This is a genomic window from Fulvivirga sp., from assembly GCF_040218215.1.
GTDB lineage: Bacteria > Bacteroidota > Bacteroidia > Cytophagales > Cyclobacteriaceae > Fulvivirga.
Window position 1 is genome coordinate 1 of sequence record NZ_JAVJQL010000028.1, and the last position, 461,373, is coordinate 461,373.

394 protein-coding genes, 2 tRNA genes and 1 pseudogene (1 of these 397 only partly in view) are annotated in these 461,373 nt (G+C 38.1%); 210 read left to right on the forward strand and 187 right to left on the reverse strand.

The genetic code is table 11. The features are described 5' to 3' along the window. Nucleotides 1-126 precede the first annotated feature (126 nt). Entirely contained in the window at nucleotides 127-672 is a 546-nt protein-coding gene (locus RIB54_RS18380) for a sensor histidine kinase (protein WP_350102260.1), read from the reverse strand. A gap of 1,105 nt (nucleotides 673-1,777) precedes the next feature. Then, nucleotides 1,778-2,398: a hypothetical protein gene (locus tag RIB54_RS18385; RefSeq protein WP_350102262.1), complete on the reverse strand. Its 621-nt coding sequence runs from the start codon at nucleotides 2,396-2,398 to the stop codon at nucleotides 1,778-1,780. A gap of 500 nt (nucleotides 2,399-2,898) precedes the next feature. On the opposite strand from RIB54_RS18385, the gene RIB54_RS18390 reads away from it, so the two are divergent. Then, nucleotides 2,899-3,414: a mechanosensitive ion channel domain-containing protein gene (locus RIB54_RS18390; protein WP_350065664.1), complete on the forward strand. Its 516-nt coding sequence runs from the start codon at nucleotides 2,899-2,901 to the stop codon at nucleotides 3,412-3,414. 72 nt (nucleotides 3,415-3,486) lie between these two features. Beyond that, entirely contained in the window at nucleotides 3,487-4,080 is a 594-nt protein-coding gene (locus RIB54_RS18395) for an MCP four helix bundle domain-containing protein (protein WP_350102263.1), read from the forward strand. Nucleotides 4,081-4,145: 65 nt separating this feature from the next. Here the strand turns inward: RIB54_RS18395 and RIB54_RS18400 are convergent, their stop codons facing one another. From RIB54_RS18400 to RIB54_RS18430, 7 genes are all read right to left on the reverse strand, one after another. Then, nucleotides 4,146-5,246 (reverse strand): adenylate/guanylate cyclase domain-containing protein, encoded by a 1,101-nt coding sequence (locus RIB54_RS18400; protein WP_350102264.1) that lies wholly within the window; start codon nucleotides 5,244-5,246, stop codon nucleotides 4,146-4,148. Nucleotides 5,247-5,374: 128 nt separating this feature from the next. After that, nucleotides 5,375-7,783: an ABC transporter permease gene (locus RIB54_RS18405; RefSeq protein ID WP_350102265.1), complete on the reverse strand. Its 2,409-nt coding sequence runs from the start codon at nucleotides 7,781-7,783 to the stop codon at nucleotides 5,375-5,377. Between the two features lie 109 nt (nucleotides 7,784-7,892). After that, complete coding sequence (locus RIB54_RS18410) at nucleotides 7,893-8,912, reverse strand: helix-turn-helix domain-containing protein (protein WP_350102267.1); 1,020 nt, start codon at nucleotides 8,910-8,912, stop codon at nucleotides 7,893-7,895. A gap of 107 nt (nucleotides 8,913-9,019) precedes the next feature. Next, complete coding sequence (locus RIB54_RS18415) at nucleotides 9,020-11,179, reverse strand: TonB-dependent receptor (protein WP_350102268.1); 2,160 nt, start codon at nucleotides 11,177-11,179, stop codon at nucleotides 9,020-9,022. Between the two features lie 48 nt (nucleotides 11,180-11,227). After that, nucleotides 11,228-11,527: a DUF6660 family protein gene (locus RIB54_RS18420; RefSeq protein ID WP_350102269.1), complete on the reverse strand. Its 300-nt coding sequence runs from the start codon at nucleotides 11,525-11,527 to the stop codon at nucleotides 11,228-11,230. Nucleotides 11,528-11,639: 112 nt separating this feature from the next. After that, nucleotides 11,640-12,155, reverse strand: coding sequence for a putative outer membrane beta-barrel protein (locus RIB54_RS18425; protein ID WP_350102270.1), 516 nt, complete (start codon nucleotides 12,153-12,155; stop codon nucleotides 11,640-11,642). A gap of 431 nt (nucleotides 12,156-12,586) precedes the next feature. After that, on the reverse strand, nucleotides 12,587-13,219 hold the full coding sequence (locus RIB54_RS18430; protein WP_350102271.1) for a carboxypeptidase-like regulatory domain-containing protein: 633 nt from the start codon (nucleotides 13,217-13,219) through the stop codon (nucleotides 12,587-12,589). A gap of 108 nt (nucleotides 13,220-13,327) precedes the next feature. Between RIB54_RS18430 and RIB54_RS18435 the strand changes: the two genes are divergently transcribed. The 11 genes from RIB54_RS18435 (at nucleotide 13,328) to RIB54_RS18485 (ending at nucleotide 23,020) form a co-directional block, all read left to right on the forward strand. After that, complete coding sequence (locus tag RIB54_RS18435; protein ID WP_155183287.1) at nucleotides 13,328-13,711, forward strand: ArsR/SmtB family transcription factor; 384 nt, start codon at nucleotides 13,328-13,330, stop codon at nucleotides 13,709-13,711. Then, nucleotides 13,712-14,407, forward strand: coding sequence for a YjjG family noncanonical pyrimidine nucleotidase (locus tag RIB54_RS18440; protein ID WP_350102273.1), 696 nt, complete (start codon nucleotides 13,712-13,714; stop codon nucleotides 14,405-14,407). Nucleotides 14,408-14,479: 72 nt separating this feature from the next. Further along, nucleotides 14,480-16,111: an L-glutamate gamma-semialdehyde dehydrogenase gene (gene pruA, locus RIB54_RS18445; RefSeq protein ID WP_350102274.1), complete on the forward strand. Its 1,632-nt coding sequence runs from the start codon at nucleotides 14,480-14,482 to the stop codon at nucleotides 16,109-16,111. A 179-nt stretch (nucleotides 16,112-16,290) separates the two neighbouring features. Then, entirely contained in the window at nucleotides 16,291-16,824 is a 534-nt protein-coding gene (locus RIB54_RS18450; protein ID WP_350102275.1) for a response regulator, read from the forward strand. Nucleotides 16,825-17,218: 394 nt separating this feature from the next. Beyond that, nucleotides 17,219-18,121 (forward strand): toll/interleukin-1 receptor domain-containing protein, encoded by a 903-nt coding sequence (locus RIB54_RS18455; RefSeq protein ID WP_350102276.1) that lies wholly within the window; start codon nucleotides 17,219-17,221, stop codon nucleotides 18,119-18,121. A gap of 172 nt (nucleotides 18,122-18,293) precedes the next feature. After that, nucleotides 18,294-18,542, forward strand: coding sequence for a DUF6364 family protein (locus RIB54_RS18460; RefSeq protein ID WP_350102279.1), 249 nt, complete (start codon nucleotides 18,294-18,296; stop codon nucleotides 18,540-18,542). After that, entirely contained in the window at nucleotides 18,543-18,965 is a 423-nt protein-coding gene (locus RIB54_RS18465; RefSeq protein WP_350065698.1) for a type II toxin-antitoxin system VapC family toxin, read from the forward strand. A 159-nt stretch (nucleotides 18,966-19,124) separates the two neighbouring features. Continuing rightward, nucleotides 19,125-19,724, forward strand: a complete 600-nt coding sequence (locus tag RIB54_RS18470) for a molybdopterin-dependent oxidoreductase (RefSeq protein WP_350102281.1) — start codon at nucleotides 19,125-19,127, stop codon at nucleotides 19,722-19,724. Next, a complete protein-coding gene (locus RIB54_RS18475; protein WP_350103003.1) occupies nucleotides 19,714-21,291 on the forward strand; it encodes a molybdopterin-containing oxidoreductase family protein in 1,578 nt (525 codons plus the stop codon). The genes RIB54_RS18470 and RIB54_RS18475 overlap by 11 nt, the downstream gene beginning before the upstream one ends. 82 nt (nucleotides 21,292-21,373) lie before the next feature. Continuing rightward, on the forward strand, nucleotides 21,374-22,186 hold the full coding sequence (locus RIB54_RS18480) for a hypothetical protein (RefSeq protein WP_350102282.1): 813 nt from the start codon (nucleotides 21,374-21,376) through the stop codon (nucleotides 22,184-22,186). Between the two features lie 198 nt (nucleotides 22,187-22,384). Further along, nucleotides 22,385-23,020 carry a hypothetical protein gene (locus RIB54_RS18485; protein WP_350102283.1) on the forward strand — a complete coding sequence of 212 codons (636 nt, stop codon included), beginning with the start codon at nucleotides 22,385-22,387 and terminating at the stop codon, nucleotides 23,018-23,020. Between the two features lie 74 nt (nucleotides 23,021-23,094). On the opposite strand, the pseudogene RIB54_RS18490 reads toward RIB54_RS18485, so the two are convergent. Then, a pseudogene (locus tag RIB54_RS18490) lies at nucleotides 23,095-24,980 on the reverse strand (fructose-1,6-bisphosphatase). A 307-nt stretch (nucleotides 24,981-25,287) separates the two neighbouring features. Here RIB54_RS18490 and RIB54_RS18495 point away from each other — a divergent pair. From RIB54_RS18495 to RIB54_RS18505, 3 genes are all read left to right on the forward strand, one after another. Next, nucleotides 25,288-26,277, forward strand: coding sequence for an SDR family NAD(P)-dependent oxidoreductase (locus RIB54_RS18495; protein WP_350102284.1), 990 nt, complete (start codon nucleotides 25,288-25,290; stop codon nucleotides 26,275-26,277). A 139-nt stretch (nucleotides 26,278-26,416) separates the two neighbouring features. Beyond that, nucleotides 26,417-27,223: a helix-turn-helix domain-containing protein gene (locus tag RIB54_RS18500; RefSeq protein ID WP_350102286.1), complete on the forward strand. Its 807-nt coding sequence runs from the start codon at nucleotides 26,417-26,419 to the stop codon at nucleotides 27,221-27,223. Between the two features lie 34 nt (nucleotides 27,224-27,257). Further along, entirely contained in the window at nucleotides 27,258-28,388 is a 1,131-nt protein-coding gene (locus RIB54_RS18505; protein WP_350102287.1) for an adenylate/guanylate cyclase domain-containing protein, read from the forward strand. A 128-nt stretch (nucleotides 28,389-28,516) separates the two neighbouring features. Here the strand turns inward: RIB54_RS18505 and RIB54_RS18510 are convergent, their stop codons facing one another. The 5 genes from RIB54_RS18510 to RIB54_RS18530 form a co-directional block, all read right to left on the reverse strand. Further along, entirely contained in the window at nucleotides 28,517-31,675 is a 3,159-nt protein-coding gene (locus RIB54_RS18510; protein ID WP_350102288.1) for an efflux RND transporter permease subunit, read from the reverse strand. Then, on the reverse strand, nucleotides 31,647-32,828 hold the full coding sequence (locus tag RIB54_RS18515) for an efflux RND transporter periplasmic adaptor subunit (protein WP_350102289.1): 1,182 nt from the start codon (nucleotides 32,826-32,828) through the stop codon (nucleotides 31,647-31,649). The genes RIB54_RS18510 and RIB54_RS18515 overlap by 29 nt, the downstream gene beginning before the upstream one ends. Next, the gene (locus RIB54_RS18520; RefSeq protein WP_350102290.1) at nucleotides 32,825-34,219 is read right to left on the reverse strand and encodes an efflux transporter outer membrane subunit; all 1,395 of its coding nucleotides are present in this window, start codon (nucleotides 34,217-34,219) and stop codon (nucleotides 32,825-32,827) included. Before RIB54_RS18520 ends, RIB54_RS18515 begins: the two co-directional genes overlap by 4 nt. A gap of 406 nt (nucleotides 34,220-34,625) precedes the next feature. Then, nucleotides 34,626-34,699: transfer RNA gene (locus tag RIB54_RS18525), tRNA-Asn, on the reverse strand. A gap of 74 nt (nucleotides 34,700-34,773) precedes the next feature. Continuing rightward, entirely contained in the window at nucleotides 34,774-36,015 is a 1,242-nt protein-coding gene (locus RIB54_RS18530) for an NRAMP family divalent metal transporter (RefSeq protein WP_350102291.1), read from the reverse strand. A 192-nt stretch (nucleotides 36,016-36,207) separates the two neighbouring features. Here RIB54_RS18530 and RIB54_RS18535 point away from each other — a divergent pair, with 192 nt between their 5' ends. Beyond that, nucleotides 36,208-36,615, forward strand: coding sequence for an Hsp20/alpha crystallin family protein (locus RIB54_RS18535; protein WP_350063233.1), 408 nt, complete (start codon nucleotides 36,208-36,210; stop codon nucleotides 36,613-36,615). Nucleotides 36,616-36,687: 72 nt separating this feature from the next. On the opposite strand, the gene secDF is transcribed toward RIB54_RS18535, so the two are convergent. From secDF to RIB54_RS18570, 7 genes are all read right to left on the reverse strand, one after another. Beyond that, the gene (secDF, locus tag RIB54_RS18540; protein WP_350102292.1) at nucleotides 36,688-39,675 is read right to left on the reverse strand and encodes a protein translocase subunit SecDF; all 2,988 of its coding nucleotides are present in this window, start codon (nucleotides 39,673-39,675) and stop codon (nucleotides 36,688-36,690) included. Nucleotides 39,676-39,754: 79 nt separating this feature from the next. Next, nucleotides 39,755-40,114 carry a hypothetical protein gene (locus RIB54_RS18545; protein ID WP_350102293.1) on the reverse strand — a complete coding sequence of 120 codons (360 nt, stop codon included), beginning with the start codon at nucleotides 40,112-40,114 and terminating at the stop codon, nucleotides 39,755-39,757. 47 nt (nucleotides 40,115-40,161) lie between these two features. Next, entirely contained in the window at nucleotides 40,162-40,785 is a 624-nt protein-coding gene (locus RIB54_RS18550) for a uridine kinase family protein (RefSeq protein ID WP_350102294.1), read from the reverse strand. A 2-nt stretch (nucleotides 40,786-40,787) separates the two neighbouring features. Next, complete coding sequence (locus tag RIB54_RS18555) at nucleotides 40,788-41,366, reverse strand: non-canonical purine NTP diphosphatase (protein ID WP_350102295.1); 579 nt, start codon at nucleotides 41,364-41,366, stop codon at nucleotides 40,788-40,790. Further along, complete coding sequence (locus RIB54_RS18560; protein ID WP_350102297.1) at nucleotides 41,366-42,238, reverse strand: FKBP-type peptidyl-prolyl cis-trans isomerase; 873 nt, start codon at nucleotides 42,236-42,238, stop codon at nucleotides 41,366-41,368. The genes RIB54_RS18555 and RIB54_RS18560 overlap by 1 nt, the downstream gene beginning before the upstream one ends. A gap of 1 nt (nucleotide 42,239) precedes the next feature. After that, a complete protein-coding gene (locus tag RIB54_RS18565; RefSeq protein ID WP_350063239.1) occupies nucleotides 42,240-43,178 on the reverse strand; it encodes an FKBP-type peptidyl-prolyl cis-trans isomerase in 939 nt (312 codons plus the stop codon). Between the two features lies 1 nt (nucleotide 43,179). After that, nucleotides 43,180-44,208 carry a DHH family phosphoesterase gene (locus tag RIB54_RS18570; protein ID WP_350102298.1) on the reverse strand — a complete coding sequence of 343 codons (1,029 nt, stop codon included), beginning with the start codon at nucleotides 44,206-44,208 and terminating at the stop codon, nucleotides 43,180-43,182. 182 nt (nucleotides 44,209-44,390) lie between these two features. Here RIB54_RS18570 and RIB54_RS18575 point away from each other — a divergent pair, with 182 nt between their 5' ends. Beyond that, nucleotides 44,391-44,810, forward strand: a complete 420-nt coding sequence (locus RIB54_RS18575) for a nucleoside-diphosphate kinase (RefSeq protein WP_155184088.1) — start codon at nucleotides 44,391-44,393, stop codon at nucleotides 44,808-44,810. A gap of 164 nt (nucleotides 44,811-44,974) precedes the next feature. Here the strand turns inward: RIB54_RS18575 and RIB54_RS18580 are convergent, their stop codons facing one another. Both RIB54_RS18580 and RIB54_RS18585 read right to left on the reverse strand, forming a co-directional pair. Then, the gene (locus RIB54_RS18580) at nucleotides 44,975-46,420 is read right to left on the reverse strand and encodes an aldehyde dehydrogenase (protein ID WP_350102299.1); all 1,446 of its coding nucleotides are present in this window, start codon (nucleotides 46,418-46,420) and stop codon (nucleotides 44,975-44,977) included. A 7-nt stretch (nucleotides 46,421-46,427) separates the two neighbouring features. Continuing rightward, nucleotides 46,428-47,216 (reverse strand): SDR family oxidoreductase, encoded by a 789-nt coding sequence (locus RIB54_RS18585; protein ID WP_350064637.1) that lies wholly within the window; start codon nucleotides 47,214-47,216, stop codon nucleotides 46,428-46,430. A gap of 70 nt (nucleotides 47,217-47,286) precedes the next feature. On the opposite strand from RIB54_RS18585, the gene RIB54_RS18590 reads away from it, so the two are divergent. Genes RIB54_RS18590 through RIB54_RS18605 form a run of 4 tightly spaced genes read left to right on the forward strand, consistent with a single transcriptional unit; the run spans nucleotide 47,287 to nucleotide 50,903 of the window. After that, nucleotides 47,287-47,811, forward strand: a complete 525-nt coding sequence (locus RIB54_RS18590; protein WP_350064639.1) for a 3-hydroxyanthranilate 3,4-dioxygenase — start codon at nucleotides 47,287-47,289, stop codon at nucleotides 47,809-47,811. Next, complete coding sequence (locus RIB54_RS18595; RefSeq protein ID WP_350102300.1) at nucleotides 47,811-48,287, forward strand: methylated-DNA--[protein]-cysteine S-methyltransferase; 477 nt, start codon at nucleotides 47,811-47,813, stop codon at nucleotides 48,285-48,287. The genes RIB54_RS18590 and RIB54_RS18595 overlap by 1 nt, the downstream gene beginning before the upstream one ends. A 19-nt stretch (nucleotides 48,288-48,306) precedes the next feature. Then, entirely contained in the window at nucleotides 48,307-49,575 is a 1,269-nt protein-coding gene (gene kynU, locus RIB54_RS18600; protein WP_350102301.1) for a kynureninase, read from the forward strand. Further along, nucleotides 49,572-50,903, forward strand: coding sequence for an FAD-dependent oxidoreductase (locus RIB54_RS18605; protein WP_350102302.1), 1,332 nt, complete (start codon nucleotides 49,572-49,574; stop codon nucleotides 50,901-50,903). The genes kynU and RIB54_RS18605 overlap by 4 nt, the downstream gene beginning before the upstream one ends. On the opposite strand, the gene RIB54_RS18610 is transcribed toward RIB54_RS18605, so the two are convergent. Both RIB54_RS18610 and RIB54_RS18615 read right to left on the reverse strand, forming a co-directional pair. Next, nucleotides 50,898-51,347, reverse strand: a complete 450-nt coding sequence (locus RIB54_RS18610) for a hypothetical protein (protein WP_350102303.1) — start codon at nucleotides 51,345-51,347, stop codon at nucleotides 50,898-50,900. The two genes, RIB54_RS18605 and RIB54_RS18610, sit on opposite strands and share 6 nt — an antisense overlap. Before the next feature lie 52 nt (nucleotides 51,348-51,399). After that, nucleotides 51,400-52,827 (reverse strand): MltF family protein, encoded by a 1,428-nt coding sequence (locus tag RIB54_RS18615; protein ID WP_350102304.1) that lies wholly within the window; start codon nucleotides 52,825-52,827, stop codon nucleotides 51,400-51,402. Between the two features lie 105 nt (nucleotides 52,828-52,932). Between RIB54_RS18615 and RIB54_RS18620 the strand changes: the two genes are divergently transcribed. Together RIB54_RS18620 and RIB54_RS18625 are read left to right on the forward strand one after the other, a co-directional pair. Continuing rightward, the gene (locus RIB54_RS18620) at nucleotides 52,933-53,235 is read left to right on the forward strand and encodes a DUF4286 family protein (RefSeq protein WP_350064651.1); all 303 of its coding nucleotides are present in this window, start codon (nucleotides 52,933-52,935) and stop codon (nucleotides 53,233-53,235) included. A gap of 117 nt (nucleotides 53,236-53,352) precedes the next feature. Continuing rightward, nucleotides 53,353-53,730, forward strand: a complete 378-nt coding sequence (locus RIB54_RS18625) for a DUF1987 domain-containing protein (protein ID WP_350064653.1) — start codon at nucleotides 53,353-53,355, stop codon at nucleotides 53,728-53,730. Here the strand turns inward: RIB54_RS18625 and RIB54_RS18630 are convergent. After that, nucleotides 53,722-54,177 (reverse strand): GNAT family N-acetyltransferase, encoded by a 456-nt coding sequence (locus tag RIB54_RS18630; protein ID WP_350064686.1) that lies wholly within the window; start codon nucleotides 54,175-54,177, stop codon nucleotides 53,722-53,724. The two genes, RIB54_RS18625 and RIB54_RS18630, sit on opposite strands and share 9 nt — an antisense overlap. 165 nt (nucleotides 54,178-54,342) lie before the next feature. Then, nucleotides 54,343-56,478, reverse strand: coding sequence for a prolyl oligopeptidase family serine peptidase (locus tag RIB54_RS18635; RefSeq protein WP_350102305.1), 2,136 nt, complete (start codon nucleotides 56,476-56,478; stop codon nucleotides 54,343-54,345). Between the two features lie 56 nt (nucleotides 56,479-56,534). Between RIB54_RS18635 and RIB54_RS18640 the strand changes: the two genes are divergently transcribed. Further along, nucleotides 56,535-57,314 carry a TspO-related membrane protein gene (locus tag RIB54_RS18640; protein ID WP_350064657.1) on the forward strand — a complete coding sequence of 260 codons (780 nt, stop codon included), beginning with the start codon at nucleotides 56,535-56,537 and terminating at the stop codon, nucleotides 57,312-57,314. Here the strand turns inward: RIB54_RS18640 and serS are convergent. Then, complete coding sequence (gene serS / locus RIB54_RS18645) at nucleotides 57,311-58,585, reverse strand: serine--tRNA ligase (protein WP_350064659.1); 1,275 nt, start codon at nucleotides 58,583-58,585, stop codon at nucleotides 57,311-57,313. The two genes, RIB54_RS18640 and serS, sit on opposite strands and share 4 nt — an antisense overlap. Before the next feature lie 293 nt (nucleotides 58,586-58,878). Between serS and rho the strand changes: the two genes are divergently transcribed. Genes rho through sdaAA form a run of 3 tightly spaced genes read left to right on the forward strand, consistent with a single transcriptional unit; the run spans nucleotide 58,879 to nucleotide 62,354 of the window. Beyond that, a complete protein-coding gene (gene rho, locus RIB54_RS18650) occupies nucleotides 58,879-60,534 on the forward strand; it encodes a transcription termination factor Rho (protein WP_350064661.1) in 1,656 nt (551 codons plus the stop codon). Nucleotides 60,535-60,573: 39 nt separating this feature from the next. Beyond that, entirely contained in the window at nucleotides 60,574-61,383 is an 810-nt protein-coding gene (locus tag RIB54_RS18655) for a sulfite exporter TauE/SafE family protein (protein ID WP_350102306.1), read from the forward strand. Between the two features lie 59 nt (nucleotides 61,384-61,442). Continuing rightward, nucleotides 61,443-62,354: an L-serine ammonia-lyase, iron-sulfur-dependent, subunit alpha gene (sdaAA, locus tag RIB54_RS18660; protein WP_350102307.1), complete on the forward strand. Its 912-nt coding sequence runs from the start codon at nucleotides 61,443-61,445 to the stop codon at nucleotides 62,352-62,354. On the opposite strand, the gene RIB54_RS18665 is transcribed toward sdaAA, so the two are convergent. The 3 genes from RIB54_RS18665 to upp are packed head-to-tail and all read right to left on the reverse strand — an operon-like array spanning nucleotide 62,305 to nucleotide 64,397. Then, nucleotides 62,305-62,751 carry a hypothetical protein gene (locus tag RIB54_RS18665; protein ID WP_350102308.1) on the reverse strand — a complete coding sequence of 149 codons (447 nt, stop codon included), beginning with the start codon at nucleotides 62,749-62,751 and terminating at the stop codon, nucleotides 62,305-62,307. The two genes, sdaAA and RIB54_RS18665, sit on opposite strands and share 50 nt — an antisense overlap. 45 nt (nucleotides 62,752-62,796) lie before the next feature. Then, a complete protein-coding gene (locus RIB54_RS18670) occupies nucleotides 62,797-63,750 on the reverse strand; it encodes a calcium/sodium antiporter (RefSeq protein ID WP_350064669.1) in 954 nt (317 codons plus the stop codon). A 5-nt stretch (nucleotides 63,751-63,755) separates the two neighbouring features. Beyond that, a complete protein-coding gene (gene upp, locus RIB54_RS18675) occupies nucleotides 63,756-64,397 on the reverse strand; it encodes a uracil phosphoribosyltransferase (RefSeq protein WP_350102309.1) in 642 nt (213 codons plus the stop codon). A 127-nt stretch (nucleotides 64,398-64,524) separates the two neighbouring features. Here upp and RIB54_RS18680 point away from each other — a divergent pair, with 127 nt between their 5' ends. The 12 genes from RIB54_RS18680 (at nucleotide 64,525) to atpC (ending at nucleotide 76,061) form a co-directional block, all read left to right on the forward strand. Continuing rightward, nucleotides 64,525-65,436, forward strand: a complete 912-nt coding sequence (locus tag RIB54_RS18680; RefSeq protein WP_350102310.1) for a M20/M25/M40 family metallo-hydrolase — start codon at nucleotides 64,525-64,527, stop codon at nucleotides 65,434-65,436. 85 nt (nucleotides 65,437-65,521) lie between these two features. Then, a complete protein-coding gene (gene hpt, locus RIB54_RS18685; RefSeq protein WP_350102311.1) occupies nucleotides 65,522-66,049 on the forward strand; it encodes a hypoxanthine phosphoribosyltransferase in 528 nt (175 codons plus the stop codon). A gap of 43 nt (nucleotides 66,050-66,092) precedes the next feature. Continuing rightward, the gene (locus tag RIB54_RS18690) at nucleotides 66,093-66,659 is read left to right on the forward strand and encodes an adenylate kinase (protein WP_350064674.1); all 567 of its coding nucleotides are present in this window, start codon (nucleotides 66,093-66,095) and stop codon (nucleotides 66,657-66,659) included. 8 nt (nucleotides 66,660-66,667) lie between these two features. Further along, nucleotides 66,668-67,657 (forward strand): GTPase ObgE, encoded by a 990-nt coding sequence (obgE, locus tag RIB54_RS18695; RefSeq protein ID WP_350064675.1) that lies wholly within the window; start codon nucleotides 66,668-66,670, stop codon nucleotides 67,655-67,657. Nucleotides 67,658-67,743: 86 nt separating this feature from the next. Continuing rightward, nucleotides 67,744-68,328 (forward strand): nucleotide exchange factor GrpE, encoded by a 585-nt coding sequence (locus RIB54_RS18700; protein WP_350102312.1) that lies wholly within the window; start codon nucleotides 67,744-67,746, stop codon nucleotides 68,326-68,328. 22 nt (nucleotides 68,329-68,350) lie between these two features. Beyond that, the gene (gene dnaJ, locus RIB54_RS18705; protein ID WP_350064679.1) at nucleotides 68,351-69,466 is read left to right on the forward strand and encodes a molecular chaperone DnaJ; all 1,116 of its coding nucleotides are present in this window, start codon (nucleotides 68,351-68,353) and stop codon (nucleotides 69,464-69,466) included. 113 nt (nucleotides 69,467-69,579) lie between these two features. Beyond that, nucleotides 69,580-70,482 carry a toast rack family protein gene (locus RIB54_RS18710; protein WP_350102313.1) on the forward strand — a complete coding sequence of 301 codons (903 nt, stop codon included), beginning with the start codon at nucleotides 69,580-69,582 and terminating at the stop codon, nucleotides 70,480-70,482. 146 nt (nucleotides 70,483-70,628) lie between these two features. Beyond that, nucleotides 70,629-71,546, forward strand: coding sequence for an ABC transporter ATP-binding protein (locus RIB54_RS18715; protein WP_350102314.1), 918 nt, complete (start codon nucleotides 70,629-70,631; stop codon nucleotides 71,544-71,546). Next, nucleotides 71,539-72,861, forward strand: coding sequence for an ABC transporter permease (locus RIB54_RS18720; protein ID WP_350102315.1), 1,323 nt, complete (start codon nucleotides 71,539-71,541; stop codon nucleotides 72,859-72,861). Before RIB54_RS18715 ends, RIB54_RS18720 begins: the two co-directional genes overlap by 8 nt. Nucleotides 72,862-72,934: 73 nt before the next feature. Next, nucleotides 72,935-74,146, forward strand: a complete 1,212-nt coding sequence (locus RIB54_RS18725; protein WP_350102316.1) for a sensor histidine kinase — start codon at nucleotides 72,935-72,937, stop codon at nucleotides 74,144-74,146. Nucleotides 74,147-74,261: 115 nt separating this feature from the next. After that, nucleotides 74,262-75,770 carry a F0F1 ATP synthase subunit beta gene (gene atpD, locus RIB54_RS18730; RefSeq protein ID WP_350102317.1) on the forward strand — a complete coding sequence of 503 codons (1,509 nt, stop codon included), beginning with the start codon at nucleotides 74,262-74,264 and terminating at the stop codon, nucleotides 75,768-75,770. 45 nt (nucleotides 75,771-75,815) lie between these two features. Beyond that, nucleotides 75,816-76,061, forward strand: coding sequence for an ATP synthase F1 subunit epsilon (gene atpC, locus RIB54_RS18735; RefSeq protein ID WP_350067781.1), 246 nt, complete (start codon nucleotides 75,816-75,818; stop codon nucleotides 76,059-76,061). Nucleotides 76,062-76,094: 33 nt separating this feature from the next. Here atpC and RIB54_RS18740 read toward each other — a convergent pair whose 3' ends face one another. Both RIB54_RS18740 and RIB54_RS18745 read right to left on the reverse strand, forming a co-directional pair. Next, a complete protein-coding gene (locus RIB54_RS18740; protein ID WP_350102319.1) occupies nucleotides 76,095-76,397 on the reverse strand; it encodes a DUF6787 family protein in 303 nt (100 codons plus the stop codon). Between the two features lie 7 nt (nucleotides 76,398-76,404). Beyond that, nucleotides 76,405-77,082 carry an RluA family pseudouridine synthase gene (locus RIB54_RS18745; RefSeq protein WP_350102320.1) on the reverse strand — a complete coding sequence of 226 codons (678 nt, stop codon included), beginning with the start codon at nucleotides 77,080-77,082 and terminating at the stop codon, nucleotides 76,405-76,407. Nucleotides 77,083-77,187: 105 nt separating this feature from the next. On the opposite strand from RIB54_RS18745, the gene RIB54_RS18750 reads away from it, so the two are divergent. Continuing rightward, complete coding sequence (locus RIB54_RS18750; RefSeq protein ID WP_350102321.1) at nucleotides 77,188-77,652, forward strand: DUF4268 domain-containing protein; 465 nt, start codon at nucleotides 77,188-77,190, stop codon at nucleotides 77,650-77,652. Nucleotides 77,653-77,712: 60 nt separating this feature from the next. Here RIB54_RS18750 and RIB54_RS18755 read toward each other — a convergent pair whose 3' ends face one another. From RIB54_RS18755 to RIB54_RS18770, 4 genes are all read right to left on the reverse strand, one after another. Then, complete coding sequence (locus tag RIB54_RS18755; RefSeq protein ID WP_350102322.1) at nucleotides 77,713-78,330, reverse strand: transposase; 618 nt, start codon at nucleotides 78,328-78,330, stop codon at nucleotides 77,713-77,715. An 82-nt stretch (nucleotides 78,331-78,412) separates the two neighbouring features. Continuing rightward, nucleotides 78,413-79,993, reverse strand: coding sequence for a peptide chain release factor 3 (locus RIB54_RS18760; RefSeq protein ID WP_350068851.1), 1,581 nt, complete (start codon nucleotides 79,991-79,993; stop codon nucleotides 78,413-78,415). A gap of 67 nt (nucleotides 79,994-80,060) precedes the next feature. Next, nucleotides 80,061-80,768 carry a LytR/AlgR family response regulator transcription factor gene (locus RIB54_RS18765; protein ID WP_350068854.1) on the reverse strand — a complete coding sequence of 236 codons (708 nt, stop codon included), beginning with the start codon at nucleotides 80,766-80,768 and terminating at the stop codon, nucleotides 80,061-80,063. Continuing rightward, nucleotides 80,758-81,840 (reverse strand): sensor histidine kinase, encoded by a 1,083-nt coding sequence (locus RIB54_RS18770; protein ID WP_350102323.1) that lies wholly within the window; start codon nucleotides 81,838-81,840, stop codon nucleotides 80,758-80,760. The genes RIB54_RS18765 and RIB54_RS18770 overlap by 11 nt, the downstream gene beginning before the upstream one ends. A 254-nt stretch (nucleotides 81,841-82,094) precedes the next feature. Between RIB54_RS18770 and RIB54_RS18775 the strand changes: the two genes are divergently transcribed. From RIB54_RS18775 to RIB54_RS18815, 9 genes are all read left to right on the forward strand, one after another. Beyond that, a complete protein-coding gene (locus tag RIB54_RS18775; RefSeq protein WP_350102324.1) occupies nucleotides 82,095-85,184 on the forward strand; it encodes a SusC/RagA family TonB-linked outer membrane protein in 3,090 nt (1,029 codons plus the stop codon). An 18-nt stretch (nucleotides 85,185-85,202) separates the two neighbouring features. Further along, complete coding sequence (locus RIB54_RS18780) at nucleotides 85,203-86,888, forward strand: SusD/RagB family nutrient-binding outer membrane lipoprotein (RefSeq protein ID WP_350102325.1); 1,686 nt, start codon at nucleotides 85,203-85,205, stop codon at nucleotides 86,886-86,888. A 270-nt stretch (nucleotides 86,889-87,158) separates the two neighbouring features. After that, a complete protein-coding gene (locus RIB54_RS18785) occupies nucleotides 87,159-88,400 on the forward strand; it encodes a sugar MFS transporter (RefSeq protein ID WP_350102326.1) in 1,242 nt (413 codons plus the stop codon). Next, a complete protein-coding gene (locus tag RIB54_RS18790) occupies nucleotides 88,397-89,377 on the forward strand; it encodes an ROK family protein (protein WP_350102327.1) in 981 nt (326 codons plus the stop codon). The genes RIB54_RS18785 and RIB54_RS18790 overlap by 4 nt, the downstream gene beginning before the upstream one ends. A gap of 22 nt (nucleotides 89,378-89,399) precedes the next feature. Then, nucleotides 89,400-91,343 (forward strand): glucosamine-6-phosphate deaminase, encoded by a 1,944-nt coding sequence (nagB, locus tag RIB54_RS18795; RefSeq protein WP_350102328.1) that lies wholly within the window; start codon nucleotides 89,400-89,402, stop codon nucleotides 91,341-91,343. 68 nt (nucleotides 91,344-91,411) lie between these two features. After that, nucleotides 91,412-93,475, forward strand: a complete 2,064-nt coding sequence (locus RIB54_RS18800) for a beta-N-acetylhexosaminidase (protein WP_350102330.1) — start codon at nucleotides 91,412-91,414, stop codon at nucleotides 93,473-93,475. Between the two features lie 177 nt (nucleotides 93,476-93,652). Then, nucleotides 93,653-95,581, forward strand: coding sequence for a molecular chaperone DnaK (gene dnaK, locus RIB54_RS18805; RefSeq protein WP_350102331.1), 1,929 nt, complete (start codon nucleotides 93,653-93,655; stop codon nucleotides 95,579-95,581). 173 nt (nucleotides 95,582-95,754) lie between these two features. Continuing rightward, a complete protein-coding gene (locus tag RIB54_RS18810) occupies nucleotides 95,755-96,657 on the forward strand; it encodes a DUF4382 domain-containing protein (RefSeq protein WP_350102332.1) in 903 nt (300 codons plus the stop codon). Nucleotides 96,658-96,755: 98 nt separating this feature from the next. Then, on the forward strand, nucleotides 96,756-98,075 hold the full coding sequence (locus tag RIB54_RS18815; RefSeq protein ID WP_350102334.1) for an aspartate kinase: 1,320 nt from the start codon (nucleotides 96,756-96,758) through the stop codon (nucleotides 98,073-98,075). 33 nt (nucleotides 98,076-98,108) lie between these two features. On the opposite strand, the gene RIB54_RS18820 is transcribed toward RIB54_RS18815, so the two are convergent. The 3 genes from RIB54_RS18820 to RIB54_RS18830 form a co-directional block, all read right to left on the reverse strand. After that, a complete protein-coding gene (locus tag RIB54_RS18820) occupies nucleotides 98,109-99,623 on the reverse strand; it encodes a sodium:proton antiporter (protein ID WP_350069138.1) in 1,515 nt (504 codons plus the stop codon). Nucleotides 99,624-99,761: 138 nt separating this feature from the next. After that, nucleotides 99,762-100,988, reverse strand: a complete 1,227-nt coding sequence (locus RIB54_RS18825) for a Glu/Leu/Phe/Val dehydrogenase dimerization domain-containing protein (protein ID WP_350102335.1) — start codon at nucleotides 100,986-100,988, stop codon at nucleotides 99,762-99,764. A gap of 54 nt (nucleotides 100,989-101,042) precedes the next feature. Further along, nucleotides 101,043-102,116: an anhydro-N-acetylmuramic acid kinase gene (locus tag RIB54_RS18830; protein ID WP_350102336.1), complete on the reverse strand. Its 1,074-nt coding sequence runs from the start codon at nucleotides 102,114-102,116 to the stop codon at nucleotides 101,043-101,045. Nucleotides 102,117-102,241: 125 nt separating this feature from the next. On the opposite strand from RIB54_RS18830, the gene RIB54_RS18835 reads away from it, so the two are divergent. From RIB54_RS18835 to RIB54_RS18890, 12 genes are all read left to right on the forward strand, one after another. Further along, nucleotides 102,242-102,949, forward strand: a complete 708-nt coding sequence (locus RIB54_RS18835) for a type III pantothenate kinase (protein WP_350102337.1) — start codon at nucleotides 102,242-102,244, stop codon at nucleotides 102,947-102,949. Then, entirely contained in the window at nucleotides 102,939-104,228 is a 1,290-nt protein-coding gene (gene bamG, locus RIB54_RS18840) for a BamG family beta-barrel-assembly machinery protein (RefSeq protein WP_350102339.1), read from the forward strand. Before RIB54_RS18835 ends, bamG begins: the two co-directional genes overlap by 11 nt. Before the next feature lie 10 nt (nucleotides 104,229-104,238). Beyond that, nucleotides 104,239-105,543: a tetratricopeptide repeat protein gene (locus RIB54_RS18845; RefSeq protein ID WP_350102340.1), complete on the forward strand. Its 1,305-nt coding sequence runs from the start codon at nucleotides 104,239-104,241 to the stop codon at nucleotides 105,541-105,543. 55 nt (nucleotides 105,544-105,598) lie between these two features. Next, nucleotides 105,599-106,123, forward strand: coding sequence for an LPS export ABC transporter periplasmic protein LptC (lptC, locus tag RIB54_RS18850; protein ID WP_350102341.1), 525 nt, complete (start codon nucleotides 105,599-105,601; stop codon nucleotides 106,121-106,123). Between the two features lie 168 nt (nucleotides 106,124-106,291). Further along, nucleotides 106,292-107,560, forward strand: coding sequence for a hemolysin family protein (locus tag RIB54_RS18855; RefSeq protein WP_350102342.1), 1,269 nt, complete (start codon nucleotides 106,292-106,294; stop codon nucleotides 107,558-107,560). Nucleotides 107,561-107,673: 113 nt separating this feature from the next. Beyond that, on the forward strand, nucleotides 107,674-109,761 hold the full coding sequence (locus RIB54_RS18860) for a SurA N-terminal domain-containing protein (protein WP_350070753.1): 2,088 nt from the start codon (nucleotides 107,674-107,676) through the stop codon (nucleotides 109,759-109,761). Between the two features lie 65 nt (nucleotides 109,762-109,826). Beyond that, on the forward strand, nucleotides 109,827-110,090 hold the full coding sequence (locus tag RIB54_RS18865) for a DUF493 family protein (RefSeq protein ID WP_350070750.1): 264 nt from the start codon (nucleotides 109,827-109,829) through the stop codon (nucleotides 110,088-110,090). A gap of 11 nt (nucleotides 110,091-110,101) precedes the next feature. Next, complete coding sequence (locus RIB54_RS18870) at nucleotides 110,102-110,344, forward strand: 4a-hydroxytetrahydrobiopterin dehydratase (RefSeq protein ID WP_350102344.1); 243 nt, start codon at nucleotides 110,102-110,104, stop codon at nucleotides 110,342-110,344. Between the two features lies 1 nt (nucleotide 110,345). Then, nucleotides 110,346-111,029: a 16S rRNA (cytidine(1402)-2'-O)-methyltransferase gene (gene rsmI, locus RIB54_RS18875; protein WP_350070744.1), complete on the forward strand. Its 684-nt coding sequence runs from the start codon at nucleotides 110,346-110,348 to the stop codon at nucleotides 111,027-111,029. Further along, nucleotides 111,013-111,798 carry a hypothetical protein gene (locus tag RIB54_RS18880; RefSeq protein ID WP_350102345.1) on the forward strand — a complete coding sequence of 262 codons (786 nt, stop codon included), beginning with the start codon at nucleotides 111,013-111,015 and terminating at the stop codon, nucleotides 111,796-111,798. The genes rsmI and RIB54_RS18880 overlap by 17 nt, the downstream gene beginning before the upstream one ends. Then, entirely contained in the window at nucleotides 111,795-112,592 is a 798-nt protein-coding gene (locus tag RIB54_RS18885) for an inositol monophosphatase family protein (protein WP_350103004.1), read from the forward strand. The genes RIB54_RS18880 and RIB54_RS18885 overlap by 4 nt, the downstream gene beginning before the upstream one ends. Nucleotides 112,593-112,637: 45 nt before the next feature. Continuing rightward, the gene (locus RIB54_RS18890; RefSeq protein ID WP_350070735.1) at nucleotides 112,638-112,793 is read left to right on the forward strand and encodes a FeoB-associated Cys-rich membrane protein; all 156 of its coding nucleotides are present in this window, start codon (nucleotides 112,638-112,640) and stop codon (nucleotides 112,791-112,793) included. Here the strand turns inward: RIB54_RS18890 and RIB54_RS18895 are convergent. Continuing rightward, a complete protein-coding gene (locus RIB54_RS18895; RefSeq protein WP_350102346.1) occupies nucleotides 112,790-113,782 on the reverse strand; it encodes an SPASM domain-containing protein in 993 nt (330 codons plus the stop codon). The two genes, RIB54_RS18890 and RIB54_RS18895, sit on opposite strands and share 4 nt — an antisense overlap. A 138-nt stretch (nucleotides 113,783-113,920) precedes the next feature. Here RIB54_RS18895 and RIB54_RS18900 point away from each other — a divergent pair, with 138 nt between their 5' ends. The 4 genes from RIB54_RS18900 to RIB54_RS18915 all read left to right on the forward strand — a co-directional run bounded on the left by RIB54_RS18900 (nucleotide 113,921) and on the right by RIB54_RS18915 (nucleotide 122,384). Continuing rightward, complete coding sequence (locus tag RIB54_RS18900) at nucleotides 113,921-117,079, forward strand: WD40/YVTN/BNR-like repeat-containing protein (RefSeq protein ID WP_350102347.1); 3,159 nt, start codon at nucleotides 113,921-113,923, stop codon at nucleotides 117,077-117,079. A gap of 150 nt (nucleotides 117,080-117,229) precedes the next feature. Further along, a complete protein-coding gene (locus RIB54_RS18905) occupies nucleotides 117,230-118,417 on the forward strand; it encodes a lipoprotein N-acyltransferase Lnb domain-containing protein (protein WP_350102348.1) in 1,188 nt (395 codons plus the stop codon). 57 nt (nucleotides 118,418-118,474) lie between these two features. Continuing rightward, the gene (locus tag RIB54_RS18910; protein WP_350102349.1) at nucleotides 118,475-120,421 is read left to right on the forward strand and encodes a DUF3858 domain-containing protein; all 1,947 of its coding nucleotides are present in this window, start codon (nucleotides 118,475-118,477) and stop codon (nucleotides 120,419-120,421) included. A 7-nt stretch (nucleotides 120,422-120,428) separates the two neighbouring features. Next, complete coding sequence (locus RIB54_RS18915; protein ID WP_350102350.1) at nucleotides 120,429-122,384, forward strand: DUF3857 domain-containing protein; 1,956 nt, start codon at nucleotides 120,429-120,431, stop codon at nucleotides 122,382-122,384. On the opposite strand, the gene RIB54_RS18920 is transcribed toward RIB54_RS18915, so the two are convergent. The 3 genes from RIB54_RS18920 to RIB54_RS18930 all read right to left on the reverse strand — a co-directional run bounded on the left by RIB54_RS18920 (nucleotide 122,381) and on the right by RIB54_RS18930 (nucleotide 128,889). Beyond that, on the reverse strand, nucleotides 122,381-125,371 hold the full coding sequence (locus RIB54_RS18920) for a sensor histidine kinase (RefSeq protein ID WP_350102351.1): 2,991 nt from the start codon (nucleotides 125,369-125,371) through the stop codon (nucleotides 122,381-122,383). The two genes, RIB54_RS18915 and RIB54_RS18920, sit on opposite strands and share 4 nt — an antisense overlap. Before the next feature lie 82 nt (nucleotides 125,372-125,453). Then, the gene (gene glgP, locus RIB54_RS18925; protein ID WP_350102352.1) at nucleotides 125,454-127,106 is read right to left on the reverse strand and encodes an alpha-glucan family phosphorylase; all 1,653 of its coding nucleotides are present in this window, start codon (nucleotides 127,104-127,106) and stop codon (nucleotides 125,454-125,456) included. A gap of 451 nt (nucleotides 127,107-127,557) precedes the next feature. Further along, nucleotides 127,558-128,889: a DUF389 domain-containing protein gene (locus RIB54_RS18930; protein ID WP_350102353.1), complete on the reverse strand. Its 1,332-nt coding sequence runs from the start codon at nucleotides 128,887-128,889 to the stop codon at nucleotides 127,558-127,560. A gap of 276 nt (nucleotides 128,890-129,165) precedes the next feature. Between RIB54_RS18930 and RIB54_RS18935 the strand changes: the two genes are divergently transcribed. Next, nucleotides 129,166-129,939, forward strand: coding sequence for a hypothetical protein (locus RIB54_RS18935; RefSeq protein WP_350102354.1), 774 nt, complete (start codon nucleotides 129,166-129,168; stop codon nucleotides 129,937-129,939). 461 nt (nucleotides 129,940-130,400) lie between these two features. On the opposite strand, the gene RIB54_RS18940 is transcribed toward RIB54_RS18935, so the two are convergent. The 7 genes from RIB54_RS18940 to RIB54_RS18970 form a co-directional block, all read right to left on the reverse strand. Further along, the gene (locus RIB54_RS18940) at nucleotides 130,401-132,836 is read right to left on the reverse strand and encodes a leucine-rich repeat domain-containing protein (RefSeq protein ID WP_350102355.1); all 2,436 of its coding nucleotides are present in this window, start codon (nucleotides 132,834-132,836) and stop codon (nucleotides 130,401-130,403) included. Then, the gene (locus RIB54_RS18945) at nucleotides 132,826-133,659 is read right to left on the reverse strand and encodes a hypothetical protein (RefSeq protein ID WP_350102356.1); all 834 of its coding nucleotides are present in this window, start codon (nucleotides 133,657-133,659) and stop codon (nucleotides 132,826-132,828) included. Before RIB54_RS18945 ends, RIB54_RS18940 begins: the two co-directional genes overlap by 11 nt. Then, the gene (locus tag RIB54_RS18950; RefSeq protein ID WP_350103005.1) at nucleotides 133,656-134,186 is read right to left on the reverse strand and encodes a hypothetical protein; all 531 of its coding nucleotides are present in this window, start codon (nucleotides 134,184-134,186) and stop codon (nucleotides 133,656-133,658) included. The genes RIB54_RS18945 and RIB54_RS18950 overlap by 4 nt, the downstream gene beginning before the upstream one ends. Before the next feature lie 63 nt (nucleotides 134,187-134,249). Continuing rightward, a complete protein-coding gene (locus RIB54_RS18955) occupies nucleotides 134,250-134,723 on the reverse strand; it encodes a nucleoid-structuring protein H-NS (protein ID WP_350102358.1) in 474 nt (157 codons plus the stop codon). 125 nt (nucleotides 134,724-134,848) lie between these two features. After that, complete coding sequence (locus tag RIB54_RS18960; RefSeq protein WP_350102360.1) at nucleotides 134,849-135,751, reverse strand: Cbp1 family collagen-binding glycoprotein adhesin; 903 nt, start codon at nucleotides 135,749-135,751, stop codon at nucleotides 134,849-134,851. A gap of 68 nt (nucleotides 135,752-135,819) precedes the next feature. Continuing rightward, nucleotides 135,820-136,251 carry a response regulator gene (locus tag RIB54_RS18965; RefSeq protein ID WP_350102361.1) on the reverse strand — a complete coding sequence of 144 codons (432 nt, stop codon included), beginning with the start codon at nucleotides 136,249-136,251 and terminating at the stop codon, nucleotides 135,820-135,822. Nucleotides 136,252-136,592: 341 nt separating this feature from the next. After that, nucleotides 136,593-137,285, reverse strand: a complete 693-nt coding sequence (locus RIB54_RS18970; protein WP_350102362.1) for an NUDIX hydrolase — start codon at nucleotides 137,283-137,285, stop codon at nucleotides 136,593-136,595. Nucleotides 137,286-137,358: 73 nt separating this feature from the next. Here RIB54_RS18970 and galK point away from each other — a divergent pair, with 73 nt between their 5' ends. The 8 genes from galK to RIB54_RS19010 all read left to right on the forward strand — a co-directional run bounded on the left by galK (nucleotide 137,359) and on the right by RIB54_RS19010 (nucleotide 149,988). Next, a complete protein-coding gene (gene galK, locus RIB54_RS18975) occupies nucleotides 137,359-138,522 on the forward strand; it encodes a galactokinase (protein ID WP_350102363.1) in 1,164 nt (387 codons plus the stop codon). Nucleotides 138,523-138,567: 45 nt separating this feature from the next. Next, on the forward strand, nucleotides 138,568-140,250 hold the full coding sequence (locus tag RIB54_RS18980) for a sodium/sugar symporter (RefSeq protein ID WP_350102364.1): 1,683 nt from the start codon (nucleotides 138,568-138,570) through the stop codon (nucleotides 140,248-140,250). Nucleotides 140,251-140,269: 19 nt separating this feature from the next. Continuing rightward, nucleotides 140,270-141,316 (forward strand): UDP-glucose--hexose-1-phosphate uridylyltransferase, encoded by a 1,047-nt coding sequence (locus RIB54_RS18985; protein WP_350102365.1) that lies wholly within the window; start codon nucleotides 140,270-140,272, stop codon nucleotides 141,314-141,316. A gap of 7 nt (nucleotides 141,317-141,323) precedes the next feature. Further along, on the forward strand, nucleotides 141,324-143,918 hold the full coding sequence (locus tag RIB54_RS18990; protein ID WP_350102366.1) for a beta-mannosidase: 2,595 nt from the start codon (nucleotides 141,324-141,326) through the stop codon (nucleotides 143,916-143,918). A gap of 12 nt (nucleotides 143,919-143,930) precedes the next feature. Beyond that, nucleotides 143,931-145,889: a glycoside hydrolase family 97 protein gene (locus RIB54_RS18995; protein ID WP_350102368.1), complete on the forward strand. Its 1,959-nt coding sequence runs from the start codon at nucleotides 143,931-143,933 to the stop codon at nucleotides 145,887-145,889. An 18-nt stretch (nucleotides 145,890-145,907) separates the two neighbouring features. Beyond that, entirely contained in the window at nucleotides 145,908-149,054 is a 3,147-nt protein-coding gene (gene lacZ / locus RIB54_RS19000) for a beta-galactosidase, LacZ type (protein WP_350102370.1), read from the forward strand. Nucleotides 149,055-149,140: 86 nt separating this feature from the next. Next, nucleotides 149,141-149,779 (forward strand): hypothetical protein, encoded by a 639-nt coding sequence (locus tag RIB54_RS19005; RefSeq protein WP_350102371.1) that lies wholly within the window; start codon nucleotides 149,141-149,143, stop codon nucleotides 149,777-149,779. Nucleotides 149,780-149,784: 5 nt separating this feature from the next. After that, on the forward strand, nucleotides 149,785-149,988 hold the full coding sequence (locus RIB54_RS19010; RefSeq protein WP_350102372.1) for a hypothetical protein: 204 nt from the start codon (nucleotides 149,785-149,787) through the stop codon (nucleotides 149,986-149,988). Between the two features lie 122 nt (nucleotides 149,989-150,110). Here RIB54_RS19010 and RIB54_RS19015 read toward each other — a convergent pair whose 3' ends face one another. The 5 genes from RIB54_RS19015 to RIB54_RS19035 all read right to left on the reverse strand — a co-directional run bounded on the left by RIB54_RS19015 (nucleotide 150,111) and on the right by RIB54_RS19035 (nucleotide 158,404). Beyond that, complete coding sequence (locus RIB54_RS19015; protein WP_350102373.1) at nucleotides 150,111-151,292, reverse strand: hypothetical protein; 1,182 nt, start codon at nucleotides 151,290-151,292, stop codon at nucleotides 150,111-150,113. Nucleotides 151,293-151,351: 59 nt separating this feature from the next. After that, entirely contained in the window at nucleotides 151,352-152,506 is a 1,155-nt protein-coding gene (locus RIB54_RS19020) for a galactose-1-epimerase (protein WP_350102374.1), read from the reverse strand. Between the two features lie 12 nt (nucleotides 152,507-152,518). Beyond that, nucleotides 152,519-153,604, reverse strand: coding sequence for a glycoside hydrolase 5 family protein (locus RIB54_RS19025; protein ID WP_350102375.1), 1,086 nt, complete (start codon nucleotides 153,602-153,604; stop codon nucleotides 152,519-152,521). 257 nt (nucleotides 153,605-153,861) lie between these two features. Then, the gene (locus RIB54_RS19030; RefSeq protein WP_350102376.1) at nucleotides 153,862-158,088 is read right to left on the reverse strand and encodes an SGBP N-terminal domain-containing protein; all 4,227 of its coding nucleotides are present in this window, start codon (nucleotides 158,086-158,088) and stop codon (nucleotides 153,862-153,864) included. Between the two features lie 240 nt (nucleotides 158,089-158,328). Continuing rightward, nucleotides 158,329-158,404 (reverse strand) — tRNA-Met (locus RIB54_RS19035). 133 nt (nucleotides 158,405-158,537) lie between these two features. On the opposite strand from RIB54_RS19035, the gene era reads away from it, so the two are divergent. The 4 genes from era to RIB54_RS19055 all read left to right on the forward strand — a co-directional run bounded on the left by era (nucleotide 158,538) and on the right by RIB54_RS19055 (nucleotide 161,784). Next, entirely contained in the window at nucleotides 158,538-159,425 is an 888-nt protein-coding gene (gene era, locus RIB54_RS19040; RefSeq protein WP_350102378.1) for a GTPase Era, read from the forward strand. Nucleotides 159,426-159,501: 76 nt separating this feature from the next. Next, entirely contained in the window at nucleotides 159,502-160,806 is a 1,305-nt protein-coding gene (gene der, locus RIB54_RS19045; RefSeq protein ID WP_350102379.1) for a ribosome biogenesis GTPase Der, read from the forward strand. Nucleotides 160,807-160,873: 67 nt separating this feature from the next. Then, nucleotides 160,874-161,098: a hypothetical protein gene (locus tag RIB54_RS19050; RefSeq protein ID WP_350070425.1), complete on the forward strand. Its 225-nt coding sequence runs from the start codon at nucleotides 160,874-160,876 to the stop codon at nucleotides 161,096-161,098. 80 nt (nucleotides 161,099-161,178) lie between these two features. Further along, a complete protein-coding gene (locus RIB54_RS19055; protein ID WP_350102380.1) occupies nucleotides 161,179-161,784 on the forward strand; it encodes a SprT-like domain-containing protein in 606 nt (201 codons plus the stop codon). Nucleotides 161,785-161,793: 9 nt separating this feature from the next. Here the strand turns inward: RIB54_RS19055 and RIB54_RS19060 are convergent, their stop codons facing one another. From RIB54_RS19060 to RIB54_RS19080, 5 genes are read right to left on the reverse strand one after another with little or no spacing between them, the layout of a single operon-like run. Then, nucleotides 161,794-163,011: an alpha/beta hydrolase family protein gene (locus RIB54_RS19060; protein ID WP_350102381.1), complete on the reverse strand. Its 1,218-nt coding sequence runs from the start codon at nucleotides 163,009-163,011 to the stop codon at nucleotides 161,794-161,796. 22 nt (nucleotides 163,012-163,033) lie between these two features. After that, the gene (locus tag RIB54_RS19065; protein ID WP_350102382.1) at nucleotides 163,034-163,621 is read right to left on the reverse strand and encodes a hypothetical protein; all 588 of its coding nucleotides are present in this window, start codon (nucleotides 163,619-163,621) and stop codon (nucleotides 163,034-163,036) included. Beyond that, a complete protein-coding gene (gene murQ, locus RIB54_RS19070; RefSeq protein ID WP_350102383.1) occupies nucleotides 163,608-164,423 on the reverse strand; it encodes an N-acetylmuramic acid 6-phosphate etherase in 816 nt (271 codons plus the stop codon). The genes RIB54_RS19065 and murQ overlap by 14 nt, the downstream gene beginning before the upstream one ends. Continuing rightward, complete coding sequence (locus tag RIB54_RS19075) at nucleotides 164,410-165,270, reverse strand: BadF/BadG/BcrA/BcrD ATPase family protein (RefSeq protein ID WP_350102384.1); 861 nt, start codon at nucleotides 165,268-165,270, stop codon at nucleotides 164,410-164,412. Before RIB54_RS19075 ends, murQ begins: the two co-directional genes overlap by 14 nt. Nucleotides 165,271-165,276: 6 nt before the next feature. Next, nucleotides 165,277-165,513 carry a cytochrome b5 domain-containing protein gene (locus tag RIB54_RS19080; RefSeq protein WP_350102386.1) on the reverse strand — a complete coding sequence of 79 codons (237 nt, stop codon included), beginning with the start codon at nucleotides 165,511-165,513 and terminating at the stop codon, nucleotides 165,277-165,279. 66 nt (nucleotides 165,514-165,579) lie between these two features. Here RIB54_RS19080 and RIB54_RS19085 point away from each other — a divergent pair, with 66 nt between their 5' ends. The 9 genes from RIB54_RS19085 (at nucleotide 165,580) to RIB54_RS19125 (ending at nucleotide 178,679) form a co-directional block, all read left to right on the forward strand. Next, on the forward strand, nucleotides 165,580-166,809 hold the full coding sequence (locus tag RIB54_RS19085; RefSeq protein WP_350102387.1) for a dipeptidase: 1,230 nt from the start codon (nucleotides 165,580-165,582) through the stop codon (nucleotides 166,807-166,809). 7 nt (nucleotides 166,810-166,816) lie between these two features. After that, complete coding sequence (locus RIB54_RS19090; protein WP_350102388.1) at nucleotides 166,817-168,904, forward strand: OmpA family protein; 2,088 nt, start codon at nucleotides 166,817-166,819, stop codon at nucleotides 168,902-168,904. Nucleotides 168,905-169,278: 374 nt separating this feature from the next. After that, the gene (locus RIB54_RS19095; protein WP_350102390.1) at nucleotides 169,279-169,533 is read left to right on the forward strand and encodes a hypothetical protein; all 255 of its coding nucleotides are present in this window, start codon (nucleotides 169,279-169,281) and stop codon (nucleotides 169,531-169,533) included. Nucleotides 169,534-169,655: 122 nt separating this feature from the next. Then, nucleotides 169,656-172,469, forward strand: coding sequence for a carbamoyl-phosphate synthase large subunit (gene carB, locus RIB54_RS19100; protein ID WP_350070453.1), 2,814 nt, complete (start codon nucleotides 169,656-169,658; stop codon nucleotides 172,467-172,469). Nucleotides 172,470-172,492: 23 nt separating this feature from the next. Continuing rightward, a complete protein-coding gene (locus tag RIB54_RS19105; protein ID WP_350070456.1) occupies nucleotides 172,493-172,732 on the forward strand; it encodes a DUF4834 domain-containing protein in 240 nt (79 codons plus the stop codon). A gap of 62 nt (nucleotides 172,733-172,794) precedes the next feature. Then, complete coding sequence (gene dapF / locus RIB54_RS19110) at nucleotides 172,795-173,574, forward strand: diaminopimelate epimerase (protein ID WP_350102391.1); 780 nt, start codon at nucleotides 172,795-172,797, stop codon at nucleotides 173,572-173,574. A gap of 65 nt (nucleotides 173,575-173,639) precedes the next feature. Continuing rightward, the gene (secA, locus tag RIB54_RS19115) at nucleotides 173,640-176,984 is read left to right on the forward strand and encodes a preprotein translocase subunit SecA (RefSeq protein ID WP_350102392.1); all 3,345 of its coding nucleotides are present in this window, start codon (nucleotides 173,640-173,642) and stop codon (nucleotides 176,982-176,984) included. Then, nucleotides 176,984-177,493, forward strand: a complete 510-nt coding sequence (locus RIB54_RS19120) for an SPOR domain-containing protein (RefSeq protein WP_350070465.1) — start codon at nucleotides 176,984-176,986, stop codon at nucleotides 177,491-177,493. Before secA ends, RIB54_RS19120 begins: the two co-directional genes overlap by 1 nt. A gap of 1 nt (nucleotide 177,494) precedes the next feature. Then, on the forward strand, nucleotides 177,495-178,679 hold the full coding sequence (locus RIB54_RS19125; RefSeq protein ID WP_350102394.1) for a M20 metallopeptidase family protein: 1,185 nt from the start codon (nucleotides 177,495-177,497) through the stop codon (nucleotides 178,677-178,679). Nucleotides 178,680-178,684: 5 nt separating this feature from the next. On the opposite strand, the gene RIB54_RS19130 is transcribed toward RIB54_RS19125, so the two are convergent. After that, nucleotides 178,685-180,400: a Na/Pi cotransporter family protein gene (locus RIB54_RS19130; RefSeq protein ID WP_350070471.1), complete on the reverse strand. Its 1,716-nt coding sequence runs from the start codon at nucleotides 180,398-180,400 to the stop codon at nucleotides 178,685-178,687. Nucleotides 180,401-180,637: 237 nt separating this feature from the next. Here RIB54_RS19130 and RIB54_RS19135 point away from each other — a divergent pair, with 237 nt between their 5' ends. From RIB54_RS19135 to RIB54_RS19155, 5 genes are all read left to right on the forward strand, one after another. Continuing rightward, on the forward strand, nucleotides 180,638-181,750 hold the full coding sequence (locus tag RIB54_RS19135; RefSeq protein WP_350070474.1) for a Na/Pi symporter: 1,113 nt from the start codon (nucleotides 180,638-180,640) through the stop codon (nucleotides 181,748-181,750). A 101-nt stretch (nucleotides 181,751-181,851) separates the two neighbouring features. Then, nucleotides 181,852-182,991 carry a porin gene (locus RIB54_RS19140; RefSeq protein WP_350102395.1) on the forward strand — a complete coding sequence of 380 codons (1,140 nt, stop codon included), beginning with the start codon at nucleotides 181,852-181,854 and terminating at the stop codon, nucleotides 182,989-182,991. An 83-nt stretch (nucleotides 182,992-183,074) separates the two neighbouring features. Next, nucleotides 183,075-183,440 (forward strand): phage holin family protein, encoded by a 366-nt coding sequence (locus tag RIB54_RS19145; RefSeq protein ID WP_350070480.1) that lies wholly within the window; start codon nucleotides 183,075-183,077, stop codon nucleotides 183,438-183,440. Between the two features lie 7 nt (nucleotides 183,441-183,447). After that, complete coding sequence (locus tag RIB54_RS19150) at nucleotides 183,448-183,819, forward strand: hypothetical protein (protein WP_350102396.1); 372 nt, start codon at nucleotides 183,448-183,450, stop codon at nucleotides 183,817-183,819. Then, complete coding sequence (locus tag RIB54_RS19155; RefSeq protein ID WP_350070485.1) at nucleotides 183,788-184,552, forward strand: phosphoglycerol geranylgeranyltransferase; 765 nt, start codon at nucleotides 183,788-183,790, stop codon at nucleotides 184,550-184,552. The genes RIB54_RS19150 and RIB54_RS19155 overlap by 32 nt, the downstream gene beginning before the upstream one ends. Here the strand turns inward: RIB54_RS19155 and RIB54_RS19160 are convergent. From RIB54_RS19160 to panC, 7 genes are all read right to left on the reverse strand, one after another. Next, a complete protein-coding gene (locus RIB54_RS19160) occupies nucleotides 184,538-185,461 on the reverse strand; it encodes a helix-turn-helix domain-containing protein (RefSeq protein WP_350070488.1) in 924 nt (307 codons plus the stop codon). The genes RIB54_RS19155 and RIB54_RS19160 overlap by 15 nt on opposite strands. A gap of 100 nt (nucleotides 185,462-185,561) precedes the next feature. Then, nucleotides 185,562-186,704: an acyl-CoA dehydrogenase gene (locus RIB54_RS19165; RefSeq protein WP_350102397.1), complete on the reverse strand. Its 1,143-nt coding sequence runs from the start codon at nucleotides 186,702-186,704 to the stop codon at nucleotides 185,562-185,564. Between the two features lie 86 nt (nucleotides 186,705-186,790). Continuing rightward, nucleotides 186,791-187,483 carry a zinc metallopeptidase gene (locus tag RIB54_RS19170; RefSeq protein ID WP_350102398.1) on the reverse strand — a complete coding sequence of 231 codons (693 nt, stop codon included), beginning with the start codon at nucleotides 187,481-187,483 and terminating at the stop codon, nucleotides 186,791-186,793. Between the two features lie 8 nt (nucleotides 187,484-187,491). Further along, on the reverse strand, nucleotides 187,492-187,977 hold the full coding sequence (gene rfaE2, locus RIB54_RS19175) for a D-glycero-beta-D-manno-heptose 1-phosphate adenylyltransferase (protein ID WP_350102399.1): 486 nt from the start codon (nucleotides 187,975-187,977) through the stop codon (nucleotides 187,492-187,494). Continuing rightward, a complete protein-coding gene (locus RIB54_RS19180; protein ID WP_350070500.1) occupies nucleotides 187,958-188,998 on the reverse strand; it encodes a lysylphosphatidylglycerol synthase transmembrane domain-containing protein in 1,041 nt (346 codons plus the stop codon). Before RIB54_RS19180 ends, rfaE2 begins: the two co-directional genes overlap by 20 nt. A gap of 9 nt (nucleotides 188,999-189,007) precedes the next feature. Further along, the gene (gene panD / locus RIB54_RS19185) at nucleotides 189,008-189,355 is read right to left on the reverse strand and encodes an aspartate 1-decarboxylase (RefSeq protein WP_350070503.1); all 348 of its coding nucleotides are present in this window, start codon (nucleotides 189,353-189,355) and stop codon (nucleotides 189,008-189,010) included. Between the two features lie 15 nt (nucleotides 189,356-189,370). Beyond that, entirely contained in the window at nucleotides 189,371-190,210 is an 840-nt protein-coding gene (panC, locus tag RIB54_RS19190; protein WP_350102400.1) for a pantoate--beta-alanine ligase, read from the reverse strand. A gap of 117 nt (nucleotides 190,211-190,327) precedes the next feature. On the opposite strand from panC, the gene RIB54_RS19195 reads away from it, so the two are divergent. Genes RIB54_RS19195 through glmS form a run of 3 tightly spaced genes read left to right on the forward strand, consistent with a single transcriptional unit; the run spans nucleotide 190,328 to nucleotide 194,399 of the window. Continuing rightward, complete coding sequence (locus RIB54_RS19195; RefSeq protein ID WP_350102401.1) at nucleotides 190,328-191,134, forward strand: glycogen/starch synthase; 807 nt, start codon at nucleotides 190,328-190,330, stop codon at nucleotides 191,132-191,134. After that, the gene (locus tag RIB54_RS19200; protein WP_350102402.1) at nucleotides 191,118-192,557 is read left to right on the forward strand and encodes a DUF4270 family protein; all 1,440 of its coding nucleotides are present in this window, start codon (nucleotides 191,118-191,120) and stop codon (nucleotides 192,555-192,557) included. Before RIB54_RS19195 ends, RIB54_RS19200 begins: the two co-directional genes overlap by 17 nt. A 6-nt stretch (nucleotides 192,558-192,563) precedes the next feature. Next, nucleotides 192,564-194,399, forward strand: coding sequence for a glutamine--fructose-6-phosphate transaminase (isomerizing) (gene glmS, locus RIB54_RS19205; RefSeq protein WP_350070514.1), 1,836 nt, complete (start codon nucleotides 192,564-192,566; stop codon nucleotides 194,397-194,399). A gap of 1 nt (nucleotide 194,400) precedes the next feature. On the opposite strand, the gene RIB54_RS19210 is transcribed toward glmS, so the two are convergent. Next, on the reverse strand, nucleotides 194,401-195,051 hold the full coding sequence (locus tag RIB54_RS19210) for a 3-hydroxyacyl-CoA dehydrogenase family protein (RefSeq protein WP_350102403.1): 651 nt from the start codon (nucleotides 195,049-195,051) through the stop codon (nucleotides 194,401-194,403). Nucleotides 195,052-195,136: 85 nt separating this feature from the next. Between RIB54_RS19210 and RIB54_RS19215 the strand changes: the two genes are divergently transcribed. From RIB54_RS19215 to RIB54_RS19235, 5 genes are all read left to right on the forward strand, one after another. Next, complete coding sequence (locus tag RIB54_RS19215; protein WP_350102404.1) at nucleotides 195,137-195,514, forward strand: RidA family protein; 378 nt, start codon at nucleotides 195,137-195,139, stop codon at nucleotides 195,512-195,514. Between the two features lie 77 nt (nucleotides 195,515-195,591). Next, nucleotides 195,592-197,142 (forward strand): glutamate--tRNA ligase, encoded by a 1,551-nt coding sequence (gltX, locus tag RIB54_RS19220; RefSeq protein ID WP_350102405.1) that lies wholly within the window; start codon nucleotides 195,592-195,594, stop codon nucleotides 197,140-197,142. Nucleotides 197,143-197,146: 4 nt separating this feature from the next. Then, nucleotides 197,147-197,374, forward strand: coding sequence for a hypothetical protein (locus RIB54_RS19225; protein ID WP_350070525.1), 228 nt, complete (start codon nucleotides 197,147-197,149; stop codon nucleotides 197,372-197,374). 137 nt (nucleotides 197,375-197,511) lie between these two features. Continuing rightward, the gene (locus RIB54_RS19230; RefSeq protein ID WP_350102406.1) at nucleotides 197,512-198,720 is read left to right on the forward strand and encodes an NAD(P)-dependent oxidoreductase; all 1,209 of its coding nucleotides are present in this window, start codon (nucleotides 197,512-197,514) and stop codon (nucleotides 198,718-198,720) included. Between the two features lie 76 nt (nucleotides 198,721-198,796). Beyond that, nucleotides 198,797-199,999: a Pycsar system effector family protein gene (locus RIB54_RS19235; protein WP_350102407.1), complete on the forward strand. Its 1,203-nt coding sequence runs from the start codon at nucleotides 198,797-198,799 to the stop codon at nucleotides 199,997-199,999. Here RIB54_RS19235 and ppk1 read toward each other — a convergent pair. Together ppk1 and RIB54_RS19245 are read right to left on the reverse strand one after the other, a co-directional pair. Continuing rightward, nucleotides 199,981-202,026, reverse strand: coding sequence for a polyphosphate kinase 1 (ppk1, locus tag RIB54_RS19240; RefSeq protein ID WP_350102408.1), 2,046 nt, complete (start codon nucleotides 202,024-202,026; stop codon nucleotides 199,981-199,983). The genes RIB54_RS19235 and ppk1 overlap by 19 nt on opposite strands. A gap of 67 nt (nucleotides 202,027-202,093) precedes the next feature. Then, nucleotides 202,094-205,351: a TonB-dependent receptor gene (locus tag RIB54_RS19245; protein WP_350102409.1), complete on the reverse strand. Its 3,258-nt coding sequence runs from the start codon at nucleotides 205,349-205,351 to the stop codon at nucleotides 202,094-202,096. 218 nt (nucleotides 205,352-205,569) lie between these two features. Here RIB54_RS19245 and RIB54_RS19250 point away from each other — a divergent pair, with 218 nt between their 5' ends. The 9 genes from RIB54_RS19250 (at nucleotide 205,570) to RIB54_RS19290 (ending at nucleotide 213,406) form a co-directional block, all read left to right on the forward strand. Then, complete coding sequence (locus tag RIB54_RS19250; protein ID WP_350102412.1) at nucleotides 205,570-208,131, forward strand: M14 metallopeptidase family protein; 2,562 nt, start codon at nucleotides 205,570-205,572, stop codon at nucleotides 208,129-208,131. Nucleotides 208,132-208,235: 104 nt separating this feature from the next. Next, nucleotides 208,236-208,634, forward strand: coding sequence for a DUF4783 domain-containing protein (locus RIB54_RS19255; RefSeq protein WP_350102413.1), 399 nt, complete (start codon nucleotides 208,236-208,238; stop codon nucleotides 208,632-208,634). A 62-nt stretch (nucleotides 208,635-208,696) separates the two neighbouring features. Further along, nucleotides 208,697-209,554 (forward strand): carboxylating nicotinate-nucleotide diphosphorylase, encoded by an 858-nt coding sequence (nadC, locus tag RIB54_RS19260; protein ID WP_350102414.1) that lies wholly within the window; start codon nucleotides 208,697-208,699, stop codon nucleotides 209,552-209,554. A gap of 102 nt (nucleotides 209,555-209,656) precedes the next feature. After that, complete coding sequence (locus RIB54_RS19265) at nucleotides 209,657-210,130, forward strand: YcxB family protein (RefSeq protein WP_350064692.1); 474 nt, start codon at nucleotides 209,657-209,659, stop codon at nucleotides 210,128-210,130. A 3-nt stretch (nucleotides 210,131-210,133) separates the two neighbouring features. Then, nucleotides 210,134-210,616, forward strand: a complete 483-nt coding sequence (locus RIB54_RS19270) for a regulatory protein RecX (RefSeq protein WP_350102415.1) — start codon at nucleotides 210,134-210,136, stop codon at nucleotides 210,614-210,616. 99 nt (nucleotides 210,617-210,715) lie between these two features. Further along, entirely contained in the window at nucleotides 210,716-211,171 is a 456-nt protein-coding gene (locus RIB54_RS19275) for a YHS domain-containing (seleno)protein (RefSeq protein WP_350102416.1), read from the forward strand. A 59-nt stretch (nucleotides 211,172-211,230) separates the two neighbouring features. Next, nucleotides 211,231-211,743 carry a DinB family protein gene (locus tag RIB54_RS19280; protein ID WP_350102417.1) on the forward strand — a complete coding sequence of 171 codons (513 nt, stop codon included), beginning with the start codon at nucleotides 211,231-211,233 and terminating at the stop codon, nucleotides 211,741-211,743. A gap of 14 nt (nucleotides 211,744-211,757) precedes the next feature. Then, nucleotides 211,758-212,798: an ATP-grasp domain-containing protein gene (locus RIB54_RS19285; RefSeq protein WP_350102418.1), complete on the forward strand. Its 1,041-nt coding sequence runs from the start codon at nucleotides 211,758-211,760 to the stop codon at nucleotides 212,796-212,798. Further along, the gene (locus tag RIB54_RS19290) at nucleotides 212,795-213,406 is read left to right on the forward strand and encodes a LysE family transporter (protein ID WP_350070070.1); all 612 of its coding nucleotides are present in this window, start codon (nucleotides 212,795-212,797) and stop codon (nucleotides 213,404-213,406) included. Before RIB54_RS19285 ends, RIB54_RS19290 begins: the two co-directional genes overlap by 4 nt. Here RIB54_RS19290 and RIB54_RS19295 read toward each other — a convergent pair. After that, nucleotides 213,400-214,029: a DUF4230 domain-containing protein gene (locus RIB54_RS19295; RefSeq protein WP_350102419.1), complete on the reverse strand. Its 630-nt coding sequence runs from the start codon at nucleotides 214,027-214,029 to the stop codon at nucleotides 213,400-213,402. The genes RIB54_RS19290 and RIB54_RS19295 overlap by 7 nt on opposite strands. Before the next feature lie 81 nt (nucleotides 214,030-214,110). Between RIB54_RS19295 and RIB54_RS19300 the strand changes: the two genes are divergently transcribed. Further along, complete coding sequence (locus RIB54_RS19300; RefSeq protein WP_350102420.1) at nucleotides 214,111-217,872, forward strand: hydantoinase B/oxoprolinase family protein; 3,762 nt, start codon at nucleotides 214,111-214,113, stop codon at nucleotides 217,870-217,872. Here the strand turns inward: RIB54_RS19300 and RIB54_RS19305 are convergent. The 13 genes from RIB54_RS19305 to RIB54_RS19365 all read right to left on the reverse strand — a co-directional run bounded on the left by RIB54_RS19305 (nucleotide 217,861) and on the right by RIB54_RS19365 (nucleotide 229,335). After that, nucleotides 217,861-218,757: a S66 peptidase family protein gene (locus tag RIB54_RS19305; protein WP_350102421.1), complete on the reverse strand. Its 897-nt coding sequence runs from the start codon at nucleotides 218,755-218,757 to the stop codon at nucleotides 217,861-217,863. The genes RIB54_RS19300 and RIB54_RS19305 overlap by 12 nt on opposite strands. A gap of 66 nt (nucleotides 218,758-218,823) precedes the next feature. Then, nucleotides 218,824-219,360 (reverse strand): OmpH/Skp family outer membrane protein, encoded by a 537-nt coding sequence (locus RIB54_RS19310; RefSeq protein WP_350102422.1) that lies wholly within the window; start codon nucleotides 219,358-219,360, stop codon nucleotides 218,824-218,826. A 25-nt stretch (nucleotides 219,361-219,385) separates the two neighbouring features. Beyond that, nucleotides 219,386-219,916, reverse strand: coding sequence for an OmpH/Skp family outer membrane protein (locus RIB54_RS19315; RefSeq protein WP_350102424.1), 531 nt, complete (start codon nucleotides 219,914-219,916; stop codon nucleotides 219,386-219,388). Between the two features lie 2 nt (nucleotides 219,917-219,918). Continuing rightward, nucleotides 219,919-222,753, reverse strand: coding sequence for a BamA/OMP85 family outer membrane protein (locus tag RIB54_RS19320; RefSeq protein ID WP_350102425.1), 2,835 nt, complete (start codon nucleotides 222,751-222,753; stop codon nucleotides 219,919-219,921). A 3-nt stretch (nucleotides 222,754-222,756) separates the two neighbouring features. Beyond that, nucleotides 222,757-223,443: an undecaprenyl pyrophosphate synthase gene (gene uppS, locus RIB54_RS19325; protein WP_445901487.1), complete on the reverse strand. Its 687-nt coding sequence runs from the start codon at nucleotides 223,441-223,443 to the stop codon at nucleotides 222,757-222,759. A gap of 112 nt (nucleotides 223,444-223,555) precedes the next feature. Then, nucleotides 223,556-224,296, reverse strand: a complete 741-nt coding sequence (gene porG / locus RIB54_RS19330) for a type IX secretion system protein PorG (RefSeq protein WP_502879621.1) — start codon at nucleotides 224,294-224,296, stop codon at nucleotides 223,556-223,558. Beyond that, a complete protein-coding gene (locus tag RIB54_RS19335; protein WP_350102429.1) occupies nucleotides 224,293-225,366 on the reverse strand; it encodes a DUF6089 family protein in 1,074 nt (357 codons plus the stop codon). The genes porG and RIB54_RS19335 overlap by 4 nt, the downstream gene beginning before the upstream one ends. 73 nt (nucleotides 225,367-225,439) lie before the next feature. After that, nucleotides 225,440-226,315, reverse strand: a complete 876-nt coding sequence (locus tag RIB54_RS19340) for an NAD kinase (protein ID WP_350102430.1) — start codon at nucleotides 226,313-226,315, stop codon at nucleotides 225,440-225,442. Nucleotides 226,316-226,323: 8 nt separating this feature from the next. Further along, nucleotides 226,324-226,995 carry a CBS domain-containing protein gene (locus RIB54_RS19345; RefSeq protein ID WP_350070043.1) on the reverse strand — a complete coding sequence of 224 codons (672 nt, stop codon included), beginning with the start codon at nucleotides 226,993-226,995 and terminating at the stop codon, nucleotides 226,324-226,326. Then, nucleotides 226,979-227,746 carry an alpha/beta fold hydrolase gene (locus tag RIB54_RS19350; RefSeq protein ID WP_350070040.1) on the reverse strand — a complete coding sequence of 256 codons (768 nt, stop codon included), beginning with the start codon at nucleotides 227,744-227,746 and terminating at the stop codon, nucleotides 226,979-226,981. Before RIB54_RS19350 ends, RIB54_RS19345 begins: the two co-directional genes overlap by 17 nt. 42 nt (nucleotides 227,747-227,788) lie before the next feature. Then, a complete protein-coding gene (locus RIB54_RS19355) occupies nucleotides 227,789-228,364 on the reverse strand; it encodes an anthranilate synthase component II (protein WP_350102431.1) in 576 nt (191 codons plus the stop codon). Further along, the gene (locus tag RIB54_RS19360) at nucleotides 228,345-228,881 is read right to left on the reverse strand and encodes a CvpA family protein (RefSeq protein ID WP_350102432.1); all 537 of its coding nucleotides are present in this window, start codon (nucleotides 228,879-228,881) and stop codon (nucleotides 228,345-228,347) included. The genes RIB54_RS19355 and RIB54_RS19360 overlap by 20 nt, the downstream gene beginning before the upstream one ends. Before the next feature lies 1 nt (nucleotide 228,882). Next, nucleotides 228,883-229,335 carry a GatB/YqeY domain-containing protein gene (locus RIB54_RS19365; protein WP_350102434.1) on the reverse strand — a complete coding sequence of 151 codons (453 nt, stop codon included), beginning with the start codon at nucleotides 229,333-229,335 and terminating at the stop codon, nucleotides 228,883-228,885. A gap of 80 nt (nucleotides 229,336-229,415) precedes the next feature. Between RIB54_RS19365 and RIB54_RS19370 the strand changes: the two genes are divergently transcribed. The 4 genes from RIB54_RS19370 to rpiB all read left to right on the forward strand — a co-directional run bounded on the left by RIB54_RS19370 (nucleotide 229,416) and on the right by rpiB (nucleotide 232,770). Next, the gene (locus RIB54_RS19370) at nucleotides 229,416-230,144 is read left to right on the forward strand and encodes a pyridoxine 5'-phosphate synthase (protein WP_350102435.1); all 729 of its coding nucleotides are present in this window, start codon (nucleotides 229,416-229,418) and stop codon (nucleotides 230,142-230,144) included. Between the two features lie 78 nt (nucleotides 230,145-230,222). Then, nucleotides 230,223-231,494, forward strand: a complete 1,272-nt coding sequence (glyA, locus tag RIB54_RS19375) for a serine hydroxymethyltransferase (protein ID WP_350102437.1) — start codon at nucleotides 230,223-230,225, stop codon at nucleotides 231,492-231,494. After that, nucleotides 231,494-232,345, forward strand: a complete 852-nt coding sequence (tatC, locus tag RIB54_RS19380; protein ID WP_350102438.1) for a twin-arginine translocase subunit TatC — start codon at nucleotides 231,494-231,496, stop codon at nucleotides 232,343-232,345. Before glyA ends, tatC begins: the two co-directional genes overlap by 1 nt. Then, a complete protein-coding gene (gene rpiB / locus RIB54_RS19385) occupies nucleotides 232,342-232,770 on the forward strand; it encodes a ribose 5-phosphate isomerase B (protein WP_350065129.1) in 429 nt (142 codons plus the stop codon). Before tatC ends, rpiB begins: the two co-directional genes overlap by 4 nt. On the opposite strand, the gene RIB54_RS19390 is transcribed toward rpiB, so the two are convergent. After that, nucleotides 232,760-234,172: a hypothetical protein gene (locus RIB54_RS19390; RefSeq protein ID WP_350102440.1), complete on the reverse strand. Its 1,413-nt coding sequence runs from the start codon at nucleotides 234,170-234,172 to the stop codon at nucleotides 232,760-232,762. The genes rpiB and RIB54_RS19390 overlap by 11 nt on opposite strands. 287 nt (nucleotides 234,173-234,459) lie before the next feature. On the opposite strand from RIB54_RS19390, the gene RIB54_RS19395 reads away from it, so the two are divergent. From RIB54_RS19395 to RIB54_RS19405, 3 genes are all read left to right on the forward strand, one after another. Continuing rightward, nucleotides 234,460-234,831, forward strand: a complete 372-nt coding sequence (locus RIB54_RS19395) for a ribosome-binding factor A (protein ID WP_350102441.1) — start codon at nucleotides 234,460-234,462, stop codon at nucleotides 234,829-234,831. Then, the gene (locus RIB54_RS19400; RefSeq protein WP_350102443.1) at nucleotides 234,752-236,056 is read left to right on the forward strand and encodes an FtsX-like permease family protein; all 1,305 of its coding nucleotides are present in this window, start codon (nucleotides 234,752-234,754) and stop codon (nucleotides 236,054-236,056) included. Before RIB54_RS19395 ends, RIB54_RS19400 begins: the two co-directional genes overlap by 80 nt. Nucleotides 236,057-236,201: 145 nt before the next feature. Further along, nucleotides 236,202-239,126, forward strand: a complete 2,925-nt coding sequence (locus tag RIB54_RS19405) for a DEAD/DEAH box helicase (RefSeq protein WP_350102444.1) — start codon at nucleotides 236,202-236,204, stop codon at nucleotides 239,124-239,126. On the opposite strand, the gene RIB54_RS19410 is transcribed toward RIB54_RS19405, so the two are convergent. Then, nucleotides 239,123-239,965, reverse strand: coding sequence for a lysophospholipid acyltransferase family protein (locus RIB54_RS19410; protein ID WP_350102446.1), 843 nt, complete (start codon nucleotides 239,963-239,965; stop codon nucleotides 239,123-239,125). The genes RIB54_RS19405 and RIB54_RS19410 overlap by 4 nt on opposite strands. Before the next feature lie 102 nt (nucleotides 239,966-240,067). Here RIB54_RS19410 and RIB54_RS19415 point away from each other — a divergent pair, with 102 nt between their 5' ends. From RIB54_RS19415 to RIB54_RS19425, 3 genes are all read left to right on the forward strand, one after another. Further along, nucleotides 240,068-240,874 (forward strand): SDR family oxidoreductase, encoded by an 807-nt coding sequence (locus tag RIB54_RS19415; RefSeq protein ID WP_350102447.1) that lies wholly within the window; start codon nucleotides 240,068-240,070, stop codon nucleotides 240,872-240,874. 59 nt (nucleotides 240,875-240,933) lie between these two features. Beyond that, entirely contained in the window at nucleotides 240,934-241,434 is a 501-nt protein-coding gene (locus RIB54_RS19420) for a hypothetical protein (protein ID WP_350063374.1), read from the forward strand. Between the two features lie 126 nt (nucleotides 241,435-241,560). Further along, nucleotides 241,561-242,784 (forward strand): pyridoxal-dependent decarboxylase, encoded by a 1,224-nt coding sequence (locus RIB54_RS19425; protein ID WP_350102448.1) that lies wholly within the window; start codon nucleotides 241,561-241,563, stop codon nucleotides 242,782-242,784. A gap of 3 nt (nucleotides 242,785-242,787) precedes the next feature. On the opposite strand, the gene RIB54_RS19430 is transcribed toward RIB54_RS19425, so the two are convergent. From RIB54_RS19430 to RIB54_RS19450, 5 genes are all read right to left on the reverse strand, one after another. Then, a complete protein-coding gene (locus tag RIB54_RS19430; protein WP_350102450.1) occupies nucleotides 242,788-243,063 on the reverse strand; it encodes an acylphosphatase in 276 nt (91 codons plus the stop codon). Between the two features lie 4 nt (nucleotides 243,064-243,067). After that, a complete protein-coding gene (gene deoC / locus RIB54_RS19435) occupies nucleotides 243,068-243,724 on the reverse strand; it encodes a deoxyribose-phosphate aldolase (RefSeq protein WP_350102452.1) in 657 nt (218 codons plus the stop codon). A gap of 33 nt (nucleotides 243,725-243,757) precedes the next feature. Next, a complete protein-coding gene (locus RIB54_RS19440; protein ID WP_350070860.1) occupies nucleotides 243,758-244,132 on the reverse strand; it encodes a hypothetical protein in 375 nt (124 codons plus the stop codon). 51 nt (nucleotides 244,133-244,183) lie between these two features. After that, nucleotides 244,184-244,666 carry a thermonuclease family protein gene (locus tag RIB54_RS19445; protein ID WP_350102453.1) on the reverse strand — a complete coding sequence of 161 codons (483 nt, stop codon included), beginning with the start codon at nucleotides 244,664-244,666 and terminating at the stop codon, nucleotides 244,184-244,186. A 235-nt stretch (nucleotides 244,667-244,901) separates the two neighbouring features. Then, nucleotides 244,902-249,092 (reverse strand): tetratricopeptide repeat protein, encoded by a 4,191-nt coding sequence (locus RIB54_RS19450; RefSeq protein WP_350102454.1) that lies wholly within the window; start codon nucleotides 249,090-249,092, stop codon nucleotides 244,902-244,904. Nucleotides 249,093-249,282: 190 nt separating this feature from the next. On the opposite strand from RIB54_RS19450, the gene RIB54_RS19455 reads away from it, so the two are divergent. Further along, a complete protein-coding gene (locus RIB54_RS19455) occupies nucleotides 249,283-249,915 on the forward strand; it encodes a toxin-antitoxin system YwqK family antitoxin (protein WP_350102456.1) in 633 nt (210 codons plus the stop codon). 34 nt (nucleotides 249,916-249,949) lie between these two features. After that, on the forward strand, nucleotides 249,950-250,870 hold the full coding sequence (locus tag RIB54_RS19460) for an NAD-dependent epimerase/dehydratase family protein (RefSeq protein WP_350102458.1): 921 nt from the start codon (nucleotides 249,950-249,952) through the stop codon (nucleotides 250,868-250,870). A 114-nt stretch (nucleotides 250,871-250,984) separates the two neighbouring features. On the opposite strand, the gene RIB54_RS19465 is transcribed toward RIB54_RS19460, so the two are convergent. From RIB54_RS19465 to lpdA (RIB54_RS19475), 3 genes are all read right to left on the reverse strand, one after another. Then, on the reverse strand, nucleotides 250,985-251,767 hold the full coding sequence (locus tag RIB54_RS19465; protein WP_350102459.1) for an anti-sigma factor: 783 nt from the start codon (nucleotides 251,765-251,767) through the stop codon (nucleotides 250,985-250,987). Continuing rightward, nucleotides 251,764-252,321, reverse strand: a complete 558-nt coding sequence (locus RIB54_RS19470; RefSeq protein WP_350102460.1) for an RNA polymerase sigma factor — start codon at nucleotides 252,319-252,321, stop codon at nucleotides 251,764-251,766. Before RIB54_RS19470 ends, RIB54_RS19465 begins: the two co-directional genes overlap by 4 nt. Before the next feature lie 76 nt (nucleotides 252,322-252,397). After that, nucleotides 252,398-253,792 carry a dihydrolipoyl dehydrogenase gene (gene lpdA, locus RIB54_RS19475; protein ID WP_350070833.1) on the reverse strand — a complete coding sequence of 465 codons (1,395 nt, stop codon included), beginning with the start codon at nucleotides 253,790-253,792 and terminating at the stop codon, nucleotides 252,398-252,400. Nucleotides 253,793-254,000: 208 nt separating this feature from the next. Between lpdA (RIB54_RS19475) and fabG the strand changes: the two genes are divergently transcribed. The 9 genes from fabG to RIB54_RS19520 all read left to right on the forward strand — a co-directional run bounded on the left by fabG (nucleotide 254,001) and on the right by RIB54_RS19520 (nucleotide 264,949). Next, nucleotides 254,001-254,747: a 3-oxoacyl-[acyl-carrier-protein] reductase gene (gene fabG, locus RIB54_RS19480; RefSeq protein ID WP_155186878.1), complete on the forward strand. Its 747-nt coding sequence runs from the start codon at nucleotides 254,001-254,003 to the stop codon at nucleotides 254,745-254,747. A 403-nt stretch (nucleotides 254,748-255,150) separates the two neighbouring features. After that, a complete protein-coding gene (locus RIB54_RS19485) occupies nucleotides 255,151-256,128 on the forward strand; it encodes a radical SAM protein (RefSeq protein ID WP_350102462.1) in 978 nt (325 codons plus the stop codon). 78 nt (nucleotides 256,129-256,206) lie between these two features. Continuing rightward, nucleotides 256,207-259,011, forward strand: coding sequence for an alpha/beta hydrolase family protein (locus tag RIB54_RS19490; protein WP_350102464.1), 2,805 nt, complete (start codon nucleotides 256,207-256,209; stop codon nucleotides 259,009-259,011). A 4-nt stretch (nucleotides 259,012-259,015) separates the two neighbouring features. Then, nucleotides 259,016-259,546: a nuclear transport factor 2 family protein gene (locus RIB54_RS19495; RefSeq protein ID WP_350102465.1), complete on the forward strand. Its 531-nt coding sequence runs from the start codon at nucleotides 259,016-259,018 to the stop codon at nucleotides 259,544-259,546. A 346-nt stretch (nucleotides 259,547-259,892) separates the two neighbouring features. Beyond that, nucleotides 259,893-260,423 carry a DUF922 domain-containing protein gene (locus RIB54_RS19500; RefSeq protein WP_350102467.1) on the forward strand — a complete coding sequence of 177 codons (531 nt, stop codon included), beginning with the start codon at nucleotides 259,893-259,895 and terminating at the stop codon, nucleotides 260,421-260,423. Nucleotides 260,424-260,550: 127 nt separating this feature from the next. Further along, the gene (gene nqrF, locus RIB54_RS19505; RefSeq protein WP_350102469.1) at nucleotides 260,551-261,855 is read left to right on the forward strand and encodes an NADH:ubiquinone reductase (Na(+)-transporting) subunit F; all 1,305 of its coding nucleotides are present in this window, start codon (nucleotides 260,551-260,553) and stop codon (nucleotides 261,853-261,855) included. Nucleotides 261,856-261,964: 109 nt separating this feature from the next. Continuing rightward, on the forward strand, nucleotides 261,965-263,125 hold the full coding sequence (locus RIB54_RS19510; protein ID WP_350102471.1) for a formimidoylglutamase: 1,161 nt from the start codon (nucleotides 261,965-261,967) through the stop codon (nucleotides 263,123-263,125). A gap of 49 nt (nucleotides 263,126-263,174) precedes the next feature. After that, nucleotides 263,175-264,077 (forward strand): lactate/malate family dehydrogenase, encoded by a 903-nt coding sequence (locus RIB54_RS19515; RefSeq protein ID WP_350102472.1) that lies wholly within the window; start codon nucleotides 263,175-263,177, stop codon nucleotides 264,075-264,077. 77 nt (nucleotides 264,078-264,154) lie between these two features. Next, the gene (locus RIB54_RS19520; RefSeq protein WP_350102474.1) at nucleotides 264,155-264,949 is read left to right on the forward strand and encodes a hypothetical protein; all 795 of its coding nucleotides are present in this window, start codon (nucleotides 264,155-264,157) and stop codon (nucleotides 264,947-264,949) included. Nucleotides 264,950-264,993: 44 nt separating this feature from the next. On the opposite strand, the gene RIB54_RS19525 is transcribed toward RIB54_RS19520, so the two are convergent. The 4 genes from RIB54_RS19525 to RIB54_RS19540 form a co-directional block, all read right to left on the reverse strand. Continuing rightward, complete coding sequence (locus tag RIB54_RS19525) at nucleotides 264,994-265,248, reverse strand: DUF6952 family protein (RefSeq protein WP_350066559.1); 255 nt, start codon at nucleotides 265,246-265,248, stop codon at nucleotides 264,994-264,996. A gap of 104 nt (nucleotides 265,249-265,352) precedes the next feature. Further along, the gene (locus tag RIB54_RS19530; protein WP_350102475.1) at nucleotides 265,353-267,311 is read right to left on the reverse strand and encodes an ATP-binding protein; all 1,959 of its coding nucleotides are present in this window, start codon (nucleotides 267,309-267,311) and stop codon (nucleotides 265,353-265,355) included. A 27-nt stretch (nucleotides 267,312-267,338) separates the two neighbouring features. Continuing rightward, on the reverse strand, nucleotides 267,339-270,998 hold the full coding sequence (locus tag RIB54_RS19535) for a metallophosphoesterase (protein ID WP_350102477.1): 3,660 nt from the start codon (nucleotides 270,996-270,998) through the stop codon (nucleotides 267,339-267,341). Between the two features lie 12 nt (nucleotides 270,999-271,010). Then, complete coding sequence (locus RIB54_RS19540) at nucleotides 271,011-271,871, reverse strand: SdiA-regulated domain-containing protein (protein WP_350102480.1); 861 nt, start codon at nucleotides 271,869-271,871, stop codon at nucleotides 271,011-271,013. Nucleotides 271,872-272,160: 289 nt separating this feature from the next. Here RIB54_RS19540 and hemE point away from each other — a divergent pair, with 289 nt between their 5' ends. The 6 genes from hemE (at nucleotide 272,161) to RIB54_RS19570 (ending at nucleotide 276,138) form a co-directional block, all read left to right on the forward strand. Further along, nucleotides 272,161-273,192 (forward strand): uroporphyrinogen decarboxylase, encoded by a 1,032-nt coding sequence (hemE, locus tag RIB54_RS19545; protein ID WP_350102482.1) that lies wholly within the window; start codon nucleotides 272,161-272,163, stop codon nucleotides 273,190-273,192. A gap of 99 nt (nucleotides 273,193-273,291) precedes the next feature. Next, nucleotides 273,292-274,119: a DUF2971 domain-containing protein gene (locus RIB54_RS19550; RefSeq protein ID WP_350102484.1), complete on the forward strand. Its 828-nt coding sequence runs from the start codon at nucleotides 273,292-273,294 to the stop codon at nucleotides 274,117-274,119. Nucleotides 274,120-274,373: 254 nt separating this feature from the next. Next, nucleotides 274,374-274,622: a type II toxin-antitoxin system ParD family antitoxin gene (locus RIB54_RS19555; protein WP_350102486.1), complete on the forward strand. Its 249-nt coding sequence runs from the start codon at nucleotides 274,374-274,376 to the stop codon at nucleotides 274,620-274,622. Beyond that, a complete protein-coding gene (locus tag RIB54_RS19560; protein WP_350102487.1) occupies nucleotides 274,619-274,915 on the forward strand; it encodes a type II toxin-antitoxin system RelE/ParE family toxin in 297 nt (98 codons plus the stop codon). The genes RIB54_RS19555 and RIB54_RS19560 overlap by 4 nt, the downstream gene beginning before the upstream one ends. Before the next feature lie 60 nt (nucleotides 274,916-274,975). After that, nucleotides 274,976-275,551: a YdeI/OmpD-associated family protein gene (locus tag RIB54_RS19565; protein ID WP_350102490.1), complete on the forward strand. Its 576-nt coding sequence runs from the start codon at nucleotides 274,976-274,978 to the stop codon at nucleotides 275,549-275,551. 92 nt (nucleotides 275,552-275,643) lie between these two features. Continuing rightward, entirely contained in the window at nucleotides 275,644-276,138 is a 495-nt protein-coding gene (locus tag RIB54_RS19570; RefSeq protein WP_350102492.1) for a CBS domain-containing protein, read from the forward strand. A gap of 7 nt (nucleotides 276,139-276,145) precedes the next feature. On the opposite strand, the gene RIB54_RS19575 is transcribed toward RIB54_RS19570, so the two are convergent. From RIB54_RS19575 to accD, 3 genes are all read right to left on the reverse strand, one after another. Then, on the reverse strand, nucleotides 276,146-276,544 hold the full coding sequence (locus RIB54_RS19575; RefSeq protein WP_350102494.1) for a hypothetical protein: 399 nt from the start codon (nucleotides 276,542-276,544) through the stop codon (nucleotides 276,146-276,148). A 78-nt stretch (nucleotides 276,545-276,622) separates the two neighbouring features. Beyond that, complete coding sequence (locus RIB54_RS19580; RefSeq protein WP_350102496.1) at nucleotides 276,623-279,061, reverse strand: ABC transporter permease; 2,439 nt, start codon at nucleotides 279,059-279,061, stop codon at nucleotides 276,623-276,625. Between the two features lie 104 nt (nucleotides 279,062-279,165). Beyond that, the gene (gene accD / locus RIB54_RS19585; protein ID WP_350066579.1) at nucleotides 279,166-280,005 is read right to left on the reverse strand and encodes an acetyl-CoA carboxylase, carboxyltransferase subunit beta; all 840 of its coding nucleotides are present in this window, start codon (nucleotides 280,003-280,005) and stop codon (nucleotides 279,166-279,168) included. Nucleotides 280,006-280,185: 180 nt separating this feature from the next. On the opposite strand from accD, the gene fbaA reads away from it, so the two are divergent. Further along, nucleotides 280,186-281,259 carry a class II fructose-bisphosphate aldolase gene (gene fbaA, locus RIB54_RS19590; protein WP_350066581.1) on the forward strand — a complete coding sequence of 358 codons (1,074 nt, stop codon included), beginning with the start codon at nucleotides 280,186-280,188 and terminating at the stop codon, nucleotides 281,257-281,259. A 74-nt stretch (nucleotides 281,260-281,333) separates the two neighbouring features. Here fbaA and rplS read toward each other — a convergent pair whose 3' ends face one another. After that, the gene (gene rplS, locus RIB54_RS19595) at nucleotides 281,334-281,687 is read right to left on the reverse strand and encodes a 50S ribosomal protein L19 (RefSeq protein WP_350066583.1); all 354 of its coding nucleotides are present in this window, start codon (nucleotides 281,685-281,687) and stop codon (nucleotides 281,334-281,336) included. A 168-nt stretch (nucleotides 281,688-281,855) separates the two neighbouring features. Here rplS and RIB54_RS19600 point away from each other — a divergent pair, with 168 nt between their 5' ends. Together RIB54_RS19600 and RIB54_RS19605 are read left to right on the forward strand one after the other, a co-directional pair. Next, the gene (locus RIB54_RS19600; protein WP_350102498.1) at nucleotides 281,856-282,287 is read left to right on the forward strand and encodes a hypothetical protein; all 432 of its coding nucleotides are present in this window, start codon (nucleotides 281,856-281,858) and stop codon (nucleotides 282,285-282,287) included. Nucleotides 282,288-282,290: 3 nt separating this feature from the next. Beyond that, nucleotides 282,291-282,503, forward strand: a complete 213-nt coding sequence (locus RIB54_RS19605; RefSeq protein WP_350066587.1) for a hypothetical protein — start codon at nucleotides 282,291-282,293, stop codon at nucleotides 282,501-282,503. A gap of 7 nt (nucleotides 282,504-282,510) precedes the next feature. Here RIB54_RS19605 and RIB54_RS19610 read toward each other — a convergent pair whose 3' ends face one another. Genes RIB54_RS19610 through RIB54_RS19625 form a run of 4 tightly spaced genes read right to left on the reverse strand, consistent with a single transcriptional unit; the run spans nucleotide 282,511 to nucleotide 285,228 of the window. Then, nucleotides 282,511-283,335 carry a sensor histidine kinase gene (locus tag RIB54_RS19610; RefSeq protein WP_350102501.1) on the reverse strand — a complete coding sequence of 275 codons (825 nt, stop codon included), beginning with the start codon at nucleotides 283,333-283,335 and terminating at the stop codon, nucleotides 282,511-282,513. Between the two features lie 47 nt (nucleotides 283,336-283,382). Next, a complete protein-coding gene (trmD, locus tag RIB54_RS19615; RefSeq protein WP_350103007.1) occupies nucleotides 283,383-284,066 on the reverse strand; it encodes a tRNA (guanosine(37)-N1)-methyltransferase TrmD in 684 nt (227 codons plus the stop codon). Nucleotides 284,067-284,068: 2 nt separating this feature from the next. After that, nucleotides 284,069-284,593 carry a ribosome maturation factor RimM gene (rimM, locus tag RIB54_RS19620; RefSeq protein WP_350102503.1) on the reverse strand — a complete coding sequence of 175 codons (525 nt, stop codon included), beginning with the start codon at nucleotides 284,591-284,593 and terminating at the stop codon, nucleotides 284,069-284,071. Between the two features lie 5 nt (nucleotides 284,594-284,598). Beyond that, nucleotides 284,599-285,228, reverse strand: a complete 630-nt coding sequence (locus RIB54_RS19625; protein WP_350102505.1) for a 30S ribosomal protein S16 — start codon at nucleotides 285,226-285,228, stop codon at nucleotides 284,599-284,601. A 260-nt stretch (nucleotides 285,229-285,488) separates the two neighbouring features. Between RIB54_RS19625 and RIB54_RS19630 the strand changes: the two genes are divergently transcribed. From RIB54_RS19630 to RIB54_RS19670, 9 genes are all read left to right on the forward strand, one after another. Next, nucleotides 285,489-288,212 carry a 2-oxoglutarate dehydrogenase E1 component gene (locus tag RIB54_RS19630; protein ID WP_350102508.1) on the forward strand — a complete coding sequence of 908 codons (2,724 nt, stop codon included), beginning with the start codon at nucleotides 285,489-285,491 and terminating at the stop codon, nucleotides 288,210-288,212. A 26-nt stretch (nucleotides 288,213-288,238) separates the two neighbouring features. Next, nucleotides 288,239-289,777: a 2-oxoglutarate dehydrogenase complex dihydrolipoyllysine-residue succinyltransferase gene (gene odhB / locus RIB54_RS19635; protein WP_350102509.1), complete on the forward strand. Its 1,539-nt coding sequence runs from the start codon at nucleotides 288,239-288,241 to the stop codon at nucleotides 289,775-289,777. A gap of 87 nt (nucleotides 289,778-289,864) precedes the next feature. Further along, nucleotides 289,865-291,265: a dihydrolipoyl dehydrogenase gene (gene lpdA, locus RIB54_RS19640; RefSeq protein WP_350102511.1), complete on the forward strand. Its 1,401-nt coding sequence runs from the start codon at nucleotides 289,865-289,867 to the stop codon at nucleotides 291,263-291,265. A 154-nt stretch (nucleotides 291,266-291,419) separates the two neighbouring features. Continuing rightward, nucleotides 291,420-291,962 (forward strand): rhomboid family intramembrane serine protease, encoded by a 543-nt coding sequence (locus tag RIB54_RS19645; RefSeq protein ID WP_350102513.1) that lies wholly within the window; start codon nucleotides 291,420-291,422, stop codon nucleotides 291,960-291,962. A gap of 79 nt (nucleotides 291,963-292,041) precedes the next feature. After that, nucleotides 292,042-293,274 (forward strand): M14 family metallopeptidase, encoded by a 1,233-nt coding sequence (locus RIB54_RS19650; RefSeq protein WP_350102515.1) that lies wholly within the window; start codon nucleotides 292,042-292,044, stop codon nucleotides 293,272-293,274. Further along, on the forward strand, nucleotides 293,274-293,918 hold the full coding sequence (locus tag RIB54_RS19655) for a peptidoglycan recognition protein family protein (RefSeq protein ID WP_350102517.1): 645 nt from the start codon (nucleotides 293,274-293,276) through the stop codon (nucleotides 293,916-293,918). Before RIB54_RS19650 ends, RIB54_RS19655 begins: the two co-directional genes overlap by 1 nt. Then, entirely contained in the window at nucleotides 293,915-295,150 is a 1,236-nt protein-coding gene (locus RIB54_RS19660) for a serine hydrolase (protein ID WP_350102520.1), read from the forward strand. Before RIB54_RS19655 ends, RIB54_RS19660 begins: the two co-directional genes overlap by 4 nt. Next, complete coding sequence (locus RIB54_RS19665) at nucleotides 295,140-296,219, forward strand: N-acetyltransferase DgcN family protein (RefSeq protein WP_350102522.1); 1,080 nt, start codon at nucleotides 295,140-295,142, stop codon at nucleotides 296,217-296,219. Before RIB54_RS19660 ends, RIB54_RS19665 begins: the two co-directional genes overlap by 11 nt. Next, complete coding sequence (locus tag RIB54_RS19670; RefSeq protein WP_350102523.1) at nucleotides 296,216-297,277, forward strand: mandelate racemase/muconate lactonizing enzyme family protein; 1,062 nt, start codon at nucleotides 296,216-296,218, stop codon at nucleotides 297,275-297,277. The genes RIB54_RS19665 and RIB54_RS19670 overlap by 4 nt, the downstream gene beginning before the upstream one ends. Before the next feature lie 66 nt (nucleotides 297,278-297,343). On the opposite strand, the gene rpmA is transcribed toward RIB54_RS19670, so the two are convergent. Both rpmA and rplU read right to left on the reverse strand, forming a co-directional pair. Then, the gene (gene rpmA, locus RIB54_RS19675; protein ID WP_350066612.1) at nucleotides 297,344-297,607 is read right to left on the reverse strand and encodes a 50S ribosomal protein L27; all 264 of its coding nucleotides are present in this window, start codon (nucleotides 297,605-297,607) and stop codon (nucleotides 297,344-297,346) included. 9 nt (nucleotides 297,608-297,616) lie between these two features. Then, nucleotides 297,617-297,928, reverse strand: coding sequence for a 50S ribosomal protein L21 (gene rplU, locus RIB54_RS19680; protein WP_350066614.1), 312 nt, complete (start codon nucleotides 297,926-297,928; stop codon nucleotides 297,617-297,619). Between the two features lie 218 nt (nucleotides 297,929-298,146). Here rplU and RIB54_RS19685 point away from each other — a divergent pair, with 218 nt between their 5' ends. The 4 genes from RIB54_RS19685 (at nucleotide 298,147) to RIB54_RS19700 (ending at nucleotide 303,404) form a co-directional block, all read left to right on the forward strand. After that, the gene (locus tag RIB54_RS19685; RefSeq protein ID WP_350102525.1) at nucleotides 298,147-298,656 is read left to right on the forward strand and encodes a hypothetical protein; all 510 of its coding nucleotides are present in this window, start codon (nucleotides 298,147-298,149) and stop codon (nucleotides 298,654-298,656) included. A gap of 371 nt (nucleotides 298,657-299,027) precedes the next feature. After that, on the forward strand, nucleotides 299,028-300,014 hold the full coding sequence (locus RIB54_RS19690; RefSeq protein WP_350066618.1) for a ribonucleotide-diphosphate reductase subunit beta: 987 nt from the start codon (nucleotides 299,028-299,030) through the stop codon (nucleotides 300,012-300,014). A gap of 42 nt (nucleotides 300,015-300,056) precedes the next feature. Beyond that, entirely contained in the window at nucleotides 300,057-302,444 is a 2,388-nt protein-coding gene (locus RIB54_RS19695) for a ribonucleoside-diphosphate reductase subunit alpha (RefSeq protein WP_350066620.1), read from the forward strand. A 126-nt stretch (nucleotides 302,445-302,570) separates the two neighbouring features. Next, nucleotides 302,571-303,404: a hypothetical protein gene (locus RIB54_RS19700; protein WP_350102527.1), complete on the forward strand. Its 834-nt coding sequence runs from the start codon at nucleotides 302,571-302,573 to the stop codon at nucleotides 303,402-303,404. A gap of 152 nt (nucleotides 303,405-303,556) precedes the next feature. Here RIB54_RS19700 and RIB54_RS19705 read toward each other — a convergent pair whose 3' ends face one another. The 5 genes from RIB54_RS19705 to RIB54_RS19725 all read right to left on the reverse strand — a co-directional run bounded on the left by RIB54_RS19705 (nucleotide 303,557) and on the right by RIB54_RS19725 (nucleotide 306,550). Next, nucleotides 303,557-304,120, reverse strand: a complete 564-nt coding sequence (locus tag RIB54_RS19705) for an MOSC domain-containing protein (RefSeq protein ID WP_350102528.1) — start codon at nucleotides 304,118-304,120, stop codon at nucleotides 303,557-303,559. After that, the gene (locus RIB54_RS19710) at nucleotides 304,117-305,007 is read right to left on the reverse strand and encodes a helix-turn-helix domain-containing protein (protein ID WP_350102530.1); all 891 of its coding nucleotides are present in this window, start codon (nucleotides 305,005-305,007) and stop codon (nucleotides 304,117-304,119) included. The genes RIB54_RS19705 and RIB54_RS19710 overlap by 4 nt, the downstream gene beginning before the upstream one ends. 12 nt (nucleotides 305,008-305,019) lie before the next feature. Then, entirely contained in the window at nucleotides 305,020-305,439 is a 420-nt protein-coding gene (locus RIB54_RS19715) for a DUF1348 family protein (protein WP_350066628.1), read from the reverse strand. Between the two features lie 63 nt (nucleotides 305,440-305,502). Then, the gene (locus tag RIB54_RS19720; protein ID WP_350102531.1) at nucleotides 305,503-305,961 is read right to left on the reverse strand and encodes a YHS domain-containing (seleno)protein; all 459 of its coding nucleotides are present in this window, start codon (nucleotides 305,959-305,961) and stop codon (nucleotides 305,503-305,505) included. Nucleotides 305,962-305,995: 34 nt separating this feature from the next. Beyond that, entirely contained in the window at nucleotides 305,996-306,550 is a 555-nt protein-coding gene (locus tag RIB54_RS19725; protein WP_350102533.1) for a carboxymuconolactone decarboxylase family protein, read from the reverse strand. Nucleotides 306,551-306,973: 423 nt separating this feature from the next. Here RIB54_RS19725 and RIB54_RS19730 point away from each other — a divergent pair, with 423 nt between their 5' ends. From RIB54_RS19730 to RIB54_RS19745, 4 genes are all read left to right on the forward strand, one after another. Further along, nucleotides 306,974-308,017 (forward strand): zinc-dependent alcohol dehydrogenase family protein, encoded by a 1,044-nt coding sequence (locus tag RIB54_RS19730; protein ID WP_350102534.1) that lies wholly within the window; start codon nucleotides 306,974-306,976, stop codon nucleotides 308,015-308,017. Between the two features lie 187 nt (nucleotides 308,018-308,204). After that, on the forward strand, nucleotides 308,205-309,560 hold the full coding sequence (locus RIB54_RS19735; protein ID WP_350102537.1) for an ATP-binding protein: 1,356 nt from the start codon (nucleotides 308,205-308,207) through the stop codon (nucleotides 309,558-309,560). A 115-nt stretch (nucleotides 309,561-309,675) separates the two neighbouring features. Continuing rightward, nucleotides 309,676-310,509 (forward strand): helix-turn-helix domain-containing protein, encoded by an 834-nt coding sequence (locus RIB54_RS19740; protein ID WP_350102539.1) that lies wholly within the window; start codon nucleotides 309,676-309,678, stop codon nucleotides 310,507-310,509. Nucleotide 310,510: 1 nt separating this feature from the next. Then, nucleotides 310,511-311,695 carry a serine hydrolase domain-containing protein gene (locus RIB54_RS19745; protein WP_350102541.1) on the forward strand — a complete coding sequence of 395 codons (1,185 nt, stop codon included), beginning with the start codon at nucleotides 310,511-310,513 and terminating at the stop codon, nucleotides 311,693-311,695. A gap of 12 nt (nucleotides 311,696-311,707) precedes the next feature. Here RIB54_RS19745 and RIB54_RS19750 read toward each other — a convergent pair whose 3' ends face one another. Next, nucleotides 311,708-313,513 carry a M61 family metallopeptidase gene (locus RIB54_RS19750; RefSeq protein WP_350102543.1) on the reverse strand — a complete coding sequence of 602 codons (1,806 nt, stop codon included), beginning with the start codon at nucleotides 313,511-313,513 and terminating at the stop codon, nucleotides 311,708-311,710. Between the two features lie 250 nt (nucleotides 313,514-313,763). Here RIB54_RS19750 and RIB54_RS19755 point away from each other — a divergent pair, with 250 nt between their 5' ends. The 5 genes from RIB54_RS19755 (at nucleotide 313,764) to RIB54_RS19775 (ending at nucleotide 322,617) form a co-directional block, all read left to right on the forward strand. Then, nucleotides 313,764-314,978 carry an IS4 family transposase gene (locus tag RIB54_RS19755; protein ID WP_350102545.1) on the forward strand — a complete coding sequence of 405 codons (1,215 nt, stop codon included), beginning with the start codon at nucleotides 313,764-313,766 and terminating at the stop codon, nucleotides 314,976-314,978. Nucleotides 314,979-315,553: 575 nt separating this feature from the next. Then, nucleotides 315,554-317,995, forward strand: coding sequence for a bifunctional aspartate kinase/homoserine dehydrogenase I (thrA, locus tag RIB54_RS19760; RefSeq protein ID WP_350102547.1), 2,442 nt, complete (start codon nucleotides 315,554-315,556; stop codon nucleotides 317,993-317,995). Continuing rightward, on the forward strand, nucleotides 317,988-318,929 hold the full coding sequence (locus tag RIB54_RS19765) for a homoserine kinase (RefSeq protein ID WP_350102548.1): 942 nt from the start codon (nucleotides 317,988-317,990) through the stop codon (nucleotides 318,927-318,929). Before thrA ends, RIB54_RS19765 begins: the two co-directional genes overlap by 8 nt. After that, a complete protein-coding gene (gene thrC / locus RIB54_RS19770) occupies nucleotides 318,916-320,193 on the forward strand; it encodes a threonine synthase (RefSeq protein WP_350102550.1) in 1,278 nt (425 codons plus the stop codon). Before RIB54_RS19765 ends, thrC begins: the two co-directional genes overlap by 14 nt. Nucleotides 320,194-320,226: 33 nt before the next feature. After that, complete coding sequence (locus RIB54_RS19775) at nucleotides 320,227-322,617, forward strand: alpha-L-rhamnosidase-related protein (RefSeq protein ID WP_350102552.1); 2,391 nt, start codon at nucleotides 320,227-320,229, stop codon at nucleotides 322,615-322,617. 11 nt (nucleotides 322,618-322,628) lie between these two features. Here the strand turns inward: RIB54_RS19775 and RIB54_RS19780 are convergent, their stop codons facing one another. The 7 genes from RIB54_RS19780 to recQ form a co-directional block, all read right to left on the reverse strand. Continuing rightward, on the reverse strand, nucleotides 322,629-322,793 hold the full coding sequence (locus tag RIB54_RS19780) for a hypothetical protein (protein WP_350102555.1): 165 nt from the start codon (nucleotides 322,791-322,793) through the stop codon (nucleotides 322,629-322,631). A gap of 2 nt (nucleotides 322,794-322,795) precedes the next feature. After that, nucleotides 322,796-324,250: a TrkH family potassium uptake protein gene (locus RIB54_RS19785; protein ID WP_350102558.1), complete on the reverse strand. Its 1,455-nt coding sequence runs from the start codon at nucleotides 324,248-324,250 to the stop codon at nucleotides 322,796-322,798. Nucleotides 324,251-324,288: 38 nt separating this feature from the next. Then, nucleotides 324,289-325,629 carry a Trk system potassium transporter TrkA gene (trkA, locus tag RIB54_RS19790; RefSeq protein ID WP_350064963.1) on the reverse strand — a complete coding sequence of 447 codons (1,341 nt, stop codon included), beginning with the start codon at nucleotides 325,627-325,629 and terminating at the stop codon, nucleotides 324,289-324,291. An 18-nt stretch (nucleotides 325,630-325,647) separates the two neighbouring features. Then, nucleotides 325,648-326,118: a gliding motility lipoprotein GldH gene (locus RIB54_RS19795; protein ID WP_350102561.1), complete on the reverse strand. Its 471-nt coding sequence runs from the start codon at nucleotides 326,116-326,118 to the stop codon at nucleotides 325,648-325,650. After that, a complete protein-coding gene (locus RIB54_RS19800; protein ID WP_350102562.1) occupies nucleotides 326,115-327,266 on the reverse strand; it encodes a PSP1 domain-containing protein in 1,152 nt (383 codons plus the stop codon). Before RIB54_RS19800 ends, RIB54_RS19795 begins: the two co-directional genes overlap by 4 nt. Before the next feature lie 46 nt (nucleotides 327,267-327,312). After that, complete coding sequence (gene purD / locus RIB54_RS19805; protein ID WP_350102564.1) at nucleotides 327,313-328,602, reverse strand: phosphoribosylamine--glycine ligase; 1,290 nt, start codon at nucleotides 328,600-328,602, stop codon at nucleotides 327,313-327,315. An 82-nt stretch (nucleotides 328,603-328,684) separates the two neighbouring features. Beyond that, on the reverse strand, nucleotides 328,685-330,871 hold the full coding sequence (recQ, locus tag RIB54_RS19810; RefSeq protein ID WP_350102565.1) for a DNA helicase RecQ: 2,187 nt from the start codon (nucleotides 330,869-330,871) through the stop codon (nucleotides 328,685-328,687). Between the two features lie 76 nt (nucleotides 330,872-330,947). Here recQ and RIB54_RS19815 point away from each other — a divergent pair, with 76 nt between their 5' ends. Further along, on the forward strand, nucleotides 330,948-331,916 hold the full coding sequence (locus RIB54_RS19815; RefSeq protein ID WP_350064972.1) for a KpsF/GutQ family sugar-phosphate isomerase: 969 nt from the start codon (nucleotides 330,948-330,950) through the stop codon (nucleotides 331,914-331,916). A gap of 16 nt (nucleotides 331,917-331,932) precedes the next feature. Beyond that, nucleotides 331,933-333,006 (forward strand): mannose-1-phosphate guanylyltransferase, encoded by a 1,074-nt coding sequence (locus RIB54_RS19820; protein ID WP_350064974.1) that lies wholly within the window; start codon nucleotides 331,933-331,935, stop codon nucleotides 333,004-333,006. Here RIB54_RS19820 and rlmB read toward each other — a convergent pair. Both rlmB and RIB54_RS19830 read right to left on the reverse strand, forming a co-directional pair. Then, nucleotides 333,001-333,753, reverse strand: a complete 753-nt coding sequence (rlmB, locus tag RIB54_RS19825; protein WP_350102566.1) for a 23S rRNA (guanosine(2251)-2'-O)-methyltransferase RlmB — start codon at nucleotides 333,751-333,753, stop codon at nucleotides 333,001-333,003. The two genes, RIB54_RS19820 and rlmB, sit on opposite strands and share 6 nt — an antisense overlap. Then, on the reverse strand, nucleotides 333,753-334,916 hold the full coding sequence (locus tag RIB54_RS19830; protein WP_350102568.1) for a GWxTD domain-containing protein: 1,164 nt from the start codon (nucleotides 334,914-334,916) through the stop codon (nucleotides 333,753-333,755). Before RIB54_RS19830 ends, rlmB begins: the two co-directional genes overlap by 1 nt. 105 nt (nucleotides 334,917-335,021) lie before the next feature. Between RIB54_RS19830 and RIB54_RS19835 the strand changes: the two genes are divergently transcribed. Continuing rightward, entirely contained in the window at nucleotides 335,022-335,795 is a 774-nt protein-coding gene (locus RIB54_RS19835) for a class I SAM-dependent methyltransferase (protein WP_350102571.1), read from the forward strand. Between the two features lie 27 nt (nucleotides 335,796-335,822). Here the strand turns inward: RIB54_RS19835 and RIB54_RS19840 are convergent, their stop codons facing one another. From RIB54_RS19840 to ruvB, 9 genes are all read right to left on the reverse strand, one after another. Continuing rightward, complete coding sequence (locus RIB54_RS19840; RefSeq protein WP_350102572.1) at nucleotides 335,823-337,988, reverse strand: GAF and PAS domain-containing protein; 2,166 nt, start codon at nucleotides 337,986-337,988, stop codon at nucleotides 335,823-335,825. 123 nt (nucleotides 337,989-338,111) lie between these two features. Further along, nucleotides 338,112-338,699, reverse strand: coding sequence for a NifU family protein (locus tag RIB54_RS19845; RefSeq protein ID WP_350102573.1), 588 nt, complete (start codon nucleotides 338,697-338,699; stop codon nucleotides 338,112-338,114). A 49-nt stretch (nucleotides 338,700-338,748) separates the two neighbouring features. Then, nucleotides 338,749-340,170, reverse strand: a complete 1,422-nt coding sequence (locus RIB54_RS19850; RefSeq protein ID WP_350102576.1) for a dicarboxylate/amino acid:cation symporter — start codon at nucleotides 340,168-340,170, stop codon at nucleotides 338,749-338,751. A 12-nt stretch (nucleotides 340,171-340,182) separates the two neighbouring features. After that, nucleotides 340,183-341,259: a chorismate synthase gene (aroC, locus tag RIB54_RS19855; protein WP_350102578.1), complete on the reverse strand. Its 1,077-nt coding sequence runs from the start codon at nucleotides 341,257-341,259 to the stop codon at nucleotides 340,183-340,185. A 13-nt stretch (nucleotides 341,260-341,272) separates the two neighbouring features. Further along, complete coding sequence (locus RIB54_RS19860; RefSeq protein ID WP_350102579.1) at nucleotides 341,273-342,736, reverse strand: BatD family protein; 1,464 nt, start codon at nucleotides 342,734-342,736, stop codon at nucleotides 341,273-341,275. Nucleotides 342,737-343,084: 348 nt separating this feature from the next. Then, complete coding sequence (locus RIB54_RS19865) at nucleotides 343,085-346,351, reverse strand: two-component regulator propeller domain-containing protein (RefSeq protein ID WP_350102581.1); 3,267 nt, start codon at nucleotides 346,349-346,351, stop codon at nucleotides 343,085-343,087. Between the two features lie 114 nt (nucleotides 346,352-346,465). Continuing rightward, nucleotides 346,466-347,398: a tRNA epoxyqueuosine(34) reductase QueG gene (queG, locus tag RIB54_RS19870; protein ID WP_350102583.1), complete on the reverse strand. Its 933-nt coding sequence runs from the start codon at nucleotides 347,396-347,398 to the stop codon at nucleotides 346,466-346,468. Nucleotides 347,399-347,441: 43 nt separating this feature from the next. After that, nucleotides 347,442-347,648: a hypothetical protein gene (locus tag RIB54_RS19875; protein ID WP_350064995.1), complete on the reverse strand. Its 207-nt coding sequence runs from the start codon at nucleotides 347,646-347,648 to the stop codon at nucleotides 347,442-347,444. Between the two features lie 221 nt (nucleotides 347,649-347,869). Next, nucleotides 347,870-348,898: a Holliday junction branch migration DNA helicase RuvB gene (ruvB, locus tag RIB54_RS19880; RefSeq protein WP_350065010.1), complete on the reverse strand. Its 1,029-nt coding sequence runs from the start codon at nucleotides 348,896-348,898 to the stop codon at nucleotides 347,870-347,872. Nucleotides 348,899-348,972: 74 nt separating this feature from the next. Between ruvB and RIB54_RS19885 the strand changes: the two genes are divergently transcribed. The 12 genes from RIB54_RS19885 to RIB54_RS19940 all read left to right on the forward strand — a co-directional run bounded on the left by RIB54_RS19885 (nucleotide 348,973) and on the right by RIB54_RS19940 (nucleotide 368,844). Then, nucleotides 348,973-350,007 carry an FAD:protein FMN transferase gene (locus tag RIB54_RS19885; RefSeq protein ID WP_350102584.1) on the forward strand — a complete coding sequence of 345 codons (1,035 nt, stop codon included), beginning with the start codon at nucleotides 348,973-348,975 and terminating at the stop codon, nucleotides 350,005-350,007. Further along, nucleotides 350,004-350,738, forward strand: a complete 735-nt coding sequence (locus RIB54_RS19890; RefSeq protein WP_350102587.1) for an SAM-dependent methyltransferase — start codon at nucleotides 350,004-350,006, stop codon at nucleotides 350,736-350,738. The genes RIB54_RS19885 and RIB54_RS19890 overlap by 4 nt, the downstream gene beginning before the upstream one ends. 57 nt (nucleotides 350,739-350,795) lie before the next feature. After that, a complete protein-coding gene (locus tag RIB54_RS19895) occupies nucleotides 350,796-351,086 on the forward strand; it encodes a hypothetical protein (RefSeq protein WP_350102590.1) in 291 nt (96 codons plus the stop codon). Next, on the forward strand, nucleotides 351,083-351,739 hold the full coding sequence (locus tag RIB54_RS19900) for an ATP-binding cassette domain-containing protein (RefSeq protein ID WP_350102592.1): 657 nt from the start codon (nucleotides 351,083-351,085) through the stop codon (nucleotides 351,737-351,739). The genes RIB54_RS19895 and RIB54_RS19900 overlap by 4 nt, the downstream gene beginning before the upstream one ends. A 117-nt stretch (nucleotides 351,740-351,856) precedes the next feature. After that, nucleotides 351,857-352,186 (forward strand): PadR family transcriptional regulator, encoded by a 330-nt coding sequence (locus tag RIB54_RS19905; RefSeq protein WP_155178550.1) that lies wholly within the window; start codon nucleotides 351,857-351,859, stop codon nucleotides 352,184-352,186. Then, nucleotides 352,186-354,801, forward strand: coding sequence for an ABC transporter permease (locus RIB54_RS19910; RefSeq protein ID WP_350102594.1), 2,616 nt, complete (start codon nucleotides 352,186-352,188; stop codon nucleotides 354,799-354,801). The genes RIB54_RS19905 and RIB54_RS19910 overlap by 1 nt, the downstream gene beginning before the upstream one ends. After that, nucleotides 354,794-357,427: an ABC transporter permease gene (locus tag RIB54_RS19915; protein ID WP_350102597.1), complete on the forward strand. Its 2,634-nt coding sequence runs from the start codon at nucleotides 354,794-354,796 to the stop codon at nucleotides 357,425-357,427. Before RIB54_RS19910 ends, RIB54_RS19915 begins: the two co-directional genes overlap by 8 nt. Next, entirely contained in the window at nucleotides 357,420-360,035 is a 2,616-nt protein-coding gene (locus RIB54_RS19920; RefSeq protein WP_350102599.1) for an ABC transporter permease, read from the forward strand. The genes RIB54_RS19915 and RIB54_RS19920 overlap by 8 nt, the downstream gene beginning before the upstream one ends. Before the next feature lie 50 nt (nucleotides 360,036-360,085). After that, the gene (locus tag RIB54_RS19925) at nucleotides 360,086-362,725 is read left to right on the forward strand and encodes an ABC transporter permease (protein ID WP_350102602.1); all 2,640 of its coding nucleotides are present in this window, start codon (nucleotides 360,086-360,088) and stop codon (nucleotides 362,723-362,725) included. 6 nt (nucleotides 362,726-362,731) lie between these two features. After that, a complete protein-coding gene (locus RIB54_RS19930; protein ID WP_350102604.1) occupies nucleotides 362,732-365,356 on the forward strand; it encodes an ABC transporter permease in 2,625 nt (874 codons plus the stop codon). After that, on the forward strand, nucleotides 365,349-367,967 hold the full coding sequence (locus RIB54_RS19935) for an FtsX-like permease family protein (RefSeq protein WP_350102606.1): 2,619 nt from the start codon (nucleotides 365,349-365,351) through the stop codon (nucleotides 367,965-367,967). Before RIB54_RS19930 ends, RIB54_RS19935 begins: the two co-directional genes overlap by 8 nt. After that, nucleotides 367,960-368,844: a TolB family protein gene (locus tag RIB54_RS19940; RefSeq protein ID WP_350102608.1), complete on the forward strand. Its 885-nt coding sequence runs from the start codon at nucleotides 367,960-367,962 to the stop codon at nucleotides 368,842-368,844. The genes RIB54_RS19935 and RIB54_RS19940 overlap by 8 nt, the downstream gene beginning before the upstream one ends. Before the next feature lie 21 nt (nucleotides 368,845-368,865). On the opposite strand, the gene RIB54_RS19945 is transcribed toward RIB54_RS19940, so the two are convergent. The 3 genes from RIB54_RS19945 to RIB54_RS19955 all read right to left on the reverse strand — a co-directional run bounded on the left by RIB54_RS19945 (nucleotide 368,866) and on the right by RIB54_RS19955 (nucleotide 372,215). Continuing rightward, complete coding sequence (locus RIB54_RS19945; protein ID WP_350102609.1) at nucleotides 368,866-369,966, reverse strand: Fic family protein; 1,101 nt, start codon at nucleotides 369,964-369,966, stop codon at nucleotides 368,866-368,868. Between the two features lie 116 nt (nucleotides 369,967-370,082). Further along, nucleotides 370,083-370,634, reverse strand: a complete 552-nt coding sequence (locus tag RIB54_RS19950; protein ID WP_350102612.1) for a hypothetical protein — start codon at nucleotides 370,632-370,634, stop codon at nucleotides 370,083-370,085. A gap of 165 nt (nucleotides 370,635-370,799) precedes the next feature. After that, complete coding sequence (locus RIB54_RS19955) at nucleotides 370,800-372,215, reverse strand: LA_2272 family surface repeat-containing protein (RefSeq protein ID WP_350102613.1); 1,416 nt, start codon at nucleotides 372,213-372,215, stop codon at nucleotides 370,800-370,802. Nucleotides 372,216-372,438: 223 nt separating this feature from the next. Here RIB54_RS19955 and RIB54_RS19960 point away from each other — a divergent pair, with 223 nt between their 5' ends. The 5 genes from RIB54_RS19960 (at nucleotide 372,439) to RIB54_RS19980 (ending at nucleotide 381,193) form a co-directional block, all read left to right on the forward strand. Beyond that, nucleotides 372,439-372,780 (forward strand): PadR family transcriptional regulator, encoded by a 342-nt coding sequence (locus RIB54_RS19960; RefSeq protein WP_155187095.1) that lies wholly within the window; start codon nucleotides 372,439-372,441, stop codon nucleotides 372,778-372,780. Beyond that, entirely contained in the window at nucleotides 372,780-375,407 is a 2,628-nt protein-coding gene (locus RIB54_RS19965) for an ABC transporter permease (protein ID WP_350102616.1), read from the forward strand. Before RIB54_RS19960 ends, RIB54_RS19965 begins: the two co-directional genes overlap by 1 nt. Continuing rightward, entirely contained in the window at nucleotides 375,400-378,021 is a 2,622-nt protein-coding gene (locus RIB54_RS19970) for an ABC transporter permease (protein WP_350102619.1), read from the forward strand. Before RIB54_RS19965 ends, RIB54_RS19970 begins: the two co-directional genes overlap by 8 nt. A gap of 281 nt (nucleotides 378,022-378,302) precedes the next feature. Further along, on the forward strand, nucleotides 378,303-378,629 hold the full coding sequence (locus tag RIB54_RS19975) for a PadR family transcriptional regulator (RefSeq protein ID WP_350068790.1): 327 nt from the start codon (nucleotides 378,303-378,305) through the stop codon (nucleotides 378,627-378,629). Continuing rightward, nucleotides 378,626-381,193, forward strand: coding sequence for an ABC transporter permease (locus RIB54_RS19980; protein ID WP_350102620.1), 2,568 nt, complete (start codon nucleotides 378,626-378,628; stop codon nucleotides 381,191-381,193). The genes RIB54_RS19975 and RIB54_RS19980 overlap by 4 nt, the downstream gene beginning before the upstream one ends. Before the next feature lie 204 nt (nucleotides 381,194-381,397). Here the strand turns inward: RIB54_RS19980 and RIB54_RS19985 are convergent, their stop codons facing one another. Beyond that, a complete protein-coding gene (locus RIB54_RS19985; RefSeq protein ID WP_350102621.1) occupies nucleotides 381,398-381,934 on the reverse strand; it encodes a transposase in 537 nt (178 codons plus the stop codon). Nucleotides 381,935-382,220: 286 nt separating this feature from the next. Here RIB54_RS19985 and RIB54_RS19990 point away from each other — a divergent pair, with 286 nt between their 5' ends. Then, nucleotides 382,221-382,703, forward strand: coding sequence for a hypothetical protein (locus tag RIB54_RS19990; protein WP_350102623.1), 483 nt, complete (start codon nucleotides 382,221-382,223; stop codon nucleotides 382,701-382,703). Here the strand turns inward: RIB54_RS19990 and RIB54_RS19995 are convergent. From RIB54_RS19995 to RIB54_RS20010, 4 genes are read right to left on the reverse strand one after another with little or no spacing between them, the layout of a single operon-like run. Then, complete coding sequence (locus RIB54_RS19995) at nucleotides 382,696-383,214, reverse strand: hypothetical protein (protein WP_350102625.1); 519 nt, start codon at nucleotides 383,212-383,214, stop codon at nucleotides 382,696-382,698. The two genes, RIB54_RS19990 and RIB54_RS19995, sit on opposite strands and share 8 nt — an antisense overlap. A 59-nt stretch (nucleotides 383,215-383,273) precedes the next feature. Beyond that, on the reverse strand, nucleotides 383,274-383,945 hold the full coding sequence (locus tag RIB54_RS20000) for a Spy/CpxP family protein refolding chaperone (protein WP_350102627.1): 672 nt from the start codon (nucleotides 383,943-383,945) through the stop codon (nucleotides 383,274-383,276). A gap of 17 nt (nucleotides 383,946-383,962) precedes the next feature. After that, nucleotides 383,963-384,268, reverse strand: coding sequence for a hypothetical protein (locus tag RIB54_RS20005; protein ID WP_350102628.1), 306 nt, complete (start codon nucleotides 384,266-384,268; stop codon nucleotides 383,963-383,965). Next, nucleotides 384,261-384,746 carry an RNA polymerase sigma factor gene (locus RIB54_RS20010; RefSeq protein WP_350102629.1) on the reverse strand — a complete coding sequence of 162 codons (486 nt, stop codon included), beginning with the start codon at nucleotides 384,744-384,746 and terminating at the stop codon, nucleotides 384,261-384,263. The genes RIB54_RS20005 and RIB54_RS20010 overlap by 8 nt, the downstream gene beginning before the upstream one ends. Before the next feature lie 220 nt (nucleotides 384,747-384,966). Between RIB54_RS20010 and RIB54_RS20015 the strand changes: the two genes are divergently transcribed. Beyond that, nucleotides 384,967-385,710 (forward strand): ZIP family metal transporter, encoded by a 744-nt coding sequence (locus RIB54_RS20015; RefSeq protein ID WP_350102632.1) that lies wholly within the window; start codon nucleotides 384,967-384,969, stop codon nucleotides 385,708-385,710. Here the strand turns inward: RIB54_RS20015 and RIB54_RS20020 are convergent, their stop codons facing one another. Next, nucleotides 385,711-386,460, reverse strand: a complete 750-nt coding sequence (locus tag RIB54_RS20020; RefSeq protein ID WP_350068766.1) for an NUDIX hydrolase — start codon at nucleotides 386,458-386,460, stop codon at nucleotides 385,711-385,713. Nucleotides 386,461-386,535: 75 nt separating this feature from the next. On the opposite strand from RIB54_RS20020, the gene RIB54_RS20025 reads away from it, so the two are divergent. After that, entirely contained in the window at nucleotides 386,536-388,920 is a 2,385-nt protein-coding gene (locus RIB54_RS20025; protein ID WP_350102633.1) for a beta-glucosidase, read from the forward strand. 487 nt (nucleotides 388,921-389,407) lie between these two features. On the opposite strand, the gene RIB54_RS20030 is transcribed toward RIB54_RS20025, so the two are convergent. The 8 genes from RIB54_RS20030 to RIB54_RS20065 form a co-directional block, all read right to left on the reverse strand. Then, nucleotides 389,408-393,016 (reverse strand): ABC transporter permease/M1 family aminopeptidase, encoded by a 3,609-nt coding sequence (locus tag RIB54_RS20030; protein WP_350102635.1) that lies wholly within the window; start codon nucleotides 393,014-393,016, stop codon nucleotides 389,408-389,410. After that, on the reverse strand, nucleotides 393,006-393,902 hold the full coding sequence (locus RIB54_RS20035; RefSeq protein WP_350102638.1) for an ABC transporter ATP-binding protein: 897 nt from the start codon (nucleotides 393,900-393,902) through the stop codon (nucleotides 393,006-393,008). The genes RIB54_RS20030 and RIB54_RS20035 overlap by 11 nt, the downstream gene beginning before the upstream one ends. A gap of 194 nt (nucleotides 393,903-394,096) precedes the next feature. Continuing rightward, nucleotides 394,097-394,918: a DUF6597 domain-containing transcriptional factor gene (locus RIB54_RS20040; protein WP_350102640.1), complete on the reverse strand. Its 822-nt coding sequence runs from the start codon at nucleotides 394,916-394,918 to the stop codon at nucleotides 394,097-394,099. A gap of 35 nt (nucleotides 394,919-394,953) precedes the next feature. Further along, nucleotides 394,954-395,313 (reverse strand): Dabb family protein, encoded by a 360-nt coding sequence (locus RIB54_RS20045; protein ID WP_350102642.1) that lies wholly within the window; start codon nucleotides 395,311-395,313, stop codon nucleotides 394,954-394,956. A gap of 45 nt (nucleotides 395,314-395,358) precedes the next feature. Next, nucleotides 395,359-395,778 (reverse strand): cupin domain-containing protein, encoded by a 420-nt coding sequence (locus RIB54_RS20050; RefSeq protein ID WP_350102643.1) that lies wholly within the window; start codon nucleotides 395,776-395,778, stop codon nucleotides 395,359-395,361. A 7-nt stretch (nucleotides 395,779-395,785) separates the two neighbouring features. Further along, nucleotides 395,786-396,229 (reverse strand): DUF3237 family protein, encoded by a 444-nt coding sequence (locus RIB54_RS20055; RefSeq protein WP_350102646.1) that lies wholly within the window; start codon nucleotides 396,227-396,229, stop codon nucleotides 395,786-395,788. 74 nt (nucleotides 396,230-396,303) lie between these two features. Then, complete coding sequence (locus RIB54_RS20060) at nucleotides 396,304-397,707, reverse strand: pyridoxal phosphate-dependent decarboxylase family protein (RefSeq protein WP_350102649.1); 1,404 nt, start codon at nucleotides 397,705-397,707, stop codon at nucleotides 396,304-396,306. Between the two features lie 83 nt (nucleotides 397,708-397,790). Beyond that, nucleotides 397,791-398,750: a c-type cytochrome gene (locus RIB54_RS20065; protein WP_350102651.1), complete on the reverse strand. Its 960-nt coding sequence runs from the start codon at nucleotides 398,748-398,750 to the stop codon at nucleotides 397,791-397,793. A 185-nt stretch (nucleotides 398,751-398,935) separates the two neighbouring features. Here RIB54_RS20065 and acs point away from each other — a divergent pair, with 185 nt between their 5' ends. Then, nucleotides 398,936-400,834 (forward strand): acetate--CoA ligase, encoded by a 1,899-nt coding sequence (gene acs, locus RIB54_RS20070; RefSeq protein WP_350102654.1) that lies wholly within the window; start codon nucleotides 398,936-398,938, stop codon nucleotides 400,832-400,834. 133 nt (nucleotides 400,835-400,967) lie between these two features. Here the strand turns inward: acs and RIB54_RS20075 are convergent, their stop codons facing one another. The 4 genes from RIB54_RS20075 to RIB54_RS20090 form a co-directional block, all read right to left on the reverse strand. Next, nucleotides 400,968-401,360, reverse strand: a complete 393-nt coding sequence (locus RIB54_RS20075; protein WP_350102656.1) for a hypothetical protein — start codon at nucleotides 401,358-401,360, stop codon at nucleotides 400,968-400,970. A 425-nt stretch (nucleotides 401,361-401,785) separates the two neighbouring features. Then, nucleotides 401,786-402,043: a Txe/YoeB family addiction module toxin gene (locus tag RIB54_RS20080; protein WP_350068731.1), complete on the reverse strand. Its 258-nt coding sequence runs from the start codon at nucleotides 402,041-402,043 to the stop codon at nucleotides 401,786-401,788. Next, nucleotides 402,043-402,294: a type II toxin-antitoxin system Phd/YefM family antitoxin gene (locus RIB54_RS20085; protein WP_350102658.1), complete on the reverse strand. Its 252-nt coding sequence runs from the start codon at nucleotides 402,292-402,294 to the stop codon at nucleotides 402,043-402,045. Before RIB54_RS20085 ends, RIB54_RS20080 begins: the two co-directional genes overlap by 1 nt. 180 nt (nucleotides 402,295-402,474) lie before the next feature. After that, a complete protein-coding gene (locus tag RIB54_RS20090) occupies nucleotides 402,475-402,924 on the reverse strand; it encodes a hypothetical protein (protein ID WP_350102660.1) in 450 nt (149 codons plus the stop codon). Nucleotides 402,925-403,042: 118 nt separating this feature from the next. Here RIB54_RS20090 and RIB54_RS20095 point away from each other — a divergent pair, with 118 nt between their 5' ends. Both RIB54_RS20095 and RIB54_RS20100 read left to right on the forward strand, forming a co-directional pair. Next, entirely contained in the window at nucleotides 403,043-406,246 is a 3,204-nt protein-coding gene (locus RIB54_RS20095) for a two-component regulator propeller domain-containing protein (protein ID WP_350102662.1), read from the forward strand. A gap of 96 nt (nucleotides 406,247-406,342) precedes the next feature. Then, a complete protein-coding gene (locus tag RIB54_RS20100; RefSeq protein WP_350102663.1) occupies nucleotides 406,343-407,953 on the forward strand; it encodes a tetratricopeptide repeat protein in 1,611 nt (536 codons plus the stop codon). 88 nt (nucleotides 407,954-408,041) lie between these two features. Here RIB54_RS20100 and RIB54_RS20105 read toward each other — a convergent pair whose 3' ends face one another. Beyond that, the gene (locus RIB54_RS20105) at nucleotides 408,042-410,270 is read right to left on the reverse strand and encodes an NADP-dependent isocitrate dehydrogenase (RefSeq protein WP_350103008.1); all 2,229 of its coding nucleotides are present in this window, start codon (nucleotides 410,268-410,270) and stop codon (nucleotides 408,042-408,044) included. 191 nt (nucleotides 410,271-410,461) lie between these two features. Between RIB54_RS20105 and RIB54_RS20110 the strand changes: the two genes are divergently transcribed. The 3 genes from RIB54_RS20110 to RIB54_RS20120 all read left to right on the forward strand — a co-directional run bounded on the left by RIB54_RS20110 (nucleotide 410,462) and on the right by RIB54_RS20120 (nucleotide 412,086). Beyond that, nucleotides 410,462-411,031 carry a CAP domain-containing protein gene (locus RIB54_RS20110; RefSeq protein WP_350102665.1) on the forward strand — a complete coding sequence of 190 codons (570 nt, stop codon included), beginning with the start codon at nucleotides 410,462-410,464 and terminating at the stop codon, nucleotides 411,029-411,031. 70 nt (nucleotides 411,032-411,101) lie between these two features. Then, on the forward strand, nucleotides 411,102-411,251 hold the full coding sequence (locus RIB54_RS20115) for a PspC domain-containing protein (protein ID WP_350102666.1): 150 nt from the start codon (nucleotides 411,102-411,104) through the stop codon (nucleotides 411,249-411,251). A 115-nt stretch (nucleotides 411,252-411,366) separates the two neighbouring features. Next, on the forward strand, nucleotides 411,367-412,086 hold the full coding sequence (locus RIB54_RS20120) for a glycoside hydrolase family 25 protein (protein ID WP_350102668.1): 720 nt from the start codon (nucleotides 411,367-411,369) through the stop codon (nucleotides 412,084-412,086). Between the two features lie 118 nt (nucleotides 412,087-412,204). Here the strand turns inward: RIB54_RS20120 and panB are convergent, their stop codons facing one another. The 5 genes from panB to RIB54_RS20145 all read right to left on the reverse strand — a co-directional run bounded on the left by panB (nucleotide 412,205) and on the right by RIB54_RS20145 (nucleotide 419,249). Continuing rightward, on the reverse strand, nucleotides 412,205-413,023 hold the full coding sequence (panB, locus tag RIB54_RS20125; RefSeq protein WP_350102669.1) for a 3-methyl-2-oxobutanoate hydroxymethyltransferase: 819 nt from the start codon (nucleotides 413,021-413,023) through the stop codon (nucleotides 412,205-412,207). 5 nt (nucleotides 413,024-413,028) lie between these two features. Beyond that, complete coding sequence (locus RIB54_RS20130) at nucleotides 413,029-414,555, reverse strand: sensor histidine kinase (RefSeq protein ID WP_350102671.1); 1,527 nt, start codon at nucleotides 414,553-414,555, stop codon at nucleotides 413,029-413,031. 62 nt (nucleotides 414,556-414,617) lie between these two features. After that, nucleotides 414,618-415,121 (reverse strand): phosphoribosyltransferase family protein, encoded by a 504-nt coding sequence (locus tag RIB54_RS20135; RefSeq protein ID WP_350102672.1) that lies wholly within the window; start codon nucleotides 415,119-415,121, stop codon nucleotides 414,618-414,620. Nucleotides 415,122-415,123: 2 nt separating this feature from the next. Further along, a complete protein-coding gene (locus tag RIB54_RS20140; RefSeq protein WP_350068187.1) occupies nucleotides 415,124-415,597 on the reverse strand; it encodes an Lrp/AsnC family transcriptional regulator in 474 nt (157 codons plus the stop codon). Nucleotides 415,598-415,691: 94 nt separating this feature from the next. Further along, nucleotides 415,692-419,249, reverse strand: coding sequence for a PKD domain-containing protein (locus RIB54_RS20145; protein ID WP_350102674.1), 3,558 nt, complete (start codon nucleotides 419,247-419,249; stop codon nucleotides 415,692-415,694). A gap of 48 nt (nucleotides 419,250-419,297) precedes the next feature. On the opposite strand from RIB54_RS20145, the gene RIB54_RS20150 reads away from it, so the two are divergent. Further along, nucleotides 419,298-420,188 (forward strand): class I SAM-dependent methyltransferase, encoded by an 891-nt coding sequence (locus tag RIB54_RS20150; RefSeq protein WP_350102675.1) that lies wholly within the window; start codon nucleotides 419,298-419,300, stop codon nucleotides 420,186-420,188. Here the strand turns inward: RIB54_RS20150 and RIB54_RS20155 are convergent, their stop codons facing one another. From RIB54_RS20155 to RIB54_RS20170, 4 genes are all read right to left on the reverse strand, one after another. Beyond that, the gene (locus RIB54_RS20155; protein ID WP_350102677.1) at nucleotides 420,189-421,373 is read right to left on the reverse strand and encodes a glycosyltransferase family protein; all 1,185 of its coding nucleotides are present in this window, start codon (nucleotides 421,371-421,373) and stop codon (nucleotides 420,189-420,191) included. Continuing rightward, on the reverse strand, nucleotides 421,370-422,134 hold the full coding sequence (locus RIB54_RS20160; protein ID WP_350102678.1) for a polysaccharide deacetylase family protein: 765 nt from the start codon (nucleotides 422,132-422,134) through the stop codon (nucleotides 421,370-421,372). Before RIB54_RS20160 ends, RIB54_RS20155 begins: the two co-directional genes overlap by 4 nt. Nucleotides 422,135-422,364: 230 nt before the next feature. Beyond that, entirely contained in the window at nucleotides 422,365-423,183 is an 819-nt protein-coding gene (locus RIB54_RS20165; RefSeq protein WP_350102680.1) for a glycosyltransferase family 2 protein, read from the reverse strand. Continuing rightward, nucleotides 423,176-424,042 (reverse strand): sulfotransferase domain-containing protein, encoded by an 867-nt coding sequence (locus RIB54_RS20170; protein ID WP_350102682.1) that lies wholly within the window; start codon nucleotides 424,040-424,042, stop codon nucleotides 423,176-423,178. The genes RIB54_RS20165 and RIB54_RS20170 overlap by 8 nt, the downstream gene beginning before the upstream one ends. A gap of 129 nt (nucleotides 424,043-424,171) precedes the next feature. Between RIB54_RS20170 and RIB54_RS20175 the strand changes: the two genes are divergently transcribed. Beyond that, a complete protein-coding gene (locus RIB54_RS20175; RefSeq protein WP_350102683.1) occupies nucleotides 424,172-425,107 on the forward strand; it encodes a polysaccharide deacetylase family protein in 936 nt (311 codons plus the stop codon). Here the strand turns inward: RIB54_RS20175 and RIB54_RS20180 are convergent. The 7 genes from RIB54_RS20180 to RIB54_RS20210 are packed head-to-tail and all read right to left on the reverse strand — an operon-like array spanning nucleotide 425,104 to nucleotide 433,017. Continuing rightward, entirely contained in the window at nucleotides 425,104-425,955 is an 852-nt protein-coding gene (locus RIB54_RS20180) for an FkbM family methyltransferase (protein WP_350102685.1), read from the reverse strand. The two genes, RIB54_RS20175 and RIB54_RS20180, sit on opposite strands and share 4 nt — an antisense overlap. A gap of 10 nt (nucleotides 425,956-425,965) precedes the next feature. Beyond that, nucleotides 425,966-427,090, reverse strand: a complete 1,125-nt coding sequence (locus RIB54_RS20185) for a glycosyltransferase family protein (protein ID WP_350102687.1) — start codon at nucleotides 427,088-427,090, stop codon at nucleotides 425,966-425,968. Continuing rightward, entirely contained in the window at nucleotides 427,074-428,198 is a 1,125-nt protein-coding gene (locus RIB54_RS20190) for a glycosyltransferase (RefSeq protein ID WP_350102688.1), read from the reverse strand. The genes RIB54_RS20185 and RIB54_RS20190 overlap by 17 nt, the downstream gene beginning before the upstream one ends. Before the next feature lie 39 nt (nucleotides 428,199-428,237). Further along, complete coding sequence (asnB, locus tag RIB54_RS20195) at nucleotides 428,238-430,109, reverse strand: asparagine synthase (glutamine-hydrolyzing) (RefSeq protein ID WP_350102690.1); 1,872 nt, start codon at nucleotides 430,107-430,109, stop codon at nucleotides 428,238-428,240. Next, nucleotides 430,109-430,837 carry a class I SAM-dependent methyltransferase gene (locus RIB54_RS20200; protein WP_350102692.1) on the reverse strand — a complete coding sequence of 243 codons (729 nt, stop codon included), beginning with the start codon at nucleotides 430,835-430,837 and terminating at the stop codon, nucleotides 430,109-430,111. The genes asnB and RIB54_RS20200 overlap by 1 nt, the downstream gene beginning before the upstream one ends. Then, the gene (locus RIB54_RS20205) at nucleotides 430,830-432,125 is read right to left on the reverse strand and encodes a lipopolysaccharide biosynthesis protein (protein ID WP_350102693.1); all 1,296 of its coding nucleotides are present in this window, start codon (nucleotides 432,123-432,125) and stop codon (nucleotides 430,830-430,832) included. Before RIB54_RS20205 ends, RIB54_RS20200 begins: the two co-directional genes overlap by 8 nt. Before the next feature lie 10 nt (nucleotides 432,126-432,135). Next, nucleotides 432,136-433,017, reverse strand: a complete 882-nt coding sequence (locus tag RIB54_RS20210; protein ID WP_350102695.1) for a sulfotransferase domain-containing protein — start codon at nucleotides 433,015-433,017, stop codon at nucleotides 432,136-432,138. A gap of 16 nt (nucleotides 433,018-433,033) precedes the next feature. Here RIB54_RS20210 and RIB54_RS20215 point away from each other — a divergent pair, with 16 nt between their 5' ends. Beyond that, on the forward strand, nucleotides 433,034-434,116 hold the full coding sequence (locus tag RIB54_RS20215; protein WP_350102696.1) for a glycosyltransferase: 1,083 nt from the start codon (nucleotides 433,034-433,036) through the stop codon (nucleotides 434,114-434,116). Here RIB54_RS20215 and RIB54_RS20220 read toward each other — a convergent pair. Next, the gene (locus RIB54_RS20220; protein WP_350102697.1) at nucleotides 434,065-435,405 is read right to left on the reverse strand and encodes a hypothetical protein; all 1,341 of its coding nucleotides are present in this window, start codon (nucleotides 435,403-435,405) and stop codon (nucleotides 434,065-434,067) included. The two genes, RIB54_RS20215 and RIB54_RS20220, sit on opposite strands and share 52 nt — an antisense overlap. Next, nucleotides 435,406-436,587, reverse strand: a complete 1,182-nt coding sequence (locus RIB54_RS20225; protein WP_350102699.1) for a tetratricopeptide repeat protein — start codon at nucleotides 436,585-436,587, stop codon at nucleotides 435,406-435,408. It lies immediately after the preceding gene. A 119-nt stretch (nucleotides 436,588-436,706) separates the two neighbouring features. On the opposite strand from RIB54_RS20225, the gene RIB54_RS20230 reads away from it, so the two are divergent. Next, the gene (locus RIB54_RS20230; protein ID WP_350102700.1) at nucleotides 436,707-437,339 is read left to right on the forward strand and encodes a hypothetical protein; all 633 of its coding nucleotides are present in this window, start codon (nucleotides 436,707-436,709) and stop codon (nucleotides 437,337-437,339) included. A gap of 89 nt (nucleotides 437,340-437,428) precedes the next feature. Next, on the forward strand, nucleotides 437,429-440,392 hold the full coding sequence (locus tag RIB54_RS20235) for a glycosyltransferase family 117 protein (protein ID WP_350102701.1): 2,964 nt from the start codon (nucleotides 437,429-437,431) through the stop codon (nucleotides 440,390-440,392). Between the two features lie 150 nt (nucleotides 440,393-440,542). Here RIB54_RS20235 and RIB54_RS20240 read toward each other — a convergent pair whose 3' ends face one another. Both RIB54_RS20240 and dusB read right to left on the reverse strand, forming a co-directional pair. Beyond that, a complete protein-coding gene (locus tag RIB54_RS20240) occupies nucleotides 440,543-441,454 on the reverse strand; it encodes a DMT family transporter (RefSeq protein WP_350102703.1) in 912 nt (303 codons plus the stop codon). A gap of 30 nt (nucleotides 441,455-441,484) precedes the next feature. Further along, nucleotides 441,485-442,480: a tRNA dihydrouridine synthase DusB gene (gene dusB / locus RIB54_RS20245; protein WP_350102704.1), complete on the reverse strand. Its 996-nt coding sequence runs from the start codon at nucleotides 442,478-442,480 to the stop codon at nucleotides 441,485-441,487. A gap of 56 nt (nucleotides 442,481-442,536) precedes the next feature. On the opposite strand from dusB, the gene RIB54_RS20250 reads away from it, so the two are divergent. The 6 genes from RIB54_RS20250 to RIB54_RS20275 all read left to right on the forward strand — a co-directional run bounded on the left by RIB54_RS20250 (nucleotide 442,537) and on the right by RIB54_RS20275 (nucleotide 447,028). Beyond that, nucleotides 442,537-443,496 carry a CPBP family intramembrane glutamic endopeptidase gene (locus RIB54_RS20250; protein ID WP_350102705.1) on the forward strand — a complete coding sequence of 320 codons (960 nt, stop codon included), beginning with the start codon at nucleotides 442,537-442,539 and terminating at the stop codon, nucleotides 443,494-443,496. After that, on the forward strand, nucleotides 443,471-443,680 hold the full coding sequence (locus tag RIB54_RS20255) for a putative signal transducing protein (RefSeq protein WP_350070985.1): 210 nt from the start codon (nucleotides 443,471-443,473) through the stop codon (nucleotides 443,678-443,680). The genes RIB54_RS20250 and RIB54_RS20255 overlap by 26 nt, the downstream gene beginning before the upstream one ends. Beyond that, nucleotides 443,661-444,491 (forward strand): phosphatidate cytidylyltransferase, encoded by an 831-nt coding sequence (locus tag RIB54_RS20260; protein ID WP_350102706.1) that lies wholly within the window; start codon nucleotides 443,661-443,663, stop codon nucleotides 444,489-444,491. Before RIB54_RS20255 ends, RIB54_RS20260 begins: the two co-directional genes overlap by 20 nt. Before the next feature lie 71 nt (nucleotides 444,492-444,562). Further along, complete coding sequence (locus RIB54_RS20265; protein ID WP_350102708.1) at nucleotides 444,563-445,837, forward strand: Glu/Leu/Phe/Val family dehydrogenase; 1,275 nt, start codon at nucleotides 444,563-444,565, stop codon at nucleotides 445,835-445,837. Between the two features lie 19 nt (nucleotides 445,838-445,856). Continuing rightward, nucleotides 445,857-446,510, forward strand: coding sequence for a phosphatidylserine decarboxylase family protein (locus RIB54_RS20270; protein WP_350070994.1), 654 nt, complete (start codon nucleotides 445,857-445,859; stop codon nucleotides 446,508-446,510). Beyond that, nucleotides 446,507-447,028: a hypothetical protein gene (locus RIB54_RS20275; RefSeq protein WP_350102709.1), complete on the forward strand. Its 522-nt coding sequence runs from the start codon at nucleotides 446,507-446,509 to the stop codon at nucleotides 447,026-447,028. Before RIB54_RS20270 ends, RIB54_RS20275 begins: the two co-directional genes overlap by 4 nt. Before the next feature lie 69 nt (nucleotides 447,029-447,097). Here RIB54_RS20275 and msrC read toward each other — a convergent pair whose 3' ends face one another. Then, nucleotides 447,098-447,580 carry a free L-methionine (R)-S-oxide reductase MsrC gene (gene msrC, locus RIB54_RS20280; RefSeq protein WP_350102710.1) on the reverse strand — a complete coding sequence of 161 codons (483 nt, stop codon included), beginning with the start codon at nucleotides 447,578-447,580 and terminating at the stop codon, nucleotides 447,098-447,100. Nucleotides 447,581-447,689: 109 nt separating this feature from the next. Beyond that, entirely contained in the window at nucleotides 447,690-448,727 is a 1,038-nt protein-coding gene (gene ribD / locus RIB54_RS20285) for a bifunctional diaminohydroxyphosphoribosylaminopyrimidine deaminase/5-amino-6-(5-phosphoribosylamino)uracil reductase RibD (RefSeq protein WP_350102712.1), read from the reverse strand. Between the two features lie 57 nt (nucleotides 448,728-448,784). Between ribD and prmC the strand changes: the two genes are divergently transcribed. Beyond that, a complete protein-coding gene (prmC, locus tag RIB54_RS20290) occupies nucleotides 448,785-449,654 on the forward strand; it encodes a peptide chain release factor N(5)-glutamine methyltransferase (protein WP_350102713.1) in 870 nt (289 codons plus the stop codon). A gap of 153 nt (nucleotides 449,655-449,807) precedes the next feature. Here prmC and RIB54_RS20295 read toward each other — a convergent pair whose 3' ends face one another. The 8 genes from RIB54_RS20295 to RIB54_RS20330 are packed head-to-tail and all read right to left on the reverse strand — an operon-like array spanning nucleotide 449,808 to nucleotide 456,510. Continuing rightward, complete coding sequence (locus RIB54_RS20295; protein ID WP_350102714.1) at nucleotides 449,808-450,248, reverse strand: hypothetical protein; 441 nt, start codon at nucleotides 450,246-450,248, stop codon at nucleotides 449,808-449,810. Next, nucleotides 450,248-451,033 carry a Rossmann-like and DUF2520 domain-containing protein gene (locus RIB54_RS20300; RefSeq protein ID WP_350102716.1) on the reverse strand — a complete coding sequence of 262 codons (786 nt, stop codon included), beginning with the start codon at nucleotides 451,031-451,033 and terminating at the stop codon, nucleotides 450,248-450,250. The genes RIB54_RS20295 and RIB54_RS20300 overlap by 1 nt, the downstream gene beginning before the upstream one ends. A 12-nt stretch (nucleotides 451,034-451,045) precedes the next feature. Beyond that, nucleotides 451,046-453,583 (reverse strand): cytochrome c biogenesis protein CcsA, encoded by a 2,538-nt coding sequence (gene ccsA, locus RIB54_RS20305; RefSeq protein WP_350102717.1) that lies wholly within the window; start codon nucleotides 453,581-453,583, stop codon nucleotides 451,046-451,048. 16 nt (nucleotides 453,584-453,599) lie between these two features. Beyond that, nucleotides 453,600-454,010, reverse strand: a complete 411-nt coding sequence (locus tag RIB54_RS20310) for a cytochrome c maturation protein CcmE domain-containing protein (RefSeq protein ID WP_350067903.1) — start codon at nucleotides 454,008-454,010, stop codon at nucleotides 453,600-453,602. Between the two features lie 4 nt (nucleotides 454,011-454,014). Then, nucleotides 454,015-454,257 carry a CcmD family protein gene (locus tag RIB54_RS20315; RefSeq protein ID WP_350067901.1) on the reverse strand — a complete coding sequence of 81 codons (243 nt, stop codon included), beginning with the start codon at nucleotides 454,255-454,257 and terminating at the stop codon, nucleotides 454,015-454,017. Beyond that, nucleotides 454,254-454,910: a cytochrome c biogenesis protein CcsA gene (gene ccsA, locus RIB54_RS20320; protein WP_350067899.1), complete on the reverse strand. Its 657-nt coding sequence runs from the start codon at nucleotides 454,908-454,910 to the stop codon at nucleotides 454,254-454,256. Before ccsA (RIB54_RS20320) ends, RIB54_RS20315 begins: the two co-directional genes overlap by 4 nt. A 12-nt stretch (nucleotides 454,911-454,922) precedes the next feature. Beyond that, nucleotides 454,923-455,588: a heme exporter protein CcmB gene (locus RIB54_RS20325; protein ID WP_350067907.1), complete on the reverse strand. Its 666-nt coding sequence runs from the start codon at nucleotides 455,586-455,588 to the stop codon at nucleotides 454,923-454,925. Next, nucleotides 455,581-456,510, reverse strand: coding sequence for a hypothetical protein (locus RIB54_RS20330; protein ID WP_350067897.1), 930 nt, complete (start codon nucleotides 456,508-456,510; stop codon nucleotides 455,581-455,583). Before RIB54_RS20330 ends, RIB54_RS20325 begins: the two co-directional genes overlap by 8 nt. A 172-nt stretch (nucleotides 456,511-456,682) precedes the next feature. Between RIB54_RS20330 and RIB54_RS20335 the strand changes: the two genes are divergently transcribed. The 6 genes in view from RIB54_RS20335 to rfbB are tightly spaced (at most 14 nt apart) and all read left to right on the forward strand, a layout consistent with a single transcriptional unit that may run on beyond the window. Further along, nucleotides 456,683-457,645: an NAD-dependent epimerase/dehydratase family protein gene (locus RIB54_RS20335; protein WP_350067895.1), complete on the forward strand. Its 963-nt coding sequence runs from the start codon at nucleotides 456,683-456,685 to the stop codon at nucleotides 457,643-457,645. A gap of 5 nt (nucleotides 457,646-457,650) precedes the next feature. Continuing rightward, the gene (locus tag RIB54_RS20340; RefSeq protein ID WP_350067893.1) at nucleotides 457,651-458,901 is read left to right on the forward strand and encodes a nucleotide sugar dehydrogenase; all 1,251 of its coding nucleotides are present in this window, start codon (nucleotides 457,651-457,653) and stop codon (nucleotides 458,899-458,901) included. Further along, a complete protein-coding gene (galE, locus tag RIB54_RS20345; RefSeq protein ID WP_350102718.1) occupies nucleotides 458,898-459,908 on the forward strand; it encodes a UDP-glucose 4-epimerase GalE in 1,011 nt (336 codons plus the stop codon). Before RIB54_RS20340 ends, galE begins: the two co-directional genes overlap by 4 nt. 14 nt (nucleotides 459,909-459,922) lie before the next feature. Beyond that, entirely contained in the window at nucleotides 459,923-460,795 is an 873-nt protein-coding gene (gene rfbA, locus RIB54_RS20350) for a glucose-1-phosphate thymidylyltransferase RfbA (protein ID WP_350102720.1), read from the forward strand. Next, nucleotides 460,795-461,346 carry a dTDP-4-dehydrorhamnose 3,5-epimerase gene (rfbC, locus tag RIB54_RS20355; RefSeq protein WP_350067887.1) on the forward strand — a complete coding sequence of 184 codons (552 nt, stop codon included), beginning with the start codon at nucleotides 460,795-460,797 and terminating at the stop codon, nucleotides 461,344-461,346. The genes rfbA and rfbC overlap by 1 nt, the downstream gene beginning before the upstream one ends. After that, nucleotides 461,346-461,373, forward strand: partial view of a dTDP-glucose 4,6-dehydratase gene (gene rfbB / locus RIB54_RS20360; protein WP_350067885.1) — the 5' end (the start) only. The gene runs 1,025 nt beyond the window's last position; the window shows 28 of its 1,053 coding nt (coding positions 1-28); the start codon lies at nucleotides 461,346-461,348; its stop codon lies off the right edge, out of view. Before rfbC ends, rfbB begins: the two co-directional genes overlap by 1 nt.

Sequence of the window (461,373 nt, forward strand, 5' to 3'; positions counted from 1 at the left end):
TACACAACTGGGGTTTGACAGTACAACAATTAGCCATTAAATTTGGAGAACGATTGCCGCTCGATTTGATCAGCTAGCCCTTTGGTGGGGCGCTGATCATTGAGCTAGGACATCACCAGACAGAGTTTAGATTACACTACCTTCATCTACTATAGAAATTACTACAGAATTATGATTAACTTCTATCTTCACATGAACACTTGTTTCAGGATTTGAAAATTTTAAAGCATTAGATAAAAGGTTCTCTAATGCCGCTTTCAAATATGTCTTCTGAGTAACTATCTTAACTTCTCTTACATAATACTCCTCAACAATGTTTATTTTTTTTTGATCAGCAGATATCCTAAACTCATCAATTAGGCTACTTATCTCGTTAATTAATAATATTGCTTCAAAATCATCTGGTCTAAGTTGGGCTTTTAAATACAAGCCCTGATCCATTAACTTAATGACCATATTCTTTTGTTCTACTGAGACTTTTTTGGCCTTGTTCAATAGCTCTAACTGTTCATGAGTAAGATTTTCATTGGAAAACTCAATAACATTCAGCAGCCCTTCAATTCTGGTTAACGGGCTTTTAAGGTCATGGGCAACAATATTGATAATTTGCGTTTTCTCCTTGTTAACCCTTTCAAGCTCTTGGTTTTTTTTGGTCAGAAGTTGTTCTTGCAAATTCCAATTACGATGAAAATGATAAATTATAAATTATAAATGCCAACGAAATAAAAAGAACACTAGGGTTTACATAAGAGTAATGTTCATCAGGGTAAGTGTGAAATAGAACTTGTGGCATATAAAACAATATCACGTTACATAAATAAAGACTTATAAAAACGACTTTATTTTTGTAAAGGAGCATTTGAAGCAAAATAACTGACAAGAGTAAATACTCAACCATTTTCCCAGGTACTAAAATGAATATCGATGCGATTAAGAAGCTTTGGAGCAAAAAAATGAATGCGTGCCTGACGAATAATACAAAGCCCTTATTTTGGAAGTAAAATAGTGATGACAGAATTATAAAAAGTAAAATCTCAATAAATGCCAGAGTCTCCTTTCTTGTTACAAAAAAGTTAAAAAATATAAAAAAGAGACTAGTGAGACTGAAAATGAAAATAGACATATTGACCAATCTAATTTTTCTGTTTTCCGAGAATGAATACTTTTCAGAAGTACCAGTGTTCAGTAATAGTTGGGTCAATTTTTCAATCATCATTCAGCATGAACAATAAAAAAAATGATTGATAAAATAGTATTTATACCTATTAATTGATGGGTTGAAAGAAAATAAAATGTGACTTTCTTTCAGTGTTAGTTGATATAGAATGAATCAAACCAGTCGGTTACCTATTCGGTTACCAAGTGTAAATAATGGACTATAACTAATTGATTTATAATGGTATAAAATGGAGGTACAAGTTCCTCCTCGTATAATAACTTGTTGTTATTATTAATCAATCATTTCAACGAACATAATTATGCTTTGAATGGTATAATTTATTTCAAACTAATGGTGAACAATTCGGTGAACATAAATTCTGTGAAATGGATAAGTCTTTGATATACAGTATGTTTATTATTGTATATATCGGGCAGTCATCCCGACAAACAAGAAGGTGTCTCAAAAGGGCACCTTCTTCATTGTACTACTCATATAACTAGAATATAAGCATTTCATTATAAAAATTTAAACACCATAAAAAATAAAGGAAGGCACTAACTCTAGCACCTTCCTTTGTGTCTTTAAAATGTGTGTCTGTTTTAATTGCGATAAAACCTAATTCTCAGCCAGTGGTTGATGTTTAGATGGCTTCTGACCAGGCTCAAAAATTTCAGGAACAGTTTCTTTAAATTCAAAAATCACGTATTCATCTAACAGAATGAGTTTATAATCGTATAAGTTTGAAATATAAGATTTTGACGGGGTTCTGAAGCGTGTGTCAATCACATACCCACCCTGGCTATTCTTGTAGTGGATTTCATTTGTTGTCTCTGTCATTATTTCTTTTAGATCTGCCTTTAATAGTTCACTAAAAGCCATTAGTAAACCATATGCATCCTCTACACGTATGGCAAAAACTGCTTCTATATCTCGCAAATAATTGAGATCTACTGATTTAAGATAGGCCCAAAACATATCTTGGTTATTTTCAAAAACTAAACTATCTACAGCAGTACTTTTTGATACTTTATGAATTACACTTTTTACAGTTTTTAAGTTTAGGTTTTCCATTACTGACTTGCATGCCTCAATATCCTTATCCTTGTAAAACTGATAGGCCATATATATATCTGTTGCTAATTTTTGAGAGTTAGGATGCTCTCTTTCCGTATCACCGTTGCCGGCTAAAGAGATAAGACTAAGAAATATAAAAAGAGATGTGAATAGCTGTCTCATGGTATTTTCATTTTTGTTATCTAGTTCAAATGTATATCAATGAGAGAAGTCATACATCAGTAAAACCCTGAGTTTTTAAAATAGGGAATTCACCTAGAAAACTTGGCTCATGCTCTGCCTAGTTTTATGCTATTAGAAATTACGATTTATGCTTTTGAAATATTCTTCCTTCTAGTTCATAAGGTATTTGGATGCTAATAATGGTTTAACATGATAGTGAACCGACTATATTTGATTGGACAGTAAGTTAAGCCCGACTAGCTTAATAAGTCTGATTAAAGTTGGTAATCTCCTTTTTACTAAGTGTTTTACTGATTTTAATAATTAAGGAATGCACTCATGTTTCGCGATGGCTAATAGTCAATCATGGGAGCAGCAAAAATCTATAAGAATATGTTGCGCCTGATACTACTGCCCTTTAATTGGCAAAATCCCCGGCATGAAAAGGACCTGATACGTTGATGAGCTTTCTTGATTTCAATTTTCCTTAATTTTACCGGATGGACATCAATAATTTTTTAGGGTATAAAGAGCAGATTTTAGAAACCCTGGTGCTATTGGCACTTTATTTTGTAATCAAATATATCACCAATAAGGTGATTAGTGGAGTTGGGCGAAAATTCGAATATGCCAAAGAGCGGGTGAGAATGTTGCAAAAGATAGTCAACGGGAATTTGTTTATGGTTCTCATAGGAATCTCCTTGTTCATTTGGGGTATTGAGCGCAGTCAAATCGTATATTTTGCTACTTCACTGTTAGCACTTATAGGCATTGCATTTTTTGCCCAGTGGTCAATCATATCCAACATTACTTCAACGGTAATTATTTATTTCAGTCACCCTGTACGTGTGGGGGATGTCATCTCCATCTTAGATAAAGATTACCAAATTGAAGGGCGAATAGTTGATATTGGCATATTCTTCATGACTATAAAAACTGAAGATAAGGAGGAGATTACCCTGCCAAGCAATATTTTTATGCAGAAAATGGTGAAGAAAAAACGAGTAGACCAATAACCTTGTATATAGTTAAAAATGCCAGGAAACTGAAAAATCACTGAATACGTTGCACTTAAAAACACCCACAGTATGAGAAGTAAATTCACTATAATACAAAAGGTCAAAGCCATCACTGCCCTGGCAGTGGTGTTTCTATTGGTACTGGCTACCAATAAAATGGACAGCAATCATTTTGCAGTAGTTAAGGAAACGCTGTCAACCGTTTATGAAGACCGCCTTGTAGCACAGGATTACATCTATGACTTGTCAAAATATGTGCAAGAGAAAAGATTTGCACTATCGGCTCAAAGCAAAGTTAACACCGCTGTGAATGACTCAATTAATGAAATATTGAGCCTTTATGCTAAAACAAAACTGACGAAAAATGAGGCTCAACACTTTGGGACATTTAAAACTCATATAGATAATTTATATAAGCTTGAACAGAATTTTAAAGGGGAGGGTAATGAGGAACAAAAGGTAGAAATGGTGGAAATTTTCGGGGCATTAAGCAGTCAACTGGATATGCTATCCGAAATACAACTGGATGAAAGTAAAAGGCAGATCGATAATTCGAACAGGTCTATTGACACTAGCGATTTTATTGCCAAAATTGAAATCGGAACATTGATTTTAATAGGAATAATTATCCAAATATTGATCCTTTATAAGCCGTCTAATTGACTTGCTTTGGTGTTATAATCATAAGTACATTTTAGGTCCTCATTTTCAAAATAATGTGAGAACCATTACATTGTTGCAGTAGGCGAAATAACTGTGGCAATATCAACCGATCCTTTTCGCCCCCTTAATTCGTGCAGACCTAATTTCTTGATTTCAAATTCATTATGATAGCTTAATTGATCAATCAACTCATCTGAAATCAAATTATCAACCTCAAGATTATTACATAAGGCCTGAATCCGTGCAGTAGTATTGAGCACATCGCCAGTGAAAATGATCTCCTTTTTCAAGGCTCCAATTTCTCCTGTAGTAACCATACCATAATGAAGTCCCGCTTTAAAAGATGGTGTGACACCAAAAGCGTTTTTAAAAGCCTCCGCTTTAGCTTCAAGATCAGCTTTCATTGCAAAAAAGCACTTTATACAATTGTTGTTTCTTATCCCCTTTTTGTATTCCCATGAGACTACAATTTCATCACCAATGTATTGATATACTTCTCCTTCATGTTTAACGATGGCATTAGACATGGTGTCATAATAAGCCTTTAACAATTCGAAGTATTTTATATGTCCCAGTTTCTCAGCAATTGCTGTGGAAGATTTCATATCAAGGAACATGAATATTCTTTCCTCTTCTGTGGGTTTATGATACTTGCCTGTGAAAAAATTAAACAGCACATTTTGCCCAATATTTTCACTTATTTCAGCATAAAACAGACATGCAAAAAGGGAGACCCCCATTTGAACGAATGTGCTAAGGTTAGTTATACTGGTAAGATAGTCTACATATTTTTCCCAAACGCGGGCATCAAAAACTCCAACCTTCATCTCCATACTTGCAGCTATGGGGAAAGTGATCAGGATAATAGTAAATAGGAATAAGGCATAGAAAAGCAGCTTATAAATGATTTTAACTGTGAAGCTATGTTTGGATAGAGCCCTATTTAGCCAGATCATTTCGATAGCGCCAATTAGCAAACCAAGCATGGTGACAGCGATACTCGCAAATACCAATATCTGAGGACTCACACGAATAGCTGTTGTCGCAGCATTATCAAAGCCGCCCATTGCCACATACTCAACAAACATAAATGTCATGCCAAAAACCAGCCAGATCAATCCAAAAGGGATGATCCTGGCTATGTTTCTTTTGGTAATTGGTGACATTTGCATCAATCAGCGTTAATTATTTAATTGCCAACATAACAATTATTCACCTTATCAGGAAAATTAACTTGCTGAATAATAAGTTCTTACTATTTGCCAAACACCTAAATAATAGATCTATAATAGGTCTACTGCTCTTTCAAACTATCTACGGGATTAGCGGTAATTACTTTTTGTGCATGATAACTCAATGTAAGTAGGGTAATAACTACACTTGCTACGGCAGCCATAAAAATATTAGCCCAATTAAAGTCTGTGCGAAATGTAAAATTGTCTAGCCATGCATTACCAAAATACCAGGATACCGCTGAGGCAATTACCAATGCTATTGCAAATAATGCTATAAAGTCCTTTATCAAGGCATAATACAGGGTGAAAGAATTAGCTCCCAAAACTTTTCTAATACCTATCTCCTTTGTCTTTTGAAGTGCCGTATAGGAGACTAAACCGAATAACCCCAAGCAAGAAACAAAAATTATTAAAATTGAACCGAAAATAAGGAGGTTGAAAAGCCTGTCTTCTTTACCCAAAAATGAATCTAATTGTTCATCCATAAAAGAGTATTGAAAAGGGTAAGTAGGCTCATAGCTATTCCATAATTCGGAGATGTTCTCAATTACTTCTGCCTGATTTTGAGGTGATATCCTAATACACATATACCTGCGTCCTCCATTATAGTATAAGATTGTCAGGTTTTTCAAAGGTTCTGTTGCAGAACCCATAGAGAAGTTATTTACCACACCAATAATGGAACGTTGCTCTGTATCTTCAGGGAATTTAAATCTTGCCCCTACAGCTTCCTCTGCCGTATAGCCAAGATAGTTGGCCTGATACTCATTGATAAGTACACTATTAAAGTTACTATCTGCCTCAATAAATGTTCGACCAGCAATTAACTCTATTCCGATCGTTTCCAGATAGTTATCACTAACTTGCAACAGCTGAGCAGGTAATGACTCAAATTCTCCATTAGCTTTTTCCACCATGTAGCTAAACTCATTCAATCCATTAATAGGAGTTTCATTCATACGCGTTACATTTTCAACTCCTGGCAGATTAGAAACATCTTGCTGAAAAACCTTGATCTTGCTTCTGATAGCTTCATCTTTCAACTCTACTACTACCAAATTTTCTTTATCAAAACCAATATCTCTCTGTCTGACAAAAACCACCTGATCTATAACTACAAGAGTGCAAATGATCAATGAAAGTGATATTGCTTGCTGAAACATTACGAGGCCTTTTCTTACTGACAAATTACTACTGCCTTTGTCAGTTGGTGCGCCTTTCAGTACCGCGGCTGCTTCTAATGATGAAATATGAAAGGCTGGATATACACCCGAAATAATGCCGACAATAACCCCGATTCCCAGTATAATAATTAAGGTTAAAGGTCTTTCAATAAAATTTAAAGACAACTCCTGTCCAACAAGTTGATTGAATGTTGGCAGTATGGCTACAATGAAAGAAATAGAGATTAATGATGCAATTGATGCTGTAAGAACAGATTCTGAGATAAACTGCATACTTAAACTTTGTCTGCTGGCTCCCAGTGCTTTTCTCACCCCCACTTCCTTAGCTCTGGATAATGATTTGCTCAAAGCCAAATTAGTGTAGTTAAAGCATGCCACAATCAAAAGGAATACCCCTACCACAATAAACACATAAACATTTTGTTCGCTGCCATGTGCATATGGCTCCCAGATAAACTCAGGGGCAAGGTGTATACTTGTTAATGGTTGAAAGATAATCTCTGCATGACCATTTAAAGCATCAAAAGTCTCCTTCATATACTTTTCATAGAATGGTTGCCAGTGCCCATTCACATCCTTTGGACTAAAGGCTGATGTTGTTCTTACATAAGTGTAGATATGAGCACCATACCATTGATCCATTGCTAAAGTAGGTTCAAAATAGGTGCTATAAGAAATCAGTGCATCAAAAGGTAAGTATGTAGGCTTATCAATGTCATCAAAAACCCCAGTTACAACTGCTTCTTGCTCCTCCTGCAACTTTAAGCTTTTACCAAGTGCTGATTCGTTTCCAAATATTTTCTCTGCCGTAGACTTAGAAACAACGATACTATTAGGCTCCATCAAGGCCGTTGAAGAGTCACCTTCTATCAATGGCAATCTAAATACTTTAAAAAATGAACTATCAACTACAAATGCATTTTTAACTGAGATATAATCCTCCTTTTCATTCCAAATCATACCCTCATGCACCTGTAATCCGCTATAACCAAGCAGCCTTACTGATGCGATAATACCGGGGTATTCACTGACAAGCGCAGAACCCAGCGGTCTCGGTACATTGGAATACACGTCTTTATGGCCATCTAATGTAAAGTCTGCTGCAAGGCGATAGACATTTTCAGACTCATCAATATGTTGATCAAAACTCAACTCATATGAAACATAAAGAAAGATCAGAAATGAAAAACTTATACCAAGGGTAAGACCTATGATATTAATGAATGTGTATGCCCTGTCTTTGAGCATATTTCTGAAAGCTACCTTAATAAAATTGAACTTCATTTTAATACAGTTTTTAGTTGCGAATACACTGCAATAAAAAGCCATTCAGAAGTCTTAAAAGACCTATAAATAATTTGAGACTAAAAATATTAATTTAAAAATACCTTATTTAATGCAAATCAGGGCTGCTTTTGACTTCTCTTCTATATTCTGTTGGTGTTATGCCAGTATGCTCTTTGAAAATTCTATTGAACGAAGCTTTAGAATTAAACCCCGACTCATAGGCCAATTCCATTATGGTAGCTCTTGGGTCAGTGGATTTAGATTTTACTAATTTCTTAAACTCATCAACTCGATAATCATTAATATAATCATTGAAGTTTTTTCCAAGGTTAGCATTTATAAAACCCGATAGTTCAGGAATCTTAACTTCAGCTAAAACGGCAAGATCATTTAATGTGAGATCAGGGTTAAGATATGCCTTATTATCATTCATGACTAGTTTAAGCTTTCTTTTCATTTGTTCCTCATAATTAGCCAGCTCATGTGACTGGTATGAATCACCATTTTGATTGGTTGGCAGTATAGGTCGATTAATAAAAAAACCAGACACTATAACTAAATATAAAGCTGTAGCTAAATGAAACAGGTCTACGACTTGTACTGGCTCATAAAATATTACGGGCAATGTAAACCGTGTTATCACTAAAACGATAAGTCCTAGAAATAGAAATTTTAAATAGTGCGCCTTAAATGCACCCCGGTTCCGATGGGACTTTAGTGTTTTGCTAAGCTCAGAAAGGCTAAGTCCTGCATAAACTAAAAACTGAAGCAAGTACAGTCCATCAAAAATTCCTGAACGCATCTCCTGAGGAATCATAGTGCCGCTTAAAACCCAAATAACTGGGATTATACAATGCAATAAATAATTGAGGGGTATACCATTTCGATTGTCATGAACTACAGAAAACAGATAAAAACATGGCCAGATGAGTAAGCTCATTACCTCATAAAACCATGTTGTATTAGTTAATGTCCTAATGGCCAATACGACCGCCAGAGTGAGGCATAGGAATGCAAAAGTAAGTAATTCAATATCTGCTCTTCGGAAAGCTATTAGCAAAATGCTTATGAAGAAGAAAAAGCCTACCACGGCAATTGAAATTATTTCTGTATAGCCAAAAATCATTGTGCTAAATAAGCACAATTGCTCAACAATAGGTCAATAGGCCTTGCCTAAATAACTACTTTAAGATTTTAATAAAGGAGACATATTCTCAATGCCTCCTTTATTGCTTAAAGCTCAATAATCACACCTGCATTAATGATACTACCATCTGTAGGTGCCCAAATCTGTGGAAACTGAGGTTTATAATGCTCACCAATGTCAAAGTTTTCCAGCTTATGCTGCCTGGTATCGGTAAAGTTCTCAAAATTGGCATAGACACTTATGTTTTTAAACTTTCTCATAGCCATAAAACCCATGATCCAATAGTGATCTGTCAAAGTTCTGTCAGCTCTATATTGACTGCCTGTATAGTAAGCTTCGTAACCAATTCGCCACTTTCCATGCACTTCATAAACCAATACTGCCCCCATGCTATGCTTAGGAGTCAGCGGCTTTTGATCATTGATGTTATCGTAATTCAACTCCGTATTCGTAAATGCATAGTTTGCAAAAACCTTAAAGTCTTTATACCCCAACTTAAGATTTGTTTCTATCCCCTGCGATGTTAAGCTGCCGTCTGCATTTTCAAAGAAAAAGCTGCCATCATCTGATTGACGAAAAACAAGTGCGTCATCCAACTGGGTATAAAAGAAAAGTTGATTGATTGACAGTGTCACCTCATCTCCTATCAAAGTTTTGAAATTCACATCATAATTTCCTCCAATCGACCTTTCAGCATCGGTCGCTGAATTATCAATTGGTGCTATGTTCTGAAAGGTTAAATTCTCCGCATCCTCGGTAAATATGGTAGGCAGCTTATAGCCCAGTCCACCACCAAGTCGCATGGCCACTTTGCTCCCTACTTTTTTTAAGATAGACAGCCTGGGCAACAGAAAAGACCCATAGTCGACAGCATAGTCCCACCTCAGTCCACTTTCAAGGATAAGTGATTCTGATAAGTCGGTTGTATTTTGAAGAAACCCACCTACAGTTACATTCTCATAATCACGTTCAAAATTGGAGAGTTTCCTTTCATTGAAATTGTCAGTATACAAATTCAACCCGCTAATCCAGTCGCTCTTTTTGTTACCAAATGTGTATGACACTTCATTAAAAGACGACCATTGCTTCCCTTCAAAGGTAAAGTTCGGCTCCTTTATTTTCCTATTAAAAGTTGTGAGGCTTGATTTAATATTTAAAGAATGAAGCTCATCAAACTCATTGGTATATTTCAACTGGTAAGATATTCTATCAGACTCATTTTCTTCAGTGAATTGATGAATGCCATTTTGATCATTTTCGATAACCTGCATATCCCCACCCAATCTATTTTCAGTGGTTCCATTGATGGTAAACCGCAGCGAAGAATGATCATTGAAATAATAAAAGAAAGACGGATTAAAAGTAAGCCCTCTGATCTGAGGAATGTCACTGAAATCATCGTCATTGGAATCATAAGCTTGCTGGCGACTGGCTGAAGCAAAAAGGGTAAGTCCAAACTTATTATTTCTTTTGGCATAAAAAGTATTCAGCGTAGTTCCCTGAGCCTGGGTTTGATCAATCATAATTTTCAACTTCCTTTCCTCTTCTGGTTTGATAGTCACCAGATTAACCAAGCCTGCAATGGCCCCCCCTCCATATAAAGTGGAGTTACTTCCTTTGATAACCTCAACCTGCTTCAAATCCAAAGGCGGAATCTGCATAATACTAAGTCCACCAGAGAAACCTCCAAACAAGGGGAACCCATCTTTCAAAATCTGGGTGTACCTACCATCTAGTCCTTGAATTCTGATGCTCTGATTTGCCGAGCTGGCAGAAGTTTGCTGCATTTGAATACCGGTACTTTCACGCAGGAGCATTGCGATATTAGAAGACCGCATAATTGCCTTTTCTTCCAACTCTTCAGTACCAATGGCCTCAATCCTTGTGGGGATATCCTCAATCATTCGGCTACTTCTGGTAGATGTTACAATCACTTCCTCCAACTCCTCTCCAGGGTGAAGTTCAATCACCAGTGTCTCGCCATTATTTGCGCCAACAACCCAGAGCTTAAGTGGTTCATAACCCACAAATGAGACTTCAATCTGAGTGCGCTCATTAGGAAAGTCAGGGATACTGATCTCACCGTTTAAATCGGAAATAGCGCCTTGGCTTTCAGATACCTTTAAAGTGGCTCCTATAAGAGGCTCCTGTGTATCTCCATCAATAATTTTTGCTTTAAATGTGCTTTGACCAAAGCATAAACCAGTGGTCAAAAGTATAATTATGCCTATAGCTAAAGGCTTCATAGTCTTTTGATTATGTTAATAAAAATTTAAAAAAATGATCTTGAAAGACTAGGCTATTTTTGGAGGATCCCAGATGCTTAATACAAGCTGCTCATATTTACTTGAGAAACCCTGTGGCAAACCAATATTTGATGAGTTGACGTTAAAAACGATTATCTGGCTGAAACCAACCCATTGTGACGGGCAGCACTGACAGGTACAAAGGGGAGAGCACAAATCACCAAAATCACAATGCTCATGAGAAGCCTGCTTAACGACAAGCACATTTGAGTCAGCTATTTCTTCTGCGCAAGGCAATAAAACCACACTCATAAATATGATTGCTATGAAAAGTACTCCCTTATACATGCTACAAAGCTAGATAATAAACCTGCGCAACGATGCTGCAAGTGACAATTATATCTAAAAACAAAAAGAGCCGTGTATTTCTACATGGCTCTTTAATATTGATGCGTAAAGATTACAATTTGTAAGTAATTCCTATTTTACCGCCAGAAGCCGTTCCTCCTCCAAACTCTACGTTAATGGCCCATTGGTCAGAGAAGAAGTACCTGCCACCAATTTGAGCATCAAGACCAAGACCTGATGACCTGTTTCCTAAATATTCAGAAGGTGATGACCAAATGTAATAGCCCAAAGTAAGTCCTGCGTAAAAATCAAATTCCTTACTAATATTTAGCAAAGAGTTGAAGTGATAGTTTCCGTTAAAACCTAAAACGAAAATGGAATGGCTATACTTATACCTGTTGCCGTTGAAATTATATCTTTCTGAATAACTTCTAAATGATACCTGTGGCCCAATGGTTACATCAGGATGAATGCCAAAATCAATCCCTGCATAAACGGGTACTCCCCAACTCGAAAACCCAAACCCTGCATTTAGCTGCTTATTGCCCTTCCCTAAGGGGGCCTGAGCCTGCAAACTTGTAAAAGCACTTAAAAAGACAACACAACAAATTGATGTGATAATTTTCATAAAAAGTTCAATCGTTAAAATTAAAAATGACTAATTCTACAGATAATGTTTTTACCCGTTTAACCAACTAAGACTTCAAAGATAAGCTAATTTTTACTTGATACTTCAGTCACAAAAGTTTACAGATATGATTTTGTAATAACGTGTTGAGATTAAGTCTGTTGTAATTTTATTTTAAAATATAATTCCAATATATTCCAACAGTCCCATTCTGGGATTTTATCTCGATTTGATTTTATTAAAATAGGCTCCTGTTAGCATTTAGGGCTATTTATGGCAAAAGAACCATTTTGGCATGAATGCTGATAACTTATCTGTATTAACTAGCAAATAAAATGAGCGGATCAGAATTAAAAGGATTTAAACTATTGATAGGCCTTGTATATATTGCCCTAGTAGCAGCTGCTATAATGATGTACTTCCTGTTGTAATTATTTCTTTTTCGATCTAAGCGAACGAAAAAAATTTGCCCAATTGAATGGATTGAGAAGTGGATTGCTTCTCGGTCCATATCTATCATTTTGATACTGAATCCAATTATCCATATAATAGCGGTGATTAGCCGCACCGTCCATAGGCACAGATTGCAGCATTAACGCCATTAATTCTTCATTAACATCAACAGCTTCATTAGGATTTATTGGAAGGTTAAGCGCCAATACAGCTTCTTTAAAAATTTGTTCCGTAGGAAAAGGCATAATTTCCACTGTTTCCAGAAAAGTAGTGTCACTTATCATTTCAACAACTATAGTGAGATTATCCCTGTCTGAAGCAGGTACTCTGTAGAATTGCCTTTCGTAGCCAATAGCACTTATAATAATTTCATCTCCTTCTAGCACAGGCAATGAAAAATAACCTACTCGGTTACTCGTTGTCCCGCGTCCTGCTTTAGGCACATAAACATGTACACCAGGCAAACCGGCAACGCTATCTTCTCCTAGAATTATTCCAGACAGCTGCATCACCTTTCTTCCACCCTGCGCATTAGCTTCAGGTGCTTTGATAGCCATCAAAACAATGCCAAGAAATAGCGATAATGTCAGTTGGGAAATAAGTTTTTTCAATTGCTTAGATTATTAAACTGAAAGAGATGCAATTCAACCCCGAAGATATCAATTGAACGTCAAAGTTCCTTACAATGTTATTGATTTCTGCTAAATTTGGCCAAGGTCATGAGATTAAAAAACTTCAATCTTGCTTTCGGGTCACAGATATTCAAAGCATGCTCTGATGAGTCCAGAGTGCGCATACTTCACCTTATTTTTAAGAATAAGGAGATGTGCATTTCAGACCTCGAACACATATTGGAATTTACCCAAACCAAAACCTCAAGACATCTCATCTACTTAAAAAATTCAGGTATTTTAAGCACAAGAAAACAAGATCAGTGGGTCTTTTATTATTTAAAAGACGAAGTTTACGAAATCATAAGTCAGATCTTCCAATTTCTAAATAAGGATCAACTTTTAGTAGCTGACCTTAATACATACAAAACCATGTATAGTAATAGGGAGCTGGCTCGTAACAAACTTGAATCTAAGACCTGGAAACCCTAAATGAGTTCATTTAAAGCAGTATTCTTCGACCTTGACCACACCTTGTGGGATTACGAAACCAATTCATATGAAACTTTAAAAGAGCTTTTTGATGGTTATAACCTGTCGAGCATGGCAGATGTTACTTTCGAGCAATTCATCAAGAAGTTTACAAAAGTAAATGACAAGCTATGGGATAATTACAATAGAGGGCTGATAGACCGACAAGTAATTAAGAAGAAACGATTCGAAAAAATTCTGAAGGCCTTCGGTATTCATAAACCTGAAATGTCGCTTTCTATGTCTGAAGAATACATCAAAAACTGTCCTTACAAAACTAACCTAATGCCATATGCGCATGAAACTTTAGCCTACTTGCACAAAAAGTACCCGTTGTATCTTTTGACAAATGGTTTTAATGATGTGCAAAATATCAAAATCAAAAACTCCAATATTGATCATTATTTCAGTGGCATGGTGACCTCGGAAACTTCAGGGCATAGAAAACCATCATCTGAAATTTACAATTACACCTTATCACTTGCCAAAGCAAAAGCGGAATCTACTATAATGATAGGTGATAACCTAAGTGCCGACATTATTGGAGCAAAAAAGGCTAACCTGAGTACTGTTTATTATAACCCCAGAGCACTTAAACATAAAGCAGAAACAGACTATGAAGTCAGCTGCCTAAGTGAGCTTTCGTCAATACTTTAGTAACCTTTTTAGGTACATATTGGCTAACTTTGCATTTCGAAAAAACAATCCTATAAATTAAACCACAAACGTATGCCAAACGGAGTCTATCAAATACCTGCAGTAGCAAACGAACCAGTATTATCTTACACCGCTGGGTCTCCAGAAAAATTAGCTTTGAAAAAGGCCTTAGAAGAAGCCAGATCAAAGCAAGCTGATATACCAATGTATATTGGAGGTGAAGAAGTAAGAACTGGAAATAAAATTCCGCTTTCTCCTCCTCATGACCATAAGCACATTTTAGGTCATTTTCATGAAGGTGATAAATCTCATGTTGAACAAGCGGTAAATGCCGCGCTAGGCGCCAAAGAGGCTTGGGCCAATTTGTCATGGGAGCATAGAGCAAGTATTTTCCTGAGAGCTGCTGATCTTCTTGCCGGGCCATACAGGGCTAAAATTAATGCTGCTACTATGTTAGGGCAGTCTAAAAGCGTATATCAGGCTGAGATTGACGCTGCATGTGAGTTTATAGATTTTTTAAGATTTAATGCACAGTACCTGATGGAAATATACGAAGAGCAACCTGCCTCTTCTCCAGGTATTTGGAATAGATTGGAATACAGACCATTAGAAGGCTTTGTTTTCGCTATCACTCCTTTCAACTTTACTGCTATTGCAGGAAACCTACCAGCGTCTGCAGCGCTGATGGGCAACACTGTAGTATGGAAACCTGCATATACCCAGGTTTATTCAGCTCAGGTAATTATGGAAGTGCTTAAAAAGGCTGGCCTTCCTGATGGAGTTATTAATCTGATATATGTTGATGGCCCTGTTGCAGGAGATGTTGTTTTCAACCATAAAGACTTTGCCGGTTTGCATTTTACCGGAAGCACCAGTGTTTTCCAAAACCTATGGAAGACAATAGGAAACAACATTCACAAATACAGATCTTATCCTCGAATAGTGGGTGAAACAGGTGGTAAGGATTTCATAATGGCGCACAAGTCCGCTGATGCAAAAGAATTGGCAACGGCAATTACAAGAGGGGCTTTTGAATATCAAGGGCAGAAGTGTTCTGCCGCTTCAAGAGTTTATGTTCCTTCCAACCTTTGGGATGATGTAAAAAAATATTTGGTTGAAGATCTTAAATCCATCAAAATGGGGCCAACTGAAGATTTTTCAAACTTCTTTAATGCCGTAATTGATGAACGTTCTTTCGATAAAATTGCGAAATATATTGAAGGAGCGAAGGCCAATAGCATGAATGAGATTATAGCTGGTGGTGGGTATGATAAGTCGAAAGGATATTTTATTGAACCAACAGTAATACTTACCAAAGATCCTTCTTCTACTACCATGTGCGAGGAGATATTCGGGCCTGTGGTTACTATCTACGTCTATCAGGCAGAAAGATTTGAAGAAACACTGGAGCTAGTAGATAGCACTTCACCATATGCACTTACAGGTTCTATATTATCTCATGACAGATATGCCATTGACCTGGCCATGAAAAAGTTGGAGAACGCTGCCGGAAACTTCTACATCAACGACAAGCCTACAGGTGCTGTTGTAGGGCAGCAGCCATTCGGAGGAGCACGGGGATCTGGCACAAATGACAAGGCGGGATCAAAGTTAAACCTTCTAAGATGGGTGTCTCCGAGAACAATAAAAGAGACTTTTGTTCCACCAACCGATTATCGTTATCCTTTCTTAAATGAGAAGTAAGTAATTGACAAAGAATGAATTAAATAGCCATCCTTCAACTGACTGATGGCTATTTTTATGCCTTTTTTAGACTCATATGGCGTTTTCGCTATGATTTTATCTGGAAATCGTCTAAATTGGCCGATGTAAGTTTTGAGGCGGTTGGAGAAAATTTAAACAAGTAGTACTCAAAAACGATAATGTCTGCATTTTCATTAAGTAAAGTCGATAAATTTCGACAATCACAAGAAACAGGTCGTGAGGATTTGATTGACATCAAATTCCCTTCAGAAATGGTTAAGCCTAAAGTTGCCATTAGAGAGAAAGAATTATTAATATTTGTTGTGGATGATGATCCATCGTTCATGCAAATCCTGAATACTCACTTTTCTAAGTTGACCTTGAAAAGTGATAAAGGGGATGCCTTTCAATTTAAGGTAAAAAATTATGCAACCGGCAGAAGCTGTATTGGCGAACTCGACCGTAAACCTGATCTAATCTTTCTTAACTATTATATAAATAAAGGCATGCCCAATGCCTTAACAGGTAAAGACACATTAAACAAGATTATTGAAATCAACCCTAATCAAAAAGTATTGATACTGGATGATCTTAACGTAAAGCTCAGAGGTGCCTTTGTAGAAAATGGTTTGAGAGATTATATTATAAATGACATCGCAGCTCTGGAAGAACTGAATAATACCATTCTTGATATTATTAATAGGGAATACTAATTGTTTTTAAAATTCTTGATATCCTCCAAGTTGGATGGGCTCATGGTTTTTTTTTATAAATTCTTAAATGTAAACTCAGTTTGATTCACTGCATTTCAAAATCAAATGACATTACGACCCAAACACAGATGGCAACCACAGAGAGTTTACTGCTTGGTCTGGAGTACACTGTTCAGCATTAACTAAATGTAAAAAATGCGACTAACTAGAGATAAGACAACTAGTTGCCCTTCTCAGCAATTTTTCCGCAATTGAAGTTCTGAAGGAGCTATTACATATTGAAGAGAAGAAGTTAAGTATTATGCCGGAAAACTTCACTTAATATATATCTTGCCAATAATATATATACGCAATTGCGTATAGCGAATTGTTAGTGTCTATTAAATAGAATTAAATGGCTCAGTTAATTGAATACTTTAATAATGACTTTAATGACACTTCTTTAGATAAAACAATAACAGTAAACTATATAATTAAGCACAAACTTACTGGAGAAGAACAAAATCGAAAGATAGAAGTAAGGCAACGTTTATATATTGGAACAAACTCATCAGCTAGATTCTTCACATTTTACATCCCCGAAACACAGGATATCCATTTTATATGTGACCATCTAATTGATAATTTGGCAGAACTAAAAAAAGATGCTGATAATATTGAATTCCGAGGAGGATTTATAAATGATATAACACTCGGTGAACATGAATCAGTCTATTCAAATAGAATTTACTTTTATTGTGAAACAGCTCTGGCAGCAAATGAATTAGATCTTTTAGAGAATAAGTCTCGTCAAAATAATCTCTACCTTACAATTCGAAGTATTAATTATTTAAATGCCAAAATGCAAGCTGAAAAACCAATTGCCTTTATATCTCATGATTCTGCTGATAAAGCCGAAATTGCAAGACCAATAGCACATGGTTTAAATTCAAGATTATGCTTTGTATGGTATGATGAATTCACCTTGAAAGTTGGAGATAATTTAAGAGAGAGCATTGAAAAGGGTATCAAAGAAACCAAAAAATGTATTCTAATAATCACTCCAAATTTTTTAAGTAATCCTGGCTGGACTAAGAAAGAATTCAATTCGATTTTTACAAAAGAGGTTTTGTTTACTGAAGATATAATATTACCTATTTGGCACAACGTAACCGCAAAAGAAGTTTTCGAATATTCACCTGATTTAGCCAATAAGTTTGCATTGCAATGGCCTAAGAAAGATAGCCTAGGTGAAGCTGAATATAAAAAGGAAATAGAATTAATTATTAGCAAGCTTCATACTTCGATTAAATCATAACACTATTACACGTTAAAAATCTCAAGTGACCTTTCTTAACACTTAAAACAATACATGGCAAAAAAACAGAGCGGACATTCTTAATGCCTTGGGCGCAATTATTCACAAAGTTCTGCTTCAATTTAAATTATACGGATATTTTAATTATTTTTGTACGTATAATAATATTATTATGGACACGAAACTGACTTTAAAGCTTAATCAAGAGATAATTGAACGAGCAAAAAAGTATGCTTCTGATAAAAAAATGAGTTTATCTAGAATTGTAGAAGCATATCTACAATCGTTGACCACCGACAAGAATGATTCTGATTTTGAAATTACTCCATTCATTAAAAGTCTAGCTACCGGAACAAAAATCCCAAATGATTTAGACTACAAAAAAGAATACTCAGATTCATTGTTGGAGAAATATAAATAGATGAAAAAGAGATTATTTTTGGACACAAATGTAATTCTTGATTTACTTGGTGAACGAAATCCTTACTATGATTCAATTGCAAAATTAGCCTCTCTGGCTGACAAAGGAGAATTAACATTAGTTGTTTCGCCTATATCCTTTGCCACCTTAAACTATTTTATTTCAAAATTTGAGTCAACTCAAATTGCTCAAGAAAAGCTTAGAAAATTCAAAATCATTTGCGAAATCTGTAGACTAGATGAACATATCATCGAGAAAGGATTGAACTCCGATTTTAAGGACTTTGAAGATGCACTACAATATTTTAGTGCGGTTGATTCGGATTGCGATATAATAATTACCAGAAACGGAAAAGATTTCAAAAAGTCTTTGTTAGCAGTTTTGACTGCAGATGAATATTTGCAGAGCATAAAACCAAAATAGCTACTCTCTGGCCTGTAGCACACAGAACATATTAGCCAAAGGTCAATAATCCACTTACTAAAGACCGCAACCACCGCTTGAAACAAAGTCTTATAAAGAGAAATTGGTTATATAACTTCAATTAATGCATATATTGTTGGTGATCATTAAACCTAAGACATGAGTTCAAAGAGCAATAATGGGATCAACCGAAGAGCGTTTATAGAAATTACCAGTAAAACGGCAGTGGGAATGGGTCTCGTCTCTTTGCCGCTTGTTACCTCCAGCTGTATTGATACAAATACAACTAAAACAACTCATGGTGCATGTTATCACGACTGTCCTGACAGATGCAGTTGGAAAGTAACTACAGCCAATAACAAGGTAATTAATTTTGAAGCTGGTCAAGATTCCTATACGGCAGGCAAGTTGTGTAATAAAATGGAACGCTTTCCAGACGATGTAACCTACCATCCTGATCGAATATTGACACCCTTAAAAAGAAAAGGTCTTAAAGGGGCGGGTGAATTTGAAAAGATTAGTTGGGAGGAAGCCATAGCCGAAGTAGCTTCCAAACTCCAGGACATTATAGATAAAAAAGGAGGTGAGGCCATCCTTCCATATAGCTTCGGTGGCAATCAGGGTAAAGTACAGAGCCAATTTCCCAATCGTTTTTTTTGCGCACATTGGAGCCAGCCAACTGGAAAGAACTATTTGTGGCGATACGGCCGTAGAAGGGGTTTTAGCTACAAATGGACAGACAACAGGGATATTACCTGAAGATTGTGTACATAGCAGGTTCATAATTTTATGGGGTACAAACCCAGTAACTTCCAATCAACATCTCTGGCCATATATTCAAAAAGCTAAATCAAACGGAGCTACCATTGTGGTTGTTGACCCTTTCAAATCTGCCACTGCTGAAAAAGTCGACTGGCACATTCAACCCTCTCCTGGAACGGACACGGCCCTGGCTTTAGGATTAATGCATGTCATATTTAAGGAAAACCTTCAAGATCAAGACTACATTGATCGTTATACTGTTGGTGTTGAAGAACTAAAAAAGCATGTACAAGCATACGATCCGGAAGCCGTTGCTCAAATAACGGGTCTGGAAGCGGAAACCATCATTTCATTGGCCAAATCTTATGCGCAAAGCTCACCTGCATTGATACGTGTGCTCATTGGCATGGAGCATCAGGTCAATGGAGCCAGTGCGTTTAGAGCGGTGGCCATGTTGCCCGCTTTAACGGGTGCATGGAGACAATTTGGAGGAGGGCTGATGCACATGACCTATGAGCTTTTTGGAGCATCTCTGAACTGGGAAAGCATCACTTTACCTGCAGCATTGGCCAACCAGCAAACCCGGTCTATCAATATGATTGAATTGGGGAAAGCATTGACTAGCAAGGATCTATCTCCCGGAATCGATGCATTATTTGTATTCAATTCCAACCCTGCAGTTACTACTCCCAATCAAAACCTGATTTTGAAAGGGCTGGAAAGAGAAGACTTATTGACCATCGTATCAGAGCACTTTATAACAGATACCGCACGATACGCTGATTACGTTTTTCCTGCTACCAGTGTCCTTGAAAATTGGGATATTCTGGATTCCTGGGGGAGCACGTATATCAACATCAATGAACCGGCCATTGAGCCATTGGGAGAATCAAAAACCAATTCGGAACTTTTCAGACTACTTGCTAAGGAAATGGGGTTCACGGAATCATACCTATACGAATCAGATATTGACATTGTAAAGAAAACACTGCAAAGTGATCACGAATATTTGAAGGGGATCACTTTTGAATCTCTGAGAAAAACAGGGGGACAAAGATTAAACCTGCCTGAAAAATGGATGCCTCATGTGACGGGTAATTTTAAGACAAAAACGAAAAAATGCCATTTCTACGATGAGGATATTGAACCGAACCTCCCAACCTATATTCCCCGAGAGTATAATGAAGCAGATATGGAGAAATACCCATTGCATTTATTGACCTTAAAAACGCCTAAATATTTACTGAACAGTAGCCATGGCAATGTAGATCATATCCTTGAAAAGGAAGGACAGCCCTATGTGGAGATCCACCCTAAAGATGCCGCCATCAGAAATATTGCAGATGGTGATGAATTGAAAATATTTAATCAGCGGGGCAGGGTATTTATGACAGCCAGCATAAGTCATAAGGTTACTCGAGGAGTTGTATGTATGCCTCAGGGGTATTGGCCTTCTTTGTTAAAAGGGGGATCTTCAGCCAATGCGCTTACTGATCATCTTTTAACAGATATGGGACGTGGAGGCGCCATCCAAGAAGCAAAAGTTGAAATATTAAAAGTTTAAAAACAATCACTTAATGTATATCTTGTCAATAATATATATACGCAATTGCGTATATATATTATTGGCAACCATTACGCACTATATGGACGAGCATGATTTAATAGTAAAAGAGATATTTGCTTTTTATGGACGAGCAATGTACTTAGCCCAGTGTCTAGAAAAAGGCATAATGAACGTTCTTCTTATTAATCAATTTGAAAAAGGGATTACTAAAACCAGATATGAAGAATTACTTCAGGAAAAATCTGGGTTAACTCTCGGGCAATTAAAAAGGGAAGTGGAAAATCTAGGAATATTCACGGAAGCGGAATTGGAAGAGATTAACATGTTCCATAAACAAAGGGATTTTTTAGCTCACTCCTACTGGTGGGAACGCACCGTTGAGTTTTATGACCCTAAGTTACAACCGAAATTGTTGAAAGAACTAGATGAATTCAAAGTGAAATTTGAAGAATTAGACATTGTGATCACCAGTAAAACAAGTGACTTCATAATAAAAAGCGGAATAAACATGGATGAAATTATGTCTGAAATGTTAAATGAAGGCGAAACTGTACCTTTCGATAAATTTATTAAACTCTCCAAAAATGAGAGTTTAATAAATATTTTCGGTTACAATGAGACAGAATCTAGTCAAATTCCAATTTTTGAACTTGAAGATAATACCTTTTGGACTGTCAGTGATATTGGGCTTTCTCAGTACAAATTAGATGTTGACGAGAAAAAGAAGTTTATTTTAGAAAAGATAAATGGTATATTCCCAATTAATCAGTTTAATCCTCGTCCCAAGGTAATAGGACCCTGGAATTATGAATTGGATTTGAAAAAGAAGGGACTAAAAATGAAAGTTCCAAAGGCAGATGCAAGTAGTCCTATGAAATGGAATATAAAATAAACAGTTGCCAACATTCAGTATGAAATCATAGCGGGATAGTGGGTTATTTCAGTTCTTTACTACTTGTGGGTGCGCCAATCCTGTGGATTGGCTAAGTAGTAAATTGATACTATATTGCTTTCTATTCGCTTCAATTCATACTATGGCGTTAGGTTCAAATAAAATTAAAAATCAAGTTCATTATAATAAGTCAGCTTTATGAGCGATACACGTGCATTCGTTATCAATTATGGTGTTATGTTAGAGGCAGAAGCTAATTTTACACTTTCGGCAATTCTTAACATCGAACTGGATTCGAGCAAAGCGCTAGGAGACTCCTATCAATCTTTAGGATTTAATCAAAAAATCACCTTAATACAGGATTTAAAAGGATTGAATAAGGATACCATCAATAAACTTCAAAAATTCATGGAAATACGTAACAAGTTTGCCCACGTCCTGAAGATCGATTCCTTTAGTGCATTTAAGACAAAAACCCAAGAAGGTAAGGCAACGATTACAAAACTTGAAAATTGGTATTTAAATAAAATATCAGATAAAATAAAGATTAGTAAAAATAAGGAGGAAGATTATCGTAACCTGTTTCTTGAGCTTTACAAAGACATTTGGCAGTTTCTTCAACATACAAAGGACGTACATCTTGTTGAAAAGCATCGTGAACAAAGCATATCTTATCTTCAACTAGGTTTATTAGAGATTCTTAAGCAAAAATTATCTGCGTCAAATGAGCTTGCCAAAATCCTGGAAAATGCTGAATCCGAAATGAAAGAAAAATGGGAAGAAAAAAAAAGGAGAGATGGATTTAGAGTGCCTAACAAAGGCTTCCATGAATAATCCCTAGTATTTCCTTGGTCTGGAACACACAGACCTGTATTAGCTAAAGATGCGAAAACTTACTAGAGACAAAACTAGCTGCCCTTCTCAGCAATTTTTCCGCTCTTGAAGTGCTGCAGTAACTCCTTTAAATCAATAATGTATTCCTTTAATGATTTGCCGTCATCAATGTCTTTAACACGAATTACCTTGCTGGATGGTGAGTAGAGCGTTTCATAAGAAAGTATATCTATTTCCTCTGCTATGGCTTTTTGCTTAGACTCAAAAGGCATATGTGATATCAGCTGCTTTCCTTTCTGATCAAAAATCATTGTGTACCCGGCTATCCCTGTCTTGCCTTGGTATGCCTTTGAGAATCCACCGTCAATTACATAAAGTTTGCCATTGGCCTTAACAGGGCTCTCTCCTCTTTTTGCAACTACCGGCACATGGCCATTGATGATAATGGCATTCTTGTTATCAAGACCAAAGTCATTTAATATTTTAACGCAGGTTTCTTCATCATTCCTATACTGATAGTAGTAGGACTTCTCCTCTTTATGTGTTTTTGCATCAGTTATAAAGTACCTTTCAAAGGTGGTCATCTTACTCTTGCCAAATAGCGGAGAATCCGGTCCGCACCACAAATACCAAATAGTATCCAGACCAAGTTGTTTGTTCTTATCATCTGCCTCTAAAAAGTAAGCATCCCTAACTTTAGCATCCAGAAAGTCTAACAAAGACTTACCCTTTAGTTTTTTACCAAGTAGCTCTACCTCTTTCAAATCACCATTTTCATCGAGAGGAATACAGCCATGATACAAAAGGCAATTATTGGTGACTTTGTACATGCCGCCATTCTTGATCAGAAAATCAACATGTCTTTGAAGGGGTCACTTTCTTTAAATGCTTGTATCAAAACACCCATTAAATCCTTCTCGCCTTTTGACAATTCATGAGGTGCAGCAGGGTCCACGGTGGGTAATGACTTATCATGCAGATCGTACTTTTTGCCATCTATTGTAATTTGATAATTACTAAAGTCGATATTTGATAAAATCAGCTGATCCAACATGTTAAACCCTGATTGTCGCAACTTCAATTGCTCTTCCAACTTAAACTGAATAATGCTAATGGCTTTATGCATGATGCGATTGAGCCATTTTTCACTGGCATTTAACAATTCAGTGGGGTCTACTTTTGGGTCAAAATGAATGCTTTCTTCCTCCTTGTAATGCTCAAGTGCAAAAGAAGCCAGAGGTATAAGATTGATGCCATAACCCTTTTCAAGTGTATTTGTATTTCCATAGCGCAGAGACAGCCTGATCACATTAGCAATACACGCCAAAGAACCACTGGCGGCTCCCATCCAAACTATATCATGATTTCCCCACTGCACATCAACAGAATCATACTCCAACAGGTCATCAAGGATATTCTCAGCAGCTGGTCCTCTGTCATAAATATCACCAATGATATGAATAGAATGTATTGAAAGTCTTTGAATAAAAGTGCTTAGTTCGATAATTATAGCATCAGCTTCCTGAATATCAATAATGGTTTCTATTAACTGATCATAAAAAATTGCCTTGTCCTTATTGGTGTAGTCAGAATACACCATGGCCAGTATAATTTCCTGATACTGCCCTTTGAGCAACCTTCCCAATTTCCTTTTGGCATAAATGCTCGTGAAATCTTTGGCAATAATGATAAGATCTTTCAGCGTTGATTTATAAAAATCAGCATTGCTGATTCCACTTTTATGAAATGATTTTAACTTTTCCTCAGGATAATAAATAAGCGATGCCAAAGACTTCAACTCCTTTTCTGATTTACTTTTTTGAAACAGGTTGGTCAATCGCTGCCTGATCATACCCGACCCATTTCTTATCATGTGCTGAAAAGAGTCCTACTCACCATGGACATCGCTGATGAACAGCTCAGATCCTTTTGGCAATGACAAAACGGATTCAAGAAGCATTATTTCTTTACCCAATGCACTTCTGGTCGGAAATTTTTGAGCCAGTTGCTTGAGGTACTTTAGTCGGTCAGGGGTCAATTTTTTAGGGTTGTATTTACCATCTCAAACTACGAAAGTAATACCAATTAGCCCCGAATTAAGTGGTAAATTTTACCTGTAAAAGCACTTTTTGCCAGCATTTTATTGAATTACAAAAATGCACACGATTTCAAAAATCTATGGCCCTTTAAACAAAGTAAAATTGGTCTTTTAAACAAAGTTGTCGAGTGCGCCACAAACTAGCTTTGTCTCAACAAATCAATAAAATATGAGACGAAATAATTATCAAGGAGCCCTTCAGAAGCCATTAGGCTCAGGGTTTAAGGCACAAACTACAGCTTTTGAAGTTGTGAATGGAATTGACTTAACTGGCAAAATCGCCATAGTAACAGGTGGGAATACTGGCATAGGACTTGAAACAACTAAGGTTTTAGCTGCTGCTGGAGCCACTGTTATAGTTCCGGCAAGAGATATTGAAAAAGCCAGGAAAAATTTGGGTGGGGTATCTAACATTGAGTTAGAAAAAATGGACTTAATAGACCCTGGATCAATTGATGAGTTTGCTGACAAGTTTTTAAAGTCCGGCAGACCGTTGCACTTACTAATTAATAATGCAGGGATTATGTGGGTACCCTTACGTAGAGACAACAGGGGCATTGAATCTCAGCTGGCTGTAAATTATTTAAGTCAATTTCACCTGACGGCCCGGTTATGGCCCGCCCTTGTACAGGCTGATGGAGCTAGAGTGATAAACGTTTCTTCCCAGGGGCATCACTTTGGATCTTTCAATTTTTCCGACCCTAATTTTGAACATAGAGAATATGAAACACTCCAAGGCTATGGCCAGTCAAAAACGGCTTGCAACCTGTTTACAATGGAACTGGATAGCAGAGGAAGAGAGTTTAATATTAGTGCCTTTTCTTTGCATCCCGGATCAATTAATGGGACAGAACTGGCCAGAGAAGCTTCGCTAGAATTGTTTCAAAAAATGGGCTTTTTAGACTCAGAAGGAAACCTTAATCCAGAGGTGGCTGCATCTTTAAAAACTATACCTCAAGGTGCCGCCACAACAGTCTGGTGCGCAACCAGTCCTATGTTGAATAACATTGGCGGTGTCTACTGTGAAGATGGTGACATTGCTGAATTGGTTCACGAAACATCGCAGCAAGGTGGGGTAATGTCCTACTCCCTTGATGAGGCAAGTGCAAAACAATTGTGGTCCTTGAGCGAAAAATTAACAGGAATTACGTTTCTATAAACCTTATATTGAGCAAGTTTTTGAGAGAGAGGGTGTAGAATCCTCTCTCTTATCCAAATATTTATCGGCTATGATTACAATATTTTATTGACATATCCGACCAATATATTATACGAAGTTACTTTTCACTTATGTTGACATGGATCACGTTTCAAAATACATAACACCAGAAATAAAGCTATCCTGCTATGATGACAAATTTTTCAAATCCGAAATAGTATTTGATCACCATATGCTAGTATGGTTTATTTCAGGGGAAACCAAAATAGTTCAGGCGGAATCAACCCACATCTTTAAAAAAGGAGATATTTTTCTTATCCCAAGAAATAAGCCTGCAACGGTCATTAATTACCCAAAAGATGGTTTGCCTCATAAAACCGTTGTTATGCTTCTCACCAAAGATGTTCTCAGAAAATTTTATAATAGCATTGGATTACAACCAAACGTTATAGCTACATCCAAAATTCAAAGTTTTAAAAACCACCCTCTACTTGAAAGTTGCCTTGCGTCATTGATACCATATTTTGATATGGAAGGATCATTTCCTGAAAATTTGGCATCTCTTAAAGTTACCGAAGCTATTAGCATATTACGAACGATTGACCCTGGTATTGATGGAGTACTAGCCAGTTTTGATGATCCTCATAAAGTGGACCTGATAAGCTTCATGGAAAAGAATTACATGTTTAATATGCCCATTGAAAGGTTTGGATACCTAACCGGCAGAAGTCTTACTACATTTAAGAGAGACTTTAAGAAAGCTTTTAACATCACCCCTCAAAAATGGCTAACACAAAAAAGGTTAGAGCTGGCGCATTACAGACTTTCGGAAAAAAAGGAAAAGCCAGTTGAGGTTTGTTATGAAACCGGTTTCGAAAATTTATCGCATTTCTCATTCGCCTTTAAAAAATATTTTGGTTATCCACCAACTCGCTTAACTACTTGACCCATTAATATTTCGTGCTACTATTTTACTTGTTATGAAACCAGAAAAATTTGAATACACTACAATGGCACAGCGCTATACGGCCCGTTACCCATTATTGACTTATTTAAGTATTCAGGTAAACTTCTGGATTATAGCCAATGTTCTTCTGGCCTTGGTTATAAGTCTTTATTCAAAAATTAGCAGTTTGATATATGGCATCCATGTAATGATGGAGTTGAAATCAATGCTTGTGATGGCTGTTATAGCAGGTATATTTTATGGGGTAAGTTATGGTTTGTTGGCCCATTACCTTGAGAGAAGATTCTTTAGAAATTTAACACTCGGAAAAGTCATTCTATTAAAAACCCTGGGTTCGGTTGTTCTTCTAATACTGCTTCTGCTGCTTCTTAGGCATTTATTCTGGAGTTTTTATATTGATCTTGCTAGTGAAAAGGGCACTAACCTGAGCAATGAGATTTGGGACAATGTATTTTATCTACTTTTAGTGTATTACTTTTTCATGGCAGTGCTGATAAGTTACATCAATCAAGTAAACAAAAAGTATGGCCCCGGAGTACTAATTCCATTGTTACTGGGTAGGTACAGACATCCGCGGGAAGAAGATAGAATATTTATGTTTATGGATTTAAAATCTTCAACAACCTATGCCGAAAAACTCGGACACTTAAAATACAGCTCCTTTATCAGAGACTATTTTGATGATATAAACCAATTGCTATTACCGTTTCGAGCACAAGTATATCAATATGTGGGTGACGAAATAGTGGTTATGTGGTCTGAAAAAGAAGGATTAATAAATAATTTCTGCCTCATGTTTTTCTTTGCGTGCCAGCAGCAGTTTAAAACCCGGGCTGACTATTATCTCAATAAGTATGGAATTGTTCCTGAGTTTAAAGCCGGACTCCATTCTGGGAGGGTATCGGCAGTGGAAATAGGAGAAATCAAAAAGGATATTGCGTATCATGGAGACACAATAAATACGACTGCGAGAATTCAAAGCATATGCAATGAGCATAATAAAAGCTTTCTTATCTCCAATTACCTACTTTCCAAAATTGAGCTTGATCCTAATATTAAAATTGAAAATATTGGTAATATTTTGCTAAGAGGAAAGTCTGAGAAAATTGAGATAGCAAGTATCGAGTATATTAAAAATCACTAGAGATGTGAAAACAAAAAACCATTGATTTTGAGTAAGTAAAATCAGCAGAGATTATACAGAGAACTATTTGATCTTATACCATTATGTACTCCTCTGGGTTAAAATAGACCTTAAGATTTTACCCTCGTCTATCCCCCGTCATAAGAGGAAGCTAATTCATGCTGCGGGGTAGTTTCCTTGCCAAATAGCGCTTTAACATCTTCCAATACTAAATAAAAACAAGGTACAATAACTAAAATAATGGCAGTGGCAAAGACAATCCCGAAACCCAAGGATATGGCCATTGGAATAATATAAAAAGCCTGGCTTGAACGTTCTAAAATAATGGGGGTAAGGCCTCCAAAAGTGGTCAAAGTGGTTAAGATTATTGGACGGAACCTGCGCAAACCAGCCTCATGAATAGCATTATAAGCCGAAGTGTCTTTTCTTATGCCATTAGCATAATCTACCATAATGAGCGAATCATTTACTACTACACCTGCCAAAGCAATCATTCCCATCAAACTAACAAGCGAAAGGTCATAACCTAAAATGATATGTCCTATCACTGCTCCAACGATGCCAAAGGGAATAGCAAGCATCACTATTAAAGGTTGTGTATAATTATTAAAAGCTAGTGCCAGCAGTATGTAAATAATAAGCATGGCCATGGTGAAAGTGCCCCAAAGTGACGCAGTAGATTCTCTCATATCGGCTTGAGTACCTTCAAAGCTCCAGGTAATACCAGGATAGTCAGCTCGTAGTTGAGGAAGGACTTCTTCATTAATACTAGCAATAACTTGATTGACTTTATTTTTAGGCTCTACATCCATACCTACACTAACCACTCTTCTACCATTTCTACGGCCAATGGAAGTAAATGCTTCTTTTTCATTTAATTTCACAACATCAAAAAGCGGCACCTCCACACCATCTGGGGTACGGATGATGAAATCTTCCAGGTTTCTAATATCTTTTCGCTCTTCATGAGGCAACTTAACGCGAACTTCAATTTCATTATTTCCTCTTAATTGCCGCATTGCCAAAGCCCCGAAAAAAGCGTTCCGCACTTGCCTACCCACCTCATTGCCAGTCAAACCTAAATTTCGTCCTGCGGGTAAAAGTTCAAAATCAAACTGCTGTTTTCCACGATCATAGTTGTCACTCACATCTCTCGTATTTTCAAAAGCATCCATTCGCTCGACAAAGGCCAGGCTTGCTTTTTCTAAAACATCAATATCGGAGTGGCTAAGGTCAACGGAAATATCTTGCGCCCAGCCACCAGGGCCTCTTTCTGCTTCAAAAGTAATTTGATCTACACCACGGATATCGCCTATATTATCCCTCCAGATTTCGATCAATTCCCGGGCAGACATATCCCTCTCGTCAGGTGGCAGCATTACTATCTCAACATCAATAAAATTTTGCCCACGCACATTGGTTTTAACCCCCTCTGCCACTTCATATAAATTGTACTGCTCAAACATTTTTTGGGTAGAAATGGTAACCTCTTCAGCTACAATGGCGGCTTGATCAAGAGTAGTACCTACCGGTAGTCTAATTCCTGCTTCTATTTCATCAGCAGCCACCTCGGGCATCATAATCATACCCATATGATCGCTAAGACCATAGCCACCTACTAATAATAAAAGCGAAATGGCTATACTTAAAGTGATGTACTTGTATTGCAGGCAGCGATCTAAGAAAGGACGATAATAGGTATTGATTATTTTATCAAAACCACTAGCAAACCGTTTTTGAAAGTTTTCAAATTTCAGAGCAAAGCCTGTCTTTTTTTCCTTTTTTAAATGACCCAAATGTGCCGGTAAAATGAAAAGGGCTTCCACCAAAGAAAGTGCAAGGATCACAATGACAACAGCCGGCAGTGGTTGCCAGAACTTTCCGGTTTCTCCAGGAAGAAAGAGTAAAGGGATGAAAGCGATGATGGTTGTAACAATGCTAAAGAAAACAGGTCTGGACACCTCTTTTGTTCCTTTTATAGCAGCTTCCATAACTCCGTACCCGCGTTGGCGATACTCAAATACATTTTCCCCTACTACAATAGCATCATCAACTACTATTCCCAGCACTACCAGGAATCCAAACATGGATATCATGTTAACGCTCACCCCGATTAGGGGAAGTAAAATAATGCCCCCTACGAAGGAGACTACCATTCCCATCATTATCCAAAATGCGAGTCGGTATTCCAGAAAGAGCGAGAGGATGACCATTACAATTACTATGGCCATCAGTCCGTTCTCCGTAAGAAGGGAAAGACGCTCGCGGTAATCCTCGGCCCTATTGCTATCAATGCGATACTGCACACCTTGTGGTAATTGAAAATCCGCCATCATTTCTTTGACCAGGTCTTCTATATCGAGCGGAGATTGATCACCTACTCGAAATATTTCCATACTTATAGCAGTCTGCTTGTTAAACTGCCCATGGAATCCGCTTTCTACAAATCCATCCGTAATTTCCGCTATATCGCTTAGCTTTAATTGGGTGCCGGTTAATGAAGTAGCAATGGTAATGTTCCCAAATTCTTCTGCCCATTGTTTTCGTTCTTTCATGCGCAGCAAAATTTCTCCGGACCTTGTTTCTACTGCTCCCGCAGGCACATCTTGACTGCTTTCTGCAATTAGGTCAGCAACTTGTCCTAGCGTCAACCCGTATTTGCGTAAATTATGTGAAGAAATCTCAATACGCGTTTCATAGTCAGGCACATTGTCTAACTCTACCTGCGTAATTTGAGGCTGAGATAACAAGCGGTTCCGAAGACGCTCTCCTAATTTGCGAAGGGACCAAATGTCCGCATCTCCATAAAGTGAAATTTGCATAACATCGCGTTGCCGGTCTTGAAGGACTACTTCTGGCTCTTCGATATCGTCTGGAAAAGTTCGAATGCGGTTAACTGCCTGATCAATATCTTGAAAGGCCTTCATGCGGTCAGTGCCAGCCACTAGTTCTATGGTCACAGATCCTGATCCCTCACGTGCTTCAGAAACAAGTTCTTTAATGCCTTGAATACCACGCACTGCCTCCTCCACTGGCATTAGGATTCCCTGTTCCACCTCTTCAGGTGAAGCACCTGGATAGGTTACACTCACATTTACAAAATCCAATTGAAACTGTGGAAACACTTCCTTTTGGATGTTGTACATAGTATAAAAACCACCTACTAACAGAAACATCATTAGTAGGTTGGAAGCCACATTATTGCGCGCCATAAACTCTATCATGCCCTTGCGCTTTTTCCCTTGTTGTTTTTCAGATTTACTCATCGCTGCTTTCTTCTTTTTCAACTTCAGTTCGCAATGGAATACCATCGGTAACGGTACTAATATTTGTAGTCACTACTTTCGCTTTGTCTTCCAACCCTTCAGAAATGTAAGCATAGTACGCATCCATCAATTTCACTTTCACTTCCTTAATTCGTAGCTCCTCGTTTTCCATCACCCAAACGGTATTGTTCGTTCGCAAATAATCGCGACTAATTCTAACCACGCCTTTAATTTCTTCGCCTTCTAATTCTGCTTGAACAAAACTGCCAATCATGAGCTCTGGTGCCTCATCATTTTCCTTGTCTAAATTCAGCGGGTCTGTAATTTTAATGAGTAAGCGAGCTAAACGACTTTGCTGGTCTAATGCACCCACACGGTTTTTAAGAAAACCTGTTCTGCTTTGGCCTTCCTCCCAGTCGGTAGTATTTTTGATAGTTACTTTAGCACCATTCTCGTTTTCGGGAAAAGTCAACCACTTTAACTTATTTACCGGCAAGTTCACTTCTACCCAATACTGTTCAATTCCGACTAAACGGCCCAGATTAACCCCGGGAGAAACTTGCGAGCCAACTGTAACATTCTGTGAGATAATCTGAGCATCAAAAGGTGCCTTAATTGAAGTTCTCTGTAGGTTCAATTGGGCTTGACTTACAGCTGCCTTTGCGGCCGTGATATTTGCTTGCACTGCACTGAATTGTGGCTTTCTCAACACCAAATTCTTTTGATCTTCCGTAAGGGAGTCTTCCCCTATTAACTTAAGGTCTTGTTTGGCAATGTTTTGTCGGCCAAGTTCAACTTCTAAATTAGTCTGAGCTTGCTGTAGTTCGCTTTTACGAAGTTCTAAGTCATTTTGATAATCTGCCGGATCGATCTTCAGAAGCTCCGTACCTTTTTTTACCCTGTCACCCGGTACAAATTTTGAATTTCTCTTTATGACCTGTCCGCTCACCAACGCATTAAGTTGAATATCTTCAAAAGCAAGTACTGATCCTGTGGCCTGAAAAACAGGTGTGTAATCTCCCAAAAACACAGGTTCTACACTTACTAACATGGCAGATTTTTTGGTAGCTCCTTCGCTTTGAGCAGTAGGTTCAGTGGAAAATATCAGTACGATAAACACTGCCGCAATCACGAATGTAAGTACACTTAAAATGATTGTTTTTTTATTGCTCATGGATTTAATTTTATGTTTTCTTCATCAGCGGGCAAATACTGAAAATCTCCTGCCAAGGCTCGATAAAGAGAAATTCTGATTTCATATTGATCTTGAATAGCTTCTAAAAGATTTCTTTGTAACTGCTGCTCTTGATCTTGAGAAAGTAAAACATCTAAATATGGACTGAACCCATATATAAACTCAGTTCGCAGCTGCTTATTTGTTTGTTGAGCCATTTCTAAGCGTTTGCGTAGAATTTTAACCTGATTTCTTTGGCGCTCCTCATTGATCAGTCCATTCTCTACTTCCAGAAAAGCATTAAGTACCGTTTCACCGTATTGATAAAGCTGCTGATTTTTCACCGCCTCTGTTCTGTCTACTTCTGCCTTAAGTCGACCCCAATAAAGTAGTGGTGCCGCCAGGTTAGCACCCAGCGTATAGGCCCAAGAACTAAAAAGCTGACTGTAATTATTTGACCTTGCTTGTGCTGACAGATCGAGCGACAAACGTGGAAAACGGTTACGCACCGCTTGTGCCATTTCCCGATCTGCGGCCATCAAAAAACTGTAATCTCTTTGTATATCTGGTCTCCTGCGAATTAACTCCAATGGCATGCCTGCTGAGGGGGCTGGAGGGATCACTGGAAGAGAATCGATTACTTGTAATTCAAAGTTCTGTGGCGGCTTGCCCAAGAGTACGGCCAATTGATTAAGCGTTTGCTGATAATTGGTTTCAAACTGGATTTTTAAACTTTTGCTCTGCTCTAACAATTGTTCTTGACGCAGAACATCTACTCCCTTTACCTGTCCTGCACCAAAACGAGCCTTGATTAACTTAATGACCTCTTTATTGGTTGCTACCTGATTATTAATTAATTCTAATTGTTCCTGATTTATTAGAAGCTGAAACCACAAAGTAGCTACGTTGGCGCTCAAGGTCATAGCAGCGGCTTGATAGTCGTAATAACTACCTTGAATACGAAAGTCTGCTGCCTGAACTCCCGCTCGAATCCTACCCCAGAGATCAATTTCGTAACTTGCTGAGACACCAATTTGGGTGTTTTCTCCTCCCGCAAAGTCAGGTTCCGGTCGTCTTGCCGCAGTCTGTGCCTGAGCATCTATATCTGGTAACAAAAAGGTGGATTGAGATTTGCGTACCGCCTGCGCAGCTACTATTTGCTGATATAAACTATTAAGATTCATATTGTTAGCAAAAGCACTATCCATAAGCCCATTTAATTGCTCGTTCTCGAAACTTCTCCACCAATGGTTAATTAAGGTGTCTCCTTCGATTTTTGAGAACACTTCTGGTTCTTCAATTGGAGGGGAAATGGATGTAATTTGAGGAGTGCACGCAGCTAACCAGTATAGAGCAACAAAATGGCTTGCACCTAATAGCAAATATCTCATTTGCTTGCGGTTTCCTATTATTGTGGTTGTCTTACTTTTTATGTGGTTTGAATTTTCCTTTAACTATAATTTCTAAATTAACAGGTCTTGCATCAGTAAAAATTTAACACTTTCCGGATAATAATGTTCATTAGGAATTTACATCTGCATATCTACCAGTCTGTATTAATATAGCTTTCTCCATTAAAAAAGCAAACAAAAAAGCCATGGCTAACTAATTGTTGGGTTGAAGGGAGTCAAAAACCCACATGTATAAGGACTATTACTTACAAAATGATTATGACGAGAAAGCCTGTTGCAAAATCACTGGTCTAGCCAGTATAAAATTTATCCAACTTTGCGGAATATAGGATGTAAACAGTAAACATTTTACAAATGAAAAAAGCCACCTCTCGGTGGCTTTCAGCTCCCCTTCTTGGGCTCGAACCAAGGACCTACTGATTAACAGTCAGCCGCTCTAACCAACTGAGCTAAAGGGGAATGTTTTTAAATGGTCTGCAATATTAGAAGTTCAATTTCTTTTTTGCAATACTATCTTTTAAAAAAATTTTTATTTAAAAAATAAGGACATAAAAATAGATGAGCGTAAATATTGAAAGGAACAAAAGACCGGCTATAGCAAGGCCTTTAAGCCATTTTGGAGGCCTGTGCGCTTCGTCTATTTCTTTTGAGAAAATTACTTTGTAATTAAGCGCAGCCGCTAATGGAGCTATTACAAATGAAACTGTAGTGGCCAGATCTACAAGGCTTTTTAAATTATTTAAGTATTGCGAGATAACTACATACCCACCAAAAGCGACAATGAATATCCAAAGCATATAACTCCATTTCCTTTGCTTGCCAATAAGCAACGTCATTATTCTGTCCATTGCCCTACCGTACCCGTCAACAACGGTAATAGATGTACTAAACATGGTGCTAAAGGCTGCAGCGGCTATGATCAAATAACTCCACTCACCAATAGAGCCAGTGTACAAACCAATAAGCTGTCCGGCAAATATTGTAGAGTTGTTAGAGAGCTCCGTTCCGCTACCGTACATCACAAGCGCTCCCAGCGATAAAAATATTACTGCAAGCACACCAGTTATAGCATAGCCAATATTAAAGTCCAGCAATGTCTCTTTTAATGTGGGTGTATAGCTCGTCTGTTTTATTCGTTCTTCAGCCCATAAGCCAGTCCAGGTAGACATATCAACAGCGGTAGGCATCCATCCCATCAGTGCGATCAAAAAAATGATGCCTGAACCAGACATTACCTCTTTGGGAACAAAATCAGAGCTTATTTGAGCACCACCATTATAAAAGGCGATGAAGGCAGCTGTTATTGTACTAATCAATAGAACGAAACTAACCATCTTCAATAAGCCGTCTAAGGCATTGTATTTGCCTCCACCAAGGATTACAGCACATATAATAAAGATGATTCCTGCAAGCTTATCAGTGTCCAGGTCAAGACCAAACAAATTACCCATGAGACCCGCAGCAACAAAAGTTACAGCAGCAGTTACAATAAACATGGTCGCTACTGTAACCAGAGCATACAGCCACAGAATCCATTTACCCTGTTTAGCATAACCATGCAAAATACTTTCTCCAGTGGCACTGGTGTATCTTGAAGAGAATTCGAAAAATGGATATTTGAAAATAACCGCAGCTAAAACCGCTGGCAATAATACAAAACCATAATCGGCACCAGCACGGGTTGATTGAACAAGATGAGAAACCCCAATGCACATGCCTGCAAAGACAATACCCGGACCCAGGGTCTTTATAAAATTTCTAACGTTTGAATTCATAAAAAAATAAACTAATCTCCTAATATACATTAGTCTTGCGTAAGACAAAATATGTCATTTTGTCTTATTAAAAGATTAAATATTTCTATTTAAAAGACATTATGTCATTAAAAATAAATGGAATATTGCTTTTTTAAGCTTGGTACAATTTTGATAGGATGTGAAAGAAATTAAACTTTAAATTTTATAACTATGAAACTAGTAAGATATAATCCGCTTAACGATTTTGTACCAAGCACTTTTGGTGACCTTTTAGAAAATGTATTGCAAACTCCTAACAATGGTTTCTACCCATCGGTAGATATCATAAAAGGTGAAAAAGAATTTACATTGTTATTAGAAGCTCCAGGTATGGAGAAAAGTGATTTCACCATTGACCTGGAAGAGAAGACTTTGATAATTAGTGGTGAAAGAAAAAGACCAGAAGGTGTCAACTACACTCAGCTAGAGTCAAATTATGGAGCCTTCAAAAGAACATTCAAATTAAATGATTTAATTGACAGGGAGAAGATTAGCGCTGAATACAACAATGGAATTCTAAAACTAACACTACCAGTTAGTGAAGATAAAAAAATCAAAAATGTGATTACTGTTAAATAATTGCATTTGATAGAATCAAAAAAGGGTCAACTCATATGAGCTGACCCTTTTCAATTTTAAACAATCCTTATTTTATTTAAGGTTCTTCTTATCCAAATCTACAACGATAGGAGAAGCCACAAACACTGATGAATAAGTACCAACTAGGATACCTACCAGCAATGCAAAAGAGAAACCTCTCAACACTTCACCACCAAATAGGAACAATATTAACACCACAACCAGTGTTGTTAATGAAGTCATCATAGTACGATTAAGTGTACCATTAATGGCTTGATTAAATATTTGTAAGCGATCGTTGCTAGTTCCAAGATTTAAGTACTCTCTAATTCTATCAAATACTACCACGGTATCATTTATTGAGTAACCAATGATGGTAAGGATAGCGGCCACAAATACCTGATCAATTTCATATTTGATTCCAAATAGGCCTGCAATAGCAAAAGCAGAGAATACAAAGGCCGCATCATGTATCAAAGCGATGATAGCACCTGTGCTGAACTGCCACTTTCTAAACCTTACCAAAATGTAAAGGAAGATAGCGATGATGGCAAAAATACCCGCCTCAAATGAAGCACTCTTAATATCATCGGCAATAGTTGCTCCTACTTTCGAAGACCCAGAGATTGAAAACCGTGCAACATCTACCTGTGAATCATCAGCTACATATTTCAATCCTGTAAATGATTCTACTCCGCTTACCAATGCATTTTTTACTTTATCATCAGCTCCGTCAGTTTCATCATTTACCAGGTAAGAGGTTGTTACTTTCATGATGTTATTACCACCAAAGTTTTTCACTTCTGTACCGGCATTTTCAAATGACTCACTTAGAGCCAGTTTCATATCTGTGGCTACAACTGGGTCTTTAAAGTTTACGATATAAGATCTACCTCCTTGGAAGTCAACACCTAAATTAAGACCCTGAGTAAATGTTAAGGCCATACCGATAACAATAAATATTGTTGAGAATAAATAGGCCATTTTTCTTTTGCCCATGAAATCGATATTCACGTTTGACAATATGTTTTTTGACATTGGTGTAGAAAATGAAACATTAGCATCATCTCTTCTACCTACCATCCACTCAACAACTACTCTGGTAATATAAACTGCGGAGAAGAACGAACAGAAAATACCGATCATTAATGTGATGGCAAATCCTTTTATAGGTCCCTGACCTAGTACAAATAAGATAATAGCAGTTAATAAGGTTGTAACGTTAGCATCTACAATAGAACTGAATGCCTTTTTATAACCCATAGTGATCGCCTCTCTAAGCTTAACACCATTCTTCATTTCTTCCCTTATTCTTTCAAAAATAAGTACGTTGGCGTCAATGGACATACCAATAGTAAGCACTATACCAGCTATACCAGGAAGCGTAAGTGCAGCATTAAACTGGGCTAAAATACCCAAGATAAAGAAGATGTTGAACACCAAAGCAATGTTGGCAACCAAACCACCTTTAGCATAATACGCAATCATAAACAACACTACCATACCCAAACCAGCCAATATTGAAACAATACCCTGGCTCTGAGCAAGCTGACCTAATGTTGGCCCAACTATGGCCTCTTCAACAATTCTAGTTGGAGCAGGCAACGAACCCGCTTTTAGAATGTTTGCTAAATCTTTTGCCTCCTCTAAAGTGAAGCTTCCAGAAATCTGAGAGTTACCACTAGGTATTTCTCCATTTACCCCAGGTGCAGAGTAAACTAAATTGTCAAGAACGATGGCTATCCGTCCTCTAGGATTTTGGTTAGCTGCTTCAGCAGTCATTTTTCTCCACACTCTTGTTCCTTGAGCATTCATTTGCATACTTACCGCAGGACGTGCATACTCATCTAAATCCTGTCTTGCATCCGTAATTACTTCACCAGTCAGTTGAGCCTGACCTCCTCTACCAACAGTCACAAAATATAATTGAAGCAATTCTTCACCAGTTTGCTCATTTACTGTTGGTTTTACTTCCCATAATGGTTTGATAGTTCTTGGAAGTAAACTTTTCACATCAGGTCTTCTTATGATTTTACCAATTTCAGCAGTATCCCTAACATCATAGATCAAAGTACCACCTGCTCTTGATAAGGCAAATAGTGGAGAAATCTGAGAAGATAACGAGTCCAATTTGCTCTGAGTTGAATCAGTAGTTTGCCCTTCTAAAGCAGCACCAAGATCATCAGTTTGCGTTGTATCAGCAGAAAGTGCATCTGTTAGATTTTCAGTGGCTGCTGCCGCAGCGCCAGACTTACCTTGTTCAAAAGCCTGTTTCTGCTCTTTAACCAGAAGATCATTAATAGCATATAGGGAGTTGCTATATTCTGTTGGCTCCGCTACCTCCCAGAACTCTAGTTTTGCAACACCTTGCAATAATTTTCTTACTCTCTCAGGGTTATCAGCCCCAGGTATCTCTATTTGGATTCTACCTGTTCCCTGTAACCTCTGAATGTTTGGCTGTGAAGTACCAAATTGGTCGATACGGGTTCTTAAAATAATGAATGATCGATCAATAGCATCTTCTATTTCCTTTTCGATTACATCCATCACCGCATCATCAGAATCCCCTCTACTAACTCTTCCTCTATTCGCAGCATTGGCAAAAATATCTGCCAATGGCTTTTGTGAAATTTCAGAGTATGACTGATAGAATAATGCAGCAAATCTCTCCTGGCTATTTTTCTGCTTTTCCTTAGCGGCTCTGATGGCCTCGTTAAACTGTGGATCAGTACTGTTTCCGCTAAGTCCTTTAATAATGTCAATAGGAGAAACCTCAAGGGTTACATGCATACCCCCTTGCAAGTCAAGACCTCTGCTTAATTCAGTATCCTTAACTTCTTTATAGGTATACTCAATACCGAAAAGGTTATAAACTGGAAGGTTCCATACAGAATCTAGATAATTCTGCTTCTTACCTAGATCAACAACGCCTGTATCATCAGTAGCATATTCAACAGCATCTTGCTGAATACCACGAGAAACAAACGTAAACGATAAATAATATACGCATAGCAGCGTAATAATGATTGTTAGAGCAACAACCGCACCTTTGTTTTGCATTTTTATAAAATTTAAAAAGAATGAAATTATTATTTTGAGTGAGCAAGGCTCACCAATTCGATTGTATCACACCTCCCTGTTAAGGGGCGTTTGGCGATATAATTAACCTGAATAAGGTATGAAAATAGGCATTGAATAATGGCTTAGGCTTGTATTCAATGTGATTTTGTTGCGAGTTATCTAAGTAAATATTGGAAATGAAGTGGAGTACATTTTGTAAACTCACCTGAGCTACTTGAGCTACCGCTTCTGAACCAATTTTTAGAATGGTCTGATCTTCATCAGTATTATCAGACTGTTCTGTTTTTACCTTACTTTCATTTTCAGCAGCATAATCGAAATAGAAACTCTGGGTGAATAAAATCACTGCAGCGGCTAATATTCCTGTAACCAGACTTACTGAACTCTTAAATTTCGATATGTTTTTTCTTCTGCTCATTTATTGAAAGCGGGGCAAATCTAAAGATTTATTGATAGAAAACAATATTATCTTTTGAGTCTGGAATGAAGAAACCCCGACAATACTCCTAGTGCATTGTGGAAGTGAGTATTATTTGGAATAATAAGATCAGCCTCAGATTTAAGTGGTTCGAGGTACTTATAATATGTGGGCATTACATGATTTTCAAAACGGTACAGAACGTCATCAAGGTCATACCCTCTTTCATTGTTATCCCTGATTATCCGTCTTTTCAAACGAATATGATCTTGGGCATCAATAAATAAGCGCAAGTCGAGCAGCTTATTCACTTCAGGAAAATGCATCACAAAAAGCCCTTCAACAATTACAATTGGAGCCGCATTAAAGACAAGTTGTTTTGGCGTTATAGCAGGGTTATTAAAGGTGTATTCCTTTCTTGTGAACCCTTTTCCTTCTTTTATCAGTTTGATGTCTCTGGCAAACTCAACATCGTTAATGCAGGCAGGAAGGTCAAAGTTTATCACTCCATTTTCATCAACCGCTTGCTGATCCCGATCCAAATAATAATTGTCCTGAGAAATGAGGCATATATCATCTTCTCCGAACTCATTAATAAGTTCATTCAAAAACAAGGTTTTTCCCGAAGCACTGCCACCAGTTATACCAATCAAAAAAGGATCCAAGGCCACTCTTAATAATTTTGATTAAGGTAATCTACTAATTTCTTAACAGCTAAACCACGATGGCTGATCTCATTTTTTTCGGCCATGGACATTTGGGCAAATGACATATCATAACCATCAGGAACAAATATTGGATCATAACCAAACCCTTCATCACCCAATTTGGCTTCTGCAATTCTACCTCTTACCACACCTTCAAACTGCACTTGCTCCTTTTCAGTAATCAAAGTAATTACTGTTTTAAACTGTGCATCACGTTTTGACTTAGCTTTTAGATTTGAAAGTAGCAATTGAATATTAGCTTCATTGTCCCTCTCCTCACCAGCATATCTGGCAGATTTTACTCCTGGTTCTCCATTTAAAGTGTCAACTTCCAGCCCGGTATCATCAGCGAAAACCGCCACCTTATACTTATTAAAGATATAATCCGCTTTTTGAAGTGAATTACCTTCTATGGTATCCTGGGTTTCTTCCAGATCTTCAGTACAACCAATGTCCTGAAGACTTAACAAAAGAAGTGACCCGCTCAAAAGCGATGACACTTCTTTTAATTTGTTCTTATTATTAGTAGCAAAACAAAGTTTCACTAGTTGATACTTAACAATTCCAGTTCGAATACAAGTGTTGCATTTGGTGGAACCACATCTCGGGACCCTCCTGTACCATAAGCATAAGGAGAAGGAATATACATGGTCATTTTAGCACCCTCCTTCATTTTAGGAATCATAATCTGCCATCCCAAAATAAGTCTGGACAATTCGAATGTGGCCTCAGTACTACTATCAAACACTTCTCCATTACTCAATAGTTTACCTTCATAGGATACAGACACAATACTACTAGCATCAGCAAAATTGCCAACACCTTGTTCTAAAAAATACCTGATTCCACTTGGATCAATTGTTGGTGTCCTATTCATTTCCTCTAAAGCCGCGTCTATCGCATTAATTTCGGTGATTAGCTGCCTATCTACTACTGCATCTAAACCTAAATCTATCTTCATTATTGAATTTGCCGGTATGTCATCAGTAGCTGTTGCTCCAAATCCATAAAATGATGGTACATAAGCAGTAACACTACCCCCTTCTTCAATAAATGCAGCTGTATATGCTATACCCGAAAGCAAATCCGTAGTCTTGAAACGCTCACCATCTGCCTCATCGAAAACAAAGCCTGAGCTCAAGACAGAAGCTTCATAGGTTAATGTCAAAGAATCAACAACAGACAGAATTGGATTTAGTCCATCCCCCGGATTGTTGACCACATATCTTATTCCTGTAAATTCATCAGCAATGGCATCTATACCATTGCTCGTTAAATATGCGTCAATAGCAGCTACATCTTTTTCAAACTGTTCAAACTGTGGATTTACTGGTTCTTCTTCAGTATCCAAACATCCATTTAGAAAGAACATTGCACCCAAAAGTGCTATAGCATTAATTAATTTAATTGATTTCATTTTACTTAAAATTCACTAACTCAACATCAAACACCAAAATAGAATTGGCAGGAATCTTCTCGCTTCTCGCTCTTGCTCCATATGCCAAACCTGATGGAATATAAAACGTAGCTTTTGCTCCTTTATTGAGTAAAGCCAAACCTTCATCCCATCCACTAATTACAGCGCCTTGTCCTAAAGGAAATTCAAGTGGCCCATAAGGCTCTCTTTGCTCGTTGTAAAGTCCCTTCTCCTGTGCTATTTCTTTGATACTTGTATCAAAAAACTCACCATTCAAAACATGGCCAACATAATTAACCTCTACAGTTTGTCCCACTTCCGGAGTAGGGCCTTCTCCTTCCTGTGTAATAACATACCTCAACCCTGACTCTGTTGTCTGGGCATCTATGTTGTTTTCTGTCAGGTAAACATCAATCAATTCAGCATCCTTAATTTTTTGCCCAGAGGCTTCTTCTTGCATCTTAGCCATTTGCTTAGATTGCATTTCTTGCTGCCATGCTCTTAGACCTTCTTCATCCAACACATCCTGTACTCCTATAAAAAATGAAATCACTGTTTCAGGCTTAATACTTGGAGGCAAAGGTGCCTGCCATGTTTTTGTAAAAAGATCGTTGGCAGAAACATCAAAGAATACACTGTCGCCTTTTCCCAGCTCAACAAATATTTCCTGAATGCTTCCATCTTGTTTAGCCCAAATAGAATCCTCTTTGAAAATCATGATAGGCACCCCAGAGTCTTTAGTGTCAACCCAAACAGAGTCAGTATCATCTTTGTAGATCATATTTAGCATCAAATAACTTCCGCTAGGAGCTACTCCTTCACTGCCTCTATTCACCACTGTATATTTTAACCCAGACGGAGTTGTCTCTTCACTACCACTAGTACAGGCTTGAAACAATCCAACCAAGATCATTACTCCTAATAAATTATTCAATTTCATATTATGCGTATATTTTCGTTTTTGTTGATAATTCGTTTTTATTTTCTTGTAATAACTCTTCAAACTTTGACACAGTTTCTTCAAGGGTAGTATGAGAAATTCCACCAGCGGCATTTTTATGTCCACCACCGGAAAAGTTCTTCTTGGCAAACTCATTCACCGAAAAATCACCAACTGAACGGAAGGACATTTTAACAGCCTCGGTTCTATCGATAATTACAGCGGCAAATTTTATCCCTTCTATAGACAAGGCATAGTTTACAAGCCCTTCTGTATCGCCTGTTTTAGAATGAAATTTTTCAAGTTCCTCGGCTGTAATAGCAAAATATGCTGTATTTAATTCTGGAATGACCCTTAACTTTTCATTTAGAGCATAGCCTATGAATTTGATTCTATTCAAAGAATTATTGTCATATATAAGCTTGGCCACCTTAGCAGTATCAGCACCTCTCCCCACTAAGTCACCACAAACATCAAAAATATTTTTAGTGGTATTAGGATGTTTAAAGCTGCCAGTATCTGTCATTATACCAGCATATAACGCCTCAGCAATATCTTTATCGATAAGATCCTGATCCTTTAAATCAACTATCAGTTGATGAATAAGTTCTGCTGTAGCAGCGGCCTTGGTGCTCCACAATACATATTGGGCAAAGTCCTCAGGCTCAAGGTGATGGTCAATCAAAACCTTTTCGGCCTTTGATTCCCTAACCAGATCGCCAACTTCATTAATCCGTTTCAAACTGGAAAAATCAAGACAAAAAATCAGGTCAGCCTCATCTATTGCCTCTTCGGATTTACCTTTTCCACCTTCACTATATTTCAACACATCATCGTTACCTACCATCCAACTTAAAAAATCCGGATAGTCAGTAGGACTTACTACTGTAACCTTATGATTTTTTTTCTTGAGATAAGAAGCTAGGGCCAAAGAAGATCCTAAGGCATCGGCATCTGGTTTATGATGCGTGGTAATCACTATATTTTTTGGAGATTTTAATTTCTCCTTGAATGCTTCGAAATTTTGCATTATACTATAATCTCCCACAATCAACCTGGTCTGTAAAAAATTTAAGGGGCAAAATTGGTTATAAATTAGTTCTAAAGCAAAATGGAGGAATGGCTCTGTAATCTCTCAAATAAATGAAAGGAGCTATTCTTCTTTTAAATATTGTGCTATTTTTGCGGCAAAATTTAGAAAACAAAAATATTATGGCGGGAATTAGAACATTCACAATGATTAAGCCTGATGCTGTGGCAGCAGGAAACAGTGGTGCAATTATCAAAATGATTGAAGAAGCCGGTTTCAAAATCATTGCAATGAAAAAAACTTATATGTCTAAGGACAGAGCAGGTCAGTTTTATGAAGTACATTCAGAAAGACCTTTCTACAATGATCTAACTACTTACATGTCTTCAGGAGCTATTATTCCTATGATTTTGGAAAAAGATAATGCTGTTGAAGATTTTAGAAAACTAATTGGTGCTACAAACCCTAAAGATGCTGCTCCAGGTACTATCAGAGCACTTTTTGCTGAGTCTATCGAAGCAAATGCTATCCATGGTTCTGATTCAGATGAAAATGCTGCTATCGAAGGAAGTTTTTTCTTCGCAAGAACTGAGCAGTTCTAATTTTCTTTTGTCGAGAATTTTAAAGAAGGTGACTCAAAAGTATTAAATCTCGTCTTTGCGAGGAATCGAAGCAATCTCAAAGTTGCTAGCGAGTCTTAAGAAGAGATTACTACTCCGCCAGCTGGCGGATCGTAGTGACGCTTAGCTTTTGAGACACCTTCTTTTTATTTCAGTGCAATACAAATATTCTTGGGCTCGGTAAAGAATCTGAGCGCCTCCCATCCCCCTTCTCTACCTACACCTGATTGTTTCATCCCTCCAAAAGGTGTTCTTAAATCACGAACTAACCAGCAGTTAACCCAAATGATGCCACTTTTCACTTGATGGGCTACTCTATGGGCTTTCTTTAAATTCTCCGTCCAGATGGTAGCAGCCAAACCGTAAGCAGTGCTATTGGCAAACTCTACTACCTCCCCTTCACTATCAAAAGGCATAATGGTCACAACAGGGCCAAATATTTCTTCTTGATTGGTTCTGCAATCATGCGATAAGTTAGTGATCACTGTAGGTGCAATAAAATAACCATTTTCACATCGGCCATCTACCTTTATCCTTTGCCCACCAGTAAGCACCTCACCACCTTCTTCTTTCGCTAGTTCAATATAGCTCAAGACTTTATTCATATGTGGCTCTGATACCACCGCTCCAACTTTAGACTCATCCGTCAATGGATCAGCAACGGTTAAGTTTTCAACTTCCTTCACAAATGCATTTACAAATTTTTCATAAATGGGTCTTTCAACCATGATTCTAGAACCACATAAACATATCTGTCCTTGATTCGCAAATGATGAGGTAACTGAGGTTTTCACTGCTTTATCGAAATCACAATCTGCAAAGATGACGTTAGGGTTTTTGCCGCCTAGCTCTAATGATAGCTTCTTAAACATTGGAGCTGCAGTAGCAGCAATGCTTTTTCCAGTTGCTGTGCCTCCTGTAAAAGATATTACAGGAACATCTGGGTGTTCAATAATCGCCTGACCAGCTTTTGCACCTAAACCGTGGACAATATTCAAAACGCCAGCAGGAAGACCCGCCTCAATACACAACTCTGAAAAAAGGAAAGCTGTCATTGGCGTAATTTCCGATGGCTTAGCCACCACAGTATTACCAGCAGCAATGGCTGGGGCTATTTTCCATGTAAATAAATATAAAGGCAAATTCCATGGAGATATACAGCCTGCCACCCCAATAGGTGTTCTGGTTGTATAGTTTATGTATTCAGGGTTTGGCTGGTGTGATTCAGAAGCAAAATGCTCAATACCTGTAGCATAGAACCGCATATTAGCAGCTGCTCTAGGTATATCTACCCTTTTTGCCAGTTTCAAAGGTTTTCCATTATCAACCGACTCGGCCATTGCCAGCTTATCATGATTTTTATCAATCAAATCAGCTATTCGGTTCATGACCTTTGCCCTATCCGTAATAGATGTTTCTGCCCAGGATTTAAATGCTGCCTTGGCTGATTTCACAGCATTCTCTACATCTTCTTTGTCAGAATCAGGGATGTAAGAATAAATCTCACCAGTAGATGGATTTACATTATCAAGATAAGACTTACTGATTGGTTCAACCAGCTCTCCATTAATATAGTTTTTTATCTTTTGCATGCTTCAATTATAAACAACTCAACCTTCCACCATCCACAGGCAGATTGATACCATTAATATATCCAGCAATGGGGCTTGCCAGAAAACAGGCTGCGGCCGCCACTTCTTCCGCAGAAGCGAACCTACCAGCAGGTATTTCCTTCTTCATATTCTCACTTGATTGCTCAACAGTGATTCCGGCTTTTTCCGCCTTATTCTTTATTATAGACTCTAATCGACCAGTAAAAGTAGCTCCAGGCAATACATTGTTAACGGTAATACCATCGGCTGCCAATTCGTTAGATAGTGTTTTCGCCCAGTTAGCGACAGCACCTCTGATTGTATTGGAAACGCCCAACCCGTTAAGTGGCGATTTTACAGAAGTAGAAATAATATTTATGATTCGTCCAAAACCAGCAACTTTCATGGCCGGTGTTACGGCTTTCGCCAAAATTTGATTGCAGATTAAATGTCTGTTAAAAGCCAAATGAAACTCATCTAGCTCAGCATCTATAGCTTTGCCCGCTGCAGGCCCTCCAGAATTATTGATAAGGATATGGATATCATTACCTTTACTTACATAACTGTTTATTTCCTTTTCAACCAGATCTGGTTTATCAAAATCTGCTACGATAGCATCATGACTTTGGCCTTTTTCAATACTTAAAACCGATTTTACACCTTCAAGTTTTTCTTTGTTTCTAGCCATAAGGGTTATAGATGCGCCCATATTAGCTAGCTCAATGGCGATTGCTTTGCCAATTCCTTCAGTACTTCCACAGACCAACGCCCGCTTTCCTGTCAAATCTAAATCCATAGAATATGATTATGTCTTATTATAAACTTTAATTTTCGTTAAATTTAAAGAGAAAATAACAAACAACTTTATGGCTATTAGAAGACCTTTCAATCTCAAAAAATGGATAGAAGATAATCGTGACGTATTGAAACCTCCGGTAGGTAATAAAAATCTTTATACAGATGCTGGCGACTACATTGTAATGGTCGTTGGTGGCCCAAATGCCAGGAAAGATTACCATTATAATGAAACAGAAGAGCTATTTTACCAGCTTGAAGGTGATATTACCGTAAAGATTCAGGAGGATGGAAAAGCCGTTGAAATTCCAATAAAAGCTGGAGAAATGTATCTGCACCCGGCAAAAGTTCCGCACAGCCCGCTCAGACCTGCAGGGTCCGTTGGGTTAGTAATAGAGCTAAAAAGAGAAAATCTGACCGATGGTTTAATGTGGTTTTGTGACAACTGTAATAACAAACTCCACGAAACTTATTTTATCCTGGAAAATGTAGAAAAGGATTTTCAGCCACGCTTCAAAGAATTTTATAACTCTGAAGAAAGCCGAACATGTTCTAAATGCGGTCACATAATGGAAACTGATCCTAGATTCGTTTAATGGGTCAGGCCAATTTCAATTCACCTGTTGGGCCAATTGCTATCTATTCTGAAGATGGGTGCATAACCAAAATAGAGTTCAATAAGCATCTGGAAGCAGAAGCAACTGATTCAGTTATTGAGGACTGCCAAACTGAACTGACTGAATATTTTGATGGTAAGCGACAGACTTTTGGTGTCAAAATTAAACCTGTTGGCACGGAGTTTCAATTAAGGGTTTGGAATATGTTAAAGAAAATTCCTTTCGGAAAGACTATTTCTTATAGTGATCTGGCCATCAGACTGGGAGACTTGAAGGTTATACGAGCTGCCGGCACAGCCAATGGTAAAAACAAAATACCAATTATCATTCCTTGCCACAGGGTGATTGGCAAAGACGGTAGTCTGGTTGGTTTTGCGGGTGGCTTACACATCAAAGAAAAATTGCTTAGGCACGAAGGTGTAATTTCAGGGGAACAGATAAAGATTTTTGGCTAATATTGGCAAAATTTGAATTATGACTTTTGAGAACTCCTTACAATTCGCTCAATCTTTAGACGAAAAAGACACTCTTAAAACTTATCGCAACCAGTTTCACATCCCTAAAATAAATGGAAAAGATTGCATTTATTTTACTGGTAATTCTTTAGGCCTCCAACCTAAGTCAACAAGACAGTTTGTAGAAGAAGAGCTTTTAGATTGGGAAGAATTAGGTGTTGAAGGCCATTTTCATGCAAAAAAAAGGCCTTGGTTTCACTATCATAAATTTTCCAAGGAGGCCTTGGCATCCATAGTAGGAGCCAAACCAATTGAGGTGGTTTCCATGAACAGCCTGACTACCAATTTGCATTTGATGATGGTTTCCTTTTACAGACCATCTGAAAATAAGTTTAAAATAATCATGGAAGCAGGAGCTTTCCCATCTGATCAGTATGCAGTGGAAAGTCAGGTGAGGTTTCATGGATTTGATCCTACCGAAGCCATCATCGAAGTAAAACCAAGAGAAGGTGAAGCCACTTTAAGAACCGAAGATATTGTAACTGCAATCGATAAAAATGCTGAGAGCATTGCCTTAGTATTGTTTAGCGGTGTTCAGTATTACACCGGGCAATTCTTTGATTTAAAATCAATTACCAAAGCCGGACATAAAGCCGGAGCAAAGGTTGGGTTTGACCTGGCCCATGCTGTAGGCAATGTTCCTGTTAACCTTGACAATAGTGGTGCCGACTTTGCAGCGTGGTGCAGCTACAAATACCTAAACTCTGGCCCTGGCGGGGTAAGCGGAATTTATGTAAATGAGCGTCATGCCAATAATCCAGATTTACCAAGGTTTGCGGGCTGGTGGGGTCATAATGAGGAAGAGCGTTTTAAAATGGAGAAAGGCTTTATCCCAATGGAAGGTGCTGATGGATGGCAGCAAAGCAATGTCAACGTACTGTCAAGTGCCGCTCATATGGCATCACTTCAAGTTTTTAAAGAAGCTGGAATAGATAAACTAAGAGTAAAGAGTCTTCAGCTGACAGGCTTTTTAGAATATTTGATAAAAAGTGACCTTCAGGATTCAGTTCAGATTTTAACACCTGAAAATACGGAAGAAAGAGGTTGTCAACTATCGTTAGTAGTTAAAAAAGATGGCAAAAAGGCATTTGATACATTAACTAAAGAAGGTGTGATTGCTGATTGGAGAGAGCCTGAAGTTATAAGGGTGGCTCCTGTGCCTTTGTACAATACTTTTGAAGATGTTTATAATTTCTATTCGATAATGAAAAAAGTTTTGATCGGATGAAGCAAGTAAAAAAAATAGGAATTGTTGGTGCTGGACTAGTGGGTTCGCTAATGGGCATCTACCTGGCCAAAAGAGGATATACTGTTAATGTATTTGAAGGAAGACCTGATATGCGTGCTGCTAACCTGGCTGGGGGTCGATCAATAAATCTGGCGTTGAGCAACCGAGGTTGGCTACCACTAAAAGAGGTAGGACTGGAGGCCACTGTTGAAAAAATGGTAATACCCATGCGCGGCAGGATGATGCACGACCAGGAAGGGCTCTTAACATTTCAACCCTATGGCCGCGAAGGCCAGGCCATCAACTCAATATCAAGAGGTGGGCTTAATGAAGTGTTGATTAATGAGGCGGAAAAAAATGGTGTTAAGTTTTACTTCGGTCATAAGTGTGTAGGCACCAATTTCGAGGAGAGCATACTTTTTTTTGAAAAAGATGGCAAAAGGGGCAAATATCAGGCTGACCTTATTATAGGTGCCGATGGTGCATTTTCTGTTGTAAGAAGGTTGATGCAGCGTACTGACAGATTTAACTATTCACAACATTATATTGAGCACGGCTATAAGGAGCTTTCCATCCCAGCTGCACTCAATGGCGGTTTCCAGATTGAGAAGAATGCACTGCATATATGGCCAAGGGGCAAATTCATGCTTATTGCACTCCCCAATCAGGATGCAAGTTTTACATGCACGCTCTTCTTTCCTTTTGAGGGAGAAACATCTTTTGCTTCACTGGATACTGACGAAAAAATCAAATTATTCTTTGAGACAACATTTCCTGATGCTGTGGAGTTAATGCCCTCTTTAATGAAGGATTATCACCGGAATCCAACATCTTCGTTAGTTACTGTTAAAAGTTACCCATGGGTAAAAAACAGAACTTTGATTATAGGAGATGCTTCGCATGCTATTGTACCTTTTTATGGCCAGGGAATGAACAGCGGCTTTGAAGATTGCAGGGTCTTAAATCAAATGTTGGATGATTATGATGACAACTGGGACAAGTTACTACCAGCCTACCAAAAACTAAGAAAACCAGATGCAGATGCCATTTCAAACCTTGCACTACAGAATTTTATTGAAATGCGCGACCTGGTAGCAGACGATAAATTTCTGCTTAGGAAACAGATAGAAGCTAAATTATCAGATCTATATCCTCAAAAATGGATTCCTTTATACTCTATGGTCACTTTCAAAGAGCAGATGAGATATTCTGAAGCTTTGGAAATGGGTAAAAAACAAAAAGCCATCATGGACAAAGTGATGGCTCAAAATAATATTCATAAGAACTGGGAGTCTCTCGATTTTGAGAGTATTGTCAATCAGCTATAGGCCAAGCTCTTTTTTTAGTTTCACATAGTTCTCCTTTTCATCCGGGCCTGCGTCTGCATCCGGACCAGCAAACAAATCCAGTGTTTCATTTAGAAATTCCACAGAAGCTGGATTGTTTGGTAAATACTCTTTTAACGCTTCAAGAAATTTAGGTTCCCACTTCTCTCTGTTTTTTAATAGATACCTGATCTCAGCTTTGTATATCAACATGAGGTTTTCTTCTTTCTCATCAGTACCCAAGTCATCTGAAGCAAACTCATCACCCAAAATCTTTGACAGTTGCTTAAGGGTCACCCATTCTTCAGAGTCAAGTAAGCCATCACTCATTACCAAAATACAAGATGGTAAAAGGTGAGCTATATATATAAACTGCTCTTTATTTACATCAAGAAATCTTACTTGGGTATATTCCTTGTACAAGCTATCCATCTTAGAAATTGACATATTCCTCTTAGTTTAATGTGACTTTTGCTAAAATATAATATTTGAAACTATTTCAGCTATTAATAAGCTGTTTATACTGCTCATAATATAGTAGAATATCCCTCACATAGTTTACAGGCTCATCACCACGACAATAACCTGAATTGACTATGGGATCAGTAAAATAATCCCTGTTAGACTTTAATAATAAATACTTTTCTACATTATCATTCCACACTGTAGGGTCTGCACCATACTTGTTGGCCAGATTTCTGGCATCCTCTACGTGGCCAAGTCCTACATTATATGAAGCCAATACAAATTTTATTCTCTCTTCATCATCTTTAATGGTTTTGAACCAGAGCCCATCCAGATATTGCAGGTAGTTGCCTGCTGTAAGTATATTCTGCCTTGGGTTATACAAATCTTTAGCACCAAACCTTCTACCCGTTTCAGGAACCAGTTGCATCAGACCAATCGCACCTGCCCAGGATTTCACATTTGGGTCAAACTTAGATTCCCTATACATTTGCGCGGCCAGCAACCTCCAGTCCCACCCTAGTGAGTCTGCAACTTGCTTTAAATATTTATCATATTGAGAAATACTTTTTCCTCCGAAGGATGAGAAATCGCTCTTAGCTCTGAGAGTAGATGCCCTGGTACTCTTAAAATACTTATTATAGATAACATTAAACGTTGCCTCTTTCTTAATCTTTTTTAGCCAGGCATTGGCCTCAACCAGCAGTTTAGTGGCATTGGGTCTAACCGCCCAGGCTATTTTTTGAGGAAAACTTATGGGTGTCTTTACGTCTATTGAAGGGTAATAAGAAGCATTTACAATAGCTACAGTTTCATCTGCAATTGTATATTCTATTGTACCATCTGCTACCTTTTTAATTAGTGCTTCAGTTTCTACCGAATCAGGCTCTTCAACTATTATAATATCTCCGCCAATCTCCTGGGCCAAGCTATTCAACCGATTTATATAAGATGAATGCTTTCTAACATGAACCTGTTTGCCCAATAAATTAACTTGATTTCTAATCAGGGATTTTTCCAACTCATCTTTAGTCAGTTCATACCAATTATCCGGCTTTTTCTGCACCAGCATTTGTCTTGTAGTAAAATGACTGGATGTAAAAGCCACGCGTTCCTTCCTTTCTTTCGTAACAGTAAGCGAATAGGCTATGATATCACCCTCTCCATTATTTAGCATTTCGAAGGCACGCTCTATACTAGGGGTAAATTTTATTTCTAACGGAACCTCCAAATAATCAGAAAACAGCTTTAGCAAGTCATAGTCATAACCCATAGGCCGGCCCTTGTAAATGAAATAACCTGTTGAGCTATTATCAACTATTGCCACCAAAGAGCCTCTGTCTTTAATCTTATTTAAATCAATATTTACGGGCTCAGGATATTTACTCTTGTTATTTTGAAGATTGTCACTTTCACTACCAGAGCGATGGCAGCTACCAACCAATGTGACAATTGCAATCATAATAATTGCTTTATACTTCATAGACAAAGTGGACATCGATGTTGAAAATAATGATAATTTTGCTCCTATAAAAAATAATGACCTTTCGCCAAGAAATAAAATACCATGGTTTTATATAATGTAACAGTAGGAATTGACCCGGATGTTGAATACGAATGGCTGGATTGGATGCAATCAGTTCACATTCCAGCAGTTATGGATACAGGTATGTTTGTTGAACATAAAGTATTTAAAGTTCTTAGCCAGGAAGATGAAGGAACTGTTTCTTATAGCATTCAATATTTTGCTAAAGATGTGGAGTTTGTAATGAAGTATTTGAATGAATTTGCCCCTCCATTAGTTGAACAGCACAAAAACAGGTACCAAAACAGGCATGTGGCCTTTAGAACCTTACTGCAGCAGGTTTAAGCAAAACAACAAAAAGTGCTATGTTGTGCTTTGACCGAGGTTTTTTACCAATAAACGTTTCTTCTTCGCAATAATCATAGGTTTTAACGAGTTTCATAGTAGTTGAATAAAATAACTATGAAAACCTTTTTGCTAGAAGCCACAGAAGATTCTCCATTAGTTTATCTTAATGCTGACAAGGGAGAATTAGTATTGAGAGGCAGGTCTTATATGGAAGACACACTGCCTTTTCAAAAGCCTATTATCGATTGGTTACGTAACTATGTGCAAAAACCAAGACCATACAATTCCTTCAAAATTGAGCTTGATTATATCAACTCAGCTTCGCATCAGATGGTCTTAAGTATAGTTTCAGAACTCAATAAGTATTTTATTCTTGGCAAGAATTTCGAGGTGATATGGACCTATCAAAAAGAGGATGAGTACATGGAGGACTTAGCTCAGGAAATGAAAGAAATGTTTGATCTTCCAATAAAAGAACTGGTGTTAGTTTAGCTCGATACTGCAGTTAAACCAATCGCCATCTAACCTGGCGTTATAATATTTCTTATAAAAATTAATCGCTGGCTCGTTCCAATCCAGCACCTGCCACATCATACCAGTGCATCCTTCTTCTCGTCCTTTTTCAATGGTTCTATCGAATAGCAGTTTACCAATTCCATTTCCCCTTTCAGATGCTGTAACCACAATATCTTCTAAGTACATCCTCTTGCCTTTCCAGGTAGAGTAGCGATAATAGTAAATAGCTATACCGACTATGTGATTATCATCATTTTCAGCAACAAAAAAACCGTATATTGGATTTGGCCCAAACCCATCAATTTCCATCTGCGCAACAGTATTTTCCACTGCATCAGGCTCATTTTCATAAACAGCCAATTCTTTAATTAGCTCCAGCACTCGTGGCAAGTCAGATTTTTCGCCAGCTCTTATATTCATAATTAATGGATTTAATGAAGCGGGCGTCTCAAAAGTATTAAAATTACGTGTTTGCGATCCCGATGGCTATCGGAAGAAGCAATCTCATGACCGTTTATGCCCATTTTATAGAGATTGCTTCACTGCGTTCGCAAAGACGTCTACTTTTGAGACACCTCCTTCTAAATTTTATTGCACTTCCTTAGCTACTGGAGGAATAATACCCATATTGTACCATGCAAATGAATACATATCAGCCTGCTGCTCTATTGCTTTTGAGATAGGTGTGCCAGCTCCATGACCGGCATCGGTCTCAATTCTTATCAGCACTGGGTTATCCCCAGCTTGTTTTTCTTGCAATGTAGCTGCGAATTTAAATGAATGCGCAGGCACCACCCTGTCATCATGATCTGCTGTAGTCACCATAGTAGCAGGGTAATTCGTTCCCTCCTTCAGATTATGAAGCGGTGAATAGCCTTTCAGATAGTCAAACATTTCTTTAGAATCTTCAGAAGTGCCGTAATCGCTTGCCCATGCCCAACCAATCGTAAACTTGTGATAACGTAGCATATCCATAACCCCTACTGCCGGGAAAGCAACCTTTGCTAAATCTGGTCTTTGTGTCATAGTGGCTCCAATTAACAAACCTCCATTAGAACCTCCGGCTATTGCCAAATAATCGCTTGATGTGTATTTATTACTGATCAAATATTCACCAGCAGCAATAAAGTCATCAAAAACATTTTGCTTTTGCATTTTAGTACCGGCTTTGTGCCACTCCTCGCCATACTCACCCCCACCACGGATATTAGGTTGTGCATAAATACCTCCATTCTCTAACCACACTATTCTAGAGGTGCTAAAACTTGGGCGAAGGCTAACATTGAAACCTCCATAAGCATATAAATAAGTTGGATTTTTACCATTTAACTCTACCCCTTTCTTATAGGTGATAAACATAGGAACCTTGGTTCCGTCTTTGCTCTCATAAAATACCTGTTTGGTTTCAAAATCATCAGGATTGAAGTCAATTTCTGGCTGCTCATACAATTCAGATTCGCCACTTTCAATATCATATTTAAAAATAGTAGGAGGATAAGTAAATGAAGTGAATGTGTAATAGATCTCTTTATCTTCTTTATTACCACCAAAACCGTAAGCTGTTCCTATACCCGGTAATTCCACCTCACGAATAAGCTTACCATCATAGTCAAATTGCTTAACAGCAGTTTTGGCATCTTCTAAATAGCTGCCAAAAATGTAACCACCAGCAGTGCCCGCAGTTAGAACGTTCTCAGATTCAGGAATAATGTCCTTCCAGTTTTCAGGAGCTGGGTTAGTTGGGTCAACTTCAACAACCCTATAATTTGGAGCATTTAGGTTGGTGTAAACCAATAGTTTGTCGCCTTTACTTTCAATTACATTATGATCATTGTCAAAATGATCGATAACAGTTATTAAAACTCCTCCATTTTGCACGTCTTTAATAAAAAGCTGATTTCCTGAAGTGCCTTGAAATGTTGTTAGCACCAAGTACCTGTCATCTTCTGTTAAATAGCCACCAGCTCCTGTCTTCTCTGTCTCAGGTGCAAAAACTACTTCGTCTTCACTTTGTGGTGTCCCAATTTTATGATAATGAACACGGGCTTGAGAGTTTATCCCTGACAACTCCTCACCTTTTTTAGGCTCATCATATTTGGTATAATAAAACCCTTCGTTTCCCTTCCATGACAGGCCGCTGAATTTTATATGTCTTAAGGTGTCATCGACCTGAGCTTTGTCATCCGTATTTATAATAATTGCCTTTCTCCAGTCGGACCCACCTTCTGAGATAAGATAGCCAAACAGGCTACCATCTTCAGAATAACTGGTACCCCCTAAAGAAATGGTGCCATCCTCTTTAAAATTATTAGGATCTAAGAAAACCTCCGGCTCACTATCTAATGTTGCCTTCCTGTAAAGTACATTTTGATTTTGGAGACCATCATTTTTATAGAAATAATAGTAATCACCATGTTTATTCGGTGCATAAACACGCTCATAATTATATAGGTCGGTAAGCCTCTTTTTTATATTTTCCTTGAAATTGATGTTATCTAAATAGGAATGCGTCACTTCATTTTGGCTTGTGACCCATCCGGCTGTAGCTTCTGAGTTATCATCCTCAAGCCATCTGTAGGGGTCAGAAACATCAGTTCCAAAATAAGTGTCTACTGTATCAACTTTGGCTGTTTCAGGGTATGCCGAAACTTTTGCCTTTTCTTCAGGCGGAGTGCATGACAGGATCATTGCTGTAATGATTGAATAAATTAACAGTTTTTTCATTTTGGTATTAATTGGTTGATTTACTTAAACATACAAATCAAACGGATGTTAAAGTAATGAAATTTGATAGGTGGCTAAATCTTGATATTAATCCAATAATGAAATTGAAAATACTAAACACAATAGGTCTTATAGTGGTACTAGTCACAAATTACCTGGCTAATGCACTTCCTATAAATGGATATAATACAGGAGAACTGTCTGACTTTTACCCGAACTTATTTGTGCCTGCTGGCATTACGTTTTCCATATGGGGAATAATCTACTTGCTACTGCTTGGTTTTGTTATTATGCAATGGGTAAGTGCAGATGAAAAACCTATTCAAAAAATAGGAATACTATTTTCCTTAAACTGTTTGCTAAACTCTTCGTGGATTCTGGCATGGCACTACAGATTGGAAGAACTATCTGTAATCATAATGCTTCTCATTCTGACTACGCTAGTTAAAATCTGGCAAACATTGCAAACAACAAATTTTGAATCAAAAGTACTGAGGTTCTTTACAAAGGTTCCCTTTAATATATATTTTGGGTGGATATGCGTTGCCACTATTGCTAACATCACCACATTATTGGTTCATTGGAACTTCAACACTGCCTACCCTGAATACTGGACGGCAGTTTTGATTTTAATAACCCAAATACTAGTGTGGTTAGTGAACAAAAGAAATGTCAACCTTGCTTATTCTTTAACGATAATATGGGCCATCTCTGGGATTATTTTGAAACAATCACAACTGGATGGCCCTTCTATAATTGTAGTAACGGGTTACATTGCAATAGCAGCTACAATAATTATTACAATAGGTTTGAAAATTAAAGCAGCAATTAATTAATTAATCATATCAAAACCTGTGTAAGGTACCAATACCTCTGGTATTTTTATTCCTTCTTCAGTTTGATTGTTCTCAAGAATAGCCGCTAATATTCTAGGAAGAGCTAATGCACTTCCATTCAGAGTATGACACAGCTGCGTCCTTTTATCCTCATTCTTAAATCTCAATTTGAGCCTATTGGCCTGAAATGTTTCAAAGTTACTCACAGAACTAACCTCAAGCCACTTTTCCTGAGCAGCAGAATACACCTCCATATCAAAAGTTTGAGCTGCAGTAAAGCCTAGGTCCCCTCCGCATAAATTAAGTACTCTATATTGAAGCCCTAATTTCTCAAGCAAACCCTGAACATAAGCACACATTTCTTTAAGCGCTTCATACGACTTATCAGGATGTTGTATTTGAACAATCTCCACCTTATCAAATTGGTGCAATCTGTTTAATCCACGAACGTGGGCACCCCAAGATCCTGCCTCTCTTCTAAAGCATGGTGTAAAACCAACATGTTTGATTGGCAACTGTTTAGGATCAACAATCACATCTCTGTACATATTAGTAATTGGAACCTCAGCGGTTGGGATAAGGAAATAATTCTCTTCAGTGATATGATACATCTGGCCATCTTTATCCGGCAGCTGGCCTGTACCATAACCAGAATCTTCATTTATCATTATTGGTGGCTGCACTTCGACATAACCCATTTTTGTTGCTTCATCCAAAAAGAAGTTGACCATAGCCCTTTGAAGCCTTGCCCCTTTGCCTTTATAAAAAGGAAATCCGGCTCCTGTCACTTTATTGCCCAGATCAAAATCGATAATATCATACTTTTTGATCAGCTCCCAATGTGGCACTGCGCTATCAGCAAGCGCTGGCGATGTCCCGTGCTCATATACTACAGCATTATCTTCAGGAGTGGCGCCATCAGGCACATCTCCGTTAGGCGTATTAGGTATTTTATACAATAATTGCTTTAACTCCTCCTCTATAGATGAAAGTTTATCACTTAAAACCTTACTCTCCGCTTTAAGGGCAGCGCTTTTGTCTTTTATTTTATTGGCCTCGTCCTTTTGTCCAGACTTCATCAAGGCTCCTATCTCTTTCGATAAATTATTGGCCTCTGATAAAATCTCATCATTTTTGCTTTGAGTAGTCTTTCTATTGTCATCCAATTCGATGATAGAAGCTATCAAATTTTTGGCGTCAGCAAATCTTCTTTTTTCGAGTGCTTTTACAACACTTTCCCTATTATTCCTTATCCGATTAAGTTCCAGCATAGCTTTTTATTAAAATCGCTGCAAAATAATGCATTTTTGAGGTAAATGAAGTAGAAATACTAACTAAGAATAATTATTTGCAATTAAATATTTGGCGATTGTAGATGGTTAATCTATTATTGCAATACCATAAATGAATGATTAGGCTTTATAAGTCATTTCTGATTATTAAAAGCCCACAACCAGCATTATTTTATCAAGCACAATTCGAACACTAAAGGTGAATCTAAACCACCCTATACGTTGATATTATTTTAAATAACAAACCATTCCAAAATCACACTTAAGATTTTATGTATACCATTGAAGAATTAAATGTCAGGCTTCTATCTGAATTGAAAGAGATAGCAGAGGAGATGAGCCTGAAAAATTTCAAAAAACTTTCCAAGGAAGAGCTTATCTACAAAATACTTGACCAGCAAGCCATCTTACCAGAAAATGACCTCCCTAAGAAAAAAGCTCCCGAGAAAGTAGAAAAGCCTGCTCCAAAAGCAACGAACAAGCCCCCAAGAAGAGAAAATGTAGCCAAGAAAAAACCAAGCGACAAAGATGAGAAAGATCTAAGCGCTGATGAGCTTCTTGAATCATTTAATCTTGAAATAGACAAGACTGCAGCATCTTTTGATGATAAAAAAGCTGGTAAGCCTGAGAAAGGGCAGGAAGAAAAGCCTAAGGAAGACGATGCTAAGGATAGCAGGGAACGAAAGCCTAGGAACGAAAAAAGAGACGATAACAAAGAGAAGGAAAACAGGGAGCCTAGAGAGAAAAGGGAAGATCGTCCAAAACGTGAAGACCACCGCGAGCACAAAAAGAAAGAAAACAATATCAAAGATTTTGATGGTGTAATTGAAAATGAAGGTGTACTTGAAATCATGCAGGATGGCTATGGTTTCTTGAGATCTCCTGACTACAACTACCTTGCAAGTCCGGATGATATTTATGTATCTCCATCGCAGATCAAATTATTTGGATTAAAAACAGGTGATACAATTCAGGGACAAATCAGACCTCCAAAAGAAGGTGAGAAGTACTTTGCTCTCTTAAGAGTAGGGTTTGTAAATGGTAAGACTACTGAAGAAATAAGAGATCGTGTTCCTTTTGAATACCTTACGCCACTTTTCCCTGAAGAAAAATTAAGACTTAGCTCAAAAGCTGATAACTATTCTACCAGAATTCTTGACTTGTTCTCCCCTATTGGAAAAGGACAAAGAGGTATGATTGTAGCACAACCTAAAACTGGTAAAACAGTACTCCTTAAAAATGTAGCTAATGCTATAGCCGAGAACCACCCAGAGTGTTATTTGATCATATTATTGATTGATGAGCGTCCTGAAGAAGTTACAGACATGGCAAGAAGTGTAAAAGCTGAGGTAATAGCTTCTACTTTTGACGAGCAGGCTGAGCGTCATGTTAAGGTATCAAGCATGGTGCTTGAGAAGGCTAAAAGGATGGTGGAATGTGGTCATGACGTAGTGATACTTCTTGACTCTATCACAAGATTAGCAAGAGCTTATAACACAGTTGTACCTTCATCAGGTAAAATCCTTTCTGGTGGTGTGGATGCTAATGCGCTTCACAAGCCTAAGAGATTCTTTGGTGCAGCAAGAAATGTCGAGAACGGTGGTTCTTTAACAATCATTGCTACAGCGTTGATTGAAACTGGCTCTAAAATGGATGAAGTAATCTTTGAAGAATTTAAAGGAACAGGTAATATGGAACTTCAGTTGGATAGAAAATTGTCTAACAAGAGAGTTTACCCTGCTATTGATGTTCCTGCTTCTGGTACAAGAAGAGAAGACTTATTGATGTCTGAAGAAGAACTTCAAAGAGTATGGATACTTCGTAAATTCATGTCTGACATGAACTCAAACGAAGCCATGGAATTCCTACTATCGAAAATGAAAGGAACCCGCAACAACGAAGAGTTTCTCATATCAATGAATGGATAAATGATAAAAAGCTGCTCTCGGGCAGCTTTTTTTATACCTATGCTCATTTACCTCTTACTTTTTATTGCAGGTTTATTTGGCGGTTTTATTGCCGGAATAACAGGAATAGGCACAGGCTTCATTATGATTGCCATTATTCCCATTGCCCTTCATAGTATTGGCATTCCTGAGTCCGAAATAGTAAGGTTTACAATAGCCAACACCATTTTTGCAACTATGTGTTCTGCCTTTGCAAATAATCTCAGATTATTACTGCAAAATCAATTTTATAAAAAGGAGACCATAATACTTGCCATAAGCGCTGCTATTACTTCTTCTGTATTATTGCAGATTGTGGTTATCGATTCCAGCTATTCGAAAAAGACCTATAATATCATTATCTGTATTTTGCTGGTTTATATTATTTACAGAACTCTCAACAAGCTCCGAAAAAACAGAACTTTTAAAGAGCAGGTGAGTAATGTGAAGCTGACCATAACCGGTCTAAGTGCAGGTGCTGTAGCGGCATTAACGGGTCTTGGTGGTGGCTCTTTGACAATACCGATGCTCAACCTCTGGATGAAGATCGATATTAAAAAGGCCAAGTCAATCAGCTATGGTACCATTTTTACCACAGCTTTTATTCTGACAATTATCAATCTATATAATCAACCTGAGGTACGTATTCATCATGTGCACTTTGGTTTTATTCTAGCACCCATTGCCATACCCTTATCAGCTGGGGTAATAATAGCTTCTCCATTAGGCATGAAAATAGGTGAACGTTTTTCTGCAAGAACCATATCTTTCATTTTCTTAGCAGTTATTACTATGGTTTTAATCAAAAAGGCCACAGAGCTGATTTTATAATATTTCATTCGATTGCGAGATGTAGTCTATAGTGACTAACTTTGATAAAAATTATCATTATGAGCTTTCTTTTTAACGACTTTTCAGGCTGGAAATCTTATTGTGAAGACAATAAAGTAAAACTCTTTGAACCTGTTTTAGAATACGAAAAAGATCAGAAAGGCAGGTCTGAAACCGAAGTTTGGGAAGGGCTTAGTAGAGCGTATGGAGTGATGAAAGAAGCGGTGGACACTGGTCTTAAGGAAGAAATGACATCCCGGTCAGGAATGATCAACAATGGTGCAAAAAAGGTCTATCAGAACAAGGTGACCGTTCTATCGAGAGAATTTCAAAATCTTATCTCTCGAGCGCTTGCTGCCAAGGAAGTTAATTCTTGCATGGGTAGGATAGTTGCTGCGCCAACGGCAGGAGCTTCAGGTATTTTACCAGGATGCCTTTACACACTTCAGGAAATACATGGACTTGACGACAAAAAAATACTAGAAGGCCTATTAATAGGAGCAGGCATTGCCTTGGTAATCGAGCAGAAAGCATCACTCGCAGGTGCCGTTGGCGGTTGTCAGGCCGAGACAGGAAGTGCTGCGGCTATGGCATCTGGGGCAATAGCCTACTGTTTAGATGGAGATATTGATCAGGTATTTAACGCAGTAGCAATCACGATTCAATGTACATTGGGCTTAGTGTGCGACCCTGTCGCTGGCTTGGTAGAAGTGCCCTGCGTAGTAAGAAATGCCAGTGCCGCTGCCATTGCTAACTCCTCTGCACAAATTGCTTTATCTAATGTAAGTGCGGTAATACCCGTAGATGAATGCGTAGAAGCTATGGGTGAGGTTGGCCAAAGTATGGAAAGCAGGTATAAAGAAACAGCCTTAGGTGGCTTAGCTGCAACAAAAACAGGTCAACAGATATCAAAAAAAGTACTTATTCAGGATATTGAAATACTTCCGGATGAGGAGTATCCTCAGGAATAAAAGATTTAATAGTATCACCTGCATAATATACGAGCGCTGTAAGTATAAATGACCAAACAACAGCACTAATCATCATATAGGTTAATACTAATTTTTTAGGGGTATGATAGGTAGTCAATAAAAGAGTGCCTCCAATTGGTGTTAGTAAAATTGGCGTCAAAAAGGCTACACCCTTTATTCCATACTTTTTCCAAATAGCTACAAATTGCCTGTTCCGTTTCGTGAAAGTTTTCTTTTTCTTGAAAATTTTACTTAGCCACTTTTCTCTGATAAAGGTTCCCAAATAGGTAAATACAATAACGCTTAACATCATTCCTATGACAGTAATAATTACCGTTAATAAAAATGGAAAACCAGCACCATAACCACCAACTGGTCCAAAAATGAACTTCAGCATGGTTAATAATATAATGGAAATTATTTTGGCTATTTCAACAAGCATCTAAGAAATTACCGTGTAGGTGTAAATGACATATGTCATCAGCAAAACTACACCAGCAAATCTGGACATCCTTCGTTTATATAACATTAATGGTAATATGAGCAATGTTATCCCTAACATCACGGTCATGTCCTGATGAATGATTATTTCACTAACATGGATATCTTGGATAATACTTGTTATACCTAAAATGGAAAGGATGTTGAAAATATTAGAACCCATCAGGTTTCCAAGAGCCAAATCCGTTTCCTTCTTAATAGAGGCCACTATAGCTGTAACCAATTCTGGCAAACTAGTACCCAGGGCAAGTACTGTTATTCCAATAACACGCTCGCTTACTCCTAAAAAAGAAGCCATCTCTTGTGCTCCACCTACAAACCACTCTGCGCCAAAATACAATCCCGTACACCCCCCGGCAATATAAATCAGGTCTTTGATAAGATTGTTTGAAGGTTCGGGCACATCAAGTGTTTCTTCAGCAGCACGCAATGCCTTGGTTTCCTTTCTGGATTTTCTGATAATATAAACTGTGTAAACAATTATAAAGAACAGGAACACTATGCCTTCAAAAGTATCTATAACGGCCTCCTTTTCCTTAACCACAAAATAGAGTAATAGAGAGCTACCCATAGTCACAGGCCAATCTATCTTGATTGAATCACTTTGGACATTAATAGGGCCAATTAGGGCAGTAATACCCAAAACCAAAGCCAAATTACAAATATTTGAACCCACAACATTGCCCATGGCCATGTCAGGGCTTCCATCCAAAGCGGCCTTTATACTTATTAAAAGTTCTGGTGCAGAAGTACCAAAAGCCACAATAGTGAGCCCTACAACCAATGGTGAAATATGAGCACGCAATGCAATGCTTGATGCCCCTCTAACAAGGAAGTCGCCTCCTAAAATAAGGACAAACAAACCAACTATAAGCATTACAATGTTTAAAAGCATAAATTTTAACTCTTAACCCCGAAACTTAAATCACCGGCATCTCCAAGCCCGGGTACGATGTACGAGTCTTCGTTCAATTTTTTATCTAAAGATGCGACCCAGATGGTATAATTTGTTTTCAAATGGGCGGCAATATACTCAATTCCTTCGGGTGCAGCAACAACTGAAACAAAATGTATTTCAGATGGCAACCCCTTACTTATCAGTTGATTATATGCAGCAATCAATGACTTACCAGTAGCCAACATAGGATCAACAATTATTAAAGTACGGCCTTCTAAATCAGGAGCGGCCAAATAGTCTAGTTTAATTGAAATATCTTGGCCTTCCTCGCGGTAAGCACCTATAAATGCGCCATCAGCTTTATCAAAAAAATCCATAAAGCCTTCAAAGAATGGCATAGATGCTCTGAGTATTGCAACTATAACCGGACTCTTGTCCAGTAACTCCATTTCGATTTTGGCCAATGGAGTTTCAATAGTCTCTTTCGTATAATTTAAACTTTTAGACAGTTCATAGGCCATTACCTGGCCAAGCTTTTTTAAATTATGTCTAAATTTGGAGCGATCTTTTTGAATATCCTTATGCCGCATTTCAGATAAGAAATGATTGGCAATGGAAGCCTGATGATCCAAAATATTAATCATTGAGAGAGGCGGACGTTAAGTGTTGAAATTAAAGATTCTTCATTTGGAAATATAATTATTATTATAAAACTACTCCTAATACCTAACATATTATTTTTCCAGTTTAAACATTGAACATTTGATATTTATGAAGCTACTTAAAGACCTTTGCGAAGTCCACGCACCTTCTGGAAACGAATCTGCCATGAAATCATTCATTCTTGATTATGTTAAAAATAATCAGAAAAATTGGGTGAGCATGCCCAAGGTTGTTCATGGCGAAGATTTTCAAGATTGTATTATTCTGAAATTCGGCCAGCCAAGAACTGCGGTTTTTGCACATATGGATTCCATAGGTTTCACTGTTAGGTATGAGAATCAGTTAGTGCCCATTGGCGGACCGCAGGCCGAAGCTGGATATATTCTCACTGGTGAAGATAGTCTCGGGCCAATAGAATGTGAATTAAAGGTAGATGAAGATCATAAATTAACTTACAAGTTTGGCAGGGCAATAGACACTGGTACAGATCTGGTTTTCAAATCTAATTTTAGAGAGACTCAAAACTATGTCCAAAATTGTTATATGGACAACAGGCTTGGTGTTTATGCAGCTCTCAAGCTTGCAGAAAAGCTGGAAGATGGCGTAATAGTTTTTAGTTGCTGGGAAGAACATGGCGGTGGCTCCGTTCCGTATTTAGCCAAACACATTTATGAACAGTATAATGTAAAACAGGCGCTTATTGCAGATATTACCTGGGTAACTGATGGCGTTCACCCTGGCAAAGGCGTTGTTGTTTCCATGCGTGATAGAAATGTCCCAAGGAAATCATACATCAATAAGATTATTGCGCTGGCTAAGGATTCAGGTGTTGATTTTCAATTGGAAGTAGAAGGTGGTGGGTCAAGTGATGGCAGAGAACTTCAGGTTTCTCCTTATCCATTTGACTGGTGCTTCATCGGTGCACCAGAAGACAACGTACACAGTCCAGACGAAAAAGTGCACAAGCATGACATACAGTGTATGATTGAGCTATACCGATACCTAATGGCCAATTTGTAGTTTGCAAATAATAATGAAGGCATTTAAAGGAAATTTCTATATTTGCAGGCCTTTTAAAAAAAGGCATTTTTTGTTATAGAAGCTTATGGTAGTTAAAGACAAGGCGTTTAAAAAGTTTATTCTCAAAGAGGAAATTGAAAAGAAGGTGAAAAGCCTTGCTCGAAAAATCAATGTGGATTATAAAGACAAGCGCCCACTTTTCATAGCCATCTTAAATGGTTCTTTCATGTTTGCCGCAGACATCCTAAAGGAGATAAAAATAGATTGTGAAATCTCTTTTGTTAAAGTTGCAAGCTACGAGGATATGGAAAGTTCAGGCAATGTAAAGCAGCTCATCGGCCTTAATGAAAATATCTTTAATAAAGATGTGATCATTATTGAAGATATAATTGATACTGGTAGAACGATCTCCAAAATACTGGAAGAGTTTAAGTCTTTAGGTGCAAATTCTGTCGAGGTTATCACCCTACTACAAAAACCAAAATCAAAAAATATAGAGACGAAGTTCAAATACATTGGCTTCGAAATACCTGATAAGTTTGTTGTGGGCTATGGACTTGACTATGATGGCCTTGCAAGAAATACAAAGGATATCTATCAACTTAAGGACTAGGTCAGGTTTTTTACCTTATATTTAAGAATTCAAAAATATTAACATGCTGAATATTGTATTATTTGGCCCTCCCGGAGCGGGAAAGGGTACTCAAAGTGAAAAACTGATTGAGAAATATCAATTAAAACATATATCTACAGGTGATCTTTTTCGTTGGCATACCAAAAACGACACCCCTCTTGGCATTAAAGTAAAAGAGATTATGAATAGTGGAGAGTTAGTATCTGATGATATTACAATCGCTATGCTAAAAGAAGAGGTGGAAAAAAATCCAGGTGCAAAAGGTTTTTTATTTGACGGGTTTCCTAGGACTGTTGCTCAAGCACAGGCCCTTGATGATTTAATGAAATCAATGGATACCGAAATCCATAAAGTTATTGAATTAAAGGTATCTGAAGATGAAGTTAAAAAAAGGATTGCCAAACGAAGAGAAGAAAGTGGTCGTGCAGACGATGCAGATGATAAGTTGATCAAAAGAATAGATGAGTATTTTAATAAAACAGTTCATGTTTTACCTTTCTACTCTCAGTCAAACAGGCTAACTACTGTAAATGGTATTGGTGATATTGACCAAATATCATTATCTATAATTGACATATTGGATAATTAATTGCTCCAATGGCCTCTTCTAATTTTATTGACTATATAAAATTTTGCTCCAGGTCTGGTGCTGGAGGTAGTGGGGCGGTCAGCTTTAGAAGGGAAAAACACGTGCCGAAAGGTGGCCCCGATGGCGGTAATGGTGGACGTGGTGGCCACATCATACTTCGAGGCAATGCTCAATTATGGACTTTGCTCCATCTCAAATACAAAAAGCATGTCCTTGCGGAAAACGGCCAATCAGGTTCAGGAAGCAGGAGCTCAGGTGCTGATGGTGAAGATGTAATACTTGAAGTGCCTTTGGGTACCATTGCCAAAAGCGATGAAACCGGTAAAAAACTTTTTGAAATAACAGAAGATGGTCAAGAGGTAATTCTTACACCTGGTGGCCGTGGTGGATTAGGAAATGAGAATTTTAAAACCGCCACCAATCAAACACCTCGTTTTGCACAACCCGGAGAAGAAGGCAAGGAAGAATGGATTATTCTAGAGCTAAAAGTACTAGCCGATGTGGGTTTGGTAGGATTCCCGAATGCAGGCAAATCAACACTACTGTCTGCTGTTTCTGCAGCAAGACCAGAAATTGCAGATTATCCGTTTACTACACTTGTACCTAACCTTGGAGTAGTGCCATATCGTGACCACAAGTCATTTGTTATGGCAGACATTCCCGGTATTATAGAAGGGGCAGCAGAGGGAAAAGGCCTTGGAATTCGATTTTTACGACATATAGAAAGAAATTCTGTGCTGCTTTTCATGGTGCCTGCAGATGCTAATGATATAAAAGAAGAATATCAAATACTGTTAGGTGAATTAACTAAGTACAACCCTGAGCTTTTGGATAAGGACCGGCTTTTGGCCATTTCCAAGTCAGACCTTCTGGACGAGGAGCTAAAAGCTGAAATTAGAAAAGAACTACCAAAAGACCTTCCCCATTGCTTCATTTCTTCCATAACTCAAGAAGGCATTACCGAGCTTAAAGACCTTATCTGGAAATCTCTCAATTAAATAAGTGTGTCATTTTGACATAAGAAGTCCTTTGGCAGAGTAATTGCCATTTTTGCAAAGATATTTTAGTGATCTATTCAAAAAAGATGAAAACAGAGAACATAGAAGAGCAAGAATCTCAAAATACTGAGGAAATAGCAGCTGAAGAAACATCAGAACAGCAAGAGGTAAAGGATAAAACTGAAGATTTTGAAGAGGAAAAGTCTGAAGAAACTGACGAGTTGACCAAACTTCAGGACGAGTTGGCAGAGAGCAAAGACAAATATTTACGTCTATACTCTGAATTTGACAACTTTAGAAGAAGAACAGCCAAAGAAAAATTAGACCTCGTGCAAACTGCGACAGAGGATTTAATGATAGCGCTTATCCCGGTATTGGATGATTTTGAAAGAGCTGAAAAATCATTTGATGAAAAAGAAACTGATATTAAAGCTGTGAAAGATGGTGTTAACCTTGTTCACAATAAATTTAGAAAAATATTAGAGCAAAAGGGACTATTGGTAATGCAGGGTAAGCAAGGGATGGATTTTGATCCGGACTTTCACGAAGCAATTACTCAGACACCTGCTCCAAAAAAGAATTTAAAAGGAAAAGTTGTAGACATAATCGAGAAAGGCTACTTGCTAAAAGAGAAGGTCGTTCGATATGCAAAAGTTGTTATAGGCAATTAATTATTGCTTAAATAATTTAAACATGGCAAAAAGAGATTTTTACGAAATATTAGGTGTTGACAAATCGGCAAGTGCTGAAGAAATAAAGAAGGCTTATCGAAAAGTTGCCATTAAATTTCACCCCGACAAAAACCCAGGAGATTCTGAAGCTGAAGAGAAATTTAAAGAAGCTGCAGAAGCATATGAGATTTTAAGTAACCCTGAAAAGAAACAGCGCTACGACAGGTTTGGTCACCAAGGCATGAACGGAGGCGGTGGCTTCAGTGGCGGTGGTATGAATATGGAAGACATATTCTCTCAGTTTGGTGATATTTTCGGAGGTGGTGGCAGCCCATTTGACAGCTTCTTTGGTGGCGGAGGCGGAAGAAAGCGAGGCAGAAAAGGCTCGAACCTTCGTATAAAGCTCAAATTATCATTGGAAGAAATTGCCAATGGTGTTGAAAAGAAAATAAAAGTAAACCGACTGGTTCAGGCTGCTGGTGTTACTTTCAATACTTGTTCATCATGTCAGGGCACAGGTCAGGTAAGAAAGGTAGTTAACACTATGCTTGGCCAAATGGTATCATCATCTACTTGTCCTACATGTGGTGGTTCTGGCCAGATCATTGGCAATAGACCATCTGGAGTTGATAGCTCAGGACTAGAGCCTAAAGAGGAAATAATCTCAATAAAAATACCTGCCGGAGTTAGTGAAGGCATGCAGCTTTCTATGTCTGGCAAGGGTAATGAAGCACCCGGTGGGGGCGTTCCCGGAGACCTTTTGATCCTTATCGAAGAGAAGGAAGATGACATTCTTATAAGAGAAGGCAACAATGTGGTGTATGACCTTTACATCAGTTTTATAGATGCTGCTCTAGGTACTACCGTTGAAGTTCCAACAATCAGTAGTAAAGCAAGAATTAAAATTGAGGCCGGAACACAGTCAGGTAAGGTTTTGAGGCTGAGAGGTAAAGGAATTAAAGATTTGAATGGTTACGGCACTGGAGACCAGCTTATTCACATCAATGTTTGGACACCTAAAAGCTTGTCAGCTGAGGAAAAAGAAAAGCTGGAAAGCATGCGGAATTCAGACAATTTTACTCCAAAACCTGGCAAGAATGAAAAAGGATTTTTCGAAAAGATGAAGGAGTTCTTTTAATATTAAAAGATATAATATCACTAAAGGGGAGATGTAATAATTTCCCCTTTTTTACACCCTATTTTAGTGAAACCTTCGTAACTCCCAAGATCATATTCCCGTAAAAGACTGTCATGCGAGAAGGATTTTTGTTATTGGGTGTTGGAATCATCAGTTCTACCCTTTCATTTGCCCAAGTAAGAAAGCAGTTTTCAGTAGAAGACTATAAAGACATAGAGCGGGTTGATGTGGATTTTAGTGTAAACAGCGGCTCCTGCTTTATAAAGCCAAATCCTACTTCAGAAATACTCACCGTTTACGGCAATCAGGATTATGATAGCTACTCGCATTCATTTAATAAAGAACTTTTAGGCAAAACTTGTAAGATAAACCTGGCGCTTGAAGATGATAAATCAGCAGGCCTAAGTAAGTCCATCTCCTACCGTGTTTTTGGTAATTCTAAGGACGAGCAAAGCAATATATGGAAGTTATTCCTCTCTCCAGACAAAACATATGATCTAAACCTTCGCTATGGTATAGGAGTGGCTGATATTGATCTTTCAGGTTTGGCCATTGACAAGGTTAAAATCAATACAGGAAGTGCAGACGTCAATATTGGTTATTTATCTGGAATGAGCAATACGGTGTCTATGGATACTTTCTATGTAAAAGTAGATCTTGGTTCTGTAAAAGTTCAAAACTTAAACCTGTCTAAATCAAAAAATATAATTGCTGAAATTGGTTTTGGCGACCTGCTGCTGGATTTCAGTGATAAAAATGAGATGAGTAGCCACATTCAGGGAAGTGTTGGTGCAGGAAATCTTATTATAGTTTTACCATCGGAGGACACTCCAGCTATCATAAAAATCAACGATTCATGGTTGTGTAAAGTTGAAATTGCTAAATCATATAAGAAAATAGCCAACAACACATTTGTGAACGCAGCATACTCTGAAGATGCTAAAAACCTTCTTTCATTCGATCTGGATGTTAGCATGGGCAAAATTATTTTTAAAGAAAGTCCATCTTCAAAATAAACGCTTCAGCATCCTATCTTTCCGCTCAGTTACTATTTAGTCATGCATGTGACTAGTTGAGCTAACTTTATTTTTTAATATTTGACTAACTCTGTAATAATTATTGAGTTAGGTACACTAACATTAAAAAAATAAAGACAATCAACTTGGAAACATTAGTAGTTAAAAACATTTCGAAACGGTATAACGAGCACATTGCTTTAGATAATGTGAGTTTGAGCATACCAGAAAAATCAATCTACGGGCTGCTGGGTCCTAATGGCGCTGGAAAAACCACCCTTATCAGAATTATCAATCAGATTATTAATGCAGATGAAGGTGAGGTTCTTATCAATAATGAGTTATTGAATCAGGATCACATCTCTATTATTGGCTATCTGCCAGAAGAAAGAGGTTTGTACAAGAAAATGAAGGTTGGTGAGCAGCTCGTTTATCTTGGGCAGTTGAGAAATCTATCAAAAAAAGAAGCCATTTTAAGAAGCAAAGCCTGGTGCAAGAAACTTGACATCATGGAATGGTGGGACAAGAAAATTGAGGACTTATCTAAAGGCATGGCCCAGAAGATCCAGTTTATATCCACCGTACTTAATGAGCCTAAACTTATCATTTTAGATGAGCCATTCTCAGGCTTTGACCCAATCAATGCCAACCTTATTAAAGACGAAATATTAGAATTAAGAGACAAAGGAAGCACTGTAATATTCTCAACCCATAGAATGGAGTCAGTTGAAGAGATGTGTGATTACATTGCCCTTATCAATAAATCAAAACTGATTCTTTCAGGGAATAAAAATGATATAAAAAATTCATTTAGAAACCACACCTACCTGGTGCAGCATAAAGGAGCCCTCAATGGCTCAATGCCTACCGACATTAATGTTTTGCAGAGCGAAAATCTGGATGAGCAAACATTCAATTCGGTAATACAAACAAGTGATAAATACACGTCAAATGATTTAATCAAGAGTTTGGTTGATAAAACCGAAGTGCAGTCATTCAATGAGAAGATACCAAGCATCAATGAAATTTTTATATCAAAAGTGAAAGGAGAAGGTCATGAATAAAATATTACTAATTATACAGCGTGAGTTTTTAAGCAGGGTAAAAAAGAAGTCTTTTCTTATTGCTACACTATTAGTGCCTTTGTTATTTCCCACCATCATTGGTGGAATGATCTACTTCACTGTTCTTGAAAAAGAGAATGCAGCAGCTAAAAAAATAATGGTTGTTTCAGAAAGCGAAAGTGTGATTGTAACTGATAATGAAGATTTTGAATTTTCAAACTTAGAAGGTTCGCTGGACATGGCCATCACAACGTTCAAAGAAAGCGAACATTATGGCCTGCTTTACATCCCTGATGTAGACATAGAATCACCTCAAGGAATCACGCTTTATACTCAAAGTACACCAGGCCCAACTATTGTTAACAAGCTTGAAAATAAGCTTGAAAGTGTTGTAAAGGATCTAAAACTCGTCAAATACCAAATTGATCAGGAAACCCTTTCAAAGTTAAATACCAATATTTCACTAGACACCAGAATAACCTCTGAAGATGAAGATGAAAAACAGAGCAATTCTGGCATAGCTTCTGGTATCGGGTACGTGACTGGCTTTTTAATCTACATGTTCCTCTTTATTTATGGCGGTCAGGTGATGCAGGGTGTTATTGAAGAGAAAAACAGCAAAATTGTTGAGGTAATTGTCTCAACAGTAAAGCCATTTCATTTTATGTTGGGTAAGGTTATTGGTGTTGCTTCCGTTGGACTAGTCCAGATAATAATTTGGGTTGTTCTCATGGGTGGAATTTACACTGGTGCAGCCAGCTACTTGGGCGTTTCAAATACTCAAAGCCAAATTGAGCTGGCATCTGGCACATCATCAGATGAACAAGTTAATGCACAATTAGAAAGCAACCCAAAAATTGCAAAGGCCTTTGAAGAGATTTCTAATATCCCCATTGTAAGTATTGTAGTCACTTTTATTTTCTATTTCATTGGAGGGTACTTATTATATGGTGCTTTATTTGCGGCTGTTGGCTCAGCTGTGGACACACCAGCCGATGCACAGCAATTTATGCTGCCCATCATGCTGCCCATTATTATTGGCTTCTTCGGAATGACCATGTTCGTTTTCGATGATCCTAATGGCACTATGAGCTTCTGGCTATCCATGATTCCATTCACCTCCCCTATTGTCATGATGGGTAGAATCGGTTTTGGAGTGCCTATTTGGGAGTTGGCACTTTCAATGCTATTCTTAATAGGAGGCTTCATATTTACTATCTGGCTGGCTGGAAGAATATATAGAGTGGGTATTCTTATGCATGGCACAAAGGTGAACTACAAGGTGCTTGCCAAATGGTTTATGATGAAGAATTAAAACCTGTTTACACAATTCAAAAACCGGATAGCGTTTACTATCCGGTTTTTTTGTTTTAATTTAATCCTGCCAGATGTCTACAACTAATAAATTAACAGGCTTTGATATTTACTCCAACAAGTCCAGGATTAAATGGATTGTTCTTGCATTCTCTGTAGTCATCAGTTTTAGCTCGATCTTCTACACCAGCATTCTCGTAGAACAGCTCCAGGATCGAGAAAAAAGACAAATAGAACTATTTGCAAAAGCACTAGAATATACTGTCAACGAGTCCCAGAACAATAACCTCTATTTTATAACAGAAGAGATTCTTTTTCAGAATAATTCCATTCCGACCATTCTGGTTGATGAAAATGACAGTATTACCAGCTATCGTAATATTGATCTGGATGGCGTTTCAGAGAGTCAAACTTATAATGCCCTTCGTGACAGGCTGGAAAGCATGAAAGGCACCTTTGATCCTATAGAGATACGGCTTAGAGATAGGGATACCAATGAAATCTATGATATACAATATATCTATTATGAGAACTCATTCCTTCTTACTCAACTAACCTACTATCCATATATTCAGCTTTCGGTAATAGCCATTTTCGCATTCATTTCTTATATGGCGTTTAACTATTCAAAAGCTGCAGAGCAGAATCAGGTGTGGGTAGGACTAGCCAAAGAAACAGCTCACCAACTCGGCACGCCTATTTCATCACTTATGGCCTGGATGGAATACTTTAAAGATGATGAGGATTTCAAAAACAAAAGCCTCATTGATGAGCTGGACAAGGACATTAAAAAGCTTCAAGTCATTACAGAAAGGTTTTCCAATATAGGTTCAACGCCTGTATTAAATAATGAAGCACTTGAGCCACTGATTAAAAACATAATTGCCTATCTAAAGCCACGCATATCACCCAAGGTTAATATCAGTGTGTTGGCACTAACACCAAACATAATGGGCAAGGTTAATCCACCATTGTTTGAATGGGTAATAGAAAACCTATGTAAAAATGCCGTTGATTCAATGGGCGGCAGCGGTTCAATATTTATCAACATATTAAAGGGCAGTGAAAAGCGGGTTTTTATAGATATAGCCGATACAGGAAAAGGGATTCAAAAGTCAAAAATCAAGCAAGTGTTCAACCCTGGCTTTACCACCAAAAAACGCGGCTGGGGATTAGGACTTACCCTTGCCAAAAGGATAATAGAGGTCTATCATGAAGGAAAAATCTTCGTAAAAGTATCAGAAGAGGGTCAGGGCACTACCTTCAGAATTGTGCTTCATAACTAGAGATAAAGGTTTAAGATTAAAAGTCTAAAACTGCCTTTGGTATATAAGATTTTAAATGTAGTTTTGCGGTCTGAAATAGCTGAGGCTTTTAATCATTTCTAATAAACAATAAAAAATGGCAAATATTGGTAAAATTACCCAGGTAATTGGCCCCGTAGTAGACGTTAGTTTTGACACTGAAGGTGCTAAATTGCCCAACATTCTAGACTCACTAATAGTGACTAAAGATAATGGTCAAAAAGTAGTTCTTGAGTGTCAGCAACACCTAGGTGAAGATAGAGTGAGAACCATCTCAATGGAAAGTACTGAAGGTTTAGTAAGAGGAATGGCAGTAACTGATACTGGTGCTCCTATTGCAATGCCAACTGGCGATGACATCAAAGGAAGACTTTTCAATGTAATTGGAGAGGCTATCGATGGCATCAAACAACCTGAAGGAAAAACAACTCTTCCAATTCACAGACCATCTCCTAAGTTCGAAGACCTGTCAACTTCTACTGAAGTACTTTACACAGGTATTAAAGTAATTGACCTTATCGAGCCTTATGCAAAAGGTGGTAAAATTGGTTTGTTTGGTGGTGCTGGTGTTGGTAAGACAGTATTGATCCAGGAATTGATTAACAACATTGCAAAAGCATACTCAGGACTATCAGTATTTGCTGGTGTTGGAGAAAGAACGAGAGAAGGAAACGACTTACTTCGTGAGATGATTGAATCAGGCATTGTAAACTACGGTGAAGAGTTCATGAAGTCTATGGAAGCTGGAGGATGGGATCTTTCTAAAGTTGACCAGGAAGAATTAAAAGAATCAAAAGCAACATTTATTTTCGGACAGATGAATGAGCCTCCAGGGGCAAGAGCCCGAGTGGCCCTTTCTGGTCTTACTGTTGCTGAATATTTCCGTGATGGGGATGGAGAAGGACCAGGAAAAGATATTCTTTTCTTCGTTGATAACATCTTCCGTTTCACTCAGGCTGGATCAGAGGTGTCTGCACTTCTGGGACGTATGCCTTCTGCTGTGGGTTACCAGCCTACATTGGCAACTGAAATGGGTGCTATGCAGGAAAGAATTACTTCTACCAAGAAAGGTTCTATTACATCAGTACAGGCCGTTTATGTACCTGCGGATGACTTGACTGACCCTGCTCCTGCTACAACATTTGCTCACCTTGATGCTACAACAGTACTTTCAAGAAAAATTTCTGAGCTAGGTATTTACCCTGCGGTAGATCCTTTGGATTCTACATCAAGAATTTTGAGTGCTGAAGTACTAGGTGATGAGCATTATGACTGTGCGCAAAGAGTAAAAGAAACACTTCAGAGATATAAAGAATTACAAGATATAATTGCTATCCTTGGTATGGACGAACTATCTGATGAAGATAAATTAGTTGTACACAGAGCTAGAAGGGTACAAAGATTCTTATCTCAGCCATTCCACGTTGCAGAGCAGTTTACAGGTCTTAAAGGAGTTTTGGTAGACATCAAAGATACCATTAAAGGCTTCAATGAGATTATGGATGGTAAATATGATCACCTTCCAGAAATGGCTTTCAACCTTGTAGGAACCATCGAAGATGCAGTTGCTAAAGGTGAGAAGATGATGGCTGAAGCGAAAAAATAATTTTGATTAGTCCCGTGTAAAAACGGGACTTTTAAATTTCAAACTATGTTTTTAGAAGTTGTAACTCCAATAAAAAAGGTATTTTCTGGCGAAGTTTCTTCAGTTACTTTCCCAGGTGTTGATGGGTTATTTCAAGTGCTTAATGATCACACGCCATTGGTAAGCACGTTAAAGAAAGGCGATCTTGTTTATAAAAGCGCCAAGGGAGAAGACCATGTGGGAATTACCGGAGGAGTAGTTGAAGTATTAAACAATAAAATTATTGTATTGGCAGACGGACTTGCTGAATAACAATATTTTTCGATCATAAAAAAAGCAGATTCTTTAGTTAGAATCTGCTTTTTTGTTTCCAGTCATTCTTGAAAACATTCGCTTTTCAAATTTCCAGAAAAAAGGGAACTGACCGAATATAAATCCATAGCCTAGCAGCACTACATTATATACAGGTAAGATTAGAATGTAGTATATGACAGTAAACCAGATGCTTCTTTCCTCTTTATCGGCAATTAATGAAAGCACAGGTTCTTTTAAAAACATCACAGTAAAACCGGTACAGGCAAATACCACAAGGATGACAATAGCCTGCCAGGTGCTTACCTCCCATTTTTTCTTTAATCTTTCGAGCATTAAACAACTATTTGAACAATCCCCAAATCTGATCCTTAGGTACTGCGGCTGTAATTTGAACCCTGTCTTTTTTAATAGGATGAACAAAATTTACCTCTCTAGAATGAAGATAAATGGCTGATTTGTTCTCAGATTTTTCGCCACCATATTTCAAATCACCAAAAATAGGGCATCCCATTTTAGCGAGCTGAACCCTTATCTGATGGGGTCTGCCTGTTTCTGGTTTTACTTCCAGTAGATAGAATTCTCCAATCCTACCAATCATTTTAAAATTTAAAACTGCCTTTTGCGCACCTTTGCCAGCCTTATTGAACGCACTTACTTTGTTCTGTTCACTATTCTTTTTGAGAAAATGAACTAACTCGCCTTCAGTAGAAGGTGGTTTATGCTTTGTAATAGCCCAGTAAGTTTTATTCACTTCCCTGTCATGAAAAAGCTTGTTCATTCGCTCCAATCCTTTGGAAGTTCGAGCAAAAACAACCGCTCCACTTACAGGCCTGTCTAATCTATGAACAACTCCTAAAAATACGTCTCCAGGCTTTTTATACTTCTGTTTGATATAGGCTTTGCAGTCATCAGCCAGCGTTACATCACCAGTTTTATCACCTTGCACGAGGCTGCCAGCTGGCTTATTTATTACCAGTAAATGATTGTCTTCATACAGAACAATGGCTTTTATAGACATAATCAACCTCTTTAATTTTAAATCGCTCCAAAAATAAGAATTAAAATATCGCAATAGAGAATTGAAGATGGATAGTTTATAAAACTGGCTCGTTAAATTTGCCTTATGTATAGTAGGGAAGAAGCTTCTGCGATCAGAAGAAAATTCTGGACGACCTTTGGTCAATATTTATCTCCACATTTATCCGCTGAAGGTTTAAAAGTCAACTGGATCAACTATCGAACCGGCTTAAAGCATGTATTATTCAAAATGGATAATGTTGACAAATCAGCTTATATAGGAATCGAACTACATCACCCTGATGAAGGCATTCAAGAGCTATTCTTCGAGCAATTTCTAGAATTGAAAACATACTTCCACTCTGTCATGGAAGAAGAATGGATTTGGCTGCCTTTAAAACTTGACGATGAATCTGACAAGACCTTCTCTAGAATATACCTGACAGAACCTAATCTGAATGTTATGAAAGAGGCCGACTGGCCAAAGCTCATTCAGTTTTTAAAACCCAGAATTATCAAATTGGATGAATTCTGGGCTGATGCTAAGTACAGTTTTGATGCTTTGAAATAGCATATTCAAACTTTTCCCAAAGTTCTAAACTTGGGAAAATTAAGTTAATATCATTATCACTTATTCTAATTCCATTGACAATATGAACTTCACCTTTTCTTCCGAACAATAAATTAGGTTTTCCAAATCATCAAAATATGATAAAGCTATATTCCTATCAATTAAAGTTTTGGCATACATCTTTTTGTAAGCATGCCAACTGCTCCATTGCCAAGATTCAATATTTTTAGAAAACCCATGCTTGATAGGGTTATGATGAATGTATAAAAAAGTATCTCGCCATTGTTCATCTGAAACAACAGGTTTTCGTTTGAAGTTTTTCATAAATAAACTTCCTCTCCGATTATAATGCTTATTGAAACCCAGGGTGTAAGCACTAAAAAAATTTGCGAATTGCTTACTAATGAAATTATCTAACTGGCTTTTATCCCCTTTCCCATCTATGAGCTTTTCCAAAGTTTGAAACTTTGGAAAAGCTTCCCTCAAACAATCAGTTTCTTTCACCCTCACTAAAAATTGAAAATGATTAGGCATCAAAACATATGCAAAAGTATCCACTGCAGGATGAATATGCTTTTGATAGAGTTCCAAGAAATAGCGGTAATTGTCGGGCTCTACAAATAAGTTTTCATTACCGTTAGCGTGATTGAATATATGGTAGGTTTGGCCTGGCTCCACATGTTAAAGATATTACATTATACTTTTCTACAGACCAACTTTTCCAAAGTTCTAAACTTTGGAAAAGTTATTAAGGAATAGTTTAAAACTCCGATGTAAAGTGGAATTCTATTTCAGGGAAATTATCCTGAACCATAGTTAACCACGATCTTGACTCGGCCATGAATACCAACTTGCCGTCTTTGTCTTTAGCAATGTGTCTTTGCTTGGAGGCAACAAATTCATTCAGCTTCTTTTTATCGCTACTGCTAATCCAACAGGCTTTATACAAATTCATTGACATGAAATCGCATGAAGCACCATATTCGTGCTTTAGCCTATGTTGGATAACTTCAAACTGCAGCGCTCCTACAGTGCCCACAACCTTTCTTGAACCCAACTCATAGGTAAAAAGCTGTGCAACACCTTCCTCCATCAACTGGCTAAGACCCTTCTCCAGTTGTTTGGTTTTCATTGCATCTTTATTGACCACCTCTTTAAAGATCTCAGGTGAGAAACTAGGAATACCTTTATAAATGCCCTTCTCACCTTCTGATAATGTATCACCGATTTTTAAGTTACCAGTATCATAAAGACCCACAATATCTCCAGGCCAGGCTTCATCAACCAACTCCTTTTCCTGTGCCATAAAGGCAGTGACATTCGAGAAACGAATCTTCTTGTCAGCACGCACATGATGGTAGGTTTTACCTCTCTCAAACTTGCCCGAGCATATTCTTATAAAGGCAATTCTGTTTCTATGATTAGGATCCATATTGGCATGAATCTTAAAAACAAACCCAGAAAATTTACTTTCATCAGGTGTAATTACCCTTTCTTCAGTTTCCCTGGCCTTTGGTGGTGGTGCTAGCTTTATAAAGCTGTCCAAAAGCTCCTTCACACCAAAATTATTCACAGCACTACCAAAAAACACGGGAGCAACTTTACCGTCAAGGTAATCCTGAACATTAAACTCTGGGTATACTCCTTCAATTAGCTCTACATCTTCCCTCAATTGCGCTGCGTCCTTAGCTCCTATTTCTTTATCAATTCTTGGATCATTAATATCATCAATATTCAATCCATCAGACTCAATCTTAGATTTGCTTGGAACGAACAAATGAAGGCTTTTGCTAAAAAGGCTATAAACGCCTTTAAAGGTTTTTCCCATGCTTATTGGCCAGGAAAGTGGCCTTACTTTAATGTCAAGTTTTGCTTCGATTTCATCCAGCAAATCATAAGGGTCACGTCCTTCCCTATCAAGCTTATTGATAAAGCATAAAACGGGTGTATTACGCATTCTACAAACCTCCATTAGCTTCTCCGTTTGTATCTCTACACCTTTTACACAATCAATTACCATTATCACACTATCAACAGCCGATAAGGTTCTGTAAGTATCTTCGGCAAAATCCTGGTGACCGGGAGTATCAAGAAGGTTGATCTTAACACCGTCATAATTAAAACCCATTACAGAGGTAGCTACAGAAATACCCCTTTGCTTTTCAATCTCCATCCAGTCAGAACGGGCATGCATTTTAATCTTATTGGACTTTACCGCACCAGCCGTCTGAATGGCACCACCAAATAACAATAACTTCTCAGTTAAAGTGGTTTTCCCAGCATCGGGGTGACTAATGATACCAAACGTTCTTCGCTTCGCTATTTCCTCTTTGATTGCCATAGTAAATTTTCAAAGCTGCAAAGGTAGACATCTTTAAATGAAGAAGGATATCGTTGTTTGATTTTCCTTAGCTGTTAAGAATTTGTTTTTTTACATCGGTCTGATAGTTACGACCAATAGGTAGCATTTTGCCAGCTATTTCTACCTGATTACCATTAATAGCCTTTATTTTTTCGAGAGATACGGTGTAGCTCCGGTGTATCCTTATGAAATCTTCCTTTGGCAAGAGTTCGGTAAAAGACTGCAAGTTATGGTGTACAATGAGGTCTTCGTTGCCAGTACGCACCATCACATAATCTTTCAGGCTTTCAACATATAATATATCCTTTAAAAAAACCTTAACCATCTTCTTGTCCACCTTTAAAAAAAGGTGATCAACCTTGTCAGACTCCTGAGCTGGAATGATTTTGCTTGGTATTTTAAGCCTGCTAGTCACTTTGTGCACCATCCGAAAGAAGCGTGGAAGCTCAATAGGTTTCATAAGATAATCCACAACATCATAATCATAGCTTTCAGCAGCATACTCTCTATAAGCAGTGGTGATAACAGTGAGAGGTGGGTTTTGCATGGTTTCCAGAAACTCTATCCCACTGAGTTTTGGCATATTAATATCAAGAAATATCAGATCAACAGACTGCTCAGAAAGAAATTGAATGGCCTCCACTGCACTACCACAGCTACCTACACATTCAAAGTCATTCACTTCAGATATATACTTTTCCAGCACTTTTATGGCCAAAGGCTCATCATCAATTATCAGGCATTTAACTTTCATTGCTTAAATAATTTAAAGGCAGTACCAATGCAACGCTATACTTTTGATCATCAGTTTTAATGTTCAATTGATAATTGTCCCCATAAAGCAGCCTTAGTCTTCTGACAGTATTCTTCATCCCTATACCACTTTCTTCATTAAGCGCTTGTAATTTTTTAGAGTCCTCATAATTCTTAAACCAGTTTTCTACATAGAACTCCAAATTATCATCGTTGACATTCAATTTAACAGATATTTCAAAAACACCTTCAGGTGACTCTCCCCCATGTTTGATACTGTTTTCAATAAATGGTGACAGAATCAATGGTGGTATCCGTTTATCATCCATCTGGCCGGAGATTTCGAAATCAATTTGTAACCTATCCCCAAACCTTATCTTTTCCAACTCAAAATAGTTCTTCATATGGGTTACAGTTTCCATAAGTGTTACCTCATCGGCCTTGGCCCTGTAAATAACAAAACTCATCATATTGGAAAGTTTTAAAATGGTATTAGGGGCAAGATCTGATTTTTCCAAGGTAAGAGCATAAAGGCTATTGAGTGTATTAAAAAAGAAGTGGGGTTGTATTTGACCTTTTAGATAAGCCAATTCCGTTTCCAGGCTATTTTTTTTCAGTTCTTGTTGAGCATCACGCTCCATCACCCGATCTACTGTAAGTTTTATGCCTACTGTTAGTCCTACAATATAAAGCTCTCCAATAAATACTGTAAAAATGTAGCTCAACCCAAATAGTTCAGCTTGCTCTTTTGGAGCTTCCGGGGCTTCAGGCCAAATGTTGGTAGTCACCAAAACATAGGTTAAAACTATCCTTACAAAAGCCATGAATAGTGTTGAGAGGAATAATGAGGATATATACCCTAAATATTTCTTCTTTGATAACAGCTTTGGTATGAGAAAGTAAAAGTTAAAATAAACAAGGATGATATGGATAGGAAACTCAACCAGATTGGACTTTATAGAATACACATAGTCACCAAAGTAGTGCCCCCACCTAATACTGTTGAAAGAAAAATACCCCACCCAAAATAGGATATGGAAGAGTATTATCTTGTTTTTACTAATCTCGTGCAAGTCTCTTTATGTTAAAACCAAAAAGGTAAGAACTAATAACAACTATCTAAGCCAGATAAAACAGAAAATTATACAAATCGTTTGGTTTTGCCTACAAAACGCACTTTCGCTATTCATAGTGGTTCAAATGTCATTCAGCTACAAAATATTGTCGTACTGCGAATAAATTTTGTTTGGCAATTGCAACCAAGTTAATTGGACTTTATGGCTGCAAAGTGTCAGCCTTCAAATGTATAACCCAAAAACCATTTTTCATGAAAAAAATACTACCATTCTGTATGCTTTGGCTCCTTGGCATAACCGTGTACGGACAACAAACTGTTACCGGTACGGTGCGGGATGTCCAAACGGATGAACCAGTGATAGGAGCAACTGTTTTAGTTAAAGGCACCTCCAATGGAACCGTTACCGATGTTGACGGCAACTACTCGATTCAAACTAAAGGCCAGAGCGATGTGCTCGTTTTTTCCTTTATAGGCTACGCTGCGCTAGAAGAAGCGGTAGGGTCAAGATCAGTGGTTGATGTTTCAATGGAGGTTGACATTACACAACTGAATGAAGTTGTTGTAACAGCTTTCGGAATCGAAAGAGATAAAAAAGCATTAGGGTATGCTGTTACTGGGGTTGATTCAGACGATCTTTCCACAGTAAAACAGGCCAATGTTATTAACTCACTAGCTGGCCGCGTACCGGGTGTTGTGATTACGCAGTCCACCGGAGGATTAGGAAGTGGCTCTCGTGTAGTCATAAGGGGTAACAACTCCCTTACCGGCCAAAACCAGCCACTATATGTGGTAGACGGTGTGCCAGTTGATAACTCAGGATTTGGCTCAGCTAACCGTAATGATCCCAATAGTCAGACACCGAATACAGCTAATTATGAAAGGGTAGACTACGGTACGGGTATTTCTGACCTTAACCCTGACGATATAGAATCTATGAGTATTCTTAAAGGCCCAAATGCTGCGGCTTTATATGGTTCCAGAGCCGCCAATGGTGTTATAATGATAACCACCAAGAAAGGAAGAAGCTCTCAGGGACTTGGTGTAAGCTATTCAGCAAACTTTACCTGGGAAAATCCACTCTTACTGCCTGATTACCAAAATGAGTATGGGCAGGGCTCAAATGGAGACTCCTATACTGATTTAAGCGAACTGAAGAACAACGGTGCCAGCTGGGGTGCCCCTATGGATGGGTCAAACCAACTTTACTGGACAGGTGAAACCAAGCCTTACACTGCTCAGCCGGACAATGTAGCTGACTTTTTTGAGACAGGTTTTAATGCAATAAATACAATTGCCATTGAAGGAGGATCAGAAAAAGCAAGCATGAGATTTTCATACAGCAACTCTTCATTTAATGCCATTGTGCCAAATTCAGACCTTCAAAAGCACAATTTTAACTTGAGAGGATCATCACAAGTAAGCGAAAGGCTTTCTGTTGATTCCCGTGTTACCTACTTCCACCAGAGTACTCAAAACAGGATTTCACAAGGTACAGAAGGGTTAATGGCATATGTGTACAATATGCCAAGAAACATGAATATCAACGACCTTAAAGATTTTCAGGGAGATGGCTTTGCTGTTAACTCATGGAGTAATGGAAACGGAAACCCTTATTGGACACTTAACAATGACAGAAATGAAGACTTTAGAGATAGATTTTCTGGCTTTGTAAAAACAACCTATAAATTCTCAGATAATCTCACAGGTTTTGCAAGAATTGGTTCTGATCAGGTAGCTCAAAAAACCGAAAGAGTAGAACAGCCAGGACATTGGTTCTACCAGTCGGGCCGATTTAATTATGCCAACTACAGAACGGGCGAAACCAATGCGGATTTCTTATTAATGTTTAATAAGGACCTTTCCAGCAAACTTGATCTTTCTGTAAATGCAGGAGGTAACTGGCGATTAAACACTTATGAAAGTCAAAGTGTAAGTGGTGAAAACTTCAAAATACCAACAAAATCCATTGTAGCAAGTGCAACTACTACAATACCCAATTATACACCAACACAGAAAAAGAAAGTCACTTCAATGTATGCATCAGCAGAGTTTTCTTATGATGATTTTATTTACTTAAATGTATCAGCCAGAAATGACTGGTCTTCGGCTTTGCCAAAATCCAACCAGTCATATTTCTACCCTTCAGCAAGCTTATCTGTATTAATTGACCGTTTTGTAAATCCTGCCGGCAACTTCCTCGATTACTGGAAAATAAGAACAAGTTGGGCGCAAGTAGGTAATGACACCGATCCATTTCAACTATCAACACCTTATATTCTTGCAGGTGCAGCAGATTCTTATTTAGGCTTACCTATTTTAACAAGGTCAACGATTCTTTTCGATGAGAACCTTAAACCTGAGAATACTTCTTCTTTTGAAATAGGCACTGAATTCAGTACCTGGGGCAACAGGCTTTATGGTGACATTTCATACTACAAGATTGTCTCTCAGGATTTGATCATGCGAGTACCTTATCCTGCTCCCGAGTATGACCAGTTTAACACCAATGTTGGTCAAATGACTAACCAGGGAATAGAATTAATGTTAGGTGGAACAATAGTAAAAACCACAGACCTGACATGGGACATTTCAGCCAACTTTGCCAAGAATAAAAACACACTGGATGAGTTGATCGGTGATGTTGAGAACTTCACTTTTTCTTCAACAAATGCAGGTACTGTAACAGTATTGGCCACAGTTGGCGGAGGATATGGTGATATTTATGGTTATACCTATGAAAGAGATGATGCCGGAAATATTGTAACCGATGACCAGGGTATCCCTCAAAGAAATTCTGACTACACTCAATTAGGTAATTATCAACCTGACTGGACAGGTGGTTTATCCAATACTGTTTCTTATAAAGGGCTTTCCCTACGCGTATTAGTAGATGCCAGAATTGGTGGTGAAATATATTCAGGAACTGATGCTGCCATGGACGGTGCAGGAGTTAGCGCAAAGACAACTCAATACCGGGAAAATGGTGTTGTGGTTGATGGTGTTTTGGCATCAGGTGAGGCGAATACAACGAGTATCACTGGACAGCAATATTGGGGCAACTATAGCTCAATACCGGAAAACTATATTTTTGATCAGACAAATATCAGGTTGAGAGAAGCTTCTTTAAACTACAGACTTCCAAAATCCCTTATTAAATCCACTCCTTTCCAGAGTGTTTCTGTAGGGCTGATAGGTAGAAATTTATTTTTCTTCCATAAGAAGATTGACAATTTCGATCCTGAATCGAGCTATAGCACAAACAACTACGCACAGGGTGTGCTTTTTTACAACCTACCTACCACAAGGCAGTATGGTTTTAACCTCAACATCAAGTTTTAAATATTAAAATCAATTGAAATGAAAGTATTAAAATATATAACTACCCTCATTCTGGTTGCGTTTTTTGTGTCCTGTACCTCTGATTTTGAAGAAATCAATACTGACCCAACTAACATATCTACTGAGGAAGCAAGTGCAAAATACTTCCTTACGGGAGTTCAATTTAAATTGTATGGGCCTGACCGTTATCCTTATTGGAGAGCCCAACTGATTCATGCAGACAGATTTGCTGGTCATTTCACTTTTGGGTTTAACGGATCCTGGTGGGACGATGGCCTTGCCTACACCTATGACCCTGCCTATACTGATGCAGCATGGGACTGGTTAGCTGGGTTCTTTGGTGGTCTCAATAACTTTCGTAACCTAACGGGTGTAGGTGGTGATTTTGAGAATGACAAAATGTATGCTGTAGGGCAGATCATAAGTGGGTTATATTTTCAAATGTATACAGATACTTTTGGTCAAATCCCTTATACACAAGCATTTGACCCTAATGTATTGAGCCCTGCCTTTGATGATCAGGTTACTATTTACAGAGGTATCATTACCGAACTGAATGAGGCTATGGCCACAATAGGAGATGCTACTACAACAGGCACTGGCATTGAAGATTTAGGTGTCAATGATATTTACTGCGGTGGTGATCTGCAAAAGTGGAAGCGATTAGCCAATACCTTAAAGCTGAGAATAGCAATGAGAGCCTATGGCGCACCAGGAGAAAATTTTGCACAGGCGGCAATTACAGAAGCGCTAAATGCCCCACTACTTGAAAGCGATATATTGATGGAAAAGGATAATGTTATCAGCCAATGGGCAAGCGCAGCTTACGGTGATGTATGGCATAATTTTGCACCTTCAGGTTCACGATGGAAAGTGAGTAAACCCCTTTTAGATTACCTTAAAAATTATGATGACCCGAGACTCAGCAAATATGCTAAACCCGCTGTTGGAGGTACCGTTACCTGGACAAGACCAAATGCAGGTGACAACCCAGAAGGAAATGAGAATTTTGACAAACGCGTTGATTTCATTGTTCAGACGCTTACTGATGCCGGAGCAAACCCTGTAGTGGAAGACAATGGAGATGAAGTAACCGTTACCGTAGAAGGTGGACATTATATTGGTCAACCTGTGAGGTTAAATGGTTTCATTTACCCTTTTGTTTCTAATGAATTTTTCTCGGAACCTGCTGATGTAATCGTGAATGCAAAAGGCGGTGATAACATTTCATCTGAGATTGTATTTACATCTGCTGAAGCTTACTTCTTACAAGCAGAGGCCGCTGTAAAAGGCCTCGGATCGGGCAATGCACAATCTCTATTTGAAATGGGTATTTCTCAGGCAATGAAAATGTGGGAGGTAAATGATGGAGAAATAGCAAGCTATTTGGCCAATGCTGATTTAGCTCATCTGACAGGAACACCAGAAGAACAGTTAGAAAAAATTGCTATCCAAAGATGGCTGGCTTCTTACACAGATGGGTTTGAAGCATGGGCTGTAGTTAGAAAATCTGGCTATCCGGCATCTTTGGCTGCTGGAGTTACTGATGCTGACATTTATGCCATGGGTGACATCAATGGTGCCTACCCTATGAGAATGCAGTACGGAAATGCTGTAAAAAGCGAGAACCCAAATAACTATCAGGGTGCCGTTAGTGCTCAGGGTCCTGACAAGCAGGATGTTGCACTTTGGTGGGCGCAATAGACCTGACAAAAAGGTTTTAAGCATAACAAATAACAGAGGCTCCTTTGGGAGCCTTTGTTGTCTTTCAAACCCTACAAACAGTCCTTTTCACATGCTCAATGACACATCTGCAATTCGTAGAGATCAAAATGTCATTCAGCTATAGAACCACCCCAAACGGCTAATAAATTTCCTGCACCCCTTCTTACTATGTTAATTAGGTTATGAAATGTGACTAATGATCAACAGGGTAGAGTTACCCGCTGATCTGTTCGCTGTCTACAAAAAACTATGGAAGTAAAACAAAATACCAGCACTGTACTTGCCACACCTTTACCAGAAACCAAAGGGTACTCAGGCCCCATCGCTTTGATGGTCTCCCTGTTCTTTATTTTTGGCATCATCACTGTTTTTAACGATGTGCTCATCCCCCACCTTAAATCAGTATTTAGCCTAAGTTACATCCAGGCAATGCTAATTCAATTTGCCTTCTTTAGTGCCTATTTTTTAATGTCCTTGCCAGCTTCAAAGGTTATTAACAGGTTTGGGTATAAAAATTCCATAGTCATCGGCTTGCTTGTGGTAATGGGCGGCTGCTTACTTTTTTATCCGGCTGCGTCATTGGTCCTTTACCCACTGTTCCTTTTGGCATTATTCATCATGGCCTCTGGTATAACACTATTACAGGTTTCGGTTAATCCCTATATCTCGGCTTTGGGTTCTCCAGAAACTGCATCCAGCAGACTTAACCTTGCCGGAGGATTCAACTCATTGGCAACAGTGATGGGCCCTTTGATTGGAGCTCATTTTATACTCAGTAATGGAGATATTCAGCGGGGTGCAGAAGCAGTGCAGCCACCCTACCTTTTTCTGGCGGTTTTTGTCCTGATAGTGGCCATAATCATTCACTTCTATCAATTACCAAAACTTGCCATTGAGACAGAACCGAAAAAAAAGAAAGGCGCTTGGAAGTTTAGGAATTTAAGACTCGGCATAGTGGCCATTTTTCTTTACGTAGGTGCCGAAGTAACAATTGGCAGTTTCCTGATCAACTATTTTTCTTTGGAGCATATAGCCGGGCTATCAGAACAGCAGGCTGCCAAATATGTTTCTCTTTACTGGGGCGGAGCCATGATTGGCCGTTTTATTGGAGTTTTGTTTTTAGGCAGGGTCAAAGTTTCCAAAGCGCTTACTGCTGTCAGTGTAATTGCATTTCTACTAATACTCACCTCAATTTTCGCTACAGGGGCTATTTCTATGTGGGCCGTAATAGCAGTAGGTCTATTTAACTCTATTATGTGGCCTTGCATTTTCCCATTAGCCATTAAAGACCTTGGTGAATATACCAGTCAGGGGTCAGGACTGCTCATTATGGGCGTTGTCGGTGGTGCCATTATACCACTGATTCAGGGTGTTCTTGCAGACTACTGGTCAGTTCAAGCTTCTTTTAGTATTGCGCTGGTTTGCTATGGCTACCTAATTTTCTACGGATTAAATGGCTTCAAACCTAAAAATAATCAAGTGACAGTATGAAAGTAGCAATTGGAATAGATATCGGGGGCACTAACATTAAAGTAGGCTTAATAAACAGGGCCGGTCAACTGCTACAGGAAAATAATATTTTAGTAAAAGAATGCCCGAGTCAAAACATTCTTTTTAAAGAACTGAAAAACAGTATCCATTCTCTTACCTACCAGCTGGAAAATATTGAATTAGCTGGCATCGGTATTGGAAGTCCGGGAGCAAATGTTACCACAGGTGTCATTGAAAATGCTTCTAATCTACCATGGGATAAATTGCCAATTGTAGAATTTTTGATTAATTTATTTAATGTACCAACCTATTTAACAAACGATGCCAATCTCTTTGCCATAGGCGAAAAGGTTTTTGGTGATGCAAGACACATGAATGACTTTGTGGTAGTCACCCTAGGTACAGGAGTTGGGGCAGGTATTTATTGCAATGGTTCATTATTACAAGGAAGAGATGGGTTGGCAGGAGAATTTGGACATGTGATAATACAAAAAGATGGCAGGCCTTGCCAGTGCGGACGTAAAGGATGCCTTGAGCGCTATACTTCAGCCAGTGGATTAGTGCTGACGGCTCAAGAAATATTGAATAGTGGGGTTGTTAAGTCAAGCACATTGCAAGATCAACCCATAAAAGAACTTACCTCTATGCAAGTAATGGAAGCCGCGGCTTCAGGAGATTTTATGGCACTGGAAATTTTCAGGGTAACAGGAAAAGTCCTGGGTGAAGCTTTGGCAGACCTGACGGCTTACTTCAATCCTGAAGCCATCTTTCTGGCAGGAGGTCTGGCTAAAGCAGGAAGTTTCCTGTTTGAGCCGACAATAAAAAGTTTTAAAGAAAACCTATTAAGTATATACCCTAATGATATTCCCATTTTACAAGGCTCCATACAAGACAACCATGCCGGGGTTTTGGGGGCTGCTGCTTTGGTATGGGATTCAGAGGGGCACTTCAAAAAAATTCATTCATCAGTAATTTGAAAACAATATTATGGAACCAACAATGAAAAACACGACCGATTTCTTTGACAGAAAAAGCTGGGAGTATTCCTCTTTCACACAAAAAGAAAAAATCCATACTGAAATCTTTGAGCACCCTGAAGAAGCCTCCGCTTTAATTGCTAAAGAAATTGCTGAGCTTATTCGTCAAAAAAATGAAAAAGGAGAAACATGCGTATTAGGTTTAGCTACGGGCTCATCTCCAAAGGGAGTTTATAAGGAGCTTATTACCCTATACAAAGAAGGAAGCCTAAGTTTCAAAAACGTGGTGACCTTCAACCTGGATGAATACTATCCGATGGAACCCAATGAGTTGCAGAGTTATGTGAAATTCATGCATGAGTACCTCTTCGACCATATAGATATACCAGTGGAAAACATCAATATTCCTGATGGAACGCTGGCCAAGAATGAGGTGGCTGCCTTTTGCGAAAATTATGAAAAGAAAATTGCTTCTTATGGTGGACTCGATCTGCAGTTGTTAGGTATAGGTAGAACAGGTCATGTCGGTTTTAATGAGCCCGGTTCCCCGCTTCACTCAAAAACCCGATTAATCAATCTTGACAATATTACCCGTATAGATGCTGCTGGGGATTTTTTTGGTGAAGAACATGTGCCAAGAAAAGCCATAACCATGGGTATAGGCACTATTATGAAGGCTAGAAGAATCATCATTATGGCGTGGGGTGAAGGTAAAGCAAGTATTGCCAAGGAGGCCATTGAAGGTGCCATGACAGATCAGGTGCCAGCTACTTTTTTGCAAACACATGCCAATACCACTTTTGTACTTGACACTGCTGCCTCAACAGAGCTGACCAGACAAAAAACGCCATGGCTGTTAGGCCCCATTGAGTGGACGGACGAGACTGAAAAGAGGGCCGTTATCTGGTTGGCACAAAAATTAGAAAAACCTATTCTAAAGTTAACCGACCGTGAGTATGCCGATCATGGCATGAGCGATCTCATTTTGGATGATGGGCCAGCCTACAACATCAATATTAAAATATTTAACCTGCTTCAGCATACCATTACCGGCTGGCCGGGCGGTAAACCCAATGTAGATGACACCTATAGACCAGAACGTGCCACTCCCGCTAAGAAAAGAGTACTTATTTTCAGCCCTCATCCTGATGATGATGTGATCTCCATGGGAGGTACTTTTATCAGGTTGGTTGATCAGGGGCATGACGTTCATGTGGCCTATCAAACTTCTGGAAATATAGCTGTGTTTGATGATGACGTGGTGCAATATGCCGATTTCTTTGGCGAGCTGTTACATAAGGAGTTTAACACCGATGCCAAAATAGGCTCCATTTATAACACCGTTCTCGATCAAATAAAAAACAAAAAACCGGGAGAACAGGATTCTCACGAAGTACAAAAAATAAAAAGACTAATTAGACGTAGTGAAGCAAGAGCAGGCGCCCGTTATGTTGGACTGTCAATGGACAAAGTGTATTTTATGGATATGCCTTTCTATGAAACAGGTCAGGTAAAGAAAAATCCTCTGGGCTCTGAAGATATAAAAATAACTGCAGATCTTATCAGGGAGATTAAACCACATCAAATATATGCAGCTGGTGATTTGTCAGACCCGCATGGCACGCACAGGGTTTGTCTTTCGGCTATTTTTCAGGCCCTTGATGGCCTTAAGAATGAAGATTTTATAAAAGACTGTTGGGTATGGCTTTACCGTGGCGCCTGGCAGGAGTGGTCCATAGAAGATATTGAAATGGCTGTGCCTATAAGTCCCGATGAACTTATGAAGAAACGCAGGGCTATTTTCAAACATCAGTCGCAGAAGGATACAGCTGTATTTCCCGGAAGTGATAAACGGGAATTCTGGCAGCGTGCTGAAGACCGCAACAAGGACACCGCCAATCTTTATGACCTGCTCGGCCTTCCCGAATATGAAGCCATTGAAGGATTCAAGCGATACAAATTTTAAAGTGTGATAATAATTAATTCTACCAAAGCAGGCATCAATAGTGATGCCTGCTCAATGACCTCCAATTCATGAATATTAAATCAACTATAGTTAAAGTCATTCTCTGCAGTATACTACTTATCAGCAGTTCATTAAATGCCCAGCAAACACAATATGACCTAATGCCAATGCCTGCAAATATCAAAGCAGGGAATGGAAAATTGCTGATAGACAAAAACTTCAGCATCTCACTTGAAGGGAATTATGATGAGCGTTTAAACAAGGAGGCCACTAGGTTTTTAAGAAGGTTAGATCAAAAAACAGGTAAATTTTTTATCCAGCATAAGGTAAAGGGGAAAACCGAAAATGCCGAATTGGTCATTTCTGTGAGTCAACCAGGTAAAGTAAAGCTACATGAAGATGAGAGCTATGCAATTACTGTTTCTGCAACTAAAATTGACCTTAAAGCACAGACAGACCTTGGGGCTATTAGAGGTCTTGAAACTCTTCTGCAGTCAATTGAGGTAGAAGAAGGTAATTATTACTTCAAATCTTTAATTATCAATGACAACCCCAGATTTGCCTGGCGTGGTTTAATGATGGACGTTTCGCGTCATTATATGCCTATGGATGTAATCTATAGAAACATTGATGCTATGGCGGCTGTAAAACTCAATGTTCTGCACCTGCATCTTTCTGATGATCAAGGTTTCAGGTTTCAGTCAAAAACCTTTCCCAAATTAACAGAGCTGGCCTCAGATGGTCTTTATTATACCCATCAGGAGCTCAGGGAGATAATCGATTATGCAGATCAACGTGGGATTCGGGTAATGCCCGAAATTGATGTTCCTGGTCATGCTACTGCTATACTCGTGGCCTCTCCTGAGTTAGGCAGTAAAGACACTACTTATATGCTTGAGCGATATGCCGGCATTTTCGACCCAACTTTAGACCCTACAAAAGATGAGGTGTATGTCTTTCTAAAAGCCCTCTTTGAAGAAATGAGCACAATTTTCACCGATGAGTTTTTCCATATTGGTGGCGATGAAAATATGGGTAAGCACTGGACTGAAAGTAAAAGTATACAGGCATTTAAGAAGAAGCATAACCTTGCAGACAACCACGATCTTCACACCTATTTTAACATCCGGCTTCAAAAGATACTCTCCCAAATGGGCAGGCGCACTATGGGCTGGGAAGAAATAATGAGTGAAAAAATGCCCGAGTCAGCAGTAATTCACTCATGGCGAGGAGAAAATGAAGGAACTGTAGCCTTAAAATCATTGAATGATGCCGCTAAAGCAGGTTATGAAACCATTCTTTCTAATGGTTATTATCTTGACCTGATGTATTCTACCACTGACCACTACCTGGTTGACCCAATCCCAGAAGGTTCAGGTCTGACAGATGAAGAAAAGAAACGCATTTTGGGTGGTGAGATGTGCATGTGGAGTGAACTAGTAGTTCCAGAAACTATAGACAGTCGCCTTTGGCCAAGAGCAGCAGCTATTGCAGAGCGATTATGGTCCCCAGGAAGTGTAAATGATGTAGATGACATGTATCGCAGATTGCAAATAACAGGTCTTGAGTTGGAGGGGCTTGGCCTAAAACATTATACAGCTCGTGATGTCATTTTAAGGAAATTGACAAAAGGTCATGACATAACACCGCTCAAGACTTTGGTAGAAGTGGTAGAACCAATGAAAGGCTATACAAGAAACCCAGGGGGCACCATGTATGCAACATACTCACCATTCACATTATGGGCAGATGCCGCTACGGCTGATGCAAAGGTTGCCCGTGAATTCAATCATAATGTTGATCTCTACCTTGCCGGAAAATTGGATGAGAATGTATTAAAGGAACAACTTGAATTATGGAAAACGAACCATGTCAAAGTTTTGTCACTAATTGAGCGGTCTCCTGTTCTTCTTGAAATAAAGGGACTTTCTGAAAACCTATCTATAATATCCACTATAGGGCTAGAAGCTATAGCGTTTATTGAAAAAGACATTGCTCCTACAGCCAAGTGGTATGAAACCAGTAAAAAAAGTCTCGAAGCTGCACGGGAAAATGGTGGCCGCACGGAATTACAGGTCGTCAGTGGAATAAAAATGCTCGTGAACCAAATAGAGGTGAGCCTGAAGCAATAGTCCAGATTTTCTGACGAAAAATTTAGTTTCTATGCATACATAGCACCATGTTAGTCTAACTGCCTTAATGTTTTCTGCCATAATGTCACCAAAAGTGGATTGGCATAACCATTGATAAATGAGAAGTACTGAAAAAGTATAAAATAGAATAACAATTATAAATAGGTACTAACTATCATGGGAAAAATTATTGGAATAGACTTAGGAACAACCAACTCATGTGTTGCCGTAATGGAAGGTAACGAGCCAGTGGTGATCCCTAACAGCGAAGGAAGAAGGACTACTCCTTCTATCGTTGCATTTCTGGAAGATGGAAAAGGAGAGAGAAAAGTAGGAGATCCGGCAAAAAGACAAGCCATTACCAACCCAACTAATACAATAAGCTCTGTAAAAAGGTTTATGGGTAAAAAATACACTGAAGTTGGTGAGGAGTTAAAAACAGTATCATATTCTTTAGAAAAAGGAAACAATGACACTGTAAGAGTTAAAATTGGTGACAGAAACTACACCCCTCAGGAAATTTCAGCGATGATACTTCAAAAAATGAAGTCAACTGCTGAAGATTATCTTGGCACAGAGGTGAAAGAAGCTGTTATCACGGTACCTGCTTACTTTAATGATGCTGAGCGTCATGCGACTAAAGAGGCGGGTCAAATTGCAGGACTTGATGTTAAAAGAATTATCAATGAGCCAACAGCTGCGGCTTTAGCTTATGGTCTTGACAAGAAAAATGCAGATATGAAAATAGCAGTGTATGACCTTGGTGGTGGTACATTCGATATATCTGTGCTAGAACTTGGTGATGGTGTTTTCGAAGTAAGATCTACTAATGGTGATGTTCACTTAGGTGGTGATGACTTTGACCAAGTAATTATCAACTGGTTAGCAGAAGAATTCTTGAAGGATGAGAACATTGATCTTAGAAAAGATCCTATGGCTCTTCAAAGGCTTAAAGAAGCTGCTGAAAAGGCTAAAATTGAATTATCAAGCTCAACTGAGACTGAGATCAATTTACCATATATCATGCCGGTAGACGGTGTTCCTAAACACTTAGTAAGAAAACTTACCAGATCTAAATTTGAGCAGTTATCTGACAGCTTGATTAAAAGATCATTGGAACCTGTGAAAAAGGCAATGAAAGATGCTGGCTTAAGTCCATCTGATATTGACGAAGTAATCTTGGTTGGTGGTTCTACCAGAATTCCGATCATTCAGGAAGAAGTAGAAAAGTTCTTTGGTAGAAAGCCTTCTAAAGGAGTAAACCCTGATGAGGTTGTGGCTATCGGTGCTGCAATACAAGGTGGTGTATTAACCGGAGAAGTTAAAGATGTATTGTTATTAGATGTTACTCCACTTTCTTTAGGTATTGAGACAATGGGAGGTGTAATGACAAAATTAATTGAATCTAACACTACCATTCCATCTAAAAAATCAGAGACATTCTCTACAGCGGCTGACAATCAGCCATCAGTAGAAATTCATGTTCTACAAGGTGAGCGTCCAATGGCAAATGACAACAGAACCATTGGTAGATTCCACCTTGACGGAATACCACCATCTCCAAGAGGAGTGCCTCAAATTGAAGTAACCTTCGATATTGATGCCAATGGTATAATGAACGTTTCTGCTAAAGATAAAGGAACCGGTAAAGAGCAAAAGATCAGAATTGAGGCTTCCTCTGGTTTGACAGACGAAGAAATCGAGAAAATGAAGCAGGAAGCGCAAGCTAATGCTGAATCTGATAAAGCAGCTAAGGAAAAAGTTGAAAAACTTAATGCCGCTGACTCTTTGATCTTCCAAACCGAGAAGCAGTTGAAAGAATATGGTGACAAGTTATCTGATGATAATAAGTCTAAAATCAACGGTGCTTTAGAAGAACTTAAGAAGGTGCATCAAGCACAGGAAGTAGATAAAATTGACGCAGCTTTAGAAGCATTGAATAAAGCATGGGAAGGTGCTGCTCAGGAAATGTATGCCGCTACAGGTGGACAGCCAGGTGCTGATGCGGGTGCAGCAGCGGGTGCTGGAGATGCCTCTCAAGGTACTGCTGACAGCGATGTTTCTGATGTAGAATTTGAAGAGGTTGACGATTCTTCCAAGAAATAATTAACCTTAAATAGAAAATAAAAGGGGCTCGATGAGCCCCTTTTTTATTTATCTTCGAACCCTTCGGCAACTCATCGTTATATAATGTAACTCACAGAGAATAGGCATTTTAGTAAGCTTACCACAGACAAAATCATCGTATATATTGCTGTACTAAACATTTATTAAAGCATATGAAATTACTTGGAAAATTATTTACAGTCTTAATAGTGGCTTCGGTTTTTGTGGCATGCAGTGAGGATAATGAGTCAGCAAAAGGCCGAGTGAGTATATCCATTACAGATGCTCCTATAGATGATGCAAATGTTTCGGCTGTATTTATAGCTATTAACAGTGTAGAGTTAAAAGGCCCTGACGGATGGACAACACTGGATAGCTTTGAGGAGCCAGTTTCAATAGACCTTTTGAGCTATCAGAATGGTGAAGTTTATTTCTTAACTGATGAAGTCATTGATGCAGGTTCGTACTCTGAAGTGAGATTAATGCTGGATATTCAAGAAAGAGTAAATGGAATTCAGCAGAATGAGGGATGCTATATTGAGTACAAAGATGGTTCAACACAACCTCTATTTGTACCAAGCGGTGGTCAATCTGGCTATAAAGCTAAAGGAGATTTTGACATCGCTGCTGGTGGTGTAGTTGCACTAATACTGGATTTTGATGTTAGAAAAGCAGTAGTTGAAGCAGGATCAAGCGGAAAATTCATTCTTAAACCAACCATTAGGTTAATTGCCAATCAAGATGCCAGTATGATTACAGGCAGCTTCGATCAGGAAGACGGTGGTTTTTCAAAAATAATTGTGTTTGCCTATGCCGATGACACATTTACAGGAAGTGAAACTGATGAGCCTGATGATGATGATGAAGTTAGATTTTCAAATGCCATAACCAGCAGTGCATTAACCGAAGAAGGCGGGTTTACTTTGGCATTTATGGAATCAGGTACTTATGATCTCTATTTCGCATCTTATGATGAAAATGGTGAATTCATTGAGCTTATCGGATCTTCTAATGATGTAGAAGTTGAAGCCGGAGTTAACTTAAGTCTTGAAATAAGTTTAAGCCTGCTGAACTAAATAATAGACCTCTTAAATAATAAAAAAAGCTCCATAATGGAGCTTTTTTTATTATTTAATTTTCTTGACCTATTTTCGCAGCCTATTTTAATACAGTTATGATCATTTACAAATTTGGAGGAACTTCTGTAGGCAATGCCCAAAGAATGAAGAAGGTAGCATCACTCATAACAAATGATGATATTTCTAAGGTTGTTGTACTGTCTGCCGTATCTGGCACAACCAATACATTGGTTGAGATTGGCGAACTTCTTCAAAAGCGAAAACCTGAAACTGCTATTAAGCTGATAGAGAGTTTACGTAACGATTATAATCAACTAATATCAGAACTCTACGACACCCCAGAGGCACATAAAAAAGGCACTGAAATACTTGATAAGTATTTTGGTCAAATGCTTTCTTTGGCAAACATCCCTGATTTTAACCTTGGTAATAACAAGACCATGCTTGCCTTTGGCGAGATACTATCCACTAATCTGTTTCAGATTTACATGGAAAGCAATAACCATGACAGCCAACTTATTTCTGCTTTAGACTTTATGACTATTGATGCAGAAGGTGAGCCTGAAATTGAAGAAATTGGTAAAAAGTTAAAACCACAATTAAACAAAAGATTAACCATCACTCAGGGTTTTATCTGCCGAAACCCACAAGGACAGACTGATAACTTAAAAAGAGGTGGAAGCGACTATAGTGCTTCTATTATAGGTGCTGCCATACAAGCTGAGGAAATTCAGATCTGGACAGATATTGATGGCATGCATAATAACGACCCAAGGATAGTGAAAAAGACTGCTCCTATCGCAGCTTTGACCTTTGATGAAGCTGCAGAGCTTGCATACTTTGGTGCTAAAATTTTACACCCTGCTTCAATTCTACCTGCTCAGAAATATAAAATTCCTGTAAGGTTAAAAAGTACTATAAATCCGGATGCTGAAGGTACGCTTATAGGCTCTAAAACTTCCAGTAGAGATGTAAAAGCCATTGCTGCCAAGGATGGTATTACAGCAGTAAAAATTAAATCATCGAGAATGCTATTGGCCTATGGGTTTCTTAAAAATATATTTGAGGTATTTGGCCAGTTCAAAACATCTATTGATATGGTGACTACCTCTGAGGTTGCTGTTTCATTGACTATTGATGATGACACTCACCTTGAATCTATTAAAACTGAGCTGAATAAATTTGGCAATGTTGAAGTAGATATCAATCAAACGATAATCTGCATAGTAGGAGATTTAATATCAGAGAAAAGCGGAATACTAAAGCGTATTTTCGATGCTGTATCAGACATTCCCGTAAGGATGGTAAGCTACGGAGGAAGTAGAAATAACATTTCTTTGCTTATAGACTCCAAACTTAAGGCAGATGTTTTAAATGCCTTAAATGATGGGTTGTTTGAAAATGTGAAAGACTGAGGGCATATTAAGAATAGTAGTGCCCTTTATCTATTAGGTAAAAGCAAAGAATATAAGCCACGTGATGAATAGAAGTGGCAATAAGAATGGGATTGAAAACCTGATAATATAACCAAAGAACGATGGCATTTTTAAACCAATCTGCTCAGCAATAGATTTTACCATAAAGTTCGGCCCATTTCCAATATAGGTAAATGCTCCAAAGAACACAGCTCCTATTGATATAGCCTTCAGGTCAAGAATAGAATCATGGAAAACACCACCATTCGCGAATGCCATAACATCAGTAAGTTTCGAAATAGATCCTCCTTGTGAAGCTAAAGCCGCAGTTAAGAAATTAATATAAGTAGGGGCATTATCTAAGAACCCTGAAAGGATACCTGTACCCCAATACAAGGTATTATGACTTATCATTTTTGCTCCTTCTGGTGAAGCAGCAAAACCTCCAACAAGCTCAAGTGCAGGCATCATAGTGCCAAAAATGCCTATGAAGATAAAAGCCACCTCTCGAATAGGCTCAAAGCTAAACTCGTTGCCTTTTATGGCATCTTTATTAGCAAACCTGAAAGAAAGAAAAGCAACAAAAAACATAATCAGTTCCCTTAAAAAAGAGAATTTTTGTCCTTCAAAATGTATAGCTGGTACCCATGGTAGCACATTGGGGTCTAGAAAAACTGAGCCAATAACCAGACCAAGCCAAATAAAATTTCTTGTACCTATCAGCTTAATTTTATTGGAAAATGTTACTTCGTCATCGCCTAAAGAGTAATTAGATTTATTTTTGATATCAAACATGTAGAACACTACCAACAAAATTAGGACGGCTACAAACCATGGAATAATGTTGTGTTCCAAAGTCCAGAAAAATGGTACCCCTTTTAAAAAGCCCAAGAACAAGGGTGGGTCACCTATAGGCGTTAATGAACCCCCGACATTGCTGACAATAAAAATAAAGAATATAACGTGGTAGGCTTTTATCCTGGTTTTATTCAACCTCATAAAAGGTCTTATTAAAAGCATTGATGCTCCCGTTGTTCCAATCAAATTAGCCACTACAGCTCCCAATGCTAACAACATGACATTCGCCATTGGAGTTGCCTTCTTATCGATATCTATCATGATGCCCCCAGATGCTATATAAAGAGCCGCCAGCAAAGCGATAAATTGCACATACTCAGCCAAGGCATGTACAGGGCTGTGCGTATTATGAAGTACAAATAAATAGTAGGCCACAACCAGAAGTGCAAAGGCTACAGCTACCTTTGGATAATTCTTATGCCAAAAGTGTTCGTAGAATAATGGGCCCGTGGCAATCATTATCAATAAAATAACAAAAGGAAGCACTGTCCATGCTGGTGGCATATGAGCTTCTTCGTGCCCTCCTTCTTCAGCTGTGCCATGTTCCTGATTGTGTGAATCATCAGTGGTATGATCATCAAGAGACTGTTCAACAGCTGTGCTTACTTTTGCTTCCTCTTTAGCCGTTAAGACATGGACGGAAATGAAAGAAAAAAATATTACTAAAAAGCCTACTAGTGTTTTATTCACAAAAGGAAATTTTCATTAAAATTTATCGAAATACTAACTCTTTTACAAAAGTTGTGTGATTCAGGCAAAGCCCAAAGATATTGAATTAGTAGTAATCAAATATTACCATTAAAATTAAATACTGTTAAGTTTTGTAATTTATACAAGCTGGTTTAAGGCTATTTCAAAAGATGTTTTAGCTATATCTGTTCTTGACTGATTTTTCTTATACGTCTTTTCAAGGGCCTTTCTTATAATATTCGATGTATCCTCAAAAATTGATTCGTCAGTTAACTCCACTTCACTTTCCATTAAATAAGCAAAAACCCGAGCCATCCCACAATTTGCAATAAAATCTGGAATTACCGAAAAGTTACTGTCAGCATATAAGCCTGTAGGGCCAAAAAATATCTCAGGATCCGCGAATGGTACATTAGCTCCGCAAGAAAAGACCTCCAATTCTGATGAAATCATTCGTTCAACCTGATCTTTTGTAATCAATCGAGATGCTGCCGCTGGTATAAAAATTTCAAAATTCAAATCCCATATTTTTTCATTGATCTCATCAAAAGGGATCATATCAGGTGTGCTTAACTTATTGCCATCCCTGGTTAAGAACAATTCCCTGATTTCTTCATGGGAATATCCCTCCTCTTTCATCACCCCGCCATCCCTGTCAATGATACCAACAATTTTTACACCTATTTGCGAAAGGTAAAACGCTGCCGCTGCTGCCACATTGCCCCAGCCTTGTATGACAGCTCTTTTGGTATTTACATTACCTCCCCAAATGTCATAGTAGTGTCTTATAGCCTCTGACACACCAAACCCTGTGATCATGTCAGCCACTGTATATTTTTTCTTCAATGAAGGTGAATACTTTTCGCTTTCCAATACTTTGATAACACCTTGTCTCAGCTGGCCAATTCTGTTAATCAATTCTGGCTCTCGAGGCTGAAAGTGTCCGTTAAAAACACCCTCCTGTGGGTGCCAAACGCCAACATCCTCTGTCATTGGTATTACCTCATGTATTTCATCAACATTGAGATCACCACCCGTTCCGTAGTAATATTTTAATAAAGGTTTTACAGCAGCATACCACCTTTCCAACACGCCCTTCTTTCTTGGGTCATTAGGATCAAAGTTAATTCCAGACTTAGCTCCTCCTATGGCAGGGCCCGACACTGTAAACTTAATCTCCATGGTTTTGGCCAGTGATTCTACCTCACGCTTATCAAGTCCCTGACGCATTCTGGTACCACCACCTGCGGCACCTCCTCTTAAGGAATTAATGACAACCCAGCCTTCTGCCTCGGTTTCAGGGTCACTCCATTCGAAAACGATTTCAGGTTTCTTGTTTTCAAATTTATCTAGCAGCTCTTTCATAATACTTTAAAATTGAATAGGATGATAGGCCGCAAAACTAAGGAATTTTAAATATCAAAAACCAACCATGGTACCAGCAGAGGAATCCCTTGCGGCTCCGGTCACTGATGAAAGGCAATTAACTTCATTTCTCACTTTCAAAACTCCTAAAAAGGCAAAAATCAAGGCTTCCTTATAATCTAATATTTTATCATCAGGAACGTTCAAGATTTTCCCGGAATCAAGATGACCGTTAATCCTCTCAATCAAGTACGAGTTTTTAGCACCACCTCCCGTAACCAGAACTTTTTCCTCTTGATGAGGAATTGAATTAATAACATTAGCAATCTGAATGCTTATGTGTTCAACGGATGTGCACAGCAAATCTTGAGGCGGATAATTATCTACATTTATTTTTTTGAGGAAATTGTGGTGCACCCACTCATAACCTAGAGACTTTGGGTATGTGCCATGGTAGTAAGGAAGTGAATTCCAATTTGATAGCAATTCGTTTATAACCTCCCCTGATTTAGCCAGCACTCCTTTATCATCAAATGACTTACCTACAGTATTCATCAAATAGTTGAGTGGCATATTACATGGAGATATATCAAATGCTATTCTCTTATTATTAATATCAAAAGAAATGTTAGCAATCCCTCCCAGATTCAGACAAGCATCATAATCTTGAAACAGTAGTTTATCTCCAATGGGCACCAAAGGGGCACCCTGACCCCCAAGCGCCACATCCATACTTCTAAAATCATAAATTACCGGTAATCCGGTTTCTGCACTCAAGATATGTCCATTCCCGATCTGGAGTGTAAGTTTATGCTCAGGCTGATGAAATATGGTATGCCCATGAGAAGCAATAAAGTCTACACTTGCATTTCCTTTAAAGTCATTTACAACCTTACCATACCACTGCCCTATTTCAATATCTAGATTTGCCAACTTCTCCCCACTAAGTAAAGTACTTTCCTTTAGCAAACCCTGAAGTTGCTCTGCGTAAGGAACGGTAATTGCCCTTTCTATTTCAAACGACCAGCTATCCGTTTCTTTCCAGAAATGACAGTACGCAATATCCAGTCCATCCAGCGATGTGCCAGACATAAGTCCAATTACACTATATCTGTCATTTTTTTTCATAATTTTGATTTTCCAATCAGAACTTAAAAGTCCAAAAATTATCGATCAGATAAGTTTTGTGTCTTTCTTAAACTTAATCGATTATTATAAAGTCTTTGGCTTCTTCAATGTTTCAATAAGCAGGCATGAATTTAATTATAGATTTTGGCAATACACATGGCAAGGTTGGTTTATTTGAAAAAGATGAATTACTCAAGGTATTGAATCCAGTAGAATTAAACCAATTGCCTTCTATTGAAAAGGAATACAACCCAAAAAATTGTATTGTCAGCTCTTCGTCAGTTGCTCCACTTGCTATAACCGAACACATAAAGACAAAAACGTTAACGCTCAGTCACAAAACTCCATTGCCTTTTAAAATAGGATATAAAACTCCAGGTACATTAGGACTTGATAGAATAGCAGGTGTTGCAGGCGCATACTTTAAAAATAATGGTGCTAACAGTTTAGTCATTGATCTTGGCACTTGTATTACTTATGATGTCCTTATTGATAATGTTTATCTGGGAGGCGGTATATCACCAGGAATGCACATGCGATTGAAGGCATTGAATACTTTTACTGCCAATTTGCCGTTAGTTGAGCCTATTGAAGAGGCCCCTTTAGTTGGTGATACTACTGCAAATTCAATTTTAAGTGGAATAATCAACGGAATAACGGCTGAAATAGAGCAAATAATTCGGATGTATAGTGACAAATACGGAAGTTTGCAGATTATTATTTGTGGGGGTGACAGCATTTTTTTTGAAAAAAGGCTCAAAGCTAGCATATTTGCAGCCCCTGAATTGGTTTTGAGAGGTTTAAACGGGATTTTACAGTATAATGTATCATAGAAAAACAAGCCGGTTTCTTTCGGTATTGACAGTGTTGTTGGGTTTTGCGATGGTTGCAAATGGTCAGGCTACAAAATCACCTTTCACATCTTTGGGTATAGGAGATGTTATTGACAACAGTCTGGCACATAATCAGGGTACTGCAGGGTTGGGCATTAGCAACGGAAGCTACTGGCATTTAAATAACATGAACCCTGCCCTACTTCCTTATAATTCATTAACGGTGTTTTCCGCAGGTTTTGTTGGCATTAACAGCAACCTTAAAAGCAATGGTGCCAATGAGCAGCACAATGGGGGTAATATTAATTATTTGGCAACAGCATTTCCTGTTAAACCTGGTAAATGGACTACTTCTATAGGTTTATTGCCATACTCAAATGTAGATTATAATTTCAGCTATACTTCAACAGTAACTGGCAGCACCGATTTAGTAGATATCAGTGAAGAAGGTACAGGAGGTTACAATCAGTTTTTCTGGTCTAATGGCTATGCCATTAATAAAAGATTTTTTGTAGGTGTAAAAGCCACATACTTGTTCAGTTCAGTAGAAAAGAAATTTTCAAATACCATTCAGGATGTAGGCAATGTTTATACTCCAATAGTAAATAGCAGAATCAACCTGTCAGATTTTGTTTTTGGTGCAGGGCTTGCGTTCAACCAAGATTCCATTTTTAACTCAAGAGTTCAATTCAAAGCTGGTTTAACTTATGATTTCGAATCAAATGTAAAAGCCCAAAAATTCGAAAGTTTTGACAGAAGCGTTAACGGCCAACCACCCATTTCATCTGATACATTGGTAAATAACCAAAGCGGAGCAATTGTGCTCCCAAGTGCCATAGGTGCGGGCATCTCATTTAACAGAGGCCTTAAATGGATGGTAGGTTTGGATGTAAAAATGCAGCAATGGTCTGCTTACCAAAATTTCGAAGGGGAAAATAATGATTTAGATGACAGCTATAAGGTAACTCTCGGTGGAGAATTCACGCCAGACCCATCTTCAGTCACAAGCTACCTTAGCCGTGTAACTTATAAATTAGGGGCTTCATATGAAAATACGCCCTATGTTGTAAATAATAACAACACTTTAAATCAAGTTAAGGATATTGGCATTAATTTTGGGTGGTCTTTGCCAGTAGGTAGATATTCAAGTTTTGACATGGCCTTTAGGTTTGGAAAAAGAGGAAGTGTTGACAAAACTTTAATTGAAGAAAACTATTACAAGGTTTACCTGGGAATTACATTCAATGACCAGTGGTTTATTAAAAGGAAGTATGATTAATTTTAAGATTATGAAAAGATCTAGTTTGAAACACATTTTATTGTTCTTAGTATTTGCGGCACAAGCAAGCATAGTTAATGCTCAGTGTGACGATTGGAAATGGCCTGAAGGTGAAATGAAGGCAACAGCAGAAGAAAAAAATGTGTTATATACAGATGCATTGAGAAACAGCAATTTTGAGGCGGCTAAAAAGCCCCACCAGTGGATTCTTCAAAACGCACCTGACCTTAACACTGCCATCTACATCAATGGTGAGAAAATATACAAAGGCTTAATGGAGAGCACTAAAGATGAAGCTCAACAGCAAGTTTACTTTGACTCATTGATTATGATGTACGACATGCGTGTTAAATATTGTGGTGAAGAAGAGGCTGTTATTGTTAGGGAAGCCTATGAAACCTATAAGCAGAATGCGAAAAAGGTAAGTGAACTTCCTAATATGCTCGATCTTTTTGATAGAGCTTATGAATTGAAAGGTACTGATATGGACTACTATGTTATACTTCCTTATATGAGTACTGTAGTGAATAACGCTAAGTATGTTAAGAAATTAACTGAGATAGAGATTTTAGATAGATACGATAAAATCATGAGTATTATTGACTATAATTTGGCTCAAGGAAAAGATCCAGACAGATGGAATGGGTATAAAACTACGGTTGACGGGATGTTAGTTTCAGTGGTTAATGTTGACTGCGATTTCGTAAGAAAGAACTTAGGCCCTAAATTCAAAGAGAATCCTGATGACTTAAAATTAGCTAAGAAAATTTTCGGTTTCATGTTGAACGGAAAATGTACTGACGATCCATTGTGGTTAGAAGCTGGTAAAAAGATTCAAGAAGTGCAGCCAGAATTTGGTTTGGCCAAAAATATTGGATTGAAATTCAAAGGTGAAAATAACGCTGAAGCTGAAAAGTATTTCACTCAGGCCATTTCTTTAACCGAAGATCCAGGTAACAAAGCAGACATGTACATCCAGTTAGGAACGTTAAAATCAGGTGCTGCTGCAAGGGAAATGTACAGAAAAGCATTAGCAGCTGATCCTACAAAAAGAGAAGCTTATGGAGCAATCGGTTACTTATATTATGGTAGTTTCGAAAGCTGTGCTGGTAAACAAGATATCGTAAAAGACAGAGCGGTATTCCTTGCAGCTTATGACATGTTTGAAAGAGCTGGTAATTCTAAAATGATGCAAGCGGCTAGTGAGCAATTTCCATCAAAAGAAGAGATATTCACTTACAACTACAATGCCGGTGCTTCTATCTCTGTTGGATGTTGGATTGGTGAGACTACTACTATCAGAACTAGAGACTAATAATATAAACCTAAAAGAAAGGCCATAGAAGTTATTTCTATGGCCTTTTTAGTTGATGAAAGCACTTAAAATCATATCACTCCTCCTCATTATTTCTGCCTGTGGAAACACAGACAAAGAAATTGATGATTTAAAGCCATATGAGGGTCCAATGAATATGATTGAGGGCATGGATCTGTATCGTAGTGAATCTGCAACACTAAAAGTAAGGTTAGTGACTCCAAAACTTGTAGAATATGTCAATGGTAACAGGGAATTCCCAGATGGGCTTTATATGGAATTCTTTGATGAATCGGGCAAAATGACAACAACCCTCAAGGCCAATGAAGCTATTTATTTCAAAGAAGAAGATCATTGGCGCGGGAGAGGTAATGTTGTAATAAAAAATATTGAAAACCAGCAAGAGCTTACTACTGAAGAGCTTTTCTGGAAACCCTCTGAAGAAAGAATGTTTACTGAAAAGTTTGTGACTATAAAGTTACCTGACCAGGTGCTTTATGGTAAAGGCTTAGAAGCCAAACAAGATTTTTCTGAGTATACTATTTTACAGCCCGAAGGAGAATTTTATATTGATGAATAAATTATCCACCACTCTCATATTCTCGGCCACTGTAGCACTTTTTATAATTGCTGTCCACCAAACCATCACTTTAGGTTTTTCTTATTCCTACTGGATTTTTATGTTAACTATAAGTCTTTTATTTTTATATCAACTCATGAAGGGTAAAGATAGATCTTCCAACAAATAATGGACTTAAACTTACTTCTGCCAATATTGGCCACCTTAATGCTTTCTGCATTTTTTTCAGGTATGGAAATAGCCTTTGTGTCTGCGGACAGGCTTCATATTGAGCTGCAAAACAAGAAAGGCATCTGGACAGGTAAAATCATTTCTAAGTTCATTCAAAACACCTCTAGGTTTATTAGCACAACACTTGTTGGAAATACATTGGCATTGGTAATCTATGGCATTTATATGGCCAGGTTACTGGATCCAATAATCCGCGAATCGTTACCTACCGTTTTGTTGAACGAGCCAACGGTTATGATTTTACAGACCATACTGTCAACAATACTAGTCTTGTTTACGGCTGAGTTCTTGCCCAAAAGTATTTTCATGATTAATCCAAACACTATGTTAAGGGTGTTTGCATTACCTATGGATATTATTTACAGATTCATGTACCCTGTTGTGGTGATCATAGTTTCATCCTCAAAATTCATCATTACCAAAATATTCAACCATCCTTACGAGGATGATACTCCTGTATTCAGATTGACAGATTTGAATAACTATATCAAGAACACACTTCTCGCAGATGAGCAATCGAATGTAGAGGTTGATACTAAAATTTTTAACAATGCCCTTGAGTTCAAGACTATTAGGGTGCGCGAATGTATGCTACCACGCACAGAGATTGTAGCGGTAGAGGTTGAAGATACTATTGAAGAACTTAAGCAGGCTTTCATAGAAAGCGGGCACTCAAAAATACTGGTTTATAGAGATTCGATTGATGACGTAATTGGCTACTGCCACTCTCTAGAGCTTTTTAAGAAGCCCAAGAAAATTGAAGACATACTAACACAAATTGTTATAGTTCCTGAAACCATGTTGGCAAATGAGCTTATGATCCAATTTATTACCGAGCGTAAAAGTCTTGCTTTGGTAGTTGATGAATTTGGGGGTACATCAGGCATAGTTAGTATAGAAGATATAATTGAGGAGATATTTGGTGAAATACAGGATGAGCATGATGATGAAGACTGGGTAGAGCAGGAAATAGACAAAAACACTTATATCTTTAGCGCGCGCCATGAAATCGACTATTTAAACGATAAATACAACTGGAATTTGCCCATAGGCGACTATGAGACCCTTGGAGGAATGATTCTTTCCTTGACGGAAGACCTCCCCGATGTAGGTGAAATAATAGAACATCCTCCATACACATTCATAATTCAGTCCACCAATGATATTCGCATTGAGACCATAAAATTGGAAGTGACAGAGCATTAAATATTCAGTTTTTCATCAAATAATTTCTATTAAAAAAAGGGAGTTTGATTTTAGTGATATACTCATTAAATTTGCGCCTCTTTTAGACTTAAGAAAGTAATAAAACAAGCAAGATGGCATTAATAAATACATTGAGGAATAAGATGGGAAAATTCATAGTTGCTGCAGTAGCGATAGCAATTATGTCTTTTGTGTTGGCGGATCTTTTAGGTCCTAACTCATCTCTTATGGGTGGTGGAAATGATGTTGGTGAAATAGCCGGACATGATGTTTCCCTTAAAGAATTTCAAAACACTGTTCAGGAAAGGGAGAATAACTACATCCTCAATTTTAACAGACAAGCTACTGAAAGAGAGAGACCCACTTTGCGTCAGCAGGCATGGGATCTGTTAATTACTCAGTATGCTTTTGAAAAGCAGTATGACGAAGTTGGCGTAACTGTAACTGATGAAGAAGTTTGGGATATGCTTCAAGGAAAAAATATTAATCCTTCGCTTCAGCAGGCATTTACAAATCCAGAAACAGGTCAGTATGACAGAGAGCAATTTCTTTCTTACCTACAGCAACTTCCAAACCTTGACCCTAATGCACAGGTTCGTTGGGAGCTTTTCAAAAAAGACTTGGGCCCGGGAAGAAGAAGATTGAAGTATGAGAACTTGCTATTAAACACAAATTATGTGACCAAAGCAGAGGCTATGAAAGAGTATAGTGCTCAAAATGACGTGGCTGAGGTCAAATACCTTTATGTTCCTTTCTATGCTATTAGCGACTCTTCTATCACAGTTAGCGATAGCGAACTAAATACTTACTATAACGAGCACAAAGAACAGTACAAAGTAGATAATACAAGATCACTAAGCTATGTGAGCTTCGATATCATACCATCAGCAGCAGATAGTGCATTTGTTAAAGAAGAAATGCAGACGCTTAAAGAAGAATTCAAAACTGTACAGGATGATTCGGTATTTGCTGGTTTAAATACAGATAGCGATGCTTTCTTCGGACAGTATCATCCGGGCATACTGCCAGCTCAGCTCAAAGCTAACATTACTAACCTTACAAAAGGTGACGTTCGTGGACCATACCTTGAAACTGAAGGTTACAAACTATATAAAGTAACTGACATCTATGAAGATACAGTTGGCTATGCTAAAGCCAGTCATATCCTTATCAAAGGAGATGATGATGCAGCCAGAGATAATGCCAGAGACATTCTAAAGCAAATAAAAGATGGTGCTAGTTTCGAAGCAATGGCCCGTGAGCACGGTACTGACGGAACTTCAACAAAAGGTGGTGACCTTGGTTGGTTTGCTAAAGGCAGAATGGTTGCTGAATTTGAAAAGCCAGTATTTGAAGCTACTTCAACAGGTCTTTTAAATGACGTTGTTAAAACTCAGTTTGGGTACCATATAATCAGAGTTGATGAACTAAAAACCAACACAGCCTACAAAGTAGCAACTATATTAAGAGAAGTATTGCCAAGTGATGAAACTATAAATGCTGCTTACACTAAAGCAGATTTATTTGCTAATAGTGTTGAAGACGTAGCTAGCTTTGAAGCACAGGCTGCCGCAGATACTGTACAAATAGGCAGAGTTAGTGCTTTAAAGCCTAATGACAGAAGGGTGTCTAATTTAGGTGAAGCACGTCAGATTGTTCAGTGGTTATTCACTGATGCTTCAAAAGGCTCCATTTCTCAAGTATTTGAACTTGATGGTGCCTATGCTGTTGCTGTAATGACGGGAGAGATTGAAGAAGGATACAAGTCTCTTGAAAATGTAAAAGGAGAAGTTTCTATAAAAGTTAAAGATCAGAAGAAGGGTGAGCAGATCATTGCTAAGCTTAACGCACTATCTGGAAGTTTGGATGAAAAAGCAGCAGCCTATGGTGAGGACGCTAACGTTTATTCATCAAGCAACCTATTATTAAGCACTACTTCATTGCCAAGTGTTGGTTTTGACCCAGAGGCAGTTGGAAAAGCCTTCTCTTTGAAATCAGGAGAAACTTCTGCTCCTTTTGCCGGACAAAACGGAGTGTTGATTATTACAATGGAAAACTTAACTGTTGCACCAGAAATAGCTGACTATGCTACTTATAAAGATCAGATTCAGCAAAGAGTGGCTGGTCGGGTAGGCTTTAACATTGCTGAGGCTATAAAAGAAAATGCTGATATTAAAGACGAGCGCTACAAGTTCTATTAATTAAAAGCTTAATCATTGTTACTAAAAGCGGGATTTTTATCCCGCTTTTCTTATTTTAAGGAAATATGCACGAAGATTCAATCAACTCTTTTAAAGAAAAGTTGGATAAAGAATACCAATGGCCTTCTCTTTACTCCTTTAAGTTTATTGTACCTAAGGGAAAAGAGGATGAAGTGAAAGTTATATTTCACCAACATGAGGTAAAGGAAAAAGCTTCGAGCAAAGGAAATTATATAAGTGTAACCGCCAGGGTAATGGCACAAAGCAGCGATACAATAGTTGATTACTATATCAAAGCCAGCAAGATAGAAGGTGTCATTGCCTTATAAAGTTTAATATCATGTGGAAAGAAGAAAATAACACACTTGTTAAGTCATTCAAGTTCAAAGACTTCATAACAGCTTTCGGTTTTATGAGCAGTGTGGCAATTGTAGCAGAAAAAATGAACCATCATCCAAATTGGTCAAATGTCTACAACACTGTGAGTTTTCAACTGAATACCCATGATGCCGGAGACATAGTAACCGACAAAGATCATAAACTGGCCGCTGTTATTGACGATATAGCAAAAAATTTCAATTGAATTGGAAGACAACACACAGTTATATCTTGTTCCCACCCCTATTGGCAACCTGGAGGACATTACCTTAAGGGCACTTAATATTTTAAAATCCGTTGACGTTATACTTGCCGAGGATACCAGAACATCGGGTAAACTGCTTAAGCATTACGAAATATCCAAGCCACTGCAGAGCTATCATATATTTAATGAACACAAGACTGTAGAAAAATTAATACAGCGTTTTCGAAATGGGGAAGTGATGGCTCTAATCTCGGATGCTGGTACACCTTCAATATCAGACCCTGGCTTTTTGCTTGTGAGGGCTTGCCTTAAAGAAAATGTAAAAATAGAGTGCCTTCCTGGGGCTACAGCCTTTGTTCCGGCTTTAGTAAAATCAGGATTACCATCAGATCGTTTTGTATTTGAAGGGTTCCTTCCACATAAAAAAGGACGTAAGACAAAGCTTGAATTATTGGCTCAAGAAGACCGAACGATTATTCTTTATGAATCACCACACCGATTGGTTAAGACCTTAGACCAGTTAATAGAAGTTCTTGGTGAAGACAGGTTAGGCTCTGTATCCCGAGAGCTTACTAAAATCTATGAGGAAACAGTTAATGGCACATTGGCTGAAATCAAAGAACATTTTAACAAAGGACAGGTTAAAGGGGAAATTGTTATCATACTTGATGGAAAAAAATCTTAAAAGCCCAATACCTCACCTTGCACTATCCTCGGCCTTAATCATAATTGGTCTGTTAACGGATAGCCTTTCATTAGTTCTATTATTTGCGCTCGTCCCTGTCTTCATAGTTTTAAAAGATTCTATTGCCAATAATGGCAACCCAATAAAATATGCGTTGTCGCTAACGCTTTCATTGGTTATTGGTCAGATGGCAGGTTTTCTAATTACAGAAAATTCATTCGACTATTTATTGTTTATCTATCCTATAGGTATAGCTATAACCACAAGCCTTTATTGGCTAGTTAAAAAGAACCTGAACAGTAATCTGGGTGTAATGACGTTAATCATTTATTGGCTGGCTTTTGAGTACATTGCACTACTTATAAATCCTGAATTAGGTAACTATTTCGTATTTGGAAGCCTTGAAAAGTTATCCATTCTTAACATTTCTACAATAACTGGATTTCTTGGATATACTTTGTGGGCACTTGCATCTAATCTAGTCCTGGTTTTTGTATTTTATGAAGCAACCTCACCTTACAAAGTAAAGCTCAGAGTACTCAGCCTGATATACGCAGCCATTTTGATAACCGCCCCACTTTGGCTTTCACTAATTTGGAGTATTGAAGGGGATAATATTTCAAGGCAGTTAATGATTGATAATTATTCAGGTCTTCATATTGAAAATACAGATTACCTTCAAAAAGGAGAATGGCTGGGGAGAACTTCCACCTGGATAGCCGTGTTGCTAACAATATATTCCTTGGTAAAAAAGAAAATCACCAAATGAACCTACTGCCTCAAATATTAGATCAACTTAGACCAGTCATACTGAACACAGGTCAGTTTATTAGAGATGAGGCCATGTCTTTTTCTACTGACAAAATAGAACACAAAGGCTTTAATGATTTGGTTAGTTATGTAGACAAACAAGCTGAACAAATGTTGGTTGAAGGCTGCAGCAAAATTTTGTCCTCTGCAGGATTTATTACTGAAGAAGGCACCAGCATTGAAAGAAGTGATGAATATAATTGGATTATCGATCCTTTAGATGGCACAACAAATTTCACTCACGGACTTCCAATATACTCTATTAGTGTGGCTCTAATGCAAGATGATAAAATAGTATTGGGCGTGGTTTATGAAATCAATAGGGATGAATTTTTTCATGCAGTTGAAGGCTTAGGTGCTTTTTGTAACGATGAACCAATCTCTGTTTCGAACAACAGCCAATTAAAAGATAGTCTGCTGGCGACAGGCTTCCCATACGCCAACTTTGAAGGAATGGACGCTTACCTGTCCATCTTAACTTCTTTGATGCAATGCACCCATGGATTAAGAAGAATGGGAAGCGCAGCTGTAGATCTTGCTTATGTAGCCTGCGGCAGGTTCGAGGGATTTTTTGAATATAACCTCAACTCCTATGATGTCGCTGCCGGAGCTTTGATTGTCAAAGAAGCTGGAGGTACAGTAAGTGATTTCTCAGGAGGTATCAATTATATTTTTGGCAGGGAAATAATTGCAGCCAATGCAGTTCATTCTGAAATGCTGGATGTCATCAAAAAAGAATGGCACAAACATTAATATCCAAAAGAACCTATCCGTTATCTTTGTCGTTACCTAATCATAATGGAAGAACTACTAATAGGAGTGATATTTTTAGCAGCCGTTGCTTATGTAGGCAAATCAATCTACAATAGCTACAAGGGCGAGTCAGGCTGCTCCAAGGGCTGCGGTTGCGATTCTCCAGTTCATCAATTCAAGAAGGTTAATTCTAAAAATTAAGCCCAAACTGTGGTGCCTTCTGTGCAGTTCTTGCACATTTCTATTTCTGATCGTGATTTTAAAAGCGATTTCCTGAATTGTCGATAGGACTCACTTTTCCATATTTCTTTAAACGAGTTTCCGTCTACTTCACCCAAAACATGGTGCGCATCCTTATCAAAACAACATGGCACAACCTTCCCATCCCAGGTGATTACGCTTGAATGCCACATCTTCCAGCAATGGTTTAGCAACTTACTTTTGATGCTATATGTACCATCCGCCTGTTTTTTATATCTGGAATACTTATCACTATCCGGAATTAATGGTGATCCATTCTTGTGATCATAGATCTGGGCTGTTTTTAGCAACACTTCATCAACTCCCAGCTCATCGGCTAGCTGATAAACCTCGTCAATCTGATGCTCGTTTGGCTTAACCACCAAAAATTGAAAAATTATATGTGGTGTTGAGGATTTCAACTGCTTTTTCCATTTAATAATATTCTTAGTGCCATCAATGACCTTTTGCAACTTACCTCCTACCCTGTAAGCTTCATAAGTCTCTTGCGATGTACCATCAATAGAAATAATTAACCGATCAAGGCCTGATTCAATAGTGCTTTTTGCAACCTCATCAGACAGGTAGTGAGCATTCGTTGAAGTGGCCGTATAAATCTTTCGCTCAGAGGCCTCTTTTACAAGCTGTAAAAATTCAGGATGCAGATAAGGCTCTCCTTGAAAATAAAAAAGCAAATATGACAAGGTAGATTTTTGAGCTTCAATCACCTTCTTAAACAAGCTCCCTTCAAGCATCCCTGTTGGGCGCGTAAAAGATCTTAAGCCGCTCGGGCATTCCGGACATCTCAAATTACATGAAGTTGTAGGCTCAAATGATAAGCTGATGGGCTGCCCCCAGTGAATTGGCCTACGAGATATTCTTGATAGCAAATAGCTAAAAACCAAAAGAAAAGCATTCCATGACCTGGAAGGTCTGGCTACCTTCTTCATAAAATTAAAGCCATCTGCATATTTCGCTTTCACATGCTAAATATAAGACACATGCCATTCAAATAACTTGGATATGATAAGTAAATTGAAATACCTATCTTATAAATTCTATTATCAACCAAAACAATCAAACTGCAAATGAAAACCAATCAGAACCTAATCATTCTTTTATCTATGCTTTTGTGCATCCCCACTTTTGCACAAAAAAAGAACTCTAAATCCGATCCAGGAGTAACCTATGATGAGAAATTATACAGTGCTATGACATGGCGAAATATTGGACCCTTTCGAGGTGGCAGGTCAACAACCTCATCTGGCGTAGTCGGTGATCCTATGACTTATTATCTTGGATCTGTAGGTGGTGGTGTTTGGAAAACTGATGATGCCGGGATCAACTGGAGGAATATTTCTGATGGTTTCTTCAACACTACTTCCATTGGAGCCATTTCTGTGGCCGAATCTGACCCTAATGTTATTTATGTAGGTACAGGGGAAGCATGCATCCGAGGTGTGATGACTTCTCATGGTGACGGTGTTTACAAGTCTACCGATGCAGGTAAAACCTGGACTCATATCGGCCTTGACGGAACGTCTCAAATTTCTGAAATAAGGATTCACCCAAATAATCCAGATATAGCTTATGTTGCTGCCCAAGGTAGCCCTTACGCGCCTACCTCAGAAAGAGGAATCTATAAAACCGTAGATGGCGGCAAAAACTGGAAGAAAGTTCACTTTGTGGATAACAGCAGTGGAGCGAACAATCTTTCAATGGACATGAACAACCCCAGAATTTTATACGCTGCCTATTGGGACCATCAAAGAAAACCCTGGTTTGTAAGGAGTGGTGGCGAAGGTAGTGGAATTTACAAGACCACTGATGGTGGTGAAACCTGGAAAAAACTTTCGGAAGGATTGCCAAAAGCCTTAATGGGCAAAATTGGTGTTTCGGTCAGCAGGGCTAATTCAAATCGGGTATTTGCAGTTATTGAGTCTGAAGAAGGTGGGTTTTACCGCTCAGATGATGGCGGGGAAAAATGGACGCTCATGAATAAAGAAAGGATATTAAGAACCCGCTCATGGTACTACATGCATGTATTTGCTGATCCTAAAAATGAAAATGTTGTTTACGTGCTCAATGCACCCTTTATGAAGTCAATTGACGGAGGCAAATCCTTTACCCCTGTTGGCGTTCCTCATGGTGACAATCATGATTTATGGATCAATCCTGAAAATCCTGAAAACATGATCAACTCTAACGATGGTGGTGCAAATGTTAGCTTCAACGGAGGTAAAAGCTGGTCTACCCAAACAAATCAACCTACGGCCCAGTTTTACAGGGTTAATGCTGACAACAGGTTCCCTTATTGGGTGTATGGTGGGCAGCAGGACAATACAACCGTAGCGACACCGAGCAGAACTGATGGTTTTTCAATTGATTGGCAAGACTGGATAGCCGGTGTTGGTGGTGGTGAAGCCGCCCATGTTGCCTTCAATCCAGATGACCCTACTTACATCTATTCATCAAATATTACAGGATTCATCGATGAATATAATTTGGAAACCGGCAAGGCCAAAGGCATTAAACCATATCCTGTTTTTGACTTAGGTGAGCCATCTGACGAGATGAAATACCGATATAACTGGAACCCTCCCGTAATGGTGTCAGAGCACAACCCAAATGTTATTTATTATGGCAGCAATGTGCTTCACAAATCATCTAACAGAGGACTAAAATGGGAAGACATTTCTCCAGATCTGACAAGAAACGATACAACCAAACTCGGCTTAATGGGCGGCCCTATTACAAATGAAGCCGCAGGAGGTGAAACTTATCACACTTTGATGTCAATTGCAGAGTCACCACATGATGCCAATGTCATTTATGCAGGAGCTGATGATGGTTTTTTACACATCACCAAAGATGGCGGCAAAAACTGGAAGCAGATTACTCCAGCTGGTGAGGGAATAATTAACTCAATAGATGTCTCACCACATGATCCTGCCACGGTTTATGTTACTGTGATGAAATATAAATTCAATGATTTCACTCCATATATCTACAAGAGTACAAATTACGGAGACACATGGTCATTGAAGACTTCAGGTATTTCGGAAAAAGCATTTGCGAGGGTAGTACGTGAAGACCCGAGCAGAAAGAATCTTCTTTATGCAGGCACAGAATCAGGCATTTACATAAGTTTTGATGGGGGAAATCAATGGAGTCCGTTAAAATTAAATCTTCCAACAGTATCAGTGCTTGATTTAAAGGTTCATGGAAATGACTTGCTTGCAGCAACCAGTGGCCGTGCCTTTTGGGTTTTAGATAACCTGACTCCACTTCACCAGGTAGATGAGGAAATGAAAAATGCTGAGGTATTTTTATATAAGCCAAATGATGTGATTAAAACTGGGGCATTTTACTTAGATGTGCCTATTACAGGTGCTGGTAAAAACCCATTTCCTGGCGCGAGTCTTAATTTCTACTTAAAGAACGTGACGGAAAAAGATACTATTCCTTTGAAACTGGATATTATGGATGCTGAAGGCACGGTATTAAGAACCCTAAGCACTGATACTGAAATGGCATGGGACAAGATACAAAAGAAAGAAGGAATGAATGTTGCCAAGTGGGACTTAAGATTATCCAATATAGTGCCTGCGGAGGGTGTCTATGTTATGTCATTTGCTAATACTGGCATGCAAGGCTATCAGGTTGGCCCTGGTGAATACTCTGTAAAGCTAACTTATGGTGATTTCACCCAGGAGCAAAAGTTTACTGTAAAACCAGACCCAAGGGATAAAGTGAGCATAGCTGACATCAACGCCCAGCAGGATATGCTTGGTCATTTATATGAGAACATTGATGATTTATACGAATCGCTGAAAAAACTACAACAGGTGCGCCAGCAAGTAGATCAAATGATAGAAAGAGAAGCCAACGATGAAGACATTAAGAAAATGGGAGATGGCATCAATGATAAAGTAGACGAAGTTGAAGGTGAATTAATATCTCCAAAGCAAGAAACCTTTCAGGACGTTATCAATTTTAGAAACAAGCTTGATGTGCAACTCTTTCAGTTGATGCAAACATTGGATGGAAGTATTCCTCCGCTTACAAATGGCGAAAAAGAACTTTTTGACCAACTACAGCAAGAATGGAACAAACACCGTGAATCTGTGAATGGAATTTTAAATAATGACATTCCTGCATTCAATAATTTGCTAAGGGAAAAAGGTGTTGAATACATTGCCCCTAAAAAGAAAAAAGAGGATAATAAAGAAGAGATAGGTATGTAGATTAAACTAACGCTTCTGTTTAATTAATAGAGACATTAGATGGTTATTTTGCGAAAATCAGACCTGCATTAAGGTCTGATTTTCGCTTTTTTATTAGGTAGAATCAGTCATAATGCGGAACATTAAGATTTGTAAAATCATCACAGAAATATGAGAGCTTTACTGGTTTCAATTTTAATGCTCATAGCCAGCAGTTTTATGGCTGATTTATCTGCTCAGAACATTCAGCTTTCTGAGAAGGCCGAAATCAATATCCTTACTTGCGGCCCGTTTCAGGGTGAGTTATACTCGGCTTTCGGCCATAGTGCTATTAGGGTTTATGATCCGGTCAACGGACTTGACCTGCTCTATAACTATGGTGTTTTTGATTTTGATCAGCCAAACTTCTATTTAAATTTTGCCAGGGGTAATCTCAATTACAAACTGGCTGTTATGGACTATACAAGGTTTAGGGATTACTATATCTATTACAATCGCTATATCCATGAGCAGGTGCTGAATCTAAATATTGAACAGAAACAAAAGTTATTCGACTTTCTGCAGTGGAATATGAAACCTGAAAACCAGTATTATTTGTACGACTATTTCTATGATAACTGTGCTACTCGGGTTAGAGATGCACTTATTACCACTTTTGGTGATGACATTACTTTTGACGGATCTTATATAGAAACCAACTACACCATCCGTGATTTAACAGATATTTACCTTGCTCAGCAACCTTGGGGCGATTTGGGTATTGACATTTGTCTGGGGCTGCCTATGGATAAAACGGCCACTCCCTTTATGTACATGTTTTTGCCTGATTATATTGAAAGTGGCTTCAATCATGCTACCATAAAAAATGATAGCACTACAGAACCCTTGGTCAAATTCACTAAAAAAACTTACGAATCACGACCTGAAGAGGTGCCTTCTCAAATATTTACCCCGCTTGTTGTTTTTAGTGTTTTACTGGTCATAGGCATATTGATCACCTATTTAGGAATAAAAAAACAGCGCCTTTTCATTGGTTTTGATGTAGTGCTTTTTGTAGTTACCGGAGCTATAGGGTTACTCCTGTTTTTACTATGGTTTGCTACTGACCATCAGGCTGCATCCCATAACTTTAATCTTATTTGGGCACTACCTACAAATCTGGTGGCCGGATTTTTGCTGCTTAAAAAAGAAAAACCAGCGTGGCTAAAAGGTTACTTTTTATTCACGTTGACTTTAAGTATTTTAAATGTTGTATTCGGGTCTTTTCTTCCGCAGCAATTGCACTATTCTTTGGTTCCTTTCGTTGCACTAATTAGTTTAAGGTCGTACTTTCTGTATAGGTATCTTAATAAACTATAAAACAGACCCGGGACTGAATTTGTGAAGTAGGCTTTAATTAACATCTGTTACCTCATTATGACATTTCTGAAGAATAAATTAATACTAACGATATTACTGTGCTCAATTTCAATCGTTTTAACTAAAGCGCAGAAGGTTGATCCAGATGAATTAGCCACGTTCACAGCAAAGTATCCTGAAGATCAGGCCATCTTTCTTAAATACTATGAAGACATTGATATCAAAATTAGCGGAGACTCCTTAGTAGTAAGTTCAAAACACCTGAAAGAAACCCTGCACCTTGGCAATAAATCTAATGTCTATGCAAAAGATGGAATCTACTCTTCAAGCTTTTATAAAAACGAAAAAATATCGGCCCGCACATTAATTCCTGAAAAGCGAAAGTTTAAGGTTATTGAGGTTACTGAATTCAAAGAGTCCTTTGATAAAAGCTCTTCGGTATTTTATGATGATGGCAAAAGTATAAACTTTATATTTCCTGCAGTTCAGCCCGGAGCACATACGATATTAGAATATGAGCAAAAGATTAAGGACCCTAAATTCATTGGCTCATTTTTATTTCAAAACTACCTGCCTATTGTCCATTCCAAATTCACTGTTACGGTTGACAAGGGTGTAGATATTAGATTGGATATCATAAATAATGAAGATAACCTGGTGCAAAAGAAAACAGAAGATCTTAGTAACAGAATCAAATACACATTTGAGTGCAATAATGCGGATAAGCTCAAAATTGAGGATGATGCACCACCCATCAGATTTACCGCTCCACATATCGCAGCTATTGTTCAAAAGTTTGAAGCCAATGGATCAACACATCAGGTGCTATCTTCTGCCGATGATCTTTTTAGCTGGTATTCAACATTTATCAAAGGCCTTAAGTCAGGCAATTATGAGAACATCAAAAAAGTGCTCAATGAGATAATAGACCCAAATGATGAGGAGCTTGAAAAGGTGAAGAAAATATTTCATTGGGTGCAGAACAATGTGAAATATATTGCCTTTGAAGATGGCATGAGAGGTCTTATACCTCACAATGCAGAATATGTTTGTGATAAGAGATATGGCGATTGTAAAGACATGGCAAGCATTACAGTTAATATGCTTAATACAGCTGGTATTGATGCTCATTTTACATGGATAGGCACCAGAGACATTCCTTACAAATACTCTGAATACCCATCGCCTATGGTAGATAATCACATGATTGCTACCTATATAAATGATGGGAAATATTACTATCTGGATGCCACCTCCCAGTACTCTTCCTACAAGTTACCCTCTTCTATGATACAGGGAAAAGAAGCACTTATAGCTTTGGATGAAAATAGCTATGAGATTCAGACTGTGCCGGTAATTGACAAGTCGCTCAATGTAAAAAACGATAGTTCATTCTATTCTTTAAAAGACGGTAGCATTGTTGGTTTAGGCAAGATGACGATCTCCGGCTTTCCTAAAGTTTTTAATAGCTATAACATGATCAAGAGCAGCAAAAAAGGCCTTGATGATTTTATGACACAATTCATGGGCCGAGGTAACAACAAGTTCTTTCTGGATGATTATCAGATAGCCAATCTGGATGATTTAGAGCAACCTATAGAGGTAAACTATAAATTTAGAGTGGAAGACTATTACCGTAAGATTGGCAGTAAAATCTATTTCAATATGAATTTAGTTAAATCATTGACTGATAAGATCATTGATGATGAAAGAAAGCAGCCCATTGAAAACGAATTTAATTACATCCATAAAAATACTTCAGTACTCCAGATTCCGGAAAACTATGTGGTAAAACATCTTCCTGAAAATGTTAGCTATAAAAACGAGGTATTTGGTTTTGACATACAGTATATCCAGCAAGGGGACAAAATCATTTTGAATAAGCAGCTTTATGTTGATTATCTGCTTTTAGAAAAAAATCAATTTGAATTGTGGAACGAGGGCATAAAAAAGTTAAGCGATAGCTATCGTGATGCATTAATTCTGGAAAACGAGGGAGCATAAATAAACTATGATGAGAAAATTATTAACTATAGCCTTAGTGCTTGTACTAACATGGGCACAAGGACAGGAGTATCAAAAATATAATTGGGAAGAAGACCGTAAAATAACTGCCCTCTCTGATGATCAAAAAGATTTGCCTTTTGTGTACATCAAATATCATCATCAATATGAATACACCTATGAGGAAGGCACAGGTGATTTATACTTATACCAAACTGAACATCAAATCATTAAAGTAAATAATGATAATGCGCTGGCGCGAAACAACAGAATATATATTCCCATGCATAGTGCTCTGGAATTAGTGGATCTGCAGGCACGAACTATCACGAAGGATGGTAGAACAATAACATTTGACAAGAATGAGATAAAGGAAATCAATGATGAAGAATCAGGTTCAGGTTTTAAAATATTTGCAATAGAAGGAGCAGAAATAGGTAGCGAAATAGAATATTACTACACCAAAAAATCATACCCGAGCTACTTTGGCAGAGAGTTTTACCAGTTCTCAGAACCATTGATTGATGGCACTTTTCTGCTTTTATCCCCAGGTAATTTAGAGTTCGAATTTAAGAGTTATAACGGGCTCACTGATATAAATTTTGACCAGGCCGAAGGAATAAATATTTATACACTAAAAACGGAAGACGTTGCACCGCTAAAGAAAGAAGAGTTTTCTTCCTATGATAATAGCAGACAGCGCCTGGAATTTAAATTGTCGTACAACAAAGCATCAAATCGACTATTATTTAAGTGGAAAGATGCTGCGCAACTGCTTTACGATCAGGTTTTCATACAAGATAAAGAAGATGAGAAATTAATCTCTAAACTGATATCAGACATTGATCTTAAGAAATACAACACTGAAAGGCTGAAGATCACGGCCATTGAAGATTATATTAAATCAAATTTCTATTTTGATAAAAATACCGGAGGCCAGGCCAATGAGCTAAGCTTTATTTTGGAAAACAAAATTGCCGGAAAAATAGGTATGACCAAACTGCTTTTGAATAGCATCAAATCACTCGGTGTAGATGTGCAGTTGGTGCTAACTACCAGCAGAAATGAGATTGCCTTTGATGGAGGATTTGAAACTTATAACTATTTGGAAGATTACATCATCTACCTTCCTAAAACTGACGTATACTTAGCTCCTTACAGTCCTGAATTCAGGTACGGGATGATACCTGCCGATCTTACGGCTACAGACGGTCTGTTTGTAACTGAGCAATTTGTCGATGATATGCCATTGCCTAAAGCGGAGATTAAAACTATTCCTCCATTACCTGCTGAAGACAACCTTGACAAAATGGAAGTTGGAGTTACTTTTAATGATGACCTTACTTCGAATACCATCACCTTAAAAAGAAGTTTTAATGGCTATTCTTCAGCCTTTATTAAGGCAGTTTATCCATTGATAGAGGAAGAAAGAAAACAAGAGTTATTAAAAAGCCTTGTGAAATTTTTGGCTGTGGATGCTGACATTAGCACCTTGGCAATGGCCAAAACACAATTTGATTTTCAAACATGGGACAGTCCTTTGGTTGTGGATAGTAAGTTCAACTCTCCATCTTTTATTGAGTTGGCTGGAGATATTATTCTTTTTAAAGCTGGAGAATTAATAGGGCCACAGACCGAACTTTATCAGGAAAGTGAGCGCAAGACAAGGGTTCAAAATGATTTTAACAGGGAATATGATAGAACCATAACCGTGGATATTCCTGATGGCTATAAAATTGAGAACTTAGATGATTTAATCTTTGAGAAAAAGGTAGTTGAAGGCGAGAATGAAATCTATTATTTCCGTTCTAACTATACTCTGGAAAACGGAGTATTAAAAATTCAAGTAGATGAGGGCTATGAGGAGATATACTATCCTAAAGAGAAATTTGAAGCCTTTAGAGAGGTGATTAATGCTGCGGCTGACTGGAACAAAATTGTGTTGGTGATGTCTAAGAGCTAGTCTAAAAGGGCAAGACTAATAGTAAATTTGGTGCCTTCCCCATATTCTGACTCAACTGACACGAGGCCTTCAAGGTTTCTTACAGATTCATAGACAATGTACAAGCCGAGTCCTGAGCCAGTTTTCATCTCATTGGCACGGTAGAACATCTCGAATATTCTATCGATGTACTCTTGTCTAATTCCAACGCCATTGTCTTCAACTTCTATGTAAAGTCTTTCTTTTTTATAAACTGAAATCTTAACCCATGATTTTTTCTTGTTTGGGTCCATATAACGGATACTATTTGACACCAGGTTGTTAAGAATAATTCTGATCCGGTTTTTATCGGAGACAAGCGTGCCAACCTGATCGTCAACTATTATATCAACAGATTTATACTCTTCCAGGTATTGAAATGAGTCCAACAGTTCTTGAATCAGCTCCTTAATATTTACTTGGTCACTACTGACACCAAGTCTGGAGTTTTTTGAATAATCTATAATCTCACGAAGGAAAGCATCCAGTTTCTGAATACTCGACCTCATCATTTTGATTAGATTTTGCCTGTTTTCAACTGAGGTTTCAGCGTCATAAATATTGAGTAGCCCCATTAATGAAGCTAATGGCGCCTTCATGTCATGCGATGCAGAATAAACAAACATATCTAGCTCCTTATTAATTTGTTTAAGCTCTTCATTGGCAGCCCGAATTTGCTCTGTCTTTTCATCCACAATTTTGTTCATATGTCGCTCAATAGCCTCTAGTCGCATCCGATTATATCGATATACCAGAGCAGCAACAGCAAAAATTGATATTAAAGAAAGTCCTATAAACCAAGGCTGCAGGTAAGTTGGAATATCCACTTCAAATGATATACTTGCTCCTTCGCTCCATGAATAATTGCCCTGTTGCTTCGCTCTAACCCAATATTTATAATTGCCAGATGAGGAGCCAGTTATTTCTATGGTGTTAACATTACCAAGATCTATCCAATCATCAGAAATAGAAGTCTTGTACTGATAGATTACTGAATTACCCGGCATTGTTGTAGAAAGAAAATTAATTTTGAGGTAAGCGCCATTGCTTATTAAGAGGTCACTAAGTTTCGAGGGCCTGACCTTGGTGGTATTATAAATTGCAGATGTAAATAAAGGCTTTTTTGTCGCATAAATATGCTTATCCTCCACTGCAGTATATGCCAGGCCTTTTGCTGTTCCCACCCATTTAGTTCCATCTTCACCAATGTGCAGTGCCTGAGCATTTCCAGATCTGGAATTTAACCCTGATGACTCATTAAAAAGCAATACCTCTTGTGTTTTTATATTATAACCTATAACTCCAAAACTGTTTGAAAACCACAATTTTGATCCTCTTTTCTGGATGGCCTTAGTGGGAAGGTTACTAATATTCGGCCCTGTATTCAATCTTGAAATAATGGAATCTGTCTGATAAAAAAGACCAACATTTGTAGCTAGCCACACCGTGTCATTTTCAACTAAAATATCATTTACTTCAAAGTCATTATTGAGTTGAACATCCAAATCAAGACTTAAATTTTCAAACTTTTCATTAAGCTCATTGAATAGGTAAAGGTAATTTTCAGCTCCAACAGCTCCCAAATAGATTTTACCATTACCACCTTCCTTAATCACCATGATCCGACCCTTGATATTACTTTCTCTGAAGTCTGTACGGGTGCCATCCGGATTAATAATTAAAGGACCAAAGGTATTATCCTGGTTTACCCAAAGCCTATTCTTTTTATCGAGTAAGAGGTCAAAAACATAAAACCCTCTTCCATCAAGGTCTATTCTATCAAGAAGTTTGTCATCCCTGAAATGCATGATTGAACTTCGGTTGCTTACCCAAAAATCATTTCCACTTCCAGTAATGCTGATATAATATTCGTTAAAATCTTCAATTAAGGTTGTCTGGCTATAACCATTCTCGGAAGGCATGAGCTTATAAATACCACCTTTATGGCAATAATATATTGCCTCATCTGCCAACCATATCGATTCTATATAATTCTCCTGATTGGGGATTCTGTTAAAGTAATTTCGCTTAAAAAGCATGGCACCTTCATCAGAGGCTCCCCAAATATCTCCATCAGAAGAGATGTGAATGTCATTGACCCTGAACACCTCTTGCTGATTTTTGATTGATAAATCATTGATATCCAGCAGGTAGATACTATTTCCAAATAATCCTACCAATAAAGTTTCTTCATCATAAGCTTCAATGTATGAAACCTCTTCTGACCGAACTGATTTTATGTGTTTGACCGATATAGCATTTTCACTACTAATTTCAACCTCATGCAGCCCGTTTCTATCCCCAAGGAAAATGGTTCCTTGTATATTAACAACAGCATTTATATGACTTAAAGAAATTGAAGAATCTACCGAAAGCTCTGCAAACTGTTGGCCGTCAAAATGAAAGAACTGGCCATTAAATGACACTGCATATAGTTCTCCAAAGGATTCAAATAACGTATATGACCTAAAAAAACTGTCGGAATACGAATATTCAGGCAGATGAAATTTTTTAATAGAGTTGTCAGGATTGAGTAAGACAATTTGGCCCGGTTCAGATATCCATATTCTACCTTCTTTATCCTGATAAATGTCTTTTGGGTATAGAAGTAATGAATCTGATTTAAAACGAATGCCATCGATGATTCTTTCGAAGGAAACTGTATCTGGGGAAGAGTTGATTTTAACCAGCCCTAAATCATTTAAAACCCATAGTTCGTTGTCAATGGATACAATTTTTTTGATATATCTACTTTGAGTAGCTTCTGGGTATTCGGTAAAATTTTTACCGTCAAATCGCACCAGACCCTCATCCGTTCCCAACCAGATAAAACCAAGAGAGTCCATCTCTACGGTTTTAGTAAGGTGGGTAAGCAAACCTTCTTTAACACCATATGTGATTTTTTGGAAAGTTTGTGCGAGTGCAGAGTAAGTAATAACAAGAAAAAGGGAAAGTAGTCCTGCCTTCATTCAGTCTAATTTAAGCCCATGTTCTTTTAAGATAATAAAACAAAAGCAGACTACCCTATTCCAAAAGATTAAAACAAACCCTTTAACTTGTTTTAATATTATACAGTTTGTTATAATACTCCTCTGCCATACGCCTGGCCACGAAAGTTTTGTTAACATCCTCAGTAGCCTTCCAAACTATATCCATCCATTTGTCAGGTTTATTATAGTACATTGGAATAATTTCATTTTCCATGATATTGTACATGTGGTAAAGGTCTTGCTGGTCTTGCTCGGCCTGACTCAAATTGAGATCTACTTCAGGGATTACAAATGCATTTTTGCCATGCTTTGCAAACTCCAAAATCCAACCATCATTAGTAGAAAAGTTAACTGAGCCATTCATAGCAGCCGTCATGCCACTGGTTCCTGAAGCCTCAAGCGGTATTCTTGGGTTATTGAGCCAAACATCACTTCCTTTCTTCATGATAGCAGAAAGCCTCAGTTCATAGCCAATGAGTACAGCTGCATTTTTATACTTTCTGGTAAGGTGAACCAATCTATTGAACATGTCTACAGCTCCATGATCAAGGGGATAAGGCTTACCACTCCAGATGATTTGAATAGGATGTTTGTCATTATTAAGCAAGGCCTCAAATCGTTCTAAATCGCGGGTAATTAAATCTGCTCGTTTATAATCGGCAAACCTCCTGGCCCAAACGACTGTCAATACATTAGGGTCAAAAAGCTTTCCTGTCTGATCTGCTACCTCCTCGAACAACAGTTTTTTCAGTTCCAATTTCCTTTTTGTATAAGCTGAGGAAGACTTTTTCTCATAAGCTTTTTCAAGCGCTATATCAGTCCAGTATTTTTTGTTTTGTGCGTTGGTAATAGCTTCTATCTTGCAAATTTTATCAAAACCACCCCACATTTCCTGTGACACTTTTTGGTGTTTTTTAGAAACGGCATTGGCCTTTTTAGCCCATCTTAATGCTGCCAGTGTATGATTAAAGTTTCCATTTTCGTAGCCTATCAAATCTTCTACTTCTTTCAAATTCATATTATGGAAATACCCCATTTCCAATAAGAAGTTAGGGTCATTGACTTCATTACCTGCCTTCACGGGGGTGTGTGTAGTAAATACCAAGTGATCCCTTACTTTATCCACCGATTTAAATTTATCATAGAGATAAAAGGCCGCTGGCAATCCGTGCGCTTCATTAAGATGGAACACCTCTGTTGGATGTCCTAATTTATCCAACAGCATAGCACCACCAATGCCAAGCACATTGTATTGCGCAATGCGTGTTGACAGGTTGTTGTCATAAAGCTTGTGAGTAATGGTGTGCGCCAGATAATCATTGTCAGGGTGCTCTGTTGACAAAAGGTATATTGGTGCCGTACCAAAAATTTCAGGAGCCAGATAAAATACCTTTACCTTAATGATAGCTGTATGCACTTTAACATCCAACACAATACCTGTGTCCTCCAGAAAAGGGTAGTAATGTTCTTCATTTAAAACATCAAGTTCATTATTAGGTTTTCTGGTTTGGGTATAATAGCCGTACTTCCACAACATGCCTATACCCACAACATTTTGTTTAAGATCATAGGCACTGCGCATGTGCGAGCCGGCTAAAAATCCTAAACCACCGGAATATATTTTTAAGGGTTGATCAATAGCAAACTCCATACTGAAGTATGCCACACACTTTTCATAACCTTTACCTATTTTATAAGGATGCTTATAAGCCATAGTTTTTACATTTAAAATTAATGCAATTAAGAAGGTAGTATCTGTATTTCAAAATTGTATGAAACACATTATAGAAGATAATGTCAGAAGCATCAAATTGTTTTATCCCATACAAATAAAAAACCCCACCTACTCGAGGTGGGGTTCGTTGACTTAGTTAACAACTAAATCAAACCAAACTGTCTTTATCTAATTATCTAAATGACTTATAATCATAATGTTATACCAAATTAAAAACACTCTACTACCTCTATGGAAGAAATTCAATCTCACGAAATAGTACAAAAACATCTAACATAATAAAATTTTAATAAAACCAAGAATCATGCTCAATTTTATTCGCTAAATGACTCCAAAAATAAGTTCTATTGTATTTAAACAAGAATTTAAAATTTTGGTTCATTATTCCATAAAACGGAAAACAAGAATAGTTCAAGTCTTATTATGTTGTTTAAGATGATTCAACCTCAACACTCATGCCCGTTCTCAATTGAATAAATTCTTTTATTCGATGCAATTTTTTCTTCTTACTAATGACGGTCAAATCCCACCCTTTCCAGTCCACCAGGTACTCGCGTCTCCCTGAATTTTTACAATAAATGCGATCCACGTCATCAAAAATCAATTCGGCCTCCTTCAATATCTCCTTTACTGTGGGTTGCTTTTTCTTAGCTCTGACCTGCCCAACGCTATCCACAATCTGATTTACCTTCGTTATCACCTTTTTAACATCTGGCTGATAGATTTCAAATATCAGACCTTTCATATTCAAACTATCAAAAGACGACTGTAGCCAGTCTAAAGAATCTTCATTGATAATATTTCCTGATGTGAAAATTTCCACCCTGTTTAAACTGTCATTATTGATGATTCTCCAGTTTATAACTTCTGAAATAGGCCGAACTCTGTCATCAATAAAATTCTCCACCTGACCCTTTTGGTCTTTAAAAGAAATGACCTCTATGAACCAATAGGTGCCAGGAAAAAGTAGCAGAAACAATCCCAAAATCTTAACCCTCAGATACATCTTTGGATACTTTTTAGGTGCCCTCTTCTTTATGGGAAAATCGAGCCATCTCACAATAAAACTCGATACAAAACAGATGATAATTATATTTATAAGAAAAAGGTAAAATGCTCCAAAGAGTATGCTGGCATCTGCCTTGCTCAAGCCATAACCTATAACGCAAAGTGGTGGCATAAGCGTAATAGCGACTGCCACACCCGGCATTACGGAGGTATGTTCCTTTCTTGTCAAAGAAATAATGCCTACTACACCGCCAATAAAGGCTATAAATGCGTCTATTAATGTTGGCTTGATACGAGCAGAAATTTCTTCGGTAATCTGACCAAAAGGGGTAATGAGAAAATACATAAGGCTGGTAAAAATGGTTATTGATACCGCGACAAACACCTTCTTAAGAGCCAATTTTAAATTTTGCAGATCATTGGTAAAATAGAAAATGCCCACACCCAGAACAGGCGTCATTAATGGAGAAATCAACATAGCACTGATTAGCAATATTGTTGAGTTGGTATCGAGACCAACACAAGCTAACAGGCTGGCACAAAAAAGTATCCATATATTGGCCCCTCTTATCTGAATACTATTGCTTACCCTTCTTAATGTGCCTTGAATATCTGTTTTATCCTGCCCCTTACTTAAATGCACCACATTCAAAAGCTGGATAAGGTTCCTTTTGTACCAAAATCCCATACAATAGAAACTCCAAGAACTTGGGTGATAGTATCTGAAAATACTTGTATTCAGACGGATTGACATATTCTCAAGTTTGAATGAACAAAAACAGCCTTGAGTGAAAATCGAAAATTTGCCTTGACAATTACCCACAGCAATGGTGGTAATAGCAACGAATCCTACCCCAACTTAAAGGTCAATTTATATTTATATCAATGGTTGATACAACTGCTCTTTCAGTGCATTAAAGAGTATAAACTCCGTTCGTCTTGAGCCCTAAAAGAATTGCTCAAATAACTCGTTTAAGAAGCAATATGGCCTTAAAAACTTAATCAGGTCATTTATTAAAATTATATGATTATGAAAAAAAGCATTAGAATTTTTGCGCAATCTGTAATGTTGGCGGCTACTATTTTCTTACAGGCATGTGATGATGACAGCGAAAGTAAAAATGTAACTCCCATGGCTTCGACTACCTTAAAAATAAAGGCCGTAACCAATGAGTCTTCTTTCGGTAATGAGCGTACCGAAGCTACCGGACTTATTTTTAAAGAAGCATTTCTAGGGGTTACGGAAATTGAGTTTGAAACATTGGAGGAAGAAAATATTGAAGATGAAGGTGGTTTTGAAGATTTGGATCAAGATGGAGAAGCTGATGACGAAGAAATAGAATTTGAAGGAACTTTTGTGATCGACTTAATTGATGAATCCAGCGAACCTGAAATTGATATTGCAGAACTCAGTCCAGCCATATATGATGAAATTGAATTTGAGGTTATGCCTGTTTTAAGTGATGACAAGACTATGATTGTAACATTTGAATACTTACCCGATGGTGCTACGGAAGCTACTATGGTAGAGTACAGCAATAACTTCGAGTTGGAGATAGAGCTAGAGGCTGGCAAAGGTTTTAATCTGAAACAGGATTATTTAAACAAGCTATTGGTAATCATAAATCTGGATGAGCTTTTTGCAGACATGAATCTTGAGAATGCAGAAGTGGATGATGACGATATAATAAGAATTAACAACAGCTCCAATGCTTCTATTGCGCTAGCAATAGCCAATAACTTTCAGGGAGCAATACATTCAGGCAAAGACGATAATAATGATGGACAGATTGATGTAGAGTAAGATCAATTTTGGTTTACAGTAAGGTGGACACCGCCATTTTCCATGCTGGCGGTATAGAGCAAGTAGCAATTAGCTGCTTGCTCTTCTTTTTATAGGCTAATAAAAAACCCCACCTACTCGAGGTGGGGTTCGTTGACTTAGTTAACAACTAAATCAAACCAAACTGTCTTTATATTTTATAGTAAGTCTATTATTTACAGAACGTCAATAGGCTTAAACAATTGCACTTTTAAGCACTTTAGTTTTGAACAAACAGTCAGCTTTTCAACAAATAATACAAACAAGAATAACTTTTATTTATATAATTTATTCAAGAGGACAATCACAAGTATGCGTTTAAATAATCTAAAATAAAATTTAATTATACTATATCTAGAAGTGAATTTTTTACACTTCTGATTATCAATTGATTAGAACAAAATATTACAATTTAGCTTTTCGCTGTAAACGAGAGTTTGCATTCAATAATATAGAATATTGCAATCTGGATTGTTCGACCTGAATTCTTCAATATCATTACTTCTAACACGAGTACTGAAGCACTTTAAAAGTTTCAAGTTGGAATAATAAACAGGATCAAGGTGCTTAACCCTGGTATTGGAACAATTTAGTGTTTCCAGATATTGTAAAGTTTCAAGTCCATCAAGTCTTTTTATTTGTGTTCCAGAGCAATCAAAATAAACGAGGTTTTTATGACTTTCTATACCCTCCAGCTTTCTAACCAATGTGTTTGAAATATTAAGCATTCTTAATTCTTTCAAATCTGAAATTGGAGAAATATCTTCAATGGGATTTTGACTAATATTGAGCTGCTCAAGGTAAAAATGTCTCGCCAATGGGGTAATATCAGAAACCGCTGTTTCACTAAAATTCAGATTTCTAAGCCTGATCAATCCAGATAAATGACTTAACGAACTAACATTTTCTCGTTCAAACTGTATCTCTTCAAGCTGACTCAGCTTATGCAACGCTACTTTATCCAGAGCATCAGGCAAGGGCATATTTTGTCGATATATTCCCTTCCACAGGTCGGGCAATGACTCCCACCATTTTGCCAAATCCTGACTTTTATACACAACAGTAGCCTTAGGATGCGATCTTAAAAAATCTATGGCTTCTGTATCCCAAACCTTGCTTGAGTCAGCAAATACTATTTCAATATTCTCTGAATTAGACAATGGATTTAAGCTTTCAATACCAGTGAAATTGGCCTCAACAATTTTCAATTGCTTGAGATCAGACAAGGGTTCTAAATCGGCTACAGCAGTATTGCTAAATACCAGATGCTTTAAAGCTTTGAGCTCGCTCACTTCTCTCAACTCTTTCACGGAAGTGCCTTTAATATTTAAATAGGTAAGTAGAGGCATCCGTGTTAAATTAGCCAATGAGTATATGGATTTAATACCACTGATGTTCAATGAGTCAATCAGCGCAACCCGCGCCAAGTTTTCATCAGTAGGATTATCACCCACTTTCACCACTTTCTTAATTACATTTCGCCAATCATCTTCAAGTTCTATCCACCATGTTTTTAGGTTTTTAGACTCATAAATTACCAGTGTTTGTGGATTGGCTTTCATATAAGCTTCAGCCTGCTCCTTGCTCACCAATGTGTTGTCACAATACACCTTTTCAAGTTTATCCAGACTGTTTAAATCCTGCAGTGCGTTCGCGCTGGTATTGCTAATATTCAATATTTCCAGATTTTGAAGCTCCCTCAAAGGTTGAATTGAAATAATGCCGGTACCATCCAAATACAACTCCCTTATATTAGTACATTGAGACAAACTACCGATAGCACTCACTTTGGAAGATGACGCATACAACAGCTCCAGTTTTTCCATACCCGATAAAGGAGAAAGGTCATTAATAGAAGTATTTGAAAAATCAAGGGACTGAATATTCGTTAGCGAAGAAAGTGGAGCCAATGTCTTAATAAATGAACCACTTATATTAAGACTCTTAAGGTTCTTATAGCCACTTAAAACACTTATATCATCTACAGCTGTAGCGTTTAGAGTAAGCGTCTCAATTCCTGTAGCATATTTGAGAGCGTCTATATGGGTAACTAATGTATTATTTAACCTTAAGGTTTTTAAGTTATTCAGATTCCTTAGCGGAGTAATATCGCTGATCATGGTATATGATAAATCCAGAGATTGCAACTGTCTAAATTCATCCAAAGGATCGATATCCTGAAGCAATTGGTTTTCAGATAAATCCAAGCTGCTGGCCTCCAGCATTTTCTTCAACGCTTCAGAACCCGGCTCATCAGAAACTATATTGAATTTCTCCTTAAATATAGATTTCCACCCAAAGGAAAGATTGGCCCACCATTCTTTAAGGTATTTAGAGCGGTCAAATTCATTAGTATAGATACTTACAATCTTTAGATCTTTGATCTCCGGATTGTAGTTCAGCTCAACGAATCTGGGTTTCGAATTTTTAACAGAATCTCCTTCATGGTTCAACCCTTTAAGTGTACGTACAAGCTCTACTTTGAAAAACAGGTTGCCTCCGGCATTGAGTTTATTTGAGATATTATTGATCTCCAGATCAAATTGAACCCCCTCAAAAAAGAAATCTACGTCCTTAAAGTAGGCGCTTACATTTTTGTTAGTAATCACATCCCGGTTTTCATCAAGGTCATCTTCAATCTGCACTTCATCGTCCCTGAATATTTTCCTAAAGCTTTGGGTGATGATTACTTCCTTGTCCCTTGCTGAAGTAGCCGAACTGCCCACAGTATTGAGCATATATTCTAAAAAAGAAACCATATCCGTTACATCCTTTTCGTAAGACGCAATTTCCTCTTCACTAAATTCTGTCTGCGAATGAGCGGGTATGGCCAGCAACAAAAGTAACCATACTGCCAATACTTTAAGCTTATTTCTCATGCATAATGTGGCTCTTAAGCAAGCCCTTTTCTTCATTATTTACTTTTACCAAATCTGATATTAACCACCCTCTGTTATAACCGGGCCTATTAAATTCAGACAGTTCAAGGTACCAGCCGTCCAATTGAAAGAGGTGAAAGTTAAGTGAGGTCACGGTCTGAAATTTTAGATTCCCATTTTTAATCTCATATATAAAAATTGAGATTAAGTCTGAGCGATAATCTTTATTAGTATAAGCAGCCACCTCTTCTGTATGGCCAAATGCCTTATGCAAATTCATAAAATCAAGCTCATGACTCATAGGATGAAGGAAATTGGTAGTCTGAGAGGTGTCACGCTCAAAATACTTTGCCAGATAGGGTGAATACACATTATAAATAACCCACTTTGAACCATCATTCTGCTTCTCCAGCTGGAGATAAAGCGTAAATGGCTGTGCTTTACCCTTTAGCATAAAAACCGTATTTACCTCGGCAAACCAATTGGCATCATGAAAATTAAGAAAAGCCGGATCCTTTTTATCCAGTACCTGATCAGCAAATTCAACTTTTAAATCCCGTGACAGACTGGCGTTTTCCTTGTCAAATAAAACGGGGAGATATTTCTTTCTCAGGTTTACACTTCTGTATTCTTTGTCCTTCTCATAATAACGGTTCCCTTTTTCATCTTCCTCGCCATTGAACCTTCTGAAAAACTGATTTAGTTGCTTAGTTTCAGCATAGAGCTTACTTTCATCATCACTTTCACTCACAAGCTGAGCTTGTGAGTGAAATGATGTTAGCAACAAACCTGTAGTAATTGCTAATAAAACTAATGATCTCATGCAGTGGTTTCGGTCACTTTAATATCACCAAGCATTACATCCCAAAACTCAATGACTTTGCCCGCTATTTGGGTTTGCTTTTTCTCTACATAAATGGTGATGTCCTTTTTGGTAGTATCCTTATAGACCATTTCGTCCCCGTTGGAGCCTTCAAATTTTTGATATACTGTAACAACACCAACATACTTGCCATCAGGTTGCTTTTCCAAATCGCTGATGTAATGGATATTGTACCACTCGATTTTTACCTTTTCGTAATTAAGTGCCATCAGGCGCTCAAAGTATTTTCTCACCACATAGTACTCCACCGTATTTGAAGTAAGTGAAGAAACGCCCATTTCACTACCTGGTGCAAACAGCTCTTCTGCCCTGTCCATCACCCGGTTAGCTTCGGTGTATTGGGTTTTCTTATCACCTATTATAGCAATGTACTTGCTTAAATCCCTAACCTTTTCTAATGCCAATGAGTCAATGGCTTGCTTTCGCGATGGGCTAATATCCTTGCTTTGTCCATTTACTGAACCCATCGAAATGACAGAAAAGAGAATTGCTATACAGAATGTCGGTTTTATGATTGTATTTTTCATATGTTATTTACTTCTAATTAATTCAAGTGATTTGATTTTCCCATTGCTATCCAGTTCCATAGCCTCAATTCGGTTAATGTTCTTTTTCTGATCTTTCAGGTAGTTGAGATAATCCTTTATTACAGTTGGTTTGTCATAGTCTGCAACATCACCATCCCTGTGAATAACAATAAGAACTGGTACTGAAGATGTGCTAAATAATGCCAAAGCTTCATTTATACTATTATTGGCAGAAGTGGTACTACTGGCATTAGCTATAGCATTGAAATAATTAGTAAGTGTAAGTTGCCTTTCAGCCATGGTCACCTCTGTTTTAGCTGGTTTAACAGGCTCTTTTATTTCTCCTTTTATAGGTTTTTCAGTTACGGTTGCTGTCTCCTGCTGAGTATCTTTATTCGAAAGGTCTGTAACTTTTTTATTGCTTTTACACGATGCTATAAGCAATACGGCTAGCAAAATTGTGGCGGTTTTTTTCATAATTTATTGGTGTAGGTTTTTGGTTTTATAGACTTGAATAAAAATCAGAAAAGCTGTATCAATCAATATAACTTTAAACGTCTATCGATCTTAATCGATACAGCCTTTCTGTAAATTAATTTTGCTTAGTTCACCATAAGCACCAGGTATTTGGAAGATGCCCAAAATTCATCTGGATTTAGGATGTGGAGCTGTGCAGTTTTCGCAACATCGTCCATTGCTAATTGATACGAACCTTTTGGATGAGTCGTAACCAATTCAGCCTTTTCTGAAGCTAATGGTATTATTGTCACATCTTTGATATCAATTTTGTTAAATGCTTCTTGATTGAAGTCATCATTAAGTTTTTCGGTACTACCGATGCCCAATATACCTCCTTCTTTATTGATTACTTTGTTTTCCTTCAAATCTTTATAAGTACCAACAGCTACATAGGCAGTATTAAGGGCGTTTTCCTTGTCAGCTATAATACTGGTTTGAGCATCTATAACCTTACGCTGTATAGCTGTTTTATTTTCCAGGGTATCCACTGAAGTCTCAAGTTGCACAACGGTCTGTGCAAGTTGTTTTTTCTCAATATTCAGCTGCTCAAGGTCTGTTTTTAAAGTCACAATTTCTGAGTCCTTCTCTTTCACCCTTCTATTAAGACTAGCTACCATTTTTCTAAACTCACTGTCTGTACTTTCCAGCTCATTTTGAAGTTGACTTATCTTCTGTTTGTTTTCCAACATCAAACCATTAATAGCCTGAATGTCCTCAACAATAGCGGTTTTCGCATCCTTACGATCTTCAACATTGTCTGAAGTTTTTAAATTTATTTTCTCTTCCCTTTCTTTAATTTCAGCCAGGTTAGATTCTATATCATTAAAAGTTTTCATGTAAGTCTCAAGCTGAGTATTTAAGTCAGCTGTCTCTGAGGACAACTGCTGATTTTCTTCAGAAAGCTGATCTACTTTCTCTTGGTTACATGATACTAAAGCCACCATTACAATAATCATTACCGAAAAATTCTGTCTTAACGTTTTCATGGTTTTAAAATTTAGTTGAAATAATTGGTGCAATTTAATCATCTATGAAGGCACCCGGCTTCATAGAATCAGGCTGCAGCTTTCTGCAGCTTTCTTTTTACTATTTTGTCCAAAGTGAGAGCAAGTCTGAAAAAGACATGCTCGCCTTTGGTTATATAATCGTATATGCCGCTTCTTATTAATTTGGATGCCATTAACTTGTCAGGAATGGCAGACATAACTATGACCTTACACTCCTTACAATACAGGTTAATAGCCCTTATCAGGTAAGTGCCTGGAAACAGTACCTCACCGAAATCATTTTCCAGATAATAGTCCATTACCACTACATCCATGTCTTTATCTAACTTTTCCAGAAAGTCTTGAGCATTAGTGGAAGTAACTATGCTAAAGTCCAGATTTGGATAAACAGCCGCTATAAACTCCTCAAGGTTTTGTTGAAGCTCCTGTACGAAGTATATGTCATCTTCAACAACCAGTATTTTAAGTTTGTCTCTCATAGTTAAGTTGATCTTAATCAAAAATTTTCCTCATCATTTCGGGCTTACCCGTTAAGTTTACAAACGCAGCTATATTTTAAACGGCAGCATTATAAAGGTGCATTTCAGCACATTTACTTGTTTGAATGATCAGCCAACTTAAGACGTGAAGTACACTTTTAACTATTGACATACTATATGGTTTGCTCTTTATGAACACCTTTATTAACGATATGACATGTCCGTTGTTGTAGCTCAGTCAACAGTATGCTTATATTCTAGTTGAAAGGACCTTACATCGGATAAACTGTTTGAGCATCAATGAATTGAAGCGTTTTAATTAATAGCTAGCCATTTGAATTTCAAACCAATTCCAAATGATACCCTTTGCTCATTAACTCATGGTACTTCTCCTGATTGAATTGGTAGAGAAAAGCCCCTTTTTTCGAGCCTGACTTATCTTTCTCGTTCAATCGTTGAAGCAAGTCTGTAGAAAGTATTTTTTTTCTGAAGTTTCTATCATCCAATTGATTGCCATAAATGGCTTCGTATAAGTGAAGTAGTTGTGGTAGCGTGAATTTTTGTGGTAGCAACTCAAAGCCAAGTGGAGTGTTTTTGGCCTTAGACAAAAGATATTCACGCCCAAATTTTATCATCTCACCATGATCCAAGACCATTTTTGGCAGGTCTTCTATCGAAAACCACCTGGCTCCATGTTTATTTACAATACCCTTATGTATATCATCAAGCTTAATTAGGCTCCAGTACAATATGGATATTACCCTGCCTGCCGGGTCCCTGTTTGTATTACCATAAACACTGATCTGCTCAAGAAATACATCATTTAGCCCTGTATACTTCTCTAAAACTCTTTTGGCGGCATCATCAATACCCTCCTCTTCATTGATAAACTCCCCAATGAGCGACCATTGACCCGCTAAAGGGTCTATCTGTCGCTTAAAACTGAGAACGTTAATAGATTTTGTCTCTACATCATATCCCAACACCAGACAATCGACTGCAACCCAGGCTTTTTTACTTTCATCATAGGCCATATTCAAAAATACAAAATAAACGTTATTATTACGTTTATAAATATTTATATTAGTCTGACAGTAGTTACTCTAAATGCAAAATCTAGTCGATAAGGTTGTAGAAGTATTCAATACTCAATTTGGGAAAGAGGCATTAGTAGTTTCTGCCCCAGGTCGTATAAATATTATTGGCGAACATACAGACTACAATATGGGTTTTGTATTTCCTGCCGCTATAAGTGAGTCCATTTATTTTGCCATGGGACCATCAAATTCTTTAACAGGATGTACTTGTATTTCAATTGACGAAAATGAGTCTTTTACCTTCGACCTTAATGATATTGAGGCCATTCCATCCCCTACATGGAAAAACTATGTGCTAGGTGTAGCGGCAGAGCTACAAAATGCAGGCAAGACTATCGAAGGTTTTAACCTTGCGTTTTCTGGTAACATTCCGGTCGGCTCTGGCATGTCTTCTTCGGCAGCTCTTGAATGTGGCCTATGCTTCGGGCTAAATGAGTTATATAATCTAGGTTTAAGCAGAAAGGAAATGGCACTAATAAGCCAGGCGGCTGAGCACAATTATGCCGGAGTGAAATGTGGTATAATGGACCAATTCTCAAGCTTAATGGGTAAAAAAGATCAGGCCTTTATTCTTGACTGTCGGAATCTTGAATTAACCTATGTGAAAGTAAATCTGCAGAACTACTCGCTGGTGCTTTGCAATTCCAATGTGAGCCATTCTTTAGTTACTTCTGCCTACAATGAACGAAGACAGCAGTGCGAGGAAGGTGTTGCTCTGGTAAAAACAAAATACCCCAATGTCCAATCTTTGAGAGATATCAATATGGATATGCTCAATGAGTTTGAACCCGTTTTAAATGATACAGTATACAAACGCTGCAAATTTATTATAGAAGAAAACCAGAGGGTATTGGATATGGGTACAGCCTTCGAAAAAAATGATTTGCAAACTATCGGTAACCTGCTTAACAAAGCTCATTATGGCTTGAGATATGAATTTGAAATAACTTGTGAGCAAACCGATTTTCTGGCTGATCAATTTTTAGATAATAAATTCACCCTTGGTGCGAGGCAAATGGGTGGTGGTTTTGGAGGTTGTATTATAGCTGTGGTTGAAACTGAAAAATTAAATGACGTAATTAAGGAAGTTTCTTCGGCCTATGCCATGAAATATAAGGAAGCCACTTTTTTACCCATAGAAATATCTAATGGTTGCCAGTTAGTAAATAATTAAAATGTTGAACCTGTCACTTTAAATAATGCCTAAACAAACCGAAATATGAAATTCGCATTTCTGGACTACTTTGTATTTATAAGCTATGCTATCATAATAGTTGGCCTGGGCCTTTGGGTTTCAAGAAAGAAAAAAGGAGAGGAAAGAAGTACAGAAGATTACTTTCTAGCAGGTAAGTCATTGCCCTGGTGGGCCATTGGCGCATCGCTTATTGCGGCCAATATATCGGCTGAGCAGTTCATTGGCATGTCAGGTTCAGGGTTTGCTATTGGGCTGGCTATTGCCTCCTACGAATGGATGGCAGCTATTACTTTATTGATAGTTGGCAAATATTTCCTGCCCATATTTATAAAAAAGGGCCTGTACACCATCCCTGAATTTATTGAAAAAAGATTCAGCAAAGAGCTAAAAACCATCCTTGCCATATTCTGGATTGCGCTATTCATATTTGTCAACCTCACTTCAGTGCTCTATCTGGGCGCCAAGGCATTAGATACTATTTTAGGAACCGGAGATGGAAGTTTACTAATTATTAGCATTATATGCCTAGCGGTATTTGCTGCCGGTTATTCTCTATGGGGCGGGCTATCTGCCGTAGCATGGACTGATGTAGTTCAGGTGGTATTGTTGATTGCCGGGGGATTAGTCACAACTTTTATAGCCCTTGATGCAGTAGCTCCTGAAGGAGGTATTATCAACGGACTCAAACATATTTATGCCGTTGTACCAGAGAAGTTTTCAATGATCCTCTCAAAAGGTGAAATAATCAAACCCGATGGTGGTGATGCGTGGTTTGATCTACCGGGCTTGTCCGTAGTTATTGGTGGTCTTTGGGTGGCTAACTTATACTACTGGGGATTTAACCAATATATCATCCAGCGTACGCTGGCGGCCAAAAGCCTTGCAGAATCTCAAAAAGGAATAGCCTTTGCTGCCTTTCTGAAACTAATCATTCCGTTTATTGTAGTTGTACCAGGCATTGTAGCCTATGTGCTTAATGCACCTGGAGGGGATTTGGAAATGGCGAATATGGCACCCGGTTTTATAGCTGAAGATGGCTCTGTGGCCAATGATAATGCTGCACCATGGCTCATAAATACAATGGTACCAGCCGGATTAAAAGGGCTGGTTGTTGCAGCTCTTGCCGCGGCTATAGTTTCATCATTAGCTTCCATGCTAAACTCCACCTCTACGATTTTCACCATGGACATTTTCAAACCTTATATCAAGCCTGATGCTACCCAAAAACAAATGGTGACTACTGGCAGAGTTACTGGTGTGGTAGCGCTCATAATAGCCTTGTTTATAGCTCCACAACTAGGGAACCTCAGCCAGGCGTTCCAATTCATTCAAGAATACACTGGGGTGGTTAGCCCAGGTATTTTGGCAGTTTTTCTAGCTGGTTTGTTTTGGAAAAAAGCAACTAACAAAGGAGCCATTATCGGAGTACTTCTTTCCATCCCTATTGCAATGTATTTTAAAATAGGTCCTAATGGCTGGTCTGATGCTGCCATTTTTGTAAGCCTTCCTTTCATGAATCAAATGATGATTACATGCATTCTTTCGTTTCTGGTAATTGTGCTGGTTAGTCATTTCCAAAATAATGATAAGGAAGATGAGAAGGCCATTAAGCTATCAGAAGGTTTATTTGCTACACCCAGGGCATTTAATATCAGTGCCTTTGTAATCATGATTATATGCACATTTCTTTATGCGTTCTTCTGGTAAACCTATAAAATGAAAGATTATGTTTTCCATCGATAATCATTCGCACAGACGCTACAATATACTCACCGGAGATTGGGTGCAGGTTTCACCTCATAGGGCCAAAAGACCATGGCAAGGCCAGAAGGAAACTGCAGATTTATCAGAATCAAAAACCTATGATAAAACATGCTATTTATGCCCGGGGAACCAGCGTGCCAATGGGGAAACCAATCCTGATTATCAAAATGTTTTCTCATTTGAAAATGACTTTGCCGCATTGCAACCTGAAGTGCCTTCTGCGGTAGAAGACAGCGGTTTTTTTCAATATAAAAGTGAAAGAGGTATCTGCAAGGTTATCTGCTTCAGTCCAAGGCACAATCTTACAATTCCAGAAATGAGAATTTCGGAAATTGAAAAGGTAGTAAAGCTATGGGTTCAGGAATGCGAGGAATTAGGAAAGAAGGAGTTTATCAACCACATACAAATATTTGAAAATAAAGGCAGCATTATGGGCTGTTCAAATCCACACCCGCATGGACAGATCTGGGCTCAGGAAAGTATTCCTGATGAACCTGCCAAGAAAAGCTCCAATCAAGCGGATTACTTTTTAAAACATAAATCAACATTGCTTGGTGACTACTTAAAAGCTGAGGGTCAGGAAGAAATCCGAGTACTGTACCAAAATGATCAGTTTACTATTGTTGTGCCTTTTTGGGCGATATGGCCTTTCGAAGCCATGATAATCCCTAACAGGCCAATGCAACGGATTACAGAAATGAACCAGGAGGAGCAAAAAGCATTTGCCTGTGCTTATAAGTGGCTCACCATACGGTATGACAACCTGTTTGAGACTTCATTTCCTTATTCAGCAGGTATTCATCAGGCTCCTTTTGATGGAAAGGACCATCCGCATTGGCATTGGCATATGACATTCTACCCACCCTTACTCAGGTCAGCAACTGTCAAAAAATTTATGGTGGGTTATGAAATGCTAGCTAATCCCCAACGCGACATTACCCCAGAACAAGCCGCTGATCGGCTAAAAAATTTATCAAGCACCCATTATAAGCTATCTGCTTCTAAATAAAGATATTATGCATAAAACCAATACCTCACTCAACCCGCTGTTTCTTATTCTCATTTTAATTTCCTTTTTAAGCTGTGGAAATCAGTCTGATTCTATGTCAGTTTCTGAAATGAAACTAGAGGAAAACTGGAGTTTTAAAAGCACCAATGACATAGAGTGGAATGAGGCCACAGTACCAGGGACTGTTCATACAGACCTTATTGATCTTGGGACAATAGAAGATCCTTTCTACAGGTTGAACGAGCATAATTTGCAATGGATTGATAAAGAGGACTGGGAATATAAAACAAGCTTTGATGTTTCAGGAGCCACACTTTCAGATCAAAATATAGAATTAGACTTTGCTGGTCTTGATACCTATGCCAGCGTCTACCTAAACGATTCTCTAATTCTGCAAACAGATAATATGTTTAGAAACTATGCAGTTGAGGTGAAGCGGTTACTGAAAGCAGGAGAAAACAAACTTAGAGTACTGTTAGAGTCACCAATTAAAAAAGGAATAGAAAAGTATGATGCCACACCATTTCAGATACCGGTTTCAGACAATGACCTGTCGAAAATTGGAAAGGTTGAAGGTGAAAAGAAGGTAAGTGTTTTCACAAGAAAAGCAGGCTATCATTTTGGCTGGGACTGGGGACCCAGATTGGTAACTTCAGGAATCTGGAGACCTATTACATTAAGAAGTTGGAGCAACCATAAAATTGAAGATTTATTCATTCAGCAAAATTCAATAGATAAGAAAGCAAGCCTTACTGCATTTATTGAAGTAATGTCTAACAAGGATGATGAAGGTGCGCAAGTAGAAATAGATGTTAATGGAACGCCCTTCAAAACAGCAGAAGTCAAACTCACAAAAGGCCAAAACACGCTAAACATTCCTTTCGAGATAGAAAATCCTGAGTTATGGTGGCCCAATGGTATGGGTGAGCAGGTTTTATACAACGTAGAAGCCAAGGTAACTTCCAACTCCTACACAGATTCAAAATCCCATAAAATAGGCTTGAGAACTATAGAGTTGGTAAGACAACCTGATTCAATTGGAGCCTCATTCTATTTTAAAGTCAATGGCCATCCTGTGTTTATGAAAGGTGCCAACTATATTCCGCAGGACGTTTTTCTTACCAGAGCCAAAGAACCCCAGTACAAGCACATTTTATCTTCAGCAAAAGAAGCTAACATGAACATGATTAGAGTTTGGGGAGGTGGTATTTATGAAAATGATGAATTCTATCAGCTATGTGATGAAATGGGACTACTTGTATGGCAGGATTTTATGTTCGCCTGTGCTATGTTTCCAGGTGATGAAGCATTTCTCGAAAATGTAAGGCAAGAAGCTATTGATAATGTTAAAAGGTTGAGGAATCACACCTCGATTGCTTTATGGTGCGGAAATAATGAAAACCTATCTGCATGGGAAAACTGGGGATGGAAAGACAATGTTACTAAGGAGCAATCAAAGGAAGTAGCTGATACCATTTGGAAGGCCTATGATGATGTCTTCCATAAGATACTTCCCGAAGTCGTTACAAAATATGATAATAGCCGAGCCTATTGGCCATCATCTCCTGGCAGTGATTTTGGAGAAAAGGAGTCGCATGAAAAAGGCGATGCGCACTACTGGATGGTTTGGTGGGGCAAAGAGCCTTTTGATAATTATAATAAGGCTATTCCACGGTTCATGTCAGAATATGGCTTCCAATCATTTCCAGAGTTTGCCAGCGTAAAAAAGTATACCGCCCCGGAGGATCATGACATTTATTCTGAGGTGATGAAGTCGCACCAGCGCTCCAGCATTGGCAATAATACCATAGAGGAATATATGCTTAGGCACTATAAAAAGCCTGAAGATTTTGAAAGCTTTTTATATGTAAGTCAGCTTCTTCAAAGCCATGGAATAAAGATTGGCATTGAGGCGCACAGAAGAAATAGAGACCGCTGCATGGGAAGCCTTTACTGGCAGATAAATGACTGCTGGCCGGTGGCATCATGGTCCAGTATCGACTATTATGGTAAGTGGAAAGCCTTACACTATAGTGCTAAAAAGTCATTCAAAACCTTTTTGATTAGTCATGAAAACACAGAAGATAATATTGACCTGTTTGTTATTTCAGATTCGTTAAAGAATATAAATGCTAAGCTCAAAGTAAGCCTTATTGACTTTGAAGGAAATGAATTGCATCAATGGGAAGAGGATATTACTATTGAAGCCAACAATTCCAATAAGTACCTGACCTTATCTAAGAGAGAATTGGGTAGAAAAAGTAAGGATGTGCTGTTAAGCGTACAGCTGCTATTAGGAGATAAAGTAATTGCTGACAATATTATTTATCTGGCCTCCTTTAAAGAACTGAACTTTCCATCTACAGAATTAACCTACTCGGTTAAGGAGAACAATGATACATTTGAGGTCATATTAAGAACCAACAAATTGGCCAAAGATGTTTTCATCTCTTCGGCTTCAGATCAGAATTTCTCTGACAATTATTTTGACATGCTTCCTAATGCAGAGAAAACGGTTAGTATCAGCAAAAACTCTTTAGACCTTGAGTCATTTAAAGAATCGCTTAAGGTCGTAACACTGGTTGATAGTTATGAAAAATAAAAAACCAATACCATGAAAAGAATCATTACCTTATTATCAGTCTCGCTTTTAATTATAGGGCAGGTTTTTGCGCAAAATTTCGAGCTTAACTCACCTGATAAACGCATACAAATTAAGGTGAATTGTGCTGACGACATTTCATGGTCAGCCACACTGGATGGCAATGTTATTATAGAGAAAGTCAGAATGGGAATGGACTTTTCAACAGGAGTTGATTTTGGCGTTGATCCTAAAGTTAAAAAGCATTCTATCAATAATTTTTCTTCAATAATTCACCCCGTTGTTCCTCATAAGGATGCTGAGATAAAGGATGAATATTCAGAGCTCTCAATTGAATTTAAAGGAGGATACAAACTTAATTTCAGAGCCTATAATGAAGGAGTGGCATATCAGTTTATTGATGATGCCAAAAGCAGTCGTAATGTAGTATCAGAACAAGTTGCAATGACCTTCCCTGAAGGATCTCGTTCGCTTTTTCCGCAAGAAGAATCTATGTATTCACACAACGAAAGATTGTATCTGGATAAATCATTGACTGAAATATCAGATAAAGAATTTTGCAGCCTGCCAGTACTGTTTAGCACCGATAAAGGTAAAGTTCTATTTACTGAAACAGCACTTCACGATTACCCGGGAATGTTTATGAAAGGAAGCGGCAATGAAACTTTAAATGCCATATTTCCAAAATATGTACTTGAAGCAGTGCCTGCAGAGAATTCTCCAGATCGTAATCAAACCATAAACAAAGAGGCTGATTACATTGCGCAAGTTGAAGGCAAAAGAGCCTATCCATGGCGCGTTTTTATTATCAGTGATGATGACCGCACTTTCGTGGAAAGTAACCTCACTTACCAACTTGCTCAACCTACCCTTATCAAAAACATGGATTGGATCAAACCGGGTAAAGTAGCATGGGATTGGTACAATGCTAACAACATTTATGGTGTAGACTTTAAGTCAGGTCTTAATACGGCTACCTATAAATACTACATCGACTTCGCTGCCAAGAATAACATCGAATATGTGATTCTTGATGAAGGCTGGACCAAATCAACAACAGAAATTCTTGAGTACAGTCCAGATATTGACGTGCCTGAGCTAATAAAATATGGTAAGGAAAAGGGGGTAGAAATTATTCTTTGGGTATTATGGAAACCACTGGATGAAAACCTTACTGAGATTCTGGAAACCTATAAAAGCTGGGGAGTAAAAGGCATCAAAGTGGACTTTATGCAGCGCAATGATCAGTACATGGTGAGCTCCTATGAGCGCATAGCAAAAGAATGTGCCCGGCTGGAACTTCTAGTTGATTTCCATGGAGCTTTTAAGCCTTCAGGATTAAGAAGAAAATATCCCAATGTAATTAACTATGAAGGTGTAAAGGGCAGCGAAAACAACAAATGGAGTGCTGACATAACCCCTGAGCATAATGTAACTATACCTTTCATTCGTATGGCAGCCGGCCCAATGGACTATACGCCTGGTGCTATGGTTAACAAGCAATTAGACAATTATTCAATTAGTTTTGATCGACCGATGAGTCTTGGAACGCGTGCACATCAAGTGGCAATGTACGTGGTATATGAGGCTCCATTGCAGATGATGTGCGAGTCACCATCCAGGTATTACGAGGAACAAGAAACGGTTGATTTTATCACTCAAATCCCTACAACATGGGATGAGACCGTTGTCTTGGAAGGGTCTGTCGGCAACTATATAGCTGTGGCCCGAAGAAAAGCTGACAAATGGTATATTGGCGCTATGACAGACTGGGATGGCAGAGCCTTGGAACTTGACCTCTCATTTTTAGGTGATGGTGACTTTACCATGGAAGTATTTAAAGATGGCATAAATGCAGAAATGTTTGCCGAGGACTACAAAAAAGAGACATTAACTGTCCAGAAAGACACGAAGGTTAAAGCACACCTATCATCAGGAGGTGGATGGGCTGCTATTATTGAAAAAGAATAACACAAAAAACACAACCCAATGAAACTAACCTACCTAGTCATACCCCTGGCCGCTCTGCTCATGTTTTCTTGTGAAGAACAAGCACCGGAGAGACCTATTTACACCGCCAATGACTGGGAGAATCCTGAGTGGGAAAACCCAGAAATTTTTCAGATTAATCGGGAATATCCAACAGCTTCTTTTTACAGATATACTGATGCAGTTACGGCTGTTGAAAATGAAAGTTGGGAGAATTCGCCTTTGTATAAATCCTTAAACGGCACCTGGGATTTTTATTATGCTGACAGTGTGCAGGCCAGACCCACTGATTTTTACAAAGAGGGTTTTGACATGGCTGGTTGGGATAAAATAGAAGTGCCATCAAATTGGGAAATTAAAGGATATGGTATTCCTTTCTATACCAATATCACTTACATGTTTCCACCTAATCCGCCAGTGATTCCCCATGAGATGAACAACAATGGTAGTTATAAAAAGGCCTTTGAAATTTCTAAAGATTGGGACGGAAGAGACATCTATTTACATTTCGCTGGCGTGAGCGGTGCCATGTACGTTTGGCTTAATGGTAAAATGGTTGGCTATAATGAGGGCAGCAAAACCGCAGCAGAATTTAAGATTACAGATTTAGTGAAGACAGGCACCAATAATTTGGCCGTTCAGGTTATGCGCTGGTCGGATGCAAGTTATATCGAAGATCAGGATTTTTGGAGACTGAGTGGTATTGAACGTGATGTCTATGTTTATGCCACAAATAAAGTGACATTGAGGGATTTCAGGGTAACCTCAGATTTGGAAAATGACTTTAAAGATGGGGTGTTTAAAGTTTCCTTGAAAATTGACAACAATACTGGTGAATTAAAAAATGAAACTGTATCGGTAAAGCTCTTAGACGGAGACAAAGAAATATTCAGCGAAAATAAAACCGTTGACTTAAACCCAAAGAGAAATACGGTCGATTTCGAAAAGGGAATACCTGATATTAAGGTGTGGAGTGCAGAGCATCCCAACCTCTATACCTTATTAATAACAGCAAATGGTGAGTCAACGGCAGTAAAAGTTGGGTTTAGAAATATTGCCATCAAGAATAACCAGTTTTTGGTGAATGGTAATCCAATATTGATCAAAGGGGTGAACCTTCATGATCATAGCGATACTCAAGGTCATGTTGTTTCTGAAAATTTGGTGATGAAAGATTTGGAAGTGATGAAGCAGCATAATGTTAATGCCATCCGCTGCAGCCATTACCCAAAAGATCCTCAGTTCTATCGAATGACAGATAAATACGGCTTTTATGTCATTGATGAAGCCAATATAGAAACCCATGGCATGGGTGCTACTAATCAGGGGCTGGATAATAATAAGGAGAGGCAGGCAGTGCATCCTGCCTATTTGCCAACATGGAAGGCCGCTCATTTAGACAGAACCATAAGAATGTTTGAGCGTGATAAAAATCACCCTTCTATTGTGACATGGTCTTTAGGCAACGAAGCAGGCAATGGTGATAATTTTTTCGCCACTTATGATTGGTTAAAAAAGCAGGACAGCAGCAGACCAACTCAATATGAAGGTGCAACTAATTATACCAACAGCGATATTCAGGCACCCATGTATTGGTCTATTGAAAGCATGATTGAGTATGCAGAGAACAATCCTACACGTCCGCTAATTCAATGCGAATATGCTCATGCCATGGGCAATAGTGTTGGGAATTTGCAAGACTATTGGGATGTGATAGAGCAGTATGACATCATGCAAGGCGGGTTTATATGGGATTGGGTAGATCAGGGGCTGTTGACCAAAAATGAAAAAGGTGAAGTATTTTGGGCTTATGGTGGAGATTTGGGTGGTTATGATTTTCAGAATGATGACAACTTCTGCATCAATGGTTTGGTAAATCCAGACAGGACACCACATCCTTCTTTGTATGAAGTAAAAAAAGTATATCAACCGATTAAATTCAATTCATTCGATTTAAAAAGTGGAGAGATACAAGTAAAAAACATGTATGATTTTACTAACCTCAATGCATATGATTTCTCATGGGTGATCTTGGAAAATGGAATAAAAATGACGGAAGGTGTAATACCTGCGCTTGATATCGAGCCCTATCAGTCAAGAAAAGTGAAAATTGAATTGCCGAAATTAGACGACCAATCAGCTGAATATCACTTAAACATTTATGCTAAAAGCAAAATTGCGAACGATTTGGTGCCAACGGGTCACGTTATTGCCTATGAACAATTTCAACTGAACGAACCAAAAAGAAGTGCGACATTATCGGAGGCGAAAAATCCATTAGAAGTAGTTAATGATGATAAGTCATTTTTAATAGAAGGGGATGGATTTAAAATTGCATTCGATAAGGAAACCGGCTCATTGAGTACTTTGGATTATGGCCAAGATAATATGATTGTGGAAGGCATAAAGGCCAACTTTTGGAGAGCACCAATTGATAATGATTTTGGTTATAATATGCCTGAAAAATTAGGGGTTTGGAAGGACGCTTCTTCTCAACAAACCCTTATATCCATAGAACAGAAAGAAGCTGATGATGGACTGGTTTCCATTGAATCAATCTTTGAGTTAGGGTCTGTAAATGGCAAAGCGACCATCAACTATACAATTAATGATGTGGGGGAAGTAATGGTAAAAACGAAACTAGAGGGCATCGATTCCAGCCTTCCAGTGCTACCACGTTTTGGAAATAATTTTATCATCAGTAAGGAGTTTGACCAGGTTAAGTGGTTTGGAAGAGGGCCGCATGAAAACTATCAGGACAGAAATACTTCTGCTTTGGTTGGTCAATATGATGCTTCAGTTTCTGATTTATATTTTGCCTATCTAAGACCGCAGGAGAATGGCTACAGAACCGATACACGCTGGATTTCATTTACAAATTCATCAGGCCAAGGAATCAAAATAACGGCTTCAGAACATTTCAGCTTTAGTGCCCATCATCAGTATAATTCAGACTTTGACGCTGGAGAAAAGAAACAGCAGCGCCATACTACAGATATTATCAAACGTGATTTTGTCAATATCAATATTGATCAGGCACAAATGGGTGTAGGCGGTGATACAAGTTGGGGCAGAATGGCGCATGAAGAGTATCAAATACAGCCGGCTAATTTATCTTATAGCTATAAAATAGAACCGATTAAATGATACAGATGAAATTGGTTAGGTTAGTGAAAAACATAAGCTGTGTGGCGGAGGGTTTGTTATGAATTTGTAAGCAGAAATTTGATAAAATGGATTGGACAGATTTTAATATAGGTATTGTTGTAAATTCTCCTCAAGGAAAAGGCATAGTACAATCGGTGGACAAATTGAATGATAAAATTCAGCTGACTATTTTAACAACAGGTAAACTAGAGGCTTATAAACTCTCAGAGTTATCGATGGAAACTGGACAAATCAAATTAACATTTAGCAATCAAATAGGACAATTTATTCTACTTTTTCAAAGATTAGAAAATCGACTAAAGGATTTTGTGAATTACACTTTAAACCTAAATATTAATCAGAGTAGATTATTAACCAGTGACTTCACTGCTGGACGACTAAAGTCAAAAGTTGATTGGCTCTTTAAAAACTATGCAAAGGAAGATAATATAAAAAAGTGGAAGGGGATTGGTTTGAGAATTGATAAATTGAGGGACATACGGAACACGCTAATCCATGGATACTTGTTTCATTTCAATGAATTATTTGAACTTGATATGAATTCACTCTATTTCAAAAATTCGAATGGGAAATCTGAAGTACTCGACTACAAAAAATTAAATGTATTAATTGAGGAGTGCATTACTGCCTATTATCTGACGCATGAGCTCTTCATGCAAATAGCTGAACCAATTAAGGCGGAGATTAGCAAGAAAAAAAAGTAAAACCTATGACAAAGTATGATTTTGAAAGTTTAAAATTATCCAATGGTGATTACATCTGGTTAATGAATGAGGGCGGAGAAGGATTTTTTGGCTACTACCTAGGTGACTATGACTTAAGTAAACAAACTTTTAAATTTCAAAATCATTCAAATGGACAAAAAGAAATAATTTATATCATAAAACTTCAGAAGTTACAAAAAGAGAAATAATACAAGCAATTACAATTTTCACTTTAGTAGTTTCATTATTGAAAGCTTCCTTAATTGGTAAACAATGTTTCCTATCCTCAATTGATAATTACTACCTAATCAATTTAAATTATGGACATCATTTAAAGGGATTCTGAAACTCTCCTAAAAATCAGATATTTCAATTTAACAATGATTTTAAATGCTCCGAATCCCGCAAAGAGTACAATCCCGGGTTCCATGGGAATAAAAAAACGGTTGTCCCAATCTACTGTAGACATACCAATAAGTGCACAATTAATTACAATTACAGAAATTACAAATGCCTTTATCGGGCTATAGGAACATTTCAAATATCCAATCACAAAACAACTATATATAAGTGCCAGCCAAATGGCACTATAGGTATTATGCCAAGCACTATAATATGGTCTTTGAAAACTGAGCAAGTAATAAACCTTCTTAACAGCCATTGTAAAAAAGTAACCAGGGTAGTCAGCTATAAATTTTGCCATTCTAACAATACCTACCTCACTTTCCATCACTACCTTCTCAGTATTTTTTAAGGGTACATGAAGTTCTTCCTTATATAAGGGAGAGTCAGGAATAGTGCTCATATAGGTTACCACTTCGCCTTTTACATAAGCCTCTGTAAAATCCCACTTCTGAAACATTAAAGCAGCACCCAAAAGGCTCAAAAGAATGAATGATAATGACAGTATGGCTTTTCTAACCATAGACATCTGCTTTAATGGCTCCTTGTAATAAAATAGAAAAAACACAATGACCCCGATTAAAATTACCACTGAGGTAGGTCGGGTAAAAGATATGGCAAAAAGTAAAATGCCTAGCTTGACAAAGTCCACTTTGAGCCCCTGGAAATGAGCCAAGATATAGACAATAAAAATAGTAAGACTACAAAACAGAGACTCCGACATTAAGGTAGTATTCCAGTGGATACAGTCCCACCAAAAAATAAAAATCAGACAACTAATAAGAGCAGCAGTCTTATTTTCAAAAAGTTTGTTAACGGATTGATAAAGGGCAACCATTGAAAACAATGACAATATGATTTGAAATATAATAATCTGAATTATCTGATCTGGAAAGAACAACCGACCTAAAGCAATAATTGCTACATGCAACCCATAAAAAACATGGTGGAAATCTTCATAACTCCCATGATTTATCAAATAATCTGCCCCTTTTATATAGCCGTTTGCATCATATAAATTGGCTCTTTCGCCCAGCAAATAGAGTATTGTTAGGTTCACAATAAGGCCGAAAGTAATAATTAAAAGTATGTGCCGGCTTTGTTTACTCATTAGCAGCAATGGGTAATATTGATTGAATTTTAAATATTGTCTACCGAGAATTCCTTAGCCTATCTCACCGAGAACTTATAAACTGATTTAGACCGATAAACTTCATCAGGGTTTAATACTACAGACGGAAATTGAGGTTGATTTGGTGAGTCAGGGAAGTGCTGCGTTTCAAGGCACAGGCCTGTTCTGTGAGCATATTTGACACCATCTTTCCCAATTAAACTGCCATCCAGGAAATTGCCAGAGTAAAATTGAATACCTGGTTCAATGGTAAATACTTCCATTAATCTTCCACTCGTGGGTTCGTAAAGTGTAGCGGCCAATTTCAAACTATCAGCAGCTGAAAGTACCCAGCAGTGATCGTAACCCATTCCATATTCCAGCTGTTGGTCATTGTTGTTAATTCTTGCTCCAACTACCTGCTCGTTCAAAAAGTCAAACGGTGTACCTTCAACAGGTCTAATTTCCCCTGTTGGTATTAGCGATTTATCAACAGGTAAAAACCCATCTGCTTCAAGCTTTAAGTGGTGACCCAATATATCACCTTTTACATTTCCGGTAAGGTTAAAATAAGTGTGCTGCGTAAGGTTTACTACAGTCATTTTACTTGTTTCAGCCTCATATTCCACCATCAATTCATTATCGTCTGTTAATGTATAGATCACCTTCACATCCAGCTCCCCCGGGTACCCTTCTTCTCCATCTTTACTGGAATAAGTAAGCTCTAAAGCAGATCCATCTTCCGAAGACAGTTCTTTAATGTTCCAGAACACCTTATCAAAACCCACTAAACCACCATGCAAATGTTGCCCATTATTGTTCTGCGCAAGAACATACACCTCACCATCAAGTTCAAATCTTCCATTGGCAATTCTATTCCCAAATCGCCCAATCAAGGCACCAAAATAAGGTGAGTCTTTCAAATAGCCAGAAAGAGTGTCATAGCCAAGAACTATGTCTTCCAGCACCCCTTCCTTGTTAGGTGTAAGAATTGAAGTAATGATTCCTCCATAATTAATCACCTTCACCTCCACACCGTTCTGGTTAGTAAGCTTGTACTCCAAAACTTGATTTCCCTGATAGGTACCAAAAACTGCCTGCTCCTCCAGTGGAGTATTATCAACCTCTGCTGATTTGTCTTCTGATTCGGTTTTATTAGAGCAGCTGCTTAGCGTTGCACAAGCCAGCAGTATAAAAAATAGGCTTCTTTTCATGATATGAGATTATTAATTAGCACCTGTCAGGCTTTTTATAGTATCAACTTCCGCTTGTTGGTAAGGCGTACCGTCAGACCTGAATATTTCATGAAACCATAACTCAGGCTCAGCACCGTCAGGAATAGGCTCATCCCAGGCATATTTGGTGTTTGACTTACCATCAACAAGGCCCCAATTAATGGCCCCTACATTTTCTCTTTTCAGAATAGGCATGATATTTTGAAAAAAGCTGTTGTTGCGCCTCGCCATATATTCTGTACATACCAAAGGCCTGTTTCTTAGTTTTAGGCTGTCAATAGTCTGTTGGTGATTTTCAGGATCAAGGTAGTTGTGATAGGTGATGACATCAGAATGATCCAATTGAAATTTATTCAAGTCTGTAAGGCTGGCGTTCCAAATTCCAGAACTAAGTGGTTGCGAAGGACGGACTTCCCAAGCCCATTCAAAGACCTTCTCAAGCAGTGGCATTGATTTATTACCATAGCCTGAATTGCCTGGCTCATTATATAAGTCCCAAAGTATAATACGCTCATCATCTTTGAAAGTGGTAAGAATATCCTTTACGTATTTCTCCAGTTCAACAATGAGTTTTTCATCCTTATGCAGCAAGTCACCTGGATCACGAACCCAACCCGAATTATGAACTCCTGGTTTAGGATCTGGCTGTTTACCTGCCTGATATGTAGGATTCCAGCAATCATCAAAAAATACGAAAATCGTTTTTATGCCGTGTTTAGTGGCAATTTCTAAATACCTATTAATCCTTTCCTTAAACCCTTCTTGGTCAACTTCCCAAGCTACATGGTGTAGATAAACACGCATACAATTCATGCCTATATCTTCTGCCCACCCCAGTTCACGATCAATGGTTTCTTCATCAAACGTTTCGGCCTGCCACATTTCGAGCTGGTTTATGGCCGTGCTCGGATTAAAATTGCTTCCCCTTAACCAACCAGTCTTCGTTGACCAGTCTTTGCTTTGTTCGATAGTCCAGATATCCATCTGCTCTTGTTCCTTTTCTGTTGTGTTTTGATCATTTTTGTTCTGGCAGGCAAACAGTGACAATGCCAGAAATGCAAGTGGCAAATATTTCATTACGGTATTATTTAATTGAAATTGCTTTTTAAATGAAGTAATTGGTATTACAGATGGAAATATAAATATATTGGAAATATTAAATGATCCAACTCCATAGTTCAAAACTTCAGTTATGAATGTTAGATTCAGGGGATTCCTGTTAATCTTTTATATGGAAGGTAATAAAGCCTTTTAGAAAGAGGGCTGTACAGAAATTGCGCATAAAAAAAGCCAGCAACTTTCGTTAACTGGCTTTGATTTTATCACTCATGGCGCTAGTTCTTAACTAACTTATAAATTGAGCTCAATCCCTTGTTTATTACTTTCATCAGGTAAACATCATTAGGAAGTTCTGACAAGTCAATTCCATTAATTACACCTGATCTTTTGAACAACTCTTTACCATGGATCGTGGTTATAACAACCTCCAATTCCTCTTTAGAATTAATCACTAAATGATCTTTAACGGGATTTGGGTAAAATTCAAATTGTTCTGCCCCATAAACTGATGTGATCGAGGACACGTTTAAAACATGACTAACAGGTTCTGCCGCTTCGTAATTGTTATTCCCTAATTGAACCGCAGTCACAATTACTTCTCCAGTACCTGTAAAGCTTATTTCGTTCTCGAAAACAATTGCTGGTCCTTCCACTTCATACTCAACAATTAACCCTGAAGATGAAGTTGCCGTTAGCTCGATTATATCAGTATCCAGCACATCAGATACTTCTAAATTGAATTCAATTGTTTGAATAGCTTTTTGTACCTCAACTTGATATGAAATAGTTTCAGCGGGCAAATACAAACCATTACCTTCTTGAATAGCCGAAATAGAGGTAATCCCACCGCCAACAATCACCAAAACATCTCCTTCTATAGTTATTACATCTTCGTTAGAAGATGTATAATTCACTTCTAACCCAGATGAGGTTGTTGCAGCCAAGGGTAGCGCTTCGTCACCAAAAATATACACAAGCTTATCCATTGAGAATTCTATAGTTTGTTCTGCTTTGCCAACTGTTAGTTGGTGTACCACTTCTTCTGCGGGTTGATAAAACTCATTCCCCTCTTGGTTGGCTGATATTACGACAGTTCCTACCCCAACAATTTGCATGTTATTATCAGTGATAATAACAACAGAGTTATCGGATGAAGTGTAGGTAACCTCCAGACCCGATGAGGCTAACCCATCCATTACAACATCATCATCTCCATAAGTACTTTGTGTTGGTAGGTTTAATGTAATTTCCTGTTCCGCTTTTGAAATAGTCAAAGTTCTGGTTAGCTCAGCCGGGTTGAAGTACGTATTACCCTGTTGGTAGGCTGTAATTTCAACTTCACCCACTTTCAATATATTCAGCTGATTTCCAATAACTTGTGCTATTGATTCATCAGAACTGGAAAATAATACTTCTAACCCTGATGAAGCTGTAGCATCTAAAGTCAATTTTCCATCTGCATACGTAATATCATTACGAAATTCATCGAAGAATATCTCCTGATTTTCGGGCACAATTACTTGAAAAGAAGTTCTAACTTCTTCAGCGGCAAAATAAGTGTCGTTACCAGACTGATTGGCAATAATAGTAACCTCCCCTGCATTACCCTCTAGAGTAACCACTGATCCATCTATCATTGCAGGGCCTTCGATAGTTATATTTAAATCAAGACCTGAAGATGAAGAAGCCAATATTTCAAAAGACTCATGATCAAACTGCTTGTCACTAATGCTTTCCATAGTGATGGTTTGTTTCGCCTTCGTTACCTTTAATGTACGCCCAACATTAGAAGCTGGAGCATAGTCACTATTCCCTACCTGGCTAGCAGTAATTATGGTAGATCCAATTCCTACCACTGTTAAGACTCCTCCACTAACTGTTGCTACTGATTCATTCGTACTCTCATATTGAACTTCTAAACCTGAAGAAGATTCACCAACTAAGTTTATTGATTCTGCTGTGACTTCTAGAGAAGGCAACTCAGCAAAGGTTATTTCCTGAAAAAGGTTAGTTACGTCAGAAATGTTTATTATCAATGCCTTACTGAAAGTATTTCCCCCATTATCCGTTGCTTGAACTCTAATGGAATATGAACTCTTTGTCTCAAAGTCAAAAATTGCCTGCGAAAACAATTGATTATTATCTACCAGAAACAAATCATTATTGGTATCACCTGCTCCATCAACCAAAGCATAAGAGTGGGCGTCACCTACATTTAGGTCAGCGCTGCTTAAAATACCAATTAAAGACACCTCATCATTCAATTCTGCAAGTGTATTATTATCCAAAGAAATATCAGTAGGGCTGACATTTTCTTCTTCAATGCTTACTTCCCAAATTTGAGATACCGTAGGGTTTTCAGCGGTTACTTCATATAGCATCACTCCGTAAGAAAAGTTTTGTGTGACACCTGAAGAAGGAGTAACTGATGCGCCATTAGAGATGGTAATTGTTGGAGTAAGGCTGGTTAGGTCTGTACCAACATTAACAATCAACTCTATTGTATGCATAGCATAGTTTATATCTGCTGGAGCAGCCTGTTCTGTTAATGAGAACTGAAGAATATCAGTCTCTACATTTTCACAATCCGTACTAAAATTGGCCGTTTCATCAACATTTACCCAGTTTGATGTTGAAAATGAAGGATTGTCAACCGTTATACACCCAAGGTTAGGGTTATTGGTTAAGTCAATAGTGGTAATCAGCGCATTCTGACCATTGGCTAAATTCAAACTATTCAAAAGGTTTGAACTTAAATCTATGTTTGTTAACTCCGAATTCTGAGATAAATCTAATTCGACTAGCTTTGATCCAGACATATCCAAAATGCTAAGCAGTTCGTTGTTTGAAAGATTAATACCAGTAATTGATGTCTCTTCTGCATACAGCTCTTCTAGCATCCCAAGATTTGATAGTGACAGATTACTTAGGTTGTTATTACTAACATTTAGAGTGACTAATGACACATTTTCCGATAAAACCAACTCAGTCAAATCATTTAAGCTAACATCCAGCCCTTCAATATTAGTGAATGCTTCTATGCCCGTTAAATCTTGAATTGAAGCATTTGTTACATCAATAATCCCCATATAATTTTTAGCCTCATTAAACTCAATTTCATCATTTGAATTGGAATTAATATTAACATCAGCTAATAAAATTGCTTTGAAGTTGGCATCTGGGATATATACCGGACAGCTTTGATAAAATATAGACCAAGAGTCAACATCTGTCCAATTAGCTGTTGAAAAAGTCGGATCATCGACCTGAATACAAAATAACTGTGGGTTATTAGTTGTGCTGAATGCAGTTATTTTATGGTTATTAGCATTAACTAAGTTTAATGATGTTAGATTATTGTTATAACATCTTAGCTCTTCTAATTTGGTATTATTACTTAGATCTAAGGAAATTAATTTATTGTCATTGCAATTAAGCTCTCTTAATAAAGGATTGTTCTGTAAATTCAGAGATGTAAGGTTGTTACGCTGACAACCAATATCCGTGAGGGCTGAATTGGCTGATAAATCTATTGTTTCAAAAAGATTATCATAAAAATATAGTTCTTTTAAGTCCACATTAGCAGATAAGTCAATGTCGCTCAAGGGGTTTTGACCTGTATTTAATCTATACAATTTTGGATTTCCAGAAAGGTCAAGACTGGTAATTTGATTGTTTATACATGTTAATCTTTCTAAGGCTGCGTTGTTACTTAAATCAAGCGTAGTAAAAGTATTATAACCGCATTCCAATATTTTCAGATTTGTGTTAGCAGATAGGTCAATTGAACTAAAGTTATTGTTGCCTATCCATAACTCTTGTAAGGCTGTATTTTGGCTTAGATCTAACGTTGTTAAGTTGCTACTTGATACATTCAAATCGATAAGTAGGGTGTTTTGGCTAACATCCAAAAATGATATATTACTCACACCGCAATTAAGATTTCTCAACAATACGTTCTGCGAAACATCCAGGGATGACAGGGCATGATTATTTCTAACCGTTAGGTCAGTAATATTTATATTGTTTGATAAGTCGAGACTAGTTAGTTGATTCCTATCGAGATTAACATTTAAAAGACCTGTATTCTGTGATAAATCTATGCTTGTCAGATTATTGATATGAGCTCTAAGTGTTTGGAGTTTTGTATTAGCTCCCAGGATTAAGCTAACAAGATCATTTTCGTTGCACCATAATGAACGTAAATTGAGGTTACTGCTAAGATCTAACTCCGTTAAGTTATTGTTATTACATTCCAGACCAATTGCATTTATAAAAAATTCGATTCCTGACATATCCGAAATACCCGCACTGCGTAGGTCCAAAATGCCATTGAAGTTCTCCGCTTCGGTTATTTGTATCCTGCCATCCTCATTAGTGTCAATAACCGGATCATGACTTAGTAAAGCATTTTCTAAATTGACATCATTAAAGTCAATATTTTGAGCTGAAAGCGTCCCAATCAAAAATATTTGAATCGAAAGCAGTAATAAATATTTCACTGTCATTTATTGTTAAATTGAATATAAACTTCTTCTAAAGATGGAATTTGGCCATGTGACCTTTACCAGGTAATGGACTTCGGAACTACAGAATCTTTAAATAAAATTGTAATAATTTGGATTAAAAAAGGGCAAAGTTAAAAACTTGTCATACAATCCACAATAGAGCAAACAAAATAATAAATGAATATTGGATATTCTTAATAAAAAAAGCCAGCAACTTTCGTTAACTGGCTTTGATGGTAGCGGGGACTGGACTCGAACCAGTGACCTTTGGGTTATGAGCCCAACGAGCTACCAACTGCTCCACCCCGCGGTATATTTTTGGTAATTTTTATCTCATTATAGCAGCACTTTTGCCACTTTCGTTCCCCTCATTTTCAAAAGGATTACAAAGGTAGTGATCATAATTTAAAAATCAAGTACCTTCGCAAAATATATTTTTAAACTTGGAACAATCTCCCTCACATAAAGCTGGCTTCGTAAGCATAATAGGCAAACCCAATGTGGGCAAATCAACCCTAATGAACCAAATGGTGGGCGAGAGACTGTCTATTATAACTTCAAAAGCCCAGACTACCCGACATAGAATAATGGGAATTCTCAGTGGTTCAGATTTCCAAATAGTTTATTCTGACACTCCGGGGATATTAAAACCTGAATATGCACTGCATAAATCGATGATGAAATTTGTCAGCTCTTCCTTGTCAGATGCTGATGTGGTGCTCTTTGTTACTGATATATATGAGACATTTGATGCAGAATTTGAAGAAATACTTAAAAAAATAAATGTCCCGTTCATCTTTATATTAAATAAAATAGATCAGGCAAAAGGCACCCAGGCTGAAGATAAAATGGCCTATTGGAAAGAGCATGTAAAAGCTGATGTATTCTTGTCGATATCGGCTTTAGAAGGCCAAAACATTGATAAGGTTTTTGAGGCTATATTAACCAACCTGCCTGAACACCCTGGGTATTTTCCTAAAGATCAGCTTACAGATAAACCAGAAAGGTTTTTTGCAGCGGAGATTTTAAGGGAAAAAATATTTACCAACTACAAAAAGGAGGTTCCTTATAGTACAGAAGTAGATATTGAAGAGTTTAAAGAGGATGAAAAAATCATCAGGATCAGGGCAATAATCTTTGTAGAAAGAAAAAGTCAGAAAGGAATCATCATTGGGCACAAGGGTGAGGCGCTAAAAAAAGTAGGTATAGAGGCGCGAAAGGATATGGAGCAGTTTTTTGGCAAACAAATCTATTTAGAGACCTTCGTGAAGGTGGCAGAAAACTGGCGCAAAACAGATAGTAATTTAAAAAATTTCGGATATAAGAATTAGCGCTAAGAAACAAGCAGCAAGAGGTAGGGAAAACTTATATCTTGAAGCTTGAAGCTTAACGCCTGAAGCTAAAAAAATGGCAAATATAGTAGCAATAGTAGGTCGTCCTAATGTGGGTAAATCTACTTTATTTAATCGATTGGTAGAGAAGCGTAAAGCCATCATGGATGATGTGAGCGGTGTAACCCGCGACAGACATTACGGCCATGGTGAGTGGGTTGGAAAGTTTTTCACTGTCATAGATACCGGGGGTTATGTAACCGGCTCAGAAGATAAATTTGAAAGCGAGATTAGAAAACAAGTTGAGCTGGCCCTTGATGAAGCTACTGTAATACTATTCATGGTCGATTCTTATGCGGGGCTAACGGACCTTGATAAAGATTTTGCCAATGTGTTAAGGTCGTCAAAAAAGCCAGTATTTATTGTAGCCAATAAAGCTGACACCACCGAGCGCTCCCACATGGCCATGGAGTTTTATGAGCTTGGTTTAGGAGAGGTATATCCCATAGCGGCAGCTTCAGGTTCCGGAACTGGTGAGCTTTTAGATAAAGTAGTTGAGCATCTTGATGAAGGTATAGAAAATCCTGAAGAAGGGATTCCACGAATAGCCATTTTAGGCAGGCCAAATGTTGGCAAATCTTCATTTCTAAATGCCTTGCTTGGCAAAGAGAGAACAATAGTCACTGATGAAGCAGGCACGACAAGAGATGCCATAAATACTAGATATAAAATGTTCAATAAGGATTTTATCCTTACTGATACAGCTGGTATTAGGAAAAAAAGTAAGGTCAAAGAAGATATAGAATTCTATAGTGTACTTCGATCAATACAAGCATTACAAGACAGTGATGTCTGTATATTTTTAATTGATGCCACACTTGGATTGGAAGGTCAGGATATGAGTATTATTGGACTTGCCCAAAAATACAACAAGGGTATGATCATTATGGTCAACAAGTGGGATTTGGTTGAAAAGGAAAATAACACTGCTGAAAAATTTAAGAAAGAACTGGTGTCTAAACTTGGCTTGTTAGACTATGTGCCAATAATATTTACTTCTGTAATTAAGAAGCAAAGAATATTCCAAGCCATTGAGAAAGCCATTGAAGTTCATGATAATAGAATAAGGAAAATACCTACCTCAAAGCTTAATGAATTAATGCTCCCTGAGATTGAAAACAATCCTCCTCCAGCCTTAAAAGGTAAATACATCAAAATAAAGTACATCACTCAGTTGCCAATACATACGCCAACTTTTGCATTTTTCTGCAACCTCCCGCAGTACATAAAGGCACCATATGAGCGCTATTTGGAGAATAAGCTTAGGAAACACTTTGATTTTGAGGGGGTCCCTATTCGTTTGTTTTTCAGAAAAAAATAACATGCCCTTGATCTGTATCTTTATTTGTAGCTATATTTGCCCTTTACAAAACCAAAACCTGTGAAATATGAAAAAGTTATTAGCATTTTTGTTAGTAGTTGGATTTTCTCTAACATTTGTTGCTTGTGGTAATCAAGCAAAAGAAGACACAACAGCAGAAGAAGTAGTTGAAGAAGCTGCTGATGATGCAGAAGAAGTGGTTGAAGAAGCTGCTGACGAAGCTGAAGAAATGGTAGAAGAAGTTGAAGAGGCTGCTGAAGAAGCTGCTGATTCTACTGAAGTATCAGAGTAATCATTTAAAATTTCTTAAGGGCTTTAATCTTGGTTCTACCAAGTTAAAGCCTTTTTTTATGCCCTATTTTTTATACTTCATTGACTGAGACACAAATCTTTAGACTTTTAGCGGCTCATGTGCCCGAAGCTGCTGTTGATTACTGCTATAACCTCTGGGAGGTACACAAATTTATATTTAAGGTAAAGGCCAAAAGAGCCACTAAGCTTGGTGATTATAAATACAATCCTACGCATAAGTCTCATAAGATAACTGTCAATAACGATCTTAATAGCTATTCGTTTCTTATCACATATCTGCATGAGGTAGCACACCTAATTACTTACAAACAGTTTGGCAGAAAGGTATTACCTCATGGCACAGAATGGAAAAGTAATTTTAAAAGTATTACCCTTCCTATGATGACTACTGCTGTTTTTCCCGATGACGTACTGCGAAAACTGGCTAACTACATCAAAAACCCAAAGGCCTCCTCTTGCAATGATCATCACTTGATGAAGGCACTTAATGCTTATGAAGAAAATGATAGCACATTCCTTTCTGATGTAGCAATAGGTGCCGCATTTAAACTTGGTGCCAGGGCCTTTAAAAAAGAAAGCCTCAGAAGAACGCGCTTTGTATGTCAAGAAATTTCTACAGGCAGAAAGTATCTTATCTCTAGAACGGCACTTGTTGAACTCATTTAGCCAAAGCAATTACTTTAAGCTCTCAAAAAGGTTAACAGCCTCCACCAGGTAAGGCAAAAACCCGGAACCATGATCTGCCCCTACAAGGTTAGTTAATGTAACCAACTCAGCAGAAGCTCCGGCAGTAATAAATTGACTTCTTGAATCCAGTGAATTCTCATAAGGGACAGTGATGTCAGCCGTTCCATGGTACATATAAATAGGAGCAACCGGAATCCAATTGGTAATAGTATTATCAACAAGTGCTGCTACAAAATTTGAATATTTAGGATCCGTATCAAGATTGACGAGAATATCAGGCTGCAAGAGTTCGGAGATGTTCGTTGTCAATTGAGCATTTATAGCTGAGCCACTTTTAGAGCCATCAAAAAGAGCCGGGATTGCACTTGCATAGGGTTCCTGAAAAAGATCTGATAACGGATCATCATAACCATACACAGATTGATATGAAAGGGCTACAAAAGCCAAATAAAATGGGTTATCATAAGTATCTAAACTAAAGAAGTATTCCTGGAAACCTTTAACATCATACCCTCCTGAAGAAGGCGCTGATGCTATCAGTTCAAACCCATCCGGAGTTTCTTCTTCAATCATTTTGTGAGCAGCTAAAGTAGCGTACCCTCCTTCGGAATAACCTGAAAGAAATGCCTCTCCACTAAAGTTATAGCCCTCTTGAGAAGCAAGCTCCCTTGCCGCACGCATTAAATCAACTACCGCCCGTCCTGCATATTCTGCATTATGATAAGGCGATATAAGGTTACTTGATGCTCCAAAACCAATGTAGTCAGGGATGACAAAAATATAACCTGCACTGGCCACACTGCTCAATGTCAAAAATGTTTGTGTATTTACTGTAGGAGCCTCTGCGTTGCTGGCTATTGTGCCGTTTTGGAAACTAATCATTGGCATCGCTTCCGTAGTTTCTGGAAAAGTAACAAGCCCAGAAGCAATTATTTCCTCATCTAAATAGGTGGTTTTGTAAGTGACTTTATAATGGGTCACATCATATTGAAATAATTCAGCTATCTCATTTAGTTCTTCATTGTCACTAAGCGCAATCAAACTCCTTAATTCATTAACTCCTCTGCCAAAAAGCCTATTGCCTTCATCTAAGCGATCAATGGCAACGGCTGGGGTTACATCTCCATCATCATCTTTACATGAAAATGTGAAAAGGGATAAAGAAATAAGAAATATAACCTGGAGTAAATACTTGTTGATTTTCATAAATTGTGCTTTAAAAGATTTTTCAATTTAACCGTTTTACAATTAGATTATCCACCATTTTACAAAATTGTTTCGGCCTCATGGTTCGCCAATTGGAAATGTTTAGTGTCCCTCCCATGTTCAAATAACTATCAATATTAAAGTTCATAAACTCCTGAGCTACAAAATCGGCAAAATTAACAGCCGCTATCCATCCTGGCTCAGAATAATTGTCCATGTCCTCCACTTCTTCAAACCACTCCTCATAATATTCATCGCCTGAACCGTGAAAATTAAAAACACTTTCACCAACCAAAATAAATTTATTTATTCCTTGTAACAGCAAATGATCGATGATGTTTCTTTTCAGATGCATAATGTCATTATTGATAGTATCATTCCACTCACCAATAAATTCTATAATGACATAACCAAGGTCATAGTCAGCATAAAGGATTTTGATGTAAAGGGTTTCAGAACCAATATAATCCCAGGCAGGATCTATGTAATACCCATAAATAGTTTCTGTATAAAGGTCATAATTGTACTCCTTGCCAAAGTACGGTGAACGATTATCTTCGGCAGGATTGTAGATATTTAACCAATTATAATATGGCTCAATCTCGTGCATTATTGCGAATGTATTCAATCACTTGTCTCACCGATCCATGCTTTTTCAGCAAATCCTCAGCTTCTTCCCTGCCAATGCATAGTTCCTCCATCAGCATTCGGGCTCCACGATCTACCAGCTTGTTATTGCTGAGCTGCATGTCAACCATTTTATTTCCTTTAACCCTGCCAAGTTGAATCATGCTGGCCGTTGAAATCATATTAAGAACTAATTTCTGGGCGGTTCCTGACTTCATTCTTGTGCTTCCGGTTACAAATTCAGGCCCCACCACTACCTCAATCGGGAAAGTAACAGCTCTAGCCAGATCCGAATTTCTATTGCATGTTATACAACCGGTGATTAGGCCCTGTTCCTTAGCCTTACTGACCCCACCTATTACATAAGGTGTTGACCCTGATGCGGCCAGACCTATGACCACATCTTTATGATTAATTTGATGCTCTAACATATCCTTCCAGGCCTGCTCAGTATCGTCTTCTGCAAACTCAACAGCCTTTCTGATGGCACCATCACCTCCGGCAATGATGCCTATAACTACTCCATGAGCCATACCAAATGTTGGTGGTATTTCAGAGGCATCTAAAACTCCTAACCTGCCACTTGTACCAGCACCAATGTAGAAAAGTCTGCCGCCCTTTTTCAGCTGCTTCACTATCTCAGGCACAAGCGCTTCAATCTGCGGCATAGCACGCATAACCGCTTTTGGAACAGTGCTGTCTTCATTATTTATATTCACCAAAAGATCGCGAACGGACATCTCCTCAAGACCATCATAATTGGAAGGTGTTTCAGTTGTTTTCATTTTTTCTTATACTATTCTGATGAAATAAGGTTAGTCCTGCTATTGGGCTTTCTACAATATTTTTAAGATGAATGTTCAGATCTGAAGCTACTTTTCTTAGAATGTTGGAATAATGATAGGCTACAGAGCCTGTAAAGTGAACAGTAACTTTTTCAAAGTTTTCATAGTTCATCACTGTCTTTCTGTAAAACAACTCAAAGCCTTCTTTCACAATTCCATAAAAATAAGGGTCATTGATGTTTTCAAAAATGAACTTTGAATAAGCGGCTAAATACCGGCTTGGCATATGACTCTGATAAACCTTAGAAAGCACCTCCTCCCTGCTCAAAGCAAAATTAGCCTCAAACTTAGTTTGTGCGTCAGTAGGCATCGATTTACTAAAATATTCATTTAAAAGCCGCTTGCCCAACCATGCACCACTGCCTTCATCACCCAAGATAAACCCCAGGGACGGGACATTATCAATAATATCTACACCATTGTATAAACAAGAATTGGAACCCGTACCCAATATACAGACGATGCCCGGTTCAGTGCCACATAAAGATCGTGCCGCACCTAACAGGTCATGGTTGATCTCAATTTTAGCATTTGCAAATAATTTTATCAAGCCATTCTTAATTGCATTTCTATTACCCTCAGAAGAACAGCCTGCCCCATAAAAATAAATTTCATCCACCTCATCACTCACCTGTGGGCTTAGTGAGTCTTTAAGTATTGTGGCAATTTCTCCTTCGCTTTCATAATATGGATTCAGCCCTTCTGTTTTGTACTGAACAATACTGCCATCCCTTTTAATATGACGCCAGTCCGTTTTAGTACTTCCGCTATCTGCTATTAATATCATAGATTGTTAAATAAGCCTTCCTATCGCTTCAAATTTGTCAAATACATTTTCATTGTGCGGTGCCTCTGCCAACTCATCAGTTAAGTCCTGCCCGGCCCAATGTTCATAGTGTTTACCATCCCTCCAAAGCCTCGATTTACTAACATCATAAATCAAACTTTTGTATGCCACCCATACCTCATCCCTGTCCTGCCCATTTCTAAGGGCAAGCTGCTGAACTGTAAACTGCGGCAATTCGGACATTTTTCAGGTTTTTAAAGAGGTCAAATTTATATATCTTTCCAAACTAATCTTTAACCATCCATCAATATGAAAAAAATTAGCTTTCTACTTGCCATTATAATTGTAGCATGCCAACCAAAACCTGCCGAACAGGTGGTTGAAAAAGAATTAACTGATGAACAGTTAATGGCTAAAGCTGATAGCCTGGCTCAAAAATATATTATTACTGACGGGCATGTGGACTTACCATACAGATTAAAAGAAAGTGGTTTTGATATTGAAACTTACAGTGATGAAATTCTTAGTGTTGATAAAGGGGACTTTGATTATAAAAGGGCTGTTGAAGGAGGTTTGAATGCCCCTTTCATGTCTATTTACATACCAGCAAGTTTACAAAAGACGGGTGGCGCTAAAGAGCTGGCTGATACTTTGATAAATATGGTGGAAAGCATAGCTGAGAAGTTTCCAGATAAATTTGCTGTAGCAAAAACGGCTGCGGAAGTGAGAAGTAACTTTGAAGCAGGAATTATCTCATTACCTATGGGTATGGAAAATGGTGCCCCTATTGGTGACAACATTGAGAACGTAGCCTATTTTAAAGAAAGGGGCATCAGCTATATCACACTTACTCATTCAAAATGTAACCTTATCTGCGATTCTTCTTATGACCCTGAAAGAATACATAACGGTCTGAGCGAGTTTGGCAGAAAAGTGGTTGAAGAAATGAATAGAGTTGGGATAATGGTCGATATTTCGCACGTGTCTGACAGCACTTTTTATCAGGTGATGGAATTATCAAAGGTTCCGGCCATTGCTTCACATTCATCTTGCAGACATTTCACCCCTGGTTTTGAAAGAAATATGTCAGATGACATGATTAAACTTCTTGCTGAAAAAGGTGGTGTTATTCAAATAAACTTTGGTTCTACATTTCTTGATGCTAAATCAAGAGAAGTTTCAGATCACATTAGCGATTATGTAGATGCTTATGAAAAAGACCCTACGGATACTGCTTCTTATAACTATGTACAACGATACACTGCCGAAAACCCATTATTCACTGATGTTAAGAAAGTGGCTGATCATATTGACCATGTAGTAAAAATAGCGGGAATCGATCATGTGGGATTTGGTTCCGACTATGATGGTGTGGGAGATACTCTTCCTATTGGTCTTAAAGATGTGTCTGCATTTCCAAATCTGATATTTGAGCTGTTGAAAAGAGGTTATACTGATGCGGACATTGAAAAAATATGTAGCAAAAATGTCTTCCGTGTTTGGGAAGAAGTAGAGAAGTTTGCAAGCCAAAATAATTAATCATTTTATGCTTAGATATTTTTGCTTTTTCCTTGCTGTTATTGCTTTACCATCTTTAGGACAAGAAATCATTAAGGAAAATCTTGGCCCCAATATCAATACGGCATACAATGAGTCTAAGCCTATAATATCGCCTGATGGTAAAATACTATATTTCGCCAGACAGAATTACCCTGATAACTTCAAAGGAGAAAAGGATGACCAGGACATTTATTATTCTTTTTTCACAGATGGCAATTGGTCTACAGGTGTTAATATCGGTTTCCCTCTAAATGACAAACACCCCAACGGAGTAAACTCAGTTGGCCTTGATGGAAATTCATTATTGATTATCAATGCTTATGAGCCCAATGGCTCTGTAACAAGCGGAGCTTCAATCAGTAAAAAAAGCGGCAATCAGTGGGGTTACCCTAAAAAAGTGACCATTGATAACTTTTATAACAACAATGATTTTGTTGACTACTACATGTCTAACAATGGTCAGCACTTGCTTATGGCAGTGGAGCGGGAAGATGGCATAGGCGACCAGGATTTGTATGTGAGTACTAAAATTGACGAAACACATTGGTCTGCACCTATGAATTTAGGAGTTGACATCAATACCACAGAAGCTGAATTTTCACCATTTCTGGCTGCAGATGATAAAACATTGTTCTTTGCTTCAATGGGTTTTAAAGGAGAAGGTAGCAGTGATATTTATTATTCAAAAAGACTGGATGACACATGGCAGAAATGGTCAAAGCCGGTAAATCTTGGACCAGAAGTCAACTCCGATGAATTTGAAGGGTATTACAGCATACCAGCTTCCGGTAATTTCGCTTATTTTGTTTCAACAAAAACGGCCATTGAAAATTCTAAAGATATTTTCAAGGTTACATTACCTTACCGCTTCAGACCGGACCCCGTTCTATTAATATCTGGTACCGTTTATAATAAAAAAACCAAAGGCCCTGAAGCTGCAGAAATTTCTTTTATCAACCTACCCGTAAGAAAGCAAGAAGGATCTGCTGAGTCTAGTTCCGGCCGTGGTGACTATAAAATAATTCTTCCAAGGGGAACAATATATGAATATCTGGCGGTGAAACCCGGGTTTATAGGAGTGGTGCAGTATAGGGACATGTCCAATGTAACTGAATATGCAGAGTTTGAAAGTGACCTTGCGTTAGTACCTATCGAAGAAGGGCAGCAGGTAGATATTCACAACATATTTTTTGAGGCCAGTGACACAATATTTTCCCAAGATGCTTTTCTGGAATTAGACAGGTTTAGCAAAATACTACAAAATAACCCTACACTGAAAGTTGAGATTGCTGGTCATACAGCGCAAAAAAGAACAGCCACGGAAAATCTGATTTTATCAGAAGGAAGGGCGAATGCTGTAATCAAATATTTTGTTGATAAGGGCATCCATCCGAACAGATTAGTAGCCAAAGCATATGGAAATACAGTTCCTTTCATCAACTCAGAACGAATTGGCTTTAAGCCCAATACTGATATCAATGACAGAATTGAAATGAAAATTCTATCGACCAACTGGACTCCCCCTGTTGAAAATGATAGCGATGATGATGGTGTTTTAGATGGAGATGATGAATGCCCGACTCTTGCCGGCTCAGCTGCTACCAAAGGTTGCCCCGATACTGATGGGGATTCTATCATTGACAAGTATGATGATTGTCCACGGCTTGCAGGTGTTGCGGAAAACAATGGCTGTCCAGAAATCACTGAGGCAACAAAAGAAGTACTCAGGGAAGCCTTAAAGGGAATTGAATTTGAAACTGCCAGTGACATCATTCGTCCTACATCCTATCCTATTTTAGATAAAGTAGTAGAGGTAATGGTCAATAATAAAGATTATATGCTCAGAATCTCAGGCCATACCGATGATCAGGGCAATGACGATACAAACCTGATACTATCACACAAAAGAGCTCAGGCTACTAAAAAGTATTTGATTGATCATGGTATCGAAGATGCCAGGCTGGACGCTATCGGTTATGGTGAAACTAAGCCCGTGGCTGACAATGCCACTGTTGAAGGAAGGGCACAAAACAGAAGAGTAGAGTTTGATATCGTTTTTGAAGGACAAAATTAAACTGTTATTCGTCTTTAAATAATATCTATTTAACCCTCAAAATTATACTTCTGTCTTCTTCCCCAAACTGCCAAATAAAGAGGCCGTATCTTTAAGTGCTATGCATTTCTATAGGAAACACTACAAGCTTACAAGCCTGATCTTATTATCGGTGACTTTCGCATGTTTCGGGTATATTCAAGAGAAAATTTTTGAAAAGCTAGATCAGCACCTTTCCCTAAATAATATCTTTCAGGAACATCAGATAGCAAGTAGTAATACCAAAAGCGAAACCATCCTAAGTCTTAAATGTTATTATCACATTGCTAAGAAGACTTTAACAGAATACTGAAAAGCAATAATTTTTATTATTATTGTCTAGGTATTTAAAATAAATGATGTTCGGACTTTTCAAAAAAAAGAAAAAAGAAAAACTCCCTCAGCTTACTGATATTGATGACAATCCACTCGTTGTCGGTGACTTAGTAGATGTACTGCGTTATGAGCTCGGTAAGTGTAAACTTGTGGTTGTTGAAGAATCCTATTTTTATGAATCAGTAAAGTCAGGTGAGCAGGTAAGCTGGCTCAAGATGATAGATGCTTCCACTGACCGACAGAAGGTCAAGAAAATTATACCTGATTCAGAATGAAGTAATTTCAAACCCTAAGGCTCATAACTCTTTTCATTGCTTTGATTCTCATTGGTTATGATATACCTTTGTGCCAATTTGAGCACAAGTCATTTATTTCATCGTTTTTCAACCACTAATTCATGCCGAGAGATCGTAGTATCCGTTCTATACTAATCATTGGAAGCGGGCCAATAGTTATTGGTCAAGCTTGCGAGTTTGACTATGCTGGTTCACAAGCCGCAAGGTCGTTAAGAGAAGAAGGAATTGAAGTAATTCTTATCAATTCCAATCCAGCAACAATCATGACAGATCCTGTTACAGCGGATCATGTTTATTTGAAACCTTTGACCAAAGCGTCAATCAAAGAAATCCTTCAAAAGCATAACATAGATGCTGTATTGCCAACTATGGGTGGACAAACAGCGCTTAACCTTGCTATTGATTGTGATAAAGCTGGAATTTGGGATCAATTTGGGGTTAAGATCATTGGTGTTGATATAGCCGCCATTGACACCACAGAAGATAGAGAGAAGTTCAGACTCAAAATGATTGAGATTGGGGTCAATGTATGTAAAGGTGACACTGCTACTTCTTTTCTTAAAGGAAAAGAAATAGCGCAGGAAATTGGCTTTCCACTTGTAATCCGTCCATCGTATACACTTGGAGGTTCTGGAGGTGGTTTTGTTAATACTCCTGAAGAGTTTGATAAAGCACTAAATCACGGCCTGCAAACCTCTCCAATCCATGAAGTACTTGTTGAACAAAGTATTTTGGGCTGGAAAGAATATGAGCTTGAGTTATTGAGAGACAATCTTGGTAACATCATCATCATTTGTTCTATTGAGAACTTTGACCCAATGGGGGTTCACACTGGAGATTCTATTACAGTAGCTCCTGCCATGACATTGCCTGATACTGTTTATCAGGAAATGCGTAACCTGGCGAAAAGAATGATGAATGCCATCGGGATGTTTGCCGGTGGTTGTAATGTGCAGTTCTCTGTTAATCCACAAACTGATGAAATCATTGGTATCGAGATTAACCCAAGGGTATCAAGGTCATCTGCTTTAGCATCAAAAGCAACGGGTTATCCTATTGCTAAAATAGCCGCTAAACTCGCTATTGGATATAACCTTCATGAGCTTGATAATGCTATTACTGGTACAACCTCTGCGTTCTTCGAGCCTGCACTTGACTATGTAATAGTTAAGATACCTCGTTGGAACTTTGATAAATTCGAAGGTTCTGACAGAAAGCTTGGTCTTCAAATGAAGTCTGTTGGTGAGGTAATGGGTATTGGAAGAAACTTCCAGGAAGCACTGCAAAAAGCTTGTCAGTCTTTAGAAATTAAAAGAAATGGCCTTGGTGCTGACGGTAAGGAACTTACCAAACAAGCCGAGATATTATACTCTTTAGAGCACCCTAGTTGGGACAGGTTGTTTCATATTTATGATGCCTTCAAACTAGGTATCCCATTTAAGACCATTCAAAATCTGACAAAGATTGACAAATGGTTCTTAACACAAATTGAAGAATTGATTCTTCTTGAAAACGAAATCGAGAAGTTTAAAATAGATACTATTCCTGCAGACCTGCTTAGAACTGCAAAGGAAAAAGGTTATGCTGACCGTCAGTTAGGTCACTTAATGAAGTGCTGGGAAAGTGAAGTGTTTAGCAAACGTAAGGAGTTTGGAATCAACAGGGTTTATAAACTTGTTGATACCTGTGCTGCTGAGTTTGAAGCTAAAACGCCCTACTACTATTCAGCATTTGACACGGAGAACGAATCAATAGTATCTGATAGGAAGAAAATTATTGTTCTTGGTTCTGGTCCAAATAGAATTGGCCAAGGTATAGAGTTTGACTACTCTTGCGTGCATGGCATTCTTGCAGCAAAAGAATGTGGTTATGAAACTATCATGATCAACTGTAATCCTGAAACCGTATCTACTGATTTTGATGTTGCCGACAAACTTTATTTTGAGCCTGTATTCTGGGAGCACATTTATGAGATCATTCAGCATGAGAAACCAGAGGGTGTAATTGTTCAGTTAGGTGGACAAACAGCACTTAAGCTGGCTGAAAAGCTGGAGAAATATGGCATTAAAATACTAGGAACTTCTTATGATGCACTTGACCTTGCTGAAGACAGAGGAAGCTTTTCTTCACTATTGAAGGATAACGATATTCCTTACCCTCAGTTTGGTGTGGCTGAAGATGCTGAAACTGCCATAGAGCTGTCAAAAGACATTGGGTTTCCACTACTGGTTAGGCCTTCGTATGTACTTGGTGGCCAGAGTATGAAAATTGTGATCAACGAGCAAGAGCTTGAATCACACATTATTGATATACTAAAGAAGATACCGGGAAACAAAGTTCTTTTAGATCATTTCCTTAGCGGGGCCATTGAAGCTGAAGCCGATGCCATCTGCGATGGTGAAGATGTTTATATCATTGGGATCATGCAGCACATAGAGCCGGCAGGTATACATTCAGGAGACTCTTATGCAGTACTTCCTCCTTACAATTTGGGCGACCTCATTGTGAAGCAAATTGAAACTTACACTAAGAAAATTGCCTTAGCGCTTAGAACAGTAGGGTTGATCAACATTCAGTTTGCCATCAAAGATGACAAAGTTTACATTATTGAGGCCAACCCGAGAGCATCCAGAACGGTGCCTTTTATATGTAAAGCATATCAGGAGCCTTATGTAAACTATGCTGTTAAAGTGATGCTTGGGGAGAAGAAAGTGAAAGACTTTAAATTCAATCCTGTGAAATCTGGATATGCCATAAAGGAACCTGTATTCTCATTCAATAAATTCCCTAATGTAAATAAGGAATTAGGTCCTGAGATGAAATCTACCGGAGAGTCTATCTATTTCATTGATGATTTGATGGACGATTATTTTATGAAAATTTACTCTGAACGAAACCTATATTTAAGTAGATAAGTTTATAGTACAAAAAGATTATTATGCTTAAGTTCCTTTTAATAGTTTTTATTGTAGGATATGTGTTTATCAAAGGTCTTGGATTTTTCTTCAGGGTAATCCTTGGCGGATCTGCGGTAAACAGAAACACACATCAATCACATACACAGCGCCAGCCTTCTGGAGGCAACGTTAAAGTTGACTATATGCCAAAAGATGGATCGAAGAAATCCAATAGTGACTTTAAAGGTGGTGAATATGTCGATTTTGAAGAAGTGAAATAAAAATTAATAAATTTGATATTCATAAGTCCCGACATAGTACGGGACTTATTTGTTTTAAAGCAATGACACCAGTACCATTCTATAAATACCAGGCCACGGGAAACGACTTCATCTTAATTGATAATAGAGATGGGATTGTTAAGGCTTCAATTGAGCTTGCCCAGAAATTATGTGACCGAAAGTTTGGAATAGGATCTGATGGACTAATCCTGATTCAAAAGCATGACACATCTGACTTCGAAATGGTATTTTATAATCCTGATGGCAGTCAGAGCCTTTGCGGAAATGGCAGCCGCTGTGCTGTTAACTTTGCTCACAAATTGGGCCTTTTAGACAACCACACCACTTTCATGGCTTATGATGGCCTGCACGAGGCCGAAATTCTTGACAACAAAGAAGTGAGGTTGAAAATGAGCAACGTACAAAATGTCAGTCATTTGGCCGATGGTACATTTGTTGATACTGGCTCACCGCATTTGATGGTGTTTACAAATGAGGTAAACAATTGCAATGTGGTAGAAGCAGGAAGGTCAATCAGGTATAGCGATACTTTTAAAGCCAAAGGCATCAATGTAAACTTTGTTGAAGTAAAGGAAGACAATTCCATTTTTGTCCGCACTTATGAAAGAGGTGTTGAAAATGAAACTTTGTCTTGTGGCACTGGCGTCACGGCCTCTGCTCTTGCATCAACAGAAAAAGGGCTGGTAAGTCCTATTCGTGTTTCCACAAAAGGTGGAAACTTAAGTGTAGAGTTTGAAAAAAATAGTACTTCTGAATTTACTGAAATCTATCTGATAGGGCCTGCCAAAGAGGTTTTTTCCGGCACTATTGATATAGATTGAAATCTAAATAATTATAAAAAAGACCTTAACTTTAGGGTCTTAAAATATAGAAAAAGCTAACTGTTATGTTAAAATTTATTGCGAAAGTATTCGGCACAAAGTCTGACAAAGACATTAAAGCTATCATGCCGATTGTGGGGGAGATTAACAGCGAATATGCAAAACTCAATACCATTACAGATGAAGAATTAAGAGGCAAAACAAGAAGTGTACGAGCTCAGATAGATGAATACCTAAAGTCAATTGATGATGAAATTGCAGCTTTACATCAGCAAATTGAAGACAATCCAGATCTTGGAATCAATGAAAAAGAAGATGTCTTCAATGAAATTGACAAACTGGAAGAAAAGCGTAATAAAGAACTTGAAGATGTACTGATGAAAGTACTTCCCCAGGCTTTCGCTATTGTTAAAGAAACTGCGCGTAGGTTTAAAGACAATGAAACGTTAAAAGTGACAGCCACACTTCATGACAAAACCATAGCTTCAAAAAAATCGAATGTAGAAATTGATGGTGAAGTGGCTTTATGGCACAACACATGGTTAGCGGCAGGCACAGAGGTAAAATGGGACATGCTCCACTATGATGAGCAGTTGATTGGTGGAATTGTACTCCACCAGGGAAAGATTGCTGAGATGGCTACAGGTGAAGGTAAAACATTGGTTGCGACACTGCCCGCTTTCCTTAATGCTTTGGCAAAACGTGGCGTTCATGTTGTAACAGTTAACGACTACCTAGCCAAAAGGGATAGCCAATGGATGGCTCCAATCTTCGAATTTCATGAGTTAACTATTGATTGTATTGATAGATACGAGCCAAATTCTGATGGAAGAAAACAAGCCTACAATTGCGATATTACGTACGGTACAAATAACGAATTTGGCTTTGATTATTTACGTGACAACATGTCTCGAGAGATTGGTGACCTGGTACAGCCGAAGCACCATTTCGCTATGATTGATGAAGTTGACTCAGTTTTAATTGATGAAGCCAGAACTCCATTAATCATTTCTGGTCCGGTACCAAGAGGTGATGAGCATGAGTTTTATGATCTTAAACCGAGGATAGCCCGACTTGTTGAAGCACAAAAGAAAGTAGTTCAGCAATTTTTAATAGATGCCAAAAAGCAAATTGGTGAAAAAGATGAGAAAGATGGTGGGCTAGCTTTGTTCAGAGCATTTAGAGGTCTGCCAAAGCATAAGCCTTTGATCAAATATTTGAGTGAAACAGGTACTCGCCAGATACTTCAAAAAACAGAGAACTACTATTTACAGGACAATCAGAAAATGATGCCTGAAGCTGATGAGCCATTGTATTTTACTATTGACGAGAAACATAATAGCATTGAGCTTACAGAAAGAGGCCTTGATCTTATTACAAAAGATGGTGAAGACAGTAGCTTCTTTATATTGCCAGATATTGGTGTTGAAATTGCCAATTTGGAAAAAGATGAGACTTTAAGTGATGAGGAAAAGGTCAAGCAGAAGGATGAGTTAATCAAAGATTACTCAATAAAATCCCAAAGGATACATTCTATCAACCAGCTTCTAAAAGCCTATACACTTTTCGAAAAAGACACCGAATACATCATTGTAGATGGCAAGGTCATGATTGTAGATGAGCAGACTGGCCGTGTTATGGAAGGCCGTAGATATTCAGACGGATTGCATCAGGCTATTGAAGCTAAAGAGAATGTGAAAGTAGAAGATGCTACGCAGACATATGCTACAATCACACTACAGAACTATTTCAGAATGTACCACAAGCTTGCTGGTATGACTGGAACTGCCGAAACTGAGGCTGGAGAGTTCTGGGAAATCTATAAGCTAGATGTTGTAGTAATGCCTACACACAGACCAATTGCCAGAAATGACAAACAGGACATGGTTTTTAAAACGGTTAGGGAAAAATTCAATGCCGTTGTAGATGAAATTGTAAATCTTACAGAGCAAGGCAGGCCTGTGTTAGTGGGTACCACCTCAGTAGAAACTTCTGAGTTGGTAAGCCGTATGTTGAACATGCGTAAGATTGGCCATCAGGTGCTGAATGCCAAGCAACATCAGCGTGAAGCCGAGGTTGTTGCAGAAGCTGGTAAGCCAGGAACGGTGACAATAGCGACTAACATGGCTGGTAGGGGAACAGATATTAAACTTACTCCAGAATCAAAAGCTGCGGGCGGACTGGCAATTATAGGTACAGAGCGCCACGAATCAAGACGTGTTGACAGACAACTTAGAGGTAGATCAGGTAGACAAGGTGACCCAGGATCTTCTCAGTTCTTTGTGAGTTTGGAAGATAACTTAATGAGAATGTTCATGCCAGAGCGTATTGCTAAGATCATGGATAGACTTGGCCTTCAGGAAGGCGAGGTTATTTCCCACTCTATGGTAACTAAGTCCATTGAGCGCGCACAGACTAAAGTTGAGGAAAATAACTTCGGTATTCGTAAGAGATTACTTGAGTATGATGATGTAATGAACTCTCAAAGGGAGGTTATTTACAAGCGTAGAAGAAATGCCCTTTATGGTGAACGCTTGGAGCTTGACATCATGAACATGTTGTTTGATACCTGTGAAGATATCATTGCTAATACAAAAGGCACTGATAATTATGATAGCTTTAAGCTTACAACACTTGGCGTATTAGGTATTGATTTCAATATTTCGCAAGAAGAATTTGAAACAATTGGTGAAGAAGATCTGGCGCACAAACTGTACTCTGCAGCTTTCGATCACTATAAGCGTAAAAATGAAGCTATTGCCCAAAGAGCGCTACCCATTATTAAGAATATTGAAGAGACAAGAGGAGCTACTATTGAGAACATTCTTGTGCCCTTTACAGATGGTAAGAAGCAAGTTGGCGTTGCCGCAAACCTTAAAAAATGTGTGGCTACAGATAACAAAGAGTTAATAAAGGCCATGGAAAAAATGGCTACACTAGCATTAATTGATCAATTGTGGAAAGACCATTTACGTGAAATGGATGACTTAAAGCAAAGTGTTCAAAATGCTGTATATGAGCAAAAGGATCCCTTATTGATCTATAAGTTTGAGGGTTTTGAGCTCTTTAAAAGGTTTATTGCCAAGGTGAATGAAGACACCATCTCATTCCTTGTTAAGGCTGACTTACCAGTTGAAGATCCTAATCAGGTTCAGGAAGCAAGACAAGCCAGAAAGCAGAAACTTAATGAGAAGAAGGAAGAATCACGTTCATTATTAAGCGGTGGTGGCCAACCAGCAGCTAACAGACCTCCTGCTGAAAAAACCATGCCTTTGAAGTCTGAAAAAATCGTAGGCAGAAATGACAGAGTGACCGTTCAATACATGGATGGAAGTCTTAAAAAAGATGTGAAATTTAAAACTGTTGAAGCGGATATTAACAGTAAAAAATGCGTACTTGTAGAAGAATAATGAAATATAGTTATCCCCTTTTATTAGTTGTCATAGTTGCTTTTAATGCTTGTTCGCCAAGCACCACAACGAGTACTTCATCAGTTGAGGTTTATTCTGAAGACTTGTCGGTTCATCGTCAGAGATATGAAATACCCAAAGATGATGAGCAGTCAAATACTGAAATAGAGGTTGAAGCAAAAACATACCCTGCCCCAACTTTTGATGTCACCACTCAGTTGAACAGTGTTTTGGATAGCATTGACCGGTTGAAAAACAATGTTAATTATGTTGATGGATATACAGTTCAGGTATATTCAGGCACAAGCAGTGATGAAGCTAAAATTGCCAGAGGAAAAGTATATACTATTCTTCCTGAATCATCGCCTACTTTAAAGTATGATGAACCCAACTTCAAAGTGAGAGTAGGTCAGTTTTATTCGAGGTTGGAAGCTCAAAAAACCTACTCCAGGTTAAAAAAGAAGTTTTCATCAACCATTATTATTCCGGAAAGAATTTACATCAAATAGTTTGATAGATAAGGTAAAGAAATTAGCGAAGAAATATGCGTCTGATGTTATTAATATCAGAAGGCACATACATGCCAATCCTGAACTTTCTTATCAGGAATACAACACGGCCAAATATGTTGCCGAACAGCTAAGAGACATTGGCATTGAGCCTAAAGAAGGGGTAGCTGAAACTGGGCTTACCGCTGTAATAGAAGGAAAAAATCCTACTAAAAAGGTGATAGCACTTCGTGCTGACATGGATGCCCTACCTATAACTGAAGCTAATGATGTTCCTTACAAATCAAAAAATGAAGGCGTGATGCATGCCTGTGGTCATGACGCTCATACTGCCTCTTTACTGGGAACATGCAAAATATTGCATGAGCTTAGAAATGAGTTTGAAGGAACTATTAAACTCATATTTCAACCAGGCGAAGAAAAAAATCCTGGCGGTGCTTCGTTGATGATTAAAGATGGTGCATTAAAAAATCCTGATCCATCAAGCATTTTAGGGCAGCATGTTATGCCTTTGATCCCTGTGGGTAAAATAGGATTCAGATCTGGCATGTATATGGCCAGTTGCGATGAAATTTATCTGACTGTAAAAGGTAAAGGAGGTCATGGTGCAATACCAGAATTAGCGGTGGACCCTGTTCTAATTACTGCCCATATATTAGTGGCACTACAGCAGATTATTAGTAGAAACGCAAGCCCTAAGACACCCACCGTCTTATCCTTTGGTAAAGTTATCGCCAATGGTGCCACAAACATAATTCCTGATGAAGTAAAGGTTGATGGCACCTTTAGGGCCATGAACGAGGAATGGCGAGCAGAAGCCCACAAGAAAATAACTAAAATGGCACAAAGCATTGCCGAAGGAATGGGTGGAAGCTGTGAAGTGTTTATATCAAAAGGTTACCCCTATTTGGAAAATGATCCCTTAACTACGGAAGCAGCTCGAAAAGCTGCATCTGAATATGTTGGGCCAGAAAATATTGTTGAACTTCCGTTATGGATGGGTGCAGAAGATTTCTCTTATTATACCCAGGAAATACCGGCTTGTTTTTATCGATTAGGGACTAGGAATGAGGAGAAAGGAATCACCTCATATGTTCATACCCCTACTTTTAATATTGATGAATCTGCTTTGGAAATTGGATCAGGGCTGATGGCCTGGTTGGCCATCAATTCCCTAAGCTCCTAATTTTATTAGTTAGTCTCTTCTAATTCTTTAAGATCCTCTTCGTCTTTAATACCAAGGCCTAATATAGCTTCGGTAACGTTTATCAGGTGATCTCCTATTTTCTCATATCCATTATAGATATCTCTAAATACAATACCTGCTTTAACATCATAGTCCTTATTTTCAACGGCCTTCAAGTCAGACTTGCGCAGCTTGCTTCTATATTTATTTATTTCCTGCTCCTTTTCAAGTGCTCCTGCAAGATGAACTTCTTTGGTAGGCTTGTTTAGGTTAGCTAGCATTATCTCAACTGCCTCGTCAACCAAAGTGGCTAATTTATTCAATTGCTCATTTTGATTATCATTAAATTTAATCTTGCTTTTATGCTTTCTTTCAAGATCGCGCGCCATTCTGAATATTATATCTGCCACTCGTTCCAGATCATTTGAAATACTTAACATTCCACGCATTTCAACAGAACTCTTTTCACTCAAGCTTGAGGCCGAAATTTTAATCATAAAACTATTGATCTGCTCATCAAGTTCATCTGTTAAAATCTCCATCTTTTGAATCTTACCAATCAGCTTATTAATCTTCTTGTCTTTTGTCTCTTCTGAGAGCTCAAACAGCCATCCCGACATCTTTTTAATTAGCTCACCAAATTTTGACATCTCCTTTGAAGCTTCTGCTAAAGCAATCTCAGACGATGAAACGACCCCTCTTGAAATGTACTCCAGCTTAAACTCCTCGTCATCGTCACCTTTAGACTTAACTGACTTTGTGGCCAGGGAAACCAATTGTGGTACAAATGCTATTAATAATAAAACATTGGTCAGGTTAAACGCAGTATGGAAAGCCGCAAGAGCAAAATTGTTAGATGAAGCAGCATCTGAGAAAAACAAGCTTAGAAACCATTCTAAACCGTCAAGATAATATGGCATAATAATAACCATCCAGGTTACCCCTATCAAATTAAATAAGGAGTGAATTCTTGCCGACCGTTTAGCGTGCACGTTAGCAATTAATGATGCCAACTCAGCAGTTACTGTTGTTCCAATATTTTCTCCCAACACCATAGCTGCTGCTATGTCTAAAGGCAGACCTTGGGTTGTTAAGACAATGGTCAGTGTCATTGCGGCACTACTCGATTGAACAATAACAGTAAGGAGCGTACCAACACCTACAAACATTAACCTGGTTAAAAGGCCAGGATCAGTAAACTCGTTAAGAAATGACAACACTTCCGGGTTATTCTTAATATCTGGAACTGCATCCTTTAATTCTCCCAAACCCATAAAAAGTAAAGCAAAACCAATAAGCACTTCACCCCACTTCTTATTTCTTTCTTTAGACGAAAACAACATAGGAAAACCTACAGCAATAATAGGCAAGGCATATGCTGAAATCTTCACTTTGAACCCGATAAGAGAAACGAGCCAACCAGTAATGGTTGTTCCAATGTTAGCTCCCATCATAACACCAGCTGACTCAACAAGGGATATTAAACCTGCATTTACAAAAGAAACAGTCATTACTGTTGTCGCTGATGATGACTGAAGTATAGCTGTAATCAAAAAACCAGTTAAAACTCCTGTGTAGCGATTGGTTGTCATTGTGCCTAGCACCCTTCTCATTCCTGCCCCTGCTACCAACTGTAATGATTCACTCATTACTTTCATTCCAAAGATGAAGAATCCTAGTGCTCCTATGATTCTAATGACATCAAAAATTCCAAACTCCATGTGGCCAAATATTAAATAAAATGTAAAATTAAATTTATGACAGCAATGTAGAATCCAAATCAAGATTATCCTTATGTTAAGGATTCCTGAAAATACACAGACAAATAACCGTACATAAAAACAAGATAGTTGAATTTGATAAATTTTAAGAGCATTAGGCTTAACAATTGCTTAATACACAGAAGATAGAATCAGATCAATTTTCAACTAGCTTTGCAAAAATTTTAAGAACCCATTTTGGATTTCTCCTTGCAAATAACGAACAACAATAAAACAATAATAGCTAAGACAGTATTATTTCTGTTTGGCCTGTTCCTGTTTCTGTTTGCTCTGGATCTAATGGGCTCTTCATTTCAGCATCTAAGTAAAGATTCATTAAAATCCATTATCAATGCCGCTTCAAATCCTTTCATTGGATTGTTTATTGGATTATTAGTAACTGCCCTTATCCAAAGCAGCTCTACTACTACTACTATGGTAGTTACAGCAGTGGCAACCGGATCCATCACGCTTCAAAACGCCATACCAATAATTATGGGTGCGAATGTTGGTACAACAATAACAAGCACTATCATTGCGCTTGGGTACATTGGAAAAAAATCAGAATTTGAAAGGGCTATTTCGGCTGGTGTTATCCATGATATATTCAATATTTCAATAGTATTTCTTCTTTTTCCACTAGAATACAAATACAGCTTACTAACTAACTCGGCAGAATACTTTATTGAACTACTTAATATAAGTGCTGTAGATAACGTGTCAACAGCGGTCAAATTCAAACTATTTGACTTGACTTCTCTTGTTCAATTATTTGATAAGCTGATGCCTAGTGCTATTTTAAGCTTACTATTGTCATTTATTTTGCTCTTTATATCAATAAAGATTATTTCTAAAATTATTTATAATTTTATCATTGGAAGAACTGAAAACAGACTTCAGCGGTATGTTTTTAACGATAACTTTCAATCTTTTAGCTGGGGAGCACTGGCTACCGCGGTGGTTCAATCCAGTTCAATTACCACCTCTTTAATCGTGCCTTTAGTAGCCACTGGAAAAACTTCTTTAAAAAAGGTTATGCCTTTCGTTTTAGGGGCAAATATTGGGACTACAGTTACTGCTTTTATAGCTGTAATGTACCAGTCACAAACAGCCTTTAGCATTGCTATAGCACATTTGCTTTTTAATATTATTGGCGTTGCATTTTATCTGTCTTCTCCTGTGCTAAGGCATTTTCTGGTATGGTTAGCCAGCCAATTTGGGCACATAGCGGAGCGGTATAAATTCACTATTTTTATATATATTTTATTGGTGTTTTTTGTTATACCCTTTCTCCTTATATTTCTTAATTAAGGTTTTTACCAAGACACTTCTCGTCATTTTAACTCAAGCAACATAGATTTCTGATTGACTTTGTTAATATTGTGATAACAATTATTTAACACTGCAACAACATGCGATTTCTTTACTTGCTGTTTCTTTTCACAATAACATCCTATTCGTTTTCTCAAGATATAACCTCAAATACATTTGGCAAGGGTATTTCTATTCTGGCAAGAGACTCTTCGTTCAGCTTAAAGTTTGGTGCAAGATTTCAAACTTTATATGAGGCTACCTACACTGAAGATTCAAAGAATTACACTGAGCAACTATCGATAAGAAGATGGAGGCTGAAATTTGATGGTTATGTCTACAACCCGAGACTTGTTTATAAAATAGAAATTGGGCTGTCAAATAGAGACATAGGAGACCAACAGCCTAGAATCATTCTTGATGCTGTACTCAAATATCATTTTAATAAAAACTGGACCTTGTGGTTTGGCCAGACTAAACTGCCGGGCAATAGAGAAAGGGTTATTTCATCACAAAAACTTCAGTTTGTTGACAGGAGCAATGTCAATGCAAGATTTAACCTTGATAGAGATGTAGGTATTCAATTGCACCATGAAGATATGATTGGTAATGGTATTTTCAAGCAGATTTTATCAATTTCGATGGGTGAAGGAAGGAATCCTACCAGCCCAAATGTTGGAGGCTACAACTATACAGGAAGGCTAGAATACCTGCCATTTGGCGAGTTCACGAGTAATGGAGACTATTTTGGATCTGATTTAAAAAGAGAGACTACACCCAAATTGTCTATAGGTGCTACTTATGACTACAATGATGGCGCCTCAAGGTCAAGAGGTCAATTAGGTTCTGATGTTTTGGGTGCTCAAAACAATCTCATTAACAACAATCTGTCAACAGTTATAGTTGATGCTATGTTTAAATTAAAAGGGCTCTCAATAATGAGTGAGTATATTGATCGACAAGGTGAAGACAATATTGCAGGGTTCGGAACTGGTACCGGATTAGTAGCTCAAGCAGGTTATCTGTTTAAAAATAATTTCGAAATAGCCGGTCGCTTCTCAACTATCAAACCTGATGATTTAAACTACTCTGCTATCAATGAAGAGAAAGAGTATACTTTGGGTTTGTCAAGGTACATTGTGGGACATAGCCTAAAAGTGCAAACGGACTTTTCTTATGATGACTTTCCTTTAGCTGAAAATCAGTTTAAATTCAGATTCCAAATTGAATTAGCCTTTTAGAAATAAGCCATTTGCATTAGGGCTCATCTTTTTTAAATGCCTAGCTATTGACTATCTTCGTTAGATAATTAAGCATTTAAACTGTGTCTGAGAAAAAGGGAATATTGGGCTTACTAGGTATTGACAACATTTTTGAAAGCATCAAAAAGTTGGTAGATACTAGGCTTCAGATCATCAAACTTGAATTAAAAGATGATTTAGCTAAATTTTTAGCCAATGCATTTATAAGTATAATCACCATTAACATTCTTCTCATTGCTATCATGCTCATTAGCATTGGAGTTAGCATATACCTTGGTGATGTTCTTGACAACTACACAATGGGTTTTATTTTAGTGGCCTGCTTCTATTTACTTATATTCTTCTTACTTCTTATTTTTAGAAACAAAATAGGCCTTAAGGAGTTTTTTGAGAAAGAACTTAACAAATGGCTGAATATTGATAACTGAAAAGGATATGTCGCTAAGGTTAAAACTTGAAAAGCAATCTGACGAAGAGCAAAAATACCTGGAAAGTGAAATTCTCAAGATTTCTGAAAAAGGTAAAAAAATTGCCATAAATGGGTTGTATATAGCGGGAGGTCTGGCGTTAGCATATTTGCTCTTCAAATATTTTATTGAAGATGAAAAGCCCAAGAAAACAACTAAGCCCGTAAAAATTGATGAAACGTCAGAAGAAGTCAAGGAATCATTCTTGGGAGGAATTACAAAGACGTTTGCAAAAGAAGCGGCACTTATAATATTGGCCATGGCTAAAGATAAGTTGGTAGAATATTTAAACAAAGACTCCGAAAGTAATGAAGAGCATCCTTCAAGAGCTTCAAAATAAAAAGGTACTGGGTCAAAAGTCTTTGGCAGTACTTATAGATCCGGATAAGATCACTGATTTATCAGCAATTCACCAATTGATTTCATTGGCCAATGAAAGTTATGTTGACTACTTTTTTGTTGGCGGCAGCCTAATTACTACTGATAATCTCAATCAGATAGTACAATTAATTAAAGGAGAAAGCGAAATTCCTGTAGTTCTCTTTCCAGGAAACAATATGCACATAAGTAATGATGCCGATGCTATTCTTTTTTTAAGCTTGATATCAGGAAGAAATGCAGATTTATTGATTGGACAGCATGTTAATGCAGCTCCTTTTCTTAATAAAAGTTCGCTGGAAATACTTCCCACCGGATATATGTTAATTAACTCTGGCAGCACTTCTTCAGCTTCCTATATGAGCAATACTATGCCTATACCCCCAGATAAATATTCAATTGCCTCATCTACTGCCTTAGCCGGCCAAATGCTTGGTCTCAAACTCATTTATATGGATGCGGGTAGTGGCTCAAAATCTGCCATTAGCACCAAGATGATTCGTAAGGTTAACGAAACGATTAATTGCCCTTTAATTATTGGCGGTGGCATTACATCAACTAATTTGGCCAATGAGGCACTAATGGCTGGTGCAGATGTGATAGTTATTGGTAATGCAATAGAAAAAAACCCCAATCTAATGATTGAGGTTTCTGAAAAAATCTATGATCTAAATAAGAGTTTAGACGTTCATTAAAGTCTCTCTCTTTCTCATTTTACCTGCCGGAATGCCATACATCATTTTGAATCTACGGCAGAAATATGCTGTATCTTTATAACCGCAATTTTTACCAATATCCCTAATGCTCATTTTAGTTGTTCTTAATAACTTCACTGCATATTCCATTCTTTGGTATTCAATATAATCCTGAGGATTAATACCCGTTAGGGTCTTGAAGTACTGTCCAACATAATCTTCTGAAACATCTGCAATATCTGAAAGAGCCTTATTGGTCAACTCTCCACTCAAATTATCTTTGATATATTTAAATAGCTTGATCAGACGAGGATCTTTAAAGTAAGTACTGTTTGTTGCCATTTGCTCCACAAACAACCTCTTCTCCAAAATATGCCTGATCGCCTCTATTACCATAAACTCCGTTTTGATCTTAATCACTCTCTGATTCCCGGCTCTAGCTTTTTGGTTTTCGGTTATCACATCATAAATGGCACTATTAACTGCAACGTTTTCTAAAGAAAAGGCAGGTATATCCAAAGCTGTAAAGAAGTTAACAGTATCAAATACCTTAGTTTCAAATACAATCATGGTAAAGTCTGCTACAACATTAGAAAGATCTTCTGCCCCTGCGGTTTTAAAATACTCTGATTGCTTAAAGCCAAACTCTTCTAAACTAAGCTCAGGTGCCTTTTCATCTACCATTCCAAAAGACAATGGTGTCATTCTATTGGCTGGAATTAAAAGTGCATGACCCTCTTTTAAAAGCTCTTTATCCTTCCCAAAATGGATTGTCCCCTTCTTCAATATCAAAATTGCATTCTCCGTCTCTTCATAGTCTTTAAGGCTAAAAGGAGTTGAAACCTTTATATTATTGGACTTTAAGTATTTAATACCTAAGGATTCAATTATTTTGTTGTAATCTTCCATTACGATGCTGTATTTATTTAACCATAAAACTAAATATTATTCGCAATATAATCATGCACTTTTCCAAGAAAAGTATGATTTTTTACAGATAGTTATTTAATTACCTTTTAAGTAACTCTCTCGCAATCACAATCTTCTGAATTTCTGACGTTCCCTCATAGATTTGTGTTATTTTGGCATCTCTCATCAGGCGCTCTACGTGGTATTCTTTCACAAACCCATAACCGCCATGAACCTGAACCGCCTCCACCGTAATATCCATGGCGGCTTTTGATGCAAATAACTTAGCCATAGCTGCGGCCTTCACATAATCCTTGCCCTGGTCCTTTAAAGCAGCTGCATGAAAACACATTAACCTGGCTGCCTCAATTTGAGTGGCCATGTCAGATAATTTGAATTGAATGGCCTGATGTTGCGATATCTCCTTGCCAAATGCTTTTCTTTCCTTTGAATATTGCAATGCCAATTCATAAGCTCCGGAAGCTATACCCAATGCCTGAGAAGCTATACCTATTCTTCCGCCATTTAGTGTTGACATAGCAAACTTAAACCCAAAACCATCTTCCCCTATTCTATTTGCTTTAGGTACTTTAACGTCTGTAAACATTAAAGAATGAGTATCAGAGCCCCTAATCCCTAACTTATTCTCCTTTTTTCCTACAACAAAACCCTCCATGCCCTTCTCCACAATTAGAGCGTTGATACCATGATGCTTCTTGTCCACATCAGTTTGAGCAATAACTATGTAAGTACTTGCAGTACCCCCATTAGTAATCCAGTTTTTGGTACCATTGAGCAAATAATGGTCACCCATGTCAATGGCCGTTGTACGCTGACTTGTGGCATCAGATCCTGCCTCTGGCTCTGACAAACAAAAAGCCCCGATATGTTCACCAGTGGTGAGTTTGGTAAGGTACTTTTCCTTTTGCTCCTCATTCCCATATTTCTCAATACCCCAGCATACCAATGAATTATTTACTGACATGATCACAGAACAAGATGCATCAACTTTAGAAATCTCCTCCATGGCCAACACATAGCTTATGGAGTCCATACCACCTCCGTTATATTTAGGGTCAGCCATCATGCCCAAAAAACCAAGTTCACCGAGCTTCTTTACTTGCTCCTTCGGATAAATCTGATTTTCATCTCTCTCAATAACACCTGGTAATAGCTCTGTTTGAGCAAAGTCCCTTGCAGCATCTCTAACCGCTAGCTGCTCTTCTGTCAATTCAAAATTCATGGTTTACTTTTCTTTTTCTTATAAAAACAAAGAGGGCCAGAATGTTTATTCTGACCCTCAAAAATACATTTATTTTACATTTGGAATTAGTCTCTGCCCCCTAAAAACATACTAACATAGTATAGAAGAGTTACCAAAGATCCTAGGGCAACCACTACATAGGTCATGGCAGCCCATTTAAGCGCATCTTTAGCCATATCATGCTCCTGACTATTAACAATACCCCTTTCATCTATCCAAGCCAATGCTCTTTTACTGGCGTCAAACTCTACAGGCAAAGTAACAAATGAGAATAATGTCATTACCCCATAGGCACCAATTATAACTAAAAGCACCATTTTAATCGGGAAGGCTGAGAAAAGGAAAAACCCTCCAAACAACATCACCATCATAATAACATTTAGGATTTTGGCACTTGCATTTTGAACAGGCACCATTGCAGACCTGAACTCCAACATGCTATAAGCGGTGGCATGCTGTACAGCATGTCCACATTCGTGTGATGCTACTGCCGCTGCGGCAGCATTTCTGCCATTATAAACTTCTGGGCTCAGGTTTACACTTTTATTAGCTGGGTTATAATGGTCTGTTAATTTTCCTGGCACACAAATTACTTCTACGTCATGGATACCATGGTCAGCAAGCATTAACTTGGCTACCTCTGCACCAGAAAGGTTTTTGGTTAATGGTATCTGAGAATACTTTTTGAACTTGTTTTTTAATCTTGCGCTTACGGCATAGCTCAGAATACCGAAGACAATCATAATTACAAAAATCATAGCTTTAGTTATTTAAGTTTTTTTATTTTTTCAACAATATTAGTGGTAGAGTAACCATCTACAAGTGAGATTGTTTCAACTCTTCCTCCATGGGCTTTCACAATATCTGCGCCAACTATATTTTCTGCCAAATAGTCATTACCTTTTACTAAAATATCAGGCAAAAGTTGCGAAATCAGCTCTTTAGGTGTGTCTTCAGAGAACAAAATAACCGCATCAACAAATGACAGGGCCGCCAAAATCCTTGCCCTGGAGTATTCATTATTTAATGGCCTTTCTTCCCCTTTGATTTTACGAACAGAATTATCCGAATTTAAGCCAACTACCAACTTGTCTCCCAATTCCTTTGACTTCTCGAGATAATCAATGTGCCCTAAGTGAAGAATGTCAAAACATCCATTAGTAAAAACCACTTCATCACCACCCTCTTGCCATTGTTTAATCAACGGTTTGAGTTCGTTTAGAGGTTTAATCTTATTGGCTGTTGGTTTCAATTTTTGTTCTTATTATTTGGCTTGAAATTAATGAAAATGCACCTACTAAAATAATGATGACAGTCTGCCATCCGTGAAATATAAATGTAAAAGCTATGGCCTTATCTTGAGGCAAACTGTAAAGTAAAACGAGTCCGGTAGATACCAATACATGGAAACTACCAGCTCCTCCCGGAAGTGGCAGTGCCATGGCAATCCCTCCAATAACGAAAATAGTCAATGCTGCTCCCAGACCAAGATTCTCTGTTTCGGGGAATGCCAGCATGACAAAGTACATCATTAAATAATAACAGATCCAAATTAATAATGAATCAATAATAAATGCAGAGCGACTTTTTAATTTGAGAACGGATTTAACACCATCCTTAATTCCAAGCAAGGCAGATTTTGATTTTGACAATAGCCTAAGCATTAAATATTTCTTTCTTTTAAGTAGAAAAAGAAAAATAAGACCCATAGCCGCTAAAAATAGAATCCCGGCTATAATGACAATGATCATATTTCCTGAACCCTCCTGATTGGTAAGCTCTTGCACTTCATCAGATTTAAAGAACAGAATAAGGCTATCTAATTGAATAAAGAACGAAATGGCTATTAAAATGATAAGAAAAATAAGGTCGATAACCCTTTCAGCAACGACCGTTCCGAGCGAAACATCCACTGGAGTTTTGTTAAGTCTGTATAGATTATAACAACGTGAAACTTCACCGCCCCTTGGTATGGCCAGGTTTATAAAATAGCCAATCATAACAGACAGAAACCCCTGTTTCAAGGTCAGGTCATATCCAATTGGGTTGAGTAAAAGCTTCCAACGCTGCGCGCGTATTAAATGACTTAGTAATGCCACAAAACCTGAAAGTATTAAAAAGGATTTATTGGCCGATGACCAAACGTTTAGAAGATAATCAACTTTACTTGTCCCTTCTGATACCTCAATATTTTCAAATGAAACCCAAAGCAGTAATGCCGTCACTGCCAACATAATTGCATACTTTAGGAAGTTCTTGATTTTATTACTCATGAATTGAGCTTAGGAAAGCTTGTTGTCATTATCAGGAAAGATAATGGCTGGTTTAAAAGTCTTTGCTTCCTCAAAATCCATAGAGGCATAGGAAATAATTATAATGATATCGCCTACCTGAACACGCCTCGCTGCAGGTCCGTTAAGGCAAACCATTCCACTTCCTCTTTCTCCTTTTATGGTATAAGTCTCAATACGCTCGCCATTGTTTACATTAACAATTTGAACCTTCTCTCCTTCGAGTAAATTGGCAGCTTCTAACAAATCTTCATCAATAGTTATACTACCGACATAATGAAGTTCTGCCTGTGTAACTCTTGCTCTATGTATTTTTGACTTTAATACTTCTATATTCACTTCACTCTCTATTAATTAGAAAATTATATTATCTATTAATCGCACTCCATCTACTGTAGCTGCTATGCATACGGCAACAGAATTATTTGCAGAATTGTTCTTTACGCTTTCTAAACTATCCGCATTTACATATTCCAGATATTCGACTGATATCCCTTCAATCTCCAGATTATTAATTAATTCGGTTCTTACCTCATCAAAATCTTTGTGATCTACAATTGATTTTTTGGCCTCTTCAAGGGTTTGACTGAGTTTTGCTGCAGATTTCAATCCTCCTGCTGACAAACGCTTGTTTCTTGAGGACATGGCCAAACCACTATCATCTCTTTTAATAGGTATTTGCCTTAACTCTATATTATATGACAAGTCCTTCACCAATTGGCTTATAATTTTATACTGCTGCAAATCCTTTTGTCCAAAATAAGCTCTGTCCGGATTAACTATATTAAAAAGTTTAGATACAACAATAGCCACACCATTAAAATGCCCGGGTCTGTGGCTCCCTTCCATTGATTGTTCTAAATCCCCAAAGTTAAACTTTAACAATGGGTTTTTAGGGTACATTTCTTCTACAGATGGGTTAAAAACAATATCACAATCGAATGATTTTAGAAATTCTGTATCCAGATCAAAAGTCCGGGGATAATTTTTGAGATCGTCATCATTATTAAACTGTGTGGGATTCACAAAGATGCTGCAAACGGTAACATCATTTTCAGCCAATGAAGCCTTCAGCAATGCAGCATGGCCATCGTGCAAGGCACCCATGGTAGGAACCAACCCAACGGTTTTTCGCTCTAATCTCAGCTCATTTAGACTCAATTGAAGAGACGAAATATCTCTAAAAATCTGCATTTCTGTTGTTTAAAAGGGACGCAAAACTAAGTTTTTCAAAAGATATAATCTTGAATAAAGGAGAAAATTTTGTACTTTTGTGGTTTAATTCTCGGATATAATCAAATCTATACATATATGTCAAAACTACGTGTTCTTTATGTTGCCAGTGAGATCAATCCTTTTTTGCAAACTTCAGAGGTTGCTGACTTCGTAAGAAAATTGCCGCAGGCAATGCAAGAAAGAGGGATGGAAATAAGAATACTGGTCCCTAGATTTGGATTGATAAATGAAAGAAAAAATAGACTTCATGAAGTGGTTAGACTTTCAGGTATCAATATTTCAGTTGGAGAAGAAGAAAAACCTTTGATTATTAAGGTGGCTTCTATCCCCAATGCCAAACTTCAGGTGTACTTCATTGATAATGAAGATTACTTCCACAGGAAGTATGTTTTCCACGATAAGGAAAATAAATTTTACGAAGACAATGACGAGCGCGCAATATTTTTCTGTAAAGGCGTTATAGAAACAGTAAAGAAATTAGGTTGGGCTCCGGATATCGTACATTGTAATGACTGGATGACAAGTTTAATTCCATTATACTTGAAAACAACATACAAGAACGATCCGTTGTTTAAGGATGCTAAATCTATTTTCACAATTCATAATAACAGCTTTAGTCATAAGTTTAATGACGACTTGCTCGAGAAAGTGAAAATGATGGACATTGAAGATAGTATGTTAGCCAATTTGCAAAGCGCAGACTATCAGGGATTCATTAAATTAGGAATGGAGTTTTCCGACTCAGTAATTATGGCTGAAGAAGATAATTCACTTTCAGAACTTTTTGAAGAAATTAACGATAAAAAGAAATTAGAAACTATCGAACAGAACGATAACTTTTCTGAATCATACTTTAACTTATATAATGAACTTGTGGGATAAGAAATTGGGGCTATTTTTAATAGCCCTAACATTCTTCGGATGTGAAGAAGAAATAGGAAACATTAGTTTAGCCCCAGAAAATAATTTGGGGATTTTTTTTGCGGAAACTTCTCTGGCTGAGAATATAGGACAGGTTTGGACAGGAGCAGCCCGTTCATCATTTTCGGGAAGGGTTATGGTAGGTCAATATACTGACCCGGTATTTGGAGATATAACCGCCAAGGCTTTTTGCGATGTATCAATAGCCCAAGCCAATTACGACAAGGGTACAATTACAACGTCTGCTCTCAAAAGCATGTCTATGAAAGTTCGCATAGTTGATGCTGCTGGAACCTATAATTCATCTGAAATTCAAAATTTAGAGTTATACGAGCTTGTTAATCCAATTGAGAATCTTGAAAATTCTACAAGCTCTAACAAATTGGAGCTCGGTGAATTGATTGGTGGCGCCAAAATAGAATTGTATAAAGATTCAATTAATTATGTATATGACGGTACAGATACTCCTGGGTCTAGGTATGATGCCAATAAAGTATACATATATGAAGCCAAATTTGATATTATTGGAAGGTATAAAGATGAGTTTCTTCAAAGATTTGAAGAAGCTGTAGTTCGTGGTGCAGCCGTAGATACTGAAGACACAGACAGCGTATCTTACTTTCTTGATCAATATGTAAAAGGCTTTGCAATAGTTGGTAAAGATGACAATAATGCTGTTATCACTTTTAATTTGAATGATGGTAACTCGATAATAAACTTAAAGTATACCACTTTAGATGCCGAATCTCAACCAGTTGATAAAGAAGCTACATTTCTTCTTAACTATCTTAAATCATTTAGTAATGTAACTCCAAATGAAAAAGTACTTTGGACCAATTCTCTTTTTAACAAAATTTCTACTACCAATGAAATTTTTAAGTTGAGTAGTGGATCTGCCTATTTTCAATCAGGATCTAATATGCTAATAGATTTAGACCTGTCTGGCTTTAGAAACTTTAAAGACACGCTCTCTGAAAATGTAATAGTTCAACGTGCTGAAGTGATTATAAGTGATCCTTTTGGTTTTGAGCCTTTTAGTCAGCCTCCATCAAATTTAGGGGTTTTCCTAACATCGTTGGATAGTATTGCTACTGGCAATTTAAATATACTAGGCAGTGCCACTGTTGCAACAGAAACGGCATTGAATATGACATACAACTCTGAACTAAAACAATATAGTTTCAGCATCCCATTGTACCTTCAGGCTCTTATAGATAATAATATTACTTACGATCACTTGATAATAGATGCAAATAGAGTAGGATCAACCAGTAACGGAGCTAAATTCACAACAAACGTTAGAGATACAAATTTAAGGAAGCTTGCCATTTCAAAGGACAAAGTAAAACTTAGATATTATTATTCTATTCCTGATAAAAACTAATTTAATATGTGTGGAATTGTAGCATATGTAGGTCATCGCAAGGCTCATGAGGTCATTATAAAAGGACTGAAAAGGCTTGAATATAGAGGTTATGATAGTGCAGGAATTGCTCTATTAAATAACGGCTTAAATATTTATAAGAAAAAGGGAAAGGTTTCTGAGCTTGAAAACTTTATTCATGAGCAAGAGCTAACAAGCACAATTGGTATTGGGCATACTAGATGGGCAACTCATGGTGAACCAAATGACATTAATGCCCACCCTCATTATTCTCATTCTAAGAACCTGGCAATTATTCACAATGGAATAATTGAAAATTATAGTTCCTTAAAACAAGAACTGATCAATAAAGGGCACGTATTCACAAGCGAGACAGACTCAGAAGTTTTTATACACTTTATTGAGGATATACAGATTAATAATAACTGTACTCTGGATGAAGCTGTTAGGCTGGCTTTAACCAAAGTTGTTGGAGCATACGCAATTGTTATAATGTCAAAAGATGACCCAAGCCTTTTAATTGCTGCAAGAAAAGGTAGTCCACTAGTTATAGGCGTGGGTGAAAATGAATTCTTTTTAGCCTCTGATGCCACACCTATTATTGAGTACACAAATGAAGTAGTATACCTAAATGAATACGAAATTGCCGTTATCAATAATAATGAGCTAAAAATTAAAAACACGCAGGATGTTCCATTAACACCATATATCCAAACATTGGATATGGAGTTAGAGGCGATCGAAAAAGGTGGCTATGAGCATTTTATGCTGAAAGAGATTTTTGAGCAGCCAAAGTCTATTAGTGATTGCATGCGAGGAAGACTTGATGCCAATGAAGGCAGGTTAGTGCTTGGTGGTATCAGGGAATATGCTAACAAACTTGTCAATGCTGACAGAATAATTATTGTTGCTTGCGGCACTTCATGGCATGCAGGTCTTGTTGCTGAATACTTCTTTGAGGAATTCTGTAGAATACCGGTTGAAGTAGAGTATGCCTCTGAGTTTAGATATCGAAACCCTATTATCAATGAAGGTGATGTTGTTATTGCAATATCACAATCTGGAGAAACTGCAGATACTTTAGCTGCTATAGAATTAGCAAAATCAAAAGGTGCTATTATCTTTGGTGTGTGTAACGTAGTAGGTTCTTCTATTGCAAGAACCTCACATGAAGGAGCCTATACTCACGCAGGGCCAGAAATAGGTGTGGCAAGTACTAAAGCTTTTACAGCACAGCTCACTGTACTTAATATGATTGCATTACGAGTTGCTCATAAAAAAGGAACCATCTCGGAAAGAAGATATCGGGAGCTTCTTGTTGAGCTAGAAAATATTCCTTCAAAAGTTGAGAAAGCGCTAAAGCTTGAACCTCAGATTAAGGAAATTGCTGAGCTATTTAAAGATGCACGAAATTTCTTATACCTTGGAAGGGGCTTCAACTTCCCGGTTGCACTGGAAGGTGCCTTAAAACTTAAAGAGATTAGTTATATCCACGCTGAAGGTTACCCTGCGGCTGAAATGAAGCATGGTCCTATTGCTTTAATAGATGAAGAAATGCCTGTGGTATTTATTGCTACACGTGATAGTAGTTATGATAAGGTAGTGTCAAACATTCAGGAGGTAAAGGCCCGAAAAGGTAAAGTTATTGCCGTAGTTACAGAAGGAGATGTGTTAATCCCAAAAATGGCTGAGTACGTTATAGAAGTTCCTAAAACTGATGAAGCTTTAATGCCAATGGTATCTGTTATTCCACTACAATTGCTTTCTTATCATATTGCAGTTATGAGGGGTTGTAACGTTGATCAGCCAAGAAATTTGGCTAAATCAGTAACTGTAGAATAGCTTAAGATTTTAAATATTCTTGCTTTAAAAGAGGAGCTATTTTATATCGCTCCTCTTTTGTATCCTCATATATTACTTCTAAGGTCTCATAAACCTGCGTAATACCGATCTTCTCACACCATTCAAAAGGCCCAAACGGATAATTAGTGCCTAATTTCATTCCCTGATCAATATCTTTCCTGCTGGCAGTACCTTCCATTACGGTGTAGAAAGCTTCATTTATAATCATTAGGATCACACGAGGCGTAACCATCCCTACCCTATCATCAACAACCTCATATTGAAAATTAAGCTGAGTTAATTGTTCTTCATTTACATCCCCATTAATTGAAGACACTTCTAAAACATCACGGTCAAAAAAAGTAGCTAACCCATTAAATCCATAAATGCTGTTCTTCCACTTGCCGTAAGTAAATTGCAGCTCTGCCAAGGAAATTTTAACAGTATTTAAAAACACAACTGTGTCTTTCAATTTAGAATAATGATCAACTAACTCTGGATTTTCATCAAGGGTAAAGTCAAAAATAAAATCGTAGAGGGCAGGGTCTGCACAATCAAAAAAATCAAATACATGCTCCAAATCACAGATACTTTCCAACCTATTTTGAGCTTCTGAAAATGAACCTGCTGAGCCTACAATTAATATTTTCATTTCAACTATTAAATAATTCTAATTAAAGACACTAATCAACGATATTAGCGAAGCAAAAATAGAGATAACCAAAAACTATACTACTATGAAAAAGATTATTAACAGCAATCTGGCACCTGAACCTATCGGCCCATACAGTCAGGCTGTTTTGGCAGGCAATACACTTTATATTTCGGGCCAAATTGCTATCAACCGTGCAACTGGAGAAATGATTACCTCAGACATCGAAGTAGAGACAGCGCAAGTAATGAAAAACCTTGAAGCAATATTAAGCGAAGCAGGTTTCAACTTTACAAATGTTGTCAAATGCGGCATTTTCATAAAAAACATGGATGACTTCTCCAAAATCAATGCAGTATATGGTAAATACTTTACTGAAAACCCACCGGCCAGAGAGACTGTAGAGGTTAGTCGTTTGCCTAAAGATGTAAATGTTGAAATTTCCTGTATTGCCATAAAATAGTGCCTCACTAAGATGAATACCCATCGCTGTTATTCACGCTCATAATTTGTTAACTTTGCACTCCTAAATTTATAAGCATGCAAAACGGGGTAAGAGTTAGATTCGCACCAAGTCCAACAGGGGCATTACACATTGGTGGTGTAAGAACAGCATTGTACAACTATCTTTTTGCCAAAAAACATAATGGCAAGATGGTTTTAAGGATTGAAGATACTGATCAAGCCAGGTATGTAGAAGGTGCGGAAGAATATATTTTGAATGCCTTAGAATGGGTAGGAATTATCCCTGACGAAAGCCCCAAAGTAGGTGGGGAGTTTGGGCCATACAGACAGTCTGAAAGGAAGGATATTTATATGGACTATGCCAAAAGGCTGGTTGATGAAGGAAATGCCTACTATGCATTCGACACTTCTGAAGAACTTGAAGCGATGCGTGAGCGGCTAAAGGCAGCCAAAGTGGATACCCCACAATATAATGCCATAACCAGAATGCAAATGAAAAACTCTTTGACCTTAACTGAAGATGAGGTTAAAGAAAGATTAGATTCTGGTGCTCCATATGTCATCAGATTGAAGGTTCCTCGTAAAGAAGATGTGAGGCTCAACGACATGGTACGCGGCTGGGTAATGGTGCATTCTTCAGCTATTGACGACAAAGTATTGATGAAGTCTGACGGTATGCCTACATATCATTTGGCGAATGTTGTTGATGATCATTTAATGAAAATAACACACGTTATCAGAGGAGAAGAATGGCTTCCTTCGGCTCCATTGCACGTGCTTTTATACAAATTTTTAGGATGGGAAGACACAATGCCTCAGTTTGCTCACCTGCCGCTGCTTCTGAAACCTGATGGCAATGGCAAATTAAGCAAGCGTGATGGAGACAAATTAGGCTTCCCTGTATTTCCAATTACTGGAGAATTTGCAGGAAAAGATGGTAAGCCTGAAACATTTAGTGGTTTTAGAGAGGCAGGGTATTTGCCAGATGCCTTCTTAAATTTTCTGGCTTTTTTAGGTTGGAACCCTGGAACAGAGGAAGAGATTTTCTCTTTGGAAAAACTCACTGAGGTTTTTACTGTAGAAAGAATAGGCAAGTCGGGAACCAAATTTGATATTGAAAAGGCCAAATGGTATAATCAGCAGTACCTGAAAGCCAAAACCGGAGAAGAATTGACCAGTTATCTAAAGCCTAACTTAACTGGTGACCACATCGCTTACAGTGATGATATGTTATCCAAAATATGTGACACACTGAAAGAGAGGGTTACTTTCCCTCAGGAAATTTGGACAGAAGGTCAGTTCTTTTTTACAACCCCCTCAAGTTATGATGAAGGTGTGGTGGCTAAAAAATGGGATGAAATTGCCGTCTCTGTATTTGCAGAATATGCAGAAGAAATTAACTCTATCGACAGCTTCAATGCTGAAAATGCCAAAGGGCTTTTGATGGGGATACTAGAGGAGCGTGGACTAAAAATAGGGCAGGTAATGCAATCCCTTAGAATTGCTCTTACAGGAAAGGGGTCTGGGCCCGACCTAATGGAGATCATGGAAATACTTGGGAAAAAAGAGGTTGAAAAAAGAATTCTTAAAGCGATAGAAGTGTTACCAGTAAAAGTGAACAACTAATGTCATGGCCAAGAGAAACCCAAAAAAGGTAGAAAAAAAGAAAGAGAAGCCAACAGTTAACCCAGAACTAGAGGGCTTTAATATTGAAATTGATTCCTTTGGTGAATTAAAAACAAGTTTCAGCATTGATAAAATCAATGAATTTTTGAACAAAAATGTTGAAGATAAAAAGCTTATTGATCGGGAAGATTACAAAGAGCTTAAAAATAAACCAGCAGATGAAGAGGAGTAAATTACTCCTCTTTTTTATTCTGTATAATTCAAAGTACCAATCCTAACTTGTTTAATAAAATAAGACTATTCTGCTCATTCTGAATAGTTTATAAATGATATATTTGCCCAATTTCGTAAACCAAATGCATTATAACAATGATCAAAATCGGCATCCTAAAAGAGGGTAAGGTTCCTGTTGATAAGAGAGTTCCTATTATTCCATCTCAAGCCAAAATAGCATTAGATAAATTTTCTGATTTGGAAATAGTGGCCCAGACCAGTGATATCAGATGTTTTGAGGATGCTGACTATGCAAATGAAGGTGTTAAAATTGTTCAGGAGGTTGATGATTGTGACATCCTTCTTGGTGTCAAAGAAGTGCCTATTAAAAACCTCATTGCCAATAAAACTTATTTGTTCTTTTCTCATACCATTAAGGAGCAGCCTTATAACAGGGAACTGTTGAGAGAAATTTTGAAGAAGAATATCCGGTTAATAGATTATGAATTATTGACAGATCAAAGTAATACAAGAATAGTTGCATTTGGGCGATATGCCGGAATTGTGGGTGCTTATAACGGCATATTGACTTATGGAAAAAGATATAATTTGTTTCGCCTAAGACCTGCACATGAATGTTTTGATCTTGAAGATTTAAAAACTGAATACCAAAAAGTAAAGCTTCCCAAAATAAAAATTGCAGTTACTGGTGGTGGCAGAGTCTCTAAAGGGGCTATGGAAGTACTCACAGGCATGAATATTCGAAAAGTAACTCCTGCAGAATTTTTAACCAATCTTTATGATGAACCTGTTTATGCTCAACTCAACAGCCGTGATTATAATAAGCCTATTGCAGGCGGAGAGTTTAACAGAAGTGAATTCTATGAGCATCCGGAGAATTATGAAAGTGACTTCTTAAAATTTGCTCAAGTGGCAGATGTACTTATTGCGGGAGCATTTTGGGATCCTGAAGCTCCGGTCTTATTTAAGAGAGAAGATATTATAAGACCTGATTTTAAGATCAGGGTAATAGCTGATATTACTTGTGATATTGAAGGGTCAATTCCCTCTACCAAAAGATCCAGCACCATAGACGACCCTATATATGACTACAACCCATCTGATGATGAGGTTGAAGCACCACTAAAGGATGAGGGCAATATAACGGTAATGGCCGTTGACAACCTGCCCTGCGAGTTACCAAGAGATGCCTCAACCGACTTTGGAAATGAAATGGTCAATAATGTATTGCCGCACTTACTTGGTGATGATGAGCAGGAAGTGATTAAGAGAGCTGTAATTGCCGAGAATGGAAGACTAACAGAGAGATTTCAATATTTACAAAATTATGTTGACGGCAATTAAACGTTTGTGCTATGTCGGGCGTTAAGGTTATGTTCTTCAAGGAATTACAGTAATTTTTTACTTACTTAGAAGTATTATGGTTGAAACAAGCCTTCTGAAAAGTGCTCAGTCTTATAGTGAAGAGGTTCTTAAATCCCTTCCTGAAGAATTTACATATCATAACTTGCAGCACACCCTCGAGGTAGTAGAAGCTGTAGATATTATTGGGAAAGAAGAAGGTCTTTCTGAAGAAGAACTTGAAGATGTAAAGCTTGCCGCCTGGTTTCATGATCTTGGCTACAATTGCGACAGCAATAACCACGAAGAAGAAAGTATTCGATTGATGAAAGATAAGTTTTCAGAATGGGGTGTAGAGAACAAGAGGGCTGAGAGAATTGCTCAGATAATTGCGAGCACTAAAATGCCTCAAAACCCTACAGACAAACTGTCTGAAGTTCTTTGTGATTCTGATCTGTTTCACCTTTCTACGGATAATTTTGAGCAAAAAAGTGAACATTTGAGGTATGAAATAGCCAGGGTTTGTGATCAGCAAATGCCACAAACTGACTGGATGAATAAAACCTTATCTTTCATTGGCCAGCATAAATACTTCACAAAGTACGGTCAAAGCGTTCTAGAGCCAAAAAAGCAAGAAAACATAAAGCAGGTAAAAAAAAAGTTGAAAAAGAAGGAAAAATCAACCGAAAAACTTGAAGCCCAGATAATAAAGCTTGAAGAAAAATTGGCAAAGGCTAAAATTCAAAAGCCTGACAGAGGTATAGAAACTATGTTTCGTATTACTTCTAAAAACCATTTGCAGTTGAGTGCAATGGCTGATAACAAGGCCAACATCATGATCTCCATTAACTCCATTATCCTTTCTGTATTGGTATCGGTACTGTTTAGAAAGTTTGAAGATTGGCCTCAGCTCATCATCCCTGCCATGCTACTTGTTTTTGTATGCCTCACCACTATAGTTTTTGCAGTGCTGGCTACAAGGCCAAACGTGTCTTCCGGTAAGTTTACCACTGAAGAAATAAGGGAAAAGAAGACCAACTTGCTATTCTTCGGCAACTTTCATAGTATGGAACTGGACAATTATATGTGGGGTATGCGGGAAATGATGAAAGATGCTGATTTCCTTTATGGCAGTATGATAAAAGATATTTACTTTTTAGGCATTGTACTTGGCAAAAAATACAGAATGCTCAGAAAGTCCTACAACGTGTTCATGTTTGGCTTTATCATCTCCATTCTGAGCTTTATTACTGCTATGTTGCTTTATCCTACGGCTGGTTGACCAAGCCTGTTGAGGTACTCATAAAAATCAACCTGGCTCCTGACCTTCAATGCTCCCTCAATAGGAGCATTATTTAGGTTATGATCCAATTTTACACCCTTAACATTATCATTAATCTGTAGTTCAAGCATCTTAATGACTTGCGCCTTGAATTCCCCTTTTAAAATAGGAAATACAACTTCTATCCTCCGCTCAAGATTCCGGTTCATCCAATCTGCAGAGCCCTGGTATAACTCATCATCTCCATTATTATAAAAATAGAATGCCCTGCTATGCTCCAAATATTGATCTACTATTCTATGAACATTAATGTTCTCACTCATATCTTTTACCCCCGGCACAAGGCAACAAATAGAACGTACAATCATATCAATTTTAACCCCAGCATTACTGGCATCATACAATTTACTGATCATACCCTGATGCTGCAGGTTATTGATCTTGATAATAATCAAGGCCTTCCTACCTGCTTTAGCATTCTCAATTTCCCTGTCAATTAATGATTCAAAACGATCGATAATATTAAATTGAGACACTAGCAGAGATTCAAAATTCGGAGTTTCCTGTTTCTCAAGAAACAAAAACAGCTGATCTAATTCACTGGTCAGTTTTTCATTATTTGACAGCAGCGCCTGATCTGCATAGATGGCTGCTGTCTTCTCATTGAAATTACCCGTTCCGAAATACCCATAATTGACCTTCTGACCCTTGGTGTTTTTTCTGGTTACAACCGCCACCTTGGCATGTACCTTTAAGCCTGGCATGCTGTAAATAATTTTAATACCAGCTGCTTTCATTTTTTCGGCCCATTTAAGATTATTCTGCTCATCAAACCTTGCTTTGAGTTCTACAAAGACCACCACACTTTTTCCATTTATAGCTGCACTTATCAATGCATTGCAAATAAACGACTCTGGGGCAATCCTATAGAAGGTGGCCTTTATTTGCTTCACCTCTGGATCTAGCGCTGCCTCATTAAAGAACCTGAGCACATAGTCATATGATTGGTAAGGAAAATGCATGAGCAAGTCGGACTCATCAATGGCATCAAATATAGATTTATACCCTTCAATAGAGCCTATCTTTAAAGGTGGTTTATAATTATACTCCAGCTCAGGAGACAATGGATTCTTTAAGCCAAACAAGTCGTTCATATTATGATATCGCCCTCCTGGAACCATATCATCATCTACCAATTCAAACCTTTCCTTGATATATTCAACCATCTCCTTTGGCATTTTGGCATCATATAAAAACCTGGAGGGAACACCCAAATTCCTTTTTGTAATCTGCTTTTGAATTTTCTTAACCAAGTCACCGGAATACTCATCTTCAATATTGAGTTCAGCATCCCTGTTAAGCTTTATTGAATAGCATCCTTTAATCTCATAATTGGGGAATAGGAAATCCAGGTTCTCTCTAATAATATCATCTATGGCGATGAAATAATGAACCTCGTTGATAGTGGGAAGCTTAACGAACCTATCAAGAAAATTTGAAGGTATATTTATAAGAGCGTAATCAGGCTCTTTTGATTGACCAACTAAATCAATCACAAAGTACAATTGCTTGTTTTCCAAAAATACTTTTCTCGTCTTCTTTCCAGTAAGGATATGAGGTTGAAGGTATGATAAAACCCTGCTTCTGAAGTAGTGATTAATAACCTCGTAATGATCATTCAAAGGTTGTTCGTCCCGATATAGAACGACTCCATGTTTTTTGAGTTCTGGTATAATTTCCTCCCTTTTAATTCTGCCAAAGTACTGCTGCTGCTCGTTTACTTCTTTCAGTATAGCATCAAGCACCACCCTGGGGTCATCACTCAAATGCTTATAAATTTTCTTTTTATCTATGTTTATAATACTCCTTATAGAAGCCACCCTAACCCGAAAGAATTCATCAAGGTTGGAAGAGTAAATCGCCAGAAACTTTATTCTTTCATAAAGCGGAACATTAGGATTTGCTGCCTCTTGAAGTATTCTCTTATTGAATGAAAGCCAGGAAAGGTCACGATTGAAATAGTACATTTTCAAAAAAATAAATAAACGAAAAAAGGGGCGCAGACGCCCCTTTTTTATATGTATTAATTAAACCTTAATTACCAAAGATATATCTTAAGCCAAGTTGCATCTGCCATCTTGAACTAACTAGTCCGCCATCATCCTTGCCTAGCAAGTCTTCCTTTTCTTTAATCGATGGATCAAAAGAGAACGTTGGGGTGTTAGTTCCAGTTTGGAAACCTTCAAAATCCAACAACTGTACAGAAGTACCATCACCATTAGGCACAAAATATCTTTTTCCCCAGTCCTTATTCAAGAAGTTTCCGAAATTGAAAATATCGAAGGAAATCTGAAACGTTTGTTTTTTACTTCCTTGTCCAATAAAAATATCCTGAACTAATTTAAAGTCTACGATACTTTCAAAAGGTGTTCTAACCATATTCTTCTCTGCATATCCTCCTCTGTTCTCACTTAAATAGTCATCATTTGAAATATATGCATCAAGTGCTGCCCATTGCTCAGCAGCAGTAGCAGCATCAGCAAAAATGATTTCACTTTGATTTGCAGGAATATATATTAAGGCTCTTTCACGTGAATCCTCTCCTGTAAATCCAGAATTATAAGTGTATGAAAAAGGAGCTCCTGATTGGCCTTGATAGAACAATCCAACAGTAGTAGCAAAAGCACCTAGATATTCTTTTCGATAAGTTAATGAAGCTACAATTCGTGATCCTGCATCAAAATCAGATCTGCCAAGTGGCGCATCATTTCTTCCGTTAACAGCATAAACACCCCTCCACTGAGATGAGTTTTGTGAAGACGTTCCTTCAAAGATAGATTCAGCTCTTCCAAAATTGTAAGATAACGTGGCAGTCAAACCATTTTCAAAAGGTTTGGCCAAACTACCTGTAATATTGTAGGTATAACCCTCGCTTGTGTTAGATCCTAAATAAATCTGACCACCATAATTGTTATCAATCCTACCATTAGTAAATCTAAACCTGTTGTCAGGAGTGCCGGTCATTCTCTCGTCAGCAGGCACAAGATTTACGTTTTCATAAAATATATTGTTTATCGTTTTAGAGTACATAAATTCCGCTGTACCAATTAAACCCCAAAATGGCAGCTTTTGATCAACAGCTATACTTGCTCTAAAAACCTGAGGAAACTTAAAGTCTTCAGCAAACAAATCCATTTGCCCCTGAGGAATGGCATCAGTACCTCCAAAATCAGAAACAGTAGGTTGATTGAATGGGTCAGGATTAAAGTTAATTGGCACAGATGGATTATCCACGCCCGGCCTAACTCTTACGCCTCCAACTGTAGCACCGTTATTATTGTACATAGCACCTGGCCATACAAATGGTACACGACTGGTAAAGATTCCAAGTCCACCTCTAATTTGGGTTGTCTTATCATCTTTAAGATCATAATTAAAACCAAATCTTGGGGCTATTAAAAGTTGTGTTTTTGGTGCCTGACCAGCCTTTGCACCCTTAAGGTCATAGCCTGCAGCAGTAATGGCCGGGGCAGCAGTAGTATTAAAATAACCATCATCTACAGGATCATCAGTAAACATTGGAATATCTATCCTTAAGCCAGCAGTGATCTTCAGTTTTGAATTAACCTGAATCTCATCCTGCGCATAAAAACCCAATTGCATGGCTTTGAATTCTGCTGCTCCTTCTGTATCGTCACCTGTTGTATTGTCAACCAACGAATAACTTCTATTATATTCGAAGGCATTGCCCGGAGCAGCTCCGTTGTTTACATCATCAACAAAGTCCTGGATTGTATTATATCTATAAGAACCAAAGTTTTGTCTTATAAACACGTTTCTCATGTTATAAAACTCGTTATGCGTTCCAAAAGTCCATGTGTGTTTGCCTTTGTACAGATTAAAGTTATTGGTAATAGTAAAGATTTCTTGTTCTAAAACATTGCCCGTTGAAAACTGCTCACTTCCTGCTTCAACATCACCGGTACTAATATCAATGTATGGAAATGGACTGCCCAAAGGATCTCTGTTATCATTAACAGTTGTGTAACCAATGATTAACTTATTAGACTTGTCATTAAAGTTACTTTGTAATTCAAAGGTGGTTGCATTTGTTTCCGATGGGAAAAAGACACCCGCATTGGCAAATCTTATCCTGTTGGAATTTGATGTACTAGGTGAGAAATTTTCCCCATTGTTATAACTATGTCTTAAGGACAATTTATGGTTTTGGTTCAGGTTATAATCTAGCTTAATCAAAAATTTCTGAGCTTCAAGTTTTTGAGTCACACTCTCATATCCGCCTGGCTCATAACCCAAACCTCTAAGCGTATTGGCAAACAAATCAATATCTGCTTGTGAAGCTGCACCATTATAATTACTAAAGTTAAATGGGTTAGGTGTCTCATCATTTTGAATCTCCCCATTAACAAAGAAGAATAATTTGTCCTTAATAATTGGCCCACCAACCCTTAATCCGTAGGTCTTAGCAGAAAATTCAGCTAATTTTTCCCTGTCTTCACTATCAATGAAATTCGGGGTTTTACCTGCCAAACTTTCATTTCTTATTAGATAATAAGCTGATCCTTCAACATTGTTTGTACCACTTCTAGTCACAGCACTTATACCTGCCCCGGCAAATCCACCCAACGTAACATCATAAGGCGCAACAGCCACACTGATTTGATCCAAGGCATCCATACTGATTACAGAAAGGCCGTTCACCTGGCCACCATTTTGACCATTGGCTGCTAATCCGAATACATCATTTTGAACGGCTCCATCAATAAAAATTGAGTTGTATCGGTTGTTCATACCAGCAACGGACAACCCTCCACCAGAAGTAAATGAAGCTTGTGGGGTAAGCCTTGTGAAATCATTTAAAGATCTGGAAGCGTTTGGTAATGAAGTAAGTTGATCCTTGGAAACGGTAGTCTGAGCTCCGGTTCTGTCCCCATTAAATACTTCTGAGGCAGAAGCCGTTACAACAACTTCCTGTAAGGTTTCTACATTTTCCTGCATCTCAATGTCCAAATTATAAGTCTTGCCCAAAGTCAGAAAAATTCCCTCCTTTTTCATTTCCGAATAACCGACAAAATTGATGGTCACTGTATATGGACCGCCAACACGCATGTTAGGAATCCTAAAATAACCATTAACATCCGTCAGGTTACCATACTGTGACCCTGAAGGAGTATGTACCGCAATTATAGTTGCTCCAGGAAGCACCGCTCCATCGGGTCCTGTTACTTTTCCACTCATTGTGGAGGAAGTAGATCCTTGTCCAAAGGATAGTAGCGTTGCAAAGAACACTATGCCTACAGACATTAAACTTTTCAGTAAAATTTGTTTCATAATTAATTTGGTTAGATTAATTCACTCATAATTTAGTTAAAACTTTTGATTTTTCCGCCCATGTAAGTTAGCTCGAAAAAACATGGCAAAATAACTACTTTCACCTACTTATTTAAGGTCTTTTAACATTACTTTATTGTTAAGAAATGAACGCTATTAATTAGCAGTCTCGCCCTTTTTTGTTTATTTAGATGCCAGACTTAAATATCTTCAAGAATATGATCAGATACTTTACATTTTTCGTTAGCATTTTAACCTTTACCACCACCTATGCTCAGGTAGATATTACTTATTATTTACCTGCCAACACCACTTATAGCAGTGAGATTCCAGAGCCCAAAGATGTTATTGGTCATGAGGTTGGAGAATGGCATATTAGTCATGACAGGCTCGTAAATTACATGTATGCGGTTGCCAATGCCTCCGATAGAATTACCATACAACAAATTGGCGAGACCTTTGAGAATCGACCTCTTCTCAATTTAATTATCACCTCTCCTGATAATCATCAAAATTTAGAAAAAATAAAAACTGATCACCAGAAATTAAGTGACCCTGCTCAGTCTGGATCTGTTGATATTCACAGTATGCCCGCAGTAACTTATATGGGTTACAGTATTCATGGCAATGAACCAAGTGGATCAAATGCATCATTGCTTGCTGTTTACTATTTGGCTGCTGCACAGGGAGATTATATAGAAAAAATTCTTAAGGAAACGGTAATCATTTTAGACCCAAGCTTCAACCCCGATGGACTTAACAGATTTGCCAGTTATGTAAATGCCAACAAGAGTTATCAAAACAATGTTGACCCAAACAATATGGAACTCAATGAGCCATGGCCACGAGGAAGAACCAACCACTATTGGTTCGACTTAAACAGGGATTGGCTGGTGGCTCAACTTCCAGAGTCACAAGCCAGGATAAAAGTTTTCCAGGAATGGAAACCAAACTTGCTGACAGACCATCATGAAATGGGGAGCAATAGTTCTTTCTTCTTTCAGCCCGGTATTCCTTCAAGAAACAACCCGTTAACACCGAAGAATAATTATGAGCTCACCAGAAAGTTGGGTGAATATCATGCTAAAGCTTTGGATGAAATAGGATCGATGTATTATACCCATGAGAGCTATGATGACTATTACTACGGCAAAGGATCAACCTACCCAGATGTAAATGGTGCAGTTGGAATTCTCTTTGAGCAAGCCAGCTCAAGAGGACACGCTCGGGAGACAGAGAATGGTGTATTAGATTTCCCTTTCACTATTAAAAATCAGTTTACAACCACATTATCTTCACTAAAAGGCCTGAATGAACTAAGAACAGAATTTCTTCAACTTCAGAAAGACTTTTATATTAATGCCTTAAACGAAGCCCGATCTTCTGCCAATAAGGCTGTGGTTTTCGCTTCCAAAGACAAGTATAAAAACTATCACTTGGCAGAACTTATTGATCGTCATAAGATAGAGATTTATCAAGCCAAGAATAACACCACTGTTAATGGCCAGTCATATAGTGCTGATGAAACATTTATCGTTCCTATGGAGCAGCCAAAGCACAAATTGATTCGAGCAATATTTGATAAGACCACAACTTTTCAGGACAGTCTATTTTATGATGTTTCTGCATGGACACTGCCACTGGCTTTTAATGTAAATTATCAAACATTAAGCGCCAAATCATACAGCTCAGGACAGTTGGGAGATAGGTTTAGCCCTACAGTAAAACCAAAAGGAAATTTAATTGGAGAGCCATCAAAATATGCATATGCATTTGAGTGGAACGGTTACTATGCGCCAAAAATGCTTAATCAGCTTCTAAAAAACGGATTCAAGGTGAAAGTAGCTTCGGAAGAATTTAATAATGTAGGGAGGAAGTTTGCTAGAGGCACTATCCTTATTCCTGTGGAAATGCAAAACAAGCCCACTGACATGATTTCAGAATATTTAAAAACCCTGGCGGCAGAAAACGGAGTGGATGTCTATGCTTTGAAAACAGGACTTGATTATCAGGGTGTGAGTTTAGGAAGCCCTTCATTTATTAATGTTGAGAAGCCAAATATTATTCTTTTGGTAGGTGATGGCACCAGCAGCTATGATGCAGGAGAAATTTGGCACCTTTTTGACCAAAGGTTTGATATTAATGTTACACTTATGCCAACTGACATATTTAATAGGGCTGACATCGAGAAATACAATACACTAATTATGGCCGATGGTTCCTATAGTTCAATATCCACATCAGGGGCTGAAAAATTGAAAAGCTGGGTGAGAGAAGGTGGCTCGATTGTAGCCGCACAAAATGCCATGAAGTATTTAAATAAAATAGGTGTTGGCAAGTTCAAATTTGCAAAAGCTGACAAACTGGATTCCCTAAAAAGCAAACCTTATAAAGACATAGATGAGTTTTTTGGTGCTCAGGAAATTGGTGGAGCAATATTTGAAACAACCATTGACCTTACAAACCCATTGTTTTATGGTTATGAAAGCAATAAGCTTCCTGTTTTTAGAAATTCAGAAGACTTTCTGGAAAAATCAACAGGCGGCTTTTCAAACCCAATGATATATACCTCTAGCCCTTTACTAAGTGGATATATCTCCGAAGAAAACCTTGAAAAATTGAGAAACACATCTGGCGTGGGTATGAATGTTTATGGCAGAGGCAGGGTTATCGGCTTTACTGATGACTTGAATTTCAGGGCCTTCTGGTATGGCACCAACAAAGTATTCTTAAATGCCATATTCTTTGGGAGAGAGCTTGACAGGCAATCTGGCAGGTAAATTATCCGGGCTGAATTGTAAAGCATCTAATTAAATGGTAATTTCAATTTTCAAATTATAAATTGGCATAATTTTGGACTCAGAAAGGATAATTAATTTATAATATGAATCCGATTTCAAAGTACATCTGGACATTGTTAATCTTATTTGCTGCAAATACTTTGGCTTTTGGGCAGGGGGAGATTATTGAAGATGTAAAAAATGCTATTAAAACAGGAAGTTCTAAAGAACTGACAAAATTCTTGAACAACAATGTAGATGTAACTATTGACGGTAATGTTGAGAGTTACAGTAAAACACAAGCAGAATTTGCCCTCAGGGATTTCTTTAAGAACAATCCACCGAGCAGTTTTACCATTGTTCACCAAGGATCATCTAAAGGTGGACTTCCTTATGCTATTGGCCAATATTTGACTAATAATGAAACCTATCGTGTTTGGATGAGAATAAAACAGACAGATGGTCGATACCTTATTCATGAGATAAGTTTCATAAAAGAGTAATAAATAAGTACTTACATATAAAGCACTGGTTAAAAAATCAGTGCTTTTTTTATTTTTGTTCAATGGCTTTAGAATACCTTACAGAAAAAGCGCTCGATCTGTTTATTAAATCAGCGATAAAAGAAGATGTTGGCGATGGTGACCACTCTGCTTTAGCATGCATCCCTGAAAATCAGGAAAGCAAAGCTCAGCTTCTAATTAAAGATGAAGGCATTTTAGCCGGAGTTGACATGGCAAAGAAGATTTTTGCTTCCTATGACCCTGCTTTGAAGATTGAAGTTTTCATTAAAGATGGATCAACCATGCAAAAAGGGGATGTCGCCTTTAAAGTTTATGGGTCTGCCAGATCAATATTAACCAGTGAACGATTGGTGCTCAATTGCATGCAAAGAATGAGTGGCATTGCTACTTACACAGATTATTTGAGAACTTTGATTGGTGGAAGCAAAGCAAAACTATTAGATACGCGAAAAACCACACCTAACTTTAGAATAGCGGAAAAATGGGCGGTTTCCATTGGTGGTGGCACCAATCATCGGTTTGGTTTATACGACATGGTAATGTTAAAGGACAATCACATTGATTATGCCGGAGGCATCTCAAAAGCTATTAAAACCACCCAAGAGTACCTTAAAAACAATAATAAAAGCCTGAAAATAGAGGTTGAAACAAGAAATCTCGATGAAGTAAAAGAGGTCTTGGATACAGGTGGGGTTGATGTTATAATGCTTGACAATATGATGCCATCGGTTATGAAAGAGGCCGTAACTATGATAAAAGGACAATATGAAACTGAGGCCAGCGGTGGTATAACGGAAAAGAATATCCGTGAAGTAGCCGAGTGTGGCATTGATTTTATATCCGTGGGAGCCCTGACACATTCTGTCAAAAGCAAAGACATGAGCCTAAAGGCATTTTAAATTCAACTAATCTGCAAATTTTATTAAGCTCTAAATATTAATAAACCATAATAGGTTAAGTTTGCAGTTCTTTAAGAACAGAACACAAATTACAAGAAAGCAATGAATGTAAAGACAAAGAAATATAAGTTGGAAAGTGGGACTTACATCAAACTGGCCTTAAAAAATGTATTGAAACAGCAATGGTGGGTTTCACTTATAGTGCTTGCCATATGCTTAGGTTATTTATGGATTGACAATATCTGGTGGTTTATTGGTGCTGGCATTGGTGCTGTATTATATATTTTATTCTGGTTAATTCAGTTTGCCGGAGTAACACAGCTAGAGCAAACCAAAATGCTTTTTGAGAAATTGGCTTATGAAATTACCAGCCAGCAAATTCTTATCAAGCTTAACGCCAAGCAAGGCATGCCCATTAAGTGGGATCAGATAAAAAGAGGGCATATTGGTAAAAACTATATTCTGCTTACTGTCAATAAGGCTCAGTTGATTCATTTGCCTTTCAAAATATTCAACTCTGACAATGAAAGGAAATTTGTGGAGAGTATTCTAAAAAGAAAAGGGCTGGTAAAATAACCCATGTTCGAAGACGATCATCAAAAGCCAAAAAAAGTATTCTCGCGAAAGGAAGCTAAGTTAAAGGCCGCTGATTATTGTGCATATCAGGAACGCTCTCAGCAAGAAGTCAGGGATAAACTCTATTCCTATGGTCTCCATTATAATGATGTTGAGGAAGTCCTAAGTGAGTTAATTACAGAAAACTTTATTAATGAAGAGCGGTTTGCCAAGGCTTATGCTGGCGGTAAATTCAGAATGAAAAAGTGGGGCCGATTAAAAATTCTTCAGGGCTTGAAGCAGCACCGCATATCAGAATACTGCATTAAAAAAGGTCTATTGGAAATACCTGAAAGTGATTACCTGAATACCATTGAGACCCTAATCTCCAAAAAAAGAAGTGCCCTTAACATGACTGATCAATTTGCTGCAAATCAGAAAATAGCCTCCTATCTCTACCAAAAGGGCTTTGAAACAAATCTAATTTGGGAAGTATTACGTAAATAGTATTTTGCTTCGCTATTGTACAGTAGCTGACAAAAGAATTAATACTTGCAACCAATTTATTATCATTCAGTTAGATGCTTTAAACCTAAACATGTGTTCATGAAAGCTCTATTGATATTTCTTACAATTTGTTCTGTTCACAGCTTAACTGCCCAGGATGAATCTGAAAGATTAAAAAATTTTAATGTAAAAAAGACTTTAGCCATTGAAGGCTATGACCCTGTGAGCTATTTTGATGGCACGGCTCAAGAAGGCGACTCCAATATTAGCTCAAAATATAAGGGTATAACCTATTATTTTGCTTCCAAGGCCAACAAATTAAAGTTTGACAAAAACCCTTCAGCATTTGAACCACAATATGGAGGCTGGTGTGCCTATGCCGTTGGTGAGACTGCGGAAAAGGTAAAAATTGATCCTGAGACATATAAAATTATAGATGGTAAACTTTTCCTATTCTACAATTTCTGGGGCACCAACACGCTGGAATTATGGAATGAAAAAGAAAATGAATTACACAAAAAGGCCGATGAGAATTGGAAGAAAATTGGTCAATAGGCGATTTTAATGAGGTTCTCTTGGATTCACCCAAAATACTTTTTACTTATATTTGAACAATGAATTTGAATGAAGCATGTAAAGATATTTTAGAGCAACTGGAAGCTGTTTTAAATAATATAAAGGAAGAAGACTTCAAAAAACCCATTCCTACCCTCAACAACTCTACAATTGGTCAGCACATCCGACACACACTCGAATTTTTCACTTGCCTAATGCATAATTGCGAAAATGGTGTTGTCAACTATGATAAACGCGATCACGATAAATTAATAGAATCCGATAAGGATCTTGCCTTAACAGTAATTGATCATATCAATTCATTTTTGGATAAATCTGAAGCTGATACCGAGCTGGTACTTGAGGTTAATTACAGCTTTTCGGATGATATTTTGACCAAAATAAAAACAAGTCTTTCCAGGGAATTGGCCTATAACATAGAGCATGCCATCCATCATATGGCTATTATCAAAATAGGTTTGAAGGAAATTGCCAGCTATATCTCTGTGCCAAGTCATTTTGGTGTAGCAGTTTCTACTATAAAATATCAGCAACAGGCACCCTCGGCTTGAAAAGCTGTTGATTAATGGGTCTTTTTGATAGAATTTGGACAAGTGACTTTCTCATCAGGCTCAGAAATTGGGAGTACTGGCCTTTTCTCGTTGTATACTGGCCAGTATTTATTTATTGGATCTGGCTTTCATTAAGGGCCAGGTCGTTGTTTTATTTTACTGCTTCTAATCCAGGTATTGAGAATGGAGGAATGCTCGGTGAATCAAAAATTAAGATTTTAAATGAAATAGATGATTCATTAATTCCGAGTACCATATTTATTAAGCTCGGTACTTCTGCAGAAGAAGTTGCTCGTCAAGTCCAAACATCTTTTAAATCATATCCTATAATATGCAAACCGAATGTTGGGGAAAGAGGCTGGAAAGTAGAAAAAATAAAGAGTGATAAAGAGCTAGCGGCCTATCACCAAAATATTGCTGTTGATTATATAATTCAGGAATTTCTTACTGAACCTATGGAGATGGGGGTTTTCTATTACCGCTCTCCTAATGCATCAAAAGGAGTGGTTAGCTCAATAGTTATTAAGGAGATGCTTGCACTTGTTGGTAATGGAAAATCAACAATTCAAGAGCTTATTTTGGTTAATGAAAGGGCAAAATTGCAATGGAATACTTTAAAAGTCAGGTATAAGGATCAACTGAATGACATTCTTGAAAATGGAGCTAAATTGGAGCTGGTAGCCATTGGAAACCACTCAAGAGGTACTAAGTTTTTAAGTGGCAATCATTTAATCAATCAAAAGCTAAATGACACTTTTGATAAAATCAGTAAGCAAATCAAAGGCTTCTATTTTGGTAGGTTTGATATCAAAGTACAATCCATAGATGATTTGTATGATGGCAAAATAAAAATAATGGAACTTAATGGCGCTGGTTCAGAACCGGCACATATCTATCATCCGGGAAGTTCATTATGGAGTGCTTACAAAGTAATCTTTCATCATTGGAAGGTGTTGTTTGAAATTAGCGTTGCTAATCATAAATCAGGGGTGCCTTATATGTCATTTAAAGAAGGTTTGGCAACTTACAAGAAAATCTCATCAGAGGGTAAATGATGATAATTTTTGGAATAGCATTCATATTCAGTTTTCTGGGATCAATTCCTCCAGGTTCTATTAACATAAGTATTATTCAGCTTGCTGTTGAAGAACGGATTAGTGCCGCTTTGCGCTTTGCACTTGCGGCTGCTTTAATAGAATATCCTTATGTGATTATTGCCATTCAGTTTGAAGATTGGCTGACCTCTACCCCTTTGATAATGAACAACATAAGATTAATCTCTGCGGCAGTAATGTTAACGCTAGGCGCAGTTAATCTTAGAGTATATTTTAGGCCTACCAAAAACAAAACATTTGAAAAACTTCAATCAAGTGGGTTTAGAAAAGGCTTGATCATCAGCATTCTAAATCCACTGGCTATCCCATTTTGGATTGGAATAACAGCTTATCTGAAAAACCAACAATGGCTTCAAATAACTAGCTGGAGCGACAAACTAATATATGGTGCCGGAGTTTCTATAGGAACATTTACGTTGTTAGCCCTTCTTGCATATTTGGGTAAAAGTATCAAGCTGAAAATATCATCCAAAGGGCTAGCCCAATTAGTGCCGGCCATTATTTTTCTTCTTCTTGGGCTCTATGCTCTGCTAAAACTGGACTACTGATCTAGCCCATCAACTTTTACAGATTCAGGCCGCTCAGTTATTATTACCACTTTTCCACTCATTCTTTCAAGCATCGGTTTTAAAATAAGCTCTGCATTATCTCTCGTTCTTTCCAAAATGCCAGAATTCAAGGCCGATTCCCTTATCTCACTTTCTGCACTTTTATAAGCATCCTGAATAAACTCCTTTTTATCGATCATAGGATTGGTCTCCAAAGAATAGATTCTTGATTTTTCCATATCAAGCTTATAGTAACATAACTCAGGCTTCGGCAGATTGATGAAAATTGTGTCATTACTTTCCTGCACATCCTCTGCTTTTATCTTGGTCAAATCAATACAACCTGTGGCTTCACCAACACTTATTATAGCTATTTTGCTATCCGGCCCCAGCTTAAAAAACCTCAGGTACTCTTTGCTTATTTTCTTAACCTCAGTTATCTCCTTGAAATTATACTTCACCAATTCCAGCTTGCCTAAATCTTCAATTTCTTGAACTAAAGTCTGATGACTGTAAATAACCTGCTCTTCTGTAGCATCATCTTTCTGTATGTAAACCCAAAGTATTGCCGCTATGGCTATAAGCCATGGAAGTGCTCTTAATAGTTGACCAATTGCTTTCATAAAATGATCGGTATATCTCTAAATTAGGGATTTATCATAGTTTAAATTAAGTCGCGTTGGTATCTTTCAAAAAAAATCGATATGTGGCAGATTTGGATAGATACCGGAGGCACTTTTACAGATTGCATAGCCTTCACTCCAAACAATGAGAAGAAAAGGTTAAAGATCCTTAGTAATGGCGTGCTCAAGGGTAGAGTAATTAAACAAGTTTCTGAAACTGAAGTTGAAGTTGAATTTAATTGGCCAATTGATGTTGACATATTTAATGGATATCATTTTAAGGTTTTAAATCAAAACTCTTCTCAGCTAGTTCAATCAATAGATTTTGATAAGAGAATTTTCACTCTTCAAAGTAACTTCGAACAAACTTTAAATGCCGAATACAACTACGATTTTGAGATAACGGCAAATGAAGAAGTCCCTGTTCTGGCATGCAGGCTAGCTACCAAAACCAGTTTAAAAAATAACCTTCCTCCTATCAATTTGAGACTTGGAACCACCAAAGGAACAAATGCATTATTGGAAAGAAAAGGGGCTAAAGTAGCATTTCTTGTTACCAACGGTTTTAAAGATTTGGTGAAAATTGGAACCCAACAACGACCCCATATCTTTGAACTTAACATACAAACGCCTCCTGAGCTTTATGACCATGTCATAGAAATAGAAGAACGCATAGCTAGTGATGGAACAGTAATTCAACCTTTAAATTTAGATTCACTCAAGGAGCAGATTAACGGCTTAATTAAGGAAAACTATTCTGTCGCTATTGCCTTGCTCAATAGTTATAAAAATAATAGCCATGAACTAGAATTAAGCAAATTCTTATCTGAAAGTGGAATAAAAAATATCAGTTGTTCTTCAGAACTTTCTTCGGCAATCAAAATACTTCCAAGGGCAGAAACAGCTATTGTTAATGCATATCTGAATCCAATTATGTCCAAATATATCCTTGGAATTGAATCGAAATTAGCTGATTCTACTCTTAGGATAATGTCCAGTGGTGGCGCTGTTATACCCAGCCATAGTTTTTACCCCAAAGACTGTCTGCTTAGTGGCCCTGCAGGTGGTATTGTTGGGGCAGCAGATATTGCCAATAAGTCAAATGTTAATGAGATAGTGACTTTTGACATGGGCGGTACAAGCACCGATGTTGCGGTCTATAAAAATGGGGTTAATTATGTATATGAAACAAAAGTTGGCGATGCCACTATTCAAAGCCCTTCAATAGATATTTCAACAATTGCGGCAGGTGGTGGTTCAATTTGCAGCTATGAAAATGGTATGCTTACAGTTGGTCCACAAAGTGCCGGAGCACATCCAGGACCGGCCTGTTATGGCAATAATGGCCCATTAACCATCACTGATATTAATCTACTTGCAGGTAGAATTTCAGAAAATAATTTCTCAATCCCACTTAGTAGGTCTAAATCAGAAGTAGCACTTCAACTTTTATTAAAGGAAATAAATCAGGATTCTGAATCAAAAACCAATTCAACCCAACTCATAAATTCCTTTCTCAAAATAGCCAATGAGAAGATGGCTGAGGCAATTAGGAAAGTAGCATTGAAGAAAGGTTATGATGTAAGCGCAATGGCATTGGTCTCATTTGGTGGTGCCGGTGGCCAACATGCCTGCGATCTCGCAGAAACTCTTAACATCAATAAAGTAATTATTCCTTATGATGCAGGACTGCTAAGCGCATATGGCATAGGGGTAGCTGATATTGACATTATTGAACAGCATCAGGTATTACAGGAATTTGAAAGCTTCAAATCCCACATAGAAAATGGATTTGAAGATTTAAATGAAAGCGCCACCGAGCGATTTGTTAGCCAGGGCTTTGACAGACACTCGGTCACCCTTAAGCACAAATTTTGTCACCTAAGGTTAAAGGGCCAGGAAACCACCATAGAAGTATCATTTGAAAACATTGAACAGGTTGTCAAGGACTTTAAGAAGGCATATATCAACCTTTATGGCCAGTGGATTGATAATAGACCAATTGAAATTGAATCTATCAAATTAGTTGCCTCAGTTGTCAGGGAAAAAGACGCTTCTCCTCATCAACTTGTTTCACAATACTCTCCCGCACATCAATCAACTCAAAAAGGGCTGGTTGAGAATTCATATCAAGAGGTTCCTGTCTTTGAATGGGAACAACTAAAAGCTGGCGCAAAAATTATAGGCCCGGCTGTCATTTCAAGTCAAAATTGTACGGTTTCTCTTAAAAAAAATTGGGCCTTCAGTTTAGATAATAATGAAAATGCTATCATTCAAAGTCAATCCAAACTACTGAAAAAGAGTCATAATTTTTCGACCGCAGCTGAATTGGCACTATATCAAAACCGTTTTGCTGCTGTTGTTGAACAAATGGGAGCTATACTTGAAAGAACTTCCTTCTCTGTTAACGTAAAAGAACGTTTGGACTTTTCTTGTGCCCTGTTAGATGCTAACGGAGAGTTAATTGTTAATGCGCCTCACATACCCGTTCATTTGGGCAGCCTCGGAGTTTGCGTCAGGGAGGTGGCAGCTAAAATTCCTCTCAAAAATGGCGATGTGGCCATTACCAATCACCCCGCTTATGGTGGCTCACACCTCCCGGATGTTACACTGATAAGTCCGATATATTTTGAAAATCAACTGGTTGGTTATGTGGCTAATAGAGCACATCATGCTGAAATAGGTGGGAAAACACCAGGTTCTATGCCCACAGATGCCACGAATCTGAAGGAAGAGGGTGTGATAATAGAACCTACATTATTGATTGATGGAGGCGCAAGCAATTTTCAAGCAATTGTAAACCTGTTTCAAAATGCTGATTATCCAACCCGTGCATTACAAGAGAATATTGCTGATCTATATGGTGCATTGGCTTCTATCAATTGTGGAATTGAGGGCATCAAGAATTTATGCTCCTTTCATGGGTTTGAAGTAGTAAAAACTCAAATGCAAGCTCTGAAAAGTAATGCAAATCGCTTGTTAACCCACAAGCTTAAATCAATGACCATAGCTAATCAAAGTGCTGAAGAATATCTCGATGATGGATCCAAATTGAAAGTTAAAATTAACCATGAGAATGAAATTCTCACATTTGATTTTAGTGGTACTTCTGAAGTTCATAAAAATAATTTAAACGCCAATCGCTCAATAGTTCAGAGCGTGATTTTGTATGTATTGAGATTGCTTGTTGATGATAATATCCCTTTAAATGAAGGGCTGATGCAAAATGTAAATATTATTTTACCAATATGTCTACTGAATCCAGATTTCACTAAAAGCGATCTTCCTGCAGTAGTTGGTGGCAATACCGAAGTAAGCCAGCGTCTAACCGATACACTATTAAAATGCTTAGATCTAGCCGCCTGCAGTCAAGGAACCATGAACAACCTATTATTTGGCAACTCTAAATTCGGTTATTATGAAACCATCGGTGGTGGAACAGGGGCAGGGCGTGACTTCAATGGCCATGATGCCATTCATCAGCACATGACCAATACAAAAATTACTGACCCTGAAATACTGGAATTCCGCTATCCTATTAGACTCGATAATTTCTCAATAAGAAAAAATTCTGGTGGCAATGGGCAATTCAAAGGTGGTGATGGAATTTCAAGAACCTTCACCTTTCTTGATGACCTCACACTTACTGTTCTTACCCAGCATAGAAATGAAGGGCCATATGGCCTTAAAGGAGGAGATAATGGCAAACCGGGAAGGCAATCCCTGATTAGGAAAGATGGAGCAATAGTTAATTTAAAATATGCAGATCAGGTCAATGTACAATCTGGAGACCAATTCACAATTGAAACACCGGGTGGTGGTGGCTACGGATCAACCGATTAACTCTACAGCTGACTTAGTCACACTTAATTTCATTACCCTTCCACATGGCACTGCCAAATTATATGGCTCATGGCCAATTGGTATATTGAAAGCAATTGGATAATTAAACTCAGATGTATGATGCAAAACTATCTGCTCTAATGTTTGGCCAAAAGGGATATTGGTATCCTTTTGCTGGGAAAAATCCCCGACAATTAAGCCTTTCAATTCTGATAACTTATTAGCCCTTTTAAGCTGATTAAACATTCTGTCAATCTTGTAGAGGTACTCATCTATTTCTTCCACAAAGAGTATTTTTCCGTTTGTATTAATCTCTGATTTTGTACCTAAACTATCTGTAAGCAAAGACAAATTACCTCCAATAATTTCTCCAGATATTTGCCCTGAAATATTATTAGTATGGCCAGGTAATTGATACCACAACTTGTTTTCAAACAATAGCTCCTTTAATGATTCAAGTGACCCTTCTGTACCCATGTAATCAAACTGAACGGGCATGAGGCCATGAATGCTTTGAATACCGATATTGTTTAACTCAATATGTAAAGCTGTAATGTCGCTAAATCCAATAATCCATTTGGGATTATTTAAAAGATTATCAAAATTTAGCTGATCTAAAATCCGAGACATACCATACCCACCTCTGGAACAAAATATTGCCTTTATTTCAATATCATCCATCCCCTTTTGGAGATCAGCTAGTCTCTGTTCATCAGTGCCAGCAAAGTATCCAAAACTATCATATACATGCCTACCTAATTCAACTTGCAGTCCCCATTTTTTAAAGATGTCAATGGCTTCCTTAATTTGGGTTTCCTGAATTGTTCTTGACGGAGATACGATGAATATTTTATCTCCCGGCTTAAGTAAGGGTGGTTGAATCATTACCTTAAAGTAACAAAAAAAGGTCTTCCTAACGGAAGACCTTTTGATTGAATTTCTTATTAATTTTTAATTTGATGCAGGAGGAGTAATACCCATTTTCTTTAACACCAAATCAGAGATGTCATATTTTACATCAGCAAAAAGGACTACATCAATTCCGCCAACATTACCATTCAAAATATGAGTGTAGCCATTTTCTTTAGCCACAGCTTCGATGTTAGTTCCAACTTTTTCATATAAAGGCTCCATTAAGGTACCTTGTTTTTTCTGCATTGATGTCTGTGCATCCTGCTGAAACTTCTGAATTCTTTGCTCTAATTGAGCTAGTTCAGTTTCCTTTTCACTTCTTACAGCATCTACCATAGTTGCCGCACCTTGCTGGTAAGCCTGCAATTTTTGCTGATATTCCTGATACTTTGCTTGCAACTGGCTTTGCAACTGAGTGTTGTGAGCCTGAAGCTCGGATTCCACTTGTTTTGCCTCCGGCATTTGACCAAGTATGTAGTCAACATCTGCATAACCAATTTTCATCGCAGTTTGTGCCTGCGCAAAGCCTCCAAAAAATAAAAAGGCCACCATAACTAATAACAATCTGTTTTTCATCGTCTTTATTTTATAATCTGTAATACTATTTAATAACATCATTTGGATCTCCCAGACCCAACTCATCAAGAACATAATCGGTATAATCATGACGTGGATCTGTGTAAATCATTACTAAATCCCCTGATTTGTCAAATATTATAGCCAACCTCTGTTCTTTGCACACGCGTTCAACTGCATCAAACACCTGGTCCTGAACTGGTTTGATTAGCTCCTTCTTCTTTAAAAAGAACAAACCTTCAAAACCAAATATCTTTTTTTGATATTCTTTTAATTCAGTTTCTTTTGTAGCGATTTCGTCCAGTCGCTCTTTTTTCATATCAGCGGTCAAAAGTACCTCTTCAGCCTGAAGTTCACTGTACATAGACTTGATTTTTCGCGCCATTTCTTGAATTTCTTCTTGCCAGCCCAATGAAAGCTGATCTATTTCAGCTTGTGCTTCTTTATACTCTGGCATTTTGCTTAGCACATAATCAGTATCTACATAGCCGAACTTTTGACTATAACCTATGCTAAACGAAAATAATGCCAGAAATAAAATGACAAGCTTTTTCATGGTTATCTAATTTGCTGCCCAATGGTGAAATGGAACTGTGCTCCACTCTTCTCTGTCCTTCCAGGCAAGGTATCAAATCCATACCCCCAGTTGATACCAATTAGACCAAATGCAGGCATAAATATTCTCGCTCCAAACCCAGCAGATCGATAAATATCAAACGGATTGAATTGCTCAAAATTGCCCCAGTTGTTTCCTCCTTCAGCGAACACAAACCCATAGATAGTAGCTGCCTGGCCAGTAGTTACCGGGTATCTCAATTCAGCTACGAACTTATTATATGCTATACCGCCCCTTAGTTGTCCATTAGTAACTGGTGTGGCACCAAGACCAAAATTTGGAGGGGTTATGGCATTATTATCATATCCTCGAAGACCTATCACATCATTACCCAGAAGGAAGTTCTGACCTGCCAGTCCATCCCCACCAAGGTTAAACCTTTCAAATGGCCCTATTCCCAAATTTTTAGAATAAGAACCAATGAATCCAAAGTGTGCCCTGGTTTCCAATACCAGCTTCCCAACTAATGGGGTGTAATAACTGGCATCAAACATCCACTTGTGATATTCCAGCAATTTATATCTCTCCGAATTCTCTCGATCCCTAATTTCATCGGCCACCCTATTCTCAAAATCTGAAGGTGAACGCTCACTGAGCACAGGCTGTCCTTCAATCATAAATTCATTGTCAACTGCGGCTCTTGCACCTTCAATTTCAGAAGCATCAAGCTTCCAGAAATCCTCCTCTTTAAAGGCCGAGAATGGAGGCGTTAATGCAACACTCAAGGAAATTGAAGACCCCCTTGTGGGATACATCGGGTTGTCAATACTATTTCTTGATAATGTAGAGTTAAATACAAAACTGTTTGAGTTACCATTGGCATAACCAAGTCCTCCTCCCAGATAATTATCTAATGAGTATACTAAGTATGAGAATGAGTTTGTTAAGCTAAAGTAATTATCAGGCCATTCTAACCTTCTACCAAGCCCCACAGTAATGCTTTTCACTCTTAAATGTGCATCATATGATGTGAAAGACGGGAACACATCATTAACACCATCACCATCTGAGTCTGTACCAAATCTTGATCTCTGAATTGAATAGCTAAAACTTATTGAGAATGAATTAGGTTTTCTTCCTCCTAACCATGGCTCTGTAAATGATAATGAATAACTCTGGAACTGGCGTCCATTTGCCTGAGCTCTAATTGACAAGCGTTGTCCATCTCCAACTGGTATTGGAGTAAACTTACCTTTCAACATATTTCTTACAGAGAAGTTGTTCAAACTCAGTCCCAATGTCCCAACAAAACCAAAGGCTCCGCCCCAACCACCAGACAACTCAATCTGGTCATTTGATCTTTCAACCAATTCCCATTCAATATCAACAGTTCCATCTGCCGGATTTGGCATTGGAGTAGGATTGATTTGTTGTGGATCAAAATACCCTAGTTGTGATAATCTCTGCTGAGTTCTGATAATATCGGATCTGCTGAATTTCTCCCCTGGAATTGTCTGCAGTTCTCTTCTTATTACATGGTCACGGGTTCTTTCATTACCAGATATTATCACATTTTTGATTGTAGCCTGCTCGCCTTCATAGATTCTCATCTCAACATCAATCGAATCCCCTTCTACTGCCACTTCAATAGGTTGAACCCTGAAGAACAGGTACCCATCATCCATATAAAGACCACTAATATCTGGTCCTTTAGGATTGAAGGTTAATTTTTTATCAATCAGTTCCTTATTGTAAACATCACCTTTTTCAATAGCCAGGATTTTGTCTAACGTTTCACTCTTATGAACATAGTTACCTGTCCAGGTTATATCCCTGAAATAATATTTTCTACCTTCATTAACCTTCAAAGCTATATCGATAAAACGCTCGTTGAAGTCGTAGACTGAATCAACTACTATTTCTGCATCTCTATAACCTTTGGAGTTGTAGAAATCGATAACGCTTAATTTGTCAGTCTCATACTCTGACTTCACAAACTTGGTTGACTTGAAAAAATTGAGTTTTACGTTATCGTTAATGAAAGCCTTTAATTCCTTACCACTAACATCATAGGTTGAATCAAAAAACTCAACCACTTTCTTAGGTTTAAAGCCAAAGACCAATTCAGCAGCCCTTCTAAACAATGAAATCCTAATATTTTCATTAGTTGATTTCATCTTAGACTTTAACTTATTGTCACTTATATTTTCGTTTCCGACAAAGTAAATTTTATTGATTTTGACCTTAGCTTTTGGGTTAACTACAATTTTCAACTTAACTCCATCGGTGTTTAAAGTATCTTCCTGCTGTACGATTTTAACATCTGCATTTAAGAAACCTTTCTCTATGTAATGGTTTTTTACAGTGATTTCAGTGTTTCTGATAATTGCATCAGATAAGATCCTTCCTCTGATAAGGTTTAAGTCTTCCCTTATTTGTGATTCTTGTGCTCGTTTAACTCCTTCAAATGTAAAACCTGTTAATCTTGGACGCTCTGATAGTTCAATATTCAGATAAATCTTATCTTCTTCTATTTTATCGATTGTGATAGCAACATCACCCACTAAGCCGTGTTTCCAAAGTTTTTTAATTGCACCACTTATTTCGTCACCAGGGATATTCACATTATCGCCTATTTTTAATCCGGAAAGGGATATGAGGGCATTTTTATCCAATACCTTCAAACCTGTCACCTCTATTCCGGCTATCACATATTGTTGCGGGTTAGAATAATTCAGTCCATTCTGCTCCTCTTCCTGAGTACTTCTTCTTCTGAACTGACCATTAACATCAATTACGAATAGACACAATACCAACAAAAACAATACTTTTTTCATCAATCAAGAATTCACTTGTTCACTAATTCTACCAAACCTTCTTTCTCTATTTTGATAAGATTCAATTGCTTCATGCAAATCAACCTTTCTAAAGTCAGGCCATAATTTAGGTGTGATATAAATTTCAGTGTAGGCAAGTTGCCACAACAGAAAATTACTCACACGCATTTCACCACTTGTCCTGATCAGCAACTCTGGATCAGGGATATCTTTTGACATGAGGAATGAACGAAATATATCGTTATCTATTTCCTCAGGTCTAATTTCATTTTTAGCAGCAGCGGCTGCAATTCGCTTAACAGCGTCAACAATCTCCCACCTTCCACTATAGCTAAGTGCCAAGGTCAGGGTCAAACCAGTATTCCCTTTTGTTTGATCCATAGCTTCTTGCAATTCGTTCTGGCAATTACCAGGCAAAGTATTTAACTCGCCAATTGCATTAAGCTTAACATTGTTCTTCTGCAGCGTTTTTATCTCATTTTTTATAGTATGAACCAGCAACTGCATCAGTCCTTTAACCTCTGTCTGAGGTCTGGACCAATTCTCAGTTGAAAAGGCATACAATGTTAAATATTGAATACCTAGTTCCGCACAGCCCTCAGTCACATCACGCACTGCATTTATGGCATTTTTATGCCCAAAAATTCGTGCCGCCCCCTTACTTTTCGCCCACCTTCCGTTACCATCCATTATTACGGCTATGTGCTTAGGCAAGTTGTTGGAATCTATATGTAAGTCTTCAATATTCACAAGGGTGCAAAATTAACCTTTTTAAGGTAAAAAAAGGCATAGAAAACAATTTCTATCGTCTGTAATTTTTCTTATAAGGACTCGTTGGACAAGGGATTGTATAAAAAGAATAAGTCATTGATAATCCGATGAAAAAATAGTGGTCATTATCAAACCGATTTGCATATTGATAATCCTTCACCACTATATCTCCGGGGCCTACATTATCTAAATAGTCAAAAAAAGTTTTCCTCGCACCAAATTCCAGACCCATATACCATTTAGGATTCAGTACATACTTAAAACCAAGTCCAAATGGAATTGAAGGTTGAATATTGCTATATTCTTCAGGCTTATCGCCCATACCACTGACCCCAAAGATAGCCAGTCCCCCAAAGAGGTAAGGAGTCCATCTTATAATCGAATTTTCCTGTCGCCAGTTTAGGAAGTGGTATTCAAAAACAGTTGAGGCTTCCATTATAAAAATATTGAAACTGGCATCCCTTAATTCCCCAAATGCATCAATGGTTGTCTTAGCGTCACTGCCACTAAGCTTACCGGCTGTTAAGCCAACTCTAAAACTGATTTCCTTATTAAGGTTAGTTCTAAAAAATGCTGTTGCACCAGGCTGAATTGACTTTAAACTTATTCCTCTTGATAAGTCACCAATATATTTAAATCCACCCACTCCAAATCCTACTTCAGTCTCTTGACTAAATACAACAGTAGATTGTATGAACATTAATAAAAGCAAAAAAGGAAAACCAATTAATGACCTTCCTTTTAAGTATTTTCTATTTTGATTAAAAATCATCTAAACTTAGCTCTGGTGAAGGTAGCACCAATTATATAGGCTACTCTGATAGTTGTAACGAAATAAACATCATTATCGTCTTTGCCTCCCCTTAAATTATACTCTCCTTCATTACCATAGCCGTCAAAAATTCCATCACCGTTCCTGTCTCCTGCCGCAGCATTGATAAGTTCAAAGTTTCTTGGGCTACCGCTTACAGCTGCATTGGCCTCTCCACTTCTATCAGCAAGGTATCTTGCCAAATCACTGTTCAGCTTGCTGGGATCAACATAATTCTGGCTCACATCGTCCAAATAATCGGTAAATGTATAACGAATTCCAAACTCCACAGAAAGGTCAAATACCTGATTTAACCTGTATCGCCCACCTATACCAAAAGGAATGGCAAACTGGATCTGCTTATAAGGCTTAATACCTGAATTTACATCTGTAGCATCTAGAGTTGAATATTGACCCTCCGTACCCAAAGGCTCCAAATCTACCCACGTGCCTGCTTCAGGTAACCCGCTATCCTCACCCACATATGCTTGAGGGTTATGGTGAAAAACCGTAAGACCAATGTATGTATAAGGTGTAAACTGCACCCTACTGATATATGAAGCTTCATTTTTAAATAAATCAAAAACTCCCACTACTGTCAATTCCTTAATTCGATTTCTAAATTGAAGGTTTCTTACATATCTGAATCTTGCATCTTTATCGGTTGGATCAGCAGACTCAAAATCATCTCCTTTTATCGTTCCGTATAAAAATGAAGCCTTTAGTGTATATCTAGGGCCAAATCTGTGAGCAAAATCAATCCCAAATCCCGGTCTTGTAAAACTGATATCAGTGCTTAAAGCTCCTGATTTAGGCGACAGGTCTCCGAAATAATTTAGTGCATTTAAAGTTATTCCTATTGAGTTATACTTTTTATCAGCAGAAAAATTATTCTTTTTCCCTTTGAAGGAAGACATCTTCTTATTGTTTTTCCTAATCTTTTTTCTATTCAATTGAGCATATGAACTCTCAGTAACCCCGAAAAGGAAAACTACAAAAAATAGTAAAAGTATTTTCTTTGTGAATTTCATGATGAAGCCAGTAACACCAAACTTTAATTCGAATTAAACATCAAAAGTAAACATATTAATATTAAAGATAAAATTAATTTCTAACATCAAGACCCCAGTTGAGTTTTTGCCTCAATGTTTTGAAATAATTATTATCCTTCAATTGAATCAATTTAATTTTAAAATTGGCCTTTTGAACATTAAATTTTACACTATCATCAACAGTAGTTATACGACTGTCTAGCGACACAAGGTAATTTTTACTTCTTCCTTCTATGGTAAATGACAGCTTAGAATTGTCAGGAACAATAATTGGCCGTACGGTTAAATTATGTGGACTAACTGGTGTAAGAACAAAATTCTCTGAATGAGGCAAGACCAATGGCCCCCCACAACTAATGCTATAGCCTGTGGAGCCCGTTGGTGTGGAAACAATTAAGCCATCTGCCCAATAAGCATTTAGGAATTCATCATCAATATATGCATGAACAACAATCATTGAGGAGGTGTCCTTTTTCAGGATAGCAAAATCATTTAAGGCAAAATTATATCCGTTAAATAATTTATCATCAGTTTTTAGCTCAATAAGTGAGCGCTCATCAAACTGGTATTTTTGCTCAAACAATTCCTCAAGAGAGCTTTCAATATTCTCTTTAGAAGTTGTAGCTAAAAACCCCAACCTTCCAGTATTAATACCTAACAGAGGGACATTCCCATTGCCAACATGAGTTACAGCATCCAACAGAGTTCCATCGCCTCCTAATGTGATTAAGGCATCAAGTGAGCTTATATCATCACCAGTGGAATACACATTGAAGCTATCAGAATTAAGTTTATGCCTTTTTAAGATTTTGTGAAAATGTTCAGATACAATAATATCTGTACTGTTTGCAGATAAAATTGCTAAAACGTCTTTTATAAGTTGTAACGTTTCAGCGCCAAATTGCTTACCATGAATACCAATTTTCATAATTAAGATTAGATATCCAGGTATCTTAAAAGTAAATCCAAACGATCCTTTTGGCCTTCCTCTATTTTAGTCTCTTGAAATCTTGCAATTATTTTATATCCAAACCTGTCAAGTGTGGCAATAATGGCAGTTAAATCGAGTTTATTAATCTTAAGTGTAACCCTAAGTTTTGAGCCATCCAACTCATCTTCCTTTACACTACTGCTCAATATTTTGGCGTTATTCTCTTCAATCAATCGACTGATTTCGGCTAAAGAATAATCAATTTGGGACATGGATAATACCAGAATGCCCCCTGGCATGTGCACCGCAGCCGATTGAGCAAAAGCAGTAACGGTATCTTGCACAGATATTACGCCAATATATTTGAGTTCATCATCAAGAACACCAACCATTTTGGCTTTATTTTCAGCTGCTACCTTTAACACATCATAAAAATGTGTGTTCTTATTAACTGAGCAATTTTCGTTTTGCAACTTAAAGTCAGCAACAAGTTTGTCCACATCATTAACTTCAAGGATCATGTCTTCAGTTAATATGCCTTTGAAAAGTTCATTATCAACAACTGGCAACTCATTTGATCGTAATTCCTCCATCCAAAGCATGGCCTTATGAGCATCATCCTTCAGTTTCAATGGGGGAATCATATGGTTAATCAATTCTTCAGCTATCATGTCCATGGGCCTCTAAAAATTTACTTAAAATCCGATTAAATTTTTCTGGATGCTCCATCATTGGTGCATGACAGCACTTGTCAACAAACTCAAGTTGTGAATTTGGTATTAGCTTGTTGAATTCATGACCAACATGAGGTGGGGTAATGGTATCATTTAGTCCCCAAACCAACAATGTAGGTTGCTTTATTCTTGGAATTTCCTTTGCCATATTATGGCGTTGAGCAGATTTTGCTATTGCCACAATTCTCAAGCATTTAGGAATACTTTTGGTTGTCTCAAAAACTTCATCTACCAGCTCTTTAGTGGCTGTAGATGGGTCATAAAAAGTATACTCCACTCTTTCCCTTATGTATTCATAACTCCCTCTTTTAGGAAAAGAGCCTCCCATTGAGTTTTCGAAAAGTCCAGAACTACCCGTAAGCACCAGGCTTTTTACCTTATCAGGGTTTGCAAGTGTATACATTAATGCAACATGTCCACCTAAAGAATTCCCTATGAGGGTCATGTTCTCAAACTTTTTAAGTGCTATAAATTTTTCCACAAATTCCTGAAGCCCCTCCAAACCTGCCTGACGTATGGGCATTTCATAAATAGGTAATAAAGGAATAACCACTCGGTATTTCTCCTTAAAATTATTGACTACCTCCTCCCAATTACTCAAAGCACCAAACAACCCATGAAGAAGCAACAACACTTCTCCAGAGCCTTCATCAATGTATTTAAATTCCCTTTCTTCCCTTATAGCTAAAGACATTCGTAAAAATTTAGTTGATACAAAGTAAACAAAAATGCTGAATTATACTCCTAACTTATTATAATCTACCCAATTTTTGAGCATCCGAAGTCCGTGCTCTGTCAGAGCGGCCTCAGGATGAAATTGCAAGCCCCAGACAGGTAGTTTATTATGTTTTATTGCCATTACCTGACCATTATTTGCAGTTGCAATAATATCAATATTGGCATTAGGCCTGTTATCCAATATCAATGAATTATACTGCACAGCATTAAAAATCTCAGGAATATTTTTAAAAATATCATCCTCTAAATGGCTAATAGAAGTGATTTTTCCGTGTCTTGGGTGCGGTGCTTTGATTAGGTTCATTCCATAGTACTCACCAATGGCCTGATGTCCAAGGCATATTCCTAAAATAGGTATTTTCTCAGCGTACATTGATAAGACCTCCATCAGACAACCGGCTTTTAACGGGATTTCAGGTCCAGGAGATATAATTAATGCAGTGGGTTTTAAATCCTCAATAACGTCAATACCTACATTATTCCTTACCACATCACATTTAACTCCCAGTTGCAAAAAATAATCAACAAGATTAAAGGTGAAGGAATCAAAGTTATCAAGAAGAAGTACTCCCACTTAAAAGCTTTTGAATATGGTCAAAAAGGTCATTTGTATATGGAACAACCCCGGAAAGTAACTCAACTAAAGTTGGAGCAAAAGAAACAATAGGTTCGTACAAAACAGAACCTTCTACCCACTCTTCTGAAAAAACAATTCCGAAAGACGCTGTTAACCAAAGCACAACACTAATACCGAAGGCCCATTTCACCACAGAAAGCGCTGCCCCTGCAACATTATCAACTGTACCTAAAAGTGTCAGGTCAAGAATTTTCTTAAAGGCCTTGCCTATCAAATTGGTTAGCAAGATTATTCCAATGAAAATTGCAATAAATGAAATATAAGGGAGCAGCTCCCCACTGATATCGAAATATTGATCTAACAAATCCATGCCCCAATGCATCAGCTTAAACCCTCCGATTATTGCCAAAACAAATGATACTATAGCCACTACTTCAAGTACAAAGCCCTTTTTGAAACCTCTGTAGGCACCAAAAACCAATGGCGCCAGAATAATAATATCGAGCGTATTCAAGCTAGTTAGAAAGTAACTTTTTTACAATTTCTGAGATTTTTTTGCCATCAGCTTTGCCTGACATTTCTTTAGAAGCGCTACCCATTACTTTGCCCATATCCTGAGGGCCAGAGGCACCCACTTTACTGATTATACCTTTAACAATTTCTTCAATTTCCGTTTCAGACAGCTGCTTTGGCAAATACCGGTTAATTATTTCAAGTTCAAAAAGTTCTTTGCTAGCCAGGTCATCCCTGCCCTCTTTGGCATAAATATCAGCTGAGTCCTTTCTTTGCTTCGCTTGTTTGGCCAATAATTTCATCTCTGCTTCGCTTTCTAATCCCTCTCCGGCTCCCTTTTCTGTCTCAGCTAATAAAATGGCTGATTTAATCGCCCTTAGTGCAGTAAGCTCTTCCTTTTTCTTCTGAAGCATTGCTTGTTTGATGTCACCGTCAATTTGTTGCTTAAGACTCATATAATTTGAATTTTGTTAATTATCAATTCGTTTACTTTGTAATTCAATCGGTTCCAAATTTATAAAATATAAAAATGCCCATGACCCGTCTGAGTGTAAATATTAACAAATTTGCCACTATAAGAAATGCCAGAGGTGGTAACAATCCAGATTTGATCCAAGTTACGAAAGACTGTGAGCGTTTTGGTGCTCAGGGTATCACGGTGCACCCGAGACCAGATGAAAGACACATAAGAAGGTCTGATGTTTTAGCACTAAGTAAAATAGTAACTACAGAATTTAATATTGAAGGCTACCCGGACCAGCGATATATGGATCTTGTTTTACAAGTAAAGCCAGCACAGGCCACACTAGTGCCAGATCCACCTGATGCCATCACCTCAAATGCCGGTTGGGACACTATAAAAAATGCTGACTTCCTTAGAGAAGTAACACACGCACTAAAATCTGCTGGCATAAGGACTTCAATATTTGTTGAACCAGTATCTAAAATGGTTGAAAATGCTGCCAATGTTGGCACTGATAGGATTGAGCTTTATACAGAAGCTTATGCCAAGGGCTATTTTAGAGACAAAGCAGTAACCGTTAGACCTTATGTAGAAGCTGCAAAAATTGCGCATAGTGTTGGACTTGAGGTTAATGCCGGTCATGACCTTGACCTTGATAACCTCAGGTATTTTAGAGAGCAAGTACCTCATCTTGACGAGGTTTCAATTGGACACGCGCTGGTTTGCGATGCCATCTATCTTGGGCTTGAGAATACAATTCAGATGTATTTGAAAGAGGTTGGGTTTTATGATATCAAATAAATTAAAGGGCTCACAATTATTATTGGTAATCTCTAAGGCTTAGCTTATTTTTGGGCTTTATTTTTTAGAGCCCTTATTATGCAGAGAGATACGACTATTTTCGATCTAATATCAAAAGAAAAAAACAGACAGCAATCCGGCATTGAGTTAATTGCCTCAGAAAACTTTGCATCACCTCAGGTGATGGAATGTATGGGCACGGTTTTAACCAATAAATATGCTGAGGGCCTGCCTGGAAAGCGATATTATGGCGGATGTGAAGTAGTTGATGAGATTGAAAATCTTGCTATTGATAGGGTAAAAGAACTTTTCGGTGCTTCATGGGCCAATGTGCAGCCTCACTCAGGCGCTCAGGCGAACGCAGCTGTTATGCTTGCGGTACTAAACCCCGGAGATAAAATATTAGGTTTTGACCTTTCTCATGGCGGCCACTTAACACATGGTTCTCCGGTTAACTTCTCCGGGAAACTTTACAACCCTTCTTTTTACGGTGTTGAAAAGAGTACTGGGCTGATAGATTGGGACGAAGTAGTAAAAACTGCTAAGAAGGAGAAACCAAAATTGATTATCTGTGGAGCTTCAGCCTATAGCCGTGATTGGAACTATGAAAAATTAAGGGAAGCGGCTGATGAAGTAGGCGCATTATTATTAGCAGACATCTCGCATCCGTCAGGATTAATTGCCAGAGGCTTGTTAAATGATCCGATGGAATTCTGCCATATAGTAACAACTACCACCCACAAAACATTAAGGGGGCCAAGAGGGGGATTGATTATGGTAGGTGAAAATTTTGATAACCCGTTTGGATTGAAAACACCAAAAGGAGAATTAAGAAAAATATCTTCATTATTAGATTCTGGAGTATTTCCAGGAACTCAGGGTGGGCCATTAGAGCATGTAATAGCAGCAAAAGCTGTGGCATTTGGCGAGGCTTTGTCTGATGATTATATGAATTATGTAGTTCAGGTGACTAAAAACGCTAAAGCTATGGCCAAAGCATTTTTAGATAAAGGCTATGACATCATTTCCGGAGGAACGGACAACCACATGATGTTAATAGACCTTAGGTCGAAAGGCCTGACTGGCAAAATCGCTGAGAATACCTTGATAAAAGCTGATATTACCATTAATAAAAATATGGTGCCATTTGATACAGAATCACCATTCGTTACATCAGGCATGAGAGTTGGTTCTGCGGCAGTAACTACAAGAGGTATGAAAGAAGACGATATGACTAAAATTGTTGATCTTATTGACAAGGTTTTAGCTAACCATGAAGATGAAGCAATCATTTCTGATGTTAAGTCAGAAATAAATGCCTGGATGAATAAATTTCCTCTATATCAATAGTGGCCAAATATTTAGATCAGCCTGAAGAAAAAGAGATGTCGTTTCTTGACCACCTTGAGGAATTAAGGTGGCATTTAATACGGTCTGTCATAGCTATACTAGTATTTAGTATAGTGGCATTCATTTCTGTTGATTTTGTTTTCAATACTGTAATTTTTGGGCCCGCACGCACGGATTTTTGGACTTTTAAAGTGCTTTGTCAATTGGCAGAAATTGTCAATACACCTGCACTTTGCATCGACACACTGGATTTCAAAATCCAAAGCCGTCAGATGACAGGACAGTTTACCATGCACATCACATCATCCTTTGTTATTGGACTCATTGTAGCTTTCCCATATGTATTTTGGGAGTTCTGGAGGTTTATTAGCCCTGGGTTGCACATGACAGAAAAGTCTATTTCCCGAGGAGCCGTCTTTTCTGTTACTGTTCTTTTTACGATGGGAGTGATGTTTGGCTACTTCATTATGTCTCCATTGGCGGTGAGCTTCCTTGCTGGTTATCAGGTTAGTGATTTGGTAAACAATGAATTTGATATTACTTCGTACATTTCTACATTAAGCTCGCTGGTATTAGGCAGTGGCTTACTTTTCCAGCTTCCAATAGTAGTTTATTTCTTGTCGAAGTTGGGAATAGTTACCCCAACCATGATGAGGCACTACAGGAAACATGCTGTTGTGGTGATTCTAATTCTGGGAGCAGTATTTACTCCACCAGACCCATTAAGCCAGATTCTTATCGCTTTACCGTTGTTCGGCCTGTATCAATTTAGTATATTTATTTCTGCCGGGGTACATAGAAGGGCGGCCAGAAAAGCAAAAAAAGAAGAATTAAAATATAAGGACTCATGAAGATAGCGATAGGTGGTGACCATGCGGGATTTGAATACAAAGCTGCGATAATAGAAGAGCTAAAAAAGCAAGGTCATGACGTTCAAAACTTTGGTACTGACACTGCTGATTCTGTAGACTATCCAGACTTTGCCCATCCTGTTTCTTCTTCTGTAGAAGGTGGCGAAAATGAATTGGGCATCTTAATCTGCGGTAGTGCCAATGGTGTGGCAATGACCGCCAACAAGCATCAAGGGATAAGGGCTGCCATTTGCTGGAATGAGGAGTTAGCCTCTCTTGCCAAGCAGCACAACAATGCCAATATTGTTTGTATACCTGCCCGGTTTATTGATTTAGAATTGGCCAAAAAAATTGTTACTACATTTCTTAAAGAACCTTTTGAAGGTGGCCGTCACGGCAGAAGGGTAGATAAGATTAGTTGCTAGCCTTTAGATGATAGTTACCATCCCTTCCTTTAAAGTACAATTCTTTTAATCCAGGAATTTTGTCAAAGATTTTTGGCATTCTATTATTGCTATCAATAATAATATCTGGTTTGTCATTTACTATCCCTTCATGGATCAAGGTTAGATTATCATAATAATCTAAGTTATTAAAAACCTCCTCTGACATCTGCCAATTCAAGAAGGGCGTAGCTGATTGAGCATAATAATATGGTCTTATGTTATCGTCAAGAACGAGTATTCTCTCTCCTTTGATTTCTTCATAATTTTTAAGATTGACTACATAATCCTTATCATCAAAGTATTTTCCAAACCATTGAGGAGTGCTATAACTGAACACCCCAGTAGTAACTGTACCTACCAAGAATAGCATGAAGGATATTTCTGCCAAACCTCGCCTTCTATAGATAAGAAAATGATGGGCTATGTAAAAGGATGCTATAGGGATCAAAATAAGATATACCGATGGGCTGTATTCATCACTGATCAGTATAAAACCAATACTAAAAATCAACCATACGATCATAGACTGGGTCAACCTACCTTGATAATTGGTAAGCCGCGCTCCCTGCACCATTCTAAAAAGTGCCATAAGGAAATAAAATGCAGGTATAGCAAACAGTATCAGCAACTCGCCAAATGAAAAGTACCATATTTTCCCAATCACCAAAAAAGGCGAAAGAAAACTGTACATAAAGTCAGTAAAGCGGTTGGTTAAAAAGAAATAGCTCCCTGCTATCAGAATGGGTAGAAAAAACCCAAACAACATCATCAGATATCTGCGGCCAACGGTTCCGGTAAACAGGGCAAAAATTAACAGTGTGCATATGGCAAAAATGGCAAACTGCTGATAAGAAACAGTTGCCAGTCCAATAAATAAGCCAATATTGAGTATATCTTCATCTCTTTTTGACCTGAATTCAATATGCTGAAATATATTCCTCAGTGCTAAAAGTAAGAATGTTAGCCCTATTAAAAAGGGAGTGAGCGTGAACATATCATAGCAAATGGAACTCAGCAATGCATAAATTATACCCGGCACATAAGTGTTCTCAGCATAGGCCTTGCTGTTTATCAAAAAAGAATTGAAAATGAATATTTGACAACAGACTAATATGTAGGCTAAAATTTGATAGGTCAATTGAGACCTGCCAAACAGATAGTCAATTCCATTATAAATGAAGGCACTTAAAGGAGCAATACAATCCCAAACTTGCGAATACAACTTAGCACCTCCAGTTAGCTTTTCACCAACCAGCATATAATTAAGCTCTGGAAGTGTTATTAAGTCAGAACTTATAAAAACCGGGAGTCGAATGATCAGTAACAATAAGAATATTGTTATAAGTCTGTACGGATCATTTATTCTGAAGTATCTAAGCAAAATCTATGGAATAATTTAGCCACGAAAATAGCCAATACTTAAAAAGCCACACATGCATTTGTATAAAATTGTATGAGGCTTCTCTATAAACTCGAAAAAACTAATTAAACCCGTGCTATTTGATAGAATCTTGCTAGTACAAGATTCTATCAAATAGTGACGAAAAATTCTTTAATGAAGAATTTTTTGTCAGGATAACCCAGACATCTGCCCAATGGCCAATCGTCTGTCATCATGACAAACTGTACCGTTAGGTATAATTGGGGTTAAATACAGATATTTGCATCATGAAAGAAAGTACTCGTCAGCTTAAATACTCTAAATTAATCCAAAAAGACCTCAGCGACATTTTTCAAAGAGACAAAATGGGGGTGTTTGCAGGTTCGTTTGTCACGATCGCTGATGTCAAAATGACTCCAGATCTCAGTATTGCAACCGTATATCTTTCCATGCTTATGGTTAAAGATAAGGAGGCCTTGCTTGATAAAATCAATGACCATAAAAATGAAATCCGAAGGGATCTTGGAAACAAGATTGGTAAGCAAGTAAGGATTGTTCCTGATCTGCGTTTCTTTATTGATGAAGTTGAAGAAAGTGCTTCTAAAATTGATAAGCTTATCGACTCACTTGATATTCCACCAGCAGACGAGGAAGAATAATTTGAACCTTTCATTTTTTATAGCACGCAGATATTTCTTCTCTGGCAAGAAGCGAAATTTTATCAATATCATTTCCCTGATATCCATGGCTATAGTGATGATTTGCACTGCATCACTAATAGTCGTTCTTTCCGTATTCAATGGCCTTGAAGATTTGCTACGTTCTATCTACACTGCATTCGATCCACAAATAAAAATTGAAGCTACTAAAGGCAAGTCCTTTGATGTATCAGACCCTTTTTTGGAAGAGATTAAGTCCATAGAAGGTGTGGCTTTAATAACAGAAGTTATCGAAGATTATGCCTATGTGAGGTACCGTGAGGCCAATATGGTAGTAACTATAAAAGGTGTTAGTGACAATTTCATAGATCAAAAAAGGATTGACAATGCCATTGTAGCCGGTGAACTGAAGCTAAAGAAGGACAATGTCAATTATGCCATTATCGGCAGGGGCGTGCAGTATGCGCTTTCTATAGCTCCCGGCAATGACATGTACCCGTTACAAGTGCATTACACCAAAGATGTGAAACCGGGACAGCTCGATGTAAGCAAGCTTTACAGCAGAAAAAATATCCTGCCAGGAAGTGTATTTGCCATTGAGAAAAATTATGATGAGAACTACATATTTGTGCCTTTAGACTTCGCACAAGACCTTTTAGAATATGGAAACAAAAGAACATCACTCGAAATAAAATTGGAAGAGGGAGCCGATCTCATTAACGTTCAGGAGAAGCTGCAAACTACTTTGGGAGACGGATTTGCCGTATTAAATAATGACCAGCAACATGCTGACCTATACAAACTACTCAATATGGAGAAGCTCTTTGTTTTTATGTCTTTCTCATTTATCCTGGGAGTTGGGTCTATCAACATTTTCTTTTCATTATCCATGTTGGCCATCGAAAAGAAAAAAGATATTTCTGTTTTGTATAGCCTTGGAGCTACCAATAAATTAATAAAAAACATTTTCCTTGCAGAGGGAGCAATAATTTCACTCGGTGGTGCAGTACTGGGCATGTTTCTAGGTGGGGCCATATGCTGGCTTCAACAAAACTTCGGATTAATATCTATGGGAATGGAGACTGCAGTACTCGAAAACTACCCTGTAAAAATGCAAGTATTGGATTTTTTCTACACTGCAATAAGTCTTATTATAATCACCTTGATTATATCGTATAGACCTGCTATCATTGCCACCCGTTACGGCAATGTGCAGTACCTGTAGCTCCATAATACAGACAAGTTAAACCACTTATCTGCTGATTTGAACCACTAAACTATTTGGTTGATTTTTTAGCACAAAAGCCGTTACAATTGACTTAAAGTTAGATTATTTTTTGTATTTTGCAGGTTCTGTTGAATGTTAAGTTATGAAAGTATCGGCTTCTCAGCCCTTCCAAATTGTTTACTCATTATACCAGCATGAGTATCTTGGTTATCTGTTTGAGTCTTTTGTGATTCATCTGGATGACAAAGGCAAATTGACTCTTCAGCATCAGAATATTTCTTCTAAGAATGCTCCTGAATTTGCCAAAGGTCTTGATGACACAGACTATGAACTCATTGAGCTCATGGACTCTATGCAGCAAGATGCTGTTGTTAAGAAATTTTATACTAAAGGCAATATTAAGGCCGATGATTTTTTTCTAAAAATCTATGATAAGGACAAGGGTAATGAACTTATCCAGCAGGAGATAGATCGTTATCTGGAAAGAAGAAGAGCTAAAATCCTGGAAAGGCTAAAAGGGAAAAAGGTCTTTGAAATGGGCAATGATGGTGAACCGGCATGGAAGCAAATTGAAGTGCTGGAAGAAAAATCAACAGTCCTTTTCCATTTTAGAAGAAATGACGACAACACGCATTACTTCCCTACTATAAAATATAAGGGTGAAAAAGTAGATTTTCAGTATAGAGGCTCTTACATCATTTGTAAAGAACCGGCTTGGATGGTGTGCTGTGGAAAGCTTTACTCCTTTGAGAAAAATGTAGACGGTAAAAAATTGCAGCCGTTTTTAAATAAGAAATTCATCATCATTCCTAAGAATGTTGAAGAAACCTATTATAATAAATTTGTTGCTCCGCTAATCGCATCTTTTGATGTTTATGCCAAAGGTTTCGAGATCAACAGCGAGCATTTTTCTCCACAGCCTGTGCTTACCTTGAGTGAATTGATGGGCTCTTCAAACGGAAACCTCTTCGGTGAAAAAACCAATGGGGCTTCTGATAATGAAAAGATGGTTTTTGAATTGTCCTTCAAATATGGTCAATTCAAATTTAAAGCTGATCATTTAAGCCCTGTGAGTGTAAGCGTGGAGAAAAAGGATGAGAAATACACCTTTCATAGAGTTAAACGTAAGCTTGATGAAGAAAAAGACATTCTCAACTACCTTACAAATTCTGGATTACCATTAAAAAACTCTAAAGCCGCTATACCAAAAACCACTGCTTTTGGCTGGCTGGACACACAGCGCAATGAGTTAATGAAACGTCAGTTTATTCTCGATCAGAAGGGTAAGGCACAGAAAAAATACTTCATTGGTGAATACAAAATCACTGTAGAGGTAAAAGAAAATATAGACTGGTTTGATATCCATGCAGTAATCAAATTTGGTGACTATGAGATAAGCTTCAAAGAGATAAGAAAGCTTATCATGAAGAAGAAAATGGAATTCACTTTGCCTAATGGTGAAATAGCTGTAATTCCTGATTCTTGGTTGGTGGAATATTCAGAGCTATTTGCCTTCTCCGAAGAAGATGAACATGGTGAGCCACACCTTAAAAAGCATCATTTATCATTAGTTAAAGACCTTGAGAATGGAAACCTTGCCAAGGTTACTATTAGCAATAAACTGGAAGGCCTTAGAGCTTTTGAAGGAATTGATGAGCAGCCAGTTCCTAAGAATTTCAAAGGTGATCTTAGACCATACCAAAAGGCCGGCTTTGACTGGATGCAGTTCCTGAGCAAGTTCAAGTTCGGTGGCTGCCTTGCCGATGATATGGGTCTTGGTAAAACGGTACAGACATTGGCCCTTTTGCAGTCGCAGAAAGAGCTTGGTGCTACTGGTGCTTCTCTTTTAGTGATGCCTACTTCTTTGGTTTACAATTGGGAAATGGAGGCTAAGAAATTTACTCCTAAGCTCAAGGTGTTCACCTATACTGGAACCAATAGGGAGAAAAATCCGGAGAAATTCGCAAAATATGATGTCATCATTACCAGTTATGGTATTGTTAGACTGGATATTGATCTATTAAAATATTACCGATTCAACTATGTGATCCTTGATGAATCGCAGGCGATAAAAAACCCAACCTCAAACATTGCTAAGGCAGTGCGTGAGTTGAATTCCAGAAACAGATTGATTCTTACGGGTACTCCATTGGAGAACAGTACAATGGACCTTTGGTCACAGATGAATTTCATCAATCCTGGATTACTTGGTACTCAGAGCTTCTTTAAAAATGAGTTTTTGAACCCTATTGAAAAGCAAGGAGATCATTCAAAAACACAGAAACTCTATTCTATTATTAAACCTTTTATACTTAGAAGGCATAAATCGCAGGTAGCTACAGAGCTTCCTGAAAAAACAGAAAACATTCAGTATTCTGCCATGCTACCAGATCAGGAAGCGGAATATGAAAAGGTTAAGTCGTATTACAGAAATGCTATCCTTGAAAATATAGAGCAACAGGGACTCAACAAGTCTCAAATGCTGCTTTTGCAAGGTCTGACCAAGTTGAGGCAGATTGCCAATCACCCAAAAATGGTGGATGAAAATTATGAAGGTGCATCTGGTAAGATGTGGGATGTTTCTTTCATGTTGGACAATGCCATTACAGAAGGTCATAAGATTTTGATATTCAGTCAGTTTGTAAAACATCTGTCTATCATCAAAGAACATCTCAAAACCATGGAAATTGACTTTGCTTATCTTGACGGCTCAACTAAGGACCGACAGGAGCAGGTAGAAAGATTCCAGAATGAAGATAACCTGAAGGTATTCCTTATTTCATTGAAGGCAGGTGGACTTGGCTTAAACCTTACAAAGGCAGATTATGTGTTTATCCTTGATCCTTGGTGGAACCCCGCAGCAGAAGCACAGGCTGTGGATAGAGCACACAGAATTGGTCAGCAGAATAAAGTATTTACTTACAAATTCATCACTAAAGATACCGTTGAGGAGAAAATTCTCGCGCTTCAGTCTCACAAGAAGAAACTGGCCAGCGATCTGATTACTACAGAATCCAGCTTTGTGAAGAGTTTGTCTAAAGAGGATATTGAGTCGCTATTGAGCTAGGCTTTCTTCAATTTCCATCTTTTATGTGACCAAAGATAACCAGCAGGGTCTTCATTAATCAACTGCTCTGTTTGACTGATATAGCTCTCCAGAATGTTATGACTTTCTTTTTGATATGGTGGCTCAGTTAGCTTGATCAACTCAACGGTATAGTACCCACGTTTTATTCTTAACATCCTATAAAAGAAAACCGGGTAATCAAAGGCCGCTGCTATCTGCTCAGGACCTGTAAAAAACGCAGTGTCCTGATACATGAATGTGGTCCAGTATTTAGCTGATTTGCCTGTTGGCGACTGATCTGCCATAATGGCTACGGCCTTCAGTCGCTCCTTAGATTTTAACAGGCTTCTAATGATATTTTTACTTTCAATGGGTTGGCCACCAAACTTAGCTCTGGTTTTCAGCATCAGCTGATCATACTTCTCGTTTTTGAGCTTTTTATATACTGCATCAACAGGAAATGGTAGCACCAAACAGCCGGTGAGTAATGCCCACTCCCAATTAAATTGATGAGAACCTGCAAGGATAATTGATTGCCCTTTGGCCGCATATTCTTCCACAACGGGCACATTGATAAACTTTACCCTATTTTTAATCTCCTTTTCGGAAATGGAAATACTCTTTATGGTCTCTGCCAAATACTCTCCAAAACGGTTGTAAAATGCTTTGGCTATCCTTTTTATCTCCTCAGGTGACTTATCTGGAAATGAATTGGTGAGGTTTTTAATCACCACTTTTTTGCGATAACCGATTCCATAATAAACCAGAACAAACAGTATATCAACAATGAAATACAGCATTCCGGTTGGTAGCCTTGAGAGTAACTTAACGAAAATCATAGTCACATTATAACTCTTCAAAAATAGACATTTACATAATAGATGGTAGACATCAAATTCGTTAGTTTTGATTTTTTATTGAGGCAGTAAATCATTTAAAGCATGAAAGATAAGGTCGTAATCATCACAGGAGGGTCATCAGGTATAGGCAAGGCATTAGCCGAAGTATTCGGAAACCATGGTTCTAAAATAGTGGTGACTGGCCGTAAAAAAGAAGCTTTGGATGAGGTGGTAACAGCGCTAAAGGCTCAAAATATAGATGCTCTTGGTTTTCAAGGTGATGTGAGTATTGAAGCCGATAACAAAAAAATGGTTGAAGCCACACTGGCTGCTTATGGAAAAATAGATATCCTTATCAACAATGCAGGTATTTCCATGCGCGCTCCTTTTAATGATGTAGAGCTTGATGTTATTCGTAAAGTGATGGATATCAACTTCTGGGGTTCCATTTATGCTACCAAATACTGCTTGCCGGAAATTTTAAAAACTAAAGGATCTGTTATTGGCATTTCGTCCATTGCAGGTTTCAGGGGATTGCCTGGCCGTGTGGGTTACTCTGCCTCTAAGTTTGCACTTCAGGGTTTTCTTGAAGCGCTGAGAACTGAAATGTTTAAAACCGGTGTTCATGTATTAACTGCGTGCCCTGGATTTACCGCTTCCAATATCAGAAAAACTTCGCTTACCTCAGATGGTTCGGCTCAAGGAGAATCGCCACGGAAAGAGGAGAAAATGATGACCGCTGAAGAATGTGCGGCATTGATCTATAAAGCCACGATTAAACGAAAAAAATACATCATCATGACCGCTCAGGGCAAGATGACCGTCTTCCTTAACAAGTGGTTCCCTGGTATGATGGACAAAATGGTTTATAATGTAATGGCAAAAGAAGAAAACTCGCCATTTAAGTAAAAGTCTTCAGCACCTAAAAGCATTAATTGATTATATTTACACAACCATTTTAATCTCGGATGATCCAGAAGTATTTTCCCCTAGATAAAAATTATATTCTTGAAAAAGCTCAGCTCGACCTTGAAGAGCAGTTAATTCTTCATCTGATTGATTTTAGTAAGAATTTTTATCTGGATATTTATAATCCGTTGGGAATAGAAGATGCGACTGTTAAAGCCATCAAATCACACAAGACAGTCTATACCTGGAGGCTGGAAGAGTTTTACCGAAACCTTGCTGCAGTATACAGATTCAAGTACGGCCAAAATCAATTAGAATTTTTATTTGATGGCACTGATCATTCCACAAAATACCGTCAAGACTGGGAAGATACTTTCAAGTCATGGCTGATTGACTTCTGTCTAAAACCCAACTTCCTAAGAGCCGTTCTTGAACTAACAGTATTCTACCCTGAAGGTAGAAAGTCTGAACTGGCAGAAAACAGAATGAAGGCCTTTATCAATCAGCATTTCGAGCTTAAGATCTACAAATACAAAGGTATTGTAAGGAAGATGGCGTAAAAGCTATGGGCTTCAAGCAACAAGCTAAAAACTAGTACCAATTTATTATTCTAACATCTTACTACTTGCAGCTTGTAGCTTTTAAATGCTCTTTCCTATATTCGCGGCAACTAAAACGATTGCGTTATGTATTGGAAAAGCTATTCACATGCAGAAATGAAACGTATTATTTTCGGTGCTTTGGATGAAAACCTTAATTATAGAGAGAAGCCTGTTTTAGGGCTGCCTGCTTCTTATCTTGATCCTCAGGTTTTTTATAATGATGCTCCTTTTTTGAAGGATGCCCCTTTCCTTTCTACATTAATCGCAAACCCCAATCATATTGGCTGTCATACTTTAACGGCTTCAGAGCCTGCTTTTCAAGGCACACATAAGATTGAAAGAGAGTTGATTGCTCTTTGTGCACAGGAGATATTTGAAGGTGGTGATGAAGAGTTTGATGGCTATGTGGCTTCAGGTGGCACAGAAGCAAACATTCAGGGCATGTGGGTGCTTAAGAATTATTTTATCAATGAGCATAAGGCTAAATCCGAAGAAATCGCACTTGTATATTCCGAAGATTCACATTACTCTATGCCTAAGGGTGCCTCTCTATTGAGCCTCAAAAAGTATGTGACCAGTGTAGAAGAAAACACGAGAAAAATTACCAAAGAAAGTGTTTTTACGCAAATAGAAAAAGCCAAAAAAGACGGAGTAAAGCATTTTATTGTGGTGATGAATATGTCCACCACTATGTTTGGTTCTGTTGATGATATAGTAGAAATCTCTGGCTGGTTGGACGAGCTAAATATCGATTATAGAATTCATGTGGATGGTGCCTATGGTGGATACATTTACCCTTTCGTGACCGATAATGATGACTACACTTTTAAAAACCCGAAAATATTTTCTTTCAGCCTTGATGGACATAAAATGCTGCAGTCACCTTACGGAACTGGCATTTATTTAGTAAGAAAAGGCTTTATGCATCATGCCATTACCGAAGAAGCTAATTATGTTAAAGGTAAAGATTATACATTAGTAGGCAGCAGATCTGGAGCGAATGCTATAGCGGTTTGGATGATCATGCGCACTTATGGATCAGATGGATGGAAAACCAAGATCAATCAGTTGATGCAAAAAACCAGCAGGTTGTGTGACAGCTTGACCGAGCGTGGTGTTGAGTACTTCAGAAACCCTAAAATGAATATTATCACCATTAAAGGAAAGTTTATTTCACCTGAACTAGCTACTAAATACATGCTTGTGCCTGACTCTCACGATAATGCCAAATGGTATAAAATCGTAATTATGGATCATGTTACTCAGGGCTTTATTGATAGGTTTATCAATGATTTTGATGCACAATAGTATTTAAAAGTGTTTTATCTCAAACCCTTTAAAATCCATAACATCTCCAGGCACAAAATGTACATTTTCAACTTTAGCATGTGTTGGGCCAATTTTACACCAATCGATTAGTGCGCTGAGTTGGGGCATCTGTCCCTCGGCTTCAATATAAACTGAGCCGTTGGGCATATTTTTGACAAAACCAGTGATACCCAATTCTTCAGCCTTGTGCTTTGTTGAAGCACGATAAAAAACACCCTGTACTTTTCCTGAAACTGTGATATTGAAATGTTTGATCATTCGGTCACTTTTTCATTTCCTTCATTACCTCAACACCATTAGAAGTACCAAGTCTATCAGCACCAGCATTAATCATGGTAAGGGCTTGCTCGTAAGTTTTAATGCCTCCAGAAGCCTTAATACCAACACTAGAAGGAAGTACACTCCTCATCAATTTAATATGTTCAACTTTAGCACCTGCAGGTGCTAAACCGCTGGAGGTCTTCACAAAATCTACCCCTGCATCATTACATAATTTGCATGCTCTTACTATATCTTCATCTGACAGATAAGCCGTTTCGATAATCACTTTAAGAATTTTTCCCTCTTCATGACAGAGCTTGCTGCTCTTCGCAAATTCTATTTTAGGCCAGGGCATACCATCCTTAAAAGCAGATACATTCATTACCAGATCCAGTTCGTCTGCTCCGTCACGAATGGCTAGTTTCATCTCTTCTATCTTGGTCTCGGTCATATTATAACCAAGAGGAAAACCTACAACAGTTACAAGCTGCACATCACTATCACCAATCTCCCTTTGAGCTCTTTTTACCCAAAAAGGAGGCACACAAACACCTACAAATTGATGCTCTTTAGCTTCTTTGATTAAAAGGTCAACGTCCTTTCCGGTAATGGTAGGTTTGAGATTGGTATGCTCAATGAAACGGTTAAGATTTTTCATTAAACCAATATAGTAAAAATGCAGCTTTAATTTTTAATGCCAAATGCCACACTCTTTGCAAAGTTTCCTTTTGCCGGGTTTTCGCTTTTTAGGTTTCTTTTTATGGCCGAAGTATGAAGGGTCAGAGTATTGAGGTTTTTCCATTTCCCTTCTCATTTTTCTATTTTCCTTGGCATTGGCTTCCATGCGTTGATCAAACTCCTCGATCTTTTTATCCATGCGCTTATTGAATATTGATCGGGCTGATTTTTTGCCCTTTTTCTTCATTACCTTTTTCTGAGTAGCACTCTGCTCTTGTGGTACAGGGGCAAAAGAGTTATCTTCTTTCTGCTCCTTTTTAGTTTGACCAAATGCACTTAAGGAACAAAAAAAGATGATTACGAATAGAAAGATGCCTTGCTTTTTCATAATTATGTAACTCGAAATTAGGCAAATTATTGTAATTGAATATGGAATGAATTATCGTCCCTTGGCCTGAGACATGGTTTGCTGGCGTCTGTAAATCCATGGAGGAGTAGGTTCCGCCATCGCCCAGATGCCCTTTTTATCAGTTTTAGCTTTGCCTTCAAGCTCCGCAACTTTTGCCTCTGCTTTTCTGCTTGCCCAGGCAAGACCTTCCCTAATTAGCATTTCATGCAACAAGTCACCGTTCTTAAGTTCAATAACAACAAGCTTGTTTCCCCACATATCTTTACCTTTAACAGTAACTCCCACTTTCTTTTTAAGAATCAACTGCTCTGAAAATACTTTAGCCTCTTCACTCAATTGCTGACCAAGCTCCGGACAGTCAACCTCACTTAACATGAATTTGGTCACCTCATCATAATCATCAATTATTTCAAAAGTATTACCATCAATGATATTGACAACTTTACCTGTAAAGGTTTGAGCTATTGTGCTCGCAGATATAAATATAAAAAATAATAAAGATGTGATTTTCATTTTAAGTTACCTCCGGTTCTTTATACCAGTTGAACGAAAAAGGAAAGTGTTTTTGTCAGGCTAAAATACTGGCTATCAAACTTATGTAAGGTTTTTGGTGAAAGGGTACAATTACAAACGTCACTTCGCTATGTAGCGCAGCGAAATGAGAAGTCTCCTATCTTGAAAGGGAGATTTCTCCGCCAACTGGTGGATCAAAAATGACGAATTGCCAGAAAAATTATAGTAATAACTCCTAATTACAATACTGCTTAATAAAGTAATCCACCTTAGTATCGCCTAGCTCTTTTGACTTCTTCCAGTTTTCACAAGCACCCGAAGTGTTTTCCAAACGGTAAAAAATATTGCCTTTTACCTTATAGTAAGAAGGGTTTTTAGGATCAAGCTCAATGGCCTTATTGATAGGCTCCATAGCGCCACCGATATTTTCCTGTGAAACTCGCACATTAGCCAGACTGTAATAAGCCTCTGCATCATCAGGAGTAAGTTTAATTACATGATCATAATCGGTTATTGCTCCTTCCCAATCTTCTGCCAGTTCTTTTAAATATGCCCTATTATAATAAGCATCCGGGTTATTAGGGTCTGCTGAAATGGCCTTGTCAAGATCACCAAGTGCTGCCCTATCATTTCCCAAATACAGATTGGCTCTTGATCTATCTACGTAAATGGAAGACTCTTTAATACCAGCCGCAATTGCTTTATCAATATCAGAAAGTGCATCAGTATAATTTTCTGCAGCTATAAGCGCCCTCCCTCTATGTTGATAAACAATGCCATCTTTCTTACCTCCTTCAATGGTTTTGTCATAATATGATATTGACCGTAAGTACTCTTCCATCCCATAATAAGATTCGGCAAGGAAGTAGATAACATCTGGATCAGCTTCATCAACCAATTTTTCAACTTTTGTTAAATCTTTAATGGCCAGCTCAAATTGCTCCATCTTGTAGTAAGTTTCCCCTCTGTTCTGATAGGCACGAACATATGTGTCATCAGCTTCTATGGCCTTACCAAAATCTGCAATGGCAGATTCATTATTGTCAGATAACTGATATGCCTTGCCCCTGTTGTTATAGACAATGGCGTTATTTATACCATTTTTAGTTGCATCATCATAGTCTTTAATGGCAGCTTGATAATTCTTCTGTCTGAACTTTGCATTTCCTCTATGAAAATAAGCCGAGCCATAAGTAGCATTAGCCGAAATGGCTTTTGATAATGCAGAAATAGCCTCTTCAAAGTCATTGCCTTCATATAATGCATGCCCTAAATTGTGATAAGCTTCAGCATCAGTTATACCCATTTCAATGGCTTTTTGGAGATTAGTGACTGCTGCAGCATACTTTTCCATTTTATAATTAGCATCACCCAAATGCCAATATGTTTCCATATCAGCAGCATCCATTTGAATAGCCTTTTCGAGGTTAGGTATGGAAGCCTCAAATTCTCCTTTAATAAATTGGGCATTACCAATACCATAATAGAGCAATTTGTCATTGGAGCCCAATGATTTAGCCTGATTAAGATCAGCTAAAGCACCGTCATAGTCTTCGGTTTTAAATTTTGATACTCCTAAATACAAGTACTCTTCTTTTTCGGCTTTCCCAGTAGCCACTATTTTATTCAAGTCACCAATAGCACCGGCATAATCTGCCGTTTCATATTTAGCAGCACCCCTATTTCTCAAGGCTATCTGATAGTCAGGTTTGATTTGCAATGATTTATCAAAATCTGCAATGGCTTCCTTAGTTTGCCCTAACAGCATCTTGGCTTTACCTCTATTGTTATACACCAGCTCGTCATTGGCTCCTTTGGCTATGGCCTGATCATAAGATTTCACCGAACCTGCATAATCTTCAGTTCTGAACTGGGCATTACCCAAATTGTAATACACTTCCTGATCCACAGCTCCTTTAGAAATGGCTTTATTTAAATTTTCTACTGCCTCAGGAAAGTTCTTTAACTCATAATGGGCGATACCCATTTTTGCATAAACATTTCCGTTATCTACTCCAGAACCTGTAGCTTTATTCAAATCAGCCAATGAGCCTGCATAATCCTTCTGTTCAAATTTTGACAATCCGCGCTTTTCAAATAGCTCAGGAGCACTTTCTCCTGACTTTTCAGCATCATCAAGGTTAGAAGCTGCTTTAGCAAAATCTTTGTCATCAAAAGCGATATAACCACTGTACAAAAACACCTTGCCATCATTCACTTTGGCAGCAATGGCCTTGTCAAGATAAGTTTTTGCCTGAGCTTTATCTCCTGTTTGGTAATAGGCCAGCGCCAACATTTTGGTAACATCTCTATTTTCACCAGCAGACTCTTTTTCTTTCTCCAAATCTGCAATGGCTCCTGCAAAGTCCTTAACCTCATACTTGGCCGTACCACGATTCAGCAATGCTCTTCCATAATCTCCTTTAATGGCCAATGATTTGTCAAAGTCCTCCACCGCACCGGCATAGTTTGTCAGCATCATCTTAGCTTTTCCTCTGTTGTTAAAAACAACGTGATCGTCAGCCTTAATGGCCGTTGCTTTGTCATAGGTTGTAATCGCATTTTGGTAGTCATCGGCCTTGTAGTACATATCTCCTAAAAGGCCGTAAACTTCATACACCTGCGTGCCAGATGATGCTGCTTTTTTCAGATCCTCCAGAGCACCAGCCTCATCACCTGTATTTGCTCTTGAAATTCCGCGATAGGTAAACAGCTCTTTATTAGTCGATCCTGCATCAATCGCCTTCGTGATAAACTCAGCCGCTTTACCATAATTCTTAGTCTCATAAGCTGCAATACCAGTCATCTCAGACAAAGAGGCTGCTGGTGTACCGTTTTCTGCCACCTTAAGTAAATAATTAAAGGCTTCCTTATAATTATTAGTTTTATAAAGTGCTGTACCTAAAACCTCATTAATATCTGGGTTTTCAGCACCTCTTTGCAATGCAGCCTTCAGGTCCGCAGCTGCCCCTTCAAAATCATCACCATAATATTTTGCAAAACCTATTCGTTCAAACACCACAGCATCAGAACTACCTTTTGCCTTCAGTTTTTCATAATCAGATTTTACATTAGGCCAGTCTTTAAGTCCATAATAAGCCTCTGCTCTATTTTCTAAAGCCTTATCATAATCAGGTTTTAATTCCAGTGCCTTGTTGAAATCTGCAACCGCCTCTTTGTTCTGCTCAAGGAAAAATTGAGCTTTTCCACGATTGTTATATATCACAGGGTCATCGCTTTGTAGCGCCAGCGCTTTTTCATAAGCACTAACCGCCAGATGATACTCTTCTTTTTTAAACTGAAGATTGCCGTAATAATAAAAAGCATTGTAGTCGCTGGCACCATTATCAACGGCCTGTTTTAAATCTGTTAGTGCACCATCTTCATTCTTCAATTCATAGCGTGCTATACCGCGATATAAGTAAAGTTCTGTATCATTATTTCCTTTATTGATAGCATCTGAAACAGCAGTTTCCGTTGCTGAATAATTCTTAGAAAAGTAGTAGGCCTTGCTTAACTGAACAGGTAGGGATTTCTCTTCAACATTGCCTCTCATGGCCTGATCATAATATTGAGCAGCCTTTTTATAATCTTCCTTGGCGAAATATGCTTCTCCTAAATAGAATTTTAGAATCTCCATTTTACTTCCACGCTGAAGAGCACTTTCCATACTTTTGATAGCCTCTTCCTGCTTCTTTAGGTTATATTCAGCAATCCCCAGTCGAGCATAATTCTCAGCATCAACCATTCCTGATTTTATTAGAGCAGCATAGTCTGCAGCTGTTTTTTCCCAATCTTTCAGCTCAAAATTAGCTTCCGCTCTATTTTCTAAAGCCTTGTCATATTTAGCATCAGCGGCTAAAGCCTTGTCATAATCAGCTACCGCAGGTGCATAATTCTTTAATGTAAATTTTGCTTTACCTCTATTATTAAAAAGTGCAGCTTCTTTGAATCCGGCTCCCTCAGCCTGATCGTAATATTTGATAGCATCCTGATAACTCTCTATTCTGAATTTAGCATTTCCCAGATTGTAAAGCCCTTCAGCATCTTTAAAGCCCATGGAAGCACCCTTCTCCAAATCAGAGGCCGCACCCTGATAGTCTTTTAACTCATATTTGGTCATCCCCAAATAGCCAAACAACTCCGCTGAGTTTTGCCTTGCCTTTACAGCCTTGTCCAAATCTTCCTGCGCTTTGGCGTAGTCCTTCATTTTAAAATGGGCAATACCACGCTTCACAAAGACTTCGTCATTCGTAAATTTTGAATTTATTAGCTGCGAGTAATCAAGAATCGCATTTCTATAATCACCCTCCTCAAGTTTGGCGTTTGCTTTTTCATAAGTCTCCTGAAGAGGGTCAGCATCCTGGCTGAAACCATAGGTAGATATTAACAAAACAAAAATTGTGAAATATAGTCTGCGCGTCATCATCATATATAAAAATAGTGCTGGATAGTAAAGTTATTCAAAATCTGAGAGTTAAAGGAGGTCAATTCACTGAATTTAAATTGTATACAAGATATAAATATGCCCTGAGTTACATATTATTGTTTGAGTGCATGAATAGATAATTAAAACTTACACTATGCCGGGACCTGGGTTTGGATCATTAGACTCAATGATCAAAACAATTAAGAACAATGCTAATCTCCTTAGGAGAAAGGATATGTTTCAGGTCATAAAAGAAAGCGGCAGCTTCAAAAAGAAAGAGCCTTACAGATACAAAAAAGCCAGTGCTCAACAATTAGCAGATATTAAGCACAGTATTTCGGAGAGTAATAAACGTCTTTTTATCAAGAAATTATTCATACTGTATATAACTGCTGCAATTGTTGGCGGTGCAGGATATTTCATATTTGCTGGCACTTATAAGGTAGATGATATTATTTTAGATACAGAATACCCTAAAAGCGAGGTGACAATATTGGCAGATGAAATTATTCTAAGAACCCAATACTTTGATGATAAAAACAAAGCCTCTGAGGAAATTCTAAGATATGGAAAAAGAAATGGTCAATGTTTAAGTTGGTACCCAACAGGTGAATTATATCGAACATCAGAATACTCAAACGATTCATTAATCTTTGAAAGATATTACTACCCTTCTGGAGGAGAAATTGTTGATTTTCATAAAAGATTCCCCGGTGACGCGGCTAAAGTAAAAATATTAGATCGAGGTATGAGAAAGTACACATTTTATTGCTCTGAGGGCAAAATCATACCCGGCACCTTTAAGGTTTCAACCAAATAATCGCTAGATTGAGATAGTTTAAAAACTTATTAAGATGCAAACTATTCTCGGTGCAGGCGGGGCTATTGGTACAGAATTAACCAAAGCACTTCCAAAATTCACAAATGAAATAAAATTAGTTGGTCGGAACCCGGTAAAGGTAAACGACACTGATTTAATCCATAAAGCTGATCTGTTGAATGAAGAGGCTGTGATTAAAGCAGTAGAGGGGTCTAAAATCGTTTACTTGACTGTTGGCCTTGTTTATAAAACCAAAATCTGGCAAGAGCAATGGCCTATTGTGATGAACAATGCCATTGAAGCGTGCAGAGTTCACAAGACTAAATTGGTCTTCTTTGATAATGTCTATATGTATGACAGGGATGCTTTAAAGCATATGACAGAAAAGACACCTATTAGGCCTACAAGTGATAAAGGTAGGGTCAGAGAAAAGGTGGCACATATGGTAATGGATGCCCATGAGAAAGGTGACATTGAAGCATTAATAGCAAGAGCCGCAGATTTTATTGGCCCAATTAATAGTGTACCGACAGAGACTATCTATAAAAATTTGGCTAAGGGCAAAAAGGCAGATTGGTTTGCCTCATTAAACATGATACATTCTTTTACTGACACTACTGATGCAGCTATTGGTACAGCTATGCTGGGCAATGCAGCAACATCATTTGGGGATGTTTGGCATTTACCAACAGATCCTACTCCACTTACCGTTACACAGTGGATTGAGTTGTTTGGTAAAGAAATGAATATAAATGCCAAAGGAAGAGCACTACCCTTGTGGATGATGGGCGTTCTAGGAATATTCATACCTGTACTTAAAGAGCTAAAAGAAATGGCCTACCAATATGATCGGGATTATTATTTTGATAGCACGAAATTCAACAGACGGTTTGAATACAAACCATCCACTCCAGAAGTGTCTGTGAAACGAGTGGTGGATTATTTTAATAAGTAAATCATTTTACTTTTTCGTCATTTCGACCCGAGGTACGAGGGAGAAATCTCCTTGTCATCAATTAGGAGACTTCTCACTTCACTGCGTTCCGTAGCGAAGTGACGCCAAATCATATCAAACATTCCCTACCACTTGCATGGTTTCTAACGATGGATTGACACTTCCACCTTTAGGCTCTATAGTTACAGCAAAGGCTGCTGCACCAGCAATATTTTTCATTTTTAGTAATCCGTCAGTAAGATTAAAAGTGCCAGCATCTACAGGCTGGCCATCAATAATGGCCCACAGTTGAAATTGCTGCTCTTGCGAAAGCTCTTTTAAATTCTGAATGCTCAGGTATACCTCTTCAGTACTCGCGTTCCAATAAATGTCTGCCAATGCATCTGGAGCATTATCAGTTCCTTTCATTGTTACTTTTGAAAAAGCACTGCTGCTTACTACATTAAAATCATTCTCAATTTTATCCAGTCTCTGATTTACTACATTATAATCACTGGCTATTTGTTGATTTTGAGCAATAAGCGATGTCAGCTGAGCTTCTGTATTTTTCCAATTGTTATAATAGGTATATGCCAAAATTGAAGCTGAAACAGCTACCAAAATAGAAACCGCAGCTGCATAACGCATCCATCCTGAATTGGACTCTGGCTTCATTGCAATTATCGGAGTCTCCTTCTCTTCTATTGCAGCCATGAGTTTTTCTTTGACAGCTGCATTTGGCTCCACGGCCGTTTTAAATGCCAGCTTCTCGAAAGAATCCTCTATTAATCTGATTTCTGCTTTTATTTCCGGGTGATTGGCCGCCATTTGCTCCACCTCCTGAATCTCTCTTTCAGAAAGTTCTCCCAGCACATAGCTCTCCAGCACACCTGACGATATGTATTCTTCTATATTCACCCTACCCCCAATACTGATCGTAAATTTTTTAAAGCCATCCTAAGTCTTGTTTTGACAGTTCCTAGCGGAATGCCCGTTTCATCTGCAATCTCAGATTGCGTATATCCTTTAAAATAAACCATTTCAACGATTTTCCTTTCCTCTTCACGCAGGTTTTTCATCAGGTCTTTGACCCCTATGCTCTCCTCATTCTGGTGGATCAGGTTTTCGCTTTCAACATTATATACGTTGTTACTGATGTCATCAGTTTTCCGGGTCTTCTTTATTTCTTTGGACCTCAATTTATCGATAGATAAATTTCTGGCCAAATTCAGCATCCAGGTAAACAGTCGCCCCTTTGAAGCATTATAGCTTTCTATCTTATCCCAGTATTTCATGAAGGCATCCTGAAGTACTTCTTCGGCTACATCCTCATCATTGATTATTCTGGAAATGGCACCATAAATGGCTGCTGAGTAGTTGTCATACAAATAAGACAGGGCCGTCTTATCCCTCGCTTTTAAGCGCTGAACAAGTTGATCTTGCTCGATGATTCCCTGTTTACTCTTTGACATTCGTTTCTAAGATATGACGTTAAACAAACAAAGCACCAAAAGATGGTGCTTTGTTCAACAATTTCTAAAATATTTTTTAGATATGAATTACTTCATCATATGCTGCTGCTGCTGCTTCCATTACCGCTTCAGACATGGTTGGGTGAGGGTGAATAGTTTTGATCAGCTCATGACCTGTTGTCTCCAGTTTTCTGATGGCCACAATCTCTGCAATCATCTCTGTTACATTAGCGCCAATCATGTGAGCGCCTAGTAGCTCACCATATTTAGCATCAAAAATCAATTTCACAAAACCATCTTTTGCGCCAGCGGCACTCGCCTTACCAGATGCTGAGAATGGGAACTTGCCCACCTTCAATTCATAACCAGCTTCTTTTGCCTTTTCTTCAGTGTAACCTACAGAAGCAATCTCAGGGCTGCAATAAGTACATCCTGGTATGTTATTGTAATCTATCGGCTCTGGGTGGTGACCAGCAATTTTCTCCACACAAGTAATACCTTCAGCGGATGCTACGTGTGCCAACGCAGGTCCATGAACAATATCACCAATGGCATAAATACCTGGGATATTTGTTTTGTAGTAATCATCAACAATCACTTTTCCTTTATCAGTAGCTACGCCTATATCTTCAAGACCAATGCCTTCAATGTTGGTAGAAACACCAACTGCCGATAATACAACGTCACAATCGATAACCTCATCACCTTTTTTAGTCTTGACAGTTACCTTACAGCCTTTGCCTTTGGTGTCTACATTGGTTACTTCAGCACTGGTCATTATGTTCATTCCTGCCTTTTTGAAGTTTCTTTCCAAAGCTTTGGACACCTCTTCGTCTTCTACAGGAACAATTCTTGGCATAAATTCTACCACTGTAACTTCAGTGCCCATTGCGTTGTAGAAATAGGCAAACTCAACACCAATCGCTCCTGATCCAACAATCACCATTTTCTTCGGTGCTTTGTCCAATACCATTGCCTGTCTGTATCCAATGATTTTTTTGCCATCGATAGGCATGGTGGGCAACTCTCTAGAGCGACCACCAGTTGCTACTATAATATGTTCGGCAGAGTAAGTTTCTGTTTTACCTGCATCATCTTTAACTTCAATTTTCTTACCAGCTTTCAGCTTTCCAAAACCCATGATCACATCGATTTTGTTTTTCTTCATTAGAAACTGAACGCCTTTGCTCATGCCATCAGCTACGCCACGGCTACGCTTCACCACATCAGTAAAATTCACATCGGCACCTTTTATTGAGATACCATAATCACTGGCATGCTGAATATATTCAAAAACATTAGCACTTTTTAATAAGGCTTTGGTAGGGATACATCCCCAATTCAAACAGATTCCTCCTAATGATTCCTTCTCGACTACCGCCACTTTCAATCCTAGCTGAGAAGCTCTGATTGCCGCCACATAACCACCGGGACCTGTTCCTAATACTATTAAATCATATGAATTAGCCATGTTATATCTTATTAGTTCTTTACTTAATTTCTGGGATCGCAAATTTAATGTAAATGGGTTTAGAAAAAAATTTAGCTTAACACATTGAGCCTCGTAAAATATGACACTATTGGATTATGCTTCGACAAGCTCAGCATGACTAAAGATTTTACTTTGTCTTAGCCATAAGTTTTATTTTCTTTGGGTATTCAAAACGCAAATAAATCAAATGAAATTATTAGAAGGAAAGACCGCACTGATCACTGGTGCATCAAAAGGAATTGGAAGAGCGATAGCTCAAAAATTTGCTGAACAAGGTGCTAATGTGGCATTCACTTATTTATCAAGTGTTGAAAAAGGACAAGCGTTAGAACAAGAATTGGCCTCAGCTGGTATTAAAGCTAAAGGCTATCGTTCTGATGCCTCTGATTTTGCCGCTGCAGAACAGCTGATCAATGATGTTGTGGCTGATTTTGGTTCATTGGACATTTTGGTAAACAATGCGGGTATAACCAAAGACAACCTTCTATTAAGATTAAGTGAAGCTGACTGGGATGCTGTGATTAACATCAACCTAAAATCATGCTTCAATACAGTAAAAGCCGCTACTAAAACTATGATGAAACAGCGCTCTGGCTCTATCATCAACATGACATCAGTAGTTGGGTTAAAAGGTAATGCGGGTCAGGCCAACTATGCCGCTTCAAAAGCTGGTATTTTAGGATTCACCAAATCTGTGGCGCTTGAATTAGGCTCCAGAGGTATAAGATCAAATGCTATTGCCCCAGGATTCATTGAGACTGAAATGACAGAAGTGTTGGATGAGAAAACTGTTCAAGGCTGGAGAGATGCTATTCCATTGAAGCGCGGTGGCTCACCAGATGATGTGGCCAATGCTTGTGTTTTCTTAGGATCTGATATGTCAGCTTACATCACAGGCCAAACCATTCAGGTTGATGGCGGGATGTTGACTTGATATTTAAAAGTCTTATTAAACTCGTAATTCCCACCTCAGTGGGAATTACTGTTTACGACAAATATTTTTACCCCTTAATCGGTTTTTCAGCCATAAGGTCCCTTTCAAAAAAGACCAAGTCCTTTCTTTTAGGAAAATCCAATACAGAACAGTAATAAATTTTATTTTGAAAGCGGGTCACTATTAATTTTTGTGACGGGTTTGTTCGCTCAAATACTTCATCCCCCTCTTTGAATTTATTCTCTACCACAGTATTTTTCATGTTTTTATTCAATTATCTAAGTGCCTGAATGGCCTTTGCAAGTTAGGTACAATTCACTGGCTTTCACTACTTTAAAATACATATCGAGTATATTTTCACAGCTTTTATAGCAGCATAGTATTTGATGCTTAACTTTAACCCATGAGGTTAATCCCCCACCCTGTGCTTTGCAATTACTATGTCACCTACAGGTGCAATGCCAAGTGTGGCTTTTGTGATATCTGGGAGCGGCCTTCTCCTTACATTACACTAGAAAATTTTGAAGTGAATCTGAAGCATCTCAAAAAGTTAGGAGTAAAAGTTATTGACCTTACCGGAGGGGAGCCTTTGCTGCATCGTGAGATTGACCTGCTATTAAAACTTGCTAAGGACTATGGCTTTATCACCACACTCACAACCAACTGCCTGCTCTATCCCAAATGGGCCGAAAAGATAAAAGGACTTGTAGATATGCTACATTTCTCTCTTGATTCCCCTGAAAAAGATGAACACAACAAATCCAGAGGAGTGGAGTGTTTTGATCATGTAATGGAATCAATAAAATTGGCCAAATCATTAAATGAAAGACCGGATATCATATTTACTGTTTTTGAAGAAAATGTTGAGCAGATTGAAAAAGTATATCAGAACATCTGCCAACCAAGTGATCTGGTATTAATTCTCAATCCGGTATTTGATTATTATCAGGTTGAGACTGGCAATCAGCTTTCAACACAGACTTTAAAAATTATTTCAAAGTGGGGTAGCAAAAAAGGGGTTTACTTAAATGATGCCTTTATAACACTAAGAAAAGATGGTGGCAATCATGTGCAAGACCCTATTTGCAAAGCGGCCAGTAGCACTATTGTTATTTCTCCTGAAAATGAATTAGTACTACCCTGCTATCATTTGGGTACCAAAAACTTTAAAATTGATGGTGACTTGTATAACATCTATCATTCTGATGAGGTACAAAAACTTGTCGCCCTGGAAGGCAGATTACCTGAGTGTGAAGGTTGCACCATCAACTGCTACATGCAGCCTTCCTTTGCCGTGGAAGTCAACAAATACTTCTGGAAAGCGCTGCCAAGCACCATAAAATACAACCTTATCAAAGGCACCTGGAAGGCGCTTATATAAATCCATCACACCTTCTATCAATTTTCAATCGGCTTTTTAAAATATGTTTTATAGATTGAGGCCGTAAACCAATATATTATGAAACTACTCTTTTTAATTGCTTTGATGTTCATCTGCATCACAGCTCAAGCTCAGAAAAAAACTCTTGATCATGATGATTTTGACATTTGGAACAGGGTATCCTCAACTGAGGTGTCTCCCGATGGTAAAATAATTGTCTATCACCTGGTGCCCGGTAAAGGGGATCAAACCATGAAAATAATGGGTAGTGACGGCAAAGAGCTAGCCTCTATCCCAAGAGCTGAAAGCTCAACCATTACCTGGGATTCCAAATATGTGATTTTTACTATAAAACCAGCCATGGATTCTGTGAGAGCACTAAAAAGAATAAAAACTAAAGATGACAAGCTGCCAAAAGACTCCTTAGGGATTTTTAATATCTCAACCAAAACGATAGAAAAATACGCCAGGGTTAAATCGTACAAAGTGCCAAAAGAATGGCCGGGAATGCTGACTTTTCAGCTAGAACCTGAGCTTCCAAAAAAGGAAGAAAAGGACAGCACTAAAACTGATGAGGACAAGCCCAAACCAAAAAAGAAAAAAGGGAAGAAAGTAAGCAAAGACAATGGCTATCATTTAGTGGTCCTGGATTTGAACACTAAAGAAAAAGATACTTTGTTTTATGTAACTGACTATGAGGTTTCAAAAAGAGGGGCCAATTTTATTTACCACACTTCAGGCAAAGATTCCACTATCAATGAAGGTGTGTATTACTACCAAAACAGTAACAAAAACAGTCTGCCGTTATGCAGGGCCAAAGGAAAATACACACAATTAGCATTATCAGAAGATGGGCTGCAAGCGGCATTTCTTACTGACCTCGACACCACCAAAGCCCTGATCCGAGATTATCAGATGCGTTACTGGGCTCAAGGTAAGGACAGCGCATTAGTTGTTGCTAAAAGAGGCTCAGACGGACTTCCTTCAGACTGGATAGTTAATCAAAACGGTAAAGTGGAATTCTCAAGAAAAGGAACAAGGATTTTCTTTGGAAGCTCTCCAGAGCCTATAGTTCAGGACACTACTTTACTAACTGATGAAATTATACAGGTAGAAATATGGAACTACCAAAATGGAAGACTTCATACACAACAAAATATTGAGGCTGATGAAGACAGGAAAAGATCTTACAAAGCTTATTATAATTTAATGGATGAGAAAATTGTTCAGCTCGGGCAATTGAATATCCCAGAGGTAAAAGTTCCTGACCATGGTGATGCTGATTATGCACTTGGCGTTTCCAATCTGCCTTATGAAAAATATATTTCTTGGGAAGGGTACCCAAGGCGCACAGACTTATATTCGATTAACCTTAATACGGGCAAAGCCACTCTAGCTAAGCAAGAAGTTCGTGGAGATGGGGATATCTCAGCAGGAGGTCAGTACTTATACTGGTATAATGCCGAGGACACCACTTGGTCAAGTTATGATAATGAGGCTCAAAAGACCTATTTATTAACTGATAAAATTAAGGTGTCACTAGCTGATGAATTAAATGACCAGCCTAACTATCCTTATCAGTATGGTTCGGCTGGATGGACTAGCGGAGATCAAAATTTCTTAATCTATGATCGATATGACATCTGGAAGTTATCACCAGATAATAGTGCAACTCCACAAAAGCTAACTGACGGAAGGTCTTCAAAAACTAAATACCGTTATGTTGACCTTGATAGAGACGAAGAAGCTATAGATCCTTCTTATATACTTTTAGAATTGTTTCAGGAAACGGATAAGAGTGCTGGAGTAGCAAGCATGCAGAATTTCTCTGCTCCTAAAAAGTTAATGATGGAAGGTGCTGACTTTAGAGGGTTTGCAAAAGCAAAAAATGCTGAAACAATTATATACCAAAAGGGTAATCAGGTTGATTACCCTGATTTATATGCCACTAACTATGCCTTTAAGAAAAGCACAAGATTAAGTACTGCCAACCCTCAACAATCGCAATACAACTGGGCTACAGTAGAACTGGTCAATTGGAATTCATTGGATGGAGAGGCTTTGGAAGGTTTGCTTTACAAGCCTGAAAACTTCGATCCGAATAAGAAATATCCGATGATCACATATTTCTATGAAAAAAATTCTGACAACTTAAACAGGCATTGGGGTGCCGTGCCCATAAGGTCTATTGTTAACCCTACATTCTATGCAAGCCGTGGGTATTTGGTTTTTATTCCAGACATTACCTATAAAATTGGCTACCCAGGCGAGAGCTGCTATAATGATGTGATTCCGGGCGTTACTTCTCTAATAGAAAAGGGGTTTGTTGATAAGAAAAGATTGGGTGTCCAGGGCCATAGCTGGGGAGGATATCAGGTGGCTTATTTGGTAACAAAAACTGATCTTTTCGCTGCGGCAGAAGCCGGTGCCATTGTATCTAATATGATCAGTGCCTATGGCGGTATCCGCTGGTGGACTGGTTTGAGCAGAATGTTCCAGTATGAGCACACACAAAGTAGAATTGGCGGCACCTTATGGGAGTACCCAATGCGATATATCGAAAACTCACCGATATTCTCAGCTGACAAAGTGAATACACCTTTACTGTTGATGCATAACGATGCAGATGGCCACGTGCCGTGGTATCAGGGTATAGAATATTATACTGCCTTAAGAAGGCTAGGGAAACCAGTTTGGATGCTTAACTATAATGGCGAACCTCACTGGCCAACGAAGTATGAGAACATCCGTGACTTCAATGTTCGTATGAGCCAATTTTTTGATCACTATCTTAAAGATGCGCCTGAGCCAATCTGGATGGGAAAAGGAATACCTGCAATAGAAAAAGGAATTAATAAAGGATATGAACCATCTAAAGAGTAGTCTGTTGAAAAAATATTTAAAACTTATCTTCTTAATTGCTCTAGCCGCTTGCACAGCTAAAGTGGAAGTTACAGAAGAGCCTACCAAGGCAGAAATTGATATCATAATGGATGCCTGGCACCAAGCCGCAGCTGATGCTGATTTTGAAAAATACTTCAGCTACTTTGAATCTGACAGCTCCATCTTTATGGGCACTGATGCCACGGAGCGCTGGACAGTGGCTGTTTTCAAGCCGTGGAGCAAGCCCTTCTTTGATAGAGGCAGAGCCTGGAGTTTTAAGGCCGTCAAAAGATATGTTTACTTTTCTGAAGATGGTAAAACTGCCTGGTTTGATGAAGAGCTGGACACTCCTAACCTCGGCCCAAGCCGTGGAACTGGTGTATTGAATAAAACTGATAATGGGTGGAAAATAGCCCACTACAACTTGACCATTCCTATCCCTAATGAACTAACAGATGAGTTTATTCCTAAGATTGATAGTGTGCTTAATAACCTGAACTCGATTAATAAAAACGGGCGTCATGCCGGAAAATAAAGGTTTACATTTTAAAAACCTTTATTTATCCGGTATCTCAATAATATTTACATGAGATTACGGACAATTTTCTTCCTTTTGAAAAAAGGAATGAAGAAAGTTTCCGCAATGACGATCTAGATGTAGTTTCTACCAATTATTAATCGAACTCAGGTTAATGAGTAACTCTATGCATTTCAAAAGTTAATCGCAAAATGTCCTCCATTAATGGAGGACATTTTTATTATCACTTGATGTAAACATTCACAATTTCTTACATCAATCCAGATTGCGTGTTTTAGTTATAAATCTGACTTGATTATGAGCTGAAAAATTCCCAATTTCATCAGCCCAATTTATCAGTCCTATGTTCAACTTTATTTTGTTTGTCTTAATCGCCAATCTTGCTCCAACGGAGTATGATGGTATGATTTTTTGGCAAGAAGGCAGAACCATAGATTGGGCAGATTTCAAAGGAGCACCAAACCCTTCAAGTCCTTTTGATGCAGAGGCTAATTCAGGAGTGCGATATACTTATACATTCACCACACAAGGTAGTGCAGCACAAGTTAACTTTGAAGTGCACTCATTCTTTAATGCTGAGCAGTCCTGGATAAAAAGTCAAAAACAAACTGACTTATTATTAGAACACGAACAATTACATTTTGACATTTCAGAATTGCATGCCCGCAAATTAAAAAAGGCCTTTGGTGAGTACCATTTCAGCAAATCTCCCAAAAAGGAAATCGAAAAGATTTTCAATAAAATCAATAAAGAACGGGCTGAAATGCAGGTTAAGTATGATCATGAGTCTGACCATTCTAAAAATAAGTTGGCACAAGCCAAGTGGAAAGCTTTCGTTAAAGCCGAATTAAGCACACTTTCCAGATATCAATAGCCATTCCTCGGACAGATATTATTGTCCAAATTTTAAATCTCACATTATAGTTTTAAACATTTACTCAATATATTTGTAGTCCTTAAAAACAAGGACAATTTTTCACTGAAGAAATCGAACAATTTCAATGAATACAGTAATTATTACTTCAATAGTAGCCTTTACAGTCATCATACTGTTATTGGTATTGATACTGCTTTTTGCACAATCTAAGTTAGTGCAATCGGGTCCGGTTAATATTATCATCAACGGTGATAAGGAAAACCCAATTGTTACTACTGCAGGATCTACTTTGTTAACAACACTTTCTGCACAAAAAATCTTCTTACCATCGGCTTGCGGTGGTGGTGGTACTTGTGCTATGTGTAAGTGCATTGTAGAAGATGGTGGTGGTGATGTACTCCCAACAGAAGTAGGTCACTTGAGCCGTGCCGAGCAAAAAGAAAAGGTAAGACTATCATGCCAGGTTAAGGTGAAGCAGGATATGGACATCAGGATTCCTGAAGAAATATTCGGTATCAAAAAATGGGAAACTACAGTTCAGTCGAACTATAACGTCTCTACATTTATTAAAGAGTTTGTAATGAAATTGCCAGAAGGTGAAACGCTGGATTTCGAAGCTGGTGGTTATGTTCAAATTGATGTTCCTGCCATTGAAGTTGATTTCAAAACTATGGATATCACTCCTAAGCCGGAATTAGGTCACCCTGATGATAAATACAAAGAAGATTGGGATAACTTCAATCTTTGGGATCTCAAAATGGTTAATGATGAGCCTATTTTTAGAGCTTACTCAATGGCCAACCACCCTGCAGAAGGAAACATTGTAATGTTGAACATACGTATTGCTACTCCACCATGGGATAGGGATGCTGGCAAATGGATGGATGTAAATCCTGGTATTTGTTCTTCTTATGTGTTCTCTAGAAAGCCTGGTGATAAAGTAACAATTTCAGGACCTTACGGTGAATTTGCCATCAACCCGACCGACAGAGAGATGGTTTACATTGGTGGTGGTGCTGGTATGGCTCCGTTAAGAGCTCAGATTTTCCACCTTTTCCATACTGAAAAGACTAGCAGAAAAGTGTCTTACTGGTATGGTGGACGTTCAAAAAAAGAATTGTTCTACACCAATCACTTTAGAAAAATTGAAGATGAGTTTCCTAATTTCCAATTCAACATTGCACTTTCTGAGCCTTTAGAAGAAGATAAATGGAAAATCAAGAACTCACTTGACGATAAAGATGCCGATGGATATGTTGGTTTCATACACAAGGCACTATATGATAACTATTTGAAAGATCATCCTGAGCCGGAAGAAGTAGAGTTCTACCTATGCGGACCTCCTTTGATGAACGCTGCGGTACTCAAAATGCTCGATGATATGGGCATTCCGCCTGAGAACGTCAGATTTGATGACTTTGGAGGATGATAAAATAAAAAAGTAATTTAAAACCCTGATCCAGGCCAAGCCGAGATCAGGGTTTTTTGTTTGCATATTCCTCAAGCAAAGTCGTAATTTTAGAACCAAATAATTTCACATGGATCTTAAGATATTCTTTTCCCCCCTCGATGAAGAGTTGTTCTCAAATATTAGAAGCAGCACCAGCTTTCTAAAAAATATAAAAGCCAATATTGACAATATGCCTGATTTTAAGGGCGCTGATATTGCCATTATCGGGGTGGAAGAAGAACGAGGATCTATCACCAATAAGGGTGCAGCAAAAGGAGCTAATGAAATCAGAAAAAAGCTCTATAAACTCAAAAAAGGAACAGGAAAATACAAAATAGTTGATCTTGGTAATATAAGAAACGGCATGAACCGTGACGAAACCATAGGTAGGGTTTCAGAGGTATGCCAGGTGTTGATACAGAACAACATTCTACCCGTAGTAATTGGTGGCACTCATGACATTGATTATGGTCAGTACAAGGCATACGAAGGGATGGAAAAGTTAATCAGCTTATTAAATGTTGATGCTTTTCTGGATATGGAAGAAGGCATGAGTGAGCCAGAGAATGAAAAGCACATTCACAAAATCCTCCTGCACGAGCCTAACTACCTTTTTAACTATAGCCATTTGGCATATCAGAGTTATCTGATAGATCAAAATGCCATTAACATATTGGAGAAGCTATATTTTGAGGCTTATCGCATAGGCCACTTAAGGTCTAATATCACAGAGATGGAGCCTATTATCAGAAATGCTGACATGCTTTCCTTTGATATTTCAGCTATAAAATCAAGCGATGCCCCTGGCAATACCAATGCTCAACCATTTGGGTTAACTGGTGAAGAAGCTTGCCAGATTTGCTGGTATGCCGGCCTTAATGAAAAGTTGAGCTCCGCTGGATTTTATGAATACAATCCTGATAAGGATGATGACTCAAAAAAGACTGCTGCTGTTGTAGCTACCATGATTTGGTATTTTATTGAAGGTTTTTACCACAGAAAGAATGAGCAAAACTTCAAAACCAATGACTACCTGAAATTTGTAGTTTCAATGTCTGGTGACCCTGATGCACTGTGTTTCTACAAAAGCAAGCTAAGCGAGAAATGGTGGATGGAAGTCCCATTTCCTAAAGGAAAGGACAAATATTCCCGAAATTGTATCATCCCATGTAGCTATTCTGACTATCAAATGGCCACCCATGGTGAGCTACCCGATAGGTACATCACAACTCATGCCAAATTAATTTGAAAATAATGTGTTAAATTGTTAGCCTTAGTATTGAATGAATAATCAATAGATGAGGCAAAATTTAACCATAACAATCATCGGATTAGGAGAAGTTGGCGGTACCATTGCCAGCCTTATTTTAGGGGAAACTTCCAACTCAACCATCAACCTTGTTGATATTAAGGATGTAAGTGGAAGAGTTCTTGATATAAAGCATGCTGGAACTTTTACCAATAATAAGGTTATAGCAAACAACCCATTCGTCACCAACCATTCTGATTTTATAATTTATACTGCCGGATTTAGCAATGCGGTGAATGCTGAGCGTAACTCCGTAGCTGATCAAAATAAGGTATTGGTAAGAAAAGTATTCAGAAAAATTCAGCCTAAGAAGGATGCAGTTATCATTGCTGTTTCAAATCCTGTTGAGTTGGTATCGCAATGGATCAGTGAAATATATAAGAACAATATAACAGTTGTAGGAACAGGTACATTTTTAGATACCATAAGACTTAAATTTTTGATTAGCGAAAGGTTGAACAAAAATATTAGCCTGGTTGACACTATTGTTATTGGAGAACACGGTGAGAACATGACACCGGTCTATTCACAAACTACGGTTGATTCCGAATCTATATTTGATATTTTGGGAATGAAACAAATAGAAGAGCTAACTACTAATCTTAAAAACTCGGCACGAAGCATTAGGTCAACAGAATCAGCCACAAAGTTTGGGGTAGCACAGTGCGTTGTTGAGATTATTAAGGCCTTTTATAGTAATCAAAGTATTGTCCCTCTTTCTATAATGATTAATGATGCCTATAAGAAATTACTAGGCGCTTACAGCGATAACTACATCTCACTACCGTGTAAAATTGTAGAGTTTACACCTATCCCGGTCATGCTAGACCTCGACCCGCAGGAATTTATCAACCTCAAAAATGCTTATAATTCTATCAGCAGGTATAAATAGCTATAAATTAGATGGCAAATAGATGCTTTTTTAGACCTATATTGGCATTTTTGCAGCATCGGTAAAAGAGGAAAATAATGAGGTTGTCACAAATAGCCAGAAAACTAGGGGCCATGCAAAGTGAGCTTTCTGAAAAGCTAGTATCAAATGGAGAAAAAGCGCCTGAAGGTGGCAATTCTAAGCTTACCGATGACCAGATTGCCCTGCTTTTTAGATTATATAACTATTCTGAGCCTGAAGAAAAGGAAGAGGAGGTTGTAACCGAACCAGACGCTGAAACAACAGTTGCAGAAACTTCAGAACCAGAAGCACAAATTGTAGAAGAAGCTTCTCAGGAAGAAGTTCAAACTGAGGTTGAAGAGGTACAACAACCAGAGGCGGCAAAAGGAAGCATAGAGGAAGAGCCAGCAGAAGAAGTTGAAGTTATTAGGGCCAAAAAGATCAAACTTGAAGGAATAAAGGTTTTGGGCAAAATTGATCTCCCCGAAAAGCCTGTAAAAGTGGAGGAAGAGGGTGAAGATAATGAAGATGGATCTAAGACCGGGAATAAGCGCGAGCGCAGACAGCCTAGAAATATGCGTTCTAACGACAAAAACAGAAGAAGGAAGCCTGAACTTACTTTTGAAGAAAAACAAGCCCTTGAAGAGCGCAATCGCCTGAAAGAAAAAAGAAAGCGGGAAAAACAGCTCAAGGAAAAGAAGAAGAAATACTTCGAGCAAAACATAAAGCCGAAGCAGGAGCAGGTAGGCAACAAGCAAAAGAAAAAGAAGAAAAAGGAATTTGGTAATACTGCTACCGAAAAACGAACTAAGATCACCACCAAAAACCCATTTAAACGGTTTTGGATTTGGTTGAATGATCCTTATGCTTAGTATAATGTACAATGAGCAATTAACAATTAACCCATTGCTAATTGTTAATTGATAGAACCTACAACCCTTTTCATAAATCCATTAAGGGCTTCCTTTTTATCGGTTCCATTTTTCACTTCTTTGCTAACCTCAAGTGCTCCATAGAGATTAGACAGCAGCTCACCCAACACTTCCAATTCCTCATCTTTAATGCCCGGTGCTTCTGCCAAATGTTCCATCAGCTCTATTGTCTCTACTACCCAATCTTCATCATGTGTATCTACAAACTCAACTATATGCTTTATTAAAGGTAATCTCATGTTTCTGTTTTTTAAATTTCGGCAAAGAAAATAAAGACTTAATCAAAAACACTATTTGAATGATTGATTAAATTAATGGCTGAATAGGCTAAAATGATAAATGCTTATGATTCCTTATTTGGCAAATAAAGTTTGAATACACTGCCCTCGCCTTCTTTACTTTCAACTTCAATTTTTCCTTTGTTTTGAAAGGCATATTCCTGACAGAGCATAAGGCCCAGGCCAGTGCCTTTTTCACCAGCTGTTCCACGGGTAGAGGTTATCTTTAAATTGAATAAATCATCCATCATGCCTTGTGGAATGCCCCTTCCTGTATCTTCTACAGAAATGGTGGTGTAATCTTTATTCTCCCAGCAAATGATTTTAACCTCACCCTTAGGTTCTGTGAATTTTATAGCATTATTCACAAGGTTTCTAATTATCAATTCAGAGTGATTTGGGTCTGCATAAACAGTGCAGCGGTCAGCTACCTGTACCGATAGGGCTATCTCCTTTTGCTCGGCCAGAGGTTGATAAACATCTTTAAGTGTTTTTATAATTTCTGCTATGTTAAACTGCATAGGGCTTATTGAAGACTGTTCCATTTGCAATCTCCCCCATTGAATCAGATTGTCTGTCATTTTCAAGGTAGCGCTTACATTGTCACTCAGCTGGTTCATCATTTCAATCACTTCTGCCTGAGACAGCGAATCCATATGTTTTTTAACCAGCTCAGAAAAGCCAATAATAGATTGCAATGGACTTCGCAAATCATGTGAAATGATAGAAAACATCTTATCCTTGGTCATTACAAGCTCTTCCAGCTCTTCAGATTTATGACGGATCTGCTCCTTTTGCTCATTCAGCAGCTTTACTGAATTCTGTAACTTAGCTCTACTAACCATGGCATACAGCAGGGCAAAAAAGGCTATAATGGCCAGAACTGCCACTATAATCAAATACGTTTGCTGCTTTTTTATTAGGGATTCCGAGTACTCCTGTTGTTCTGCTAAAATCTGGTTCTCTACTCCTACCTTCATAGAGTTGTAAACTGTATTTAGCAGACCTTCTCTATCTGCAATGGTGGCTGAAAGGAGTGAATCTTTGATATTTTGATAATAATCAAGGTACTGGTGAGCCATGTCAATATCTCTGCCTTCGGCATAATATTTAACAAGCTGAAAATAAACCTCCTCCAGTTCATTCGACCGATGATATTTCAAAGCATATTTTTCTGCATCCAGTAGTAATTTTAGCTGTTCATCTTTCCTTCCGTGCTGCTCGTATAAGTCAGCTAACTCTATCATAGACTCCAGCGTTGATGCCTTCTGCGAGTTATCACCAAGCACCTTAGAAATATCAATAGCTGCCTGAAAGAAATATTCAGCAGAGTCTAAATTGGCTTCTTTCTTGTAAATAAGTCCTAATGCCTTGTAGCTAAAAGTTTGGGCAAGCGAATTATCATTTTCAATATTCAGCTGTATGGCCTGATACTGCAACGTTTTAGCTTTATCCAGACTGTCAAGATAATACAATGCCTCTCCGTAATTAAGGCTTGTAATAGCAAAACGATAAGATGGGCCGTGTTCCTTAAAATAATCATAAGAAAGTTTATGATGCTCAGCAGATTTTTTGTGAAGGTTCTGAATTCGATATAAATTACCTGCTGTGATATGATTATTAGCCAAGCCTAAGGAATCACCTTCTTCTTCAAAAATCCTTTGGGCCTTTAGCCCCACAGCTGTAGACAGACTATAGAACTTTTGTGACGCATAAATTGAAGACAAAATTCTGTATGCGTAAGCTATATCTATTCTGCTATTATACTTTGAGGCTAGCGCCAATGACTCTTCGGCATAATTCATGGCCTTGATGGGGTCAACATAAACCAACTCCCTGCTGAGCTTGTATAGCAAACTCACCTTTACCGTTTCAGGTGGATTGGCAGCTAGCAGTGTTTCTAAACTGTCAATATCCATGTATTGAGCATGAGCAAAGTGAGTGGACCCGCCTATAACAACAAGAGTAAAAAAGAAGGATAATTTCCTATATAACCGCCCAATCATCAATTTTAATATACTCATTTTCAGGCAATAAAGGGAGATTTTTTGTCAGAACAAAAATCCTAGTCTAATATAAAACAAAGTCTCTTCTTCAGACACACCAACTTCCGTAGAAATTACAGCAAGATTAAATGGCGCAAGCCATAAGCCCCCGCCAACACCTCGATGCCATTTGTCTGAATCTTCACCTTCAACCCATACCCTGCCTACATCATGAAAGCCTATAATTCCAGCTGTAGCTGGGAACAGGTAACTTCTAAAGCTTAGCAGCTTCAATCGGAATTCAAAATTGCTGTAAAGGCTCTTGTCACCATAAAACCTGGTTTTTCTAAAGCCCCTGATTTGTTCCCTGCCACCTAAAGTTTGCCCTTTAAAAAATGGATAGTCTCCAAAGTTAATACCATAACCAACCCTGGTAGCAAATGTCAACCTCGCTGGTAATTTGAAACTATGATAAAGCGACAGGCTGGTATTATATTGATGAAAGTCATCTTCGGTATCCCGAAAACCATAAAGTGTGTTGATTTTATTGGACCAAAAAATCCCCGATGTTGGAAAACTTGGGTTTTTTCTGGTATCAACATCTAGCCTAAGGCCTCCTCCAATATAACTATAGGTATTTTCATTTTCGAGGCCAGATCCTGGCAAAAAGATATCGGTAACGTACCTATCATCATTAATATCAGAGTTTAGCTCCCATGTGACCAGATCTTGGGTGATTCCTATTTTGGCAAAAGCACCAATTTTTCTAAAAAGCCCCACCTCATAGGCATATTCCTCAAACCTTAGGCGGTAATAGTTTATCGATCTCTTAACATTAACAGTCTCATCAATATCCTGATCAAAATCACTTTCATTGCCAATACCAAAAAAGTTGTTTACATAGTTGGGAGCATTAACAGTAACATCAACTTCGGCATTCCATTTGCCAATGACATCGGTAAATTCTCCATTGTAATTGAAGTTGTAAGAAGATGTATTGAAAGCATAGCTGCCTAAAAACTTATGCCTGGATTTAAACGGTTCTTTTCTAAAACCATGATTTGTATAGCTAAATCCGCCACCGAGAAACACGCCATCATCAGGGTTAAAACTTCCGGTAACCAAAGGCATCAGCACATTATATTTAAAGGCCTTTCTATCATAGTTATTGACGGCCTCATCATTAGAAAGCCTGTTTCTGCTTTCACCATTTAGCTTTAATTTGTTTCCTTCTTTGGTGTCATAGAAAATATTCTTCCTGCCAAAACCAGCTACTTTTGAGTCGTCATCCAGCTCATCCTCACCTTCTCCACCTATGACCCTTAACTTAATGCCTTTTTTACTCTCACCTTCAATCTCAAATTCATCCTCATCTCCTAATCCATACAATCTGATTTCCTTGGTTTCATCATATTTAAATACGCGATCGAACAGCACTTTCTTTTTATCGCCATCACCGCCCATCTTACGCATTACAACGTGCACATCGCCATTTTCCAGCCTGTCCACCTGAAAATGTTCATGTTTATTGCTGCCAACAACATCCACCTTCTTAGCTAAGAACAAGTAATGGTCAATGGCATATTCGGTAAGTTTTTCCCTACGTGCTTTAAGCTTGTCTATAATTTCCTGACCATGAAGATCGAAAATAACCTTGGGCCATTGACGGATAGCGTTTTCTATAACTTCATCTGTCATTTTGGACTTCAATGTCTCGGCAGCATCAATCCAGTCTTGCTTGGAAAGACCTGTGAGAAAAGATCGGTCAAAATAGCGTGCGTTAAACATCAACCCAGACGGCCAATTTACTTCATAATCAAAGCCTTCAAATTTTGGTAGTGCCCACTTCCTTGTCCAGATTGAAGGAAAAAAACCTCCGCTAACAAAGAAGGCCTGATCTCTATCACGCGGTATTGGTCGGTATCTGTTTCCTTTTCCTTCATCAATCTCTGACCAGCGCCATTGGTCATCATGACGATCCCAGTCACCAATCAGCAGATCAAAGAGTCTTGACTTAAGGGCAAATTTCTGATCTACATAATTGTCATTATCCTTTGCAAGGTTGGAAATCACCTTCGTGGTGTTTTCTATGTCTGGCGAATTGCCAAAGAAATCTGCATCAGACCAGTCCTTGGCAGGCCGCTCCTCATACAGTGCCAGCGTATTGGCAAAAGTCTGTTGATGAATACCAAACCGTGGGTCATCCGGAATGAAAACTACTTTTGGATTAGTATGATAAATATCAGCCGCCTCCGCCAAAAATGGCACAACAAAAGCCCCGTAAGGATGTGATGCGGAAATTTGATCTTGCACCAAATCTTGGGCAAAGGTGTTTTGTAAAAAATCGGGAATAGCACCTTTTGCATATTTTTCAATAGAGCGCAGCACATATTGTTTTCCATTTTCTGCTTCCAACCTCAAGGACTTGGTTTGCTGTCCGCCACCACGCTGTACAATTTTCAAACCTCCGTGCTCGCTGCCAATATCAAATACAAGCACTTCAATTTCCTGGTTCCAAACGTCCCGGTAATTGGCGCCAAAGAAACGCTGATGAAACTTGCTGGTATTGTACTGCTCGCTGGCTTTGGTCGCTACTACAGAGTCCTTTAAGTCGATTTGCTGCGCAAACTCCTTGGCAGTCAATTGCCTATTAAATGGCTTTACCATCAGCTCCTTTTCAAAAGTTTTAGAATCATTGGGAGACCAAAATTCTACTTTGGTAGTACCATCTTCATAAAATAATACCTTTGAAAATCCATTGACAGATTCAGCATACTCAGCATACTTCTTTTGTTTGACATAAGTTGTTTTACTGCCTGACCCACTTACAATATAATGAACATTGTCTTTGAAGGAATACTGCAAACTATGTTCGTGCCCTGAAGCATGGATAGTGTTGGGGTATTTTTCCATTACAGCCATAAATGCATTGCTCATTGTCTTGTATTTTGGGTTTGAAAGATCTTGCACACTGCCTATAAGTTTTCTATAAACAGGATAAATTGCCCCTGCCATGGGTGGTAGCCAATATAATTTACCGGGGAATTGTCCCCCATGCTCACCATAGGTAATCATAGGATGATGGGTGGCAACTACCACTCTTTTATGCTTATTCCTTTCCAGAATATTATCCAGCTCCTGAAATACCTCTAGTGACGTTTTTGCATCACAACCTCCCTGTTCTTCATCTGGCTTATCCCAGCCGTAAAGTAGCCATTCCGTGTCAATAATTGCCAGGGTAATCTGCTCATTGAGACTCACTTCAATAGGTCCGGGACAGCCATTACTTGGAATAAAAACATTAGCACTATCTAACCTGTTTTCGATATATTCTTCCTGCCTCATGACCTGCGTCCAGCCATAACTTCTGCCCTGTGCCCAGTCATGGTTTCCTGGTATGATATAGGCATCTTTACCAAATGCTCTTGCCAAATCTATCTGTGGTTGAATGGCCGCTTCAGCGGTAGCCCGCTCTTTGTTGCCGATGGCTGGCATGCCCTGCTGGTAGATGTTATCACCTAGAAATATGATGCCTTTATTAGCATCATTTTCCATCTGCTGTTTAATTAATTTCAGATTAGCTGCCTGCCCTTGTGTATTGGCTCCTGCATCTCCAATGAGGTAAAGTGTATACAACGGCTCCTTACTCTGAGCCATTGCCAAATTAAAAGCATGGCTAAATACAGCGGACAGCAAAATGGTTTTGATAACAAAAATCCCCCTCATTGAAGTGATCCCTTATTTTGTAAGTTTATTAAAGGTAAATAGCCTGCCTCTATTTTCTCCACCCTCACTCGAAATAAATAATTGACCTTGGGGAGAGAAGCACATACCCTCTGGTTGATAGAATATATGCTTATCCAATTTAACAACCTCCTTCAATTTAAGTTCGGCATTGTAGACTACTAATACATGATCTGCAGAAAGAATATAAATATCAGATGTCTGAGGGTGTACAGCAATTGCCGATGGGTCAAAGTCCTTAATGGAGTTAAATTGCTCCCTATTTTCAATGAATTTTTCCAGGTCCCTTTTTTCGATAAATATTAGTGAGTTGGCCTTTTCTTCTTCTATTATATAAATGCCTTTACCTTCTTTGTCAACTCCATCAATTTTACCATCCCCTTTGGCGGCTATTAATAGAGCCCCGTTGAAATAGCCTAACCCTTCAAGATCATTCTTGGAACTAAACTCACTTTGGTATTCATTAACATTGATGGCTTCCTCTCCTTCAATTTCAAATGAAAAAAATTCGCCATTACTTTTCATTACCCAGACGGTGCCTTCATCATACTCCACACCTTCATAATCGCCACTTTTACCAAACTTAATTTTGTTGATAACGTCACCCGTACTGACATCAATAATGTAAAATTTGCCTGTCTCATCTTCTATGGCTCCAAGCCGGTTAGCTGTCAGATAAGTTAAGCCAGAAATTTCCTGAAGGTCATAGTGCAGCCTAAATGTCTCCGTTGGTTCATAAAGTTTATAAGGCACCTTGTTCAGGTCATAATCCTGCACATCTTTTGTTTGATCAACGGGGGTGACACAGCTTATGCTCGAAATCAAAACTGCAATACAGATAACGGTGAACTTCATAATTACAAATTAGTCTAAATTGAAGTCCATAAAAAAATTAAGGTTGGTTCGTATTATCACAAATCAGGATTCAGACATAATCTTCACATTAGTTATTGACCAAAAGAGAAGTGTCTCACTCAAACTTCAGTAGCAGACGATCCGCTAATTGGCAGATGTCTGGATAACCCTGACAAAAACTTACCTTTCAGGAAGTTTTTCGTCATTATTCACTAGAATATTTAGTTTTAACACTTAAAATATTCTTGTGAATAATCCGGGTTAATTCTTTACAAGAGTATCTTTGCGGATGCCTTTGAAAAACGACCTTTTATTACGCACCATCAATGGTGAAAAAACAGAAAGAACGCCTGTATGGCTAATGCGCCAGGCGGGTAGAATATTACCAGAGTACCGAGCTGTTCGCAATTCATTAAGCGGATTTAAAGAACTGGTGGAAACACCTGAGCTTGCCGCGGAAGTGACCATCCAACCGGTGGATATTTTAGGTGTTGATGCTGCCATTATCTTCTCAGACATTTTGGTAATCCCTGAAGCGATGGGATTACAATATGAGATGGTTGAAAAACGCGGCCCTCATTTTCCTGAGACTATTAAATCTGCTGCTGATATTAAAAAGCTAAAAGTTGCCGAAGCCAGTGATGTGCAATACACCATTGACGCTATAAAAGTGACCAAAAAAGAGCTTGATGGTAGAGTGCCATTGATAGGTTTTGCCGGTGCACCATGGACCATCTTTGCTTATATGATAGAAGGCGGTGGCAGCAAGACCTTCTCAAAGGCAAGAGCTATGCTTTACACCGAGCCAGAGTTATCTCATCAATTACTTCAGATGATCACCACCAGCACCATCAACTATCTCAAAGGACAAGTAGAAGCCGGTGCTGATTTAGTTCAAATATTTGACTCATGGGCAGGCATATTATCGCCCACACAATATGAAAAATTTAGCCTGCCTTATATTAAGCAAATCTGCGATGCCATTTCCGAAGTACCAAAAACAGTATTTGCCAAAGATGCCTATTTCGCCAGAGGATGGTTTGGTAATATCAATTGCAACACCGTTGGCCTTGACTGGTGCATGGACATAGCAGAATCACGAGCTTTGGTGGGAGAAAACAAAACCCTCCAGGGTAATCTGGATCCTTGCGTATTGTATGGCAGCGAAGCCAGCATTAAAGAAGCCACAGAAAGCATGCTTAAACAATTTGGGCCAACAAGGCACATTGCCAACTTAGGTCATGGTGTTTATCCTGATACTGATCCTGGCAAAGTGAAGTTTTTTGTGGATATGGTGAAGGAGTTGAGTGCGAATAGATAGGAAGTAAGCTGTAAGATTTTCTTATTTTTGAGATATCCTAGAGGATATGTGAGATTGTACGCTTTAGAATAAAAGTGTTCCCAAAATAAGCAAGGTATTATGTCATTTATATCTAAAGAAGATTCCCGGGAATTTGAGGGTGAGAAAACGCTTTATCATTACACTTCCATATATACCTCTATTGAAAAGATTTTTCCATCGAATAAATTGAGGTTATCCCCTTTAATCTCAGCATCCGACCCAATGGAACTTACACTTCCAAGTCCATGGGTTTCCAGTTCTGGGTATGAAGAAGATTTTAAACGATTAAACGAGAAAATTGCTGGGGGCGATATTGCAACTAAAATCAATACTTATTACAAAAGCCTACGACAACTATGTTTGTGTCGAAATTCAGATATTGAAGTTAAAGGTCTACATACTGGTGTTTTCGAACCACTTGACCATTTTGGATTTGCTAAGCCACGTATGTGGGATCAATATGGTGATAGATTTAAAGGAGTTTGTATTGCATTATCGCGATCCAAATTAGAAGAAAAATTATCTTCTAGTTATCGCTTATTTAATGTCGAATACCACAGCAACCATCTTTTCAAACCAAATATAGATTCATCTAGCATTGATTTAAATGAAATCGAAAGGATTGGAGAGATAGAGTATTTAAGGTCAAAATATGAATCGGAAATTTTAAAAATCAGTTCTAAACATACTGATTATAGAGATGAGAACGAATGTAAGGTAATTACCTCCACGGAACATGACTATTCATATTTAGATATTAGTAATTGTATTCAAGGAATATTTTTTACCAATAAACTAAACTATGCCTATGAGTCAATTCTAAAGAATATAGCCAAAAGATATGAAGTACCATTGCTACAAATTCATATCAGCCGTAGGGGGATAAGTGTTCGTTGTTTCGCGTAGTCTTTAATTTCTTAAATGTGTAAAAAACACTAACAAAATGTTAAGATTTAATTGAATGTTTACATTTCTTTGACATCATCTTTTCCATATACTTCTTTCAATTAAAACCCCATATCATGTACCCCACCTTCTTCCCAACTTCAGAAAATGGTTAGCCAATGTGGCTTAAGCAGACCAAATAAAGAAGTGTTTTCTAGACATTTGCCATAATTACCAATACTTGGTACCTTTAACATAAGCATAATTAGAAGGCGATGGGAAAGAATACATCAATAGCACTCGGGGATCATTTCGAAAATTTTATTTCAGCCACAGTAAGTTCTGGAAGATACAACTCAGCCAGTGAAGTGATAAGAGCGGCACTTCGACTGTTGGAGGAACAAGAAGAAAAAAAGAAAATGCTAACAAAAGCATTAATTGAAGGCGAAGAAAGTGGTCTAGTGGACAACTTCGATCCTCAACTTTTATTAGAAGAACTTCATTCAAAGCATAAGCTCGAATGAAATACAAAATTTCATCAAGAGCAAGATTAGATTTAATTAGTATTTGGGAATTCACGAAAAAGAATTGGTCTGCTCAACAAGCAGACAGATATTTTCAGATTATTGTTGACAAATTCCTTGAAATTAGTTTAAATCCCGATTTGGGCAAAAACTATGATGACCTTAGAATTAATTATCGTGGAATTATTGTTAAATCACACATCATCTTTTACAGAATAACTAATCAGAATTCGATTGAAATTATCAGGATTTTGCATCAACATATGGATTACAAGAACAGGCTGTCAGACTGATCATCTATTGAACAAGTACTAACATTGGCTATCGAAGCCATTTGTATAAAATTAAAATACATGACCCCAACCTTCTTCCCTACACCGGCAGATTTTAGAAAATGGCTAGCCAAAAACCATGACAAGGAAACAGAGCTATTGGTTGGGTTTTACAAGGTGAGTTCTGGCAAACCCAGCATCACCTGGCCAGAGTCAGTAGATCAGGCACTTTGTTTTGGGTGGATAGATGGCATACGCAGGTCGGTGGATGAAGAAAGTTACTCGGTGCGTTTTACGCCACGCAGACCAGACAGTATATGGAGTGCGGTCAATGTTAATAAAGTCAAAGCCTTGACCAAGCAAGGTTTGATGATGCCAGCAGGTATCAAAGCTTATGGATATCTTAAAAAGGATAAATCCAAAGTCTACAGCTTCGAAAAAGAAGCGCAAGAGCTACCAAGTGAATATAAAAAGCTTTTCAAGGCCAACAAAAAGGCCTGGGAATTCTTTAAAAACCTTGCCCCATCCTATTACAAAACCTCCGTCCATTGGATTGTTTCTGCCAAGCAGGAAAAAACGAGACTATCAAGATTGGAAAAAATAATAGCTGCTAGTGAGAAAGATGAAAACCCCTGGAAAACGAGCAAGAAGAAATAGCATATACTGAATAATCTCCGATGTTGTAAAAGAAAAATTATTTTGTCACAGCATTGTAAATCACTAACTTTCAGTCGAATACAACTCAAAAAATGAAAATAATATTTACATCTGCACTTGTACTGATTTCGGTGATCTCAGGAGTGTCCCAGGAAAAAGCAATCAACTACAAAGAATTACAAAAAATGCTACCTAGCTCTATTATGGGCTATAGTCCTTCTGGCGACCCTGATGGCAGTTCATTTGAAATGAATGGCATGTCTTATTCTACAGCCGTTCAGGATTATGAAAGTGGTGACTCTGAACTTACCATTTCACTTTTTGATTATCAGGGAGCTGCTGCCATGTATTCTTCAACTACCATGGCATGGGGCATGGGTATGTCTTTTGAGGACGATGAACAAAGTGCAAAAGGTGTGGATATTAATGGCAGCAAGGGCTGGCATGTTTATCAAAAGGAGGATCATACCAGTGAATTAATGGTTGGACATATGGACCGTTACCTAATCACTATTGTTGTTACAGAAGCTGACCAGGAAAAGGCCATAGAGATTTTCAAAAAACTGGATCTAAGTAAATTACCTTAGTCAAAGTCTATTCAGGAGAGGCAATAAAGTAGCCCTGCTTTTTATCGTCAAAGTAGATGTCAAAAGTATATTTATTACCTTCCTTATCTAGTTTGTAGATTGTTACACCATCCTTCTTGGCGCCATTGGTAGCTGATATCCACTTGATATGAATTTCATTATCCTTATTCTTAATGATATTGGCCTTTCCTATTTCCTTTCCGTGCCGATCAAATTCTGTCCATACATTTTTAGCAATATTGACAACCCCCAAACTATCTGTAATATCCCTGCTACCCAGCATAAGTTTACTAACCGATAATTTCACATCACTGACCGACACTTTGGTTTGTCCTAATGCAGAAAAATGGCCCCACATTAAAAGGGCAATAAATATTAAGGTTGTGGAAAGTGGGTTAGTTTTCATAAGACTCTGGCATTGATAGTAGCATAATTTAGTAATAAAAATGCGCTTATCAATGCCAGACCTGTTGTTTATATTATCCTATTCGCTGCGGAGGGATTTCACCGGATTGACCAAAGCGGCTTTGAGTGTTTGATAACCCACCGTTAGCCAGGCAATCAACAAAGCTACACCTCCCGACATTACAAATGTGAAAATACTTATTGGTGTTTGGTAGGCAAAATTTGCCAGCCATTGGCTCATAAAGTAATATGCCGTAGGAAATGCGATCAATAAGGCAATAAGAATAAGTTTTGTAAAGTCCTTTGACAGTAAGAAAACAACACCCATTACCGATGCCCCTAAAGTCTTTCTCACACCAATTTCCTTCGTTCTCAGTCCCGCCATATAAGCTGCAAGTCCAAAAAGCCCTACACACGCTATTAGAATTCCAAGGCCAGCAAACAGAGCAAATATTTTTCCTGAATTAGCTTCAGACTTATATTGCTGATCAAGCTCATCATCTAAAAATTTGTACTTGAAAGGGTCTTGAGGAACAAATTGTTTCCATTTAGACTCTAGCTGAGCAATAGTACCTTGCAAATCTTCACCAGTCATTCTCACAGTAATAACGCCTCCATTGCCATTATTAAGCTCAGTGCTGAGCATCACAAATGGGCTGATTTTTTCTCTCAAAGACATATAGTGGAAGTCCTTAACTACACCTATAATTTCAAACTCTGTAACCACAGGAGGCTGACCATTGGTATTTCTCAACTTCATGCCTATTGGGTTGTCAACACCAAGTAGCTCAACAGTCTGCTCGTTAATTATAATCGATAATGAATCATTAAAATCCTTGGAGAAACCCCTACCTGCAACTATTTCAAAACCCATGGTTTTCATGTAGTCATCATCCACATTCATTGCGTTGGTAGTAATTACTTCAGCACCACCCGGAGGTAAAAATTGGATTCCGAAATATTGATTCACTGGAATGGAACCCGAAGCACCAGCTTCAGTAATTGTAGGAATATTTTTTATCTCACTAATAAACACTTCCTGCTGCTCATTAAGACTGCCCGCTCTATCAATAACCAACACTTGCTCCTTGTCATAGCCCAGATCCAGCTTACTCATAAAGTCTATCTGATCCTGAACGATCAATGTGCCAGTAATTAAGATGATAGAAATAGCAAACTGAAAAACTACCAATCCATTTCTGAGCCATGCAGAGCTCTTATTGGTCTGCATGCTTCCTTTCATTACCGCCACCGGGTTGAACCCAGAAAGCACGAACGCAGGATAACTGCCGGCTAAAAGTCCTATAACCAGGGCGGCAGTAATTGAGAAAGGCAATGCTATGGAACCTGAAGCGGCCAGTGCCAAATTCTTGCCTACTATGCTATTGAAATACGGCAGCGACATATAAACGATACCCAAAGCCAGTATGGTTGCAAACGTGCTCATTATTACAGATTCCGTAAGAAACTGCCCTACCAACTGCTTTTTAGGAGAACCCAGGGTTTTTCTAATTCCTACTTCCTTAGCTCTTTCTGTTGATCTGGCAGTGGCCAAATTCATAAAATTGATACAGGCGATGAGTATAATCAATACTGCTATTGAAATAAAAATATAGATATCATTGATACTACCTCCATTTTTAAGTGCCCCCTGATATTTTACCGGGTACAAATGAATGTCCTCTAATTGAATGAGTGAGTAATTGTATCCATTGCCACCAGCAATATACTCCTGATAGGTGGTGTTTAGGTTTTGCTCAATCTGCGGAGCAGCGTAAGTCTCCACCATTTTTGGAAACTTAGCTTCCAGTGCTTTGACATCCACATTGTCTCCCAGCTCAAAATACATGTGTGTAGAAAAACCCGTGAAATTTTCTGTCTGAAGGAATTGGAAAGTCTTCATAGACACCATAAAATCGAAATCGAAATGAGAGTTTTCAGGAACATTTTCGCAGATGCCACGAACTACAAAATCACCAAAGTCAGTTCGCATGGTTTTGTTAACAGGGTCTTCATTTCCAAAATACTTGGTAGCCATCTCTTGAGTAATCACCATATCCTGGGCATTGGCCAGCACTTTGTCAGGATCACCAGTAGTTACTTTAAAATCAAACATTTGGAAGAAAGTGGAATCAGCAGCCATTAGTCCATACTCTTCAAAGGCCTTTTCTTCACCTTTTTCATCTTGATAGCGAACCATCACAGGATTGTTTGGCCCGGCAGCGAACAGTCTCACTGCATTTTTAACTTCAGGAAAATCTTTGACCATGACCTCTGAAAATGAATGTGGGACGAAGGCATAATTCGTTACATGGTCAGGATACAACCGTTCCAAGACCATTTTGTAGATGTGGTCACCTTTGGAATGGAGCTTGTCATAGCTCAACTCATCTTCAACATGAAGTAAAATCAATAGGCTACTTGCTATACCTACCGAAAGTCCCAAAATGTTAATAATTGTATATATGCGGTTCTTGATCAAGCTCCGCAGGCCGATTTTAATGTAGTTTTTGATCATGATTGGTGTGTTGTTGTACACAATAGACTCACTATCACAATCAAAAGTTACAGAAAATCACCACTTTTCTACAAGCGGCATCCCCCAAAATGTGGTATTATTTCTTACTTAAGCATTTTGAGCAATGTGCTCAACTTAGATTTTAGATTTCTTCTATCAACTATAAAATCCAAAAACCCATGTTCCAAAACGAATTCGGCACTTTGGAATCCTTTTGGTAAGTCTTTGCCTATAGTTTCCCTGATAACACGAGGTCCTGCAAAACCAATTAACGAACCGGGTTCTGCAATGTTAAAATCACCAAGCATGGCATAAGATGCTGTAACACCTCCTGTAGTTGGGTCAGTCAACAAAGATATATATGGAATTTTGGCCTCGCTCAACAGTGCCAATTTAGCCGAAGTTTTTGCCATCTGCATGAGGGACAGACCTGCCTCCATCATTCTGGCACCACCAGATTTTGAGATCATCAAAAATGGAATCTTATTTTTTATAGAGTGGTCTATTGCCCTGGCTATTTTCTCACCAACAACACTGCCCATGGAGCCTCCAATAAAATTGAAGTCCATACAGGCTATCGTAATTTCAACACCATTCATTTTTCCATAAGCAGAACGAACAGCATCTTTCAATTCCACCTTCTTCTGCGTACTTTTTATTCTGTCAGGATAGGCTTTGGTATCCACAAACTTCAAAGGGTCTGCAGATTCCATATTGGCATCAAGCTCAGTGAACTTGTTATTATCAAAGAGTATATCGAAATATTCTTTAGACCCGATACGCACATGATACCCATCTTCAGGACTTACATAGGCATTGCTCTTAAGCTCTCTGGTATGCACAATCTTCCCACCCGGGGTTTTGAACCATAAGCCGTCTGGTGCTTCCTTTTTGGCTTCTGTAGGTGTCTGTATCCCCTTGTCCTTTCTTTTAAACCAGCTCATAAGTGTCGCTTAATTTTGTTGCGTTGATAAAAATCAATCTCAAAAATCTGGGCAAATATCCATAGTATCTCCAAGCTTTCAAAAATTACCTTTAAGAATGTGACCCGACTAAATAATTTAGTTTCTTTGTAAGGCTCATTTAAAGGGCACAAACAAGTATTTAACTAGACAATCGTATCTATGTCATCTTCAAAATTTAAGCCCGGAGTAATTACCGGTAGCGAAGTTCAGGAATTATTCAAATATGCTAAAGAAAAAGGGTTTGCTATGCCTGCAGTTAATGTAGTGGGGACAAACTCTGTAAACGCTGTTTTAGAAACTGCAGCAGAAATCAACTCACCTATGATGATTCAGTTTTCAAATGGCGGTGGGGTTTTTTATGCAGGTAAAGGTCTAAATAACGACAATCAAAGAGCTGCCGTTGCAGGTTCGGTATCAGGTGCTCATCATGTTCACATGATGGCTGAAAAATATGGTGCTACTGTGATATTACATACAGACCACGCAGCTAAAAAATTATTGCCTTGGATTGATGGCATGCTAGATGCAGGAGAAGATTTTTATAAGGTGCACGGTAAGTCATTGTTCAGCTCTCACATGATTGACCTTTCTGAAGAGTCTATCGAGGAAAATATCGAAATCTGCAAGCGATATCTTGAGCGTATGAGCAAAATGGATATGACTTTAGAAATTGAACTAGGTGTTACAGGTGGTGAAGAAGATGGTGTAGATAACACTGACATCGACAGTTCGAAATTATACACTCAGCCAGAAGAAGTAGCTTATGCTTATGAAGAGTTAAGTAAAGTAAGTGACAGATTTACTATTGCAGCTGCTTTTGGCAATGTGCATGGAGTTTACAAGCCAGGTAATGTAAAGTTGACACCAGTGATCCTTAAAAATTCTCAGGATCACATCATTGAGAAATATGGCACTGGCCCAAATCCTGTAGATTTTGTATTTCACGGTGGTTCAGGTTCTACAGTTGAAGAAATAAGAGAGGGTATTTCTTATGGTGTTATTAAAATGAACATTGACACTGATTTGCAATGGGCATATTGGGAAGGTATTAAGAATTATTACCAGGCAAATGAGGGCTACCTTCAAGGACAAATTGGAAACCCGGAAGGTGACGACTCTCCTAATAAGAAATACTATGACCCACGTGTGTGGTTAAGAAAAGGTGAAGAGTCATTCAAAGCAAGGTTGATTAAAGCATGTGAAGACTTAAATAATATTGGTACTCTGAATTAATAAGTACCGATATTGAGGGCATAAAAAAAGGATTGTCAATTGACAATCCTTTTTTGCTTTTGTTTTGTAAGAGATTACAATTTCTCTTTGATTCTTGCAGCCTTACCTTGTCTTCCTTTCAAGTAGTACAATCTGGCTCTTCTTACTTTACCCAACCTCACAACATCAATTTTCTCAATGTTTGGAGAGAGAATAGGGAAAATTCTTTCTATTCCTATACCGTTAGAAACTTTTCTTACAGTAAAAGTCTCACCAGCTGAATTAGGGTGTCTTCTTTGAATAACAGTTCCTTGAAACTGCTGAATTCTTTCTTTAGTACCTTCTTTAATTTTCACGTGAACATTAACTGTATCACCTGCTTTGAATGAAGGATGGGAGTTTCTTCTTTCTCCCTGTTCTGCTTCTAATGCTTTTATAATTTCGTTCATGATATATGATCAATAAGTATCTCTCCAAAAAACGGAGTGCAAATATAGTAATTATTTTATTTTATTCTCAAGTCGAATTTAAAATATAATGCATTTGAGGAAAAGAATTCATTTGATGTTTAAACATTAATATAACAACCATGTTATATATTCAATAAAAGTATACTTATGGAATCAGAAATTTTAAAAACATTGAACATTGAAAAAACATTTAAAAATGCGGAAGTATATACTGTTAAAAATTCACATACTGCATTAGTGAGGGCTACTGGTACCTACATTACCATAGATGAATTCAAAAAGGTATTTGAATATATAGGCGAACTTGTAGAGAAAAACAAAATTTCCAAACTGGTTTTTGACAAAACTAAGCTCAGCGTTTTTCATCAGCCATCAATGGAATGGTATTTTGTTGAATGGAAAGAAAAAATGTACGAACTGGGATTAAAAACACATAGAAAAATCTTACCTAACGATCCTGTCTTCCGACAGAGCGTAAAAATTGGAAGAGAACAAATTGCAATGAAGCATCCAAAAGGAAAGTTTAATCTAATGGATATTGGTTATGCGGAAAGCCTGGAAGATGCCATTAAAAATTAGAAAATGACTAGTGTTGAAATAGAGGCTCTTTTACATCAGGCGATTGATAACATTAAACTGCTTGAAACAAAATGCACCAAAAGGGTTGGGGAATTAGAGGCACGGGTTGTTTATTTAGAAGAAGTGATCTCCTCGCAAAAGCAGATGCTCGCTGATTCAGTGAAGTACATTCAAAAAATTGAGAAGCTATCTGTAAAAAAAGGAGGACGAAAATAAGTCCTCCTTACTTCTTTAAAGGCAATTCTACGGTTATTGTAGTTCCTATATTTTCGGAACTGACAACATTTATTTTACCCTTCATTAATTCCACGGCTCTTTTTGATAAATAAAGACCTAAACCAGATCCTTTGGAGTAATTACTCCCACGAAAAAACATTTTAAAAATATCAGTTTGTAAATAGTCTGGTATTCCAACCCCGTTATCGGAGACCTGAATTTTTAAACACTCAGATCTAAAATTAAACCTAACTTCTATACGGGCATTAGACTTATTTTTAAAATCAATTCCATTCTTGATCAAATTGAACAAAACCATTTTAAGGCGCGCAACATCACCTGAAAATTCATTTTTGTTTTTATCTAATGAAATTTTGACCGTATTATAATCTTCTATTTCTTGAAGCTCCTTATTTACCTGCTGCCATAAGTCATCTACAGAAATGGATTCAACAGATAAATCACTAACTAAGGAATTACTGTAAAGCACCATCATTTGCAAAATATGCTTCATGTTTCTAGAAGCCATTTTTGCCCTCAATAAATAATCATTCAGATTGTCCTGATCAGTTTCCATAAGCATTAAAAGTCCATCCAAAGAGGTGATTGGTGACTTTAAGTCATGGCTGCTTCTATAAACTATCTGTTCTATTTCATTATTTCGGGTATGCAGCTCTTCAAGCGCTTTTTCAAGATGATCATTCTTCTTGATCATCGCCTCTACCGCAGCTGTTAGCTCTTCGTGTTGCGCCTCCAGTTCCTCATTCCTATCTTCAAGGTCTCTTTCCCGCTCTGTAAGAAGGTTTTTGTAATTTATTTCTGACTTGGTCATCTAAACTCTATTATACTCCTAGTATAACAATTCAAATGCCTTTTGTTTTATTTAGAGTCATTAAAAAGGTCAGGCCTTCTTTTCTTTGTTCTTTCCACCGCCTGCTCAAAACGCCACTCTTCAATTTTCCTTTCATGGCCTGACAAAAGAATATCTGGTACTTTTATTCCCTCAAAATCTGCCGGCCTGGTATAAACCGGTGGTGCCACCAAACCATCCTGAAATGAATCAGTAAGTGCTGAAGTTTCATCTCCCAGTACACCGGGAATTAATCTTATAATAGCGTCTGAAACAACTGCCGCAGCTAACTCTCCCCCGGATAAAACATAGTCTCCTATACTAATCTCCCTTGTTATATAGTGTTCCCTAATTCTTTCATCTACACCTTTATAATGACCACAAAGAATCATGATGTTTTTCTTTAAGGATAATTCGTTAGCTATAGTTTGAGAAAACCGCTCTCCATCGGGACTCATATATATGATTTCATCATATTCCCGTTCAGCCTTAAGTGCATTAATGCAATCAACCACGGGCTGCATCATTAAAACCATGCCGGCTCCTCCACCAAAGGCATAGTCATCTACTTTCTGGTGCTTGTCTTTAGAATATTTCCTTAAGTCATGAACACTGACGGCAACCAACCCCTTATTTTGAGCTCGCATTAATATAGAGTCACCAAAAGGGCTCTCTAATAATTTTGGAAGGCAAGTTATAATATCAATATGCATCATCAGGACAAATATACGTCCATCAGCCCTTCAGGCAGATCTACATTCAATATTTTATTCTCATGGTCAGCATCATGAACAATGTCATCATTGATAGGTATGAGTATTTCAGTTCCATCATGATCAACTGTAATTAGGTCCTGCATATTGGAAGTAAAGATTCCCGTTATTATTCCTACTTCACCCAACTTTTGGTCTTTGACCGTATAGCCGACCACCTGATGATAATAAAATTTACCAGGGTCAAGTTCAGGTAATGTAGAAAGAGGAAGGAAAACCCTCTTGGCTTTAAGTTCATCTGCAGCCGGCCCATCATCAATGTCTTCAAACTTAATGACTGCCTTATCATCCCGAATCTGGATGGTTTCAATAAAAAAAGGAACCAGTTTTTGGTTTATTTCAACAAAAACTGATTCCAATTCTGAATATTCTTCTGGAAAATCAACGTCTAATAAAACGCTGACCTCACCTTTGACGCCATGTTTTTTGATAACGTAGCCTAATTGATAGCACGCATCAATATTCATGTCGACTATTCTTCTTTTTTCTCTTCTTCAGCAGATGCTTCAGGAGTCTCTTCAGCCGCAGCCTCTGGGGTTTCAACTGGTGCTTCTGCAGCCGGAGCTTCTACTTCTGCAGTTTCTGCCGCTTCTTCAGTAGCCTCAGCAGCTGGTGCTTCAGCTTCCTCAGCGCTAGCGTTTAATTCTTCAGCTTTCTTTCTTAAAGATTCAGCTCTTGCCTCTTTAACTTTCTCCTCTGCTTCTTTTCTAGCTTTTGCTTTGCTAGCAGTATCTTTAGCAAGGTTGTCTTTCTTAGCTTCAACTTTAGCTAACTTCTCATCCTGCCATGCAGCGAATTTCTTATCAGCTTCTTCTTGAGTGATAGCTCCTTTGTTAACCCCAACTTGTAAATGTTTCTTGTACATTACTCCTCGGTAAGATAGCATTGCTCTTACGGTATCTGTAGGTTGTGCACCTTTCATTACCCAATCAAAAGCTTTGCCTTCATCCAACTCTATAAAAGCAGGATTTACATTAGGATTATATCTCCCAATCTTCTCAATAAATTTACCATCTCGTGGTGAACGGGCATCTGCTACGACTACATCGTAAATTGCCTGGCTTTTGCGCCCTCTGCGCGTTAATCTAATTTTTACTGACATTTTTTGTTATATGTTTTAAAATGCGGAACACGTCCGTCTTTAAAATTGAGGTGCAAAGGTAGTGTTTTTTCTGAATTTCAACACCATTAACAATTAAATATCAAGGTGTTATGTGCCCTATCTCTTAGTTAGAAGAACACCCTCTCACATAAAACGATCTAATTAGCTGATTTACAGACATATTTGTTTACACGCTTATACAGTTTTTTTATTATATTTCACTTAACTACATTTGTTTTGTAATTGTACAAACACAACCAATGGATAAATATTCCTACATCTCCAATGCTCATGGAAGTTATATAGATGAGCTTTACAAATCTTACCAATCAGATCCCTCTTCCGTTGATCAAACCTGGCAGAAATTTTTCGAAGGTTTCGAGTTTTCGTTACAAAAATACGGTGAAGATGGACTACCTGGTGAAACTGCTGGTGTATCTTCCAAAGATACACAAGTAAGAAACCTAATACACGCTTACAGATCACGTGGACATCTTAAATCGGATACAAATCCTGTGCGTGAGAGACGTGATCATAATGTAAAATTATCATACAAAGACTTTGGACTTACCGATGCTGATTTAAATACAGAGTTTGAAGTTGGTGCTGAAATAGGAATTGGCAAGGCTTCTCTAAAAAAGATCATCGAGACTCTTGATTCAATTTATCTAAAACACATTGGATACGAATACATGCATATTCGTGATGGCGAGATTTTAGATTGGTTTAAGAGAAAGTGTGAGAAAGAAGGTGTTGATATTAACCCGGACAATTCAACCAAAAAAAGAATACTGTTAAAGCTCAATGAAGCAGTAACATTCGAGAACTTCTTGCATACCAAATTCTTGGGTCAGAAAAGGTTCTCACTAGAAGGTGGTGAAAATACTATTCCTGCGCTGGATGGTATTATTAACAAGGCCGCTGAATTCGATGTTAAAGAGGTGGTTATAGGTATGGCTCACAGGGGTCGATTAAACGTACTTGCCAACATTATGGGCAAGACCTATGAAGAGATCTTTAGTGAATTTGAAGGCACCACAGATCCTGACCTTACTATGGGAGATGGTGATGTTAAGTACCATCTTGGATATTCCAGTAAAATAAAAACTCCTTCCGACAAAGGCGTTTATGTAAAATTAACACCCAACCCTTCACACCTTGAAGCGGTTGATCCTTTGGTGTTGGGTTATGTCCGTGGTCAGATTGATGATGAGTATGATGGAGACCTTAAAAAGGCCCTTTCTATATTGATACATGGTGATGCTGCAGTTGCAGGACAGGGCATTGTCTATGAAATTGTGCAAATGTCGGAGCTGCCAGGTTACCGAACTGGTGGAACAATTCATTTTGTTATTAATAACCAAGTAGGTTTTACCACTGATTATGATGATGCAAGGTCAAGTATTTACTGTACAGACATAGCTAAAATCATTGATGCACCTGTATTACACGTAAATGGTGACGACCCTGAAGCTGTGGTGTTTGCTTCCAATTTAGCAGTTGAATACAATCAAACTTTTGGTAAAGACATTTTTATCGATCTGTTGTGCTACAGACGCCACGGACACAATGAGGCTGACGAACCAAAATTTACTCAGCCAAAATTGTATAACCTTATTGCCAAGCACCCAAATCCTAGAGAGATCTATGTAAAGACACTTACAGAAAGAGGCGATATTAATGAGGCTGAAATCGAGAAGATAGAAACTGATTTCAAAAACTTACTACAAGACAGACTGACCGAGGTTAAGCAAAAACCTTTGCCATACAAGCCTCAAAAAATTGAGGAAGAATGGGAGCAGCTTAAAAGAGCCACAAGCAAAGACTTTGACAAGTCTCCTGATTCATCAATTAGTCAGGCCACTGTAGAAAAAGTGGCTAAGGCTCTTACAACTTTGCCAAAAGGTTTTAAACCATTAAAACAAATTGACAAGCTTATAAAAGACCGAAAGGCCAATTTCTTTGACAAGAAAGAAATTAACTGGGCAGATGCCGAGCTGTTAGCTTACGGGTCGATACTTCATGACGGCAAAATTGTTCGTATGTCAGGTCAGGATGTTAAGAGAGGCACATTCTCTCATCGTCATGCTGTAGTATTTGATGCAAATACGAATGAATCTTATTGCAATATTGATCATATAGATGAAGGTCAGCAGCCATTTAGAATCTACAACTCATTGCTTTCGGAGTTTGGGGTATTAGGTTTTGAATATGGTTATGCCATGGCCACACCAAACGCACTGGTTATCTGGGAAGCACAATTTGGTGATTTTGCCAATGGTGCGCAGGTTATGATTGACCAGTTCATAACAAGTGCTGAATCTAAATGGCAGCGTATGAATGGATTGGTAATGCTACTGCCTCATGGTTATGAAGGCCAAGGGCCAGAACATTCTAATGCGAGGCCAGAAAGGTTTTTGCAACTTTCTGCAGAAGAAAATTTAATCGTAACAAACATCACAACTCCAGCCAACTTCTTCCATATGCTAAGAAGACAGGTAACCTGGAATTTTAGAAAACCATGTGTCAACTTCTCACCAAAATCTTTGTTGAGACACCCACTGGTTGTTTCTCCGCTTAAAGATTTTACCAAAGGAGGTTTTCAGGAAATCATTGGCGATACTTATGCCACAGCCAAAAAGATAAGACGTGTCTTGCTTTGTACTGGTAAAGTTTACTTTGACTTGTTAGAAGAGCAGCAGGCAAGTAAGATAAAAGATGTAGCTATTGTAAGGATTGAGCAACTTCATCCATTCCCAAGAAAACAATTTGATGCACTTATAAAGAAATATGGCGATGCAGAGATTGTCTGGGTACAGGAAGAGCCTGAAAATATGGGCTATTGGACATATCTATTAAGAATATTGTCTGATGTAAAAATGCGTGTGATTTCAAGAAAATCAAGCGCCTCTCCAGCAACAGGCTATTCTAAAGTTCATAAAAAAGAGCAGGCTGCTATTGTTGCCAAAGCATTCGAAAAATAAAAAAGACCTAATAAACTACCAATAAAATGAGTTTAGACATTAAAGTTCCAGAGGTAGGTGAGTCAATCACCGAAGTTACCATCGCCACATGGCTTAAAAAAGATGGTGACATAGTTGAGCAAGATGAAATTATTGCTGAATTGGAATCAGACAAAGCCACTTTTGAATTGCCAGCAGAAAAAGCTGGTAAACTTTCAATTAAAGTTGAAGAAGGTGAAACTGTAGATATCGGAACAATTATTTGTTCTATAGACACAGATGCCGCTGGTAGTGCCCCTTCATCAGCGCCAGCAGCTTCGAAGGCAAGTGAACCGGAAGCCAGTACCTCAGGCCCTGAAAAAACTGGTGAGGTAAAAACAATGATTGTTCCTGCTGTTGGAGAATCAATTACGGAAGTAACGATTTCTACCTGGCTTAAAGGCGATGGCGACTTTGTAGCTCTTGATGAAATTATTGCTGAGGTAGAGTCTGACAAAGCAACATTTGAACTGCCTGCAGAAGCCAATGGAATTTTAAAAATTATAGCCCAGGAAGGTGACACACTGGAAATAGGTGCTAAAATATGTGATATTGAAGTGATGACTGGTGCTCCTGCTTCAAGTGAGGGCAGTAAGGCATCTGCTCCGGCAACAACTTCAAGTGCTGCTCCTTCAGGCGACACAACCTATGCCACAGGGCATGCATCACCAGCAGCAGCTAAAATATTAAGTGAGAAAGGAATAGACCCCAGTTCTATAAAAGGAACTGGCGTTGACGGTCGTATAACTAAAGAAGATGCTGAAAAAGCTCAAAAGTCTGCTCCTGCACCGCAACAACAGGCAACTTCTGATGACGCTGCTGCTCCAGCAATTTCAGCAGGAGGAACAAGAGATGAGAGAAGAGAAAAGATGTCTTCATTGAGAAAAACGATCTCCAGACGCCTTGTTTCTGTAAAAAATGAAACGGCTATGTTGACTACTTTCAATGAAGTAGACATGAAGCCAATCATGGATTTAAGAGCAAAATACAAAGAGCAGTTTAAAGAAAAACATGGTGTAGGCTTGGGCTTTATGTCCTTCTTCACCAAAGCATGCTGCCAGGCATTGTTAGAATGGCCTGCTGTAAATGCCGCTATTGATGGCAACGAAATGGTTTACCATGATTATTGTGATATCTCTATTGCGGTAAGTTCTCCAAAGGGATTGGTTGTACCGGTTATTAGAAATGCAGAGTCACTTGACTTCAAAGGAATAGAAAGTGAAGTGGTTCGTTTGGCTAAAAAAGCAAGGGATGGAAAATTGAGTATAGAAGAGATGCAAGGTGGTACATTCACCATCACCAATGGAGGAATCTTTGGTTCAATGCTATCTACTCCTATTATCAATGCCCCTCAATCAGCCATTTTGGGGATGCACAACATTGTTGAAAGACCAGTAGCCATTAATGGTCAGGTAGAAGTAAGACCGGTGATGTACCTAGCTTTATCATACGATCATAGAATCATTGATGGCCGTGAATCAGTAAGCTTTTTAGTAAGGGTTAAACAATTGTTAGAAGATCCTGCAAGATTAATGTTGGGAGTATAATTGAGAAGTAAGTCAAAAGTTGCTAGTAGTAAGTTTAATTATGTCTAAAACTTACTACTTACAACTAGACACTAAATACTAATAAATATGAAATACGATGTAACGGTTATAGGTTCTGGTCCTGGCGGATATGTGGCAGCAATCAGATGCGCACAATTAGGATTTAAAACTGCACTTATAGAAAAGTACAACACCCTTGGCGGCACGTGTTTAAATGTAGGCTGTATTCCATCAAAAGCGCTTTTAGATAGCTCAGAGCATTACTACAATGCCGTAAATCACTTTACTGAGCATGGTATAGATATCGCCAAGCCTAAAGTCAATTTCAAACAAATGATTGAAAGAAAGGCTTCGGTAGTTAAGCAGACGTGTGATGGTATTGATTACCTAATGAAAAAGAACAAAATCGATGTTCATCATGGGTTTGGGTCATTTGTAGATAAAAACACTATTAAAATAACGCCTGATGAAGGTGATGCAACTCAAATCACCTCAGACAAAATAATCATAGCTACTGGTTCAAAACCATCTTCATTACCATTTGCTAAAATTGATAAGAAGAGAATTATCACCAGTACTGAAGCTTTAGAGCTGAAGGAAATTCCAAAACACCTTATTGTAATTGGTGGTGGCGTTATTGGCATGGAGCTAGGCTCAGTTTATGCACGTATTGGATCACAGGTTACAGTGGTTGAGTATATGGACAAAATCATCCCTACGATGGATGGAACTATGGCCAAGGAACTAACAAAGGTTGCCAAAAAGCAAGGCATAGAGTGTAAAGTGAGCCATAAGGTTACTGCTATTGAAAATAAAGGTAAAGAGGTAATTGTTAAAGCAGAGGATAAAAAAGGCGAGCAGGTAGAAATCAAAGGTGACTACTGTTTAGTGGCTATTGGAAGACGTCCATACACTGACGGACTGAACCTTGAAGCAGCAGGTCTATCTACTGACGAAAGAGGAAGAATTGCTGTAGATGATCACCTAAAAACCAAAGTTGATAATATCTATGCTATTGGTGATGTTGTTCGTGGAGCCATGTTAGCACATAAGGCCGAAGAAGAAGGCACTATGGTAGCTGAACAATTGGCTGGTCAAAAGCCTCATATCAACTATAAATTAATACCCGGAGTGGTTTACACCTGGCCAGAGGTTGCTAGTGTTGGACATACTGAAGAAGAATTGAAAGAAAGTGGAGTTGCTTATAAAGTGGGTTCATTTCCATTCAAAGCTTTGGGTAGAGCCAGAGCCAGTATGGATGTTGACGGCTTGGTAAAAGTATTAGCCGACAAAAACACTGACGAGATTTTAGGAATGCATATTATAGGGGCCAGGGCTGCGGATATGATTGCAGCTGGTGTTACCGCAATGGAATATCGGGCTTCTGCTGAAGATGTTTCAAGAATGTCTCACGCTCACCCAACTTATATGGAAGCTGTTAAAGAGGCATGCCTTGCAGCTACCGAAAACAGACCCATACACATTTAGTCAATGGCTGCGAGCTGCGAGAAACTAACTCGCAGCTCGTAGCTCATGACTCACAACCCTCATTTATATAATGTCTGTAACCCTAATAATAATTATTGTAACTGGTCTGGTTAGCTTCAATGCTTTCAAGAATCCTACCTTAAAAAGTCGTTTGATGTTTAATCCTTATATCATCATTCGGGATAAGGAATATCACAGGTTTATAACCTCGGGTTTTATACATGGCGACATGCTGCATTTGCTCTTCAACATGTTCGTTTTGTACATGTTCGGAACTTATGTAGAGAATATCTTTTATGCCATCTATGGAACAATGGGCATTGTACTTTATGTACTTATGTACCTCTTAGGCATTATTGTATCTGACATTCCGTCATTCATTAAACATAAAGATGCTCCTTATTACAATGCCCTTGGAGCATCTGGTGGAGTATCATCACTCCTTTTCAGCTTTATCATTTTTGATCCCTCACATGAACTTTGCCTATACGCTTTAGACTTCTTATGCTTTCCTGGTTTTATATGGGGGGCTTTGTATATTGTCTATTCTTTTTACATGGGCAAAAAAGGCCATGGCAATATCAATCATGATGCCCATTTATATGGTGGACTTTTCGGCATTCTGTTTACGATAATTGCCGTACCGGGTGTAATACCAAACTTTATTGCTCAGCTAAGCAACTTCTCGCTTTTCTAGGCTTTACCGTTCACGTACAATTAAACAGGCCATTTAGAATTCAAATTTTTATTTGATCATAATTTTATAATTTAAGGTTATGATCAGAACTACTCTGCAAATTTTAATTGCTTCATTTGTTTTATACTCCTGTGTTTCGTCCAAAAAAGTAGGCACACCGCTGTCTTATGACCCCCCGGGTTCTACAAACACTAAGTCCAAACCAATAACCTATCAGGAAAAAGGGTCATTCACATTAGGCGGTGTTACAGCGAATAATGAATTTGATGGCGCCAGGCTCAATGGTTTTTCGCAACTCAATGATTCTGTATTCCAGATTGATGTTGAGCCGGAAAATGCACCTATTAATATGAGTCCATGGTACTCCTTCAAACTAAAATCAGAAACTCCAAAGGAAATATATGTCCATTTAAAATATAAAGATGGCCGCCACAGATACTATCCTGATGTGAGCACAGATGGTATTAACTGGAGTCCCATAGATAGCACCGCTATAACTGCCTGGCCAGAAGACAGTGCCGTACTCAAATTAAATCTTAACAAAGATTACCTATGGGTATCAGCCCAGGAATTGAGAACATCTGCCTACAACGCAGCCTTTGTTGAAGACATATCAAAGAATCCTTTAGTAACAAAACACCTAATGGGCCAAAGTAAAAAAGGTGTTGACATGAATGCCCTTGAAATTGCGCTGGGGGAAAAGAAACCACTTTTAATAGTTATCAGTCGCCAGCATCCACCTGAAGTTACCGGCTATATGGCCATGCAGTCTTTTGTGAGCGAGCTGCTTGCAGAATCAGAACTATCTAGAGAATTCAGAAAGGAATTTGGCATTATCATAGTGCCAATGCTGAACCCTGATGGTGTTGATAATGGTCACTGGCGCCATAATACTGGTGGCGTTGACCTTAACCGCGATTGGCAATTTTATAATCAGCCAGAGATTGATCAGTTTCAAAAATATATCCATCAGCGTGTCAAGGAAATAAAAATGAATGTTGTGCTAGGACTTGACTTTCATTCTACCCATAAAGATCTTCTGTATACTTTTAATGAAGAAACTTATTCATCAGAAAAAGGGGTGGTAAAGAAATGGGTGCAGCAATTAAAAGCTGCGTTTCCAGACGAATCCATCACAGAAGAAGATGGCGGTTCAGATTCACCTGTCTCAAAAAACTGGTTTTTGCAGGAGTTTAAGGCTGAAGGTGTGACCTATGAAGTTGGTGACGATACCCCAAGAGATTTTATTAAAGAAAAAGGCAAAGTATCAGCCCGGCTGTTTATGCAACTGCTTCTGGAAAAATATAAATAATGAAAAAATTCCTATTTACTGCACTGATTCTGTGGTCATGTCAGGATATCAATATCATAGACAAACCCATAACTTTTGATGAGGAAAGAAAATCGCTATCCCTCCAATATATTAAGGAGCATTATGGCTTGGACGTGGATGAACCAGTCATTGACCCAAAAATAATAGTGATTCACTGGACGGTGATACCAACGCTTGAAGAAACTTTCGAAGCTTTTAATCCATCTGTGCTGCCTTCTACAAGGTTCAATATTCAAGCTGCTAGTAGTCTTAATGTATCTTCTCAATTTGTGATTGATAGAGATGGAACCATCTACAGGCTGTTACCTGAAACCACCTTTGCAAGACATGTCATTGGGCTTAATTATAATTCAATAGGCATCGAGAACATTGCTAACGGCACCGATTTACCGCTCACTGAAGCTCAGTTTCAGTCTAACTTAAAGTTGGCCAATTACCTGGCTAAAAAATATGATATCGAATACCTCATTGGCCATGATCAGTACGAAAGATTTATAGGCCATAAACTATGGCTGGAAAAAGATGCTTCTTATCTGACCGAAAAAGATGATGTTGGTGAAGAATTCATCAACAGATTACATGAGCAATTAGATATAAAACTTAAAAAAGCCCCTCAAAAATGATTCGTACAATTTTATCAATAGCCCTCATCATGATATTTGCTTCCTGCCAACAAGACATTATAGAAGATGAAAATCTTGTCGAGAATTTAATGAAGGCTGACAAAGAGAAGTTTGGTGAAATCCTGAACAACCCAAACTATGAGGTGCAGATATTATACACGCAGATAAACCGTGATTCTGCAAATAATCCTCAATTCAAATCATTCAGCTATCAGCTAAATCCTGAGCAATATTTCTACCCTGCCAGCACGGTAAAAATGCCAATAGCATTTTTAGCATTAGAAAAAGTGCATGAGTTGGGCATTGATGGGTTGACTAAAGAAAGCACCATGTTGACAGATAGTGCTTACAGTGGCCAAAGCCCGGTAACTACTGATTCGACATCAGCCAATGGCCTTCCCAGCATCGAGCATTATATCAAAAAGATCTTTGTGGTAAGTGATAATGATGCCTACAACAGGCTTTATGAATTCCTTGGGCCAGAATACATTAATCAAAAACTGACAGAAAAAGGATTTAACAACTCTGTCATTCAGCATCGCCTTTCGATAGCACTTTCAAGTGACGAAAATATGCATACCAATCCAGTAAGATTTACAAATGGTGATAGCATAATTTATAGTCAACCTTTGACCAAAAGTAATTGGAGTTACACTCCAAAAAATGAAATACTGAAAGGCGTTGGGTATATCAATGGATCAGACAGTTTAGTTAATGAACCCTTTAACTTTACCTATAAAAACTGGATTCCTCTTGCCGATCTTCAAGGCATGTTGAAGGATCTGATGTTTCCAAACTCAAGTAACAAATTCAACCTGAAAGAAGGTGATTATAAATTCCTGTATCAATACATGTCGCAACTTCCAAGAGAAACAAGCTACCCTGATTACAAGGCAGATTCATTGCCAGACGGTTATTGTAAATTCCTGATGTATGGTACCAAAGATAAAATACCTGAAAATATCCGAATCTTCAATAAGATTGGCCAGGCCTATGGTTACCTGATTGATAATGCTTTAATAATTGATTTTGAAAATGGTGTAGAATTCTTACTTTCAGCCGTAATTTCAGTCAACAACAATCAGATTTACAATGATGGAGTTTATGAATATGATGAGGTGGGCATGCCTTTTATGGAAAATCTGGGCAGACTGATATATGATTATGAGTTAAAAAGAAAAAGAGAATTTAAACCAGACTTGTCAAGATTTAGAACTACGTATGATCAATAATTTGCCTTTTGATGCAGTCGAAGGAACGGCCTGCATCATTACCGGAGGGTTACTGCACACTATCAATGCCAAAACAGCGCATGGCCTAATACGCCAGTCTGATAGGTTTAAAATATTAGGGGTAATCGATGAGGTATCTGCCGGGCAGGACGCTGGAGAGCTTCTCGATGGGATTAACAGGGAAATACCCATTTATGACAGCATATTTACGCTAATTCAGAGCACTGATAAACCTCAGTTTGCGCTGATAGGTATGGCCACAAAGGGAGGAGTATTGCCAGAAGAGCTGTATCCTACCATAGAAGAATGCCTGAAAATGGGCATCAGTATCATTAATGGGCTTCATGAAGCTTTAGGCGATATCAAAGAATTCTCTTCAATAGCAGAGCTTAATGATGCTAATATCTATGACATCAGAAAACCAAAACCTTTTAAAGAACTTCATTTCTGGACTGGTAAAATCAAAGAGGTAAAAAGCTTTAAAGTTGGCTTATTGGGTACTGATTGCGCTCTTGGTAAACGCACTTCCAGTAAGTTACTAGTTAATGAGCTAAGAAAAGAGAATATCAGCTCCCATATGGTTTACACTGGTCAAACAGGCTGGCTTCAAGGAGGTAAGTACGGCTTCATTTTCGATGCCACTCCTAATGACTTTATTTCTGGTGAACTGGAACATGCAGTATACGAATGCTGGGAAAAGGAAAAACCTGAAGTCATTATTCTTGAAGGACAGTCTTCATTGCGCAACCCCAGCGGACCATGTGGTTCAGAGTTGATTATCTCCTGTGAGTTGGATGCGGTTGTGCTTCAGCATGCTCCAGGAAGAAAATATTATAAAGGCTTGGCCGACTATGGAAAAGAAATTCCAGGAGTTTCTAATGAGTTGGAGCTTCTCAAAATGTATGGTGTAGAAACCATTGCCATAGGACTAAACACTATGGGCCTAACTATGGAGCAGGCTTTAGAGGCCAAAGAAGAAATAAGTAAAGAAACAGGATTGCCTGTTATTCTGCCTCTTGACGAAGGCATGTCCAAAATTGTAGAAATTATAAAACAACGATTGAAATGAAAATTAAAAGTATCAATGCATACCTGAAAGATTTAGGTAATAATCGCCCTTACACTATTGCCTTTAAAACAGTAAGTACTGTCAATAATGCAATCGTTGAAATTGAATTGGAAAATGGGATTATAGGCAGAGGCTCTGGAAACCCAAGTGAATATGTTGTTGGTGAAAACCTGACTTCAACAATGGAAGAGTTGAATAAGATCGATTTCATGGTTGGCAGGGACATCCGGCAGTTTTATAGTATTCTTAACGACATACAGGAAAAATTGCCTAAGAACCCTGCTGCCAGAGCAGCTTTAGATATTGCCATTCATGATGCCTTCACACAGTATCTTGATGTGCCTTTAGTACTGTTTCTGGGTCAAAAGGTAAAATCACTACCTACCTCTGTAACCATTGGAATTAAAAATGTAGAAGATACTGTGGAAGAGGCTCAGGAATATTATGATATGGGCTTCAGGGTATTGAAAGTAAAAACAGGTCTTAATGTTGAAGAAGATATCGCCCGAATGAAAAAAATCAGGGAAGTCTTTAAAGATGAGTTCCTGATTCGTGTTGATGCTAACCAGGGTTACAGTGTTGCTGACCTTACTAAATTCTATAAAGAAACAACGGTTGATAAGATTGAACTTATAGAACAACCATTTTCCGCAAAAGCTTTTGATGATTTCAAGAATTTACCTGCCGAAATCAAAGAAATAATTGCAGTTGATGAGAGTCTGATCAACCCGAACAATGCTTTTGTACTAGCATCACCCCCTGCAGCCAGCGGCATTTTTAATATTAAGCTGATGAAATCTGGTGGCATATATCCCGGAAGGCAAATCGCTACCATTGCTCAGGCATCGAACACCACATTAATGTGGGGCTGCAATGATGAGAGTGCTATTAGTATCAGCGCTGCATTACACGCAGGTCTTGGTTTTGCCAACACTGAATACTTGGATCTTGACGGTAGTCTTGACCTGATAGAAGATGTAGTATCAGGAGGCTTTGACATTAAAGATGGTTGGATGACACCAACAGGCAAGAGTGGACTTGGAGTAACTGGAAAATAACAGGTCATGAAACATAAAAAAGCCTTCCCGAATTATCGGGAAGGCTTTTTTTAGGCTATCTGAAACTTAAGCTTCAGCAATTTCTTCCACAGATACATAAGATCTGTTGTTTCTTCCTTTTTTGAATGTTACGATACCAGTCTTCAATGCGAACAAAGTATGGTCTTTACCCATTCCCACGTTAACACCTGGGTGATGAGCTGTTCCTCTCTGTCTTACAATGATGTTACCTGCTATGGCAGCCTGGCCACCAAATATCTTAACACCTAGTCGTTTACTTTCCGACTCTCTACCGTTTTTCGAACTACCCGCTCCTTTTTTGTGTGCCATGTTGTTCTCTTATTTAGAAATACCTTCGATTAAAACTTTAGTAAAATCCTGTCTGTGACCATTTCTTTTCTTGTAGCCTTTTCTTCTCTTCTTTTTGAAGACAACTACTTTGTCACCTTTTACGTGTCCAAGAATTTTTCCTGAAACCTTGGCGCCCTTAACTAATGGTGCACCAACTTCGACTTTTCCGTCATTGTCTACCAATAACACTTTGTCGAATTCTACGGAAGCGCCCTCTTCGCCCTCCATTAAAGGAGCGTAAACGAACTGGTCTTGCGTTACTTTGAACTGCTTTCCGGCTATGTCAACTATTGCGTACATTTAACTTACTTTTTAAAAATAGGACTGCAAAGGTAATTTATTAATGCTAATTATCAAATCTAATGCTGCAAAATAGTTAAACCTTCATATTTGGCCCTTCTGCTTGCATTTTGCCCTATTTTAAACATTTGCTTGCTTTGCTTGTCAATATTGCTTGTATTGCTTGATTTTATAATTTATCTTCGCTAGCAGTACAAAATAACACATAAATAGCCTAAATGAAGTTTAATGTTCCCGAAAAGTATGCCGACCTTTATATCAAGGCACTAACTGAGCGAAAAGGTCAGTTAGAGAATAGAATTGAGGAATTTAAGCGGGAAATTCTTGAAATAGAAAACCACATCAGCAACCTCACCAGTATGCCCATATTCAGCGAGAACCATGATTATTCTGAGTTCGATAAAAAGAATTTCGCATACAGCAAAAACTGGCCATGGACACGTAAAATCGCTTATTATCAGGACTTTATAGGCAAGCTAATTACTTCAAACGAGGCCGTTGAGTACATCATTGAAAACGAACCCAACCTGGATAAAATGAAGGTAAGAAGCTCAGTTTCAGCGGCCTTGTCTAACGGAACGCGCTCAGGAAAGTACACCAAGTATGATGACCCTACCAGTTCTGGCACCTATTACGCCCCTTCAGAATGGTATGATAAAACGGGGAATCCTTTGATAGAATACCTTCCACAGGACCTGAAAAACAGACTGTTTAAACAAGCCAATTAATGTAAGATTCTATCCACATCAGGGTGTTGATATTGCTTGCCCGTGTGGAAAACTTTTCAATAATTTTTTATCTGCATTTGCGGCCAATTTAGGGCTAAGTCATAATTAAAATTATACATCTAATGTATTGATATACAGATAATTATGCCTTATCACAGCATGCTTCTTCACTTGCTTACTCCAACTTTGATTTTATATGTGGTTTATCAATATTTGTGTGACCTATTGGCAGTTACAGAAAACCAATAGCGACTCACAACCTTTGTGTAACTTTTTGAGTCGAATTCAATAAAAACTGAAGAGTCAGCATATCGCAGTTAAAACGCATCTGAACTCTTAAATTAATTTTAAAGTCAAAACCTGAGAGAGAAATGAGTGAAACAGCCGTTGGTACAGAACCTATCTTACAAGAAAATAATAGTCGATTTGTACTATTCCCTATTAAGCATGATGACATTTGGGAATATTATAAAAAAGCTGAGGCCAGTTTTTGGACTGCCGAAGAGATAGATTTAAGCCAGGATCTTAAAGACTGGGCTAACATGACGGATAACGAACGTCACTTCATTTCTCATGTACTTGCGTTTTTCGCTGCCAGCGATGGTATCGTTAACGAGAACCTAGCAGAACATTTTGTTTCTGAGGTGCAGTATACAGAAGCTAAATTCTTCTATGGTTTTCAGATAGCCATGGAGAATATCCACTCTGAAACCTATTCTTTATTGATCGATACTTATGTTAAGGACAATGCCATGAAAGACAAACTTTTCAACGCCATAGAAACTATGGACTGCGTGAAAAGAAAAGCTGACTGGGCGTTAAGATGGATCGATGAAGGCAACTTCCAGGAAAGACTGATAGCATTTGCTGCTGTAGAAGGCATCTTCTTCTCAGGCAGCTTCTGCTCTATATTCTGGCTGAAGAAAAGAGGCTTAATGCCAGGCCTAAGCTTCTCTAATGAGTTGATCTCAAGAGATGAAGGTTTGCATTGTGATTTTGCTTGTTTGCTTTACAACAACCACGTGGTAAACAAACTGCCTGAGCAAACTATTATAGACATGATACAAGATGCCGTGTCTATTGAAAAGGATTTTGTTACTGACGCTCTTCCTGTAAACCTTATCGGGATGAATGCTGAGCTGATGTGTCAATATATTGAATTTGTTGCGGACAGATTATTGAATGAATTGATTGGAAGGAAAATCTACGGATCTACTAACCCATTTGATTTTATGGAAATGATCTCGCTTCAAGGCAAGACCAATTTTTTTGAAAAGAGAGTAGGTGATTATCAGAAAGCCGGTGTGATGAAGGGCAGCGATGATAGTCCTAAATTCTCTTTAGATGAAGATTTTTAATTTTTTAAACTTTTTTAATAACCTCCAAATCACCCCAAAGTTATGTTAGTAGTTAAAAGAGACGGAAGAAGGGAGTCCGTTAAGTTCGACAAGATCACCTCCCGTATAGAGAAATTGTGCTATGGCCTTGATATGAACTATATCGAGCCTATAGATATTGCCAAAAAGGTAATTAATGGTATTTATGATGGTGTAACCACGGTTGAGCTGGATAATCTGGCAGCTGAAACTACAGCTTCCCTTACAACCAAGCACCCTGACTTTGCCAAGCTTGCAGCACGTATTGCTATCTCTAACTTGCACAAGGTTACGAGCAAATCGTTCAGCAATACGATGAAAAGGCTTTACACTTATGTAGATCCTAAAACAGGAGAGAACGCACCGTTGATTTCGACAGAGGTTTATGGGGTTATTAAGAAGAACGCTGCGTTATTGGATTCATCTATCATTTACGATAGGGATTTTAGCTACGACTACTTTGGGTTTAAAACATTAGAGCGCTCTTACCTGATGAAAGCTGATGGTAAGATTGTAGAAAGACCACAACATCTTTTAATGCGTGTGGCTGTTGGTATTCACATGGACGACATGGAAGCAGCTATAGAAACCTATAACCTGCTTTCTGAAAAGTGGTTCACTCACGCTACTCCTACTTTATTTAACGCTGGTACTCCTAAACCACAGCTTTCTTCTTGCTTCCTGTTGACGATGCAGGATGACAGTATTGATGGCATTTATGATACGTTAAAGCAGTGTGCTAAAATATCTCAATCTGCAGGTGGAATTGGTCTTAGCATCCATAATGTAAGGGCCACAGGTTCTTATATTAAAGGAACCGGTGGTGTTTCTAATGGTATTGTACCGATGCTTAGAAATTTTGATATGACTGCCCGATATGTTGATCAGGGTGGTGGTAAAAGAAAAGGTAGCTTCGCTATCTATCTGGAGCCATGGCATGCCGATATCTTCCAATTCCTTGATTTGAAGAAAAATCATGGTAAAGAAGAGCTTAGGGCAAGAGACTTATTCTATGCCATGTGGCTTTCTGACCTTTTCATGAAGCGTGTAGAGAATAACGAAATGTGGTCTTTATTCTGCCCTAATGAGTGCCCTGGTTTGGCAGACACTTATGGTGAAGAATTTGAGAAACTGTATGCCAAATACGAAAACGAAGGCAAATACAGAAAGCAGGTAAAAGCCCAGGACCTTTGGTTCGAAATACTGGAAGCACAAATAGAAACTGGTACGCCTTATATCTTGTACAAAGATGCGGCTAATAAGAAGTCTAACCAGAAGAATTTAGGTACTATCAAGTCCAGTAACTTGTGTACTGAGATTATGGAGTACACTTCTAAAGACGAGGTGGCAGTTTGTAACCTTGCTTCTATCGCATTGCCAATGTTTGTGACCGAAGAAGGTACTTTTGACCACCAGAAGCTTCATGACATTACTAAGGTGATCACTAAAAACCTGAATAAGGTTATCGATATCAACTACTACCCGGTAGAAGAAGCACGCAGATCTAACATGCGCCACAGACCTATTGGTATTGGTGTTCAGGGATTGGCCGATGCTTTCTTGTTGTTGAAAATGCCGTTTGAGTCTGAAGAAGCAAGAGGCTTGAATACTGATATTCATGAAACCATCTATCACGCAGCCATGGAAGCTTCTATGGAGTTAGCGGTGAAAGACGGCCCTTATGAGACTTTCAAAGGATCTCCCGTATCTAAAGGCATCTTCCAGTTTGACATGTGGGGTGTAACGCCTAAGTCTGGCCGTTGGGACTGGGACAACCTGAAAAAAGAAGTGAAGAAGAACGGAGTAAGAAACTCTCTGCTATTGGCTCCTATGCCAACAGCTTCTACTTCTCAGATATTAGGTAACAATGAGTGCTTCGAGCCTTATACTTCTAATATCTATACAAGAAGAACATTGTCTGGTGAGTTTATTATTGCCAACAAACATTTAATGAGAGATCTTATTGAATTAGGATTGTGGAACGATACCATGAAGAACAAGCTTATAGAAGCCAATGGTTCTGTTCAAAACATCCCTGAGATTCCTCAACATATTAAAGACCTGTACAAAACTGTTTGGGAAATTTCCCAAAAGGCTATTATTGATATGTCTGCCGATAGAGGCGCCTATATCTGCCAAAGCCAGAGCTTGAACATCCACATTCAGGATCCTAATTTTGGTAAGTTGACTTCAATGCACTTCTATGCGTGGAAGAAAGGCCTTAAAACAGGTATGTACTACTTAAGATCTAAAGCGGCTACCAGTGCTATTCAGTTTACTGTTGAGAAAACTGCCAAAGCACAGCCAGCTGTAGTTAATGCTGAAGCTTCACAAGCTGATCTTGCACAAAAACAAGCGGATATGGTTTGTTCTCTGGACAACCCTGACGAGTGCGAGGCTTGCGGAAGTTGATTCTTTTTTAATTGCTAGTTTAGTTTGATAAACCCTGATTTGGTCTAGCACTGAGTCAGGGTTTTTTATATAATTAAATTTATTTTAGTTAGATAAAATGTTAATTCACCTAGTAAAGTAATAAAAATGCGTTATCCCATACTTATTTTCTTGGGTCTAGTTTTTTCATTCAATGTCTACAGCCAAATAAGTGTCGCAAACTTTGAAATAAAAGGATGCCCATTTGGTGATGAAATTATTGAGGCTCCAATCGATGCTACGATTAGTATTGCTCAATTCGGACTTAACAGATACCCTATAAAGTATAAAGGAGATACACTTAAGATTCCAATAGGGCTCAATACAAACTGTCAAATGGGGGAAACATATGGAGTTGAAGTTAATGCGGATACTATTATTCTAAAAGTTGGAACAGAACTTTGGTATGTGAAAGACGAGAATGGTGAGGTTGATTCAACAGAGTACGAAATAAGTGCTGCTCTATGCAATTGCTATCTACAATTCACTTTTAGTTTAACCGGTGACTTTAATAGAAATGACTATTACTTGAACTTTGGTTATTTATATCCTAACTCAAAAAGCATCCTATTTGATACAACTAATAAAAAGAAGAAAAGCATTTATTATAATAATTCGTTAGACCTATTGACTCAGATTCAAGAATACATCAGTTCCGGGCAAAATTCTTATGTAGAGCTTGCCACTTTTACAGAAGATATTAAGACCAAGAATACATTATCTGAGGCTGAACTTAAAATATATAAGACAATAATAAGAAGTATAATAAGAGTGTCTAAGGCACTGACTGACGAGTTTCTTGTAGATAAGATTGATGAACAAAAGTTAAAAAAACTTCAATTAGAATATATAGGTTCAACCAAGAATCTAAAAAAACAGATAGCAGACAACTACAAAATACTGCAGCAAAACGAGATTAATCTTAAATATTGGATTAACTAGGTGATTTATATTGCCAAGGCTTCTTGCTTTCACGCTACTAGTGTTTGAGGTAAAAAAACCTTAACTTCTGGCTTTTAAATTTCATTGTATGAATGCCATAGTTTACCAAGTATTACATTGAGAACCAACGCTACAAAATGCGGCATCTTCCACTAAAACCCCCTTCCCGCAACCTGTTCTTCCACTATTTGAGCAGTACTCCTGCCTGTTCCTTTTGACAAAAGCTCAATTTCGTCATCAGGTTTTATAATGCCCTCCTCAAGAACTTTGAGATAGAAGCCAAACTTCTGACTCCTATAGAAATAGGCTGTCATTTTAGGATCATTAAACTTAACACCTAACTTAAAACATGGGGATCGAGGCTGCGTCACTTGCATAACTACAGTGCCTATTTTATAAGTATCACCAAGATTTGTTTCGCTTTCCTTAATTCCAGAAATCGTCAGGTTTTCTCCAAAAGCTCCATAGTTGTACTCAAATTGAGGGTATTGCTCTTTCCACCATTGATAATATTCAAATGAATAGGCATAGACTGCCTTATTCACTCCACCATGAACGGTAAGATCTGACTGCGTGTCTCCATCAATTCCCAGTTGACTTACCGAAACTGTTCCATCTACAGGCTCCTTAAATATGCTGGTAGTCACCAAGCGTCCACCATACCTAACTGTAGTTGGCTGGCCGATCTGAATAGAAAGCACCTTGCCCATGATCATGCTAAATTCGCCTTGTTAAAACCAACGGTATCTCTATACATCTGGGGTGATACATCTGTATAGTTTTTAAAAAACCTGCTGAAATAGTATTCATCTTTGTAGCCGAGTTCCAAAGCAATATGCTTTACCTGTTTGCCTGTCAAATACAATTCCCGCTTGGCTTCGATTATGATCCGTTCAGAAATTAGATCTGTTACAGTTTTATTAAAGTGCTTCTTAGTGGCCTTGGCGAGTGCCTTTGGAGATATATTTAGCATTTCAGCATATTCACCAGCCGAATGTTTATCTCTAAAATGGGCCTCAATATGCTGCTTTAAGTTCTGTAAAATGTAAGGCTCAGAATCAACAGCCTCTTTTATCTCTTGTGAATCAGGCATCTCTGCTACCTTTTTTCTGGAGGCGCTTATTAAAATGATCTTCAAATAAGAAACAAGTAATTCGTATTGGGCCAGCTTTCCATTGAGCATTTCCTCTTTAATCTGGCCCAGCATTCCTTCCATCCTATCCAAGCTTGATTGGTCTAAGTCCAAAACTGGAGATTTGTAAATATTATTAAACAAAACACCATTGCAGGCCACTGCTTCATGGTGCTTATGAATACAAAAAAAGTCAGGATGAAAATTAAGCACCATGCCTTTTACTTTTCCCGGACTCGATATCATAAACGGCTGATATGGGGCAAAGGCCATCAGGCAATGCCCTTTCCAAGGAAACTCTGAGAAGTCGGCCTTTACTGTTCCCTCGCCTTCATCCAGCCAAATCAGTGAATAATAATTGAGCCTTTGAACATGATCAAACCGACTCAAATCCTGAAATGAAAATAGCTTAAGCGCAAGGTTGTCGGTTTGCTTATCAACCAATGTTAGATTGTCCTCAATATTCAACACTATTCAGTCATTTTAAAGTTTACGTTCACTTTCATCAATTGCCAGGTCATTGATGCTTGCAAAGCGCTTTCGCATCAATCCATTTTCATCAAATTCCCATAGCTCATTTCCATAGGCCCTGAACCACTGTCCGCTAGAATTACGGAATTCATACTCAAATTGTACGGCCATTCTATTTTCTCGAAAGCCCCACAACTCCTTTTTCAGTTTATAGTCAAATTCCTTTTGCCATTTACGATAAAGAAAGGCTTTAACTTCGTCTCTCCCACGTAAAAACTCACTGCGATTTCGCCACTCTGTATCTACAGTATATGCCAAACATACCTTTTCAGGATCTTTGGTATTCCAGGCATCTTCAGCCATCTGCACTTTTTGCCGTGCCGATTCCAAATCAAATGGTGGAAAAGGCGGTTTCTTTTCTATTTTACTCATTTTATATATCTTTTAAAAAGAGAACAGCGGGAATACTCTCGCTGCTCTATCTGTCCAAACCAATTATTTATTTTTTACCGATGGCCATTTTGAATGTGCCTGCGCTTTCAACTTAGTAGTTTCTTCAGTCCACAATAAAATAGTGTTGAAGTTTTGCCCATCAAATGGTCCATTGAAAAACAAGTACAATTTTCCATCGATGATGTCGAACGTTTCAGGATTGATAGGAAACTTAGTATCCTTTGCCGCTACACCCCAGGCACAATATCCATCAAACTGAGGCAAGTATTTAGCAGGCTCCTTTTTGAATGCATCCCTATGTGCTGCTGATGCAAACCTATAGGTTGCTCCATTTTGCTTTGCAGTAAATTTTGCATTCCCTTTTTGAGCTTTGCCATCGAAATAAGAGACAACATCATAGCCACCTATGGCCAGGCCATTTTCATCTAAAGGAGGTATTTGTGCTGTTGCTGATATATAACCAGCAACTATCAGCCCTAGTATTAATATTAGATTTTTCATTTTATGAGATTTATAATTATTCATGAAAATTGAATTACAATACGCCATTTACATTAGCCTTCACCTTAGGGAAGTCTATTTCTGTATTTGCCGTATTATTGAAGTAGTTGGTGAAAACATTAAGTGCTACATGAGCAATAATTTCTCCTACTTCACCCTCGGTATAACCAGCGTCCAATACTGCCTTTACTTCCTCAGAAGATGGCTTCCCCTGTGTTTCTACCAAAGTTTTAGCAAAGTGAAGACCTGCTTCAATCTTAGAATCGCTATGATGCGCATGTCGGGAAGCATTAAGTACTTCACCCTCAATACCTACCAGCTTGGTACCAATATAGGCATGTGCTGACAGGCAGTAGTCACAGGCATTCGCTTCAGCCACAGTCATGGCTATCATTTCCCCCATTTTTGCGCCAAGAGCACCTTTGCCGAGAGATTCGCTTAGGTTAAGATATCCTTCAAGTACTGCAGAAGAATTTCCCATGGTTCGCATCATGTTTGGAACAGTTCCAAGTTTTGCCTGAATGCCATCAAAAAGCTCTTTTGATTTGCTCGAAGCCTGGTCCCTGTTTAATGCTGTTAATCGTGTCATATCTTTTTTAATTTGATTATGACGCAAAATTATATTGACCACTTGCCGTAGAAAATGGATAATGGGCGCAAGTAGATGGATGATTTTCTCAAACTGTTAATTAGGTGCTAAGCCTTAATCATACCCCCTCAAGAAAAGACATTCACCCCGAGTCTGTCCCCAGACAGACTCCTATCAATAAAAAAATGTGCTCTAATTTTCAAAACCTGCCATCTCCACGGTAAGTTTATAAATAGTTGCCTCACAGGTTTTACGGCACAGCGGGAAATGATTTAAATTAGTAAAGAGAAAGCCTGTCATGGGACAGGATTAGGGGATACAGTGCAGGAGTATTAAATTTTTTCTCTCTTTTATGTCAAGACAAAAAAGCATCAATCATATTAATTCAAAAAACCCTAACTTCTGGCTTTCAATTTTCATTATATGAAAGCCATACTTTACGAAGAATTTCAGGGAGCACTTACCCTCCGAAATGTACCTGACCCCACTCCAGAAAAAGATGGGGTGGTCATTCAATTGCAATCCTCAGGGCTGTGCCTCAGCGACAGGCATGGCTGGATGGGTCATGATAAAGACATCAAACTGCCTCATGTGCCTGGTCATGAATTAGCTGGTATTGTAGTAGAAACAGGAAGTGCCATCAAAAACTTTAAGAAGGGAGACAGGGTGACGGTGCCTTTTGTATCAGGCTGTGGTCACTGCCCTGAATGTGCTACTGGCAATCAACAGATTTGTGATAACCAGTTCCAGCCAGGCTTTACGCATTGGGGCTCCTTTGCTCAGTTTGTTTCTATACATTATGCAGATATTAATCTGGTAAATCTTCCTGAAGAAGTTGAATTTGTAACAGCAGCAAGTCTGGGTTGCCGATTTGCCACTTCCTTTAGAGGTGTAGTAGATCAAGGCCGGGTGAAGCCTGAAGAGTGGGTAGCGGTTCATGGCTGTGGTGGTGTTGGCCTTTCAGCCATCATGATTGCAGCGGCCTTTGGCGCTCAGGTTATAGCCATAGATATCAATCAGGATAAACTGGATTTAGCCAAATCAGTTGGAGCTTCGGCCACTATCAACGCAGCAACATCAAAAGATGTGATTGGTGCTATCAGAGAAATAACCGAAGGCGGGGCACATCTTTCCATAGATGCATTGGGTCATCCTGATGTGCTATTTAATTCGGTGAGTTGTCTGCGCAAAAGAGGCCGACATGTGCAGATCGGTATTATGAATGCTGAGCACAACAATTCAAAAATTCCTATAGACCTGATCATCGGTAAAGAACTGGAAATAGTGGGTAGTCATGGTATGCAGGCACACCGATATAATGAAATGCTGGACATGATGAAAGCAGGGAAACTGCATCCTGAAAAACTTGTAGCCAAAACCATTTCCTTAAGCGAAGTCATTAATAAATTACCAGTCATGCACCAGTCAAAGACATCTGGTATTGAGGTGATTACCGATTTTGATTAAAAATAATACCCTTTTTCATGACCAAAAACAGGCTATTCAACTAAAGAAATGAGAGTGTTTTCCCTATTCCAGCGTAAATTTACCTTTACTTTGTGACAAATATGTCACTTTTTTACCCTTACTTTATGACAAATATGTCACTTTTTTACCCTTACTTTGTGACATATAAATTCCAATAATTGGTCATATGCCATTTAAAAGACATATTCAGAATAGCTTAAAGGACTGGAAAAACAAAGTAAACCGTAAGCCTCTGATTCTCCGTGGTGCTCGACAAGTTGGCAAAACAACTGAGGTAAAAACTTTGAGCCAAACTTATAAACATAGTATACTTCTAAATCTCGAGAAACCCACAGATGTATTCTATTTTGAAGAATATGACGATGTACATGTAATTGTTGAAGCTCTATTTTTAAATCACAATATATCATCTGACGACATTGGAAAAACTCTACTATTCATTGATGAAATTCAGGAATCACCAAAGGCCATACAACTGCTAAGATATTTTTATGAAGAAATACCAGGTCTTCATGTAATTGCCGCTGGGTCACTGCTAGAATTTGCCATGAAAGAAGTGCAGAATTTCCCGGTTGGCAGAATTGAATATCTATACATGCACCCAATGAACTTCATGGAGTATTTACAGGCCATTGATCATAAGGAGGCATTAGATCAATTAAACAAAGTTCCTATTGAACCTATCGGTCATAAAACACTTAGCGATTTATTTAACCGTTATGCCATTATTGGTGGTATGCCGGAAGTGGTGTCACAACATCTTGAAAACTCCGATATGACAAATTTGCCTTCGGTTTATGAAAGTATTTGGAGTACTTATAAAAATGATATTGAAAAGTATGCAGGTAATAATACCCAAAGGAAAGTTATAAAACATGTTATCGAAACCGCCCATTTATATGTAGATCAGCGTATTAAATTTCAAGGATTTGGACAATCCAATTATAAGTCAAGAGAGGTCAGTGAGGCTATGCGCAATTTGGATGACGCTAAAGTAATCCGTTTAATATACCCAACTACGGACACTGCCGTACCTATAAAACAAGACATCAAAAAATCTCCGAGGCTGCAGTTTTTAGATACTGGTCTTATTAATTATAATCTAAAAATACAGGCACAATTACTAAGCATGAATGACTTAAGTGAAGCATTTAAAGGTTCAATTATACCTCACCTCATTACCCAAGAATTAATATCATTAAATAAACTTAATGACCATAAACCCAATTTTTGGGTGAGAGAAAAAAGGCAGTCATCAGCGGAGGTTGATCTGGTTTATACCTATAAGGATAAAGTAATTCCAATAGAAATTAAATCAGGTAGTGCGGGGAAATTAAAATCATTGCACCAATTTATAAATGCAGTTGAGCACCCATTTGCAATCAGAATGTTTGCAGGAAAATTTAATATCGAAGAGCATACTACTCAGGCTGGAAAACCTTTTTATTTGATGAATCTACCTTATTATTTGGGAACCAAACTGCCAGAATACATCGATTATTTGATTTCGAAATATAGTTGATCATCCTTTTTAAGCCCATTAAAGCAAATGTCGGGTGAATGTCGGGTCAATTAATGTTCAAATTTTTGTTCTATATTTCAACTGGGAATAATCTTGTCTGAAAATCAGTAACACTATGAAACAGCCCCACTTAGGAAAACGGATTGCAGATTTAAGGCAACAAAAAAACCTGACCCAGGAAGACCTGGTTGAGAAATGTAACATTAACGTCCGCACCATTCAGCGCATAGAAGCTGGTGAGGTTACCCCCAGGCCATCTACATTGAAAATCATTATTGAAGCCCTGGATGAAAATTTTAATGAATTATTCCACACAGAAGAGCCAACCAGTTGGTGGAAATCCTTATTAGTTGTAGGCGAAGACATATCCAGCAAACACATAAAGCAGGTAATACAGACCGCCTGGATAGCTGGACTTATATACTTCGCCCTTGGACTAGTAGAGGCAGCAGCAGATTACTTGTTTCTTGAAGAAGCCTTTCTAAGCACCTCTGAGCAGTTGTTTTACATAGTGACAAAAACTGGTGTGCTGGTGGCCTATTTTTTCTTTATGCGAGGTTTCGTTGCCGTTGGCAAGGCCTATGACAACTACGTTCTTAAGATAGGCAGCTACCTCATGGTAGCAACCTATGTCATTTTTATTGCTATCGAAAACTACCATATAATCTCACCTTTGGATATGTCGCTGTACCTATATATTCAAACTGTATCAGCACTTATATTTGGTGCTATCGGTATTATACTGGCGATAGGTTTTATCCGTCTAAATAGATCTTTAGGCTCAATAGCGTTGGTTGCCGGTGTATTTGAATTGATGATAGCATGTCTATTTCTAACCATCATCGGGTCATTTATTGCACTAGTCCTTCTCATTCCTTCAGTAATTATTGAAGTTGTGATCTTGTTCAAAGCCTCAGAGCTGCTAGCAAAAAAGACAGCCACAGAATAAGATGAAGAAGCTTATAATTTGCTTAGTAGTTGCGATTTTGTGTCTGCTCTGTTACTTCCTGCTCCAGCCTATTTTTATTTATAATTTCGGATGGAACCCGTTCAGCGTTGATCATAAAAGTAGAAATGAGGTTATCTACGATTCATCATTTGCAAACAGTATTTTGCAAGCTCAACAGTTCATCGAAGATTCCATTACGCTCAAAACACCGGCATTGTCAGTAGCTGTAGGCATTGATGGTAAACTGATATGGGCGTCAAGTAGCGGCCTTGCCAACATTGATAGTAAAATTGATGCCACTCCCAATACGGCTTTTAGAATTGGTAGCACCTCAAAAGCAGTAACAAGTATTGGTCTCGGTATTTTGTTGGAACAGAGTAAGTTGAGTCTTGATGACACAATTCACAGTAGTATCATTGACAAAAGCATTACCATAAAACAGCTGGCTAGTCATACTTCAGGGATCAGAAATTACGGCATATGTTTTTGTTTTCCTGTATGGGAATATTATAATAATGATGAATATGCATCAATCGAGGCAGCCGTTAAGGTTTTCAATGATGATCCACTACTTTTTGAACCTGGAACTGACTTTAGCTACAGCAGTTACAACTTCACGGCACTAAGCGCTGCTATGGAGCAAGCTGCCGGAGCAGACTTCACAGCGTTTATGGAAAACAATGTATTCCATAAATCAGGCATGACTAACACATCCTTTGATAAACAGTTTGTTAATGTTGACAAGGCTGAATTTTACGATATTCAAACTAACATTTATAAAAAGGCTTTTGAAGTTGATAACAGTAATAAGTGGGCGGGAGGTGGCATGCTTTCCACGCCATCTGATTTAGTGAAATTGGGCAATGCCATTCTTAATGGGTCTATCATAAAACCTGAGACTTTTAAAACCCTAACCACCCCAGTGAAATTAGCTAATGGAGAAATTAATGAGCAAAACTATGCCCTGGGTTGGCGTGTCCATGAGTTTGACATGCTTGACAAAAAAGTGAATATTGTTCATCATGGGGGCACTGCCACTGGTTCAACTGCTTTATGGATAATAGTTCCTGAATATAATCTAACCGCAGCCATTATGATTAACCGGTCGGTAGAAGGCTTTCCTATGTTTGATATGCTTATTCCAATCGTAGAATATTTTATAACTGACCTTAAAGCAAATCATTAACTTGAAGGTAGATTACTCTACCTTCAACCAGGCTTTCCTCTTTTCTAAGGTCTTCTTATCTACTTTAGCGCCATTTTTCTCTGCCAATTGAGTGGTGTAGGTTGGGCTTGCTGCCAGTTCAACTTCCGTAGTCCTTTTCTCACCATAAGCGACATAAGTAATTTGTAGTTTGTCACCTATTTTATGCTCAGAGATAATCGAATCAAATGACTTTTCCGCAGTAAGTGCAACACCATTAATAGCTGTAATCACATGTCCTCTATCAAGTCCTGCCTCATACGCTGGGCTTCCTATAGCTGTATTTCTTCTAATAGTAACTGAACCGTCATTATTAGCATATACAGATGCTCCAAAATAAGGAGTGGTTTTATTTTGTATTAGATCAACACCCACAGAAGCCAGCAGGGTTTTGTAATCAGGCATTTCGCTGTTATAGATGTATTTATTGAAAAACATATCTCCAAATTCATTTCCCGCATACTTCTTAAGCGTTTCGTGTAAGTCCTTAACTGTGTATGGTTTTTCGTTTTTACCATAAGTCTGCCAAACAAGTTTCATATAATCATCAAGGTTAAGCTTATTTTGTCGTAATGACAGGTCAAGCGCTAATCCTAAAACGCTACCATAGGAATAATAGGAGATGAAGGTGTTTTCCCTGTTTACAGGATCAACAGCCGTGGCAGCATCTACAAATGGTGCCTGATAGCTCATTTCAATAGGATTAAAGAACTGACGGGCTGGTGAGTTCCATACATAATTAAAAGTGCCATCAAGTCCTTCTACATATTGTTCAGGTGTAATGACACCGGCTCTACACAAGATAAGACCAGTATAGTAGCTGGTAAACCCTTCAGCAAACCACAGCTCACCGCTCATATTAGCCTCAGTGAAATCAAAAGGTTCCAGTGCCTGAGGCCTTATCCTTTCGACATTCCAAGAGTGGAAAAACTCATGGGATACCGTACCTATATTGCCTTCCATACCTCCCTCTGCAAGACCATCCCTATCTGTTAATATTGTTGAATTTCTATGCTCCATACCATCACCAGAAACATTCGGTAGGTAGCAGGCAATAAATGTATAAGTGCCAAAATCATAATCAGCCAGCTCGCCATAAACATCCTTCTCTGCCAGAACAATTTTCTTTACTTTCTCAAAATAAGTATCCAGATCGGAAGATGTGCCATTATGGTGTAATACAAACCTGATATCATATTTTTTGCCACTCGACTCAACTTCAAACTGTCTCATGTCCCAATTACTGATCTCAGTTGGACTATCCATGAAATATTGAAGGTTTGGTGCTGAGTAGGTATTGCCAGACTCTTGTTTTAGTTGGGTGGCAACCTTCCAGTTTAGATCTGCTCTCGGTTTAAAAGTGACCTCCACCCTTCGATCAGGTTGCGAAGGTGCAAACATGAAAGTGGCCGGGATATTTAAGTGTGCGTGGGTTTCATCAATTTGTGAGTAGGTGCCATCACCATGATCAGCATACAAAGTATAGCTGATATTGACAGTGCCATCATGACCAGTAATATCCCATTGATATGGATTTGGTCTTGTAATTGTCAATTCCTTGCCCTTACTATCTGTAGCCACCACATTATACACGTTCTTAGCAAACTCATGGATGGCATATCTCCCCGGGGATGTCCTGCTCATCCTTACTGAAAAAGTTGACTCCTTTATATCTGGAAAGGTCGCTTTAATTTCAGCTTCATGGTGTACTGCATTATCGAATGAAATGGTGAATGTATTGGTTTGGGCATTAGCAACTAGCCCTGCAATTAAAAACGATAGTAAAAAAAGGTTTCTCATGAAATCGTATGTTTAAAAAAAAACGAATATAGCATAATTATAAAAAACCGTCTGCGCCATAGTATTTTTAAAATATTTGATGGTCAATCATATGCAAAATTTATAGCTCAAGTGCATGGACAAGACTAGTTTAACAATTTTTGTCATTCCGGCCACTGAGCCACTGTTGTCCGGGGAAAAATTTAAGGCTGGTCGTGCGACCAGCCTTTTTTGTTGATTACTTTGAGTTTCCAGACCAAAAGAATCAACGATGAGTAAAAGTACTTTTTTTACCGGACAGCCGATCCTCACCCAACTGTTAAAATATATAGATCGGGGTACAATCAAAACATTAGCCAAGTCAGGTGGGCATGATCGTTACTACAAGGGCTTTGATACTTATACCCACTTGGTGACCATGCTCTATTGTGCCTTGCAAAAATGCACCAGCAGCAGGGAAGTTGTTAGTGGCATGAAGGCCTGCCATCATAAACTCATCCATCTAGGTATTAGAAAATCACCAGCCAGGAGTACGCTATGTGATGCCAATAAGAAACGATCCTCAGAAATATTTGGCGATATATACAAGCTATTGCATAGTAACTTCAGACATCTTTTACCGGACAGCCGAAGCCCTAAAAAATCTAACCTGTTTATAGCCGACTCCTCGACAATCACTCTTTTTCAACAAATACTCAAGGGAACTGGTATGGGGGATTCAAATGGTAGACGTAAAGGAGGTATCAAGGTACACACCCTAATGAGTGCCCAGGAAGATGTGGCGGTGCAAATCGATTTTACATCGGCAAGGACTAATGATGTGGCTTTCCTTCAAAAAATTCATTTGTCAAAAGGCTCCTTCATAGTCTTTGATAAAGGTTACATAGACTACTCCCAATATCAGCGCCTGAGTGATGAAGGAGTGTTTTTTGTGACCAGGCAACGCAAAAGGGCCGATTATAATCAGGTTTTTGATAGGTCCTTGGAAAACGAAAGTATTCAGCGGGGCGTTCTAAAAGATGAACTCATAATTTTGGGCACCAGAACCCATGCTAAAAAAATAAGGCTGAAATCAAGGCTAGTCACTTTTTTTGATCAAGAAAAGGGCCGAACATTTCAATTTTTAACCAACAACTTTGAGCTCCTTCCAGAACAAATAGCTGATCTATACAAGGAACGTTGGCAAATTGAAATACTTTTCAAAAGGGTCAAGCAAAACTTTCCTCTCAAATACTTTTTGGGGGATAATGCAAATGCCATCAAAATACAGATATGGTGTGCATTCATAGCAGACCTTCTTATTAAAATAGTACAGACTCAACTCAAAAGACGTTGGGCCTTTTCTAACCTTAGGTCTATTGTAAGAATACATCTAATGAGCTATATCGATTTATTGAAATTCCTGAACAACCCCGATCTACTTAAACCCCGACTTAATGACCCTCAGCTTCAAATAGAGGGCTTCAAAATCAATTTTGAAACCTAAAGCCCTTTATTTCAATTGAATTAAGCTATTTCTAATCATTGTAGAAGTTTACCGGACAACAGTGGATCAAGTCCGCAATGACAGAAAGTTAGATCTCTTTTTCAAGAGATATAAGACCTCAATTAAAGACAACCCTGTTCGGGTTGTCATTCCGGCCTTGAGCCTGCCTTTGTCGGCAGACAGTCCGGAATCTTAGAAAGCCGCGTTGGTCAAGCACTCAAAATGAATAAATCTTTCCATTAGGTAAAAATTTTATGCACACGATTTAAAATAGAATAGCGGCCTATTTTCTTAATATTATCAGTGAAAAGTACTCAAAAACAAGCTTCTGAATAATGACTGATATTTTGACAATAAGAAATAAAAAACTAGTTTCAGCTTTCCAAGCGTAATAAAGCATATTGGTGAACAACATTTCAAACCATATCATCACTACAATTTCTACTGTATCAACAGTAGTGATTGCTGCTATTATTACAACAATTACAACCCCTTTGCGGGGTTAATATTTACATATCGCCATAGGCACTAGCCGACTTTTCTAAATAAAATTTTATTCTTTAAAAATCTCAACCATGCTTGTTGTGAAATTTGGAGGTACTTCTGTAGCCTCTGCAAAAAATATATCATTAGTCAAAAACATCATTGTTGCTAAAAAGCAGCCATTAATCGCTGTGGTTTCCGCCTTTGGAGGCATCACCAATTTACTTATCGAATGTAGCGAATTAGCCGCTGCAGGTGACGAATCGTATCTGAAGCTATTGAATCAGATAGAGACCCGCCATATTAAAACCGTTCAGGAGCTTATCACTGTAAAAGGTCAGGGTAAAACATTGAGCAAGGTAAAAATGCTACTTAACGACCTGGAGGACATTTATAGAGGTGTCTATTTGATCAGAGAACTTAGCCTTAAGACGCAGGATAGAATTGTGAGTTTCGGAGAAACATTATCATCAATTATCATCAATGACTACTTCAATGATGCTGGATTAAAAAGTAACTGGGCAGATGCCAAGCAGTTTATTAAAACAGATAGCAACTACAGCAGGGCTAATGTAGACTTCAAAAAAACATCAGAAGAAGTAAAATCCTATTTCAAAGAAAAGGCTGATTGCTGGGTGTGCCCGGGATTTGTAGCCTCCAATAAAAACAACGAAACCACTACCCTCGGTCGTGGTGGTTCAGATTATACTGCCGCCATATTAGCTTCTATACTCAAAAGTAAGGAACTCGAAATCTGGACTGATGTGAGCGGCATGATGACCGCTGATCCTCGATTGGTCAGTGCAGCTTATGCTATCAAAGAAATAAGCTATGAAGAGGCCATGGAGCTTTCACACTTTGGCGCCAAGGTCATCTATCCACCAACGATACAACCTGTGCTGGAGGCTAATATCCCTATTCATATCAAGAACACTTTTAAACCTGAGGATTACGGCACTGTCATTTCTAACAATGGAAACGGAAATGGCAACATCATCAAAGGACTATCATGCATTCAGAATATTGCTTTAGTTAATCTATCAGGTAGCGGCATGGTGGGCATCCCTAACTTTTCCCACCGACTGTTTAAGGCCCTTTCTACTGCTAAAGTCAATGTCATATTAATTACTCAAGCATCCTCTGAACACTCTATTTGCGTGGGGATAGATGAGCGTGATTGTGATGTGGCCAAAGAAGCTGTGGAAGAAGAATTTGAATTCGAGCTTTCAATTCACAAGATTGATGCTCTGGAAATAGAAAAAAAGCTTTCCATTGTGGCTTTGGTTGGATCCAAAATGAAAGAGCAAGTAGGTGTCAGTGGCAATATGTTTAGCACACTTAGCCAGAATGGTGTCAACATAAAAGCCATTGCTCAGGGCTCCTCTGAAAAAAATATCTCTGTCGTAATACGAGATGTTGAAGTGAGAAAGGCACTGAACAGTTTGCATGAAAGCTTCTTCTTATCGGATAGAAAGCGCATTAACCTTTTTATGATTGGCATTGGTAATGTGGGCGGTACTTTGGTAGAGCAGATCAACAAACAGAAATCTTATTTATTGAAACACCACCATATTGATGTTAAGATCGTGGCACTGGCCAACTCAAAGAAAATGCTTTTTGATGAAGATGGGATCAGCCTTAAAAACTGGAAAGAATCGCTCTTTGAAAATGGCGAAAAAATGACCCTGGATGGCTTCATTCAACAAACCATTGACCTTAACTTGAGAAATAGCATTTTTATAGATAATACTGCCAATGAAGTTGTGGCATCAATTTACAATGAGCTATTAAAAGAAAGTATTTCGGTGGTAACACCTAACAAAATCGCGTGTACCCAGAGTATTGATAAATACAAGGTACTGAAGCAAACTGCACTTAGATACAGGGCCAAATTCTTATTTGAAACCAATGTAGGAGCAGGTTTGCCTGTTATCAACACCCTTAACGATCTGATAAAAAGTGGTGATGAGATTTATAAAATCGAAGCCGTACTTTCCGGGAGTTTGAATTTCATTTTCAACAATTTCAATGAGAAAACCCGCTTTGTTGATGTGGTAAAGGAGGCTATGAAACAAGGTTTCACCGAGCCCGATCCACGAATAGATCTGAGTGGTGTGGATGTGATGCGAAAAATTCTCATCTTGATAAGGGAATCTGGTTTAGAAATGGAATTAAATGATATTAAAGGGGTGCCATTTATACCTAAAGCATGCATGGAAGCACCTTCTGTGGATGAATTTTTAGCTTCGCTGGAAGCTCATGAGGCTGAGTTTCAGCAACTATATAGAAAGGCCGCTGACGACAACAAAAAGATAAAATATGTCGCTTCTTTCAACAAAGGTAAAGCTGAAGGTGGGTTGAGATTTGTTAGTCCTGATCATCCGTTTTATAATCTTGAAGGGAAAGACAATATTGTGCTCTTCACTACCAAGCGCTATCCTGAGCAGCCTTTAGTAATTAAAGGAGCTGGCGCAGGGGCTGAAGTTACTGCAATGGGAATATTTGCCGACATAATGAGAATCGCTAATGGATAAGTCTATCAAGGTATTCGCACCTGCTACGGTAGCCAATGTAGGCCCTGGCTATGATGTGCTGGGTCTTGCCCTCAACAATATTGGTGATTACATGCAATTAACACTGAATGAATCCGGTATTATCAAGATTTCTATGTCTGATCCCGATTTACCAACTGATCCTGAAGTGAACGTTGCGGGTGTGGCTGCAAGAGCATTGTTGGATCACTTAAAATCCAAAAATGGAGTATCCATAAAGATCCACAAAAATGTTAAGGCTGGTAGCGGACTGGGCTCAAGTGCATCAAGTGCTGCCGGAGCAGTATTCGGAGTGAATGAATTGCTGAGTCAGCCATTGACCAGACTTGAATTAGTACCTTTTGCCATGGCAGGGGAAACGGCCTCTTCTGGCAAAGCCCATGCAGACAATGTAGCGCCTTCATTGCTTGGCGGTTTTACATTGGTACGCAGCTATAATCCACTGGATGTGATCAAGCTTTCATACCCAACATCACTTTATGTGACAGCTGTACACCCACATATCGAGGTAAAAACTTCAGACTCAAAGAAAATGTTGAAAAAGGAAATTTCCCTGGAGCTGGCAGTAGCACAATGGGGAAATCTGGCAGGATTTGTATCGGGTCTGGCAAGCAGTGATTTTGATCTTATCAGCAGATCATTGGAAGATTTGGTTGTTGAACCGATACGCTCGATGCTTATTCCAGGGTTTGAATCTTTGAAAGAAGCTGCCAAACACAATGGAGCGTTGGGTTGCAGCATTTCGGGTTCTGGCCCATCAGTATTTGCCCTTTGTGAAAACAAATCAATAGCTGAAAAAATAGGCCTTGAGTTTAGAAAAATCTACAACCAACTGGACATGAGCCATGACGTCCATATTTCTCAAATCAATCCGATAGGATGTAAAACATTAGACCCATCGTATGAAATTTTATAGTACTAAAAGATCAGTAGAGCCTGTTTCATTCAAAGAAGCGGTGATAAAAGGATTGCCTGAGGACAATGGTCTTTTTATGCCTGAGTACATTCCACAACTTTCAGAAGAGTTTTTCGCTAATCTGAATAATAAGAATATTCATGAGATTGGACTTGAAGTCGCTTATCCATTCGTTGCTGAAGATATTTCCAAAGATGATCTTGAAAGGATTGTAACTGAAACTTTGAACTTTGACATACCAGTAGTTAAGGTAGAAGAAAATGTCTATAGTCTGGAATTGTTTCACGGCCCTACCTGCGCTTTTAAAGATGTTGGAGCCCGCTTTTTAGCGAGATGTTTAAGTCACTTTTCTGATGAAAAAGTCACTGTTTTAGTCGCCACTTCTGGAGATACGGGAAGTGCTGTGGCGAATGGTTTTTTAGGAGTGCCTAATGTTAATGTTGTTATACTCTACCCAAAAGGTAAGGTGAGCCATTTACAGGAACAGCAGCTTACCACTCTAGGGCAAAACATTACAGCATTGGAAGTTGATGGCACTTTTGATGATTGTCAGGCTTTAGTGAAAACCGCTTTTTTGGATAAAGAGCTTAACAAATCAATAAAATTAACCTCCGCTAATTCCATTAATATTGCCAGACTCATCCCGCAGTCATTCTATTATTTCTGGGCTGTGAAGCAATTACCATCCGACCAGAAAATTGTTTTTTCCGTACCCAGTGGAAATTATGGCAATCTGACAGCAGGCCTTTTGGCTAAATCCATGGGCCTAAAAATCAAAGGTTTTGTGGCTTCCTCAAACGCCAATGATATTGTGCCTCAATATTTGAATGAAAACATATATAAACCAAGGCCTTCGCAGCAAACCATTTCCAATGCAATGGATGTGGGCAATCCTAGCAATTTTGGCAGAATGACTGAACTCTATAAGCAGTCATGGGATGATATAACAAAAGATATTACAGGTTACAGTTTTTATGATGGTGAGACAAAAGCTGCCATGAAAAAGGTATTTGATGAGAAAGGTTACGTTTTAGATCCGCATGGTGCCGTTGGTTATTTAGGCCTCAAAAAATACCTGAAGCAAAATGATTATTTGGGGGTATTTCTGGAAACAGCACATCCGGCTAAGTTTTTAGACACTGTCAATGAGGTAATCGGAGAAATCGAAATTCCAGAACGACTGGAAGCCTATTTACATAAAACTAAAGTAAGTATCCCTATTGATAATGATTATGAGGTTTTGAAGACTATACTCAAAGGATAAATAACTTATATTTAGGTAAAACTAATTGAAGTTATGCGATTTATATACGTCCTATTGCTGCTGGTTATTTTTAGTTGCAGCCCTAATAATAAGTCCGAAACACCCTCTTTTAACAACTTGATGGACGAAAGTCCGTCCATAACCGGTAAGCCAGAATACCTCAATTCTCCATTCGTCACAGCCGGTGACAGGGTTTATGTGGTAGGGCATCAGGATGGCTCCTTCCCAGAGTTGGGGTGGCATATCAAAGATGAAATGGGCGGTATTTGGAATCATCCTATCAAATTGATGGACGGCTTTGAAGTTGCTTTGGAGTGGGGAGAAGAAGCTATCGTTTTAAATAATGCCGAGTCATTTACCAATTACCCAATGGCAGGTAAGCATTCATTTTCTATTGAAGAAAAAGGTTTGGCCATTGATCACTGGCAATTTGTTCCCGATCATAAACAAGGCATTCTTATCCAATTTATTATTGAAAACAAGTCAAATCAAGAGCAGTCATTCAATTTCCAGTTTACCGGAAGTTCAGATCTAAGGCCAACCTGGCTGGGTGAACGAACCAATATGGTTGATGATAAAGACACAGCAGAATTTGACAGTTCAATTGATGGTTGGATCGTAAAAGACGGCTCAAACCCGTGGTTTACAGTTTTTACTTCTGATGAAAAGTCAACAGCACATCAAAGTGAGGAATATAAGTATTCAGGCAAGGGCGTTGCTAATTCCATAACACAGGAAATAAAATTAGTAGGCAAAAGCACAGCTATTATTAACTATTTTGTTGCAGGGTCTTATACTTCTAAAGAAGATGCACTAAATACCCTTCAAGATTTGAAAAGCAATGCACACCAATACTTCTCAGCTAAGAAGGAGAGGTACGCACAGTTAGCAAATCAATCCAAGCTGACTATTCCCGATAAGAAATTACAGAAGGCTTTTGAATGGTTAAAGTATAATGCCGATTGGATGATTCAAACGGTGCCAGAAATAGGTACAGGCATAACTGCGGGCATCCCCGATTACCCCTGGTGGTTTGGTGTAGATAGCGAATATGCCCTTAAAGGTTATATGGCCGTTGGGCAACACGACATCGTCTATAAAACCATTTCTTTATTAGACAGTCTTTCAGAAGTTACCAATGGCAATGGACGAATTATTCATGAAACCTCCACCAATGGTGCTGTTTTTAATCCTGGTAATATCAACGAAACCCCTCAATTTGCCTCTTTGATTTGGGAGGTTTATCAATGGAACGGAGATAAAGAATTTTTGAAGAAATATTTCCCCACCATTAAAAAAGGACTTTCATGGTTGATGGAAGAGAATGACGAAAACAAAAATCTTTTCCCGGATGGTTTTGGTATGATGGAAATCCACGGTATGGATGCAGAAATGATAGATGTAGCTGTTTATACCCAAAAGGCCTTTGCAGATGCTGCTCAAATAGCTATTGTACTAGGAGAACAGGCAGTTGCTGATGAATACTCAACAACTGCTGCAAATCTGAAGTCCAAGATCAATGATGAGTTTTGGTCAGATGAATTTAACTCGTATGCCGATTTTATCGGGTCAGATGAACAGGCTTTAAAGCTCATTGATGATGCAATTATTCGTGCTGATACACTCAAAAAACCATGGGCAGTAGAAGAATTAAAGCAAACCAAAGCCTTTATTAAGGCCAACCCATCCAAAGAGCTAAGACCATTTGTTTTGCATCACAATTGGGTGGTTAACACACCTATGGAAATGGGTATCGCTGATTCTGCGAAGGCCATAAAGGCACTCAATACTGCCGAGCAATTTGTAAATCCATTTGGTGTGTTTGTCACGGGTATAGATCGTGATGAATCTGCCGGAACAGACGATGGATCATTTAAAGGCAGTAAAATATTCTCCTACACAGGAGCTGTAATGACATTGCCTACTAGTGTTCAGGCGGTTGGAGAAAACAATTATGGTCATCCAGATAAAGCTTTGAACTATCTGGAAAGAATGACAAGGTCATTTAGTTATGCTCATCCGGGAAGTATGTATGAAGTTTCCCCTGACTATGGCATGCTGGTACAAGCCTGGAATATTTATGGTTTTGCAGTACCTATTGTAAAACAATTTTTCGGAATTAACCCTGATGTAGCCAATAAAACCATAGTAATCGCTCCTCAAATGCCTACATCATGGGATAAGGCATCTTTGGAAAATGTGATTGTAGGAGCTAACGAGGTGTCAGTTTTTTATGAGATGTCTCAAGGCAAATTAATACTTAAAGTAAATCAGACTAATCCTGATTATAAATTGAAGATACAACTACCCAAGCGCGGGTTTGATTTGGTGAAAAGCTCAATAGAACCATTACCAAACTCTAATAAATATCAGTTTGAAACCAATGATAAATTGGTTGAGATTGATTTAAATGTAAAAAATTAGAGGTAGGTGCTTTATGCTTTGTATTTCTGAGAAGCTATTACAAGTGTAAAAACAAGTGAAAAGATAATAACACCATAAGCAGCCACCCTTAGCTCAGGCATATTCACCACCTTAAAAAGATCCAAAAACAAATAAAGGATTGCAGCAATCTGTGCGGTAATTATAAGATACTTCATCACTAGTACTTCTTCCAGAAGTTAGGATTGAAAAGCATCAATACTGTAAAAAGCTCTAACCTTCCGAGCAACATAAGACCTGCTAAAAGCCACTTTCCAAATGGCGTGATGTGAGCAAAATTATTCACAGGCCCAACACTGCCAAGACCAGGCCCAATATTGCCCAGACAAGTAGCCACAGCACCTAATGCCGTATCGAAATCCACTCCAGTGAATGATATCAAAAACACTCCTACTCCATAAATGAGTAAGTAAATCATAACAAAGGCTAGCACATTGTAGGTAATATCCCGGCTCACCGCCTGGCTGTTCAGCCGCACAGGTATAACTGCGGAAGGATGAAGCTGACGTTTCATTTCAAGAAAACTGTTTTTAAATAGCAGCGTATGTCTAATAATCTTTACTCCACCAGCAGTAGAGCCAGCTGAAGCTCCAACAAACATCAGTAAAAAGAAAATAATAGTTAAAAATGGTGCCCAGGCGGTATAGTCTGCTGACACAAAACCAGTGGTAGTAATGATTGAGACCACCTGAAAAATCGAATCCCTAAATGACTTTTCGAAACCTTCCCATTTCGAAGAGAATACAAAAAATGATATACATACTGATAGTAGAATAACAAGGATCAAGTAATTCCTAAATTCTTCATTTGACCAGACTTTGGCGAACTTTCCTTTCAGTCCGTAGTATGTAATGGTGAAATTAGTGCCTGCCAAAAACATAAAGAAAGTGATCACATACTGGATATAGGCCGAATCGAAGTGCGCAATGCTGGCATTTTTGGTAGAGAAACCTCCAGTAGCCATTGTTGTTAGCGCATGATTAATCGCATCATAAAAATTCATGCCTCCAAACATCAATAATACCATTTCAAGCATGGTCAAACCAATATAAATGAACCAAAGTCTTTTGGCGACCTCCTTAATTCTAGGTTTCATTTTATCTGGCGATAAGCCAGGAGCCTCGGCAATGAAAAGCTGCATACCTCCAATACCTAATATTGGTAATATGGCCACCGCCAAAACTATGATACCCATTCCCCCTATCCATTGGGTAAGGCTGCGCCAAAATAAAATGCCTTTGGAAACACTCTCAATGTCTGTTAAAATGGATGCTCCCGTGGTTGTAAATCCTGAAATGGTTTCAAAAAATGCATCGGTAAAATTTGAGATCTCACCAGATAACAAAAAAGGGAATGTCCCGAAAAGCGACATAGTTAACCAGCCCACAATTACTACCAGATAACCATCCTTTTTCTTAAGTTCCTTATTCTCGTTCTTTCTATTAATGAACCAAATGGTACCACCAGTTAATAACGCTATGAGGCCAGAAAGCCCTAAAGGATAGATAGGCTCATTATAATATATGGAGAATGGCAAACACAAGAACATGAAAATGCCATTGATAATGAGAAGTAAACCCGAAAAACTGGCAATTTGTTTGAAGTTAAATCTCATCCAGTGCTTTGATAATCTTCGAAAGTATCAAATTTAGTTTACTTGAAAAATTCCTCCACCGTTTTTATGCATTCCAATCGACATAACACTACAGCCCTGTCTTTTGGCCTGAATTGAAAATTACCCATGGTGGTATAACCAACTCCATTTCTGACCACCCCACCAATAATTGCTCCTTTTGGAAATTCAAGGTCTTTAATCTCTGCCTGAGTGATTTTTGAACCGGCTTTTACAATAAACTCCAAAATCTCGGCATCCACACCATGAATACTTGTCAGTGATATAATATCTCCCTGGCGGACATACCTAAAAATGAAATTGGCAGCAATCAGCTTTTTGTTGATCATGGTATCAACACCAATATTCTGCGACAGATGGATATAGTCAATATTTTCTACAAGCGAGATGGTCTTTTTAACATTATGGTTTTTCGCTACAAGACATGAGATAATATTGGTCTCTGAATTACCTGTAACAGCAATAAAAGCATCCATATCATCGATGCCTTCCTCTTCCAACAGGTCAACATCACGGCCATCGCCATTGATGACCATCACATTTTTAAGCTGATCAGCCAGCTCGAAGCACTTATCTTTATCGCTTTCAATCAGCTTGACATTAAATTTTCTACTCAAGCTCTTGGCGGCATGAAACCCCACTTTGCTACCTCCAAGAATCATTACATTTTTAATCTCCTGCTTTACCTTACCGGAAAGTGCTAATACCTTTTCTATGCCATCAGGCTGTGAAATAAAGTAAGCATGATCACCTTCCTGAAAAACATTATCTCCATGAGGAATGATAGTTTGGTTATTTCTAAGAATGGCTACTGTAAGGAAGTTTTGCTCAGGATTCAGATGAGCCATCTCAATTAGTGATTTACCTCTCAGTTGGCTCGTTTCATCAATTATCACTCCTATAAGCGATAACCTTCCCTCGTCAAAATCAAAAGTATCAGTTATAGCTACCTCTTTCAGTAGTCTTTTAATCTCTTTCGCAGCCAATGACTCTGGTGAGATAATCTCGTCAATCCCTAAATCTTTAAGATCAAGCTTTTCCTTGTTGAGCAGATACTCTACATTTTGAATTCTCGCTATCGTCTGTTTGGCTCCCAAGTGCTTACCTATCATTGAAGTAGTGAGATTTGCCTCCTCTGAAGAAGTTACGGCAATCAATAAATCGGCATTTTGAATATCCGCTTCCTCAAGTACTTTGTAGGAGGTAGAATTACCTTTTACAATACTTACATCTAAAGAAGCCGAGGCTTGTTTTAGTCGTAGGCCATCCCTGTCCACCAAGACTATATCATGGCCTTCATTTGCTAATAGTTTAGCCAAATGAAAGCCTACATCGCCAGCTCCTGCAATTATTATTTTCATAAGTAAAAGATCACCAGATCACTCATTTATTGCCTGCTCTACCCTCAAGCCTGCAGATATTATTTCAGGCAATGAGTCCATGCGCATATACTGCTGCAGATGAAAGACATAAGGTCCGGTATGATCAAATTTATAGTTATTTAATATCGGCAGTTGATGATCAAATACATCTCCCAAACCTGAACCAAAGGGCTCTCCGGTTTTAGGATCAAACAAGTTGAAATTAACCAGCTCTTTTTTTAGCTGGTTATCCAATGTATCTCTCAGTGTATAAGTCACATATATGTTTTCATAGGGGTAGGCTACTGTATTTCTAAGGTTAAAATACAAGTTGTACCTCTTGTCGGCATCCTTTATATTAAATTGGAAAGTCTTTGCTGAGTCTGCTATCCAAATTTTATTCGTAATATCCAGATTCTCTTCATAAACACGAGAATCATCACAACTTACAAGAAAAATGAAAATTACTGCTGCTAAAACTAATCTCATGATGGCTTGTTATTCCTGTCTTGGTTGCGGTTTTTGGGAAATCTCTTTTTCCCTTTTCTTCTTTTCTTCTTTTTGGTGCTTGTAGAGTATTTCTTATCCATTCTCTCCAAATCACTATTGATTGTTACCTCTTCTTTTACAGGCACATTATCCTCTTGAAGTGATGATGGTTTTTTGCCAGCCTTGTTGAGCTTGATAATTTCCTTAACACGTTTGGCATCAATAGGGAACCAGGTGTTTTCGTCATCATAACCAAACCACATGATTTTTCTGAAAATATCTGTCTTTTGAAGCTTAGCAACACCTCGTTCAGTAAGTAAAGGTTTTTCAACTTTTGGAATGTCCTCAAGGGCATCAATGTAGGTATCCAGCTCATAGTTAAGGCAGCATTTCAGTCTACCACACTGACCAGAAAGTTTACTTGGATTCAAGGAAAGGTTTTGATAACGAGCAGCACTGGTACTTACACTTTTAAAATCAAACAGCCACGTAGAACAACATAATTCCCGACCACATGAACCAATACCTCCTAACCTACCGGCTTCTTGCCTAAGGCTTATCTGGCGCATCTCTACGCGGATGCGAAATTCACCTGCCAATAATTTTATCAATTCCCTAAAGTCAACCCTGTCTTCAGCTGAATAGAAGAAGGTAGCTTTTGAATTGTCAGCCTGATATTCAACATCAGACAGTTTCATATCCAGTTTTAGGTCATCTATAATTTGACGGGCACGGTACAGCGTTGGCATTTCGCGCTTCTTTACCTCCTCGTATTTTTCCTGATCTTTTTGATGAGCAATTCGGTAAATCTTCTTGATGTCCTCATTGTTCTTGACCTTTTTCTTTTGCATCTGGAGACGAACCAGTTCGCCTTGAAGTGAAACATGTCCCAAATGATGTCCATTAGGCACATCTACCACTACAGCATCGCCAGTAGTGAGTTCCAGATTCTCTGAATTTCTAAAAAAGTCCTTGTGGCCGCCCTTAAAACGGACTTCAACAATATCAAATTTATCGACAACCGGCACATCCATATTAGAGAGCCAGTCAAAAACATTCATCTTATTGCATCCACCAGTTGCACATCCACCGTTGTTATTACACCCGGAGACTTTGCTGCCACCTGAACTACACGTTCCGCATCCCATCGCTTAGTAAATTTTCATCTACAATAAAGATAAATAAATCAACAGTCTAAAATATTCGGGGAGCTAATATATCTTTTCCAATGTCTTTTCTATAATACATGCCTTCCCACTTTATGGAATTTACATCTTTATAGGCATTAGATATTGCAGTTTCCATATCATCACCTCGCCCAATGATGGTGAGCACGCGTCCTCCGTTGGTAAGCACTTCATAATCTTCCTGTGTGGTTCCTGCATGGATAACCAACGAATTGGTAACATCTGCCAGCCCCTGAATAGATTTTCCCTTTTCATAAGCCCCCGGATAGCCACCAGCAACCAATACCACACCTGCCACATTGAAATCACCAATCTTTAATTCATAATCGGCCAATGTGCCTTCTGCTGCAGCCAATAGCATATCAACAATATCGCTTTGTATTCGTGGAATCACCACCTGAGTTTCAGGATCTCCCATTCTCACATTGTATTCAATTACATAAGGATCTCCACCTACATTCATCAATCCAATAAAAATGAAGCCTTTGTAATCTATATTGTCCGCTTTTAATCCATTGACCGTAGGTTTAATAACCTTATCCTCCACCTTATCCATAAAGGCCTTATCGGCAAACTTAACGGGCGAAACTGCTCCCATACCTCCTGTATTAAGACCTGTGTCTCCTTCGCCTATTCTTTTATAATCTTTTGCTTCGGGAAGGATAACATAGTCCTTGCCATCAGTTAAAACAAAAACTGATAATTCAATACCATCAAGATATTGCTCAATAAGCACTTTAGAACTTGCATCGCCAAACTGCTTGTCCAGAAGCATGGCTTTCAAGGCATTCTTAGCCTCTTCCACACTTTGTGCTATCACAACACCCTTTCCCGCTGCTAGTCCATCTGCTTTTAACACTATAGGCATATTGCAACCTTCAAGATATGTATACCCATGATCTATTGTATCTGCTGTAAAGGTTCGAGCTTCTGCAGTAGGAACTCCGTGCTTTTGCATAAAGGCTTTACTGAAATCCTTGCTGCCTTCCAGTTGAGCTCCCAGCTTACCAGGGCCTACCATATTTATGTTCTTCAGTTTTTCATCGGCTTCAAAGTAGTCCCTGATGCCATTTACCAAAGGATCTTCAGGGCCAACCACGACAAGGTCAATTTCATTCTCCAAAACGAACTCACCAATAGCTGGAAAGTCATTAACACTAATGTCAACATTTACAGCGATAAGATCTGTACCGGCATTGCCAGGCGCAACGAAAACTTGTGTACAATTAAAACTTTGAGATATTTTCCAGGCCAATGTATGTTCACGGCCACCACTTCCTAAAACGAGTATATTCATGCTTTGAATATTATTTTATAAAGGCACAAAGTTATACAAATGACCATAACTTCATGGTTATACTTCTAAAATGTGTAATGAATTAATTCGCGTATTCAGACATGAATTTGATACGCATCAGGCGAAGTTCTTCTTCTGAATAATCTTCGTTATCTTCATCCTCCAGTGCCTCTTCAATACTGTCAGATTCTGCATTCAGAAAGTATTCAAAAATATCATCCTGCTTGTCAGGATCAAGGATCTCATCAATATAGTAGTCAAGATTTAGTCTTGTTCCTGAGTAGCAAATGTTTTCAATCTCGTCCAAAAGCGCTTCAAATGTGATGCCTTTTGATTCAGCAATTTCATCAAGGTCAATTTTTCTGTCAATCTGCTGAATGATGAAAATCTTCATTTTCGACTTGTTCACAGAAGATTTTACTACAACCTTGGAGGCTGTTACAATATCATTTTCCTCGACATATTCCTTGATAAGGCTGATGAATTCCTTTCCAAACTTGGCCACCTTACCAACGCCAACACCATTGATCTGAGCCAACTCCTCTTCTGTGGTTGGGTAAGTAGTTGCCATCTCCTCTAAAGAAGGATCTTGAAACAGCACATAAGGAGGAAGATCCAGCTGATGTGCCAATTTTTTACGGAATGCCTTAAGCAATGTAAATAACTCCTCATCGTATGCTTTGGCATTGATAGGAACCCTTTCCACAATCTCATCTTCTTCCTCACCTGTAGTATATTCATGATCCTTGGCAAGCATCACCGACTCAGGGTTATCAAGAAAGGCCTTCCCTTTTTCAGATACCTTTAAAACACCAATGTTTTCAATGTCCTTTTCCAGGTATTCATAAATCAAAGTTTGACGAATAACACTCTTCCAGAACTCTTCATCTTCATTATCTCCTTGCCCGAATATCTGAAGCTTATCATGACTGTAAGACTGTGTGTACTGATTACTTATGCCACGGAGCACATGCACCAAGTGGTTTAAACCAAATCTTTCGCCCGTTTGGAGTGCGGCATCTATGGCCTTATGCACATAGTCTTTGCCTTCGTATTTGTCCTTAGGATTAACACAATTATCACAACCTCCACAGTTGTCTTGCATATACTCTTCACCAAAATAATGAAGCAATTGCTTTCTTCGACACACAGGGGATTCTGCATAAAAAGACATCTCCTGAAGCAAAACCCTGGAGTTCTCCCGCTCTTGCACAGGCTTGTCTTTATTAAACTTCTCTAGCTTATTAATGTCATTATGGCTATAAAACATGAGACAATGCCCTTCAAGGCCATCGCGCCCAGCCCTGCCTGTTTCCTGATAATATCCTTCTAATGATTTTGGGACATCATAATGAACTACGAACCTAACATCGGGCTTGTCTATACCCATTCCAAAGGCAATGGTAGCCACTACTATGTCAATATCTTCGTTCAAAAATCCATCCTGGTTTTTCTCGCGAATACCAGCTTCAAGGCCTGCGTGGTAAGGTGCTGCATTGAAACCATTGACATTAAGCATTTCGGCTATCTCTTCAACTTTTTTGCGGCTCAGGCAGTAGATTATTCCACTTTTCCCTTTATGCTCTTTAAGGAACTGGATCAATTGCTTTTTGGCATGCCTCTTTTGCCTAACTTCATAAAAGAGGTTAGTTCTGTTAAAAGATGATTTGAAAAGGTTAGCTCCCTCCATGTTCAGGTTTTTCTGAATATCGAGCTGAACCTTAGGCGTTGCAGTAGCAGTAAGCGCTATAATAGGGAGATCACCTATCTGCGCTATTATTTCCTTTATTCTTCTGTATTCAGGCCTGAAGTCATGTCCCCATTCAGAAATACAATGCGCTTCATCCACGGCCACAAAAGCAATGTCTACTTTCTTAAGAAAATCTACATTTTCTGGTTTAGTTAAAGATTCAGGAGCCACATAAAGTAACTTAATAGAACCATTAAGACACTCTTTTTTTACTCTTGTTATTTCAGACTTGGATAATGTTGAATTTAGGAACTGGGCGTTAATGCCAAATGCATTCATTTGGTCCACCTGATTTTTCATCAACGCTATTAAAGGTGAGATAACCACTGCTAAACCATCTGCCACCAAAGATGGCAATTGGTAACACAAGGATTTGCCCGCACCTGTGGGCATTATAACAAATGTGTTGTGTTTGTTAAGTATGTTTTGGATTATAGCTTCCTGTGTTCCCCTGAACTGACTATAGCCAAACACCTCCTTGAGCTTACCTCGTAATATGTCTGTTTCTGCTGCCAGCATCTTTGTAATTGATAAAGTACTATTTCTCTATGTTTTATTATCTTTGCCCCGCCTGAATCACCAACCTAAAAGGACATTGAAGTTAGCAAAAAATATTCAAAAAATCGCCAAGGGAGTACTTTTAAATGAAGCTCATGCCTTGCAAAAATTATCCTCCCTTGTGGATGAAAACTTTGAAAACTGTGTCCTTGATATCTACAACTCCAAAGGGCGTGTAGTTATTACAGGGATAGGTAAAAGTGCCATTGTTGCCAATAAAATAGTGGCTACTTTAAACTCGACAGGAACCCCTGCTCTGTTTATGCATGCAGCAGATGCCATCCATGGTGATTTAGGGATGATTCAAAAAGATGACATAGTAATTTGCCTGTCGAAAAGTGGCAATACACCTGAGATAAAAGTATTGGTTCCTCTACTAAAAAGAACCGGATCTAAACTTGTAGGATTGGTCAGTAATACTGACTCCTATCTGGCCCAACAGGCTGATCACGTTTTGAATGCAACAATAGATGAAGAGGCCTGTCCGATCAGTCTTGCGCCAACAACAAGCACAACAGCTCATATGGCAATGGGTGATGCGTTGGCTATCTGTTTAATGGAGTTAAATAACTTCACCAGTGAAGACTTCGCCAAGTACCATCCGGGTGGGTCTTTAGGAAAACAGTTATATTTAAAAGTAGATGATATCTATGTTCAAAATGAAGTGCCTATTGTAAAAGAAGATACTACTTTTAAAGAGGTTATTTTAGAAATATCTTCCAAGAGATTGGGAGCAGCAGCCGTAGTCAATGGCGATGATGCACTCATTGGAATTGTAACAGATGGAGACCTAAGAAGAGCTATAGAAAAAGGTTTTGATTTAGATAAGGTAACAGCGACTCAAATAATGAGTGGCATGCCTAAAAATGTTAATAAAGGAGATTTTGCTGTAAAAGCCCTAAATATCATGCAGCAAAACAGTATAAGTCAAGTTATTGTCCTTGACGATGGAAAAGTCGTTGGTTTTGTACATCTTCATGACTTGTTAAAAGAGGGGATTATCTAACCTCAAGTTAAAGCAAATGAATAATAACAATTATGTGGTCATCATGGCCGGTGGTATTGGAAGCAGATTTTGGCCTTATAGCCGCAATACCAAACCAAAACAATTCCTGGATATTCTAAAAACCGGCAGAACACTGATCCAGATGACCTATGACAGGTTTGCCCCTCATGTTGATAAAAAAAATATCTATGTGGTCTCGAACCAGGAATATAAAGATTTGATAAATGAGCAACTTCCAGAATTGGATGATTCTCAGATACTCCTTGAGCCATTCAGAAGGAATACGGCACCTTGTATAGCCTATGCCTGCTACAAGATCAATAAATCAAATCCAGATGCGGTAATAACAGTGACACCATCAGATCATATGATCTTTAAAGATGAGGCTTTCATTAAATCCTGGAACACATCTATAGAGGCTGCCAGCTCCCAAGATAAATTAATTACAATAGGTCTCAAGCCGCACAGCCCAGAAGTTGGCTATGGCTATATTCAATACCTTGAGACAGGTAATGGTGTTAAAAAGGTGAAAACCTTCACTGAGAAACCTGAAAAAGCATTAGCTGAAAAGTTTATTGAAAGTGGTGACTTTGTATGGAACTCAGGTATTTTCATCTGGGGAGTTCAGGCAATAATTTCAGCTTTTGAAGAGTCATTACCGGAAATGGCAGAAGTTTTTAGTGAAGCTTCCGCCTCTTTCTTTACTGACAATGAGCAAAAGGCAGTTGATACCGCATATGCACAGAGTGCCAATATTTCTATTGACTATGGGGTTATGGAACACTCACAGTCAGTGTATGTTGTGCTTGGCGATTTTGGTTGGTCAGATTTAGGTTCATGGAATACCATTTATGAACTAGCGGAGAAAGATAATAATGGTAATTCTGTTCAGGCAAATGCTTTGGTTTATGACACTAAAAATACGTTGATAAGCTCTTCTAATAATAAGCTAATAGTTGTGCAAGGTCTACAGGATTACTTAGTTACCGAATGTGATAATGTTATACTTATCTGTAAGCGCAACAACGAGCAGAAGTTCAGGGATTTTGTTTCAGATGTAAAAGAAATGAAAGGTAAGGAGTTTTTATAGGCTCCTCTGCCGGGCAGCTTCATAAATAGCTATCCCCGCTGAGACTGATACATTAAGAGACTCAATCTTACCGCTCATCGGGATTTTACCTCTTACATCTGCCAGTTTAAGGTACTCTGGAGAAATGCCATCCTCTTCAGAGCCCATGATAATGACAGCCGGCTGATTAAGGTTTAGCTCATAGATCATCTTGTCGGTCTTTTCCGTGCAGGCCACTACGGTCATTCCGCTGTCCTTTAGATATTGTATTGTAACCTTCAAATTATCTTCACGGCAAACCGGAATGTAATTAAGTGCACCAGCCGAAGTTTTCATGGCATCGGCATTGATAGCTGCACTACCTCTACTGGGTATAACTATGGCATCTACCCCGCAGCACTCTGCCGTTCGTGCAATAGCTCCGAAATTTCTCACATCAGTCACTCTATCCAACATCAATATCAATGGTTCTTTACCATTTTGATAGGTCACGCTCACAATATTGTCCAGCGAAGCATAATTGATGGCTGAAATAAAGGCTATAGCACCTTGATGGTTCTTTCTTGTAATTCTGTTCAGTTTCTCAATAGGAACATTGGCAAAAGGTATTTTATAATCACGCGCCACTTTTACCAGCTCCTTAATCAAATCATTGTTAAGACCCTTTTGAATAAACAGCCTGTCAATTTCTTTTCCTGCCTGAATAGTCTCAATAATGGCTCTTATGCCAAACACAACATCATCGGTACTTTCCTTCTTTAATGCCATTATCTAAATATCCCTTTTCTTAATAAGTCAATTGTTTCAAACCACGATTCTGCATGCCTCTTTTCCCTTATCAACACAAAATGCGATTTGGAAAAAATAGAAGCTGCCCGTATAAAAGAATACTTCCTTTTCGGAAGATTTCGATTCGCCAAATATACCCAAGTTTCCTCATTGAATGACTTAATAACTTCATCAGGAGGCCCCATAACCGAGTAAATCATTCCCATATCAGTTCGCCACCCTTCTTTATATGTTGTAAACATGGCATTAGCTTCCTCCACTCTGCTGTAATAGACCTTGATAATACTTTTAGCCCTGCTGGCAGAGCCTGTGAGGTTTAACCAGAATTTATCAAACTTTCTCTTGTCTCCCTTAATGTCTTCAAGGATAATCTGCTCGTCTCGGCTGGTAATATACCTCAATGGTTCTGTTAACTGCTCAATGCTTGTCATTTTAGGGAAATACCGGTCAACAACCCGAAGCGATACAGCATCAGTGCCAGCAGTGTCTGTCATAAAAAGGTAAAGCCCTAAGGTTTTTAATTGTACATTAGACGTTGACAAAAATGAAGAGTCCACTTCCAGCCCTTTTTCTTTAAAATCGTCCCTTGTTACCATTGGTGGCAAACCAAGAGGGAAGCTCTCATTATAATAATACCCATAAACCATATCCTCATTGAACTTGATTTGAGTCGGAGCAGACCAGTTATTTACAAATCCTTGCACTGATCCATTATTTAAGAATAACTTCCTTTTACCATAAAGAGGCATATCAAATAAAAGTCCAAAGCCAGTTTTTTTGTTTTTAATTTCTAAAACTAAAAGTGGCAGGGAAGGCAGGTCATTTAATACAAATTTAAAATAATGCACTGATGCATTGCTTTCAAGGTAGATGCTATCATAACTGTCTTCAATGACTGGTGCAGTAAGTTCAGAGCTATAGTTTTCTATATTGTAGAGTTCAAATGTGTAGTCATACAATTGATAACTGCGGTTTTGGATTGTCATGGCAAAGAGCACAGTGAGCTTATCACCTTCCTGAACTAACTGATGATCCAGCGACAGCTCCGCATTCGGGTTATACAAATGACTATAGTTTACCTCCTGACTTAACACTCGAAAAGCAGAAACGAATAGCAACCCCACAAAGACAATTTTTTTCAAGCTTTTATAATTCAATGTTGAATAAATTACGTTGATATCAGTCAAAATAAAAAAGGGTAGGGCAATTTCCTCTCTTTTGACCTACTTTTGCAAAAATTTAAGTTAATGAGCGTTTATACTACCGAAATAGCGTCTGACAAAATTGCCTCAGATAATCCAATTCATCAAAGGTTATTGAAAGCATATTATTTAGCAGAAGAATATATTAACGGAGATCTATTAGAGATTGGCTGTGGTGAAGGAAGAGGTATTGAACTCCTTAAAGGGAGATGTAACAGCTTTACAGCTATTGACAAAATCAAGCCTGTCTTGGATGAACTAGCCACTAAATTTCCGGAAGTAACATTTATCCATGACAATATTCCACCTTTTAATAAAGTGAAGGATAATAGCTATGATGTGATCATCAGTTTTCAAGTGATTGAGCATATAAAAAATGACAGACTGTACCTTGAAGAAATTAAGCGTGTATTAAAGCCTGGTGGTAAAGCTTTAATTACAACACCTAATATCAAAAAAACGCTGACCCGAAATCCGTGGCACATACGTGAATACACTGCCGATGAGTTAACAAAACTTGCTTCCGAGGTATTTGACCATGTGGTAATGAAAGGTGTGGGTGGCAATGAAAAGGTAATGGAGTATTATGAGAAGAATAAAAAGTCCGTTGAAAAAATAACCAGGTTTGATATCTTCAATCTACAATATAACCTACCCGCTCCTTTATTAAGAATTCCTTATGATTTACTTAACAGACTGAACAGGAATAAGCTGAAGTCTGGTAATGATGAATTAGTGAATGAAATACACCACACAGATTACACGCTGATGGAAGACGGGAACGAGGCTTTAGATCTGTTCCTGATTGTTACAAAGTAAAATGTCCTGAGGTATCAGGACATTGAATTATTTTCCCTTTAGCTTTTCTATCTCTGCGGTAAGCTTCCCTACTTGCTCTTTGGCATTTTCTTCTGCTGTCTTATCTCTTGATATTACTGCTGCGCCAATAATTTCACCATCTTCATTATATATTGGGAAACACTCAGTAATAATTTTGAGCACCTTATCCCCAACAGGTCTGTCTTCTTTGAAAGTAAGTCTTTCTCCTGCTAAAGTTTTTGTATAACGATCTTTCCATATGTTAAGCGCATCACCAGAAAGAACGTCAAGAATATTTTTCCCATTATCTAATTCAATACCGTTTGCTCTAAACCTTTCCTTTAGGGTATCATTAGCAAAAATTATTTTGAATTTAGTATCGATAGCAAAATAGGTGTTGTCTGTGTGGTTAACCATAGCATCTAAGACAGCACCCTTTTCTTTCATTTCTATTTCGAAATGCTTCTTGTCGGTTATATCCCTTGAGAATACTGAGACTCCCAAAATATAGCCTTTATCGTCCCTGATAGGGTTGATGTAATAGTCCCTGTAAGTATCTTCTCCCTTAACAGAGCTTTTCAAAGTGAAATTAAGTGCCTCGCCATTTAATGCCCTGTCATAATAAGCTTTCCACTCATCGCGAACATCGCCTAGCATATCAAGGGCATCAGAACCTTCTTTCATGTTCTCATACTGAGTGCCTTTGTACCTGTTTTTTACCACTTGGTTCATCACCAATATTTTATAATTCCTATCCATGGTAATGATAGAATCTGTGGTATTATCTATTAATGCTTTAAGATTAGCTTCTTTATCTCCAAGCTCAGATTGTGTTCTGGCCATCTCTTCCTGAGTAGCCTGCATCTCTTCCATGTTCTGCCGCATCTCCTCTTCCTGAGACTGCATCTCCTCTGTCATCTGACGGGACTGCTCAAGCAGCTCTTTGGTCTGCTGATTGGTTTGCGCTGAAATAATGGTAGAAGCGATGCTTTCCCCTACCTTCTCAAGAAATTCCACATCATTATCGGTAAACACATCAAAAGAGGCCATTTCAATGACACCAACAATTTCTTCGTTTGATTTTAAGGGTACAATCAGCACGCTATTCGGATTAGCTATCCCCAAACCTGATGTAATGTTTATATAACTGTCGGGAACATCAGTAAGGAATATGGCTTTCTTCTCAATAGCTGCCTGACCTATTAGCCCCTGACCTATCTCAACACGTCTTTCCAGATACTTTTTGCGCTCATAAGCTCTGCAAGCCATTAATTCCAGATAGGACTCATCAGTATTGTCATCTTTTTGGATAATGAATATTCCACCTTGATTGGCACGCATGTATTTCACCAAATTCTGAATAACATCATCACACAGGTCTTTAATATTATCAGAGTTATTCCTTAAAATATCCCCTATGGCAGCAAGCCCTACGTTGACAAATTTCTCTTTAGACTCCCTATCGGCCGCCTCTATCAAGCTCTCACGCATATTCATAAGGGACTCTCCTAATCTATCAGCTTTCTCTGCTGAATACTCAGCCTTCAAATTTCCCTGGCTGATGCTATTGGCAAAATTGATATTTGTATCCATGAGCTTTAACTGCTCATCCATGTGTAAATAGTTGATTCCAGAATCCCTTGTCTGCTTCCTTTGCAGATTGGCCCACAACATACACAAGCCGCCATAAAAAATTAAAATGCCCAGGTGTAACAATACATTTGTATAGCTCAAAGAAGGAGCATTTGTCAACATTCCCATTACAGCAGAGTCAGAATTCTGACTGTAGAACATATATAGAAAGGTAAAAATGGCATAAACCATTAGAGGAAGCAGTACCCTCCAATCTTCATAGAAAAGCAATACTGTCAGCCCAACGAAATAGAAGAAATGCATCTCGTAGGTGCCATGCATTTGCAGAATAAACTGAAAGGCAAAATTCCACATTAAGAAACTCACTACTAACCTCGCCCACAAGTTTCCATTGCCAAAGGTCTTTACCACATAATAAATACCTACTGACAGACCACCCATAACAATAGCCAAGACGTAAGTATCATGAAAAACCGAAAGTCCTATACCTAGAAAAAAGAACCCGTAAATAAAATATTTAATTATGCCATCAGCCTCCTCGTTAACTTTATCGTGAAATGGCTTTAGGTATTCTTCTGAAATGGTCTGTGTCTCCTGCATCTAAAATCTCTATCCTGATTATAGGTGGTTTAAAAGCAACCAATATAACGACAAACCTTAATATTTACAATTAATAAATAGTAAGACCTTGGCTGTAGGCAATATGATTTTTAAGAGATAGTATTAAACACCTTCCGCTTCAACAGACTGAACCTCAGGAAGCATTCTTTTCATGAGATTTTCAATACCCGCTTTTAGCGTTACCGTTGAAGAAGGGCAACCACTGCAAGAGCCCTGAAGTAAAACCTTTAATTTACCTTCTTCGAAAGAATGGTAAGAGATAGCCCCTCCATCTTGCTCCACCGCAGGGCGAATGTATTCATCCAAAATGCCTTTGATTTTCTTTACGGTTTCAGAATCATTCTCATCAATTTGATTCTGATCTGAGATTTCATCAATAACCAGTTTCCCTGACTCCAGATAAGTCTTGATGATGTTTTTGATTTCTTCGCGTATTTCTAACCAGTCAATACCATCCTTCTTAGTGACTGTAACGAAATTGCTCATAAAAAATACCCTGTCAACATACTCTAGAGAGAATAGCTGTTGAGCCAAAGGAGAATTATCTGCTTCTTTTATAGAAGGTATATCATGACTCATGCTTTCAGGCAAAAGCATAAAATTGGCCACAAACTTCATAGAGTTTGGATTAGGATTGGCCTCTAAATATAGATTAACAACTTTGGAAGTTGATGAAGATGTCGCTTGCATAATTTAATGATTTAAAAGAAGAACAATTTCTTCCCTGTTTAGTTCGCAATTAGCTGTATTTGGTCAATTCGCCTTCAGATTTTGCAACAAGGGTTGCCACCGTGGCATCACCGGTAACGTTAACTACTGTTCGGCACATATCAAGTATCCTATCGACCGGGAATATAATGGCAATCCATGCAGGATTTAAGCCTACAGACTGAAGAACAATTATCATCATTACCAAACCGGCACTTGGTGTAGCTGCAGCTCCTATAGATGCTAAAGTAGCAGTTAATACAATTGTCATTTGCTGGCCAAGTGTTAAATCCACCATGTGCAGCTGCGCCATAAAGATTACCGCAACGGCCTGGTATAAGCTTGTACCGTCCATATTGACTGTTGCACCAATTGGTAGAACAAAACTGCTTACATTTTTAGAAACACCCATATTGTCTTCGAGGCATTCCATTGTTACTGGCAAGGTAGCAGCACTAGAGCTGGTAGAAAATGCCAAAAACTGCGCGGGGCTAATGTTCTTAAAAAATTCTTTGTAAGTCAGTTTTTTGATGAACATTGTTATAATCAAAGGATAGAAGACAAACACCATAAACATCAATCCAACGAAAAGAGTAATTGAGTATGAGCCGAGGCCTTTGAATATTTCCCAAACTTCTGCTGGCGTGTCTGCCATTTTTGCAATAACTCCAGCCAGAAGTGCAAATACGAAAAACGGTGCTGCTTTCATTACAATATCAACCATCTTTAAAAAAACGGCATTAACACTATTCACAAAATCAATGACCGGTTTTCCTTGTTCGGCTGGTATAAATACGATGGTGATACCAAAGAAAATGGCAAAGAAGATCACCTGAAGCATCAATCCATTATCGGAGATGGCCAGAATAATATTTTCAGGAACAATATCAACAAAGAACTGTAATGGTCCTTGTTCCTTCGTTTGTTCGGCCGCAGCCTGACGCTTAGCCACAATTTCATTTTTAGCATCCATTTTATCAAGATCTTTCTGGCTGATTACCTCCTCCACTTTTGATCTTAACTCAGGGTCATTCAAGAAATTTCTGCCGTCCTTTGGCTGTGGCACGCCCGGAGTGTCCTGAACCCACTTCTCGTAAGAAATTCTGTTTTTAATTCTTTGATCTTCATCAAGAAAAGTACCTGGCTTAACAACATTAACCAGCACGAGTCCGATACCTACGGCAATTACCGTAGTAGTTAGGTACAAGGCTAATGTTTTGCCTCCCAGACGCCCAAGCTTTGAAACATCCGTTAAGCTTGAGACCCCACTAATAATGGAGAATAACACCAAAGGCACTGCTATATATTTCAGAAGTCTGATAAATATGGTTCCGAATGGATCTATCCAGTTAATAGTGAACTCATTCCAGCCCAGATAACTTGATAAAAATGCCCAGATAACCCCTGCTACCAGACCGATGATGATTTTCGTATGTAAAGGTAAATTCTTCATAAAAGATAAAAATTAGCGCAATTTAGACGTTTGCGCTATCATAAAAAAGTCAACGACAACTAAAGCGGCCATGGCTTCCACAATAGGAACTGCCCTGGGAACCACACACGGATCATGACGACCCTTGCCACTTACTTTTATTGCTTCACCTTTTTCGTTAACACTATCCTGATCTTGCATAATAGTAGCCACAGGTTTAAAGGCTACATTGAAATATATTTCTTCTCCATTGGAGATGCCTCCCTGAATTCCTCCAGAGTGGTTTGATTTTGTTTTTACTTTATCACCTTCGGTATAAAATTCGTCATTATGGGTAGAGCCGCGCATCTTAACACCTTCAAACCCACTTCCGTATTCAAAACCTTTAACCGCATTAATACCCAGCATAGCTCCTCCAAGAGCGGCATGTAGTTTATCAAAAACGGGCTCGCCTAAGCCTACAGGCACATTCCTTAAAACTCCCGTCACCACACCCCCAATAGTATCCCTGTCTTTACGAACCTGATCAATTAATTCAATCATTTCGTCCGCTGTTTTTTGATCCGGGCAACGGACTATATTAGACTCTGTTTTTGAAAAATCCAGTGTTGTATGATCAGGAGCCTTGATGTCACCAACTTGCGAGACATAGGCATCTATTTTAATATCATGCTGCTTAAGCACCATTTTAGCAATAGCTCCTGCAGCTACTCGTGCAGCTGTCTCCCGGGCTGAGCTTCTACCTCCACCTCTATAATCCCTAATGCCATATTTCTGCTGGTAAGTGTAATCAGCGTGTGATGGCCTGAATTGATCTGCTATATGAGAATAATCTTTACTTCTTTGGTCTTTATTAGCAATAACTATGGTAATGGGCATTCCTGTTGACTTGCCTTCAAAAACCCCAGAAAGGATTTCAAAAGTATCATCCTCTTTGCGCTGCGTGGTTATTTTGGATTGGCCTGGTTTGCGCCTGTCAAGCTCTTGTTGAATGAATGCCTCATCAATCTCCAATCCTGCAGGACATCCATCTATGATAACACCTATCGCCTTTCCGTGAGATTCACCAAAGGTTGTAATCCTAAAAATATTGCCGAATGAGTTTCCCAAAGTACTGGTTGGATTAATTTTTCTTCAAAAAGATAACTACCGAAGTTGCTAACATACCTAAAATAAGAATGTTGGCAAATATTTTAACCCATTCAAAGCTGTCTGTACTAGTTAGGGAATTATCCACGAATTCAATCTGGTCATAAAATGAGCCCAAATCGTTAGATTGAATCGATTCATTCTTTTTGCTCTCACCAATAACTTTTACTACCTGTTCAGATTGAAGCGTATCATATCTGCCGGATTTTGGATTAAAAAATATCCAATTGAAATAGTCAGAAAGTTGGTAATCTCCCGGTTCTTTAGGTATTCCATAATAGCTAAAAGATTTAGAACCAGTTACACGGCCAGAGCGCCTATTAATGTTTTGTGTAACATTGGGCTCATAGAAATCAAAATTATCATCACTTGTGACAATCGGTTTATTAACAGCAGATATGTTACCCTCTCCATAAACATTAAACTCGTAAGAGAAGCTCTGCCCTGTTTCAAGGTCGGTGGTATTAATCCGCTCATCCAACAGGTAATCACCTACAGCCACTCTGTCTCTCAAAGGATGTGGTGGCAGCTCTTTAACCCTGACTGTTTTTGGCCTTGAATAAAAAGTCTTAAAATCTTCTTTTCTGTTTTGTCCGAAGAAAGATGGGTTTTTAGCCACTTTATATTTTATCATTTCCAATCCTACTTTTGGAAATACAATGTCTTCTGCATTTAATGGATAGAAAGTGCCCTGATAAATTTTGTATTGTGTGTAACGCTTATTGTTAAGGGTTATGGATTCGCCATTGATGTTCTCGATATTAAAATTCTCTTCCCAACAATTTTCCGGACGAACTACTTTTAAGATGTCTGATAGCTGTTTACCTAACTCATGAAACTGTAATGGTGCTCTATTCCTTTCAGCTACAAAAAATGATAATGTAGTTGTCACTCCTTCCCCTACATAAATTTCATTTTTGCTAGTGGTTAGAGCCAGGAATGCATCTTCATCTATATCCACAAATTCGGTTTCTCCTCCTCTGCTAAAAGGATCATCTCCAGGGCTGTGATCAAATAAACTTCTGAAAGGATCTCTACTGCGCTGTCTTTGAATAGGAGGGCCAACTTTCACTACAGTGCCTTGAGAGCTTACCACTTTGCCATTCACAGTCATGCTAAATGGCCTAACCCGCACATCGCCTTGTTTTAGAGGCACATAAGTCATGGTAATACTTTGCGAAGAAGAAACCTGGCCGTTAATTATCTGTGTGCTGGAAGATGATGAAGTTCCTCGTTTTTGAAAACCGTCAATATCAGGAAAATTATCATAGCTCTGCAGCCTCTCATTAGAGATTGAAATAGTTATTGTCCAAGCCTGGTTCTCACCAATCTCTGGTGGCCCAAGCTGCAATTCTATTTCCTGACCACGAGTATTTAAATTAAAACTCAGTGAAAAAAGAACTAAAAGAAAACCAATGTATCTGTTTTTCTGCATCATATAAAATTGATGAATCTTTATAGTTTTATAACTCGTACAAAGGTATGTCAACTTTAGTAAAGCATTAACGAATACTATGCTAAAGGTTGTTAAAAAGGATAAACTAATGTTTCACCTAAAACCAACAACTATGTTAGATTATTTTAAAACCATACTTGTTAAAGTTAGTTTTGATTTAAAGTTATTTGAGAAAGAACTTAAGAAGGCTTTAAAATCTCTAGTTGGAAAAGAAATCGAAGAATTGAGAAACTGGTGCTACTCTAAATTCGGGGAAACGCATCAGTCAGTATTGCAAAAGTGTTTTACATAGCAGCTTACTAAAAGACCATTAAACAGAAGGAGGCCAAGTTAAACCTCATCAAATTCCACAAAGAATTTTGCGCCTTTTCCTTTGGCTCCTTCACACCATATTTTGCCGTGCATTACCTCTACATATTTCTTGGCAATGGAGAGGCCTAAGCCGCTGCTTTGCTCATTAGCCGTGGGCCTTGCAGATAACTTACTATATGGCTCAAATAAAAACCTCATTTCCTTATCAGAAATACCGGGGCCTTCATCCTCCACCCCTATTCTTACTTTACCATCTTCCACTATGGTAGATACTCGAACTTTTGAGTTTCGAGGAGAAAATTTAATGGCATTGGAAATGATGTTTTCCAGTATCTGAATAAGATAATTAGGATCAACACAGGCTTGGGGCTCTTTTTCTGACAAGTTTAATTCTATGGATGTACTCTTGGCCGCCCCTACCACCTTAAGGGTATTTACAATCCTTTGCAGTAAAGGATTAATATGCTGCGAACTCATATTAACATTGGTTCTCTTTGCATCAATGGCATTGGCGTCTAGAATCTTACCAATCATGGTGCTTTGACGGTCAATCAGGTCATTGATTAGATCAATAGAATTGGTGGTTTCTGTATTTAAATCAGGATTGATAATTTTTATGATTGAAGCCAGACCTTTGATCTGATTGAGGGGACTTCTTAAATCATGCGCGACAATCTGCATCAAATCATTCTTCTCTTCATTCAGTGCTTTTAGCTGTTCATTCTGATCAGAAATGCTTTCTTTTTGTGCCAGTATCTCTTGTTGTTGTTCCAATACTTCTGACGTTCTTTGATTCACAAGTTTTTCCAAAGCCAATTTCTGTTGTTTGATATTGCTTAGCCGAAGTTTATAGAAAATGACAAAAATCATCAGAAACGCAATGAGCAATGCGACTTTAAACCACCAACGGTCCCACCATGGAGCCAAAATTTTAATGTAGATTTTATCTCCATCTTCATTCCACAAGCCATCATTATTTGAGCCTTGAACTTTGAAAACATAATTGCCTGGAGGCACATTGGTATAATAGGCATGTGAGTTACCATCACCCTGGCGCCATCTATCGTCAAAATTCTCCAGCATGTATTTATACTTGTTGTTGACAGCATCAGTGAAATTCAGTGCAACAAAGCCAAAAGAAAAGAAATTCTGATCATGATTAAGGGTAATTGAATCTGTCTGCTCAAGCAGTTGACTTAAAATTCCAAGTGAATCTTTGGCCACCACCAATTCATTAAACAATTTGAATTCATTGATATGAACAGGCGGTATGGTCTCGTTGGTAGTAATATCTTCGGCATAAAAAGTAACTATATCAAAGCCGCCCAATAGTATCTTTCCATCTGGTGATTTATAGTGGGCGCGTCCATTGAATTCCACTCCTTTCAAATAATTATTAAAAGTCTCGGACTCAATATTAAACCTTGAAATGCCATCATTGTGGCTCATCCACAGGTAGCCAAACTCATCGTTGATTACATAGTATAATGACGGGTTGGCCAGCCCTTGCTTCTCGTTATAATGGGTGAACTTTTCGCTCTTCTTTTCAAATTTATCCAGACCACCGCCATAGGTGGCCAACCACAAATTTCCCTTTCCATCGTCATAGAGATAGGCTATTCTATCATTTGCGGGAGAGTTAGGGTTGTCATCCTGATGCTCATAATTTTTAAAAATATTTTTCTCAGCATCATAGCTGCCAAAACCCCTGGATGAATAGCCTATCCAATATATCCCGTCAGAATCTTCAACAATAGTTGAAAGATTGTTGGTCAATAAAGAGTTTGGGTTAAACGGATCATTTTTAATAACATCGAACTGGTTATTTATCTCATCATATCGGTTAAGTCCATTATCAGTGCAAATCCATATCTGGTTTTTTGAGTCTTCATAAATAAAATTAACCCTACCAGCGCTTAAACTCTTTGATCCTGTTCCAGGCAAAAAATTGATAAATGAATCAGTTTCTTTTACATATCTGCTCAACCCCGCCAAGGTACCCACCCAAATTCGGTCTTTGGAGTCTATTAATAGAAAGTTAATAGCCGAACTGCAAATTGAGCCGGCCTCAGAAGTATGAACATAGGTTTTTGTTTCCAAAGTTTTGGGATCAAGCCTTTTCAGCCCTCCAACAGAAGTGCCTGACCAGATGAATCCCTCTTTATCTTCACACAAGGCATGAATATCACCATTGGGCGCTATCAAATCTCCATTGACATCGGACTTATAAATGGTAAACATTCCGCTGTGTTTTCCGATTTTATTTAATCCCCCTCGTTCGCCTATCCAAAGATTGCTGTTATTATCCAGGTATAATGTGTTAAGCCGCGGAAAGGAGACCTGAAACTCTACAAATCTTTTGGTTTCTACATTAAAGCTTAAAAGACCTCCTCCGTCAGTTGCCACCCAAATTTCATCAGGGTCTCCGGGCAGTAGACTAATGACATTATTACTCGTTATTGAGCCGCTTGCATTAGGGTCGCTAACATATGAAATGAAACTATCTCCTTTTTTTACATTTAAACCTCCACCATTAGTACCTGCGTAAAGTGTTTCATTATTGTCCTGATAAAGTGATAATATATCATTATTGGAAATTGATTCAGAATTCTCCTGGTCATTTAAATACTTCTTAATTACCCCGGTTTGAATATTAAATGCATTAAGCCCCTTATCGGTACCTATCCAAAGTGTGTTTTTGTCCTTTTGCAAAATGCATTGCACATTATTGCTTGAAAGCGTGCCCGAATCTCTGACATTATGCTTAAAAACATCGAATGATTGATCTTGTCTATTAAACCTGTTTAACCCTCCGCCTTGAGTACCCACCCATAGCGTGCTATCTGCAGTGATATGCAATGAGATTACCCAGTTGTAACTTATAGATTTTGAATTATCCGCTTGTGTTTTGAATGATTCAAATAGCCCTGTTTTAATGTCATACCTATTGAGTCCACCGTTTCTTGTCCCTATCCATAAATCGCCATTATAATCTTCTACCATGGAGGTAATGAAATTGTCGTTTATGCTTGTTGGAACGTCCGGATCGCTCTTATAAACTGTAAAATTTAAACCATCAAATTTATTAAGCCCATCCTGTGTACCTAGCCATATGTAACCATATTTATCTTGGACAATACTATTGACAGTACCCTGAGAAAGGCCGTTGTTATTATCAAAGAAATCAAGGGTTCTGTAGTTTGCTCGCTGGGCAATACACCAGTTTGAAGTCACAAAAAACACCAAAAGGAGTGTATTTATTTGTAAAAAAGAGCGTTTGCGCATTCTTTTTGATTTGACAGTAATAAGACTATTAATCGATAATAGTCAATTTTGTTTAGGCAAGCAATCAAAATTCTCCTGCTGGGAAGAAATAACCCCGATATTTTTTGAGTGGTACTACTTAAGAAATTTAATATTCCTTTTCAACCCTTCGTATTTGGTTCTCTTAACTGCCGATTTTCTGAAGATTTCACGAAAAACTTCTTCGGTTATCTCTTCCCAATCTCCTTTGGTCATGCCCTCTATCTTTTCATGAGGCTCAAATGCAGGTTCTTGATGAGGTTTTGAAAACCTGTTCCATGGGCATACATCCTGACAGATATCACAACCAAACATCCAGTTTTCAAATTTGCCTTTTACCTCGTTGGGAATTTGTTCCTTCAACTCTATTGTAAAATATGAAATGCACTTACTGGCATCCACAACATAAGGATCAGGGATGGCATCAGTCGGGCAGGCATCCATACAGGCAGTGCAGGTGCCACAAAAGTCTTTGACCGGGCCATCAGGTGTAAGTTCGAGGTCAAGTATCAACTCAGCCAGAAAGAAAAAACTTCCACTTTGCTTATTCAGGAGCAAACTATTTTTGCCTATCCAACCAACGCCAGCCCGCTCAGCCCACTGGCGCTCCATTACAGGAGCCGAATCAACAAAAGCCCTGCCATCAACTTCACCTATTTTATTATGAATAGTTTCAAGCAGCGATTTCAGTTTGTCTTTCACCACATAGTGATAATCTTGCCCATAGGCATATTTAGCTATTTTGTAGCTGTCTGAACTAGCCAGATCCTTCTTGGGATAATAGTTATATACCAATGAAACTACCGACTTTGCTCCTGGGACAAGCAAGGTTGGGTCAAGGCGTTTATCAAAATGGTTTTCCATATACTGCATGGAACCATGCATACCTTTGGAAAGCCACTGTTCTAATTTGGGAGCCTCTTCTGATAAGAATTCAGCTTTGGAAATACCACAAAACATAAAGCCGAGATTCCCGGCTTCCTGCTTTATTAAATTCGTATTGTTTTGAATTGTAGACTTGCCTGGCATCAGCCCAAAGATAAGGGCTGGGAAAGCAATCTCAAGATATTAATTACTTATTGACAATATTCAGGCCTTTGGCCAAAATATAAAGTGGAGTTGCTATCACTGGCATCGACTTGTATTTGCCTAAAATCTTGGTATGTGTCTCATGGTCTGTTCGGGCATTAAAGGAATGATTGAAACTCATAGCCGTTAATAAGAACACCACAAAAATTCCCAGCGAAATAGTTAAGAATCTTAAATTTTCCTTTTTCATGGTTTTGATTATTTGACCAGTTAGTACCTCTTAGACGACAATTATTACAAAATGTTAAACTTTTTTTGAACTTTTTTTCAATACTTAAGTGAAGTCCACTAACCCAGTTTGGGTTAACACTTGCTTATCTCTTAAAAATCCGGGTTTAAAGCAAATAGAACAGGCTTTATTTAGTGTTTAACCATTAAAATAGTACATGAAATATTTTTAAAAAAATGTTCCTATTCGAACAGTCCGCCTGTTCTGCTGGGAGGCACAATCTTCAAATGTTTGTAAGCAAGCTCTGTGGCTTCACGGCCTCTTGAAGTTCTTTTTATGTAGCCTTCTTGTATTAAATAGGGCTCGTATACTTCTTCAATAGTCTCAGCTTCCTCGCCACAAGCCGTAGCTATAGTAGATAGTCCTACTGGCCCACCCTTAAACTTTTCGATAATAGTTGACAAAATTCTGTTGTCCATTTCATCCAATCCATGCTGATCAACATCCAGAGCTGTCAGTGCCATTTGGGCAATGTCCATATTGATGGTACCATCACCTTTAATTTCAGCAAAATCCCTTGTTCTTCTTAGCAGGTTATTGGCTATCCTTGGTGTACCCCGGCTTCTCCTGGCTATTTCATAAGCCGCATCTTTATCAATGGTTGTATTTAAAATGCTGCATGATCTATTTACAATACTGGTTAACAATTCTGCATCATAATATTCCAGTCTGGCATTGATGCCAAATCTGGCTCGAAGCGGTGAAGTCAATAGCCCTGATCTTGTAGTAGCGCCTATCAATGTAAAAGGTGCCAAGGTGATCTGTACTGTTCTGGCACTTGGTCCTGAATCCAGCATGATATCAATTTTGAAATCCTCCATGGCAGAATAGAGGTATTCTTCCACTATCGGGTTTAACCTGTGGATTTCATCAATAAACAAAACTTCATTATCCTCAAGGTTGGTCAAAAGACCCGCTAAATCCCCGGGCTTATCCAGAATCGGCCCAGAAGTTACTTTGATGTTAGTATTGAGTTCATTGGCAATAATGTGTGAAAGGGTGGTTTTACCGAGTCCCGGAGGGCCATGCAATAACACATGATCAAGGGGTTCACCACGCTTCTGAGCTGCCTGAACAAAAACCTTAATGTTCTCCACCACCTTACCCTGTCCGGTAAAATCCCCGAAGTTTAATGGGCGTAGTGCCCGTTCAAATTCCTTTTCAACAGGGCCTAAATTCTCATCATCAGCTTGCAGATAATCTTCGCGCATATATTGTCGATTTCCTGCTCTAAAGTAATCATAAGCCATTCCAAATTCATTAATTTGCGGCAAAATTTAATAATATGACCCTGCGACTAAAAAACATACTTTATACCCTGGGCTTATTTTCGGCCATGTTTTTGGTTTGGCATTATAGACAAAACACTAAGCAGGAAGTCATTTGGTTCAGTGGTAAAACAATGGGGCCGATTACTTATAACGTCAAGTATTTTGATGAGGACAAAAGGAATTTTAAACCACAGGTTGATTCTTTACTTGTAGTGTTTAATGAAAGCCTAAATACCTACATTCCTGACTCTGAAATCAGTCAGTTCAACAAAACTGACTCGTTTCGATTTGCGCTCCCTTATTTTCTGCCTGCCCTTGAAGCTGCAAGAACTGTATACGACCAAACCAATGGAGCTTTTGACCCAAGCATAGGGCCTTTGATAGATGCCTGGGGTTTTGGTCCGGGTGAGCAAGTGCGGCCAGACAGCGCACATATTGACTCACTCAGACAGTTTGTTGGCTACGACAAAATTAAATTTAACCCAGAATCAGTCGTTAAAGATGACAGTCGTACTACCATAAGCTTTAGTGCTTCTGCCAAGGGTTATGGTGTAGATGTGGTTGCTGGTTATTTAAGAAATAATGGTATTGAGAACTACTTTGTGGAAATTGGCGGAGAAGTGGTGGCTTCTGGTAAAAATCTGGAACGTAATACTCCTTGGATTATAGGAATTATGCACCCAGATTCTGATGAGATAAGTCAGTTTGCTTATGCTCAGGTAGCACTTGAAAACAAGGCCATGGCCACTTCTGGCAATTATTTCAATTATCATATTATTGATGGCGTGAAATACGGACATACCATATCACCGGCTACAGGTTATCCTATTCAGCATAACTTACTTAGTGCCTCTGTTTTTGCTGAAGACTGTCAAACCGCTGATGCATTGGCAACAGCATTTATGGTGATGGGTAAAGACAGCGCCATTGAATTTCTTAACCAGCACCCTGAATATGATGCTTATTTAATTTTTAGTCAGTCTGAAGGTTCTCTAGCAGATTATGCAACAGAAGGTATAAAGCCTTTCATAAAAAAGGCCGAAGAATGAAAAAGGAGTGGTTTGGCGAGTGGTTCAATTCCCCTTACTATCATATACTCTATAAAAACCGTGACAATGCCGAAGCGCGGAAATTTATAGACAACCTAACAGCACACCTTAAGATAACCACCGGGCATCAACTCATGGATCTGGCATGTGGCAAGGGACGACATGCCATTTACCTTAATAAAAAAGGATTTGAGGTTACCGGGCTTGACCTTTCAGAAGAAAACATAAAACATGCAAGGCAATTCGCTAATGACAGGCTCCATTTTGAAGTTCATGACATGCGACTATCTTATGAAAATCAGCAATTCGATTTTGTATTTAATCTCTTTACAAGCTTTGGTTATTTTGAAACAAAAAAAGAACATGAGGCAGCCGTTGCCTCTGTTGCTCAATCTTTAAAACCAGAAGGCAAATTTATTCTGGACTTTCTTAATCCATACACAGTAATTCATCATCTCATACCAGAAGAAATAAAGACTATTGACAATATTGAATTCCACATAACCAAGGACATCTCACCTGATGATTATATTGTCAAAAACATTCGTTTTAAAGACGAGAATAAAGATTACCAATTTGTTGAAAAAGTAAAGGCGTTGAGAAGAGCTGATTTTTTACAGTATTTTGAAAAAGCCGGTCTTGAGATTATTAGCATTTTTGGAGATTATGACCTGTCTTCCTATGTAGCTGAGGAGTCAGAGAGGATGATTTTTGTTGTGGAAAAGGTTTAAACTTTTTCTCATACGCATTAAAAAAGAAATGGCATAATTTCTGTTTCAAACTGGATAGTGAGATCACTGTTCAAGTTTTACCAAGACACAATATTATATAGCGTAATATTCAGCATTATCATTAGCATGGTAACTGGAGTACTCTGGGGAATAATAAGCCTGATCGTGATAGGCCCTGGGATTGGCACTATCATCCATAGTTTTCTCAGAAGTGAAGAACTGTACTTTTACTACAACCTCGGATACACCAAGTTCAGTTTGGTAATTAAGCTTTACCTTCTAAACCTGTTCCTCTCTCTTCCAATACTAGCTTTATACTTCTACATTCTAAGCTTCATTCCTGAATGACCCTATTCGCAAATACTATCAATCACTCCTTCAAAAGTAATCGCATTCTCGATAGTGCTGAATTAACATGTAATTCAGGAGAGATTACGGCAATTTTTGGAAGAAATGGAAGCGGAAAATCTACTCTAATGAAAATCTTATTCGGTACGTTGATTCCAGAAAGTATTTATCTTGAAATAGATAATGTGCCGACTGACCCCGCCAATGTTAGGCGATATAAGGTTATAGCATTTCTTCCACAACAAACCTTTTTACCTCTCAATACGCGAGTAAGGGATATTATTCCCATCTATTTTGATGAGAGTGACCAACAAAATGAGATTTTCTATGCTCCAAGAATGGCCTCTATAGAAAGAAAGCTTGTTAAAAATTTATCAATGGGCGAAAGGCGATATGTCGAGTTATTACTTATTTCCCACCTAGATCATCCCATTGTAATATTAGATGAACCCTTCTCTATGATTGAGCCCACGTATAAAGGCTTGGTGGCTTCATTATTAATTAAAATAAAATCGCACAAGTGTATTATTATTACTGATCACTACTATAAAGATGTACTTTCTGTTTCTGACAAAAATCTAATCCTGAAGGATGGAAAACTAACTCCTATTACAGATCATTTGGATTTAAAAGTACATGGATACCTATCTTAAGTGCACAATGAGTACCATGTTGTATTTGAGTCCATAAATTAAAACTACAATTAAGGTAAATATAACCTTCTTTAACTACCTTCGTATAAAGACTACAATTTAGTTAAAATAAATATTATGGGTAAATATAATTTAGGTGAGTTTGAAGAAATCGTCCTGCTAACGGTAGCTATACTGAAAGATGAAGCTTATGGAATTGCCATTATTGATGAGATGGAAAATAGGCTGAAGCGCTCGGTAAGCATAGGTGCATTACAAACTGTTTTAAGAAGACTGGAGAAAAAAGGCTTTCTCTCTTCAGAGTTTGGTGAAGCCACCAAAGTAAGGGGCGGCAAGCGAAAACGCTTCTTTTCAATTACTGCTTATGGCAAAAAAGTACTAACAGAAACCAAAGAACAGCGCATGGAGCTGTGGAATGCCATACCAGAATTCTCATTTAGCGCATAATGCCAAAAACTCAAAATATTACTCCTCCTCATTGGGTCTTAAGGTTCTTCCGCTGGTTTTGCAACCCAGACTTTGTAGAAGATCTTGAAGGGGATTTATTTGAACGCTTCGAAAGAAGAGTTGACGAAAAATCTCTCAAGGCAGCAAAGTGGGGATTTACTAAAGATGTAATCAGGCTTTTTAGGCCGGGCATAATCAGACCATTGACAAGTTCTCAAAATCTCAACAACATGGATATGTATACCAATTATTTAAAAATAGCATTTAGAAATATCCGTAAACAAAGAATTTCCAGTTCTCTTAACATCCTTGGTTTAGCACTAGGTATTGCCAGCAGTTTGCTAATTATACTTCATTTAAAAAGCGAATTGAGCTATGAAAATAGCTATACTAATGCGGACAATATATATCGAATTTCTAGTTTAAAATGGGCCAAATCATCACCACCACTTAAAGGCTTTTTAGAGTTTCACCTACCAGAAGCCAGTCGCATAAGTCAGGTAGCAGCATTCGGCAGCCAGATAGTTGAAACCGATGATTTTAAAGCTGAGGTAGAAAATGGATACTATGTAGATGCCGAGTTTTTAAAGATGTTTGATCTGGACTTTTTAAATGGTAATAGCCAGTCAAAATTTCATGAGCCTTACAAAATTGTCCTTACAGAAACCATGGCCAACCAATTTTTCGGCCATAAAGACCCCGTTGGAAAGGTTGTTATTCTTAATGATAGGGAAGAGTATGAAGTGATAGGCGTTGTGCAAGACCTGCCTAAAAACTCTCATCTTAAAATGAACTACTTTGTTTCCATGTCCACCTTCTATAAACAGAGGCCTGAGTCATGGACTTCGAATAAAAATTGGATGGTAACCTACACCTATGCCCTATTTGATGATCATCAGAGTGCTAAATATATAAATACCCGGATGCAGGAAGTTACCTATGATTTTTATCCTGATGATGCTAAAGAAGAGGTAGATAATGCGCAAGCCCATTTTAGAGCATTTCCGATTAAATCAATCCACCTGCATTCGCACAAAGAGCAAGAAATGAGTGCTAATAGCGACATCACTTTTATCTATATTTTCTCGGCCTTGGCTGTGTTCATCATACTTATTGCGTGTGTAAACTTCATTAACATTTTTACTACGCAAGCCATAAAACGCTCAAAAGAAGTTGGCGTTAGAAAGGTGCTAGGAGCAAAAAAAGGTCAGCTAGTATTCCAATTTCTAAGTGAAGCTTTTATCACAACTCTGATAGCCACCATGTTGGGTCTTTTCCTTGCCAACTTAGCGCTACCTGCCTATAATGAGTTGGTAGATTTGCCTATCTCTTACTCAGGGTTGCTAACTAAAACTAATATTGAAATACTGGTAGGACTAGTACTGATAGTCGGTTTTTTATCAGGAACCTACCCAGCCTTTTACATTGCCAGACAAAGCTCTGTTCTCTCCCAAAAATCTGATAAGACCCCTAATTCAATTGGAGTATTAATAAGAAAAGTACTGGTTGTATTTCAGTTTACAGTATCTATCACTCTATTAACAAGTACGCTGATACTTCTGCTGCAAACCAACTATTTAAAGTCGAAAGATTTAGGTTTCAACAAAGATCAGGTGGTAGCTATAAAATCATATGGAGCCTTTAGAACATACCTGGCCGAACACTGGGAAATTTTTCATTCAGAACTCACGCAACATACATCTATCTTAAATGCTGCACTAGCTTCAAATCTTATTGGAGACAACTTAAGCGTTGAGCACTTTACACCTCAGGGAGCAGATCCAGGCATAGATTACCCATCATCAAGAGTTATGCGCGTTGATGATAACTATATCAAAACCATGGGTATATCCTTGCTTGAAGGTCGTGACTTCGTAACAACTCAAGATTCTATTGATGCTTTTGTTTTAAACAAAAAGGCTGTTGAATCCCTGGGGCTTGAAAACCCTATTGGGGCGATCATCGAAAATAGTTCAGGGGAAGCAAAAGGTGAAATAGTTGGTGTGATTGATGACTTCCATTTTACATCGCTACACGATCAAATAGAGCCTTTGATTCTGTCTTACAAACCAGAATGGACTAATCAAATTTTAGTAAAACTGGAAGGCTCACGGATTGAGGAGTCCATGGCACAGATTGAAAGTAAAATCAAAGAAGTTTCGCCAGATGCTATTTTTGACTATCAATTTCTAGATTCGAGATTAGACGATATGTACAAAGCCGAAACCAACATGTCAAAAATTGTCAATGCTTTTTCTGTTTTGGCCATCTTCATTTCAGGTTTGGGGTTATTTGGCTTAATGGCATATGTCACCGAAATAAGAACAAAAGAAATAGGCATTAGAAAAGTATTAGGTGCTAGTGGCCTCAAGATTGTCTCTATACTGACTGGTAACTTCACCAAATTGATCCTATTGTCCATGGTCATTTCTATACCGGCTAGCTACTTTCTCGCACAAAATTGGCTGGCTCAATTTGCATTTAAAATTGATCTGTCCTGGTGGATGTTTGGTGTTGCAGGTCCAGTCATACTTGTATTTGCGCTGGTGACCATAAGCTTTCAAACATTTAAAGCAGCATTAGCTAACCCTATAGACGCTCTAAGAAATGAATAGCATTCAGCCACCAAATCTTCCTTTGCGTTTCTTCCGCTGGTTTTGTAACCCAGACTTTGTAGAAGACCTTGAAGGGGATTTATTTGAACGCTTCGAAAGAAGAGTTGACGAAAAATCAATTAGGGCTGCAAAGTGGCGGTTTATTATAGATGTGTTGAAATTGTTTCGACCATCACTAATGAAATCTCTCAAAATTCAAAATTTTAACAACACAACAATGATTAACAACTATTACAAAGTAGCCTGGCGACATATCGTTAAAGAAAAGTTTTACTCTTTCATAAATATCTCAGGCCTCGCTGTGGGTATGGCTTCGTGTATTTTTATTGCCTTTTATGTGTTTAAAGAGCTTTCTTATGATCAGTATCATGAAAACCTTGACCGTACTTATAGGATTTTGCAAGGAGCACATGCTGGTGCAGAACGTGACATACCTCCAACACCAGAAAATTTCAGATTTTGGGGCAACGCCCCTGTTGGGCCAGCGCTTAAGGAAGAGCTACCAGAAGTAGAATACTTCTGCAGGTTTACTCCCGGCCATTCTAAGCTAATAAAGGCAAATGACGAGCTATACAATGAAAAGAATGTAGTTTATGGGGACTCGACTGTCTTTAAAGTTTTCAGCTGGAACCTAATAGCTGGAAACCCAGATAAAGTACTTACAGAGCCAAATAGTATAGTGCTCACTGAAACATTAGCGAAGAAGTACTTTGGGACTACTGATGTTCTCGGTAAGACGGTAATATTAGAGCAAGTGAGGGAATGTGTAGTAACAGGTGTAATGGAAGATGTTCCTAATAATTCTCAATTCATTTTCGATGGGATCATTTCAATGGCAACCTTCTATGACATTCGTCCTGGCATATTTGATAATTGGGGGTATGTGGATTTCTACAACTACATCACGCTGAAAGAAGGTGCTAGCGTTGAATCAATAAAGCCTAAACTACAGCCACTGGGAGAAAAGTATACTTCTGACTGGGAACATGCTAATTTCTATTTGGATATTGAGCCATTGAAGGGGTCATACCTCCACTCAGTGGCAGCCAGACAAGCAGGAAAAACTGGCAGTGTTACTAACCTTATCATCTTCTCTATCATTGGGTTATTTATTCTCATTATTGCCTGCATCAACTTCATCAACCTATCAACAGCAAGGTCTTTGGAACGTGCTAAGGAGATAGGCATTCGCAAAGTAGTCGGTGCGCGGCAATACTCTCTGATTAATCAATTTTTATCAGAATTTATCCTACTAGCCCTTTTTGCAGGTGTAATTGCTATTTGTATTGTAACAGTTGCTGCGCCTTATCTTTATGAACTTACGGGAGTTCAAATTAGCATCAGCACTTTCCTTAATCCTTTATTTCTTGGCGTTTTTATCATTGGAATTTTGACCATTGGATTGTTAGCTGGATCATACCCGGCATTCCTTCTATCTAAATTTCAACCCGCCAAAGTGTTGAAAGGTAATTTTAAAACAGGGTCTTCCGGAGTGGTTTTGAGAAAAGGGCTGGTCACTTTTCAATTCATTCTAACCATAGGTCTTATCATTGGCACCTCAACAGTTTACAACCAGCTTCAATATTTGCAAAATCATGACTTAGGTTTTACCAAGGATCAAACCTTAATTCTTGAATTTGGTTTTGACGGTGAGGTATCAAGAAACATTGAGGCCATTAAAAATGAATTCACTAATCTCCCAAGTATAAGTTCTGTTTGTGCTTCCAGGGCAGTGCCTGGTGGGTATCATCCTAATGCCGGCACACTAATAGAAGACCAAAATGGTGAAATGGTACCTCACAGCCCTGCCATTTATGAAATAGACCCTGATTTTGTGCCTTTTTATGGCATCAAATTGTTGGCAGGTCGTGCTTTTTCTTATGATTACTATTCAGATTCTACAGAGGCACTAATGATAAATATGGCAGCTGCGAGGCAGTGGGGCTATACAGACCCGGAAGAGGTAGTCGGTAAAAAGTTTTCTCAATGGGGTAGAGAAGGTAAAATTATTGGTGTTTTGGATGACTTCAACTATCAATCACTACACAACGAAGTAGCTCCCCTGTCATTAAGGTATGAACCTTTTAGTATGGCCATGTTTTCACTAAAAGTAAATACTGATGATTTGTATAGCACAATTCAAAATCTCGAAAACAAATGGAAAGAACTAATTCCTCATCGCCCGTTTAGTTATTACTTTCTGGACGACAGTTTCGATCAACAATACAAAGCAGACAACCAATTCGCTGAGTTGTTTACCGCCTTTGCTATGCTTGCCATTATTATCGCTCTTTTGGGATTATTCGGACTTACTACTTATACCACATCGCAGCGCATTAAAGAAATTGGTATTCGCAAAGTCTTAGGTGCATCCGTTGGATCTATTGTGCTACTCCTCTCCAAAGATTTATCTAAGCTGCTTATAGTTGCATTCATAATAGCGGCACCATTGGCATGGTTTGCCATGACAAAATGGTTGGAAGGCTTTGCCTATCAGGCATCTATTGGCATAGGAATCTACATTATTGCAGCTATTTCAATTTCTATAATTGCTTTTGGCACCATGAGTTGGCAATCAATGAAAGCAGCATTGCAAAACCCTACCAATTCGTTGAAGAATGAATAAAATCAATCCACCAAATCTTACTTTGCGCTTCTTCCGCTGGTTTTGCAACCCAGACTTTGTAGAAGATCTTGAAGGGGATTTATTTGAACGCTTCGAAAAAAGAGCGACAGAAAATTCAATTAGGGCTGCAAAATGGGGATTTACTAAAGATGTAATCAGGCTTTTTAGGCCTGCCTTAATAAAACCAATAACTCAAATACAACAACTAAATCAACTCGACATGTTTAGAAACAATTTTAAGATTGCTTTACGTGCGCTCTGGAAAAACAAGCCATCTACAATCATCAACATGGTAGGGCTAACAATTGGCATTACTTCTTGCTTGCTTATTGCTTTGTTCATTCAACATGAATTGAGCTATGATAAATTTCAACCTAAAGCAAACCGCATAGCTAGGGTAGTAATGGAGTATAGTTTTGATGGAAGTTCAGATTCAAATGTAGGGATCTTTACTAGCACAAAAGTTGCTCCTGTTTTTTCACGCACATTTCCAGAAGTGATAAAAGGAATCCGAATGGTAGACGCTTCAAGGATTTTACTGCTCAATAATGAGCCAGTATCCGAGTCCGGTTTTATTTATGCTGATTCTTCATTCTTTGATGCCTTTCACTATGAAATACTTCAAGGTAATCCAGCCACTGCGCTCGATGGAAAAAACAAGCTAGTGCTCACTGAAAGTATGGCCAATAAATATTTTCCTGAAGAAAATGCGTTAGGAAAAATTCTTGAAGTAGGGACTGAAAAAACACCTTATGAAGTCACTGGAGTCATTCGCGATTATCCTTACACTTCGCAAATACGATTTGACTTTTTGGCTTCATTTTCATCTTTAGGCCAAAATCAGGAAGAAACATATTTCAGTGCCAACTATACCACCTATTTATTATTAAATGATGAGCATTCATTTGCTTCATTGGAGGAAAAAATCAATCCATACGTGGAAAAAGAAATGGAAGGCAGCGGGGCAAAAATCAGCTTTTCACTAGAACATTTTGACAAAATACACCTTCACTCCCCACATAGCGATTTTGTGCAAAATACCAGCGTAAGTTATCTATATATTCTGGGTGCCGTTGCCTTACTCATTCTAATGATAGTATGCTTTACTTACATTAATCTAACAACTGCTAAATCCATTGAACGTGCCAAAGAAGTAGGCATTCGAAAAGTATCTGGAGCAGTAAGAGGTCAGTTATTTTGGCAGTTTATTGTTGAATCATTTACCCTATGCCTACTTGCCATTGTGGTGAGTGTAGGTCTGGCAGCTATATTATTACCCTCTTTTAATCAGTTAATTGATCGTAGTTTACAACTTTCTGATTTGTATACCGTCAACTTTCTGTTAGTGGTTGTAAGCATTGCTATCATAATCAGTTTAGTTGCAGGAGGATATCCTGCTTTAGTCTTAGCACGCATGCAACCAGCAAAGGTGCTTAAAGGTGTTTTTAAAAATACCTCCTCCGCACGTTGGTTACAGCAATCGCTCACAATATTTCAATTTGGTATTTCGGTATTTCTTATTATTTGCACACTCGTTATTCAAAGTCAGCTTGATTTTATTCAAAAAACAGACTTGGGATACGACAGGGATCATGTAATACTACTACCTATAGGATGGAGCGATTCTCATCAATCACTTTCTACCTTCAAACAGGAATTGGCTAAAAATGCACAGATTTTAAGCGTGAGCCGCACAGCTAATAGTCCAGTAAACATTGAAAGCGGATATAGTATGCGTCTGCCCTCAATGCCTGAAAACGAAGTAATTCCAGTAAATGCTAATCCAGTGGATAACAATTATCTTGAGGTAAACGGCTTAAAATTAATTACAGGTACAAATTTTACCGGGCAACAAGTTGACGCTACTAATGAAGAAGACTGGGACCAAATGGTTTTTCATTATATCATTAACGAAAGTGCCGCAAAAAAATTAGGATGGACTCCTGAAGAGGCTATTGGTCAGGAGATGATATTAAATAAGGAAGGCATAATAGTTGGCGTTATTCAAGATTTCAATTTTCAATCACTTAGAAATGACATCAACCCTTTAGTATTGTTCACAGCTAGTTGGGGAGGAAAACTACTTGTAAAAGTAAATGGAAATGATATGCCCTCAACCCTTGCATACATTGAAACACAATGGAAACAGTTTATGCCAGATAGACCATTCAGTTATCATTTTTTAGATGAGGATTATAATCGATTATATGAGACAGAGCTCCAGTTGGGCAAAACCATGAATTTGTTTTCAGGCATTGCAATCATACTTGCCTGTTTGGGTTTGTTTGGGTTAACCTCTTATATGATTCAGCAACGAAAGAAAGAAGTCAGCATCCGAAAAGTACTAGGTGCTTCAGTCTGGAGTCTACTCAACAACTTATCCAGCAACTTTGTAAAACTTGTATTATTGGCTATTCTCATTGCTTCACCTATTGCTTATTTATTAATGCAAGAGTGGTTAAGTGAATTTACCTATCGTATTAATTTGCCCTGGTGGGCCTTTGCTCTGGCAGGATTAGTTGTTGTGTCCATTGCAGTGCTCACGGCAGGCATACATGGTTTAAAAGCTGCAACAGCTAACCCTGTGAACAATTTAAAAAGTGAATAAATAGAGGTTGATTCTCAAAACAGAAAAATAACTAACCATTTCTAATTGAATTGAAAACAATTAAGCAGCATCCACCTAAACTCCCCCTCCGCTTCTTCCGCTGGTTTTGCAACCCAGACTTTGTAGAAGATCTTGAAGGGGATTTGTTTGAACGCTTCGAAAGAAGAGTTGACGAAAAATCAATTAGGGCTGCAAAGTGGGGATTTACTAAAGATGTTATCAGGCTTTTTAGGCCGGGGATAATTAGGCCTTTGGAAGGCTCTGAAAATTTAAACAATTATGGTATGCTAAAAAATTACTTTACTATCGGATGGAGAAGCCTCACAAAAACCAAAGGCTATTCCTCATTAAATATCGCTGGATTAGCCCTTGGGGTAACAACAGCTTTGCTAATAGGGCTATGGATTTTCGATGAATTATCCTTTAACAAACATTATGACAATTATGATAAAATAGCGGCTGTTCTACAGCACAATACAGTCAATGGCGAAACAGATACTTGGGGGAGTCAATCTTATCAATTAGGAAGTGCACTCAAAACTAACTATAGCAACTATTTTGATCATATAGTTACTTCCTCTTTTCCATATAATTCAATTTTAGCACTGGATGATAAAGCCTTTAATGTTACTGGTTGCTACATGGATGAGCAGGCTCCTGAACTGCTTTCTTTGCCCATGCGTGAAGGCACCAGAACCTCATTTGACAATGCTACGACTATCCTAATCTCCTCCTCTGTAGCCAAAAGATTTTTTGCGGAAAGTGAGGCAATCGGCAAAATACTAAAGATTGACAACGGTAGGGAATTAAAGGTTACCGGTGTTTATGAAGACCTCAAATCTACAGATAGCTTCAAAGGAGAGCTAGGTTTTATAGCTCCTTTAGATATTTTGGCCGGAGGTGGTACTGGCATGTTCAGTGCTGGAGGAACATATATAGGTTGGGGAAATAACTGGCTACAAGTATTTGTAACCCTGGCTGATAATGTTACCATCAATCAAGCTTCCTTAGCCATAAAGGATGTTAAAGCCAACAATATTCTTCCTAATGATTTCGGTGCCAAGTTTAAGCCAGAGCTCTTCCTTTATCCAATGGCAAAATGGCGGTTGTACTCTGACTTTGAAAATGGAGAGAATGTGGGTGGTCGCATACAATATGTATGGATGTTCGGCTCAATTGGAGCGTTTGTTTTATTACTCGCCTGTATCAATTTTATGAACCTAAGTACAGCTCGTTCTCAGAAGCGTGCTAAAGAAGTAGGTGTTCGCAAAGTAATCGGATCACAAAGAGGTCAGCTAGTCTGGCAGTTTACTATAGAGTCTTTTATCTTAGTAATATTGGCATTTATTCTGGGTATTGTATTGGCTACACTCAATCTAACTTGGTTCAACGCAGTAGCTGAAAAAAGTATTATAATACCTTGGTTCAATAGCGCTTTCTGGTTCATAATTTTAGGTAGCGTTCTAATTATAACGCTCGTCTCCAGTAGTTATCCGGCTATTTTCCTTTCAGGTTATAAGCCCATAAAAGCACTAAAAGGCACCTATAAATTAGGCAAGGGAGCAGCTCTACCTCGTCAGGTATTAGTCATTGTACAATTCACCGTATCCATTACTCTAATTATCGGAACCACAGTAGTCTATCAACAAATACAGTTTGCAAAAGATAGACCTCTGGGGTATAACTTAAACGGTCTGATGAATATCCCTATTAAGACAGAGGAGGTAAGAAAGAATTTTGAACGATTTAGAAATGAGTTAGTAGCTGGGAATATAATTACTGATGTTTCTGCTTCGGAAACCTCTGTAACCAGCATTTGGCCCTCAGATGGAGGATATGAATGGGAAGGAAAAGATCCTGATATGGAACCTCATATCTATCGAGGGGCAGTAAGTCATGATTTTGGCAAAACAGTAGGTTGGAATATTATTGATGGTCGTGATTTCTCGAAAGATATTGCTTCAGATTCTTCCGCTATGATATTAAATCAAGCCGCTGTTGATTATATGAACCTTACTGACCCTGTTGGACAAATGATAAAATCCTATGGAAAGGATTACAAAGTAATAGGAATAGTGGAAAATATGCTATCGCAATCTGCTTACTCTCCTAGCAATCAAACAGCCTTCATTATAGCCTCTGAGGGACGTCTAAATTTAATTCATGCGAAGATCAACTCAGGTATTAGTGCTTCTGAAGCGATAGATGAACTTAATAAGGTATTTAAAAAATATAATACAAGTACTCCATTTGAATATTCTTTTGCCGATGATGAATTCGCTGAAAAATATGCTTTTGAGGAACAGGTGGCCACCTTGGTGGGAATATTTACTACCCTGGCCCTTTTTATTAGTTGTCTTGGCTTGTTTGGTCTTGCCTCTTTTATGGCAGAGCAAAGAGCCAAAGAGATAGGCATAAGAAAAGTTATAGGAGCATCTGTATTCAAGTTATGGAAATTGATGTCTAAAGATTTTGTTATCCTAGTCTTTATTTCAGCATTTATTGCCATTCCGTTAAGTTACTATTTTATGGAAGGTTGGTTAAACGATTATCAATATAGAACAGCATTAAGCTGGTGGATTTTTGGTTTAGCAGGAGCGGCCGCATTGGTGGTAACATTGGCTACCGTAAGTTATCAATCCATAAAAGCAGCATTGGCTAATCCTGTAAAGAGCTTGAAAGCAGACTAATATTTGATGACTAAAAACTCACTCCCAAAGCTCCCCCTCCGCTTCTTCCGCTGGTTTTGTAACCCAGAATTTGTTGAGGATATTGAAGGCGATCTATGGGAAAGATTTGAACACAATGTCAATGAAAAGTCAGTCAGACATGCTCGATGGACTTTTGCCAAAGATGTGATCAGGCTTTTTAGGCCAGGCATCATTAAACCTTTATTCTCAAATCAACAACTTAATGACTCAGGTATGTTAAAAAATTACTTCACTATTGCTATCCGCAGCCTGCTCAAACAAAAACTATATTCTACAATCAATATTGGTGGGTTAAGCATCGGTATCACATGTTTTACATTGATATTTATTTACGTTCAACATGAGCTTAGCTATGATAATTTCTATCCTGAAAAAGAAAAAATACATAGGATTTATCAACAACAAGCAGGTAACATGTTCTTTGGATCTGATTATTTCTCCATGACTCCGGCTGCTCTGGCAAACAAGCTAACCAGCGATTACCCTGAGGTTGAATATGCCACTAGCATACAAAATCGCCATGTGCTTATTAAAACTGAGAAAGATAATTTTTTAGATAAAGGTCTTATTGCAGACGCGCAGTTTTTCAAAATATTCAGTACTGAATTTGTTAAAGGCAATCCGGATCAGGCTTTTGACCTGCCAAACTCAGTGGTGATCACAGCATCATTTGCTAAAAAGATATTTGCTGACACAGAGCCTCTCGGAAAAACGGTTGCTATCACGAGCTGGAGTGGTGAAGAAGATTTTATTGTTACTGGTATAGTTCAAGACGTGCCTACTAACTCTTCCTTAGATTACAATTATATAATTAATATGCTTTCTAATAAACAGTATATGGAGGAGAGAGAATCTGATAGCTGGAACAATAATTCATATGCTACTTTTCTTAAACTCAAAAATGCATCGCAAGCAAAATCCCTTGAACCTAAATTGTCAGACCTGATAGCTCAGTATTCTGGAGCCAATGAAGACTACCCCTTTAAAGACACTTACTTTGTTCAGCCATTAAGCGAACTATACCTTGAAGACAAGATAAATTTTGACTTCGGTAAAAAAGGAAATGCCCAATACCTCATTTTATTCTCAACTGTTGCCATCATTGTTTTAGTTCTAGCCTCTGTTAATTATATGAATTTGGCAATTGCACGGTCTATAAAAAGAGCAAAAGAAGTGGGGTTAAGAAAAGCCATTGGAGCTCAAAGAGGGCAGCTAATAGTACAGTTTTTAGGGGAATCCCTCCTAATAGCCCTCGTGGGATTAGTTCTAGCAATCGCAATATCTTATTTGCTTATACCCTACTTCGGCTATTTAATGGATGCTGAGCTTGTCTTAGACTTATTTAGCAATCCTTTGCTTCTTCCTATTCTATTTGGTTTAGTAATAATCATCGGCCTTCTGTCCGGAAGCTATCCTGCTCTTTTCATGTCTTCATTAAAACCTATCAATACCCTCAAAGGAAAAGTCTCTGACCGATCGCCTAAACTAGGCTTGCAATCCGTTCTGGTGATCATCCAATATGCTGCCTCCATTGTATTGATTATAGGGAGTTTCGTAGTCTACTTACAATTTGATTACATCCAAAATAAAGAGCTTGGTTACAGTAAAGACCACATACTAACATTCAGAACAAGGTCAGCCGAAGTAAGAGAAAATATTGATCTAATTAAAAATGACCTATTAAATTTCGCTAACATAAAGTCTGTAAGTTTTGCTGGAGACCTGCCCACTAATATCGGCAGCAGCACCTTGGCAAGTTTAAATGAAGCTGAGGCAGATGATAATAATTTTGCTATTTACAGAACTTCCACGGATGTAGACTTTTTAAACACTTTCGATCTAGAACTATTGGCAGGCAGATACTTCTCGCCTGACATTGAAACGGATAAGGAAAAAGTGGTCATTAATGAATCTACAGTCAAAGCTCTGGGTTGGACGATTGAAGAAGCGGTAGGAAATGAATTCTTTAGGGTAGGCCAAGGGTATCTTGAAGTAATAGGGGTTATCAAAGACTTTCATATGTTTTCGCTGCATCTCCCTATCCAACCTTTAATGATCACTTATCTCAACAACTATTTTAATTACGCAGCTGTCAAAATAAGTCCTGAGAACATCCAAAATACGCTTGGCTATATCGAAGAGATAGTGCAGAATCACTCAGACTATCCATTCGAATTTCAATTTCTCAATGCAGAATTCGATAAGCATTATAAGAAGGATGTACAGATGGGAAAGATGTTCGGTGCTTTCACTATCCTTTCCATCCTAATTTCATCTTTTGGTCTCTTTGGTCTGGCAGCATACACTACCAAACAGCGAACTAAAGAAATGGGTATACGAAAAGTACTCGGTGCTTCTATGCGATCAATAGTATTAATTACTACCAAGAAGTTTCTATCGATGGTGGTAATAGGATTCGGAATCGCTGTTCCTATTGCATGGTTCTTAATGAATGTTTGGCTGGAAGACTACGCTTATAAAATTGAATTGGAGTGGTGGATATTTGCTATTGCTGGTGGCATCACAGCCATTATTGCTCTAGGTACAGTAAGCTCCCAATCTATCAAAGCATCTTTAGTAAACCCTGTAGATTCTTTACGTAGTGAATAGTCAACTGCCCAAACTCCCACTTCGCTTCTTCCGCTGGTACTGCCATCCGGATTTTTTAGAGGATCTTGAAGGAGACTTGCTGGAAAGGTTTGAAAAAAGAGTGCAAGAAAAATCTACCAGGTCAGCTCGATGGGGATTTGTAAAAGATGTAATCAGACTTTTTAGACCTGGAATAATCAGACCTATAACTGGAATTAAAAAAATGAATACTATCGATATTTTAATTAATCACTTCTCACTTACATTCCGCTCATTAGTTAAGAACAAAGGGTTTACAGCCATTAACCTGACAGGCCTAACCATGGCATTTTTGGTATGCCTGTTCTCCTTCCAATATATAAGTTTTGAGCTTAGCTATGATAACTATCATAAGAACGGAGATAGCATTTATAGGATGGTGACCAATGTAAAAACCTCAACAGGCATCAAACTGGAAAGCTCTGCTATACCAGCTGCTCCAGAATTAGCCGAGCAGTTCCCTGAAATTCAGAATTACACGCGCATATTTTTAGATTACCTATTGGTTCAGAGTAATGTTGATAATTATCAGGAAGAGAATTTAGCCTACGCAGAAGCAAGTTTATTTGAGGTATTTACTTTTCCTTTGGTTAAGGGCAACCCTAAAACAGTCTTTGATGCCCCATTTAATGCTGTTCTTTCTGAAAGTGCCGCATTAAAGTATTTCGGCACATTAGACTGCATTGGCAAAGAGCTAACGCTGGATGGCAAAACGCCAGCTTTTGTAACAGGTGTAATGAAGGACATCCCTGAGAATTCACATTTTAAGGCAGATATCTTCTTATCATTATCTTCTCTTATTGAAGTGTGGAACCCTAGCAGAGCTACCAACTGGACTGCTTTTGGATGTTACTCCTATTTGCTCATTGATGAGAACAGTGATATTGCAGCATTAAATAAAAAAATAGGCCAATTTATTGATCAGAAAATTCAGCGCGGTGAGGCTTCTTACACCACGGAACTAGAGCCTCTCACAGACCTCTATTTATTTGCTGATGCCAGAGGAAGCAGAACCGGGTCTTCGGTGCATGGCAATGTTGACAACATCTATATTTTTGGCATTATCGCACTACTTGTCCTATTTATTGCGGTATTCAATTTCATTAACATTTCTAATGCGCTATACATTAAGCGTGCTAAAGAAATAAGCATGAAAAAGATCTTAGGCGTAAGTCAGACACAGCAGAAATTTCAATACCTGCTCGACTCAATTTCATTCTCTTTGTTCGCATATCTTATCGCCATTTCATTCTTTATTCTTTTTACTCCCACCATCAATCAGCTGACAAACAAGCCAATTATTGGTACTGCATTTGACCATTACAGTTTATACCTACTGGTATTTGGTTTAGCGCTTTTGGTTGGAATATTAAGTGGCATTTTTCCAGCATTTGTACTTACCAATTTAAAGTACGATCGCCTCCTAAAAGGAAATATAAAACTAGGTTCAAAGGGTTTATTCTTGAAAAATGGTCTGGTTGTAGTTCAGTTTGCAATATCAATTATCATGGTTATTTCAGCGGTGGTGGTCACCAAGCAATTGAACTACTTGCAGACAAAAGAATTGGGCTTTAGCCAAAGTCAAAAGTTGATTATTGATTTCCATTTTGATGAATCGATAAAAAGAAATGAGAAGACCATTAAAGAGAAATTAAAGTCACTTCCCGGTATTATGAGTGCCAGTATTTCTTCCAGCGTTCCTGGAAGATCGGGCAGAAAATCAATGACCGAATTGCCCACAAAAAATAGACAGGTGGAAGAGCTTTATACAGATGCTTATTATGTTGATTATGATTTTATTAATCAATATGACATTAAGCTAATAGCTGGCCGTGGATTTGAAGAAGATCGTCCTTCCGATCATAGACAAAGTATGATCCTTAATGAATCAGCCGTAAAAACCCTTGGCTACAGTGATCCAGAAGAAGTCATTGGCCTTCCTTTTCTCCAAGCAGGCAGATGGAAGGGCGAAGTTATTGGGGTGGTAAAAGACTTTCATTTTAATTCATTGCATGAAAAAATAGCGCCTTTAACTATGAGTATTGCACGAGGTTACTTCACCTATTTGATTCTTGAGTTAAATTCCAATGATGTGAAAAATACAGTGGCTCAAATAGAAGGCATGTGGAAGGAGATTCTTCCTGAACTGCCATTGAGCTACACTTTTGAAGATCAAACTTATGAGGAGCTGTACCGTTCTGAACAGCAGTTAGGAGACTTGACCTTCTATTTTGCTATGATTGCCATTTCTTTATCCCTAATCGGTCTTTTAGGACTGGCCACGCTAACTAGTAAGGATAGAATTAAGGAAATGGGTATCAGGAAAGTTTTAGGGGCATCCCCACTTCAATTGATGATCTTGCTTTCAAGAAAGCTAATGTCTTTGTCATTAATTGGACTCATTATTGGCCTTCCGATCTCCGTCATCTCTTCAAATAAATGGCTTGCTAATTTTGCTTACAGGTTTGAGTTAAGCTGGTGGATGATCGCTCCTGTTGTAATGATTATCTTAGTGCTCACTATTTTAACCATTGGCAGCCAGGTTTATAAGGAATCGACCGTAAACCCTACAGAATCGCTCAAAAGTGAATAAGTACATAACAATTATAGCAGCCTTCTTTCTGGGCACTCAGGCATTTTCGCAGGAGGCGTACCTCAATCAAAAGCCACCAGGTTTGGAGCCAGGGGTATTTGCTCCAAATATTGTCTCCCTTCCCGACCAGCACGAATATGGCTCAGTGTTTTCTGCTGATGGGCTTGAATTTTTCTTTGCTATTGCTGAAAATGGCAAGAATGAAATTCTGACTATGAAATTTGCCAACGGGAACTGGGGGAAGCCTGAAACCATTCTTGAGCATAAAACTTATAGCTACAATGATCCTATGTTATCACCCAACGGGGAGCGGCTCTATTTTATTTCAGATCGGCCTTTAGATGGGAAAGGAGATGTAAAAGATTATGACATCTGGTATGTTGAACGTGAGGGCGAATTTTGGACAAAACCAATCAATGTTGGTTATGCCATTAACTCAGAAAAGAATGAATACTATATTTCATTTTCAGCTGAAGGAACGCTTTATTTTTCATCCAATAAAAATGCTGACGAAGGCGAAAATTACAACTATGACATTTATAGCTCACAATATAGAAATGGGAAATTTTCCTCTCCTATTAAATTAGATACAGCCATAAACACTGGGCGGTATGAGGCAGATGTGTTTATTTCTCCTGACGAAGATTATATGATTTTTTGTGCCATCAGAAAGGAAGGTATGGGACAGGGAGATCTCTATATAAGCTTTAAAGATGATGTTGGTAATTGGAAACCTGCTCAAAATATGGGTCCAAAAATTAATAACGAACTGCACCAGCTATGTCCTTTCGTAACTACTGATGGGAAGTATTTCTTTTTTACCAGCAATCAGGACATCTATTGGGTAGATGCCCAAATCATTGATAGTTATAGATAGATAGCTGCAAGTGGTATAAAATCAGATATTGATATTATAGCTTACGCTCCTACCCCCGCCTAATAGATTCAATGCACCCAATTCGACAAGTTGTTGTAAGTCACGGGTAGCAGTCGCTTTAGATGTCTTAGCTATTGAAATATATTTCTTTGCTGTCATACCTCCCTCAAAACCAGAAGGGCCAGCATCGAACATGCGGTTAACCACCTTTTTCTGTCGGGCATTTAGGTTCTCACCAAACTGCTTATAAAATTTGCTCTTTTTAACTACGAACAACACTGTCTCTTTCGATTCCTTTTGAGCATCAATTACGAGATTGGTAAAATATGTTATCCATTGGGTTAAATCGAGGCTACTTTGTGCTTGCTTAAGTGCATCATAGTAAGCCTGTTTTTCATTTTCTATACTCTTTGATAAGCTAAAAAGTACAGGCCTGCCTATGTGCTGTGCGAGTGCCTTTTCAGAAATGGCTCGTCCAATACGACCATTGCCATCTTCAAATGGGTGAATACTCTCAAAATAAACGTGAGCAATGGCCGCTCTTATTATGGGATTGTCGATAGCCATTTCATTTTCTGGCGCTGTGGCATTGAACCAATTTATAAACCGCTTCATCTCTTCAGGCACTCTTGATGATTCAGGAGCCTCAAAATGAATGATCTCTTTACCTATTCGGCCAGAAATCACCCTCATAGGCTCATTTTTAGTTCGCCAACTTCCTATCCTGATATTATTGTAACCAGTCATTAAAATTTGGTGCCAATGAAATAGTTCCTTTTGACTCAACGGTTTAATAAAATTATGATGAAGATAAACCACCAATTCTGCAGCGCCATGAGCTTTCGCATTCGAGACGTTAACATCGGGCTTTAACCCAAGATTCTTTTGTACCGATGAATAAACTTCCTGCCTATTGAAAAACTCGCCCTCTATTTCAGAAGTTTTCATGGCTTCATTTACCAGCATGTTCAAAAGCAATTCCGTTTTTGAATCATCATCAAGCCCTTCCGTAAAGCCATATAACTCACCCGCGTTAATCCCATATTGTATATAAGCACGAGGTGTTTTTTCTTTATCAAAGATGAAATCAGGCCAATTTTTATGTTGCCAGTTATACGCCATGAGCCAAATATATAAATTATTCGGCTCAAATTTTAATGTTTTATGAGCCGATTAAGAATTTTATTCGGCTCAAGATTGGCTGTTTAGCACTTACTTAATTAAAGAATTCTAACGGATTAGTTCCTGGCATAAATCTCCAGATTGAGCATCATACTCTTGGTATAGGCATAAGAGATACTTTTATTCACAAAAGAGTTGTCAGGGTTATGAGTAAAAAAGGCCGACACATTAGGCACACGCATCGCCCACGAGCCTGAGTTTTGAAGATCTCCAGGTAGCAATAAACTAACATGCGCATCAGCAGGGGTATCACCCTTTAGTACAACTAAAACGGCCTTTCCAGAATTACTTAATTCTTGGGCTTTAACCAGAGTTTCACTTTTATATGCAGGGCCTACAGCTGTCCATTGGGGCGACCCCTTTACAAACTCTTGAATTTCGAAAGGTGACATGTCCGTTTTTGAACTCGCATTATAAAAGTCATTAATTTTATACACCTGCCTGATGGCTTTTGCAGTATAAGTTTGGCAAACAGCCTTGTCATCATTAGCCATACAGGTTTTGAATTCACTTAAAGTTTGATTCAATGTTTGCTCCCAATTTGCACTTTGAGAAATAGCGTTGATTTGAAAAATAAGGATGCAAATAAGTGTGAAAGTTGGTTTCATGCTAGTCTAAATTTTGATTTTCGATTACAAAATAAATACCCCAATACATCAAATGTAACCACACATTTACACTTGAGGCTACATTTTGGGCTACAAAATATTCAGGCTGACAGCAGAAGGACTGACAATCAGCAGGTTAATAATGTAATTGTTGATTAAATAATTTCAGACCTGAATGCCAATGGTATAACCAAGCCAGCTCATGTATTTAAAATTGCTGCTGTCATTTTTATATAAGACCATTATTGGAGAGAGCTTATGTTGGCTTTCTTTATAAAAATAGGTGTTGATTCGGGCTGTAATGTATAAGTAAAATGAAGCTAAAAATTTGACCCTCCTTCCATATGTTGCCTGCGCAGAAGTTAATTCACTCAAATTAGCATCAAACTGATCCGTCCAATTGATATGTTGGTTGCCTATTGCCCAGGCCAGAAAATAGGCTCCGTTTTGCGGGCCACTTTTCATAGGAACGGAAGTGTAATTTCGATACATAAGCTTTTCAAACCTCCAGCCCATAGCCCAATATCCATGTTCTTTTTGTCGCTCCGTTGGGTTATAACTCACAATTAAACTGTTTTGGTTAAACCTTTGAAAGTCATCGTTTAAAGGCAGTTCATATTGTGTATCTGAGCAATTGGCACAATTACCCGTAGACCTTTCCAGGTTATACTGAAACTGGTCGTTGTAGCTAAATCTGGTAAATGATCCCTTAGATCCAAAATTCAATAAGCCGATCGGGGTCCCATTTTTCGATGCCCGCTTTGCTGGCCTGGTGCTTAAAAAATTGATCAGCCCAATTTGCATGCCTGACATTTCCTTAGCTCTATTAATCAATCCGATTTGAATACCAGACATTGTTCTGGAACTATTAAATAGTCCGATTTGCATGGAACGGGCTGGGGTTCTGGGGTTGGTATTCTTGCCAAACATTTTTCTATTAGCATTGAACATGCCTAACTGAATGCCCGTCATTGGTCCTCTCGTAATATTAGCTAACGAAGCCAATTGTATACCTGCAACCGACCTACTTGCTACATTATAAATTCCGGCAAGCTGAACGCCTCTAAAATCCTCATTAACAACATTACCAAAGCCTGCCCACTGTGTTCCGTACATGGCACCATAAGCTATATTCAGCCCTCCTGATATCTGTACTCCAAATACATTGCCCCTAACCAAATTGATGACCCCTGAAAGTTGGATGCCATGCATCAAAGGTTCGTTGAGCTCCTCTTTCATGATCTCCCTTTCATCTGATATTTCAAGATTGACAAAAGTGTTGGTGCCTACAACATTGGCAATTCCTGCTATTTGAATACCTGTGCTGAAGGACGATGTGGCGCTCGAAATACCTGAAATCTCAAAATGTTTCACACCGGCTGAGGTGCCTGAAAAAATATTGAATGAAAATTTATTGAAATACCACGCAGGGTGAATACCATTGGTACTGACACCCGAGACCAAAGAAAGTTGAAAGTCACTTTTCCGATACCGCTTTCTTATCTGACCTTCAGATATAGTTGCTACGGTAAGAAATAATACAATTAATGCGAGAGGTTTTAGCTGGCTGGTTGTTTGCAATGAGCTAACGTTATTGAGTTTTTAATATGTAATAGCGCCAACTACTGCAAGTGAACGGCTAAAGTTAAATAATAGGTATATTTTTTCTAATATTTTTTACAAAACTATCTGATTGATAGCCCATTCTAGCCCCATCAGTTTCTAAAACTCTAATTTGTTACTAAATAGTAGAACAAATAATTAAACACCTCGTATATTAGTTATACAATTTAGAAACTAATATATGATTGAGACTAAACTCGGTGATTTCGAAGAAGTGATTTTGCTATTGGTAGGCATATTAGGCACAGAGGCCTATGCCTTTAAAATAGCTGAAGAGTTCGAAACCCAAACAGAACGATCCGTATCCATAGGCGCAGTACATTCCACCCTTACCAGACTTGGTGACAAAGGCTTTTTGGAATCCAAAATGGGCGATGCCAGTGCTGAGCGTGGTGGCCGCAGAAAAAGAATCTATGAAATAACAGCATCAGGAAAACGAGCCCTTGAAAACTCTCGTGATTTTAAGGTTTCCTTGTGGAACCAGTTCCCAGCTTTTGCTAATAAGCTCAACTTTAATATTTAATGCCCTCACCTCCATCACTCGCCCAAAAACTACTGGAGTGGTTCATCAAAGATGAGCTGGCCGAAGAGGTATTGGGTGATCTGGATGAAAAGTATTACTACTTAATCAAAAATAAATCAACAACACGGGCAAAGCTCAATTACTGGTATCAGGTGTTTAATTATCTGAGGCCCTTTGCCCTTAAAAACTATAGGTCAAACTCAAAATCTACAACCATGTACAAGCACAACCTCAAAATCGCCTACCGTCATCTATTAAAAAATAGAGGCTACTCATTCATCAATATTTTCAGTCTAACTGTAGGCATAGCAGCATGCATGGCTATCTATCTTTTTATAATGGATGAAACCAGTTTCGATAGCATGCATTCTAAAAAAGACCACATTTACCGACTGGATGAAGTACAAAATTTTACTGGTACAAAAGAGCAAAAGGTAGCACTGTCCATGCCCGGCATGGGGCCAAATATGCTTTCAGATTTTCCTGAGGTAATCAATTATACGCGCTTTCATCAAAGGGGTAAGAGACTATTATCCAAAGATGAAATCAGCCATACAGTTGAGCAAACTTTCAATGTGGACTCTACATTTCTCAAAATATTTGACTTTCCTTTAGTTTCAGGTGACAGAGAAACTGCACTTAACGAGCCTAACGCAGTTTTGCTTACAGAAGAGACTGCCTTAAAATTCTTTAATACCATTGAAGAAGCACAAGGAGGCTCTATTAAAATGGGCGATAACCTCTTAAAAATTACCGGCATACTTGAAGATGTACCGGAGACTTCGCATATGCAGTTTAATGTGCTCTTTTCGATGACCACTGTTACCAGTGAGAATCCTGATTTTAATGATCAATGGGGTAGCAATTTCTTGAATACCTATTTGCTTCTTGAAGATAATGTGGATGCTGAAGCACTAGAAGCAAAGTTAGACGACTTTCTTGTCCGCCATATGGGAGAGAATAGTGAAGACCGTGAAGTTCTAGACTATTATCAGCTTTTTCTTCAGCCCTTAGCAGAGGTCCATCTCAACTCATCAGATATAGAGCATGATTACAATAACTACAGAAAATTCAATGGCCGGTATATAGATACCTTTGCCATGGTCGGAATATTTATTCTGATTATTGCCAGTATCAATTTTATGAACCTTTCTACTGCCCGTGCATCTCAAAGATGGAAGGAAGTTGGTGTTAGAAAGGCCGTTGGCGCTCAAAAAATTCAATTGTTCAATCAGTTTATCCTGGAATCAATCTTGCTGGCATTGCTGGCATTAGTACTGGCCTTTGCCATTAATATCCTTGCTATTCCATGGCTAAATGACGCCATCAACAGAAAGCTGACCATGTGGTTTTTCATAGATCAACCCCAATATTTGGCTGTTATCTTTGGCATTACACTTGGTTTGGGCTTATTAACTGGTCTTTATCCTTCCTTGTACTTAACTGCCTTCAAAGCCATTAATGTTCTCAAAGGCAACAAACAAAAGGGTAACAAGTCCGTGTTTAGAAGTGGACTGGTAGTTCTTCAATTTGGTCTTGCTTTAGCTATGATCGTTAGCACCTTGATCGTTTTAAATCAACTAAATTATATGAAAAACAAGGATGTTGGTTTCGACAAGGATCAGATTGTACTCATAGATATGAATGGGGAGGTCAACGAAAAATTTGAACTCATTAAAAGTGAGCTTCTTGACCTGACTACAATAGCAGGGGTAACAGCTTCAGGCCAACGATTAGGTAATAATTTTCACCAGTGGGGCTTTAAAGTAAAGACAGATACCGGGGTTTTTCAAATGACCCCTTCCAATGTTTTTGTAGAATATGACTACCTGGATGTTTATAATATTAAAGTAAAAGAGGGGCGTTCCTTTTCAAAGGAGTATTCTACTGATGAAGGAATGGCATACATTATCAATGAAAAATTGGTAAAGGAACTAGGTCTCAAAGATCCTATCGGCACTCCTGCCGGACATGGTTGGTATCCTGACGACTCTTTAGGCTCTATTATAGGTGTCACTGAAGATTTTAACTTCAATTCGCTCCATCATAAAGTGAATACCTTGTCAATGGTAGTTCATTCTGACTGGGGCTTTGATGAGATGTCTGTAAAAATTAAGGGTGATGACCCTCAAGCTGCCATTGCTCAAATAGAAAATGTTTGGGACAGGCATATTAAAGATTGGCCTTTTGATTATATGTTTTTAGATGAGCATTTTGCTACACTGTACCAATCTGATAACCAGATGAGTGCCGTAGTGAGTATTATGACGGTCTTGGCCATCCTGATAGCATGCATGGGATTGTTTGGCTTGTCGTCTATCATGGTGATGCAAAAAATTAAAGAAGTAGGTATTAGAAAAGTATTAGGTGCCAATGCCTTTCAGATTACATTCCTGCTTTCAAGAAACTTCCTGCTATTAGTAGTCTTGGCCTTCATTATTGCCAGTCCGATAACCTATTACTTGCTAGATGATTGGCTTCAAAATTTTGCCTTTCATGTTGATATCAACTTTGTGATTTTTATAGCAGGAGCCTTAATATCTCTGGCCATTGCATTAGTTACCATCGGCTATCACACCATTAAAGCTTCTTACAGGAATCCTGTAGAAGCTCTGAGGTATGAATAATGATAAGAAATCCATACCTCCACAACTAGCTCAAAAACTATTGCAATGGTTCATCAAAGATGAGCTGGCCGAAGAAGTATTGGGTGATTTGGATGAGAAGTATTACTACTCAATCAAAAATAAATCAACAATAAGGGCAAAGCTCAATTACTGGTATCAGGTACTCCATTACCTCAGGCCATTTGCTATTAAAAATTATTGGTCAAACTCAAATTTTAACAACATGCATTTACACAACATCAAAATCGGATTTAGAAGTTTAAATAAAAACAAAGGTTATTCATTTCTCAACATACTAGGCCTGACGCTGGGCATGGCCGTTGCTTTGTTCATTGGCCTGTGGGTCCATGATGAGCTTTCGTTCAACAAGTCGTTCAACAATTATGAAACTATAGCAAAGGTAATGGTAGAACATCATAATGAAGGGCAAGATATTGGAGTAGGTAGCGTAATGCCTCCAGGACTTGGTACACATCTGCGAGAAAATTTTCCCAGTCAATTTGAGCAAGTTGTAATTGCCCGATCCAGACCAGAAGAGGTTATACTAAGCAATAATGGAGATAATTTTACTGAAACGGGATTGTTCCTGCAAAAAGATGGCCCGGAGCTATTTAGTGTAAATATGCTGTCAGGTTCTAGAGCTGGTTTAACTGACATAAACTCAATTTTAATTTCTCAGAAGTTAGCACAGAAGCTCTTTGATGATGAAGATCCGATAGGTAAAACATTAAAATATAATGGCAGTCGGGAGCTGGCTGTCACTGGCGTATATGAAGATTTTCCTTCCAACTCAGTGCTTAAAGGTTTTGACTTTCTAGCTCCTTTTGAACTCTACATTGACGGGTGGTCAGACGTTACCGTGTGGGACAATTATTTCACAGAAATATTTGTGCTATTACCAGATAAGGCTAATCTGGCTGGGACAAATGAATTGATAAAAGATTTGTTGCAACCGCATGTAAGCGGACCGGGTGAGCGATTGTTATTTTTAGAGCCCATGAAAGAATGGCATTTGTTTTCTGAGTTTGAAAATGGGCAGAGGGTTTTAAGCCAACGGTTAAAATTTGTTTGGATTATGGGGTTAGTGGGGGTTTTTGTACTGGCACTTGCCTGTATTAACTTCATCAATCTTAGTACGGCCAGATCCGAGAAAAGAGCACTGGAAATTGGGGTGCGTAAGAGCGTAGGGTCAAGGAAGGATCAATTAATTCAGCAGTTCCTTGTAGAATCACTCATAATAGCATTTTTATCTTTCTGTATCACTGTTATCCTTTCAATAGCATTATTGCCAGCATTCAATGACCTTGCTGGTAAAAACATCTCTTTACCTTTCAGTGAGCCGCTGTTTTGGTTAATAAGTTTGGGCACCACCTTGTTAACAGGAATAATAGCAGGAGCTTATCCAGCATTCTATCTTTCATCAATAAGCCCTATTAAATCATTAAAAGGAGCCTATAGAGTCGGCAGTAGAGCATCACTACCTCGAAAAATTCTGGTGATTTTTCAATTCACTATCTCTATCACCCTAATTTGTGGAACGCTGGTAATCTATAATCAAATCCAGTTTGTAAAATCAAGGCCTGTAGGATATGGCAAGAACAACCTGATTACCCTTCAAAAAAGAACCAGTGAACTTTATGGCAAATATGATGCGTTGCAAGCAGAGTTTGAGAAGTCGGGTGCTGTTGAAAGCATTGGAGAGGCGAGTTATCCTTTGACAAATACACTCGGCAACAACGATGGGTTTGACTGGGAAGGAAAATCGCCTTCATTTAACCCATCATTTAATACCGTCAAAGTCAATTATGACTATGGCAATACGGTTGGATGGGAAATAATAGAAGGAAGGGATTTTTCAAGGGAATTTAAAGGTGATGTTCGCAAATCAGTCATTATCACAGAAACTGCTAAAGAACTCATGGGGTTTGATGAAGCGGTGGGTAAGCAGCTTAAGTTTAACAATGATTACTATAGCGACCCTGAAATTACCATTGTTGGAGTGGTAAAGGATATGATAAAGGGTAACCCTTTCGAAAAACCAAAACCTGCCATCATGTTTTTAACTGAGCAATCCCTTCAATGGATGTTCCTCCGCATTAACCCAACTATGGGTACGCCAGAAGCGATAACCAGAATAGAAAATGTTATTAAAACTGTTGCGCCAAATACACCATTTGATTACAGTTTTGTTGATGAAGAATATGATCAAAAGTTTCGCAGCGAAGAGCGGGTTGGAAGCCTGATCACCATGTTTTCTGTTCTGGCCATTGTTATCAGCTGCCTTGGACTGTTTGGGTTGGCAACTTTTGTAGCAGAGAAACGCACAAAAGAAATAGGCATACGCAAAACCCTGGGAGCAAGCACCTCCAGCCTGTGGGGTTTGCTGTCTAAAGATTTTGTATCTCCTGTACTCATAGCCAGCGTTTTATCAATACCCCTAGCCTACTCTCTTCTGGATGCCTGGTTGGCCAAATTCGAATATGCCATAAATATAAGCTGGTGGTATTTTATTATCACAGGGGCAGTTGCACTGCTGGTAGCAATAGTTACCGTTAGCTATCAGGCACTAAAAGCAGCACTCATAAATCCTGTCAATTCGCTGAAATCAGAATAGAGGTTCAAAAAACATAGTCTCAAAAGCCAGCATACCGATCATGAAGCCAAATGTTGTTCTTATGACATAAAACTCCTCTGTGGTTTACTCTGTGATCTCCGTGGTTAATATAAACCGCTGAGCCCACAGAGGAACACAGAGAACTGTTCATGTGCTAATAAATTTGGGTGAAGCCACTGACCAAGAATTCAGAGGCTGCTGCTTGTATTTTTTATTTACTTAACAATTATGAAACTAATATATTACATTCACGTTTGTTAAGTAAATAAAATAATCCACCTATGAAAGCACCATCGCTGGGAGAATTTGAAGAACTCGTACTGCTAATGGTTGCTGCTCTGCATAATGAAGCTTATGGAGTAGCCATTCTCGAGAGTCTTGAAACCAAACTATCAAAAAAAGTAAATATCAGTGCCATCCATGTTGCACTCAAACGCATGGAAGAAAAGGGCTTTGTAAAATCCAGATTTGGAGGTATCACCGCAGACCGTGGTGGCCGAAGAAAAAAGTTCTATGTGATTACAGCATTTGGCAAACAAGCCCTTGATCAGCAATACTCCATCAGAACTGAACTTTATCAGCAAATACCTGAAATCTCATTTAATTGAGGCCCACTCCTCCACATAGAGCTATAAAATTTCTGCGCTGGTTTTGCAGGGAAGACTTCATCGAAGAAGTTGAAGGCGACCTTATAGAAATCTTCGAAATGCAATTTGAAGACTCACCCAAAAAAGCCAGAAGAAAATTCTATTGGAGTGTCTTGAAATATTTCAGGCCAGAATTTATTAAAGCGTTCTCAAATCAAAACTCAAACTATTTAACCATGCAACGACACAATTTAAAACTCACGATCAGAAGTTTTCTCAAATACCGATCGCAATTCCTTATCAATCTCATCGGTTTGTCAACGGCTATAGCTGCCGTGCTATTCATCTACCTTTGGGTAAGTGACGAGCTAGGGATGGATAAATTCCATCAAAAAGACGAACAGCTTTTTCAAATCTATTCTAACCATTCTGATGCTGCTGGCATCTCTACCTGGAAGGGCGTACCTGGTCTATTGAAAGATGAACTTGAAACCGTGCCAGAAGTAGAAAGCTCTACCGTTTACACCGACACGCACGATTTTACTCTCTCAAGCAATGACTCATATTTTAGGGCGCTAGGCAAATTTGCCGACTCTTCATTTTTTGATGTCTTTTCCTACCAGCTATTGTCTGGTGGCAATAAGAATCCGCTAAAGGATGAATCTGCTATTATCATATCTGAGTCACTAGCCCAAAAGCTCTTTGGCTCTACTGATGTTATAGGAAAAAGTGTCACCTGGCATTTCTGGGAAAAGCAGAAAGAGGTTTTTGTGAGCGGAGTAATGAAAAATACGCCTAATACTTCATCAGACCAATTCGATTTTATCATGTCGTGGGAATTTTACCACGATATGATTGAGTACAAGCAGTGGGGTAATTATTATGCCAGAATTGTAGTAGCTATAAACAACCCCGCCAATCAACAACAAGCTGCCTCCACCATAGACAAAATATTTAAGGAAAATGCGCAAACTGAGAAGGTCACGCTTTTCTTAAAAAAATACTCTGATCAGTACCTGTTCGGCAATTATGAAAATGGAAAAGAAGCTGGCGGCAGAATAGAGTATGTGCGCCTGTTTTCCATCGTGGCTTTCTTCATTCTATTTATCGCATGTATCAACTTCATCAACCTCTCCACAGCAAAGGCATCACAGCGAACCAAAGAGATAAGTGTAAAGAAAACATTAGGCGCCTCCCGACCTTCATTGATCAATCAGCACCTGACGGAGTCTGTCCTTATTAGTGTGGCTTCAATGTTCTTAGCACTTGGTTTAGTTTGGGTTTTGCTACCACAGTTTAATCTGGTTTCTGGCAAGGCACTAAGCTTTGCTTTCACCTGGCCTTTTGCCTTGACAGCCATTTCAGTTGTAGTATTTGTTGGTCTAATAGCCGGAAGCTACCCTGCGCTTTACCTTTCGTCTTTCGACCCAATAGCATTGCTAAAAGGAAAGCTGGCCAAAGGAAAAGGAGAAGTAAGAGGAAGACAAGTATTAGTGGTTATTCAATTTGCCTTATCCATCATTCTTATAGTAGCGGTGATTGTAGTTCAGGGGCAGATGAGTTTTCTGCAAAACAAGAACCTTGGATATGACCGTGATAACATTTTATACTTTGAGCGGGAAGGTAAAATACTGGAAAACTCTGAGACAGTACTCCACGCGATTAAGCAAGTTAAGGGTGTTGAAGGTGCTGCACTTTCCGGATTCATTATAGGTGGTGGCAACTCAACTGGTGGTGTAGATTGGGAAGGCAAAACTGAAGAGGATCAGATACAATTTTGGGAAATAAAAGCCGGGACAGGCATGCTGGAGCTCATGGGAATGGAGATGGCCGCTGGTCGTGAGTTTACCGAAGAGTTTAGCGCTGATTCTGCCAGTGTAATAATTAATGAAACTGCTTTAGAAGCGATGGGTATGGAAGATCCGATAGGTAAAACCATAACACACTATACTGGTGAGAAGAAAATTGTGGGTGTAGTGAAGGATTTCAACCTAATATCTCTCCATACCAAAATAGAGCCGATGATCATCCTGTATAATCCTAAGGAGACACATTTTGTAATAGCAAAGTTGGAGAAAGGCAATGAAGCTCAAACCATTCAGGGGATTGAAGAAGTTTATAAAAAGATTAATCCGGGGTATGTTTTCAAGCCTCAATTTTTAGATCAGGATTATGAGGCACTGTACAAAGCAGAGCAGCGTGTAAGCGGATTGGCCAAATATTTCTCGGCCTTGGCCATTCTTATCTCATGCCTTGGCCTTTTTGGACTATCAGCATTTACGCTAGAGCGAAGAACAAAGGAAATCGGCATTAGAAAAGTACTTGGGGCTGGACAGTTTAATATTCTATACCTGCTTTCGGGCGATTTCACTAAAATGATATTGATAGGAATTCTTATATCCCTTCCTGTCAGCTATTACCTGGCCGACCAATGGCTTGCTAATTTTGCTTTTCATATATCACTAAGCTGGTGGATCTTCGCACTGGCAGGTGTAAGTGCTTTAGCAGTGGCCTGGCTCACTGTTAGTATTCAAACCATCAAAGCTTCCAATACCAATCCTGTGGATACACTTAAGAGTGAATAGTTCTTTAATTTTCTCAGTTCGGAGTAAAAGGTTAAGTACAAGGTGTTGATTTAAAATGAAGTCCTTGGCTGAGGATAGAACAAGGTATTTGGTTGAGTGAAAGCTCTGTCTGGGGACAGCGCTGGGTAGATTTAATTTTGATCTGAATTGACTACCCACGACTGTCCGCAGACAGTCGTTTTCATACCCTACCCTAGCAGTCGTTCAAAACCTGTCCATATAATGTGTCAATAAATTAAACTCATCTTCTCCAGTTTCATAAAATCTGGATGAAGACCATTTATAATCTTCAGGTGCTTTAGCTAAATTCCAATGTTCTTGAAGCGGATTTAAATGAATGTAATTAAGTTTCTGTTCGACCTTAGCTTTCGAATCCATCAAAACCGCTAATGCATTCCGTTGCCAAAATCTATGGTTCCTTTCTGTCGTTCTTTCCACAAATTGTGGTAACAATTCAGGATTTTGAATTCTCAATGCTTTCAAAAATTGACTGCTTGTCCATTTATTAAAAGACGCATGAGGTTTTTCTTTTCCGTTCATATCCAACATCTCCCAAATGATATGCATATGATTTGGCATAATCACAAAACCATAAACAGCGATCTTCTCTCTTTCCTTGAGCCATAGCAACTGTTCTATAATAACATTTTTAAAACCATCCTTTTCCAGCAAGGGTTTCCAGTCCTTTATGGTATTCGTCCAGAAATAGATATCCCTAATGTTCATGTTGGAGTTACTCATGATTTTCAGGTCATTAAGTCCTTAATAAAGCTACAATATATTTCCTTTGCTGAACGACTAATTGTTAATAGCCTTGAGTTATTCCAGGTTTTCCAAAAGGTAGTTGTTGTTCTGTCTGGGGACAGACACTGGGAGATTAGCATTCAAACCATCAAAGCTTCCAATACCAATCCTGTGGATAGTTTGAAGGATGAGTAAGGTTTTTGCTTTACATTTATGTCACTAAAGTCTTACAATACTTCAGTATTGCTATATTCAAGTTTCATAAGAATTATTGATAAATATTTTGGAAAGAATCAACTCCATATTTGAAAACATAGACCCTGATGCGTCTCACCAAGACGAAATTAAGGATAAAGCTTTTGATTTGATTGATGAGTTTGTGGCACAACATTTTGAGGAAGACTTTTGTGAATTATTAATCTCCAAAATTGAGCCAAAAACTGATTTAAGGAAGGTAGCTAGAACTCTTGATATTTTGGTATGGTCAACACCAGACAACGGAAAAAGACTTGACAAACTAACAAGAAACTGGTTAAATTCAAATGATGGAAATAAAATCCGAGCAATTCTATTTCGAAAGGATTGGCTTCCTACGCATGACTGGGAAGAATTGAGTAAAAATATAATTTATAAAGATACTACTCTCAAACCGCTAATCGACTATTATACCAGAGAGTTGGACTATTGGAGGAGAACTGGATTAAGAAACTTGGGGCTCTTGGAAGAAGCAATAAAAGCATCAATGCCAAATAGTTTTATCAACTAATCTGATAATAAACATAAAACAGAAGTATGCCTGATACCGCTCCGGTGATGGCATATTTCTGTTTCTTCTTGATAAAAGCCTCACTGGCTTCCGCATGAGATGATATTACCGAAATCAGAAGGAGTAACTGCAAAAAGCTATTGAACAGATAAATGCCATACTCCCATGAAGTTGGGTAATACTTCATGCCAGGCACAGTATAGAATAGTGAATGAAATAATAACGACAGCATCAAGGCAAAAATCAAAAGCTCAAACCTTCTTGATTTGGCTTCACGCTGCTCTTGAGCTGCCTTCCGCATTTTTGAAGATAGTTTCGCTATCCTAACAAAATGATAGATGCAGTATAAAAGAAACAGCCCTATTATGATCTGGTACCACAAGTGAACTTTGGTAGACCTAAACAACAAGTTGTACCTCGCAGAGTGATCATAAAACATGAATATTGAGGTGCCTAAGGAGCTGATGAGTCCAGCTGCTAAAATATAAGAGAGTGCTATTTTATTCTTCAAGATTCTTTTGTTAATGAAGCGCAAATCTGCACATATTCAGGGTATAGTCAATTGAAAAACTATTTTTTCAGGACAATGATTACAACCCCATTTTCTCCTTCTTTGCCATAGGCCTCCATGGCACTTTCACCTTTCAAAACAGAAATGCTTTCAATTTTATTAGGGTCAATATCTTTAATTGCTTTTGAATCAGATTTAGATTTAAACTGAGTAGTCTTGCCTTTGGCATCCTTAATGACAAAAAGTAGTTCAGAAGAATCAATTTTTCCTTTTACTTTAACTGATACCCTTGGGTTCTCATTCAAAGAAGTAGTAAAATCAAGCGGGTTGTCTTGCCCTTCACTCTTTAGTGCCATTAGTTGCCTTTGCTGCTCAGCATTCAGCAGGTTTTTTAAGGTTACCATCATTTCAAACTTCATTTTCTTAAGCTTCTCTTCAGTCTGCAGAATAACCTTCATCTGACTATTTGCTGCTGCAATATCAACCTTGTCAAATGAAAGTAATGTCCCCATTTTAGCCATTTGCTCATCCAAATCCCATCGCAGTGAATTGAAATCAACAATATGCTCATTGTACAGATTCTTAATTTGGCCTTCGATATCTGAAGAAAGTCCTATTTCCGTCTTATGCTTGAGAATAAGATCTGCCGAGAATAAATGTTTTTGAAAAACATCCTGAGCATTGAGTTTGCCAAGACCAACTAAAAAGAATATTACAATTAATTTTTTCATAGTTTCTATATTTTATATTAAAAATCATCAATTAAAGACTGTGTTGGCGGTTGCCATTCTTCAATTGAAATGTCAGTAGTCATCAGTGATTTGGTCTGCATGGAATTAGGGATATCAACCACTATTTCTATTGTTGAAATAGGTTTTGGATCATTAAAGAAAATCCAGTTAAAAGTAATAGCCAATACTATGACTGCGGCAATACCACCAATTAAAAACCATTTGTTAGATTCAGCCTTACTTTGATAATCCGGCACCGTCAGATTTGAATCTGCGTCTTTCATTTCTTTAAAGAACTGCCTAACTATTTCCTCTTCATCCATAGATTCCTGTATTTAAAATAAGTTTCTTCAAGGCACTTTTCCCTCGATCATAGTGAGTTCTAACAGTTCCTATGCTCAGGGTCAAAATAACAGCCGCTTCTTTCAAGGTCATGTTATGATAAAATACCAAGAGTAAAACCTGACGTTGACCTGCAGGAAGCTTCATAATCAATTCCTTATAATCAAAAGTTTCAACTGTTTCTGGTTCATCCTCGATAACATTTTCTATAGCTCCTAAGTCTTCAAAGATCAATTGTGACCTTTGATAATCAATAGCAGTATATCTGATAACAGAAAAAATCCAGGTTTTCAAATTGGCCTTTTCATCGTACTTAGCTTTACCCTCTAATATTTTTACATATACCAGTTGAAGGATTTCTTTGGCCTGATCATAATCATAATTACAACATTGCCTTGCCCACATAAATGCCTCTCGGTGATGCTGTTCCAGGATTTGATTTAACCACTTTTCTGTCATTCTCAGTAATTAGTCGATTAATCAAAAAATTATATGACATGATTCTAAAAAATTTATCAAGTATTTAACAAAACTCGTTTGAATTGAATCATACAAGGTTAGAATCAATAATTGAACTACATCTTTAATAAGATTAACACTCGTTCAGAAAATGATATGATAAGAATGAACTTAAATGCAACACTGTTGTATATTTGCCACTCCAAATTTTAGAGCCTACATGTTTTTCAGCATCAGTGTATTGTTTTTATGTGCCATTCTATCAGGGTTATTGGTCTTTGTTATTCCAGACCTTGACAAGAAAAATTACAAGCTGGCGCTGGTATTTGCCGGTTCATACTTATTTGCCATCACTATTATCCACATTATGCCAGAGTTATTTTCTCAGGCGGAAAACCCCACGAGCATTGGTTTATATGTTTTGCTAGGATTCTTCCTTCAGCAGATTCTTGAGTATTTTACTTCAGGCGCTGAACATGGCCATGTGCACAAACATGAAGGTGATCATCAACATGGCTTTACAGCTTCTATCATGGTTTTGGTAGCCATGATCATTCATGCACTGCTGGAGGGCAGTCTGCTGGCGCACCCAAGTGTTATTCACGAACATCATGATGCAAACAGCTTGCTGGTAGGGATAGTATTACACAAAGCACCTGCCGCCTTTGCATTAATGTCAATTATTGTCTGCCAATTGAAAAACAACAAACTGGCCATAATTTATCTTCTGCTTTTTGCATTGGCTTCACCCGTTGGAATGCTGATTGGTGATTTTTATGTAGAAAACAGTGCTTTGCCCGATGATGTTTTCACCATCCTGTTCGCCATAGTCAGTGGCAATTTTTTACATATCTCAACAACCATAGTTTTCGAAACCAGCGAAAACCATCATTTCAATGCCAGAAAACTAATAGTGGCTGTATTTGGTGCTTTGATTGCCGTTGGTGCCGAGTATTGGATCTAATTACCAACTCTGAGACAGCCCTCCTTTTATGGCCTTCTGGTACTTCTCAACATCAAATTGGTAGAGGATAGGCGCTTTATGAGCCACGCCTGTACGCCTCCTTTCGGTTTTAATCAAAATATCATAGCTCAGCATCTTTCTTCTAAAATTCCTGCGGTCCAATGGCTTCTCCAGAATAGTTTCGTACAAAGTCTGTAGTTCCGGCATGGTAAACTCCCTTGGCAACAGGTTTATGCCTATAGGCTGATAGTTAAGCTCCTTTTTTAGCGTATCATGAGCTTTCTTCAAAATCTCCCGATGATCGTGCATCAATTCTGGTAGCTCATTGATAGCACACCATTCGCAACGCTCAGAAATTTCATCGGCTGTAAGCTGCTTTACCTTTGAATATTCAACCAGGGCATAATATCCAACAGTAATAAATCGCTGATTAAACCATGAAGCATTTTCTGAAGAAATGATTCCCTTTTTTTCCAAAGAATCAAGATGATCAGTAGAGGCCCTGCCAACTTTGCCAAATAAAAAGAACTGCTGTAAAAAGATATTTGTCAAACCAGTACGCTTCTCCAACACGCGATTTGCCTCTGTATCCACATCCTTGTCTTTGTCTACAAAACCTCCCGGCAAAGCCCAAAAATCAAGGTTCTTCAATTTAAGCAATAGCACCTTGAGCTCATTGTCGTGAAATCCAAAAATCACACAGTCGACTGACAGTCCTGGTTGGAAATTATCTGTTTTAAAATCGATCATCACCTCTAATTACCAACAAAGTTGTTAAAAAAAATAAATTATTTATCTTAGTGTCATAAAGACACAATGATAATTATGAAAACATTAAACTGCATAGGTCTGGTTTTGCTAATATTAACGGCCTGCACTAAGACTGAATCCCCAGTTGCCTTCAAAGATTTGAATGGCAACGGCACCATGGAAATCTATGAGGACAGCAATGCCTCTCTGGATGAAAGGTTAGACGATCTTATGCCCCGCCTTTCCCTTGAAGACAAAGTTAATCTTGTTGTAGGTACCGGTATGGCCATGCCCGGATTTATGGAATCAGAGGTAGCCCCTAAAGTACCTGGTCAGGCTGGCGCAACTTATCCATTGGATTCGTTGGGTATACCAAGCATCATCTTGGCGGATGGCCCTGCCGGTCTGAGAATCCAACCTACCCGCGACTCTACTGATACCAATACCTATTACTGCACTGCTTTCCCTATTGCTACCGTGTTAGCTTCTAGCTGGGATATTAACCTTGCTGAAAAAGTAGGTAAAGCGATGGGTGAAGAAGTAAAAGAATATGGAGTAGATGTGCTTTTAGCACCTGCCATGAATATCCATAGAAATCCACTAGCTGGTAGAAACTTTGAGTACTATTCTGAAGACCCGCTATTAAGTGGCCTTATGGCTGCAGCAGTTGTTAATGGAATTGAGTCCAATGGTGTGGGAACTTCCATCAAGCACTTTGCAGCAAATAATTCTGAGACAAGTAGAATGTCACTTAACACTATAGTGAGTGAAAGGGCTTTGCGGGAAATCTATCTTCGAGGTTTCGAAATAGCCATTAAATCTTCTGAGCCATGGACGGTGATGAGCGCTTATAATTCAATCAATGGCATTACAGCTTCAGAAAATAAGGATTTATTAACAACTGTATTGAGAGATGAGTGGGGTTATAAAGGTTTTGTAATGACTGATTGGTTTGCCGGACTAAACCCTATTGCTCAAATGCAAGCTGGTAACGATGTGATTATGCCGGGCACTCCACAACACAAAGAGGCCATTCTCAATGCAGTAAAAAATGGCGTTTTGGAAGAAAGCGTGTTGGATACCAACGCCAGAAGAGTTCTGTCTATCGTTTTCCAGTCTCCATCTTTTGAAGGCTATGAATACTCTGACAAGCCTGACCTTAAAGGTAATGCTGCTGTAGCCAGACAAGCTGCCTCTGAAGGTATTATTCTCCTTAAAAATGAAGGAGCACTTCCTTTAGCTTCCGAATCAAAGAAAATTGCTGCTTTTGGTAATGGTTCTTATGAGTTTATAGCAGGTGGCACTGGAAGTGGAGATGTTAATGAGGCCTACACCGTTTCACTTGTTGAAGGTTTAGCAAATGCCAATCTTCCTGTTGCGACAGATTTAAAAGAGACCTACGAAACCTATATGGCAGCAGAAAAAGCCAAGCAGCCAGAAAAGAAGTTTTTCTTTGAGTTATTGCCACCTATTGCAGAAAGACCAGTTGATGCAGCTGAAGCTAAAGCACAGGCTAAAGCCACAGATATTGCTTTCATCACTATTGGAAGAAACTCAGGAGAGTTTCAGGATCGTAAGACAGAAGGTGATTTTTACCTGACTGCCGCTGAAAAGAAAATGATTACTACTGTAGCTGATGCTTATCATGCAGAAGGCAAAAAAGTAGTGCTGATTCTTAACATTGGTAATGTAATAGAAACGGCCAGTTGGAGAGATAAGGTGGACGCTATTGTATTAGCATGGCAAGGCGGCCAGGAAGCTGGTAATGCACTTACTGATGTGTTGGTTGGAAAAGTAACGCCATCAGGAAAACTGGCGACAACTTTCACCATGAATTATGATGATGTGCCTAGTTCCAAGACTTTCCCTGGCGAAGCTATTCCCGATGCGGACGAGGTTAAAATGGGTGGTTTCTCACGAGGCAAACCAATGAAGATATCTTATGAAGATGGCATTTATGTAGGCTACAGATACTACAATACTTTTGATAAGACCGTAGCATATCCATTTGGTTATGGGTTGTCATATACAACATTCAGCTATGATGGCATAAGCCTGAGTAGTGACAAGTTTGAGCGTGAGCTTACCGCAAAAGTGAAAATCACCAATACTGGAAATACGGTTGGTAAAGAAGTTGTTCAGCTTTATATTTCTGCACCTGGAGAGACCTTGGATAAACCTGAATTAGAATTAAAAGGTTTTGCTAAAACTGGCCTATTAGAAGCAGGAGCCAGCGAAGAGCTATCTATCACTTTTAACGCTAAATCAATTGCCTCATTTGATACTGATAGATCATCATGGGTAGTTGAGCCGGGTACATATACTGTAAAAATAGGAGCTTCAAGCAATGATATTAAAGGTGAGGCTACCTTCACTGTTGATGCTGAAATTGTAGTTGAAAAAGTAAACAAGGTTTTGGCACCAACTGAAACGCTTAACGAGCTAACAGCTACAAAATAATAAAATGAAAACTACACTTAACTATCTAACAGTTCTTTCGGTTGAGCCAAATGGCTCAACCAGAAAACTATGCTTTAGTTAATAAAAAAACATGCTTTTCTTTTAACAGGCCTTAAGATTACCATTTGGTTTTGGTTTACAGGGAAAAGGCGGGTTCGGTTATGGCCCGCTTTTTTACTTTATCCTCGCTTAAATGTGGTGAATTAGGAATGTCTTTACTACATTTACTACTAGTTGGCTTTCAGGGAATTTAGTTTAAATAAAACTTTAGAACACTGTGAAAACAGTATGCCATCAACGATACATTCTCTTTTCCCATCCCTTTAGCAGGTTTGGGAACTCAATAAATTTTAATGACACATCGCACAGCTGCTCTGTTGAGCTATATGTGAAACTTCAGCATACTACAATTGCAAGATTATAGGTTGGCTTTTAAAATGTCATTCGGAAATCAATACTGATAACCGAATGACATTATTTTTTTCTGTCAGGAGGACTCCTGCTCTGTCACCTTCTTAATATTATCATCAGGGTTTCTGTCGATAAGTTTATTGATTGGATCAATACCTGCCTTAGTTGGTTTTTCATCCACCTCAATTTTAAAGGTCATATCTTCCTTATCAATCAAATGTTTTTGCAAATAAAGCAGCTTGTCCTTGCCGTCTTCATCTTCTCCATAAACCCCAATGTCTATCCAATAATTATTAGGCACTTTGGTTTCAACACCAAGGCTGTCTGCTTCCAATTTTTTGGAATTAATGGCAAGCTCAACCTCCCATTTGTTGTCACTTTTTGTAGCATAGGTAGCCGTCTCTGTTTTGTTTTCAAACAGAACAATCTTATCAAATAAGTCTGTTACCAGATACTGCATACTGTCTGGCGTTACTGCCCTTAGATACCCCATTAAATCTACGGTTGTAGGATATCTTTCCTTTTCAACAAAGATATTCCAGTCTCTAACAAACCTCTTCAGAGCCATATTAACACTGTCTTCTCCAATATAATCCTGCAGCGCGAACATATTAACCGCACCCTTACCGTAATGGATGTAATTCTGGGACTCAACCAATGTCACTGGCATTTCCTTTTTCTGTTCATTGGCCCTTCCTGAGAGGTAGCGGTTCATTTCCTCTTTCAAGAATTCCTGCATGTTTTCCATGGAGTATTCATGCTTCATGACCATAAGCGCAGAATACTGCGAGAGTGTCTCAGAAAGCATAGCAGCACCACGTACATTAGCTGGTATTAGCTGATGCCCCCACCACTGGTGAGCGAGCTCATGAGAAGTCACATAATAGGCAATGTCTACATCATCCTCATCTTTGATCTCAACCACAAAGCCTATACCCTCGGAGAATGGCACTGTGTTGGCAAAAGACTGAGCAAAAGAGGCGTATCTCGGGAATTCCAAAATTCTCATTTGGGTAAACTGATAAGGCGAAAACTCTTTAGAGAAATAGGTGAACGAATTTTTCATTGACCTCATCATTCTTTCAAGGTTGTATTCATGACCTTTATGATAATAAATCTCAAGAGCAATATCTTTTGAACCACTGTCCAAAGGAATCGACATCTTATCGCGCACAACTTCATAGTCAGCGGAGATGATACTGTAGAAATTGGCCATTTTCTGATCCATCTTATAATGGAAATACTTACGGCCGTTTTCTTCCCACTCCTTTTGAAGATACCCTGGAGCTACTGCTATCTGCTCAGGGTCTGTGCTAATGGTAACCTCAAACTGAATACCATCTGAATCATCTCCAAAAAAGTCATGCGCCAAGCCTCTCGGATCATCCCTTTCCATTGAACGTTCCTTTGGTTTGAGGTCATGGTCTTTACGGTCATCATCAGTAAAGAGCTCAAAGCCGTCATTATAACCAAGGCTTGGAAACTGACTGCTATTGAAGAATGTACCATTATAAACCACCGAATTATTTTGATTACTGGCAACAAAACCCTTGGTAACAAACCTTGTTTTGAAATGCATTTTTATTTCAGCTCCAGGCTGCAGAGGTTCTTTTAACTTATAAATGGTGTATTTAAATTTTTCAAAATCCTCTTCAATCCCGGCATCAACAGAAAAGTATAATGAGTCCAGTGTTATCTCATTACCCGGACTTTGCTGAACATGAATTTGCTCAATGGCTTCATCACTTTTGTTTTTCAGAATATAAGTGCCTGAAGCATCATAATCCCTTCGCTTCGGATATAAATCAACCCTTAAATTGACGTCAACAATTTTAGGCTGATTTAGAAATTCATATTGCTTCAATGTCTTTTCGTATTCCGCCTGTTCAGCTTCACTTTCATCAGAATTCTGGTAAGTATTTAGAACATTGGTATTGTAATAAACAAATCCACCTGAGAATACAAACACAATAACCGACATCATCAAAAATGTCACCATTGGTTTTGTGAGTCTAAGCTTACCAACTTTAAACCTTATTTTCATCAGAGCTTCTGAACCTCTTACAGAAAACATTGTGGCTAAAACAAACAGTATCATAGCCAGCCCCAACCAATAGATATTGAGCCAACTGAAGCTGGTTACATAATGGCCATATCCGTTCATATCAGAGTAAGGACCTAAATCTGTCTCCGCAAACTGAAACATGCTATGCTCTACGCCTAAAGTGCTTAATACTCCTGTAGCTATAAAGAAGAGAATAATGACTGCGTAGCCGAGAAATTTGTTATTAACAATAACCTGAATGAAGAAGCATAATAGGGTATAAAGCACTAAGAAAAATAATGTTTCGCTAAATAGTGTTTTTGCATAAACAGCAATATCGAAGTCATAATAGCCTTTAAACACCTGTATTAAAACGCCAGTGACCATAAGTACCGCCAACATAAAGACAAACAGCATAATCATACCGAAGAACTTGCCCAGAAGGTTAACAAAATCCTTCACTGGCATGGCATCATAAATCAGGTTGATCTTTACTTCACGTTCCTTCCAAATCAACTCACCGGAAAATGAAACGAGTATTATCAGAAAGAAAAGATTAAACCCGGAGATCAATTGTAAAATCTGGTAAGTGGTAGGATAGGTATTCATACCAAATACCCTTCCCATGTAAAATGAATTGAGTACTAAAATGAAGATGCCAAAGAATGTGATGGCTTTGAATACCACACTATTCAAAATGTCTTTACAGTAGAACCACGAGTTTTTCCATAGCTGTTTAAGCGTCACTGCCAGGCCAAAAGTCTGAGTCACTTTTGGAATATCAACATCAGGAAATTTCTCTGCTTTCTGTATTTTTTGTTTTGGCTTAAACCAGCTTGATTTAACTACATTAAAACTGAATGAGAAATAACCTATAATCAGTGTTATTACCCCCAGCCCTATCCATATCAGACGATTAATGAGAACATGGCCTTCCATAGGAATGGTATTGCTGTTTTGTTCAACAACCGTCCAGTACTGAGTGGTATTATTAATGGTACTTAAAGCAAATGGATCAAGTATTGCAGCTAAAGACCTGTTATCAAGCTCTCCGGTAATAATAAGTGTTACCTGATAGACTATAAACAGGGCTATCCACTGTAGATAGACAAACACCATTTTGCGGCTTAAGGCACCAGAAATAAAGAAAAGGGCACCAGTAAAAAACAGATTGGGAACCACAAAGACCAAAAATGGCTGGAAGTAGTTCCATGCACTGAATGGCAAAAGTTTATCTGCATCGCGCCATGGCATTACTTCCCCAAGCATGAAGCCCATCCAAATTCCACTGAAAACAAAGAGCAAAATGACAAAGGATCCTAAAAATCTTCCTGCCAGATAGTCAAACTTCTTGATAGGGTTAGTAAATATGATAGACTCCATTTTATGTTCGAAGTCCCTGAGTACTGCCACTCCCATGATAGCTGAAGATATCATCATAAATACTGCTGACAATATACCCATCATGGTGGCGATGGTCACAGGTGCGTTTTCCTTTACCAGTCCGGCACCACCACCAATGCGCACTACATCAGTGGACATGGCTAAAAATGACATCAGGAAAAGAATGCCGAAATATATGTAAGTAGCCGGCCTATTGATCCGGTAAGTCAGTTCGAACTTAAATATCTTAAACCACATCTGCTTCCTCCTCTTTTACTGCCGCATTAATTTGAGAAAAGTAAACATCCTCTAAATTGGATTCTACCGCATCAAATGATGGATCAGGCTGAGTCTCGCTAAAGACCCTTATCTCGGGCTTTCCGGCAAACATCTTTTCGGAAATTACGGTGTACTGCTTTTTGTAATCATCAAGCTCGCCCTTCTCAATTCTCTTCCTCCAGATTTGACCCTTTATAGCATCAATAGTCTTCTCTGGATGCCCGGTAAGCAATACTTCGCCCTGATTGATAATGGCCATCTCAGTACACAGCTCTTTTACATCATCAACAATATGCGTTGAAAGAATAACCACAGTATTCTCACCTATTTCTGCTAATAAATTATGAAACCTGTTTCTTTCTGCGGGATCAAGCCCGGCTGTTGGTTCATCAACAATTATCAATTTAGGATCGGCCAACAGTGCTTGGGCAATACCAAATCGCTGCTTCATGCCTCCGGAAAACCCACCAAGATTCTTTGTCCTGAACTTGTAAAGATTGGTCTTTTGTAACAGCGCCTTTACAATTTCCTTCCGTTCTTTTGCATTAGCTATACCTTTCAAAACTGCCAGATGATCGAGCAAAGTTTCGGCATCAATCTTTGGATAAACCCCAAACTCCTGAGGCAAATAACCCAACACTTTCCTTACCTCATCTTTTTCTGTAAGAACATTTAAATCTCCAAGCATAATAGAACCACTATCAGGTTCTTGCAGGGTTGCGATGGTACGCATGAGACTTGACTTACCTGCTCCATTTGGGCCTAGCAGGCCAAACATACCTTTAGGTATGGTAAGGTTAACATCGTTTAGTGCCTTAACCCCGTTGGAATAGGTTTTAGAAAGATTGGTTATTGTTAGTTCCATAGTATTGATTGGTTTATTAGGTATTGAATATTGACAATATAGGTATTAAACCAAAGTAATGTGGTGCCAAGCGGTTTTTGTCAGGTAATAAGCGGGGATTTTGGTTCAAAAAAATAAAAATAGGGCTACTGAATTTCAATAGCCCATTACATACTCATTTCAACACATGGGAATAGTTGATGAATAATTTCTAATTATTCAGAGCCGGTATTGATAATATAAGCACCTCTGTTCTTAAGCAGCGCTTTTGGTGTAACACCCGAGAATGTTTTATACTCTTTAATAAGATGTGACTGGTCTGTAAAATTCAGATCATATGACAAAGCTGTAAGCTTGGCAGCATTGTTTTGCATGTACTCATGAATAGCATTAAGTCTGGCCAACCGCATGTAATCCCTGATGCTAATACCGTACAGATTTTTAAATTCCCGCTGAAGTTGCCTTTGGCTTATTGGCACCTGATTTACCAAATCATTATAGTTTTCAAGACCATTGGTTTTGCGAATCAACTCCATTGCTAAATGCGTGTAGTCATATGACTTTACATTGTTTGAGAGTTTTTTGCCAATAAACTGATTCGCCAGAGCTACTTGATCATCAAAATCTTTCAAATCCCGAATTTTAGAGCTAAAAACCCTAAAGTCATCCCCAAAAACATCATTAACATTTTCAAATGAAGACATAATGAGCTTTGGAGGAACACCAAAAATGTTTGCCATTCCATCCGGAAACAACCTGATACCAAAAACTTTTACATTTTGGTCAAAGACAACATCATAAGGCTTGTCATAAACGCCCAGTAAAGTAAACTCTGGAGATACGTTCCAAGTCTTACCATTCTCAGACAAGACACAATGGTCGCTGGTCAGGTGAATGATGATTTCAACACACCCATTAGGCAATACGGACTGTGAGAATTTCTCTTCATTTGAAGTATTGAAATCCCCCTTCCAATAAGTCTGAACATAAGACATTAAAGGGAATGCCGGACGCCTCTCTGTAAACTGGACATTCATGATTTTACATTTTACGTGAAAATTTGCAATAAGATTTAGTACGAAAACGCTGTTACATTTCTTACTACAAGGTTGCCTAACATCACAATCCTTGAATGCTCCTGGCTGTTGAGGTATTTTTTATGCGATTCCACGCTATTAAACTTCATAATAACAACATGATCATATTCACCCTTTTGTAAGGGATGCATTTCGTAGGCATCAAAGCCTTCAATATCATCATTGAGCCTTTGCCAAAGACTATCCATCTCAACTATGCTAGCTGAATCGGCAATTGACTTCCATTTTAGCAGTACAACATGATTTTGTACCTGTGTATCGTTTATACCCTTACCAGCAAAAGTGAGAATAAAACCTGCAACCAATATTCCGGTTATAATTAAATAATTTTTCATTTTAAGATTAGGATGAAAGCAGGGGCAAGCACCCCTACTTTAATTTTAACTCATCATAGCAGTATCAACAATGTTAGTTCCAGTAGGTATTAATTCCTGATTAAATGTGGCCACTATATTATTAGCTCCACCAAATACCCCAAGCACTTTCACTTTACCACTACCTATATTTTTAATATTATGAGGCACCATTTTAGGTACTAAAACCAGGCCTCCTTTCTTAGCAATGATAACCTCATTGCCCACCTGAGCAGCTACCTGCCCCTCCAGCACAATTAATAATTCTTCTGCTGAATCTGTGTGTGACCCGAGATGATCACCCGGTTCAAGTTCAAAATATACGGATGCCAGTTCCTTAGATCCATGAGCCCCAAGAAGTGGAAAAGTGGCTTTGCAGTGCTGCTTTTCGTCTTCTTTAGCTCTGAATTCCGCTAATTCAATTTTATTTAAATCAACTGTTATCATTTTAATTTTAATTTTGGTACCCTTTAATTTTTACTTTTCCAGTAGCGAAATCAACAGTTCCAACACCCCATACATGCTTGTAGTTGATCCAGCTATACTTCTCTGCGTTGGTATGGAAATCCATAGCCAGACGCAGGTGCCCGTTATCATTTATACCTGTTTCCTTGACATAAATTGTAGAGCCGTCATGGGTAGTAATTGCTGCATGCAGATCAAGAAAAAGTCTGCCATCAGCACGAACAGTCAAATAATCTACTCCTTTGATTTTACCTTCAATGATCTCACCTGTAACATCTCCTTCGAAATGGATGTCAAACTTTAGCCCTTCAGAAGGTATCGGTTTTTTCCCTGATGCAAAATCATCCCAGCTAAAGCCATAATCCTTTACCTCTGTTAGCTGCACATCTTCCTCGAACAATAGTGCCGCTTTGTTCATAATTGTTTCCGTCATTATTGAAATACTTTTGATTAATAATGAGGCAAAACTATAGAGGATGGCTACCCAAAAATTGTATCAGAACGACATTATAGACCTGAGACTACCTCAGTCATCAGCGATTGAACCAGCTCAATGTCTTTAATGGTAGTCCGCCAGTTCACAATAGCGGCACGTATGCCAGATTTACCATCAAAATTGGTCGGTGTCATGAAGACTTTACCCGTATCATTGAGCTTGTTAAGAAATACTTTCGTTTTACTATCTGCATCTGCGCCAGCTAAAGCAAAACATACAGTATTCAGCCTAACTGGTGCCAACAACTGGAACTTGTCATGTTGCTCAATAAAATTTCCCAGCTCCACAGCACAGGTAATATTTCTTTCAATGATCTCCTGATAGCCCATTCTACCATAAGCAGTTAAGGTAAACCAGGCAGGCAAAGCCTTGAACCTTCGCGAGTTTTCAGGCAAAAAGTTGAGATAATTAAAATTGTCCAATGGATCGCCCAAATAAGGAGCATTAGAATTCTGAAAAGTCTCTACCTGCAAAAGTCTGTGCTCCTTATTTATAAAGTAAAAGGCACTTTCATAAGGTACATTTAGCCACTTGTGACCATCAATGGTAATACTATCTGCTTTCTCCCAACCTTTCAGCAGGTGCTTATGATCCTTTGAAAGAATAGCAAATCCACCAAAAGCAGCATCTATGTGCCACCAGAAATTGTATTTGGCTTTCAATTTGGCTATTGCTTCTAAATCATCAAAATCTACGGTGTTAACGGTACCCCCACTTGATATTAATATGAAGGGCTCTCCATGCAACTCTTTAATCTTTTGCTCAAGATCTACGATATCTATTGCCTCTCTGTTACCTTCCAGAACCTTAACTTTTACAATATTCTTGCTGCCTAAACCTAGCATTGATAGGGCTTTAATTGCCGAAGAATGAGGAACAGCCGAAAGCACCTTAAAGGGTCTGGTCATCCCATCCTTTCCAATGTCCATTCCTAGCTGGTTACCAACCCATTGTCTGGCCACTCCAAGGCAAGTAAAATTAGACATGGTAGCACCTGTAACGAATCCGCCCATAAAGTCTTTGGGAAGCTCAAACAGGTCCAGTAATAAATCTATAGTCTGAAATTCTATCAATGCAGAAACATCACCATGGCCTTTATTTGTTTGAGTATTCTGATCGTAAATCGAGGCAAGTATGTCTCCTGCAAGAGCTGCGGGAGTTGAGCCTCCTGTTACGAAACCCCAATACCTTGGGCCGGCTGAAGCTACCATGAGCTTTTCGTACTTGTTCTTAAATTGTTCAATGGTATTAGACCCACCCAAGCCAATATCTTCCAAAATGATCTTATCAGCCTCAGCTACCTCCACAGATGTGGGAACGGAATCTAACCTGTTTAAATAAGCTAACCCAAGATCAAGCGTTTGATTGAGTACTTGATCTATGCTCTTTAAGTCCTTTTCTAGTCGTTCATTCATACTTTTTTCAATAGTAGATTAAACAACAAAAGTATTTTGAGTCTGATTCCAAAAATTGTATTAGAACGACATTTTAATTTCAATCAATCATAAACCACCCGCTCCACTTTATTTTTGATTGGAGGTATGGTCATTAGATAATCATAAATGGCTCCCGCCTCAGCTTCGGTAAGCATGGCATATGGCATCATGGGATAGGCAAGAGCAGACTCACCTTCCTTAATACCAGAACGAACTGCCTTCACAAACTTATATTTTGTCCACAAGCCGATACCTGTTTCCTGATCTGGAGTTAGGTTCGGTGTTAGCATAACCTGCCCTGCTCGGTTTAATGGTTTATTACCTCCACCAAAGTAGCCTTCACTTTTCTCAGGTTCCATGAAATCATTGGTTTTAAAATCAGCCGAATGACACGAAAAACAATCCAGATTCATGGCCAGATATTTACCAAGTTCTATGGTATTGGATGTGTCAGGCATATTAATAGAGGCAGTTGGATATGGGAGTGGTTTAAACGCAATATTGCATAACATCTTTGTCAGGAATGACGGCTCCACAGGTCTATCTGGTTTAGGGTCAGCCGCCACCGTTCTATCATCAGATTTTAAAAACGAAATGATGGCGTTAATATCTTCATCAGCCATTTTGGGCAATTTGGCCATATATGGCGGAGCGTATTGTCCATCTCTTTTAATCCCCGTACGTAACAAATAGGCCAATTCACTGGGTGTCCAGTCTCCAATGCCATGGGTTTTATCCTGAGTAATATTTGCAGAGTATATAACTCCAAACTCAGGGGGAGCATCCTTCATTTGCTGCCCTGTAAGTTTCCCGGTTTCGCTATCTCCATGGCAATTCGCGCACAATGCCAGAGCCAGCTTTCTACCCCTCTCCACAGACTCAGGGGTACTGGTTAGCTCAAATGAAACCTCTTCAACAGGATAGGAAGGAATACCTCTAACACTTACAATGGTTACACCAATTAGAATAAGAATGATAACGATAGCTGCTATCGCACCAACTATTTTTATGGCTTTTTTCATAATTAAACTTGGAATGAAACAATATAGAAATAAATTTTAAATTTATCTACTGATAGTCAGATAGTTATAAAATTTCCTTCCGACCTGTCAAAAAATAGACGCATCCAATACTTTGTTTATGGCTCATTGCTTAAATTAGACCGCAAACGTTTTATATGTGTTGATTAGAGTTATTTAAATAAGTTATGAGCGATAAAATACAAACCCTTACAGGATATTTTCATGAATACGGAAAAAGTGTAACCAACCCTGAAGAGTTTTGGGCGAAGATTGCCGATTCCTTTCACTGGCAAAAGCGCTGGGACAAAGTGGTGGAATGGGATTTTAAAGGTCCGGATGTTAAATGGTTTGTAAATGCAAAGCTCAATATCACTGAGAATATTTTCGAAAGAAACATGTATACGCTGGGTGATAAGCCTGCCATTATATGGGAGCCCAATGACCCTAAAGAGCAAAATCAAATCATAACTTATAAAGAGCTTTTTCATAAAGTCAACCAGTTTGCAAATGCTATGAAAGCGCAGGGTGTGGGCAAAGGTGATAGGGTAATCATCTACATGCCTATGGTGCCGGAAGCTGCAGTGGCCATGCTGGCTTGTGCCAGAATAGGAGCCATCCACTCTGTGGTTTTTGCAGGATTCTCATCAAGTGCTTTGGCCGATAGAATCAATGACTGTTCTGCTAAAATGGTGCTGACTTCTGATGGCAACTTTAGAGGCACCAAGTCTATTCCTGTAAAACCTGTGGTAGATGAAGCCCTGGAAAAAACCTCCACTGTTGAGAAAGTAATTGTCTTTCAAAGAACACATGAAAATGTGTCTATGAAAGGTGGCCGAGATATCTGGTGGCACGATGCCGTGGAAGATGTGCCTGATGAGTGCAAGGCAGAGGTCATGGATTCTGAAGATATGCTTTTCATACTTTACACTTCGGGGTCAACCGGCCAGCCGAAAGGTGTGGTGCATACTTGCGGTGGGTATATGGTATATACCAACTACTCTTTTGAAAATGTATTTCAATATAGCAAAGGTGATATTTACTGGTGCACCGCTGATGTGGGCTGGATTACAGGTCACTCCTATATTGTTTATGGGCCGTTATTGGCAGGAGCCACAACAGTAATGTTTGAAGGTGTTCCTACTTTCCCAGATGCAGGCCGTTTCTGGGAAATTGTAGATAAATATAAAGTGAATCAATTCTATACCGCTCCTACGGCTATTAGAGCTTTACAAGCGTTTGGTACTGACCCGGTAGCACCATATAAATTAGATTCATTGAAAGTTATAGGTTCTGTAGGTGAGCCGATTAATGAAGAAGCATGGCACTGGTATCACTCTCATATTGGTAAGGGAAAATGCCCATTGGTTGACACCTGGTGGCAGACAGAAACTGGTGGCATTATGATATCTCCAATTGCGGGAATAACACCAACAAAACCATCTTATGCTACCTTGCCACTGCCGGGTATCCAGCTAGTGATTGTTGATGGTGATGGCAAGGAACTTCAAGGCAATAGTGTTGAAGGTAACTTGTGTATCAAATTTCCATGGCCGTCTATGCTGCGCACTACTTATGGTGATCATGAGCGCTGCAAGCAAACCTATTTCTCCACATTCAAAAACCTGTATTTCACTGGAGACGGTGTAAAACGCGATGAGGATGGTTATTACAGAATATTAGGCCGTGTGGATGATGTTATCAATGTTTCTGGACATAGAATGGGAACAGCTGAAGTTGAAAATGCTATCAATGAGCACCCTAAAGTAATTGAGTCAGCGGTGGTGGGCTTCCCTCATGACATTAAAGGTCAGGGCATTTATGCTTTTGTGATTTGCGATATGGAAGGCCGCTCTGAAGAAAACCTAATTGCAGAAATAAAAGAAACGGTGAATAAGATCATCGGGCCAATCGCACGTCCGGATCATATTCAGATAGTACCAGGACTGCCTAAAACACGGTCTGGTAAAATCATGCGCAGGATCTTGAGAAAGATAGCCTCAAAAGACACAGATAACATGGGTGATATTTCTACACTGTTGAATCCTGAAGTGGTGGAAGCGATTAAAGAGGGGGCTAAATTGTAAATTACTAACTGCGAAAAGTTTTAAAAACAAAAGCTGGTTCAAATGTCTCACTTGGGTCTTTTTGTTTTATTGGCAGATGGTTGGTTTATGTAGTCCAAACGAGACGTTTGAACTATTAAGGCAGCTAGACTGGTCATATTTTTCTATTATGAGGATGCCTATCGATAGCTTTAACATCCAAAAATTCTGCTATACTTTCGGCTGTCCTAATAACCTCATTATTAAACCCTGCATCAGATCTATCAATCTTTAAGTTCGACTGACCGCTAACCTCCAGTTCAAGTGTACATTCTTCAATATCTTGTTTATTTGGATAGTCGACTATTACTTTGGTTATATCCGAGAGCTTAGCCTGTCTGATGTCATTTATTAGCAATTCACCTAAGTGTTTATCAAATTTGAATATATCTGGTCTTACCGAATTCTTTATACTTCTAAAAACTACTGGCAACATGAGAAGAGGCGCAATATAAAAGAGGTAAATTAACAGGTTTTCCTTTTTAGGATTCTGAATGAATAAAGCCATGTACCATATGGCTATAACACCGATATATACAACTGAATTTAGAATTTGCCTATTCCTACTGCGAATAATGATAAGTTGCGTAGAACTTTTAGTAAGTAAATATCGATTAAAAAAACTCATTCCTCTGGCACTTAGTACTTGGCTAACAATCAGATCTTCTATTTTCGCCACCAATATAGTCTAGAAAAACTAAAGAGTACACCCTGCAGGCAACGGCTCTTCTCCAAGGTCTGTGACTCACAGACCTCATCACATAATGTTGTTTTACTAATTTAACTAAATGAACCTGTTTGACAAAGCCATGTTTCGTGTCTCCACGAAACACAAGCTGGAATGATAAAGAGTAACGTTTTAAAAAAAGATTAGCTCGTGAGGACACGAGCCAAAGCCAAAATTGGACTAGTTTGGGGTAAAATGTACCATTGCTAATCATAATGAAATCTACACTTAGCAATATGAATTTCATCATCTTTAACTCTATAAATTAATCGATGTTCACCGTCAATTCTCCTTGACCAAAAACCACTGTATTTGTATTTTAAAGGTTCTGGCTTGCCTATTCCATCAAAAGGATTTCTGGAAATCTCCTTGATCAAGTTATTTATTCGTTTTAGAATCTTCTTGTCAGTCTTTTGCCAGTATAGATAGTCTTCCCAAGACTCATCAATGAAAATATACTTCATTAATCCAATAGCTCTTTTTCAAATGAGTCTCCCGATTTGATCTTAGCAATAGCTGAGTCTAATCTCTGTTCATTTAATTTGGATGACAATTCATGCTGGGTGGCAGAAAGGGAGTTATATTCATCAAGTGACATAATAACAACACCTGTGTCTTTGCCCCTATTTATAATTAGAGTTTCAAAGTTATTCGTTACGTTATCCAAGTATTTCTTAATGTCTTTTCTAAAGTCTGATAGAGTAGTTGTTAGCATTTTTTTAAACATTATGTACAATTATATGTACATAATATGTTTATTAAAAGTTTCGCGACACTTAAAATTTACATTCAGTGCTATAGTCACAGCTACATACCTAACACAGAATAGATGCATCAGAATGGACACTTCTCCTAGGTCTGTGGCTCACAGACTTCAGATAAGATATAGGAAAAACTAAAAAGCACACCCCGCAGGCAACGGCTCCACCTTCTCAATCCCTTCAGCAAACCCATCAGGCCAGGGTGTAATTTGAAAGCCCGCTTCTACCGAACCTTTCATTACCAATCCACCATACCCGGCATTATTCATATGTGCCCGCACCCATACCTGTTGATTCTTGGTAATATTAACTGACCCTCCCGATCGAGTAAAGGGTTGCTCATCTACATGGCTATGAGCCAATATTCTTCGATAAATCAAGTTTCCATCTTCAGAGACCACCTCCCACCAGTCGGCATATTGATCACATCCCGTGTCAAGACTTTTTAAGGTAACTGCAAATTGATAAGCATTCTCGCTGCCCTGCACTTCCACCTTTTTCACATCAGCAAATTCAGGCTCTTCAGCACCCGATATCATTGTAAAACAGCTACTTATAAAAATGAATAACATGGAAAAATTCATACCCTCGGATTTTTACTATTAAAACGATTGCCAACTATCTCAAGTTAATAATTCCTCTTTTCACTAAAAACTAAAATTCTAAATAGATAGCGCTCAAAATTTAATTATATTAGAATGTATGACCAGATCGTTTTTGACCCTTCTGCTGCTTTCATCACTTACCTCCTTTAGTCAGGTTAGGGATTTGAAATTCGATCACCTGGATAACATCAGGGCTTTAAACTATCGCTCCATCACCGCCATTACCCAAGATGCGCAGGGCTTTATTTGGTTTGGTTCACAAGATGGGCTGCTTCGCTATGACGGTTATGATGTCAAAATATTTAAAAATGAAATTGGTAATTCTAATTCCCTTTCTGACAATAACATCCGAGCACTGGAAGCAGATACTTTAGGTAATATCTGGATAGCCACTCAAGGTGGTGGGCTCAGCTGCTATATCACCAAAGAAGAGCGATTTGTAAACTATAAGAATGACCCTGAAAATAAAAACTCGATTAGCGGCAATGCCGTTTGGTCAGTCATGCTTGACAGCAAAGGCATCCTTTGGGTGGGCACCTGGTCCAATGGCCTGAACAGGTTTGATCCAGCAACCAAAACCTTTGAAAAAATCGCGAATAGTGCTGACCCCGTTTTGGCAATTCATGAAGATGAGGCTGGGTTGATCTGGTATTCATCAAACGGACTAAGTTTTTATAATCCGGGAACCAAAACTCGTGGTGGATACTCGGCCAATGCCTCTGACAGCCTTGGGCTAAAGTCAAACAGTATAAGAAGCATTAACAGCAATGGTGATGGAAAAATCTGGGTGGGTACCGACAATGGTGGTTTAAATGTGCTGAATAAAAATGCAAAGACCTTTACTCATTATGTTAATGATGGTAGCACTAATGCTCTCGGAGGCACTGGTGTTTATGACATTCATTTTGATGAGAACAAGCTGGTGTGGCTTGCTACCAATAGCGGATTGGACGTCTTTGAATTGGAAACTTTGGAGTTCAGTCACTATAAAAACGACCCGTCAGATCCTGCCAGTTTAAGCAATGACCAGCCACGGGCAATTTTTCAGGATAAAACAGGCGGGCTATGGATCGGCAATGAAGGCGATAAAATCAACAAACTATTGGAGCGAAAAAGCTTTAACACTTACAGAAGCATTCCTGGAAATTCCAATTCACTTTCAAACAACCTGATCAGAAGTCTTTATGAAGATGAAACGGGTCTTATATGGGTTGGTACCCAAGGCGGTGGCCTCAATTTACTAGACAGGACCACCGGTGAGGTTAGGATGTTCGAGCAAAATGACCAGATTGTAAATGCTGAGATTTCGGCCATTTACAAAGATGAAGAAGGTAAAATGTGGATCGGAACCTGGGGCGGGGGTATCAATATTTATGATCCTTTAACCGGAACTATGGATACTATTCAGAGCAAACCCGGAGTTGCGAACTCCCTTCCAGATAATCGTATTCAGGTATTTCACAAAGATCAATTTGGTGTTTTTTGGGTAGGTACAGAAAATGGACTGGCAACTTATGATGCGTTTTCAAATCAATGGAAAAAGACCACCCATGACCAGTTAAAAAGCACGATTCAGGGAAAAGCCTTTCTGGAAGATGATGATGGCACTTTGTACATTGGCACCTGGACTGGCCTGAATAAATTATCACCAGACAGAACCTCGATTACCACCTATGGGCTTCAGACAGAAAATCGTGCTGGCCTAAGTAGCGACCATGTGATCAGTTTGCACATGGATGCCGACAAGAAGTTATGGATAGGCACCTTTGGTGGTGGGCTTAATGTACTGGATACAAGGTCAGGAAGTTTAAGGTCTTTCACAGAAAAAGATGGGCTTGCCAATAATGTGGTTTTCGGCATATTAGAAGATGAAGAAAATAACATCTGGGCAGCGACTAACAACGGCCTTTCAAAATTCAACAAGACCACAGAGCAGTTTAGAAGTTATGATGCCAGCGAAGGACTGCAAAGTAATGAGTTTTACTGGGGAGCCTCCTATAAAAACCGTGATGGCAGTATGATGTTCGGTGGAGTGAACGGGCTTAATATTTTTTACCCAAATGAAATTAAGAATAACACAAATGTGCCGCCTGTAGTCATAAGTGATTTCCAAATATTTAACAGGCCTGTTGGCATTGGTAAGGATTCACTATTGAATCAGAGCATCTCTTTTACCAAAGAGCTTGATTTGGACTATTCTCATTCTGTTTTAAGCTTCAGCTTTGCCGCTCTTAATTTCAATTCCCCTGAAAAAAATCAATATGCCTATATGCTCGAAGGCTTTGATGAAGACTGGAATTATGTAGGAAATAAAAGGACAGCCACCTATACTAACCTGAATGCCGGTGAATATGTCTTTAAGGTGAAAGGCTCTAACAATGACAATGTATGGAATGAAGAAGGGGTACAGCTTACCATTACTATTTCTCCGCCCTTCTGGAACACCTGGTGGTTTTATCTTTTAGTGGGTGGCGCCTTGTTCGGAGTTGTCAGGATATTTATCAGCTACCGCGAGCGCAGCTTAAACCATGATAAAGCCATATTGGAAGGCAAAATTAAAGAAGCTCAGGATGAAGTGGAGAAGCAAAAGCAGGCTATTGCAGAGCAGCGCGAGTTAGAAAAAGACAGGATCTGGAAAGATCAGAGTATCGTAAAACTTGGTGAAGTGTTGAGCCGCAGCAAGGATGACATTAAGGAACTGACGCAAGACGTGCTTAAAAATGTTGTCGAGTTGCTTGAGGTGCCCATTGCAGCCCTCTACATTGCACAGGAAAATGAGGAAGGCGAAACATTGCTGAATATGGTAGCGAACTACGGCTATCCGGGAGCCCAGTCATATGATTTGGGTACAGGACTAGTTGGCGAATGTTATAAAGAAAAGGTCATTAAATATATAGAAGACCTGCCTGCTGATTATCTTAAAATTGAAAGTGGCCTTGGTCAGTCCTCCCCCGCTGCATTATTGCTTATGCCGTTGAAATATGAAGATGTTATTGTTGGGGTAATGGAACTGGCATCATTTAACCAAATACCAGAATACAGAAGAGAATTTCTTGAGCAGTTTAGTGAAAGGCTAACCACTACAATCAATACTACTCTATTAAGTGAGCAAACTAAAAAGCTGCTTGAAGAATCTAAAATCAAGGAAGAAGAGCTGAAAGTGCGTGAAGAAGAGCTACAGCAGAACCTTGAAGAAATGCAGGCCATCAATGAAGATCGTGACCGCAGGACCGAAGAACTGGAATCTGAAATCGCCAAGCTCAAAGAACAAATTGCTGAACTTAAAAGGCAGAATAAATAAAGCGGTTATAGTGATTTAACATTGTTACTCATTAGTAATGCCGTATGATTTATTCGAATTTTAAGTAACTTGTAACAAATCAAAATTCCTTTCATAATGAATAAATTTTCAACCCTTCCATTTATTGGCCTTGCTATTCTTGTTGGCTGTAGCCAACCAAAAGAAACTACTACTGAAGAAAACTACACTTTAGGTGAAATTAAGTACCAATTTCCAGTTTCTCCTGAAGCTACAGAAGCTTTTGACAAAGGTCTATTGCTACTTCATAGTTTTGAATATGACGATGCAAAAGATGCATTTTTAGAAGCGCAGACAGCTGATAAAAATGAAGTAATGGCATATTGGGGTGAGGCCATGTGTAATTACAAAGCACTCTGGGGACTTCAAAATGTGCCAGCAGGAAGAGAAGTTATGGCTAAGCTTGGTCCTAATAAAGAAGAAAGACTAGCTAAAGCTGAAGAAGGATTGGAAAGAGATTTTTGGGAAGGAATTGAGCTACTTTTTGGAGAAGGGGAGCTTAATGAAAGAAATGAAAAGTATGCCAGCCACATGGAGAACCTTTATGGTAAATATCCTAATGATTTAGAGGTCGCTGCCTTTTATTCGCTGGCCTTGATGTGGTCAGATTATGATGATCAGGAAAAACTTAACAAAGCCGCAGAAGTGGCGGCTGGAGTTATGAAGGAAAATCCAACCCATCCTGGTGCGCTACATTATATGATCCATTCAAATGATGATCCTGAGTATGCTAAACTGGCTGTAAATGCCGCCAATGAATATGCAAAAGTAGCTCCGGATGCGGCACATGCACTGCACATGCCTTCACACATTTATGTAGCATTGGGCATGTGGAATGAGGTCGTGAGTTCTAATATCGATTCTTATCAGGCCAGTCTGAATAGAATTGAAAGAAAGGGTCTTACAGGCAAGGATCGAGGCTATCATTCTATGGCCTGGCTTCACTATGGCTACTTACAACAAGGAAACTATGAGAAAGCGGAGCAGTTATTAAGGGAAATGGTTAGTTATTTTCAAGATTCAACTGCTTCTGATAGCTACACGATCACTATGCAAAATGAACAGCTAATTGAAAGTGGGACATGGCCGGAAGACCTGAAACCCGTTGACGTGGATTATAGCAAATTAGGCTTAAGTGCTAAATCGCAAAAGCATTTTTTCAGAAGCCTTTTAGCCTTTCATAATAAAGATAAAGAGCAAATAGCATTAGAAATTGATACTCTGCAACTTCATGTTGAGACCGCAAAACTTGTGGTGGGTGATGATGGTATTGCCATGTGCAGTGCCGGACCAACACGTTATGCCCCCACTGAAGGAGGTATTACAAAAACCAATGTAACCATTCACCAGATGGAAGCTTTAATAGCAATGCTTGAAAATGATGATGAAAAGGTTGAGCAGCATTTAAAAGAAGCCACTAAACTAGAGGCGAGCAGTGACTATGATTCAGGCCCTCCTTTTATAGCCTACCCATCTTTTGAGCAATATGGAGACTGGTTACTAACAAAGGACAGAGCAGAAGAGGCACTTGCACAATTCAATCAAAGTTTGGAAAACAGAACCAATAGATCAAAAGCACTTAGGGGAAAGATGAAGGCTTTAACCATGCTGGGCCGTACAGATGAGGCCGAAGAAGTTCAGAAAATTTTAGATGTGTTTTGGAAAAAAGAAATGATAGCTATGAATTAACTGCTCTGCGCTCTTTATGGTTTAAATTTTAATCAAAAAAGGACTGCCCCAAGAGAAGCAGTCCTTTTTCATGAATTGACTTTCTATATTAAATACTTCCTAATATCTCATTAAATGTAGCACTCGGGCGCATGGCATTGCTGGTCTTAGTTACATCAGGATAGTAATATCCACCAATATCAACAGGACTTCCCTGAGCGGCATTTAACTCATCCACAATTTTGGTTTCATTAGCAGCTAACTTCTCTGCTACACCACTAAACAATGATTTCAAATTAGCATCTTCGTTTTGTGCTGCTAAAGCCTGAGCCCAGTACATAGCCAGGTAGAAATGACTACCTCTGTTATCCAACTCATTCACCTTTCTAGATGGAGACTTGTCATTATCAAGAAACTTACCAGTGGCTTCATCCAAAGTGTCTGCTAATATTTGAGCTCTGTTATTTCCAGAGGCATTAGCCAGATGCTCCAATGAAGGTGCAAGCGCTAAAAACTCTCCTAGTGAATCCCATCTCAAATGGCCTTCTTCAACAAACTGCTGCACGTGCTTAGGAGCAGAACCTCCTGCACCTGTTTCAAACAATCCTCCTCCATTCATCAAAGGAACAATTGACAACATTTTTGCAGATGTACCTAACTCCAAGATTGGGAAAAGGTCTGTCAGATAATCCCTCAAAACATTACCTGTTACGGAAATGGTGTCTTTACCATCTTTGATTCTTTCTAAAGTATATTGAGTAGCCTCCTCTGGTGCCATGATCTTAATCTCCAATCCGGTAGTATCATGATCCTTAAGGTATTTATTAACCTTCTCAATCAATTGAGCATCATGTTCTCTGTTCTTATCTAACCAGAAAATAGCAGGCGTCTTAGTAGTCTTAGCTCTGGTTACTGCTAGCTTAACCCAATCCTGGATAGGTGCATCTTTAGCCTGACACATTCTCCAGATATCCCCAGTTTCTACTTTATGCTCAATCAAAACATTGCCGTCCTGATCAGTCACCTTAACAGTACCATCAGCAGGCATTTCAAATGTCTTGTCATGAGAACCATACTCCTCAGCTTTCTGCGCCATCAACCCGACATTAGGCACAGTACCCATAGTTTTTGGGTCAAATGCTCCATGTTTTTTACAAAAATCAATGGTCACCTGATAGATGCCAGCATAACTATTATCTGGAATTACCGCCTTGGTATCCTGGGTTTTTCCATCCTTATCCCACATCTTTCCAGACTCACGGATCATGGCAGGCATAGAAGCATCTATGATCACATCACTTGGCACATGCAGGTTGGTAATACCTTTATCAGAATTTACCATTGCCAAAGCTGGTCCATTAGCCAAACAAGCCTCTATTTCGGCTTCTACAGCCGCCTTCTTGTCAGCAGGTAATTCACCTATTTTTGCTAAAACATCACCAAAGCCATTCTTTACATCAACCCCTACCGATTCCAGATCAGCGCCATATTTATCAAATAAGCTTTTGAAATATGTTTTAACCGCATGTCCAAAAATGATAGGGTCAGAAACCTTCATCATTGTGGCTTTCATATGCAATGAAAGTAGCACATTCTGCTTTTTGGCATCTGCAATTTGCTCCTCAAGAAATATAACCAATGCCTTTTTGCTCATTACAGTTGCATCAATTACTTCACCTTCTTTAAGCGCCACTTTATCTTTTAGAATGGTGGTATTACCTGCATTATCAACCAATTCTATTTTTACACTACCTGCTTTGCTTACAGTTACAGACTTTTCATTAGAGTAAAAGTCTCCTCCATTCATATGCGAAACATGAGTTTTAGAATCTGCAGACCATGCTCCCATTCTGTGTGGATTTTTTTGAGCATATTGTTTTACAGCTCTAGGTGCCCTTCTGTCAGAGTTACCTTCACGCAAGACAGGGTTAACTGCACTGCCCTTTATTTTATCGTATCTTGATCTTGCTTCCTTTTCAGCATCAGTTTTAGGCTCATCAGGATAGTTTGGCACTTTGTAACCTTTTGATTGCAGCTCTTTGATGGCTGCGCTCAATTGAGGAATGGATGCACTGATATTTGGGAGTTTAATAATGTTAGCTTCAGGCGTTTTCGCCAACTCTCCAAGCTCAGTAAGTGCATCACCTACTTTTTGATCATCAGAAAGATATTCTGGAAATACCGCCAAAATGCGACCTGCCAATGAAATGTCCCTCGTCTCAACTTCTACCTCGGCAGGCTTTGTAAACGCCTTAATTATTGGCAGAAATGAATGTGTAGCAAGGGCCGGTGCCTCGTCTGTAATCGTGTAAATAATCTTTGAAGTCTTTGTCATTATTTTACGTTTTAGAACAGCCAGCAAAACATGGCCGTTTTGTATATATTGTGATGTTTAAACAGTCAAGTTGAAAGACTGCGAATTTAACAAAAAGCTGATCGTATATAAAGCCAGCCATCACATAAATTGAGGTATAAAGTAACAGATTGATGACATAGCCGTTAAAATAGAACGCAAAAGATTCCACCAATATGATCCAGGTTCTATATTTCGTCATTTTAACAACTTGGTTTTCTCCAACCATTACCCCAGAAGTTGATGTTTGCCTGAATGCCGAAGAGAAAAAGCTCTATGAAATGATGAATGCCTACCGTAAGCAAAAAAGACTAAAACCGATTCCTTATTCGGCCAAGTTATCTATGGTGGCGCAGATGCATGCTAAAGATTTAGCGGATCATTTTGATTTTTCCAAAGTCAATGAATGTAATCCCCATAGCTGGTCAGAAAATGGCAACTGGAGCTCTTGCTGTTATACCAATGATCACAAGGCCGCACAATGCATGTGGGATAAGCCCCGGGAGATAGCAGGGTACTCGGGTGACGGTTATGAAATAGCCTATTACAGCTCAGCAGGAGCCACGGCAGAACAAGGGTTGGAAGGTTGGCAGAAAAGCCCTTCTCACAATCCATTGATAGTCAATTTAGGCATGTGGAAGGATATAGAATGGAAAGGTGTAGGCATCGGCTTTTACAAGGAATATGGTGTTGTCTGGTTTGGCCGTGAAGCAGATGAGCAGAATAAGATTGTTAGCTGTGAGTGACCTTAAAGCCTTAGAAATAATGATAAAATTAATTACCTTGGAATCAGTCACAATTTAAACTTCATTACCTATGATATTAGGAGTATCTAAATGGCTTAGTTCAAAACTTGGATGGGATGTCGCCTTCATCAGAATAGCATTTGTTGTTACTGTGCTTTTCTTTGGTTTTGGTATAGGGCTGTATTTAATTCTCTGGCTAGTTAAGATTTTCTCAAAGTAGAAGTTTGGGATTCGAACAAATAACAAAAATCAACCTTCATATGCCAAGAGTTAGTTCCTCATTCAAATTTCTTTATTTTAGATATTTATTAAAATAAAGATTTGAAGAGGTTGTAATGAAAAAGAAGATTTGGACAATTCTAATTACCGGTGCTGCCATAATGTTTGGTTTAGCTTTTCTATTATTCAAGGGCTATGTTCGTTTTAATTACCCCTCAAAAAAAGAATACCCCATTCAGGGAATTGATATCTCACATCATCAAGGCTTAATAGATTGGGATGAACTTACCAAAGAAGACATCAAATTTGTATTTGTAAAGGCCACTGAAGGTGGTGACTATAAAGATCCAAGATTTTTAGAAAATTGGGAAAACACTAAGAACAACAACATTCCAGTTGGTGCTTATCATTTTTATAGAATATGCAAAGACGGAATTGAACAGGCTGAAAATTTTATCTCTTCAGTTCCTAATGATAGGAGCAGCTTGCCTCCAGTAATAGATTTAGAGTACGGAGGAAATTGTCAAACCAATAAATCAAAAGAAGTAATACTTTCAGAAATTCGGGAGTTTATGACAATCCTAGAAAATCACTACCAAAAGACTCCAATAATTTATGTCACAAAAGAATTCTATAAAGATTACTCCGTAAGTCAGTTTTCTGAGAACCCAATATGGATTAGAGATATTTTCACTGAACCCAATACGGACAATATTAACTGGACTCTGTGGCAGTTTGCTAACAGGGCTCACCTAAAAGGGATTGATATGTATGTAGACCTAAATGTTTTCAATGGCAGTCCTGATGAATTTGAAACATTTAAAAAAGGGCTTTAAGATGACCCAGAAAGAGTTCAAAATCAAATGAACCTTTCACGTCAAATCTACTACTAACTAACAATATAAAAGGCATTGTAAAAATGACATATTTGCTTGTCATTTAAGACTTGAATAATTAATACTTCTCCTCTTCACTTGGAAAGTCCTTGGCCTTAACGTCTTCAATGTAATGGCTCACAGCATCTGATATAGAAGTATACAAGTCAGCATATCTTCTCAAAAAGCGAGGTTTAAATTCTTTGGTAATACCTAGCATGTCCTGCATTACCAGCACCTGACCATCTACATCGGGTCCTGCACCAATACCTATAATTGGTATAGAAACAGCTTCAGCTACTTTCTTTGCCAAATGCGCTGGTATCTTTTCCAGCACTATAGAAAAACAACCGCATTCTTCCAGCAGCTTGGCATCTTCCAAAAGCTTGTTTGCCTCTTCCTCTTCCTTAGCGCGTACTGTGTATGTTCCAAACTTAAAAATAGACTGCGGGGTCAGTCCTAAGTGTCCCATAACAGGAACACCCGCACTTAAAATCCTTACAACAGATTCCTTGATCTCCCGGCCTCCTTCCATCTTTACGGCATGCGCTCCAGATTCTTTCATTATCCTGATAGCAGAACGCAGCGCTTCTGAAGAATTTCCCTGATAAGAGCCAAAAGGAATATCAACAATAACAAATGCACGCTCCACTGCCTTAACCACCGAAGTGGCATGATAGATCATTTGATCCAGTGTAATGGGCAAGGTAGTTTCATTTCCGGCCATTACGTTGGAAGCAGAATCGCCCACCAGTAACACATCAATTCCAGCGGCATCTAATATTTTGGCCATAGAAAAATCGTAAGCAGTGAGCATAGCTATTTTCTCACCACGATTTTTCATCTCCTGCAGCTGGTGCGTGGTTATTTTTTTAATATCCTTCTTATGTACTGACATGATTATTATTCTTCGATATGCAAAGAATTAGGAATGGTAATTTTAAATGTAGTTCCTTCCCACTCTTCACTGGTTACATCAATTTTTGCATTCAATTTATCGGCAACCTTTTTAACAATGTAAAGCCCAAGTCCTGAACCTACACTTTTCTCAGTAGCACGATAAAACATGTCAAAGATATGAGGCAATTTTGATTCTTCTATACCTTCCCCATTATCTTCTATAGATATAACCGCCTCTTTATCATTTACGCGCACCTCAATGTCGATTAAAGAGTTCTCTTTATGGAAACTTCTGTACTTAATAGCGTTAGAAATTATATTATTAAGGATAATCCTTACACGGGTAGCATCAGTTTTTAGAGCAACTGGCTGATAGATTTTGGCTTTAATTTCAAGCCCTTCAGTGTTAGTTGCATTATAATAACTTGAAATGCTGTTATTAACTTCCACCATCATATTAACTTCTACATGAGGGTCATTAATCCTATCATTTCTGGAAATGCTTAGTAATTCCATCACCAAATCATCAAGCCTCTTTACACTGCCCTCTATGCGTTCTATACACTGTTCACGAACTTGGGGTGTATCTTCCAACCTATATAAATCGATCAGGCCCAGTATTGATCTCAGTGGAGATCTTAAGTCATGTGAGGCATGGTATACAAAACTGTCAAGTTCAAAATTAACCTTCTGAAGTTCAAGAAGATTGTTTTTTGTTTCAGTGATATCAAGGATAATGGTCTCTAAAATATCCTCCTTTTTATAATGTTTAATGCTGAAATTGACCCAAATCAGCTCCCCGTCAGCTCTTTTAATTTCAAGCTCAATGTTTTCAGCCTTACCACTATCCTTTACCAAGCCCACTACATAATCACGGTCTTTAGGAGATTTGTAAAAATCCAATGTGGAAAGTCCATCTGCCTTTTTTACCCCCAGGATTTCCCAAAATTTCTCATTGCTTTCTACTATCTCACCAGTCTTAAAATTCGTTCTGAACATCCCTACAAGGGAGTTTTCGAAGATAGAGCGGTATTTTTCTTCACTAAATTGAAGGGCGTCTGCGGCTAACTTTCTATCTGTAATATCAGTATGTGATCCTGATATCCTTATGGCTTTCCCTTCCATGTCCCTTACAGCTTTGGCCTTAGACAAAATCCACCGGTAAGACCCATCTGCATGCTTCATCCGAAACTCTTGACGGTAGTCATTAAGATCACCTTCAATAAAACTGTGGAATGCCTCAGTAGCTTCCTTATGATCTTCAGGATGCAACAACGACTCCCAAAGGCCATTCATATCCACTTCTGCATCTTCAGCAATGCCGAGCATGGCCTTCCAAGGTCTGGAAACGAATGGGCGATTATTTTGAAAATCCCAATCCCAGAGACCATCATTAGCCCCATCAGCCGCGGTTTCGTAGATGTTCAGTCTCTGCCTAAGCTCAGCATTCTCCTTACGAAGTACTTCTATCTCAGCAGCCATTCTTTGACTTTCCTCCATTAACTCAAGCTTATTTTCCAGTAAAGACATTTCACCTTATTAAAATCAGGTGAAAGATAAAAGTAAGGTGATACTATTACAACTCAATTTTGTCAGATAAGGTACACGGCCTTATTTTCACTATCTAATTGAGCAGTTACATGATCTTTGATGGTTGTGGCCAGCTCAAAACCGCTGTATTTCACGGCTATAGGAAACTCAGTATGGCTACGGTTAACCAAAACCGCAGTCTCAATTTTTTTAACTTTTATATTAAGAAAAGGCTTCAAGCTATAGGCCATGGTTTTGCCTGTGTTTGATACATCGTCAATCAAAATAATGGCTTTGTTCTTTAGCTCGCTATCCGAACATTCAAGCAAGATTTCACTTTGAGTAGGTGCCGCCTTGTCTAGTTTAAGCCCAACAAGTTTTGTCTCAAAAGGCGCAATATCTTTGAGCTCTGTTTTGAGCATTTTGGCGAAATTATAACCCTCATCATATATCCCAACAAGAATAACTTCCTTTTCCAGAAAGTTATGCTCATATATTTCAAAGGCTATCCTTCTTGTTTTTTGAATTATTTGCTCATGGGTCAAGATCAAACTTTTATCACTCATTGCTACGGAATTGGCATTACTTTACTATTCTTAAATGTAGATAAGATCACCATTGATTGCATATTATCTACCACATCAATATTACTCACTTTTTCCAGCATCAGCCTTTGATATGATGAAATATCATTTGATATAATTTTAAGAATAAAGTCGCCAGAGCCAGTAATGTGATGACATTCAATAATCTCATCAATTTCTTCAATGCTTTGAATAAACTTATCAATGTTGTCTTTATTATGGCCCTTTAACGAAACCATAACAAATGTACTTACACCAAGCCCTACCGTGTTGGTATCAAGCATGGCGTGGTAACTCTTAATTACGCCAGAATTTTCAAGCTTCTTAACACGCTCTAATGTTGGAGCAGGGGAAAGGCCAATTTTTGTGGCCAAATTGGCATTAGTGATTTTTGCATTTGATTGCAATATTTCCAGGATCTTTCGATCCGTGGCATCTAATTTTATCTTTGTTTTCATATTATCTGATACCAAATTTTATTTGGCTCAAAGATAAATATTTAAAATAAACTTATAATAATTATGTATTAACAGATTGTTAAACCAAATAGAATTAGTTATTAATTACTAACCTATGCACTTTAATTTGGCCATCAAGTTTAACCTTCAGGAAATAAAGGCCGCTTTTCAATTGATTCAGGTCAAAATCCAGTCTGTTATTGCCCTGATATACCTGAGCGCTAAAGGTGTTAATCAAATCCCCATCGGCACTCAGCAATTCAATATCGGCAATTGCATCTTTGGTGGCTATTATATCAAAAGCCACTAAGCTTGTTGAGGGGTTTGGGTATGGGTTTGACATAATAAATGTTTCCTGACCAAAAGTGATACAACTTCTATTATTATCCTCATCGACATCCTGATAGTTTGATATAAATGGCATGACATCAATACATATATAATCGAGTCTTTTGTTGTCAATGGTTAAGTCCAACTGAGCACTAATCACCTCATTAGGGTTCATGGCCTTATTTATAGTTTCATAAATTTCAAGCTCACCACCAAGATTAACGGTCACATAAAGGCTATCGAGTCTTATGGTGCCATTATTTCTGATAGCAAAGGATAATTTATCTCCCGTTGCAGTAGGAAGAATATTGAAATTGATTACCTCAGCATCAAGCAAAGGCTCAAGAACCTGTATTCTTCTTGAGGCAGTATCGGTGCAATTTTGATCTGAAATAGCTACCAACGAAATGTCAAACTCCCCAAGATTATTGAAGGTATGGGAAGGGTTAACTTCTTCTGAAGTAGCTCCTTCTTCAAACTCCCAGCTATAGGTCTGTGCTCCTGAAGATTGGTTTGTAAAGTCAACCACAAATGGTGGTGCCCCGAAGTCAAATGAAGTTACAAAATTTGCTGTTGGGGCCGGGTGAATTGTTACTGCCCTGATTGTCTCATATTCGCAGCCGTTTTCTGTGCTCACAGAGAGTGTTACATTATAATTACCTGCTTGCGCAAAATCATATGTAAAATTCGGCTCGGATGAAACCGGGCTGTCATTTATAGACCAGCTTCGATTAGAAATATTATCTCCTGCCATGACTGTAATGTCAGTAATTTGGGCAGTCTCATTTTCACAGTCATCAACCAATGAAAAATCTAAGGTTGGAGTTTCAGGAATTGAAATCAATTGCGTTTGTGTGGCTGTACAAAGGTTAGATGACGTTACTGTAAGACTTACAGAATAATCAAGAGGGTTTTCAAAAGTTGTCTGAGGGTTTTGTTGAGCGCTAAATGTTCCTCCCAGATTCCAAGACCAGTCAGTTATCTCTTCCCCCTCAACGGCTACAGAAGCATCAGTAAATTGGATAGGTACATCTAAACATATTTTATCAAAATCAAATGCTACTTCCGGTGCCTTTAAAACTGTTACGGTTTTCGTTAGTGAGTCAACACAGCCAAATGAACTGGTCGCGGTAAGTTCCACTTCAAAGTCGCCATTACTATTGAAAATATGGCTGGCATTTTGATCCTCTGAGGCAACTGACCCGTCTCCAAAATCCCAGCGCCAGGAAGATAAATTATCAATATTCACAGTTGATAAATCTTCGAATTGAGTTGATAGCACCTCACAAGCAAGTTCGTTACCAAAATCTACAACTGGCAATGCATGGATGGTAATTGTGCGGGTATCAAAAGTCTCGCACCCATCTGCATTAGTGATGTTTAATGTTGCCTCATAGGTTCCTTCTGTATCAAAAACCATAGTTGGGCTGCTCAGTGTTGAGGTGAATCCATTACTGAATTCCCAATTCACATGTGTTATATCCCCAGAAGTTGAGTTTGTAAAAACGACCTCATCACCAACGCAGGAGTCATCGAAAGAGAATTGTGGAAGTGTACCACCAATAACAGCTATATTCTTGGAAATACTTTTGCTACATCCGCTTACCCCTGATACCGTAAGAGTAACCAAAAAATCTCCAGAGTTTTCGAATACTACACTAGGGGTTGAGTCTTCCGAGGTCATTTGACCACCAAAATCCCATAAGAAACTAGTGCTCAAATCCTCTGATGCTGTACTTGCGTCTATGAATTCAGTTACTGCATTACTACAAATTGTGGATGGGAAAGTAAAATCTGGCTGCAAATCAGCCGTATCATATATTTTCACCTCCTCAATCAATAATGACTCACACCCTTTTGAATCTTTAACTGATAAGGATACATCATATAAGTTTGGTGTCGGAAAAAAATTTGTAGGATTTTGTACCATTGAACTGCTTAATCCATCGAAGTCCCAAGCCCATTCGGTAATACTTCCGTTACTTGTTGTACTTAGATCGTAAAATTCAGTACTTTCTACATTACAAGCCTTATCAACTTCAAATTGCACGTCAGGTAGGGGATAAATTCTAAGTGAGTCATAGTAATATGTTTTATTGCCTGATGTAGAATCCAGTGTCATAACCTGAAAATATTTCCAGCCATCACCAGAATATGAAAGTATTGGGCTATAGTCTTGAGTTCCCTTGACACTTGCACTTGATTCATTTGGGTATTCACCAAGAAACAATTCTGATGTGCTAAAATTTAATCCAAGAATTGAAATCAAAGAATTATTGACAAGCATTGACTGACCATTTAGATTGTCCCAGCCTTCAAAGGTTGTTTTGAGTAAAATATCAGGTGAAGGATTGTCATAGAAATTTTTCCCGAAATCAATTTCAATTAGTTTCGCTCCCTTTGTCAGGCATATATACTTCAAACCTTGCCCTTGTCGCACATGCCACAATCTAACTGCATCAGTATAACTAAAAGTTATTTCATCTACCTTTGCTAAGGTCATATCAAACAAATCAGCATTGTCAAATGTAACTTTGAATAATTTTAAAGAATTTGCTGATGATACAAGAGCAATAGTATTGTCGCAATCATTATACACTGATACCCCTGCTATTACACCACTATTAGGTAAGTCAACTTTATCAATACTAAATGAGTTTTCTATTCCGCTTTGAAACCTTATTACTCTTAGTGATTTCTCGCCTCTTGTAGTAACGTAAGCATATACCTCTGAATTATATTTAACTACATCAAGACCAAAAGCATTATTGTTACTCGTTACATTCCCAAGATCAGTAGCGATTATATTATTTTGGTCAAGCCCATCAGGAAACTTTAACAAAATTAGGTTCCCATTAGATTTTAAAAGTAGAGCATACCAAATGCCCCCATCATACACAAACTTCATATCATAAATTGTGGAAATCAGGTTTCCAGGATTACCTAAATCAACTACTGTTGGCGTATTTTTGAAGCTATCTCCGAAATCAAGCCTATACAATTTGGTGGGTGAGGCTGTGCTGTATATTGGTGCGAAAGCAAATAGATTGTTTTTGTATTTTACACTTGACAGTGCATCTGTCCTGGAGAGTTGGGTATAGGTACCTAAAGAAAATGAATCTGGAATACTGTCAAAATCACCTAAACTAAAATCCCATGTAAACCCTAAAGATGCACTTGAAGAATTAGATATTGAGATAGGGCTATTTACACAATGTTCTTGATCAAAAGTAAATGTGAAATTGGGACATTGAGCAAGTGTTTTGCTGTAACTGGCAAAACAAATGCATAAAAATATTATGTAAACTAAATTATATCTCATTTTTTCGCAGTAGCAAATTACATTGCTCCTTTGTACTTTATACAACTAATGTCGACAAAAGTAAACAATAATGAATTCCAACAATGTATCGGATGCAATTCCGAATCAATAGTTCCATTAAAAGGGTACCAAAAATATGATTTGGTAAAATGTAAGCATTGTAAATTAATTTTTGTTAAGAAAATACCGTCAGAGCTGGAATTGAAAGATCATTATTCGGTGTATGGCTATTCTAATGATCAGTACATTTCTCCTATAACAGTAAAACGATATCATGACCTTCTAAATAAGTTCGAAAAGTATAGGCGTACTAACAAGATAATTGATGTTGGTTGTGGCACGGGTCATTTTCTCGTTGAGGCTAAGAAAAGAGGTTGGGAGGTATATGGTACAGAGTATTCAGAGCAGGCTGTTAGATTATGCGAGGGAAAAGGAATTAAGATGCATCGAGGCATACTTAATCAGCAATCTATCAACATCTCTGATTTTGATATTGTCACTTCTTTTGAAGTAATTGAACATATCAACAATCCACAAAGTGAGTTGCCTAATATTCATTCCTTATTGAGAAAAGGTGGCTTGTTCTATTGTACCACACCCAATTTCAATGCACTAGAAAGGTATTTAACGAAAGAAAATTATAGTGTTATCAATTATCCAGAGCATTTATCATATTACACTAAGCGTTCTCTTCATATAGCTCTAAAAAGAAATGGGTTTAAACAAAAAAAAATATTAACCTCAGGTGTGAGTCTTACTTATCTCAAAAAAAGCATGGGAAAAGAGACTCCTCGTGTTAACTCACCTGATTCAAGTGATGAAAAACTTCGTTCTAAAATGGAAAAATCGAATCTTAAATTTATGAAGTATTTGGTGAACTTCGGGCTGAACATATTTTCAATTGGAAGTACCATTAAATGTTGGTATGAAAAGAACTAATCAGCCATAAATCTCATCATAAATAATTTGATCTAGTTTCTGATTTCGATAAAAATCGGCACATTTTGCAACTCTATCTCTGACATCGGTTTCAGTTATTAAGCTATCAATTTTTTGATAGCCATATTTGATAGATTGATCATTGGTAATATTGATAACTGCACCGATGTTGTTTTTTTGAATAATTTCACTATCATCTCCAATTCCATGTGGAATAATTACTGGAAGACCATTTGACCAATATTCTCCATCCTTAATAGGAGAACAAAAAAGTCTATTTGGAGTGGGTTTTACGGGAGTATAACCAAAATCAGCCGCACTCAACCAATTAGAAACTTCATCATAATTAACCCTTTCAATATGCACTTGAGACAAGTCGATAGAAAAACACTTTAGTTTATTGACTATATATTTATAACTATCTGGAGACAGAATTATAAGAAAGAATTTTCCATTCCAATAATTAAAAGCTTCGGCAAATAATTTGAATGACTCATCTTCATAATAGATATCACCAAACTTACCCACGTAAATCCCAATAACCCCATCAGTAGACACATTAAGTCTACGTCTCATAATTTCTCGTTTGGTTGGGCTAAACTTAAATGAGTCAACAGGAACAGTACAAGGCAGGACATGAATTCTATCAGGGTTTATTCCTTCCTTTTCTAACTGTTTTTTATAGTTATGGCTAACGGTAATTAAAAATCTCGCAAAATGTTTTTGCTTTTTTTCGTAGTATTTTTGAACAATAAACCTTGGATCAAATGAGCTCCACACCTCTCCCTCGAGCATATACATTGCATGAGGCTCAAAACTTTCCACATCAAAAGGTATTTTCAAACTTTTATGAAGAATAAATCCATAATTCCCTGCTGGAGCACCACGGCAAATGATATGATTTATATCATGCGTCTTACAGAGTTTTTTAAGTTTTGATGGGATTTTCAAAAAATCAGTAACTCTATTTATAATATTAGGAAGAGACTTTATAGACAAGACTGGAATGTGAATGACTTTTGGTATATCCAATTCTATTTCAGGATTTTTCCATGTTCTTTCAATAGTGACAAATACAACTTTTTCAATATTTCTGTTGTTGGCTAAGATTTTTAAATGAGGTAAAATTGTTGATTGTGTTAAACCATCATCGAGAGCCCAGTTGCCTATATAAAGAATGTTCATAACCCAATGCTTGATTTAATATTTCTTAACATTTTATGGAAACCAAAAGTCCTAAGTAGTATTTCTTCTGCACATTGATCATGAACATTAAATCTTGGTATGATCATTCGATATATTGGGTCATTTAATCTGTTTAGATTTACAAATTTCTCATCAACAGAAAACCCATATGAAAAGTATTTTCTAGCAAGTTCTATAACTTGATTATTGTACCCTCCATTTGGATAAGCTATCATGGCTGTTTCTATGCCAATTTTAGTCTTAATTTCTTTTTTACTTAAAGAAAACTCTTTGTTCATGACCTCCGCACTCTGTTTAGGTAGGTAAGAATGAGAATGTGTGTGAGCTTGTAAATCAATCTCTAAATTGCTGATTTGGGTTAGGTGACTCCAAGAACAAACTGGTGCAAAATTATTGATTTCTTCTACCTCCAATTGTTTAGATATAAAATCAAATAATTTTGATATTTCGTCAGGACTTTTGTGAAGCATTTTCTGATGAAAAACCATTACATCTTGGTAATAATTACGGTCTTTTTTAAATCGATAGATGTTATTATCTATTTCCAATTCAAATTCAGTAAATAGAGTATTGAGGAAAAAGTCAAAAAGCTGATAATTCCAGATAGTGTTTCCTTTGGTTACAGGCTCTGTAGCAACAAATACTGTTACTGGTACATTTTGCTCTTTTAGTATAGGCAGACTGCTTTCGTAAAAATCTAGCATAGCATCATCAAAAACGACATAAGCTGTATTTTTCAATTCGTTGGGTTTTGATTTCAAAAGTTTTTTGAGGCTCTCCAGTTTGTAAAATCGTCTTAAAAAAATAATTATATTCTTAAACTGACTTGGTGAAAGTGGCTCAGTAAACATATCCCAGTTTGAGCTTACCCTATGAAATAGAAAAATTGGCACCTGTTTTCTTCTCTTATTAATCCATATCAACAATGGACCTACCCCACTCCAGAAAAATAGTTTAAAGAAGATTGCTCTCATTTTAAAATCATTTTAAAAAGAAATAGAAATGCGCTACGGAGCCTCCATCTGGATGCGTAGGATAAAAACATAATTCTAATTATTCTGCCTTTTAGTTTATTTATCAGCGTAGTATTACCGCTATTTGATTTTACCAATTCAAAATAATTGATATAACCTCTTTCAAGTCCATCAAGATTACCCATTACTGAATTATGCGACCTTCTATAAATATAAACAAGGTCTTCTGTGAAGTCCAATATCCCATCAGAGCTAATACTATAAAAGAAACCAAGATCCTCGGCATGAGTCCAACCTACAGGAAATTTATATTCCTTATGGCTATCTCTTTTAATCATTAGTGTTCCAATGTTTAGAAAACATCCACTACTAAGCTTAATTAACTCTTCGGTTGGATGTCCACGATATCTAGGTATTTGTTTTGATAAAACATTATTGAGATTTTCATCCATCTGATACGTTGCACCATTGACAAATGCTACGTAACTCTTTTTCAAAAAGACTTCATATCTACTGTTAATGCTATTTTCAGGTAATATGTCATCATCATCAAGAAAACATATATACTCGCCACTGGAATGCTCAATACCTAAATTTCTGGCATTTGAGACTCCTTTTATAGGTTGTTCAATAAAACGAACTCTAGCATCCTTAAAACTTTTAATTTTTGATATTGAAGAATCAGTAGAACCATTATCTACTATGATAAGCTCTATATTTGTGTAGCTCTGCTCTAGCGCAGATTGGATAGCATGTACAATGTGTTTTTCTCCATTATAAACAGGTAATATGATGCTAATAAGAGGCTCATTCATACCATATCTTCAAATCTTTCTCTACTAAATCTTCAAGTTTCTTTATATCATTTAAGAAATATTCATAGATAATTTCCTTTTCATTTTCTTTGGAAAGAGAAGGTGGCTTTTTCTGTATTTTATCAAGAGTATGAACTCTTAACTTTTGATATATAGGTTCTCCAATTACATTTTTTACCCATCTCCCCATTCTTAGCAATGTAAACAAAGTATCACTTTTATTTAGTTTAGTAGGGTGCTCATGCATAGTCTCCTGCTTGAATTCAGTATTTACCCCAATAAAGTTCAATAATTTTTCCAATTCTTCATTGTAGTTCTCTCCAAAAAGCTTTTCAAATATTATAACATGTACCTTTTCCTTCCCAAAACAATTTATAAATCTACTTACCTGGTTATAATACATCCCACGAGATAAATAGTATGGAGGAGAATACCACTTATCGTATTGAAGAACATTATTATTTATTTGTTCCTCTTTAATAATTTCCATGAAATCAGTCGTCCTTTCCACGCCTTTCATTCTATGAAAATTAAACTGAGAATATGCTCTCTTGGCAGGGTTTCTAAGAATGGCTATAATTTTAATGTCATCTCCTAAAAATTTTTTTATATTTTCTGGTACATAGCCATAAAAAAGATAGTCCGGTGTAATTTCACCTTTAATAGACTGCTTTTTAGCTTCAGAAAATCGTTCAAAATAACTGACAATCTGAGATGTTTGCGGGTAAGGATTTTTATCAAAGAAATGAAACTCTTTCTCTTCAGGAAGATATATATCCTGATGCTTTCTTAAAATTTTATACAACGATGTCGTGCCAGCCTTTTGTGCACCAACTACTACGAAATCTATTTTTGACACAATACTATACTTATTGTTGAGCCTTCAGCCCAACGAAGATATCCGAAAATTGTCAATTGTCACGACTATATACCAAATGGCTTTTGTATATTTCAATGTTTTTCCAATTGTAATCACCTTTAATCATTAATGGTAAAGCAATATTTAAAAAGGCTAGTAAGTGCAAAAGCCATGTCTGGTTTATTTAAAAACAGAAGATTCATCTTTGTCTATCACGATATAAGCAATGAGAACTCAATACATCATGCAAATCAATACTCTACTACCCCTGAGCGGTTTTTTGAGCAAATTGAATTTTTAAAAAGTCAATTTGAAATTATTCCGCTTCAACAACTTGTGAATGATAATGATTTATCCAGTAATAAAAGCTACGCCTCTCTCACGTTTGATGATGGTTTTGAATCTGTTTTTAGCATTGCCAGACCAATTCTAAATGAAAGAAAAATACCTTATTCTGTTTTTGTAAATCTTTCGGCACTCGTCAATAATCAGGTTTGGGTTTCCAATATAATTATGAATGATAAAAGTTATGAGAATAAATTGAGAAAGCTGGCAGGAGTTTCTACTCCTAAAAACAGTACAATATCAGATATCATGAGTGGGGGGAATTTTACAAATGAATTTTTAACAAATTATAAAATAGATAATTCTGATACTCAGCAGCGCGTTTACATGGGGTTGGATCAACTAAAAAGATTAAAAGAAGAAGGGGTTTTGATCGGAAACCATTCAAGTGATCATTTTGTATTATCACAATGTGATGATGAAACATTGAAAAATCAAATAAAAGCCATCGATTCATTATTAGTGAATGAGCTTGGGCTTAATAAAGTTGAGTATTTTGCAATTCCTTTTGGCAAAAAAGGGCACTACAATAGTAAAGTTCTTGAGGAGATTTCAACTTTTGGGTATAAATATATTTTCAGTACCAATCCGGACCATTTCAAGATAAAAAAAACTAATCACTCCTATATGCTTTATCCAAGAATTGGAATAGGAGAAGACACTACAGACCAAATACAATTTTATATAAACAGGTCGTATTTTAGGAACTATGATCTTTAATCTATTAATATAAGCTGTTCAGGTAAATGTTGGTCATTTTTCACAAGAACATAATCACACTCATGTAATTGCCTATCTATCTTAAATTTACTCACTTTCTTAATTCCTTTAAGCTGACTTGACTCTTTAATTACCTGAAAAATATTGTACCCCAATTCTATTATAATACTAAGCAACTCACCTTGCCTTCTCACTCGATACATATTATCACTATTATACGCAGGGAGTACCTCAACAATAATAATTGGGTCAAACCTCCGAATAGCACTGATCCCCCCCTTTATTACTTCAAGTTCAGCACCTTCAACATCAATTTTCAAAAAATCAATTTTCGAAATTTCATTGGTATCACAAAAATAGTCAAGTGTGAATGTAGGAACAGGAAGAACAGTTTCCCTTTTGAAATTATCTCTAAACTGTTTTATAATAGATGCTTCATTGTCTGCATCTGAATCATTAAAAAAATGTAAGTATTCAATTCCCATTTTAGCAGAAAGCCCAAACGGAAAAACCTTGCTATTCTTTAAGCCATTGAGTCTCACCAATTTATTAACGTAAAAATTACAAAATGAATTTGGTTCAAAACCAAAATACGAACAACTGCTATTTATAGATTTTACTTTTAACAAGGTTTGGCCCAAGTTAACTCCGACATCAAAAAATGTAAAGGAAGACTTAGAATTAATTAAATAAGAAATTAAATCATAGAACCATGGTTCATGTTTATTGCTACTTGGAACGCTCGCTCCATATATTATAGGTATTTGATAATATTTTTCACCAACCTTTCTTCGAACAATTCGATTAAATCTTTTCGAAAAATACCTTAAAATTCTATCTGAATTCAATTATCTAAGATTAATTATGATAAAAATGACCAGTAATCCGTTGTGCTATTCTTTTGAGCTGATTAGGATAGGCATTTGATCGGGCAAATTCACGTCTTGCTTCTTGTCTATCTTCACTATTGTATTTTTCAATGTTGTTTACCACCTCGTCAAATCTTGCTAAAAATTCTTCATTCGTATAAGTGACTTCAATTAGCTCGTTACGATTACTATATTCATCGATATAATGAGTTACTACAACTTTACCAGTGCTCAGATATTCAAGAAGTTTGTGGGGATTAGCCATGTTGGCAATATTATCACCTACTTTATAACACATTAAAAACATGTCCATTTGGTTTATCAAGGCCGGCAAACTGCTGGCAGGCTTTTGCCCTAATAAAAAGGCGTTGTCGAATGACTGCAGTTCATTTATTTCTTCTTTGTAAATACGATCGTTACCAAGGTTTGAGCCAGCTTCATATGGCCCTATAAAATAGAAATCAAGCTCTGGATGATTTCTAACCACTTGTAGTAAGGTGGGATAATTCATGTGAGAATAGTTGAGGTTTCCAACATATCCTACTTTCTGTCTTCCCAAACCTTGAAGAGAGGACATTGAATCTATTGAGTTGAGAAAAAAATCAGCCAGTCCATGATTGATTTTATATTTGGGTTTATCTAAATGTTCAAACTTCTTAAGAATTTGGTCAGCGCTAGTAAAAATTATATCCGCATTTTCAGCTACTTCGTATTCTAGATTTGTGTAATGAACATCTACTGGATGATAAATCTTAATAGTTTTATTTCCAAACAAAGATAGATTTTGAAATATATAGGGGTCAAAACTCCAAACAATATCAGGACTTCCTATTTTTTTTAAAATTTTTCGAGCAGTTATACCATGTAGTTTATCTTTGATTTTTCGAGGAAGACGACCAACTCCCCTGAAAAAACCCGGGTAGTTGACTGAATAAAGATTAGCCTTAATTTTATTTACTTCAACATTTTTAGCCCCTCCAGGAGGGTTTAGAAAGTAGGTTTCATTACCCATTTTAGCTAAAAGCGAAGCATAATGATGTTTAGAGACAAAATTTATTCCCCAAGATTCCGGAGATAGAATTAATATTCTTTTGTCTTTAAAGTATTCCGTCATTAGACAATGCATTATAAACCTCCATAACCCTACTCATTTCCCTTTTACGGTTTGCTTTTTTTTCTATAATCCTCCTATTCTCCAGTTTTAGTGTATAATCGTTGTTCAAACATCTGGTCATAGCTTCAGCTAATTGATTGGCATCCCACGATTGTAATTTTTCAATTTTACTAAAAATATCTTCATCATATTCCAATGGCCCTAATATTAATGGTTTTTCAAATGCCATTGCCTCCATAGCTGAAACAGGACTACCATCAGAGATTGGTGTCATTACTACTAAACTAGATTTTTTATAAACTGCATATAACTGTCGTGCATTTAGTCTCGGTAAAAAAGTGTAACTAGCTTTGCTGCATTGCATTTTCTTCTCAATCAATTGAACATAGGCTTGGTCGTTAGAGTTTGAATCGATAAAAACAAAGCTATACTCATTTAATACATTTTGATTTAAAAGGTTAATAGCCTCAATAGCAAATTCATGATTGTAAAGTGGCTTCATATTGCGTGGGAAAAACACATACTGCTTATTTTTAAGCTTAGTTGGCAAATTGTCATTATTAGTGCAATCAACACTCTTTATATCGATTCCTGTTCTAATTAAATATGAATTAACCTTGCCGAATAACCTCTCAATACTTTGGAGTTGCGAAATTGAAGTTCCTGTTATTGCTTGAGCCTTAGCAAATGCCTTTTTGTAAAGAAATGAAATATATGCTCTATGGATTTTCCTATTGTTGAAAAATTCTGGTATTGCTTTTAGTATATCTGTGCCCCTACAAGAAATAACAATTTTGATTTGCGTAAAATATGCAACTAAGGACCAAAGAGCATTGGGCTCTGCATACATAATATGAAGTATATCTATATTATTCTTTTTTATGATATTCTTCAATTTGAGCATTGAATATAATGTATGCAAGGGTCTAAATATTGAAAAATCGCTTATATTTCCACAATCAGTTACATTTACTAAATCCCCATTAGTTATATGAATCGACCTTCTTACTATGAAAGCTGCTACATGATGTTCCATTACCCCTTTTATCCATTTTACATCATGAATTGAATGAGGGTCAGCAAGAAAAAGTACTTTATGGGCATTCATTTGCATAAATTAATCTGCTTCCTAGTTATCAGTTTAATTTTAAGATAATTGACACCACCTATGGAATGTATAAAGTGTCCACACTTTTCTAACATCAACTTTATCCCCATTCATAAAACTATGAATCAATTTTTCAACATGATCATAATTCATTGCTACCATGGTCTGCTTTCCTCCCATTATTACTTCCCAAACATTATCTTTAAGATCATTTTTAAGCCATTGTTCTAATGGAATTGCAAATCCCATTTTTCTACGATATAAAAGATCAGTCGGTAAATACTTTTCGGCTACCTCTTTCAAAATAGATTTTGGCTCGTTTTTGAACATTATTTGATTCTGTGGCAATTTAGCTACAAATTCTGCAAGATCTTTATCCAATAAAGGCGATCTAACTTCTAGTGATGCGTACATTGATGACCTGTCCACTTTTGTCAAATAATCATTTACAAGCCTAGTATGAAGACTGGATGATAAAATTGCTTTAAATGTATTTTGTGAGGCTTTAGAAAACTGTTCAAAAACATTTCTGTGTTCATTGTCAACAGCAGAATTAATATCATCAAGCTCTGGAAAAATATTAATTAACTCAGAATTATCAAAAGCATACCCTCTATTTAACAAACTAAAAGTTGGCTTTCTAGACAATCCAATTAATTTTTCAAATAGTTGAAATTTGTAAGTCTTAAGTAAAGAGGAGAGTATTTTGGCTATTGGGTAAACGTGTCGCAAATTACCCAGCTGGCTAAGTTTATGAACGAGATAGTATTCATAATATCCCGCAAAAATTTCATCCCCACCATCCCCACTTAGTGCTACTTTATGGTGTTGGGAGATACTTTTCGATATCATGTAAGTAGGTAGCATGGAGCTATCCGCAAAAGGTTCGCCAAATTCAGATATCAATTGATCAATTATAGTGAGATCATTAGGCTTTAAAATTATTTCGGTGTGATTTGTATTATATCTCTCAGCGACCATTTTAGAATACTTCAATTCGCTGAAGTCACTTTCTTCAAACCCAACAGAATAAGTGCTGATTTTTTGGGCGCTGTTGCTAGCCATCATCGCTACTACCAAAGAAGAGTCAACGCCTCCACTTAATAATGCAGAAACCTCTACATCTGAAACAAGTCTCTTTGTAACAGCTTTATTAAGTATACAATCTACTTTTTCAATAATTTCATTTCTTGTAATTGAACGTAGCTCGTTACTATATTGTAATTGCCAGTATTCATTTATACCAAGTTTAACCCCATCATAGGTTATGTAATGTGCTTCAGGGACTTTCTTTACTTCATTCCAAATAGTGTCTATTCTTGGAGTAGATAATTCACCAAAAAAATAGCCTAAAGCATGATGATTTATTGTTCGGTTTATTGGCAGATATTTAAACGATCTTATATCTGAACTAAATGCAAGTTGTTTTTTCAAGGAATCAAAATGATAATAGAGGGGTTTTTTACCAAACCTATCTCTTGTTAGAATTAACATGTCTTTGTCCTTGTCATAAAGGACAAAGGCAAACATCCCATCTAGCCTGCTAAGTAAATTTTTGAGGCCCCACGTTTCATAACCTTTTAAAATAACCTCGGTATCAGAAGTGCTTTTAAAAAGTTGGCCAGCATTTTCCAGCTGCTTTCTTAACTCGCGATAGTTATATATTTCACCATTAAACACTATTGAAGATTTACCCGCATCAGTGCTCATTGGTTGATGGCCTGTATCTGATAAGTCTATTATACTTAACCTATAATGGCTAAGGGAAATATATGCGTTGCCAATTATTTTCTGCCAACAATCATTATAATCAGGACCTCTGAATTGAAGAACTCTAGCGAAGGATTCAATTTTATCTTTGGAAGGAAAAAATTGACCTGAGTATGATATGCCTCCGGCAATTCCACACATTATTGCGGCAAGTTGTAGATATTAACTCCTATTGTTCTCTTTACTCGTTTAATCACTTTCGTTAAAAAAGAATTGTTTTCTTTTGGAAGAGGATTGAAACTACTCAATAGTGAAGACTTACATAGCTTTATAATTTGATAGTCCGGTTTATCATTCCAAATAGAATAAGACTGCATGTGAACTACATAAAATCCATTTTGATAGAAAATATTGCCAAGAAAATCAGAGTGTAACGGTTGATCAATTATTTGTAATTCCTCTGGTCGATTTTCAATTACCCATTGCAGATAGTACGGACAAGGTATATGAATTGCAATAAAGCCATTGTCATGAAGTACCCTGTGAAGTGCTTTAAACAAATTCATATGAGCCTCTTTTGGGATATGCTCAAGTACATCTGGGAGAACAATAACATCAAATTTTTCTGTTAGTTTTTGTTCGCTAATATCCCCAAGGAGATAAGAGATATTAGTATAATTCTTTAAAGCACTTTTGCATTTTTCAATATTCAATTCACTAATATCATTAGCCACAATCTTCCCACGAGCTGCATAATCTGCTATAAGTGATGTAACAGTACCAACTCCACAACCTATTTCTAATATGCTATGAGTCTTTTGTAACCCAAATTTTTTCAGCCACTCTAAAATTAAAAGATGCCTTTTATGTATACCTGACTTGGCCTGTTTTTCAGAAAACTTATCGTAAAATTTAGAAACTTCACTCATTTATATTTTGCAACTTTCTTCGCAATATTACTAATCTTATTAATTCTTCCGCTACACTTATCGTAACATATATGGAAATAATCATTACTAAACTCATGTTGAGATTAAGTGCTAGAATCAGCGCGACAAATAATAAAATTGAAAAAACAATCTTTATTAGAAAATTTAATTTTTGCTGCTTAAAAATAATATATGCTCCAGAAATTGAATTACTCAATAATGTTGCAGCGAACAGAATACTTAGTAATTTGATAAATTTAATTGCGCCATTCCAATCCTTTCCGAGGTAAATAGATACTACCCATTCAGATAAAACAAATATCCCCAAATACATAGTTACGGATATAATAGAAATAAGGGCTACAGAATGGTTAAATATCCTTAACCTATCAGGAGAGGTTTTAATGTCCGAAAACTTTCGGGTGATAATTGGTTGGAAAGAATTAGAAAAAAGGTTAAGTGGAATAGTCAGTAGACTAATGGCCATTGTGTAATGACCTAATTCTTCCTTAGAAAAAACAATTGCCAGAAGCCAGATAATAAACTGTTTAGAAATTCTTCTAGTCAAAATGGTGGGCATCTGATACTTTAGATAGGCACTATACTTTTTTCCTTGTATAAATAGGTTTCTTGTATTGAATAGATTAATTAAAGGGAATTTTTGTTTTCCTAAATTTCCTATTCCAAAAAACTGAACAAGGAGATTATTTATCTTCCCAATAAAATCACCGATAATCAAGCCAAATTGAGTAAGTCCTAAAAAGCCTAATACCAAACTAGTAATCTTGTTACTTATAACTTCGCTAGTGTTAACTACAATGTTCTTTTTAAATAGCTTATCCCTGATGTTCAGAAATGAATAACTCTCTGACAAGATGACGATAAGGACAAAAACAGGGACAAATATTAGGTAGTAATCTGGAAGATGTATGTCGAGGACATTATAAATGACTCCTCTTACAGCATACAAAATGATAGTCAAAAATATTGACCCAATTACACTAATCTGAATAATAAAGGAGAGCAGCCGCCTAAGATCTGAGGATTGTGCTACAACAATTTCTGAGCTCAAAGACCATGTACTTACTATACTAAAAATAATTACAATTGAGTTTATCAATGCATAGGTGCCATATTCCTCTGGGCTGTAAAATCTAGCAATTATTGGCGTTGTTATAAAGACCAATAAAGTTATCAGTACTTTTGAAAGAAGTATTAATGCCGTATTCTGAGAATATGAATTTTTTTTCAGAACCTGATTAAGTGGTAAATATTTCAGGAATTTCAAATCACACAAATTATTTCCATGATGCGATTTCCCTTTTTAATATCTGCTCGGTTTCAGAAATTATTGGTTCAAAAAACCATTGCAGCCTTTCATATAAGTGTTGCTTTAGTTCTGGTCTTTCTACTTTTTTTGTATTAACATTTCTAAGTTTTGCACCTAATTGATTCCGAACTTTTGGGCTCAACACTTTTTGAAGGGTTTTCTTTTGTATGCTTCCTTCCTTAAGGATCCAGGTTATAGGTTTATTCAACCACTCATTTCTTACGCTTTTAAGTTGATTATGCCTATTCTCTACAACCTCTTGATTCAATTCATTATCAAGCCCTAGCCACATAAATAACTCCTTCAGAACAGTCATTCTATCGTTTTCAAACTCTTCTAAAACTAAAAGTTTAACGTTTTCCTCAGGAATTACCTTGAAAAGAGAATTAATATATTTTGGGTAAATACTATTGCCTATATATACATTCTGCCTCCAATCATCAATGTCAATTTTTCCAGGTATTTTAAGCTTGTTAACTGTGGTTTCGAAATTCTCAGGAGTTTCCTTATTACGCAATTCCATAAGGAAAGAAGACCAAGCCCGTTCTATTGGGTTTCTAAGTATCAGTATTACCTTAACATTAGGGTTATGATAATATAATCTTTGGATAGCAGTTTCTGATCTTAATAGTGCTGCATGCTTTGCTAGATAGAAAGCATTCTCATTTTGATCAAAATAGTCTGCTCTTACATTATCCCACCCTTTACTATATTCCTCATTATTATAGAAGTATGTCATTTCAATCTGAGGATGAGTAATTATTTTCGAATGATGTCCTAAATAATTCTGAAAAGAAGTTGTTGCACACTTTTGAAATCCACCAATTATTATGTCTATTTTGTTGTTCAACTCCGCTGAGATTTAAATGTCAATAAAAAAAATTCTCTTTTTAACTCCATACCCATATAATAGTGCACCATCTCAGCGTTTTCGCTTTGAGCAGTATTTGGCTATACTTTCAAAAGCAGGCTGTAAATATCAGTTAAAACCCTTTTTATCGCAACTTGGATGGCAATACTTTTATAAAGGTAACTTGTTAATAGTCAGTTTGTTTCTTCTACAGGGTTTTTTGAAAAGAATATTGTCACTTTTTAGCGTCCCATTTTATGATATTGTATTTATTCACAGAGAAGTAAGCCCAATTGGTCCACCAATATTTGAATGGATAATCACTAAAATATTTAGGAAGAAAGTAATATATGATTTTGATGATGCTATTTGGATGCCTGACCCTGTTGAAAAGGGTACTTTGCTAACAAAGCTTAAATGGAAAAGTAAGGTTAGCAAGATATGTAAGTGGAGTTATAGGGTAAGTGTAGGCAATCAATTTCTTGCGAATTATGCTCTTAATTTCAATAACAATGTTGTAATTAACCCGACAACGATTGATACAGAAAATTTGCATAATCCTACTTTATTTGAATTAAACAAAGATGATAGTGCAACCGTAATAGGATGGACAGGTACTCATTCCACTTTGCACTACCTTGATTTAATAATTCCGATTATTGAGAAGCTGGAAAAAGAATTTAATATTACTTTTCTTGTAATTGCAAATAAAAATCCTGAATATAATCTTAAGTCATTTCAATTTGCACCTTGGGATAAGGAAACAGAAATTAAGGATTTAATGAAAATTGATATTGGTATTATGCCATTATCAGATGACAGTTGGAGCCAAGGAAAATGTGGCTTTAAATTGTTACAGTACATGGCGCTAGAAAAACCGGTCCTTGCTTCACCGATAGGTGTTAACAATCAAATAATTCAAAATGAAGTTAATGGATATTTGTGTTCAGCAATTCAGGAATGGGATGAAAAATTAAGTAATCTCATAAAGAATCTAAATACCAGATCTTTAATGGGTAAGGCCGGCAGAGGAAAAGTGATAAATAGTTACTCAGTTTCTTCTAACAAATCGAATTTTCTCTCTCTATTTGAGTTGTAATACAGCAAGATTAACGCACTCAGAAAATAAGGCATTAAAGGTATTTTATACCTCATCAAAGTTCCAAAATTAAAGGTTGATACACCAACAGCAAATGCAAAAACTATCGAAAAGACAAGACAAAAAATTACTATTGGAATTGGCATCGGCTTAAATACACCCACTACACGTGTTCTAATCAGAACAATTATTGTCAAAATTAATACTGCTAAGGATTCCAAGGCCGCTAATAGCATCAATGGATTACTCACTTCCCATAAATAAGGGCGGAATAAGGATACATTAATGGCATCTGGCATTAATTTTAACATACTGTAAAATGTTCCATCTAATTCTCCTAATGTATACCCCGATCCCTCCCCATATCTAGCGCCCCAGCCATATCTTATATCGTAGGCGGTAATTTGAACTGTCTCTGCAAGATTTTCTATAGCATACCTTGGATCATTTTCTCCAACTTTATCTATAGCTAGATATGCAAATAGGATAGCTATAATTGAAATTAATGGGGCAATTAAAACTTTTAAAACTGTATTTTTAATAGAAGTCAAATTACTTACATATAACCACATAATCAGTGCTGGGGCAAAACATAGCAAAATGTATTTTTTAATAGAAAATAATGTCCACAAGAAGAGCAGAAAGATGAATAAATAAAACATATTAAATTTTCTCTTATTAAAGATTTGATCAAAGGTATATGTACTCCAACCAAGTGCCGCTAACGTGAGCGTATCTTTTAAGATACCAGAACCCCAAAAAAATACAGATGGCACAAATAAAATTGAATATGCCAGTTGTTTATTTAAGTTTTTAAATCTTTGATAAAAAACCGTATACATCGCCCAAGCTCCACTAAAACTTATGCAAGCAAACATTGTGGCGGTGGCTGAATAGGTTCTAAATGTAATTAAGTCAAAAATAGCTGCCACTCTCACTACGAAATAAGATGACAAATCACCATAAAACCACATCTGTTTAGTATAAGGATATAACTCAGGCTTCAATTCCTTTCCTGCAAACAGTAATTTAAAACCATTAGTAGGGTTGTCCATAAATGCCTGCCATATCACAGCGCTTCCACGGGTGTGATATGTAAAAGTATCCCCCCCGCCATAATAAAACTGATAAATAAACCCAACTGCCAAAGCCCCAATGATTCTTACTGTTAATGCAGGAATAAAATACCTTCTTGTATTTTCATCAGTAAATCTTGGTCTGACCCAATAGGCTACCCCATAGATTATAAAAAGCCAAATTGGAGTTACTATGAAGTCTCTTAATTCCATCTAAAAATCCTTCATATGTTCCCTTGCCAGCTCATGGACTTTGTCCTTGCGCTTAGCGGTTTTCTTAACTTTTTTATAATACTCTTTGGCCTGCTTTTCATTGCCTTCATTCCTGTAAATATCGCCTAAGGACAGTAAAGAGTAGTGATAATACCCCGTATCGGTAGCCTCTATATCCTCGCTAAACTCTATGGCTCTTTTATAATAAACTTTTGCCTTCTCGTATTCCTTAGAGGTCTCAGCTATTTGCCCAAGAAAAAATGCTGCATACCTTCCACTTGTACCTTCATAGCCTAACATACCACTATCAATTTTGGTCAATATACTTTCTGCCACCGGTTTGGTACTGCTAAACCTTCCCGAAGTATACAATAATCGGGCATAATATCTATGAAAATAAGGGTTGTCAGGATATGTTTCATGAAGATATTCACTGATCTGCAAAGCACGTGGTTTGTCATTTTCCAAACCTCCAAGAATACGCATCAAGAAAACCATGGCTTCGGTACGGGTATAAAAGGCATTGTAAGACACCTCCTTTAACTGCTTTATTCCTAACTCTTTGTCGCCTTTAGGAAAAAAGGTCAAAAGTGGCTTTAATAATGGATAATTTTCAGGAACCCAAACTCTGAAATAATTATAAAGTGCATCACCAAATAGCAGTTCCGGACTTAGATCATGATACCCCTGGCTCTCTTGCATATAGTTTAAAGCATTCTTACCAGCAAATGCCGACTTAGTCCAATTTTTCCTTTCCTCGCTGGAGTGCAGCCTGCCAATAAAACCATAAGCCGCTGCTAAAAAGAAGGAGGCCTCCACTTCATGCTTAGGTATTTCACGCAGCCGCTCCGATATTAGGATAACGGTATCCATATAAGCCAGGAATTTATCATCATGTGCCTTGTTGCTCACGTTAGGCATAATCTTCCACCACTCGCTAAGGCCTAATAAAAAATAAGGCAGGGGGTGCCAGCCATATTTCTTTTTGAAGTATTTAAATTCTTGCTCGGCCTTCTTGAATTTGAAATTGTACATATCATTCATGGCCTGATTGATATCAATCTGCAACTGCATATCTGCAATTAGAATAATCTGCTCGCTCTTATTGATACTATCTAGCTCAACAGCACTTGCTTTAAAGGCACTTAGGATTACAATACTTGTGATTAACAATTTTCTCATACTACACAGAAATTCATTTCAGCTATTGAATTTCAAATTTCATTCCATAATCAGGTAACCGGCATCTTACTAACGTAAATGGCACCTAAAGTTATAGGTTAATTGTCTAATTTTCAGCCATGAATCAAGAAGTCAAAGATAAAGGTATTTATGACACCAATACCTGGGCATTTTTTTTAATGCTTTGCCTTGCCACCTTAACATTGTTGGTGGTGAAGAAAACATTTGTCGAAAATGAGACTACCGCTTTTGAAATACTTGATCAAAGGGGGGAAATGGGCATGTTTCATGCTATAAACGCCTTGCAGTACCTTACCATACCCGTTGTTTACCTCTTCAAATTCACCATTATTAGTTTCACCATCTGGATGGGCTGCTTTATGTTTGGTTATAGAATTACCTATGCCCAAACCTGGAAGGTGGTCATGATTTCTGAAGCCATATTCCTCATCCCTGAGTTTCTAAAAATATGCTGGTTTTTATTCGTTTTTGGAGATTATAACATTTTTGACATTCGGGCTTTTTATCCATTCTCACTAATTAACTTTTTTGATACTGAAACATTACCTGCCAGGGCTTTTTATCCATTAAAAGCGCTAAATATTTTTGAAGTTGCCTATTGGTTTATACTGGTCTATGGAATACATACTGTAGCTCAAAAAAAGAAAAATATTGCCTACGCCATTGTTTTTAGCTCCTATGTTTTATTCTTTCTTTTATGGCTGGGTTTCTATGCCATGATATATAAATAATGCTCAGCATCTTCCGTTAGTAAAGCTAAGTATGGTTAATTGTTGATAGTTCGTTAATTTCGCCATTTAAAATTTAAAAAATCGATTGAATGAATTTTAATAAAATCAATAATATAGGAGGCTGGATAGTATTTGGCATAAGCGCATTGGTTTATCTGATTACCGCTGAGGAGACAGCCAGCTACTGGGACTGTGGTGAATTTATTGCCGTTTCATATAAATTGATGGTGCCACACCCTCCAGGTGCACCTTTCTTTCTTTTATTAGGACGTATATTTTCATTCTTCGCATTTGGAGATGTTACTCAGGTAGCTTACTGGATCAATATGATCAGTGTACTTTCAAGTGCCTTTACCATTCTGTTCCTTTTCTGGACCATTTCAATGCTTTCCAGAAAGCTTTTGAAAGTTGGTAATGTTGAAGAAATGGACCTTGGTCAAACTATTATGATATTAGGCGCTTCGGCTGTTGGAGCATTGGCCTATACTTTCTCAGACTCATTTTGGTTTTCTGCTGTAGAAGCTGAAGTTTATGCATTGTCATCATTCTTTACGGCATTTGTGGTTTGGGCCATTTTGAAATGGGAATTGATGGAAGATGAAAGCAGGGCCAACCGTTGGTTGATTCTTATTGCCTATATGATGGGACTTTCAATTGGTGTTCACCTTTTGAACCTTGTAACCATACCTGCATTAGGCCTTATCTATTATTTCAAAAAGTATAAAGAACCAACCACATGGGGCATTGTAGCTGCAATGGCCGTTAGTGGATTCATTGTAATATTAATCAATAACATTATCATTCCGGGCTTACCATCATTGGCCGGAAGTTTTGAAATCTATTTTGTAAACAGCCTAGGTTTGCCATTTGGTTCGGGCGCTATTTTCATTGGTTCTCTAATCATAGGAGCTTTGATCTGGGGAATTATCTACTCCATCAAAAAAGAGAAAGTTATTCTTAATACCTGCCTTACAGGTTTAGCTTTTATCCTGATTGGCTATTCCTCTTATGCCCTAGTTGTAATCAGATCTAATTACAATACACCTATTAACGAAAACGCCCCTTCTGATGTGATGTCTTTTGTGAAGTACCTTAAAAGGGAGCAGTATGGAAGTAGGCCGCTACTACATGGACAGTACTTCACTGCTCAACCTGTTGATGTTAAAGAAGGTGCAGCTTCTTATGTGAAAGGAAAAGATGAATACGAAATTCAGGAAAGATCAAGAAGCTATGTCTACGATCCATCCCAAACTACTATACTGCCTAGAATGTACAGCAATGCCCCTCAGCACGTCCAGCGTTATAAGGAAGTGACAGGACTTCGAGATGGTGAAAAACCTAGTTTTGGTGACAATATCATGTTCATGTTTAAACACCAGATGGGGTGGATGTACATGCGTTACTTCCTGTGGAATTTTGCAGGCCGGGAAAGTGATATTCAGGATGCTGACTGGCTGAGTCCATTAGGCGCCATGGAAAAAGTACCATCCAAACTGGCAAACAATCCTGGAAGGAATAACTTCTTTATGATCCCACTGATATTAGGTATTGTAGGTATGTTCTTTCAATACTCTAAAAGTAAAAGGGAATTTGCAGTAGTTGCCATGTTGTTTTTCTTGACAGGATTAGCACTAATTCTATACCTGAATTCACCTCCTATTGAGCCACGGGAAAGGGATTATATCTATGTGGGTTCTTATTATGCATTTGCCATCTGGATAGGGTTTGCAGTATTGGGCTTAGGAGAATTAATTGGCAGGTTTGGCTCCAAAAAAATGGGGGCAATTATAGCTACAGTCATCTGCTTAATTGCACCGGCCATTATGGCTCAACAGGGTTGGGACGATCATAACAGAAGTAATAGGTTTTTCTCTGTTGATTCCGCTAAAAACTTCCTTGCTTCTTTAGCACCAAATGCAATTTTATATACTGGTGGAGATAATGACACTTTTCCACTTTGGTATGCACAAGATGTAGAAGGTTTTAAAACTGACGCAAGAGTCACTGTTTTAAGTTATTATAATACTGATTGGTACATTGGCCAAATGATGCGTCAGGTATATGAATCAGAGCCATTCCCATTTACTTTGACACTGGACAATTACAAACAGGGCGGCCTTAATGATTATCTGTACTTCGAAGATTTAGGAGTTAAAGTTTTAGACGTTAATCAATTTCTGAATTTGCTTAAGAATAATGATAAGCGACTTAAGTTATACCCAAATAGTAATGTCGTTCCAAGTAAAACTTTTTCAATTAAAGTAGATAAAGAGCATGTAAGAAGCCTTGGTATTATTCCCGATGGAATGGACAGTCTGTTAGTTGATAATATGGTTTTCAGTCTTAAAAAAGGCAAAGGCGGTATAGAGAAGAAAGATTTGGCCATATTGGATAATATTGCCACTGCAAATTGGGAAAGACCAATTTATCTCAACAACACATCCATGCAGCAGATCAATTTTGATCTTAGCCAGTATGCTATTCAGGAGGGTAATGCCTTTAGAATATTACCTATCAAAAACCCAAATCCTGAAGAGGATTTTGTGGATACTGATATCATGTATGATAATATGATGAACAATTTCTTCTATCGTGAGTTGGATAATCCTAATGTGTACTACTCTGAAGATTACAGGAACTTTGTTCTTAATCACAGAAGCAGTTTTAACACTTTAGCTCAGGCGTTGATAGATGAAGGTGATAAGGAAAGAGCCAGAAAGGCTTTACTATTTAGCTTGGAGAGAATGCCAGACACTTCTATCAATTATGACTATACGACCGCCAGAACTGTAGCACTACTATATATGGTTGATGCCGGTGATAAAGCCAAGGAAGTTGCGCAGACCCTGGGTGATCGTTCAGTGGAAATGCTTGAATACCTTATAAAGTCTGGAAATGGCAGCATGGGGTATGAGATTCAGGTAAACCTTGTAATACTTGCTGAACTTCAGAGAACACTTTACAGAAATGGTGAAGACGAGCTGGCCAAAAAATACGAAGACGCTTATGATGCTGGCGTTGGAAAGATTCAGCTGAACAGAGGTAATTTCTAAAGAAGATTAGTAATAAAATTGACTATTGTATATTCAACTCCTCTGTGTTTCTCCGTGAACTCTGTGGTAAATTAAAACCGCGGAGCTAGCAGAGTGACACAGAGAAGATTTTCAGCAAGGAAAAGATTGTCTCCTAAATTTATGATTATCCTATTTCGGAACTTGGGCCGGTTGAATAGGTTTCTTCTTCCTATTGGCCAGATAAACTCCAAAGATAATAGCCGCCATGCCCAGGTAGTGGCCAAGGAAAAGTTCTTCTCCATCTAAAATCCCCCAGATTACTGCCACTATGGGTATTAAGTAAGTAACAGAGCTGGTAAAAATTGGAGTCGTTATTTTTACCAATTGGTTGAAAAGGATAAGGGCAATCGCAGTTCCCATTACACCCAATAAAACAATAGCACCTAATGAGAAATATGCTCCCTCTTCAGAAGCAAGCTTATCAACAAAAGGGGTCATTATAAACAAATAGGCTATTGCCAATGGTCCTACCAGCATTAAAGAAATGCTGGTTATGGTCCTAGCTCGTAAATCAGGAATTTTAAACTTGATCAAATTCAAATTAGCGCCATAAAAAATAGTAGCCAATACCACCAAAAGTGCATAATAATTCAAAGCACTCAGGTCTCCTCCGGTGCCTGCAAGTATCAGCACTACAGTTCCTCCAAATCCAATAATCAAGCCCAGCACTGTTTTGGCTGTAAACTTCTGACTGTAAAACACCGCACCGATAATCATGGTGAAAAGTGGTGTTAAAGCGTTAAGAATCCCGGCTACTGAGCTCGGTATTTGAGTTTGGGCTTTGGCGAATAAAAAGGCCGGTATAAAGCTTCCAAAAAGCCCTACACAGAGTAACAGTACCCAATCTTTCCTTTGGACATTTTTCAGTCCTTTAATTGCAAAAGGTAAAAGAAATGTAGAAGCTGCTATTATTCTGATGGCACCTACTTCACCAGCACTAAATACATCAAGGCCTCTTTTTATCAAAATAAAAGAACTCCCCCAGATCAATGACAGTACAGCCATCAACACCCAGGCAAGGGCACCAGTTTGCTTGGTCATAATTACAATAAGAATAGATGAACGCAGTGCTTAAACTGCCGCGTAAACTTCCTGAAAATTTTCCTTAATATCCTGAAGTACTTCAACAATTTCTGCGTGGCTATCTAGTGTAACCAGCTTCATTCTATAAGGCTTGAAATTAGGCAATCCTCTGAAGTAGTTTGTGTAATGTCTGCGCATTTCAAAAAGGCCTTGCTTCTCACCTTTCCACTGTACAGAAAAATCCAGATGCTTTTTAGTAACCTCTATCCGGTCATTCAAGGTTGGCTCTTCCAATTTCTTTCCTGTTTCCAGAAAATACTTAATTTCATTAAATATCCATGGATAACCAATGGCTGCTCTGCCAATCATTATCCCATCAACTTCATACTTATTTTTATATTCAAGTGCCTTCTCAGGACTATCAATATCACCATTACCAAAAATTGGAATGTGGATATCAGGATGGTTTTTGACCTCGGCAATTTTAGTCCAATCGGCTACTCCTTTATACATCTGCTGGCGGGTACGCCCATGTATGGTCAAAGCCTGGATACCAACGTCTTGTAATCTTTTGGCCACTTCCACAATTCTGATGGTGCTATCATCCCAACCCAAACGAGTTTTAACAGTAACTGGCAGTTTAACCTGCTTTACTATCTCCTCAGTCATTTTCTGCATCTTCGGGATGTCAAGCAAGATACCTGCACCTGCTCCCTTACATGCAACTTTCTTAACCGGACAGCCATAGTTAATATCTACCAACTCTGGCTGTGCCTCCTCTGCAATAGCGGCAGCCTCGCGCATAGACTCTATCTTATCACCAAAAATCTGAATCCCGATAGGGCGCTCGTAATCATAGATATCAAGTTTCTGCACACTTTTAGCCGCATCTCTAATAAGCCCTTCTGCCGAGATAAACTCCGTGTACATCAAGTCAGCACCATTTTCTTTACATACCGCTCTGAATGGAGGGTCACTAACATCCTCCATGGGTGCCAGTAATAATGGAAATTCACCAACCTCAATATTTCCGATTTTAACCATTTTGATAATGCTTACTTTAGTGACCTTTAAAATAAACTGTAAATTTAGATCAAATTATGGACATAATTAAAAGTGAGGTAGAATTGCCAGGTGGAAGTCAGGGTGTTTTTAATGCTTTTGTCCTTCTATTTATAGCGCTCATTGGTTTTATTATCATTGGTCCACTCATTGGATTTATAATAGGAATACCCTTTTACTCCCAGGATCTTACTTCGCTTCAAAATACCTTAGCTGACCCAGCCTCCAGCCCAGATGGCAAAACATTGCTGTATTTTCTTCAAGCTGGCTCCACTTTAGGGATGGTTCTTGTGCCACTCATATATGTAAAGGCCAAAATGCACATTCCTGTAAAGGCCTTCTTTGCCAACACTTTAAGTATAATAGGCCTTGGCCTGGCGGGCATCATCACTTTTACATTTATGGGTTTTAACAGCCTCATTATTGAGTGGAATGCCAACGTTAACTTGCCAGAATTCTTAAGTGGTTTTGAGCAATGGGCTCAGGAAAAAGAGCAAATGGCGGCAGAGCTTACAGGTTTTCTAGCCACATTCGACAGTAACGCTCAGTTCATTGTAGCCTTATTTATTATGGCTGTTTTTCCCGCAATAGCAGAGGAATTTGTCTTCAGGGGTCTGGTACAAAACAGGCTATCCAAAGGCATTGGTAATGCGCACTGGGCAATATGGATCAGTGCAGCATTGTTTAGTGGTATTCATATGCAGTTCTTTGGTTTCTTCCCAAGAATGTTTTTAGGAGCGCTGTTTGGCTACTTGTATCTATGGTCAGGCAATTTACTCATTCCTATTTTTGCGCATTTTGTCAATAATGCATTCACCCTTTGCATGATATATTTCTACAGCGAAGAGATAGTTGCCTACGATATTCAAAATAGCGACCCTCCTGAATTGCCTGCTGTTTTATTATTCACTATTATTACTTCTGGTCTAATTTTCTATTTTCGCAAACATTATCAAACTATAAACTCTAAAGATGGCAGCATGGCAAAAGGTGTATAGCGCTGAACAATCATACAGAGCAGAAATAGTTAAAGATGTATTGGAAGACGCTGCTATAAACGCAGTGATAATAAATAAAAAGGACTCATCTTATAATAACTTCGGTGCTCATGAAGTACATGTATCTGCCGATGATGTTATTAGGGCACTGCAGATTATAAAAAATGACATCGATTTTAAGTAAGTATAGTAATTTAACACAACGTATCATTGCCGCTATATTAGGCGCTTTGCTAATTGGCTTCGGGCTATATTTTAGCGAGTGGCTGTATTTTGTAATTTTTCTTGCCATTTGCATGATTACCCAGCTTGAGTTTTACAAACTCGTAGGCCTGGATGGGATGCTACCTTTAAAAACCTTTGGCACATTTAGCGGGTTCAGTCTTTTTACTTTGTCATATTTCATTGAAAGCGGCCATTTAAATGACAAATACTATTTTCTACTTTTCCCAATAGTAGTCTGTGTTTACCTCATCTATCTATATAAAAAAAATGAAGTAAAACCCTTTAGAGGTATTGCATTTACTTTTTTAGGAATCATTTATGTGGCTATTCCATTCTCATTATTAAATGTCATTGCCTTCAGCCTTGAAGAATATGCTTTTGAGCTCATATTGGGGTCTCTGCTCATTTTATGGTCGAATGATACTGGCGCCTATTTTGCTGGCGTTAGGTATGGCAGAAGAAAACTTTTTGAAAGGGTATCACCTAAGAAATCTTGGGAAGGAAGTTTGGGAGGATTTATCCTGGCCATGGGCATGTCATATACCCTATCGCACTTTAGTGACTCATTAGCACCGTGGCAATGGTTTTCAATTGGTATAATTATCGTAATTTGTGGCACATATGGCGACCTTGTAGAATCGCTTTTTAAGAGAAGTATTGAAATAAAAGATTCCGGAAGATTAATACCCGGTCATGGTGGATTTTTAGATCGGTTTGATGGCCTTTTATTGGCGGCTCCTTTCATTGCAGCCTTCCTTAAAATCTTTTGATAACTCAAGAAGTTATGATTTATAATTACATAAATTTGCAATCGATTTAAACTACCAAAAAACTAGTATTTATGGGTTACATTGAACCTGCACCTTTGAAAGACGAGAAAAACCCTTTCGAGGCAATGATGTCAAGATTTCATATTGCTTCACAAATTTTAGGGTTGGATGATGAAGTGTACAACGTACTAAAATCTCCTGCAAAACAAGTAATCGTATCGCTACCCATCACTATGGATGATGGCTCCATCAGAGTGTTTGATGGTTATCGCGTAATTCACTCCAATATCCTGGGGCCATCTAAAGGTGGTATCCGGTTTGACCCGGGGGTTAACCTTGATGAGGTAAAAGCCCTTGCCGCTTGGATGACCTGGAAATGTGCCGTAGTTGATATTCCTTATGGCGGTGCCAAAGGTGGTATCAAGTGCAACCCAAGGGAGATGTCTGCAGGAGAAATCGAGCGTTTGATGAGAAGTTATACCTTATCAATGATTGAAATATTTGGACCTGACAGAGACATTCCAGCACCGGATATGGGAACGGGACCAAGGGAAATGGCCTGGTTGATGGATGAGTACTCAAGAACACAAGGTATGACCATTAACTCTGTAGTTACTGGTAAGCCTTTAGTACTTGGTGGTTCGTTAGGACGAACTGAAGCCACTGGACGTGGAGTAATGGTTTCTGCATTGGCAGCTATGGAAAAATTAAAAATCAATCCTTACAAGGCCACTTGTGCTGTACAGGGATTTGGTAATGTAGGCTCTTTTGCCGCCCTTCTGTTAGCAGAAAGAGGTGTGAAAGTAGTGGCTGTGAGTGACCTTTCCGGTGCTTATCATAATGAAAACGGTATTGATATAAAAGCAGCCATCGATTATAGAAATGGCAATAATGGCACACTTGAAGGGTTTAACGGTGCTGAAAAAATTGATAATGCTGAATTATTGACACTTGAGGTTGATGTGCTTGTGCCTGCAGCTACCGAAGATGTTATTACTTCTCAAAATGCTGATCAGATAAAAGCTAAGCTAATTGTTGAAGGTGCTAATGGCCCTACTTCAGCCAAAGCTGATAACATCATCAATGAAAAAGGAATTATGGTAACCCCTGATATTTTGGCAAATGCCGGTGGTGTTACTGTTTCTTACTTTGAGTGGGTACAAAACAGATTAGGTTATAAGTGGACTGGAGAGCGTGTAAACAGGAGATCTGACAGGATTATGAAAGATGCTTTTGACAATGTTTACAGAACATCACAAGAGCACGATGTGTCAATGAGAATCGCAGCTTATATCGTTGCTATTGATAAAGTTGCTAAAACTTACAAATTTAGAGGCGGATTCTAAACCTAAATCAAATTACATTTTGACTATACATAAAGAAGGCAGGTTATTATTATTGGTAATGCTAATTGTGTTGGCAACTATCAACATAGCACTATATCAAAGCTACGGTGGCGGTATGGTAGTACAAATATCGGGTGTTGCGAGTACGATAATCTTCCTTCTTGTTTTACAGTTTTTCAGAAACCCTATTTTCAAGATTAATGCCCAGCCTAACCAGGTGATAGCACCTGCTGATGGTAAAGTGGTAGTGATTGAAGAAACTACTGAAGAAGAGTTTTTGAAAGACAGAAGAATACAAATCTCCATATTCATGTCTCCTGTTAATGTCCATGTTAATAGAACTCCGGTAAAAGGAGTAGTAGAATTTTTTAAATACCATGCCGGCAAATATCTGGTAGCATGGCATCCTAAGTCAAGCACTGAAAACGAGCGTACTACTATGGTGGTAAAGATGGACAATGGCATTTCTGTGCTGGTTCGTCAGATTGCTGGTGCTGTAGCCCGCAGGATCAAATGGTATGTTAATGAAGGCCAAAGCTTAGAACATGGTGAAGAATTTGGCTTCATCAAATTCGGCTCCAGAGTTGATATTTTTCTTCCTGTTGGCACTAAAATTCTTGTAAAAGAAGGTGACAAAACCAAGGGTGGAAGGACTGTGTTGGCGGAGATATGAAGTACTGGTTAAAAGGATTAATCAGCTTATTACTATTCCTCTGCACAAATAATGCCTTTGGTCAAACTGAGAATGCCATCTATTTTGAGTTGCTAGGCAATGGCGGCCCGTACTCTTTGAATTATGAAAAGAATTTAAGTGAAAAATTAATAGCAAGAGTAGGATTTGGTTATTGGAAACAAAACCCGAAATACCCAATGACAGTTGGAAACATCTATGAAACCGAGAAGTATCGTGTTTTTTATACTCCGGTTTTAATTGCATATACAATAGGTATGTCGAAGCATTTTTTTGAGATAGGTTCTGGTTTTTTAATTGGCCATGAAAGTTATATTGCTGCACGTAAAACTCAGGTAATAGTTAATATGACAGGATTCGCAGGTTATAGATATGAAGCAGAACGTGGTTTCTTATTAAAATTTGGGATAACTCCTCATTATGTCATATCACCAGAGGAAAATGCCCTAATTAATACATTTTGGTATTCAGGAGGTTTAAGTTTGGGTTATCATTTTTAAAGTAATAAACCACAGGGTTCCGCAAAGGATTTTCTCTGCTCCACTCTGTGAACTCAGCGGCTAATAAAACTATAACTTCTCTTCAATTATCTTCATCAGCTGCTCTAAATATTCCTTATCTATTTCATCAAAATCATTCAGCTGATCACTGTCCACATCAAGGATTAATTGTACTTCTCCATTTTTAGAAGCGGTTAAAACTATCTCTGATTTAGAATCTGAGCTACAGGCAATGTGTCCTGGAAATTCATCAACATTAGGCACTAGTACAGTTTCATTCTTCTCCCATGCTGTTCCGCAAACACCCTTGCCCATTCTAATCCTTGTGCAGGCAATTGGTCCCTGGAATGGCCCCAGTACCAATTCATCATTTTTCACTATATAAAAGCCCACCCAAAAGAAATTCATCCCGAATTTCAAGGCAGCTGCTATGTTGGATAAGTTCGCTATCAAATCGTCCTCATATGAAATGAGTCCTTCTATCTGAGGTAATAATGATTCGTACTTTTCTCTCTTATCTGTAGAGGTGTTGATGATTAGTTCTTCTGCCATTGTTTCTTATATCTGCCGTCACTTCGATCCGCCAGTTGGCGGAGAGAAGCCCCCCAATTAATAAAGGAGACTTCTCACTTCGCTAAACTCAGTTTCGAAGTGACGATTGTTATTTCCTATTTCTGTAAACCAACAATTTATCTTCGTTAATAATTTCTTCCTGATGTGGTAAAGATATTCTGGCCGCATCTATACCTCCGCCAAAAACCGTTTCTGAAATAAAAACCCTGGCTTCATCCCACAAATGAGCATCAATCAAATTCTTATGCAATGCCGCACCCCCTTCAATAATGATGGATTGAATGTCTCTTTGATACAGGTCTTTGAAGATGTTTTTGAGCATATCCTCTTCCTCCACTTTTATCCATTCTATATTTTCAGCGGACTCATCTTTTTTAAGATTATAGCATAAAGTGAGAATACTGCCATCAAATAGGTTAAGCGTACTTGGAAGTTCTAATTTCTTATCGATTACCACTCTCACAGGATTATCACCTGACCAATCCCTCACATCTAACCTCGGATTATCATACTGGGCAGTATGCGTAGCCACCATAATCGCATCCTCCTCACCACGCCACTTGTGCACCAGCTTCCTGCTTTCTTCCCCACTGATCCATTTAGAATCATAATTCTTTCGTGCTATATATCCATCAGCAGTTTGCGCCCATTTCAAAATGATATACGGCCTGCTCTTTTCTAAGAATGTAAAGAATCGTTTGTTCAACTCCCTGGATTGAGTTTCCAAAATACCTGTCTCTACTTCTATGCCAGCATGCTTTAATTTCTCTATACCTTTGCCACCTACCAATGGATTCGAGTCCACATTGGCGATTTTTACAGCCTTGAGTTTATGTTCAACAATGAGGTCAGCGCAAGGAGGAGTTTTACCATAATGAGCACAGGGCTCAAGGTTGACGTATAAGGTGCTTTGAGATAAAAGCGACTTGTCATTTACAGCATTAATGGCATTTACTTCGGCATGAGCCTCGCCATATTTCTGATGCCAGCCTTCACCAATAATCTTTCTGTCATGAACAATCACACACCCCACCATTGGGTTAGGACTCACCTGTCCAAAACCAAGTTTGGCAAGATCAATTGCCCGTTGCATATAAAATTCATCTATATTTACGCCCAAAGTCATATATTGGTGTTTTAAACAAGCTTTGCAATGTTAGCAAACCCTATCTGATTAAACACAATGTCAGAAATTATTCCCGATTCTTCGAAAAAATTATTGCAATATGTGATTAACAATATCACTATTGATGAATCTGATCAGGAAAAACAAAGCCTGGCTTACATCATTATTGATGAGCTTTTTAATATCAATAAGTCAGAGATCATTACTGATAGGTCTATCAACATCAGCAAGTCGCAGGGCAAAGAATTAAAGGCCTTTATTGAAAGAATAAATAAGAATGAGCCTATTCAATATATACTGGAAGAGGCTGAGTTCTATGGCCGAAAGTTCAATGTAGCCCAAGGCGTGCTCATCCCAAGAAATGAAACTGAGGAACTTGTTGACTTAATTATCAAAGACAGCAAAGAGAAGAAAATTAAGTTTCTTGACGTTGGAACAGGTAGCGCCTGCATCCCCATCACTCTGATTAAAGAGCTTAAGTTGAATAAAGGTTATGCTATTGATTTTGACCCCAGGGTGATAAAAATAGCCAGACAAAATGCTACCAGGCATAATGTGGATATTGACTTTTTGATGATCGACATATTGACAGAGCGAATTCCTGTGATTGGGCTTGATGTTTTGGTGAGTAACCCACCTTACATCACAGAAAGTGAAAAGGTGCTGATGAAGCCAAATGTACTAAACTATGAGCCTAATACTGCGCTTTTTGTCAGCGATGAAGACCCATTAATTTTCTATCAGAAAATTGCTTCCGCTGGCCGTGGATGCCTGAGGGATGAAGGGCGGTTATATTTCGAAATTAATGAGCGTTTTGGGAATCAGGTGGCGCAGTTGCTGGAAAATGAGGGTTATAAAAACATTGAAATCATTCAGGATATTAATGGCAAAGACAGAATTGTAAAGGCGTCAAACACTTTGACCTAACCAAAACCCCTCTTGTCCGCTGATTACCGTTTGACCTTCTTCCTGCACTTTACAAACACATTCTCCTGACAATAACTCATATTCTAAAGGTTTCTGATTTTGAGTGACCCTGATTGAGTCACTTCTAAATTTTAACACAGCACCAGCCGGCAGTCATTTGCTGAAAGTTGATTCCCTGCTATAAATCCATTTGACCCTTTGGTCATAAATTACCAGGTCAAGCTGGTTGAGGAATGGATTAATTAAATTCAATGTCTCCTCTGTAGGCTCTAACAATAGATTTGCTGCTTTATATTTTGAAGCTGTTAAATAATAAATGACCTGCAATAGATCATCGTCTGAGGTGTTTTTTGAAAGATATTTAAAAGGCTGTTGATGGGATAATAAAGACATAACCGATTCTTTTCCCTCTATTGAGCCAATAACCACATCTATTTTGAAGCCGTAAGGCAGTAGCTCTTCTATCAACTCTGATTTTGTGATTACGGTAGGGCTCCACTCAAGCAATTCCTGAATAGTTTGTTCATTGAAGCATGGGTTGAAAACTATTAATGCAGGTTCCTGCTCATCCCTGACTATATGATGCGATGACATTATGAACGAGGGTGCATGTCAACAATGTGCTGAGAAAATAGTCGGTACAACTCAGCCAGTCGCTCATTATTGTCAAGATATTCCATATGGCTATCCAGCGTTTCAAAATCATGGCGCTTAGCCGGGCCGGTCTGTGCATTATGTGGCCCTAGTTCAAAGCTTTTGTTTAACGTTTCAACAATCAATGGCTTTAAAAGATCAAAGTCCATTTTGTTGGCGTTGAGTATGTCTTCTGCAATGGCCATACAGTGATTTGTGAAATTACAGGCAAATACAGCAGCTACGTGTAGCGTTTTTCTATCTGCACTATTAATAGTAACTACTTTTTTGCTGATGCTTTTGGCAAGGCTTTTCAGTGCCTTCTCCGTTTCAGGATCTTCAGCTTCTATGCAGATAGGAATATCCTCAAAATTTACTTTCTTGGATTTACTAAAGGTTTGCAAAGGATAAAAAACGCCTATGAATTCTGATGCCGTATACCCTAAAATACCAATCGACTTGGCACCAGATGTATGCACCACAAGAGCATCCTCGGGCAGGACTATTTCCTGAGCCACATCATCAATGGCATCATCACTAACAGAAATAATAAAAATTTCGGAATTGCTCCCAGAGAAATCAAGGTCTTCCTTTACCTCCGCCTGGTAAAGACGATCGACCAGCTTAGAAGCATTTTTTGAATTCCGGCTATAAACCTCTCTTACAACGTGGCCTGCATTTTCCAAGGCTGGCGCCAGATGCCATGCTACATTTCCTGATCCAATAAAAGATATGTTTTTGCCCATAGGCTTTTGAAGTTATTCCAATCCTTTGTTTTTCATTTTCTGAAATTCGGAATACCTTCTGTTAATAGCAACCCCAAAACCAATTACCAGAATAAATGTACCTAGCCAAAGCAGATTAATATAAGGCTTTTCAAGTGCCTTAAGCACTACCCAGTTCTTTTGCCTTGTATTGGCGCCTATAGAAAAATTATTAGTCTCAGGATGAACATTCAATAAAGTAAGCTTCAGCCCTAGATCATCCACTTCATCAGATATTCTGCCAACAAGCCCATCTTTAATCAGGAATACAGGCTCTGAAATATAGTCTCGCTCTTCACCCTGTACTTTAATTCTCGCTCTTATAGCTACATCTTCCGATGTTAAGTCTACTCCGTCCAAAGTCTCCAATCTCTGTAGCCCTTCCACACTAGCCACATAATCATTGACAAAGAAGTTTTCTTCAATACCCACTCTAAACTCCTCCATTTCACTCCACTCCTGTTCCTCTGTAGGGTTACGCACAGAGCTCACATGCGTGTAAAGGTCGCTGCTTAGTCCTCGCTTTATATCTGGTGAAGCTAATAATCCTCCCATGGCTTCATTAACCTGCGCCCTTGGGTATAATGTAAATGTTTCACCATCTTTTGTGGTGTATTCAATCTCGTAGAATGTATTTTCCGGAGCGATTTCTATAGTATCATTAACATCAAAAATCAATTCATCTCCTTTAAAGATTTGAGTTTTTGCTGTAACCAAATGAGCAACTGCTGTCTTAGCAACATCATTTTTAGAGATAAACATATTCTCATTCACAGGCTCTAACCGCTCCCCTTTGTACTTCAAATCATAATCGAGCATCGTTTTCGGCTCGTTGATGAACAGGAGCAGATTCTCACTATTAAACTCTGCTGATGACTCTTTTGAGATGAGCATGCCAGTATTGTTCAGGGAAACTACCTTAGAATACCCTGCTGAAAACATGATTCCGATAAGCATTAGTCCAATACCAATATGGGTAATAGCACCACCAGATAATTTGGGACTGCTTTTGAATAGGCCAATTAAGATTTTTCCATTGGCAATAACAGTAAATACTCCAGCTAATAACAAAATGATATAAGCGGGATCAGCCACATCTCCGAAAAGGATAATTGCAGAACTTACTATCAGAGTCAAAACCAAAGGGACAGTCAGGTTATCCTTTAAAGTTTTAAGGTCTATTTTCTTCCACCAGAAAAACTGCCCCACGCCTGACAGTAAGGCCACTACTACAGCAAACCACAATTGGAATTTAGAGTAATATTCAATCTGATTGGCGGGAGGTGCAAAATTTCCAATGCCACCAAAAAGTTCAATTACCTTGTTAAATACAGGAATTGATGTAGGTATCAAAACCTGAAAACCCATTAGGCATAATGACAGGGCTCCTATGAAAATCCAAAATTCACGGGAATAAGTATCGGCTTCCTTCTTGCTAGTTGGAATTTCCTTCCATCTGACTACAGCCAGAACTATAGCAATTGCCGTAAAGAATATTAGATATATTAAAAGCTGGCCGGATAGACCCAAATCTGTAAATGAATGTACTGAAGCATTTCCTAGCACCCCACTTCTTGTCAAGAATGTAGAATATAAAATCAGGACAAAAGATGTAATCACCAATACGATCGCAGATTTCAAAGCAGTAGTACTATTCTTATATGCAACCATGGTATGGATAGCGGCTACCAAAAATAACCATGGCACATAAACTGCATTTTCTACAGGGTCCCAGTTCCAGTACCCTCCAAAATTCAATGTCTCATAAGCCCAGTAAGCACCCATCAAAATACCAATACCCAAAATAGCCGCAGAGAACAGGGCCCAGGGTAATGCTGGCCTGATCCATTCTGTATATTTTCTTTTCCATAGTCCGGCTATACAATAAGCAAATGGAATAATGGTTGTTGCAAAGCCTAAAAATAATGTTGGGGGATGGATAACCATCCAGTAATTCTGCAATAATGGATTTAGCCCTGTTCCATCTTGTGGCACAAAATCAGGCTGACTTGCAAAAATAGGAGCTGCTATAGCATCTCTTAAAAGTATGAAAGGTGAGCTTCCTATTTTTAATTCAAGGCCGGGTATAACCACTCCAAGAATCATCGATCCTAGAAATGCCTGAACAGCCGAAAATACAGTCATTACAGGCGCCTCCCAAAACTTGTTAGTAGCTATAATAATAATGCCCAATAAAGCATGCCAGAATAACCAAAGTAAGAAACTGCCTTCCTGTCCTTCCCAAAAACATGAGATCATATAATGCGCTGGCAACCTCCGTGAAGAATGCGACCATGCATAATGATACTCGAAATAGTGATTGTAAATAATAAAGAAGAGGCTAACTACAATGCCAAGTACGGAAATGGCATGAACATAAAAGGCCATTCGACCATTCTTTGTCCAACTGTCAGCTATGGAAATTTCTCCAATTGATGATGCCTTAAAGAAGCAAAAAGCTGCATATAAAGCACTTATAAATGAAACTACAACACAGAAATGACCTAAGTCACCGATAAATTCATGCACCATTATTTTCCTCTTTTCCCTACATTTCAGCGTTTACCGTAGTCTCCTGATATTTAGAAGGGCATTTCATTAATATTTTATCTGCAACAAATAGATCATCATGATATGAACCTATTACCACTACCTTTTCAGATCTGGTGAAATCAGCAGGCATCGGCTCATTATAAAAAACCTCCTGCACTTTACCTTTTTCGTCTTGCATTACAAACCTAAAAGACAGCTTATCTGGTGATGGATATAAGCCTGTTACCTCGCCACTTGAGTCATGAGTGAGTTCACCTACCACATGGATGCTCTTGCTATCACCATTCTTAGCCATTACATAAGCGTCTTCAAAAGAGACATAACTACTGGCATCTCCAGCAGTAGAAATGATAATGCCTATAGCAGCTGCTATTAATACAATTCCAATTATATAAGACCTTTTCATAATATTAACTTTTTGACTGTTTCTCCAATCGTGACACCTTTCTATCAATCGTGACAAGGTAGGCAATAGTTCCTGCCAGGATGATTAATATGATTCCTGTAAGGACATATATCTTACCATCTTCTCTCAAAGCATCCGCCATTTCCACATCATTGTTGGTGTAATCAGAGGCTTCAATCTTTTGTTTTTCCTGCGCCATTCCATTAAATGAAAATGTGAGAAAAAATATGAGTATCAATTTCTTCATAAGTGAGTAGATTCCAATCTTTTTATTCTAAATCTAACAGTAGCTATCCAAACTCCTAACATAGTCCATGCTACCACAGCCGGATAAAAAACCAATCTTAACCTGCTATCCATATCGTAGGCATTAAAACCGGGATTACCACCGTTACCTGGATGCAGTGAGTCCGTGAGTCTTGGTAAAATGAACAATAATGGGATTAATGCAGAAAATGCAAAAATGTTATAGACCGCACTGATTCTGGCTCTTTGTTCTTCATTCTCCAAGGAACCTCTAAGCACGAAATAAGCAAAATAAATCAATAACCCTATGGCTGACGCATTTTGCTTAGGATCTCCACTCCACCATGCGCCCCAAGTAAACTGAGCCCAAAACATGCCGGTTAAGATTCCGAAAACACCAAAGACAACACCCACATTAGCAAATTCAATGGCCTTATGATCAGTTTCAATACTTCCTTTTCTAAGGTAGTTTATAGAATAGTAAACAGAAATGGACAATAAGATAATCATCCCAAACCACATAGGAACATGAAAGTGTAATGCCCTTATGGTTTCATTTAATATATTAAGCCTGGGAACTTCGAAAAGAAGCCCTCCTATGAAGGTATAACCCAGCAAAAATACAGTTAAAAATTTCCACCAATTTTGGCGCATAATGCTCGTGTTTTACGAGCGCCAAAGATACGGGAATAAGAGAAAAGAAACCGCCCCAACAATTATATTAATTGCTAATAAGGTTATTAATTCATCAAGGCTAGCAGATAAAGCAAGTCCATCAATGGCATTTTTAGATACCTTAATCACCATAAGGAGCATTGGTAGTATGATTGGAAAACCCAACACTGCCATTAGGGTTTGATTATTTCCAGCCTTTGAGGCAATAGCCGAGATAAGGGTTAGTGTAGAAGAAAAACCTACAGATGCCAATAAAATAATTGCCAGAAACAACCAAGTAGTGATTACAGGATTGCCTAATATGATACTGTAGAAAAAGAACCCCAACAAGGCCACCAATATTAACAGAAGGGCATTATACATAATTCTTGCAAATATCAAAGCCTGTGGGCTAATGATCGTGTAATAGTAAAGAAGTCTCTCCTGCTTTTCCTGAATAAAGCTTTTGGCAACCGCATTAATAGAGGCAAATAGAATAATTATCCAAAACAGCGCATTCCAGGTTACTACATTAAGCTGATTGGATTTAACATTAAAGCTCAAATAGCAAATAAAAATGGTGCTGACTAGGTATAATAATATCCCATTAAGGGCATATTTGTTACGCCATTCTATTTTAAGCTCTTTTTTGATGAATTCTAATACCAAACTAACCAGCCATTTCAGACTCGACTTTTATCAGATATCGATTGATTGATAGTAACATAATTATCAAGTAGCCAACACCTATTCCAAATAAAATGCCGTAAGCAACAGATTTTATTGGACCGGCACTTACAGGCTTTCTATAAACAGTAAGACCATCAATTACCTCAAAGTCCTTTTGTAAATACAGCTGTTGTTTTACATTTAGTAGTTCACCGTTAATTCTTAAATCCTCCGTGAATACCGTAATTGGATCGGTTGAATATTGCTCTCCTATATATAGGTTATCGGAACCTGCTGGCCTTTTCTTAGCAATACTCTCATAAACCTCAATCATAGCTGTTTTTAAGCTATCCATTTTCAAATTCTCCTTTTCAAGCTTAACTAACCGTTCCTTCAGATAATTCTCCCTGCTAATGATTCTATTTTTTATATATTTATTATCCCTGAAATAATTGACTAATGCCGTCTCAATGCCTTCAATAATTTCACTTTTTGTAACATTTACATTTATCTGAAAAGCATTTTTATTTTCAATATCTATTCTTGAAATAATCTTGTTTATTTCAATTTCTTCAAGATCCATCTCTTGAAGTTTCTGTTTTAAAACTTCAATTTCTACTCGATCATCTTCTGAAATAAATGGGACTGCTGTAAATTCTTTAATATTCAAAGCAACTTCTTGACTCAGACCTAACTCACGGGCAAGCCCTAGCCTGTCCTCTTCTTTACAAAGTAAATTCAATTTTTCTATTGCATTGTCTATTATCCTGCCATTGAAATAATCTGAGCTTAAAAGTAATGAGCTGCTATAAATTGGTTTTGAATTATTGTTAATCAAAAAACCTAGCCCTGCTCCAATTATTGATAGGACTAATAGAAGATATTTATTTTTAATTGTAGACCTCCTTAGGCCAACAATTAATCCTATCAACGAATGCCATATACCTTTAAAAAAATCGCCTATGGCATTAAATAATTGCTTCAGATCAATTTCATCATCAGAACTTTTATAATTTTGCTTCTCGGACATACAATCTCACTTTTTGAGCAAATGTATAAAATTCAAGTGAAAAAGATTGATCTTGGGGTTTTCAATAATTACTATGGGAAAAAAAATAATAGTTACTGGTGGAGCAGGGTTTATAGGATCTAATTTGGTAGAATATCTACTCAATGATGAAAGAGTTGAAGCCGTTAGGGTTATTGACAATCTATCCAATGGCTATTGGAGTAATATTTCTGAATTTGAATCACACCCTAAGTTCGGGTTTTTCAAAGAGGATATTTGTGATTACAGGAAGATGATAGAACTCACGGAGGGTTTCGATGCAATTTCACATCAGGCCGCTTTAGGTTCTGTTCCTCGATCAATAGAAAACCCAATGCTTACTACAAAAGTCAACATTGACGGAACTGTTAATATTCTTCATGCTGCAGTGGTTAACAAGATTGACAGAGTTGTTTTAGCATGTTCTTCAAGCACATACGGAGATAGTCCTATTCTACCTAAAAAAGAAGATAAAATAGGTAATCCTTTAAGTCCGTATGCCATCACAAAATATGCCATCGAACAATATGCAGCAGTTTTTAAGAAAACCTATAATCTTAATTACATAGGACTTAGATATTTCAACGTTTTCGGGCCAAAACAAAGTCCTGACAATCCATATGCAGCAGTTATACCAATATTTTGCAAAGCATTTATAGAAAGAAAAGTACCAACCATTAATGGTGATGGCGAAACTTCTAGAGACTTCACATTTGTTGATAACGCGGTTCAAGCTAACATGTTATCTTTATTTACTGATAATCAAAATGCTTTGAATGAAATTTACAATGTTGCTTGTGGTGAGCAAACAACTTTAAACCAAATGGTTGATTATCTCAAGAAAATTTCATCTAACCCAATTGATGCTAATTATGGCCTTGAGCGAAAAGGTGATGTTAAACATTCAAAAGCAGACATTTCTAAAATAAGAAATATGCTTGATTACGAACCAAATGTTTATTTTGAAGATGGTTTGACAAGTGTATATGAGTGGTATAAGAATTATTATAAGAATTAAAATAAATGGAAAAAATAGCAATAATAGGATTAGGGTATGTAGGATTACCATTGGCTGTCGAGTTTGGTAAAAAGTTACCAACAATTGGTTTTGATATCAATAAAAAGAGAATTGAAGACCTAAAAAAAGGTAAAGACTTTACAAAAGAAGTAGAGGCAAAGGAATTTAAGCAAGCCTCACAACTCAGCTTCACAATGGAGACCGGTGATCTCTCAGAGGCTACCATATTTATTGTAACTGTACCCACACCAATAGATGACTACAAAAATCCTGATCTCACCCCTTTATTAAAAGCAAGTGAGACTGTTGGTAAAATATTAAAAAAGGATGATATCGTTATTTATGAATCTACGGTCTTTCCAGGTTGCACAGAAGAGGTATGTGTCCCGGTATTAGAAAAACATAGTGGACTTAAATTTAATATAGACTTTTTTTGCGGTTATTCTCCCGAAAGAATTAATCCAGGAGACAAACAACACCGCTTACCAACAATTAAGAAGGTAACAAGTGGCAGTACGGTTGAAATTGCAGAGAAGGTAGACCAACTTTATAAAAAGATAATAACAGCTGGCACTTTTAAGGCTTCAAGTATCAAAGTGGCTGAAGCGGCCAAAGTAATTGAAAATTCTCAGCGCGACTTAAATATTGCTTTTGTGAATGAACTCGCACTTATTTTCGATAAAGTTGGTATAGATACCCATGAAGTTTTGGAAGCGGCTGGTACTAAATGGAATTTCCTGCCTTTTAAACCAGGTTTAGTTGGTGGACATTGTATTGGTGTTGACCCGTATTATCTAACTTACAAAGCTCAAAGTCTAGGATATACACCACAAGTTATATTGGCAGGAAGAAGAATTAATGACAATATGGGCATTTATATAGCCAATAAGGTTATTAAATTAATGGCAAATAACGACAACCCAATTAAGAGTAGCAGAGCCTTGGTGCTTGGAATTACATTTAAAGAAAATTGTCCTGACATTAGAAATAGTAGAGCAATTGATGTTATTAAGGAACTAGAGGATTTTGGGGTAAATATAGATGTTTATGATCCAGAAGCTGATAGAGAAGAAGTCAAACATGAATATGGCATTGATCTTATTGATAAACCAAGCGGAGTCTACAATTTGATTGTGTTAACTGTTGGTCATTCGCAATTTCGAGACCTGTCTTTGGAGAAGCTAAAAGATGATAAAACGGTGATTTATGATGTAAAAGCATTCTTGCAACCATCTAGCATAACTGCAAGGTTATGAAAGGAAAAGTTTTAGTTACTGGTGGAGCAGGTTACATCGGGTCACACACTTGTGTTGAGTTAATTAATGAAGGTTACGAGCCTGTTATAGTTGATAATTTTAGTAATTCTGAGCGTTTTGTAATTGATAGAATTAGGGAAATCACGGGTGCAAAATGTACATTAATTGAAGGTGACTGCACAAGCCTCGGCTTTTTGGAGTCTAATTTAAAAACCCTGGATTTAGTTGGGTGCATCCATTTCGCTGCATTAAAAGCTGTTGGTGAATCTTCTAAACTGCCATTAAAATATTATCATAACAACATTGCTTCCACAGTTGCTATTCTTGAATTTTTAAAAAGTATTAATTGTGTAAATTTTGTTTTTTCTTCATCTTGTACTGTTTATGGTCAACCTGATGTATTACCTGTTACGGAAAAGTCCCCGATAAAACCAGCTGAATCTCCCTACGGCAGATCAAAACAGATGTGTGAAGACATTATTAAAGATTATTTTAATTCCGGAAAAAATATTAAGGCTTTAGCACTCCGATATTTTAATCCAATAGGGGCGCATCCATCTGCACTAATTGGAGAATTACCTCTTGGCACTCCTAACAATCTGGTGCCATTCATAACTCAAACGGCTATTGGGAAAAGAGCAGAATTAACTGTATTTGGAAATGACTATAACACCCCTGACGGAACATGCATTCGAGATTATATCCATGTTGTTGACTTAGCCAAAGCCCATGTTAAGGCAATAAAAAAACTAATAGTATCGAATGAATCTGTTTTTGATGTGATAAATCTTGGTACTGGTCATGGAAATAGCGTTCTTGAAGTGATTGAATCATTTGAAAAAGTAAATGGTATTAGGCTAAATTACAAGATAGGACCAAGACGCAATGGTGATGTAGAAAAAGTATATGCTGATTGTTCATATGCAAAAGATACGCTCAACTGGAAAACTGAATTAAGCTTGGAAGAGGCACTGAAAGATGCCTGGAATTGGGAGAAAACATTATAACAAACTTCAATAAAATGAAAGGAATTGTACTAGCAGGTGGTTCAGGAACCAGGCTCTACCCTATAACCAAAGGGGTATCCAAGCAAATATTGCCCATCTATGATAAACCTATGATATATTATCCCTTATCAGTACTCATGATGTCAGGAATTAATGACATTCTCATAATTTCAACACCGGATGACATTGGTACATTTGAAAAATTATTGGGGGATGGTTCAGATTTGGGAATAAAATTATCCTATAAAATTCAACCTTCACCAGATGGCCTGGCACAGGCCTTTTTATTGGGTGAAAATTTCATTGGCACTGATTCGGTGGCATTAGTACTTGGCGATAATATATTTTATGGTTATAATTTCTCAAAAACTCTAAAAGAGACAGCCAAATTAACAAAGGGGGCCACTGTCTTTGGCTACTATGTTAGTGATCCAGAAAGGTATGGCGTTGTAGAATTTGACAATGATAACAAAGTTATATCAATTGAAGAAAAGCCTACTGAGCCCAAATCACATTATGCGGTAACAGGTTTATACTTTTATGATAACTCTGTCATTGAAAAGGCCAAAGCTGTGAAACCATCAGCTCGAGGGGAGCTTGAGATTACAGATTTAAATAACCTGTATTTAAAAGAAGATTCCCTAAATGTCCAGCTTCTAGGCCGGGGAATGGCGTGGTTAGACACTGGCACTCATCATTCGCTTCTTCAGGCTTCCAATTTTGTCGAATCCATAGAAGAGAGACAAGGTTTGAAAATCGCTTGCCTTGAAGAAATAGCATTTAATATGGGATATATCAGCAAAGCACAACTTGTTGAACTTGCACAACCCCTTTTGAAAAATAACTATGGCCAATATTTAATGGCTGTTGCCAAAGGATTGAAATAATGAATATTATCTCCACAAATTTTGAAGGACTTTACATACTTGAGCCAACAGTTTTTGAAGATCATAGGGGCTTCTTCATGGAAAGTTATAATGCTAGGGTAATGAAAGACCATGGCATCGATTATTCTTTTGTTCAGGACAATCAATCTAAATCATCATATGGTGTATTAAGGGGTCTACATTTTCAAAACCCACCATATGCGCAGACTAAACTAATAAGAGTTTTGTTTGGCAACATTTTAGATGCTGTGGTGGATCTAAGAAAGTCTAGTAAAACTTATGGGCAAAGTTTTACGATTGAATTGTCAGCTGATAATAAAAAGCAATTACTCATTCCTCGAGGATTTGCTCATGGTTTTTCCGTTTTAACTGATGCTGCTGAAATATTATATAAATGTGACAATTATTATAACAAGGAATCTGAAGGAGGTCTAATGTATAATGATGAGTTTTTAAATATTGATTGGAAAATATCTAATGAACATGTAATTATATCTCCAAAAGACATGAAATTATCCTCTTTTAATGATTTAAATTCAAATTTTGTCTAATGAAAAACATATTAGTAACAGGCGGGG

Excerpts from the sequence above, each read along its gene's own strand:
- RIB54_RS18385 (WP_350102262.1), bottom strand. The coding sequence starts at position 2,398 with ATGAGACAGCTATTCACATCTCTTTTTATATTTCTTAGTCTTATCTCT.
- RIB54_RS18390 (WP_350065664.1), top strand. The coding sequence starts at position 2,899 with ATGGACATCAATAATTTTTTAGGGTATAAAGAGCAGATTTTAGAAACC.
- RIB54_RS18395 (WP_350102263.1), top strand. The coding sequence starts at position 3,487 with ATGAGAAGTAAATTCACTATAATACAAAAGGTCAAAGCCATCACTGCC.
- RIB54_RS18400 (WP_350102264.1), bottom strand. The coding sequence starts at position 5,246 with ATGTCACCAATTACCAAAAGAAACATAGCCAGGATCATCCCTTTTGGA.
- RIB54_RS18405 (WP_350102265.1), bottom strand. The coding sequence starts at position 7,783 with ATGAAGTTCAATTTTATTAAGGTAGCTTTCAGAAATATGCTCAAAGAC.
- RIB54_RS18410 (WP_350102267.1), bottom strand. The coding sequence starts at position 8,912 with ATGATTTTTGGCTATACAGAAATAATTTCAATTGCCGTGGTAGGCTTT.
- RIB54_RS18415 (WP_350102268.1), bottom strand. The coding sequence starts at position 11,179 with ATGAAGCCTTTAGCTATAGGCATAATTATACTTTTGACCACTGGTTTA.
- RIB54_RS18420 (WP_350102269.1), bottom strand. The coding sequence starts at position 11,527 with ATGTATAAGGGAGTACTTTTCATAGCAATCATATTTATGAGTGTGGTT.
- RIB54_RS18425 (WP_350102270.1), bottom strand. The coding sequence starts at position 12,155 with ATGAAAATTATCACATCAATTTGTTGTGTTGTCTTTTTAAGTGCTTTT.
- RIB54_RS18435 (WP_155183287.1), top strand. The coding sequence starts at position 13,328 with ATGAGATTAAAAAACTTCAATCTTGCTTTCGGGTCACAGATATTCAAA.
- RIB54_RS18440 (WP_350102273.1), top strand. The coding sequence starts at position 13,712 with ATGAGTTCATTTAAAGCAGTATTCTTCGACCTTGACCACACCTTGTGG.
- pruA (WP_350102274.1), top strand. The coding sequence starts at position 14,480 with ATGCCAAACGGAGTCTATCAAATACCTGCAGTAGCAAACGAACCAGTA.
- RIB54_RS18450 (WP_350102275.1), top strand. The coding sequence starts at position 16,291 with ATGTCTGCATTTTCATTAAGTAAAGTCGATAAATTTCGACAATCACAA.
- RIB54_RS18455 (WP_350102276.1), top strand. The coding sequence starts at position 17,219 with ATGGCTCAGTTAATTGAATACTTTAATAATGACTTTAATGACACTTCT.
- RIB54_RS18460 (WP_350102279.1), top strand. The coding sequence starts at position 18,294 with ATGGACACGAAACTGACTTTAAAGCTTAATCAAGAGATAATTGAACGA.
- RIB54_RS18465 (WP_350065698.1), top strand. The coding sequence starts at position 18,543 with ATGAAAAAGAGATTATTTTTGGACACAAATGTAATTCTTGATTTACTT.
- RIB54_RS18470 (WP_350102281.1), top strand. The coding sequence starts at position 19,125 with ATGAGTTCAAAGAGCAATAATGGGATCAACCGAAGAGCGTTTATAGAA.
- RIB54_RS18480 (WP_350102282.1), top strand. The coding sequence starts at position 21,374 with ATGGACGAGCATGATTTAATAGTAAAAGAGATATTTGCTTTTTATGGA.
- RIB54_RS18485 (WP_350102283.1), top strand. The coding sequence starts at position 22,385 with ATGAGCGATACACGTGCATTCGTTATCAATTATGGTGTTATGTTAGAG.
- RIB54_RS18495 (WP_350102284.1), top strand. The coding sequence starts at position 25,288 with ATGAGACGAAATAATTATCAAGGAGCCCTTCAGAAGCCATTAGGCTCA.
- RIB54_RS18500 (WP_350102286.1), top strand. The coding sequence starts at position 26,417 with ATGGATCACGTTTCAAAATACATAACACCAGAAATAAAGCTATCCTGC.
- RIB54_RS18505 (WP_350102287.1), top strand. The coding sequence starts at position 27,258 with ATGAAACCAGAAAAATTTGAATACACTACAATGGCACAGCGCTATACG.
- RIB54_RS18515 (WP_350102289.1), bottom strand. The coding sequence starts at position 32,828 with ATGAGCAATAAAAAAACAATCATTTTAAGTGTACTTACATTCGTGATT.
- RIB54_RS18520 (WP_350102290.1), bottom strand. The coding sequence starts at position 34,219 with ATGAGATATTTGCTATTAGGTGCAAGCCATTTTGTTGCTCTATACTGG.
- RIB54_RS18530 (WP_350102291.1), bottom strand. The coding sequence starts at position 36,015 with ATGAATTCAAACGTTAGAAATTTTATAAAGACCCTGGGTCCGGGTATT.
- RIB54_RS18535 (WP_350063233.1), top strand. The coding sequence starts at position 36,208 with ATGAAACTAGTAAGATATAATCCGCTTAACGATTTTGTACCAAGCACT.
- secDF (WP_350102292.1), bottom strand. The coding sequence starts at position 39,675 with ATGCAAAACAAAGGTGCGGTTGTTGCTCTAACAATCATTATTACGCTG.
- RIB54_RS18545 (WP_350102293.1), bottom strand. The coding sequence starts at position 40,114 with ATGAGCAGAAGAAAAAACATATCGAAATTTAAGAGTTCAGTAAGTCTG.
- RIB54_RS18560 (WP_350102297.1), bottom strand. The coding sequence starts at position 42,238 with ATGAAATCAATTAAATTAATTAATGCTATAGCACTTTTGGGTGCAATG.
- RIB54_RS18565 (WP_350063239.1), bottom strand. The coding sequence starts at position 43,178 with ATGAAATTGAATAATTTATTAGGAGTAATGATCTTGGTTGGATTGTTT.
- RIB54_RS18570 (WP_350102298.1), bottom strand. The coding sequence starts at position 44,208 with ATGCAAAATTTCGAAGCATTCAAGGAGAAATTAAAATCTCCAAAAAAT.
- RIB54_RS18575 (WP_155184088.1), top strand. The coding sequence starts at position 44,391 with ATGGCGGGAATTAGAACATTCACAATGATTAAGCCTGATGCTGTGGCA.
- RIB54_RS18580 (WP_350102299.1), bottom strand. The coding sequence starts at position 46,420 with ATGCAAAAGATAAAAAACTATATTAATGGAGAGCTGGTTGAACCAATC.
- RIB54_RS18585 (WP_350064637.1), bottom strand. The coding sequence starts at position 47,216 with ATGGATTTAGATTTGACAGGAAAGCGGGCGTTGGTCTGTGGAAGTACT.
- RIB54_RS18590 (WP_350064639.1), top strand. The coding sequence starts at position 47,287 with ATGGCTATTAGAAGACCTTTCAATCTCAAAAAATGGATAGAAGATAAT.
- RIB54_RS18595 (WP_350102300.1), top strand. The coding sequence starts at position 47,811 with ATGGGTCAGGCCAATTTCAATTCACCTGTTGGGCCAATTGCTATCTAT.
- kynU (WP_350102301.1), top strand. The coding sequence starts at position 48,307 with ATGACTTTTGAGAACTCCTTACAATTCGCTCAATCTTTAGACGAAAAA.
- RIB54_RS18605 (WP_350102302.1), top strand. The coding sequence starts at position 49,572 with ATGAAGCAAGTAAAAAAAATAGGAATTGTTGGTGCTGGACTAGTGGGT.
- RIB54_RS18610 (WP_350102303.1), bottom strand. The coding sequence starts at position 51,347 with ATGTCAATTTCTAAGATGGATAGCTTGTACAAGGAATATACCCAAGTA.
- RIB54_RS18615 (WP_350102304.1), bottom strand. The coding sequence starts at position 52,827 with ATGATTGCAATTGTCACATTGGTTGGTAGCTGCCATCGCTCTGGTAGT.
- RIB54_RS18620 (WP_350064651.1), top strand. The coding sequence starts at position 52,933 with ATGGTTTTATATAATGTAACAGTAGGAATTGACCCGGATGTTGAATAC.
- RIB54_RS18625 (WP_350064653.1), top strand. The coding sequence starts at position 53,353 with ATGAAAACCTTTTTGCTAGAAGCCACAGAAGATTCTCCATTAGTTTAT.
- RIB54_RS18635 (WP_350102305.1), bottom strand. The coding sequence starts at position 56,478 with ATGAAAAAACTGTTAATTTATTCAATCATTACAGCAATGATCCTGTCA.
- RIB54_RS18640 (WP_350064657.1), top strand. The coding sequence starts at position 56,535 with ATGAAATTTGATAGGTGGCTAAATCTTGATATTAATCCAATAATGAAA.
- serS (WP_350064659.1), bottom strand. The coding sequence starts at position 58,585 with ATGCTGGAACTTAATCGGATAAGGAATAATAGGGAAAGTGTTGTAAAA.
- rho (WP_350064661.1), top strand. The coding sequence starts at position 58,879 with ATGTATACCATTGAAGAATTAAATGTCAGGCTTCTATCTGAATTGAAA.
- RIB54_RS18655 (WP_350102306.1), top strand. The coding sequence starts at position 60,574 with ATGCTCATTTACCTCTTACTTTTTATTGCAGGTTTATTTGGCGGTTTT.
- sdaAA (WP_350102307.1), top strand. The coding sequence starts at position 61,443 with ATGAGCTTTCTTTTTAACGACTTTTCAGGCTGGAAATCTTATTGTGAA.
- RIB54_RS18665 (WP_350102308.1), bottom strand. The coding sequence starts at position 62,751 with ATGCTGAAGTTCATTTTTGGACCAGTTGGTGGTTATGGTGCTGGTTTT.
- RIB54_RS18670 (WP_350064669.1), bottom strand. The coding sequence starts at position 63,750 with ATGCTTTTAAACATTGTAATGCTTATAGTTGGTTTGTTTGTCCTTATT.
- upp (WP_350102309.1), bottom strand. The coding sequence starts at position 64,397 with ATGATTAATATTTTGGATCATCAGGCTTCCATTGCCAATCATTTCTTA.
- RIB54_RS18680 (WP_350102310.1), top strand. The coding sequence starts at position 64,525 with ATGAAGCTACTTAAAGACCTTTGCGAAGTCCACGCACCTTCTGGAAAC.
- hpt (WP_350102311.1), top strand. The coding sequence starts at position 65,522 with ATGGTAGTTAAAGACAAGGCGTTTAAAAAGTTTATTCTCAAAGAGGAA.
- RIB54_RS18690 (WP_350064674.1), top strand. The coding sequence starts at position 66,093 with ATGCTGAATATTGTATTATTTGGCCCTCCCGGAGCGGGAAAGGGTACT.
- obgE (WP_350064675.1), top strand. The coding sequence starts at position 66,668 with ATGGCCTCTTCTAATTTTATTGACTATATAAAATTTTGCTCCAGGTCT.
- RIB54_RS18700 (WP_350102312.1), top strand. The coding sequence starts at position 67,744 with ATGAAAACAGAGAACATAGAAGAGCAAGAATCTCAAAATACTGAGGAA.
- dnaJ (WP_350064679.1), top strand. The coding sequence starts at position 68,351 with ATGGCAAAAAGAGATTTTTACGAAATATTAGGTGTTGACAAATCGGCA.
- RIB54_RS18710 (WP_350102313.1), top strand. The coding sequence starts at position 69,580 with ATGCGAGAAGGATTTTTGTTATTGGGTGTTGGAATCATCAGTTCTACC.
- RIB54_RS18720 (WP_350102315.1), top strand. The coding sequence starts at position 71,539 with ATGAATAAAATATTACTAATTATACAGCGTGAGTTTTTAAGCAGGGTA.
- RIB54_RS18725 (WP_350102316.1), top strand. The coding sequence starts at position 72,935 with ATGTCTACAACTAATAAATTAACAGGCTTTGATATTTACTCCAACAAG.
- atpD (WP_350102317.1), top strand. The coding sequence starts at position 74,262 with ATGGCAAATATTGGTAAAATTACCCAGGTAATTGGCCCCGTAGTAGAC.
- atpC (WP_350067781.1), top strand. The coding sequence starts at position 75,816 with ATGTTTTTAGAAGTTGTAACTCCAATAAAAAAGGTATTTTCTGGCGAA.
- RIB54_RS18740 (WP_350102319.1), bottom strand. The coding sequence starts at position 76,397 with ATGCTCGAAAGATTAAAGAAAAAATGGGAGGTAAGCACCTGGCAGGCT.
- RIB54_RS18745 (WP_350102320.1), bottom strand. The coding sequence starts at position 77,082 with ATGTCTATAAAAGCCATTGTTCTGTATGAAGACAATCATTTACTGGTA.
- RIB54_RS18750 (WP_350102321.1), top strand. The coding sequence starts at position 77,188 with ATGTATAGTAGGGAAGAAGCTTCTGCGATCAGAAGAAAATTCTGGACG.
- RIB54_RS18760 (WP_350068851.1), bottom strand. The coding sequence starts at position 79,993 with ATGGCAATCAAAGAGGAAATAGCGAAGCGAAGAACGTTTGGTATCATT.
- RIB54_RS18765 (WP_350068854.1), bottom strand. The coding sequence starts at position 80,768 with ATGAAAGTTAAATGCCTGATAATTGATGATGAGCCTTTGGCCATAAAA.
- RIB54_RS18775 (WP_350102324.1), top strand. The coding sequence starts at position 82,095 with ATGAAAAAAATACTACCATTCTGTATGCTTTGGCTCCTTGGCATAACC.
- RIB54_RS18780 (WP_350102325.1), top strand. The coding sequence starts at position 85,203 with ATGAAAGTATTAAAATATATAACTACCCTCATTCTGGTTGCGTTTTTT.
- RIB54_RS18785 (WP_350102326.1), top strand. The coding sequence starts at position 87,159 with ATGGAAGTAAAACAAAATACCAGCACTGTACTTGCCACACCTTTACCA.
- RIB54_RS18790 (WP_350102327.1), top strand. The coding sequence starts at position 88,397 with ATGAAAGTAGCAATTGGAATAGATATCGGGGGCACTAACATTAAAGTA.
- nagB (WP_350102328.1), top strand. The coding sequence starts at position 89,400 with ATGAAAAACACGACCGATTTCTTTGACAGAAAAAGCTGGGAGTATTCC.
- RIB54_RS18800 (WP_350102330.1), top strand. The coding sequence starts at position 91,412 with ATGAATATTAAATCAACTATAGTTAAAGTCATTCTCTGCAGTATACTA.
- dnaK (WP_350102331.1), top strand. The coding sequence starts at position 93,653 with ATGGGAAAAATTATTGGAATAGACTTAGGAACAACCAACTCATGTGTT.
- RIB54_RS18810 (WP_350102332.1), top strand. The coding sequence starts at position 95,755 with ATGAAATTACTTGGAAAATTATTTACAGTCTTAATAGTGGCTTCGGTT.
- RIB54_RS18815 (WP_350102334.1), top strand. The coding sequence starts at position 96,756 with ATGATCATTTACAAATTTGGAGGAACTTCTGTAGGCAATGCCCAAAGA.
- RIB54_RS18825 (WP_350102335.1), bottom strand. The coding sequence starts at position 100,988 with ATGAAAGAGCTGCTAGATAAATTTGAAAACAAGAAACCTGAAATCGTT.
- RIB54_RS18830 (WP_350102336.1), bottom strand. The coding sequence starts at position 102,116 with ATGAAAAAAAATGACAGATATAGTGTAATTGGACTTATGTCTGGCACA.
- RIB54_RS18835 (WP_350102337.1), top strand. The coding sequence starts at position 102,242 with ATGAATTTAATTATAGATTTTGGCAATACACATGGCAAGGTTGGTTTA.
- bamG (WP_350102339.1), top strand. The coding sequence starts at position 102,939 with ATGTATCATAGAAAAACAAGCCGGTTTCTTTCGGTATTGACAGTGTTG.
- RIB54_RS18845 (WP_350102340.1), top strand. The coding sequence starts at position 104,239 with ATGAAAAGATCTAGTTTGAAACACATTTTATTGTTCTTAGTATTTGCG.
- lptC (WP_350102341.1), top strand. The coding sequence starts at position 105,599 with ATGAAAGCACTTAAAATCATATCACTCCTCCTCATTATTTCTGCCTGT.
- RIB54_RS18855 (WP_350102342.1), top strand. The coding sequence starts at position 106,292 with ATGGACTTAAACTTACTTCTGCCAATATTGGCCACCTTAATGCTTTCT.
- RIB54_RS18860 (WP_350070753.1), top strand. The coding sequence starts at position 107,674 with ATGGCATTAATAAATACATTGAGGAATAAGATGGGAAAATTCATAGTT.
- RIB54_RS18865 (WP_350070750.1), top strand. The coding sequence starts at position 109,827 with ATGCACGAAGATTCAATCAACTCTTTTAAAGAAAAGTTGGATAAAGAA.
- RIB54_RS18870 (WP_350102344.1), top strand. The coding sequence starts at position 110,102 with ATGTGGAAAGAAGAAAATAACACACTTGTTAAGTCATTCAAGTTCAAA.
- RIB54_RS18880 (WP_350102345.1), top strand. The coding sequence starts at position 111,013 with ATGGAAAAAAATCTTAAAAGCCCAATACCTCACCTTGCACTATCCTCG.
- RIB54_RS18885 (WP_350103004.1), top strand. The coding sequence starts at position 111,795 with ATGAACCTACTGCCTCAAATATTAGATCAACTTAGACCAGTCATACTG.
- RIB54_RS18890 (WP_350070735.1), top strand. The coding sequence starts at position 112,638 with ATGGAAGAACTACTAATAGGAGTGATATTTTTAGCAGCCGTTGCTTAT.
- RIB54_RS18895 (WP_350102346.1), bottom strand. The coding sequence starts at position 113,782 with ATGAAGAAGGTAGCCAGACCTTCCAGGTCATGGAATGCTTTTCTTTTG.
- RIB54_RS18900 (WP_350102347.1), top strand. The coding sequence starts at position 113,921 with ATGAAAACCAATCAGAACCTAATCATTCTTTTATCTATGCTTTTGTGC.
- RIB54_RS18905 (WP_350102348.1), top strand. The coding sequence starts at position 117,230 with ATGAGAGCTTTACTGGTTTCAATTTTAATGCTCATAGCCAGCAGTTTT.
- RIB54_RS18910 (WP_350102349.1), top strand. The coding sequence starts at position 118,475 with ATGACATTTCTGAAGAATAAATTAATACTAACGATATTACTGTGCTCA.
- RIB54_RS18915 (WP_350102350.1), top strand. The coding sequence starts at position 120,429 with ATGATGAGAAAATTATTAACTATAGCCTTAGTGCTTGTACTAACATGG.
- RIB54_RS18920 (WP_350102351.1), bottom strand. The coding sequence starts at position 125,371 with ATGAAGGCAGGACTACTTTCCCTTTTTCTTGTTATTACTTACTCTGCA.
- glgP (WP_350102352.1), bottom strand. The coding sequence starts at position 127,106 with ATGGCTTATAAGCATCCTTATAAAATAGGTAAAGGTTATGAAAAGTGT.
- RIB54_RS18930 (WP_350102353.1), bottom strand. The coding sequence starts at position 128,889 with ATGTCAATCCGTCTGAATACAAGTATTTTCAGATACTATCACCCAAGT.
- RIB54_RS18935 (WP_350102354.1), top strand. The coding sequence starts at position 129,166 with ATGAAAAAAAGCATTAGAATTTTTGCGCAATCTGTAATGTTGGCGGCT.
- RIB54_RS18940 (WP_350102355.1), bottom strand. The coding sequence starts at position 132,836 with ATGAGAAATAAGCTTAAAGTATTGGCAGTATGGTTACTTTTGTTGCTG.
- RIB54_RS18945 (WP_350102356.1), bottom strand. The coding sequence starts at position 133,659 with ATGAGATCATTAGTTTTATTAGCAATTACTACAGGTTTGTTGCTAACA.
- RIB54_RS18950 (WP_350103005.1), bottom strand. The coding sequence starts at position 134,186 with ATGGGTTCAGTAAATGGACAAAGCAAGGATATTAGCCCATCGCGAAAG.
- RIB54_RS18955 (WP_350102358.1), bottom strand. The coding sequence starts at position 134,723 with ATGAAAAAAACCGCCACAATTTTGCTAGCCGTATTGCTTATAGCATCG.
- RIB54_RS18960 (WP_350102360.1), bottom strand. The coding sequence starts at position 135,751 with ATGAAAACGTTAAGACAGAATTTTTCGGTAATGATTATTGTAATGGTG.
- RIB54_RS18965 (WP_350102361.1), bottom strand. The coding sequence starts at position 136,251 with ATGAGAGACAAACTTAAAATACTGGTTGTTGAAGATGACATATACTTC.
- RIB54_RS18970 (WP_350102362.1), bottom strand. The coding sequence starts at position 137,285 with ATGGCCTATGATGAAAGTAAAAAAGCCTGGGTTGCAGTCGATTGTCTG.
- galK (WP_350102363.1), top strand. The coding sequence starts at position 137,359 with ATGCAAAATCTAGTCGATAAGGTTGTAGAAGTATTCAATACTCAATTT.
- RIB54_RS18980 (WP_350102364.1), top strand. The coding sequence starts at position 138,568 with ATGAAATTCGCATTTCTGGACTACTTTGTATTTATAAGCTATGCTATC.
- RIB54_RS18985 (WP_350102365.1), top strand. The coding sequence starts at position 140,270 with ATGTTTTCCATCGATAATCATTCGCACAGACGCTACAATATACTCACC.
- RIB54_RS18990 (WP_350102366.1), top strand. The coding sequence starts at position 141,324 with ATGCATAAAACCAATACCTCACTCAACCCGCTGTTTCTTATTCTCATT.
- RIB54_RS18995 (WP_350102368.1), top strand. The coding sequence starts at position 143,931 with ATGAAAAGAATCATTACCTTATTATCAGTCTCGCTTTTAATTATAGGG.
- lacZ (WP_350102370.1), top strand. The coding sequence starts at position 145,908 with ATGAAACTAACCTACCTAGTCATACCCCTGGCCGCTCTGCTCATGTTT.
- RIB54_RS19005 (WP_350102371.1), top strand. The coding sequence starts at position 149,141 with ATGGATTGGACAGATTTTAATATAGGTATTGTTGTAAATTCTCCTCAA.
- RIB54_RS19010 (WP_350102372.1), top strand. The coding sequence starts at position 149,785 with ATGACAAAGTATGATTTTGAAAGTTTAAAATTATCCAATGGTGATTAC.
- RIB54_RS19015 (WP_350102373.1), bottom strand. The coding sequence starts at position 151,292 with ATGAGTAAACAAAGCCGGCACATACTTTTAATTATTACTTTCGGCCTT.
- RIB54_RS19020 (WP_350102374.1), bottom strand. The coding sequence starts at position 152,506 with ATGAAAAGAAGCCTATTTTTTATACTGCTGGCTTGTGCAACGCTAAGC.
- RIB54_RS19025 (WP_350102375.1), bottom strand. The coding sequence starts at position 153,604 with ATGAAATATTTGCCACTTGCATTTCTGGCATTGTCACTGTTTGCCTGC.
- der (WP_350102379.1), top strand. The coding sequence starts at position 159,502 with ATGGCAAATATAGTAGCAATAGTAGGTCGTCCTAATGTGGGTAAATCT.
- RIB54_RS19050 (WP_350070425.1), top strand. The coding sequence starts at position 160,874 with ATGAAAAAGTTATTAGCATTTTTGTTAGTAGTTGGATTTTCTCTAACA.
- RIB54_RS19060 (WP_350102381.1), bottom strand. The coding sequence starts at position 163,011 with ATGAAAATCAACAAGTATTTACTCCAGGTTATATTTCTTATTTCTTTA.
- RIB54_RS19065 (WP_350102382.1), bottom strand. The coding sequence starts at position 163,621 with ATGCACGAGATTGAGCCATATTATAATTGGTTAAATATCTACAATCCT.
- murQ (WP_350102383.1), bottom strand. The coding sequence starts at position 164,423 with ATGAAAACAACTGAAACACCTTCCAATTATGATGGTCTTGAGGAGATG.
- RIB54_RS19075 (WP_350102384.1), bottom strand. The coding sequence starts at position 165,270 with ATGATATTAATAGCAGATAGCGGAAGTACTAAAACGGACTGGCGTCAT.
- RIB54_RS19080 (WP_350102386.1), bottom strand. The coding sequence starts at position 165,513 with ATGTCCGAATTGCCGCAGTTTACAGTTCAGCAGCTTGCCCTTAGAAAT.
- RIB54_RS19085 (WP_350102387.1), top strand. The coding sequence starts at position 165,580 with ATGAAAAAAATTAGCTTTCTACTTGCCATTATAATTGTAGCATGCCAA.
- RIB54_RS19090 (WP_350102388.1), top strand. The coding sequence starts at position 166,817 with ATGCTTAGATATTTTTGCTTTTTCCTTGCTGTTATTGCTTTACCATCT.
- RIB54_RS19095 (WP_350102390.1), top strand. The coding sequence starts at position 169,279 with ATGATGTTCGGACTTTTCAAAAAAAAGAAAAAAGAAAAACTCCCTCAG.
- carB (WP_350070453.1), top strand. The coding sequence starts at position 169,656 with ATGCCGAGAGATCGTAGTATCCGTTCTATACTAATCATTGGAAGCGGG.
- RIB54_RS19105 (WP_350070456.1), top strand. The coding sequence starts at position 172,493 with ATGCTTAAGTTCCTTTTAATAGTTTTTATTGTAGGATATGTGTTTATC.
- dapF (WP_350102391.1), top strand. The coding sequence starts at position 172,795 with ATGACACCAGTACCATTCTATAAATACCAGGCCACGGGAAACGACTTC.
- secA (WP_350102392.1), top strand. The coding sequence starts at position 173,640 with ATGTTAAAATTTATTGCGAAAGTATTCGGCACAAAGTCTGACAAAGAC.
- RIB54_RS19120 (WP_350070465.1), top strand. The coding sequence starts at position 176,984 with ATGAAATATAGTTATCCCCTTTTATTAGTTGTCATAGTTGCTTTTAAT.
- RIB54_RS19130 (WP_350070471.1), bottom strand. The coding sequence starts at position 180,400 with ATGGAGTTTGGAATTTTTGATGTCATTAGAATCATAGGAGCACTAGGA.
- RIB54_RS19140 (WP_350102395.1), top strand. The coding sequence starts at position 181,852 with ATGCGATTTCTTTACTTGCTGTTTCTTTTCACAATAACATCCTATTCG.
- RIB54_RS19150 (WP_350102396.1), top strand. The coding sequence starts at position 183,448 with ATGTCGCTAAGGTTAAAACTTGAAAAGCAATCTGACGAAGAGCAAAAA.
- RIB54_RS19155 (WP_350070485.1), top strand. The coding sequence starts at position 183,788 with ATGAAGAGCATCCTTCAAGAGCTTCAAAATAAAAAGGTACTGGGTCAA.
- RIB54_RS19160 (WP_350070488.1), bottom strand. The coding sequence starts at position 185,461 with ATGGAAGATTACAACAAAATAATTGAATCCTTAGGTATTAAATACTTA.
- RIB54_RS19165 (WP_350102397.1), bottom strand. The coding sequence starts at position 186,704 with ATGAATTTTGAATTGACAGAAGAGCAGCTAGCGGTTAGAGATGCTGCA.
- RIB54_RS19170 (WP_350102398.1), bottom strand. The coding sequence starts at position 187,483 with ATGATTTTTGTAATTATGATTGTCTTCGGTATTCTGAGCTATGCCGTA.
- RIB54_RS19180 (WP_350070500.1), bottom strand. The coding sequence starts at position 188,998 with ATGAGTAATAAAATCAAGAACTTCCTAAAGTATGCAATTATGTTGGCA.
- panC (WP_350102400.1), bottom strand. The coding sequence starts at position 190,210 with ATGCAGATTTTTAGAGATATTTCGTCTCTTCAATTGAGTCTAAATGAG.
- RIB54_RS19195 (WP_350102401.1), top strand. The coding sequence starts at position 190,328 with ATGTCAAAACTACGTGTTCTTTATGTTGCCAGTGAGATCAATCCTTTT.
- RIB54_RS19200 (WP_350102402.1), top strand. The coding sequence starts at position 191,118 with ATGAACTTGTGGGATAAGAAATTGGGGCTATTTTTAATAGCCCTAACA.
- glmS (WP_350070514.1), top strand. The coding sequence starts at position 192,564 with ATGTGTGGAATTGTAGCATATGTAGGTCATCGCAAGGCTCATGAGGTC.
- RIB54_RS19210 (WP_350102403.1), bottom strand. The coding sequence starts at position 195,051 with ATGAAAATATTAATTGTAGGCTCAGCAGGTTCATTTTCAGAAGCTCAA.
- RIB54_RS19215 (WP_350102404.1), top strand. The coding sequence starts at position 195,137 with ATGAAAAAGATTATTAACAGCAATCTGGCACCTGAACCTATCGGCCCA.
- gltX (WP_350102405.1), top strand. The coding sequence starts at position 195,592 with ATGCAAAACGGGGTAAGAGTTAGATTCGCACCAAGTCCAACAGGGGCA.
- RIB54_RS19225 (WP_350070525.1), top strand. The coding sequence starts at position 197,147 with ATGGCCAAGAGAAACCCAAAAAAGGTAGAAAAAAAGAAAGAGAAGCCA.
- RIB54_RS19230 (WP_350102406.1), top strand. The coding sequence starts at position 197,512 with ATGATCAAAATCGGCATCCTAAAAGAGGGTAAGGTTCCTGTTGATAAG.
- RIB54_RS19235 (WP_350102407.1), top strand. The coding sequence starts at position 198,797 with ATGGTTGAAACAAGCCTTCTGAAAAGTGCTCAGTCTTATAGTGAAGAG.
- ppk1 (WP_350102408.1), bottom strand. The coding sequence starts at position 202,026 with ATGTACTATTTCAATCGTGACCTTTCCTGGCTTTCATTCAATAAGAGA.
- RIB54_RS19245 (WP_350102409.1), bottom strand. The coding sequence starts at position 205,351 with ATGAAACAAATTTTACTGAAAAGTTTAATGTCTGTAGGCATAGTGTTC.
- RIB54_RS19250 (WP_350102412.1), top strand. The coding sequence starts at position 205,570 with ATGATCAGATACTTTACATTTTTCGTTAGCATTTTAACCTTTACCACC.
- RIB54_RS19255 (WP_350102413.1), top strand. The coding sequence starts at position 208,236 with ATGAATCCGATTTCAAAGTACATCTGGACATTGTTAATCTTATTTGCT.
- nadC (WP_350102414.1), top strand. The coding sequence starts at position 208,697 with ATGGCTTTAGAATACCTTACAGAAAAAGCGCTCGATCTGTTTATTAAA.
- RIB54_RS19265 (WP_350064692.1), top strand. The coding sequence starts at position 209,657 with ATGAATGTAAAGACAAAGAAATATAAGTTGGAAAGTGGGACTTACATC.
- RIB54_RS19270 (WP_350102415.1), top strand. The coding sequence starts at position 210,134 with ATGTTCGAAGACGATCATCAAAAGCCAAAAAAAGTATTCTCGCGAAAG.
- RIB54_RS19275 (WP_350102416.1), top strand. The coding sequence starts at position 210,716 with ATGAAAGCTCTATTGATATTTCTTACAATTTGTTCTGTTCACAGCTTA.
- RIB54_RS19280 (WP_350102417.1), top strand. The coding sequence starts at position 211,231 with ATGAATTTGAATGAAGCATGTAAAGATATTTTAGAGCAACTGGAAGCT.
- RIB54_RS19285 (WP_350102418.1), top strand. The coding sequence starts at position 211,758 with ATGGGTCTTTTTGATAGAATTTGGACAAGTGACTTTCTCATCAGGCTC.
- RIB54_RS19290 (WP_350070070.1), top strand. The coding sequence starts at position 212,795 with ATGATGATAATTTTTGGAATAGCATTCATATTCAGTTTTCTGGGATCA.
- RIB54_RS19295 (WP_350102419.1), bottom strand. The coding sequence starts at position 214,029 with ATGAAAGCAATTGGTCAACTATTAAGAGCACTTCCATGGCTTATAGCC.
- RIB54_RS19300 (WP_350102420.1), top strand. The coding sequence starts at position 214,111 with ATGTGGCAGATTTGGATAGATACCGGAGGCACTTTTACAGATTGCATA.
- RIB54_RS19305 (WP_350102421.1), bottom strand. The coding sequence starts at position 218,757 with ATGATTCAACCACCCTTACTTAAGCCGGGAGATAAAATATTCATCGTA.
- RIB54_RS19310 (WP_350102422.1), bottom strand. The coding sequence starts at position 219,360 with ATGAAAAACAGATTGTTATTAGTTATGGTGGCCTTTTTATTTTTTGGA.
- RIB54_RS19315 (WP_350102424.1), bottom strand. The coding sequence starts at position 219,916 with ATGAAAAAGCTTGTCATTTTATTTCTGGCATTATTTTCGTTTAGCATA.
- RIB54_RS19320 (WP_350102425.1), bottom strand. The coding sequence starts at position 222,753 with ATGAAAAAAGTATTGTTTTTGTTGGTATTGTGTCTATTCGTAATTGAT.
- uppS (WP_445901487.1), bottom strand. The coding sequence starts at position 223,443 with ATGGATGGTAACGGAAGGTGGGCGAAAAGTAAGGGGGCGGCACGAATT.
- porG (WP_502879621.1), bottom strand. The coding sequence starts at position 224,296 with ATGATTTTTAATCAAAATAGAAAATACTTAAAAGGAAGGTCATTAATT.
- RIB54_RS19335 (WP_350102429.1), bottom strand. The coding sequence starts at position 225,366 with ATGAAATTCACAAAGAAAATACTTTTACTATTTTTTGTAGTTTTCCTT.
- RIB54_RS19340 (WP_350102430.1), bottom strand. The coding sequence starts at position 226,315 with ATGAAAATTGGTATTCATGGTAAGCAATTTGGCGCTGAAACGTTACAA.
- RIB54_RS19345 (WP_350070043.1), bottom strand. The coding sequence starts at position 226,995 with ATGGACATGATAGCTGAAGAATTGATTAACCATATGATTCCCCCATTG.
- RIB54_RS19350 (WP_350070040.1), bottom strand. The coding sequence starts at position 227,746 with ATGTCTTTAGCTATAAGGGAAGAAAGGGAATTTAAATACATTGATGAA.
- RIB54_RS19365 (WP_350102434.1), bottom strand. The coding sequence starts at position 229,335 with ATGAGTCTTAAGCAACAAATTGACGGTGACATCAAACAAGCAATGCTT.
- RIB54_RS19370 (WP_350102435.1), top strand. The coding sequence starts at position 229,416 with ATGACCCGTCTGAGTGTAAATATTAACAAATTTGCCACTATAAGAAAT.
- glyA (WP_350102437.1), top strand. The coding sequence starts at position 230,223 with ATGCAGAGAGATACGACTATTTTCGATCTAATATCAAAAGAAAAAAAC.
- rpiB (WP_350065129.1), top strand. The coding sequence starts at position 232,342 with ATGAAGATAGCGATAGGTGGTGACCATGCGGGATTTGAATACAAAGCT.
- RIB54_RS19395 (WP_350102441.1), top strand. The coding sequence starts at position 234,460 with ATGAAAGAAAGTACTCGTCAGCTTAAATACTCTAAATTAATCCAAAAA.
- RIB54_RS19400 (WP_350102443.1), top strand. The coding sequence starts at position 234,752 with ATGAAGTTGAAGAAAGTGCTTCTAAAATTGATAAGCTTATCGACTCAC.
- RIB54_RS19405 (WP_350102444.1), top strand. The coding sequence starts at position 236,202 with ATGAAAGTATCGGCTTCTCAGCCCTTCCAAATTGTTTACTCATTATAC.
- RIB54_RS19410 (WP_350102446.1), bottom strand. The coding sequence starts at position 239,965 with ATGATTTTCGTTAAGTTACTCTCAAGGCTACCAACCGGAATGCTGTAT.
- RIB54_RS19415 (WP_350102447.1), top strand. The coding sequence starts at position 240,068 with ATGAAAGATAAGGTCGTAATCATCACAGGAGGGTCATCAGGTATAGGC.
- RIB54_RS19420 (WP_350063374.1), top strand. The coding sequence starts at position 240,934 with ATGATCCAGAAGTATTTTCCCCTAGATAAAAATTATATTCTTGAAAAA.
- RIB54_RS19425 (WP_350102448.1), top strand. The coding sequence starts at position 241,561 with ATGTATTGGAAAAGCTATTCACATGCAGAAATGAAACGTATTATTTTC.
- RIB54_RS19430 (WP_350102450.1), bottom strand. The coding sequence starts at position 243,063 with ATGATCAAACATTTCAATATCACAGTTTCAGGAAAAGTACAGGGTGTT.
- deoC (WP_350102452.1), bottom strand. The coding sequence starts at position 243,724 with ATGAAAAATCTTAACCGTTTCATTGAGCATACCAATCTCAAACCTACC.
- RIB54_RS19440 (WP_350070860.1), bottom strand. The coding sequence starts at position 244,132 with ATGAAAAAGCAAGGCATCTTTCTATTCGTAATCATCTTTTTTTGTTCC.
- RIB54_RS19445 (WP_350102453.1), bottom strand. The coding sequence starts at position 244,666 with ATGAAAATCACATCTTTATTATTTTTTATATTTATATCTGCGAGCACA.
- RIB54_RS19450 (WP_350102454.1), bottom strand. The coding sequence starts at position 249,092 with ATGACGCGCAGACTATATTTCACAATTTTTGTTTTGTTAATATCTACC.
- RIB54_RS19455 (WP_350102456.1), top strand. The coding sequence starts at position 249,283 with ATGATCAAAACAATTAAGAACAATGCTAATCTCCTTAGGAGAAAGGAT.
- RIB54_RS19460 (WP_350102458.1), top strand. The coding sequence starts at position 249,950 with ATGCAAACTATTCTCGGTGCAGGCGGGGCTATTGGTACAGAATTAACC.
- RIB54_RS19470 (WP_350102460.1), bottom strand. The coding sequence starts at position 252,321 with ATGTCAAAGAGTAAACAGGGAATCATCGAGCAAGATCAACTTGTTCAG.
- lpdA (WP_350070833.1), bottom strand. The coding sequence starts at position 253,792 with ATGGCTAATTCATATGATTTAATAGTATTAGGAACAGGTCCCGGTGGT.
- fabG (WP_155186878.1), top strand. The coding sequence starts at position 254,001 with ATGAAATTATTAGAAGGAAAGACCGCACTGATCACTGGTGCATCAAAA.
- RIB54_RS19485 (WP_350102462.1), top strand. The coding sequence starts at position 255,151 with ATGAGGTTAATCCCCCACCCTGTGCTTTGCAATTACTATGTCACCTAC.
- RIB54_RS19490 (WP_350102464.1), top strand. The coding sequence starts at position 256,207 with ATGAAACTACTCTTTTTAATTGCTTTGATGTTCATCTGCATCACAGCT.
- RIB54_RS19500 (WP_350102467.1), top strand. The coding sequence starts at position 259,893 with ATGTTCAACTTTATTTTGTTTGTCTTAATCGCCAATCTTGCTCCAACG.
- nqrF (WP_350102469.1), top strand. The coding sequence starts at position 260,551 with ATGAATACAGTAATTATTACTTCAATAGTAGCCTTTACAGTCATCATA.
- RIB54_RS19510 (WP_350102471.1), top strand. The coding sequence starts at position 261,965 with ATGGATCTTAAGATATTCTTTTCCCCCCTCGATGAAGAGTTGTTCTCA.
- RIB54_RS19515 (WP_350102472.1), top strand. The coding sequence starts at position 263,175 with ATGAGGCAAAATTTAACCATAACAATCATCGGATTAGGAGAAGTTGGC.
- RIB54_RS19520 (WP_350102474.1), top strand. The coding sequence starts at position 264,155 with ATGAGGTTGTCACAAATAGCCAGAAAACTAGGGGCCATGCAAAGTGAG.
- RIB54_RS19525 (WP_350066559.1), bottom strand. The coding sequence starts at position 265,248 with ATGAGATTACCTTTAATAAAGCATATAGTTGAGTTTGTAGATACACAT.
- RIB54_RS19530 (WP_350102475.1), bottom strand. The coding sequence starts at position 267,311 with ATGAGTATATTAAAATTGATGATTGGGCGGTTATATAGGAAATTATCC.
- RIB54_RS19535 (WP_350102477.1), bottom strand. The coding sequence starts at position 270,998 with ATGAGGGGGATTTTTGTTATCAAAACCATTTTGCTGTCCGCTGTATTT.
- RIB54_RS19540 (WP_350102480.1), bottom strand. The coding sequence starts at position 271,871 with ATGAAGTTCACCGTTATCTGTATTGCAGTTTTGATTTCGAGCATAAGC.
- hemE (WP_350102482.1), top strand. The coding sequence starts at position 272,161 with ATGCCTTTGAAAAACGACCTTTTATTACGCACCATCAATGGTGAAAAA.
- RIB54_RS19550 (WP_350102484.1), top strand. The coding sequence starts at position 273,292 with ATGTCATTTATATCTAAAGAAGATTCCCGGGAATTTGAGGGTGAGAAA.
- RIB54_RS19555 (WP_350102486.1), top strand. The coding sequence starts at position 274,374 with ATGGGAAAGAATACATCAATAGCACTCGGGGATCATTTCGAAAATTTT.
- RIB54_RS19560 (WP_350102487.1), top strand. The coding sequence starts at position 274,619 with ATGAAATACAAAATTTCATCAAGAGCAAGATTAGATTTAATTAGTATT.
- RIB54_RS19565 (WP_350102490.1), top strand. The coding sequence starts at position 274,976 with ATGACCCCAACCTTCTTCCCTACACCGGCAGATTTTAGAAAATGGCTA.
- RIB54_RS19570 (WP_350102492.1), top strand. The coding sequence starts at position 275,644 with ATGAAAATAATATTTACATCTGCACTTGTACTGATTTCGGTGATCTCA.
- RIB54_RS19575 (WP_350102494.1), bottom strand. The coding sequence starts at position 276,544 with ATGAAAACTAACCCACTTTCCACAACCTTAATATTTATTGCCCTTTTA.
- RIB54_RS19580 (WP_350102496.1), bottom strand. The coding sequence starts at position 279,061 with ATGATCAAAAACTACATTAAAATCGGCCTGCGGAGCTTGATCAAGAAC.
- accD (WP_350066579.1), bottom strand. The coding sequence starts at position 280,005 with ATGAGCTGGTTTAAAAGAAAGGACAAGGGGATACAGACACCTACAGAA.
- fbaA (WP_350066581.1), top strand. The coding sequence starts at position 280,186 with ATGTCATCTTCAAAATTTAAGCCCGGAGTAATTACCGGTAGCGAAGTT.
- rplS (WP_350066583.1), bottom strand. The coding sequence starts at position 281,687 with ATGAACGAAATTATAAAAGCATTAGAAGCAGAACAGGGAGAAAGAAGA.
- RIB54_RS19600 (WP_350102498.1), top strand. The coding sequence starts at position 281,856 with ATGGAATCAGAAATTTTAAAAACATTGAACATTGAAAAAACATTTAAA.
- RIB54_RS19605 (WP_350066587.1), top strand. The coding sequence starts at position 282,291 with ATGACTAGTGTTGAAATAGAGGCTCTTTTACATCAGGCGATTGATAAC.
- RIB54_RS19610 (WP_350102501.1), bottom strand. The coding sequence starts at position 283,335 with ATGACCAAGTCAGAAATAAATTACAAAAACCTTCTTACAGAGCGGGAA.
- trmD (WP_350103007.1), bottom strand. The coding sequence starts at position 284,066 with ATGCATATTGATATTATAACTTGCCTTCCAAAATTATTAGAGAGCCCT.
- rimM (WP_350102503.1), bottom strand. The coding sequence starts at position 284,593 with ATGAATATTGATGCGTGCTATCAATTAGGCTACGTTATCAAAAAACAT.
- RIB54_RS19625 (WP_350102505.1), bottom strand. The coding sequence starts at position 285,228 with ATGTCAGTAAAAATTAGATTAACGCGCAGAGGGCGCAAAAGCCAGGCA.
- RIB54_RS19630 (WP_350102508.1), top strand. The coding sequence starts at position 285,489 with ATGGATAAATATTCCTACATCTCCAATGCTCATGGAAGTTATATAGAT.
- odhB (WP_350102509.1), top strand. The coding sequence starts at position 288,239 with ATGAGTTTAGACATTAAAGTTCCAGAGGTAGGTGAGTCAATCACCGAA.
- lpdA (WP_350102511.1), top strand. The coding sequence starts at position 289,865 with ATGAAATACGATGTAACGGTTATAGGTTCTGGTCCTGGCGGATATGTG.
- RIB54_RS19645 (WP_350102513.1), top strand. The coding sequence starts at position 291,420 with ATGTTTAATCCTTATATCATCATTCGGGATAAGGAATATCACAGGTTT.
- RIB54_RS19650 (WP_350102515.1), top strand. The coding sequence starts at position 292,042 with ATGATCAGAACTACTCTGCAAATTTTAATTGCTTCATTTGTTTTATAC.
- RIB54_RS19655 (WP_350102517.1), top strand. The coding sequence starts at position 293,274 with ATGAAAAAATTCCTATTTACTGCACTGATTCTGTGGTCATGTCAGGAT.
- RIB54_RS19660 (WP_350102520.1), top strand. The coding sequence starts at position 293,915 with ATGATTCGTACAATTTTATCAATAGCCCTCATCATGATATTTGCTTCC.
- RIB54_RS19665 (WP_350102522.1), top strand. The coding sequence starts at position 295,140 with ATGATCAATAATTTGCCTTTTGATGCAGTCGAAGGAACGGCCTGCATC.
- RIB54_RS19670 (WP_350102523.1), top strand. The coding sequence starts at position 296,216 with ATGAAAATTAAAAGTATCAATGCATACCTGAAAGATTTAGGTAATAAT.
- rpmA (WP_350066612.1), bottom strand. The coding sequence starts at position 297,607 with ATGGCACACAAAAAAGGAGCGGGTAGTTCGAAAAACGGTAGAGAGTCG.
- rplU (WP_350066614.1), bottom strand. The coding sequence starts at position 297,928 with ATGTACGCAATAGTTGACATAGCCGGAAAGCAGTTCAAAGTAACGCAA.
- RIB54_RS19685 (WP_350102525.1), top strand. The coding sequence starts at position 298,147 with ATGAAGTTTAATGTTCCCGAAAAGTATGCCGACCTTTATATCAAGGCA.
- RIB54_RS19690 (WP_350066618.1), top strand. The coding sequence starts at position 299,028 with ATGAGTGAAACAGCCGTTGGTACAGAACCTATCTTACAAGAAAATAAT.
- RIB54_RS19695 (WP_350066620.1), top strand. The coding sequence starts at position 300,057 with ATGTTAGTAGTTAAAAGAGACGGAAGAAGGGAGTCCGTTAAGTTCGAC.
- RIB54_RS19700 (WP_350102527.1), top strand. The coding sequence starts at position 302,571 with ATGCGTTATCCCATACTTATTTTCTTGGGTCTAGTTTTTTCATTCAAT.
- RIB54_RS19705 (WP_350102528.1), bottom strand. The coding sequence starts at position 304,120 with ATGATCATGGGCAAGGTGCTTTCTATTCAGATCGGCCAGCCAACTACA.
- RIB54_RS19715 (WP_350066628.1), bottom strand. The coding sequence starts at position 305,439 with ATGAGTAAAATAGAAAAGAAACCGCCTTTTCCACCATTTGATTTGGAA.
- RIB54_RS19720 (WP_350102531.1), bottom strand. The coding sequence starts at position 305,961 with ATGAAAAATCTAATATTAATACTAGGGCTGATAGTTGCTGGTTATATA.
- RIB54_RS19725 (WP_350102533.1), bottom strand. The coding sequence starts at position 306,550 with ATGACACGATTAACAGCATTAAACAGGGACCAGGCTTCGAGCAAATCA.
- RIB54_RS19730 (WP_350102534.1), top strand. The coding sequence starts at position 306,974 with ATGAAAGCCATACTTTACGAAGAATTTCAGGGAGCACTTACCCTCCGA.
- RIB54_RS19735 (WP_350102537.1), top strand. The coding sequence starts at position 308,205 with ATGCCATTTAAAAGACATATTCAGAATAGCTTAAAGGACTGGAAAAAC.
- RIB54_RS19740 (WP_350102539.1), top strand. The coding sequence starts at position 309,676 with ATGAAACAGCCCCACTTAGGAAAACGGATTGCAGATTTAAGGCAACAA.
- RIB54_RS19745 (WP_350102541.1), top strand. The coding sequence starts at position 310,511 with ATGAAGAAGCTTATAATTTGCTTAGTAGTTGCGATTTTGTGTCTGCTC.
- RIB54_RS19750 (WP_350102543.1), bottom strand. The coding sequence starts at position 313,513 with ATGAGAAACCTTTTTTTACTATCGTTTTTAATTGCAGGGCTAGTTGCT.
- RIB54_RS19755 (WP_350102545.1), top strand. The coding sequence starts at position 313,764 with ATGAGTAAAAGTACTTTTTTTACCGGACAGCCGATCCTCACCCAACTG.
- thrA (WP_350102547.1), top strand. The coding sequence starts at position 315,554 with ATGCTTGTTGTGAAATTTGGAGGTACTTCTGTAGCCTCTGCAAAAAAT.
- RIB54_RS19765 (WP_350102548.1), top strand. The coding sequence starts at position 317,988 with ATGGATAAGTCTATCAAGGTATTCGCACCTGCTACGGTAGCCAATGTA.
- thrC (WP_350102550.1), top strand. The coding sequence starts at position 318,916 with ATGAAATTTTATAGTACTAAAAGATCAGTAGAGCCTGTTTCATTCAAA.
- RIB54_RS19775 (WP_350102552.1), top strand. The coding sequence starts at position 320,227 with ATGCGATTTATATACGTCCTATTGCTGCTGGTTATTTTTAGTTGCAGC.
- RIB54_RS19780 (WP_350102555.1), bottom strand. The coding sequence starts at position 322,793 with ATGAAGTATCTTATAATTACCGCACAGATTGCTGCAATCCTTTATTTG.
- RIB54_RS19785 (WP_350102558.1), bottom strand. The coding sequence starts at position 324,250 with ATGAGATTTAACTTCAAACAAATTGCCAGTTTTTCGGGTTTACTTCTC.
- trkA (WP_350064963.1), bottom strand. The coding sequence starts at position 325,629 with ATGAAAATAATAATTGCAGGAGCTGGCGATGTAGGCTTTCATTTGGCT.
- RIB54_RS19795 (WP_350102561.1), bottom strand. The coding sequence starts at position 326,118 with ATGAGATTAGTTTTAGCAGCAGTAATTTTCATTTTTCTTGTAAGTTGT.
- RIB54_RS19800 (WP_350102562.1), bottom strand. The coding sequence starts at position 327,266 with ATGGGATGCGGAACGTGTAGTTCAGGTGGCAGCAAAGTCTCCGGGTGT.
- purD (WP_350102564.1), bottom strand. The coding sequence starts at position 328,602 with ATGAATATACTCGTTTTAGGAAGTGGTGGCCGTGAACATACATTGGCC.
- recQ (WP_350102565.1), bottom strand. The coding sequence starts at position 330,871 with ATGCTGGCAGCAGAAACAGACATATTACGAGGTAAGCTCAAGGAGGTG.
- RIB54_RS19820 (WP_350064974.1), top strand. The coding sequence starts at position 331,933 with ATGAATAATAACAATTATGTGGTCATCATGGCCGGTGGTATTGGAAGC.
- rlmB (WP_350102566.1), bottom strand. The coding sequence starts at position 333,753 with ATGGCATTAAAGAAGGAAAGTACCGATGATGTTGTGTTTGGCATAAGA.
- RIB54_RS19835 (WP_350102571.1), top strand. The coding sequence starts at position 335,022 with ATGAGCGTTTATACTACCGAAATAGCGTCTGACAAAATTGCCTCAGAT.
- RIB54_RS19840 (WP_350102572.1), bottom strand. The coding sequence starts at position 337,988 with ATGCAGGAGACACAGACCATTTCAGAAGAATACCTAAAGCCATTTCAC.
- RIB54_RS19845 (WP_350102573.1), bottom strand. The coding sequence starts at position 338,699 with ATGCAAGCGACATCTTCATCAACTTCCAAAGTTGTTAATCTATATTTA.
- RIB54_RS19850 (WP_350102576.1), bottom strand. The coding sequence starts at position 340,170 with ATGAAGAATTTACCTTTACATACGAAAATCATCATCGGTCTGGTAGCA.
- RIB54_RS19860 (WP_350102579.1), bottom strand. The coding sequence starts at position 342,736 with ATGATGCAGAAAAACAGATACATTGGTTTTCTTTTAGTTCTTTTTTCA.
- RIB54_RS19865 (WP_350102581.1), bottom strand. The coding sequence starts at position 346,351 with ATGCGCAAACGCTCTTTTTTACAAATAAATACACTCCTTTTGGTGTTT.
- queG (WP_350102583.1), bottom strand. The coding sequence starts at position 347,398 with ATGCCAGGCAAGTCTACAATTCAAAACAATACGAATTTAATAAAGCAG.
- RIB54_RS19875 (WP_350064995.1), bottom strand. The coding sequence starts at position 347,648 with ATGAAAAAGGAAAATTTAAGATTCTTAACTATTTCGCTGGGAATTTTT.
- ruvB (WP_350065010.1), bottom strand. The coding sequence starts at position 348,898 with ATGCGCGAAGATTATCTGCAAGCTGATGATGAGAATTTAGGCCCTGTT.
- RIB54_RS19885 (WP_350102584.1), top strand. The coding sequence starts at position 348,973 with ATGACCCTGCGACTAAAAAACATACTTTATACCCTGGGCTTATTTTCG.
- RIB54_RS19890 (WP_350102587.1), top strand. The coding sequence starts at position 350,004 with ATGAAAAAGGAGTGGTTTGGCGAGTGGTTCAATTCCCCTTACTATCAT.
- RIB54_RS19900 (WP_350102592.1), top strand. The coding sequence starts at position 351,083 with ATGACCCTATTCGCAAATACTATCAATCACTCCTTCAAAAGTAATCGC.
- RIB54_RS19905 (WP_155178550.1), top strand. The coding sequence starts at position 351,857 with ATGGGTAAATATAATTTAGGTGAGTTTGAAGAAATCGTCCTGCTAACG.
- RIB54_RS19910 (WP_350102594.1), top strand. The coding sequence starts at position 352,186 with ATGCCAAAAACTCAAAATATTACTCCTCCTCATTGGGTCTTAAGGTTC.
- RIB54_RS19915 (WP_350102597.1), top strand. The coding sequence starts at position 354,794 with ATGAATAGCATTCAGCCACCAAATCTTCCTTTGCGTTTCTTCCGCTGG.
- RIB54_RS19920 (WP_350102599.1), top strand. The coding sequence starts at position 357,420 with ATGAATAAAATCAATCCACCAAATCTTACTTTGCGCTTCTTCCGCTGG.
- RIB54_RS19930 (WP_350102604.1), top strand. The coding sequence starts at position 362,732 with ATGACTAAAAACTCACTCCCAAAGCTCCCCCTCCGCTTCTTCCGCTGG.
- RIB54_RS19945 (WP_350102609.1), bottom strand. The coding sequence starts at position 369,966 with ATGGCGTATAACTGGCAACATAAAAATTGGCCTGATTTCATCTTTGAT.
- RIB54_RS19950 (WP_350102612.1), bottom strand. The coding sequence starts at position 370,634 with ATGAAACCAACTTTCACACTTATTTGCATCCTTATTTTTCAAATCAAC.
- RIB54_RS19960 (WP_155187095.1), top strand. The coding sequence starts at position 372,439 with ATGATTGAGACTAAACTCGGTGATTTCGAAGAAGTGATTTTGCTATTG.
- RIB54_RS19965 (WP_350102616.1), top strand. The coding sequence starts at position 372,780 with ATGCCCTCACCTCCATCACTCGCCCAAAAACTACTGGAGTGGTTCATC.
- RIB54_RS19970 (WP_350102619.1), top strand. The coding sequence starts at position 375,400 with ATGAATAATGATAAGAAATCCATACCTCCACAACTAGCTCAAAAACTA.
- RIB54_RS19975 (WP_350068790.1), top strand. The coding sequence starts at position 378,303 with ATGAAAGCACCATCGCTGGGAGAATTTGAAGAACTCGTACTGCTAATG.
- RIB54_RS19985 (WP_350102621.1), bottom strand. The coding sequence starts at position 381,934 with ATGAGTAACTCCAACATGAACATTAGGGATATCTATTTCTGGACGAAT.
- RIB54_RS20000 (WP_350102627.1), bottom strand. The coding sequence starts at position 383,945 with ATGAAAAAATTAATTGTAATATTCTTTTTAGTTGGTCTTGGCAAACTC.
- RIB54_RS20005 (WP_350102628.1), bottom strand. The coding sequence starts at position 384,268 with ATGGATGAAGAGGAAATAGTTAGGCAGTTCTTTAAAGAAATGAAAGAC.
- RIB54_RS20010 (WP_350102629.1), bottom strand. The coding sequence starts at position 384,746 with ATGACAGAAAAGTGGTTAAATCAAATCCTGGAACAGCATCACCGAGAG.
- RIB54_RS20015 (WP_350102632.1), top strand. The coding sequence starts at position 384,967 with ATGTTTTTCAGCATCAGTGTATTGTTTTTATGTGCCATTCTATCAGGG.
- RIB54_RS20020 (WP_350068766.1), bottom strand. The coding sequence starts at position 386,460 with ATGATCGATTTTAAAACAGATAATTTCCAACCAGGACTGTCAGTCGAC.
- RIB54_RS20025 (WP_350102633.1), top strand. The coding sequence starts at position 386,536 with ATGAAAACATTAAACTGCATAGGTCTGGTTTTGCTAATATTAACGGCC.
- RIB54_RS20030 (WP_350102635.1), bottom strand. The coding sequence starts at position 393,016 with ATGTGGTTTAAGATATTTAAGTTCGAACTGACTTACCGGATCAATAGG.
- RIB54_RS20035 (WP_350102638.1), bottom strand. The coding sequence starts at position 393,902 with ATGGAACTAACAATAACCAATCTTTCTAAAACCTATTCCAACGGGGTT.
- RIB54_RS20040 (WP_350102640.1), bottom strand. The coding sequence starts at position 394,918 with ATGAATGTCCAGTTTACAGAGAGGCGTCCGGCATTCCCTTTAATGTCT.
- RIB54_RS20045 (WP_350102642.1), bottom strand. The coding sequence starts at position 395,313 with ATGAAAAATTATTTAATTATAACCGGAATATTGGTTGCAGGTTTTATT.
- RIB54_RS20050 (WP_350102643.1), bottom strand. The coding sequence starts at position 395,778 with ATGATAACAGTTGATTTAAATAAAATTGAATTAGCGGAATTCAGAGCT.
- RIB54_RS20055 (WP_350102646.1), bottom strand. The coding sequence starts at position 396,229 with ATGACGGAAACAATTATGAACAAAGCGGCACTATTGTTCGAGGAAGAT.
- RIB54_RS20060 (WP_350102649.1), bottom strand. The coding sequence starts at position 397,707 with ATGAATGAACGACTAGAAAAGGACTTAAAGAGCATAGATCAAGTACTC.
- RIB54_RS20065 (WP_350102651.1), bottom strand. The coding sequence starts at position 398,750 with ATGAAAAAAGCCATAAAAATAGTTGGTGCGATAGCAGCTATCGTTATC.
- acs (WP_350102654.1), top strand. The coding sequence starts at position 398,936 with ATGAGCGATAAAATACAAACCCTTACAGGATATTTTCATGAATACGGA.
- RIB54_RS20075 (WP_350102656.1), bottom strand. The coding sequence starts at position 401,360 with ATGGCTTTATTCATTCAGAATCCTAAAAAGGAAAACCTGTTAATTTAC.
- RIB54_RS20080 (WP_350068731.1), bottom strand. The coding sequence starts at position 402,043 with ATGAAGTATATTTTCATTGATGAGTCTTGGGAAGACTATCTATACTGG.
- RIB54_RS20085 (WP_350102658.1), bottom strand. The coding sequence starts at position 402,294 with ATGCTAACAACTACTCTATCAGACTTTAGAAAAGACATTAAGAAATAC.
- RIB54_RS20090 (WP_350102660.1), bottom strand. The coding sequence starts at position 402,924 with ATGAATTTTTCCATGTTATTCATTTTTATAAGTAGCTGTTTTACAATG.
- RIB54_RS20095 (WP_350102662.1), top strand. The coding sequence starts at position 403,043 with ATGACCAGATCGTTTTTGACCCTTCTGCTGCTTTCATCACTTACCTCC.
- RIB54_RS20100 (WP_350102663.1), top strand. The coding sequence starts at position 406,343 with ATGAATAAATTTTCAACCCTTCCATTTATTGGCCTTGCTATTCTTGTT.
- RIB54_RS20110 (WP_350102665.1), top strand. The coding sequence starts at position 410,462 with ATGATCCAGGTTCTATATTTCGTCATTTTAACAACTTGGTTTTCTCCA.
- RIB54_RS20115 (WP_350102666.1), top strand. The coding sequence starts at position 411,102 with ATGATATTAGGAGTATCTAAATGGCTTAGTTCAAAACTTGGATGGGAT.
- RIB54_RS20120 (WP_350102668.1), top strand. The coding sequence starts at position 411,367 with ATGAAAAAGAAGATTTGGACAATTCTAATTACCGGTGCTGCCATAATG.
- panB (WP_350102669.1), bottom strand. The coding sequence starts at position 413,023 with ATGTCAGTACATAAGAAGGATATTAAAAAAATAACCACGCACCAGCTG.
- RIB54_RS20130 (WP_350102671.1), bottom strand. The coding sequence starts at position 414,555 with ATGTCTTTACTGGAAAATAAGCTTGAGTTAATGGAGGAAAGTCAAAGA.
- RIB54_RS20135 (WP_350102672.1), bottom strand. The coding sequence starts at position 415,121 with ATGAGTGATAAAAGTTTGATCTTGACCCATGAGCAAATAATTCAAAAA.
- RIB54_RS20140 (WP_350068187.1), bottom strand. The coding sequence starts at position 415,597 with ATGAAAACAAAGATAAAATTAGATGCCACGGATCGAAAGATCCTGGAA.
- RIB54_RS20145 (WP_350102674.1), bottom strand. The coding sequence starts at position 419,249 with ATGAGATATAATTTAGTTTACATAATATTTTTATGCATTTGTTTTGCC.
- RIB54_RS20150 (WP_350102675.1), top strand. The coding sequence starts at position 419,298 with ATGTCGACAAAAGTAAACAATAATGAATTCCAACAATGTATCGGATGC.
- RIB54_RS20155 (WP_350102677.1), bottom strand. The coding sequence starts at position 421,373 with ATGAACATTCTTTATATAGGCAACTGGGCTCTCGATGATGGTTTAACA.
- RIB54_RS20165 (WP_350102680.1), bottom strand. The coding sequence starts at position 423,183 with ATGAATGAGCCTCTTATTAGCATCATATTACCTGTTTATAATGGAGAA.
- RIB54_RS20175 (WP_350102683.1), top strand. The coding sequence starts at position 424,172 with ATGGTAAAGCAATATTTAAAAAGGCTAGTAAGTGCAAAAGCCATGTCT.
- RIB54_RS20185 (WP_350102687.1), bottom strand. The coding sequence starts at position 427,090 with ATGACGGAATACTTTAAAGACAAAAGAATATTAATTCTATCTCCGGAA.
- RIB54_RS20190 (WP_350102688.1), bottom strand. The coding sequence starts at position 428,198 with ATGAATGCCCATAAAGTACTTTTTCTTGCTGACCCTCATTCAATTCAT.
- asnB (WP_350102690.1), bottom strand. The coding sequence starts at position 430,109 with ATGTGTGGAATTGCCGGAGGCATATCATACTCAGGTCAATTTTTTCCT.
- RIB54_RS20200 (WP_350102692.1), bottom strand. The coding sequence starts at position 430,837 with ATGAGTGAAGTTTCTAAATTTTACGATAAGTTTTCTGAAAAACAGGCC.
- RIB54_RS20215 (WP_350102696.1), top strand. The coding sequence starts at position 433,034 with ATGTCAATAAAAAAAATTCTCTTTTTAACTCCATACCCATATAATAGT.
- RIB54_RS20220 (WP_350102697.1), bottom strand. The coding sequence starts at position 435,405 with ATGGAATTAAGAGACTTCATAGTAACTCCAATTTGGCTTTTTATAATC.
- RIB54_RS20225 (WP_350102699.1), bottom strand. The coding sequence starts at position 436,587 with ATGAGAAAATTGTTAATCACAAGTATTGTAATCCTAAGTGCCTTTAAA.
- RIB54_RS20230 (WP_350102700.1), top strand. The coding sequence starts at position 436,707 with ATGAATCAAGAAGTCAAAGATAAAGGTATTTATGACACCAATACCTGG.
- RIB54_RS20235 (WP_350102701.1), top strand. The coding sequence starts at position 437,429 with ATGAATTTTAATAAAATCAATAATATAGGAGGCTGGATAGTATTTGGC.
- RIB54_RS20240 (WP_350102703.1), bottom strand. The coding sequence starts at position 441,454 with ATGACCAAGCAAACTGGTGCCCTTGCCTGGGTGTTGATGGCTGTACTG.
- dusB (WP_350102704.1), bottom strand. The coding sequence starts at position 442,480 with ATGGTTAAAATCGGAAATATTGAGGTTGGTGAATTTCCATTATTACTG.
- RIB54_RS20250 (WP_350102705.1), top strand. The coding sequence starts at position 442,537 with ATGGACATAATTAAAAGTGAGGTAGAATTGCCAGGTGGAAGTCAGGGT.
- RIB54_RS20255 (WP_350070985.1), top strand. The coding sequence starts at position 443,471 with ATGGCAGCATGGCAAAAGGTGTATAGCGCTGAACAATCATACAGAGCA.
- RIB54_RS20260 (WP_350102706.1), top strand. The coding sequence starts at position 443,661 with ATGACATCGATTTTAAGTAAGTATAGTAATTTAACACAACGTATCATT.
- RIB54_RS20265 (WP_350102708.1), top strand. The coding sequence starts at position 444,563 with ATGGGTTACATTGAACCTGCACCTTTGAAAGACGAGAAAAACCCTTTC.
- RIB54_RS20275 (WP_350102709.1), top strand. The coding sequence starts at position 446,507 with ATGAAGTACTGGTTAAAAGGATTAATCAGCTTATTACTATTCCTCTGC.
- msrC (WP_350102710.1), bottom strand. The coding sequence starts at position 447,580 with ATGGCAGAAGAACTAATCATCAACACCTCTACAGATAAGAGAGAAAAG.
- ribD (WP_350102712.1), bottom strand. The coding sequence starts at position 448,727 with ATGACTTTGGGCGTAAATATAGATGAATTTTATATGCAACGGGCAATT.
- prmC (WP_350102713.1), top strand. The coding sequence starts at position 448,785 with ATGTCAGAAATTATTCCCGATTCTTCGAAAAAATTATTGCAATATGTG.
- RIB54_RS20295 (WP_350102714.1), bottom strand. The coding sequence starts at position 450,248 with ATGTCATCGCATCATATAGTCAGGGATGAGCAGGAACCTGCATTAATA.
- RIB54_RS20300 (WP_350102716.1), bottom strand. The coding sequence starts at position 451,033 with ATGGGCAAAAACATATCTTTTATTGGATCAGGAAATGTAGCATGGCAT.
- ccsA (WP_350102717.1), bottom strand. The coding sequence starts at position 453,583 with ATGGTGCATGAATTTATCGGTGACTTAGGTCATTTCTGTGTTGTAGTT.
- RIB54_RS20310 (WP_350067903.1), bottom strand. The coding sequence starts at position 454,010 with ATGAAAAGGTCTTATATAATTGGAATTGTATTAATAGCAGCTGCTATA.
- RIB54_RS20315 (WP_350067901.1), bottom strand. The coding sequence starts at position 454,257 with ATGAAGAAATTGATACTCATATTTTTTCTCACATTTTCATTTAATGGA.
- ccsA (WP_350067899.1), bottom strand. The coding sequence starts at position 454,910 with ATGCGCCAAAATTGGTGGAAATTTTTAACTGTATTTTTGCTGGGTTAT.
- RIB54_RS20335 (WP_350067895.1), top strand. The coding sequence starts at position 456,683 with ATGGGAAAAAAAATAATAGTTACTGGTGGAGCAGGGTTTATAGGATCT.
- RIB54_RS20340 (WP_350067893.1), top strand. The coding sequence starts at position 457,651 with ATGGAAAAAATAGCAATAATAGGATTAGGGTATGTAGGATTACCATTG.
- galE (WP_350102718.1), top strand. The coding sequence starts at position 458,898 with ATGAAAGGAAAAGTTTTAGTTACTGGTGGAGCAGGTTACATCGGGTCA.
- rfbA (WP_350102720.1), top strand. The coding sequence starts at position 459,923 with ATGAAAGGAATTGTACTAGCAGGTGGTTCAGGAACCAGGCTCTACCCT.
- rfbC (WP_350067887.1), top strand. The coding sequence starts at position 460,795 with ATGAATATTATCTCCACAAATTTTGAAGGACTTTACATACTTGAGCCA.